At 67.0% G+C, this 461,373-nt stretch carries 363 protein-coding genes, 4 tRNA genes and 8 pseudogenes (2 of these 375 only partly in view); 188 read left to right on the forward strand and 187 right to left on the reverse strand.

Translation table 11 applies throughout. The features are described from left to right. Both LZC94_24460 and LZC94_24465 read left to right on the forward strand, forming a co-directional pair. Positions 1 to 407: the end of a hypothetical protein gene (locus LZC94_24460; protein ID WXB11026.1), read on the forward strand. Its footprint begins 475 nt before the window's first position; only the last 407 of its 882 coding nucleotides appear in the window; its start codon lies off the left edge, out of view; its stop codon occupies positions 405 to 407. Beyond that, the gene (locus LZC94_24465; GenBank protein ID WXB11027.1) at positions 404 to 817 is read left to right on the forward strand and encodes a hypothetical protein; all 414 of its coding nucleotides are present in this window, start codon (positions 404 to 406) and stop codon (positions 815 to 817) included. Before LZC94_24460 ends, LZC94_24465 begins: the two co-directional genes overlap by 4 nt. Here LZC94_24465 and LZC94_24470 read toward each other — a convergent pair. Continuing rightward, positions 807 to 1,724: a hypothetical protein gene (locus LZC94_24470; GenBank protein WXB11028.1), complete on the reverse strand. Its 918-nt coding sequence runs from the start codon at positions 1,722 to 1,724 to the stop codon at positions 807 to 809. The two genes, LZC94_24465 and LZC94_24470, sit on opposite strands and share 11 nt — an antisense overlap. A gap of 139 nt (positions 1,725 to 1,863) precedes the next feature. Here LZC94_24470 and LZC94_24475 point away from each other — a divergent pair, with 139 nt between their 5' ends. Then, positions 1,864 to 3,150 carry a class I SAM-dependent rRNA methyltransferase gene (locus tag LZC94_24475; protein WXB11029.1) on the forward strand — a complete coding sequence of 429 codons (1,287 nt, stop codon included), beginning with the start codon at positions 1,864 to 1,866 and terminating at the stop codon, positions 3,148 to 3,150. A 3-nt stretch (positions 3,151 to 3,153) separates the two neighbouring features. Then, positions 3,154 to 4,110, forward strand: a complete 957-nt coding sequence (locus LZC94_24480) for a lysophospholipase (protein ID WXB11030.1) — start codon at positions 3,154 to 3,156, stop codon at positions 4,108 to 4,110. A gap of 24 nt (positions 4,111 to 4,134) precedes the next feature. Here LZC94_24480 and LZC94_24485 read toward each other — a convergent pair whose 3' ends face one another. Then, positions 4,135 to 4,749: a class I SAM-dependent methyltransferase gene (locus tag LZC94_24485; protein ID WXB11031.1), complete on the reverse strand. Its 615-nt coding sequence runs from the start codon at positions 4,747 to 4,749 to the stop codon at positions 4,135 to 4,137. Beyond that, positions 4,746 to 7,514, reverse strand: coding sequence for a glucosidase (locus LZC94_24490; protein WXB11032.1), 2,769 nt, complete (start codon positions 7,512 to 7,514; stop codon positions 4,746 to 4,748). The genes LZC94_24485 and LZC94_24490 overlap by 4 nt, the downstream gene beginning before the upstream one ends. Positions 7,515 to 7,979: 465 nt before the next feature. On the opposite strand from LZC94_24490, the gene LZC94_24495 reads away from it, so the two are divergent. From LZC94_24495 to LZC94_24510, 4 genes are all read left to right on the forward strand, one after another. Beyond that, entirely contained in the window at positions 7,980 to 8,960 is a 981-nt protein-coding gene (locus tag LZC94_24495) for a serine/threonine protein kinase (GenBank protein WXB11033.1), read from the forward strand. A gap of 66 nt (positions 8,961 to 9,026) precedes the next feature. After that, on the forward strand, positions 9,027 to 11,075 hold the full coding sequence (locus tag LZC94_24500; GenBank protein WXB11034.1) for a protein kinase: 2,049 nt from the start codon (positions 9,027 to 9,029) through the stop codon (positions 11,073 to 11,075). 80 nt (positions 11,076 to 11,155) lie between these two features. Next, a complete protein-coding gene (locus tag LZC94_24505) occupies positions 11,156 to 12,208 on the forward strand; it encodes a tetratricopeptide repeat protein (protein WXB11035.1) in 1,053 nt (350 codons plus the stop codon). 5 nt (positions 12,209 to 12,213) lie between these two features. Next, positions 12,214 to 12,405 (forward strand): hypothetical protein, encoded by a 192-nt coding sequence (locus LZC94_24510; GenBank protein WXB11036.1) that lies wholly within the window; start codon positions 12,214 to 12,216, stop codon positions 12,403 to 12,405. Positions 12,406 to 12,443: 38 nt separating this feature from the next. On the opposite strand, the gene LZC94_24515 is transcribed toward LZC94_24510, so the two are convergent. After that, on the reverse strand, positions 12,444 to 14,033 hold the full coding sequence (locus tag LZC94_24515; GenBank protein WXB11037.1) for a hypothetical protein: 1,590 nt from the start codon (positions 14,031 to 14,033) through the stop codon (positions 12,444 to 12,446). Between the two features lie 127 nt (positions 14,034 to 14,160). Here LZC94_24515 and LZC94_24520 point away from each other — a divergent pair, with 127 nt between their 5' ends. After that, entirely contained in the window at positions 14,161 to 14,643 is a 483-nt protein-coding gene (locus LZC94_24520; GenBank protein ID WXB11038.1) for a hypothetical protein, read from the forward strand. A 456-nt stretch (positions 14,644 to 15,099) separates the two neighbouring features. On the opposite strand, the gene LZC94_24525 is transcribed toward LZC94_24520, so the two are convergent. Genes LZC94_24525 through LZC94_24535 form a run of 3 tightly spaced genes read right to left on the reverse strand, consistent with a single transcriptional unit; the run spans position 15,100 to position 18,381 of the window. Then, positions 15,100 to 16,137 (reverse strand): tetratricopeptide repeat protein, encoded by a 1,038-nt coding sequence (locus LZC94_24525; protein WXB11039.1) that lies wholly within the window; start codon positions 16,135 to 16,137, stop codon positions 15,100 to 15,102. Continuing rightward, positions 16,134 to 17,069: a hypothetical protein gene (locus LZC94_24530; protein WXB11040.1), complete on the reverse strand. Its 936-nt coding sequence runs from the start codon at positions 17,067 to 17,069 to the stop codon at positions 16,134 to 16,136. Before LZC94_24530 ends, LZC94_24525 begins: the two co-directional genes overlap by 4 nt. A gap of 37 nt (positions 17,070 to 17,106) precedes the next feature. Next, positions 17,107 to 18,381 (reverse strand): adenylosuccinate synthase, encoded by a 1,275-nt coding sequence (locus tag LZC94_24535; GenBank protein WXB11041.1) that lies wholly within the window; start codon positions 18,379 to 18,381, stop codon positions 17,107 to 17,109. A gap of 974 nt (positions 18,382 to 19,355) precedes the next feature. On the opposite strand from LZC94_24535, the gene LZC94_24540 reads away from it, so the two are divergent. Beyond that, positions 19,356 to 20,171, forward strand: coding sequence for an RNA polymerase sigma factor (locus LZC94_24540; GenBank protein ID WXB11042.1), 816 nt, complete (start codon positions 19,356 to 19,358; stop codon positions 20,169 to 20,171). Between the two features lie 564 nt (positions 20,172 to 20,735). Beyond that, positions 20,736 to 21,407, forward strand: a complete 672-nt coding sequence (locus LZC94_24545) for an HAD-IA family hydrolase (GenBank protein ID WXB11043.1) — start codon at positions 20,736 to 20,738, stop codon at positions 21,405 to 21,407. A gap of 45 nt (positions 21,408 to 21,452) precedes the next feature. On the opposite strand, the gene LZC94_24550 is transcribed toward LZC94_24545, so the two are convergent. The 3 genes from LZC94_24550 to LZC94_24560 all read right to left on the reverse strand — a co-directional run bounded on the left by LZC94_24550 (position 21,453) and on the right by LZC94_24560 (position 26,209). Continuing rightward, the gene (locus LZC94_24550) at positions 21,453 to 23,783 is read right to left on the reverse strand and encodes a sulfatase-like hydrolase/transferase (protein ID WXB11044.1); all 2,331 of its coding nucleotides are present in this window, start codon (positions 23,781 to 23,783) and stop codon (positions 21,453 to 21,455) included. Between the two features lie 11 nt (positions 23,784 to 23,794). Continuing rightward, entirely contained in the window at positions 23,795 to 24,721 is a 927-nt protein-coding gene (locus LZC94_24555; GenBank protein WXB20238.1) for a tyrosine recombinase XerC, read from the reverse strand. Between the two features lie 222 nt (positions 24,722 to 24,943). Next, positions 24,944 to 26,209: an aminopeptidase P N-terminal domain-containing protein gene (locus LZC94_24560; protein ID WXB11045.1), complete on the reverse strand. Its 1,266-nt coding sequence runs from the start codon at positions 26,207 to 26,209 to the stop codon at positions 24,944 to 24,946. A gap of 117 nt (positions 26,210 to 26,326) precedes the next feature. On the opposite strand from LZC94_24560, the gene LZC94_24565 reads away from it, so the two are divergent. The 6 genes from LZC94_24565 to LZC94_24590 all read left to right on the forward strand — a co-directional run bounded on the left by LZC94_24565 (position 26,327) and on the right by LZC94_24590 (position 33,514). Then, complete coding sequence (locus LZC94_24565) at positions 26,327 to 26,725, forward strand: hypothetical protein (protein ID WXB11046.1); 399 nt, start codon at positions 26,327 to 26,329, stop codon at positions 26,723 to 26,725. 22 nt (positions 26,726 to 26,747) lie between these two features. Beyond that, a complete protein-coding gene (locus LZC94_24570) occupies positions 26,748 to 27,317 on the forward strand; it encodes a hypothetical protein (protein ID WXB11047.1) in 570 nt (189 codons plus the stop codon). A 74-nt stretch (positions 27,318 to 27,391) separates the two neighbouring features. Further along, complete coding sequence (locus LZC94_24575) at positions 27,392 to 27,808, forward strand: hypothetical protein (GenBank protein WXB11048.1); 417 nt, start codon at positions 27,392 to 27,394, stop codon at positions 27,806 to 27,808. Positions 27,809 to 27,848: 40 nt separating this feature from the next. Beyond that, complete coding sequence (locus tag LZC94_24580; GenBank protein WXB11049.1) at positions 27,849 to 30,980, forward strand: hypothetical protein; 3,132 nt, start codon at positions 27,849 to 27,851, stop codon at positions 30,978 to 30,980. A gap of 133 nt (positions 30,981 to 31,113) precedes the next feature. Next, positions 31,114 to 32,724, forward strand: a complete 1,611-nt coding sequence (locus LZC94_24585) for a benzoate-CoA ligase family protein (GenBank protein WXB11050.1) — start codon at positions 31,114 to 31,116, stop codon at positions 32,722 to 32,724. Further along, positions 32,717 to 33,514 (forward strand): alpha/beta hydrolase, encoded by a 798-nt coding sequence (locus tag LZC94_24590; protein WXB11051.1) that lies wholly within the window; start codon positions 32,717 to 32,719, stop codon positions 33,512 to 33,514. The genes LZC94_24585 and LZC94_24590 overlap by 8 nt, the downstream gene beginning before the upstream one ends. Before the next feature lie 39 nt (positions 33,515 to 33,553). Here the strand turns inward: LZC94_24590 and LZC94_24595 are convergent, their stop codons facing one another. After that, on the reverse strand, positions 33,554 to 34,930 hold the full coding sequence (locus tag LZC94_24595; GenBank protein WXB11052.1) for a pseudouridine synthase: 1,377 nt from the start codon (positions 34,928 to 34,930) through the stop codon (positions 33,554 to 33,556). Between the two features lie 30 nt (positions 34,931 to 34,960). Here LZC94_24595 and LZC94_24600 point away from each other — a divergent pair, with 30 nt between their 5' ends. After that, positions 34,961 to 35,314 (forward strand): cupin domain-containing protein, encoded by a 354-nt coding sequence (locus LZC94_24600; protein WXB11053.1) that lies wholly within the window; start codon positions 34,961 to 34,963, stop codon positions 35,312 to 35,314. A gap of 99 nt (positions 35,315 to 35,413) precedes the next feature. Here LZC94_24600 and LZC94_24605 read toward each other — a convergent pair whose 3' ends face one another. Next, positions 35,414 to 36,418, reverse strand: a complete 1,005-nt coding sequence (locus tag LZC94_24605; protein ID WXB11054.1) for an NAD(P)-dependent alcohol dehydrogenase — start codon at positions 36,416 to 36,418, stop codon at positions 35,414 to 35,416. Between the two features lie 74 nt (positions 36,419 to 36,492). On the opposite strand from LZC94_24605, the gene LZC94_24610 reads away from it, so the two are divergent. Then, positions 36,493 to 37,431 (forward strand): LysR family transcriptional regulator, encoded by a 939-nt coding sequence (locus LZC94_24610; GenBank protein ID WXB11055.1) that lies wholly within the window; start codon positions 36,493 to 36,495, stop codon positions 37,429 to 37,431. Here the strand turns inward: LZC94_24610 and LZC94_24615 are convergent. From LZC94_24615 to LZC94_24625, 3 genes are all read right to left on the reverse strand, one after another. Next, positions 37,370 to 37,783 carry an SRPBCC family protein gene (locus LZC94_24615; GenBank protein ID WXB11056.1) on the reverse strand — a complete coding sequence of 138 codons (414 nt, stop codon included), beginning with the start codon at positions 37,781 to 37,783 and terminating at the stop codon, positions 37,370 to 37,372. The genes LZC94_24610 and LZC94_24615 overlap by 62 nt on opposite strands. Positions 37,784 to 37,878: 95 nt before the next feature. Continuing rightward, on the reverse strand, positions 37,879 to 38,718 hold the full coding sequence (locus tag LZC94_24620; protein ID WXB11057.1) for a hypothetical protein: 840 nt from the start codon (positions 38,716 to 38,718) through the stop codon (positions 37,879 to 37,881). After that, on the reverse strand, positions 38,715 to 39,524 hold the full coding sequence (locus LZC94_24625) for a hypothetical protein (protein WXB11058.1): 810 nt from the start codon (positions 39,522 to 39,524) through the stop codon (positions 38,715 to 38,717). Before LZC94_24625 ends, LZC94_24620 begins: the two co-directional genes overlap by 4 nt. Before the next feature lie 446 nt (positions 39,525 to 39,970). Between LZC94_24625 and LZC94_24630 the strand changes: the two are divergent. From LZC94_24630 to LZC94_24640, 3 genes and pseudogenes are all read left to right on the forward strand, one after another. Further along, positions 39,971 to 40,129, forward strand: a pseudogene (locus LZC94_24630) (ribbon-helix-helix domain-containing protein). 405 nt (positions 40,130 to 40,534) lie between these two features. Then, a complete protein-coding gene (lepA, locus tag LZC94_24635; protein ID WXB11059.1) occupies positions 40,535 to 42,337 on the forward strand; it encodes a translation elongation factor 4 in 1,803 nt (600 codons plus the stop codon). Positions 42,338 to 42,465: 128 nt separating this feature from the next. Then, positions 42,466 to 43,062, forward strand: a complete 597-nt coding sequence (locus LZC94_24640; GenBank protein ID WXB11060.1) for a Uma2 family endonuclease — start codon at positions 42,466 to 42,468, stop codon at positions 43,060 to 43,062. Here the strand turns inward: LZC94_24640 and LZC94_24645 are convergent. Both LZC94_24645 and LZC94_24650 read right to left on the reverse strand, forming a co-directional pair. Next, entirely contained in the window at positions 43,007 to 44,617 is a 1,611-nt protein-coding gene (locus LZC94_24645; protein ID WXB11061.1) for a hypothetical protein, read from the reverse strand. The two genes, LZC94_24640 and LZC94_24645, sit on opposite strands and share 56 nt — an antisense overlap. Before the next feature lie 149 nt (positions 44,618 to 44,766). Beyond that, the gene (locus LZC94_24650; GenBank protein ID WXB11062.1) at positions 44,767 to 46,449 is read right to left on the reverse strand and encodes a S8 family serine peptidase; all 1,683 of its coding nucleotides are present in this window, start codon (positions 46,447 to 46,449) and stop codon (positions 44,767 to 44,769) included. Positions 46,450 to 46,646: 197 nt separating this feature from the next. Between LZC94_24650 and LZC94_24655 the strand changes: the two genes are divergently transcribed. After that, positions 46,647 to 47,042, forward strand: a complete 396-nt coding sequence (locus LZC94_24655) for a hypothetical protein (protein ID WXB11063.1) — start codon at positions 46,647 to 46,649, stop codon at positions 47,040 to 47,042. Positions 47,043 to 47,118: 76 nt separating this feature from the next. Here LZC94_24655 and lanM read toward each other — a convergent pair whose 3' ends face one another. The 13 genes from lanM to LZC94_24720 all read right to left on the reverse strand — a co-directional run bounded on the left by lanM (position 47,119) and on the right by LZC94_24720 (position 62,209). Next, complete coding sequence (gene lanM / locus LZC94_24660; GenBank protein ID WXB11064.1) at positions 47,119 to 50,160, reverse strand: type 2 lantipeptide synthetase LanM; 3,042 nt, start codon at positions 50,158 to 50,160, stop codon at positions 47,119 to 47,121. A gap of 6 nt (positions 50,161 to 50,166) precedes the next feature. Further along, complete coding sequence (locus LZC94_24665; protein ID WXB11065.1) at positions 50,167 to 50,388, reverse strand: hypothetical protein; 222 nt, start codon at positions 50,386 to 50,388, stop codon at positions 50,167 to 50,169. A gap of 67 nt (positions 50,389 to 50,455) precedes the next feature. Further along, positions 50,456 to 53,734 (reverse strand): type 2 lantipeptide synthetase LanM family protein, encoded by a 3,279-nt coding sequence (locus tag LZC94_24670; GenBank protein ID WXB11066.1) that lies wholly within the window; start codon positions 53,732 to 53,734, stop codon positions 50,456 to 50,458. A gap of 108 nt (positions 53,735 to 53,842) precedes the next feature. Next, a complete protein-coding gene (locus LZC94_24675) occupies positions 53,843 to 54,028 on the reverse strand; it encodes a hypothetical protein (protein WXB11067.1) in 186 nt (61 codons plus the stop codon). A 79-nt stretch (positions 54,029 to 54,107) separates the two neighbouring features. After that, positions 54,108 to 54,296, reverse strand: a complete 189-nt coding sequence (locus LZC94_24680; GenBank protein ID WXB11068.1) for a hypothetical protein — start codon at positions 54,294 to 54,296, stop codon at positions 54,108 to 54,110. Between the two features lie 81 nt (positions 54,297 to 54,377). Next, positions 54,378 to 54,572 (reverse strand): hypothetical protein, encoded by a 195-nt coding sequence (locus LZC94_24685; GenBank protein WXB11069.1) that lies wholly within the window; start codon positions 54,570 to 54,572, stop codon positions 54,378 to 54,380. Between the two features lie 330 nt (positions 54,573 to 54,902). Then, entirely contained in the window at positions 54,903 to 55,130 is a 228-nt protein-coding gene (locus LZC94_24690) for a hypothetical protein (GenBank protein ID WXB11070.1), read from the reverse strand. A gap of 58 nt (positions 55,131 to 55,188) precedes the next feature. Next, positions 55,189 to 55,434 (reverse strand): hypothetical protein, encoded by a 246-nt coding sequence (locus LZC94_24695; protein WXB11071.1) that lies wholly within the window; start codon positions 55,432 to 55,434, stop codon positions 55,189 to 55,191. Between the two features lie 489 nt (positions 55,435 to 55,923). Beyond that, positions 55,924 to 56,895, reverse strand: coding sequence for an efflux RND transporter periplasmic adaptor subunit (locus tag LZC94_24700; GenBank protein WXB11072.1), 972 nt, complete (start codon positions 56,893 to 56,895; stop codon positions 55,924 to 55,926). Further along, the gene (locus LZC94_24705; protein ID WXB11073.1) at positions 56,892 to 59,147 is read right to left on the reverse strand and encodes a peptidase domain-containing ABC transporter; all 2,256 of its coding nucleotides are present in this window, start codon (positions 59,145 to 59,147) and stop codon (positions 56,892 to 56,894) included. The genes LZC94_24700 and LZC94_24705 overlap by 4 nt, the downstream gene beginning before the upstream one ends. A gap of 21 nt (positions 59,148 to 59,168) precedes the next feature. Then, the gene (locus LZC94_24710) at positions 59,169 to 60,098 is read right to left on the reverse strand and encodes an HlyD family efflux transporter periplasmic adaptor subunit (GenBank protein ID WXB11074.1); all 930 of its coding nucleotides are present in this window, start codon (positions 60,096 to 60,098) and stop codon (positions 59,169 to 59,171) included. Then, positions 60,095 to 61,441 (reverse strand): TolC family protein, encoded by a 1,347-nt coding sequence (locus tag LZC94_24715; protein WXB11075.1) that lies wholly within the window; start codon positions 61,439 to 61,441, stop codon positions 60,095 to 60,097. The genes LZC94_24710 and LZC94_24715 overlap by 4 nt, the downstream gene beginning before the upstream one ends. Before the next feature lie 357 nt (positions 61,442 to 61,798). After that, entirely contained in the window at positions 61,799 to 62,209 is a 411-nt protein-coding gene (locus LZC94_24720; protein ID WXB11076.1) for a hypothetical protein, read from the reverse strand. Positions 62,210 to 62,334: 125 nt separating this feature from the next. Here LZC94_24720 and LZC94_24725 point away from each other — a divergent pair, with 125 nt between their 5' ends. Next, positions 62,335 to 62,796 (forward strand): hypothetical protein, encoded by a 462-nt coding sequence (locus LZC94_24725; GenBank protein ID WXB11077.1) that lies wholly within the window; start codon positions 62,335 to 62,337, stop codon positions 62,794 to 62,796. A gap of 18 nt (positions 62,797 to 62,814) precedes the next feature. Continuing rightward, positions 62,815 to 64,125, forward strand: a complete 1,311-nt coding sequence (locus LZC94_24730; protein WXB11078.1) for a sigma 54-interacting transcriptional regulator — start codon at positions 62,815 to 62,817, stop codon at positions 64,123 to 64,125. A gap of 63 nt (positions 64,126 to 64,188) precedes the next feature. On the opposite strand, the pseudogene LZC94_24735 reads toward LZC94_24730, so the two are convergent. Beyond that, a pseudogene (locus tag LZC94_24735) lies at positions 64,189 to 64,887 on the reverse strand (serine/threonine protein kinase). 698 nt (positions 64,888 to 65,585) lie between these two features. Between LZC94_24735 and LZC94_24740 the strand changes: the two are divergent. Next, a complete protein-coding gene (locus LZC94_24740) occupies positions 65,586 to 66,917 on the forward strand; it encodes a sigma 54-interacting transcriptional regulator (protein ID WXB11079.1) in 1,332 nt (443 codons plus the stop codon). 152 nt (positions 66,918 to 67,069) lie between these two features. After that, a complete protein-coding gene (locus LZC94_24745) occupies positions 67,070 to 69,001 on the forward strand; it encodes a PhoX family phosphatase (protein ID WXB11080.1) in 1,932 nt (643 codons plus the stop codon). Between the two features lie 96 nt (positions 69,002 to 69,097). Here the strand turns inward: LZC94_24745 and LZC94_24750 are convergent, their stop codons facing one another. Next, on the reverse strand, positions 69,098 to 70,054 hold the full coding sequence (locus LZC94_24750) for a hypothetical protein (GenBank protein ID WXB11081.1): 957 nt from the start codon (positions 70,052 to 70,054) through the stop codon (positions 69,098 to 69,100). A gap of 288 nt (positions 70,055 to 70,342) precedes the next feature. Between LZC94_24750 and LZC94_24755 the strand changes: the two are divergent. After that, positions 70,343 to 70,468, forward strand: a pseudogene (locus LZC94_24755) (energy transducer TonB). 400 nt (positions 70,469 to 70,868) lie between these two features. On the opposite strand, the pseudogene LZC94_24760 reads toward LZC94_24755, so the two are convergent. From LZC94_24760 to LZC94_24785, 6 genes and pseudogenes are all read right to left on the reverse strand, one after another. After that, a pseudogene (locus LZC94_24760) lies at positions 70,869 to 71,639 on the reverse strand (serine/threonine protein kinase). Between the two features lie 110 nt (positions 71,640 to 71,749). After that, complete coding sequence (locus tag LZC94_24765) at positions 71,750 to 72,505, reverse strand: hypothetical protein (GenBank protein ID WXB11082.1); 756 nt, start codon at positions 72,503 to 72,505, stop codon at positions 71,750 to 71,752. A gap of 74 nt (positions 72,506 to 72,579) precedes the next feature. Then, positions 72,580 to 73,044 (reverse strand): GyrI-like domain-containing protein, encoded by a 465-nt coding sequence (locus tag LZC94_24770; protein ID WXB11083.1) that lies wholly within the window; start codon positions 73,042 to 73,044, stop codon positions 72,580 to 72,582. Positions 73,045 to 73,124: 80 nt separating this feature from the next. Continuing rightward, positions 73,125 to 73,919: a DeoR/GlpR family DNA-binding transcription regulator gene (locus tag LZC94_24775; protein ID WXB11084.1), complete on the reverse strand. Its 795-nt coding sequence runs from the start codon at positions 73,917 to 73,919 to the stop codon at positions 73,125 to 73,127. Beyond that, the gene (locus LZC94_24780) at positions 73,916 to 75,163 is read right to left on the reverse strand and encodes an amidohydrolase (protein ID WXB11085.1); all 1,248 of its coding nucleotides are present in this window, start codon (positions 75,161 to 75,163) and stop codon (positions 73,916 to 73,918) included. The genes LZC94_24775 and LZC94_24780 overlap by 4 nt, the downstream gene beginning before the upstream one ends. 5 nt (positions 75,164 to 75,168) lie before the next feature. Continuing rightward, the gene (locus LZC94_24785; GenBank protein WXB11086.1) at positions 75,169 to 76,014 is read right to left on the reverse strand and encodes a hypothetical protein; all 846 of its coding nucleotides are present in this window, start codon (positions 76,012 to 76,014) and stop codon (positions 75,169 to 75,171) included. Between the two features lie 230 nt (positions 76,015 to 76,244). Here LZC94_24785 and LZC94_24790 point away from each other — a divergent pair, with 230 nt between their 5' ends. Genes LZC94_24790 through LZC94_24800 form a run of 3 tightly spaced genes read left to right on the forward strand, consistent with a single transcriptional unit; the run spans position 76,245 to position 79,388 of the window. Continuing rightward, complete coding sequence (locus LZC94_24790) at positions 76,245 to 77,456, forward strand: SIS domain-containing protein (GenBank protein ID WXB11087.1); 1,212 nt, start codon at positions 76,245 to 76,247, stop codon at positions 77,454 to 77,456. A 10-nt stretch (positions 77,457 to 77,466) separates the two neighbouring features. Beyond that, a complete protein-coding gene (locus LZC94_24795) occupies positions 77,467 to 78,393 on the forward strand; it encodes a carbohydrate kinase family protein (protein ID WXB11088.1) in 927 nt (308 codons plus the stop codon). Next, positions 78,390 to 79,388 (forward strand): 1-phosphofructokinase family hexose kinase, encoded by a 999-nt coding sequence (locus tag LZC94_24800; GenBank protein ID WXB11089.1) that lies wholly within the window; start codon positions 78,390 to 78,392, stop codon positions 79,386 to 79,388. The genes LZC94_24795 and LZC94_24800 overlap by 4 nt, the downstream gene beginning before the upstream one ends. A gap of 6 nt (positions 79,389 to 79,394) precedes the next feature. On the opposite strand, the gene LZC94_24805 is transcribed toward LZC94_24800, so the two are convergent. Further along, positions 79,395 to 80,648, reverse strand: a complete 1,254-nt coding sequence (locus tag LZC94_24805; protein ID WXB11090.1) for a winged helix DNA-binding domain-containing protein — start codon at positions 80,646 to 80,648, stop codon at positions 79,395 to 79,397. 359 nt (positions 80,649 to 81,007) lie between these two features. Between LZC94_24805 and LZC94_24810 the strand changes: the two genes are divergently transcribed. The 4 genes from LZC94_24810 to polX all read left to right on the forward strand — a co-directional run bounded on the left by LZC94_24810 (position 81,008) and on the right by polX (position 85,331). Continuing rightward, a complete protein-coding gene (locus tag LZC94_24810; protein WXB11091.1) occupies positions 81,008 to 81,622 on the forward strand; it encodes a porin family protein in 615 nt (204 codons plus the stop codon). 68 nt (positions 81,623 to 81,690) lie between these two features. Next, positions 81,691 to 82,245, forward strand: a complete 555-nt coding sequence (locus LZC94_24815; GenBank protein ID WXB11092.1) for a cysteine hydrolase — start codon at positions 81,691 to 81,693, stop codon at positions 82,243 to 82,245. 51 nt (positions 82,246 to 82,296) lie between these two features. Further along, positions 82,297 to 83,556, forward strand: a complete 1,260-nt coding sequence (locus tag LZC94_24820) for an MFS transporter (protein ID WXB11093.1) — start codon at positions 82,297 to 82,299, stop codon at positions 83,554 to 83,556. 32 nt (positions 83,557 to 83,588) lie between these two features. Next, the gene (gene polX, locus LZC94_24825; GenBank protein ID WXB11094.1) at positions 83,589 to 85,331 is read left to right on the forward strand and encodes a DNA polymerase/3'-5' exonuclease PolX; all 1,743 of its coding nucleotides are present in this window, start codon (positions 83,589 to 83,591) and stop codon (positions 85,329 to 85,331) included. A gap of 27 nt (positions 85,332 to 85,358) precedes the next feature. On the opposite strand, the gene LZC94_24830 is transcribed toward polX, so the two are convergent. The 3 genes from LZC94_24830 to LZC94_24840 all read right to left on the reverse strand — a co-directional run bounded on the left by LZC94_24830 (position 85,359) and on the right by LZC94_24840 (position 88,338). Then, positions 85,359 to 86,297: an MBL fold metallo-hydrolase gene (locus LZC94_24830; GenBank protein WXB11095.1), complete on the reverse strand. Its 939-nt coding sequence runs from the start codon at positions 86,295 to 86,297 to the stop codon at positions 85,359 to 85,361. A 160-nt stretch (positions 86,298 to 86,457) separates the two neighbouring features. Next, complete coding sequence (locus LZC94_24835; GenBank protein WXB11096.1) at positions 86,458 to 87,264, reverse strand: transporter substrate-binding domain-containing protein; 807 nt, start codon at positions 87,262 to 87,264, stop codon at positions 86,458 to 86,460. A gap of 186 nt (positions 87,265 to 87,450) precedes the next feature. After that, positions 87,451 to 88,338, reverse strand: a complete 888-nt coding sequence (locus tag LZC94_24840; protein ID WXB11097.1) for a LysR family transcriptional regulator — start codon at positions 88,336 to 88,338, stop codon at positions 87,451 to 87,453. A 120-nt stretch (positions 88,339 to 88,458) separates the two neighbouring features. Here LZC94_24840 and mdlC point away from each other — a divergent pair, with 120 nt between their 5' ends. The 4 genes from mdlC to LZC94_24860 all read left to right on the forward strand — a co-directional run bounded on the left by mdlC (position 88,459) and on the right by LZC94_24860 (position 94,002). Continuing rightward, on the forward strand, positions 88,459 to 90,054 hold the full coding sequence (gene mdlC / locus LZC94_24845; GenBank protein WXB11098.1) for a benzoylformate decarboxylase: 1,596 nt from the start codon (positions 88,459 to 88,461) through the stop codon (positions 90,052 to 90,054). A gap of 16 nt (positions 90,055 to 90,070) precedes the next feature. Continuing rightward, entirely contained in the window at positions 90,071 to 91,411 is a 1,341-nt protein-coding gene (locus LZC94_24850) for an aromatic acid/H+ symport family MFS transporter (GenBank protein ID WXB11099.1), read from the forward strand. Positions 91,412 to 91,414: 3 nt separating this feature from the next. Continuing rightward, the gene (locus tag LZC94_24855; GenBank protein WXB11100.1) at positions 91,415 to 93,091 is read left to right on the forward strand and encodes a hypothetical protein; all 1,677 of its coding nucleotides are present in this window, start codon (positions 91,415 to 91,417) and stop codon (positions 93,089 to 93,091) included. A 77-nt stretch (positions 93,092 to 93,168) separates the two neighbouring features. Further along, positions 93,169 to 94,002, forward strand: coding sequence for an SEC-C domain-containing protein (locus tag LZC94_24860; GenBank protein WXB11101.1), 834 nt, complete (start codon positions 93,169 to 93,171; stop codon positions 94,000 to 94,002). A gap of 114 nt (positions 94,003 to 94,116) precedes the next feature. Here LZC94_24860 and LZC94_24865 read toward each other — a convergent pair whose 3' ends face one another. The 9 genes from LZC94_24865 to LZC94_24905 all read right to left on the reverse strand — a co-directional run bounded on the left by LZC94_24865 (position 94,117) and on the right by LZC94_24905 (position 103,843). Continuing rightward, entirely contained in the window at positions 94,117 to 95,211 is a 1,095-nt protein-coding gene (locus tag LZC94_24865; protein ID WXB11102.1) for a hypothetical protein, read from the reverse strand. Positions 95,212 to 95,219: 8 nt separating this feature from the next. After that, on the reverse strand, positions 95,220 to 97,901 hold the full coding sequence (locus tag LZC94_24870) for a TonB-dependent receptor (GenBank protein WXB11103.1): 2,682 nt from the start codon (positions 97,899 to 97,901) through the stop codon (positions 95,220 to 95,222). Between the two features lie 53 nt (positions 97,902 to 97,954). Then, positions 97,955 to 98,677 (reverse strand): TonB family protein, encoded by a 723-nt coding sequence (locus LZC94_24875; GenBank protein ID WXB11104.1) that lies wholly within the window; start codon positions 98,675 to 98,677, stop codon positions 97,955 to 97,957. Between the two features lie 13 nt (positions 98,678 to 98,690). Further along, the gene (locus LZC94_24880; GenBank protein WXB11105.1) at positions 98,691 to 99,104 is read right to left on the reverse strand and encodes a biopolymer transporter ExbD; all 414 of its coding nucleotides are present in this window, start codon (positions 99,102 to 99,104) and stop codon (positions 98,691 to 98,693) included. Positions 99,105 to 99,119: 15 nt separating this feature from the next. Next, positions 99,120 to 99,836 (reverse strand): MotA/TolQ/ExbB proton channel family protein, encoded by a 717-nt coding sequence (locus tag LZC94_24885; GenBank protein WXB11106.1) that lies wholly within the window; start codon positions 99,834 to 99,836, stop codon positions 99,120 to 99,122. Positions 99,837 to 99,855: 19 nt separating this feature from the next. Then, positions 99,856 to 100,764 (reverse strand): hypothetical protein, encoded by a 909-nt coding sequence (locus tag LZC94_24890; GenBank protein WXB11107.1) that lies wholly within the window; start codon positions 100,762 to 100,764, stop codon positions 99,856 to 99,858. Next, complete coding sequence (locus LZC94_24895; GenBank protein ID WXB11108.1) at positions 100,761 to 102,074, reverse strand: OprO/OprP family phosphate-selective porin; 1,314 nt, start codon at positions 102,072 to 102,074, stop codon at positions 100,761 to 100,763. Before LZC94_24895 ends, LZC94_24890 begins: the two co-directional genes overlap by 4 nt. Before the next feature lie 244 nt (positions 102,075 to 102,318). Further along, entirely contained in the window at positions 102,319 to 102,639 is a 321-nt protein-coding gene (locus LZC94_24900) for a hypothetical protein (GenBank protein ID WXB11109.1), read from the reverse strand. Position 102,640: 1 nt separating this feature from the next. Further along, a complete protein-coding gene (locus LZC94_24905) occupies positions 102,641 to 103,843 on the reverse strand; it encodes a hypothetical protein (protein ID WXB11110.1) in 1,203 nt (400 codons plus the stop codon). Positions 103,844 to 105,155: 1,312 nt separating this feature from the next. On the opposite strand from LZC94_24905, the gene LZC94_24910 reads away from it, so the two are divergent. The 5 genes from LZC94_24910 to LZC94_24930 all read left to right on the forward strand — a co-directional run bounded on the left by LZC94_24910 (position 105,156) and on the right by LZC94_24930 (position 114,386). After that, the gene (locus tag LZC94_24910; GenBank protein ID WXB11111.1) at positions 105,156 to 106,154 is read left to right on the forward strand and encodes a Virginiamycin B lyase; all 999 of its coding nucleotides are present in this window, start codon (positions 105,156 to 105,158) and stop codon (positions 106,152 to 106,154) included. Between the two features lie 79 nt (positions 106,155 to 106,233). After that, positions 106,234 to 107,346 (forward strand): substrate-binding domain-containing protein, encoded by a 1,113-nt coding sequence (locus tag LZC94_24915; protein WXB11112.1) that lies wholly within the window; start codon positions 106,234 to 106,236, stop codon positions 107,344 to 107,346. A 622-nt stretch (positions 107,347 to 107,968) separates the two neighbouring features. Further along, a complete protein-coding gene (locus LZC94_24920; protein WXB11113.1) occupies positions 107,969 to 110,713 on the forward strand; it encodes a hypothetical protein in 2,745 nt (914 codons plus the stop codon). A gap of 7 nt (positions 110,714 to 110,720) precedes the next feature. Further along, a complete protein-coding gene (locus LZC94_24925; protein ID WXB11114.1) occupies positions 110,721 to 112,430 on the forward strand; it encodes a DUF4397 domain-containing protein in 1,710 nt (569 codons plus the stop codon). A 132-nt stretch (positions 112,431 to 112,562) separates the two neighbouring features. Continuing rightward, a complete protein-coding gene (locus LZC94_24930; GenBank protein WXB11115.1) occupies positions 112,563 to 114,386 on the forward strand; it encodes a long-chain fatty acid--CoA ligase in 1,824 nt (607 codons plus the stop codon). A gap of 3 nt (positions 114,387 to 114,389) precedes the next feature. Here LZC94_24930 and LZC94_24935 read toward each other — a convergent pair whose 3' ends face one another. From LZC94_24935 to LZC94_24975, 9 genes are all read right to left on the reverse strand, one after another. Then, positions 114,390 to 115,313 carry a formylglycine-generating enzyme family protein gene (locus LZC94_24935; protein ID WXB11116.1) on the reverse strand — a complete coding sequence of 308 codons (924 nt, stop codon included), beginning with the start codon at positions 115,311 to 115,313 and terminating at the stop codon, positions 114,390 to 114,392. Positions 115,314 to 115,533: 220 nt separating this feature from the next. Then, positions 115,534 to 117,069, reverse strand: a complete 1,536-nt coding sequence (locus tag LZC94_24940; protein WXB11117.1) for a serine/threonine protein kinase — start codon at positions 117,067 to 117,069, stop codon at positions 115,534 to 115,536. A gap of 53 nt (positions 117,070 to 117,122) precedes the next feature. Next, the gene (locus LZC94_24945; protein WXB11118.1) at positions 117,123 to 118,034 is read right to left on the reverse strand and encodes a hypothetical protein; all 912 of its coding nucleotides are present in this window, start codon (positions 118,032 to 118,034) and stop codon (positions 117,123 to 117,125) included. Positions 118,035 to 118,634: 600 nt separating this feature from the next. Next, positions 118,635 to 119,504 (reverse strand): ABC transporter ATP-binding protein, encoded by an 870-nt coding sequence (locus LZC94_24950; protein ID WXB11119.1) that lies wholly within the window; start codon positions 119,502 to 119,504, stop codon positions 118,635 to 118,637. 2 nt (positions 119,505 to 119,506) lie between these two features. Beyond that, positions 119,507 to 120,730, reverse strand: coding sequence for an ABC transporter substrate-binding protein (locus LZC94_24955; protein ID WXB11120.1), 1,224 nt, complete (start codon positions 120,728 to 120,730; stop codon positions 119,507 to 119,509). Between the two features lie 11 nt (positions 120,731 to 120,741). Beyond that, on the reverse strand, positions 120,742 to 121,803 hold the full coding sequence (locus tag LZC94_24960) for a branched-chain amino acid ABC transporter permease (GenBank protein ID WXB11121.1): 1,062 nt from the start codon (positions 121,801 to 121,803) through the stop codon (positions 120,742 to 120,744). A gap of 3 nt (positions 121,804 to 121,806) precedes the next feature. After that, complete coding sequence (locus LZC94_24965) at positions 121,807 to 122,676, reverse strand: branched-chain amino acid ABC transporter permease (GenBank protein ID WXB11122.1); 870 nt, start codon at positions 122,674 to 122,676, stop codon at positions 121,807 to 121,809. Continuing rightward, a complete protein-coding gene (locus LZC94_24970) occupies positions 122,673 to 124,610 on the reverse strand; it encodes an AMP-binding protein (GenBank protein ID WXB11123.1) in 1,938 nt (645 codons plus the stop codon). Before LZC94_24970 ends, LZC94_24965 begins: the two co-directional genes overlap by 4 nt. Further along, entirely contained in the window at positions 124,607 to 125,389 is a 783-nt protein-coding gene (locus tag LZC94_24975) for an ABC transporter ATP-binding protein (GenBank protein WXB11124.1), read from the reverse strand. The genes LZC94_24970 and LZC94_24975 overlap by 4 nt, the downstream gene beginning before the upstream one ends. A 670-nt stretch (positions 125,390 to 126,059) precedes the next feature. Between LZC94_24975 and LZC94_24980 the strand changes: the two genes are divergently transcribed. Next, positions 126,060 to 127,568: an ABC transporter substrate-binding protein gene (locus LZC94_24980; protein ID WXB11125.1), complete on the forward strand. Its 1,509-nt coding sequence runs from the start codon at positions 126,060 to 126,062 to the stop codon at positions 127,566 to 127,568. Positions 127,569 to 127,833: 265 nt separating this feature from the next. Here LZC94_24980 and LZC94_24985 read toward each other — a convergent pair whose 3' ends face one another. Next, positions 127,834 to 129,591, reverse strand: a complete 1,758-nt coding sequence (locus LZC94_24985) for an AMP-binding protein (GenBank protein WXB11126.1) — start codon at positions 129,589 to 129,591, stop codon at positions 127,834 to 127,836. A gap of 81 nt (positions 129,592 to 129,672) precedes the next feature. Then, complete coding sequence (locus LZC94_24990; GenBank protein WXB20239.1) at positions 129,673 to 131,418, reverse strand: serine/threonine protein kinase; 1,746 nt, start codon at positions 131,416 to 131,418, stop codon at positions 129,673 to 129,675. A 413-nt stretch (positions 131,419 to 131,831) separates the two neighbouring features. On the opposite strand from LZC94_24990, the gene LZC94_24995 reads away from it, so the two are divergent. Then, positions 131,832 to 133,550, forward strand: coding sequence for a serine/threonine protein kinase (locus LZC94_24995; GenBank protein ID WXB11127.1), 1,719 nt, complete (start codon positions 131,832 to 131,834; stop codon positions 133,548 to 133,550). A 42-nt stretch (positions 133,551 to 133,592) separates the two neighbouring features. Here LZC94_24995 and LZC94_25000 read toward each other — a convergent pair whose 3' ends face one another. The 4 genes from LZC94_25000 to LZC94_25015 form a co-directional block, all read right to left on the reverse strand. Then, on the reverse strand, positions 133,593 to 137,600 hold the full coding sequence (locus LZC94_25000) for a protein kinase (protein WXB11128.1): 4,008 nt from the start codon (positions 137,598 to 137,600) through the stop codon (positions 133,593 to 133,595). Between the two features lie 408 nt (positions 137,601 to 138,008). Beyond that, positions 138,009 to 139,769, reverse strand: a complete 1,761-nt coding sequence (locus LZC94_25005) for a hypothetical protein (protein WXB11129.1) — start codon at positions 139,767 to 139,769, stop codon at positions 138,009 to 138,011. A 1,603-nt stretch (positions 139,770 to 141,372) separates the two neighbouring features. Continuing rightward, positions 141,373 to 141,446: transfer RNA gene (locus LZC94_25010), tRNA-Asp, on the reverse strand. A gap of 99 nt (positions 141,447 to 141,545) precedes the next feature. Continuing rightward, a tRNA-Val gene (locus tag LZC94_25015) sits at positions 141,546 to 141,617 on the reverse strand. A 135-nt stretch (positions 141,618 to 141,752) separates the two neighbouring features. Between LZC94_25015 and LZC94_25020 the strand changes: the two genes are divergently transcribed. Next, positions 141,753 to 142,757: a YCF48-related protein gene (locus tag LZC94_25020; protein ID WXB11130.1), complete on the forward strand. Its 1,005-nt coding sequence runs from the start codon at positions 141,753 to 141,755 to the stop codon at positions 142,755 to 142,757. 6 nt (positions 142,758 to 142,763) lie between these two features. Here LZC94_25020 and LZC94_25025 read toward each other — a convergent pair whose 3' ends face one another. After that, complete coding sequence (locus tag LZC94_25025; GenBank protein WXB11131.1) at positions 142,764 to 143,141, reverse strand: hypothetical protein; 378 nt, start codon at positions 143,139 to 143,141, stop codon at positions 142,764 to 142,766. Here LZC94_25025 and LZC94_25030 point away from each other — a divergent pair. Continuing rightward, a complete protein-coding gene (locus LZC94_25030; protein ID WXB20376.1) occupies positions 143,088 to 143,339 on the forward strand; it encodes a hypothetical protein in 252 nt (83 codons plus the stop codon). The genes LZC94_25025 and LZC94_25030 overlap by 54 nt on opposite strands. Before the next feature lie 1,358 nt (positions 143,340 to 144,697). Here LZC94_25030 and LZC94_25035 read toward each other — a convergent pair. The 4 genes from LZC94_25035 to LZC94_25050 all read right to left on the reverse strand — a co-directional run bounded on the left by LZC94_25035 (position 144,698) and on the right by LZC94_25050 (position 149,075). Continuing rightward, on the reverse strand, positions 144,698 to 146,608 hold the full coding sequence (locus LZC94_25035) for a M20/M25/M40 family metallo-hydrolase (GenBank protein WXB11132.1): 1,911 nt from the start codon (positions 146,606 to 146,608) through the stop codon (positions 144,698 to 144,700). A gap of 266 nt (positions 146,609 to 146,874) precedes the next feature. Beyond that, positions 146,875 to 147,960, reverse strand: coding sequence for a glycosyltransferase (locus tag LZC94_25040; GenBank protein WXB11133.1), 1,086 nt, complete (start codon positions 147,958 to 147,960; stop codon positions 146,875 to 146,877). Positions 147,961 to 148,197: 237 nt separating this feature from the next. After that, complete coding sequence (locus LZC94_25045; GenBank protein ID WXB20240.1) at positions 148,198 to 148,611, reverse strand: DUF2752 domain-containing protein; 414 nt, start codon at positions 148,609 to 148,611, stop codon at positions 148,198 to 148,200. Positions 148,612 to 148,652: 41 nt separating this feature from the next. Further along, entirely contained in the window at positions 148,653 to 149,075 is a 423-nt protein-coding gene (locus LZC94_25050; GenBank protein ID WXB11134.1) for a DUF4234 domain-containing protein, read from the reverse strand. 112 nt (positions 149,076 to 149,187) lie between these two features. Between LZC94_25050 and LZC94_25055 the strand changes: the two are divergent. The 9 genes and pseudogenes from LZC94_25055 (at position 149,188) to LZC94_25095 (ending at position 160,252) form a co-directional block, all read left to right on the forward strand. Further along, positions 149,188 to 149,388: pseudogene (locus LZC94_25055) on the forward strand (hypothetical protein). 1,193 nt (positions 149,389 to 150,581) lie between these two features. Beyond that, complete coding sequence (locus tag LZC94_25060) at positions 150,582 to 151,058, forward strand: NAD(P)H-dependent oxidoreductase subunit E (GenBank protein WXB11135.1); 477 nt, start codon at positions 150,582 to 150,584, stop codon at positions 151,056 to 151,058. A gap of 7 nt (positions 151,059 to 151,065) precedes the next feature. Next, positions 151,066 to 152,430 (forward strand): NADH-quinone oxidoreductase subunit NuoF, encoded by a 1,365-nt coding sequence (gene nuoF, locus LZC94_25065; protein ID WXB11136.1) that lies wholly within the window; start codon positions 151,066 to 151,068, stop codon positions 152,428 to 152,430. Beyond that, positions 152,427 to 152,996, forward strand: a complete 570-nt coding sequence (locus LZC94_25070) for an NADH-quinone oxidoreductase subunit J (GenBank protein WXB11137.1) — start codon at positions 152,427 to 152,429, stop codon at positions 152,994 to 152,996. The genes nuoF and LZC94_25070 overlap by 4 nt, the downstream gene beginning before the upstream one ends. Further along, positions 152,996 to 153,298, forward strand: coding sequence for an NADH-quinone oxidoreductase subunit NuoK (gene nuoK / locus LZC94_25075; protein WXB20241.1), 303 nt, complete (start codon positions 152,996 to 152,998; stop codon positions 153,296 to 153,298). Before LZC94_25070 ends, nuoK begins: the two co-directional genes overlap by 1 nt. Positions 153,299 to 153,304: 6 nt before the next feature. Next, positions 153,305 to 155,884 carry an NADH-quinone oxidoreductase subunit L gene (gene nuoL, locus LZC94_25080; protein ID WXB11138.1) on the forward strand — a complete coding sequence of 860 codons (2,580 nt, stop codon included), beginning with the start codon at positions 153,305 to 153,307 and terminating at the stop codon, positions 155,882 to 155,884. 10 nt (positions 155,885 to 155,894) lie between these two features. Then, complete coding sequence (locus tag LZC94_25085; GenBank protein WXB11139.1) at positions 155,895 to 157,727, forward strand: NADH-quinone oxidoreductase subunit M; 1,833 nt, start codon at positions 155,895 to 155,897, stop codon at positions 157,725 to 157,727. Between the two features lie 36 nt (positions 157,728 to 157,763). Next, on the forward strand, positions 157,764 to 159,257 hold the full coding sequence (locus tag LZC94_25090; GenBank protein ID WXB11140.1) for an NADH-quinone oxidoreductase subunit N: 1,494 nt from the start codon (positions 157,764 to 157,766) through the stop codon (positions 159,255 to 159,257). After that, positions 159,254 to 160,252, forward strand: a complete 999-nt coding sequence (locus LZC94_25095; protein ID WXB11141.1) for a hypothetical protein — start codon at positions 159,254 to 159,256, stop codon at positions 160,250 to 160,252. Before LZC94_25090 ends, LZC94_25095 begins: the two co-directional genes overlap by 4 nt. Before the next feature lie 4 nt (positions 160,253 to 160,256). On the opposite strand, the gene LZC94_25100 is transcribed toward LZC94_25095, so the two are convergent. From LZC94_25100 to LZC94_25110, 3 genes are all read right to left on the reverse strand, one after another. After that, positions 160,257 to 161,918 carry a hypothetical protein gene (locus tag LZC94_25100; GenBank protein ID WXB11142.1) on the reverse strand — a complete coding sequence of 554 codons (1,662 nt, stop codon included), beginning with the start codon at positions 161,916 to 161,918 and terminating at the stop codon, positions 160,257 to 160,259. Between the two features lie 273 nt (positions 161,919 to 162,191). Continuing rightward, on the reverse strand, positions 162,192 to 163,781 hold the full coding sequence (locus tag LZC94_25105; protein WXB11143.1) for a hypothetical protein: 1,590 nt from the start codon (positions 163,779 to 163,781) through the stop codon (positions 162,192 to 162,194). A 116-nt stretch (positions 163,782 to 163,897) separates the two neighbouring features. Beyond that, entirely contained in the window at positions 163,898 to 166,675 is a 2,778-nt protein-coding gene (locus LZC94_25110) for an AAA family ATPase (protein WXB11144.1), read from the reverse strand. A gap of 89 nt (positions 166,676 to 166,764) precedes the next feature. On the opposite strand from LZC94_25110, the gene LZC94_25115 reads away from it, so the two are divergent. From LZC94_25115 to LZC94_25135, 5 genes are all read left to right on the forward strand, one after another. Then, entirely contained in the window at positions 166,765 to 168,813 is a 2,049-nt protein-coding gene (locus tag LZC94_25115; GenBank protein ID WXB11145.1) for an FHA domain-containing protein, read from the forward strand. A gap of 12 nt (positions 168,814 to 168,825) precedes the next feature. After that, complete coding sequence (locus LZC94_25120; GenBank protein WXB11146.1) at positions 168,826 to 169,779, forward strand: acetyl-CoA carboxylase carboxyltransferase subunit alpha; 954 nt, start codon at positions 168,826 to 168,828, stop codon at positions 169,777 to 169,779. Between the two features lie 37 nt (positions 169,780 to 169,816). After that, positions 169,817 to 170,575: a glucose 1-dehydrogenase gene (locus tag LZC94_25125; GenBank protein ID WXB11147.1), complete on the forward strand. Its 759-nt coding sequence runs from the start codon at positions 169,817 to 169,819 to the stop codon at positions 170,573 to 170,575. 64 nt (positions 170,576 to 170,639) lie between these two features. Beyond that, positions 170,640 to 172,043 (forward strand): serine/threonine protein kinase, encoded by a 1,404-nt coding sequence (locus LZC94_25130; protein WXB11148.1) that lies wholly within the window; start codon positions 170,640 to 170,642, stop codon positions 172,041 to 172,043. Positions 172,044 to 173,123: 1,080 nt separating this feature from the next. Continuing rightward, a complete protein-coding gene (locus LZC94_25135) occupies positions 173,124 to 174,350 on the forward strand; it encodes a cation:proton antiporter (GenBank protein ID WXB11149.1) in 1,227 nt (408 codons plus the stop codon). On the opposite strand, the gene LZC94_25140 is transcribed toward LZC94_25135, so the two are convergent. Together LZC94_25140 and LZC94_25145 are read right to left on the reverse strand one after the other, a co-directional pair. Next, entirely contained in the window at positions 174,325 to 175,875 is a 1,551-nt protein-coding gene (locus tag LZC94_25140) for an ABC transporter permease subunit (GenBank protein WXB20242.1), read from the reverse strand. The genes LZC94_25135 and LZC94_25140 overlap by 26 nt on opposite strands. After that, positions 175,875 to 176,621, reverse strand: a complete 747-nt coding sequence (locus LZC94_25145) for an ATP-binding cassette domain-containing protein (protein WXB11150.1) — start codon at positions 176,619 to 176,621, stop codon at positions 175,875 to 175,877. Before LZC94_25145 ends, LZC94_25140 begins: the two co-directional genes overlap by 1 nt. Before the next feature lie 337 nt (positions 176,622 to 176,958). On the opposite strand from LZC94_25145, the gene LZC94_25150 reads away from it, so the two are divergent. Beyond that, complete coding sequence (locus LZC94_25150; protein WXB11151.1) at positions 176,959 to 178,152, forward strand: hypothetical protein; 1,194 nt, start codon at positions 176,959 to 176,961, stop codon at positions 178,150 to 178,152. Here LZC94_25150 and LZC94_25155 read toward each other — a convergent pair. The 5 genes from LZC94_25155 to aceB all read right to left on the reverse strand — a co-directional run bounded on the left by LZC94_25155 (position 178,124) and on the right by aceB (position 183,393). After that, positions 178,124 to 178,621, reverse strand: a complete 498-nt coding sequence (locus tag LZC94_25155) for a DUF3291 domain-containing protein (GenBank protein ID WXB11152.1) — start codon at positions 178,619 to 178,621, stop codon at positions 178,124 to 178,126. The genes LZC94_25150 and LZC94_25155 overlap by 29 nt on opposite strands. Positions 178,622 to 178,659: 38 nt before the next feature. Beyond that, on the reverse strand, positions 178,660 to 179,292 hold the full coding sequence (locus tag LZC94_25160) for a hypothetical protein (GenBank protein WXB11153.1): 633 nt from the start codon (positions 179,290 to 179,292) through the stop codon (positions 178,660 to 178,662). A gap of 74 nt (positions 179,293 to 179,366) precedes the next feature. Continuing rightward, a complete protein-coding gene (locus LZC94_25165; protein WXB11154.1) occupies positions 179,367 to 180,209 on the reverse strand; it encodes an NUDIX hydrolase in 843 nt (280 codons plus the stop codon). Positions 180,210 to 180,403: 194 nt separating this feature from the next. Then, positions 180,404 to 181,693, reverse strand: a complete 1,290-nt coding sequence (gene aceA, locus LZC94_25170) for an isocitrate lyase (protein ID WXB11155.1) — start codon at positions 181,691 to 181,693, stop codon at positions 180,404 to 180,406. A 110-nt stretch (positions 181,694 to 181,803) separates the two neighbouring features. Next, positions 181,804 to 183,393, reverse strand: a complete 1,590-nt coding sequence (aceB, locus tag LZC94_25175; protein ID WXB20243.1) for a malate synthase A — start codon at positions 183,391 to 183,393, stop codon at positions 181,804 to 181,806. Positions 183,394 to 183,584: 191 nt separating this feature from the next. Here aceB and LZC94_25180 point away from each other — a divergent pair, with 191 nt between their 5' ends. Beyond that, positions 183,585 to 185,087 (forward strand): short-chain fatty acyl-CoA regulator family protein, encoded by a 1,503-nt coding sequence (locus LZC94_25180; protein WXB11156.1) that lies wholly within the window; start codon positions 183,585 to 183,587, stop codon positions 185,085 to 185,087. A 249-nt stretch (positions 185,088 to 185,336) separates the two neighbouring features. Here the strand turns inward: LZC94_25180 and LZC94_25185 are convergent, their stop codons facing one another. Next, entirely contained in the window at positions 185,337 to 185,564 is a 228-nt protein-coding gene (locus LZC94_25185) for a hypothetical protein (GenBank protein ID WXB11157.1), read from the reverse strand. Between LZC94_25185 and LZC94_25190 the strand changes: the two genes are divergently transcribed. The 3 genes from LZC94_25190 to LZC94_25200 all read left to right on the forward strand — a co-directional run bounded on the left by LZC94_25190 (position 185,563) and on the right by LZC94_25200 (position 189,231). Continuing rightward, positions 185,563 to 186,996, forward strand: coding sequence for a von Willebrand factor type A domain-containing protein (locus tag LZC94_25190; GenBank protein ID WXB11158.1), 1,434 nt, complete (start codon positions 185,563 to 185,565; stop codon positions 186,994 to 186,996). The two genes, LZC94_25185 and LZC94_25190, sit on opposite strands and share 2 nt — an antisense overlap. A gap of 275 nt (positions 186,997 to 187,271) precedes the next feature. After that, on the forward strand, positions 187,272 to 188,432 hold the full coding sequence (locus tag LZC94_25195) for a 2-isopropylmalate synthase (protein ID WXB11159.1): 1,161 nt from the start codon (positions 187,272 to 187,274) through the stop codon (positions 188,430 to 188,432). A gap of 121 nt (positions 188,433 to 188,553) precedes the next feature. Beyond that, positions 188,554 to 189,231, forward strand: a complete 678-nt coding sequence (locus tag LZC94_25200) for a hypothetical protein (GenBank protein ID WXB11160.1) — start codon at positions 188,554 to 188,556, stop codon at positions 189,229 to 189,231. A gap of 57 nt (positions 189,232 to 189,288) precedes the next feature. Here LZC94_25200 and LZC94_25205 read toward each other — a convergent pair whose 3' ends face one another. After that, on the reverse strand, positions 189,289 to 189,507 hold the full coding sequence (locus tag LZC94_25205; GenBank protein WXB11161.1) for a hypothetical protein: 219 nt from the start codon (positions 189,505 to 189,507) through the stop codon (positions 189,289 to 189,291). Positions 189,508 to 189,635: 128 nt separating this feature from the next. Further along, the gene (locus tag LZC94_25210) at positions 189,636 to 191,210 is read right to left on the reverse strand and encodes a TIM44-like domain-containing protein (GenBank protein WXB11162.1); all 1,575 of its coding nucleotides are present in this window, start codon (positions 191,208 to 191,210) and stop codon (positions 189,636 to 189,638) included. Between the two features lie 208 nt (positions 191,211 to 191,418). Between LZC94_25210 and LZC94_25215 the strand changes: the two genes are divergently transcribed. The 6 genes from LZC94_25215 to LZC94_25240 all read left to right on the forward strand — a co-directional run bounded on the left by LZC94_25215 (position 191,419) and on the right by LZC94_25240 (position 198,057). Then, positions 191,419 to 193,452, forward strand: coding sequence for a Xaa-Pro dipeptidyl-peptidase (locus LZC94_25215; protein WXB11163.1), 2,034 nt, complete (start codon positions 191,419 to 191,421; stop codon positions 193,450 to 193,452). 195 nt (positions 193,453 to 193,647) lie between these two features. Beyond that, complete coding sequence (locus tag LZC94_25220) at positions 193,648 to 193,935, forward strand: hypothetical protein (protein WXB11164.1); 288 nt, start codon at positions 193,648 to 193,650, stop codon at positions 193,933 to 193,935. 187 nt (positions 193,936 to 194,122) lie between these two features. Next, positions 194,123 to 194,680: a GNAT family N-acetyltransferase gene (locus LZC94_25225; protein WXB11165.1), complete on the forward strand. Its 558-nt coding sequence runs from the start codon at positions 194,123 to 194,125 to the stop codon at positions 194,678 to 194,680. A gap of 203 nt (positions 194,681 to 194,883) precedes the next feature. After that, positions 194,884 to 195,951, forward strand: coding sequence for a beta-lactamase family protein (locus LZC94_25230; protein WXB11166.1), 1,068 nt, complete (start codon positions 194,884 to 194,886; stop codon positions 195,949 to 195,951). Between the two features lie 263 nt (positions 195,952 to 196,214). Further along, the gene (locus LZC94_25235) at positions 196,215 to 196,940 is read left to right on the forward strand and encodes a hypothetical protein (GenBank protein ID WXB11167.1); all 726 of its coding nucleotides are present in this window, start codon (positions 196,215 to 196,217) and stop codon (positions 196,938 to 196,940) included. A 196-nt stretch (positions 196,941 to 197,136) separates the two neighbouring features. Continuing rightward, positions 197,137 to 198,057 carry a diiron oxygenase gene (locus tag LZC94_25240; protein WXB11168.1) on the forward strand — a complete coding sequence of 307 codons (921 nt, stop codon included), beginning with the start codon at positions 197,137 to 197,139 and terminating at the stop codon, positions 198,055 to 198,057. 287 nt (positions 198,058 to 198,344) lie between these two features. On the opposite strand, the gene LZC94_25245 is transcribed toward LZC94_25240, so the two are convergent. The 3 genes from LZC94_25245 to LZC94_25255 all read right to left on the reverse strand — a co-directional run bounded on the left by LZC94_25245 (position 198,345) and on the right by LZC94_25255 (position 203,291). Further along, positions 198,345 to 200,141: a peptidoglycan-binding protein gene (locus tag LZC94_25245; GenBank protein WXB11169.1), complete on the reverse strand. Its 1,797-nt coding sequence runs from the start codon at positions 200,139 to 200,141 to the stop codon at positions 198,345 to 198,347. Continuing rightward, entirely contained in the window at positions 200,138 to 200,674 is a 537-nt protein-coding gene (locus tag LZC94_25250) for a globin domain-containing protein (protein WXB11170.1), read from the reverse strand. Before LZC94_25250 ends, LZC94_25245 begins: the two co-directional genes overlap by 4 nt. A 904-nt stretch (positions 200,675 to 201,578) precedes the next feature. Continuing rightward, positions 201,579 to 203,291, reverse strand: a complete 1,713-nt coding sequence (locus LZC94_25255) for a glycoside hydrolase family 5 protein (GenBank protein ID WXB11171.1) — start codon at positions 203,289 to 203,291, stop codon at positions 201,579 to 201,581. 646 nt (positions 203,292 to 203,937) lie between these two features. On the opposite strand from LZC94_25255, the gene LZC94_25260 reads away from it, so the two are divergent. Then, complete coding sequence (locus LZC94_25260; GenBank protein ID WXB11172.1) at positions 203,938 to 205,758, forward strand: hypothetical protein; 1,821 nt, start codon at positions 203,938 to 203,940, stop codon at positions 205,756 to 205,758. A 560-nt stretch (positions 205,759 to 206,318) separates the two neighbouring features. Next, positions 206,319 to 206,768 carry a hypothetical protein gene (locus LZC94_25265; protein ID WXB11173.1) on the forward strand — a complete coding sequence of 150 codons (450 nt, stop codon included), beginning with the start codon at positions 206,319 to 206,321 and terminating at the stop codon, positions 206,766 to 206,768. A gap of 3 nt (positions 206,769 to 206,771) precedes the next feature. Here LZC94_25265 and LZC94_25270 read toward each other — a convergent pair whose 3' ends face one another. The 6 genes from LZC94_25270 to LZC94_25295 all read right to left on the reverse strand — a co-directional run bounded on the left by LZC94_25270 (position 206,772) and on the right by LZC94_25295 (position 215,098). Then, positions 206,772 to 207,725, reverse strand: a complete 954-nt coding sequence (locus LZC94_25270; protein WXB11174.1) for a hypothetical protein — start codon at positions 207,723 to 207,725, stop codon at positions 206,772 to 206,774. 14 nt (positions 207,726 to 207,739) lie between these two features. Next, positions 207,740 to 208,492 carry a DUF4280 domain-containing protein gene (locus tag LZC94_25275; protein WXB11175.1) on the reverse strand — a complete coding sequence of 251 codons (753 nt, stop codon included), beginning with the start codon at positions 208,490 to 208,492 and terminating at the stop codon, positions 207,740 to 207,742. Between the two features lie 35 nt (positions 208,493 to 208,527). Beyond that, complete coding sequence (locus LZC94_25280; GenBank protein ID WXB11176.1) at positions 208,528 to 209,346, reverse strand: hypothetical protein; 819 nt, start codon at positions 209,344 to 209,346, stop codon at positions 208,528 to 208,530. Beyond that, positions 209,343 to 211,322 carry a hypothetical protein gene (locus LZC94_25285; GenBank protein ID WXB11177.1) on the reverse strand — a complete coding sequence of 660 codons (1,980 nt, stop codon included), beginning with the start codon at positions 211,320 to 211,322 and terminating at the stop codon, positions 209,343 to 209,345. Before LZC94_25285 ends, LZC94_25280 begins: the two co-directional genes overlap by 4 nt. Before the next feature lie 39 nt (positions 211,323 to 211,361). Further along, the gene (locus LZC94_25290) at positions 211,362 to 214,499 is read right to left on the reverse strand and encodes a phage baseplate assembly protein V (GenBank protein WXB11178.1); all 3,138 of its coding nucleotides are present in this window, start codon (positions 214,497 to 214,499) and stop codon (positions 211,362 to 211,364) included. 524 nt (positions 214,500 to 215,023) lie between these two features. Then, positions 215,024 to 215,098: transfer RNA gene (locus LZC94_25295), tRNA-Thr, on the reverse strand. A gap of 998 nt (positions 215,099 to 216,096) precedes the next feature. Between LZC94_25295 and LZC94_25300 the strand changes: the two genes are divergently transcribed. After that, positions 216,097 to 216,615, forward strand: coding sequence for a hypothetical protein (locus tag LZC94_25300; GenBank protein ID WXB11179.1), 519 nt, complete (start codon positions 216,097 to 216,099; stop codon positions 216,613 to 216,615). Between the two features lie 612 nt (positions 216,616 to 217,227). On the opposite strand, the gene LZC94_25305 is transcribed toward LZC94_25300, so the two are convergent. Further along, positions 217,228 to 217,989, reverse strand: a complete 762-nt coding sequence (locus LZC94_25305) for a hypothetical protein (GenBank protein WXB11180.1) — start codon at positions 217,987 to 217,989, stop codon at positions 217,228 to 217,230. Between the two features lie 462 nt (positions 217,990 to 218,451). Between LZC94_25305 and LZC94_25310 the strand changes: the two genes are divergently transcribed. From LZC94_25310 to LZC94_25380, 15 genes are all read left to right on the forward strand, one after another. Then, on the forward strand, positions 218,452 to 218,754 hold the full coding sequence (locus LZC94_25310; protein ID WXB11181.1) for a DUF1993 domain-containing protein: 303 nt from the start codon (positions 218,452 to 218,454) through the stop codon (positions 218,752 to 218,754). A 1,088-nt stretch (positions 218,755 to 219,842) separates the two neighbouring features. Beyond that, complete coding sequence (locus LZC94_25315) at positions 219,843 to 220,079, forward strand: hypothetical protein (GenBank protein WXB11182.1); 237 nt, start codon at positions 219,843 to 219,845, stop codon at positions 220,077 to 220,079. Positions 220,080 to 220,202: 123 nt separating this feature from the next. Next, the gene (locus LZC94_25320) at positions 220,203 to 221,525 is read left to right on the forward strand and encodes a hypothetical protein (GenBank protein WXB11183.1); all 1,323 of its coding nucleotides are present in this window, start codon (positions 220,203 to 220,205) and stop codon (positions 221,523 to 221,525) included. 2 nt (positions 221,526 to 221,527) lie between these two features. Beyond that, a complete protein-coding gene (locus tag LZC94_25325) occupies positions 221,528 to 222,346 on the forward strand; it encodes a DUF692 family protein (GenBank protein ID WXB11184.1) in 819 nt (272 codons plus the stop codon). Next, a complete protein-coding gene (locus tag LZC94_25330) occupies positions 222,334 to 222,987 on the forward strand; it encodes a hypothetical protein (GenBank protein WXB11185.1) in 654 nt (217 codons plus the stop codon). The genes LZC94_25325 and LZC94_25330 overlap by 13 nt, the downstream gene beginning before the upstream one ends. After that, positions 222,984 to 224,411, forward strand: a complete 1,428-nt coding sequence (locus LZC94_25335) for an MBL fold metallo-hydrolase (GenBank protein WXB11186.1) — start codon at positions 222,984 to 222,986, stop codon at positions 224,409 to 224,411. Before LZC94_25330 ends, LZC94_25335 begins: the two co-directional genes overlap by 4 nt. Next, the gene (locus LZC94_25340; GenBank protein WXB11187.1) at positions 224,408 to 225,841 is read left to right on the forward strand and encodes an MBL fold metallo-hydrolase; all 1,434 of its coding nucleotides are present in this window, start codon (positions 224,408 to 224,410) and stop codon (positions 225,839 to 225,841) included. The genes LZC94_25335 and LZC94_25340 overlap by 4 nt, the downstream gene beginning before the upstream one ends. Beyond that, positions 225,838 to 226,872, forward strand: coding sequence for a hypothetical protein (locus LZC94_25345; protein WXB11188.1), 1,035 nt, complete (start codon positions 225,838 to 225,840; stop codon positions 226,870 to 226,872). Before LZC94_25340 ends, LZC94_25345 begins: the two co-directional genes overlap by 4 nt. Continuing rightward, positions 226,865 to 229,888, forward strand: coding sequence for a peptidase domain-containing ABC transporter (locus tag LZC94_25350; protein WXB11189.1), 3,024 nt, complete (start codon positions 226,865 to 226,867; stop codon positions 229,886 to 229,888). Before LZC94_25345 ends, LZC94_25350 begins: the two co-directional genes overlap by 8 nt. Beyond that, positions 229,888 to 230,400: a hypothetical protein gene (locus LZC94_25355; protein ID WXB11190.1), complete on the forward strand. Its 513-nt coding sequence runs from the start codon at positions 229,888 to 229,890 to the stop codon at positions 230,398 to 230,400. The genes LZC94_25350 and LZC94_25355 overlap by 1 nt, the downstream gene beginning before the upstream one ends. Continuing rightward, the gene (locus tag LZC94_25360) at positions 230,397 to 232,535 is read left to right on the forward strand and encodes a hypothetical protein (GenBank protein WXB11191.1); all 2,139 of its coding nucleotides are present in this window, start codon (positions 230,397 to 230,399) and stop codon (positions 232,533 to 232,535) included. Before LZC94_25355 ends, LZC94_25360 begins: the two co-directional genes overlap by 4 nt. A 16-nt stretch (positions 232,536 to 232,551) precedes the next feature. Further along, entirely contained in the window at positions 232,552 to 233,445 is an 894-nt protein-coding gene (locus LZC94_25365; protein ID WXB11192.1) for a GNAT family N-acetyltransferase, read from the forward strand. After that, complete coding sequence (locus tag LZC94_25370) at positions 233,442 to 234,671, forward strand: hypothetical protein (GenBank protein ID WXB11193.1); 1,230 nt, start codon at positions 233,442 to 233,444, stop codon at positions 234,669 to 234,671. Before LZC94_25365 ends, LZC94_25370 begins: the two co-directional genes overlap by 4 nt. A 212-nt stretch (positions 234,672 to 234,883) precedes the next feature. Further along, positions 234,884 to 235,267, forward strand: coding sequence for a hypothetical protein (locus LZC94_25375; GenBank protein ID WXB11194.1), 384 nt, complete (start codon positions 234,884 to 234,886; stop codon positions 235,265 to 235,267). A gap of 41 nt (positions 235,268 to 235,308) precedes the next feature. Then, the gene (locus LZC94_25380) at positions 235,309 to 235,698 is read left to right on the forward strand and encodes a hypothetical protein (GenBank protein WXB11195.1); all 390 of its coding nucleotides are present in this window, start codon (positions 235,309 to 235,311) and stop codon (positions 235,696 to 235,698) included. Between the two features lie 92 nt (positions 235,699 to 235,790). On the opposite strand, the gene LZC94_25385 is transcribed toward LZC94_25380, so the two are convergent. Further along, entirely contained in the window at positions 235,791 to 236,162 is a 372-nt protein-coding gene (locus LZC94_25385; protein WXB11196.1) for a helix-turn-helix transcriptional regulator, read from the reverse strand. A gap of 152 nt (positions 236,163 to 236,314) precedes the next feature. Here LZC94_25385 and LZC94_25390 point away from each other — a divergent pair, with 152 nt between their 5' ends. Continuing rightward, the gene (locus tag LZC94_25390) at positions 236,315 to 236,689 is read left to right on the forward strand and encodes a nuclear transport factor 2 family protein (protein WXB11197.1); all 375 of its coding nucleotides are present in this window, start codon (positions 236,315 to 236,317) and stop codon (positions 236,687 to 236,689) included. Positions 236,690 to 236,729: 40 nt separating this feature from the next. Here LZC94_25390 and LZC94_25395 read toward each other — a convergent pair whose 3' ends face one another. Then, the gene (locus LZC94_25395) at positions 236,730 to 237,404 is read right to left on the reverse strand and encodes a class I SAM-dependent methyltransferase (GenBank protein ID WXB11198.1); all 675 of its coding nucleotides are present in this window, start codon (positions 237,402 to 237,404) and stop codon (positions 236,730 to 236,732) included. Between the two features lie 93 nt (positions 237,405 to 237,497). Here LZC94_25395 and LZC94_25400 point away from each other — a divergent pair, with 93 nt between their 5' ends. The 5 genes from LZC94_25400 (at position 237,498) to LZC94_25420 (ending at position 243,899) form a co-directional block, all read left to right on the forward strand. Then, positions 237,498 to 238,169: a TetR family transcriptional regulator gene (locus LZC94_25400; protein WXB11199.1), complete on the forward strand. Its 672-nt coding sequence runs from the start codon at positions 237,498 to 237,500 to the stop codon at positions 238,167 to 238,169. 262 nt (positions 238,170 to 238,431) lie between these two features. Further along, positions 238,432 to 239,418, forward strand: a complete 987-nt coding sequence (locus LZC94_25405; GenBank protein WXB11200.1) for a Kazal-type serine protease inhibitor — start codon at positions 238,432 to 238,434, stop codon at positions 239,416 to 239,418. A gap of 202 nt (positions 239,419 to 239,620) precedes the next feature. Continuing rightward, complete coding sequence (locus tag LZC94_25410) at positions 239,621 to 240,931, forward strand: hypothetical protein (GenBank protein ID WXB11201.1); 1,311 nt, start codon at positions 239,621 to 239,623, stop codon at positions 240,929 to 240,931. Between the two features lie 254 nt (positions 240,932 to 241,185). Further along, positions 241,186 to 242,490, forward strand: a complete 1,305-nt coding sequence (locus tag LZC94_25415; GenBank protein WXB11202.1) for a PQQ-binding-like beta-propeller repeat protein — start codon at positions 241,186 to 241,188, stop codon at positions 242,488 to 242,490. Positions 242,491 to 242,609: 119 nt separating this feature from the next. Continuing rightward, positions 242,610 to 243,899, forward strand: a complete 1,290-nt coding sequence (locus tag LZC94_25420) for a hypothetical protein (protein WXB11203.1) — start codon at positions 242,610 to 242,612, stop codon at positions 243,897 to 243,899. A gap of 38 nt (positions 243,900 to 243,937) precedes the next feature. Here the strand turns inward: LZC94_25420 and LZC94_25425 are convergent, their stop codons facing one another. Next, entirely contained in the window at positions 243,938 to 246,121 is a 2,184-nt protein-coding gene (locus LZC94_25425; GenBank protein WXB11204.1) for an ATP-binding protein, read from the reverse strand. Further along, entirely contained in the window at positions 246,118 to 247,500 is a 1,383-nt protein-coding gene (locus LZC94_25430; GenBank protein ID WXB11205.1) for a sigma-54 dependent transcriptional regulator, read from the reverse strand. The genes LZC94_25425 and LZC94_25430 overlap by 4 nt, the downstream gene beginning before the upstream one ends. 343 nt (positions 247,501 to 247,843) lie before the next feature. On the opposite strand from LZC94_25430, the gene LZC94_25435 reads away from it, so the two are divergent. The 3 genes from LZC94_25435 (at position 247,844) to LZC94_25445 (ending at position 252,820) form a co-directional block, all read left to right on the forward strand. After that, positions 247,844 to 249,466, forward strand: coding sequence for a tetraspanin family protein (locus LZC94_25435; protein WXB11206.1), 1,623 nt, complete (start codon positions 247,844 to 247,846; stop codon positions 249,464 to 249,466). Positions 249,467 to 249,533: 67 nt separating this feature from the next. Then, positions 249,534 to 251,933: a hypothetical protein gene (locus LZC94_25440; protein WXB11207.1), complete on the forward strand. Its 2,400-nt coding sequence runs from the start codon at positions 249,534 to 249,536 to the stop codon at positions 251,931 to 251,933. Then, positions 251,930 to 252,820, forward strand: a complete 891-nt coding sequence (locus tag LZC94_25445) for a carboxypeptidase-like regulatory domain-containing protein (GenBank protein ID WXB11208.1) — start codon at positions 251,930 to 251,932, stop codon at positions 252,818 to 252,820. The genes LZC94_25440 and LZC94_25445 overlap by 4 nt, the downstream gene beginning before the upstream one ends. A gap of 57 nt (positions 252,821 to 252,877) precedes the next feature. Here the strand turns inward: LZC94_25445 and LZC94_25450 are convergent, their stop codons facing one another. Genes LZC94_25450 through LZC94_25460 form a run of 3 tightly spaced genes read right to left on the reverse strand, consistent with a single transcriptional unit; the run spans position 252,878 to position 255,877 of the window. Beyond that, a complete protein-coding gene (locus LZC94_25450) occupies positions 252,878 to 254,467 on the reverse strand; it encodes a GMC family oxidoreductase (GenBank protein ID WXB11209.1) in 1,590 nt (529 codons plus the stop codon). Continuing rightward, entirely contained in the window at positions 254,448 to 254,969 is a 522-nt protein-coding gene (locus LZC94_25455) for a hypothetical protein (protein ID WXB11210.1), read from the reverse strand. The genes LZC94_25450 and LZC94_25455 overlap by 20 nt, the downstream gene beginning before the upstream one ends. A gap of 14 nt (positions 254,970 to 254,983) precedes the next feature. Next, a complete protein-coding gene (locus tag LZC94_25460; GenBank protein ID WXB11211.1) occupies positions 254,984 to 255,877 on the reverse strand; it encodes a GntR family transcriptional regulator in 894 nt (297 codons plus the stop codon). Positions 255,878 to 256,046: 169 nt separating this feature from the next. On the opposite strand from LZC94_25460, the gene LZC94_25465 reads away from it, so the two are divergent. Next, complete coding sequence (locus tag LZC94_25465) at positions 256,047 to 257,096, forward strand: aminotransferase class I/II-fold pyridoxal phosphate-dependent enzyme (protein ID WXB11212.1); 1,050 nt, start codon at positions 256,047 to 256,049, stop codon at positions 257,094 to 257,096. Continuing rightward, the gene (locus LZC94_25470; protein ID WXB11213.1) at positions 257,093 to 258,202 is read left to right on the forward strand and encodes a tetratricopeptide repeat protein; all 1,110 of its coding nucleotides are present in this window, start codon (positions 257,093 to 257,095) and stop codon (positions 258,200 to 258,202) included. The genes LZC94_25465 and LZC94_25470 overlap by 4 nt, the downstream gene beginning before the upstream one ends. Positions 258,203 to 259,087: 885 nt before the next feature. On the opposite strand, the gene LZC94_25475 is transcribed toward LZC94_25470, so the two are convergent. Next, positions 259,088 to 259,507 (reverse strand): hypothetical protein, encoded by a 420-nt coding sequence (locus LZC94_25475; protein ID WXB11214.1) that lies wholly within the window; start codon positions 259,505 to 259,507, stop codon positions 259,088 to 259,090. A gap of 89 nt (positions 259,508 to 259,596) precedes the next feature. Between LZC94_25475 and LZC94_25480 the strand changes: the two genes are divergently transcribed. The 5 genes and pseudogenes from LZC94_25480 to LZC94_25500 all read left to right on the forward strand — a co-directional run bounded on the left by LZC94_25480 (position 259,597) and on the right by LZC94_25500 (position 263,817). After that, positions 259,597 to 260,295: a hypothetical protein gene (locus LZC94_25480; GenBank protein WXB11215.1), complete on the forward strand. Its 699-nt coding sequence runs from the start codon at positions 259,597 to 259,599 to the stop codon at positions 260,293 to 260,295. Between the two features lie 658 nt (positions 260,296 to 260,953). Next, positions 260,954 to 261,040 (forward strand): annotated as a pseudogene (locus LZC94_25485) (NADH-quinone oxidoreductase subunit I). Between the two features lie 423 nt (positions 261,041 to 261,463). Continuing rightward, on the forward strand, positions 261,464 to 262,258 hold the full coding sequence (locus LZC94_25490) for an FHA domain-containing protein (GenBank protein ID WXB20244.1): 795 nt from the start codon (positions 261,464 to 261,466) through the stop codon (positions 262,256 to 262,258). Next, positions 262,255 to 263,478: a Stp1/IreP family PP2C-type Ser/Thr phosphatase gene (locus tag LZC94_25495; GenBank protein WXB11216.1), complete on the forward strand. Its 1,224-nt coding sequence runs from the start codon at positions 262,255 to 262,257 to the stop codon at positions 263,476 to 263,478. Before LZC94_25490 ends, LZC94_25495 begins: the two co-directional genes overlap by 4 nt. Positions 263,479 to 263,559: 81 nt before the next feature. After that, positions 263,560 to 263,817 carry a hypothetical protein gene (locus LZC94_25500; protein ID WXB11217.1) on the forward strand — a complete coding sequence of 86 codons (258 nt, stop codon included), beginning with the start codon at positions 263,560 to 263,562 and terminating at the stop codon, positions 263,815 to 263,817. Positions 263,818 to 263,936: 119 nt separating this feature from the next. Here the strand turns inward: LZC94_25500 and LZC94_25505 are convergent, their stop codons facing one another. Continuing rightward, positions 263,937 to 265,472 carry a serine/threonine protein kinase gene (locus LZC94_25505; GenBank protein WXB11218.1) on the reverse strand — a complete coding sequence of 512 codons (1,536 nt, stop codon included), beginning with the start codon at positions 265,470 to 265,472 and terminating at the stop codon, positions 263,937 to 263,939. A 61-nt stretch (positions 265,473 to 265,533) separates the two neighbouring features. Between LZC94_25505 and LZC94_25510 the strand changes: the two genes are divergently transcribed. The 7 genes and pseudogenes from LZC94_25510 (at position 265,534) to LZC94_25540 (ending at position 275,040) form a co-directional block, all read left to right on the forward strand. After that, on the forward strand, positions 265,534 to 266,016 hold the full coding sequence (locus LZC94_25510; protein WXB11219.1) for an ATP-dependent Clp protease adaptor ClpS: 483 nt from the start codon (positions 265,534 to 265,536) through the stop codon (positions 266,014 to 266,016). Between the two features lie 3 nt (positions 266,017 to 266,019). Then, positions 266,020 to 268,446, forward strand: coding sequence for an ATP-dependent Clp protease ATP-binding subunit ClpA (gene clpA / locus LZC94_25515; GenBank protein ID WXB11220.1), 2,427 nt, complete (start codon positions 266,020 to 266,022; stop codon positions 268,444 to 268,446). A 41-nt stretch (positions 268,447 to 268,487) separates the two neighbouring features. Next, positions 268,488 to 268,970: a universal stress protein gene (locus tag LZC94_25520; GenBank protein ID WXB11221.1), complete on the forward strand. Its 483-nt coding sequence runs from the start codon at positions 268,488 to 268,490 to the stop codon at positions 268,968 to 268,970. Positions 268,971 to 269,070: 100 nt separating this feature from the next. Continuing rightward, the gene (locus tag LZC94_25525) at positions 269,071 to 269,667 is read left to right on the forward strand and encodes a universal stress protein (protein WXB11222.1); all 597 of its coding nucleotides are present in this window, start codon (positions 269,071 to 269,073) and stop codon (positions 269,665 to 269,667) included. A gap of 1,317 nt (positions 269,668 to 270,984) precedes the next feature. Then, positions 270,985 to 271,866 (forward strand): annotated as a pseudogene (locus LZC94_25530) (radical SAM protein). 13 nt (positions 271,867 to 271,879) lie between these two features. Beyond that, positions 271,880 to 273,913, forward strand: coding sequence for a M1 family metallopeptidase (locus LZC94_25535; GenBank protein ID WXB11223.1), 2,034 nt, complete (start codon positions 271,880 to 271,882; stop codon positions 273,911 to 273,913). A gap of 35 nt (positions 273,914 to 273,948) precedes the next feature. Then, positions 273,949 to 275,040: a hypothetical protein gene (locus LZC94_25540; GenBank protein ID WXB11224.1), complete on the forward strand. Its 1,092-nt coding sequence runs from the start codon at positions 273,949 to 273,951 to the stop codon at positions 275,038 to 275,040. Here LZC94_25540 and glgA read toward each other — a convergent pair. Further along, positions 274,952 to 276,406, reverse strand: coding sequence for a glycogen synthase GlgA (glgA, locus tag LZC94_25545; GenBank protein ID WXB11225.1), 1,455 nt, complete (start codon positions 276,404 to 276,406; stop codon positions 274,952 to 274,954). The two genes, LZC94_25540 and glgA, sit on opposite strands and share 89 nt — an antisense overlap. 46 nt (positions 276,407 to 276,452) lie before the next feature. Between glgA and LZC94_25550 the strand changes: the two genes are divergently transcribed. Continuing rightward, positions 276,453 to 277,475, forward strand: a complete 1,023-nt coding sequence (locus LZC94_25550; protein WXB11226.1) for an RluA family pseudouridine synthase — start codon at positions 276,453 to 276,455, stop codon at positions 277,473 to 277,475. A gap of 271 nt (positions 277,476 to 277,746) precedes the next feature. On the opposite strand, the gene LZC94_25555 is transcribed toward LZC94_25550, so the two are convergent. The 3 genes from LZC94_25555 to queG form a co-directional block, all read right to left on the reverse strand. Further along, complete coding sequence (locus LZC94_25555; protein WXB11227.1) at positions 277,747 to 279,924, reverse strand: S46 family peptidase; 2,178 nt, start codon at positions 279,922 to 279,924, stop codon at positions 277,747 to 277,749. A gap of 39 nt (positions 279,925 to 279,963) precedes the next feature. Then, the gene (locus tag LZC94_25560) at positions 279,964 to 281,745 is read right to left on the reverse strand and encodes a hypothetical protein (protein ID WXB11228.1); all 1,782 of its coding nucleotides are present in this window, start codon (positions 281,743 to 281,745) and stop codon (positions 279,964 to 279,966) included. Positions 281,746 to 281,811: 66 nt separating this feature from the next. Further along, on the reverse strand, positions 281,812 to 283,107 hold the full coding sequence (gene queG, locus LZC94_25565) for a tRNA epoxyqueuosine(34) reductase QueG (GenBank protein WXB11229.1): 1,296 nt from the start codon (positions 283,105 to 283,107) through the stop codon (positions 281,812 to 281,814). 32 nt (positions 283,108 to 283,139) lie between these two features. Here queG and LZC94_25570 point away from each other — a divergent pair, with 32 nt between their 5' ends. Next, positions 283,140 to 283,835, forward strand: coding sequence for a methyltransferase (locus LZC94_25570; GenBank protein ID WXB11230.1), 696 nt, complete (start codon positions 283,140 to 283,142; stop codon positions 283,833 to 283,835). An 85-nt stretch (positions 283,836 to 283,920) separates the two neighbouring features. Continuing rightward, a complete protein-coding gene (locus tag LZC94_25575) occupies positions 283,921 to 284,745 on the forward strand; it encodes an isocitrate lyase/phosphoenolpyruvate mutase family protein (protein WXB11231.1) in 825 nt (274 codons plus the stop codon). An 89-nt stretch (positions 284,746 to 284,834) separates the two neighbouring features. Here the strand turns inward: LZC94_25575 and LZC94_25580 are convergent, their stop codons facing one another. From LZC94_25580 to LZC94_25605, 6 genes are all read right to left on the reverse strand, one after another. After that, a complete protein-coding gene (locus LZC94_25580; GenBank protein WXB11232.1) occupies positions 284,835 to 285,401 on the reverse strand; it encodes an RNA methyltransferase in 567 nt (188 codons plus the stop codon). A gap of 3 nt (positions 285,402 to 285,404) precedes the next feature. Further along, positions 285,405 to 286,562, reverse strand: coding sequence for a tRNA (guanosine(37)-N1)-methyltransferase TrmD (gene trmD / locus LZC94_25585; GenBank protein ID WXB11233.1), 1,158 nt, complete (start codon positions 286,560 to 286,562; stop codon positions 285,405 to 285,407). Between the two features lie 7 nt (positions 286,563 to 286,569). Next, the gene (gene rimM / locus LZC94_25590; protein WXB11234.1) at positions 286,570 to 287,226 is read right to left on the reverse strand and encodes a ribosome maturation factor RimM; all 657 of its coding nucleotides are present in this window, start codon (positions 287,224 to 287,226) and stop codon (positions 286,570 to 286,572) included. Between the two features lie 16 nt (positions 287,227 to 287,242). Further along, on the reverse strand, positions 287,243 to 287,485 hold the full coding sequence (locus tag LZC94_25595; GenBank protein ID WXB11235.1) for a KH domain-containing protein: 243 nt from the start codon (positions 287,483 to 287,485) through the stop codon (positions 287,243 to 287,245). A gap of 286 nt (positions 287,486 to 287,771) precedes the next feature. After that, entirely contained in the window at positions 287,772 to 288,035 is a 264-nt protein-coding gene (gene rpsP / locus LZC94_25600) for a 30S ribosomal protein S16 (protein WXB11236.1), read from the reverse strand. 217 nt (positions 288,036 to 288,252) lie between these two features. After that, complete coding sequence (locus LZC94_25605; GenBank protein WXB11237.1) at positions 288,253 to 288,699, reverse strand: SCP2 sterol-binding domain-containing protein; 447 nt, start codon at positions 288,697 to 288,699, stop codon at positions 288,253 to 288,255. A gap of 187 nt (positions 288,700 to 288,886) precedes the next feature. Here LZC94_25605 and LZC94_25610 point away from each other — a divergent pair, with 187 nt between their 5' ends. From LZC94_25610 to LZC94_25640, 7 genes are all read left to right on the forward strand, one after another. Beyond that, positions 288,887 to 289,507, forward strand: coding sequence for a sigma-70 family RNA polymerase sigma factor (locus LZC94_25610; protein ID WXB11238.1), 621 nt, complete (start codon positions 288,887 to 288,889; stop codon positions 289,505 to 289,507). Beyond that, complete coding sequence (locus LZC94_25615) at positions 289,504 to 290,142, forward strand: hypothetical protein (protein ID WXB11239.1); 639 nt, start codon at positions 289,504 to 289,506, stop codon at positions 290,140 to 290,142. The genes LZC94_25610 and LZC94_25615 overlap by 4 nt, the downstream gene beginning before the upstream one ends. Then, a complete protein-coding gene (locus LZC94_25620; protein ID WXB11240.1) occupies positions 290,139 to 290,750 on the forward strand; it encodes a hypothetical protein in 612 nt (203 codons plus the stop codon). Before LZC94_25615 ends, LZC94_25620 begins: the two co-directional genes overlap by 4 nt. After that, on the forward strand, positions 290,747 to 291,736 hold the full coding sequence (locus LZC94_25625; GenBank protein ID WXB11241.1) for a lipid A biosynthesis acyltransferase: 990 nt from the start codon (positions 290,747 to 290,749) through the stop codon (positions 291,734 to 291,736). The genes LZC94_25620 and LZC94_25625 overlap by 4 nt, the downstream gene beginning before the upstream one ends. 13 nt (positions 291,737 to 291,749) lie before the next feature. Then, positions 291,750 to 292,490 (forward strand): hypothetical protein, encoded by a 741-nt coding sequence (locus tag LZC94_25630; protein ID WXB11242.1) that lies wholly within the window; start codon positions 291,750 to 291,752, stop codon positions 292,488 to 292,490. Between the two features lie 157 nt (positions 292,491 to 292,647). Then, entirely contained in the window at positions 292,648 to 293,811 is a 1,164-nt protein-coding gene (locus LZC94_25635; GenBank protein WXB11243.1) for a hypothetical protein, read from the forward strand. Between the two features lie 262 nt (positions 293,812 to 294,073). Next, the gene (locus LZC94_25640) at positions 294,074 to 295,564 is read left to right on the forward strand and encodes a TolC family protein (protein WXB11244.1); all 1,491 of its coding nucleotides are present in this window, start codon (positions 294,074 to 294,076) and stop codon (positions 295,562 to 295,564) included. Between the two features lie 139 nt (positions 295,565 to 295,703). Here the strand turns inward: LZC94_25640 and LZC94_25645 are convergent, their stop codons facing one another. From LZC94_25645 to mutY, 3 genes are all read right to left on the reverse strand, one after another. Further along, positions 295,704 to 297,098, reverse strand: a complete 1,395-nt coding sequence (locus LZC94_25645; protein WXB20245.1) for a TolC family protein — start codon at positions 297,096 to 297,098, stop codon at positions 295,704 to 295,706. 109 nt (positions 297,099 to 297,207) lie between these two features. Next, positions 297,208 to 298,716, reverse strand: a complete 1,509-nt coding sequence (locus LZC94_25650; protein ID WXB11245.1) for a sigma-54 dependent transcriptional regulator — start codon at positions 298,714 to 298,716, stop codon at positions 297,208 to 297,210. 25 nt (positions 298,717 to 298,741) lie between these two features. Next, positions 298,742 to 299,869: an A/G-specific adenine glycosylase gene (mutY, locus tag LZC94_25655; GenBank protein ID WXB11246.1), complete on the reverse strand. Its 1,128-nt coding sequence runs from the start codon at positions 299,867 to 299,869 to the stop codon at positions 298,742 to 298,744. Here mutY and LZC94_25660 point away from each other — a divergent pair. After that, positions 299,852 to 300,067 carry a hypothetical protein gene (locus LZC94_25660; protein WXB11247.1) on the forward strand — a complete coding sequence of 72 codons (216 nt, stop codon included), beginning with the start codon at positions 299,852 to 299,854 and terminating at the stop codon, positions 300,065 to 300,067. The genes mutY and LZC94_25660 overlap by 18 nt on opposite strands. Positions 300,068 to 300,071: 4 nt before the next feature. On the opposite strand, the gene LZC94_25665 is transcribed toward LZC94_25660, so the two are convergent. The 8 genes from LZC94_25665 to LZC94_25700 form a co-directional block, all read right to left on the reverse strand. After that, entirely contained in the window at positions 300,072 to 302,096 is a 2,025-nt protein-coding gene (locus tag LZC94_25665) for a hypothetical protein (GenBank protein ID WXB11248.1), read from the reverse strand. A gap of 36 nt (positions 302,097 to 302,132) precedes the next feature. Next, the gene (locus tag LZC94_25670; GenBank protein WXB11249.1) at positions 302,133 to 303,662 is read right to left on the reverse strand and encodes a 2-oxo acid dehydrogenase subunit E2; all 1,530 of its coding nucleotides are present in this window, start codon (positions 303,660 to 303,662) and stop codon (positions 302,133 to 302,135) included. A 57-nt stretch (positions 303,663 to 303,719) separates the two neighbouring features. Next, positions 303,720 to 304,694: an alpha-ketoacid dehydrogenase subunit beta gene (locus tag LZC94_25675; protein ID WXB11250.1), complete on the reverse strand. Its 975-nt coding sequence runs from the start codon at positions 304,692 to 304,694 to the stop codon at positions 303,720 to 303,722. 10 nt (positions 304,695 to 304,704) lie between these two features. Continuing rightward, entirely contained in the window at positions 304,705 to 305,658 is a 954-nt protein-coding gene (locus tag LZC94_25680; GenBank protein WXB11251.1) for a hypothetical protein, read from the reverse strand. Positions 305,659 to 305,719: 61 nt separating this feature from the next. Further along, positions 305,720 to 306,286, reverse strand: coding sequence for a Uma2 family endonuclease (locus tag LZC94_25685; GenBank protein ID WXB11252.1), 567 nt, complete (start codon positions 306,284 to 306,286; stop codon positions 305,720 to 305,722). Between the two features lie 143 nt (positions 306,287 to 306,429). Further along, on the reverse strand, positions 306,430 to 307,812 hold the full coding sequence (locus LZC94_25690; GenBank protein ID WXB11253.1) for an NAD(P)(+) transhydrogenase (Re/Si-specific) subunit beta: 1,383 nt from the start codon (positions 307,810 to 307,812) through the stop codon (positions 306,430 to 306,432). Then, complete coding sequence (locus LZC94_25695) at positions 307,809 to 308,120, reverse strand: NAD(P) transhydrogenase subunit alpha (GenBank protein WXB11254.1); 312 nt, start codon at positions 308,118 to 308,120, stop codon at positions 307,809 to 307,811. Before LZC94_25695 ends, LZC94_25690 begins: the two co-directional genes overlap by 4 nt. Next, on the reverse strand, positions 308,120 to 309,253 hold the full coding sequence (locus tag LZC94_25700) for a Re/Si-specific NAD(P)(+) transhydrogenase subunit alpha (protein ID WXB11255.1): 1,134 nt from the start codon (positions 309,251 to 309,253) through the stop codon (positions 308,120 to 308,122). The genes LZC94_25695 and LZC94_25700 overlap by 1 nt, the downstream gene beginning before the upstream one ends. 220 nt (positions 309,254 to 309,473) lie before the next feature. Between LZC94_25700 and LZC94_25705 the strand changes: the two genes are divergently transcribed. Continuing rightward, on the forward strand, positions 309,474 to 309,638 hold the full coding sequence (locus LZC94_25705; protein WXB11256.1) for a hypothetical protein: 165 nt from the start codon (positions 309,474 to 309,476) through the stop codon (positions 309,636 to 309,638). Positions 309,639 to 309,671: 33 nt separating this feature from the next. On the opposite strand, the gene nadB is transcribed toward LZC94_25705, so the two are convergent. Beyond that, positions 309,672 to 311,300 (reverse strand): L-aspartate oxidase, encoded by a 1,629-nt coding sequence (nadB, locus tag LZC94_25710; GenBank protein WXB11257.1) that lies wholly within the window; start codon positions 311,298 to 311,300, stop codon positions 309,672 to 309,674. Between the two features lie 171 nt (positions 311,301 to 311,471). Between nadB and LZC94_25715 the strand changes: the two genes are divergently transcribed. The 5 genes from LZC94_25715 to recR all read left to right on the forward strand — a co-directional run bounded on the left by LZC94_25715 (position 311,472) and on the right by recR (position 316,908). After that, the gene (locus LZC94_25715) at positions 311,472 to 312,296 is read left to right on the forward strand and encodes an electron transfer flavoprotein subunit beta/FixA family protein (protein WXB11258.1); all 825 of its coding nucleotides are present in this window, start codon (positions 311,472 to 311,474) and stop codon (positions 312,294 to 312,296) included. Positions 312,297 to 312,336: 40 nt separating this feature from the next. Next, positions 312,337 to 313,293, forward strand: coding sequence for an electron transfer flavoprotein subunit alpha/FixB family protein (locus tag LZC94_25720; protein ID WXB11259.1), 957 nt, complete (start codon positions 312,337 to 312,339; stop codon positions 313,291 to 313,293). A gap of 92 nt (positions 313,294 to 313,385) precedes the next feature. Further along, positions 313,386 to 315,674 (forward strand): DNA polymerase III subunit gamma/tau, encoded by a 2,289-nt coding sequence (gene dnaX, locus LZC94_25725; protein WXB11260.1) that lies wholly within the window; start codon positions 313,386 to 313,388, stop codon positions 315,672 to 315,674. Between the two features lie 253 nt (positions 315,675 to 315,927). After that, entirely contained in the window at positions 315,928 to 316,248 is a 321-nt protein-coding gene (locus tag LZC94_25730; GenBank protein WXB11261.1) for a YbaB/EbfC family nucleoid-associated protein, read from the forward strand. Between the two features lie 48 nt (positions 316,249 to 316,296). Beyond that, positions 316,297 to 316,908, forward strand: a complete 612-nt coding sequence (gene recR, locus LZC94_25735) for a recombination mediator RecR (protein ID WXB11262.1) — start codon at positions 316,297 to 316,299, stop codon at positions 316,906 to 316,908. Here recR and LZC94_25740 read toward each other — a convergent pair. Both LZC94_25740 and LZC94_25745 read right to left on the reverse strand, forming a co-directional pair. Next, positions 316,813 to 317,691 (reverse strand): DUF374 domain-containing protein, encoded by an 879-nt coding sequence (locus tag LZC94_25740; GenBank protein ID WXB20246.1) that lies wholly within the window; start codon positions 317,689 to 317,691, stop codon positions 316,813 to 316,815. The two genes, recR and LZC94_25740, sit on opposite strands and share 96 nt — an antisense overlap. Next, entirely contained in the window at positions 317,691 to 329,315 is an 11,625-nt protein-coding gene (locus LZC94_25745; protein WXB11263.1) for a tetratricopeptide repeat protein, read from the reverse strand. Before LZC94_25745 ends, LZC94_25740 begins: the two co-directional genes overlap by 1 nt. A 405-nt stretch (positions 329,316 to 329,720) precedes the next feature. On the opposite strand from LZC94_25745, the gene LZC94_25750 reads away from it, so the two are divergent. The 3 genes from LZC94_25750 to LZC94_25760 all read left to right on the forward strand — a co-directional run bounded on the left by LZC94_25750 (position 329,721) and on the right by LZC94_25760 (position 334,276). Continuing rightward, positions 329,721 to 330,473 carry a 1-acyl-sn-glycerol-3-phosphate acyltransferase gene (locus tag LZC94_25750; protein WXB11264.1) on the forward strand — a complete coding sequence of 251 codons (753 nt, stop codon included), beginning with the start codon at positions 329,721 to 329,723 and terminating at the stop codon, positions 330,471 to 330,473. Continuing rightward, positions 330,463 to 331,494 carry a diacylglycerol kinase gene (locus tag LZC94_25755; protein WXB11265.1) on the forward strand — a complete coding sequence of 344 codons (1,032 nt, stop codon included), beginning with the start codon at positions 330,463 to 330,465 and terminating at the stop codon, positions 331,492 to 331,494. Before LZC94_25750 ends, LZC94_25755 begins: the two co-directional genes overlap by 11 nt. Positions 331,495 to 331,609: 115 nt before the next feature. Continuing rightward, entirely contained in the window at positions 331,610 to 334,276 is a 2,667-nt protein-coding gene (locus LZC94_25760) for a hypothetical protein (protein ID WXB11266.1), read from the forward strand. 155 nt (positions 334,277 to 334,431) lie between these two features. On the opposite strand, the gene LZC94_25765 is transcribed toward LZC94_25760, so the two are convergent. Together LZC94_25765 and coaBC are read right to left on the reverse strand one after the other, a co-directional pair. Beyond that, positions 334,432 to 334,992, reverse strand: coding sequence for an OmpA family protein (locus tag LZC94_25765; GenBank protein WXB11267.1), 561 nt, complete (start codon positions 334,990 to 334,992; stop codon positions 334,432 to 334,434). A gap of 63 nt (positions 334,993 to 335,055) precedes the next feature. Further along, on the reverse strand, positions 335,056 to 336,330 hold the full coding sequence (coaBC, locus tag LZC94_25770) for a bifunctional phosphopantothenoylcysteine decarboxylase/phosphopantothenate--cysteine ligase CoaBC (protein ID WXB11268.1): 1,275 nt from the start codon (positions 336,328 to 336,330) through the stop codon (positions 335,056 to 335,058). Between the two features lie 168 nt (positions 336,331 to 336,498). Between coaBC and ychF the strand changes: the two genes are divergently transcribed. The 3 genes from ychF to LZC94_25785 all read left to right on the forward strand — a co-directional run bounded on the left by ychF (position 336,499) and on the right by LZC94_25785 (position 339,507). After that, the gene (gene ychF / locus LZC94_25775; protein ID WXB11269.1) at positions 336,499 to 337,605 is read left to right on the forward strand and encodes a redox-regulated ATPase YchF; all 1,107 of its coding nucleotides are present in this window, start codon (positions 336,499 to 336,501) and stop codon (positions 337,603 to 337,605) included. 72 nt (positions 337,606 to 337,677) lie between these two features. Beyond that, positions 337,678 to 338,727: a hypothetical protein gene (locus LZC94_25780; GenBank protein ID WXB11270.1), complete on the forward strand. Its 1,050-nt coding sequence runs from the start codon at positions 337,678 to 337,680 to the stop codon at positions 338,725 to 338,727. A gap of 33 nt (positions 338,728 to 338,760) precedes the next feature. Beyond that, positions 338,761 to 339,507: a DUF1579 domain-containing protein gene (locus LZC94_25785; GenBank protein WXB11271.1), complete on the forward strand. Its 747-nt coding sequence runs from the start codon at positions 338,761 to 338,763 to the stop codon at positions 339,505 to 339,507. 162 nt (positions 339,508 to 339,669) lie between these two features. On the opposite strand, the gene LZC94_25790 is transcribed toward LZC94_25785, so the two are convergent. Both LZC94_25790 and lon read right to left on the reverse strand, forming a co-directional pair. Beyond that, on the reverse strand, positions 339,670 to 340,302 hold the full coding sequence (locus LZC94_25790; protein ID WXB11272.1) for a hypothetical protein: 633 nt from the start codon (positions 340,300 to 340,302) through the stop codon (positions 339,670 to 339,672). Positions 340,303 to 340,321: 19 nt separating this feature from the next. Next, the gene (gene lon, locus LZC94_25795; GenBank protein WXB11273.1) at positions 340,322 to 342,847 is read right to left on the reverse strand and encodes an endopeptidase La; all 2,526 of its coding nucleotides are present in this window, start codon (positions 342,845 to 342,847) and stop codon (positions 340,322 to 340,324) included. On the opposite strand from lon, the gene LZC94_25800 reads away from it, so the two are divergent. Further along, a complete protein-coding gene (locus LZC94_25800; protein ID WXB20377.1) occupies positions 342,755 to 343,051 on the forward strand; it encodes a hypothetical protein in 297 nt (98 codons plus the stop codon). The two genes, lon and LZC94_25800, sit on opposite strands and share 93 nt — an antisense overlap. Positions 343,052 to 343,076: 25 nt before the next feature. On the opposite strand, the gene clpX is transcribed toward LZC94_25800, so the two are convergent. The 5 genes from clpX to LZC94_25825 all read right to left on the reverse strand — a co-directional run bounded on the left by clpX (position 343,077) and on the right by LZC94_25825 (position 347,431). Next, positions 343,077 to 344,333, reverse strand: coding sequence for an ATP-dependent Clp protease ATP-binding subunit ClpX (clpX, locus tag LZC94_25805; protein ID WXB11274.1), 1,257 nt, complete (start codon positions 344,331 to 344,333; stop codon positions 343,077 to 343,079). 324 nt (positions 344,334 to 344,657) lie between these two features. After that, positions 344,658 to 345,326 carry an ATP-dependent Clp protease proteolytic subunit gene (locus tag LZC94_25810; protein WXB11275.1) on the reverse strand — a complete coding sequence of 223 codons (669 nt, stop codon included), beginning with the start codon at positions 345,324 to 345,326 and terminating at the stop codon, positions 344,658 to 344,660. Positions 345,327 to 345,329: 3 nt separating this feature from the next. Then, positions 345,330 to 346,634: a trigger factor gene (gene tig, locus LZC94_25815; GenBank protein WXB11276.1), complete on the reverse strand. Its 1,305-nt coding sequence runs from the start codon at positions 346,632 to 346,634 to the stop codon at positions 345,330 to 345,332. Between the two features lie 371 nt (positions 346,635 to 347,005). Then, positions 347,006 to 347,191: a transcriptional regulator gene (locus tag LZC94_25820; protein ID WXB11277.1), complete on the reverse strand. Its 186-nt coding sequence runs from the start codon at positions 347,189 to 347,191 to the stop codon at positions 347,006 to 347,008. A gap of 42 nt (positions 347,192 to 347,233) precedes the next feature. Then, positions 347,234 to 347,431, reverse strand: coding sequence for a hypothetical protein (locus LZC94_25825; GenBank protein WXB11278.1), 198 nt, complete (start codon positions 347,429 to 347,431; stop codon positions 347,234 to 347,236). 264 nt (positions 347,432 to 347,695) lie between these two features. On the opposite strand from LZC94_25825, the gene LZC94_25830 reads away from it, so the two are divergent. Continuing rightward, the gene (locus tag LZC94_25830; protein ID WXB11279.1) at positions 347,696 to 348,535 is read left to right on the forward strand and encodes an AAA family ATPase; all 840 of its coding nucleotides are present in this window, start codon (positions 347,696 to 347,698) and stop codon (positions 348,533 to 348,535) included. Then, entirely contained in the window at positions 348,528 to 349,451 is a 924-nt protein-coding gene (locus LZC94_25835; GenBank protein WXB11280.1) for a ParB/RepB/Spo0J family partition protein, read from the forward strand. The genes LZC94_25830 and LZC94_25835 overlap by 8 nt, the downstream gene beginning before the upstream one ends. 65 nt (positions 349,452 to 349,516) lie before the next feature. Here the strand turns inward: LZC94_25835 and folD are convergent, their stop codons facing one another. From folD to lspA, 3 genes are read right to left on the reverse strand one after another with little or no spacing between them, the layout of a single operon-like run. Continuing rightward, a complete protein-coding gene (folD, locus tag LZC94_25840; GenBank protein ID WXB11281.1) occupies positions 349,517 to 350,389 on the reverse strand; it encodes a bifunctional methylenetetrahydrofolate dehydrogenase/methenyltetrahydrofolate cyclohydrolase FolD in 873 nt (290 codons plus the stop codon). 9 nt (positions 350,390 to 350,398) lie between these two features. Beyond that, the gene (locus tag LZC94_25845; GenBank protein ID WXB11282.1) at positions 350,399 to 351,337 is read right to left on the reverse strand and encodes a prolipoprotein diacylglyceryl transferase; all 939 of its coding nucleotides are present in this window, start codon (positions 351,335 to 351,337) and stop codon (positions 350,399 to 350,401) included. A 12-nt stretch (positions 351,338 to 351,349) separates the two neighbouring features. Next, a complete protein-coding gene (gene lspA, locus LZC94_25850) occupies positions 351,350 to 352,204 on the reverse strand; it encodes a signal peptidase II (GenBank protein ID WXB11283.1) in 855 nt (284 codons plus the stop codon). 36 nt (positions 352,205 to 352,240) lie between these two features. Here lspA and LZC94_25855 point away from each other — a divergent pair, with 36 nt between their 5' ends. Then, complete coding sequence (locus LZC94_25855) at positions 352,241 to 352,723, forward strand: transcriptional repressor (protein WXB11284.1); 483 nt, start codon at positions 352,241 to 352,243, stop codon at positions 352,721 to 352,723. Here the strand turns inward: LZC94_25855 and LZC94_25860 are convergent. Continuing rightward, positions 352,720 to 353,019 (reverse strand): hypothetical protein, encoded by a 300-nt coding sequence (locus LZC94_25860; protein ID WXB11285.1) that lies wholly within the window; start codon positions 353,017 to 353,019, stop codon positions 352,720 to 352,722. The two genes, LZC94_25855 and LZC94_25860, sit on opposite strands and share 4 nt — an antisense overlap. Between LZC94_25860 and LZC94_25865 the strand changes: the two genes are divergently transcribed. Continuing rightward, positions 353,012 to 353,767 (forward strand): cyclase family protein, encoded by a 756-nt coding sequence (locus tag LZC94_25865; GenBank protein ID WXB11286.1) that lies wholly within the window; start codon positions 353,012 to 353,014, stop codon positions 353,765 to 353,767. The two genes, LZC94_25860 and LZC94_25865, sit on opposite strands and share 8 nt — an antisense overlap. A 285-nt stretch (positions 353,768 to 354,052) precedes the next feature. Next, positions 354,053 to 356,434 carry a DEAD/DEAH box helicase gene (locus tag LZC94_25870; protein ID WXB11287.1) on the forward strand — a complete coding sequence of 794 codons (2,382 nt, stop codon included), beginning with the start codon at positions 354,053 to 354,055 and terminating at the stop codon, positions 356,432 to 356,434. Positions 356,435 to 356,548: 114 nt separating this feature from the next. Here the strand turns inward: LZC94_25870 and LZC94_25875 are convergent, their stop codons facing one another. The 10 genes from LZC94_25875 to LZC94_25920 form a co-directional block, all read right to left on the reverse strand. Continuing rightward, the gene (locus tag LZC94_25875) at positions 356,549 to 358,159 is read right to left on the reverse strand and encodes a hypothetical protein (protein WXB11288.1); all 1,611 of its coding nucleotides are present in this window, start codon (positions 358,157 to 358,159) and stop codon (positions 356,549 to 356,551) included. A gap of 26 nt (positions 358,160 to 358,185) precedes the next feature. Continuing rightward, positions 358,186 to 359,466: a hypothetical protein gene (locus LZC94_25880; GenBank protein WXB11289.1), complete on the reverse strand. Its 1,281-nt coding sequence runs from the start codon at positions 359,464 to 359,466 to the stop codon at positions 358,186 to 358,188. Between the two features lie 91 nt (positions 359,467 to 359,557). Further along, on the reverse strand, positions 359,558 to 363,298 hold the full coding sequence (ileS, locus tag LZC94_25885; GenBank protein ID WXB11290.1) for an isoleucine--tRNA ligase: 3,741 nt from the start codon (positions 363,296 to 363,298) through the stop codon (positions 359,558 to 359,560). 62 nt (positions 363,299 to 363,360) lie between these two features. Then, complete coding sequence (locus LZC94_25890; GenBank protein ID WXB11291.1) at positions 363,361 to 363,759, reverse strand: hypothetical protein; 399 nt, start codon at positions 363,757 to 363,759, stop codon at positions 363,361 to 363,363. Positions 363,760 to 363,821: 62 nt separating this feature from the next. Further along, positions 363,822 to 364,865 (reverse strand): hypothetical protein, encoded by a 1,044-nt coding sequence (locus LZC94_25895; GenBank protein WXB11292.1) that lies wholly within the window; start codon positions 364,863 to 364,865, stop codon positions 363,822 to 363,824. Between the two features lies 1 nt (position 364,866). After that, positions 364,867 to 366,807, reverse strand: coding sequence for a protein kinase (locus tag LZC94_25900; protein WXB11293.1), 1,941 nt, complete (start codon positions 366,805 to 366,807; stop codon positions 364,867 to 364,869). A 255-nt stretch (positions 366,808 to 367,062) separates the two neighbouring features. Further along, the gene (locus tag LZC94_25905; GenBank protein WXB11294.1) at positions 367,063 to 367,299 is read right to left on the reverse strand and encodes an acyl carrier protein; all 237 of its coding nucleotides are present in this window, start codon (positions 367,297 to 367,299) and stop codon (positions 367,063 to 367,065) included. Between the two features lie 6 nt (positions 367,300 to 367,305). Then, a complete protein-coding gene (locus LZC94_25910; GenBank protein WXB11295.1) occupies positions 367,306 to 368,136 on the reverse strand; it encodes an acyl-ACP desaturase in 831 nt (276 codons plus the stop codon). A gap of 280 nt (positions 368,137 to 368,416) precedes the next feature. Continuing rightward, complete coding sequence (locus LZC94_25915; protein ID WXB11296.1) at positions 368,417 to 368,668, reverse strand: acyl carrier protein; 252 nt, start codon at positions 368,666 to 368,668, stop codon at positions 368,417 to 368,419. Between the two features lie 178 nt (positions 368,669 to 368,846). Beyond that, positions 368,847 to 370,589: a fatty acyl-AMP ligase gene (locus LZC94_25920; GenBank protein WXB11297.1), complete on the reverse strand. Its 1,743-nt coding sequence runs from the start codon at positions 370,587 to 370,589 to the stop codon at positions 368,847 to 368,849. 284 nt (positions 370,590 to 370,873) lie between these two features. Here LZC94_25920 and LZC94_25925 point away from each other — a divergent pair, with 284 nt between their 5' ends. The 4 genes from LZC94_25925 to LZC94_25940 all read left to right on the forward strand — a co-directional run bounded on the left by LZC94_25925 (position 370,874) and on the right by LZC94_25940 (position 375,290). Continuing rightward, entirely contained in the window at positions 370,874 to 372,124 is a 1,251-nt protein-coding gene (locus LZC94_25925; protein ID WXB11298.1) for a beta-ketoacyl-[acyl-carrier-protein] synthase family protein, read from the forward strand. A 28-nt stretch (positions 372,125 to 372,152) separates the two neighbouring features. After that, positions 372,153 to 373,322 (forward strand): hypothetical protein, encoded by a 1,170-nt coding sequence (locus tag LZC94_25930; protein WXB11299.1) that lies wholly within the window; start codon positions 372,153 to 372,155, stop codon positions 373,320 to 373,322. A 114-nt stretch (positions 373,323 to 373,436) separates the two neighbouring features. After that, positions 373,437 to 374,636 (forward strand): pyridoxal phosphate-dependent aminotransferase family protein, encoded by a 1,200-nt coding sequence (locus tag LZC94_25935; protein ID WXB11300.1) that lies wholly within the window; start codon positions 373,437 to 373,439, stop codon positions 374,634 to 374,636. Positions 374,637 to 374,693: 57 nt separating this feature from the next. Further along, entirely contained in the window at positions 374,694 to 375,290 is a 597-nt protein-coding gene (locus LZC94_25940; protein WXB11301.1) for a Uma2 family endonuclease, read from the forward strand. A gap of 3 nt (positions 375,291 to 375,293) precedes the next feature. On the opposite strand, the gene LZC94_25945 is transcribed toward LZC94_25940, so the two are convergent. Together LZC94_25945 and LZC94_25950 are read right to left on the reverse strand one after the other, a co-directional pair. Further along, the gene (locus tag LZC94_25945; GenBank protein WXB11302.1) at positions 375,294 to 376,109 is read right to left on the reverse strand and encodes a hypothetical protein; all 816 of its coding nucleotides are present in this window, start codon (positions 376,107 to 376,109) and stop codon (positions 375,294 to 375,296) included. 22 nt (positions 376,110 to 376,131) lie between these two features. Beyond that, positions 376,132 to 377,025, reverse strand: a complete 894-nt coding sequence (locus LZC94_25950) for a hypothetical protein (GenBank protein WXB11303.1) — start codon at positions 377,023 to 377,025, stop codon at positions 376,132 to 376,134. A 56-nt stretch (positions 377,026 to 377,081) separates the two neighbouring features. On the opposite strand from LZC94_25950, the gene LZC94_25955 reads away from it, so the two are divergent. Next, complete coding sequence (locus tag LZC94_25955) at positions 377,082 to 377,765, forward strand: LysE family translocator (protein WXB11304.1); 684 nt, start codon at positions 377,082 to 377,084, stop codon at positions 377,763 to 377,765. Then, entirely contained in the window at positions 377,762 to 378,244 is a 483-nt protein-coding gene (locus LZC94_25960) for a UPF0262 family protein (protein ID WXB11305.1), read from the forward strand. The genes LZC94_25955 and LZC94_25960 overlap by 4 nt, the downstream gene beginning before the upstream one ends. 12 nt (positions 378,245 to 378,256) lie before the next feature. On the opposite strand, the gene LZC94_25965 is transcribed toward LZC94_25960, so the two are convergent. Then, positions 378,257 to 378,574, reverse strand: a complete 318-nt coding sequence (locus LZC94_25965) for a DUF4870 domain-containing protein (GenBank protein WXB11306.1) — start codon at positions 378,572 to 378,574, stop codon at positions 378,257 to 378,259. A 74-nt stretch (positions 378,575 to 378,648) separates the two neighbouring features. Then, positions 378,649 to 379,656 (reverse strand): NAD(P)-dependent alcohol dehydrogenase, encoded by a 1,008-nt coding sequence (locus tag LZC94_25970; protein WXB11307.1) that lies wholly within the window; start codon positions 379,654 to 379,656, stop codon positions 378,649 to 378,651. A 132-nt stretch (positions 379,657 to 379,788) separates the two neighbouring features. Between LZC94_25970 and LZC94_25975 the strand changes: the two genes are divergently transcribed. Further along, on the forward strand, positions 379,789 to 380,190 hold the full coding sequence (locus LZC94_25975; GenBank protein WXB11308.1) for a helix-turn-helix transcriptional regulator: 402 nt from the start codon (positions 379,789 to 379,791) through the stop codon (positions 380,188 to 380,190). On the opposite strand, the gene LZC94_25980 is transcribed toward LZC94_25975, so the two are convergent. The 5 genes from LZC94_25980 to LZC94_26000 all read right to left on the reverse strand — a co-directional run bounded on the left by LZC94_25980 (position 380,124) and on the right by LZC94_26000 (position 388,498). Then, a complete protein-coding gene (locus LZC94_25980; GenBank protein WXB11309.1) occupies positions 380,124 to 381,584 on the reverse strand; it encodes a M20/M25/M40 family metallo-hydrolase in 1,461 nt (486 codons plus the stop codon). The two genes, LZC94_25975 and LZC94_25980, sit on opposite strands and share 67 nt — an antisense overlap. A gap of 16 nt (positions 381,585 to 381,600) precedes the next feature. Then, positions 381,601 to 385,047 (reverse strand): error-prone DNA polymerase, encoded by a 3,447-nt coding sequence (locus LZC94_25985; protein WXB11310.1) that lies wholly within the window; start codon positions 385,045 to 385,047, stop codon positions 381,601 to 381,603. After that, positions 385,040 to 386,653, reverse strand: coding sequence for a DNA polymerase Y family protein (locus tag LZC94_25990; protein ID WXB11311.1), 1,614 nt, complete (start codon positions 386,651 to 386,653; stop codon positions 385,040 to 385,042). The genes LZC94_25985 and LZC94_25990 overlap by 8 nt, the downstream gene beginning before the upstream one ends. Beyond that, positions 386,619 to 387,356 (reverse strand): recombinase A, encoded by a 738-nt coding sequence (locus tag LZC94_25995; GenBank protein WXB11312.1) that lies wholly within the window; start codon positions 387,354 to 387,356, stop codon positions 386,619 to 386,621. The genes LZC94_25990 and LZC94_25995 overlap by 35 nt, the downstream gene beginning before the upstream one ends. Before the next feature lie 110 nt (positions 387,357 to 387,466). Then, positions 387,467 to 388,498 (reverse strand): Rpn family recombination-promoting nuclease/putative transposase, encoded by a 1,032-nt coding sequence (locus LZC94_26000; protein WXB11313.1) that lies wholly within the window; start codon positions 388,496 to 388,498, stop codon positions 387,467 to 387,469. 275 nt (positions 388,499 to 388,773) lie between these two features. Here LZC94_26000 and LZC94_26005 point away from each other — a divergent pair, with 275 nt between their 5' ends. Further along, complete coding sequence (locus LZC94_26005; protein WXB11314.1) at positions 388,774 to 389,700, forward strand: hypothetical protein; 927 nt, start codon at positions 388,774 to 388,776, stop codon at positions 389,698 to 389,700. 716 nt (positions 389,701 to 390,416) lie between these two features. Here LZC94_26005 and LZC94_26010 read toward each other — a convergent pair. The 6 genes from LZC94_26010 to LZC94_26035 all read right to left on the reverse strand — a co-directional run bounded on the left by LZC94_26010 (position 390,417) and on the right by LZC94_26035 (position 393,947). After that, a complete protein-coding gene (locus tag LZC94_26010; GenBank protein ID WXB11315.1) occupies positions 390,417 to 390,650 on the reverse strand; it encodes a phosphopantetheine-binding protein in 234 nt (77 codons plus the stop codon). A 562-nt stretch (positions 390,651 to 391,212) separates the two neighbouring features. Then, positions 391,213 to 391,560 carry a hypothetical protein gene (locus tag LZC94_26015; GenBank protein ID WXB11316.1) on the reverse strand — a complete coding sequence of 116 codons (348 nt, stop codon included), beginning with the start codon at positions 391,558 to 391,560 and terminating at the stop codon, positions 391,213 to 391,215. Positions 391,561 to 391,634: 74 nt separating this feature from the next. Next, positions 391,635 to 391,943, reverse strand: coding sequence for a hypothetical protein (locus LZC94_26020; protein WXB11317.1), 309 nt, complete (start codon positions 391,941 to 391,943; stop codon positions 391,635 to 391,637). After that, positions 391,943 to 392,719 carry a thiazole synthase gene (locus LZC94_26025; GenBank protein ID WXB11318.1) on the reverse strand — a complete coding sequence of 259 codons (777 nt, stop codon included), beginning with the start codon at positions 392,717 to 392,719 and terminating at the stop codon, positions 391,943 to 391,945. The genes LZC94_26020 and LZC94_26025 overlap by 1 nt, the downstream gene beginning before the upstream one ends. A gap of 12 nt (positions 392,720 to 392,731) precedes the next feature. Next, positions 392,732 to 393,670, reverse strand: a complete 939-nt coding sequence (locus tag LZC94_26030; GenBank protein WXB11319.1) for a lysophospholipid acyltransferase family protein — start codon at positions 393,668 to 393,670, stop codon at positions 392,732 to 392,734. After that, positions 393,663 to 393,947, reverse strand: coding sequence for a hypothetical protein (locus tag LZC94_26035; GenBank protein WXB11320.1), 285 nt, complete (start codon positions 393,945 to 393,947; stop codon positions 393,663 to 393,665). The genes LZC94_26030 and LZC94_26035 overlap by 8 nt, the downstream gene beginning before the upstream one ends. Between LZC94_26035 and LZC94_26040 the strand changes: the two genes are divergently transcribed. The 8 genes from LZC94_26040 (at position 393,946) to LZC94_26075 (ending at position 403,508) form a co-directional block, all read left to right on the forward strand. After that, the gene (locus LZC94_26040; protein ID WXB11321.1) at positions 393,946 to 394,896 is read left to right on the forward strand and encodes an ATP-binding cassette domain-containing protein; all 951 of its coding nucleotides are present in this window, start codon (positions 393,946 to 393,948) and stop codon (positions 394,894 to 394,896) included. The two genes, LZC94_26035 and LZC94_26040, sit on opposite strands and share 2 nt — an antisense overlap. An 11-nt stretch (positions 394,897 to 394,907) precedes the next feature. Beyond that, positions 394,908 to 395,795, forward strand: coding sequence for a fumarylacetoacetate hydrolase family protein (locus LZC94_26045; GenBank protein WXB11322.1), 888 nt, complete (start codon positions 394,908 to 394,910; stop codon positions 395,793 to 395,795). Continuing rightward, the gene (locus LZC94_26050; GenBank protein ID WXB20247.1) at positions 395,795 to 397,174 is read left to right on the forward strand and encodes a fuconate dehydratase; all 1,380 of its coding nucleotides are present in this window, start codon (positions 395,795 to 395,797) and stop codon (positions 397,172 to 397,174) included. The genes LZC94_26045 and LZC94_26050 overlap by 1 nt, the downstream gene beginning before the upstream one ends. Beyond that, entirely contained in the window at positions 397,171 to 397,947 is a 777-nt protein-coding gene (locus LZC94_26055) for an SDR family oxidoreductase (protein ID WXB11323.1), read from the forward strand. The genes LZC94_26050 and LZC94_26055 overlap by 4 nt, the downstream gene beginning before the upstream one ends. 2 nt (positions 397,948 to 397,949) lie before the next feature. Further along, on the forward strand, positions 397,950 to 398,948 hold the full coding sequence (locus tag LZC94_26060) for an aldo/keto reductase (GenBank protein WXB20248.1): 999 nt from the start codon (positions 397,950 to 397,952) through the stop codon (positions 398,946 to 398,948). Between the two features lie 75 nt (positions 398,949 to 399,023). Then, positions 399,024 to 399,875, forward strand: a complete 852-nt coding sequence (locus tag LZC94_26065; GenBank protein WXB11324.1) for an amidohydrolase family protein — start codon at positions 399,024 to 399,026, stop codon at positions 399,873 to 399,875. Between the two features lie 85 nt (positions 399,876 to 399,960). Beyond that, positions 399,961 to 401,106 carry a DUF4190 domain-containing protein gene (locus tag LZC94_26070; protein WXB11325.1) on the forward strand — a complete coding sequence of 382 codons (1,146 nt, stop codon included), beginning with the start codon at positions 399,961 to 399,963 and terminating at the stop codon, positions 401,104 to 401,106. A 116-nt stretch (positions 401,107 to 401,222) separates the two neighbouring features. Beyond that, entirely contained in the window at positions 401,223 to 403,508 is a 2,286-nt protein-coding gene (locus LZC94_26075; GenBank protein WXB11326.1) for an amidohydrolase family protein, read from the forward strand. Between the two features lie 74 nt (positions 403,509 to 403,582). Here LZC94_26075 and LZC94_26080 read toward each other — a convergent pair whose 3' ends face one another. Next, positions 403,583 to 404,527: a LysR family transcriptional regulator gene (locus tag LZC94_26080; GenBank protein WXB11327.1), complete on the reverse strand. Its 945-nt coding sequence runs from the start codon at positions 404,525 to 404,527 to the stop codon at positions 403,583 to 403,585. Positions 404,528 to 404,776: 249 nt separating this feature from the next. Between LZC94_26080 and LZC94_26085 the strand changes: the two genes are divergently transcribed. From LZC94_26085 to LZC94_26095, 3 genes are all read left to right on the forward strand, one after another. Then, positions 404,777 to 405,247: a DoxX family protein gene (locus LZC94_26085; protein WXB11328.1), complete on the forward strand. Its 471-nt coding sequence runs from the start codon at positions 404,777 to 404,779 to the stop codon at positions 405,245 to 405,247. Positions 405,248 to 405,556: 309 nt separating this feature from the next. Further along, positions 405,557 to 406,063, forward strand: coding sequence for an ATP-binding protein (locus tag LZC94_26090; protein ID WXB11329.1), 507 nt, complete (start codon positions 405,557 to 405,559; stop codon positions 406,061 to 406,063). A 93-nt stretch (positions 406,064 to 406,156) separates the two neighbouring features. Continuing rightward, the gene (locus LZC94_26095) at positions 406,157 to 406,513 is read left to right on the forward strand and encodes a hypothetical protein (protein ID WXB11330.1); all 357 of its coding nucleotides are present in this window, start codon (positions 406,157 to 406,159) and stop codon (positions 406,511 to 406,513) included. 60 nt (positions 406,514 to 406,573) lie between these two features. Here the strand turns inward: LZC94_26095 and LZC94_26100 are convergent, their stop codons facing one another. The 3 genes from LZC94_26100 to rpsB all read right to left on the reverse strand — a co-directional run bounded on the left by LZC94_26100 (position 406,574) and on the right by rpsB (position 409,520). Continuing rightward, positions 406,574 to 407,488 carry a polysaccharide deacetylase family protein gene (locus LZC94_26100; protein WXB11331.1) on the reverse strand — a complete coding sequence of 305 codons (915 nt, stop codon included), beginning with the start codon at positions 407,486 to 407,488 and terminating at the stop codon, positions 406,574 to 406,576. A gap of 47 nt (positions 407,489 to 407,535) precedes the next feature. Beyond that, positions 407,536 to 408,498, reverse strand: a complete 963-nt coding sequence (gene tsf / locus LZC94_26105) for a translation elongation factor Ts (GenBank protein WXB11332.1) — start codon at positions 408,496 to 408,498, stop codon at positions 407,536 to 407,538. Between the two features lie 140 nt (positions 408,499 to 408,638). Beyond that, the gene (gene rpsB / locus LZC94_26110; GenBank protein ID WXB11333.1) at positions 408,639 to 409,520 is read right to left on the reverse strand and encodes a 30S ribosomal protein S2; all 882 of its coding nucleotides are present in this window, start codon (positions 409,518 to 409,520) and stop codon (positions 408,639 to 408,641) included. A gap of 419 nt (positions 409,521 to 409,939) precedes the next feature. Between rpsB and LZC94_26115 the strand changes: the two genes are divergently transcribed. The 5 genes from LZC94_26115 to LZC94_26135 are packed head-to-tail and all read left to right on the forward strand — an operon-like array spanning position 409,940 to position 413,794. After that, on the forward strand, positions 409,940 to 411,085 hold the full coding sequence (locus LZC94_26115; GenBank protein ID WXB11334.1) for a hypothetical protein: 1,146 nt from the start codon (positions 409,940 to 409,942) through the stop codon (positions 411,083 to 411,085). 36 nt (positions 411,086 to 411,121) lie between these two features. Then, positions 411,122 to 411,412 carry a hypothetical protein gene (locus LZC94_26120; GenBank protein ID WXB11335.1) on the forward strand — a complete coding sequence of 97 codons (291 nt, stop codon included), beginning with the start codon at positions 411,122 to 411,124 and terminating at the stop codon, positions 411,410 to 411,412. A 32-nt stretch (positions 411,413 to 411,444) separates the two neighbouring features. Further along, complete coding sequence (gene gatC / locus LZC94_26125) at positions 411,445 to 411,741, forward strand: Asp-tRNA(Asn)/Glu-tRNA(Gln) amidotransferase subunit GatC (GenBank protein WXB11336.1); 297 nt, start codon at positions 411,445 to 411,447, stop codon at positions 411,739 to 411,741. Positions 411,742 to 411,744: 3 nt separating this feature from the next. Beyond that, entirely contained in the window at positions 411,745 to 413,205 is a 1,461-nt protein-coding gene (gene gatA, locus LZC94_26130) for an Asp-tRNA(Asn)/Glu-tRNA(Gln) amidotransferase subunit GatA (GenBank protein WXB11337.1), read from the forward strand. A 4-nt stretch (positions 413,206 to 413,209) separates the two neighbouring features. Next, positions 413,210 to 413,794 (forward strand): GNAT family N-acetyltransferase, encoded by a 585-nt coding sequence (locus tag LZC94_26135; GenBank protein WXB11338.1) that lies wholly within the window; start codon positions 413,210 to 413,212, stop codon positions 413,792 to 413,794. A gap of 32 nt (positions 413,795 to 413,826) precedes the next feature. On the opposite strand, the gene LZC94_26140 is transcribed toward LZC94_26135, so the two are convergent. After that, positions 413,827 to 415,902 carry a serine/threonine protein kinase gene (locus LZC94_26140; GenBank protein WXB11339.1) on the reverse strand — a complete coding sequence of 692 codons (2,076 nt, stop codon included), beginning with the start codon at positions 415,900 to 415,902 and terminating at the stop codon, positions 413,827 to 413,829. 149 nt (positions 415,903 to 416,051) lie between these two features. On the opposite strand from LZC94_26140, the gene LZC94_26145 reads away from it, so the two are divergent. Genes LZC94_26145 through truB form a run of 3 tightly spaced genes read left to right on the forward strand, consistent with a single transcriptional unit; the run spans position 416,052 to position 419,782 of the window. Continuing rightward, a complete protein-coding gene (locus LZC94_26145) occupies positions 416,052 to 417,143 on the forward strand; it encodes an NAD-dependent epimerase/dehydratase family protein (GenBank protein ID WXB11340.1) in 1,092 nt (363 codons plus the stop codon). Continuing rightward, a complete protein-coding gene (locus LZC94_26150) occupies positions 417,140 to 418,858 on the forward strand; it encodes an acyltransferase family protein (GenBank protein ID WXB11341.1) in 1,719 nt (572 codons plus the stop codon). Before LZC94_26145 ends, LZC94_26150 begins: the two co-directional genes overlap by 4 nt. A gap of 48 nt (positions 418,859 to 418,906) precedes the next feature. Next, positions 418,907 to 419,782 carry a tRNA pseudouridine(55) synthase TruB gene (truB, locus tag LZC94_26155; protein WXB11342.1) on the forward strand — a complete coding sequence of 292 codons (876 nt, stop codon included), beginning with the start codon at positions 418,907 to 418,909 and terminating at the stop codon, positions 419,780 to 419,782. Here the strand turns inward: truB and LZC94_26160 are convergent. The 3 genes from LZC94_26160 to LZC94_26170 form a co-directional block, all read right to left on the reverse strand. Continuing rightward, positions 419,779 to 421,053 carry an ROK family protein gene (locus LZC94_26160; GenBank protein ID WXB11343.1) on the reverse strand — a complete coding sequence of 425 codons (1,275 nt, stop codon included), beginning with the start codon at positions 421,051 to 421,053 and terminating at the stop codon, positions 419,779 to 419,781. The genes truB and LZC94_26160 overlap by 4 nt on opposite strands. Positions 421,054 to 421,351: 298 nt before the next feature. After that, positions 421,352 to 422,500 carry a tetratricopeptide repeat protein gene (locus LZC94_26165; protein WXB11344.1) on the reverse strand — a complete coding sequence of 383 codons (1,149 nt, stop codon included), beginning with the start codon at positions 422,498 to 422,500 and terminating at the stop codon, positions 421,352 to 421,354. 1 nt (position 422,501) lies between these two features. After that, positions 422,502 to 425,366, reverse strand: a complete 2,865-nt coding sequence (locus tag LZC94_26170; GenBank protein ID WXB11345.1) for an HD domain-containing protein — start codon at positions 425,364 to 425,366, stop codon at positions 422,502 to 422,504. 219 nt (positions 425,367 to 425,585) lie between these two features. Here LZC94_26170 and LZC94_26175 point away from each other — a divergent pair, with 219 nt between their 5' ends. From LZC94_26175 to LZC94_26185, 3 genes are all read left to right on the forward strand, one after another. Further along, positions 425,586 to 426,371: a hypothetical protein gene (locus LZC94_26175; protein ID WXB11346.1), complete on the forward strand. Its 786-nt coding sequence runs from the start codon at positions 425,586 to 425,588 to the stop codon at positions 426,369 to 426,371. Positions 426,372 to 426,431: 60 nt separating this feature from the next. Continuing rightward, positions 426,432 to 426,515 (forward strand) — tRNA-Leu (locus LZC94_26180). 337 nt (positions 426,516 to 426,852) lie between these two features. Then, positions 426,853 to 427,344 (forward strand): VOC family protein, encoded by a 492-nt coding sequence (locus LZC94_26185; protein WXB11347.1) that lies wholly within the window; start codon positions 426,853 to 426,855, stop codon positions 427,342 to 427,344. A gap of 84 nt (positions 427,345 to 427,428) precedes the next feature. Here LZC94_26185 and LZC94_26190 read toward each other — a convergent pair whose 3' ends face one another. Next, on the reverse strand, positions 427,429 to 427,788 hold the full coding sequence (locus tag LZC94_26190; GenBank protein ID WXB11348.1) for a DUF1428 domain-containing protein: 360 nt from the start codon (positions 427,786 to 427,788) through the stop codon (positions 427,429 to 427,431). 230 nt (positions 427,789 to 428,018) lie between these two features. On the opposite strand from LZC94_26190, the gene LZC94_26195 reads away from it, so the two are divergent. Next, a complete protein-coding gene (locus LZC94_26195) occupies positions 428,019 to 429,536 on the forward strand; it encodes an FAD-binding protein (protein WXB11349.1) in 1,518 nt (505 codons plus the stop codon). Between the two features lie 103 nt (positions 429,537 to 429,639). Here the strand turns inward: LZC94_26195 and LZC94_26200 are convergent, their stop codons facing one another. The 4 genes from LZC94_26200 to LZC94_26215 form a co-directional block, all read right to left on the reverse strand. After that, positions 429,640 to 430,029, reverse strand: a complete 390-nt coding sequence (locus LZC94_26200) for a hypothetical protein (protein WXB11350.1) — start codon at positions 430,027 to 430,029, stop codon at positions 429,640 to 429,642. A 277-nt stretch (positions 430,030 to 430,306) separates the two neighbouring features. Further along, complete coding sequence (locus tag LZC94_26205) at positions 430,307 to 431,614, reverse strand: serine/threonine protein kinase (protein WXB11351.1); 1,308 nt, start codon at positions 431,612 to 431,614, stop codon at positions 430,307 to 430,309. A gap of 283 nt (positions 431,615 to 431,897) precedes the next feature. Continuing rightward, a complete protein-coding gene (locus tag LZC94_26210) occupies positions 431,898 to 432,863 on the reverse strand; it encodes a CHAD domain-containing protein (protein WXB11352.1) in 966 nt (321 codons plus the stop codon). Between the two features lie 22 nt (positions 432,864 to 432,885). Continuing rightward, positions 432,886 to 433,086: a CsbD family protein gene (locus LZC94_26215; protein WXB11353.1), complete on the reverse strand. Its 201-nt coding sequence runs from the start codon at positions 433,084 to 433,086 to the stop codon at positions 432,886 to 432,888. A gap of 485 nt (positions 433,087 to 433,571) precedes the next feature. Here LZC94_26215 and LZC94_26220 point away from each other — a divergent pair, with 485 nt between their 5' ends. Both LZC94_26220 and LZC94_26225 read left to right on the forward strand, forming a co-directional pair. Next, complete coding sequence (locus LZC94_26220) at positions 433,572 to 433,955, forward strand: RNA-binding protein (protein WXB11354.1); 384 nt, start codon at positions 433,572 to 433,574, stop codon at positions 433,953 to 433,955. Continuing rightward, on the forward strand, positions 433,952 to 434,335 hold the full coding sequence (locus tag LZC94_26225; protein WXB11355.1) for a hypothetical protein: 384 nt from the start codon (positions 433,952 to 433,954) through the stop codon (positions 434,333 to 434,335). Before LZC94_26220 ends, LZC94_26225 begins: the two co-directional genes overlap by 4 nt. 160 nt (positions 434,336 to 434,495) lie before the next feature. Here the strand turns inward: LZC94_26225 and LZC94_26230 are convergent, their stop codons facing one another. The 5 genes from LZC94_26230 to LZC94_26250 all read right to left on the reverse strand — a co-directional run bounded on the left by LZC94_26230 (position 434,496) and on the right by LZC94_26250 (position 439,013). Beyond that, positions 434,496 to 434,912, reverse strand: a complete 417-nt coding sequence (locus LZC94_26230) for a hypothetical protein (GenBank protein ID WXB11356.1) — start codon at positions 434,910 to 434,912, stop codon at positions 434,496 to 434,498. 6 nt (positions 434,913 to 434,918) lie between these two features. Then, positions 434,919 to 435,203 (reverse strand): PTS sugar transporter subunit IIB, encoded by a 285-nt coding sequence (locus LZC94_26235; GenBank protein WXB11357.1) that lies wholly within the window; start codon positions 435,201 to 435,203, stop codon positions 434,919 to 434,921. 62 nt (positions 435,204 to 435,265) lie between these two features. Continuing rightward, complete coding sequence (locus LZC94_26240) at positions 435,266 to 437,155, reverse strand: HPr family phosphocarrier protein (GenBank protein ID WXB11358.1); 1,890 nt, start codon at positions 437,153 to 437,155, stop codon at positions 435,266 to 435,268. Next, positions 437,152 to 438,555 carry a hypothetical protein gene (locus LZC94_26245; protein ID WXB11359.1) on the reverse strand — a complete coding sequence of 468 codons (1,404 nt, stop codon included), beginning with the start codon at positions 438,553 to 438,555 and terminating at the stop codon, positions 437,152 to 437,154. Before LZC94_26245 ends, LZC94_26240 begins: the two co-directional genes overlap by 4 nt. A gap of 5 nt (positions 438,556 to 438,560) precedes the next feature. Next, positions 438,561 to 439,013 (reverse strand): PTS sugar transporter subunit IIA, encoded by a 453-nt coding sequence (locus LZC94_26250; protein WXB11360.1) that lies wholly within the window; start codon positions 439,011 to 439,013, stop codon positions 438,561 to 438,563. 560 nt (positions 439,014 to 439,573) lie between these two features. On the opposite strand from LZC94_26250, the gene LZC94_26255 reads away from it, so the two are divergent. From LZC94_26255 to LZC94_26265, 3 genes are read left to right on the forward strand one after another with little or no spacing between them, the layout of a single operon-like run. Then, positions 439,574 to 441,136: a serine/threonine protein kinase gene (locus LZC94_26255; protein ID WXB11361.1), complete on the forward strand. Its 1,563-nt coding sequence runs from the start codon at positions 439,574 to 439,576 to the stop codon at positions 441,134 to 441,136. Next, a complete protein-coding gene (locus LZC94_26260; GenBank protein ID WXB11362.1) occupies positions 441,126 to 442,070 on the forward strand; it encodes a hypothetical protein in 945 nt (314 codons plus the stop codon). Before LZC94_26255 ends, LZC94_26260 begins: the two co-directional genes overlap by 11 nt. A 33-nt stretch (positions 442,071 to 442,103) precedes the next feature. After that, positions 442,104 to 443,483, forward strand: coding sequence for a sigma 54-interacting transcriptional regulator (locus tag LZC94_26265; protein ID WXB11363.1), 1,380 nt, complete (start codon positions 442,104 to 442,106; stop codon positions 443,481 to 443,483). Between the two features lie 390 nt (positions 443,484 to 443,873). Here the strand turns inward: LZC94_26265 and LZC94_26270 are convergent, their stop codons facing one another. Continuing rightward, entirely contained in the window at positions 443,874 to 444,794 is a 921-nt protein-coding gene (locus tag LZC94_26270) for an endo alpha-1,4 polygalactosaminidase (GenBank protein WXB11364.1), read from the reverse strand. Between the two features lie 180 nt (positions 444,795 to 444,974). On the opposite strand from LZC94_26270, the gene LZC94_26275 reads away from it, so the two are divergent. The 5 genes and pseudogenes from LZC94_26275 to LZC94_26295 all read left to right on the forward strand — a co-directional run bounded on the left by LZC94_26275 (position 444,975) and on the right by LZC94_26295 (position 451,656). After that, the gene (locus LZC94_26275; protein WXB11365.1) at positions 444,975 to 446,783 is read left to right on the forward strand and encodes a M14 family metallopeptidase; all 1,809 of its coding nucleotides are present in this window, start codon (positions 444,975 to 444,977) and stop codon (positions 446,781 to 446,783) included. Positions 446,784 to 446,831: 48 nt separating this feature from the next. Further along, on the forward strand, positions 446,832 to 448,139 hold the full coding sequence (locus LZC94_26280) for a dihydroorotase (GenBank protein WXB11366.1): 1,308 nt from the start codon (positions 446,832 to 446,834) through the stop codon (positions 448,137 to 448,139). Then, on the forward strand, positions 448,139 to 449,269 hold the full coding sequence (gene carA, locus LZC94_26285) for a glutamine-hydrolyzing carbamoyl-phosphate synthase small subunit (GenBank protein WXB11367.1): 1,131 nt from the start codon (positions 448,139 to 448,141) through the stop codon (positions 449,267 to 449,269). The genes LZC94_26280 and carA overlap by 1 nt, the downstream gene beginning before the upstream one ends. A 177-nt stretch (positions 449,270 to 449,446) precedes the next feature. Continuing rightward, positions 449,447 to 450,784, forward strand: a pseudogene (gene rimO / locus LZC94_26290) (30S ribosomal protein S12 methylthiotransferase RimO). A gap of 263 nt (positions 450,785 to 451,047) precedes the next feature. Further along, a complete protein-coding gene (locus LZC94_26295) occupies positions 451,048 to 451,656 on the forward strand; it encodes a TetR/AcrR family transcriptional regulator (GenBank protein ID WXB11368.1) in 609 nt (202 codons plus the stop codon). A 288-nt stretch (positions 451,657 to 451,944) separates the two neighbouring features. Here LZC94_26295 and LZC94_26300 read toward each other — a convergent pair whose 3' ends face one another. Continuing rightward, positions 451,945 to 452,319, reverse strand: a complete 375-nt coding sequence (locus LZC94_26300; GenBank protein ID WXB11369.1) for a hypothetical protein — start codon at positions 452,317 to 452,319, stop codon at positions 451,945 to 451,947. A gap of 214 nt (positions 452,320 to 452,533) precedes the next feature. Between LZC94_26300 and LZC94_26305 the strand changes: the two genes are divergently transcribed. Genes LZC94_26305 through LZC94_26315 form a run of 3 tightly spaced genes read left to right on the forward strand, consistent with a single transcriptional unit; the run spans position 452,534 to position 458,719 of the window. Next, positions 452,534 to 455,260 carry a hypothetical protein gene (locus LZC94_26305; protein WXB11370.1) on the forward strand — a complete coding sequence of 909 codons (2,727 nt, stop codon included), beginning with the start codon at positions 452,534 to 452,536 and terminating at the stop codon, positions 455,258 to 455,260. After that, the gene (locus tag LZC94_26310) at positions 455,241 to 458,564 is read left to right on the forward strand and encodes a protein kinase (protein WXB11371.1); all 3,324 of its coding nucleotides are present in this window, start codon (positions 455,241 to 455,243) and stop codon (positions 458,562 to 458,564) included. The genes LZC94_26305 and LZC94_26310 overlap by 20 nt, the downstream gene beginning before the upstream one ends. An 8-nt stretch (positions 458,565 to 458,572) precedes the next feature. Further along, positions 458,573 to 458,719 (forward strand): type II secretion system GspH family protein, encoded by a 147-nt coding sequence (locus LZC94_26315; protein WXB11372.1) that lies wholly within the window; start codon positions 458,573 to 458,575, stop codon positions 458,717 to 458,719. 10 nt (positions 458,720 to 458,729) lie between these two features. Here LZC94_26315 and LZC94_26320 read toward each other — a convergent pair whose 3' ends face one another. Both LZC94_26320 and LZC94_26325 read right to left on the reverse strand, forming a co-directional pair. Beyond that, positions 458,730 to 459,164, reverse strand: a complete 435-nt coding sequence (locus tag LZC94_26320) for a hypothetical protein (GenBank protein WXB11373.1) — start codon at positions 459,162 to 459,164, stop codon at positions 458,730 to 458,732. Between the two features lie 74 nt (positions 459,165 to 459,238). Further along, on the reverse strand, positions 459,239 to 460,252 hold the full coding sequence (locus LZC94_26325; GenBank protein ID WXB11374.1) for an NAD-dependent epimerase/dehydratase family protein: 1,014 nt from the start codon (positions 460,250 to 460,252) through the stop codon (positions 459,239 to 459,241). A 331-nt stretch (positions 460,253 to 460,583) separates the two neighbouring features. On the opposite strand from LZC94_26325, the gene LZC94_26330 reads away from it, so the two are divergent. Then, positions 460,584 to 461,373: the 5' end (the start) of an efflux RND transporter permease subunit gene (locus tag LZC94_26330; protein ID WXB11375.1), read on the forward strand. Its footprint extends 2,342 nt past the window's final position; only the first 790 of its 3,132 coding nucleotides appear in the window; its start codon is at positions 460,584 to 460,586; its stop codon lies off the right edge, out of view.

Here is a 461,373-nt window from a genome sequence, read left to right on the forward strand (position 1 = left end):
GCGCCGTCTACGAGGCCTTGGCGGGGACCGCCGCGAGCGGAGCGGGACAGCCTCCGGCCTTGCTCGTCGACCGCCTCATGATCGAGCTGGAGTGCGGGAGCGCCATTCGTCCCGCGAGCTACATCGAGCTCCGCGACGGCGTGGCGACGTTTCGAGCGTTTCTGGCGACGATCCCGCCCGTGTTCGACGGCGTCGTCGATCTTTCGACGTGCAATTCGGCCATGCTCGCCGAACCGCTCAAGCGACGGCGTCCGTCGTGCCTCGCCATCGCCAACAGGCACCCCGCGACCCCCGCGTTCCGGCTGGCGCGGTACGCCCTGGTGCAGAGGCTCCTGTCGATGCAGCCGCAACGTTTCACGGACGCCGTGATGCGCGTCCACCAGCTCGTGATGGAGGATGGTCGATGAAGGTAGCCGAAGCGCTCGACGATTACGTGAACACCGTGACCCTCGGCCCGGCGAACAAAAAGGCGGCGCTGCGCGAGAGCCTCGATCGCGTTCGCAAGCGCAACGAGGTGTACTTCGTGCTCTGCGCCGGGTTCGTCGTCGTCATGTTCGTGGTGGCGATGGTGCTCATCGTTCGCCACGCGGGCGAGGGATCCGTGTGGGCCGCGACGAGCGTGGTCTTCGGCGCCAGCTTGGCCGGCATGGTTCGCATGATGCTCGGCTTCTGGCGCGAGAAGGTGACGACCGACATGCTCCTCGAGCTCTCGGTCCTCGACGATGCCATCCTGAAGGAGGTGTCGCGCACGCTCCTCGAGCGCCTCGGCGGCTCGGGCAGCGAGAAATCGCGCGGAACGAGCCGCGCTACTTCTTGAAGCTGGTGGTGAACGTCGCCGCGCGCTCCTTGGACTCTTTGCGGAGATCGGCGAGCGCCGTGGGGGCGTTGGGCTTGACGGAGAAGGTGACCCCGCCGGGGACGTCTTTGGCGGCGACGACGGTGTCCTTGAGGACCACCGGGCAGCGGCCGAAGGTGCCTCCGCCGGCGCCGGCGCCGGTGTGGTGCACGCCGGCCGGATCTTGCTTGGCGGCTTCCACCAGCGCCTTGCTGCGGTCGCGGATTTCTTTCTCCGTGGCTTGATCTTTCTTCTCCGACACGACGGTCACGTCGACCCCGTCCTTGCTCTCTTTGACGGTGGTCTTCGCGCCCTGCACGGCGCTCGGGCAGTGCGCCATCTTCCCCTGCCCGGCCGATTCGGCGCCCGGCTTGGCGAGCTCCTGGAGCCGATCGCGCGACTCGCGTTTGAGCCAGTCGAGCTCCTTGGGCTCGCTGGGCTTGACGGTGAGCGCGGCCCCGTTGGGGACCTCGGCGACGGTGACCGTGGTGTTGCGCATCACCACCGGACAGCGCCCGAACGCGCCGCCGCCTTCGCCGCTGCCCGTGTGCTTGACCTCCTGGGCGGCCTTGCTCGCGGCCTCGGTGAGCACCTTGGAGCGCGCGCGGATGTCGGTGACGGCGGAGGGATCGGTGGCCGTGATGGTCACGACCACGGCGTCTTTGCCGTCTTGGATATCGGTCTTGGCGCCGGTGACGCTGCTGGGGCAGTGTGCCATGTTGCCCGACTTCGCCGGCGGGGTGGGCGCCGGAGGCTCGGGCGCGGGAGGTGGCGCGGACGGGGCGGCGCTCGGTGCCGGCGCCGCGGGCTTCGTCTCATTTCCTTTGTCCTTGCAACCGATGGCAAGTACTGCGACTACGCCCAACGCAAGAATCGTCTTCGTTCGCATGGAAACCCTCCCGAGCTCGTAGGCCCAACGGGATCCCAAGACTAACCGACTTTCGCCATGATGTGGCGAGCGCAACGAACTTCCAAACCGCACGCCCGACCTCGAGTACGATTTCGACCATGCTGAGCTCTAGGAGAGAATGAAAAAGACCGCGCCGAAGATCCAACATGGCGTTACGAATCGGCCGCAAGCAGCAAAATTTCGGGCGGACAGCGATTCGGGCAAGCTCGAAGTGGGCGCCGGGGCCGTTGAAAAACTGCGTCGAGGTCACCCGTGGGTTTGGCAACGCACGGTGCAGCGCGGGCTCGAACGGGTTCAGGCAGGCGACGACGTCCTTGTGGTCGGGCCCGACGGAAGCGCGCTTGGCCGGGGCCTCGCCGATCCCGAATCGCCCATCGCCGCGCGGCTGTTCACCAACCTGGGGCAGGCCGACGTGCCCATCGATCGGGCGCTCTTCGCGGAGCGGGCCCGCTCCGCCTTCGCCATTCGCGCAAAGCTCTTTCGCGATGGTGCGACCAATGCGTACCGGCTGCTTCATGGCGAAGGCGACCGGCTCCCGGGCTTCGTGATCGATCGTTACGATGACGTGGCCGTGCTGCGCATCGACGGCGACGGAGCCCATGCGCGGCTCGCGGAGCTCGTGGACGCCGTGTGGCCTCAGCTCGAGGCGCTCGGCGTCGTGACCTTGCTCTTGCGAACCCCGAAACGGCAGGCGCGCGAGCGCGAATCGAAGGCCCCGGCGGACGCCGGCAAGACCGAGACCCTGCGCGGGCGGGAGCCCTCCGAACGGGTGTCGGTGCGCGAGCATGGGGTGCCGTTCGTGGTGGACGTGCTCCACGGGCAAAAGACGGGCGCCTTTCTGGACCAACGCGAGAACCGAAGGCGCACCGGAGCGCTGGCGCCCGGCCGGCGGGTGCTGAATCTATTCTCGTACGCCGGCGGCTTTTCGCTGTTTGCCGCGTTGGGGGGCGCGACGCACGTGACGAGCGTCGACATGGCCGCCGGCGCCCACGCGGCCGCGCAGGCGAGCTTTCGCTTGGCGGGGGTCGATCCGCGCGCCCACGCCTTCGTCACCGCCGACGCGTTTGCGTTTCTCGAAGGCGCCAAGCGGCGCGGGAGCACGTGGGACCTGATCATCAGCGATCCCCCGAGCTTTGCGTCGAACGAAAAATCGTTGCCGCGCGCGCTCACGGCCTACCGCGCGCTGCACCGCGCGTGCGTCGATGTGCTCGCGCCGGGCGGCGTCTTTTGCGCCGCATCGTGCTCGAGCCATGTCGACGCGGAGAGCTTCTTGGCCACCCTCGACGACGTCGCCACCAACCGCAGCGATCTTCGCCTGCTCGAGCACCACGGGCCGCCGCCCGATCATCCGACCTTGCCGGCGTGGCCCGAGGGCCGGTACCTCAAGTTTGCGGTTCTTGGATAGATCATGGACGAGCTCTACAAGGTAGACAACGGCGCCGGCTGGCGCATTTCCCTCAAGCGCGTGGCCCCCGCGCCATCGGCCGCCGGGGCCAAGCGGCCGGCGCTCATCGTGCCCGGCTACGGGATGAACTCGTTCATCTTCGGCTTCCACCCGCGCGGGCTCTCGCTCGAGGGCTACCTCGCCTCGCGCGGCATCGAGGTGTGGAGCGTCGATTTGCGCGGCCAGGGCCGGGCCGAGCGCCGAGGCGGAACGGATCGCTTCGAGCTGGCGGAGATGATGGACGACGTCGACGTGGCCGTTCGCCATGTGCTCTCGCATACGAAGACGGGCGCCGGCCAGGTGGACCTCATCGGCTGCAGCCTGGGCACGGCGCTCATGTTCGGCTATGTCGCGCACCAACCCCAGGCACCGGTGCGCTGCTTGGTGAATGTGGGCGGGCTGGTCACCTGGGTGAAAATCCATCCGGCGCTGCGCGTCGCCTTTCACTATCCGTGGCTCGTCGGCGGCCTTCGCATCCGCCACACGCGGAAGATGGCGGGGGTCGCGCTGCCGGTGCTGGCCCGCTACGCGCCGAAGCTGCTCTCGGTGTACATGAACGTGAGCTCCACCGACGTGACCGAAGCCGCCACCATGGTGCAAACCGTGGAGGATCCGAACCCCCACGTGAACCGCAACATCGCGCACTGGGTGGCGGAGCGGGAGCTCGTGATGCGCGGGGTGAACGTGTCGCGGGCGCTGCGCGGCATGCACCACCCCTTCTTGTGCATCGTGGCCAACGACGATGGCATCGTCCCCCCGGAGACGGCGCGCGATCCGTACGATGCCATTGGCTCCGACGACAAAGAGCTGCTCGCCGTGGGCGATCCGACGTTCCCCATGGCCCACGCGGATTTGTTCTTGTCGACGGGGTGCCAGGAGAAGGTCTTCGAGAAGCTCGCGGCGTTTCTCCTGGCGCGGTAGCGCTCGTGAATTGCGTTTTGCGTTCTACGCCTTTTCGAGCTCGTAAAACGTCAGCGGTCCTTTCTTCGAATAATAGAGCCCGCACCCGAGCGGGGTGAAATGGCGATCGAGGCGGGTGCGGTACCAGCGGGCGGAGCGGGCGCGCTGCGTGGTGTCCGTGAAGTCACGGTCGCAGACCTCTTCGAGATCGCGCTTGGTCACCGCCTCGAGGTAGAGGAAGCCGCGGCTCATGGCGGCGATGTTTTCGATGGCGCGGGTGGCGCCGTCGTCATCGAGGTACGGGAGCACGCCTTGGCAGATGATCAGGTCGAACTGCTCGCGCGTGCGCCAGATGGAAATGTCGCAGCGTTTGTGGCCGTATTTTTTGCAGGCGTGCTCGCTGATTTCGGTCGACAGATAGCGAATGGCCTTTTTGTTGGCGCTGGCGTGCGCGGCGAACCAGTCGCGCCAGAGGCCCGTGCCGGCGCCGACGTCGAGGATGGAGCGGAGGGTGCCGCCGTACCAGGCGATCATGCCGGTGACGCCGCGGGCCAAGTGCGCGATGGACTCTTTGCCGTAGACTCTCGTCTCTTTGGATTCGTAATAGCGCTGGTAATAGGCTTCATCGAAGCGCTCGGCGCTCTCTTGCGTGCCGCTCATTCTCGTCTCTCCACGTTGTCCTCGTTGGCCGCGCCTGTTGGGTCGCGCCACAATGGGCTCTGCTGAAGTAGCTTTGCCACGAGCGCCGTCCACCCCGTTTGATGGTTGGCGCCCAAACCTGCCCCCGTGTCGCCGTGAAAGTATTCGGCGAACGTGAGGTAATCGCGAAAATGCGGATCGGTCGCGAGCTCGCCCAGCGCGCCGTCGGCCGGGCGCCTTCCATCCCCGTCGCGCAGAAAGATGCTCACCAGGCGGCGGGAGAGCTCGGAGCTGACCTCCCACAGGTTCATCCACTTGCCCGAGCCGGTGGGGCACTCCACCTTAAGCTCGTCGCCATAAAAGTGGTGGTACTTCTGCAGCGCTTCGATGAGCAGATAATTCACCGGAAACCAAATAGGCCCGCGCCAATTCGAATTTCCGCCGAAGAGGCCACTCGACGACTCGCCCGGCTCGTACTCCACCCGGTGGACGGCGCCATCGAGCTGCACCGAATACGGATGATCCTTGTGCACCCGCGAGAGGGCACGAACGCCGTAAGGGGATAAAAACTCGTTCTCGTCCAGCACCCGCCGGAGGATGCGCACCAGGCGCTCGGGGCCCACCAAGGACAAGATATGCCGCTTCCCCGACGCGCCCAGCCCCTCGAATTGAGCGACATAGGCGCCGAGCTCGGGGCGGTTGACCACGAACCAGCGCACCCGCTTCATGAAGGCCGGAAAGAGCTGGAGCAGCTCCTCCTCGATGGTCTCCACCGCGAACAGCGGGATGATGCCCACCATCGAGCGCACCTTGAGGGGCGCGTACTCGCCGCCGGGGAGGCGGAGCACATCGTAGAAGAAGCCGTCTTCTTCGTCCCAGAGGCACACGGAGTCGGCTTCGTCGCTCGGGAGCGCGCGCCTGCCGCGCCGGCCCAAGTTGCGCGGGGCGCCGTTCATGGCGCGGGCGATGTAGAGGAAGTGCTCGAAGTATTTGTTGGCGACGTCTTGGTAGCTGGGGTTCTCGCGCGCGAGCTCCAACGACATGTTGAGCAGGTTGAGGCAGTACATGCCCATCCAGCTGGTGGCGTCGGCTTGCTCCAGGGTCCCGCCCTCGGGCAGCGCGTTGCTGCGGTCGAAGACGCCGATGTTGTCGAGCCCCAGAAAGCCGCCCTCGAAGACGTTCTTGCCCTCCGCGTCCTTGCGGTTGACCCACCAGGTGAAGTTGAGCATCAACTTGTGAAAGACGCTCTCCAGGAAGGCGCGATCGCGGTGGCCGGTCATGCGCCGCTCGATCTGGTAGACGCGCAGCGCGGCCCACGCGTGGACGGGCGGGTTCACGTCGCCGAAGTTCCACTCGTAGGCCGGGAGCCGGCCGTTGGGATGCATGTACCATTCACGCAAAAGCAACGTGAGCTGCGTGCGGGCGAACTCCGGGTCGATGAGCGCGAATGGCAAACAGTGAAAGGCGAGATCCCACGCGGCGTACCAGGGGAACTCCCATTTGTCGGGCACCGAGAGGATTTCGCTGTTGTAGAGGTTTCGCCAATCGTGATTGCGCCCGCTCTTGCGCTCGGGCGGCGGGGCCGGAAACGCAGGATCTCCGCGGAGCCACCGGTCGACGTCGAAGGAGTAATATTGCTTGGTCCAGAGCAGGCCGGCCATGGCCTGGCGGTAGACGTTGCGCTCCTCGGCGGTGAGCTCGCGCGGCATGATGGCGTCGTAGAAGGCGTCGGCCTCGGCGATGCGCTCGCGGAAGACGGCGTCGAGGAGCTCGGGCTCGAGGAGGCCATCTTCGAGGCGGCGGTCGGTGAGGCGCAGGTGCAGGACCTTGGACTCGCCGGGGCCCAGCTCCCAGCGCACGTGCGCGGCCGCCTTGGTGCCGCGCCTTTCGGGGTCGACGGCGCTCTTTTCGCCGGCGATCACATAGCGGTGAAAGGCGTCTTTGGTAAAAGACGCGCGGTTCGGCGCCCCGTAGAGGCGCTCGAAGTTGGTGTCGTTGCCGGTGAAGAGCAGCTCGGGATCGCCTTCGATGTGGAGCCAGCGCGCGCCCAGGTGGCTCTGGTCGAGCGCGAGCGCAAGGTGGTTGTGCGGGGCGCGGGGGCTCGGCTCGGCGCGGACGATGCCATCGGGCACCGCGGGCTCTTGCCAGCTCCAGGTGTTGCGGTACCAGATCGTCGGCAAGAGGTGCACGGGGGCGCGGGCCCGTCCGCGGTTGGTCACCGTCAAACGAATCAGGATGTCCTCGACATCGGCCTTGGCATACTCGATGAGCACATCGAAGTAAGCGTCGTCCTCGAATACGCCGAAGTCCCACACCTCGGGCTCGGGGACATTTCGACCGGCGCGGGCCGAGGCCTCGCGGATGGCGTCGCACGGGATGGGGCGGTGCGGATATTTGTAAAGGGCTTTTGCGTAGCTATGTGTGGGGGTGGCGTCGAGGAAGAAGTAAACCTCTTTGACATCCTCACCGTGGTTGCCTTCGGGGCCGCTCAGGCCGAAAAGGCGCTCTTTTAGGATGGGATCGCTTTCGTTCCAAAGGACGGGCGCAAAATGCAAGATGCCGCGGTTGTCCGAAATACCGAAAAGGCCGTCTTCGCCCCAGCGGTATGCGCGTGCGCAAGCGTCCTCGTAGGACAGATAGCGCCATGCGTCGCCGTTGACCGAGTAGTCCTCGCGAACGGTGCCCCACTGCCGCAAGCTGAGGTACGTGCCCCAGCGGCGCCACTTTTTTCCGGTGCGGGCCTCTTCGAGGCGGGTGCTTTCTTTCGTCGGCGCGGAGCGGCTCATCGTGGTGATGACTATCACGCCGATGCTAGTATCGAACGCGTGACCGGCGGACCGCCTTCGAAGACTGGAACCATCCCGCCCGTTTCGGCCCCGCCGCCGAGTTATCGGGAGGGCCCGCGTTCACCCGCGCATACGCCGCCGGCGCCGGTGAGCACGCATGCGCCATACCCGCCGCCTCCGCCGAGCTTGCGGGATGCGGGCGCGGGCGGCGCGCCACCGCCGACGCCCAATCATGCGGTGCCCCATCCTGCGGCGCCCCACCATGGGACGCCCAACCATGAGGCGCACGCCACGCCGCCGTGGCAAGCGACGACCGTTCCGCTTCCTCCGGTTGCTCCCCTGGCTCCTCCGGCTCCTCTGGCTCCTGCGCAACCGCATCCCCAAGCGCAGCCCCATCCGCCGCCGCCGGCGGGCCGGGATCCGGCGCACGCGCTGCGGTCGAGCGCGACCTTTGCAGCGCCGACGATGGCAGCGCCGACGATGATCGGCCCGCCGCCAATGAGCTACCGCGAGGGCGCACCCTCGACGAGCATGCAAGCCGTGCCGATGCCGGCGGGGTTTCACTCGACCCCGGCGATGGCCATGCCGCGCATCACCGTGCAGTACCCGCAGGTCGGGGCCATTCTCACGTCGGCGCGGGGCCACTACGAGGTGCAGTCGGTGGTGGGCTCCGGGGAGTTCGGCGCCGTTTACGAGTGCGTGGGCCCGTTCGACCAGGTGTACGCCGTCAAGATGATCCGCCCGGCGAACCGCCCTTATGGCGAGGTGCACGCCGAGTGGGCGCGCGAGGTGCAGCGGCTCATGCTCCTACGCCACCCCAATGTGGTGTTCATCTACGACGCGTTCGAGGAGAACTTCCTCTATTACCTGGCGCTCGAGCGGTGCGATCACCCGCTCACGGCGATGCTGGGCCACCCGATGCAGGAGGGGCTCGTGATCGAGCTGGCGCGCCAGCTGCTCGCCGCCGTTCAATTCCTGCACGACAACGATATCGTCCACGACGATCTGCACCCGGGCAATGTGCTCATCTCCCATGCCGATCGGCCCATCGTGAAGATCAGCGACTTCGGCATCAGCCACGAGCTACGGGGGGCCCCCGCCATCCGGCCCAATGTCGTACATCACAAGATTATGGCGCCGGAGGTGGTTGCGGCTGGTTATACAAGTAAGCAGAGCGACCTTTATCAGGTCGGGCTCCTCCTCTACTGGATGCTCACCGGCACACCGGCGCTCGCTCTGGAGCTCCCGTATCAAGAGCTGATTCGCCAAGTGGGCGGCGGGGAGCCAAGGCGGCGGGCGGAGCAAATCGGGACCCCGCTCGGGCATCTCATCGCCAAAATGCTGCGCCGGCGAGAGGTGTACCGTTACACCTCGGCGCGCGAGGTTTGGGCCGACCTGCGAGCCCTGCCAGCGTGGCAGAATCGCGATCTCTTTCGCGCGAAGTAAGTTCGGGTTCTCCCGGGCGCCAAAGGACGCCGCGAGGCTGAAACTTACGCTACACTTGGGGGCGACATGGCCGCTGCGCCCGCTCCTACGTTGGTGCCGTCGTCCATTGGAAAGTACGCCGTCGTGCGCTTTCTGGGGACCGACGCGGATGTCGAACGCTTCATCGTGCGGGCGGAAGCGGGCGGCGCGGCGGCGCCACGTCTGGTCCTCGAGCGGGTCAACCGAGCGAACGTCGAGGCTGCCGATTTCGACGCCTTTACGCGGCGGGCGCGGCGCATCGCCATGCTGCGGCACCCCCATGTTCCGCGCGTACGCGATGTCTACACCACGCAGGATCACGCGGTGGTGGTCACCGAGTTCATCGAGGGTGCGACCTGGCCCCAGCTCGATGTGCGCGCGCAAAAGGACGGGAAGAAGCCGCTGTCGTTCGAAGGGCGGCTCAAGCTCCTGGTCGACGCCGTATCGGGCCTGGCGGCGCTGCATGCCCTGCGCGAGCCGGGCTTTCGCGCCGAGGAGACGGGCAAGATCCCGTCGATGATCCATGGCGATGTGACACCGTCGGGGATCTTGATTGGCACCGACGGCCTCGCGCGCCTGCTTCGCATCCACCGCCGGCCGCTGCGGCCACCCGCGGGGCCCCTCGACGAGCGCAACGCGCGCAGCGCCCCCGAGATCCTGCTGGGCGACGGCACGGCCGATGGCCGGGCCGATGTGTATTCGCTGGGCGCGATGCTCTGGGAAACACTGGCCGGGCGGCCCTTGTTCACGCAGCGGACGGTGACCGAAATGTTGTCTCGGCAACTTTCCGGCGATATGCCGCTGGCGCCCTCCCCGCCTTCGACGCCTTGGGCGGCGATGCTGGTGGAGATCGCGGCGACCGCGCTGGCCGTCGATCCCAAGCGGCGCTATCCGACCGTAACGGATTTTGGCGTGGCGCTGCGCAACATCGCGGCGCACCACTTGCCGGGGGATGCGGAGGTCGCGCGGGAGGTGTGCGCGATCCTCGGCGTCGAGGAGCGACCGGCGCCGGTGGCCACCGCGTCCCAGCGGCATCCCCCGAACGGGGCGGCCACGCTGGCCGGGTTGGTGCCGGATCTCGAATCCATCGACGAGCGTTGGTCCAAGGCCCCCTCGACCTTGCCGCCCGCGGCGCCTGGGCCCCCGGCGCCGCCAATGCCCACCGCCGCACCCGCCCCACGGCACACCGCGCCGATGTTGCCGCCGCCATTGCGGCAGTCCTTGCCGTCCGCAGGGCGTCCTTCTCCGCGGGCGCAACCGCCGCCCGTGCCGTCGTCATCGCGGGGGGCGGCCGCCGCGGCTTCGATGCGAGGAGGCGCAACGGCGTCACCTCGGGCGGTGCAGGCGGCGGCGCATACCGCGGCGGCGGTGGCCGTGCACATGGCGCCGTCGGCGCCATCGCCGCACGGCGCGCAGGCGGCCGTGCAGGTGGCGCCCGTGCGCGTCGTCGAGCCCCCACCGTCGTTCATGATGAAGGTCCCCGGGGCGGAGATCCCTACACCGGCGCCGCCGACGTACCGTGAGCCGCCGGGGGTCGGGCGGTCGCGCACGAGCGAGATTACGGCGCTCAAGGATCGCCCGGCGTGGCGGCGGCGGCGCATCATGATCGTGGTGGCGCTGCTGGTGCTCTTCGTCTCGGTCACCGTTTGTTCGCTGACCTTGCTCTTCCGGGGCTCGAAGGCGCCCGAGGGGATCGCGGCATCGACGGCGCCTGCGGCATCGGCGCAGGGCGCGCCGCCGGCCGAGGCGCCGGGGGCGCGGGGCACGGCGGCGGCTGCACCGTCGAAGGCGTCGGAGCCCGCGCGCGCGACCGCTGCGCGGGAGCCCGCACCGGTGGCTGCGCCAACGCCGCAGCCTCCTCGGGCGCAGCAGCCGGTGGCGGCATCGCCACGGAACGAGTCTCCGGCGCGTGCGCGCGGGCCGTCGGCGGCAGCGGCCTCGGAGAGCGCGGAGGACGTGGTCCCTGCACCTCCGGCGCCGCCGCCGAAGGCGGAGACCGCGGCGCCTTCGAAGGCGCCGGCGGTGTCCAACCCGGCGCCGCCGAAGAGCTCCGCGCCGCGCTCGAAGCACAAGGTCTACGTGCCTCTGGGGATCTAAACGGAATGCGCTCTCCTCTCATTCGCCTCATTTGCCTCACTCGCCCTCATCGCGGTTGCATCCCTCGTCTCGCTGCCGTCTTGCTTGCGTCATCCCTGGTCGTGTCGGCGGATTGGGCCTCGGCGGCCGGGGTCGATCCCTCGAAGGCCACGCCCGTTCAACGCGAACAGGCGCAGTCGCGCTTCCTCAAAGGGCGCAAGCTCTATGACGCGCGAAACTATGCGGGGGCGGCCGAGGAGTTTCGGGCGTCGCACGACATCGTGGCCAGCCCCAACTCGCTGCTCTTTCTGGCGCGGTCCCTTCGCCAGAAGGGCGATCTGGTCGCCGCCTATGTCGAATTCGACAAGGCGCGCGTGGAGGCGAAAGAGCTCGCCCGCGACGACGTCCGCTACGAAAAGGCGGGCGAGGCGGCGCAGCTCGAACGCGACGCGCTGACGGGCAAGCTCGGCTTCGTCATCGTCGACGTCGAGCACCCCACCGACGAGACGACCCTGAAGATCGCCGGCGATACCATGCGCCGCGCGGGATGGGGCGAGCCTGCGCCGGTTCTCCCGGGCACCACGCAAATCGAGGTGAGCACGCCCGGCAGGCCGCCGGTCACCACCTCGGTCACGGTGGCCGCAGGCCAAACGGAGCGCACCCGGCTCGACGTGAACTCCGTGGCGCCGCTCGCGGAGAAGACGGCGCTGCCCCCTCCCCCTCCGGCCAGCGACGATCGCTCGACCTTGCGGACCGCCGCCTATGTCGCGGGCGGCGTGGGCGCCGCCGGGTTCCTGACATTCATCGTCTTCGGGCTCCTGAACAACGGCACCTACGGCGATCTGGAGTCGGCGTGCGGCAAAGGCCCGTGCCCGGCTTCGCGGAGCGGTGACATCGACAAGGGGAAGTCGCAGCAGACCATCGCCAATGTCGGCCTGGTGTTCGGGCTCCTCGGCGCGGGCGCCGGGGTCACCTTGTTCGTCCTGAGCCAACCGCGCAAAGGCGACGCGGCGGGCGCCCCGAGCACCAGCACGAGGCCCCGCCCCCAGGGCGCTTGGTTTACCGCGCCGCCCCGCACCGAAGCGGCGGCCTCGGACGGCCGCACCCGTATCGTCTTCGGTCCAACCGGGGTGGAGATGCGAGGTACGTTTTGAAGAGCATGCGTCGTGTATCTTGTCTCGCGGTACCGGTGACGCTCTTCGCCTTTGCGGCGAGCCTCGTGCTCGGTGCCTGCACGCACGACTACGACGTCTTCAAGCCGCGCGGCGACGCCGGGCCCGATGGCTCGCGTCCTTCGCGGCTGGAGACCGCGAACGACGCCGACGACGCGGACGAACCTCCGTCCGAGTAGGGGTCGCGTTCGAGTAGCCCCGATCGGAGTCGCGCGCGTTAGCGGAGCGGGCGCTCGATGGCCTGCTGGCATTGCGCGCGGAGGACGGCGCGATCGAGCTCCCAGACGGCCACGGTGCATGCCGCCGAGGGCGTCGGGGCGAGCGCGCTGCCGAACGTGTGCACGCGGCGCGTTGCGCGGGCGAGGTCGTCGCGGCCGTAGATGCCGTGTGCGGGCTCGGGCTCGCCTCGGCAATGGCTCTCCACCAGCACATCGGCGCCCGTCGCGGCGATGTAACACGCCGTGGTCCCCGCGAGGAGGTACGGGTGCACATCGTCGTTGGCGAGTCCGTCCAAATTGACGACGTGCGAGTCGGACACGTACCCGGCGATCCCGGCTCGGTACGAGACGGCGCGCCTTCCCGTCGCCCGCACCCACGCACCGGCGGCGGCCAGCGCGCCATGGTGCGGCCAGATGGGGGCGCCCGCGGCCACGAAGCCGGCGGCCGTCATGACGGCGAGCGCGCCGCAAGGGACGGCGGGGTGCGTCGCCCGAAAGAGCGCCCGCGAGGCCGCGCCCAGGAGGATCGCCAGGGGGACGATGAAGTGCGCCGTGTACCACGGCTTTGGCTCGTTGATATCCATCGCATACACGGCGTACGTGCCCACCGCCGTGACGAGCGCCGCCCAGACGGCCACCGTATCGCTGCGCGCGAGGCCGTACGCGCCCGTTCGGAGCGGCGGCGGAATGGCGAACCGCGCGCAGCGCCGATTGATCCACGCCACGAGGATGGCGGCGCCGCACGCGAGGGCGCCCGCCCAGAGGCTCGCGGGGGCCGGTGTTTCGGTGGACCACCACCCGAACGGGAGCGCACGCCACGCGACGCCCAGCATTCGAAGCGGCGCGATCCCTTGGGTGACGGCCCAATGTGCCTTCATGCGCGCGCTGCCTTGAAAGAAGGAGCCGGTCATCCACCAAAGGCAGAAGCCGTGGCCGAGAAAGGTCGAAAGCGCTCCCCCGACGGCCAAGCGGGCGGCGCGCAGCCGGGGCCCATCGGCCAGCGCGCATCGGCGCGCGTCGAAGTGGATGGCCGTAAACACACCGAAGGCCGAGAGACCGACGGGGACGATGGAGTCGATGCGCGCGAGCACCGCAAAGGCGCCCACGGCGAAGCAAGGACCACCGTCCCCGCGCAGCATGAGCAGCATCAGCATCGCCTGCGACGCGACGGCCAAAGGCCACTCCACGAGCATCAGCGGACAGCTCGCGCACGCGCCGCCCGTGAACACGAGCAAGGCGCCGCACGCGGCGCGCGGATCGTTTCCCGCGATGCGAAGCACGCACGCGGCGGCCGCGAAGGTCGACGCAAAACCCAGCGCGCCATGGATGGCGAGGAGCGTATTTGCATCGGCCGTCGTTTGCGCGACGAGCGACGCGATGAACGCGTAGAGCGGGTGAAAGGACGCGGTGCGGCTGATGCCGGCGTCGAAGGTCCACTGGCCGGACCCGACGAAATTTCGAGCCAGATTGAGGTAATAGAACCCTTCGTCGGGGACGCGGGCGATCTTCGACTCGAACGGGAGCCGGCAAAAGCGCACCAGGCAAGCCAATTGAACGACGCCGAGCGCGAGCAGGAAGAGACCTCTCACGCCCCGGCTCGAAGCGCGCAACGTAGTTCGGTTCATTTGAAATCGCTCGCCGCGTGAGGCGGCGCCGGCGCAAGGAGCAGAGAAAGTTTCGAGCAAGGCCCGACACGGTCGAGTGGGCCCGACACGGATGGATGTCCCGCCCTTTGCGCGTGGATCGACCTTTCTCGCGGCGCGGGCCTTTGGCTGCTATTTCTTCGGCATGCCCAAACAAGCTTATCCACTTCCCACCGCGACGGCGGCATGGTCCGTTCGCGACGCGGATCTTGCGGACCAACTTTCGACGGAGCCCGGCGACGCGTTCCCACCGGTGTTCGCCACGTCGAGGATGATCGCCTTGATGGAGATCGCCGCCGCGCGCGCCCTCCACCCCTTGCTCGAACCCGGCGAGCTGTCGGTGGGCGTGAAGGTCGACGTGCACCATACGGCGCCGACCCCTCCGGGAGCCACCGTCACGGCGACCGCCCGCTTCATCGAAATGGCCGGCAAGCTCTATCGCTTCGAGATCGACGTCCGCGATGACGCGGGCGAGATCGGACGCGGCACACACGAGCGCGCCATCGTGCACGTGGCGCGGCTGGTGGACGGCGCCTCGAAACGACAACGCACGTAGATGCACGCGGCATGTCGCGCGCGCCGCTCCCTGCGCTCGACGCGTTGCACGGCATGTCGCGCGCTGCGCCCTGCACGCTGCGCCTTGCACGTCCGCGCGACGCGTGACGCGCGCTCGACGCCTTGCACGCGGCATGTCGCGCGCTGCGCCCGCACGCTGCGCCTTGCACGTCCGCGACGCGCGCGCCGTGCCCTACTCTCGACGCCTTGCACGCGGCATCTCGCGCGCGACGCGCTCTGCGCTCGACGCGTTGCACGCGGCATCTCGCGCGCTGCGCCCCGCACGCTGCGCCTTGCACGTCCGCGCGACGCGTGACGCGCGCTCGACGCCTTGCACGCGGCATCTCGCGCGCTGCGCCCTGCGCGCTGCGCCTTGCACGTCCGCGACGCGCGCGCCGTGCCCTACTCTCGACGCCTTGCACGCGGCATCTCGCGCGCCGCGTGTTGCGCCTTCGAGCTAGAGCGACACGTCGTCGCCCGGCGACGGAAGTTGCGGAGTTTTGCCCGGCTTAATGCGCTTTTCGGCGTCGAGGCGCTCGTTGTGAACGAAGTCGCGATGCGCCTTGGCGCGGGTGCGCCAGGGATCGGCGGGGTCGGCTTTTTCGTAGTAGCCGTTCCACAGTTCTTCGGCTTGACGCAGATGGAGCAGCGCCTCGGGCCCGCTCTTGGCGCTGCGCGCCAGGGCCATCTCGCGCAGACCGAAGTACCAAAGGCGCTCGTAGGCGGGGACGAAGAACACGTTGACCCTGTCCTCGATGACCCGGCGATGGTCGATTTCGGTCGCCCACTTGGCCTGGGCCATGGCGCCCGAGGTATCGCCGGAGCGATCGAGGGCCACCGCGAGACCCCATACGGCCAACACGCCGGTGTCGCTGGCGCTCGCCACCAAGCTGGCGAGTTGAATCGCCTCGCGGTAACCGGTGATGGCGTCCTCGAGGTGACCAAGGCGCATCTCGGCCTCCGCCAAGTTCAACGTGGCCGTGACCCTCCCCGAGCCGTAGGTGGAGCGCTCCAAGTACTTCGTGTACGCGTCGCGCTCTTTGCGCGGCTCGTTGCCGTGCGCGTAGGCGTACGCCAAAGTCAGCCACGCATCTTCGGCCGCCGGATGATCGGGCGCCATCGCCAGCGCCTTTTCGAGCACCTTGGCCGCCGCGGCATGCCGGCGAAGCGCCTCGTAGACGGTGCCCAGATCGAAGCGCAGACGCACATCCGGGCTCTCGGCCGCGTTGGCCTCCTCGAGGATCGCGCGCGCCTCCTCCAGGCGCTTCTCATGGTCCATTGCCCCGGGCTGCACCGACTCGGACTGGATCATCCGCTCGCGCGCGCGCACGTGCACCTCGTAGGTGCGGCGCAAGTACGGTTTTTTGACGGAGTCCCACGCGCTGGGCGGCGTGTCGGCGCGCGCCGGCTGCACACCGGCCGAGAGCGATGCCACGGCCACCGCCAAAACCGCAGCGGCCATTCGACCGCGAAGGAGCCGGACGATGCGCTTCATGGCTGGGACCTCGCCGCTTTCTCGGCGCGCTTCGGGCCCAAAGCGCCTGCCGCATTGCCGCCGTGTGCGCGCGCGCGGGCGTGCGCCACCCAAGGGGCACCCGGTGACGTGTCGGCGTATTTCTGCCACGAGAGCCTCGCCTTGGCGGGATCGCTCGCCTCGAGCGCGATGGCCGCGAGCGCCTCCGTCTCGCCCTCGCTCACCGGCGGCGTGAGGAGCTGGCGCGCGCGCGCATCGGACAAAGTCGGCCAAGGGTTGGCGAGCGGCCGCTCGAGCAGCACGGCGCGCGCTTCGTCCCGCGCGCCCAGGCGGTCGAGGGCCAGCGCCAGGCCCAAGATGGCCACGGCTTGCGGTGTATCTTGGGCATCGCGTCGCGCCTGGCGGAAGATGGAGATGGCCTCGTCGAGCCCGCCAGGACCGCGCCACATGGCCAAAAATCCGGCTTCGACATAGGCCGGCCCGCGCTCCGCGAGCGGAAGCAAGGTGGCCCGCGGAAGGAGCATGCGATAGGCCGCATGTCCGTCGTCGGGGTGCCCCGCTCGAACGGCAACGCGCGCCCACGCCAGGAGCGCCACCGCATCGTCGAGGGCGCGCGGATCGCGGATCCGCGCGGTGTTCAGGGCGTTGTAGGCCTCGAGCCAGCGTCCGAGCTTGGCGTAGGCGCGGCCGCGCAGCACGGCGGGCGCGGTGTGCCCGGGCACCATGCGATCGGCTTCATCCGCGATGCCGAGGACCTCGTAGGCCATGGTGGCGCTGGCGGCCAGCTTCGAGGCGCCGCTCGCCAGCAGATCGCAGTACTTGCGGAGCGCGGGGGTCTTGGCCCGCTCCCAGACGTTGCCGGCGTGCGGCCCTTCGGTCGCCGTGCACTCGAGGGGGCGGGCGTTCGAGACCAGCTGCGCGATCACCGCCAGTGCGAACAAGCTCGACGTCACCCGCGTTCCCTCCAAGCTCCAAAGGAGCTACGTAGCGCTAACCGAACACTTCGTCGACGAGGATGGTCTCGTCGCGGCGGGAGCCCACGCTCACCAGAACCACGCGGCAGCGGGTCTCGCGCTCCACGAACTCCACGTATTTGCGGGCGGTCTCGGGCAGATCGGCCAGGGTGCGGGCGCCGGAGATGTCCTCTTTCCAGCCCGGCAAGGTTTGGTAGACGGGGCGCGCCCGGTCCGCATCTTCCAGCGGGAACGAGGAGCTCACGCCGTTCGGCGTCTCGTAGCCGGTGCACACCTTGATTTCGGAGTGCCCGGTGAGCACGTCGAGCTTGGTGAGCGCCAGGCCATCGAGGCCGTTGATGCGCGCCGAATAGCGGACGGCACAGGCATCGAGCCAGCCGGTGCGACGAGGCCGCCCGGTCACCGAGCCGAACTCGGCCCCGGCCTTGCGCAGGCGCTCGCCCACATCGTCCGTCAGCTCGGTGGGGAACGGACCGCCACCGACGCGGGTGGAGTACGCCTTCACCAGACCAATGACCTTCCCCAGCCGGGTCGGACCGACACCGGTGCCCGTGGAGGCTCCGCCGGCGCTCGCCGTCGACGACGTGACATAGGGGTACGTGCCATGATCGATGTCGAGCAAGGTCCCTTGCGCGCCCTCGAAGAGCACATTTTTTCCGGCGCGAAGCGCCTCGTCGATCATCTCCCCCGTATCGGCCAAGAGCGGAACGATGCGCTCGCGCACCGCATCGACGCTGGCCATCACCTCGGCCAAGGACGGCAAGGTTCCACCGAGGGCGGCCACCGACGGCTGCCACGCCTCGAGCGCTCGGCGCACGAGCTTCTCGGTGCGCGCGCGGTCGCGGAAGGTACCCAGCGGGATACCGCGACGGGCCATCTTGTCCTCGTAGCAGGGCCCCACACCGCGCTTGGTGGTACCGATCGCGTCCGCCCCCTGCTCGCGCAAGGTATCGACGGCAACATGGTACGGGAGGATGGCGTGTGCCCGCTCGCTCACCACCAGCTGACCTTCGCCCACATAACCGCGGCGTTGCAGCTCATCGATCTCGTTCACCAACGAGGTCGGGTCGATCGCCATTCCTTGCGCCAGTACGCATCGGGTATGCGCGCGCAAAATGCCGCTCGGCACCAACCGCACGACCACCTTGTCGTTGCCTACGACCAGGGTATGCCCCGCGTTGGGACCTCCGGCGTAGCGCACGACCATCTCGGCGTGCTCGGTGAAAATATCGACGATCTTCCCCTTACCTTCGTCACCCCATTGGGCTCCAACCACGACGACAGCACTCATTTTGCGGGAGCCTACAACAATTGAGTCGCTCCGCGGCGCGAAACGCACGCCTTCGCGCACACCATCCAAGAGATATCGGCCGCATCCCGCCGTGTCCGTACGCGCCCCGCGCGAACGCGCACGTGTTTTCCACTCGGGCTCGCGATCGATCTTGCCATTCTCGAGAACTTGCGAACTCTTGCGCTCGTAACGATGCCGCTCGCGCAAGCGCGGGCATCAAGCGCCCCGTCCGCTCGGCTTCGTCGTTCGGCTCTTCCCGTCGTGCCCGTCCATTCGACCTTTCGACCCTGACGATGCTTACGAGCAGCGACCCTGCGGCATCCAAGCACGGGACAACGGTGAAGTCGTCGGCGACGCGCGCAACGGTCTGCGGCTCGTAGAGCATGGCGGAGTGCGTGGCGGTTTCGCGGGACTGTGGCATTGTTGTAGCCTCGGACGATGTTGGAGTGAGGCCAAAGGCGGCCCTTTCGACCTCGTTTCGATGGCGCGGCCAGCCGCATAAAAACTGAATATTCTCCAGCATTTGAAAGTGTGGAGGGCGCTATGGATCCGCCGGCATCGGGACGGCTTGAGACGCGCTCTCCCGCACGGCTACGGCTGACGCACAGTCCTCGGAAATTCCATTGAGGGAAGCGACGTCGAGCGCGGTGATGCTCAGTTCGAAACGATGTACCTGTGCCTCGACATCACGGAGCGTCCATGAGGCCGCCGCCCGAGCGCGCGCGATGCACCGACCTGCTTGGGTGCTGCGCGATCGTCGACGAAAGCGGCTTTTTCGCGTCGCGATTTTCGGGTCGAGCGAACGATGGATGCGCGTTGCTTACATGCGTGTACGAGTGGCGAGTCCGCCTCGGCACGGGACTCGCATTGGGTTCGGCCGTACCCGTCGTCGAGATCGCGCAGCGCGGTCACCGTCGGCGAGGTGCCGTCCCTATCGAGCCTTTTGGCTCGCACCACTCTCCGAGGAACGACCCATGGCATTTGCGATCGATCGCACCCTTCTCCGGCGCGCCGTCGACGGCGAGACGAGCGCCCTCAACTCGCTTGTACAGGAGCTACGGCCACACATCGAACGGCAGCTTCTCCGCTACCCCGTGGCCGACGAAGATCGGCGCGATCTCCTCCAAGCGACGTTGATGCAGGTCATCCGCCGTCTCGGCTCTTTCCGCGGTGATTCCAGCTTCTCCACGTGGCTCTTTCGGGTCACCGCCAACGAAGCGCTCATGATGATGCGGTCGCAGCGCCGTCATCGCGCGCGTCTGGTCGAGGGGCTCGATCTCGAGGAGCTCGGATCTCTCCCGGCGTCGAACGACGGTGAGCTCACGGCACGCGGCGATGTGGGTGCCGCCAACAGCGAGCGCGATTCGCGGGTCCGCAACGCGCTCGAGGAGCTGCCCGAGGACTACCGCAACGTGGTGGTCGCGCACTACCACTTGGACCTGGGGCTCCAGGAAATCGCCGACCGCTTCGAGCTGAGTGAGAGCGCCGTTCGTTCGCGCTTGCACCGCGCTCGCTCGCGCCTGCGCACGATGCTCGAGGCCACCCCGCTCGCCGCCGAGGCCCGCGAAGAAGCCGCGCGCGCGCGCCGCGCCAGGGTCACCGCCCGCCCGGTCGAGGCTCCGATGGCCGTTGCCGCAGCAACGATGGACATGGTCGTCGCCTCCGCCGAGATGCCGCCGGCGCCGCCCATCAGCAGCGTGAACCTCACCGAGGCCGCCGCCGCGGAAGCCGCCGCCGAAGCGGTCCCGGCACCGGCCGCGAGCTCCACCAGCCTCGAGAACGCCGCCTAAGAAGCTTCCAGCGGGGGGAAAGGCTACAGATCGCAGTCGGGGCTACGGGCTTCCGGCTGCCGGCTACAGGGATAACGGTTCTTCCTTATCCGTAGCCGCTTCGCGCTCGGCGCGTCTGTAGCCGCTTTTGCGTTTGGCGGGTCGGTGGCTGTTCGGGCTTGGCGCGGCCTCGTACGCGCTTCGCGCGCCTGCAGCCGCTTTTGCGTTCGGCGTCGCTGGCAGCTTTGGGCTTGGCGGGTGGGCCCGCTTCGCGCTCGGCGCCAACCGCTTTTGCGTTTGGCGGGTCGGTGGCTGTTCGGGCTTGGCGCGGCCTGGTACGCGCTTCGCGCGCCTGTAGCCGCTTTTGCGTACGGCGTCGCTGGCAGCTTGGGGCTTGGCGGGTGGAGGCCCGCTTCGCGCTCGGCGCCAACCGCTTTTGCGTTTGGCGGGTCGGTGGCTGTTCGGGCTTGGCGCGGCCTGGTACGCGCTTCGCGCCGGCGCGGCGGTGGTTGTTCGCGTGGGCGCGGCGGGAGGTGGGGCGGTGAGATGGTCGCATCTTGCGTGGAGCGTGGTAGTGACTCAGGCGTGAGCTCTGTTCGCCTTGCCACCCCCGATGCGGTTCTCTTCGACCTCGACGGTACGCTGATTGATTCGTGCGCCGATATTGCGGCTGCGTGCAACCATGCGTTGGTCACCCATGGCCGCGCGGCGCTCGCCGGCGAGACCATTCGAACGTATGTGGGCGATGGCGCCCGTGTTCTGCTCGCGCGGGCCTTCGGGCTCCCGCGCGAGTCGACGGAGCTCGACGCCCCGCTGGCCGCCTTTCATGCGTACTACCGCGCGCACCCGGTCGACCAGACCACCTTGCTCCCCGGCGCGCGCGCGTCGCTCGATGCCCTCCGCGACCGCAAACGCATCCTGGCGACGAACAAACCGCGCGATACCACCTTGCTCGTGCTGGAGGGGCTCGGGCTCCTCGGCGACTTCGACGCGATCCGCGGAGGCGGGGATGGCCCGCTCAAGCCGCACCCGTTCACGCTCCTCTCGGCCCTCGAGGAGGTCGGCGTGGCGCCGGCGCGCGCGTGGATGGTCGGCGACGGCCCGCAGGACGTGGGCGCCGGAAAAGCCGCGGCGTGCGGCGCGACCATCGGCGTGCTCGATGGATTCGTCACCCGGGAGCGGCTCTATGCCGCGGAGCCGGACGTCGTCCTCGGCTCGCTCGACGAGCTGGTGCCGCTGCTGTCATCGGCTATGTGAACGCGTGCGCGGACGTGCACGCGTCCACCGGCGCCGGCTCGCCGGCTACGGCTCCGGCTTGACGTCGATTTCCTTCATGCGCGCGCGCGTCGCCTGAAACGCCTCGTAGACCGGGCGGAAGCGGGCCTTGTCCTGCGCGAGATCGTCCTTTTCGTCGGGATCGGCGGCGAGGTCGAACAGGCTGTAGTTGTTTCCGCCGAAGTGGATCAACTTCATCCCCGGCGTTGGGCCGTGGAGGATGGCCCGTCGCATCCCGGTGTAGGGGCCGAGCGGCATATCGATGTAGACGTCGCGCTCGGCGAAGGTATCGCCCTTGGCCCCCAGGAGATCGTCGATGAGGCTCTGGCCGGAGAGCTCCCCCGGCGGCGCCTCCACGTGCATGATGTCGAGCAGGGTCGGCACCAGATCCACGGCGCCGCGCTTGACGGGAACATGGTGCGGCGAGAGCCCCGGCACATAGACGAGCAGCGGCACCCGGATCAGCACCTCCCAGATCTCGTGACCGTGCCAGTTCATATGGTGCTCGCCGAACGCCTCGCCATGGTCCGCGGTGACCACGATGGCGGTCTTCTTTCCCCAGGGCTGCGCCGCCAGCTGCTCGAGGATGCGGCCGATGTGGTGATCGACGAACCACACCTCGCCGTCGTAGGCCGCCTTGGAGATCTTGCTCGCCCCCTTGGCACCCTCCGGTAAAAAGTTCGGAGCCTCCGCGTGCGGCGCATATTGCGCGTGCGGATCGAAGTAGTGGAGCCACATGAAGAAACGGCCCGAGACGTTCTCGGGCTTGGCCAGCAGCTTGAGCGCGGCGTCCGTGAGCTCCTTGCTGGTGACCGAGGTGTCGGTGTCGCCTTGGCCGGTGGCGGGCTTGGCCGAGGTGTCCCACTCGTCCATCCCTTGCGCGAGCCCGCTGCGCTTCTCGAAGTACCAGTGCGAGGCGGCCCCGAAGGTGCGGATGCGCGCGTCGTGGAGGCGCTCGGTCACGAAGACGTTGGCCTTGTCGTAGGTGTTGAAGTGGGAGCCGTTTCGAAGGGTCTCGCTCGGGTACTTGCCGATGAGCAGCGGGCCAAGGCTCTTTCCCGTGTAAGAGGCGAAGCTGTAGGCCCGATCGAAGATGACCGACTTCTCCGCCAGGCGGTCCAAGTTCGGGGTCACCGCCTTGTCGTACCCCATGAAGCCCACGTCGGGCCGCAAGGTGTCGACCGTGATCAAAATGAGGTTCAAGTCGTTCGGCAGCTCCGCCTTCGCACGACCCGCGCCCCCGGCCGCACCGTTCGCCTTGGCGCCGTTGGCCGCGTTGGCCCCGCCGGTGCTCGAGGATCCTGGCGCAGACGGCAGGGGGGTGTCGCTCCCGGAGCAATCTTCGTCGATGCCATTTCCAGGCACGTCGAGGGCCAGCGGCGAGCGCTTCGGATCGCGATCGTCGCAGTCGCCGCCGCCGAAATACGCCGATGCGCCATCGTGATCGCGGTCGGTGACCTTGCGCAAAACGGCGATGGCGATGCTGCCCAGCGGCGCGTCGCGCTCGAGGCTGCGCGTCACGAAGGGCGCGTCGTTCAAGGCGCGGGCCTCGCGCGCGGTGAGGCCCAGCGGCGCGAAGGCGACCAGCGCGCACACCACCCAACGAAACACCGACACCCGGCGGCGCGCCAGCGCGATCGGCGCGGTGTAGGCGCCGGCGGTGATGGCCAACAGATCGACGATGGGGCGCAGATCCAGCTCGGAGCGTTTCAGGACGCCGAAGATGCCGAGCGCGCCGCCGCCTTCACCCCCGGTGTCCCCCGCCGAGACGCCGTACGCGAACACCACGATGGAGAGGAGCAACGCCACCGCGCCCGTGGCCACCGGATCGATGAACCAGGGGTGCTCGGCGGCGCCGGTGGCCAGCACCCGGCGCAGCGGCGGAACGAAGGAGAGCGCCACCGCCGAGAGCCCCGCCAGGATGGCCATCGAGGCGAGCGAGAGCTCCATCCCGACCTCGAGGGCCGCCCCGCGCGCAAAGAGCTGCCGCGCCAGGTTGGCGACCAGCACGATCCAGAGGAGCCCCACGAAGATGGCCAAGGGCACGATGGCCGCCGTGCGCGAGCGCATCAGGACGGGCTGCGCGCGCAACGTGGCCAGGTGCTCGCGCCAGGAGTACGGGCGATCGGGCTCCAGGAAGGACATGACGCAGCCCAAAACGGCCGCCAAAAGGAGGGCAATCGGCAGGACTACCGCGGCGTCGGCCAGCAAGAGATCGATGTAGCGGGGCGCGTTGGCGCCGCTTCCAGCCGAGAAGCATGCGCGGGCCTCCATCGCCGCGACCAGCATCGCCGCCACGGCGCCCCCCGCGAGCGCGACGGTGAGTCGTTTGAGCCAACCGAAAAGTACGGGCGCCATCCCCGCCCTTGTTACTTCGGAATTCGCGCGCGGGCGAGAGGGTGCGCGGCGTCGTACACCCGCATCAGGTGATCCATCGAGACGTGGGTGTAGCGCTGCGTGGTGGAAAGCGAGGAATGGCCGAGGAGCTCCTGGATGGATCGCAGGTCGGCGCCTCCTTCCAAGAGGTGGGTCGCGCACGTGTGGCGGAGCGCGTGGGGGTAAAGATCCGCCCGGCCGGCCCCGAGGGCGCCGTACTTCGCGACGATGCGCTCGATCGCACGAACGCCGAGCCTTCGCCCGCGGGTGCTGAGAAAGACGGCGTGGGGGTCGATGGCCAGGGTTCGGCGATGCCGGAGCTCCGAGCGAACCGCCAGGTACTCGGTGAGGGCCTCCACGCAGAGGCGCCCGAGCGGCACATAGCGTTCTTTGGAGCCTTTGCCGAGCACGCGCGCGGTCGCGCCCGGCAAATCCAGCTGCGAAAGCGAGAGGCCCGAGAGCTCGCTCACGCGCAGGCCCGAGCCATAGAGCAGCTCGAGCAGCGCCCGATCGCGCTTGCCCGCGGCGATGTCCGTCTCGGGGGCCTCCACCACTTGCTTGGCGGCGTCGACCGACACGAATGTCGGCAGCGGCTTTTTCACCTTGGGGCTGGCCAGCTCGTCGGCGGGGCTGGTCTCCAAAATGCCGCGCCGGCGCATCCATCGCATCCACGTGCGAAGCGCCGCCAACTTCCGCGACATGGAGTTCGGCGTCACCGTGCGCGCCAGCTGCCCGAGCCACCCGCGCAAAAAGTACACGTCCAAATCCTGCACCCGTCCGGCGCGGGGCGCGCTCGCGCGGGGGTTCTTGGGCAGCTCCGAGCCCCGCTCGCGAAAAAACACCACCAGGCTCGTCAAGTCCCGCCGGTACGCCGAAACCGTGTGCGGCGACGCCCGCTTCTCATCGCGCAAATACGCCACGAAACCGTTCAGCGCCTCTTCGATCTCCACGCCTTTACCGGCGTAGCACCCGGGCCGGCCGGGGGGCAAAGTTAAGTGGGGCCTCCGGCTCCCGCACCCCAATCCTCCCGCTGGGGAAAGGGAGCTGCCCTCTGGGGAGAGCGGCCCTCGGGGGAGGGAGCTCCCCTTTTGGGGGAGGGCGCTGCCCGAAGGGCGATCGGCGAGGCGCGGCGCGGCGGGATGCTAGCCCCGGCACGCGCGTTCCACGTCGTCCACCGACTTTGGAATGGCCCCCGTCAGCACCTCGGGCTCCCGCTCCGTGATCGCCACGTCGTCCTCGATGCGAATGCCAATCCCGCGCCATTCGGGCGGCACGTTCGTGAAGTTCTTCGATATGTACACCCCCGGCTCGACGGTGAGCACCATCCCCGGCTCCAAAGGCCGCACCTTGGCGCCGACGAAGTAGCCGCCCACGTCATGGACGTCCATGCCGAGCCAGTGGTTGGAGCGGTGCATGAAAAACGGCTTGTACTTCTCCTCGGCGATGAGCTTCTCCGGCTCCCCCGAGAGGAGACCGAGCCTCACCAGACCGCGCGTCACCACCTCCACGGCCCGATCGTGCACGGCGTCGATGGGGGTGCCCGCGCGGCACGCCGCGATGGACTCCAGCTGCGCCTCGAGCACGACCTCGTAGAGCGCGCGCTGCTCCCGCGAGAACGTCCCCGAAACGGGGAAGGTGCGGGTCACGTCGCTGGCGAAGTATTCGTACTCGGCGCCGGCGTCGATGAGGAGAAGGTCGCCCTCCTCCATCATCCGACCATTCTCGATGTAGTGAAGCACGGTGGTGTTCGGGCCCGAGCCCACGATGGGCTGGTAGGCCGCGCGCTTGGCGCCCCGCCTTCGGAACGTCTCGAGGAACATCCCCTCGATTTCCGCCTCGTTCATCCCCGGGCGGGCCATGGCCATCGCGCGCACGTGCGCCTCGGCCGTGATGGCCGCCGCCTTGCGCATCTTCACCAAGTCGTCCTCGCTCTTGAAGAGGCGCTGCTCGTGCAGCACCACCCCGGGGTCCACGATCTCGCTCGGAAAATGGTGCGGGCTGCGCCCTCGCATCCGCCCGCGCTCGATGGCCGCCAGCACCCGCGCGTCGAGCGAGCGATTCCGGCCGATGCGGTAGTAGAGGCGGTGCTGGTTCTGCAGCAGCTTGACCAGGTTCGCGTCGAGCTCGGCCAGGTTGAACGCCTCGTCGGCGCCGAAGTTGGCCTTGGCGCCGTCGATGCCGGCGCGGGCGCCGTCCCAGATTTCACTTTTTGGATCGCTCGGCCGCACGAAGAGCGTGGTCTTGCGCTCCCGGGTGGTCATCACCAGGATCGCGTCCGGCTCCTCGAAGCCGGTGAGATAGTAAAAGTCGGAGTCTTGGCGGAACGGATGATCGACCGTGTCGTTGCGCACCTGGGTCTGCGCCGCCGCCACCACCGCGATGGCATCGTCCCCCCGCGCCTCTGCCATCCGAGCGAAAAATGCCTCCCGCCGCCTTCGGAAAATCTCCTGCATCCGTCTCCCCTCGCCCGTCATCCGAACTTCTCAAAACTTGGCCCACATCGCCCCACAGACGAAACTCGGCGTATGCTCCAGACCGAGGACCGTCGCCGAAAGCGTAGCTCCGATCCGCTCATTGCCCTTCACTACCAGCTTTCGCACGCGCGCAGCGACGCTTCCCTGGAGACCCTGGTGCTCGCCGACCCTTCGGGCGTGGTGGTCGCAGGAGCCGGATCGTGGGCTGCATGCGAAGAGCTCGCCGCCTACGCGCCCCTCCTCGCGCGGATCCCATCGTCCGAGGGTGGAGCCAGCTTCGAGGACGGCTCGATCTCGCGCATCCTGGCCATGCGTAGCGAGGTCGAGGTCCGCGAGCTCACGATCTCGGGACAAAATGTTTTCCTCGCGGCCCGCGGCCAAGGAAGCGGGACCACGATCGCGATGGATCACGCAGCCCAAGGCATCTCGCGGATTCTCTCCGCGGCGTAGAGATGCTAGTTCCCATGTCCGCATGGGCGTGGGCACGGGCACAGGTGGTGGTGGTGAGGGCGGCGGCGGCGGTGGCGATCAGGGCGAGCGCGGTGGCAGCTCGAGACGCCGTCGTCTCGAGGGGGTCATCCCGGACCTGATCAAACGCGCCGTGGAGATCGGCGTGGAGAAGGCGGCCGAGGCGCCCGACACGGTGAAGCACCTGATGGGCGAGCTCAAGCTTCCCAAGGAGATCGCCGGCTACATTTTGGCCCAGATCGACGAAACCAAGAACGGGGTCGTGCGCGTCGTGGCCAACGAAGTGCGCGATTTTCTCGAGCACGCGAACTTGGGGGCGGAGGCGGCGAAGATCCTCACCTCGCTCCAGTTCGAGGTCAGCACGACCATCCGCTTTCGACCGAACACCGCGCGCCCCGACCGCGGGCAGCGCGGCTCGCGCCCCCGCGGCGAGGGCGAGGGCGAGGGCGACGATCAAGACGAAAATGGCAATGCCTCGGGGGAGGAGTCCGCGCTCCCCAAACCCGAGGTGAAAACGGATATCTACGTCAAGCGTGACGAGCGGCGCGACCGCCGTCGGAGCTCAAAGGAATAAGAAGGAAAGAAGGAATGACCAGGAGCCCGCGTGCTGGGGGGGAAATCGACAGTTACTGCACGAAATGTCGTCTCGTGCTGAACCACCGCATCATTGCGATGGTGGGCACCAAGCCCGTGAGGGTGGAGTGCTCGACGTGCGGCTCGCATCACAACTATCGACCGCGTGCTCCGGGCGACAAAGGCGAGCCCGCAGTCCGCACGCGCGCCAGCGGTAGCGGCATCTCGACCCCGCGCCCCGCCCGCATTTCGGGCGCCGCAAAGGCCGAACAAGCCAAAGTGTCACGCGAGCAAACGTGGGAAAAAGCCATCGCCGGCCGCGGCGTCTCCGATTTTCGCCGCTACAGCGTGGTGCAGACCTTTCAAGAGGGCGATCTGATTCACCACGCCAAATTCGGCGACGGAGTGGTCACACGTGTGCTGGATCCCCGCAAGGTCGAGGTTCTCTTCCGCGATGAACCGCGCACCTTGGCACAGGGTATGATTGATTGAATGATGGACGAGTCGCCATGCCGGCTCGTCCATCGTGTTCATGCGGTCCGCACGCCTCTTCGTATCCGTAGCTCTGCTGGCGCTCGCAACCAGCGCCAACCGGGAATCTCCGCTGGCCGGGGCTCTGCTCGCATGGAGCAGCCCCGCCGGGTCGATCCCCGTGCTCGCGGCGCCCGAACCGCTTGCGCCATCGGCCAGCCGGGGCGAGGCTCCTCGGAGTCTTGCCGCGGACAGCACCTCGGCCACCGCGGGCGGCGCGCCCGCGGGCGGCGCGACGGCAGGGGATCCCGTACGGCTGGCGCCGGGCCCCGATGGAAGCCTGGGCGCTTGGCTGTTCGTCGGCCCATTTCGCTCCGCGACCTTTGCGCCCAAAGGCATGAGGCCCCCGCCGGGTGTCGACGCGCTCGGAACGGCGCCCTTCGGCATCGATGAAAAGGCGCTGACCCCCGAGCTCGGACGCGCCGAAGGCGGCGTGGCGCGCTGGCGGATCGGCTCGAGCGCCGATGGCCCCATCGACGTCAAGCGCGCGCTCGATGCCCGTGAGAGCGATGTCATCGGGTATGCCGGCGCCACCTTGCACATCGAGCGCGCGGGCCGGTACCACCTGCTCGTCGGCGCCGACGATGGCATCCGCCTGCGGGTCGACGGCAAGACCGTGCTCACGCGCGACGAGCCAAGGCCCGAGCGCGACGACGACGATTTGCTCGCGCTCGATCTCGCGGCCGGCGAGCACGCGATCTCCATGAAGCTGCACCAGCGCGACGGCGCGTGGTCGCTGCACGTGCGGCTGCTCGACGAGGAGCTCCGCCCGCCCGCCGGGGCCTACCTGACCTTCCCCGGGACCACGCCAAACGATTCACGGGCGCTCGCATCGAGCATGGCCTCCGTATCCTTGGACCGCGGGGTGCGCGGCGACGGCTACCACCCGCGCCTCACGGTGCGCTTCGCCGAGGGGCTCCCGCTGGGCGTTCCCCTCCCCGTCCGCGCGCGGCTGCTCCCTGGCCGCGCCAACGCGGTGAGCCCGAACGGCGCCACCGCCGCCGCCCCGCTGTTCGACGTATCGGCCGGCACCTTGGCCGCGGAGATGGGCGAGATGCAGATCACCCTCCCCGTGCTGCGGCCCGAGGAGACGCCGGTCGAAGACCAGGACCTGGTGCTGGAGACCGCGGTGGGCGAGCGCACCTGGCGCTCCCCGTTTGCGCCGCGCAAATTCGTCCGCGAAGCGATCGCGCACCTCGAGCGCGCCATCGCCGGTTTGGGGATGCCCACGCCGCCGGCGGTCTTGCCCGCGCCGTGGCTGCGCCGGGGCACCCTCGAGAGCATCACCCACCTTCGCGATCGCCTGGCGGCCTACGCCTCGCGCGGCGACACCGATCTGGAGGCGCAGCGCGAGGAGGCGCGCGAGCTCGAGGCGGCGGCGGCGGCGCTCGAGCGAAAGGCCGACCCGTACGCGACCCGCGCGGGCCCCCAGCGGCGCGCGTACCTGGCCCCCGAAGACGATCACCTGGCCGAGTATGGCCTCTACGTGCCAGCCCAAGCGGCGTCGGCGCCGAGCGGCTCGACGCGCAAGTGGCCGCTGATCGTGGCGCTGCACGGGCTGAACGGAAAGCCGATGGCCATGCTCCGCTACGTCTTTGGCTTCGACGATCCGGCGCGCGACCACGAGTGGGAGGACCGCCACTCCATGGCCTTCCCGCCGCTCGACGCCTTCGTGGTCACGCCGAACGGCCACGGAAATACCATGTACCGGCACCTGGGCGAGGCGGACATCCTGCACGTCATCGAGGAGACGATGGCGGCCTACCCCATCGACCCCAGCCGGGTGACCATCACGGGCCCATCGATGGGCGGCATCGGCTCCGCCGCCCTCCCCTTTCGCCACCCCGGCATGTTCGCGGCCGCCGCCCCCTTGTGCGGCTACCACAGCTACTTCGTCCGCCGCGACTTCATCGGCAAGCCGCTGCGGCCTTGGGAGCGCGCCTTGGCCGAGGAGCGCTCCAACTCGGAGTGGGCGTTCAACGGCAAAGATCTGCCGCTCTACATCGTGCACGGCACCTTGGACCAGCCGGAGATCAACAGCGGCGTGCTGATCGCGCGCTACGAGGAGCTGAAGTACTCCATCGTCCACGAGCACCCCAAGCTGGGGCACAACGTGTGGCAGACCACCTACGAGAACTTCAAGGGTGCCAACTGGCTGCTCGCCAAGAGCAAAAACCTGCATCCTACATCGATTCGATTTCGCACCATGCGGCTCCGTGAAGAGGGCAACGCCTGGCTCCACGTGGCCGAGCTCACGGCGCCCGATGTATGGGGCGAGGTCGACGCGCGCATCAAAGGCCGGAGCGCGTTCGAGCTCACCACCAAGGGCGTGAGCGCGCTCGGTCTCGATCGCGACGAGAAGCTGGTCGACGCGCAAAAGCCCATCACGGTGACCATCGACGGCGCATCGCTGACCTTCGAGCCAGGCGTACCTCTGGTGGCGCACCGCGAGGGCTCGAGCTGGAGAGCCGGGCCGCGCGAGCAAGCGGGGCTCGTCAAGCGCGGCGCCGTCACGGGCCCCATCCGCGACGCCTTCCACGAGCCGCTCTTGTTCGTCTACGGGGCCGATGATCCGGCGCAGGCGCGCGCCAACGAGGAGGTCGCGCGCGCCTGGGCGAGGGTGGGCGGCGGCGTGGACATTCACTACCCGGTGATGAGCGACGCCGAATTCTTCGCCAAGGGCGAGCCGCTCGACAATCCGCACGCGCTCTTTCTCGTGGGCAACGCCAAGTCGAACCGCCTCGTTCGCGAGCTGGAGCCCGATTTTCCCATTCGAATCGACGGTGACACCGTGGTGGCCGAGGGCCGAGTGTTCAAGGGGTCGCAGCTCGGCACCGCCTTCATCCGGCCCAACCCCAAGCGCACCGATCGCTACGTGGTGGTCGTCGAAGGGGTCGATGCGCTCGGCACCTGGCGGTCGCTGTCGCTCCCCGATCTCATTCCGGATTTCGTCGTCTACGACGAAAAGGTCGCGCCCTCGCGCGGGCAGGTGCTGCTCAACAACGGCGCCGTGCTGGCCGCCGGCTTCTTCCGCAACGATTGGTCGCTCCCGTCGACCATGTCCGATCCGCTGGCCCGCACCGCGCGTCCGGCCGCAAAGACCGAGCACGACGCCACGCCGTATCTGCCGTGAATGCTCGGCGGTGCGGCCGTGCCGGGGGGTGCGGTCGCGCCGGGGGCGTGCGACGCGCGGCGCAAAAGTTGGGGGCCGGCAGGGCGACGAGCGCAGGTGGCGAGGGTGGGGCGTCGTGATTTAGCATGGTGGGATGAGCACGAACGGCGGATCGTGGGCGCCCTTTCCGCGGCGGTACAATGCGGCCGTCGACCTCGTGGATCGGCATGTGACCGAGGGGCGGGCGGAGCGCATCGCCTTTCGTGACGATCGCCGGACGGTGACGTACGGGGAGCTCGCGCGGCGGGTCAATCGGGCGGGCAATGCGCTCTTGGGGTTGGGGATGGAGCCGGAGCAGCGGGTGATGCTGCTCATGCACGATACCATCGACTTTCCGGCGGTATTTTTGGGGGCCATCAAGGCGGGATTGGTTCCCGTGCCGGTCAATACGCTCCTCACGACCGAGGACTATGCGCACTTTCTGAGCGACAGCCGAGCGCGGGCGCTGGTCGTGAGCGAGGCGCTGCTCCCCAAGGTCGAGGCGGCGCTCGGGGGCGCGGCGAAGCTCCGGTCCGTGATCGTCGCGGGTGCGGGAGATGCGCTCGATGCGGCGAACGCGGGGCGTGGGGGCGGCGTGCCCGAAGGGTCGCGGTACGAGCGGCTCGAGGTGCTCTTGGAGGGCGCGGACGACGCGCTCGAGGCGGCGCCGACCACCCCCGACGATGTGGCGTTTTGGTTCTATTCGTCGGGCTCGACGGGCGCGCCCAAAGGGGCCATTCACCTGCATTCGCATTTGATGCAAACGGCGCGGCTCTATGCGCAGGGGGTGCTGGGGATTCGAGAGGACGATATCGTCTTTTCCGCCGCCAAGCTCTTTTTCGCCTATGGGTTGGGCAACTCGCTCACCTTTCCACTTTCGGTGGGGGCCAGCTCGGTGCTCATGGCCGAACGGCCCACGCCCGCGTCGGTGCTGCGGGTGCTCCGCGAGCATCGACCGACGATTTTTTGCGGGGTGCCCACGCTCTTCGCGGCCATGTTGGCGGACGCCAATGTCACGCGGGAGGCGGGCTCGCCGGCGCTTCGCGTTTGCACCTCGGCGGGGGAAGCGCTGCCCAAGCACGTCGGGGAAAAATGGCGGAAGCGCATGGGCTGCGATATCCTGGACGGCATCGGCACCACCGAAATGTTGCATATCTTTCTCTCCAATCGCCCGGGCGAAGTTCGATATGGCACCTCGGGAAGACCGGTTCCCGGCTACGAGCTGAAGGTGCTGGGGGACGATGGCGTCCCCGCCGCCGCGGGCGAAGAAGGCTCCCTCTGGGTGCACGGGCCGACGGCGGCGATCGCCTATTGGAACCAGCGCGACGCGAGCCGCGCGACCTTCCACGGTCCGTGGACGCGCACGGGGGATCGGTACGTGCGCGACGCCGAGGGGTACTTCACGTACCTGGGTCGCACCGACGATATGCTCAAGGTGGGCGGCATTTGGGTCTCGCCCTTCGAGGTGGAGTCGGCGCTCGCGGCGCACGAGGCGGTGCTGGAGGCGGCGGTGGTGGGGCACGCCGACGCCGATCAGCTGGTGAAGCCAAAGGCGTTCGTGGTGCTCCGTCCGGGGGTCGAGGAGAGCGAGGCGCTCTCGAACGAGCTCAAGGAGTTCGTGAAGAAAACACTTGCACCTTACAAATATCCGCGTTGGGTGGAGTTCGTGGCGGAGCTGCCGAGGACGGCCACCGGGAAGATCCAGAGGTTTCGGCTTCGTGGGTGAGCGCTCGTACATCGTGGCGGGCGGGCACCAGCTCGAGGTGGAGCGGCATCGCGCGCAGCCGCGCCACGGCGGAGCGCCGCGCCCGGTGCTGGTGTTCTTGCACGAGGGGCTGGGGTGCCTCGCGGCGTGGCGGGATTTTCCCGAGGCGCTGGCCGCGGCAACGGGGTGCGATGCCCTCGTGTACAGCCGCTGGGGTTACGGCGGCTCGGAGGCGGTGTCGCTCCCGCGGCCGCTGACATACATGCACGACGAGGCGGTCACCCTCGCAGAGGTGCTCGAGGTGTGCGCCGTCCCGCGCGCGATCGTGATCGGGCACAGTGACGGTGCGTCGATTGCCATTTTGCACGCGGGGGGAGGACGGGCGGGCGGGCGTGTTCGCGGGTTGATCCTCGAGGCGGCGCACGTCTTTTGCGAGGACCTGTCGGTCCGGAGCATCGCGGCCATCCGCACGGCGTACATGGAGGGCGATCTTCGCGAGCGGCTGCGCAAGCACCACGGCGACCAGGTCGATGGCGCGTTCTGGGGGTGGAATCGGGCGTGGCTCGATCCGGATTTTCGGCATTGGAACATCGAGTCGGCGCTGCCGGGGATCGAGGTGCCCGTTCTGGTGATTCAGGGGGAGGAGGATGTATATGGGAGCATCGCGCAAATCGAGTCGATCGAAGCGCGCTGCCGCGGCCCGGTGACACGGCTGCTGCTGCCGCAGTGCGGGCATGCGCCGCACAAGGATCAGCGGGAGCCCACGTTGAACGCCATGGCGGGGTTCGTGAGCGCGTCGATGGGTTCGTGAGCCGGTCGACGGCTTGGCCCGCGCTGCGCGGCGCGTAGGTCAGGAGCGGCGGCGGCCCGCACCACGACGGGGGGCGGGACGCGGCGCATCTTCGTACGACGGCGCCGCCGAACGCCCGCGTGTCGGGGCTGCGCCGCGCTCATCGATGGCGCGTCGATCGCGCGCACGCGGCGTCTTTTCGAAGACGCGTTGAATGGCTTCCCGCACATGCGATCCATCGTGCCCTCGCCCCGAGCGCTCCGGCCCCTCGCTCCGCGGTCGCTCGCCGCGCTCCGAACGCGCCGGGCGCTCGCTTCGCTCTCGCCGCACCGGCCGCTCCCCCCGTTCCGCACGCACCGGCCGCTCCGCACGCTCTCCGCGCACCGGCCGCTCCCCGCGCACCGGACGCTCGCCCCGTTCCGCACGCACCGGACGCTCGCCCCGTTCCGCACGCACCGGCCGCTCCCCGCGCACCGGACGCTCGCCCCGTTCCGCACGCACCGGCCGCTCGCCCCGTTCCCCGCGCACCGAACGCTCGCCCCGTTCCGCACGCACCGAACGCTCGCCCCGTTCCGCACGCACCGGACGCTCCGCACCATCCCCCCACCCCTTGGCCCCCGCGCCTTTTGCAACCCGACGCCGATCGTGCGCCGCCGCAGGCCGCTGCGGACGCCCGCCGGAGGCAGCCGCCGCGGGCAACGTCGGCATCCGCTTGGGAACCCCATACTCCTTGCGGAGCGCGACCAGCTCGTCGCGCGTCAGGTGGCGAAAGTCACCGGGGCGGAGCCCCTCGCTGGTAATGCCGGCGAACGACAAGCGCGCCAAGCGCATCACCGGAAAACCCGTGGCCTCGCCCATGCGACGGATTTGTTGGTTGCGGCCCTCGCGGATGGTCAGCTCGAACCACGTTTTGCCGTCCTCGTGCCGCAGGAAGTGCAGGTCGGCGGGACGGGTCACGCCATCTTCCAGGCGCACGCCCTTGGCCCATCGTTCGAGATCGTTCGGCTGCATCTCGCCCGAGACCTTGACGACATAGGTCTTGGGGGCCGATTTGCGCGGGTGCAGAAGCACGTCGGAGAAATCGCCGTCGTTGGTGGCGAGGAGCACCCCGCTGGTCGCAAAGTCCAGCCGGCCCACCGAATAGACGCGACCGGGCACCTTGGTCAGGTAATCGCGTACCGTGGGGCGGCCCTCGGGATCGCTCATGGTGGAGACCACCCCGCGCGGCTTGTGCAGCACCACGTACACGAAGGGTTCGGCGATGACCCGCTTGCCGTCGACCTCGATCTTGTCGGAGGATGGATCGGCTTTGGCGCCCAGCTCGGTCACGATGCGCCCGTTGACGCGCACCCGACCCGCCGAAATCAGCTCCTCGGCCTTTCGCCGGGACGCGAGCCCGCCTTGGGCCAAGATTTTCTGAAGACGGTAGGTAGCCATGCGAGCCGCTTTCTCTTATGAATTTCCACCATGCGTCGCGTGGAAAAACCTTGGGGGTACGAGATCATCTGGGCCGAGGCCGAACGTTATGTGGGCAAAATCTTGCACATCAACGCCGGCCAAAGGCTCTCGCGTCAGTACCACAATCGGAAGGAAGAGACCTTCTTCATCCAAGAGGGCGAAATGGATCTCGAGCTCGGCCAAGGCGCCGACATCAAGACCATCCGGATGAAGAAACACGACAGCTACCACTGTCTGCCAAAAACCATCCATCGCATGGTCGCCGTCACCGAGGTCGACGTCATCGAAGTCTCCACCCCCGATCTCGACGACGTCGTCCGCCTCGAGGACAGCTACGGCCGCGAAGGCACCAGCAAGCCCTAGCGAACCGAACCAAAACCGGTCCCAAAGCCGCGTCCGACCCGCGCATCCGGCGCCAACACGCCCGCCCGGGGCGGACGCCCCTCGACCGTGCCCGACCGGTCACTCGAAGACGATGGCAACCTTGCCAAACGCCTCCCCGCTGGCAAGCCGCGCGAGCGCCTCATGGCTCCGCGCAAACGGAAAGACGCTGTCCACCACGGGGTGCACATCGTTCACCTCGACGGCACGAACCAGCGCCTCGAAGCTGCTCCGGCTGCCCACCCCAATGGGCCGCAGGATCGTCTTTCGAACGATGGGCACCACCACGTCGAACTCGGCCACCCGTCCCGCCACATAGCCAATCAAGCTCACGGTGCCCCCGATGCGCGTGGCCGCGATCGAGCGCGAAAGCCCTGCCCCGCCGGCCACATCGAGGATTTGATCGGCGCCCCGCCCCTCCGTGAGCCCGAGCACCCGCTCGTGCCACCCCTCCGCCCCGTGATCGATCCCGTGCGAAGCGCCGAGCCCGAGCGCCCGATCGAGCTTCGCCCGCTGCCCCGACGTCACGATCACGCGCGCACCCGCGAGCTTCGCCAGGAGCACCGCAAAGAGCGACACACCGCCGGTGCCCTGCACCACCACCGTGTCCCCCGGCCGCACCTGCCCCGAGACGAAGAGCGCATCCCACGCGGTCACCCCCGCGCACGGCAAGGTCGCCGCCTCCACGTCCGACAGGTTGCGCGGCGCGCGGACCGCCGCGTGCTCGTCGACCACGATGTACTCGGACAGCACGCCATCATCCGGCAGCGCCAGCCGGCGCCGCCGCACCTCGTCATTGGCCTCGCCGCTGATCCAATCGGGGAAAAACGTGGGTGATACGCGATCGCCCGCGGCAAAGCGCGAGACCTCCGCCCCCGCCTCCACCACCTGGCCCACGCCATCGGAGAGCGGAACGAAGGATGGGGGCAAGGCGCCGTGGGCCCCGCGGAGCATATCGACGTCGCGGTAGTTGAGGGAGAACGCGCGCATGCGAACCAAGAGCTGCTTGGGCCCGGGCTTGGGGATGGGACGCTCCTCGATGCGAAGTCCACCCTTGCCGCCCGCGTCTGCAATCATCGTTTTCATGCGCCTGATTGTGCGGCCGCGCAGCGCCCTGCAAAGATGACGCATTCGCCCGACGGACATGCAAGAATGCACGCGTGGAATCCTGGGACGATTTACGCTTTTTTCTCGCGGTCGCGCGCCACAAGACCCACGCCGCGGCAGCCAACGCGCTGCAGGTGGACGCCACCACCGTCGGCCGCCGCATCCGCGCGCTCGAGGAGCAGTTCGACTCGCGCCTCTTTGCGCGCACGCCGAACGGGCTCGCCTTGACGGAGGCCGGCCTCGCGCTCGCGCCGCACGCCGAGCGGATGGAGTCGCAGGTGCTCGCGGCGGAGGGCGCGCTCGGCGGGGTGGATTCGCGGCTCGAAGGGGTGCTCTGCCTCACGGCCGGCGAAGGGCTCTCGAGCTATGTGCTCGCGCCGAAGCTCCTGGAGTTCCGGCGCGAGCACCCCGCCATCCGCATCGAGATCCGCGCGGAGAACCGCACCCTCGACCTCTCGCGCCGCGAGGCCGACGTGGCGGTGCGGCTGTTTCGACCCAAGGAGCGCTCGCTCGTCGCCCGCCGGATTGGAAACCTCACCCTGGCCGTGTACGGCAGCCGCGACTACCTCCAGCGCCGCGGCCGCCCTCGAAAGCTCCGCGATCTCGCCGCGCACGACTGGGTCGGCTTCGACCCCTCGCTGGATCGAACGCCGCCGTCGAAGTGGATGCGCCGCCATGTGCCCGCCGAACGCTGGGTGCTTCGCTCCAACACCACCACCGTCGTTCTCTCGGCCTGCGCCGCCGGCCACGGGCTCGGCCTCCTCCCCAGCGCCTACGTCCCCTTCTACCCCACGCTCGAACACGTCGTTCCCCAGGTCGCGGTACGCGCCGAGATCTGGGCGGTCACCCACCCGGACATCTACCCGAGCGCGCGCATCAAGGCGCTCCTCGCATGGTTAGGCCGTGCCCTACCCAGCGACGAACCCGCCACTACGAACGCGACCCCGGCCGCTCGAAGGTCCGCTTCATCACCTCGAGCCCCCTCTCCATGAACCCGTCGATGGTGCTGGCCGGATCGTTGGGGAGCAGATCGGCCGTCCAGACCACCAGGCTCTGGTCTTCGCCTTCATCGAAGATTTGCAAGACGCCGTTGTGATGCTCGAGCCCGAACGGGGACTCGACCACCGTCCACGCCAAACGCCGCGTCTCGTCATCGAGGTCGACCAGCCGCTCCCGCGCCACCGCGCCGTTGGAGAACGTGACGATGCGGGCGTCGCCATCGAGGCGCGCGTCGGTGACGAACCCCGGCACCAGCCGCCGGTGCAGCGCTCCAAAGTCGCGGGCCGCCGACCAGATGCTCTCCGGCCGTGCGTTGATCACTACTTCTTTGCGGATGGATGCCATGAGCCGTCTCCTTCCGACCTTTCGTCGAACCTTCGCCCGAGGTCCAAGGTAGGGAGAGCCGCCTCGCGCGGCTTGGAGAAACTTGCGCTCGCGGTTTACTTCTTCTTCTTCGGCGCGCTCGGCGCGACCGAGCTCGCCGGCTTGCCGGTGGAGGGAGGTGCCCCCGCGTCCTTGATGAACGCGTCTTGTCCGGGCGCGGCGCTGGGCTCGACCGACTGACCGAGCTTCTCCCGCGCCTTGCGCTCTTCGTCGTCGAGCTCGGCGCGAACGAGCTCGTCGCGGTCCCAGCGATCGACGTGGCCATCGTTGGTCTCGTCGAGGCCCATGCGTTCGAGCTTGCCGCGCGCGTAGATCTCCCACACATCGGGCCGGCCGTCGAAGTTGCGGTCACGCTTGATGCGCGAGAGCTGGCCGTTGGTGTAGACCTTCCACACATCGGGCTTGCCGTCGTGGTTGGTGTCGACGTTCTCCTCCGCCAGCCGGCCGGCGACGAAAGCGAGCCAGAGATCGATGCGCCCGTCGTAGTCGGTGTCGGCCTCCTCTTTGAGGGCCTCCCCCTTCTCGTTGAAGGTGCGCACGTCGTCTTTGATGCCATCGAGGTTCGTATCGACCTCGCGGCAGACCAAGGTCTTGTGCCGGGTCTCCCCCTCGCCAAACGTCTTGAACACGCGGCGAATGTTGGGCTTGAGCGCCCCGGTGCCCGCGGTCTCGCTGACCTCGAACTCCGGCTTGTTGCGCCAGTCGCACATGGTGCGATCGTCTTTGGGCCACTGGCTCGGATCCTTCGAGCCGCCCGGGGTCACCTTGGCGCTCTGCGGCGCAGGGGTGCCGCCGCCGCACCCCGCAGCACCGAGACCGGCGAGCGCGGTGCTCCCCAGGGCCACGGCCACAGCGAGGTACGCCAACGGCGATCGGGGCGAGGAGAGCGTTTTCATCGGGCCTTTCCTCCGTCTGCCGGGCTTTGTTGGCCTTGCCGGCCCTTGGCCCCCGCATCTTTTCCGCCGCTGGTGCTGGTGTCGAGGAGCTGCGACTCGGCGCTCGACGGGACCACCGGCTTGCCCGCTCCACCATCGCCCGCTCCGCCCAAGGATGCCGCCGTGCTCAAAGGAGGTGCTCCACCGTCGACGGAGGCCGCGGTCGTGATGGCGGTGCCGGACGCATTCAAGGTGACGGTGTCGTTGGGATCGGGCTGGCCGTCGTTGTTCTTGTCGAAGGCGATGGTCACTTGGTCTCCGTTCCACGTCCACCACTGGTCGACCCGGCCATCGCCGTCGTTGTCGCGCTCTCGTTTGGTGCGCTTGCCGGTGGCCGGATCGAAGTAGTCCCAGGTGTCCAGCCGGTGCTGGCCGGAGATGTCGAGCTCACGACGAACGAGCTTGCCGCCCTCGTAGTACTCGATGGCTTCGACCACGCCGTCGCCGTCGTAGTCGGCCTCACGGCGGCGAAGCTGTCCACTGGGGTCGTAGTATTGAAACATGTCGGGCCGGCCGTCGTAGTTCAGGTCCGTGATGCGGCAGACCTCCTTGCCCGACTTTTGATCGTAGACCATGCGGATGTCCGGCTTGGAGTCGCCGTTGGCATCGAACAGGGTGACCTTGTTGCCTGCCTCCGTGCAGGCCTCGTGTTCGATGGCCTCCGAGCGGGCGCCCACGGGGAGCTTCGAGTTGGAAACTCCGGAGGAGTCGCCGCCGCATGCAGCCAGCGCGACCATCAAACCTGCGACCCCGGCGCCTAAACCCAAGGCCGCGCCGGTCCATCCAAGAAAGCGAACTCGCATATGGGGCCGCGGCCACCATACCGAGCGGATCGACCCCCGAGCAAGCAAGACTGGCCCGAGGTGGCAGGGACTTTCCGCGCTTGTCTGCATGAGCTGAGGCCCTATCTGGGCGTTTCCTCGCATTTTGGGCTTGGATTTTCACGAACCGAAAGCGGTACCCAGCTCAACTATAGAGGCGGTTGGTCTCCCCTTGAACCGACACGTATATTCACGTAGTGTATGTTGCTGCCGCTGGGCGCGAGGTTACCACCTCGCACCTGCCCGACTCGAAGGAGGTACTTTTCGAAAAGGGTGATGGCGGCAGGCGTTCGCGTCGAGTACTGGAGGTTCGCGGGCAACGCTCAGGTTTTTCAGCGGCGCGTGGGATTTCAAGGGGTTTTGGCGTTCTTGCTCTCGATGAGGCACTGGCGATGTCGCGGAAGAAAATCTCGACGACCATCTACGTGACCCCGGAGCAGAACGACAAACTCAAGCTCCTGCACGAGCGGACCAAGGTGCCCGTGGCGGTCTACATCCGCGAGGGTATCGACCTGGTGCTGCGCCACTACGCGCACCTACTGCCGGGTCAGCTCCCCCTCGAGACGGGCAGCCGCCCCCGCACCGACGTTCGTCCCTCCGCCACCGACGGCCGCGACGGGCGCGATCCACGTGACGTGCGCGAGGTCCGGGATGTTCGCGATGGCGGAAGCCGGCCCGATCGAACCGACCGCGGCAGCGACTACCGCCTGGACTCCCAGCTTTCGCGGAGCGAGCCCCAGCGAACCGAGCGCGGCGAACGCGTGGAGAAGGCCGAGCGCCTCTCGGCGAGCCGGCTCGAAGGGCTCGATACGCTGGACGAAGGATCGCGGTCGGGTCAGGACGAAAAGGCTGCCGCCGGAAGCAAAAAGTAGTATCGGCATCCTGCTCGAATCCGGGGACTCCCGGGAATGCGCTTGCCGTGCTCGAACGCATCGGAGCAAGCCGGACACCCCACCATGCCTACGCCGCAAGAGTACATCCGCAACTTTTCGATCATCGCCCACATCGATCACGGAAAATCGACGCTGGCCGACCGCATCCTCGATGTCACGGGCGCGATCACGGAGCGCGAGGCGCGTGCCCAGTTCCTCGACAAGATGGACATCGAGCGCGAGCGCGGGATCACCATCAAGGCACAGAACGTTCGTCTGAAGTACACAGCCAAGGACGGGCAGACCTACCAGCTCAATCTGATCGACACCCCCGGCCACGTCGACTTCAACTACGAGGTGTCGCGCAGCCTGGCCGCGTGCGAGGGCGCCATCTTGGTGGTCGACTCGACGCAAGGAGTCGAGGCGCAGACCTTGGCCAACGTCTACTTGGCCATCGATCAGGGGCTCGAAGTTCTTCCGGTGCTGAACAAGATCGACCTCCCCTCGTCGGACGTCGCCGGCACCAAGCAGCAGATCGAGGACACCATCGGCCTCGATTGCTCGGAGGCCATCTCCTGCAGCGGCAAAACCGGGGTGGGCGTGGCCGAAATCCTGGAGCAGGTGGTCACCAAGATCCCGCCGCCGAAGGGGAACCCCGACGGCCTCCTGCGCGCCACCATCTTCGACTCCTGGTACGACAGCTACCGCGGGGCCATGGTCATGGTGCGCGTGGTCGACGGCACCCTCCGCCGCGGCGACAAAATTCGCTTCATGGCGACCAAGCGCGACTACGAGGTCACCGAGCTGGGCTCGTTCCAGCCCTTTCCGGTGGCGCTGGACGAAATCGGCCCCGGCGAGGTCGGGTTCATCGCGGCCAACATCAAGAGCGTGCACGACACCAAGGTGGGTGACACCGTCACCCTCGCCGGCAAACCGGCGGAGGTCCCCCTACCCGGCTTCAAAGACGTGAAGCCGATGGTGTTCGCGGGCATCTTCCCCACCGACAGCGCCGACTACCCCGACCTACGCGACGCGTTGGAGAAGCTGCACATGAACGACGCGGCTTTCTCCTTCGAGCCCGACTCCTCGGAGGCGCTCGGCTTCGGCTTCCGCTGCGGCTTTCTCGGCCTCTTGCACATGGAGATCATCCAGGAGCGGCTGGAGCGCGAGTTCAACCTCGATCTGATCACCACGGCCCCCAGCGTGGTCTACCAAGTCTACAAGAACGACGGCACGGTGGTGCGGGTCGAGAACCCGGCCAAGCTGCCCTCGCCGCAGTACATCGACCGCATCGAAGAGCCCATCGTCAAGATGTCGATCCACGTGCCGGCGGAGTTCGTCGGCGGCGTGCTGGCGCTCTGCCACGACAAGCGCGGCGTGCAAAAGGCGCTCACGTATTCCAGCTCGGACCGGGTCATCGTGACCTACGAGCTACCGTTCGGCGAAGTGCTCTTCGACTTCCACGACAAACTGAAGAGCATCTCGCGCGGCTATGCCTCGATGGACTACGAGCTGATCGGCTACAACCCCGACACCCTCGTCAAAGTCGATATCCTCGTCAACGGCGATCCGCTGGACGCGCTCTCCATCATCGTGCACCGCGAACGCGCCCAGCTGCGCGGCCGCGCCCTGGCCGAAAAGCTGAAAGAGTTCGTGCCGCAGCAACAATACGAAGTGGCGATTCAAGCCGCCATCGGCGGTAAGATCATCGCCCGCGAGACCGTGCGCGCGCTGCGCAAAGACGTGACGGCAAAGTGCTACGGCGGTGACATTTCGCGCAAGCGTAAGCTCCTCGAGAAGCAGAAAGAGGGCAAGAAGCGCATGAAGCAGGTCGGCAGCGTGGAGATCCCGCAAAAGGCGTTTTTGGCGATTCTCAAGGTCGACTGAGGGGCGCCGGCCTCCCATGGCCGGCGCGGTGTCCGTCGCAAAGGCATCGAAGGATGTGAGGCTCATCGGTCGATGTCGGAACTGCCGGTGTCCGGGCTGCGAGGGCACGAGCGTGGTAGGCTCGTTCCATGGCCGCGACCTCGTTTGCGTTTCGTCCGGTGACGCTCGATGACTGGGCGGATCTGCCCGAGGACGATGATCGCGAGCTGGTCGATGGTGTACTCGTCGAGGCGGAAATGCCGAACACCCTCCACGAATTCGTCTTTGCATGGCTCTTTCGCTTGCTGGGAGCCTGGACGGTGTCTCATGGGGCGATGCTGTTCGGCTCGGGCTTGAAATTCGTCGTCGGCCGCGAGCGCGGGCGGATGCCCGACATGAGCATCTTTCTCACGGGTCAGAAGCGTCCACCCGTCCTAGGTGTCACCCGGACGCCTCCGAGCATCGCCGTCGAAATCGTTTTATCCTCGGCCAACGACGAGCGCCGCGATCGGATTCATAAGTTCGCCGAGTACGAGCAGTTCGGTGTCCCTTGGTACTGGCTCATCGATCCGGAGCTGCGATCGTTCGAGATCTTCGAATTGGGCACGAACGGCAAATACATGCGCATGGTCGCGGCCACCGAGGGCACCATCGATGCGGTGCCCGGGTGCCCCGAGCTCACCCTCGACGTCAGCGCACTTTGGCGCGATCTGGACGCCTACATCGCCGAAGCGGGCGAAGAATAACGAGCGCTGCGAGCATCCCCAAGGTGAGAGCCGCGCCCGCGCGCGATGGCGCGGCGCTCGACATGGCGCAGGAGCCGCCGCCATTGGCGGTCGTGTCGCTCTCGCCGGGGTTCGTCTGGGGCTTGTCGCCGCCGATTCCGGCGTCGAGGAGCTCCGCGCCCGCGTCACGTTCGGCCCCGTGTCCGGCATCGCGCGCGGGGCGTACGCCGCCAGTGGGATCGCCCGACGCGTCGGGAGCCGCGCCTGCGTCGATCGGGGCACCTGCGTCGACGGGCGCGCCTGCGTCGGAGCCGAGGGAGAGAAGGGCCGATGCGATGGGTGTCCCCCAGCCGGTGGGCGCATCGAAGCCAAGGACGCCGTTGCAGAGGTTGTTCGTTCCCGCCGAGCACGCGGGCCCCGAGGCCGGTTGTCCGTTGGCGTTCGTGCCGCTGGTCACGTCGCGAAAGGCGGTGCGGTGGCTCCAGATGAATGAGCCGTTGGAGTCGCCGCGGCCGGCGAGCGCAAAGATGGCCGCGACGATGGGCGAGCCCAAGCTGGTGCCGCCGAACGTGGTCCAGCCCGAGCCGCCATAGGTGTCGTAAACGGCGACGCCCGTGCGGGGATCGGCCACGGCGGAGACGTCGCTCACGGTCTTTCGAGGACAGTTCGGGCTGTCGGCACCGGTCACCCACGCGGGCCGCGGTGCGTAGTTGCTGCACGCGCTGCCCGTGCCGGCCGCCCCCGCGCCGCTGCTCCCCCAAACCGTCTCCGCCCAGCCGCGCGCGTTCGAGGAGCGCACCAAGGTGGTGCCGCCAACGCCGATCACGTTCGCACCCGACGCGGGGTACGAGGCGCCGGTCGCATAACCTTTGTCGCCGGAGGCGGCGAAGATCGCGACACCGGGGTGCGTGAAGTACTTGGCGTCATACGACGTGGCGTTGCTGGTTTCGAGCGCGCCGTAGCTGTTGGACACCACGTCGGCCCCCAGCCGAACTGCCGTGTTCACGGCGGTGCCCAAATCGGCAAAGGTGGCGTCGGTCGCCTCGACGAGCAAAATCTTACATGACGGACAGATGGCGCTCACCATATCGGTGTCGATCGCCACCTCGCTCGCCCAGCTCCCGTTCGGCTCGGGCAACGGGGATGCGGCCCCGGCTTGATTGACCTTTCGGAAACAGCCATTGGCCGTGGTGCACGGAGGAAGACCGTAGGTGGAGCGATAGACGGCGAGATCCGACTCGGCGTTGGGATCGTCGAAGGCGTCGATGATGGCCACCGTGGCACCGGCGACCGATGCGCCGGGCGGCACGTCGTAGGCCGAGCGAAGCTCGGCCGGGCCGAAGCCCGCGGGCGCGGCGAGCAGCAGCGCGTTGCCGCCGTCGTCGGTGCGCACCTTGGCCAAACAGTGAACGACGTCGGGGCCATGGGCGCGGCTGCAGACATCGCGGTAAGGATGATCGACCACGGCGCCGAATGCCGCTTCGTCCTCGAGCGCTCGGCGCGCTGGCTCGTTCTGCGGATTCGCCTCGTGGGAATCCGCGCACGCGTGATCGCTCGAACAGGCAAATCCAACCATGGGAAATGCCACTACGAGCGCCAATACCCGATTTGGTATCAATGATGAATAGCGGAGTCGATCGATCCCCATGTACGAGCGCCTCTAACGGGGACAATCCCTTCGTAGCGAACGCTCGAAGTATATACCGCATCGATTGTGCGGGCTCCTCAAATCGGTCGATCGGAGCGCCTCCGGCGCGCTGCAACGAGCATGGCGATCATCGCGACCACCACCGACAACGGAATCGCGTTCTTTCCTTTACCTACAACCACACATGAGCAACCCGAGCTCTCCGATTTCGCAGCCGGCGCAATCTTGGACTCGGGATCGCTGTCGTTCTTCGTTCCCGTCGATGCATCGGCGAGGGTCGGCGCATCTTTTTTCACGCCCGCATCGGCCTTGCCCGCGCCAGCATCGAGCCCCGCCGCACCGCCGCCGTCCGATCCGCCGACGCCGCCCGCTTCGAGCAGCAACGCCGTGTTTGGCGATCCCCACCCCGTGGGACCATCGAACCCCACACGCGCGTTGCACAGATAGCTCCCGCGCGGGCAGACCAGACCGGCGTCGAACCAGCGGCTCGCGTTGTTGCCGGTCGTAACGTCGTAAAAGAGCTTCGGGTTTTGCCAAATGAACGAACCGTTGTAACCCGCCTTGCCCGTGAGAACGAAGATCGCCGCCACGATGGGCGTGGCCGCGCTCGTTCCTCCCACGATGGCCCAACCGGAACCACCAGACGGGACGCCGTACGAGTTGTACACGGCGGCGCCCGTCGCGGGATCGCCCACGGCCGAAATGTCCGCCACGGTTTTCTTTGCGCAGTCGGGGCCATCGTTTGCCCATTTGGGTTTCGCGATATGCGTGCTGCAGCCGCTGCCGGCCCTCGACCACGCGCCCTCCACCCACCCGCGCGGGTTGGTGCTCGAGCGAACGAGCCGGGTGCCGCCGATGCCGATCACATTCACGCCCGACGCCGGATAGGACGTGCCCTCCTCGAACGCGTTGTCGCCGGAGGCTGCGAAGATGCCGACCCCTGGGTGATTCGAATAGTAGAGCGCGTCGGCCTCCTCGATGGAACCGACGCCGCCCTCGCTGTCATCGCCCAGTTCGGGCCCGCCATAACTGTTCGACACGACGGCCGCGCCCATTCGAACGGCCGTATTGACGGCCATGCCCAAATCCCGGAGCGTGGGCGCGTCGCCCTCCACCAAGAGGAGATTGCACGCCGGGCACATGGCGCTCGCCACGTCCAAATCGAGCGCAATCTCACCGCCCCACCCCACGTCGGGAGCAGGCAGCGGCGAGGGCGCGCCGTTTTGATTCACCTTTTTGAAGCAACCGTTCGCCGTCGTGCACGGCGGAAGTCCATATTGCTTGCGATAGACATCCAAGTCTGCTTCGGCGTTGGGGTTATCGTACGCATCGACGATGGCAATCGTGCCCGTGCGCGTCCCCGACGAGGGCACGTGGTAGGCCTCGCTCAAATCCTGTGCGCCAAGCCCCCTTGGTGCGGCGTACGCCAACCGCTGGCCCGCTTCATCGGTTCGCAACTTGGCAAAGCATCGAACTGTGCCGGGCCGAGGGGCACCGTTCGGTGCAGGGCACGAGTCGCGGAAAGGAACTCGCGGAACGGCTTCGAGGGCCGCGATATCGGCCTCCGAAACGCCGCCCGACGCCGTATCGGTGAGCAGCGATGCGGCGGTGTCTGCCTTCTCGGCGCCCTCGCTTCGCTCGCCCTTTTCGCTCTTCTGGCCCGCCAGCGCGTGCTCGTTCGTCGAACAGGCCATGGCGATGGACGCCAAAAGCGGCAACGCCAGCCACGCGCGCCGTCCGGTCCCCCTCGTATTTTTCATTCGTTTCGCTCGCTTTGTGGACTCCGGCCTACGGCCTCCATGAGCCTTCGGCTCGCTCGCGTACTCCATCGGTTCGATGACCACACGAGCGACTCGGGGCCCGCAAAGCGCGAGCGTCCCCCACATGGCCCCTTACGCGAGCGCAACCGCGGAGGGGCTCTGTGCGATCCGGCCGAGCCGAGGCATGATTTCGTCCGATGGAGCCCGGCTTCGAGATCGACGTCGATGAAAAGCACGCCATCCTCCGCATCCGCGGATGGGGCGTTTGGCCACGCGCGTTGGCCGAGTCGTATCGCGAGGCCATGATCCGCGCGATGGCGCGGCTGCGTCATCGAAGGTGGGCCGTTCTATCGAACCGTACAGGCCCCCACGTTCAATCGGAGGAGGTCGCGGAGATCGTTCGCGACATCATGGCGCGCGCCTCGGCTGCCGGCCGGGTGCGAACGGCGCTCGTGGTCGACAGCCCCACCACCTTGCTTCAATGGCGCCGCATCTACCGCGGCAACGAAGGCGTGCAGCGCCCTTTCTCCGATGAGGCCAGCGCCATGGCGTGGCTCAAATCCGAAGCGCAAAAGGATCTCGCCGGGAGGTAAAGCCGCGGCTCACGCTATACAAAGCGGCTCACGCCGTACGAAGCGGCTCACGCCGTACGAAGCGGCGGCGCGCGCCTTATGCTGGAAACGGCTGCAGAAGGAGCACCGACGGCGCACGGCGCGCGCCGTTCGACTCGACCCAGGCCGCCGCCCCCAGAAGCGCGAGCCCCGCTCCGGCCAAGCCATTCATCAAACCGGGGGTGGCGATGCCCAACGGATCGCCAGGTAAAAAGCCGGTGCGTGAAGCGCGATCGACGATGGCCGCGTAGGCGCGCGCGAGCTCGGCTTCGCCGAAGGCCGGCGCCGCTGGGGTGCCGGCCACGAGGCGGAGCAGCTCGAGGTTCCCGAGATCGCCGTGGCAGAGGCCATCGTTGCCCACGCCGTGAAATTCCTCGGCGCCAAAGCCGCCGTGCAGGATCGTGGCGCGGATGCTGGTGCACAGCTCGTCGTCCACCTGCTGCGTCCGCAGCGACTCGCGGATGCCGAGCCGCGCGAGCCCGATGCCCGGCGCCCCCTGGCACCAGCCGGTCATGAAGCTGCGCTCGGCCGCGCACACGTCGCCCGCCCGCACATCGCCCGCCCGCACATCGGCCCAGTCGCCCTCGGCCGGATCGAACAGGCGCTCCTCGAACGCCAGCGCGGACACCAGCGCCCGAGGGATGCGCGGATCGTGGGAGACGGCGTTCCATCGCGCGAGCGCCAGCGCGATACCGCTCGCGCCGTGGCCCATGCCCGCGAGCGGACGCGAGGCCGCGCGAACGGGCCAGCCGCCCACGTGCACTTCGGCGATCCGGCGCGGCGCCGCCGACGCCAGGATTTGCGTTTCGAGCAGACGATCGACGGCCGACCGCGCCGCGGCGCGCACATCGACCAAGTCGCGGACGGAGAGCACCGCGAGGAGCGCGCCCGCCGATCCGCCGATGACGTCGATGTGAGGATCATGCGCGCTGCGGTACCGCATCCACGCGACCAGTCCCTCGATGGCCGGAACCCAACGGTGATGCCCCACGAGGCGCACCAGATTGCCCAAGAAGTACAGCGCGCCCCCGAGTCCATCGAAGGCGCCGATCGGCATATCGCTATGGTACGGATCGATGGACGCAAAGGCCTCGGGATCGACGGTGAGCGGCGCGAGGCCCGCCACGATTTGGTCGCCGATGCGCTCCGCCGTCCGCAGCGCCGCGATGTTCGAGCCCCGGCGGCCGAGGACCGCCAGAAAGAGCCCGATCCCCGCCAGGCCCGCGTACAGATCGGCCCCGACCGAGCCCGGAGTCCAGACGCCCTCGTCGAGGTTCTTCGCGGCCATCCAGCCGATCTTGCGCGCCCGATCCACGCGCTTCGCCAGCAAGACCGCGCCGATGCGCCGGGCCGCCTCGTCGAGCTCGGGCGCTCGAATGGACCTCGACGTGGACATGGGGCCGGGCTCGGGCCGCCGCACGTTCGGCGGATCGAAGCACGCCAGGGTGAGCTCGATGGCGTCGCACTGCCGCTGCAAATCGTCGCTCGAGAGCTCACGAAGGCGCCGCGCGATCGCGTCGAGCGGGCGCTCCGGCAAAAAATCGGGGACGCGATCGCCGCCCGAGAGGATCACGTCGCGCGCCTCGGGGCAAAAGGTGAAGAGCGGAACGTCGCCGGACTCCATTTGCCGAATTTCGTCCTCCACGATGCGCGCCATGTCCGGCACGTGATCGCGGGAAAAGAGTCGGTCCAGGCCGATCGCTCGATCCATGGCGCCGCGCAGAAAGTCGGGGTGGAACGAGTTACTCCGAACGCGCTCGTAATACAGGATCGGGCGCAACACCAGGCGCAGCTCCGCGCCGCGCAGCCCTTCGAGCAAACCTCCCGGCCCTAGCCATTCGTCGCGGCCTTGCACGAGCGCGCGGTAGCCCGCCTCGAAGCCATCCACGACGTCGCGGATGAACGCCGTCGGGGACGACTCGGGGGGAAGAAGGTGCGCCTCGCCGACCTCGCCGCGCTCGTCGCGGATGCGAAATTCACCGGCCAGGGCGGAGATGTCCGCCCGGCGCCAGCGCGATTGCTCGTCTTGGTAGAGCATCGGGTCCGGAAGGAGCCCGACCCGAACGACGCTCTGCTCCAAGAACGAGCCGACGGGATCGGAGTCCTTCGCCGGAGAAACGCCCGGCGCATGCGGCGTAGGCAAATGGCAAAGCGCCTCGCAATCGATGGCGACGGGATACGCGCCCTGGGCGATCAAATTCTCACGATGGAATTCGATGCCCCCGAGCACGTGGAGCAGGGAGAGCATGGCCCCCGCCCGCCAATGGAACGCAGGCAAGAGCGCTTCGTCGGTGCAGGGCTCGTGCGCGAGAAACTCCGTCCAGCCGTAACCGCCGCGATCGAGCACGCGCAGCCCGCGCAGATCGTAGGCGAGCCCGCGCGCGTTGAACCAATCGAGGAGCCGGTTCACGGCGCGCTCGGCGCCGAGGGAGCGCGGCTTGTACACGAGCTTCGCGTTCTCGAATGTCGCGACGGCGGCGCTCTGGCCATCGCGGCGCACGTCGCCCTGTTCGACGGCGAGATCGAGCAGGAGACCAGGCGGATCCGGCAAGAGCCCTGCGGCGAGGAGCGCGTCCCAATCGTCGACCAGGCGCTGCGCGACCTCGGCCGCCCGGCGAACCCACTGGTCCAAAAGGGTGACGACATAACGGATCAGGACGGGATACTCCGCCCAGAAGAGTTGCCTCGCGCGAGGATCTTCCAGGGCGACCGCGAGCTCCGCGAGGCGCCCCTCCGTGCTCTCCTCGTGGATTTGGCCACGCCGCTCCGCCGCCTCGAGCTCCAAAAAGAGCGTCTTGTGCAGCGCCTCCCAGATGCGGGCGGCGGGCGGCGCGTTCACCAGACCAAAGAGCGGCAGGAGCGGCGCGGGGGCTCGGGCCACGAGCGGCTCGAGCTTCGCCAACAACACGCGCTGCGCCCGCATGATGAGAGGGGCCACGACCGAGAACAGATCCACCTCGTCCGGGTCTGTGCCGTCGGGCTCGAGGGGCTCGGCGCTCGCCGCGACGGCGAGGTGGAACCATGCGGGGGCCGGGCCGAGCCGCGCGTCGAGCACGCGCGGCTCCCCGTTCGCCTGCGGCTTATGTCGATGCGGGTTCACGGCGCATCACCAGAGCTTGTAGCGCTTGCCCGGCCTCCAAGGATTGGTGCATATGAGCCGGTGGCTCGCCTGCCCGGTGCCTCCGCCGCCCTTGCACGCGCGGATCCCCATCGATGCCGCAGGCCCCCGCACGCACCCCGTCGGTGCGATTCCGCCCTTGGCGTCGTCGAGCTGCTCGTCGTTCAACGCTACCTCGCCTGCCGGATTGGGTTGTACTTTCTTCGTCATGAGAGGACCTCCTTTCGATTTGCGATAACGAGAAAAAGAAGCAAAGAAGAAGCGAAGCGCGTTGGACTCATTGGAGAGGTTGCAAAAGCAGGGCGGAGGGGGTGTTCGCAGCGCCCTCCGACTCTGCCCACGTCGCCGCGCTCAAGAGCGACAAGCCCATGCCGGCCAGCCCATTCATCAACCCCGGGTTCTCGACCCCCAGCGGATCGCCCGAGCGCCAGCCGTCTCGGTGCGATCGGTCCAAAACAGCGCGGTAGCAACGAAGAAGGGCGTTCGTCTCGATCGCGCCCGCGAGGTGCGGGCTCGCCAGCCGCAGGATCTCGAGGTTCCCGAGATCGCCGTGGCACAGGCCATCGTTGGGCGCCCCCTCGAAGGTGGAGCCGGCCACCCCCGTGTGACGGAGGGCGCTCTGCAGCGCGCGCTCGAGCCGTTCATCGCAGCGCCCCGACGACGGTAGCGCGAGGCGCGCGAGCGCGATTCCGGGTGCGCCATGGCACCAGCCGGCCATGAACTCCCGCTCCTCGGATCGCGCGTCGCGCCAGTTGCATTCGGCGTCGTCGAAGAGCGTCTCTTCGAAGGCGAGCGCCGACGCCACCGCATGGGAAACACCGTGGCTCGGTCGAACGGCGTTCCACTGGGCGAGCGCGAGCGCGATACCGCCCGCGCCATGCCCCATACCCGCGAGCGGGCGCGGTGCGGCTGCGGATTGCCAGCCGCCCGCGTGCTCCCCGCTCGCCGACTGCGAGCTCGTGAGCCGCGCGACCGCCGCGCAGGCCGCGGCCTCGACATTCACCAGATCGCGGACCGATAGGAGCGCAAGAAGGGCACCCGCGGACCCGCTGATGACGTCGAGGTGCGGATCACTCGGGCAATGACGCTCGATCCACGCGACGAGCGAGGCGATGCACGGGAGCCACCGCGACTCGTTGGCGAGCCGGGTGAGGTTGCCCAAGAAGTAAAGGATCCCCCCCGCGCCGCTGAACGCTCCGACGGGCCACTCGACCTGCGCCGGCTTGGACTTGCCCGCGTCATCGAGGATGGGCCGCACGACGTCGACCAGCTGATCCCCGATCTGGGTGGCCGTGCGAAGCGCGCCGGGGTGCGAGGTCGCGCGGCCGAGCGCCGCGAGGAAGAGGCCGATGCCGGGGAGGCCATCGTAAAGGTCGGCGCCGACGGGGCCCGGGGTCCAAATCTCGTCGTGGAGATTTTTGGCGAACACCCAGCCCGCGCGCCCGCCGCGTTCGAGCTTTTTGCGCATCACCGTTTCGCCGATGCGGACGGCGACCGCGCGAAGCTCGCCCGGGAGGGCAAGGGTCGACGTGGCGACGGGCGCGCGCGACGGGCGCGGCATGCTCTCGGGATCGAAGCAGGCCAAGGTGAGCTCGATCAAATGACGTTGCCGGCCCATGTCATCGTCCGAAAGATCGCGCAGGCGCTGTTCGACGCACGCGAGCGGCACCCGCGGCAGAAAGCTCGGCACCCGCTCGCCACTCTCCAGCACGAGATCGGGCGACTCGGGGCGAAACGTGAAAAAGGGAATATTGCCCGTGACCAATTGGCGAATCTCGTCTTCGGCCACCGAGGCCATGCCCGGCACATGCCCTTTGGCAAAGAGCCGATCCAGGCAAATGGATCGGTCCATGGCGTCGCGCATGAAATCCGGGTGCAAGCTGTCCAAGAGGACGCGCTCGTAATACATGGTCGGCCGCAGCAAGAGGCGGAGCTCGACCCCGCGCAGCCAATCGAGCAACTCGCCCGGCGCGAGGAGCTCGTCGCGTCCTTGCGCGAGCTCGCGGTACGCGGTCTCGAAGCCGTCCACGACCTCGGGGGTGAACGCGGTGGCCGAGGAGTCCGACGGCAAGTTCTGCGTGGCCTCCATCTCGCCGCGCCGGTTGCGCACCCGGAGCTCCCCGTCTTCGACGACCAAGGTGGGCGCGGTGATGGGGGTGCTCTGCCCGGCGGCGCCGGAGAGGGCGGAGAGATCGGAGCGCTGCCACTTCGACTGATCGTCCTGGAAGACGAAGGGCACCGGGAGGAGGCCCACCCGCACGACGCTATCTGCCAAGAACGCATCGGCCGGCTCGAGGTTGCGCGGCCCGGGAACGCCCGTGATGTCGGTCTCGGTGATATGGCACAGGACCTCACAATCGATGGCGACCGGATAGGCGCCGTGCGCGATCAGGTTTTCGCGATGAAAGTCGATTCCCCAGAGCACGTGCAAGAGGGCGAGCATCGCCCCCGCGCGCCAGTAGAAGCCCCGCAGCTGCTCGTCGTCCGTGCATGGCTCGTGGGCCAAGAACTCGGTCCAGCCGTAGCTGCCACGGTCGAGGAGGTGCAGCGGGCGCAAGTCGTACGCGGGCGCGCGCTCATTGAACCAGCCAATCAGCCGATTGACGACGGCCTCCGGGGCCAACGATCGCGGCTTGTACACGAGCTTGGCGCGCTCGAAGGTGGCGATGGCCACGCTCTGGCCATCGCGGTGCACGTCGCCCTGACCGACGCTGAGCTCCAGCAATTCACCGGGTGACTCCGGCAAGAGGCCGCTCGCGATGAGCAGGTTCCAATCGCCAATCCATCGCTCGGCCACCTCGGCGCTCCGGCGCACCCATTGATCCAATATTCCGACGACATATCGAACCAGGACGGGGTACTCGGCCCAGAGCTGGGTGCGGCCCCCCGGCTCCTCCAGGGAGCGAACGAACTCGGCCAGACGCGCTTCGGGGTCCTGCGTCTGGAGTTTACCATTCAGCTCCGCCACCTTCAGCTCGAGCACCAGCGTCTTGTACACCGCGTCCCAAATCCGCTCTTCGGGCGGCGTGTCCGCCAGGGACGCGAGCGGCATGAGCTCCACGGGGACACCCTCGCGACCGAGGAGCGCCTCGAGGCGCTCCGCGAGCTCGTTCTGCGCGTGCTCGATCAGGGGCGCCACCAGCGAGAGAAAATCCGCCTCGCCTTCGCTTTCGTTCTGATTCTGATCCTGATTCGCGTTCTCATTGGCGCTCGTGCGCGGCAGGCTCGCGGCGTGGGACGCGAGCGCGGTGCACGCGCTGTGGAACCACGCGGGGGCGGGGCCGAGTCGTTCGGCGAGGGCGCTCTTTTCCTCGCCGAACATCGAAATGAATTCGGGTTCGTCGAGGCCGAGGGCGGCGAATCGCGCTGGAGCGCGCTCGGGATGCGCTTGAACCCATCCCAATTGGCGCCAATACGCGTACCGCGACTCGGCCGTTCCATCGGCACTTGCGACCCCGAGACCCTTTGCCAGCCGTTCGTGCGGGGTTGCTGCGAGCTGCCAGGGGATGACCTGCTCGCCCGTTCGATCCATCGATTGCATGTCCGTGTCGTTCACGATTCGATCCTTTGCTCGTCGAGGGGCCGGGGGCGGCCGATGGTCAGGGGTGCGATCCGTGGCTCGTCCTCGCGAGGAAGGAACGAGCCACGGTGCCTGCGCGCGGCATCACCAATGGAACCGGCGCTTGATCCAACGAAAGCCACGGGAGCAATACTTGACGCTGGCACCGATGGTCGCAGCAACGAGGGGCGTTCCTGCGCCGCTGACGTCCTCCAGCTCTTCGTCGCTCAACTGCACCGGGCCGGCGGGGTTCTTGGTCGGGTCGAGATCCTTCGCGGTCTTGTTGTTCATGATGTCCTCCAAGGTTTCGATTTCGGGAAATGGGTTGGGGGGATGCTGCGATGCTCGAGGTTGCGATGGGCGACGCGAATCAGCGGCGGCGGAACCAGCCGCGGACCTTGCGGAAACCGCGGGAGCAATACTTGACGCTGGCGCCGATGGTCGCGGCAATCAGGGGCGTCCCTGCGCCGCTCACGTCCTCCAGCTCTTCGTCGCTCAACTGCACGGGGCCGGCGGGGTTCTTGGTCGGGTCGAGGTCCTTCGCGGTCTTGTTGTTCATGGTGTCCTCCAATGTTCGATTTCGTGGAAATGGTGTTTGGTCGGTGCTGCGATAGGCGATGAATGCGATTCGTAATGCGATTTAGCGGCGGCGGAACCAGCCGCGGACCTTGCGGAAGCCGCGGGAGCAATATTTGACGCTGGCGCCGATGGTCGCGGCAATCAGGGGCGTCCCTGCGCCGCTCACGTCCTCGAGCTGCTCGTCGCTCAGCTGCGTCGGACCGGCGGGGTTCTTGGTCGGGTCGAGGTCCTTCGCGGTCTTCTTGCTGTTGTCCATGGTGGTCTCTCCATCCGTTGTTGCGAACTTTCGTGTTCGCGTTTCGTGTCAGGCGTTATTGCAGTCGCCGTGCCGAAGTTGGATTCGAGGGAAATACGGGATATGCGATGCTCGCGATGATTCGATGTGTCTCCTTCACGCTTCGTGTGTCCTTTCCGGTGTTCACTCGATGGGAGGTGGGCGATGAATCGGTCCTCGGGCGCGCACCGACGGAGGTGGGAACGGCGCCGAGGGCCCTCGAAAATCCGGCCCACAAAACGACTCGTGGCCTGCATCCGGCGGGAGGCAGGCCACGTGGCGTTCGAGGTCGTCGAATCAAGGGAGGACCGGTCAGCGCCGGCTCCGATAGGCGCGGTAGGCCTGGTAGGCCGTCACCCCGGCTCGATAAACGTCTTTGCAGACCTTCATGCTGACGCCGACGGCGACCCACGCCCATCCGCCCTGGATCCGCTCCAGCTGGTCGTCTTTCAAATCCGCGGGACCGGCCGGATGATCGTCCGAGTCCATGCCCTGCCGCTTTCGATAATACGGATCTTTGAGTGCTCTCACGTTGCTCATGGCCAATCTCCTCGTGCGCCGGACGAACCGGCAGTGTGGTGACCTGGTGACCGTCCGCTCAACCCGTCAGGCCGCGCCCCAGCTTGCGGATGAAGGGCATGATTTGTTTGAACCACGGATACGGGGCATTCGCTCGTCCGCGGGCGACGGTCCCCGCGTGTTGGGGCACCATGGGGCGATGGGAATAGCGACCGTGTTGGTGCGCGAGGGGCTGGGCGTAGAACCCGGCGCCGCCGATCTGGGCGAGTACGGCGTCGTCGATGGTGGTCAGGATTCGGGCTTTGGGGTGGCTCTTGGTGTTCATCTCTCGTCTCCTCGGGGTTCAATCAAACTCGATGGGTTACTCCGGCCTACGGCCTCCGTAGGCCTTCGGTTCGCGAGAGGTGCCTCGGAAGACGGTCTCGCGTGTCTCGTGGACGGCGGTTGCATGGAGTCATTGCATCGGGCGTACCGTCCATGATTCGAGGCTTTGAACGACGATCCCGCCGTGCCTCGGCCGAGCAGGGGCCCCGAGCTGTCGCCCGAAGGCTCCGCGTGTCCTCCCGAGTCTCCACCCTCCGTGCCTCGCGCCGCGTGTCGCGCGCTGCGCGCCCGGTGCTGCGTGCTGCGTGCTGCGCGCCGCGTGCTGCGTGCCTCGCGCCGCGTGCTGCGCGCCCGGTGCTGCGTGCTGCGCGCCGCGTGCTGCGTGCTGGGCGCCCCGCGAAAGGCTGCGCGCGGGCGCACAAAAGCAAGAACGCCGAGGCGCATCGTTGGCGCTCGGCGTTTCGGCCTACGGGGCTGCGAGGACGACGTATCAGCCGCTGGTGGGGTTGATCGCAGGGATGCCTTCGGTCGGCAACGACACCGCGGGCGCCAGCTTCACCCCCACGACCCGCCCCGCGAGGGCCGTGTGCTGGCTCTCGTGAACCCCCTCCACGGAGGCCTCGACGAAGATGGTCCCCGACGAGGACTCGACCTCGGGCGCGATGCGATCGATGGCCGCGCCGAGGGTCTGGCCATCGCACTCGAGGAGCACCTTGGACGCGAGCTGCACGGCACCGGCTTCGGCCTCGGGGACCGCGAAGCGAACGCGGAGCCCCCCCTGCCCCACGAGCCGGATGAGCGACATGCCCGAGCGAACATGGGCCCCCGGCTCCAAGTAGCGTGTGGCGACGGCGCCGTCGAAGGGGGCTCGGATGGTCGCTTCGTCGACGGTGGCGCGGAGCTGCTCGAGGCGCGCGACCCGCTCCTGGGTGTTGGCGGCTGCGGCCACGAGCCGGCTGCCCGCCGCCTTCTGATCGAAGTTCGAGCCGACGAGCTCCTCGGGCGAAACGATGGGCAGCTCCGTGTCCCCGTATTTGACCACCATCTTGCGGCGCTTGGCCCGATCGGCCGCCTGGGCGAGCGACACGCTGGCGGCCCCCGCCTCGGCCCGGGAGGCGCGCAAGGCGGCTTCGGCGGCGGCGATCTCGTGCAGTTGAACGGTGATGTCGAGCTGCGCAAGGACGTCGCCTGCGTGAACGGTGTCTCCGACCCGCACCAGCACCTTGGCGAGCCGTCCATCGTTGCGGGCCGTGAGCTCCACGGCGGGGGCGAGGATCACGCCGGTCCAGGGCTCGGCGATCGAGCGGTCCTCGCTGGGGCGCGGGGCCGGGGGCCGCTCGGGCTCGCCCGAATCCATCTGCGCGCGCGCCTTCTCCAGCACGATGGGCCAACCGTATTTGGGCACGGTGTACGCGGAAAAGGCGGCCATCACGGTCAGGGAAAGGGTCCTCAAGAGCTTCACGCGTCACCTCCGAACTCGTCGTAGTTTGCTTTTTCGTCCTCGGCGGGCTCGTGGTCGGAGCTCTGCGCGGCGATGAGGGAGGCGTAGAGCCCACCTTCCGCGACCAGGGACTCATGATCGCCTTGCTCGACCAGCACACCGTCGTTCATCACCAGAATGACGTCGGCCCGGCGGATGGTGCTGAGGCGGTGGGCGATGATGATGCGCGTGCATCCGAGCCGGTCCAAGTTGTCGTGCACCGCGCGCTCCGTGAGGTTGTCGAGCGCGCTGGTCGCCTCGTCGAGCAAGAGGATCGGCGGCTTCTTCAACAGCGCGGCGGCCAGCGCGAGCCTTTGCCGCTGCCCGCCCGAGAGCGTGGCGCCTCCGGCCGTGAGCGGGGTCTCGTACCCCATGGGCATCTCCATGATCTCGTCATGGATGGCCGCCGCCTTGCCCGCCTTCTCCAGCGCGCGGCTCGAAATCGATGCATCGCCGTTGGTGATGTTGGCGCGGACGGTGGTCCCGAACACATAGGGCCGCTGGATGACGATGCCGATTTGCCGCCGCAAGCTGGGCAAGTGAAGGTCGGCCAGGTTGATGCCGTCGTAGGTGATTTTCCCCTCGGTGGGCACATACAGACCGGCCAAGAGCGCGGCCAAGGTCGACTTGCCGGAGCCCGAGCGCCCCACCAAAGCCACCGACTGGCCCGGCGCGATCTGCAGCGACACGTTCTTCACGACCATTTTGCTCTTGGGCCCGTACTGAAAGGAGATGTTGTCGACGTGGATGCTCCCCCGCAGCGGCGGCGCCGTGCGCAGATCGTTGCGAACTTGCTCCTTGGGCGTGGTCATCACGTCCTCGATGCGGTCGATGTACACCCCCACCAGCTGAAACTGCGAGAACGTGCCGATGAGGCTGGAGACGGGGTGAATGAAGGCATCGGCGAAGGCCAGCGCACCGAACATGGTGCCGAGGGTCATCTTGCCGGCCATGGTCTCGAAGACGCCGACGATGAGAAGAATGAACGGGCTCAAGGTGGTGACGATCTTCAAGATCGCGTCCGACCACGCCGACATGCGGCCGCGCTGGAGCGAGAGGTTCATCACCTCCACGAACACGTTCGACCAGCGCTGCGCGGCGCGCCCTTCGGTGCCGGTGGTCTTCAAGGTCTCGATGCCGTTGAGCAGCTCGACCAGCTGGCTCTCGCTCTCGGCCTGCTTTTGCTGCGCGCTGGTGAGCAAGCCGGCCTGCTTCTTCTGCACGATCAAGCACACCGTAGCCTCGAGGGTGACCAGGATGATGGCCACGATGGCGAGCTTGGGGCTCAAGGAGAGGAGCAGCGCCAAGTAGACCAGCACCAAGAGGCCGTCGATGGCGCCGCTGAGCACACCCGAGCTCAAGATCTCGCGGATCTGGGCGTTGCTATTGAGACGCATCATCAAGTCGCCCGCGTGCCGCCGCTGGAAGAAGGGATAGGGCAAGGACAGCAGGTGATCCAAGAACCCCAACGTCATTTGCGCGTCCAAGCGCGTGCGCAGGTTGAGCAGCAGGTTCGAGCGGGCGATCATGGCGAAGAACTCGAACAGCGCCACGGTGGCGAGGCCGAGGATCATGACCGTCAAGAGGTGCTTGTCCGAGTGGGGGATGACCCGGTCGATCACGCGGCCGTTGATGAACGGCAGGAGCAGGCCGCAGAGCTGCAGGACCATGGACATGGCCACCACGCGCACCCAATCCCCGGTGCCGCGCATGGTCTTCTTCAAGTAGTGGCGCAGGGGGCGCTCGAGCTTGCCCTTTTGAAACCCCTCCTGGACCTCGAAGACCAGGGCGACCCCCGTGAACGACTCGCTCACCTCCTCGAGGGACAGCGCGCGCCGGCCGATGCCGGGATCCACGATATGAACCGTCTCGCCGATGACGTGCTCGAACACCACGAAGTGCGCGAAGCCCCAGTGCAGGATCGTGCCCGGCTCCAGCGCGAAGAGATCCTCGAGCTCGATGCGGACGCCGCGCGCCGCGAGCCCGTAGTCGCGCGCGGTCTGCACCAGGGCGAGAGCGCTCACCCCGTCGCGGTTGCAGCCGGTGGCGAGGCGCAGCTCGTCGAGGCGGACCTCTTGGCCATGGAAGGCGAGGCACATCTGCAGGCACGTGGGGCCGCAGTCTGCGGCCTCGAGCTGCACGAGGACGGGCACGCGCTTCTTGGGGCCGAGTTGGCCGAGCGCGGCGAGGGCGGGGTGCTTCTGGATGGTTTCGGCGATGGAGGTGAAGTTCACGGGGTTGCCCTTTCGGTGGGGTTAGCGGCGGTTCCGGAGGGACTTGAGGCCAGGAACGAGGACGACGATGATGGGCTCCTTGCGGACGCGAACGCTCGCCGTGCCCGTGAGCCCTTCCACGTACGAGTACGTCTGACCGTCGGCGGTGAAGGTCCGCCACGGGAGCGGCGCCTTCACGAGCACGGTGGCGCCTTCGACGGGGACGGCGTCGCCCAGCTCTTGGCCGATGTAGCGCCGCATCTCGGCCGGCCCCACGACCTCGGCGCCGACGGACTCCACGTCGAGCGTTCGATATTCGAACTTGTATCCTTGGAGCGAAAAGCGAAGTTGCTGGCCGGGTTTGAGCATGGGGCGGTATTCGCCCGGCACGAACGCCACCAGCGACGCTTTGGCCCCCTCGGGCGCGATGCCCGCCACCACGTCGTTGGCCGCGAGGTACTGCCCGGGTCGAACGCGGATGTCGGTCACCACCCCCGCGTGCGGCGCGCGCACGATCCGCGCGTTGGCCAGCTGCGCCGCGTTGTCGCGTTTGGGCTTGAGCGACGCGAGGCTCGACTTGGTGGAGTTGTCGGAAGGATCGCGGAGCAGCGCGGCCAGGCTGAGCTGGAACTCGCGGCTCGCGCGCCGGTACTCCGCTTGCTCGGCGGGGGCCGAGACGGTGACCAGCACTTGGTCCTTCTCGACGTGCTGCCCCGACTGCACGTGCACCGTCTCCACGATGCCCGCGACCATGGTGACCAAGGGCCGGCGGCCCTCGACCCGAACGATGGCCGGGCCGGTGGCGTATTCGTTCACGTCGAAGACGATGATGAAGGCCAGCGCCACCAGGCCGGCGATGAGCACCAGGCGGAAGGACCACGAGGTCCACTTGGTCTCCAAGCGGAGGAGATCGCCCTCGCGAGCGCCTCCATGGCGCTCGACGGCAGCTTTGCGAAAGAGTTGCGGTATCATCGTTCGAGCTCCGTGATGCGGCCGGTCGCGGCCAGTTCTTGGATGACGGCTTGCGCAACGCCGAGCTCCGCGCGGATCAGCCCGCGGCGAGCGTCCGCGTCCCTCGCGGCGGCGTCGAAGAGATCGGTGGTGGTGACGAGGCCGGCCTGGTACCGCGCCTCCATGACGGCCAAGGTGGCGCCCGCGAGATCGCGCGTGGAGCGCGATTGCTCGAGCGCGAGGCGCGCCGACTGCAGGCCATACGCCGCCTCGGCGGCCTCTCCGCGCACGCGCGCGACGGTGCCCGCGCGCTCCGCCTCGGCGGCCGCGAGGTTCCCGCTGGCCACCGGCACCTGGCCCCACACGCGCCAGTCGAACACGGGGACGCTCACCGTCAGCATGGCGGCGAGCGCGTTCTCCTTGGGGTAACGCGGGTCTTCGCGATCGGCCAAGGTCGAGCGGTGCGTGGCGTCGAGCGAGGCGCCGATGGTGGGGAGCCGCTCGACCTTGGCCGCGGTGAGCGCACGCTCGCGCGCCTCCACGCTCTCGTAGGCGGCCCGCACCTCCGGGCGCCGCTCCGCGGCCTCGTTGGCGGCGAGCTTGGGCTCCTCGGTCGCCTTGGGCAGGACCGCGGGGCGAACGACCTTGATGGGCGTGGTCGGCGGCAGGAGCAGGATGGTGGCGAGCTTCACTTTGTCCTGCGCCATCTGCCGCTCGGTGGTGATGCTCTCGAGGCGCGCCAGATCGAGCTCGACCCGGGCGCGGGCCTCCTCCACCGTGGGCCGGATGCCCGACGCCACCAGGCCGTGCGTGATGGCCGCGTGCCGCTCGCGGATCTGCGTGGTCAGCTTGGCGTTTTCATCGAGGAGCTGATCGAAAACGACAGTGAAGTACGCGCTGGCCACGGCGCGGGTGGTGTCGTTGGCGGTGGCCCGCACGCGCTGAAAGGCGGCCCGGGCATCGGCGCGCGCGGCGCCCACGCGGCTCGGGGTCTGCCAAAAGTCGAAGGCCGTCCAGCGCAGGGAGGCCGATGCATCGAGCTGGCGCCGGGTGCCGTTATCGACGTAATCCACGGTATTGCCGCTCTCGTCCAACGTCTTTCCCTCGGTGCGCGACCACGTCTGGCCGGCGCCCGCCTGGCCCGAGAGGCTCGGCAAGTAGCCTGCGAGGGCCGCGTCGGCCTCCGCGCTGGCGGTCTCGTGGCGCGCGCGCGCAGCCCGCATCTCCGCGGCGCGCGTGCGGGCCATGACGAGTGCGGCGGGCAAGGTGAGCTCGTAGGCGTCCTGGGCATGGGCGGTGAACGCGGAGGTCGCGACCAGCGCGCTCACGACGGCAACGGAGAAGAACGAGGAACGAGGCATCATGTCGAAGGACTCGCAATGCACGATCGCGGCCACGCAGATAACGTGGCCGAACGACGTCCGGGCGCGCGCCTCGGTGTTCACCTCAGTGGACAGTCGAAGTCTCGTGAGGACTATTTTCCGAACACACCCGAATGGCGCGCGCCCGTCGCCACGTCGCGCGACACCCGCGCGGCCCTTGCCGCGCATCGCACGCCATCGCGAACGTCATCCGATTGGCACTCCAGTTGCTCGATACCCAACGTGCGACACCATCCTGACAAGAAGCCCTCGATGAATCGCGGGCGCCCCGACCCCGTCCCCGCGTACACCGACGACGATGCCACCGTCGTCATGTATCGCTCCCCCGTCCCCGAAACCTCATCGGACGACGAACAAACGATCATCGCCTATTACAACGAGCCCACCGTGCTCGCCCGCCGCCCGAGCGGCCCCGTAAGGCACGCCGATCTCGCCAAGGTCGAGGGCGGATACGCCGCCTCCCCTCCCCTCATCGCCGTTCCTCCTCTGGTCCCCGTCCCGCCATCCTTCCACGACACCGACGACTCCCCCGACATCGCGCAAGCGCACCCACGCCATATCCCTTATGGCGCGGATGACGAGAAAGAAGAGGAAGAAGAGGAAGAGCGGGAAGAACAGGAAGAGAACGACGACACCGAGGAGGACGAGGAAAAAGAGGAGCGCGAGGCAAACGACGAGGAGCACGACCCCCGCGATCACGCGCCCAACCCCCACGACGCGCACGAGGAAGGCCCCCCCGATGCCTACCACGATCGCCCCGCAAGCCTCCCGCCGTTGGGCATGTCCATGTCCTCCCCCCGCGCCCAACCCTCCACGGGCTCCCGCCTCGCCGTGCCCGTGCTCTGCATATCCGGCACCCTCTTCGGCTTCTTCGCTTGGTACCTCGAAGAGTCCCCAACCTCCCGCGCCACCCTCACACCTCCAGCCGCAAGCACCCCCTCGCCCACCACCCCGACCGTTGCAGTTGCACCGCCCCCCGCCGCCCCCGGCACGCTCGCGATGGTCGCTCCCCCAGCCCCCGCACCAACCCCCGCCGCAACAGCCCCAAGCCCCACTCCCCCAAGCCCCGCGCCCGCACCAACTCCATCTCCTCCGCCTCCTCCACCCGCCGCCGCCGCCCCAACGCCACCCATCATCGAGCTCCAACCCGATCCGGCTCCCCCACCATCACCCCGCCGCCAACCCCCAAACCCCCGCCGCGCCCGCACCCCACCGTGCGCCGCGCGACGAACCAAGGCCCCACGCCTCTCCCGCGCAAACCCACGGTCATCGACGCCACCAGCGAGCTTCAACGCGCCGAGCGCGCGCTCGCCGAAAAACTCACGCCGGGGAAATAATTGGCATATCGTCGTAGCGTGTCCGACGACCAAACCATCGAATACCAAGGCGCCGCAACCGAGCTGTTTTCGACGGCGTACGTCCGAGTCGCCGGCGGGACGGACCCGCCCGTCAAGCTCGAGAGCTCCCTGGTCGTAGGCAGCGGCACGGGAGCCGCCCTCACCATCGCCGATCCCCTCGTGTCGCGCGTGCATGCGCAGCTCGAGCTCGGCGAAGACGGCGTTTGGGTCCGCGATCTCGGGAGCCGCAACGGCACCTTCGTCGAGGGCGTGCGCGTGGGCTTTGCGCGCGTCCCCAGCGGCGGCGCGGTCGTCGTCGGCCATACGCGAATCGCCATCGAGGTCGATCGCGAGACCCGCCCGCTCTGGCCCACCGATCGCTTTGGCCCTTTGCTGGGCGGAAGCGTCAAAATGCGCGAGGTGTTCCATCGCCTTTTGCGGGTGGCGAACTCGGACGCCGTGGCCTTGATCCACGGTGAAACGGGGACGGGCAAAGAGCTGGTCGCCCGCGCCATTCATGAAGCGTCCGTTCGTGCCAAGCGCCCGTTCGTGGTCGTCGACTGCGGCGCCATGCCCGGCAACCTCTTGGAGTCCGAGCTCTTCGGACACGCCAAAGGCGCCTTCACGGGGGCCGTTTCGACCCATTTGGGCGCGGTGGAGGTCGCCGCCGAAGGCACCATCTTCCTCGACGAGGTCGGCGAGCTCCCCCTCGACGTGCAGCCCAAGCTCCTTCGTGCGCTGGAGAGCCACACCTTTCGGCGCATCGGCGAGACGAACTACCGCCCCATTCGCGCGCGCTTCTTGACGGCCACCCATCGAAACCTCGCCGCCATGGTCAACGAGGGCACGTTTCGCGAGGACCTCTTCTTTCGCCTCAACGTCTTGCCCATCGCCATCCCGCCCCTTCGCGACCGCCGGGACGACATTCCGCTCATCGTGGCCGAGATGCTCCGCGCGCGCGGCGCCCCGCCCCTCGATCTGCCGATGACCGAGCTCTCCGCGCGTTCGTGGCCGGGCAATGTGCGCGAGCTGCGAAGCTTCATCGAGCGCGCCGTCACCTTGGGCGCCGAAGAGGCGCTGGCCATCAGCCCGGCCACGCGCCCCGAAACCAAAGTTCCCGCGGAGCATTCAGGCGGAGCGTTTCCCCCCGTCGACGTATCGCGCCCGTTCAAGGACATCCGCGACGAGTGGATCGACCACCTCGAACGTACTTATGTCACCTCCGCACTCTCGTACCACGGTGGTAACGTCACAGCGGTGGCCGAAGCGGCTGGACTCGCGCGCAGTTATGTCCATCGCCTCATCCGAAAACACGGGCTCGACCGATAACGCGTGCGCCATCTTCGAAGCGGATTGCCACCGCGCGTTCACGTCTTTGCAAAGCGCGCGGTCGATGACCGAGCAAAAGCCCTCGCCGAGCTCGGGCCGAAGCTGGGCGAGCGGCGGGGCCGGGCGGAGCGAGAACGCAAAGAGCGCGGCGTCCATGTGCGCTGCCTCGTGCGGGCGCTTGCCGCTGAGCGCATAATAGAGGCACGCGCCCAGCGAATAGAGATCGGCGCGAGCGTCGACCCGCTGGCCGAGGGCCTGCTCGGGGGCCATGTACTGCCATGTTCCGAGCGCGCTGCCGGCCCGGGTCAAATCCCAGTGCGATCCGGTGGTCTCGACCCGCTTGACCAGCCCGAAGTCCAGCAACTTGGCAAAGGGCTCCTGGTCGTTTCCCACGAGGTAAATGTTGTCGGGCTTCACGTCGCGATGAACGAAGCCCGCGCGATGGACCACCTTGAGCGCGCCCAAGATCTGCGTGCCGATGCGGCTTACCTTGGTGGCGTTCATCCGCCCGCGATGCTTGATGATCTTGCCCAGCGACTCCCCCTCCAGGAGCTCCATGGCGATGAACGGCTGGCCGTTCTCGACCACGAGATCCAGCACGCGGACCACGTGCGGGTGATCGATCGCGCTCATGGCGATGGCCTCGCGCCGCAGTCGCTCGAGCGCGCTCGTGGGTTGCTCCGAGAGCAGCTCCTTTCGAACCATCTTGAGCGCCACCCGCCTTCCATTGTGAACGGCGACGGCGGCGTAGACGGCGCCCATCCCCCCTTCCCCGAGCAATCGTTCGACACGATAGTGTTTGGCCAACAACGTACCGGGCTGCACGGCGCACCACCTCGCTATCTAAAAAGGCCTTACGGCCTCCTGCTTCCGAGGTATCGCAACCTATGGGCCAATGCCCCTCGATCGGGCCGTGTGGCGTCCTCCAAACTTGATGTTCAATTTTACGAACAATCCGCCCTCTTCTTCGATGTACGCCAGGACCCCGCGCGACGGCGCCCGATCGCGCAAACGCGAATACCGATTACCTGCACGATGCCGATACCTGGACGAAAGATCGTGCAGATGCGGGCCATTTCGAGGTCCGGACGTGGCGCGATCGATACGAATACGATGGCGCAACATGCGAGTGAGATCGGAGGCAGCTCAGTGGAGGGAACGCGGTGCACGCATGGATCGGGTTGCTCGCAGGGGGCCTTGGTGGGGGTCCTTCCATTCGTCCGACCCCATGAACGAATTGTTCGAAACTTTGAACAATTCGCGCAGTTGCAGGCCACCGCGGTTCACGGTCCAAGGAAGGGCTGAAACCCGCCCGCGCGGTCCGTTCTCCTGGCCTTGTTCTTGAGATACATTGGCAGCATGGGCCGAACATCGTTCACCGATACCGCCCCCGTGCTCGCACGTACGTACGGGAACGGGAGCGTGTGCTCCCACATGAGTAAGGGGACGTGAGAAACTCCGTGAGCGATACCAACAGCGTGACCGTGCCCGCTCTGATCGGGGCACAGGGCAACGGGCCGTTCCTTCGCATCTTCACCGCCGCCGGCTCGTTCGACGTGGGCCTCGGCCAAGGAACGTGGACGGTGGGCCGAGGCCGCGACGCCGACGTGCACATCGAGGACCCGAGCGTTTCCCGGGCGCACGCGCGCCTGCACATCGGCGAGCAGACCTGGGTCGAAGACCTGGGCAGCGCCAATGGGACGAAGGCCGGCGGGCGGCTCCTGGAGCCCAAAAAGCGCGTCCTGGTCACGGATGGAACACCGCTCGAGTTCGGCGAGGCGCTGGGGGTGCTTCGCATGACGCACGAGCGAAGCCCCACCTTGGGCGCCACCCAGGAGCACGAGCTCTCGGCCGACGGCTCCGATATGGATCGCATCCTCCTTCGGGTGGCGCGGGCCGATCTGCCGGTGCTCATCGAAGGAGAGACGGGCTCGGGCAAAGACCACACCGCCCAGCGCATTCACACCTGCTCCAAGCGGTTCGCGGGGCCGATGGTGCGCGTCTCGTGCGCGCAGGTGCGCAGCGGCCAGGTCGATCTCGCCGACTGTTTTGCGCGCGCGGCCTCGGGCTCGCTCTTGCTCGACGACGTGGCCGATCTGGGCGCCGAGGGGCAAGCGCTCCTCCTTCGCGCGTGGGAGCACGTGCTCGAGCGTTCGCTCCCCAAGGTGGCCGCGCGCGTTCTCTCGATGTCGTCGGGCCAGCTCGAACAAGCCGTGACCGCGGGCGCCTTTCGCGGGGACCTCTTCTACCGGCTGGCGCACCTCACCTTGCGCATTCCGCCTCTGCGCGCGCGCACCAGCGAGTTCGCCGACCTCGCCACGTCCATCCTCGACGACGTGGCGCGCGCCCGCCACAAGCCGCCGCCGCTCCTCTCGGCCGACGCCTTGCGCGTGCTCGAGCGCCACACCTGGCCGGGCAACCTGCGCGAGCTGCGCGCGGTGCTCGAGCGCGCGCTGGTGCTCGCGAACCCGCGCGTGCTCACGGCGAGCCACTTCGAGGAGCTGGAGGCGCGCAACACGGCGCAGCAAAAGGCGCGCATCAGCGGCCCGCCCGCCGAGCCTCTCCCGTCCTTTGGCTCGGCGCCGCCCGCGGCCTCGGGCGACTCGGACACGGGGACCACCAACCAAAGCCTGCGCGAGGCCGCCGAATCGGCCGAGTACCAGCGCATCTTGGAGGCGCTCCGCGCGTGCAACGGCAATCAGACGCGCGCGGCAAAGCTGCTCGGCATCTCCCGCGGCACCTTGATCACCCGCCTCGAGCGGTACAACGTCCCGCGTCCGCGCAAGCTGTAATCTCCGTCGGGCGAGGGTCGAGCGCGCGAGGGCGCGAACCCGTGATGGCTCGGTCGCATGTTCGACGCGAAAGAGTCACCGGCATGTGAAATGGCGAACGGTAACGTCCGGGGTTTCTCCTTTTGTCCCCCGACACCCGAACGAGGATCACCATGTCGTATCTGACCGATCGCGCACGCGCCGCAGGCCGAAACCCCGAACAACCCGAGGCCGCCGGCGGCCAGTCGTTCGACGACGTGCTCGCCGAGGCCCATGTCACGCGCCGCACCATGCTGCGCGGCAGCGTGGGCGCATCGCTCGCCGCGCTGTTCGGCGGGACCGCGCTCAACGCCTGCAGCAGCGACGACACCCTCGTCCACCCCAACCTCGATGGCGGCGGACCCACCCTCGGGCCGGATGCCAGCGTGCGGCCCGGCACGGACGCGGGCATCGACGCGGGGCCATCGGGCCCGTACGCGGTCCAGTTCAAGAAGATCGCGCGAAGCACGGCCGACACCGTGGTCGTGCCCGAGGGTTACTCGGTGGACGTGCTCTTCGCCGCGGGCGACGCCGTGGTGCCGGGCGCGACGCCCTTCACGGGGACGTTCCTCACGTCGGGGGAGACGGAGAAGATCGCGGGCGGGAACCACGACGGCATGGCCTTCTTCGAGCTGCCGGGCGTCGACCCGAACAAAGGGGGGCTCCTGGCGATCAACCACGAGGCGCCCGATCTCAAGATCCTCATCGCCAGCGCCAGCTACGATCGCAACACGCCCGATCTGGAGCAACGGAAGATCGTGCTCTCCTCCGTGGGCGTGTCGGTGATCGAGATCGAGCTCAAGGCCGACGGCAAATGGGGCGTAAAGGCCAATTCGACCTACAACAAGCGCTACACGGGCAACACCGAGTACCGGGTCAGCGGCCCCGCCGCGTCCACGGTCGGCCCGAAGGTGGTGGGCACGCTCAACAACTGCTCGAGCGGCCGCACGCCCTGGGGCACGTACCTCACGTGCGAAGAGACATCCGAAAATTACCTGATTCCTGCGGACTCCACGAAGAACTCCGGCTACGGCTGGGTGGTCGAGATCGACCCCCGCGGCGAGCTGGCCGACCTGCCCGTCAAGCGCACCGCGCTCGGCCGCTTCGATCACGAGAACATCGTGTACCTGCTGGGGAGCGACAATTCGATTGCATTCTACATGGGTGACGACGGCACCCCGGGCTGCATCTACAAATTCATCCCGAGCGCCAAATTCGATCCGAACAATCGGGCGGCCAACGCCAACTTGCTCGACCTAGGCACCTTGTACGCGGCCAAGTTCAACCCCGATGGCACGGGCCAGTGGGTCGCGCTGGTGCAAGGTCAGAACGGCCTCGTCACGGGCGCCATGGATCCCGGCAACGAGACCCAAGGCGAGCAGCCCGACACGAAGATCGATTTCAACGCTCAGGCCGACGTTCTCGTCAACACCAAGGCGGCGGCGCGCGTCGCGGGCGCCACCCTGATGGACCGTCCCGAGTGGATCACGGTGGGGCCCGACAAGACCTTCTATTGCACCCTGACCAACAACGGCGGCCGCAAAGTCGTCCACAAGGCCAATCCGCGGGTCCAAAACCTTCACGGGCACATCGTCAAATGGACCGAGGCGAGCGGGTCCCCGACGGCCACCACCTTCAGCTGGGAGGTGTTCTTGCTCGCCGGCGATCCGTCGATCGCCAAAGAGAACCTGGCCGGGAACATCGACGGCGACACCTTCTCCAGCCCCGACGGTTTGTATGTCGACCCCCAAGGCCGCCTCTGGGTGCAGACCGATATGAACCTCGGCGCCTCCGGCGATCCCTTCCGAAACATGGTCGACGTCTTCGGCAACAACTCCATGTACTACGTCGATCCGGTCACCAAGAAGTCCTCGCGCTTCCTCGCGGGCCCCAAGGGGTGCGAAATCACCGGAATCACGCACACGCCCGATCTGAAGACGTTCTTCATCAACATCCAACATCCGGATCAAGGCGCTTGGCCGTCGAACGTGCAGGACAACAAGCTTCCACCCCGCTCCGCGACCGTGGTCGTGCGACGCATCGACGGAAAGCCGGTCGGCGCTTAGGCGTTTCGAGGGGGGGCTGGCGGCGCCTGTGTACTTCAATAATAGGCGGCGCCCATGTACTTTACATAATATGATGATGGTATCCGGGCTCGCGCCTCAGAAACGCCCTTCGAGCAAAGCCCCGCGCCCCGTCACGGTGATGTGCAAGCGCGGAGCGGCTTTGTCGCCCTGCGTGCTTCGCCAGAAGAGGAAACCGGATACGCCGAGGGTGACGACGCCCGCGCCGATGAAGACGTCGGCGAGCAGCGACTTCGTCTTGAGCGAATCGATGCGCGATTGATGCTCGGCCGAGCACGAGGCTCGGTTGGGCCCGCAGTCGCGCTCGAGCTCCTTCGAGTCGCCCAGGGCCATGATGCCGAGGATGGCCCCCGCCCCCGTCAAAGCCAGACCGGCGCCGCCGACGATGAAGGACACGGTGCGCGCAGGCCGGGGCCCGGGCGGCGGGGTTACGAGCACCGTGGACGCGGACAGGGTCCGCTTTTCACCGTCCTCGAGCTCGATGGATTGCTCCCAGGTGTCCGACGCCTCCGCCCCTTGGTGCGCGCGGATGCGAACGCGATGGCGCCCGGGATCGATGGGGTAGCTCGCGCGCCCGAGCGGCACGGCTTCATCGTCGATGCGGATTTCATCCACCTGGGTGCCGTTCGAGGTGCGCCGTTCGACGGTGAGGGTCGCGATGCGCGCCTTCAATGTCGGGAGCTCTTTTTGCGCCTGCGCCTTGGCGGCGACGAAGGCCGGCGGCGCGTCGGGCGCGAGGGCGGTGTCGACGATCGACTCCAAGGTCGCGCTGGCGTCGACGACCCGCCCGAGCAGCGCTTGGCAGTGCGCCACGCGCAGATCGATGGTCGGCGCGGCGAAGATCTTGGCGGCGTCCTTCCACAGTCGGATGGCGCGATCGCACCGCCCGGCCGCAAATTGCGCGTCGCCTTCCTCGGCCACCGCGCGCGCCCGCGAACGGCCCAAATCGTCCGGGGGCGCCTGCGCGAAGAGGGGTGACGCCGTGCAAAGCTGCGAGACCACGGCGACGGCCGATACGCAAAGGGCGTTTCTCATACCGTCACAGACCCAGAGGCGGGAGGGTGAAGGGCGACGAAGGCGACGCCGCAGGACGCTTCGCCGCCGCCGGCTCGCTCGGCTTCGGCGCCGCCGTCGAAGCCGCAGGGGTGGGCACCGGCGCCGCGGACGCCGCCTCCTTCGCCGCACGCCCTCCGCGCCCCTTGCCGGCGGGCAAGTTTTTCGGCGGCGCCGAGGGCGAACGCGCGCCCGCCGACGGGATCGCCGCAGGCGCATCCCCCGGAGTCGCCCCCACAGCCGCCGAAGCGGAGACCGCCGAAGCGGAGACCGCCGAAGACGCCCCCGCGACCGAAACCGCCGAAGATCCCCCCACCGGAACCTCGGAGACGCTGGACACGGATGCTACCGGTGCCGGCCCCACCGCCGCAGCCCCGGTCTCCGCCGCCCCCTTCCCACGAAGACGAACGACCCCCGCCCCCGCCAAGGCCAGAACGACGATGGCCACCGTCGCCACCCACGCCGGCGACCGCTTTCGCGGCAACCCCGCCGCCTGCGGCAAATGCTCGACCCCCGCCCCCGTCGACGTCCGATCGCCAAAGGCAATGCCCTCGTTCGAACGAACGCGCGGCGCCTCCACCGCGCTGGGCATCGCCGCACGCCCCGGAAGAATCGCCGCTGCGAGCTCCGCCACCGCCTGATTTGCATCGGTGAACCGCTCCTCCGGCGCCTGCGCCGTGGCCCGCGCAAACCACGCATCGAAGGCCGGCGGGATCGTGGGATCGAGCGCGTGCGCCGAGTGCGCGCGCCCCAGCTGGATGCTGGCAAAGAGCTCCAGCACGCTGCGCCCCGCGAAAGGCGACGTCCCCGTCAAACACTCGAACGCCACCACCCCGAGCGCCCAAATATCGACGGGCGGCCCCACCTCCGACTGATTGATCTGCTCGGGCGGCATGTACTGCGGCGTACCGATGAAGCTGTTGGTCCGGGTCAAGCTGCGCATCGCCTCCGGCGACAGCGTATCCAGACTTTGCACATTCCGTGCATTCTGCACGCTCTGCGCCGCCGGCGCCCCTTGCGCGCCATGCGCCTCCTGCGCGCCATGCGCCCCTTGCACGCTCTGCGCGCTGGGCGCGATCGCCGCCCCCTGCACCTCCACCGACGCACGCGCCTCCTCCAGATTGCCAATCATCTTGGCGATACCGAAGTCCACCACCTTGACGTCTTCGCCCTGCTCCTCGCCCTCGTCGGCGCTCACCGTGAGGAACACGTTGTCGGGCTTGAAGTCGCGATGAACGATGCGCAGCGCGTGCGCGCGGCTGAGCGCCCGGGCCGCCTTTCGGAGGATGGCGATGGTCGCCTCGGGGTCGAGCTTGCCGACCCGCTCGAGCCGGTGGGCCAATGTCTCGCCGTGGAGGAGCTCGAGCACGAAGTAGGGATGACCACCACCGGTGACACCGAAGTCATAGACCAGCACCGCGTGCCGGGAGTTGAGCTGCGCGGTCACCTGCGCCTCGACCAGAAAGCGGTTGCGCGTCTCCTCGCGGTCGGCCAGCGCCCCGGATAGAAACTTGACGGCGACTTGGCGGCGCAGCGACAGATCGCGCGCGCGCCACACCTCGCCCATACCGCCCACGCCAATGCGGGCCTCGAGCTCGTAACGGCCATTGAGCGTCGCGCCCATCTTTGGCTCGAAGGCTTCCACCTCTGCGCCCGTCGCGTTCTCGATGGCCATGCTCACCGGCCGCACACCGATGCAATGCAAGGGCCGCCCAAGCAAAGCTTGCCGCACGCACCGCAGTTTTTGGGATCGGTCGCCAGGTTGACGCAATTGCCATCGCAGTTGGTCTCACCTACGCGACAGACCACGACACAGTTTCCGTTGTCGCACAGCTGGTTCTCTTTGCACCGCCGGCCGCAAAAGCCGCAGTCGCGTGGATCGTATTTCGTATCCACACAATTGCCCGGACCGCATGCGGTGAGACCATAGAGATCGCAGTTGCCGCGGAGGCATCGTCCCTTGACGCAGACTTCCTCCCCTCCGCAGCTATTTCCACACTGCCCGCAGTGGCGGGCATCGCTCTGCGTATCGCGGCACACCAAACCGCAGAGGGTCTCGCCCCGCGCACACTCGGAGCCGCAGACCCCGCGCGAGCAAATTTTCCCCTCCGCGCACACCGTTCCACAACCGCCGCAGTTGGTCCGGTCGCTGGTCGTGTCCACGCACACAGCCCCGCAGAGCGTCGTGCCGCCGGTGCACTGGGTGCCGCACGCGCCCTCGGAGCAAACGGTGCCGCCGGCGCAGGCGCGATCGCAGGCGCCGCAGTGATTACGGTCGAATTGCCCGTCGAAGCAGGCACCTGCACATGCGAGGTAGCCGTCTGGACAGCTCGCCGCGATCGCGAAATCGCCCGAATGGGTCATGACCTCGCACGCCGCGATGCTCCATAGTGCAAACCCGACGGAGAATACCCGCACGAGCATTCGAGCCATGTGCGGGCATTCTACCGGATCCCGAGGACGTTCGCCGGACGACTCCAACCAACTTCGGGACTTCGAACGGCGCGCTAACTCTTGAGCGGAAGGTAGATCTCGGTGCGCAGCTCCTCCGGCGGGGTCGTGCTCGCATCCCGCAGGTAGACCTCGTAGGGCGGTGCGGCGCCCATCTGCCGGCCGCTCGCGGGGAGCCACACGCCCACCAAAAAGTCGTACGCCTTCGGGAGCTCCGAATAAGGCCCCTCGTGACAGACCACCGCGTGCTCTCCGCCCGGCAATTCCCGAACGCCGACCTCGTCGTCGCCTTTGAAATCGTCGGCCACCACCACCCCGGCGTCGTAGCGAAGCTCGCTCTTGGGCGTGACCTTGGGGTTGTCGCAAGGTACGCCAACCACCGTCGCGCCCGGGCCCAAGAGTCCCTTCGGGCCGGCCCAGGTCATCAACCGAGCGAAGGTCGGTCCCACGTCCTGGTAGGGCCCGATATGGCGAATGAATGCAATTTTCCGTGTCGGCGTGTGCTTGATAACGACGTTCATGTCTTCATGACGAACGAGCGAGCCGCCAGCCGACAACATGCTGTCGATTTTTCTTCGAGCCCCCGCCAGCGGCCTGAGCTCTAAACGACCACCACCTCCACATTGGCGTTCTTGAGCGCACGGACCATGTCGGCCGAGATCTTGCGGTCCGTCACCACCTTGTGGATGGCCTCGAGGTCCGCGATCTTCGAGAGGCTCCGCCGCCCGAACTTGCTCGAGTCGGCCACCACGATCACCTGGCGCGAGACGCGAATCATGAGCGCGTTGAGGCGGGCCTCGAGCACGTCGGGGGTGGTGAGGCCCACCTCCGGATCGACCCCGTCGACCCCGAGGAAGAGGCGGTCGACGTGGAAGCGCTCCAGGATTTGTTCGGCGTGCGGTCCCACCAGCGAATACGACATTTCGCGCAGCATCCCCCCGAGCATGATCACGCGGATGTGACGCAGGCCGGCCAGCTCCATGGCGATGTTGAGCGCATTGGTGATCACAGTGAGGGCCCGGAGCGGCAGGCCCTTCACCTCGCGCGCGATGGCGGCGGTGCTGGTGCCCGAGTCGAGCAGCACGGTCTCGCCATCGCGGATCAATTTGGCGGCGGCTTGGCCGATGCGCGTCTTTTCGCGGCGGTGCAGGGTCTCTTTGACGCCGAGTGGCATGTCGTAGACCTGCGGCTTCACCGCGCCGCCGTGCGAGCGCACCAGCCGGCCCGTGCGCTCGAGGGCCGCGAGATCGGCGCGGACGGTGACGGAGGAGACGGAGAAGCGCTCCGCGAGCTCTTCCACCATGACGCTCCCCTGCTCTTCGAGCATCTGCAGGATCTTTCGGCGACGTTCTTCGACCAACATGCGCAATGCCGTACCGTCAGCCCGCGTCGTCATGCAGATAGCCCCAGAAGCCGCGCGGCGTTGTCGTGATAGACCTTCTTGAGGATCGACTCCGGGAGACCGATTCCATAGATGGCCCAGCGACCCTGCGGTGGCACGGGGGCTGGCGCGTAATCGAAGTACTCGTCTTCGGTCTCGAGGAATCGGTAGTAAATCTCATAGAGCTCTTCGGTAAATACCTGCTGTGGCACCTCGTTGCCAGCGGGACGCGGGATGGCATCGGTCCCGAAGAGGATACGATCCTGGTAGCGATCGAAAAATTTGCGACACGTGCGCGGCTGGCGCCCCAGCTCCCCAATGCGGGCCCCGATCTCGACCTGGGTATTTGGATAGGTATCCAAACAGCGCGAAACAAAGCCGAGATTTTCCGCGGCGTTGCCGACGTGCAGGAGGAGGAACGTCACCTTGGGGTGGCGCGCGATGACCCGGTTGCGGGCCTCCAAAAGCTCCGCGTTGGAGGGAAAATCCTTGCCGTGGAAGGACCAGTCCGGGTGGTTCGAGAGCTCCTCGTACCGCTCGTTGTTTCGATCGGTAGGGAGAAAAAAAGCCTCCGGATCGGAGACGTGCATCCACACCGGCATCTTTTGGGCCGCGCACGCCTCCCACATGGGGTCGAAGCGCCGGTCGTCGATCTTCACCAGCGGCCCCGTGTCGAGCTGCTCGCGCAAATAGAGCCCCAAGGTCTTGAGCACCTTGAGCCCGCGCGCCCCCGCCTTTCGGGCGTGCTCGATGGCGTCGGCTTGGATCTGCGGGTATTTGGGCTCGAGCCAGCGCCCGTACGAGGGCTCCGTCAGGGTGGCGAAGCGGCCTTCGTATTTGCGATCGAGGGCCGCGATGGTGGACTCCAGGCCCTTGCCGGTGCCGCCGGTGAGGTTGACCATCATCTTCACGTTCTTCTTGGCCATCACCTCCACGATGCCCGCCGGCTCGGCGAAGAACGTGTTCTCCTCGCCCACCGCCACCCCATGGCGCATGGTCTTCGACCACGTGAGGTGGGTGTGCACGTCGATGACGGGGAAGCGCGCGCGCGGCACGTGGGTGGCCGGCACGTGCAGCATGCTCTTTGGCTGAAAATCCTCGAGCGTGAGCTTGCTTCCGGCCGAGGTGCCGGCCCGCGTGGTCTGCGTGGTCGACGCGGCAGGTGCCCCCGCCCCGGACGTGGCCGCACCTCGCGCACACCCCAAAAGCCCGCTCGCGCACCCTGCTCCCACCGCCCGAAGCCACTGGCGTCGATTCATCTCGCTTACCCTCCCATCAGCTCGTGCACGCGCCGGGTGAGCGCCAGCGCTTGATCGAACGGACGGAGCCACATGTTCCGTCCGAACATGACACCTCGGGCTCCGCTCTCCAAGTAGAGCTTCACCTTCCTCAGAACGGCCTCGTCATCGTCGTTTTTCTCCCCTCCGGAGAAGAGCACCATCACCTTTCCAGCGGAACGTACGACGCGCTTGAGCCGCTCCGGCGCCGGCTCGTGAAGGGAGCGGTACGGCTCGGGACAGGCGTCGTTGGTGTCCTCCGGCTCGTGCAGCTTCACGATGTCGGCCCCCAACTCTTCCGCCACGCGGGCCGCATAATCCTGGGCGTAGAGGGTCCCCTTGCCGCCTTTGGCATCGATGGCCCGGCCGCGCGGGTAGGCCCACATCACCAGCGGCATTCCAAATCGGGCACAATCCTGACGAACGCGCTGAAATTGGAGAATCTCGTGATGCTGCTTGGGCGATCCCACGTAAAGTGTATAACCGACGGCGTCGGCGCCGAGACGCACGGCGTCTTCGACATTGGCAAAGAGCGGCGAGACCGCCTCGTGGTCATCGGCGATGTTCGTCTTGCCATTGAGCTTCAAAATGAGCGGGATGGCCCCCGCGTAGTCCTCCATGTACTTCTCGGCCAAGCCGATCCCCAGGGCGATGGCCGAATAATTTCCCTCCAGCGCCAGCCGGAATTGGTAATCGGTATTCAGCGCCGAGGGGTTGGGGAAGAAATCGGTTGGACCGTGCTCGAGCCCCTGATCCAAAGGCAAGACGAGCAGCTTTCCATTGCGTGGCCCGCTCGAATACAGGAGCCGCCAAAGCCTTACCCGTTTCCCCATGGAGAGGGATAATCCCTCCAGTGCTTCCGCCCGCCGCTTTCGTGTACCTGTACCCGTGCCCACGCCCATTCTTGCACCGCCCCAGCCCGATGGTTGCACTTGTCGGCTCATTTTGTTACTTTTCGTTTGTTTTCGTTTTTCTTTCGTTTTCTTACAAGGAGGATGAGCTCATGTCAATCGGCGCTGGCGGGGGTGTTGGGCGCGGCGAGACTCCATCGTTGGATGATTGGTTGAACCAGCTGAAAAGTAACCCCGAGATGGGCGCGCTGCTCTCGCCCGCGGAGTCCGATCGACAGGACGCGGGATACGCTCACACCTTGCGCGAGATTGCCCAACAGCCCATCACCTGGCTGGAGACCGCGTCGGCCATGGCCGCGCGCAGCCCGGATCTGGTTCGCCTGTTGTCGGAAGTGGGCATTCGCGAGGGGGCAGGCGCGGGCTCGTTCTTCCTCACCGGGTCTGGGAGCTCGCTCTACGTCGGACAATGTCTCGCCCCCGGCTACCAGGAGAAGTTTCGCGTGCCGGCGCTGGCGGTGCCCGCGGGCGATGTGCTCACACACGCCGAGGCCTCGCTATTTTCGCACCCCGGGTTGGTGTTGTCGTTCGCCCGTTCGGGTGACAGCCCGGAGAGCACCGCGGCCGTCGACCGCTTCTTGCGCGAGCGCCCGCGGGCCCGCCACCTGATCATCACCTGCAACGCGGAGGGCGCGCTGGCCACGCGCTACCGCAGCGACCCGAGGGTCACCTCGGTGGTTCTGGACAACAAGACCAACGATCGAAGTTTGGTGATGACCTCGAGCTTTACTAATTTATTCCTGGCGGCGAGGGTCCTGACTAGCTTAGACGATACAGCATCGTACGTACGCCACGCGGAACGACTTGCCCGCGCCTCCGCGGATGTACTTTCGGGGTGTGGCCCCCTGGCGAATGTCGCACGGAGGGACTTTCGTTCGGCCATCTACTTGGGGAGCGGTGCGCGTTACGGCGCCGCACGTGAGTCTGCGCTCAAAATGTTGGAGATGACCGGAGGCCACGTTTTCACATTTGCCGAGACGTACTTGGGGTTGCGTCACGGCCCCATGTGCGCGGTCCAGCGCGACACCTTGCTGGTCTGCTTTCTCTCGACCGAGCCCATCGCGCGCGCCTACGAGCTGGATCTGCTCCACGAGCTGTCGGCCAAAGGGCTCGGGTTCGCCAAGGTGATCGTCGGGAGCCAAATTCCGGAACAGCTCGTCTCTGACGATGACGTGATGATCGACATTGGCACGCCGTCGATCGACGATCGGGATCTCCCCGCCATCGATGTCCTCGTCGGACAGCTGCTCGGGTTCTTTCAATGCCGACGCTTGGGGCTCCGTCCCGACGCCCCTTCTCCCGACAACGTCATCCGGCGCGTGGTGGAAGGGTTCGCCGTCCACAGCCCGCCCCCCAGCGTGTCATGAAAAGCGTGTCATGAAAAAAGTCCTGGTGGCCGGTGAGATCAACGTCGACCTGATCCTGCGCGGGTGCCCCATTTTTCCGGCGCCGGGCAAGGAGGTCGTGGTGGACGATCTCGAGATGGTCCTCGGCAGCGCCTCGGCCATCTGCGCCATGGGGCTGGCGCGGCTCGGAACCCCGGTCGTCTTCATCGGCAAGGTGGGGACGGACTCCTCCGGCGCCTTCTGCCTCGAGACCATGGCGCGCGCCGGCGTCGACGTCTCGCGCATCGAGCCCGATCGCGCCCTCAAGACGGGGGTCACCGTGGCCCTCACCGCCCCCGGCGATCGCGCGCTGATCTCGTACTTGGGCAGCACCACCCAGCTGACGGAGGCCGACATCACCGACCGCGACTTCGAAGGCATCGCGCACCTTCACGTGTCCTCGTACTACCTTCAGGCCAAGCTCCGGCCCGGCTGCCGCACCTTGTTCGAGCGGGCGCACCGCGCGGGGCTCACCACCTCGCTCGATCCGGGCTACGATCCCAGCGAGCAATGGGCCGACGACATCCTCGATACGTTGAGCGAGGTCGATCTGTTCTTTCCAAATGAGATCGAGCTGCGCAAAATCGCGCACGAGGACGATGTGATCGCCGCACTGCACGCGCTGGAGCGCACCCACGCCAAGACGGTGGCCAAGCTGGGGGCCGAAGGAGCCATCACCTTGCACCGCGGCGAGGTCGTCCGGGTGCCCGCCTTCCGCGTGGAGCCGCTCGACACCACCGGCGCGGGCGACTCGTTCGACGCGGGCTTCCTCGGCGCATGGCTCGAGGGCAGCGATCTCTTGGAGTGCTTGCGCTTCGGGGCCGCGTGCGCCTCGCTGTCGACCTTGGGCATCGGGGGCACCGCCAAGCAGCCGACGTGGCAGGAAGCGCGGACCGTCGTCGCCCGAGGGCACACGTGATCACCGTCGGCGGCTTCAACACCTCGATGGACGAGCTCATCGAGCTCGACACCCTGGCGCTGGGCGAGGTCCACCGCGCCAAGAGCGTCACCGCCTACCCCGGCGGCAAAGGGCTGCACGTGGCCACCACCGTGGCCGCCTTGGGCGAGCCGGTGGCGCTGGTGGGGCTCATCGACCGCGCCTACCGCGGCACCTTCGAGCGCTGGCTCTCCGCGCGCGGCGTGGTGTTTCACGGCATCGAGGTCGACGGTGCGATTCGCAATTGCTTTGCCATCCGCGAGCGCTCGGGCCGCATCACGGAGATCCTGGAGCCGGGCCCCAACGTGGACCCCGAGCTGGCCGAGGAGATGCTCCTTCAGGTCCGCGAGCTGGCGGCAGCGTCCAAGGTGGCCGTGCTCTCGGGGAGCTTGCCGCGCGGGCTCGACGTGCAGACCTATGCGCGTCTGGTCGCATCGCTTCGAGGTCCGACCGAGGATCGCGACGGCGCAGACCTCGGCCCCTGGCACGACACGGGCAGCGGCGTTCGCTGCTTGGTGGACGCGAGCGACGATCTCTTGCGCCACACCTTGCCGGCGCGCCCGTTCATGGTGAAGCCAAACCGCGAGGAGGCCGAAAAGTGGCTGGGGGCCCCCATCGAGAACCTGGCGGCGGCGGCGCGCGCGGCCGAGCGCATGGCGGAGGGCGGAACGGCGGTGGTGGTGGTGTCGTTGGGCGACGAAGGGGCGCTGGCGTACTCGCGCGGCGAGTGCCTGCACGCTTCGGTGCCGATCCCGGAGTGCCGGAACCCCGTCGGCTCGGGCGACGCGCTGGTGGGCGGCATGGCCGTGGGCTTGGCGCGCGATCTCTCCTTCGACGCGACCTTGCGCCTCGGGGTGGCGTGCGGCGCGGCCAACGCGCTCACCGCCGAGACGGGGCTCTTCCGTCGCGAGGACGTGGAGCGCCTCTTTCCGCTAGTCACCGTGCGAAGGTTTACGTTGACGGGCTCCGGCGATTGACCCGCGCTACGGCGGCTCGGGCCGCATGGCCGCGCGCAACGATTTGGCCCAGGCTCGCGGCGCCGTCTTGCGAATGCGCACCTCGGGGGTACCGTGCCACGCCGCGCACGATTGAATGGCCGCCGCGACGTCGCGTGCGACGGGCTCACCGAGCTTGACGCCGTCCTCGATGTAGAGGGCTTTGACCTCGAAGATGCCCTCCTTGCGGTGCGCTTTGGCGTCGAGGCGGCCGATCAAGCGCCCGCGCCGTAGAATGGGCAATACGTAATATCCATATTGCCGTTTTTCCGCGGGGACGTAACACTCGATGCGGTAATCGAAGTCGAACATGCCGGACGCGCGCTCGCGGTCCCAGACCACCGGATCGAACGGCGACAAGAGCGTGGTGTGGGTGGCGCGCAGCCCCTTCTCGCCCTCCGCCCCCGCCGCTACTCGAGCCAGATCGAGGTGATCGGGGTGCACGTACGCCGGGGCCTCCCAGCCCTCCACCGCGACGCGCAGGAGGTAGCCCGCGTCCACCAGCGGCTCGAGCTCGACGTCCTTGATGCGCGGACCAAGTCGAAAATAATCGGATATCCAGCGCGCCGGGGTGACGCCGAGGGCCTTGACGGCGCGCAGCACGAAGGTGCGGCGCGTGGCCTCTTCGGTCGGGAGCATGGCGCGATCGAACTGGGGGAGCGCGCGGGCGAGCACCCGCTCCGTCAGATCGTAGACCCGTTGAAATCGTTCGCGGCGGGCGATCATCAATTCGCCGAGCACGAACCACGCTTCGAGCCAGCGCTTCTCTTCTTTCCACCCCCACCAGCCCCCCGGACCGCTCCCCTCGCCCCTCTCGAAATCCGACGACCGGACCTCACCGCGCTCGCGCACCTGGGCGAGCAATCGCTCCATGGCCTCGCGCCGCGTCTCGTGCATTTTTTGCGCATGGCGTCGCGACCAATGGTTGCGCCCGTCGACATGGCGGCGGTGCCAGGGATAGTCGGCAATCGGCGCAAAGCACGCTTCGTGGGCCCATGTTTCGAAGAGGGCGCCCTCGGCGAGCGCGGTGTCCAGCCAGGACGGGCGATAGTCCCCCAGCCGAGAAAACAGCACCAGATAGGGGCTGCGCGCCACCACATGAATCGTATCGATTTGCAGCAACTGCATCCGCTCGATGGCCGAAACCACGTCGGCCGGGCGGGCGCGCCGGCGCGGCGCGGTGAGCAGTCCTTGCGCCGCCAGATGAAGGTGCCGCGCCTGCCGCGCACTCAGTTCGAGCATGTCCACGTGCCTCGTCCACCGTCGAAGACCATCTGCATGCGAGGACATTACCCTCGGATGGGCGGGCGCGCGAGCCCGTTGGACGGGCTCTTTTCAGGCTTATTCAATGAAATTTCGGCGGGCCAGGCGCCGCTTTTCGGGGTGTAACTGGCGCTTCACGTGAACCGGCGCGACGAGCATTGACAGAGGCCGGTGCGAAGTAGGTAAGGCCGTTCGCGGCGCGGGGCCCCGCAATCCTGATTAACGCGGACGAAAAGGTCATTTCGAACGAGCGCGAACACGCAATGTGCGTGTGGCAAACAAAGTGCAGAAGAGATTCGGCATTGCAGCTTTCACTTCACGAAAAGGAAATACTCATCATGCGAAAGTTCTTGGCCGCGCTCCTCTCGGGTAGTCTCTTCATCGTCGCCGCGTCCCATGCGCAGGCTGCGGAGCCGTCGCCGACAACGAGCGCGGATCGACCTATCAGCGTGGCGGCATTCGGCGGATACGGGATCAACAACACCGCGCCCGACGGCGCGGACACGTTCAATGTGTACGGCGCGGGCTTTGGCGTGCGCGGTGGCTATACCTTGCCGATGAAGATCTATGTCGGCGGTTTGTTCCAATACAACGTGGGAACGTCGAAGGACACCGAGCTGCCGCCGCAGCTGGGCGGGGGCAAAGTGAGCGTCAGCGGCCGCATGATGAACCTCGGCGCCGAGGGCGGCTACGATCTCGACGCGGGCCAGTTCACCATCCGCCCGTATCTGGGCCTGGGCGTGGGCATCGCCGGCGGCGATCTGAAGCTGGACAAGGACGGCGGGACGACCAAGTTCTCGCTGTGGCCCGGCGTCCAAGGCGTCTACAACATCAACGATCAGCTCTTCGCCGGCCTCGACGCGCGCTACACCCTGGTCTTCGCCGACCGCGGCGACAACAACGGCAACGCGAACTCCCTCGGCTTCTACGGAACCGTCGGCGGCCGTTTCTGATCGCGAAGCGCGGATTCGTGCTGGACGCGCGACGGCGCCTTCGGTAGACGCCCCTCGCAGGAGTCACCATGAACGCGCTGATCCTCGTCGACGTCCAGATTGGAATCCTGGCGGGCCCGCCCGCCGTGCGAGGAGCCTCCGCCATGCTCGATCGCATCCACGGGCTCATCGAACGAGCGCGCCAGGCCCGCGCGTTGATCGTTTATGTCCAGCACGATGGCCCGCGCGGCCACCGCGCCGCGCCCTACTCGCCGGGCTGGCTGCTCGATCCCTCGCTGCAGCCCGTCCCCGGCGAGCTCGTGGTGCACAAAACGGAGTGCGACGCCTTTCTAGGAACCGTGCTCGACGAGGAGCTCCGCAAGCGCAAGGTGACCCGCATCGTCATCGCCGGGTGCATGACCCAGTACTGCATCGACACCACCTGCCGCCGCGCCTTCTCCCTCGGCTACGACGTGACCCTGGCCGCCGACGCACATGCCACCGCCGACACCCCGGGCGGGCTCACGGCGGCGCAAATCGTGGCGCACCACAACGCGACCCTCGACGGCTTCGGCGATGCGCCCACGCACGATTTGCGCGTGCGCCCGAGCGGCGCCATCTCGTTCGTGCGCGACGGGGGATGATCCGGCGCGAGGGTCTTCGCGCCCCGCGCGTGCTAAGAGCAGCAGCATCCCTTGGGCGCGACCTTCACCTCCGGAGCGGAGTCCTCCCCCAGCAGCACCGACGGAGCCGACCAACGCGGGCTCGGTAGCCGGCCGTTCATCTTGCTCTTGCTCGCGACCGTCTGCGCATTTTTTGGCTACACCTTGCTTCTACCGCTGGTCCCTTTGTGGGCGGTGCGCGGGGGTGCACAAGAGGTGGCGGCGGGCACGACCACGACCATGTTCATGGGCGCCACGGTGGCGGCCCAGTTCGCGGCGCCGCAGTTGATCCGGCGGATCGGGTACGCGCGCGCCTTTGCGTGGGGCAGCGCCTTTCTCGGTGCGCCCACGCCCTTGTACGTGTTGACGTCGGCGCTGCCCGCGTTGCTCGGTGTATCGGCCTTGCGGGGGATTGGGTTCGGGCTGGTGACGGTGTGCGGGAGCGCGCTGGTGGCGGAGTTGTTGCCGCGCGCGCTGCTGGGACGTGGATCGGGCGCGTACGGGCTCGCCGTTGGGGTGCCCCAGGTGATCGGGCTGCCGGCGGGCGTATGGTTCGCGCACCTCTGGGGCTACGAGGCCGTGTTTTGGATGGCGGGCGTGCTGCCGGTCCTGGCGTGCGTTCCGGCGATGCTCTTGCCGCGCCTTTCGCTTCCGGGTGCGGGCGCCGCCCACGAGCCTTCGGCCGATGCGCCCGCGCCCCATGACGCACCCTTGCCATGGGGTGCGCTCTCGGCGCCGTGGTTGGTGATGCTCTTGGCGGCCTTGGGGTACGGCGGCGTCGTGACGTTTCTGCCCATGTCGTTCCGGGATGTGCAGCAGGTGACGGCGGCGGTGCTCTTTGCGATCAGCGCGGCGATGCTGCTCGGCCGCTGGCTCTCCGGCGTGGTGGGCGATCGCATGCAGCTCGCCGGCCGTCAGCTGGGCGTGGGGATCGTGCTGGCGGCGTGCGGTCTCTTTCTCGTGGCCGCGGCCTCGCACGTGCACGCGGGCACCGCGGCGCCGTCGCTCGCGGGGGCGCTTGCGGTGGCCGGCGGGACCTTGCTGGGCGGGGGGTTCGGCGTCGTGCAGAATGACGCGCTGGTGGTCATGTTTCACCGGGTGGAGCGGACCCAATACGGGTTCGCCAGCGCCGTGTGGAACGTGGGCTACGACACCGGCACGGGGCTGGGCGCGGTGATCATCGGCGCGCTGGTCGTGCGCGCGGGCTATGTGGCGGCGTTCACGGCATCGGCGGTGCTTCTTCTGGCCGTGCTTCCGAGCACCCTGGCCAGCATGCGCACGCGCCGCAGGTGATTCGCCCGCCATTTTAGGCTAAACGTGGAGGTATGGCCGACACGAAGCAAGACGTCCTCGATATGCTTCAAGAGCTCGCCGAGCTCACGATGATCGAGGAAGGCGATCCGCAGTCCTTTCGCGTGCGGGCGTACGAAAGCGCTGCGCACGCCATCGAAGCCCAGGCGACCGATCTGGGGAAGCTCACCGTCAAGGACCTGCAGAAGATCGAGGGGATCGGCAAGAGCACGGCGGAGAAGATCCGCGAGCTGCTCGACTCGGGGAAGGTCGAGAAGCTCGAGGCGCTTCGGGCGAAGCACCCGCCGAGCGTGGTGGCGCTCTTGCGCATCCAAGGGCTGGGGCCGAAGGCGGTCAAGCGGCTGCGCGCCGAGCTCGACGTGCAGTCCATCGACGATCTTCGCGCGGCCCTGACCGCGCAGAAGCTCCGGGCGCTCAAAGGCTTCGGGGAAAAATCCGAGCAAAAGCTCGCCGAGTCGCTGGCGCGGCTCGATCAGCAAGGGACGGTGGGGCGCACGCCCATTTCGGTGGCGCTGCCGCTGGCCAACAAGATCGTGGAGCGGATGCTCAATCTGCCGGGCGTGACGCACGCCTCGTACTGCGGCTCCTTGCGCCGGTTCAGCGAGACGGTGGGCGACATCGATATCGTGGTGGCCGGCGGCGACGTGAACACGGTCATGGAGACCTTCGCGACCATGAACGTGGTCGAGCGGGTGCTCGTCCGCGGCGACTCCAAGACGAGCGTCGTCACGCGCCGCGGCACCCAAGTCGATCTGCGCGTGGTGGCGGCGCACCAGCTGGGCGCCGCACGCATGTATTTTACAGGTTCCAAAGGGCACAACATCAAGCTACGCCAGCGGGCGCTCACCCGCGGCTGGACGCTCAACGAATATGCCCTCTCGGAGATCGACGGCGGCAAGGTGGTCGCCAGCGAGACGGAGGAGCAAATCTACGCGGCGCTCGGGCTTCGTTACATCCCGCCCATGCTGCGCGAGGACGCCGGCGAGATCGAGGCCGCCGAGCACGGGACCCTTCCCCGCTCCATCGGCCCCGTGATCGGCGACTTCCACGTTCACACCAGCGTATCGGGCGATGGTCGCTCGTCGCTCGAGGACGTGGTGGCCACGGCCAAGGCGCGCGGCTACCGGGTGCTGGCCTTGACGGATCACGCCGAGGGCACCCTCTCGGGCGTGGGGCGCGAGACGATGCTCGAGCAGCGCGCGAAGATCCGCGCGCTGCAGGCGAGCTTGGGCGACTCTTTGTTGTTGCTCCACGGCGTGGAGCTGAACATCGGGCCCAAAGGCGAGTTGGATTACGACCTGGAGTTCCGCAAGGGGTTCGATTTCTGCCTCGCCTCCGTGCACGACAACTTCGAGCTCGACCGCGCCGCGCAGACGCATCGCATCGTCACCGCCATGCAGGATCCGGCGGTGCGCATGATCGGGCACCTGTCGGCGCGCATGATCGGCGGCCGTCCGCCCATCGAGCTGGACCTGGACGCCATCCTCGAGGCGGCCGAGGCCACGGGCACGGCCCTCGAGGTCAACGGTGCGCTCCCGCGGCTGGACATGTCCGTCGAGGCGCTGCGGCGCGCCCGTTCGCGCAACATCACCTTCGTGCTCACCAGCGATGCGCACCACGAAGGCGAGCTGGAGCGCGTTCAGTACGCCGCCCTCAACGCGGAGCGCGCGTGGCTCGAGCCCGAGCGCATCATCAACACGGGCACGGCCGAGCGGCTCATCGCGTGGACGCGCGAAAAGGTGGCCGCTCGGGCGTAACGTGCTCGGCGCCGGTGCGCTGCGGCGCTAAATCGATATGGGCCGAAAATGCGCGGGCACCACGAACTTCGTTTGGGGCGCGCACGCGTGAATTTCGCGCTCGAACCCGGCGAGATCGGCGCGCCGCTCCGACTCGACGTCCATTTGTTTGGGACCGAGCGGCTCCGCATGATTGTCGAAGTGGTTCGCCAGTACGAGCGGCGGCTTGCCGAGCGCGCGCATCAAGCGGCACGCGTAGTCGGGCACTTTGTCGCTGGGTCCCGCGACGATGGCCACATCCGGGCGCAAGCCCTCGATCTCGCTCTCGATGAAGTTCGGTGAGCCGACGATGAATACGGTGCGCCCGGCGACGCGCACCAGATACTGAAAGACATCGCCCAGAGCATATCCGGCAGACGTCAGGGGCAGCTCGACGTTTCGGGGGATCTGTCCGGGCTTCTCGCCACCCCACACGCCGTGAAGCGCGCGCACGGGGCGCACGGAGAACGGTCCCAACGCGAACGTCTCGCCGCCGCGCGCGAGCAGGAGCCGCTGCTCGGACACCCCGGAGGCGCGGGCGACGTTCAATGCGCTCTCCGAGCCAAGGACGGCCGCGCCGGTGCGTTTGGCGATCGAGGGCACGTCGAGCACATGATCGAAGTGCGAGTGGCCGACCAAAATGCCATCGGCGTGCGCCGGGGCATAGCGCGCAATCGTGGCCTCATCGGGCGCAACGGGCGCACCTTCCTCCTTGGGGCGGACCCGCGAAAAGTACGGGTCCACGAGCAACGCATGCTCCCCCTCCGTCACTTGCCACCCGGCGACACCGAGGTACGTGAGGGTGACGGGTGCAACGGCCCCCGGCGAGGGCGCAGGCGACGATGGCGCGGACGCGGGTGAAGAGGACGGGGACGTCGCTTGCGCACACGCGATGAGCGATAGCGCCAACGTCGTGGCGAGGGAGGTGAACATGGCTCGGACGGACATGTTGGCTCTCAACGCCCAAAGGAGAGGGGCGCTTCCCATTTCGTGGCGCAACGTCGCAGGCGGCCTTTCGTCCACCTCGTGGACCGTCGACCTCGTGGACCGTCCACCTCGCGGCGCCCCGGCAGGTACCTCGCGGTGCCGGCAGGTGCGCCGGCGCGGGTCAGCCCAACCAAGGTTTGGCGATTCGGTCGTAGGTGCCATCGCGCCGTGCGCCGCCGAGCCATTGATTGACGTAGCTCTGAAAGACCGTATCACCCAAGGGCAAAAGATACGCCTTTTGACTGAATGTCAAAGGCTGCTGCGGGCGCACCGCGCACAACGCAGGGTTTTGCTTGGCCTGCCAGCGTGCCTCGGCGCCGTCGGTGATCATCACGTCCGCCCTCCCCGCCACGATTTCGCCGTGGATGGTATTGTTGTCCGGATAAACGATGATGTTCGCCTTCGGCAAGTGGGCGCGAACGAACTGTTCGTTGGTGCCCCCCGGGTTGACGATGACGCGGACATCCGGCTGATTGATCTGCTCCAACGCCCCAAAGCGCGCCGCGTCCCCGCAACGCGTGATCGGCACCTTCCCGTCATTCAGGTACGCATCGCTGTAAAACGCGACCTTGGCGCGCTCCGGCGTGATGGATATACCGCCCACCGCGATATCGCACTTGGTCGTAAAGTCGCTCATGAGGCTCTTCCACGTGGTCCGCACCATCGTGCGACGCACGCCCAGCCGGCGGGCCAGATCGTCGGCCATGTCCACGTCGATGCCGCTCCACCGCGAGGCGGCCGGCTCGTAATAGGTAAACGGCCGATAGTCGCCCGTGCTGCACACCCGCAGTTCGCCGCGCGCCGCGATCGCCTGGAGGCGGTCCGCCGCCGGCTCGGCCGGGCCCGATGCGTGGGCGCAGCCGATGAGGCCGCCCGCCAGGGACAGGGAATACGCCATACACACGTGCGCTGTCGTACCGAATCGCATGACGGCCATTCGTACCATCGCGGCGCGGGTTTGCGTGCGCGACGAGCCGCCGAGCGTGCGCGACGAGGCCGCCGAGCGTGCGCGACGAGCCGCTGAGCGTGCGCATCGTCCTCGACGTCGGAGGCGCCACCGGCGCGTTCTCGATTCGGGCGTATCCGTGGATCGACGCGTCCACGGATCCGTGCATCAGGAGAGCGCCTCCACGATGGTCCGATGAAACCAGCGCTGCGCGCTCGAGTCGGCGGCGCGCTCGGGGCGATGCAAGCGAACGGTGAAGGCCGGCACCGGAAAAGGCAGCTCGAGCATCTTCAACCCGCCCCCGGCCACGAACATGGCCGCGATTTGCGAGGGAAGGACCGCCAGCAAATCGCTCCGCGCGAGCACGTGCGGCAGCACGGAAAAGTGTCGGATGCGCAGGCTGATCTTGCGCTCGATCCCGCGCTCCCGCAGCACATCGTCGGCGAGCCGGTGGCCGCTCGCGGGCGCCATGGCGACATGCTGCTCGGCGGCGTATTGGTCGAGGGTGAGGGAGTCGCCGATGCGCGCGTGCTCCTTGCGCAAAAGGCACACGTAGCGCTCGTGGAGCAGCACATCGCTGCGCGTTCGGCCGGGAAAAGGCACGCTGCAGATGGCCGCGTCCACCTTGCCGGTGGCGAGCCAGTCGCTCACCTTGTCGATGTCCATGGGGATCACCTCCAGCTCCACCCTCGGTGCGATCGCATGCACGCGCTCGAGGATGCGCGGCAGAAGCCCCATCTCCCCGAGATCGGTGAGGCTGAGACGAAAGCGCCGGTCCGATTGCCCCGGCTCGAAGCCGCGTGTGCGATCGACGGCGCCGTCGATGCGGCCCAAGGAGTCTTGAAAGGTAGCATAGAGCTGCGTGGCGAGCTCGGTGGGGCGCATCCCCTCGCGCGTGCGGATGAACAAGGGATCGGCGAACTGCTCGCGCAGGCGCGACAGCGCATGGCTCGCCGACGGCTGCGTGATGTGCATGCACGCCGCCGTCTCGGTGACGCTCCCCGTCTCGTAAAGGGTGACGAAACAGCGGATCAGGTTGAGGTCGATGCGGCTCATACGTCGCCTCCACGGTCACATAGATGGGGTCGATAATGCATAGTTCAAATATCAATTGGCTCGAGCACCGCCTTCTCACCAGACTGGCCGCCACAAATCCCACCCACGGAGCAGAAACCGATGGCCAGTGTTCACACCGCCGCATACCGGATCTTTCGCCGGCACGGATTGACCACGGTATTTGGCAATCCCGGCTCCAACGAGCTGCCGTTCCTCCGCGATTTTCCAAAGGATTTTCGCTACATTCTGGGCCTGCACGAGGGGGCGGTGGTCGGCATGGCCGACGGCTATGCCCAGGCCAAGAGACGCCCCGCGTTGGTCAACCTCCACGCCGCCGCCGGCACGGGCAATGCCGTGGGCGCGCTGACCAATGCCTGGTACTCGCACACTCCCTTGGTCCTGATGGCGGGACAGCAGGTGCGATCGATGATTGGCCTCGAAGCGATGCTCGCCAATGTCGATGCGCCCCAATTGCCCCGACCCCTGGTGAAATGGAGCCATGAGCCGGCGTGCGCCGAGGACGTGCCTCGCGCGCTCAGCCAGGCCATTCATATGGCAACCCTGCCCGCACCCGGTCCCGTCTATTTATCGATTCCCCAAGACGATTGGGAGCGCCCCGCCGGGGCTGGGAGCGAACATTTGGTCGAGCGGAGGATCGCCAGCGCCGGGCTGCCCTCCCCGGCGCAGCTCGGCCCTCTGCTGGAGCGCCTCAATCGCGCGCAGAATCCCCTCTTGGTCCTGGGGCCGGACGTCGATGCCCGAAATGCGGGCGCGGCCGCCGTGACCTTGGCGGAGAAGCTCGGAATGCCCGTGTGGGTGGCGCCTTCCGCGTCGCGTTGCCCGTTCCCCACGCGTCACCCTTGCTTTCGCGGCGTGCTGCCGGCCTCCATGGCGCAGATCGCCCGCCGCTTCGCCGGCCATGATCTGGTGCTCGTGGTTGGAGCGCCCGTGTTTCGGTATCACGAGCACCAGCCGGCCGAGCATCTACCGGCGGGGACGCAATTGGTGCATCTTACATGCGATGCGCACGAAGCCGCGCGCGCCCCCATGGGCGACGCATGGGTCTTCGACATCCCCGGGACATTGAGCTATTTGGCCGAGCGGGTCTACAACGCGGTGCGGCCGCTGCCCACGGTCCTACCGCGGCCCGAGCGCGCGAGCGACGAAGGATCTGGAAAAAAGCTCCGCCCCGAGCGGGTCTTCGACGTGCTCGACGCGGTGGCGCCCGACGACGCCATTTACGTGAAAGAATCGACGTCCACCGTCTCCGCCTTCTGGCAGCGGGTCGCGATGAAATACCCCGGCAGCTATTACTTTCCCGCGGCCGGCGGCCTGGGTTTCGGGCTGCCCGCGGCCGTCGGCGTGCAGCTCGCCGCCCCCGAGCGCCGGGTGATCGCCGTGATCGGCGACGGCTCGGCCAATTATGGAATCACCGCCCTATGGAGCGCGGCGCAATACCGCATCCCCGTCGTCTTCTTGATCCTCAAGAACGGGACGTATGGCGCGCTGCATTGGTTCGCCAAGATCCTCGGCGCCCCGGGCGCGCCCGGCCTCGATCTCCCGAACATCGACTTCTGCGCCATCGCGCGGGGCTACGGCGTCCGCGCGCTCCAGGCCACCAGCGGAGACATGCTCGAAGCCGCGCTCCGGGAGGCGCTGGGGGCCGACGAGCCCGTCCTCATCGAAGTCCCGACGACCCCTATCGAGCTCATTTGATTTCGGAGAAATGAACATGCCCGGCATTCCTGCTTCCGAGATCGTGCGCAACGCGCCCTTTGGCCCGTTTCACCACGGCCCCTTGTTCTGGTGCTCCTTCATCATGCTGTCCGATGGATACGACATGGTCATTTACGGCTCGGTCGTACCGCACGTCATGCAGCAATGGTCCCTGACCCCCGCGCACGCCGGCTGGCTCGGGAGCAGCGCCCTCGTGGGCATGATGCTCGGCGCCTTGATCGTCGGTCCGCTCGCCGATCGCGCGGGCCGGCGCAAGGTGATCCTCGCGTGCGTCGCGCTCTTCGGCGCCTCCGCCTTCGCCAACGCGTTCGCGTGGAACGCGCCGAGCTTCGCCGCCTGCCGCTTCCTCACCGGCTTCGGCCTCGGCGCGACCATTCCAAACATCGTGGCGTTGATGAACGAGCTATCGCCCGCCGCCCGCCGAAACACGATGATCACGGTGATGCTCAGTTGCTATTCGGTGGGCGGGATGATCTCCGCCTTGCTGGCGCTGTGGGTCATTCCTCGTTTCGGCTGGCCTGCCACGTTCGTGGTCGCCGGAATACCCCTCATGACCTTGCCGCTCATGCGCCGAGGGCTGCCGGAGTCATTGCCTTTTCTGCTGCTCGAGAGGCGCTATACGGAGGCCCGCCAGCTGCTCCTTCGCATCGACCCCATCCGCGCCTCCGGCACCATCGATTTCGAAGAGCCGAGCTCCGAGGCCGCGCAGACCGTGTCGTGGCGGCGCCTGTTCCAAGAGGGCCGCGCGCTCTCCACCCCGATGATCTGGCTCTGCATCGCCATGTGCATGCTGATGGTCTATGGCCTGAATACCTGGTTGCCAAAGTTGATGATGACGGCCGGCTTTCCGCTGGGCTCGAGCCTGCTCTTTCTCGTCGTGCTCAACGTGGGCGCCACGGTGGGCGCGCTGGTGGGAGGCTGGCTGGGCGACCATTGGGGCAACCGGCGCACCCTGGTGCTGTTCTTCGGTGTGGCCATCGCGTCCCTCTGCCTGCTCGGAACGCGCCCTGGCCCCGTCGTGCTCGACGTGCTGCTGTTCGTGGCCGGCGCCACCACCATCGGCACCTTGGCGGTGACCCATGCCTTCGCCGCGCAGCTCTATCCAGACGAAATCCGTGCGACCGGTATGAGCTTTTGCTCGGCCATGGGACGCATGGGCGCGATCGCCGGGCCGCCCTTGGGGGGCTCTCTGCTCGGCCTCGGCCTCTCGCTCCAACAGAATTTCGTCGTCTTCGCCATCCCTGGATTGGTCGCCATCGTCGCGGTCTTGCTGATTGGCTCACCGCGCCGGCCGCCGCACCCGTCCGCCGCCCAGGCCCTCCACGAGGTTCGTTGATCCATGAGAACGTACGACCTTGCCCTCACCATCGTTCTATTTTGCCCATTGGGCGGACGGCTCGCGCTCGCCCAGCTCGCCGTCACGCCCCCGGAGGCCGCCGAAAGCCCGCCGGCGGCAACGGCGATCCCACCGAGCACCGAGCGCGTGCCCTTGGCGGGTTACCGCCACGCCGGGTTCTTCCTTCGCGACGAGAAGGATACGTTCATCATCCACCCCGTCATGACGGCGCAGATCGATCACTATGCCTATTTCGGACCGGGCGTGAGCAGCACCAGCCTGAAGCCGACATTCGCGTTCAAGCGGGTGAGCCTGGGGTTCGCGGGCGAGGTGCTCACGCGCTGGTCCTTTCGCGTCGAGATGGAGATGGGCCGCACGGCGCTCGACAATGTCTCCGGGCGCGCCGTGCAGACCACCGCCGCGGCCCCCGGCGAAGCACCGACGGAGAGCAGCGGACAATACGCCTCCGCACAAACCTCGAAGACCTACGCGGCCCTGGCCCCGGCGTTCCTCGGATTTCGCGCGCACCCCGCGCTCCAGTTCATCGCCGGTCAGTCGCTGACGCCGTTCACGCTCGAGAACATGACCCCTCCGCGCTTCCGCCCCTTCATGGAAAAGCCGCTCGCCGCCCACGCATTGGGCCCCATCGTCAACAATGGATTGGACCTGATGGTGAGCGCATGGGGCGTGCTCGGCGAGGAGGCGCTGACGTACATCGTGGCATGGACCAATGGGGCCGGCCCCAACCGGCTCAACACCGACGGCCGCGGCGATCTGGTCGCGCGCATTTACATCCGGCCGCTCGCGTCCCAGAGAGAATGGGGCGCGCTCAAGGATCTGCAATTCGGCGGGAGCTTCGCGTATGGCTCGCGCGATCCGCTCTTCAGCCACGCCGACTACAACCCGATGATGACGCAGGGCAACTACACGTTTTGGAGGCCCACCTACCAAAGCGCCGCGATCGGCCGCACCGTTCACGTCATCCCTGCGCACCGGCAAATCGCGGTCGCCGCCGAAGCTCGAATCCCATTCAGCATCTTCGACATTCAGGGCGAGCTCGTTTACGTCGACAATGGCACGCGCGAGGTCATCGGAGGTTATCAAAACCAGAATCCAGCGTACGCCCCCGGCACCCTCGGCTACGGGCGGATGCACGGATTCGCCTCCTATGTCATGGGCTCCGTCTGGCTCTTCGGGCCCCGCGCGCTGGGCACACCCGGCCAGGCGATGAAGCCTTTTCACCTGGACCTCCGCGCCGAAAATACGAACGCGGAGAGCTCGCTGCAGGTGCTGGTCCGTTGGGAGAAAATGAATCTCCGCTACGATGGTTACAGCCGCACGTCACCCACGACGGCCACGGGCGAGCCCGCGTTCACCGGGGTGGGCCCTTATGACGGGGACATTCGCGTCCACGCGATCTCGGTGGGGGCCAATTGTTTCATCACCAAACACCTGCGCTTTACCGGCCAATGGACCACGTATCTTTTTCCGAGCTCGGCGCCGCCCACCCCCACGTTCCCCGGCGGCCCCGTCTGCAACGCCGCGGGCTGTGCGAACCGCGCCGCCGCCCCGGCGCAAAGCTTACCGAGCGCCCCCGGCGCCCCGCTCGATCAGCTCCAGGCGCGCGACCACGGCCACGCGCTCCACGAGTTGATGTTCCGCGCACAGGCCGCGTTTTAGCCCGATTCTTTCGCGCGATGACCTGAGGCGCGGAATTCTGTGAGGCCTCGGGTCAAGGTCCACTAAGCTGCGGCGTCATGAGCGACCAAGAGCTCCCCGCCGCGGACCAGCTGGACGATGACCTCGAGCCGCTCGCCAAGGAGGTCGCCGATGCGGTCATCTCCTCCGAAGAGCACTTCGGCCAGCTCGAACCGGGCGCCGATTCGGACGAAGACGACGCACCGCCGCGCGATCTCGCGGTCGTCCGTCGCGACGCCGCGCTCGCGCGCCGCCTGGGCGACGCCGTCCACGATCGGATCGACCAGCTCGCCGCCATCGAGGAGACGTTCGAGGTCGACGCCTACACCTGGCTCGCGGACATCCCCTTCGAGCTGGCCGATCACGGCCAACTGGACGAGGCGATCGATCTCTGCACCGCGCTCGCCCGGTCCCTCGCGAGCCCGTCGTTGGTCTGCGATCGCGCGATGCTGCTCGTGCAGGCCGAGCGCGAAGACGAGGCCCGCCAACAAATCGAAGACCTGCGCGCATCGTTCCCCGACGATCTCGAGGTGCTCGACTCCGTGGCCGACGTCCTCATGGAGCTCGGCGACGACGACGAGGCCGAAATCCTGAGCCGCCGCGTCCGCGAAGACGCCACCGAAGACGAAATCGAGCTCCGTCTGTCGTCCACCGAGCGCCTGGTGGAGCTGCTTCGCACCCGCGGCGAAGAAGACGAGGCAAACGAGCTGGAGTCCGAGCTCGACGATCTCGACCGCCGCGTCGGCGAATACCTCGACGCCCACGCCGCAGGCTTGCCTCCCCGGCTCGACGCTCCCTCCGAGCCCGTTCGCCGCAATGGCGCGAAGGTCGGACGCAACGACGCGTGCCCCTGCGGGAGTGGGAAAAAGTTCAAGAAGTGCTGCGGGCAGTAATGGCGCGCTCTCCGCGTTCGGGGGCGCATCGAGCGACGTTGCGGGAGGCCTCCCCCCGCAACTCGTCTCCTTGATTCCGCGATTCTCGGACGACCAGCCCGGGGATCGCTCACCCTACGGGGCTACGCGGATCCGGATCGACTTCCAATCGACGCCGCCGCGGCTATCCCGTAGAACGACCCAAATCGGGAAGTCGCCGGAGGCCTGCGGCGCCGTAAAGCGGTTCGACGCGAATGTCGTCGGGTCGTTCTCCGCGGCACCTGTGCGGTCATCGGCGAAGCTACCGAACCCCTCCGCCGTGTACCAGGAGACGCGCATCGATTCGCGCAGCTCGCGGAGCTGCCGCGTCTCTTGATCGAATGCCAAATAGCGTTCCGCACCACCGCTTCCCTTCTCGGGCGAACAATCGGCCGCGCACGCGTTGGGATCGGCCGCGTCCTTGGACTCCGTCGGGCCGCAATAGCCATCCCCGCACGCATCGGTGAGCGGGGCACCCGGCCAGCTGACGCGGAGCTCGAACTTTTGGCCGGGCGCGACTTGCAGCGGCGGAGCGTTCGGGTCCGACTCGAGCGGGACGGCCGGCTGCGAACCCCTTGGGAGCAGGGCCTCGACGCCTTGGATCGAAGGATTCGTATTCGGATGGTAGCGGCGCTGATACGATATGATCTGCTCCTGCGTCGCGCCGGGTAGCCCGCACTTGATGCGGACCTTTGCGACGGCGGAGACGAGCGAACCGTCCCCGGGCTCCAAGAGAATGCGCACCGGTTGATAATAGCCGCCGGTCACGTCCGGATCGGCCGGGCGATACGCCTGGTCTTCCGGGACGTCCGGGCCGAACTGGCGGCACGCGTTCTCCGGCACCGGCGCCGAGACGTTCGTTCCGGTTCCCATCGGTACGAGGTAGTCGGCCTCCCACTCGAAGCATCGAATGGTCACGTCGTTCAGCTCCGTCAGGGGCTTGGGCAAACTGCAGAACGCCCAGTTCAGAGGGGCGGTCGTGTCGTTCCCCTCCGGCGTCACCACCAGCGCGCGAAACGCCGCCGGTTTGGCCCCGCCCGTGTCGGGATCGAGCACCGTCTGCCACTCGCCGGGCTCCGTCCGAACCGCCAGCACGCGAAGACTCCGGACCTCGGACGATCGTTCGCTGAACTCGGGCTTGCACCCAAAGGCAAAGAGCACGGCGAGCGAAACCGCCCCTACCCGACCCATACGCTGCGTTACCATTCCAACCTCGCGCCCGCGACGGCCAGCGTAGGCAGGCCCGTGATGTAGTTTTGCTTGGTGTAATTGTAATTGTAGGTGATGTCCTCGCGGTTCTTCTGGTTCGTGATGTTCTGCACGTCGACATAGAGCTCGAGCTTGAACGGATCCCATTTGAACCGCTTGCTCACGCGAAGGTCGGCCTGGACGAACGCAGGGATGCGAATGGAGTTTTGTGCACCGAAATACGGCTCATAGAGGTCGCGTCGCGCATTGTAGAAGGCCCCGACCACCGGCGTCCTCGGAAAGCCGGTCGAGTAACGCAGCCGGCCGCCCACCTCGAACCCCAGCGGCAGCTCGTAGGACGCGACGAGCGTGGCCACGTGCGTCTGATCGTAGTCGAACAGCCGCCAAGGCGCGTCCTCTCGGTCCTTGCGCTCCGAGCGGATGTAGCTGTAGCTGACCCACCCGAAGAACCCTTTGAACAGCTCCTGGCGGAGGAGCACCTGGCCGCCGTAGGCGCGCCCGCGCTGTGTATTGCTGAGTGCCTCGCCGACGACCGGCGATGGAAGCGGGCTGCGCGCAGCGAGATCCTCCGACTGGGATGTGAACGCGGTCACCTCGGCCGATGTCTTCTCGAACATGCGATAGGTGACGCCGGCCAGGTAGTGCGACGCGACCCCCAGACCGAGGTTCGGGTTCCCGAAGACGGGCGATAGATCCTCGGGCACGGCGGACTGATGGTACCTGCCGTAGGCGGCCTTGAAGATGAGCGACTCGTTGGGCTGGTACCGCACCGACAGGCGGGGCTCGACCACGACATCGTTGCGAAGAAACCCGCGCTGCTCCGTCCCCTCCCGGGTCGGATACAGCTTGTCGCCGCCCACGGTGAACGAGTCCAGGCGCACGCCCGGCACGAGGTGGAGTTTGTTGCCGAACAGCTCCCAATCCCCCTGCACGTACGGGGCGATGTTCCCCAACGTGACCTTCCAGTCATCGTAGTTCACGACATCCGTCGGGGGACGGCCGAAGACCGTCACGTCACCTTCGCGCGGCGGCAACGCGAGCGACCCTCGCCGGCGGACCGAGTTCTCGGACAACTCCAGATCGAGCCCCGTCTGCACGACCAGGTTCTTGAGGACTCGGCCGCGCCATTTGGCCCGCGTCCCGAGCACCTTGGACTCGATGCTCTGGTCGCTGGGGGTCGAGCCGAAGCGCTGCACGAACCCGAAGTCGTCCACGCCGACCGAGGGCGTGACGGTGACGGAGGAGCCATCCGAGAACGACTGCTGGTACGTGGCGATCAGGCGCGAGAATTTGGTGGTGCGCTCGTCTGAAATCGTCTGCGCGGGATCGGGGTTCGTGACCACGCGTCGCATGCGATCGTTCGACGTCAAGGCGATGACCGAGAGCTTCGCGTTCTCCCCGAGATCGTGCTCGATCTTCAGCTGTGCGTCCCAGAACGAAGGGATCGGGACGAACTCGCTCACGTCCTCCGAGCTGAAGAACCTCAGGGTGTCGTCGAGGTAGCTGCGCCGGCCCGCGATCGCCACGCGTGTCTTGCCGCCGATGGGCGCTTCGACCATCGCCGATGCGTCGATCAGATCGGCGGCGGCGTAACCGTGGAATCGATCCCCTCGGAGCGCGCGCGAGTCGACGGTCACCAGACCGCCCAGACCGCGCCCGTACTCCGAGCCATAGCCGCCGGGTGTGAGCTCGATGGCGCGGACCAAATCGGAGTTGACGGTCGCTCGGAATCCGCCCGTGTGATACAGGACCGGCAAGCGCACCCCGTCCAAATAGACGCGCGTGTCTTGCGGCGCGGCGCCCCACACCACCAGCGCGCCGGACCCGAACGCGGCGCGACCTACGCCGGGGAGGTTCTGAACGACGCGGAGCGCTTCGCCGCTGGTGCCCGGCACTTTGCGCGCTTCCTCGGTCTTGATGGCGACCGTGGTCGTCTCTTTCTGGATCCTCGGGGCGATGACCTCGATCGTGATCTCTTCGGGCGCGTCCCCGTCGGCCGCCTTCGGCTCGACGCGATAGAGCACCTCGAGGCCCTTTTTGGGCTCGATCGTCTCCTCGGTCGTCACGGTCGCGATGTTCTTGCCCGAGACCGTGATCGCATACGTGCCCGGCGGGATCTCCTCGAATTCGAAGTAGCCCTCTTCGTCGGTCTCCGCCTCGGCCACGGTGACCAAGGTCTTCTTGCCGCTCGCGTCGGTCTCTTCGCGCTCGACCTTGATCTTGATACCCGGGATCGGCTTTCGGTTCTTTCTGCCCGCGGACGCGTCGAGGACCTCGCCCGAATAGTTGACTTGAGGGCCGAGATTGACAATCTCTTCTTTGAATTCGAAATCGTACTTGAACGTGATCTTCACCGGCGCGGGCTTGCCGTCGACCTCCGCGGCCTCGAACTTGAATTTCCTCGCCGATTCGGCGGCAGCGGTGTCGAAGGCGGGCCCCGCCGACTGCACCACGACCACCTCCTGCACGTCACCTTTGTCCGAAATGGCGATTTGCAGGACGACGGCCGCGGAGCGCTCGCTCGCTTTTTCCGATTCGGGGTACGGCGCCTCGACTTCTTTGAAGTTGAGCAGCTTCGGTGCTTTGGTCAGCTTGCCTGCGCGGGAGGGCCCGCTGTCTCCAGTTCCCTGAGATCCCGTGGCCTGAGCGTGGGCCAGGCGCGATGGCAGCAAGGCAAAGAGCGTCGTGCAAAAGATAAGGCGCGAGAAGCACGGTCGCACAGTGATCAATCCCCTAACCGGAATGCATAGTTGATTCGCATGGACTTTTGGAACCCCGAGGCGCAGCGTGGAGCCGGCTCGAAGGTCGTTTTGCGGATTGCGGCGACGGCGGCCTCGTCGAGCCCGTGGCCGAGGCCCTTCACGACATCGGCCTTGACCACGTTGCCGGTGCAATCGACCGTCACCTCCACGGTGACCGTCCCTTCGATCTCCGCCGAGCGAGCTTCATCCGGATAGACCGGCTTCACGCGCGACGTGGGACGCGGCTTCCACGCGGCGATCTCCGCCGCGAGATCGGGGGAGCCAGCTGCCGCCGCTGGCTTCTCCTTCGCGGGACCGAGGGTCCGCTCCTTCGGGCCCGGCGGGGGGCCGCCCGTGTTATTTCCTTTCGGCACGGCGATTCCGCCCGGACCGCCGCCACCACTCCCCATGTTCACGCCGTAGTCGGGCATCGCTTGCATCGCTTGCGACGGCTGCGCGTTCACCACCGGCTCTTTGATCTCCGGGGCGACCGGCTTGGGCGCCGGCGGCTTGCGCCCCTGGAGCACCTCCTTTGGCGCCTCGATGGGCTTGGGCGGCGGTGGCTTCTTCTCTTCGGCCTTCTTCTGCTCGACAATCGCAATGAGAGCCGCGCGCTTCTCCTGCTGCTTCGCCTTCGCCGAGACGATGAAGAAGCCCACGCCGTGAACGGCGAAGCTCGCGACGATCAGGATGGGTGTGAGACGCATACCGCGCTGCCTCTCACTTCGTCTCGTCCACGTTGATCGCGAACTTCGTGATGTCGTTGAGGCGCGCCACGTCGACGACGTGAACGACGTTCCCGTGCAGCGCGCCCTTGTCCGCGCTGACGATCAGGCTGATGTCCGGGTTCTGCTCGTGTGCTTCCTTCAATTTGGCGCTGAGGGCAGCGTCGTCGACGGGGTCCTGATTGAAGAAGTATTTTCCGTCCTTCGTCACCATGACCGTCGCGATCGAAGGAACGGACTCACCGCCGCTCGCCGCCTTCGGGAGCTCCACCTTGAGACTCTTGGAGACGATGTACGTCGCAGAGACCATCATGATCACCAGGAGGACGAGCACGACGTCCACCATCGGGGTGATGTTGATCTCGGCGATCGGCGCCCGCGATCCTCGCTTAAGTGTTCCTGCACCCATCGTATTGGCTCCGTGTCAGGAAGCTTCGGTCACGGACGACGCCGGCGAAGGGTGGACGAGGGCTACCCGCTGAACTTCGGGTACGCTGCTCTTCGCGTGCAGAGTCCCCCGAAGATGAGCCTCGATGTATTTGGCCATGATGTCCACGTTCGCCTCGACGCGACCGATGGACTTGTTGACCAGGTTGAAGGCGACGACGGCCGGAAGGGCGACGACGAGGCCTACGCCGGTCGCGATGAGCGCCTCGGCGATACCGACCATCACGTTCCCCATCGCGTCCTTGCTCTGATTTCCCAATTGCTGGAACGCTTGGATGACGCCGAGGACCGTCCCCACCAAACCGACGAACGGCGCGTTGTTTCCGAGGGTGCCAAGGTACGTGGTTCCCCGCTCGAGCTCCCGCCGCTCCTTCCCCAATTCGGCGTCGAGCACGTCACGGAAGGCCTCCGGGCCACGGTCGACCCAGTCGACGCAGCGGAGGATGACCGAGGCCTCGATCGCGCGGCTCTCCGAGAGCACCGCCTTGAGCTTTTGCGTGTCGCCCCTCTGGAGCGCTTTCTGCATCTCCGCCGTGAGGCGATCGATATCGTCTCGTCGACGTGCAAAATAAATGAGTCGCTCGAGCATGATCCCCAGCGAGACGATCGACAGCCCGATCATCAGCCATAGGACCCAGCCGCCGCCCCCGGAGGCGATTCGCTGGAGACGTTCGACGAGTTGCTGCGTATTCATGTGATCCTCGGTGTTGCGATCAAAATGATGTTTCAGTCACGAAGTTTCCGAGGGCGAACCCCCCGCGCCTCGCTTCGAGCTCGCTCGCGTAGCCGTAGAAACGGCCTGTCCGCACGCCATCGACGAGGATCGACACCTCGTAGTTCGTGCCCAGAACGCCACAAGCGTCGAATAGGTTGACGTAAATCGCGTAATTGCCCGGCGCGGGCGGCGCCGCGAATACGATGTTCTCCTGACGAACGCCGTCATTGCGGCAGAAGGCCATCGAGTCCAAATCGCGCGCGCCGTGTCCAGCAGGGACCCCGCCGTCGGTGGGGGTGCCCGGGGGCAAGGTCGTCGGCTTCTTCGGGTCGAGCAAGTTGCCGTCGGGTCCGAGGAGCTGCAGGTCGAGATCGACGGGAGCGTCCCACCTCAGCGACAGGACGACGGCCCCCGACGCCGTGCGCGAATGAACGGTGATCGGCGTCGCGACGGGCGCGCCGAAATGCTTCTCCGAGTCGATGCCCGCAAATTCGATCTCGTACTTGCCGGGCGGGAGATCGGGCGCGACATCGAACAAAAGTTCCGAGCGAAGCTCCCCCGCGGCGAAGACCTCGGCCACGCTGACCCGCGCCACCCAGTAGCCGGTCCCCATCCCTTTGAGGCGGGCGGCCACCGCGAACGCAGGAGCTTTGACCCGCACGGCGATGCCCGAATTGCCCTGCTTGCCCTGCACCGTCTCGTTGGAGCTGACGTCGATACCGGCGATTTGCGGCCCCTGTCCCTGCCCGGGGATGTCACCCGCGAAGAACTGCGCCCTGTGGGTGGCGTTCTCGAGCCGGTAGCCGAATCGAAGGGGTTCGCCGACCCCGCTCGTGGCATCGACGGAGTCGCCGCACGCGACGGCGGCGAAACACATGGCGAGGGCGGCTACGATGATTCGTTTCATAGGTCGACCTGCAGTCGGAGAGTCATTCGGTCGTTGTTCAGATCGACGGGCAGCCCTGCCTGATCGCGCCCGAGGTGATCGCGCACGAAGTCGTATTGGAAGAGGAGGCGGCCGCGCTTCCGGAACGTAATGCCGGCGAGGGGCGAGTACGTCTGGATCTTCATGTCGAACGGCTGGACGCGCTTGGCGCCCTGGAAGTCCGAAGAATCGCTGTCTGGATTGTACATGTCGGTGCGAAACCCGACGACGAACCAATCCGCAATTTCCTGCGTGAGCGAAACGACGTATCCAAAGTGGCGCACGTCACGCCCGAGCAGCACGGGGTCCGCGACATACAATCCGCGGTCCATGTTGCTGGCCGCGTAGACCGCCCCCGACAACTCGGCCCAGCCGATGGGCGTGCGATATCGGACTTGACCGTCGACCGTGAGCGCGAATCGCTTGAAGGTCGACGACGGACGCGCCGCGACCGGGTTGATGGCCGTGATCTCCGAGGGTTGGAAGATCCCGTCACCGTTCTGATCGTTCCAAATCAGCTGCCCCTTCGTGCCTTCTCCTTCGCGGTGGAAGCCACGACCCGTCAGGCCCGAAAAGCCAACATTGACCTGAAGTTTGTCGAGCGGCTGGGTGACGGCTTCGACGCGAAAGCTCAGCTCCTTGGCGCTCGTCGGATCCTGCAGGGGATAGTCGCGCACCCCGAGCGGCTGCCCGTTCGTGAACGCCAATTGGTAACGGAACCAACCGAGGGCGCCGGAGAGCCGCGCCCCCAGGTCGATCTCCGAGGGAAACATCGCCTGCGACATCGTGCTCCGCTCCATGAAGTAGCGGACCTGCGGCGACTGCAGGTTTTCTGCGCTGTAGGGTGAGCGGAATTGACCAATGGTGAACGCCAGCAGCGGCGGCTTCGGGTGCGCATTGCCGCCGCGATAGAGGAGTGACGCTTCCGCGCGTTGAATCCCCATCGTGGGACCATTGGTCGTGTTGCCATCGAGCTCCAAGAGCGCGCTGGCCCACTCCCATTCCCGCTCGACGAGCAGGCGGCCCCGCCGGATCAGGAATCGATCGGCGTTGAGGAGACGCCCCCCCTGGCCCACCTCGTCTTCCGACGATTTGTCGGCCCTGTACTCGCCCTGCACGTACCCACGGACGACGATTTGTTTCGTGGGATCCGCCTGCATGCCAAAGTCGACCACCTTCTCCGCCGGGGGCGGCGGTGGCGGTGGCGGCGGCGCCGCGAGCTTCTTGAGCTCCGCTTCGAGCTTTTCGATGCGCTCGCGCTGTTCTTTGATTTCGCCTTTCTGCGCAGTCATCTGCTCGTTGAGCCGGCGCATCTGTTGCGCTCGTGAGAGTGGCTGCGCAGGTTCGGCGGGCGCCTGTGGCTCCGCCCCTGCGGGCGGTGGAGCGGGCTGCGGAGGGGGGGTCGTCTGGGCGTGCGCGCTGGTTGCAGCGCATAGCGCACCACAGATTCCTACAACGATACGAGTAAACTGACGCACGTCACCGGACTTTCAGATCAAACCGGGGTTTCACATCGATCGGGTGGAGGACTACCGATCAGGGCAAGTCGGTAGCCGCCGCCGCTCTGAAGGTCTTGGTGAACGGCAGGGCGACGGAGCTCGTGCAGCGATTCAGCCACTGCGCTTGCGTGGTCGGTTTGCCGCAGAAGCAGCCCGCCGGCTTGTTGGAGCAGGCGCCGCCGTCGTTGTCCGAACCGCCATCGGGCTTGTTGCCGGAATCGATGGTGCCCGAGTCCCGCGGCCCAGGCCCGCCAGGCCCGCCAGGTCCGCTGGGGTTGTCGTCGCTGCATCCGACGGCAGCCATGCCGAGAGCCAAAAACGAGGCGGCCGCGAGGGAAAAGAGAAATTGCTTTTTCATGTTACTTCGCCTCGCAATAGCCAAAGACGCACTGCTGGTTCGACCCGCTGCATCCGCTGTCATCCGAGCACGCCTTGCAGCTCGCCGACGCGGGCGCTCCCGCCTCTTGCTCGAAGAAGCAACCGCACGCCTTCGCGGGCTTGTACTCCGCGTAGTCGCCCATGTCCGTGCTGCGGCTCACTTGCATCGCGCACGCCGGAACGGCACGACCTTTGGAAATGGTCGAGACGGTCTCCTTCGTTTCGAGCAGCTCCAGGATCTTTCGCACGTTCGGGTCGGCGGCCTTGCCGTCCTGCTTCTTCGTGAAGAAGTGGAGGTTTGCCCAGGGCGCGTAGTGACCGTCGCGCACGTTGATCAAGTCGACCGCGGTCGAGGTGCTCGAGGGGTAGTAGCCGAAGTCTTGGCCCTTGGCCTTGAACGCCAGCGGGCGCACGTTCGGCTGCACGGGCGGCGTCCCGGTCGGGACGATGTCGTTCAGGGCAATGATCCCGATGACCGAGCTGCGCGGGGAGGAGTTGATCTTGGCCAGAAGTTGGCCCGATCCACCCTGGTCGGCGCCCCCGAACTTGTTGACGGGGAGACCGAGGGCGCGCGCCCAGATCTGCTGGGTGCCGGAGCCCTCGTTGCGGGCAAGCACATCGGCCGCCACGCTCCAGGGGTCCACGTTAAAGGAGGCATTGCCGGCCCGCGCGGTGACGCCGAAGATGTTGAATCCAGCCTCTGCGCTGATGACGACGGGGAAGCTCGGATCGTTGTAGACGGCGAGCGTGAAGACCTGCACCGGTCCCAGGTAATCGAGGACGGTGTCCGGCGTGGCAGGCCCGCCGAGGGTGGAACACGAGGTCGAGTAAACGTCGGAGACACCAATGTCCGCCTCGCGAGGCGTCGCCAGGTCGCAGGTGGCGGTCTGATTGGCGGCATCGTACTTCGTACGGCCGCTGGGGGTCTTGACGGTCGTGCCGCCGGTGCCGGTGGCCGGGATCAGCGAGTTGACCCCCGCGCACGAGCCGCCCGAGCTATTGTAAACGATATTGATTCCCTGGGCCTTGGCCAGCACGGCGACCCGATTGATGATGGGCTCCGAAGCGCTGGAGCCACGAATGACAATGGAGTCGGCAGGGCACGCGGTCTGGGCAGACGCCGCCGACGCGGCGCCGCAGACGGCAGCAAAGAGGGCAAATCCGAGAGCCCTATGGCGTTTCATGAATCCTCCTAAGAGTATGGGCGCACAACACGAAGCCGATGGTCTCCTTCGGAAGGTCCACGACCTTGTTCGGAGCCGCCGCAAGGTTGCGCTCCCCGTGTGTCGGATGTGCGACAACTGAGCAACGAGTCTCCGGAGGTCCGGAATGGAAGCCGCCAGCCTCACCCTACCTCACCGTCACGACCGTTACTGCTTACATGATGTTCATGCCGTTACAAAATGCACGGCGATCGCTGCGGACATGGCGTACGGCAACTCCATTGCCCGAGAACGGCCGACCCGCCGTCTGCGTCTCTGGTTTTCAAAAAGAGAGCCTCCCTGGATATCTCGATATGGTTACGGAACCAACCGGCGCCATTCGCGGATCGATCATGCAAGTCGGGCTCAATTCGAATTAAAATCAATTTAATTAAATTAAAGAGTAGCCCTCTCCAACCCAGCTGTCCACGATATCCCGCGCCTGTCGCGTCACGCTCGCCGGCAACGATGCCCGTCGATCGAGCGCTCGGGCCCGATGGGCCGAAATAGGGCAGCCTCCACGGGATACGTCACACGATTGTCATATACCCTCTAACTCGCGTATGGCGCGATCGGCCGGCACGAGCACTTCGTACGCCTGAGCTTTGAACGTTCCAACCGCATCAGCCAATGTTCGCGACAGTTTGAATTTCGACCGAATTCATTAAAGTTCATTCGACCCGATTCGCGGCGTAGCGACGACGAATGCTCAAACGATGTCGACGTGCCGCATGGCGGCAAAGGTCATTGGCGACCTTCGCACGTTTCCAATGACTTCGGCCGCCGCCGACGATTGTGCGCCCGCGAATGGGCAAACGTATCGTCTCGACCTCACCGACAAAGCTCGACGATGCATATGCAACAACCGGTGAGTCGCATTGCAACGGGCCGGTGTCCACCGCGCGGGTCTCCATCACGCGAAACTCACAGAAGCGTAACTCGCGGTTGCCTTGAAGTCCGCTAAACAGCCATTACCTGCTGGCTCGCCCCAAGTGAGTCTTGCCCCGTGTTGCGCACGCTCGAGCCGTTCAACCTGATTCGGACGTGGAGCGCGAAGATAGTCGGCGTGCATTTAAATCACATTGCCGAGAGGGTTCGATGAAGAACGATATCGTTCGAGTCGACATCCCGCCTCGATCCCGCGAGTGAACCGCGATTCGAAACGCAACGAGAGTTGCCCTGGTTAAGTAACTCAATCGTCGCGTCCGGCGTGAAGTGTAACCCTACGATACCGCTCGAGAACGGAGCAGCCCATGGCCAAGCCCGGCCATCGCGCTCCCGACGTAGGTGAAACATGATTGCTAGATCGATTGCAGCCTGCGCGATCGTCGCAGGCGCTTGTGTCATTACGTTCGCACCATCCGCCAGCGCCGGCCGCTGCCCGGCAGCGACCACCGGAGACATCACCGAATATGCGCTCTCGGCCGGCGCCGATGCGGCGTATATCACCTTCGGGCCGGACAACCGCGTGTGGTTCACGGATGTCTCCCGCAACAAGATCCGCGCCGCCGACGCGAAGGGCGTGGTGACCGAATATGCCCTTCCGGCGAGATCGAATCCGCTCGGCATCGCCCCCGGGCTCGACGGCCGTCTCTGGTTCGTCGAGTCCGGGAGCAACCGAATCGGCGCCATCACCACCCGCGGCGTCATCTCGCACTACGACATTCCCACGCGCAACTCTCAGCCGTTCGGGATCGCCCTCGGCCCCGATGGGAACGTGTGGTTCACCGAGGTCACCGGCAACAAAGTCGGCGCGATCACCACCGCGGGCGTCATCACCGAGTACGCGCTCCCCTCCCCCAACGCGCAGCCTCTCGGCATCACCATGGGCCCGGGCGGAGATCTCTGGGTGGCGGAGTCTTTCACCAGCAAGATCGCGCGCGTCACCACGGCGGGCGCCGTCACCGAGCTCCCCCTTCCCGCGAGCGCCGGTGTCCCGATCGCGCTGACCATCGGCCCCGACGGCCAGGTCTGGTTCACCACCAGCCGCGCAGTTGCCAAAATCGACTCGAACGGCGCCGTCACCGAGTTCCCGCTGCCGCCCGACGTCGGGCCGCAAGGGATCACCATCGGCCCCGATTTCAACATCTGGTTCACGGAGTCCGACGCGAACAAGATCGTTCGGATCACGCCGGCCGGCGTGGTGACCGAGTTTGCGCTGCCGAACGCGGACTCGCTGCCGGCCGGGATCACGTTCGTCCCCCGCTTCGAGAACTGCGGAGTCCTCGACCTCTGGTTCGTCGAGCGCGCCGGGGCGCGTCTGGGCAAGGTGCGCACGGTGACCACGCGCTGATTTCGACTCCCCCTTGGCTTTCCTTTTTCGACTTCTCTCTGGCTTGTAACCAACCGTGAAAACGTCTCTGGAGGCTGATATGAAGACGATTGCAAAGAGCATTTTGACGGCCATCGTGGCCACCTCGGTCGCAGCATGTGGCGCCAGCTCCGCCGTCGATGAGAACGCCCAGACGGGCAGCGCCGCCGAAGCGCTCACCGGCCCGAACGGCCAGGGCTTCTTTGGCTCCGACACGATGCGAGACGCGATTGTCTCCGCCGTCGCGGCGTCCCCCGCGGCCGGCAGCCTGACGTACTTGGGCACCGGCTCGGGCAATGGTGAGAAGTGCCTCCGCGGCAAGCCCGTCGGCATCTACTGCAACGGCAGCAAAGATCAGTCGATCACCCCGATGTCGCGCGATCTCAAGGGCTGCGAGGCCGGCGAGAAGAGCCACCGCGTCGCGCTCGACGGCATCGGCATCTGGAGCTCCAGCGGCCAGTCCGTCACGGACATCTCCCTCGCCAACGTCCGCAATGCGTTCTGCGGCACCGACGGCTCCGGCAGCACCGCGGCCTGCTCGGTCACCAACTGGAGCCAGATCGGCGGCGCCAACGCGACGATCGTCGCCTACCGCCGTGACGACGCGTCGGGCACGACCGATACGTTCAAGAGCATCCTCGGCGAGAAGGGCGCCGCTTGCAACGCGTTCTGCGGCTCGGTGAAGGTCGTGGTCGAGCGCGCGAGCGGCCCGGCTCTCTCGACGGACCCGGACGGCACCTCGTCGCTCCAGGCCCCGAACGGCCCCTGCGCGCCCACCGACTCGGCCACGGACTGCATCGGCAAGCTCTCCGCCGGCAGCAGCAACGTCCTCGCCTACGCCGGCCTCGGCGCGGGCACCGTCAGCCCCGCCCCCAAGGCGATCAAGGTCGCGGGCAAAGAGCCCTCGCTCGCCAACATCCGCGCCCTGGTGTCGGATCCCGCGAACGCGTACCCCTTCGCCCGCTTCCTCTACCTCAATGAGAACACGGCCAACAGCCGCGCGCTCGCCGAGACGAAGTTCTTCAAGTGGGCGTTCGGCCAGGCCCCCTACGGCAGCGACGCGACGGCGCTCACCTTCGAGAGCAAGCTCACGGACGCCGGCTTCATCTCCTGCACGGATCAGTCGGATCCGGACCACGTGGCCCTGGAGTGCGGCGCCGGCGCGTGCAACTGAGTCGACGCTCGCCGTCGCAGAACCCCTGAAGTGACTTGAAGACTTGAGGAGGAGATGATTCGCGTGGTGTGGCCGCCTCACGGGAGGGAACCGCAGGGAAGATCACGCTGCGGGCACACACGCGAATCGCGTTCGAATCGGCTCACTTCGTACAACGAGCCAACGCCCCCGCACCCATCGCCCGAAATCAACCAATCCGTCGATGCCGAATGGGCGATGCGATCGATGTAAAATCGTCATCTGCGGCGTTCGGGAAAAGTCGAAAGCGATGTCGCAATAGGTGCACACGGTGAGCCCAAATGAGGATTCGTCTGGCTCATCGTGGCACGAGCGATCCTAAATCTGGGGCAATTTCATTACGAATGTGACGTTTCTACGAAGCCCCCTTAAATTAATTACATACACGAGCCTTTCTTTTATTAAGTCGCACCAAATTAAATAATAGAGGAGTCGACCGGGCATGGGCTGGCATTGGAGTAAGATGAACGCAATCGCGGTCGGAACCGCGATCCTTTTGCCCGTACTCGCGGCGGCGAGCTGCGGGGACAGCGATTCAGCGTCGCCACCACAATCGATCGATGCGGGCGGAGATGGGCCGGTCGTCACGACTGCCTGTGCGCCCGTGGAGTCACACGAAAAGATCCCGCAACGGACGTCGGCGACGGTCGACGAGGCGCTGGATACGTTCAACAACTTGGCGGGCGAAATCCTGCTTCGATGCGGCAACTGCCACAAGAGCCCCGCGCAGCAAGGCGACTTCTCTTACGATGGTACGCGCGAGGGGCTCTGTAAGGCCCGCGGCAAGAACCATACGCCGGCGGAGATGATGATCAGCGGCCAGATGCCGAAGGGCGTGGGCGGCGAGGAGGCGCTCGGGCGCAGGCTCAAAGCGTGGATCGATCAAGGCTGCTCGGCCGGCACGTACAAGCTCCCGAAGGGGGATACCCCCGTGAACCCGGGCGGTGATCTCCAGACCTCGCGCGAGGTGGGCGCGGCGATGACGGATCTGGGGAGCTGTATTCCGAGCCGGGCGATTCTCGGACACGACGCGACGGCCGATACGCGCTTCGCGGCCATGCGCTCGTTCTCCGACTTGCCGGCCAAGCTCTCGGAGACCGACGTGGTGTCGCTCGATTCGGAGGCGCTCGCGCGAAAAGGGACCATCTCCTATGCGCCGGCCTATCCACTCTGGACGGACGACGCGGGGAAGCTGCGGTTCGTGCACGTTCCGGAGGGACAATCCATTTCGTACGATGCGCAGACGAAGCAATTCCGAATTCCGCCCAATACCCGATTTTACAAGACGTTCCTCAAATCCGTCGTCGAAGCCGACGGCGTAAAGCGCTATCGGAAGATGGAGACGCGCATCATCGTGACGCGCGAAAGGAGCGAAGACGCCATCTTCGGCACGTACGTCTGGAACGCCGAGGAGACGGGGGCCAAGCTCCTGGGCACCGGCCTCAATCCGGACGCCCCCGACAAGCTCGAGACGTACCTGAATGGAAAACCATTCGCGGACTGGGTGCGCCCTTACGTGACCGACGAAAAACCGCAGGCGATGCGCAGCTACGCGGTCCCTGGCAGCGAGCGATGCATCGCGTGCCACACGGGCTCGGAGGCAAAGAACTTCATCCTCGGGTTTACGCCGCTCCAGATCAACAGGCGCGCCAAGGACGAGGGCGGCGTGTACGACGGGGACGTGCTCGCGAGCGAGCTCGATCAGGCCGAGCGGCTGATCGCGTATGGGGTGATCACGGGCGTCTCGGCGGCCGATCTGCCGAAGCTCGAGACCTCGGCAGCCCCGCGCAAGCCACGCAACGACGACGAGCTTCGTATGCAGGCGTACATGGTCGGCAATTGCGTGCATTGCCACAACCCGAACGGCTACGCGGTGCAGAGCAACCCGGCCCTGCGCAAATTCAATCTGGCGCCAGGCCCGGGCGGCTCCGTCTTCGGGTTCGACTTCGCGACGAAAGGGGCCGACGATATCCCGCATTTCGTCAAGGTCCCCGATAGCATCTCGGACACGGACGTCGAAGCAGCGCTCACCCTCAGCCGATTCTATACGCGCGTGACCCTGCCGACGGGAGCGTACGATACGAACGCGTTCGGCGGCCCTCCCACCGGTCCCAACAGCCCGACGGCGTTCTTCAGCTTCCATATGCCGCTTCACTCACCCGGCATCGACTGCCGGCTGCCCGTCCTCTTGGCCCGTTGGTGGGGCTCGGTACCGCGGGACTACCGAAACAAAGGTGTGGAGGTGCCGGGGGACGCCACCGCCATGATCGCGGCAAAGATCGTCGCCTTCCGCGCGGAGGAGCGCGCCCGACGCGATTGCAAGCCTGCGGCGGACATCGATTGGGTGCTCGAGGACGGCACCGAGCGCGATCCCTACATCCCGCGCAACATCGATTGGCCCACCAAAATGGACAAATGGGTCAAAGATCTCTCGGTGACGCAGGGGCACGAGGACCTCGGAAAGAAGACTTACTATCAGGGGTACTTCGATCCGAAGTGCAATTTTCCGAATTCCCCGGAGCCCCCGGCGCCTGCGATCGAAGAATGGATGATCGATCCGGTGTCGAAGAAGCCGCGCATGAAGTGGGGTGCGCTGTACGCGACGACCCCGGGAGCACATATCTACGCGGGGATCTGCGCGAACTGCCACGGTGTGCACGGCGACGGACAGACGGGAGCGGCGCGCGCGCTGCGCGCCACGTCCGGTGCGTTCGTGGCGAACTTCGCCGATGGGCTCTTCGGCCCTCGACGCAATCCCGCGGCCAACGTCGACTGCTTCGACCACGGCTCGACCAGCGCGGGTTGCTCCGGCGGCTTGGGGAAGAACGGGGCCGCCAAATACCTGGTCTGGATGGCGACCGGAGGAACGAACGTATCGTTTGGGCGCACGGTCGAGGAAGAGAAGACGTTCTTCGACGCGTTCGTCTCGTCGCGCGCGATCACGGCGGTCCCGCTCCCCGTCGATTTCACGAAGGGACAGCAGGCTTTCAAGAATGCGAAGGCCAATATGCTCGGCGTCGCGCGGGTCACGTGCGATCGATTCCGCACCGACGCGGACGGGATCGAAAAGAGCTACGACAAGGCGGTGGCGGGCAAGAACTGGGACCTGCTCGTCGCCAACCAAAATTGGTTCGGCCTCCCCTTGTGGAGGGATGTCTGCACCTTGGACAATCCGCTGACGCCTCAACTCCGCGCCGCCGCCGCCAACTCTCCCGAGGTCGAGGCGTGGCTGCAGAGGGCCGTCTTCAACGCTGGCACCATGGTCTTCATGTATCTACGCGACGAGTTGAGCAAAGGCGGCTTCACGGCGCCTCGCAACGCGTGCGAGATCAAGTATCCGATGGAGTGATCGAACAATGAGAACGAAACGTGTCAATTGGCTTTTCCTCTTGGCGGCAAGCGGTGCGTTCGCCGGAGCCCTGGGGGCCAGCGGTGGCTGCAGCGATGACAATGCGAACCCTGGTCCCGGGCCCGGTCCTGGTCCCGGGACGGACGGGAGCGTCCCGGATCAGTATACCCCGCCGGATGCTACGCCGCCGCGCGATGCTGGCTCCGCGTGCTCCCTTCCCGAGGACACCGATCCGAGCCCGAAGGTCCGATTGGTCAACGTGCTCTTGGCGACCAACCAGGGACTGCCCATCGGCCAATTGGATGCTCCGGCCATTCGGCTCTATGCCAACGGCGCGGTGATTCCGAACCTCGACCCAGCTGCCCCCGGAAAAGGCGCCCCCTCCGTCACGAAATACGCCAAGATCACAGCTGGAGACGTGACATTCTCGGCGAAGGACGACGGGGCATCGGACGCGAGCGCCGCTGTCGACATTCGGACCCACCCGGTGGCCGTAGCGCCCGGGGCCCGCTTGACGATCTTCGCGATCGGCAGGGCGGGCTCGTCGGAGGGTTCGCCTTCGCTCGTGATCGCGGAGGAAAAATTCGACAGACCGAGGTGCGGAGAGGTCAAGCTCCGATTCTTGAATGCCGACTACGGGGCGACCATCGATTCATTCGCGATAGGCTCGGGCGATGATTCGTCGGCGGCGCTCAAGCTCGGCGAGAGCAGCAACGAAAAGGGCGTGACCGCCCCCGCCGCCGCCAAATCGATCCTCCTCACGACGGCGGATCCCGGGGTCGTCGGCCCGACGAAGCGCGCGCCCTTCACGGTCCCGGCCTCGGTGCTCGGCGGCGGGGGACGAAGTTACTTCGTGGTCAGCGTCGGCGAGCCGGCACGCTGGGCCGACGACGAGCGCACGCACGCGCTGCTCCTCGTGCCAGCAGGCGACGACACGCCGGCGACGTTGGTCAAGCGCGATCCTCTTGCGTACATCTTCCACGCGTCCCCGCCGCCGACCCCCGGGCTGCTCGAAGTGCAATCGGGTAAAGACATCGCCGCCAATCTGAAATATGGCGCGAAGTCCACCTACCTCGATGTCGCTCCGGGCGGCGCCACCTTGAAATTCGTCGACCCCGCCGGCACCCCCGTCGATGGGGGCGCGGATGGCGGAGACGCGGGTACGAGCGGGGCCGGCGCCGCGGTGCTCGACAATCAGAGCACCGGACCGCTCGAGCCCGGCGGCATTTACGTGGGAGCCATCATGGGCTTCTCGGGCAGCACCGGGGCGGAACAACTTCGATCGAAGTTCTGGAAGGTTCGAGCGACGCCGGGGTTCATTTCCTCCACCGCACCGCGCAGCATCGTCATCCACGCCTCGCCCAACGCTCCCGCGGTGGACGTCGGTTACTGGAATACGAAGAGCGACGGCAAGCGCGGCGACGACTTCACCCCGAAGTTCACGAACATCGCGTATGGCGAGACGAGCGACCTCGCGGGCACCGTGTTCGCGATCCCTCAGAATGGGACTTTGCTCCAGCGCTGGGTTGGCGTGCAACCCACCGGCGATCAAGCCTCGAATCGCGCCAATGTCGCCACCGGCAACCCATTGGATGTCAACGTCGCGATCCTGATGGGCGACTGGAACGATAAAGATCCGAAGAGGAACGCGCAGCTCGCGTTCATTCCGCTGAGCGCCAGCGGCACGATCCGCCGATTCCAGCTGCCCAAGCCCTGAGCCGGGCACCTCCACGCGCCCCGATCCGGCGCGAGAATCGGTCCCGGTTCTCGCGTCGCGCTCCAAATCGCGTCGGGCGGCGAACGAGGAGGTTCACGTTGCCTTTTCGTCACATGGCGTTAGCCTTGCCGAATGAGGGGGACGCCAAAAACACTCTGCGAAGCTTTTCAAGCCACCGCCGCACGCCATCCCGGCACAGTCGCGCTCCGCACCTCGACGGACGCCACGCGGATCACATGGGCCGAATACGCGCAGCGCGTAAAATCGATCGCCGCCGGCCTGGCATCCCTTGGCGTGCGCCGCACGGACACGGTGGCGCTGGTGCTCACGAACCGCCCCGAGTTCCACCTGGTGGATACGGCGGCCATGCACCTCGGCGCCGTCCCGTTCTCCATCTACAACACATTCGCGACCGAGCAGATCGCGAGCGTGCTGGAAAACGCCGGAAGCCGCGTGCTCGTCACCGAGCGCCAGTTCCTGGAGCGCGTGCAGAAGGCGGCGGCCAACACCGCGACCGCGCACATCGTCTGCATCGACGATGACCCCCTCCCCGAGGTGCTCGGCTTCCACGCCCTGGAACGCGCCGGCAACGCCGACTTCGACTTCGACGCGGCGTGGCACGCCGTTCAGCCCGACGACGTGCTCACCATCATTTACACCTCCGGAACCACCGGAGCGCCCAAAGGCGTCGAGCTCACGCACGCGAACGTGCTCGCCGAGCTCGCGGGGTTCAGGGCCGTGCTGCCGTCGCACGAGGGCGAAAGCGATATGTCGTATTTGCCGTCGGCGCACATCGCGGATCGGGTTTGGTGCCACTACGAGGCCATGGCCTCTGGGGTTTGCGTGACCAAGGTGAGCGATCCTCGCACGATCGTCGCCGCGGTGCGGGAGGCGCGCCCCACGCGCTTTGGTGCGGTGCCCCGCGTGTGGGAGAAGATCAAAGCGGGGCTCGAAGCGCGCATCACCACGTCCGAGCCGCCGGTGAAGCAGGCGATGCTCGGAGCGCTCGAAGTGGGATTACGCAAAGTGCGCGCCGAGCAGGCGGCGCTGCGCGGGTTGGGCGCTCCGCCGGACGAGAATCTCCTCGCCGAGCATGCGCGGGCCGACGCGACCGTGTTCGCTCCGTTGCGCGCGTCGTTGGGTCTCGACCGCACGCGGTGGCGCCTCGCGGGCGCCGCGCCCATTGCGCTGGAGGTGCTCGAGTTTTTCGCGGCCATCGGGCTCCCGATTTGCGAGGTTTGGGGCATGTCGGAGCTCTCCTGCGTGGCCACGTTCAATCCCTTGGACCGCATCCGCATCGGCACGGTGGGGCTCCCCCTCCCCGGCGTCGCGATCCGGCTCGAGAGCGATGGAGAGGTGCTGGTGCGCGGCCCCATCGTCATGAAAGGCTACCGCGGGCGGCCAAAGGAGACGGCCGAGACGATCGATGGCGAAGCCTGGCTCCGCACCGGCGACATCGGCGCGCTCGACGAGGAGGGCTATCTCAGCATCATCGACCGAAAGAAAGAGCTGATCATCAGCTCCGGCGGCAAGAACATGTCGCCGGCCAACATCGAGTGCGCCATCAAGAGCGCGAGCCCGCTCATCGGCCAGGCCATCTGCATCGGCGATCGGCGCCCTTACAACGTGGCGCTCATCGTGCTCGAGCCCGAAGCGGCGGCCGCGTGGGCCAAAACGCACGATCTCCAGGAGACGGATCTCTCCTCCCTCGCGCGCAACCCTCGCCTCCGAGACGCGCTCGACACCGCCGTGGAACATGCCAATCAACGCCTGGCGCGGGTCGAGCAGATCAAGCGCTACGCGCTCTTGACGATCCCCTGGGAGCCCGGCGGAGACGAGCTCACGCCGACCATGAAGCTCAAACGAAAGCCCATCGCGGAGAAGTACGCCAAGGAGATCGAAGCGCTCTACGCCGCCCCTGGTCGCGCGGGCGATTCGAGCGCCGAAGACGATTGACCCTCAGCGGCTGCAGCACCGAAAGCCGACGTCATCGCCCGCATAGTCGCGGGTGGTGACGAAGGCGCTGGCGCAGCGGACGCCGTCGGAGGAGTTGGTGAAGCTCCCGCCGCGGAGGATGCAGAGATCTTTGGCCGGCCCGTCATCGGTCTTCGTGGGCTGGCAAGAGTTCTCCCATTCGTTCACGTTGCCGCTCATATCGAAGATGCCGGAGAAGCCTCCCACGCATTTGGGGCTCGAGCCGGCGGGGAGCGCGATGCCTCGGGCTTGGTCCTTGCCGTTGCACGCGAGCGAATCGTACGTGTTGCCGTAAGGGTACTCGTGCATGCCGTCCTCGGCGTGGGTACATGCGACGCGCCAGCGATCGGTGCTGGCGTCGGCCGGCTCGGCATAGCGGAAGAACGCGTGGGGGCCGCCATCGAGATCGCCGCAAAGGGCTTTGCCGGCCCATTGGCAAAAGGCGTACGCGTCGCACCAATCGATGTACGTTATGGGATGGTCCGACGTGCGCGGTGCGCCGTCGGGCCAGTGCTTCGATGGAACGAAGGTCTTGTTCCATTGACAGGCGGCGATTTGGGAGTACGTGCTCGGCGTCTCCGCGAGGAACTGCGCGTATTGGTTGCGGGTGACTTCGGTCGCATCGATGCAAAAGAGGCCCGCGTCGCGCGGCGCCCGGGAGCCCACCATCAGCGGACCACGCCCGGTTTGGGCGACATTGCACGCGAGGGGCGGCTCGCTGGCGTCGCGCGGGTTCTTATCGGGTTGGCTGTCGCCGCGTCCGCCGTCGAGCTGCCGACCGTCCGATTGCGCGCCATCGGCCGCTCGGCCGTCGAGGACCCTATCCGCGACCTCGTCCGGCGCTTGAAGGGCGCCGAAATCGTAGCAGCTCGTTACATAAATGGCCGATATGAACACACTCGTACTCACGGCAACGCCCATTCGCCTCCAGTCTTTTCGGGAGTGATGCCGAAAGGAATTCATGTTCGTACTCCGTCGAGTGCGCCCCCACGTGCGCGAGGGCCCTTGCGTGTCAGCTGCATTCGATTATCGCCCCACGCGATCTCTTCGCAACCTGAATGTCGTCGTCCATCGATATGGCCGCTAATCGACTACATTGCATCCAATTTTCGCGATCATTTGGAAATCATCAATGTCGGCCCGTGCGCCTCTCTCCATGCCCATAAGGGTTCGTGGGTGCTTTTCCGGGGATGATGCTGGACGCGGGCGGCGCGTCATCCCGCACGCGCAGGGCCGGCGGCTTGGAGGGTGGCGCTGCGCTGGACGTGACCTTGGGGGCCTGGGCCTTGCTATTGGCAGACGGAACGATGGGCAGCTCGACGAGGCCCTCCGGCGACGATACATCGGCGAAAGGAGTACTCGACGTCACCGGTGCGCTCGGTGTGCTACCCGTCGCAATCGACGTCGTGACCGCCACCGCAACCGTCGCCGCCGTCGCCGCCGTGGGTGCGGGCCACTCGGACGCCGCGGGCAATCCCGGCGCCGCCGGAGGATGCGAGCGCCCGCCCAAGGCGAGCACGGCGCCCGCGCTCAGCACGAACACGGCCGCCAGGAGCGCCGACAGGACGCCCAATTGCCCCCTCGAGGGCGGGTGGACGAACGAGCTTTCGGTCGTATGGCCGAGCGAAGGCCCAAATACCAGACTACCGGACGTAGGGTGGATAAATCCGGTCGTGCCGGGAAATACCACGGGCGGGTGCATCCCGTGCGAGAGCGAAATGACGATTGGCGTTTTGGTGTCCCGCTCGGGCGCGAGATCGACCGACGATTCGCTCACCTCTTCGGTGAGGAGACGCCGGCGCTCGGTGAGCTCGGCCCCGAAGAGCGACTCCACCAGCGCGGCGACCTCCTCGTGGGTTCCAACCAAGTTGGCCGCCGAGGCGTGGCGCTCCAGCGCATTTGCAAAGGCGCCGACGCTCGTATAACGGTGCTCCGGATCGCGCGCCAGCGCCCGCAAAACGATCTCGTCGAGCGAGGCGAGGGCGGGCGCGAAATCGGAGACGGGCGGCACGTATTTCCACCCGAGGTGCCGGAGCGTCTCGAAATCGGTGGCGCCTTTGAACAAGCGGCGACCCGTGAGCACTTCCCATGCGACGACGCCGAGTGAAAACAGATCGCTGCGCGCGTCGGCGCGGTGCCGCTCGACGTACTCCGGCGCCATGTACGCCACTTTGCCTTTGAGCACCCCGGTCACCGTGCGCTCCATGGTTTGGTCGAGCGTCTTGGCGATGCCGAAGTCGGAGAGGCGCGCAATGCCATCGCGGCCGATGAGCACGTTGCTCGGGGAGACATCGCGATGCACCAGCAGGAGCTGCCGGCCCTCGTCGTCGGTGGCGCGGTGCACGGCGTCGAGCCCGCAGGCCGTATCGAGCAAAATCCGCATCATTTCGCGCGGTCTCTTGTCGGTGTCGAGCCGGCGCATGATGGCCGAGAGGGTCGTGCCCTCGACGTAATCGAGCACCAGCACCACCTCGCCGTCTTCGTCCTCGACGTCCTGCACCCCCACCACATTCGGATGGTGGATGTACGAGCCGAGGCGGGCCTCGCGCCGGAGCGCGTCGATCACGTCGGGGGTCGAGCGCACGTAACGGTGCGCGCGCTTCAAGGCGACCAGCCGCGACACCCCATCTTCGTCGCGGTGGCGGCCAACGAACACCGTGGCCATGCCGCCCGCTCCGAGAGGTGCCAATATCTCGTAGCGCGGACGTGGCGTGGAGGTCATTTAAAGCGTCCGACGACGAGCACCGATGACGGGCTCACCGCGAGCCCTACCCTTTCGCTCTTGGGGCGCGCGTGAAAATCGGTCAGCACCGCCAAGACGATCGTGGTCGCCGCGAAGGCCCCGGTCACGCCCCACGCGATGCGCGCGCGGTTCTGCGCGGCCGCGCCGTCGTCGGCGTTTCGCGTAATGGGATTGGCGACGTAATCGTCGTAACGGTTTTTAGTGATGACCGTCAGCACAGTGGAGGTGATGGCCGCGGCGCCCGTCGCCCCCAGCGCCGACCAGAAATAGGCGGGCGGGAGCTTGTGCGAGCGCGGCGGCGGCTCCGCCAAAGCCGGTTTCGGCGGCGGCGGGGCCGGCAGGGGGGTGGGCGCTACTTCTTTGAGGGGCGTGTCCCGAACGTGCTCGCTTTCCTGCACCAGAGGCGTCGGCGGCACCAGCTCGGAGGCCGACACCTTCACATCGGTAGATGTACCCGCCACTGCCGAAAACTCTCTATCGATAGGACTGCCCTTTTCGGCTTGCACGTGCATGACGTGTTTTCCGGGCATCACCCATACCGTATGGCCACCAGCGACGTCTTTTTCACTGTTATCGACATTGGCCCAGCAAGGAATGTCTTCGGGACAGACGATCCGCACCTTGCCGATGGACCCCGTGAACCTCTTTCGAAGCCGGCGCGCGAGCTCCGACACCGCCCCGTCGCCGCCGCGCGACTCCGCGCGGTCGACGAGCTCCATGGCGATCTCCGGATCGGGGCCGCGCAGCGCAGCCGCCATGGCGAGCTGCAGGGCGCGCGGGTTCGGCGCACGCTCATCCGCGCGCGCGAAGTAAATGGCCGCTTTCCCGAAGTCCCTGCGATCGTAGGCGGCGGCGCCGATTTCGTAGTCGGCCCTCGCCCCCGACACATCGTCTGCGCGAGCCGGCGGTGCGAGAGCGACCAGACACCCCACGCCGAACCAGGCTATCCAGCGTAACCTGCGCAATCTGGTCGACCTGACGGGCGCGATCCCGACGAGCTTTGAACGAACTCTCACTCTCCACTAATTGACACAATGTGACACGTTTGTCGCGTGTCGTGAACGCTATTCAGTGACAACGAACCATCACGTTCGCATCGAAGCACCATATTGTGGGCTTCTTGACTACGAAGTCACTCAATAGCACTTTGCCCCACCGTTGCCATGTTTCGATTCATTTTCGCAAATCGATTTTAGCGCCCTCAAGTACTTACTAACCTCTGCGCCCGCATCAAATCGTACTTTTTCCATGATAGCCATCCGGCAGAGTTGCTCGTCGCCGACCGTCCCAGCGAGCGCGCGAGGCCTACCGATCGGGCACGAATCCCGCTGGATCGTGCAGGATCCGGCCCTCGGCGGTGCGATGGGCTTCCGTAAGAGCGGCCACATCGCACTTGGCGCGATGCCTTGGGACCTCCGCGCGCGCCTGCCGCGCGACGGAAAGCGATGTTTTGGAAATCGCTTTCCAGTTCACCCGCGGACTTCGAACTACAACCAGCGTTTGCGCCGCTTGTAGTGTTTGACGTCGCGGTAGCTCCGGCGGTGGCCGTGCTCGCCGAGGCCCAAGTAGAACTCTTTCACGTCGGGGTTGACCGCCAGCTCGGCGGCCGTTCCCTCCAGCACGATGCGGCCGGCCTCCATCACATAACCGCGGTGGGCCAGGCCGAGCGCGCGCCGGGCGTTCTGCTCGACCAAAAGGGCGGTGAGCCCCAGCTCGAGGTTGAGCCGCCGGATGATCGCGAACACCTCGTCGACCAAGAGCGGGGCCAATCCGAGCGAGGGCTCGTCGAGGAGAAGCAGGCGCGGGCGCGCCATGAGCGCGCGCCCGATCGCCAGCATTTGCTGTTCACCGCCCGATAGATAACCGGCAGTCCGGGTGCGCAGCTGCGCGAGGCGAGGCAGGAAGGCATAGACGCGGTCGAAATCGGCCGCCCCAACGCGACCGGCGCGGCCAGCGGTGGAGCCGCTCCGCGAGTACGCGCCGGCGACGAGGTTGTCGTGCACGGTCAGGTGCTCGAAGACGCGCCGCCCCTCCATCACCAGCGAGATGCCTCGTCGCACGCGTGCAGCCGCGTCGAGCCGGGTGACGTCCCCCGCCCCGAAGCTCACGGTGCCGTCGGTGATGGCGCCGTGCTCGGTGGGCAAAAGCCCGGTGATGGCCTTGAGCACCGTGGACTTGCCGGCGCCGTTGGCCCCGAGCAGCGCGACGACCTCGCCCTCGGTCACCGAGAGCGAGAGCCCGCGCAGGACCAGAAACACGTCGTCGTAGACGACCTCCAGGTTCTCGACCGCGAGGAGGCACCCGTGCGGGTTCGCACGGGTGAGCGCTTTCGTTTGCGACTCGGGCGGGAACGTCATGGCTATTTCTTGGGGGTCACCGCCGCCGCGACCTCCACCATCTTTCCGCCCTCCACTTTGTAAACGCCGGATGCGGTGGCGCCGCGATGGCTCTCGGCCGAGAACTTCACGGGGCCGATCACCCCGCCGGTGTCGACGGCCTCCATCGTCTCCAATGCCGCGCGAAGGTTGGTGCCCGTGAGCTCTTTGCCGTCGCCGAGGGTCTTTTCGAGACCCTTGGCCATGATGTGCATGGTGTACCAACCTTGAACGAAGTGTAGGCCCTTGGCCTCCAGATCGATGTTCTTGGCCTTGCAGTATGCACGTACTGTGTCGTGACCCGGCTTCGGCACGCTCGGGGGGGTGAAGGGCTGAACCATCCAATGCCCCTCGGCTGCCTGGCCCGCGAGCTTGATGAACAGCTCGTCCGAGCACCAATTCAAGCACACCATTTTCATATTCAGCTTTTGCGCCGCCAGATCGCGCGCCACCGTCGCGGCGGGGCTGGAGACGTTCTGGGTAACGATGAAGGTGGCCCCTTGATCCTTGGCTTGTTGGAGCAAGCCCACGAAGTCCGTGGAGCCGGTCTTCATGGCATATGTCTTGTAGCCGAGCTTGTAGCCTCTCTCTTTGACCCACTTTTCGCCGTCCTCGATGGGGGCGTTGCCGAAGGGTGAGTCATGGTGGAAGACGGCCACCTTGGCGTTGGGCGATTCGGCGGCGATGCGGTCGAGGGCCACGCGGATCTGATCGGAGTAGGTGGGCGCGACCACGAAGTTGTAGGGGGACTGCGCGGGATCGGTGAGCACCTCGGCGTAGGAGGCGGACATGAAGGGCAGCTGATCGCCTTTGACCTTGCCGCGCAGCGCCTCGGAGTCGCCGGTCCCCCACCCTTCGATGGCGATGACCCCGGCCTGCACGTACTTCTTGTACTTCTCCTCGGCCGCGGGGACTTTGTACGCGTAGTCCTCGCTCATCGCGTTGATCTTCCGGCCCTTCACACCGCCGGAGCTGTTGAGGTTATCGATGTAGGCGAGCATGCCTTCGTTGTACGGGCGGCTCACGTCGGCGGTGGCGCCGGTCAAGTCGGCGAGCACGCCGAGCGAAATGTCTTTGGCTGTCTCTTTCTTGGCCTCGGCCGCCCCGGCGCCTTTGTCGTTCTTTCCGTCGGTGCCGCCCGATTCACCTTTGCACGCCGGGAGCAACAGCATGACCGCCCCCGCGATCGTCAAGAGTCGCTTCATCATTTGCTTTCTCCTTAGTAACGGAATGGCCAACACGCGAAGTACTCTCTGGCGCGACGCCACGAGCGATCCAGGCCGCGCGGCTCGAACAAGAGGAACAAGATGATGACGAGCCCGAAGGCCGCCTGCTGCACCGCCGGCAGCTGCTCGGACAGAAACGGCGCCTTGTCGCGGACGGCGGTCGCCAGCTCGGCCAGGACCGGCGGCAAGAGCATCAGGAACGCGGCGCCGTAAACGGAGCCGGCCACGCTCCCCAAGCCCCCGACGATGATCATGGCCAGATACTGAACCGAGATATCGATGGTGAACCGCTCCCAGGTGACCGTCTCCGTGTAGTGCGCGGTCAGGGCGCCGGCCAATCCCACGTATCCGCTGGAGAGCGCAAACGCGGTGAGCTTGGCGCGCGTGACATGGACGCCCATGGTGGCGGCCGCGATTTCATGATCGCGCACCGCCATGAACGAGCGGCCGAGCGCGGTGCGGAAGACGTTGCGCGCGCCGAGGACGGCCAAGGTCGCGAGCGCGAGGATGATCGCGTACCAGGTGAGCTCGAAGTGGGCCCTGGGGATCTCGAGGCCAACGAGCCTCAGGCGCGGGACGTCGAGGAAGCCCTGCCCTCCCGTGAGCCAGCGCCACCGCCGAATCACGAACTCGATGATCTGCTGGCTCGCCAAGGTGGCGATGGCCAAATAGAGACCGCGGAGGCGCAGCGCGGGCAGGCCGACCACGACCCCCACCGATGCCGTGAGCATCACGGCCGCCGCGATCGAGAGGGGCACCGGCAGGCCCGCCCGGCTGGAGAGCAGCGCCGAGGTGAACGCGCCCACCGCCAAAAAGCCCCCTTGGCCCATGGAGATCTGGCCGGTGAAGCCGACCAGGATATTGAGGCCCACGGCGCCGATGGCCGCGATGCCGATGCTGTTGACGATGCTGAGCCAATAGTTGTCGAGGGTGAAGGGCAGCACCGCGAGCGCGACGACGAGGATCCCCAAGCGGATCTTCTCGGCGTGGGTGTGGCGCAGGCGCAGCTCCGACCCATACGACGTGTGGTAGATGCCGGTGGCGGTGGAGGGCATGATTTAGACGCGCGCGATCCGCGGCTGGCCGAAGAGGCCGTGGGGCTTCAAGAGGAGGATGAGCACCAGCAGCAAATAAGGAGCGACTTGGGAGGCGCCGGGCGAGAAGCCTTCGGCATATTGGCTCACCAGCCCGATGACGATGCCGCCGACGATGGTGCCGGGGATGGACTCGAGGCCGCCCAAGATCACCACCGGAAAGACGATCAACCCGAAGCCGGCCAGGTTCTGGCTCAACTCGGAGATGTCGGCGAGCAGGATGCCTCCGATGAGCGCGCTCACCGCCCCCAGCGCCCACGCGAGCGCGAAGATGCGGGTGACCGAAATGCCCTGCATCAGCGCCGCCTGCTGATCATCGGCGACCGCGCGCATGGCCACACCGTGCCGCGACCAGCGGAAGAAAGCGCTGAAGGCGCTCAGCACCAGCGCCGCCACCGCCACCGCCACCACGCGATCCAAGGGCACGTGGGCGCCGGCGAGGGAGATGGATCCGGCGGGCAGCACCTTGGGCATCGTGAGCGGGGTGGTCCCGTAAAAGAGCTGCACGGTGGCCTTGAGCACGGCCGAGAGGCCCACGGTCACCATGATGACGGCGATGGGATCCTCCCCGATGAGCGGGCGCAGCGAGAAGCGCTCGATGGCGACCCCCAGCCCCACGGCCACGGCCACGCCAAACAGGAGCGCGGCGATCAAGGGCAGCCCGAGCAGCACCCAGCCGGAGTAAAAGGCATAAGCGCCCGCGAGCAAGAACTCGCCCTGCGCAAAGTTGATGACCCGGGTGGCTTTGTAGACGAGCACGAAGCCGAGCGCCGCCAGGGCGAGGATGGCGCCGTTGGCCAAGCCGTACACCGTGAGCTGAATGAACTGCGTCATGCGGCGCTCCACACCGGCCGGCGGCGCCGCCCGGTCAGCTGCTCGGGCGCGAGCGGGGTGTGAATCGGCAGAACGATGCTGCGCTCCACCTCCGATCCATCTTGGTAGCGCACAGTGGTCTTGATGGCGACGGACTCATCGCCGCGGTCGAGGGCCGCCAGGATATCGCGATAACGAGACGCGATGACGCTGCGGCGCACCTTGCGGGTGCGCGTGATCTCGTCGTCGTCGGGGTCGAGCGGCTTGTGCAAGAGCACGAACCGGCGCACGGCGACCGCCGGCGGGAGGTCGAGGTTGGCGCGGGCGATCTCCTCGGCGAGGAGCTCTCCGATCTCCGATTTGGTCGCCAGATCGGAGTAGGTGGTGTAACCGATGCGGGCCTGCTCGGCCCACGCACCGGTGGTCCCTGGCTCGAGGCAGACGATGGCGGTGATGCCGCCCGCGCCATGAAAGGCCACGGCCTCCTCTACATAAGGAGAGACCTTGATCTTATTTTCGATGAAGGAGCTGGAGAAGGGGCTCCCATCGGGGATGCGCAAGACGTCCGAGCTCCGGTCGATAACGACCAAGTGATGGCCTTCGAAGTATCCGGAGTCGCCCGTGTGGAGCCAGCCGTCGGGGTCGACCACCTTGGCCGTCGCCTCCGGATCGTGCAAGTAGCCTCCAAAGACGCTGGCCGAGCGAAGGAGGATCTCGCCGTCCTCGGCCAGCCGCACCTCGGTCTCCGGGATGGGCGCGCCCACCGTGTGATCGCGCACGTCGTCGTCGCGGTGGCACACGGCGAGGCCGCAGATTTCGGTCTGCCCGTAGACTTGTTTGAGCTTGACGCCGATGGCATGAAAGAAGTGAAACACGTCGGGCGAAAGCGGGGCGCCGCCCGTGTAGCAGCGGCGGATGCGCAAAAGCCCGAGTTGATCGCGGACGTGCCGCAGGGCGATGAGATCGGCCATCGCGTGCGCCGCCCATAGGCCCGCGGCGGGCTTCTGGCCGCGCGCGCGGCACGCGGCCATGGTCTCCCCGACGCCGTACGCCCAGCCGAGGATCCGCCGTTTGAACCAACCGGCGTTGCCGATCCGCGATTGCACGCTGGAGAGCATTTGCTCCCAGATGGGCGGGGGGCTGAACATCACATCGGGGCCGACCTCGCGCAAGTCGGAGCGCTGGGTGTCCGAGTCCTCCGGGAAGAACACGGTGATGCCGTGGGCGAGGCCGCACGCGACCGCCAACATTTGCTCGCCGACCCACGCCAGCGGGAGGAACGAGACATAGCGCGCGCCGGGGCGAAAGGGATCGATGTGGTGCAGGTGCGCGGCCATGGTCAGCAAGTTGGCGTGCGACAAGATGGCCAGCTTGGGCGAGTCGGTGGTGCCGGAGGTGGCGCATACGACGGCCGGATCGCTGGGGCGGCCGCCGGCGATCCGTTCGTCGAGCCATCCGGGGCGGGCCTTGGCCTGCGCGCGACCGTGCATCTCGACCTCGGTGAACGCACGGAGCCGCGGGTCTTGGTAGTCCTGAAGGCCGCGCGGATCGGAGTAGACGATGCGCTCGAGGGCGGGCAGACGGTCTTCGAGGCGAAGGAGCTTGTCCACCTGCTCCTGATCCTCGGCCACCACCACGCGGACGCGGGCGCGCGCGAGGATGTGCACGAGCTCCTCGCCGATGCTGGTGGGGTAAACGCCGACCACCGCCGCGCCGAGGCTCTGGGCGGCGAGCTCGGAGACGAGCCACTCGGGCCGGTTGTCGCCGAGGATGCCGACCACGTCGTCGCGCTCGACGCCCAAGGTGGAGAGGCCATGGGCGAAGTCGCGAACGCGCGCCGCGTATTCGCCCCAGGTGAGCTCCTGCCAGATGCCGTAGTGCTTCTCGAGCAGCGCGACCTCGCGCGGTTTGGACGCGGCGAGCGCGAACAAGAGGCGGGGAAATGTTTCGCTCACGAAGCCTCCTTGCCCAAATAGGCGTCGATGACCCGCGGATCGCGGCGGACTTGCTCGGGGGTGCCATCGGCGATGAGGCGCCCGAAGTCGAGCACCGTGATGCGGTGGGAGATATCCATCACGAGATCCATGTCGTGCTCGATCAAGACCACGGTCACGCCGGCCAGCTCGTTGACGTCGAGGATGTAGCGCGCCATGTCCTCTTTTTCCTCGGCGTTCATGCCGGCCATCGGCTCGTCGAGCAGGAGCAGCGACGGCTGCAGGCAGAGCGCCCGCCCGAGCTCCACCCGCTTGGCGTAGCCATAGGCCAAGGTGCTGACGGGTTTATGACGCACGGCCTGCAGCGCCAAGAGGTCGATGACCTCCTCGACCAGCTCGCGGTGGGCGATCTCCTGGCGGCGGGCGGCCCCAAACCAGAGCAGCGACGGGAGAAGCGAAAGGCTCATTCGCGTATGCCGCCCGAGCATGAGGTTTTCCAGCACCGTGAGATGTCGGAACAACTCGATGTTCTGAAACGATCGCGCCACGCCCAGGCGCGCAATGGCATGGGGTTCGAGGCCGAGCAGGGCGTCCGTCCCGCCCGTCCCTTGGCCGCGGTGAAGCACGATGCGGCCGCGCGCGGGCCGATACAGGCCCGAGATGCAATTGAGGAGGCTCGACTTTCCGGCGCCGTTCGGGCCGATCACCGCGTGAATGCTGCCTTGCGTGACCGTCAGCCCCACGCCGTCGAGCGCTTGAACGCCGCCGAAACGCAGTCCAATGTCTGCGATCTCGAGCAACGGCTGCCCGGGCGCAACGGTGCTACCATTGAGAGGAAACCGGTACTCCCGCATGAGGGTCGTGGGCCGCGCTCCAAAGGATTGACGACGAGTTGAAACCGGTGTTTGGGAGGCAGTATGTGCGGCGCCCGATGGCGCTGTCAACGACCCGTAAGGGCTCCTTTTTACGGCTCAACCGGCGAGGGCGGATGCTCCTCGCGCACCTACGCCTCGCTTCCAAATCGGTATTCGAGGCGACACCCGATTTCGTAAATTCCGTCCTTGTTGCGGATTGGGAGCGGCGGCCATTTATGACCATGGAGGTTACTTCTCGATGATGCGCGGAGGGCGCACGGCCGGGTGGCGCGGGGTGCTTCGACCGTGACACCCGGTGTCGAGGTGGTCACTCGGGTTACCGCCCCTGAGCTGAATCATTTCACGTACATTGGCGCTCAGCACATCGGTGGATGTGGGCTGGACTGTCTTCGCCTGGCCGGGGTGCGCGTCCCCCTCGCCACGTGGGGGTGACATCGCCAAAGCTATGGTCAGATACGTGGCGGGTATGCGATAGACAATTACGCCTGTTCCATTTTTCTGATCTATCCTGCAGACGATCGGAGGCCATTCGATGGCAAATCGCTTGACAGGCTTCGGGATGCTACGCACCGGGGGCCTTGCGTTGGTTGCACTTATGGGAGTCGTCAGTGCTTGCTCGCTCGTGGTCGACAGCAGCAAGGACCAATGCGACTCGGACGCGCAGTGCGTGGCGAAGGGGCAAGGGTTTGCCTCGACCGTCTGCACGAATCACATGTGCCTGCCGAAGAAGGCGCCCGTCGGCAAGTGTGAGGGCAGCCTCAAAGTCAAGGGGATCATGACCCTGACGGGACCGACCTCGGAGGTCGGAGTTCCGTATGCCCTGGGGATCAAGGACTATTTCAACGAGATCAACGCGAATGGGGGCATCAAGGGCGCCGCGCAGGGAAATGCGGACGGCTGCAAGATCGAGTACGAGGAGAAGAACGACGAGTACGTTCCCGCCAACGCCGTGGGCTTCTGGGAAGCTTGGGCGAAGGATTCGAGTTGGAAAGACGTCGTACAGGTCATGACCTGGGGCAGCGATACGACCATCCAGCTCGCCCCCAAGGCGACCGAGCATAGGAAGCCAACGATTAGCGCGTCCTACAGCGGCATACTCGCTTCCCCCTTGCCCGCCAACGCAAAGGCCAACGTTCCGGAGGTCGGGTCCAACTTCAACGAGAGCTCGCTGTCGCAGGAGTTCAAGAGTGAAGGCTACCCCTACAGCTTCTTTGCCGGCACCGACTATTCGACCAGCATTCGGACGGCCATGTTTCACGCGAAGAGCCTGGGCGCGAAGCGCGTCGGTTTCTTCTACTGCTTCAATGCAGCCTACTGCAGGGGACCGATACCGGCCGGGCGCTCGTACGCCAGAGATCCCGCGATCAACATCAACATCGGTCGAGACCTCGAGACGCCGCTGACCAGCGACGAAGCCACGTACGATTCGATCGTCTACGATTATTTCAAAAAGGAGCTCGACTACAAGAAGACGCATCCGGATTACGATCCCGTCGATTGGATCTGGGTCGGAAATACGCAACGCACTGCGGCTTTCATCGCAAAATCCGCGGAGAAGGCGTATCAAGCACTCAGGACCTACAATCCGCCCATGGCGGCCCAGGTCCAAATCATGATCAACGTGTACGGATTCGACGAAGGCCTGTATCCGCAATGCAGGGGAGCTTGCGTCGGCAACGTCCACGGGGTGCTACCGTTCCTCGCGTACGGGGATCGATCGCGCGGATCGAGTGAAATGCAGAAGGTCGTCGACCTCCACAATAAATGGCGCGCAGCCGAGGGTGACGGCGACGCCGGCGCGGGCATCAACACGAAGTCGGCCAAGTACGTTCAAGGTTACATAAGCGCCATGATGTTTCGGTTGGCGGTCGAACGCCTCGTCGGGGAAGGGAAAGTCGTAACGGCCGAAGCGCTGAAGAATGCCTACGAGTCGTTCTCCCCCTCGGGCATGAATACGTCAGGCCTCAGCGCCGCCTTGACATTCAGTCCGCAGGATCATCGCCCGCAATCTTCGGTCGCCATCTACAAGATCGACAGTGACGGCAACCTCGTATTCGAGGCCGACCGCAACATCGCCCGCCAAGACGAATGGCGCGGCTGGTAATCCCGTAACACGCCCTCTCGGCGAGAGAGCACCGCCCGCGCGAACCGCGCCCGGTGCTCTCCGCCATTTGGGCGGCTTACACCTTCGGAATCCTCGTCTTCCCCAAGCTCGCGGGGCTGGCCGCAATCATCCCCGATACGGAGTGCGCCCCCTCCCCGCGCGGAATCACCTCGTCGAGCCGCGGCTGGTAATTCCGTAACGCGCCCTCGGCGAGAGAGCACCGCCCGCGCGAACCGCGCCCGGTGCTCTCCGCCATTTGGGCGGCTTACACCTTCGGAATCCTCATCTTCCCCAAGCTCGCGGGGCTGGCCGCGATCATCCCCGACACGGAGTGCGCCCCCTCCCCGCGCGGAATCACCTCGTCGAGCCAGAACTCCGAGACGGCGCGCTCGTTCTTCTCGCGGCGCGACGCCTCCAGCTTGCGCAGCTCCACCCGCCGGATTTTGCCGGAAATGGTCTTGGGCAAGCTCGCGAATTCGAGGCGCCGCACGCGGTTGTAGGCGGCGAGCCGGTCGTTGCAGAACTCGAAGATGCTGCGCGCGGTCTCGGCGGTCTCCGGCACGCCGGGGACGAGCACCACGAACGCCTTCGGCACGGAGAGACGCAGCGGATCGGGGCTGGGGACGACGGCGGCTTCGGCCACGAGATGGTGCTCGAGCAAAACGCTCTCCAGCTCGAAGGGGCTAATGCGGTAATCGCTGCTCTTGAACACGTCGTCGCCGCGGCCTACGAAATGGATGTAGCCGTCGTCGTCGATGCGGGCTTCGTCGCCCGTGCGGTAATAGCCGCCGGCCATCGCCGCGCGATCGCGCTGTTCGTCGTCGAGGTAGCCGACCATCAACCCCGTGGGGCGCGGCGAGAGCTTCAACGCCACCTCGCCCTCGTCGACCTCGCGCCCTTCGGAGTCGAGCAGCACCACCTCGTAGCCGGGGAGCGGCCTCCCCATCGAGCCCAGTTTGACATAGAGGCCCGGCGAATTGCCCACTTGCGCCGTGGTCTCCGTCTGCCCGTAGCCATCGCGGACGGTGATGCCCCACGCCGCGCGCACCGTCTCGATGATCTCCGGGTTGAGCGGCTCGCCGGCGCTGGCCAGCTCGCGCAGCTCCGAGGGCTTTTTTCCGAGCGACTCCAGGACGAGCATGCGCCACACCGTGGGCGGCGCGCACATGGTGCTGACCCCGTGCTCGTGCAAGATCTCCAAGGTGCGCTTGGCGGAGAAGCGCGAGGCGTCGTGCATCAGAATGGTGGCCCCCGCGTTCCACGGCGCGAAAAAGCTGGACCATGCGTGCTTGGCCCAACCCGGTGAGCTGATGTTCTCGTGCACGTCGCTCTCGCGCAGGCCGAGCCAGTACATCGTGGTCAAATGACCGACAGGGTACGAACCGTGCGTGTGCAAAACGAGCTTCGGCTTTGCGGTGGTGCCCGAGGTGAAATAAAGAAGCAACGGATCGGTTGCGCGCGTCGGAACACGTGCCAAGGACGCCGGCGCATTCAACGCATCCTCGTACAGAGTAAAGGAGGGCGCGCCGCCCACCGCCAGCTTGACCCCCAGGCGCTCGGGGTTGCGGAGCTTTCGTGCCCCATCCGGATCGGTCACCATATGACGCACGTTGCCGCGCGCGATGCGATCGTCGACGTCGTCCGGGGTGAGCTGCGGGGTGGCCGGGATGATCACCGCGCCAATTTTCATGGCGGCGAGCACGGTTTCCCAGAGGGGCATCACATTGGTGAGCATCACCAGGATGCGATCGCCGCGCGCGACGCCATGGTCGGTAAGCCAGCGCGCAAGCCGCGTCGAACGGTCCGCGAGCTCGCGGTAGGTCGCGCTTCGAACTTCGCCCGAGTCGCGGACGATGTGAATCGCCGGCTTGTCGTTTCGCTGGGCCAGGACCTCGAACCAGTCCCACGCCCAATTGAACTCGCCCAGCTCGGGCCAGCGGAACTCGGCCCTTGCGCGGTCGAGGTCCTCACGATGTTTAATCAGGATATCACGCGCGCGCTCGAAGGCCTGCGTCGGTGTCATGCCCGAAAGCATGCAGCCCTTGCGTTTCGATGTCGAGTATTAACGCGACCGCCACGGCAGAGCAGAGTTGCGTCGAAAATCTCACTTCCAAGGGTCCGATGAATCGAACGCGGGCCTTTTTCGCTTGGCCCATGGATCGTCCGAATTGACATCACGCGACGTAGCCGGCGACGGACTGCTCGCCGATGGAAGGCCCCCCGCCGCCGATCCCGATTGGGGCGATCGGACGTTTTTGTCCTTTTTGGGGGGCGCCCACACGGGCGTTTGGCGATCCAAGGTGATGTCGACGGTGGCCGTCGGCGTCGAGAACTCGACGTGGGTGGCGCGCGCAACGAAACCCAGCGCCTCCACGCGCACGCGATGGCTGGCCCCGTCGCGCAAGAACTTACCCGTGAACGGATTTCGCCCTAACGGGATATCGTCCATGAAAATCTTCGCTTGGGACGGCGTTGCGCGAACGGTCAGCTCCGTCAACGTAGCCGCGGGGGCCGCCGCCGCCATGGAAGCGATGGAAGAGGAGGGAGATGACGCCGCCGAGGAAGCCGGCTCACCGCCCGCTCCATTCGCGGCGCCCGCCGCAGGGGCCAATGAACCTGAGCCGCCGGCCGATGGGGGTTGCCTCCAAGGACCCCAGGCCACCAAAAGAATGGTGGCCGCGAGCACCACGATGCTGGCCGCGAGATAAGCGTGCGCGCGATACGTCGGAGGGGATGGCGCCTGGGCGGAGATGACCGATCCGGCGGTGGACGAGGGGACGATCGACGCGGAGGAGACTTCGGCGTTCGCCGCAGACGCCGAGAGCGCGGCGAGCAGGGGCACGTCGGTCAAGGGATCGTGACCCGGCTCGTGCGCGGCCTCGCGCAGGCGCGCCTCGATGGCCGCGCGGATCGTGCGGCGCTCCTCGGCAAAGAGCTCGCTCACCAGCGCGCCCACCTCCCGGGCCGTGGGCGGCGCGCCCTCGCGGGCCAGGTACGCTTCGATGGCGATGCGCAGCTCCTCGGCGGTTTGGTGGCGGTTGGCCGGCTCGGTGGCGAGGGCCTTCATCACCAGATCGTCGAGCTCGCGGGGCACGGTGGGGTCCACGTCGCGCGGTCGCGGGATGCGCGACTCGATCACCCGGCGATAGACCTCGATCTCGTTGAAGTCCCTGCCCCACAGGCGGCGTTTGGTCACCGCGTGCCAGAGCATGACCCCGGCCGAGAAGACGTCGGCGCGCCGGTCGACGTGTTGTCCTAGAAATTGCTCGGGCGCCATGTAGGTGAATTTGCCCTTGAGCACCCCGGTGCGTGTCTCCGAGCGCGAGCCCACGACCTTGGCGATGCCGAAGTCGACGACCTTCACCTCCCCTTCGTAGCCGACGAGGACATTGCTCGGCGAGACGTCGCGGTGAACGATCTCGAGGGGGGCGCCGTCGAAGTCCTTGAGATCGTGCGCCGCGTGCAGGCCCGCCAGCATGTCGGCGATGACCTTCAGGTGGAGCCGGAGGGGGATATCGCCTTTGCACGCGTGGAAAATGTGGTCGAGCGTCTGGCCCTCGACGTACTCCATGGACATGAAGTAGCCGTCGCCCTCGCGCCCGATCTCGTGGATCTGCACCACGTTCGGGTGGTTGATGCGGGCCGAGATGCGCGCTTCCTTGAGGAACATCGCCACCTGATCGAGCTCGCCCGTGAGCTCCGGCCGCAATTGCTTGATGACTTGCAATTTGCTGAAGCCCGCCGGACCCCAGACCACCGCCAAATAGACCACGGCCATCCCGCCGCGCCCCAACTCGGCGATCCGTCGATACCGCCCGTCGATGGGCTCCTCGCTCGCCCCCACCTTCATCACGACAATGGAACGCTAACGACTTGCGTCGAAAGGTACAAGTCGCACGCGCATCGAGCCCCCTGCACGGCCCGGCAGCCGGCTGTTTGCGCCACATCGTAATCGTGGCATTAATGCAAATACGGAAGAGGCGTTAATCCCGTGCGGCGAGACGCGGGCCAGGGTGGAGAGTCTGGGCGCGCGGCGGGCGTCCGCCCACCCTCGCGGGGGGCGAAAGGACGACACCACGGAAGAGTCGCATACCTTCGAAAAATCACGTAAGATGGGCGATAAAGCTGGCTTCTGAGGGCCGGTTGCTTATGGTGGAAGCGGGGGTGGCGTGTATCATTGAGGGGACAACATTGAACGATATAGCGACTGCGCTCCCCGCAAGTCCGAAGTACGAACCGCTCTTCGAGCTGGGTCGTGGCGGGATGGCGACCATCTACCTCGCCATCAGCCGCGGACTGGGGGGCTTCAACAAATTGGTCGTGCTCAAGCAGCTCCGGCCGGACATCGCCGGGGATCCGCAATTTCTCTCCATGCTCCTCGAGGAGGCGCGGATCGCGGCGCGGATCCAGCATCCGAACGTCGTTCAGACGAACGAGATCGGCTTCGACGGGAACGCGCACTACATCGCGATGGAGTACCTCGAGGGGCAATCCCTCTCCGCCATCACCCGGCGCCTCGCGGACCAGGGCCAGCGCCTTCCACTACCTATGTATCTGCATATCCTGAGTCAGGCGCTATGCGGACTACATTATGCCCACGAGCTCACCGACTACGGCGGCGCGCCCCTCTCCATCGTGCACCGCGATATGACGCCCCACAACGTGTTCGTCACCTATGACGGCACGGTGAAGGTGCTCGATTTCGGCATCGCCAAGGCGGCGGATTCGCGAAACGAGACGCGGAGCGGCACATTCAAAGGCAAGCTGCGGTATGTCGCCCCCGAGCAAGCGCTGGGCATCCCCATCGATCGACGGGCCGATATCTTTGCCATCGGCGCCATGATGTGGCACGCCATCGCGAACGCGCCCATGTGGCGGGGCGTGAGCGAGACCGATGTGCTCATGCAGTTGGCCCGGGGTGACATTCCCGATGTCGCCGAGGTCGCTCCCAGCACCCCGCCGGAGCTTCTGGATATCTGCCGCCGCGCCCTTGCGGCCAAGCCCGCCGCGCGCTTTGCATCGGCGGCTGCCATGATGGACGCGCTGGAATCCTTCCCGGGGCGGGCGCCGGTGTCTCCGCGCGAGCTCGGGCAATTCGTGGGCCAGCTCTTCGACGATCGCCGCACCTTGGTGCGCAACGCCATCGATCAACGGATGCGGGAGAGCCGCTCGGGCACCGATATCCCGGTGTTGTCGACGAGCAGCGTCAAATCCATTACGGCCGCGCAGCCGCCGGCATCGGTTCCCAGCTTGTCGGGGGCACGTTCCGTGTCGTTTACGGCAACGCCGTCGGCCGCGCAGATCGCGCCCACCGGCGCGACGTCCGCGTCGAACGAAGCGCCTGCCTCGAGCTTTTCGCGCTACGCCATTGGTGCCGCCGTGGGGCTCTTGGTCGCCTCGTTGGGGTTCGGCATGTACGCGGTCGTGGGGCAAAAGAACGTGACGAAAGAGAATCCGCCCATGGCGGCGGCCGCGGGCGGAGCGGCCGCGAACGCGGCTGCAGGTCCTGCCCATGCCGGTGCGGGCGCCGCGCCCATGGCCGCGAGCACCGCCGAAGCGCCCAAGTCGCGCGTGCGGATCACCGTCGTGCCGGCGAGCGCCAACATTCGGCTCGACGGGGTTCCCTTTTCGGGCAATGGCCAGCTCCCGCGCGACGGGGCCTCGCACCGCCTCGAGATCGATGCGCCGGGGTTCAAACCGGAGTCCGACTATGTGGTCTTCGATCGCGACGATTTCTCGCTGACCTATACATTGGCCAAAAACGACCCGCCCGCGCCGCGTTACACGTCCTCGAAGAGCAAAGACGTGCCGCGCGCGAGCGACTCGGCGAACGCGGCTGCCTCCGCGCAAGGCGCGCCGTCCTCCTCTGCTTCCTCTGCTGGGCAAGTCGCCGCGGGGGCGAGCTCGTCGTCGCTTTTGCCCCCGGCGCACTCCAAGCACAAGCCCAAGACGTCGTTGGATTCCACGGATCCCTGGAAGTAGTCCCCTGGAAGTAGTCCCTGGAATGGAAGCGAAGCGAGCGCGTTAGGTTCGGCCCGTGGACCATTGGGCGGCGCGCTCCAAGGTCGCGCGGGCCGACGGTGACATTTCGAGGTAGCGGCGGCGCCCCTCCTCGTCCTTGCAGCGGGCGGCGCGGGCGAGCACGCGCGCGCGGGCGGTCTCGATGGCGGCTCGTGCGCGTGCGTGGTCGCCGGCAGCGTGGAGCGCGTCGGCGTGGACGAGGCGGATGCCCGCCTCGGTGGGGCCGATGGAGCGCGGCGGCTTCACCAACGCCATCGCGGCGCGGCTCGCTCGAAGGGCGGCGGCGATGCGACCCTGCGCCAGGCGGGCCCGCACCAGGGCGGTGAAGCCCAACGCCGCATACCGCGGCACCGTGATCGCGAGCTGCACGGCGCGCAGCGCCTCTCGTTCGGCCTCCCGCGGGCAGCCTTCGAGCAGCAGGACGCTCGCACGTGCGGCGCGCGCGGGGCCCTCGCCGGTGACGAATCGATGCTCGGCGGCGCGCTCCAGCGCCAGGTCGATGAGCTCGCGCGCCTCGCGGATTCGCCCCATTTCGGCCACGTTGTACGCCCAGACGCCGAGGCCGATGGTCGGACCGAACCCCATATGCGATGAGAGGGTGAGCACCCGCCGGTTCTCGGTGGCTTGCCCCTCGAAGTCGGCGATGTCGCCCAGGTAGAGCGCGATCTCGCCTTGCACGTGCACCGAGCGCTGGGTGTCCCCCGCTCGATCGAACAAGGGGACGGCCTCGCGCCCCAGGCGGAGCGCCTCCCAGGGATCGTCGGCGAGGACCAGGGCGCGGATGCTCTCGGTCCGCAAGACCACGGCGCGCATGAAGGCGTCGTCCTCGGCGAGCGACTCGGCGTACCGCTGAAAGTGCGGATAGAGGGGTTCGGCGAACACCCGCATGCCCGTGCTGTAGATCGCGGGCAGCATGGCTGCGAGCGCGGGGCCATCGTCGAGAAGGGCGCTCGGCAGCGGATGGGTGTCGAAGAACCGCCGCACGCTGCGCCGTACGCGGATGGGAGGTCCGATCCAGACCGACGCGTGGAGGGCGTGCGTCGCCGCCTTGCACCAGAGCGCAGAGCCGGGCTCCGCCTCGGCCATCAGGACCGCGGAGAGCTCGCCGAGGGAGGAGAAGTCGCCGCGCCATTGGTGAATTTGGGCCTGCACGCGCCGCAGCTCGCTCACGGTGACGGCGCTCGCCCCCGGGCTGGCGATCCCGCGCGCGGCCAAGTGCGCAGCGGCCTCCGGATCGCTGCAGCGCAGCGCGCGACGGGCGGCGGCGAGGTAGTGCGCGGCCGCGCGGCCATCGCCGGCGCGCTCGTAGTGCTCGGCGATGGCCCCGGCCTCGGCGTGTCCGTGCGACTCGAGCCACTCGGCGGCCAGGCGATGACCGAGGACGCGGTCCTGCTCCGTGAGCATCGAGTAGGCGGCGTCGCGCAGGTAAGCATGGCGAAAGCGGTATTGGATCGACTCGGCGGGGCCGAGCCGGTGACCGAGGAGCACCTCGCGGTTCACCAGATCCGTGAGGCGGTTGGTGGCGTGCGCGCGCGCGGCGCTGTCCTCGAGCAGGGCATCGATGGCGTCGGAGGTGAAGGTCTCGCCGAACACGCTGCCCGCGCGGAGGATTTGCCTGGCCTCCGGCTCGAGCACCTCGATGCGCGCGATGGCCATGGCCAGCACCGTCTCGGGCAGCGCATCGCCGCGACCGTCGGCCACGCTGCGCAGGAGCTCCTCGAGGTAAAAGGGGTTGCCGTCGGCCTGCCCCACGATGCGCGCGAGCGTCGCCTCGGAGGGTCCGGGGCCGAGCACATGGCGCGCGAGCTCGGCGGCGGCGCGCGGGCGGAGGTTGGGCAGGCGGAGCTCTTCGAGGCGGCGATTCGCCCACAACGAGGGAAACGCATGGCGGATCTCCGGGCGGGCGAGGCCCAGCACCAAGAGCGGATGGTCGGCCAGCTCGCCGAGGGCTGCGTCGAGGAAGCGCAGCGAGGCTCCATCGGCCCAGTGCAGATCGTCGAGGACGACCACCAGCGGCCGGCGCGCGCACACGGCGGCGAGCACCGCGAGAAAGCCATGACGAACCTGCTCGGCGCGCCACGCGGGATCGATTTGCGTGGAGGTCACGGCCTTTCCATCGTCGGGCGTATCGCCGAGGAGCTCGGAGACCAGGGCGCGAACGTCGGCGCGCTGCGCGTCGGGGACGTGGCGGGTGATGCGCGATTCGAGCTTGGCCATCGCCGAGGCGGAGGGTTTGCGTTCGCCGATCCCGGCGGCGTTCCGCATGGCCTGCATGATCATTTGCAAGGGGACGACGCCGGTGACGGGATCGCCGCTCGCGAACCATACGTCCACGTCGGGGTGCCGCTCGCGCACACCGACCAAGAACTCGTGGATCAATCGCGATTTGCCGGTGCCCGCGGGGCCGGTGACGAGCGCCGCGCCGGAGCGTCGATCCTCGAGGCACTCGTCGAGGAGCGCGTGCAAGTTGCCGAGCTCCCGGTCGCGCCCCACGAAGGGCGATCGGCGGCCGAGGAGGGTTCGTGCGGTGGTCGGGCCCTCGAGCTCGCGAAGAAGGCGGCCTTCGGCGACCTCGAAGCGCAGCTCGAGCAGGCGCGCGCTGGTGTCGTCGAGCACGATCGTCTCCCCCGTCGCCCGCTGCACCATGTCGACCACGCGCTCCACCACGGAGCCCATGGGCAGCGCTTCGCGCAGCTCGGCGTGGCCCGTGCCGATCGCCAGCGGCACCCCGGGAAACACGGGTTGGAGCGCGAGCGCGCACCGCGCGGCCAAGGTGACCTGGTCGACGGCATTTCCCCGCGGCTCCGAGCGTCGGGCAACCGGCAAGGTTCGTTCGCTGGACGCGGGCCCACTCCGCAGCACGGCGATCATCGCGCCATGCGGCAACCACTCCACGTGCGCGCCAAACTGCGCGCCGATGGCGCGGACGCGCCCCCGCCGCCCGCGCTCGTCCGCCCCCAGCTCCGTGCGGGTCTCGGGCTCGCGATCCGTCGACGGGCTCGCCGCGAAGATGACCGAGATGAGCTGCTTCTCGTCGACGGTCAGCCCGGCCGCGCTCCTCGCGTCGCCGCCATCCCGCCGATCGCGAAAATCGCGCGCGTCGCCTCCACTGCGCCGATCCGGATCGCACAGGGCACCTGAATCGCGCACCTCGCACGAATCACGCAGGTCGCCCACGTCGCTCTCCGGCGCGCCGAGAAAGGCGCGTTCGAGCTCGAGCACGACGGCGGCCGCGCTCGCGGGGCGGCGCGCCGGATCCTTGGCGAGCATGCGATCGACCAAGGCGCCAAAGCGCGGCGGGAGCTCGGGCAAGAGGGAGCCGAGCGCGGGCAGCTCCTCGATGAGGAGCTTCAACATGAGCGCCTGAACGTTGCCGGCGGCAAATGCCGGACGGCCGACCATGGCTTCGAACAAGACGCAGCCGAGCGCGAACAGATCGCAACGCGCATCGAGGCCGGCGTCGTCGCGGATCTGCTCGGGCGCCATGTAGCCGGGTGTACCAACCACGCCACCGGCCTCCGTAATGGCGGTCCTCCCCAAGGTACGCGCCACACCAAAGTCGAGCAGCTTCACGCGCGCGGGGTCGCCGTCGACGAGAAAGAGGTTACTCGGTTTGAGATCGCGATGAACGATCCCCACGGCATGCGCGTGCGCCAGCGCGGCCGCAGCGCCCCGCGCGAGGGCAAAGACGCTCGCCTCGTCGAGCGGCCCCTTCTCGAGGCGCTGCCGCAAGTTCAGACCCTCGAGCCACTCCATGGCGATGTACACCTCGCCATCGGCAAGCTCGCCATGATCGATGTAGCTCACGATGCACGGGTGGCGCAGTCTGCCGAGCAACGAGGCCTCCCGCCCGAATCGCGCGCGGTGATCCGCCGTATCCTCGCGGAGCATCTTGATGGCCACCGGTTGGCCCGTCCGGCGGTCGATGGCACGATAGATGGCGCCCATCCCTCCTGAATCGGCGCGCCGTTCGATTTCGAATCGCTCGGCGACGATAAGGCTGGGCTGCATTCGATTAGAATACATCGTCGTTCTGCGCGCTCGCCATGACTCTCCCGGCAGGAGCGGAAGCACTCCGATGTAGGGGCGCGGGAGATGTCTCGCGAACCACAACGGATCTCTCGAATACACTGCGTATATAAACCAAGAGTCGAGCGTGTCCAATACGGGACATTCAAAATCGAGCTCGCGGTGAGCGCGACGAAAAAGTCGAAACGAAACGTGCACAATCGCCATCTCCGCGGACGAGCGACTCGGGGCTGCACCATTTGGAAACGTTCTTATCGTTTCCGAATGCAAAAGCGGAATGGGATCCGCGCACGAAATGTTTTTACTGCGACGATGTTGCGCGGGCGCAGATCCGAGGGAGGGTGCGATGCTGCGATGGATCGATAGCGCGATGCTACGATGGGCGAACGCTCAGATGCCCATGGGGCCGATCGCGTGTTTCACCGTGACCTCCTGTCCAATGGGCGGAGGGGTCCATGCGCGGAGCGCGCCATCGCGCCAGGTGACGAATGCGAGGGACGGATCGTCGGCGGGGCGATCGAAGGTCACGGAGAAGCGCTTTGGCCGGCCCGCGTCGTCGTCGACGATGCGCACGGTCCATGCGCCCAGCGGCACGGTGTCCCCGGCGCGAAGCGGTGCGCTCGGGGGGCGCACGACGGTTTCGAAACCGCCCTGGAGCAAGACGCCATTCACGATGGTGATTTCGAGGGTCCGCGCGTCGGTTCGTCGCACGACATGGTCGCGCGGCGACATGGTCAACACGTGAACGGCGCGCGGCCTCGGCTCGGGTCGCGGCGCGATCCACAAGGACGAGGGCAAGTACATACCGACCAGCGGATCGGCGAGCCCGATGCCCACGACATTCACCCCATCGCGCGCGGGGATCTCGGCGCGCACCGCCGCCGCCAGCGCGGCATGCGATGAAGAGGCAAGCTGCGCCGCGCCAAACGCAAAGAGGAGCGGCCCAAGCACGATGTGCACGAGCCCGAAGATCGCCACCCCCGCGCGAGCCGGGAGCGCCGCCAGCGCCGCGCGGTTGCCTTTGACCCCAGCGTGGAGCAAGACGACGGCCAACGCCGAGGCAATCCCCAGGTTGGGCATGAAGAGGATCCGGTCTCCGGGGATGCCCGCGGCGCCCGGGAGCACCGCCAGAGCCGCACCGGCGAGGAGCCACGCGAGGGTGCGGGCAAGCTCCGGTTCGAGCGTCCGGCGCGCGCGGCGAAGCAGCATCGCCAGCGCCACGACCGCCACGGCGCCCATGGTCGCGAGCGCGGGGATCGCTTGCGGCGCGAGGGTGCTCAGCTCCGAGGGGATGCCAAGGAGCGCCGCGTTGGCAAAGACGGCGAGCCTCGTGGGGAGGCGCGCGAGGTACTCGCCGGTTTGGGCGATGGGGTCGACATAGGCGCTCGATCCGCGCACGCCAAATCCGAGTCCCGCGTACAGCGCGGCATAGGCGAGAAAGAGCGCGCCCCATGGCGCGAGCGCGCGAACGCGTTCCCGAATCGGCTCCCGCCGGCCAATCCCTTCGTACGCCGCAACGTAAGCAAACGCGCCCAGCGCCGTTTCGCCGGCCGCGAGGCCCAGCGCAGCGCACGCGAGCGCCGCGAGCACGAGGCGCGCGGGTGCTCCCGGTTGCCTCCGTGCTCGCAGATGCAGGGCGATGGCCGCCATGGCGAGCGCACCGGAGATGGCACCATGCCGCGCGGACGGCCACGATGCGAGCATCCAATGCGCGGGCGACACGGCGAAGAGCAGCGCGGCGAGGGCAGCTTCGCGCTCGGGCAGGACGCGGCGCAAGAGCATGGCCGTAACGAGAACCGCAGCCGTGTACCAAGCGATGGAGTGCACATGATAAAAGAGCGGGCGGCGACCCGCGATGGCGTGGTCGAACGCAAACAGGGCGCTCGAGAGCGGGCGGAAAAACGATAGCCGCAAACCGTCGAACGTCCACCAAGGCAGCGGCCCGCCGTCGACGAGCAAATGGCGCTGCTCCGGCGCCCCCGACGCAAACGTATAGAGATGAAACGGTCCAGGGACGGGCGCGGGCGCGATGTTCTCGAGCCGTAGGACCATGGCTTGATCGTCGCAGTAGAAATCGGCGAGGAGAGACGGCAATGCCAGCGTCACGGCGAAAAAGGCGGCGAGCCAGAGCGCACGCGGGAAGCGAAGCATGTGCAGGGAATAGATCCGCGCGTGCCTTTCGGGAAGGGTCGCGCGTCGTGGTGTGTGCATTTCGGCGCGCGTGCCGGGCATGGGGTGCGGGTGCGGTGCATTGCCGTATGCGTCTGTCGAACATCGGGACGGGGACGAGTTGGAATGTGGAATTTCTATTTGGTGCGGTCGATCCAAATTTAAATATTTTAATAAATATGATTTACAATTTCCATGTATATTCATTTTAGGCAGCGCGCTCCGCCGAGGGAGCTCGATCACGCGTTGGCGTGCATGGGATTGGCGCGCTCCCTCCCTACGATAAATGGGGGCCATGCTCGACCGTACTTCAAAGGTGCAGGTCCGGCGCAAGCGCTCGGCCGCAGATGCCGCGAGGTCCTTGGTTCGATCGTGGCGGACCTTCAAGAGCTCTGCGGGCTCCCCTCACCTTTCGCGCGCACGATCACGATCACGAGCTCGCGCTCGCGCGATGGGTGCCGTTCACGAATGGTGCTGTGGGGTGTGGCGCATGCGGGAGGACGTCTCCCGACGAGATGCGGAACGGCATCCCGATGGACGACACCCACGGGCCGTCGACGATGCACCTCCGTCCGACGTCACCCGACGCGACCAGGCGCGCTCTCGGCTCGGTCGCTCCGCGCCGTTCGGCGAGCGATGTGGCCGACGATGCGTGCACCGTCGACGGGGTTCTCCTGACCCTACCGGTCGCCACCGCCATGGATGGCGGACAGCCCATTCGCGGCCTCGCCAAAATCAGGGCGTCGCGCCCATGTTCGATCGTCGCCCAGAGCGATCAGCACCCGTTGCAGACGCGAACGTGGACGCGCATCCAGGCGCCGAGACAACGCCCCAGCTGCGGCTCGCCGAAATCAGGGCGTCGCGCCCATGCTCGCACGCGCATCCAGGCGCCGAGACAACGCCCCAGCTGCGGCCTCGCCGAAACCAGGGCGTCGCGCCCATGTTCGCATCGTCGCCCCAGAGCGATCAGCACCCGTTGCAGACGCGAACTTGGACGCGCATCCAGGTGCCGAGACAATGCCCCAGCTGTGGCCTCGCCGAAGTCAGAGCGTCGTGCCCATGCTCGCATCGTCGCCCCAGAAGCGACCAGCACCCGTTGCAGACGCGAACTTGGACGCGCATCCAGGCGCCGAGACAACGCCCCAGCTGCGGCCTCGCCGAAATCAGGGTGTCGCGCCCATGTTCGCATCGTCGCCCCAGAAGCGACCAGCACCCGTTGCAGACGCGAACATGACGCGCATCCAGGCGCCGAGACAATGCCCCAGCCGCGGCCTCGCCGAAATCAGGGTGTCGCGCCCATGCTCGCATCGTCGCCTCAGAGCGACCAGCACCCGTTGCAGACGCGAACGTGGACGCGCATCCAGGCGCCGAGACAACGCCCCAGCTGCGGCTCGCCGAAAATCAGGGCGTCGCGCCCATGGTCGATCGTCGCCCCAGAGCGACCAGCGCCCCGTTTGCAGAGGCGAACGCGAACGAGGACGCCCATGTAGGCGCTGAGACGTTAAATGCAAAAAGGAACCGTCACTCCCACCTGTCATTGGGCGACGATTCCTTTTCGGCAACTGCTCGAGGTGGCTCAAACTAGCGGGGCGGACGGGACTCGAACCCGCGGCCTCCGGCGTGACAGGCCGGCGTTATAACCGACTTAACTACCGCCCCAGATTGGCCTTGTTTGCTTGCTTCTGCTGACTGTCTCTCTACATCAATCTTTCGAAAACTTCTAAGCTATTTTCTTATCCGTCCATCCCTTTATTTTTGTGGGCGGGACAGGGCTTGAACCTGCGACATCCGGCTTGTAAGGCCAGCGCTCTACCGCTGAGCTACCCGCCCCGGCGGAACGAGGACGCGGATAAAACCGGATCGCGGCGGTTCGGTCAAGAGCAAAAAACCGAAACGTGCTCCCGGTGCTAGTCTCGGCGGATGCGAACCAAATTCAGCCTTGGACTTGTCCGCCTTGGGGCTTGGATGGCGCCCGTTCTCGCCATCCCGTTCGCGGCCGCGTGCAGCAGCAGCGACTCGCCGAGTCCGCCGCCCGCGCGCGATGACGGTGGTGGTGGTGGCAGCGGAGGCGACTCCGGTGGCGGCGGAGGCGGTGGTGGTGGCGGATGGCGCTCGGCCGTCGGCGAGCACGGCGCCTTCGCGCAGACCTTCGATGAAGCCTCATGGGCCGTCCGCCAGCTGGGCCCGAGGACCTTCTACAGCGTGGCGTGCATCGGCAACTACGTCGGCTGGGTCGCCGGCGAACAAGGTGGCGTCTGGTACACGACGGACGCCGGCAAAACATGGACCGAGCAAGACTCGGGTACGAAGCAGACGCTCCGCGCGGTCCGCTTCTTCGACACCAAGCACGGCGTCGTCGCCGGCGACGCGGGCACCCTCGCCGTCACCGAGGACGGCGGCCGCCGCTGGCGCACCGTCGCCGATGCGCCCCAGGTCGGCTTGCGCGGCGTTGCGGCGACGCACGATCTTTTCCTCGCCGTCGGCGACGGCGGCACCCTGCTGCGCTCGACCGATCGCGGCGCCACCTTCTCGCGGCACACCATCGCCGGCGCCACCGATCTCCGCGCCGTCGCCGGCGACACCAACGCCCGCGTCTTTCTCGCCGCCGATGCCGCGGGCCACATCTTCGCCAGCACCGACCGCGGCGCCTCGTTCACCCTGGAGCACGCGACGGGCACCCCGCTCCACGCCATCACCATCAGCGGCGACGGCAACTTCGCCATCGCCGCCGGCCCCTCCGGCGCCGCCTTCATCCGCACCGAAGGCGGCCAGTGGCGCGCTTCCAACACGGGCACGCACGCCGATCTGCACGCGGCGCTCATCGACTCGGGCGATTGGTACGCGCGCGGCATCTACTGGTACGTCGCGGGCGCCAACGGGACGTTGCTCGCCTCCGGCGACCGCGGCGCCACGTGGAAGAGCGTGCCGCTGGGCATTACGAGCACGCTCTACGGGCTGGAGGATTTGTAGAAGGGCTTATTGAAGCGGAAGAATGGCGGCGGCGATGCCGGCGATGCCCGGGGCACCGGCGGCACCTCCGAGGGAACCGTCGACGCCCGGCACCGCCGGCGTGCTCGGAGGCCCGCCCTCCCCGCGAAGCCCCCCCTCTGTAGCGACGGTGATCCAGGCGTGAGTTTGCGCGCGCTCGATCTGCACACCACCGAGCACGGGAGGATGATTTCCGGACCATAGAATACCGACGGAGAGTCCTCCGGCTCCGCCGCCCCCTCCGCCCCCCGATCCACCCGCTCCGCCATTTCCACCTGGCTCGCACGGTCCACGACCTCCCTGGCCACCGACTTGGCCTATTTGCCCTTTGCCACCGTCTCCTCCTTTGCCAGCGAGTGCCGTCAAGAGTCGGTTCTCTTCAAGCACGACTTCCGAATCGAACACCGCGAGGGCGATGCTCGAACCGCCGCCCGCGCCACCGCCACCGCCCGCGCCACCGCAACCACCTGCCGCTCCACCGCCACCCTCGTGAATAGTGGGATCGCCGCCGCCAGAGGTCGTGTAGCCTCCCGCCCCCCCACCACCTTGGCCAACATCACCTGAACCGCCAACGTTGCCGGCTTCGGGATTCCAACCTGTTGCCGTGAGAACGCCGTAGCGGCTGCCACCCGTTCCTGTCTGGCCACCAACGCCGTGAGATCCTTGGATCCCTCGGGTAGCTGGAGGGCATGTCGAGCCCCCTGTCCCGCCTGCCCCGGTCGCCCATACGGGAACAGGAGACATTGGCGGCTCCCCAGTGCCGCCGGGTGCGGGATTGCCGCCTCCGCCTCCTACGCTACGTGGGCAGTCCGGATTGGGGCTTTTCGAAGCGCCTGCTCCCAGCCGGTTTGGCGCGGGAGCGCGAAGAGGGCCACCTTCTTGTCCCTTGTCAGCGGATCTCCCCGACCGCGCCGTGAAGGATGCGCGCCGCAATGTCACCCCGCTCTGAGAAATGAGCCCGGCGATGCTCGAACCACCAGGGACTGTCGCGTTGGGAGCCTCGAAGTCGACGTCTTCGATAACGACGTTCTTCGCTTTCGTGACGGCCAGCGTGCCGCTTCCTTCCAAGCCCGCGATCACGGGATGTTTCCCATTGTACGTCCAGTCCTTGCAGGAGAGGCCACCGAAGAGCCTCACCGCGGCTGTCACCTTGACGTTCTCGGAATAACGCCCTTCGCATACGTAGACATAGCTTCGGCCTCCCGAGAGCTTCGACATCGCCACCCCGAGGCTCTTGACGGGTCTCGCCCGAGTACCGTCACTTTCGTCGAAGCCTTCGGCCGAGACGAAAACACCGAGACGTTCGTCGACACATGCTTTCGAGGCTTTTGGCCCATCGCCTTGCCCGCACCCGTCCACGATGATAATACCACCACCGTCGGGCTCGTCCTTTTTCGGCCCTCCTCCGGAGTCATCACCGCCGCAGCGGGCAGACGCCATCGCGCACGCAATGGATGCAAGGGCTAAAACTCGGCCTGGGCGAAGAACGCAGCTCGGCCACGCGGTCTTTCGGTGATCTTTCATCATGGTTACTTGTCGGTCATCCCGCGAAGGATGTTGCGAACAAGCCTAACGACGAATGAACCACCGTGTCCATCGAACCTACGAGGTGCGACCGGCACATCTCGGGTGCGATCGGTACACCTTACGTACCGTCAATGAATACCGACTTGCTAGGAGACGCCACGTGCGCTGCCGAAGCCGACGCGCACGGACCGTCCTCGATGATGTGCACCCACGCATGCAACTGCCCCCCTCGATGCATTGCTCACATCATTTCGACATTCACGCATTCCCCTCGCCCAACGCGGGAACGAACTGGAACGTCCCCCACACCGGAACACTTGCCTCGAAAACGTCGTCGTCATGGAGCAGGCCCGCCGCATGCGACCGCGAGCACGCTCCATGACGTCCATCCGTGTCTAGTGAAGATCCTCGCCGCCCGAGTGCGACTCGGTGTGCCAAGGCGTCTTCGCGCTTTGTACCTTGAGCGACTGCTTCACGTTCGGTGAGTTCTTGACCTCCTCGTCGAGGAACTTGCAAATGATCTTCGTGCTGAGCTGCAGATCGCTCACGGGCGCCGCTTCGCTGAGGCCATGGAAGTTGACCGGCGGTCCGAAGTTGTTGTCGAAGAGTGCACCGGCCGCAATGAAGTTCGTGTGGCCCTTCGCGTCCGTGCCGCCGCCGATGGCGCGCGCGGGGCAAGGCTGGTTCATGACCGCTCTGTACGCATCGCTGATTCGGCTGAACGATGCACCGCCGGGAAGCCGAATATCGGGGATCGCACCCGTCGTGGTCTTCTCGAGCGCCAGAGCGGGCCCCGCTCCTGCTGCAGTGTTGAACTGGGTCACCAAGCTCGTAAAGATGCCCTGGAAGTTGCTCTTATTTGCGGGGGTGTCAGGACCAACGTACCCCTCGGTCTTTCCGTCCCAGGCTACGCTGTGGTGCCCCAACGCGTATCGAATATCGACCCTAAGCGAGATGACGCTGCTCAAGGTGTAGAATCGCGTGATTGCGTACGAGGTGCCGTTGCCCTCTTGGAAGACATCGTCGCTCTTCTTGAGAACGTCGTCTTGCCGATAGTTGGCGCCGGGGCGTACCTCGCCGAACACCCGGGTCCCCCAGTTCCACTCGATGAACTTGCTCATGCGGCCAACGTCGTTGTCGGCCACCTTTCCTTCACGCACCAGGTAAGCAACGAAGTTCGTCAGCGAAACTAGCGGGTTCGCACCGTCTTTGCGGTTCTCGTCGGGTCGCGACCCGTGCTGCGCACCTTTGACTTTGGTGGTCAGCGTCAGTTGCGGGGCGGGGTCGCCCAGCTTCGATTTGTCGACGATCAGCTCCGCGCGGCGGTAGGTCGGATCATCGAACTGGTACTGGTTGTACCGGTCGACGATTTCCGTTGCGAGCTTGTTCAGATCCGACGCGCCACTGGTGTCGGCCTTGATGACCGCCGTGACCGTGTCCGGGATTTGGTTGGCCGGGCCCTCCCCGCTCGTGAGCGAGTCGACCCAAACCTTCTTGTTGAGCGCCGCGTCTCGGTTAATGGTGAAAACCGGACGCTCGACACCCTTTTCCGCGCGAATGCACCATGAAGCGTCGAAGATCACCGCGAGATCCGGCTCTTCTGCCGGCTTTGCCTTGAAGTACGCCGCCGTGGACGACGTGGTCTCTTCGGAGGTGTCGAAGAAGAGCTCCACCGTCACCGCGTCGAGCAGCTTGCTGCCATCGTACTTCTTCGCGATCGCCTTGAGCGCTTGAAGAGACGAAATCGCCGGCCCCTTGTCGTCGATCGAGCCGCGGCCGACCCAGTACTCCTCCGTCTTTCCGGTTCGCGGATTGAGACGATTGTCTCGCTTGAGCGTGAACGGCTCCCAAACGTTCTTGTCACCCGGCGGCACGGTATCGAGGTGCGTGGAGATGCCGACCTTGTGCGGCCCGCGCCCAAATCGAACACCGAAGACTCGGAAGTTGGGGTGGTCCGCCCCGGGCGCCCAATCGTCCGTCTGCCAATTGAAGGGCTCCAGCTTGTCCTTCTGGCCCTTGTTGAAGTCATCGATCTCCGCTTGGAGCGCCGCCTCGAGCTTTTTGACGTTCTCGATGACCTTCGCCTCGTTCGGATCCTGGTCCCCCGTACGGTGGGTCTCCACCGCCACGAACCTCGCCAGCGATTCGAACGCCTGCTGGGACGCTACTTGCGCCTCGATGTTGGCGCATGCGTCCACGTTGTTCGGCGGGTTGCCCGGATTGTCGGGATCACTCGAGCAAGCTACGCCGACCGTCAGCGCCACGAGGGATGACCAGCCCAATGCTCTCTTGCCAATCATTGACATAAGCTCTCTCCTCCGTCGGAAAACGCCCTACCTTAGGACGCCCGTGCGGAAGGGTCACGCACGAAACGACATCGTGTCGATTGAGCGTCGCGCATGACGTAATGCAGCACGCAAAGGGTGCTCGCACCATGTCACGCCGATCATGGGCATTGTGGCATCACGCCGTTGCGGTGCAGCCGATATCACGAGCTACATGTCGACGAACGAACGACGAGCACCGAACGACGTCGATTTCGACGGCGCTTACGCTCCGACGGAGCCCGCGCTCAAACGGTGCTCACACTCGCAAGCACCCGCCGCAAACGCGTCGACCACGCAGGCCGCATGCTCACTTCGGCGCGCCGTTCGGCGAGTGTAACGATGCGCGAATCCTTTCCCAGCACAATGGGATGACCGCGCCAGCGAACCCTACGGCTCACGCAAGCGTGCATCCAGCACCAAAGGGTCACGTAACAGCGAAGCGGTTCCAATGGGACCAATTTCCACGGAACGCGACCTCGCAGCGCCCGAAGCGCCAACGTCGTTCCGACGATTTGCAAAAGCCATGTGGAGACCAGCGCCGCATACGAAATGCCCCCTGGGGACAAGCCCACGAAGGCCGTGGCAATCGTCAATGGCGAGCCGAGCGGCTCGATGGCGAAGCCGGTGGGGCTGATCGCCCGCCGCATCTTGGCCCAGCGCGTGTGGCGCTCGAGGGTGCGGCGCACCGAGCACGAGATGTTGCGGTTCTCGACCGCGTCGAGCGAGAGACGAACCTCCAGGCCTTGCTCGCACACCTTGCGCCCGAGGATATGGTCCTCGGCCAGCACTTCGCCGATGGCGCGAAAGCCGCCCATTTTGGCGACGTCGCGCCGCCACATGGCCATCGACTTTCCAACGGTGAAGGGACGCGGCGCGAGCACCGCGGAGGCGGCGATCGACGGCGCGACATAGGCGCCGATTTGAAGGTTCTCCAGCGCGGCGCCCAAGGACTTTTCACCGGTGCCGACGAAGAGGCTCGTGACCAGCCCGACGTTGGGGCCTTCGAGCTGCTCGATGAGCGTCTCCAAGTAGCGAGGAGCGACGCGCACGTTGGAGTCGGAGATGACCAGCACCGAACCGGTGGCGACCCGTTCGAGCGCCACCAGCTGCGCGACCTTGGGGTTCTTCGCCGCGTCGGGATCGGTCACCACCACGCGCGCGTCGAGCTTCGGGTGGAGCGCCACGAAGGCCTGCGCGACCGCGTACGCCGGGTCCGCGGTGGACGCCACCCCCAGCAGCACCTCGAACGACGGATAATCGAGCCGCGCGAACGACTCGAGGTTCGATTGAAGATCGTCGTCCACGCCCGCGAGCGGCTTCAAGACGCTCACGCGCGGTGCGCGGGATGGCGGTTGCCTCTGCGCGCGAGCACGTGCCCGCGCGACGAGGAACGCTCCCATCATGAGCGAATAGGCGCCGCTTGACGCGACGAGCGCAGAGAGCCCAACAGCTTGCCCCGGTCCCACGAGTCTGCAGCATCGAGGAGCGGAGCGACATGCCGAGGGCGGGGTTGTGAACGATCCGTGAATTATACAACTACAATTTGCCGCCTCATCGTCACCCGGAGCTCACACGGGGCATGGGCCGCCGAAGGCGCCGAAAAAGCGCGCGATCCATACGACCATCAGCAAGGTCAGGAGCACGTAGCCGACGGGACGAACGAGCCGGTTGTTCATGGCCCGAAGCTCACCGCGCACCAAGTAGTGCGCGAGCTGAACGAGCCCCAAGGTCCCCACATACGGAAGGACCAGAAACCAAAGCGGGTGGATGTGCGTCGCCGCGTGAAAATCGCCCGCGAGCGCCAGGCGCGCCGCGCGCGTGAGCCCGCACGAGGGACATGGAACGTGCAAGGTCACGCGCATGGGGCACGTGGCCGGCAACGAGGTGACGAACAAGAGCGCAGCCGCGAGGCCGACCAGCAAGGCCACGACCGCGAGGCGAACCCCGAACGGTGATGGGCGCGGCGCCCCCGCGGTCTGCATAGGCTGCACGGCCGGTTCGTGCGCGTGGCCGCCGCTCTCGGCTAGGCCGGCCCCTGCCATGCGCGATTGAGCTCCTGCTGGAGCAGAATCACGTTGTAGTACGGGATGATGTACATCCAGCCGTGGTTCTGCGGGTTGGGCACCCCGGCGCGGAACTGGACCTCTTGCACCAGCGCCCCGAGGCGCGTGATCTGCCAGTAGAGGCCATAGAATCCGCACGTGATGAAACTCAACCCCATGAGCTTGATCCAGCTCGGCTCATCGCGCTGCAGAAAAGCCTGCATCTCGCTCAAGACGCGGATGATCCAGTACATCTGGTAGAAGCCGCAGGTCACCAGGCCGAGCACCAGCTCGGTGGTGGGGTTCTTCACCTGCCCCTTGGGACCATGCTGGCCCGGCTGCGCCGGCGGATGACCGGCGGGCACCATCGGCCCGCCCTGCGGGAACGCGCCCATCGGCGCCATCGCCTGGTTCGGGTAGGGCTGCCCATACTGCGGCTGACCGTACTGCTGGGGATTGAACGCCTGCTGCAGCGCATCGCCCGCTTGGTTGAAGCCTTGCTGCAGCTGCGCGCCGAAATCCGGCGGTCCACCGGGGGGTGGTGCACCGTATCCACCGCCACCGCCGGGACCTTGTCCTCCGGGCGGCGGAAATCCAAAGCCGCCAGGGCCGGGCGGGGCACCGGGCGCAGGCCCACCAAAGCCGCCCGGCGCTGGTGGCGCGTAACCGCCTCCTGCGGGATCCGCCGGGGGCATGCCATACGCGGGGGGCGGACCGTAGTTTCCGCCGCCGCCGAAACCCGGTGGGGGCGGAATGTCGGCCGGGGGCGGCTCGAATTTTCCAGGGTCGGACGGCATCGGGAACGGCGGGGCGGCGTCCACCACCGTGCCGCTGAAGGCATTCACGCCCTCGCCGCCGAACGAGAACCCCGGCGCGGGTTGACCGGGTTGGCCGCCCGCGCCTACGCCTGCACCTGGACCGGGGTGCTGCCCCGGAGGAGGAAAGCCACCCGCCGGTCCACCGCCACCACCGAAACCCGGCGCGGGCGGAAAGGCGCCCGGAGCTCCGCCGGGGGGCGGAAAACCCGGGGCTTGGCCCGGCGCGGGGGCCGAGCCCGCGCTCATCGGGGCCACGCCCACCATCGTACCTTTGAGCTTGCCGGGCGCGCCGGCTCCGGGGAGCCCCGGGACGCCACCGCTCCCACTCGGACGAGGTGCGCCGGCCGCCGCGGGCGTTCCTGGAGGAGGAAGATCGCTAGGAAACGCGGGGGGCGGGCTCGCGAGGCCAGGAGGACCCGCTCGGTTCGCTTGGGAGGAATCCGGCGAGTGACCGGGGGGCGGGGCCGCGCCAGGAGGACCGGCAGGACGCGGCGGCTGATTCATCATCAGCATCGTCCCTTTGAACTTCGGGGCGGCGGCCCCCTTGATGTTGAACCCGCATTTTGTGCACGTCTGCACGTTGTCCGGATTCTGGGTTCCACAATTCGGGCAGAACACTCGGCTACCTCCATGCGCGGCGGCCTCCGCGCTTTTCTCCAGATGGGCGAGAATATGAAGGGGCCGCGTCGATCCCCCAAAAATATGGCCTGGAGCATAGCGCCCGGGATCCCGAATTCTCAAGCGCATAGTTCCGCCGCTCGCGGCGGACGACTTTCACCACCTGGCGCATGTGCCACGGCACCGTCATGCGGCGGACGGGACTCGAACCCGAGGCCCCACGGGGCCGGGCCGGAGTGAATCCGCGGCCCCTCGGAAGCGGTCAAGCCGGAGTGAACCCGCGGCCTCACTGGACACCCAGCCCGCCCGGGCGGCGGACCTCCGAAACGCGTCTTGACACCCCTCCTCGCTAAACACTAGCGTTCGCGCGCCCGCCGCGTGAGAAATGCCTTTCTTTCGTTTGGCGGTCCAAGTCCGGCATCGCGCGCGCGCACGAATGCCAAGCCTCCCCGAAAACCGGAAAAAGATTCCCCGATGCCTTTCGCACTCTCCGCCGATCGTGAGCGCGCCCTTCGCGAGATTCTCACCCGTTATCCGACGAAGATGGGTGCGTGCATCCCCGTGCTCCACCTGTGCCAGGACCAGAACGGCTGGATCAGCGAAGAGGTGATCGAGTACGTGGCCCACACGCTCGATCTTCCGCTGTCCCACGTTCAGGGCGTCGTCACCTTCTACACCCTGTTCAACCAGAAGCCCGTTGGCAAGCATCAGGTCTGGGTTTGCCGCACCCTCCCGTGTGCCCTCCGCGGCGCCGGCCCCGTGCTCGAGCACTGCGAGAAGCGCCTCGGCATCCACGCCGGCGAGACCACCGCCGACGGCAAGGTGACCCTGCGCACGGCCGAGTGCCTGGCGAGCTGCGGCACCGCGCCCATGATGCAAGTCGACAAGGAATATTTCGAAAACCTCACCCTCGAGAAGGTCGACGAGATCCTCGACCGGCTCACGAGGTAAAGGCGCGATGATCAAGCCCGTCAATTATCTCAGCAAGGTTTACGGAATCAAAAACGGCTGGTCGCTCGAGGTGTACGAGCGCGAGGTCCAGGGCTACCAAGCCGCCCGCAAAGCGCTTCGCATGACCCCCGCGCAGGTGGTCGACGAAGCGAAGAAGATGAACATCCGCGGTCGCGGCGGCGCCGGCTTCCCCATGGGCATCAAGTGGAGCTTCATGAAGCCCCACCCCACCAAGCCCGCCTACCTGGTCATCAACGCCGACGAAGGCGAGCCCGGCACCCACAAGGACCGCACCTTGATGGAGTGGAACCCGCACGCCGTGGTCGAGGGCTGCATCATCGGCTGCTACGGCATCGGCGCCCACGTCGCCTACATCTATGTGCGCGACGAGCTGCACCTCTCCAAGGAGCGGCTGTGGGGCGCCATCAAGGAGGCGAAGGCCAAGGGCTACCTCGGCAAGAACCCGTTCGGCACCGACTACCCCGTCGAGGTCTATGTGCACACGGGCGCCGGCGCGTACATCTGCGGCGAGGAGACGTCGCTCCTCAACTCGCTCGAGGGCCGTCGCGGTGAGCCGCGCCTCAAGCCCCCCTTCCCCGCCCAAGCCGGCGCCTTCGGCTGCCCGACCACGGTCAACAACCTGGAGACCATCGCCATGGTCCCCGCCGCGCTCCTGATGGGCGGCGACGCTTACTCGCAGCTCTCCGCGCTGCACCACCTGCGCGACGGCGGCAGCCGCCTCTACGGCATCAACGGCCACGTCAAGAACCCCAAGGTGGTCGAGCTGGCGGTGGGCGTCACCTTGCGCGAGCTGATCTACGACATCGGCGGAGGTGTCACCGGCGACCGGCCGCTCCTGGCGGTGATCCCCGGCGGATCGTCCACCCCGGTCCTGCGGGCCGACGAGGTGGTGAACGCGCCGGACGAAAAGGCGCCCCTGCACCCGTGGCACGGCCAGAGCGTCCTCGACGTGCCGCTGGGCGTCGACACCATGCGCGGCCTCGGCACCATGCTCGGCACCTGCTGCGCCACCGTGCTCGCGGAGGGGACGTGCCCCGTGCTCGCCATGGAGAACTTGATGCAGTTCTACCGCCACGAGTCGTGCGGCCAGTGCACGCCGTGCCGCGAGGGTGGCGCGTGGTTGTTCCGCACGGTCACCAAGATCCTCGACAACAAGGCGAACATGCAGGAGCTCGATAACCTGCACGACATCGCCAACAACATCATGGGCAACACCATCTGCGCCTTCGGCGAAGGCACGGCGATGCCCGCCCTCGGCTTCCTGCAAAAGTTCCGCAAAGACTTCGAAGCCTACGTGCGCGGCGAACGAACGCGCGCCACCGCCACGCTCATCCCTGGGGTAAGCCCGTGATCATCGGCCAACTCTTCTTCTACCTCATGGCCGCCCTCTCCCTGGCCGGCGCCCTGGTGACCGTCACCAACAAGAACCCCATCCGCGGCGCGATGGGGCTCTTGCTCACCATCCTCTCCCTCGCGGGCCTCTTCTTGGCCCTGCACGCGGAGTTCTTGGCGTTCATCCAGCTCATCGTGTACGCGGGCGCCATCGTCGTTCTGTTCCTCTTCGTCATCATGCTCCTCGGCCCCGACGCCGCGCCCCCGCGCGATCACCACGGGCGCATCCCGCGCGCGGTGGCCGGCGTGCTGTTCGGGCTCTTGGCGGCGGCCTGCATCGTGCTCATGGGCACCAAGGTCACCTTCGAGCCGCTCCAGCGCGTCGCCGGGGATTTCGGCAGCGTCGACGCCATCGGCCGCGTGATCTTCACCGAGGGCGTGGTGCCGTTCGAGCTCGCGAGCGCGCTGCTCATGGTGGCCATCGTCGGCGCGGTCGCGGTCGCGCGCGGCAAACAAGCTCACGAGATGAAACCGGCGCGCAGGCTCGCAAGCGCCCAGCCCCAGCCAGAAGGAAAACACCCGTGATTCCGATAACGCACTATCTCGTGCTCGGGGCGTTGCTGTTCACGATCGGCGGAATCGGATTTCTGGTACGCCGCAACGTCCTGGTCACCTTGATGAGCATCGAGCTGATGCTCAACGCCGTGAACTTGACCCTCATCGCCTTCAACGGCGCCTACCCCGAGTCGCACACGGGGCAGATGTTCGCATTCTTCCTCATCGCCGCCGAAGCCGCCGAAGTGGCGGTCGGCTTGGCCATCGTTCTGGCGCTCTTCCGCATTCGGCGGACGGTGCGCTCCGACGAGGCGGACCTCCTCAAGAACTGACGGGCCATGAAGCTGCTCGAATCGCTCTTCCCCACCAACGACTTCTCCCTCATCGCGGTCATCTTGGGGATGCCGCTCATCGGTGCGTTCGTCAACGGCATCTGGGGCCGCCGCCTCGGCAAGCCCGCCGTGAGACTGATGGCCCTCGCCGCCGTCGGGACGAGCTTCATCGCCTCGCTCATCGCCTTCCTCATCCTCGACCACGCGGTGCAGGCGGCCGGCCACGGGCACCAGCGCCTGTACTTCACCGCCTGGGAGTGGATGCACACCAACGGCGGACGCGCGGGCTCCAACGTCGTCATCGACGCGCGCTTCAGCATCGACGCCCTCAACGGCGTGATGATGCTCATCGTCACCGGGGTCGGCTTCCTCATCCACCTGTACGCCTCGTCGTACATGGAGAACGATCCGGGCTTTCACAAGTTCTTCGCCTATCTGAACCTGTTCATCTTCTCCATGTTGGTCCTCATCCTCGGGGACAACCTGCCGGTGCTCTTCGTCGGATGGGAGGGCGTGGGTCTCTGCTCGTACCTGCTCATCGGCTTCTGGTACGACCACATGCCCAACGCCGCCGCCGGCAAGAAGGCGTTCATCGCCAACCGGATCGGCGACTTCGGCCTCATCTGCGCCATGTTCCTGCTCGTGCACTACACCGGTGCGCTCGACTGGACGGGCATCCAGAACAACGCCTCGATCCTGGCCGATAACCCGGCCGACGCGTACCAGATCCACGTGTGGCCACTCGGCGGCGGCACGTACCAGGGCTTCTTCAAGTTCCTGCAGCCGGCCGAGCCCTTCACCATCAGCGCGGCCACCGCGGTCGGCTTGGCGCTGCTCCTCGGCTGCGCGGGCAAGAGCGCGCAGATCCCCCTCTACGTGTGGCTGCCGGACGCGATGGCGGGTCCAACCCCGGTCAGCGCCCTCATTCACGCGGCGACCATGGTCACCGCCGGCATCTACCTCGTCTGCCGGCTGTCCTTCGTCTTCGTCCTGTCGCCCTTCGTGATGACCGTGGTCCTCTGCGTGGGCGCGGCCACCGCGCTCCTGGCGGCCACGATCGCGCTGGTGCAGACCGACATCAAGAAGGTGCTCGCCTATTCGACCGTGAGCCAGCTGGGCTTCATGTTCATGGGCGTCGGCGCCGGCGCGTTCACCGCGGGCTTCTTCCACGTCCTCACCCACGCCTTCTTTAAGGCTTGCTTGTTCCTCGGGGCCGGCAGCGTCATCCACGCGATGCACGCGCGCATCCACGACGATGACAAGGCGCAGGACATGCGCAACATGGGCGGCTTGAAGAAGTACATGCCGTACACGTACTGGACCTTCTTGGTCTCGACCCTCGCCATCGCCGGCTGCCCGCTGCTCAGCGGCTTCTTCTCGAAGGACGAGATCCTCTTCCGCGCCTTCGTGAACCACGCCACCAGCCCCGTCGCCGCCAAGCTCGCCGCGCGCCACATCAGCGTGTGGCAGCAGCCCGAGTGGATCGGCAAGGCGGTGTACGCGGTGGGCGTGCTCACCGCCGCCATGACGGCCTTCTACATGTTCCGCTGCTTCTTCATGACCTTCCACGGGAGCTTCCGCGGGTGGGCCATCGGGCGCGGCTCGCTCCTCAGCCACCCGGATCATGGCGATCACGCCGCCGCGTCGCACGCGGGCCATGGCGATCATGACCACGGCGATCACGACGAGCACGGCGACCACGACGATCACGGTCACCACCACGAAGACCTGACCGTGCCGGGTCCCGCGCCGCACGAGTCACCGCTGCCGATGACGGCGCCGCTGATCATCCTGGCGACGTTGGCGGCGGTGGCCGGCATCCTCAACCCCGCGCCGTTCACGCACATGCTGCCGCTCGAGCACTGGCTGGAGCCGGTCTTCGAGGACGCGGTGAAGGTGGGCGTGAAGGTGGCCGAGAACGCGGAGCACCTGGAGTATGGCTTGATGGTGCCGGGTGTCCTCGCCTTCGTGGTGGGGCTCGGGCTGGCGTGGGCTGTCTACTTCAAGGCGGAGGGCAAGCCCGCGAAGCGCTGGGCGGAGGCCGCGCCGGGGCTGCATCGCGCGGCGTACAACAAGTGGTACGTCGACGAGTTCTACGAGGCGACCGTGCTCTCGGCGGTCGACGCGCTGGCCGAGACGGCGGCGGCGTTCGATCAGTGGTTCGTCGACGGCATCCTCGCCAAGCTCTCGTCGCTCATCGTGGCCGCGCTGGGGACGGTGCTCCGCACCTTGCAGACCGGTGTGGTGCACGTGTACGCGGCGGCGATGGTCGTCGGCTTCGTGGTCATCTCGTGGTTCTTCGTGGCCCCGCACGCGCAAGCGTCGACGGAGTCGACCCCGAACGGCGACTACGTGGTCACGGCCGCGCCGGGCATGGGCTACACGTACCGCTGGGACGCCGACGGCAACGGGGAGCCCGACAAGCCCGACTTCAGCGAGCAGAGCTCCGTCAAAGTGCACCTCGACCCGGGCAAGGACGTGAAGGTCCGGCTCGAAGTGACCAACGCATTCGGCCGCCAAGCGACGGTGGAGATCCCCCTGTCCCGCCCGCAAGCGCAGAACACGATGGAATTGGGACAGAACTAAAATGCCTACCGTGTTGATTGCCGCGCTCGGCGGCCTCATTCCGATCCTGATCCCCTCCTTCGTCGCCTACCTGGTGCCGAAGGGGCGCGGCTCGTCGCTTCGCCTCCCGCTCGCGATCATCGCGGGGATCATCGCGCTCTTCCTGGTGCGCATGACCACCGCCAACGCGGTCGATCAAGACACGGCGACCGAGTCCGCGCAGCTCCTGGCGTGGATCATCGGCATCCCCATCGCAGGCTCGGTCATCGTGCTGCTCCTGCCGCGCGAATCGCCGCGCATCCTGCAGGGCGCGACGCTCTTCCTCATGTTCGCGACCTTGGCGCTCAGCCTCCCGCTGCTCAGCGTGGACATGGGGCGCACGTTCCACTTCAACCAAGACGTGGAGTGGCTGGCCCGCTTCGGGATCCACTGGCACGTGGCGGTCGACGGGCTCTCGCTCTGGCTGGTGGTGCTCACCTGCTTCACCATGCCCATCGCGACCTACGCGTCGTTCGGGTCGATCCACACGCGCATGAAGGAGTGGTGCTTCTCGCTCCTGCTCCTGCAGGGCGGCATGCTCGGCGCGTTCCTGTCGCTCGACCTGTTCCTCTTCTACGTCTTCTGGGAGCTGATGCTCGTCCCCATGTACGTCATGATCGGCGTCTGGGGAGGCACCAACCGCATCAAGGCGGCCATCAAGTTCTTCCTCTACACGATGTTCGGCTCGGTGCTGATGCTGGCCGCCATCCTGTACCTCGCGTACCAGTACTCGAAGCTCAACAACGGCACGATGTCGTTCGACTACTTCGAGCTGCAGCGGGTGATCCTGCCGCGTCACATCCAGCTCTGGCTCTTCGGCGCCTTCACCCTGTCGTTCGTCATCAAGGTGCCGATGTTCCCGGTGCACACGTGGCTGCCGGACGCGCACACCGAGGCGCCCACCGGGGGCAGCGTCATCCTGGCCGCGGTCATGCTGAAGCTGGGAACGTACGGCTACCTGCGATTCTGCCTGGGGCTCTTCCCCGAGGCCTCGGCGGAGCTCGCGGCGAACTTGGCCGGCGTGGCGGTGCTGGGCGGCATCATCTACGGCGCCCTCTGCGCGTACAAGCAAGACGACGTAAAGCGCTTGGTCGCCTACTCGTCGGTCGCGCACTTGGGTTACGTCATGCTGGGCATCTTCGCGGCCACGCCGGCGTCGGTCGAGGGCGCGGTGCTGCAGATGATCAACCACGGCATCTCCACCGGCGCGCTGTTCCTCTTGGTCGGCGTCATCTACGACCGGCGCCACACGCGCCAGGTCGACGAGTTCGGCGGTCTCGCCAAGGTGATGCCCGTCTACACGGCGCTCTTCGTGGTGGCGACGATGGCCAGCATCGGCCTGCCGACCACCAACGGGTTCGTGGGCGAGTTCATGATCATCACCGGGACCTTCGTCAGCACCCGGCTGGGGCACTTCAACGGCATCCAAGCCGTGGGCGCGGCCATCGGCGTGGTGCTGGGCGCGCTCTACATGCTGAGCGTGGTGCAGAAGATGTTCTTCGGGCCAATCACCAAGCCGGAGAACAAGAAGCTCGACGACGTGAACCCGCGCGAGATCATCGCGCTCACGCCGCTGGTGCTCGCCATCTTCGTGATCGGTCTGTTCCCCAACCTGTTCCTCGCGCAGATCAAGGGCGCCTCGGACCGCGTGGTGAGCGACCTCCAATCGCGCGTCGAGCAGAACCCGGCGCCGCGCTTCTACCAGGGCCCGATTCGTCTCTTGAGCCGGCGTCCCGAGGCGACGCCCGTCACCGTCGTCGCCGCAGCCAACTCTCAAACTCCTCCCTCCGGTGCTGGCGCTGCCCACGGCGGTCTCGCCAAGTAAGCCAGACAACCCGACAAGCGCGCCGAAAGAACAGCCATGCAGCTCGCATTTGCACTCTCCCCGCTCATCGTTCTCGGCTTCGGCGCCATGCTGCTCATGGTCGCCGAAGCGTTCGCCCGAAGGCAGGCAGGCGGCGGCTCGTCGGGCCTGGCCATGGGGACCACCGTGGTCTTCCTCGCCGCCGGCGCGTTCTCCTTCGCCGTGTGGCTCCATGGCACCGAGTCGCTCGAGGGCCTCTCGCAGGTCGCGCCCTGGCTGCTCATCGACAAGTTCTCGCTCTTCTTCAATGTGCTCCTCTGCCTCGGCGGCGCGCTGGCGTCGCTCCTGGCGGGCGGGTACTTGCCCGAGCACAACCTGGATCGCGGTGAGTTCTACTCGCTGCTCCTGTTCTCCACCTTCGGCGCCATGATGCTGGCCGCGGCCGGCGATCTGCTGACGGTCTTCCTCGGCCTCGAGACCATGTCGCTCGGCGCCTACGCGCTCACGGCCTTCCGCCGCACGTCGGCGCGCTCGGCGGAGGGTGGCCTCAAGTACTTCCTGCTCGGCTCCTTCGCGGCCGCCGTGATGCTCTACGGCTTCGCGCTGCTCTACGGCGCCACCGCGCACACGGATCTCGCGGGCATCGGCGCCACCTTGGCGTCGGGTGGGACCAAGAGCCCGCTGGTGGTGGTGGCGCTGGTGTTCGTGCTCATCGGTCTGGTGTTCAAGGTGAGCGCCGTTCCGTTCCACATGTGGACGCCCGACGCGTACGAGGGCGCGCCCACGCCGGCCACCGCCTTCATGGGCGCGGTGGTCAAGAGCGGCGCCTTCGCGATGATGCTGCGCGTGCTGCTCACCATGTTCAACGATCCGCAGTCGATGTCGTGGGCCAGCGGCTGGCCGCCGGTGCTCGCGTGGATCGCGGTGCTCACCATGACGGTCGCCAACCTGATCGCGGGGCGGCAGGAGTCGGTGAAGCGCATGCTCGCGTACTCGAGCGTGGCGCACGCCGGGTACATCCTGGTGGCCGTGGTGGCGACGGCCCGCTCGGCGCAGCAAGGGAGCGCCAGCGTGCTCTTTTACCTGCTGACGTACACCGTCTCGACCGTGGGCGCCTTCGGCGCGCTGATTTACTGCGGGCGCCGCGGCGCCGAAGCGGTCAGCTACGAGGACCTGGCGGGCATCGGAAAGCGGCACCCGGCGGCGGCGCTGGCGTTCTCGTTCTTCCTCTTGTCGCTGGCCGGCATCCCGCCGACGGCGGGCTTCTTCGGCAAGTGGTACGTCTTCCGCGCGGCCATCGACAGCGGGTTCTATCTGCTCTCGATCATCGCCTTCATCAACAGCGTGATCGGCGCCTACTACTACCTGCGCGTGCTCGTTTACATGTACATGCGCGAGCCGGCGGCGGGCGCGCCCATCGCCACCCCGATGCGCTCGGGGTACGTGGCCGCGGCGCTGGTGCTCAGCGCGATCCTGGTGCTGGCGCTGGGTATCCTGCCCTCGCGCTCCCTCGACGTGGCCGAGGCAGCCGCCACGACCTTGAGCGGATGATCCGGTCGCTCGTTCTCCTTCCGTCCATCCTCGTCTTGTTCGCCACGGGCTGCCGTGGCTCGGGCGACTCGAAGGCAAACCCGGCGGCCGCCGTCGACGCGGCCGCCGCGGCATCGGGATCGGGCGCCAGTGCGAGCGCGGAGCTCGGACCGAACACGCCGGCGAATGGCACGCCGCTGCCGGCGGCGAGCGTGCTCGGGGTGGTAAACCCGAACAACCTGCCCATCTATGCGGGCCCCACCGCCAGCATCGAGGGCACGATCACCGTCACGGGCGATCCGCCGGCGAAGGTGGACGCGGACTTTTCACGCTGCCCCGAGGCCGAAGCCATCTACGGCAAGACATTTCGCGAGGGCCCGGCCCTGCCCGACGGTTCCCGTCCGCTGGCCGACGCGCTGATCGTCATCACCGGCTACTCCGGCTACATCGTGGCCGAACGCCGCGCGAAGAAGCAAATCGCCATCGACGGCTGCGCCTACTCCACGCGCACCGTCGATCTGACCTTCGGCCAACTGCTGGACGTGCAGAACCGCGACACCAAGATGCACGCGCCGGAGCTGGCCAACCACGTGATGCCGGCGCTCATCGTGGCCCCGCCGGGCGGCGATCCGGTGAGCGTCTACCCCGTGGCCCCTGGCCTCACGTTGCTCACCGACAAGATGGGTCCCCTGTGGATGGTGGCCGACGTCTACACCGTACCGCAACCGCTCCACACCGTCACCGATCGCAACGGCCACTACCGCATCGACGGCATCCCCACCGAGCGCGCCGATCACACCCCCATCGATGGCGATCTCGAAATGAACGTGACCCTCCGGGTGCTCCCCCGCTACGTGAAGAAACCCCTGCCGCGCCTGACCCCCGGCGTGGTCGAGCGGGTCGATGCGCAGCTCGAGAACCGCCCGCTACCTCCCGCGCCAGACGCCGGTGCGAGCGCGGGCGCGGGATCGAAGAAGGCGGATGCGGGCAAGAAGCCGGTGGAGAGGCTGCACTAGTCGGTCAAGGCGCGGTCAGCGCCGATTCGACGCCATCCTCGGGTATGAGCGCGGCGGCGCGGTCCTTTCGCATGAGGAATTTGTGCCACGACGGGGGGGACGCGCCGTAGCGCGCGTCGAGGCGGACGACCATCCAGACGTAGCCCTTCGATTCCCAGTAGGGATCGCGCGGCGGGGGCTCGGGGGCGTCGAGCGCGGCGTCGTCGATCATGAGGAACACCGGATCTTTGGAGAGCGTATAGGAGAGCGGCGCCACGCGTTGATGGCCGGGGCGGTCGGAGAGCTTCTCCCCGGCGCGGGCCACGTAGGCATCGCAGAGCCCGAGTCGATCCAGGTTGCGAATGCCCGCGTAGAACGGCATCGCGCCGGCGGCCCCCGTCGCCATCCAATCGTCGGGCTGCGCGTGGGCGGCGATCCAACGTCCCATCGCAGCCCAGCGCCGCGCGTAGAGCGCCGTCCAGCCGAGCGGCTCCACGTCGGCGTCCGCGCGCGTGGGTTCGGAGATGGCGCGCGCGCGCTGGTTCAAGGTGGTCGACTGGCGCACGGCGTAGGGGAACAAGGTCGCGCACAGGAGCGAGAACGAGAGCGCGACGGGCGGGATCGCGGGCGAGAGCAGCTCCAGCGCGCGGCATGCGGCGGCGCCCACGACGACGGCGATCAGCGGGAAGAGCGGCACCAGGAATCGGTCGAGATCCAGGAAGTCGCCGCCGATCCAGGCCACGTACCCGATCATGACGGCGGTGAAGATCCGCGCGATCCACAGGGTCGTGCGCCGAACGGTCGCGCCGCGATCGTCCGGTGCATCTTGGCCGGCAGGGCGCGCAGGGACGAGCATGCAGGCGAGCAAGGTCACGGTGCACGCGGGGCCGAAGTCGCGCAGCGCCAGGCTGAGGTACCTCAGGCCGCGCCGGAGCATCTCGGGGCGTTCACCCGACATTTTCAAGTAGAACGTGTTCGGCAGAGGGGCGCCGTAGTACCACCACCTCCACGCCACGAACGCCCCCACGAGCACCGAATACGTCAGCACGGCGTCGGCGAGCGCGCAACGGAGCAAGGGGCGCCGGGCGGCAAACACGGCCACCACGATCACGACCACCGCGAACAGCGCAGCGCCCTCGGGCCGCGCCAACGTGCTCACCGCAAACGCGGCGCCCGCCCACACGCCCGAGGACCGCGAGGGGCTCCCGGCGACGCGCGCCACGACGCCAATCGAGGCCACCACCAGCGCCGCAAACAAAGGCGTCTCGAGCCCTCCCAACGTCCACGCGGCGACGGGCGCCGAGAGCGCGAGCCCCGCGATGACGAAGACGCCGACCCAAGGGTGCTCCGGCTCCATCGAGGTCCAGAGCCACCACGTGCTCGCGACCAGAAAGACGCCGGAGAGCGCGCCGGCCACCTGCGCGGCCGCCACGCCGTCCAGCCCCGCGCGCATGAAGAGCGCGGTGATCGCCATCCACGCAAAGCTGGTGTAGCCCTCGACACGCTCGCCGGCATTGTAAACGGGCGCGCCCAAGGTCGCGAAATTCCGGGCGTAGCGCAGCGAGATGAACGCGTCGTCGCAGAAGAACCGAAACGACCGCGCGTAGAGCAGCAACGCGAGCGAACCGATGCCCACGATCGCCAGATCGAACCGTAGGCGCGCGCCACCGCCTGCTCGAAGAGACATGATCTGAATGCAGCCACGGGCGCCACGCGATCACGAAATCATGCGCGTCCACCTTCGACATCGGAGCTTCGCGACACCGATCGCGCCAACGGCACCGGCACACACGCGCGAGCGCACCAACCGCAACGCCATACGGCGCAAACGCGCCAACGACACGCGCCACACGGGCGCCAACCGCAACGCCATACGGCGCGAACGCGCAAACGACACGCGCCACACGGGCGCAAACGCGCCACCACGCGGCGCGCAGCCAAAAACCGCCCCGCCCCGAGCTCAGCGCGTGCGGTGCGCCCCTGTGGCGATCGCCGACAAACGCGCACGGATCGAGCGCTCCGCCGCGTCATTTCCGTGCTTCTGCGCCAACTCCAACGCCGTCGTCGCGACCAACGGATCGTCCGGCGCGACCTCCGCGAGGCGCGTCGCCGTCGACGGATCCACGACGACCGCGCCCGCCACCGCCATGCGCCCCATGGCGACGGCCACCAACGGATCGCGCACCCACGCCGCGCCCACGTGACGGAGCAGCGCGCGCGCCTCGTTCGACGTGGGGCGCGTCGACGCCAGGGCGAGCAGACGGTGGCGCGCATCGAGCGCGTCCAGCGACTCGGTGACGACCTCACCCCGGCGCACCGCGAGCTCGAGACGCCCGTCGGCGGAGAGGGTCGCGGGCGGTAAGGCGCCGGAGTCGGCCAACGCCACCGCCAATGGAACGACCAGCGCGTCCCCCGGGACGAAGGTCTCGCACGGAAGCGCATGCGCGACGCGGCGCGCCGCCTCGGGCCCCATGGCGCGCGCCACGACCCGCAAGAACGGCAAGATCGCCTCCGCCACCACCGGCAGATCGCCGCCCGACGTCGCGCCCGTCGCCGCGAAGGCCCGGGTCAAGCCCGCGCGATCGTCGGACTCGTACGCCAAGATCGCCAGCACCAGCCGCGCCCCCACCGCGCGCGGATCGGCGTCGCGCAGCGGCTCGGCGAGCTCGCGCGCCATGTCCGAGCGCCCCAGCAAGAGCGCGCGCCCGGCCGCCACGTCCAGCGGCAGATGCGTCGCCACCGTGCGGCGCCGCACCCGATCGCGATCGCCCGCCGCGATCGCGTCGTCCACCGCCAAGCGCGCCACCAGAGCACCGCCCGCCACCGCGCCCTCGGCCGAACGCGCCGCGCCCGAGCCCCGGCGCGAATCGATCAGCGCCCCGGCGAGGGTGCGCGCCGCGATCAGCTCCCCCTCGCCCGCCAGCTGCATGACCTCCGCCGCCACCTCCGCGTGCGCCGCCGGCGCGATCCTCGCGACCTCACCGTACGCGCGCGCCACCAGCGCCGGATCGCGATGGCTCTTTCCCCACGCGCCGAGCGCGCGCCACGCCGCCGAGCTGGTGCGGTGCTTCAAGGTCAGCGCCAGAAGACGCTCGCGCGCCGCCTCGGCGTGGGCCGGCTGCATCGCCAGCGCGGTCGCCAGGATCACCTGCGGCTGCACCGCCTGCGGATCGAACTCCACCGCCCGCAGCGCGTTGCGCTCCACGCTCGCCCGATCCACGCCGCGCAGAAGCTCGCAGCGCGCCTTCGCCGCCCACGCCGGTGCGTACTCCGGATCGAGCGACAGCGCCCGATCGAGCGCCGTCTTCGCCCGATCGTCGCGCGCGTCCTTCTGGCAGCGCACCGCCCCGATGCGCGTCCAGATCTCCGGATCGCGCGGCGCCGATTCGGACACCGCCTCGTACGCGTGCAACGCCCCCGCGAGATCGCCTTGCTCCTCGGCCATCGCCCCGCGCAAAAAGGTGGCGTACTCCTCGGGCAGCACGAGACCGCCCTCCACGAGCCGCCCATCGTAGACGCGGTTCACCGTGGGCCGCGCGAGGCAGCCCATGGCCGCGATCGAAAACCCCAGCGCCAACACCGCACCGCACACCCGCCGCGGCGCACCCTCACCCCGGGGCCGAAGAGCCCCGCGCGCGCATCGGGACCGAGAGTGCGGCTTGCGGCTCATCCCTTTGGCAAACCTCGTGGCCTTCGAAAGTCCGCGCCGTCGCTGAGATCCGAGCCCGCGTGCTCTTCGAGGACCTCGTGCCCGTCGTGGTGACCGTGCCCCTCCGCCTCGCGCAGCCGCTCGGCGATCTCGATGAGGCGGCGCTCCACCCGCCCGAAGACGCTCGCGGCCGGAAAGCGGCCCGAGATATCGCGCTCGCCGGCGTCGAGGCCCGTCAGGATGCCGATTCCTTCTTCGACCGAGCGCACACCATAAAGATGGAATTTCCCGTCCGCGATCGCCAGTGCAACGTCATCGCGAAGAACGAGATGGGCGAGGTTCGAACGAGGGATGAGCACACCTTGCGTGCCGGTCAGGCCGCGCGCCGCGCAAAGGTCGAAGAATCCTTCGATTTTCGCGCCCACGCCGCCGATGGCTTGAATCTCCCCCAGCTGGTTGACGCTGCCGGTCACAGCCACGCCTTGATCGATCCCCACGTCGGCGAGCGCGCTCAGCACGGCAAACAGCTCGCTCGAGGACGCGCTGTCGCCGTCGATCTCCCCGTAGCTTTGCTCGAAGGCGATCTGCGCGCGCAGGCTGAGCGGGCGCTCCTGGCCGAACAGCCGCCCCAGGTAGCCGCGCAAAATGGCGACGCCCTTGGTGTGGATCGCCCCGCCGAGTTGTGCCTCCCGCTCCACGTCGATGATCCCCTCGCGCCCGAGCGCCACCACCGCGGTGATCCGCATCGGCTGCCCAAACTCGACATCCCCGGCGCTGAAGACGCTCAGACCGTTAACCACTCCGATGCGCGTACCGCTCGTTTCGAGCGCGACCTCCCCGCGCAATGTCAGCTCGCGAATGTGGCGCTCCGCCGATCCCGCACGCTCGCGCCGCTCGCGCCACGCGTCCTCGATGTCCCGCACCGTGACCACCACCGCCGAAGGAGGCGTCATGGTCAGGCTCACGGGCGGGAGCTCCGAGTCCCGGAGGTCGGGATCGGCGCCCCCATCGGAGATGGGACCATCGGCCGAATCGACGCCCGCCGCCGTGGTCAAGGTGCGCGCCACCGCCAGCGCGCTCGCGAAGGCCGCCGTCTCCTCGAGCGGCGAGAGCAAAAGCGAGAGCTTGTCCTGCTGCCCCGCCAGGCGCGTCGCCAGATCCAAGAGGCGCGCGCGGGCGCTGCGATCGAAGCTCCCCCAGCGGTCCTTGGCCATGTTCATCAAGTACGAGTCGAGCAGCACCAGGCTCTGGTTGGTGCGCGGGATGGTCGACTCCACCTCCACCTTGACCCGGAAGAGCGCCGCGAAGTCGGCGTCGGCCTCCAGCAAGGCCGCGTACAGATGCGGCGGGCCCACCAGCACCACCCGCACGTCGATGGGCACCGGCACCGGACGAAGGGACGTGGCGTACAAGCCGAGGGGCCCGAGCGGATCCTCCGCGCCAATCTGCCGCTCGCGCAAGATGCGCTTCATCCGCTCCCAGATGATGGGATCGGCCAGCAAATCCGCGGCCCGCACCACCAGAACGCCGCCCGACGCTTTGTGGAGCGAGCCCGCGCGCACCCGCGTGAAGTCGGTGAGCAGCGCGCCAAAACGCGCGCGCCGCTCCAGGTACCCGAACAGGTTCGGATAGGTGGGGTTCGTGTCGTAGAGCACCGGGGGCGGCGCCGCGGGATCGTTGGCCACCAAGAGGTTCACGCTGAAGCGATTCAGCCGCGTGGCGTGCTCCGGATCGTGATCGCGCCCGGAGTTGCTCGACTGCTCCTCTTCTTGCGGGCCCTCGCTCCCATCGTCGATGACCAGATCCTCCCAGTCCTCGACCAGCGCGCGCTCCACCCGATCGAAATAGGGCGCCAGCACCGGCTCGTAGTCGCTGAAGCCCGCGCGCACCGCTTGCACGCCCGCGCGAATGAGATCCTCGGCCGCGCGGGAGAAGGCCTCGTCGCGCGCTTGATGGTGGCGCGCGCTCTCGTCGCGCACCAGGGCGGCCGCCTTTTCGACCTCGGCCGTCAGCCGACCCTCGGCTTCGTTCAGCGCGCGCTTCGTGGAGTCGTCGAGCGCGGCAAACTGCTCGGGGCTCAGCGGCTTGCCGTGAAGGATGGGGAAGGTCTGAACCCCACCCTGTAGGGCGCGGATGCCGAAGCCCAAGGTCTTGGCCGTGCTCTCCAGCTGGGTGAGCACGGCCTTGTTGCGCGTCTCGAGCTCGCGCGCCAGCTGCACCTGCGCCTCGCGCACGGTGTCGCTGTGGGCGATGTTGGGGATCTCCTCTTGAAGCTTGTCGACGAGCGCATCCATCGCCGCGACCAAGGTGGGACCGACCCCGGCGGGCAAGAGGAGCGGCTTCGGCGCTTCCGGGTGATCGAAATCGTGCACATAGACGATATCCGGCGGCGCTGGTCGAACTCGGGCATACCGGGCGGCGTAGCGGACGATGTCGTCCTCGATCATCACCTCCGGCTCGGCGGCCACGAAGACGTGAAAGCTCGGCTCGCGGGCCAAAAGCCCCATTTCCAGCGCGCGGCGCGCGATGGGAGAGACGAGCTCGAGCAGGCCACGGCTCTCGCGCGGCACGTCGGGCAAGATGGAGGGATCGGCGCGAACCGTGACCAGCTTGGCCGGAACGCGGTGCTCTTCCCTCGAGTCATCCGAGGTGGGCAGGGTCGCGTCACTCCAGGCAGGCGCTGGAATGTTCCCGTTGCCGACGACATTCTCCTCCAGCTCGGAGCTCTCCGCCTCCTCCAGCTCGGAGCTTCCCGTGTGATCCGACGAAGACGACCCTGGCCCACGATCTTGCATACAGGCCTTGTCTTACCAGACTTTCAACACTCTCGAAGACCGCCCTTCTCCCTCTCGAGAAAGCGGAGTACATTCGTGCCGAAAAGCCTATGCCACGCCTCATCTTGGCGACGGCCGAAGGGCAGCAGGCCATCGAGCTTCGCCCGATCAACAGCCTCGGCCGCCACCCGAACAACTCGATTCAGCTCCTCGATAAAATCGTTTCCAAGGAGCACTGCATCATCGAGTTGCGCGATGGGCAGTTCATCCTCCGCGATCTCGGAAGCCTGAACGGGACCTACATCAACAACGAACGTGTGCGGGGAGAGCAATTCCTCAAGCATGGGGACGAGCTTGCCCTCGGCTCGACCCGAGCGCGCTACGACGACGGCTCCGGCCTTCACAACTTCGCGCCCCCCGCCATCGGCCCGGGCGCGATCCAGCAGCCGGCCGCCCCCAGCCAAGGCGTCGCGCCGCCGTGGGTCCAGCAGCCACCACCGCGCTCCCCCTACGCGCCCAATCACCCCACCTCCCCCGCCTCTTCTCTACAACAGCCTTCGCACCAACCGCCGTCGGGCGGCTATGGCACGGGCGATTATCCGGGTAGCGGGCCGGGCGTGGGTCGTCCGCCCATCCCTCCGCCCGAGTATCCGGGCCGGCCGCCCTCGGGGGGCGGATTTACGGGGCACCCCTCGTCGGGCATGACCCCCGCGGCGGGCTATGTCGGCAACGCGTCCGGCTACGCGCCTCCCTCCCCGCACCATCCGCATGCGCATCCACACGCGCCGCCGCCGGCTGGCGCCCCCGGTCAGCGCGTGGTCGCCACGCGCGCGTTTCCGCAGGGGCAGCATCGCCCGCCGAGCTTTGGCGGCACCCGGGTCGACGTGCTCGACTCCGCGCGGGCCATCGGCGCGCAGATCGCGGCGACCACCAAGGGCTTCGCGCCGTTCGATCAGATCGCGCACGATCCCCAGCAGCTGCGCTTGGACTACGAGCGCCTGCGCATCACGTGGGAGCTCTCGCGCGACATCGGCCTCGAGCGCGATCTCGACAAGCTGCTCGAGAAGATCCTCACCGCCCTCTTCAAGTTCGTGAACGCGGACCGCGGGGTCATCTTGCTCAAGGAGGCCGACGGCTCCCTGCACCCGCGCGCGGCGCGCCGGCGCGATGGAAGCGACGCGGCCATTCAGGTGAGCTCCACCATCCTGAACCACGTCATCAACGAGCAAAAGAGCGTCATCACGCACGACGCGAGCATGGATTTCGCGGCATCCAAGGGCAAGTCGATGATCCTGAACCGCATCTCCAGCGCGATCGTCGTGCCCTTGCTGCACGAGAAAGAGGTGCTGGGCGCGCTCTGGCTCGACAGCGAGTCGCTCGCGCAGTTCCAGCAGAAGGACCTGGAGATCATCACGGCCGTGGGAAACCAGGCCGCGATGTTCATCGAGAACACGCTCCTCGCGAAGAAGATCGAGCAGGAGATCGTCACGCGCGAGCGCTTCTCGCGGCTGCTCTCGCCCAACATCGCCGAGCAGGTGATGAGCGGGCGGCTCGAGGTGAAGAAGGGCGGGCAGCTCGTCTCCGAGTGCACGGTGTTCAACAGCGACATCCGCGGCTTCACCCGCATGAGCGAGGGCACCACCGCCGAGATGATGGTCGAGCTGCTCAACGAGTACTTCGAGGAGATGGTGGCCACCATCTTCAAGTACGAGGGCACCCTCGACAAGTTCATGGGCGACGGCATCATGGCGCTCTGGGGAGCCCCCGCCGTGCACCCCGACGATCCGGTGCGCGCCGTGCAGAGCGCGCTCGACCAGATGGAAGCGCTGGCGCAGTTCAATCGAAAGCTGATGGAGGCGGACCAATCGCCGCTGGCCATCGGCATCGGCATCCACACCGGCTCGGTGGTGGCAGGCTATGTCGGGAGCTCCAAAGCTCTCAGCTACACGGTCATCGGCGACACCGCGAACACCAGTGCGCGCCTCTGCGGGATCGCCACCGCCGGGCAAATCCTGGTGAGCGAGAGCACCCTTTCGCGCTTGGGCAACCGCTTCGAGTTCGAAGAGCTGGCGCCCGCGCACCTCAAAGGGAAAGAAAAAGCGCTGCGGATCTTCAACATCCGACGCGAAAAACCGTCCGCCGCCGCCCACGTAGGCTAATAAGACCAGCCCGTGGCTGCCTTCGTCCTCCCCTTCGAGAAACCAATCGTCGACCTGGTCTCCAAGGTGCGCGAACTGCGTCTGCTCGCCGAGAGCGATCCCAAGTTCGAGCACGAGCTGCGCCGCCTCGAGGAAAAAACCGGGCGCCTGGCCCGCGAGATCTTCGCCACGCTCTCCCCGTGGCAGAAGGTGCAGCTCTCGCGTCACCCCAATCGTCCCTACACGCTCGACTACGTCGGCCGCCTCTTCGAAGATTTTCAAGAGCTGCACGGCGACCGCCGCTACGGCGACGACGCGGCCATCGTGGGCGGGCTCGCGCGCTACCGAGGGCGCAGCGTGGTGGTCGTGGGGCACCAAAAAGGGCGCACCACCAAGGAAAAGGTGGCCCGAAACTTCGGCCAGGCGCACCCCGAAGGAAACCGCAAGGCCTGCCGCCTCTACGAGCTGGCGGATCGCTTTGGGCTGCCGGTGTTCACCTTCATCGACACACCCGGGGCCTACCCTGGCATCGGCGCCGAGGAGCGCGGGCAGAGCGAGGCGATTGGCGCGTGCTTGTTCGCCATGTCCCGCGCCCAAGTCCCCATCATCGCCACCATCATTGGCGAGGGCGGCAGCGGAGGGGCGCTGGCCCTGGGCGTCGCCAACAAGGTGCACGTGCTCGAGTACGGCACCTACAGCGTCATTTCGCCCGAGGGCTGCGCGAGCATCCTCTGGAAGGACGGCGCCAAGAGCAATGTCGCCGCCGCCGCCATGCGCATGACCGCGCCCGATCTGCTCCAGTTCAAGGTGGTCGACTCCATCATCGAGGAGCCGCCCGGCGGCGCCCACCAAGATCCCGCGGCCGCGGCCCGCAACATCGACGCGGTTCTCCAGGCCAGCCTTCGCGAGCTGCTCGCCATGACCCCCGAAGAGCTGGCCGACGATCGCTACCGCCGATTCCGCAGCCTCGGGGCGTACGTAGCTTAACGCGCAGCGCTCCGTCGAATGGGCTTACTATGAGCCCATGACGGTCTCATTCAGTCTCGAGGGGAAGGTCGCCATCGTCACCGGCGCGAGCCGCGGCATCGGCGAGGCCATCGCGCGAACGTTCGCCGAAAACGGCGCCAAGGTCGTCGTCGCCTCACGCAAGATCGATGGGGTGCGCAGCGTGGCCGAGTCGATCGGGGCGCGCGCGCACGCCATCGCCGCGCACACGGGGAAGGAAGAAGATTGCCGAAACCTCGTACAAAAGACGGTGGAGCACTTCGGCAAGGTCGACATCCTCGTCAACAATGCGGCCACCAACCCCTACTTCGGACCATTTCTGCAGGTCGAGGAGGGCGCCTGGGACAAGACCTTCGAGGTCAATGTCAAAGGATATTTCTTCAACGCCCGTGAAGTCGCCCGCCACCTCATCGAGCGCAAGGCGCCGGGCAGCATCATCAACATCACCAGCGTGGCGGGCATCATGGGCGCGCCGCTCCAAGGCGTTTATGGAATGACCAAGGCCGCGGTCATCTCCATGACGAAGACCTTGGCCACCGAGCTTGCGACGTCGGGGGTGCGCGTCAACGCCATCGCGCCCGGCTTCGTTCGAACGCGCTTTGCGAGCGCCATCGTCGACAACCCCGATTTGAGCCCGCAAGTGGTCGGACGCACCCCCATGGGCCGGGTGGGCGATCCCGATGAGATCGCCGGAGGTGCGCTGTACCTCGCGGGCGATGCATCACAATACCTCACAGGTCATACCCTCGTCATCGACGGCGGCATGACCGTGAGCTAAACCCCACCAAGAGCGTGGGCGCAACATCGTGAGACGGAGCACCCGAGAGCATTCAGAGCAACGGATGGAACCGGGGCGCGTCGTTGCGGGAAAATATCGGCTGAACGAGCTGCTCGGGGTGGGCGGCATGGCCAGCGTCTGGTCGGCGACCAACGTGTTTACGGACCGGCAGTTTGCCGTGAAGATCATGTTGCCGACGGTGGCGCGCACGAACGAGGTGGCGCGTCGGTTCTTGCTGGAGGCCAAGGCTTCGGCGCGCATCGACCATCCGAACATCGTCGAGGTGATCGACGTTGGGCAGGCCGAAGACGGCTCGCTCTTTCTGGTGATGGAGCTGCTCACCGGCGTCTCGCTGGAGACGGTGATCGCGCAGCAGATGCCGCGCATGCGGCTCTACGATTTTTTCATCATCATGCTCGACGTCGCACGCGCGCTCGCGGCCGCGCACGAGCGCGGGGTCATTCACCGCGATCTCAAGCCGACCAACGTGTTCCTCAGCCACGAGCGCCTGAGGGGCGGACGGGATGGGCGCGGCGACGAGCTGATCATCGTCCCCAAGCTGCTCGATTTCGGGATTAGCAAGTTCCTGGAGGAGGAGGGCATCGAGTCGGTCACCATCGCGGGGACCATCCTGGGCTCGCCCATGTACATGAGCCCCGAGCAAGCGCGGGGCTCTCGGAGCATCGATCGGCGAACGGATATTTTTGCCTTTGGCGCCATCTTGTTCGAAGCGCTGGTCGGCTACCGCTGCTTCGACGCGACCAACTTCAATGCGCTCCTGATCCAAGTCGCCACCAAGCAGCCGTTCGACATCGACGCGTGCGCCCCTCATCTGCCCGATGCCGTTCGCGCGCTGGTGCGCGGATGCCTGGTGGTCGATCGCAAGCGCCGCATCGGCAGCTTCGACGAGATCACGCGGCGGCTCGAGGATCTTCTGCCCGCGCTCGAGGACGATCCGGAGACCATCGCCATCCCCCTTCCCGCGGCATCGCCCGGATCGGAGGAGCTCGACCCGCGATCGGGGGTGGGGCCGCGCGGAGGCACCCCGGGGCCTCGTTATCTCCATCCACGGCGGCTCCATGGCTATTACGCGGTCGCGCTCTTTGCCGTCTTCGCGGCCCTCGCCGTATTGGTGGCGTATACCGCATGGGCCCCGACGCCCCACGCCGTGGTCGATCCGCGCGCGGCCGCCCGCGCGAGCGCCGAGGCCAGCACCGTCACCTCGTCGAAGGCGCCCGTGCTGCCTGCGCCGCCGCCGGCGCTGCACAACGAGGCGCGCGATCGTCGCACGGAGCCGCGGCCGTCCGCGCCGCCGGTGGTGCCGGTCGATGCGCTCCCCACGGCGGAGCGTGCTGCACCTGCACCGTCTGCATCGTCCGCATCTGTGGGCACGTCCTCCGCGCACGGCGCCAAGCGAAAGACCAAGGGCCGTCTGCCGGACGGTGGCCTCTCACCATTGCCCGATTAGGAACCGCGAGAGTCGCGAGAGCGGTCCGGCCCGATGGTCGAACTCCGACGCGGCCGACACCGCCCCTGCCGATGACCCCTCCGGCGCGCGATGCAGCGAATGCCCCTGCGACGCGGCGGGCGCGCGAGGCGGCGAATGCCCCACGACGGAATTGGGAGACGCGCGATCACCCCGAGCATCGGAAGAACCGTGTGATGCGACACCGCCCGAAGTTTGAGATGCGACACCGCCCGAAGATTCGGCCCCGTGCGCGATGGGCAAATGAACCACTTCGTATTTGGGTGCCTTTTGCGCAGGTGGCGCTTTCCCACCGGCACGTTGACCGAGGGCTCGCTGAATGAGGCCCTGCATGGTGCGAAGCACTTGGGTGCGTGATCGGGATTGACTCTGACAATCCGGCAAAAGTGGGCAATGCGCCACAATGCTGCCATCCTCCTCGTAGTGAAGAATGACCGGGAGATTCTGGGGTAAGTTCATGGCTTCACCAAGCCCTCCTCGATGTCCGTGGCTCTACGCACGATTCGGACCAGTTGGCATTTCAGGCCCAAAATCCGTCGTCATTCTCGCGCCATTCCGTCCACGCGGCCCGGAGCCCGCAAAACGCTGGCAACGCATGCCACACAGCAAAATTGCCTCACTGTGTGTGATCCGCTCGGTCTCGAGGCCGCACGTGCCCGCATTCAAGGACGCCGAGCACGCGAACGAGAACGCCGCTCCTTCCGGCGAGCACGCGGATCCCTTGGACGAAAGATGCGGCTCCCTTGGACGAGCACCCGAATCCTTCGGAGCCCACGAGGTGCGAGCTCGATTTGAATTCGGCCGTACGCCTTCTTCTCACGTGGCTCACGTGATTTCAGAGACTCTCGTTTTTTCCGTATCCACAAGACGGCGGCATCTTCCTCGTGTCATAACCCGGGTGCCATGCGTTTCCGGTATGGAGCTCTCCCGCGCGGTCTGGCAAGTGCATCGACGCTCGCGCTGGTTTTTCTGACCTTCTCGAGCGTAGCGTCCGCAGCCGAAGGACACGGGGCATCCGAAGGGCACGGGGCATCGCCCACGATTTGGTTCGTCGTGGCCCTCATGCTGGTGATCGCCAAGCTCGGCGGGCAAGTGGCGGTGTGGCTCAAGCAGCCTCCGGTGCTTGGAGAGCTCTTTGCGGGCATTCTGCTGGGCAATCTGGATCTCGTCGGCATCCAGGTCTTCGAGCAGGCCGCCACCACCGAGAGCGTGGGCTTCCTCGCCGAGATGGGCGTGGTGCTGCTCTTGTTCGAGGTCGGCCTGGAGTCCACGGTGGCCGACATGCGCCGGGTCATCCCCTCCTCCGGCGCGGTCGCCATTCTGGGCGTGCTGGCGCCGCTCGGCCTCGGCTACGGCGCGAGCATGATCGCGGCGCCCCACGCTTCGCGCGCATTGCACCTGTTCATCGGCGCAACCTTGTGCGCCACCAGCGTGGGCATCACCGCGCGCGTGCTGCGCGATCTGGGGGCGCTCGGGCGGCCGGAGACGCGGGTCATCCTCGGCGCGGCCGTGATCGACGATGTGCTCGGGCTCATCGTTTTGTCGGTGGTCACCGCCATCGCGCAAGAGGGCGCCATGCCAAGCCCCATTCATGCGCTCACCCTCCTGGGGCTGGCGGCGGCATTTCTGATCGGCGCGCTCTTTCTCGGACGCTACGTCATGCCGCGCGTATTTCGAATTGGCGCGGGGCTCCAGACCGAGGGCGTGCTCGGGGCCATGGCCATTGCCCTTTGCTTTGCGTTTGCCGGACTGAGCTCGATCGCCGGCCTGGCGGCCATCGTCGGCGCCTTTGCCGCGGGCCTCATCCTCGACGAGGTGCACGTGCGGCCCTTTGGCTCGAAGACCAAGCACGATATCGCCGAGCTCATTCGCCCGACCGCGGCCTTTCTGGCGCCCATCTTCTTCGTGCGCACCGGCATCTCCGTCGATTTGCGCGGCGCCACCTTGCACGTGCTGCTCCTCGCCTTGCTCCTCGGCGCCGCGGCCGTCGCGGGCAAGCTCGTCTCGGGCCTGGGCTTGCGTACGCGCGGGGTCGATCGCCTCCTCGTGGGCATCGGCATGCTCCCGCGCGGCGAGGTGGGGCTCATCTTCGCCGACGCCGGCGCCCGCATCCGCGTGGATGGACACCCCCTCATCGAGCCCTCGATTTACATGGCCATCATTCTGGTCATCATGGGCACGACCGTCGCGGCGCCCCCCTGGCTCGCGGCGCGCCTGCGCGTGGCCCCTGCATCGTCGCCCTCGCCGTCATCCTCATCGAAATCTAAGCGCGCAGCGGGCGCGGAATGATCCAGCGCTCGACCACCCCGAAGAACGCCTCGAACAAAAGCGCCATGCCCGCGGCGGGAATGGCCCCGGCGAGCAGCAAATCGTTGTCGCTCAAGGCCAGCCCCGAGGCGATGCGCTCGCCATAACCACCGGCGCCGATGAACGCGGCGATGGTCGCGGTGCCCACGCTGATGACCGCCGAGGTCTTCACCCCACCCACGATGGCCCGCGACGCCAAGGGCAGCTCCACCAGCCGAAGGCGCGCGCCCCGCGGCAAGCCGAGCGCCAAGGCCGACTCGCGCAGCGAGGGCGCGATGTCCGATAGCCCCGTATAGGTATTTCGCACGATGGGCAAAAGCGAATAGAGGAACAGCGCCACCATCGCAGGCAGGATCCCGATCCTGTGCAGAATAGGGATGAGAAACGCGAGCAGCGCCAAAGATGGAATCGTCTGCAAAATGCCGACGGCCCCCAAAATAGGCTGCGTCGCCCCTCTCCGGTACGCCGCCCAAATGCCCAGCGGCACCCCCACCAGGGTCCCGAGCGCCACGGAGATGGCCACCAGGAACAGGTGCTCGCCCGTCAGGCGCAAAAAGTCCCCGCCAAAGAGCCGCTCGAAGAACGAGGGGCGCACGGCCGCGCGCTGGCCCGTCGCCCGCCCGCCGTCGCCCGAGCCGTCGAGGAAGGCGCGCGCGATGGCGTCGAAGGAGAGCCCCCGCACCTCGGCGTCGGCGTTCATGCGCGTCATGCGCGCCTCGTCGATGGTCCCTTTCAGCCGCTGCAGCGCCGCCCATGTCTTCGGCAGGCGGCCCGGCAGATCGCTGCGGTAGAGGAGGACGGCGTCGTAGCGGGGAAAGAGGTGCTTGTCGTCCGTGAGCACGGTCAGGTGCTCCTCTTCGATCTTCGGATCGGTGGAGTAAACGTCGACCACGTCGATATCGCCGTTCACCAGCGCTTTGTAGGCCAGCGCGTGCTCGATGGCGCGCGGGCGCTGCGCCTTCATTCCATAGGTGGTCACCAGCGCGGCCCATCCATCGGCGCGCTCCAGGAACTCCTGCGAGAACCCAAAACGAAGCTCCGCGCGCGGCGCCAGCTCGCTCAAGGTCGTGAGTCCGTGCTTCTTGGCCGTCTCCGAGCGCATCGCCAGCGCGTAGGTGTCATTGAACCCCAGCGGAATACCGGCCGTGAGCCCCAGCGGCGCGAGCTCGCGATTGATCGCCTCCAAATCGGTGGGCGCGTCGGTCACGTGCCCCAGGAGCTCGCGCGCGATGGTGCCCGTGTATTCGGCATACACATCGATGCTGCCGCTCTTGAGCGCGGCGAACACGATCCCCGTGTTGCCGAGCCCCTGGTGATGCTCGGCCCGCGCCTCGCCCGCCTTCTCCGCCGCCGTGCGAACGATCTCCGCCAGCACGTACGACTCGGTGAACCGCTTGGACCCCACGTGCAGCACGGGCTCGGCCCGCGCGGGCAAGGTGAAGGTCGCGAGCAAGGCCGCGGCCAAGAGCGCAAGAGCCGCGCGAACATGGCGTAGGTGGTGGAGCATCAAGCCGCGTCCTCCTCGAGCGGCGAGCGTTGCGCGCGCAAAAATTCCGAGACGAAGGGCTCGGCGGGTTGCTCGGCCAGCTCGCGCGCCGTGCCCTTCTGCACGACCTTACCTTCGCGCATCAAGAGCACGCGATCGCCCAGATACGCGGCCTCGCCCATGTCGTGGGTCACCAGGATCACCGTTTTGTTCAAGGTCGCGAAGATGGTGCGAAGCTCGGTCTGCAGCCCGCGCCGCGTGATGGGATCGAGCGCGCCGAGGGGCTCGTCGAGCAGCACCCAGCTCGGGTCCAAGAAGAGCGCGCGCATCATGCTCACGCGCTGCCGCTCGCCGCCCGAGAGATCGCGCGGATGGTTGGCGAGCCGCGCCTCGGGCAGGCGCACCAAGGCCGAGAGCTCGCGCACGCGCTCCTCCCGCGATGCCTCGGTCCCCCGGCCCGTCACCTCCGCCACCAGGGTGACATTGCGGCGCGCGGTCAGGTGCGGAAAGAGCCCGCCATCTTGAAGGACGAAGCCCGTGCGCAAGCGCAGCGCATTCACGTTCTTCTCCGTGAGCGTCTCGCGGTCGTAGATCACCTTGCCCCGATCGGGCGTCACCAGCCCCGCGATGATGCGCAGCAAGGTCGATTTCCCGCAGCCGCTCGGTCCGATGATCGACGTCGTCGTCCCCGCCTCGAAGCGGATCGACGTGGGTTCGAGCGCGGTGGCACCGTCATAGGATTTTTCGACTTGTTTGACTTCAATCATGGAGCACCTCGCGGCCTCGGCTCGTCGAATGAAAGAGCTGGAACGATGGACTCGTTCATAGTGCCCGCTCGCGATGGGAAGGGCACGCGAAGCTCGCATTCGCACTCTCTTATAACGAATTAATGTCCACTATAACGAAATTTCCCGACACCGCAACCGTTGCGTGCGGTATGGTCGGCGCGTGAAACCGGGCTTGAAGAGCTCTTCCGCCGCTCGCGCTGCACGCATCGTCCTTCGCCTTCGAGGCGCGCGTTTCGTCGCGGCGTTGGCCGCGTTCGTCGCGACATGCCTTTGTGCGGAGGCGCATGCACGCGCAGACGATACCGCACCGAACGCGATGACCGCCTCGAAAACACAGGCGCTCGCACAAACGACATCCGTACAAACCACGCCGGCGCAAGCGACGTCCGCACAAACGACTTCCACCCAAACGACTTCGGCACAAACCACGCCCGCGCAAACCAATCCGGCGCAAACGAAGCTCACGCAAGCCGAGCCGGGACCGAGCGCATGGCCCACGCCCATCGAGATCCCCGCTTGGACGAAGACCTTGCGAATCGGCGGCGGCACCATTCTCTATTGGTTCCAACCGATCGATCTGGGCCCCAAAATCGTAGAGCTCTACGCGAGCCTTCTGCTCAACGCGGACCTCGGGCGATTTGCCATTCACATCGAGCCGCGCTTCCGCGACACGAAGCATCGCGCCTTCTTTACATCGAACATTTGGCTGCAAGAAGCGTACGTATCGGCTGATCTGGGCCCAGCGACCGTCAAGGTGGGAAAGGTATACAGCCGCCTAGGACTTTTCTGGGACCGCTCCTTCTATGGAAACATTCAGCTGTACGATGGAATGAAGACGAATCCTAATTACGGCGTCTCCCTCGAATCGAAGGATCCACCGGCCGACCGCGACCTCGCCTTCCACTACGTGCTTCAATATTTCCTGAGCGACGGCACCACGAACAACTCCCTGGTCGCGCGCGACACCATTTCGCTGCCCGGCGGGCGGCGCCTGAACGACTTCGTCGCGCGCGTGGGGCCATTCCTCCGGCTCGGCCACGGCATGACCCTGGAGGCGGCCGCCTCGGGCGAGTACTTCCAAGCCGATCTCCCCGACGGCACGCACGACGTGGTCCGCGGCGCCGTGGACACCACCTTGAAAGGCGACGGCTTCGAGCTGCGCGCCGAATACCAGCACCAGTGGGGGCAATCGGTGCACGAGTTCCCGTATCGCGCCGTTCCCGCCACCGCCACGTCCCCCGCCCTCCCCGGCCGCTTCTCCAAGAACAACGATTACGTTCTCGTGGGCGCCGATTTGAATTGGTGGCGCCTGACCCTCCGCTACAACGGCAGCGCGGGCTTCTACAACGACGTCTCCGTCAAAGAGTGGATCCACGCGCCCGCCCTCGCCATCAAGCCGCACGACAACGTGATGGTGCTCACGGAGTACGTCATCTGGCCGCGCCACGCGCCGGAGGGAACGTCCTTGGTCGATAGGAGCTTCAACCTGTCGGTGCAGTCGCACTTCTAGCTGCTTCGGCCGCCTCCCAATTCGCGGCTTCTTCCGCCGAATACGAGTCCTTGTACGTGAAGGCCGCGGGGGTCGGCCCTCTGGCCTTGAGGCGCTCGAGCCGGTCCATGGCCTCGGCCAAGCTGGGAATATGGCCTTCGGGGATCCACCACATGACGAAATAGGGCTCCGCCATGCGGTGAAACCATTCACGCCGGCGCCGTAAGAACTCCAAATGGTGCGTCTTGTAGACGAAGTCCCAGAGGCTCTCGAGCGATTCCCAGATCGAGAAGTTGACCAAGATATGATCGCCATACACGTGCTGAACGGTCGCCCGCGGATCGTTTGGATCTTCTTTGAGCCGCCAGACGAAGCCGGGCGCGCGGTCTGCGAGCTCGTTGATGGGTTGGAGCCCGTCGACGAATGCGAGGAGCTCGGGCGCGTCGATGGGCGCGCGCAAGTGGGCGATGTTGAGTTCTGCCAGGTGCATCACCCTAAAGAACAACGGCGCCTCTTCTATGTCAAATTTTATTTATTTAGAAAGACCACGCAGCATTCCCGGGGTCGGGGGGCCATTCGTGCGCGGTTGGGGTCGTCATCGAGCCCCTCGAGGAGGCCTTGGCAGAGGGCCAGGTTCATGGAGCAAACGAGGACGGGGTGCTCCTCGGCGAGCCGATGAAACGGGCAATTGCGCAGCCGGATCTCCTCGCCCTCGACATACGGCTCGTAGCCGCGCTCCTCGAGCACCTTCAGCATATGGCGCGGGCGACTGCGCGTTCCGATCCGCGCCCCTGCAGCGCGCGCGGCCTTCTCCGCCTGCTCCTCGCCGCCGAGGAGATCCACCGCGTCCGCCAGCACCGAGGCGAGGCCGGCATAATCGCGCGGCGGCAAGCTTACGAGGCGCTCCCCCGCGGCGCGGCGGTAGACCTTGGCCGGGCGACCGCTACCCGGCCCTTTCTTCACGGGGCTCTTGAACCGGCACTCCAGGAGCCCCGCCTCCACCAGCTTATCGAGATGAAACGCGGCCAGCGTGCGCGAAATCCCCGCGGCCTCGGCCGCCTCCCCCCGATCCACGTCGGTCCCTCGGTTCGTCACGAACTCGTAGAGGCTTCGCCGTATCGGATCGTGCAAATGCGCCAGCGCGCTCAGATCGTCTCCCACGGCGGGAGTCTACATCAACGCGCGGGGTGTCCCCACGCCGAGCCGCCTGGCTCGTACGCCCTACGCGTCCTCACTCAACGCGAAGCCGCATGCTCCGTCGGCGACGCCGTGCCCTCCACGAACCGGTAGACGGGCGCCGACGCCATCGCGCCTCTCCCGGGCGCGCGCTCGAGGATGCCCTCATCGAGCATGCGCTCGAACGTTCGCCGGAAACGATCCGCATCGTGCGGCTTGCCCGTGGCGCCCATCTTGCCCGTGGCGCCCATGATGATCGCATGGACGTGGCGAAGCTCCGGAACGGTGAAGACCTTCGGCACGAGCGCCGAGGCGATGCTCGAGGAGCCAACGCGCTCGGCCATGCGCGAGAGGGCGCACAGGAGGATGCGGTGGTGATCGAAGGCCATGGCCGGAGCTTGGAGCGCGTTCACAGGCGCCCAATCCACCCCGGCCACCCCGGCGGCGTCTCCACCGCTGCGCACGAGCGGCACCAGCTCCGGACGAACGAGCGCGTAGTAGGCCACCGCGATCACGCGCATGCGCGGATCCCGCCCCGCCTCGCCAAAGGCCCCGAGCTGTTCGAGGTGCACGTCGGTCCCGCGGAGCCCCGTCTCCTCCTCCAGCTCCCGCGTGGCGGCGACATCCAAGTCTTCGCCTTGTTGATGGCGCCCATCGCGGACCCGCACGAACCCGCCGGGCAGCGCCCACGCCCCCTTGAAGGGGTGCTCCCCGCGGCGGATCAAGAGGACGCGCAGCTCGGCATCGAGCACGCTGAACGCCGCGATGCCGACGCTCACCGACGGCCGGGGAAAATCGCCTAGGCGGTATCTGCGGAGAAAAGCGGCTTCGGCGGCCTCGTCGCGCGGGTTCGAAAAGATGAGCTTCGACTTCGGCACGTCATCGTCGTTCGCGGTCTTCATCGCTGGAAAAGCGCCTGAAGCATATACGGCCTTTCGCCCCCGCGCTCGACCGAAAATGAGGCGCCACCGCACCGTCGGGCATCGACGATGTCTCTTGGACATGAATGCCGCGAGCCCGGGCCGGCACACACGGGGCGTGCACCAGCTCGGGCTTGAATTGCGGACGTCGTGCCGGATGAAATCCGGCCCTCATGTCAGAACTGCGCCGCCTCGGTCGACTCTTCGAGCGCCAAGGTGGACGACTCGCCGCCCGTGATCACCTCGGTCACCTGGTCGAAGTAGCCGGTGCCGACCTCGCGCTGGTGGCGGGTGGCCGAGTAGCCGTTCTTTTCGGCCGCGAACTCCGCCTGTTGCAGCTCGGAGTAGGCCGCCATGCCGCGGTCCTTGTACGTGCGCGCCAGCTCGAACATGGAGAAGTTGAGCGAGTGGAAGCCCGCCAGGGTCACGAACTGGAACTTGTAGCCCATGGCGCCCAGCTCGCGCTGGAACTTCGCGATGTCGCTGTCGCTCAGGTTCTTCTTCCAATTGAACGAGGGCGAGCAGTTGTAGGCCAAAAGCTTGTTCGGGAACTTCTCGCGAACGGCCTCGGCGAACTCCTTGGCCTCCGCCATGTCCGGGGTGGAGGTCTCGCACCAGATGACGTCCGCGAACGGCGCGTAGGCGATGGCGCGCGCGATCGCGCACTCGATGCCGCCCTTGAGACGGAAGAAGCCCTCGCGCGTGCGGGACGAGCCGTCGATGAACGGAAGATCGCGCTCGTCGACGTCGCTGGTCAGGAGCTTGGCGCTGTGGGCGTCGGTGCGGGCGATGAGGACGGTGGGCACGTCCATGACGTCGGCCGCCAGGCGCGCGGCGTTGAGGGTGCGGATGAATTGACCCGTGGGGACGAGCACCTTGCCGCCGAGGTGGCCGCACTTCTTCTCCGCGGCCAGCTGGTCCTCGAAGTGAACGCCGGCGGCGCCGGCCTTGATCATCGACTTCATCAGCTCGAAGGCGTTGAGCGGACCGCCGAAGCCGGCCTCGGCGTCGGCCACCAGCGGCGCGTACCAGTAGCGCTCCTTCTTGCCCTCGGCGTGCTCGATCTGATCGGCGCGCATGAGGGCGGCGTTGATGCGCTCCACCAAGGTCGGCACGCTATCGACCGGGTACAGGCTCTGGTCCGGGTACATTTGACCGGACGTGTTCGCGTCCGCCGCCACCTGCCAGCCGCTCACGTAAATGGCCTTCAGGCCGGCGCGCACCATCTGCACGGCTTGATTGCCGGAGAGGGCGCCGAGCGCGTGCACGTAGTCGTCGTGCGTGAGCATGTTCCAGAGCCGCTCGGCGCCCAGGCTCGCGAGCGTGTGCTCGACGCGAATCGATCCCCGAAGTCGATTGACGTCCGCTACGGAGTAGTTGCGATGAATGCCTTCGAAGCGCTTGGCATTCACGTCGGTGACGTAACCTTGACGACCTGCGATTTCGGCGACGGCGGCGAGAGACATGACTTTTCTCCTGATCCCACTCGGGTTGCGGGAATTTCGAATGGACTTCGTCCGTGGCATCACGGCGATACCGGAACGAAATGGGCTTGAGGATTGGATGATGAAGCGGGCTAAAGTTTGTCGTACGCGGGGAGCGTCAGGAACTCTTCGAAAGAGCTAGCGGTGGAGAGCGCCTCGAACAGCGCGCGCGCCTCGGCGAAGCGGCCGTTCGTAAAGCGCTTTTCACCGACCTCGCCCCGAATGCGCTGCATTTCTTCTTCCACGAAGCGGGCGAACCTCTCGCGATCGATGGTCGTCCCGTCCTCCAGGGGGGCGCGGTGGTGCATCCACTGCCACACTTGCGCACGGGAAATCTCGGCGGTCGCGGCGTCCTCCATCAGGTGGTAGAGCGGCACGCACCCCGCGCCGCGCAGCCAGGATTCGATGTACTGGATGCCCACGCGGATGTTGTGGCGCGCGCCCGCCTCGGTTCGAGCGCCGGTCGGGATCGCCAAGAGATCCTCGCGCGTGACCTGCACGTCCTCGCGCAGCACGTGGAGCTGGTTGGGCCCCGGCATGTTGGCGTCGAACACCTCGCGCGCGATGGGCACCAGCCCGGGGTGCGCGACCCACGTTCCATCGTGGCCGTCGGTCACCTCGCGGAGCTTGTCGGCGCGCACCCGCGCGAGCGCCGCTTCGTTCTCGGCCGGGTTGTCCTTGATGGGGATCTGCGCGGCCATGCCGCCCATGGCGTGCACGCCGCGGCGGTGGCACGTCTTGATGACGAGCTTGGCGTAGGCGCGCAAGAAGCCTTTGTCCATCGTGACCAGGCCGCGGTCGGGGAGCACGGCGTTGGGATCGTTGCAGCGCTTCTTGATGAAGCTGAAAATGTAGTCCCAGCGGCCGCAGTTGAGGCCGGCCGAGTGCTCGCGCAGCTCGTAGAGGATCTCGTCCATCTCGAAGGCGGCCGGCAAGGTCTCGATCAGCACGGTCGCCTTGATGGTGCCGCGCGGGAGATCGAGCGCCGACTCGGCGAAGAGAAAGACGTCGTTCCAGATGCGCGCCTCGAGGTAGCCTTCGAGCTTCGGCAGGTAAAAGTACGGGCCGGTGCCGCGCTCGCGCAGGGCGTGGGCGTTGTTGAAGAAGTAAATGCCGAAGTCGAAGAGCGCGCCCGGGATCGCCTTGCCCTGGTAGCGGACGTGGCGCTCGGGCAGGTGCAGCCCGCGCGGGCGGACGAACAGCACCGCGGTCTTCTCGTTCAGCGCATACGACTTGCCCGTCTCCGGCGCCGTGAACCGAATCGTCCGCCGGATGGCGTCGTAGAGGTTCTTCTGACCTTGAACGACGTTTTCCCACGTGGGGGCGTTGGCGTCTTCGAAATCGGCCATGAACACGTTGGCGCCCGAGTTGAGCGCGTTGATGACCATCTTGCGATCGACCGGCCCCGTGATCTCGACGCGGCGGTCGAGCAGATCTTGCGGGAGCGGGGCCACGCGCCAATTGCCTGCGCGGATATCGCTCGTTTCAATCAAGAATTCCGGGAGCCGCCCGCGATCGAAGCGAGCTTGCGTTTCACGGCGGGCAGCGAGCCGCTCCTCGATGCGAGGAGCAAAGCGCTTGACCAGCTCCTCGACGAACGCCAGGGCTTCGGGTCGGAGAAGGTCGGACAAGCGCCCGGAGCTGCCGGAGTTGTCGGAGGAGACGTTCGATGCTTCTTGGATGGGATCGAGTTGGAGGGTCATGGAGCACCGTTGCGCGACGCGTTGAAAATGATGTTGAACGATCCAAAAATCAACATTCTTCGGAGAAATAAGGGTTGAGCAAAGTCAATGACAGGCAGTAAAGTTGTCAACTCTGTCAATTTGCTAAACTACATCTGTGGCAACTGTGCGTGGCCACGTGGAGGTGAGCCATGGAAAATGCGAGAGAAACGGGGGGTCCTCGGCTTGGGGCAAAAGTGCGCGCCCTCCGCAGGCGAGAAAATTTGAACCAGGTGCAGTTGGCTGAGCGGCTCGGAATCTCGGCCAGCTACTTGAACCTCATCGAGAGCAACAAGCGGCCCCTGCCTGCCTCGCTCCTCATTCGCCTCGCGCAACTCTTCAACGTGGACTTGCATTCGTTCGCCACCGATGAGGATGCGCGCTTGGTGGCCGACTTGATCGAGGTGTTCGCCGATCCCCTGTTCGAGGGCAACGGCCTCACATCGACCGAAGTGCGCGAGGTCGCCGCCGCGAGCCCGAACGCGGGCCGCGCCGTGCTCTCTTTGTACCGCGCCTATCAGAGCATGCGCGAGTCCGCCGATTCGCTTTCGTCGCGGCTCACCGAGGGTGAGCAGGATCTCACGGGGGTGGAGCGCTCGAGCATCCCCTCCGAAGAGGTCAGCGATCTGCTTCAGACGTACATGAATCATTTTCCCGAGCTGGAGACGGGCGCCGAAGAGCTCTGGGCCAAGGCGAAGCTGGGGCTCGACGATCTCTACACGCCCCTCGTTCGCTACTTGGAGAAGCAGCTGGGGGTGCAAGTTCGCATCGCGCGCGGCGAGGCCGAGCGCGGGACCTTGCGCCGCTTCGACGCCGACCGAAAGATCCTGAGCCTGTCGGAGCTGTTGCCCACGCGCAGCCGGCAGTTCCAGCTCGCGCATCAGATCGGGCTGCTCACGCAGAAGGCGCGCCTCGACGCCATCGCCTCCGATCCGCGGCTGACCACCGACGAGTCGCGGGCGCTCGCGCGCATCGCGCTGGCCAACTACTTCGCGGGCGCGGTGCTCATGCCGTACGTCCCTTTCTTGCAAGCGGCGCGCGAGGAGCGCTACGACATCGACGTGATCGGGCGGCGCTTTCGCGTGGGCTTCGAGCAAGTCTGCCACCGGCTGACGACCTTGCGGCGCCCCGGGGCCGAGGGCGTGCCGTTCCATATGATCCGCATCGACGTGGCCGGGAACATTTCGAAGCGCTTCAGCGCGTCGGGCATTCGCTTCGCGCGGTTCAGCGGGGTCTGTCCGCGGTGGAACATCTTCGCGGCGTTCCTCACGCCGGGGATGATCCGCATCCAGCTCTCGCGCATGACCGATGGCGTGGCCTATTTCTGTCTGGCGCGCACCATCCACAAAGACAGCGGCGGCTACCACGCGCAGCATCCGGTGCAGGCCATCGGGCTCGGGTGCCAGGTGCCGTACGCCAAAGAGATGGTGTACTCCGACGGCGTGGATCTGGATCACCTGGACACGGTCACCCCGGTGGGGGTCACCTGCCGGCTCTGCGATCGCACCGATTGCGAGCAGCGCGTGCTGCCGTCGATTTTCCAGCCGCTCCAGGTCAACGAGAACGTCCGCGGGCTGACGCTCTACAACGTGTCGAACCCGTTGGCGGGTCATCCGACGGCGGGCCGGCTGGAGCGGCACGTGGTGGGGCGGTAGCTCGGGAAAGAAGAAAACGACGGCGGGCTGTAAGGTCGCGGCCGATTGCGCGTTTCGTAGGCAATCCCCGAGGCAAAACCAGGAGCTCGCCATGCGCACACGTCCAAGCTCGATCGTTCCGCTCTTTTTCGTGACCACCCTAGGCGTTCTGCCTGCGCTCGGCGGATGCGGCACGAGCCGGCGTGCCGCCGAGGCGAGCCCCGCGCAGTATGCCGCCTCCGAGTCGGCGTCGTCGGGCAGCAGCCGCAGCTACGAGTCCGTCGCCGCGGAGGCCCCGCCGATGTCGGCGGACGCCCCCATGCCGGCAAGCACCCCCATGCCGATGTCCGCGCCGGCCAGCAAGCCTCCGTCGCCGTCCAAGCGCACGGTGGCCGCAGCGCCCCGCGCCCCCGCGATGGCGCCCAGTCCCCCGGCGATGGCAGCCCCGCTCAGCCGCCCGATGGCCGCCGGCGCGCCAAAAGCGGAGGCGGCGATCATGCCGTCTCCCCCGCCCCCGCCGCCCGAGCCGGTGTCGAACACCGAGGATTACCGGGACTACGGCGTCAATGCCGCGACCGACCCGAAGAAGGATCGCTTCTCCACCTTTGCCATCGACGTGGACACGGCGTCGTACTCCATCAGCCGGCGCAAATTGCTCGAGGGCGGGCTGCCGCCGGTGAGCGCGGTGCGGACCGAGGAGTACTTGAACTACTTCGATTACGGCTACGACTACAAAACGAGCGCGCTCCCCTATACGATCCACATGGCCGGCGCGCCCTCGCCCTACGCCGCCGGTCATCATTATTTGCGCGTCGCCATTCAGGCCAAGCGCGTCTCCACCGCCGAGCGCCGCCCGGTGCATCTCACGTACCTGGTCGACACCAGCGGCTCGATGCAGTCCGAGGACAAGATCGAGCTGGCGAAGAAGAGCCTCAAGATCCTCACGTCGTCGCTCAAGGGCGGCGATACGATTGCGCTCTGCACCTATGCCGGCAGCGTGCGCGAGGTGCTGCCCCCCACCAGCATCGAGCAAAAAGACCGGGTCCTGCGCGCCATCGACGATCTCTCGGCCGGGGGCTCGACCGCCATGTCCAGCGGCATCGACCTCGCCTACCGGCTCGCCGAGCGCGGGCGGGTGGCGGGACACATCAACCACGTGGTGGTGCTCTCCGACGGCGACGCCAATGTGGGCGCCACGTCGCACGAGGCGATCCTGGACCAGATCGCGCGCTACAAGAACAAGGGGATCACCCTCTCCACCATCGGCTTTGGAAATGGCAACTACAAAGACACGATGATGGAGCAATTGGCCGACAAGGGGAATGGCAATTACTCCTACATCGACAGCGTGGAGCAAGCGCGCCGTGTGTTTGGCGATCAAGTGAACGGCATGCTCGAGGTGGTGGCCCGCGATATGAAAGTGCAGGTCGAGTTCTCCCCCGAGGTGGTGAAGGAATACCGCCTGGTGGGCTACGAGAACCGCGACGTGGCCGACAAAGACTTCCGCAACGACCACGTCGACGGCGGCGAGGTCGGCGCCGGGCACGCGGTGACCGCGCTCTACGACGTGGTCCTCAAGGGCCAGGATCGCTCCCCCATCGTGGTGCGGGTCCGCCACAAGGCGCCCACCCCTTCGCCCAACGGCCCGGACGCCGCGAGCGAGCACGCCGAGTCGATGAACCCGGGCGCGATCGCCCGCTCCTTCGACGAGGCCCCGCGCGATTTGCGCTTTGCCGTGGCCGTCTCGGGCTTCGCCGAAATCCTGCGCCGGAGCCCCTACGCGGCCAACGCGCGCTTCTCCGATATCGCCCGCATCGCGCGCGGCGCCACCACCGGCAAGCCGGAGCAAGCGGAGTTCATCGGTTTGGTCGAACGGGCCACGCGACTTGCGCCCGAGGGGCTGCGCTCGGCCAGCGCCATGGCCAAGTGAGCGGGTTGGGGATGCTTGACCTCCATCGTGAGATGGTTCAAGGTGACGCCACTCGCGATGTCCGTGCTCGCCCTTCTTCCCGAGATCCTCTCGCTCGCCCTTCTCCTTCGTAAGGCGGGAGAGAGCGTCACTCGGTCCTAGAAGAAACGAGTCGACGTCCCTCTTCCGCCGGAGCGGCTGGAAGAGGGATCGGCATTCAGGAGGCAAACCTCCACCGCGTTCGTCGGGTCTTTCGCTCTTTCGGCTTCTCCGGTCTCGACCCCAGGAGAACCGAAATGTCCGACAAGATAACGATTCTGGATACCACGTTGCGCGACGGTGAGCAGTCTGCCGGCGTCAACTTCACCCGCGCCGACAAATTGGAAATTGCGCGCATGCTCGAGGCCATGCGCATCGACGTCATCGAGGCGGGCTTCCCCGCGGCGAGCGCGGCCGAGTTTGCCAATGTGCAGGCCGTGGCCAAGGATGTCCGGGGCTCCGCCATTTGTGCCCTTGCGCGTGCCGTGCCCGAGGACATCGATGCAGCGACCGAAGCGTTGAAGCCGGCCGCCGAACCGCGCATTCACATTTTCCTCAATTCGAGCGACACGCACCTCGCGCATCAACTGCGAAAGAGCCGGGAGGACGTGCGCGCGCTCGCGGGCGCCATGGTCCAGCGGGCACGAACCTACGTCGCGGACGTGGAGTTCTCCCCGATGGACGCCACGCGCGCCGATCCGGATTTTCTCGCCGAGATCGTGCGCACGGCCATTGCCGCGGGCGCCACGACGATCAATTTGCCCGACACGGTCGGCTATGTGTTGCCGCACCGGCTTCACGCGATGATCCTCGATGTGCGCGCGAAGGTCCCCGAGCTGGGGCGCGTATGTCTGAGCTTCCATGGGCAGGACGACTTGGGACTGTCGACGGCGAACACCCTCGAGGCCGTGAGGGCCGGGGCGCGTCAGGTGGAGCTGACGGTCAATGGGATCGGGGAGCGGGCGGGCAATACGGCGCTCGAGGAGGTCGTCATGGCGCTCCGGTTGCACGGGCCTGCGCTCGGCGTTCATGTGGACGTGGATACGACGAAGCTCGCCGAGCTGTCGCAATTGGTCGCGGCGCGGAGCGGGATGGCGGTCGCGCCGAACAAGGCGCTGGTGGGCAAGAACGCGTTTCGCCATGCGTCGGGGATCCATCAAGATGGCGTGCTCAAAAAGCGGGAGACGTTCGAGTGGATCGATCCGGCGATGGTGGGCAATACGCGCGGCACCGAGATCGTGCTCGGGAAATTGTCGGGGCGCGCGGGGTTTCTGGCGCGGGTGCGCGCGCTGGGGGTCGAGCTCTCCAAGGAGCGCGAGGAGGAGACATTTGCCCGCTTCCAGGCGCTGGCCGATCAAAGGCCGATGGTCGACGACGCGGAGATAAGGGCCATTTGCCGCGAGGGCGCGCACGCCTGAAGGGGACCTGCGATCCGCGCCTTCGCGCGGCGCGCACCATGGCGCCAAAACATTGGCGCCCCTCGGCGGTTGATGGGGTGACGCTGGAACCCTATGACGGATCATTGGACGGAGATTCGTCATGGTGCATTCGTTCATCGTCCATCTCGTTCGTCTGTTTCGAAACCGGAGGGGCGCGTCCAGCGTCGAATACGTACTCCTCCTTTTTGCCATTTTGCTCATGGCCGCGGCCGGCTACCGCGCCCTCGGCGGCCGCACCGGTAAGGCCGCGGAGACGACCACCGCGGTCTTACTGGGCAGCACCGCTCCGGTGCCGGGGGGAAATGCGTCCAGCCCGAGCCCGGGGGATCGCGGGACCACGAACCCCACCGTTCCTTCGAATCCCCCGGCCCCATCGAACCCCCCTGCGCCATCGACCAACCCCGTCCCGAGCGCCCCCAACTCGGCGTTTTTTTGGTCCGGGCGCACGGAGGGGGTCGGCGGTGAGGAGCTGGCGCGCGAAATCGCCCATAGCTACGGCGGGGAGACATTGGAGTCGACCCTCGATCGCGAGGGCATTCGAATGCCCAATTGGGACGATCAGACCCCGGAGGCCGAGGCCCGGTGGGAGTACATGTCGCAAGAGTTCGCAAAGGGCGCTTCGGGCACGGTGCGGGTGGTCCTCGGCCAGGAGCTCCGCCCCGGCAATGTTTGGATCCGGGAGCGGGAGGCCTTGGAGAAGAACCCCAACGTCACGCAAATCATCGCCATCGATCCCAAGACGCGCGAGGAACGGGTGATTTACACGAGACCGAAATGATGGCTCACCTCGACGACCGTCATTTCCGGGGTTCGAACGCGACGGCGCGATCGGGAATCAGCGGCCGCTGGCGATCCAGCATGTCGCTTTTCGCGGGATCCGCGGAGACAAGGGCAGGATCGCGAGCAGGAGCACGATGCCGTCGGGCGGCTCGAGATCCACCCGAAGGTCCGTCTGCTCGGGCCAATCGCGCCAGCCCTCGACCTTGGGAGCGGGAACCAAGTCCGTGCGGCGGATTGTAACCGAATGGACGAGCACGATCGTCATTGCCGACATGAGAATCAGGGCGAGCACGCCATTCGCAATCGCCCATCGCACGAAGGACGCTCTGCGCCGCGCCGTGGCGTTCGACGTCGGATCGATCGATCCCATCGTGCCATACATAGCATGCGCGCTCGAGAGCGTCAGCCCGCGTAGGCGCCATCCTGCTCGATGCGCGAGAGCACCCAGTCGAATTCTCCGGCGACGACCTTGGTCCGGCAATGGGTGCAGTTTCCCACCATGCCGATGGCGAGCGGCGCGCCGCAATGGGGGCACGGCGACTCTTCGCCCGCTCCGCCGTCGGACACCGCGCCGCGCAGGAAGGTGAAATATTCGCTGTAGGGGCGCTCGCGATCCGGGTTTCCGGAGAGCACGCGCCCGTCGTCGGAGACGGTGTAATCGATGGCCGACGCGAAGATGCGCACGGTGATGGCGTCGTAGGTGCGGTCGCTCAGGACATTGGCCAGATCGATCCGCACGATCTTGGCGTTCTTGCAGATATTTTTGCAGCGTTCGCGGTGATGGAGGTCGATCCAATACGCCCACGATTGAAAGAGGTTGTCGGAGACGTAAGGTCGAATTCGCGCCGCATCGCGGTTCGACCAGCCGATTCGAAGCTGTTGAAAGACATGGGTCACGCGCGCTCGGAAGGCGCCCCACTCGAAGCGCGGATCGCGCCGCTGCAGATCGAGCAACCGCGCGTCGGCCTCGGGATCGACCACCGTCGGATAGACGGTCCCCATGTTTTCGACGTTCTGGGCGACCAGCGGGGCGCGCGCTTTCTTCGTCAGGGTACGAAATTCGATGACCATCCAGTCGAACCTTCCCCCGCCCACGTCCTCGTGGCAGTGCGCGCACTCCGTTCCGCGCATGCTTCGAAGCGGCGCGCCGCAATTGGGGCAATCCAGCTTGCGCGCGCGCTCACCCCGCCGCGAACGGGCCGTGCGCGCGCGGCGCAAACGCAGGCGATCGACCGCGTAGACATGCGACTCCATGCGCGCGGGCGCCGGCGACCCTTCGGGATCGAGCACCTCGGAGTAGCTGGCCTCGAACTCGAGCTCGAGCTCCACATGGGCGCCGCTCGTGCCCGAGAAGTCCGTGATGCGCATGGCGCCGATGACGATGCCGGTCACCTCGGCGACCTTTGGCCCGGCGAGCAGTTGCTGCGCGGCATCCTCCGTGAGAAAAGGCGCCAGCGCGCGAAGGGGGCTGGCGTCGCCGGCGCGCGCGCGCTGCATCTCCGCGTAGAGCAGGTAGGCGAAGTCTTCGAAGAGCGCGACCGAAAAATCGGGATCGAGCGCGCGAAGGGCCGCGAGCCGCGAACGCGGGACGCCCGCGGTTCGACGGCTTCGATGGACGATGGGCGCGATAGGTGCTTCCACCAGCGCCTTCCACGACCGCGGCTCGCGGCGCGCCGCGATGGTCTTTCGGCGCGGTGTCCATTTCCACGAGACGACGCTCCGCCACATCACGAGGAGCAGCAGCGCGCCGGTCGCCATCATGCAAACATCGGAGTGCTCGGTCAGCAGCCTGCCGAGGAAGGGATCCGCAAGATGCGGTCCACTTTCCACGCCGATGTCCGTCGCGCCGAACCCCACACCGCCGAGGGGGCCGCCCGCACCGCCTCCGCCCCCTCCCCCGCTCGAAAACGACTGCCCACCGCCCGGCCGGGCCCACGCCAGATTGGATGACTGGATCGCAGCGGCTCGCGGGAGCATGGGTCCTTATTGGCCACCATAAGTCGCCCATTCGTTGCCGCAAGGCTCTTTACGCACCGCGTGGAAACGGAACGCACCGCGTGGACGGAAGGTCGGAGGATGGTGCGCCGGCCAGGGGATGCGAAATCGCACGCCACATAGGTGCCCGCCATGCGCCGGTTCGACGTATGCTCCCGCCGCTTTTTCCTCAACCAGCGAGGTCCGACGCATGGTCCATCCCAAGATGCAGAGCAGCGTTGCACGTTCCGCGGTACTCACCAGCATCGGTTGTCTGCTCTTCGCGTGCAGCGTACCGACCGAAGACGAAGACGCGACATCGGCGGCGGCCCAGGCCCTCGATGGCGAGAGCACCCCCATTTACTCGTACGCCAACGCCATTCGCGAGAGCGTATGGGTGACCACCTCCCTCGACAACGATGGCGACGGCAAACCGGACAAGGTGGCCGTCGACATCGTACGCCCGCGCGAGGCGGTCTCCGCAGGTGTCAAGGTACCGGTCATCCTCGAGGCGTCGCCCTATTACAAATCACCGGGGCGCGGCAACGAGAGTCAGATCAAGGCGTATGATTCGAGCGGCGTCATTTCCAAAGTCCCCCTCTTCTACGACAATTATTTCGTGCCGCGCGGCTATGCCTTCGTCGCGGTCGATCTGGCGGGCACCAACCGCTCCACCGGCTGCCTGGACGTGGGCGGCCAGGAGGAGATTCAAAGCGCCAAGGCGGTCATCGATTGGCTCAATGGCCGCGCGACGGCCACCCGCGCCGATGGAACGGCCGTGCGGGCCGATTGGACCACCGGCAAAGTCGGCATGATTGGAAAATCGTGGGACGGCACCATCGCCAATGGCGTGGCGGCGACGGGGGTCGATGGTCTGGTGACGATCGTGCCCATCGCGGCCATCAGCAGCTGGTACGTCTATACGCGCGCCGAGGGCGTCCTTCGCGGGAGGAACCGGGTGCGCGGGCTCGCCGCCCAAATCGGCAATCGCCCCACCGCCGCGTGCCAAACGCAGTTCGATGCGCTCGGGAGGGGGCAGGACGATACCACTGGCAACTACAACGCGTTCTTCGCGGAGCGCGACTATCTCCCGGCGATCGACAAGGTTCGCGCGAGCGTCTTCGTCGTGCACGGCCTCGACGACTGGAACGTGACCACCCCGCAATACTCCGTCTGGTGGAACGCCCTCGGCGCGCGCAACGTCCCGCGCAAGATCTGGCTGTACAAAGAGGCGCACGTCGACCCGTTCGACATCCGGCGCGCGGAGTGGGTCGACACCCTGCACAAGTGGTTCGACCATTGGCTCCAAGGCCGCAGCAACGGGATCATGGACGGCCCCATCGCCTCGGTCGAGCGCAAGCCCAACACGTGGAAGGACGAGCCCTCGTGGCCGCCGCCGGGCACGCACACGGAGTCGCTCACCTTGGGCATCGGAAACGGCACGACGGGCACCCTCAGCGACATTCCGTCCCTCTCCGAGCTCGTTGCCCCGACGCGCACGTTCACGGACAACACCAGCTTGACCGAGTCGGCCGCCGTATCCAATCCGAACACGTCCAAGGGCGGGCGTCTGGTCTTCCTGAGCAAACCGCTCGCGAAAGACATTCGCATCTCGGGCACGTCGCGGGCGGTGCTGCGGGTGCGGGTCAACAAGCCGACCACGTCGCTCACGGCGCGCCTGGTCGATTATGGCCGCGAGTCGCGCAATATCAATTACCGCGCGAGCCAAGGCGGCATCGTCAACCTGACCACGCGATCGTGCTGGGGGGAGTCGACCAGCGCCGATAGCGCGTGCTTCCTGGACACGGCGCTGGATCTCCAGACGACCGATTTCGGCGTGCTCTCCCGCGGCTCGATGGATGCCGCGCATCGTGACTCGCTCACCCGGCCCTCGAACCTCAATCCCAATACCTGGTACGATCTCGACGTCCCGCTGGACGCGAGCGATGACACGCTCGTCGCCGGCCACGTCTTGGGCCTGGTCCTCACGGCCACCGATCCCGAGCTGACCTCACCGCTCACGACGGGCGCCACCATCGACGTGGACCTCGGCGCGAGCCGGCTCGAGCTGCCGCTGGTCGACCCACCCACGGCCCTCGCCGACTCGGCCGCGCGTTCGCGCGCGGGCCGGACCGTCGCCGCCGACCTTGCGACGGACCGGCCGCCGCAGGTTCATGCGCCCCAGCCGCCGGAGAGCGGTGTGGAGCCGGCGGGCACGAGCCTCCTCGATTCCACGTTCTACTGATCGTCGGACGTACGGAGGTTCCGCGCACGGAGGTCTCGGCCGCGGGCATCTCGACGAATCCGCCGCGAGGCTCGTTGTTTACGCGCAACGCGCCCTCGTGGCGGATTCGGCTGAAGCGGAAGCCGGACCGGCTTACGGCTCGCGGCTCGCGGCTTGCGGCACGCACGAGAGCACGCGGTCGCGTACGATTCGCGCATGACCATTTCCATCGCAGCATCGGGCGCATCGACATACACGGTCACGGTCGCGGAGGGGCGATCGCGCACGGTGCACGCGGTCACGGTGACGGAGTCCGACATCCAACGCTACGCGCCCGGATCCAGCGCCGAGCGGCTGCTCGAAGCTTCGTTCGAGTTTCTGCTCGAGCGCGAGCCCGCGTCATCCATCCTTTCGCGGTTCGCGCTGCCGGTCATCGAACGCTACTTTCCCGAATATCCGCAAACGATTCGAACGAAGCTGGCGGGAGGTGCTCGTTCCACTTGAGGCGCCAAGGTGCCAAGGTCCATGAAGGCGTCAAGGCCTCGAGGCGCCAAGGTCCATGAAGGCGCCAGGCAAGGCGCCAAGGGCCTCGAGGCGCCAGGTCGATCCGCGCGCGACGCCATGCGGCGATGGCATCCTGTTCTAGCGTGCACCGTGACAGCTGGTAGATTGCCCGCATCGGGATGCGATCATGATCGAAGTCACCCTCGTCGAAGGACGTCAGGACCTGGAACGAATTTTGGCGCTCCAAAGCGCAAACCTGCGCGAGGTGGTCGCGGCCGAGGATGCGCGGCGCGAAGGCTTCGTCACCGTGGCCCACACCCTCGCGATCCTCGAGCAAATGCACTCCATTGCGCCGAGCGTCATTGCGCGCGATGGAGAGCATGTCGCGGGCTACGCGCTGGTGATGCCGGTCGAGGCACGCACCTTGATTCCCATGCTCGAGCCAATGTTCCACCAATTCGAAACGCTCCTATGGCGCGGCCAACCGCTCGCCGCCCTCCCCTATTACGTCATGGGGCAAATTTGCGTGGCGCACGATTACCGCGGCCAAGGCGTGTTCGACGCCCTCTATCGCGAGCACCGCGCCCGCTACGCCTCCCGCTTCGCACTCTGTGTGACGGAGGTCGCCACCCGCAATACACGCTCGATGCGCGCCCACGCCCGGGTGGGATTCGAGGTCGTGAGGACCTATCGCGATGCGGTGGATGAGTGGGCGGTGATCGCGTGGGATTGGACCTCGGCGTAACGGAGCAACGAAGCGCGTCGTTTGGATGCTATCGACCAACGACGCGTATTCCTTACGCCAAATCGGTACGGTCGAGGCAATGCTCGCGAATATCGACTACCTCTCCTCGACACGGGGTTATAGAATCGATTTCCATCATGGCAAAATCGATCCTTCCTTCCCTTCCTTCGTTACGTAGCGGTCATTGGGGTGTGGGCCTCGCGATGGCCGTGCTCCTGGCTCAGGGCACGGCATGCGAACACTCGACGGCGACGACGCCGCCGACCCCCGCGCCCTTTCGCGACTTGGAGCAGCGGACCCGCAGCACCGAGCTCCCCAATGTGCACTCCGTGTTGGTGCTCCAGCACGGCAAGCCCCTGGCCGAATGGTATGTGGCCGGCGTCGACGAGGAGCGCGGCCGCCCGCTGGGGACCGTCAACTTCGACGCGTCGACGCTTCACGACACGCGCTCGGTCAGCAAGAGCGTGGTCTCTCTGCTCTTTGGAATCGCCATTTCCGAGCAGGCGGTGAAGAGCCTGGACACCCCGGTCCTCGACTACTTTCCCGAATATACCGACTTGCGCACCCCCGATCGGATGAAGATCCGGGTGCGCGACATGCTGACGATGACGTCGGGGCTAACCTGGAACGAGGACCTGCCCTACACCGATCCGCGCAACAGCGAAACGGCGATGGACATGGCGCCCGATCGCTACCGTTACGTCCTGGAGCAACCCATCGCCACGCCTGCTGGCCAGACGTTTACATACAGCGGCGGCGATGTGGCGGTCGCCGCGGCCATCCTGGCGCGAGCCACCAAGACGCCCATGGACGTCTATGCGCAGCAAAAGCTATGGGCCCCCCTGGGCATTACCCAACACGTTTGGTTGAAGGACGGAAAGGGCGTGCCCTACGCCGCCTCGGGCCTGAGGCTCACCCCACGTGATATGCTCAAAATTGGACAGATGATGCTGGAGCAAGGCCGCTGGAACGGCCAACAGGTGGTCCCCGCCGCCTGGGTCGCCGATTCCATTGCGCCGCACGCGCAGGCGGGATCGGACCCGAAATGCGGCACGCGTTATGGCTATTTCTGGTGGCTCTCTCCCGGGTGCGTCGTGACCCCGCCCGCCCCCTACTACGCAGCCCAAGGCAATGGCGGCCAGCGGATCTGGGTGATCCCATCGCGCGATCTGGTCGTGGTCATGACGGCCGGCAACTACAACCAGTGGGAGATTCAGGGCAAGGTCACCAACGCTGTGCTATCGGGCGTGCTCGCAGCCGTTCCAGAGTGACGATACGAAGGCCGCCGCTCCGCCCGATGATCGACCCATGCAACCGCGCCGGGCGGCGGCACGTCGTAACGACATCGCGAATCGTCCGTGACGTCCTCCACCGAAACGTAGCGGTGATCGCCTAAAGATGCGAAGACGTTGGCATGAAGAGGGCCATGCGCGCCGTGGTGGCCACGGCGTTGGGGTTCGCGCTCGCCGCGTGCTCGTTGTTCTTCGATGTGAGCGAGCTTTCGAACGGCAACACCGCTGCGGGCGATGGCTCCATGGACGCCGGGGGCGCTATCGTCACGGACGACGGCGGGGTTGAAGACGCGGCTCCGTCGGTCGATTCCGGTCTCCGGTTCATTGGTTCGCGGCTGTCGTTTTCGACGGCCAAGACGGATATCGTTGCTCTATGCCCCGCGGAGGCTCAGACGGGTGATCTTCTCGTGGCCGCGTGGATCATACGCACGTCCGGCACGCCGGGTTACATCATTCCCCCCAGCTGGGGCACGCTTGGTACGGCCCATTCGGACACATCGTTCCCGCTTTGGGTTGGCCACCATACTTTGGAAAGTGCGGACATCCCGGAGAGTGGCTCCGACATCAAGTGGAAATTCCCATTCCACGACATTGCCGCGCATTCCGTGGTTCAGGTCCTCGCTTTCCGCGCGACCGCGCGCCTGCAGCCGGTGAAGCCCGTTCGTGTCGACACGATGGTCGCCACCATCGATGGCGCCTCCGGCAGGCTCACACGGGGGAACATCGGCACGCAAGGCCAAACGATAGGGCTCTTCGTCGTGTCCGGCTCGGGGGAGAATATGCGCTTCTCCGAGAATCTACCCGGTCTCCTACGTGACGAGTCGAACCCGAACCTCGCCGTTTATCGAACCGGGGGCGTCTTCCCGAAAAACGCAACCATCCCCGGCCCCACGGTCACCTTCGCGGCATCGCCCGACGCGTCGATGATGGCGTGGGCTTCACTCGGCGTCGTCGACGTGACGCCGTAGCCGACCGCGCGGTTGCTGCTCCTGCAGCAGCCCGAATCGAGGCGCTGCTGCTCGGGAAGCACGGGAAGCGCAGCGTTCCTTGGCTCGGCAGATGCCGAAAAGCACATTTTCGCGCTGGCCCGATCCGTGCACCGTCTCGGGGCATGGAGTGGAGACCGACGGTGACCGCGTGCTGTAGGGAGCAAACGGAGACATCATGGGAACCATCCAGCACAATTACACCTATGCATCGACCCTTTCGGACGCGCTGAAGATCAACTGGAAGGTCGACGACCTCATCGGCGAAGGAAAGGGCCTCGACTTCACCAAGCCTTTTCTGCCGGATTCGCTCACGGGCATTCAAGCCATCGCGGCGCTCGACGCGCGCGAGAAGCTGGCGCTCAATCATATTCGGGGTCGCACGTATCTTTATTTGTTCGGCTTCGTCGAGGAGTTCATTTTGCCCTTCGTGCTCGAGCAGGCGCGCCGGGCGGTGCACGGCGACAGCGCCCAGGTGCGCTCGCTCTTGACCTTCGCCGAAGAAGAGGCAAAGCACATCGATCTCTTTCGACGGTTCAGCGAGGAGTTCGAAAAGCAGTTCCCCACGCCGGTAGGCCTGATTGGCCCCGCCAAGGAGCTGGCGGACGCGGTGCTGTCGCACAGTCCCCTGGGGGTGGTGCTGGTGATTCTGCACTTGGAGTGGCTGACGCAACGGCATTATCTCGAGAGCATCAAAGACGACGGGATCCTCGATCCGCAGTTCAAGAGCCTCCTCCGGCACCACTGGCAAGAAGAGGCGCAGCACGCCAAGGTCGATACCTTGCTGGCGAGCGAGCTGGCGGCGGCCCTGAGCGCCGACGAAATCAAAGTTGGAATCGAAGACTACCTCAAAATCGCGTCGCTGTTGAACGACGGGCTGACCACGCAGGCGAAGCTCGACGTGGAGACCCTGGAAAGGCACACCGGGCGAAGCTTCAGCGCGGCGGAGCGCAGTGAAATCGAGGCCGCGCAGATATCGTCCTACCGGCACACCTTCCTGGTGGCCGGCGCCGAGCACCCCAATTTCGTCAAGGCGGTGGGCGAGCTCTCGGCGGAGGGACGAGAGCGCATCGCAGCCGTCGCCCGTGCGTTGAACTGACGAAAAGCTCCCCGAGGGGAGGAAGAGCCCTCCCCTCGGATGGCGCGCTGCTGCGGAGAGGCGCGACTCCCGGGTGGACCGTCCCATGTTCGGGCGAGACGCGAGGCAAGATCTGGAAACGGTGGAGAGACGGTCATCGATACGAATCCAAACGCAAAGCCATGATGAGGGCGCATCATCGAACCTGACGGAACGTCGCGGTGCGCCCTCTTCGAATCGTGCGGGAGGTCTTCCGACGGTCGTCGGCCCACGCGCCCGAAGGCAACGCCAAACGCACGCATTGACACTTACTTCGCACTTGCGGATTGTGCGTGCAATCGTCGTGCGAGCTCGGCGCGTGTTTCATTGTTCAGGGCACCGTCGGCGCGCAGGCCCCGGCTTTGCTGGAACGCGAGGATCGCCCTTCGCGTAAGGGGGCCGACATTTCCGTCCAAGTAGATAGGGTCGAACCCAAGCTTCTTCAGCGACATTTGCGCCTCGCGCACCGTCATGCTTCCGCGTGCCTCCGGGAACGCGGTAGGACCCGATGCCGTGGGATTCTCGACCGCATGGCTGCCGGTTTGGAGCGCGACCGACCCGGCGGGTTTCACCATTTCAACCGCGTTCGTTTCGGCCGGCGACGAGGTGTATGCCGAAGACCGTGCGTTTGGCGGTATTGACGGGGCTGACGGGATTGACGGGGCTGACAGGATTGACGGGCCTGACAGGATTGACGGAATGCCCAAAGCGCGCGCGATCACGAAAGCGCCTCCGCAGAGCATCGCAAAGCCTCCAATGCTCGCGATGAGCCAGGCGCCACACGAGCGCGCGGGCCACGCTTCGCCTCCCCCCAACTTTTGCGCGGGCGGCCATCGCGGAGACGTTGCACTCGGCGAAGCCCTCACGTCAAAGGGTGCCCTCACGTCGAACAACGCGTCCGGAATCCCGCCGGTAGAAACAGAAAAAGCAGAAGAAGAAGCAGGCGCCGATGCCGGTATCGGCCGCATGATCGGAACATCCGGCAGCGGCGGCTTTGCAGCTGCGAAATCCATGACGCGAAGAAGCACGCCCGCCACCGATCCGAGCGTTTCGGTGAGATCACCGCCGTCTCTTCTTCGGGATACGACGAACCGATAGTTCTTGGGCACATCCAAAAGCTTTCGAAGCGCGGGAATACCTCGAATCGTCGCGGCGCGAGCGAAAACAATCTGTCCCGACTTGATGGCGATGGTCCCAGCGAGCTCGTCACCCGGCGCCAATACGTCAATCTCCGTGTACTGACGGCTGCTGCCAACGACTTGGATCAAGCTCGCGATGTCGACCTCCGAAAGGCTACCCTCCATGACCAGTACGCGCGCGATGGATGGTACCAACCGTAACCGCGATGTATTGGAGAGGACTCCTTGCGCCGATCTCACCGCCGTCACGGGTTCCGCGGAGTATACCCTCGCTAGAATGTCGTTAACCGACCCAAGCGCTTCGAGCTCCCGAGCGTCGACCAAGATTCGGGCAATCGAAAAATTATACCCGACGCGCAGGTCGATGAGTTGATGAATGGCCAGCATCCCCTGCTTGCGCCCGCAGCGCGCGGAGATGACTCTTCCGCCCTTGATGTGCACGGCTCCAAGGGAAGCCGCCTTTTCGTTCGAGATCTCGATGATGACGTACTGGCGGCTCGCACTTACGACTTGCATCAATGTCGCCAGATTGAAATCGGCGAGACTGCCGGCCATGACGGGAACTCGCTCGAGCGCGACCGAGGTTGCCCTCTCGATCCGCCGCGTACCGTTCGTCGCCGCAATCACGTCGGATATGGAGGCTATGGGAGCGGCGACACGAGGTGGAAGGGTCTCGTTGAACACGTGGAATCGCTCCGTGGCGTGCCCCTTCATGAGCGATTGGACGGCTTCCATCCCCGTGAGCTCACCGACCTTCGCCGAGATCACCTTGCCCGCCTTCAATACGATGCGTCCCGCAGGTTGCCCCGCAGCCGTGAGCACCTCGAGGCCGATGACTTGGCGACTGAGGCTGAGCGTCTGCATGAGCGTGCTCAGATCGAACTCCGAGAGCTCGCCGGACAAGACATGTGTTCGCGACGGGTTCACGGCTCGGGTCCTCGAATCGAGGTGTCCCCGAGAACCGCCGGGCGCACGATGTCATTCGTCGCAAGCTCCGTCTGTTCGGGCGTCTGGACGCTGAGGTGCCCCATCTTCATGGTGAGCGAAACGAGCTTGTAGACCTGCGTCCACGCTTCCCGTGCAGGTTCATCGAACTTCTTACCCAAACCGTAGTCGAGGGTCCAGAGAAGGGCTTCCCCGACGACCGTGTAGCCCTCGTCGGGCACCCGATACAGCGATGTGTGGCGCCGGCCGAGCGCAAGCATAATCAAGAAAAGATCGCTCTCCTCGGAGACGGTCTCTCGCCAGGCCGACTCAGGCCAATCGAGAGACTTCACGATGAACGACAGCATGGCGAGCAGCTTCTTTTTCTGCCCTGCCATATCCGATTTGAACAGGGCTCGGTACTCCGGCCGAAGGTCGAAGAGGCGTTCGTAAAAAAGGTCGGCGACCGTATCGGCGATCGGAAGCACGAGGCGCCACGTGTCGCGGATGATCTTCTTCTGGATGTCCGTAATCATGGGTTACCCGCGAAGACAAGTTTTCATGAACTCGAGAGCGTCCTGGGGAACGGACCGTCCACCGACAGCGATCCAAGAGACGATGTACAAACATCATGACCGTCGCCCGTTTGCGATGGCTACGAATTTGTCGAATGAATTCTCGCACGTGCGAGCGTCGACATCGCGCCATGACGTCTGGCCTCCCCCAATCTCCATTTACACATAATCCATGGCTGTCAATTGCATGACTTATCTAAAAGCCATGAATTTTTATGGGATGTCACTTCGACGTTGGAGGATGGATACGCGCCACGCCTGGTCCCATCACGCCATCACGCCATCACGCGAGTGTGTCGCCGAGCTGTGCGCCTCTTTTATAAGTGCCATGGAAAAACACGGTTGTTGGGCTGACGACAGCAATAATCGGAAAGACACGGGGGGCGCGGTGTCGCGAAATCGCCATTCATCTCGACCCGCGGACGCATCGCCAACAATGTCGCGAACGCGAGGACGGCGCCCCGCGGCATCGCCAAACGACGGATTCGACGAACGACAATGGGCCGCCGCAACTCCATTCGAATGCAGCCATTGTAGGGATGAGTCGAGCATGGCGATTGGGAGGCGCCCAAGAAGCTCCCCGTTGTCGGAACGAATCCCTCGACCGGCGTCGACCGGTCATCGTTGCTCGAGCAATGGCTCGGGTCGAAAGCGCTCTCCCGTGCGCGACGACGGGAACGCGCGCGATGCCATTGAAGCCTCCGTTGCGCGTGCACGGATTTCACCATGTTTACGCGCAGCGACACTATTGTGAGCACCGGCGCCTCCCGCCGTGCGAACGTATCGGTCCGCGGCGCCGCCCTTCGTCGTGCGAGGGCGCGGTCAGCCGCGTGCGCCATGAAGCGCTAGCGTGCGGTCTTCGGCATCAGTGAAGACGATTTGCGATGAGGTTGAGCCACGGAATGCTGGACTGCCACGGGTGCTTTTCGCTGTCGCGCCAATAGGGGGCAAAGTTTCCGAGGGCGCTTTTTGTCTCGCGGTAGGTCCACCACGTCCAACCGATACGGTTGGCGTTGAGCTTTTTGAGGATGGCGTCGGCGCGAGCGTGGGTGTAGGCGTCGTCTTCGCCATCTTTGGGGCGGCGATGGGACGCGACCTGTTGCACGAAGACGGGGACCTTTCGGCGCAACCGGAAGTCGGCGAGGAGGTCGACCCACTCGAGGTGGCCTGCACCGTTGTCGAGGAAATTTCCGGTGTAGATGAGGCCTTTGACATTGGGCATGTAGACGTCGTCGATCCGCTGCACGTTGTATCCGCTGTTCGGGCCGACGAGGATGGGTGTGGCGGGATCGATTGCGCGGATGCGCGCGATGAGCGGCTCGTAGAACTCGACGGGTGCGTGCCAATCTTTGCAGCCGCCATTGGGCCCGCACGTAAACTGCGGCTCTGGGAGGAGCTCCCACATGGCGATAAAGGGCTTTTTGCGGAAGCGTTTCACCAGGAACTCCCAGGCCTCGTAGAATTTTTCCTTGGTGACCGGGTCATTCCAGAAGCTCGCGCGCTCATCGCCAATCTTGCCGCAATAGCCGTCGTCCGGCTCGAGCTTCGCCTGGCCGCAGTCCGAGTCGAAGAACATATCGATCCAGAGCCCCTTGCTGCCAGCGTCGTCGATCATCGCCTCGAGCATCGCGAGGTTTCTCGGATCGATGTAGCCATCGGCGGCGATCTCGGTGCGCGAGTCGATGGGCACTTTGCCATCGGGGGTGCCATTGGGTTCGTAGTTGCCCCACCAGCGCAGGGGGATGCGCACGATGTTCGCGCCCTGCGTGACGTGCGCCGCGGAGTCCTCCGGCTGCACGCTCCCCCAATGGCCCCAGTTCCAACCGCGCAGCAGCAGCGGTTTGTGATCCGGGCCGAGGAGCTCGGTCTCGCCCTCCTTGACGATGGGGCGCGAGGGGCCGCGGCGCGGGAGCTGGACGAAGACCTGTGATGCCGTGAGCACGTTCGCGTCGCGCGCGCCGCCCACCGCGACCTTGCGCACGTTGCCCGCGGCAATCGCCTTGAACCATCCGACATCAATCTTCAACTCCTCCGCCGACGTGCCCGGGCGCGCGGCCGCGGTGACGTCGATGGCGTCGTAGTCGACCGCGTTCAATGCGTTGATCTTGAGCGCCGAGCCCTGTTTGCATGGGGCGGCGGGGCACGATGGCGGCGGGTCGTCGTTGCTGGCTTGGTAGAAGAGCATCCCGTCCTCGAACGTCGCGCCCGAGACACCGCGGTAGGCCTCGGTGACCAGGAACGTGTGCAGTCCGCCCTCCTTCGGGCCGAGCGTTCCCTTGACGACGATCTCGCTCATGGGCGCCGCGAGGATCTCCGCGATGTCGTCGGCGCCGAGGGTGCTTTTCGAAAAATCGAGGCGCGCGATGTTCTCGCCTTCGTTATTTCGATTGGCGTCGTGTGCGAAGTATGCAGGACAGGGCGCTGCCGGGCATGCGGCGGGCGATAAGAGCACGAAGCTCGGCGTGGTCTTGGATAGGTTCATACTGGACACCGTGTCCTCCGCGGGGGCGGGGACGGCGGTGCAACCGAGCATCGCGACGAGAAGAGCGAGCCCTCCGGATTTCGATATTGTATGCATGTTCCTCCTTTGGATATTCGACGTTCGATCGCTTCGAGTTCTTCATGGTGTCGCGCGCGACCGATACGATTCGTATCGACGTATCGACGTCTCGGACACATGCTTTAGGCGCCCTTCCGATGGACATCTTCGGGCATTCCGCCCATCCGCCTCGAGCGGAATCGCGACTCGTCGATCGATATATTTTTCGGATGAGTCGATCGCGAACAGGAGGGATGTCGGCACTATTTTGCTATCTATTTGACATCGTCGCAGGCGAGCGCTCGGCGCGCGGCATTCATGGCTCGAGCCGGGGTCCTTATTGCAAATTCATGTAAGTTCGCTTCCAAATTCGAAAAATGCAACGATGGGCGCCAATCGGGCGGCGCAGCACGATGTCGCCGGCGCCGTGGCTCGGTTTCATCTCGTGAGGCGGAGACGGGAACGGGTCGGCCGTGCCCCACCGGAGCGACACGAAAATTGCGACCCGCAACGGGTGATGAAGAGGCAACGCCACGCTGCCCGAGCGCAGACGAACGTGCCGGGTGAAGAATCGAGGTGTCGATGGGAACGCGGGGGACGTTTCTTACGCATCGTTTGCAAAGCGATCGCGTCATCGCCAAACGACCTTCCCTGCTCGACATGGAGCCAGATACATTCGTCCACGATGAACACCGTGCCGAATGCCGTGGCCGCAGACGACCCCCTCCCCGCCCATCCGGCCGCGAAGCTCGGGAAGCGCTATCTATGGTTTGCCGCGCTCTTTGCGATCATGAGCGTGATCTCCGCCATGAACGGCTCGAGCGCGCCAGGCGTATTTCTGTTCGCCGGGTCCGCGGTTCTGGGTTGGGCGGGCGTCGTCACGATCCGGAGCGCGCAGGCGGTGTTGCTGGCCAATCTCGCCCTCGAACGGATCACGCGCGGAAAGCTCGACGAGGCCGAGCGGCTGCTCGCGCGGGTGCCAGCCCACGCGCTGCGCCGGGGCGCACCGGCTCGCTCGGTCGCGATACAGCGGGCGATGCTCGCATTTCATCGCGGCACGGGGGAGGTCGCGGTGGCAGAGGCGACGCGCGCGATCGCCGTGGGAAAGGGGCTCCTCCAACGCGATTACGAGGCGATGCAGATCGCCCATGCGCACGCGCTGCGAGCGCTCGCGCACGCGTCGGTGGGGCACGTGGAGCAAGCGCGCGCAGACGCGCACGCCGCGGAGACCTCGCCGTTCACGGGGCCCGATGCGCTCGCGCGCGCCGAGCTTGCCCGCGCGCTGCTCCTGGCCCGCGCGGGCGACATGGCGGCCCTGCGCGCCTCGTTCGCCCGCGCGACGTCCTCGATGGAGTCGCTCTCCCCGCGCGAACGTGTGCTCGCACGCGCGCTGCGACGGCTAGCGCGCGCAGCGCCGCACGACGCCTACCGGCAGCCGGCCAAACCCGAGGGTGCCGAGGGGACCGGGCTCGCCGCGTGGGTCAAAAAGCTCGCGCCCGAGGCGGCGGCGTACGTCGGCGACGCGGAGACGCACGCGCCAGAGGTCGAACCGGCCATGGTGGATACGACGAGCCCCGAAGCCAGGGCGGCGATGAAGCAGGCGCGCGCCACGACCAAGCGCGCGTGGGGACTCCCGCTCAAAGCCACCGCGGCGTGGGGGTTGCTCATCGTGGTGTTCGTGGGGATCTGGACCGTGCTCTCACCGGGAGGCGATCCCGAAAGGGCCTCGGCCCCGCGCGACGTCGAAAGCGCGGCCGAGCCAGAACGTGAAAGCGGGGATGGGGCCAGCGCCTTTCCGGTGGCCATCGCCGTGCTGGCCTTGTCCGCGTACATCGGTTGGCAATTGCGCAAAGCGCGGCAGCTCGGGCGCCGTTTGCTGCGGGCGCAAGTCGATATCGCGCGCGGCGACGAGGAACGTGCGGCCGCGGAGCTGTCGTTGCTCACGAAGTCGCGATTGCCCCCGCTCGCCGCGCAAGCGTACCTTGGATTGGCCGCGCTCCGCGAACGGCGCGCCGATTGGTCCGCGTGCATCGCCCATTGCACCGAGGGGCTCGGACGCATCCGTGGCGCCATGCGCGCCGCGCATTCCGATCTGCTCCTGCCGGAGCTCGTCGCGACACGCGCATTCGCCTTGGCCGCGCTTGGCCAAAAGGCGGAGGCCGACGCCGCCCGAGCCCTCTTGTCGGCCGAGTTCCCAACCTATCCCTACGCGGCGCGCGCACACTTTCGTGTGCAATTGATGCTCGCCGTCCGCGCGGGCCATTTCGAAGAAGCCGCCGCCATCGCGCGCCGGCGCACCTCCGATTTGCCACTATCGTTTCGCGACGACATGCTGGCCGACCTCGTACTCGCCGCCGACACGGGGGTGTCCTCCGACGAATACGAGCGCATTCGCGGCGAGCTCCATGACAGCGAGCCGCTGCGCGCCTGGCTCGATGCGGTCGCACCAGGATTGCGAGACCGTATGCGCATCCTCGACCTTGCGCATCCCGCTCCGCGATTCTAGCGCACGATGGGCCCGGTCTGCGGCGTCCCAACGCGCCCACGTGAAGTGCCGAAATTCCGCCGCGCGCCCTCGCGAAGTCGCGCGAGCAGCCAAGGAACCGCTCCGAAGATACCCGCGGGCGCGAGCCTTCCACGATGGGAGCACCTCTGTATGGCCGCCAGCTCGAGCGGCGCGTACACCCGCTTCCTCAACGAAGCCGGCTCCCGGGCGGCGACCTCGGCGCGCCGCGACTTCCGCGACGTCGCGAGTCTGCTCTCGGCCAGTCGGCTCGTGAGAATGGGGCGCAGATAGGATAACGTCGGGATATGCGAATCACGAGCATCGCGCCGCGCGCCGCGGCAAACCTCACGGTTCGCGGGGGCTGCGCCATGAGAGCACTGCGGAAGGGTCCGGCCGTTCTTGGGCTGGCCTGCCTTGTCTACCTTTGCGACTGTCGCGAGAACCGAGTCGAGAGGGCGCTTCCTGCCGAGCGAACCGAGAGCACCGATGCGCCCTCCGCCCTGGAAGCGGGCACTTGGGATGCAGCGCCCGGTGACGCCGGGCTTTCGGACCTTCCGACCGTGGAGAGCGTACGGACCTTCATTCTCGCGCTGGATCGTGCGCGTCGCTCGAAAGATCGCGCGGCTTTAGCGGGGCTCGTCCGGTTTCCCATTCGCATCGACCGACTCGAATACGGATTGGACATCCACGTTCGAGCGCGAACAATCCAAGATCCCGCGGCCGCCCTCGAGGTTCAAGACGAGTGGGCGATGCCCCCCGGCTTCGTCACCGTCGCCAGGAAGCAGGTGCCCATGCGCGGCTTGGTCGACTGCAACGCCGACGCAAAAGGCGAGCCTCGCGCGACCGACTTTTCCAAAGGTGGATCGGCCATCGATATCAAGGGTCAGTCGGCGTCGATTACCGTGGAGCCACGGCGATGCGGCGCGGGCATGGCAACGGATACATGGCAACTCGAGCGGACGCCAGGGCACGACTGGATCCTCGTACGGCATTCACTCACCCCTGCATGACCTTCACTCCTTTGGAGGCGGAAAGAAAGGGTTGGCCAGCGTCCAGTCCTCCAGGAGCCGAAATTTGGTGAGGCTCGCGAGCCCCGAGAGCTGTCGGACCCACGTGATGCCTGCGTACGTCACCGTCCCGTGCATCGCACTTCGCGGCTGCTCCGACACGGCGTACGGTTTGATTCGAGCGATTGGGGCGGGGTTCGGTACGTTCAACAGCGGCGCGGGCGTCAGCGCACCAAAACCCGAGTCGAGGATCAGGTAAAACGTCTTGGCCCCCACGCGGGCATAACCAATCGCCAAGACCTGATGCGCTGTGCTCGAGGGCGTCTCGATGAACGAGACGCCGACAATCGCCGGCTCGCCGGCCTCGAGGTGCTCCGTCAGAATGGGGATGTCGCTACCGATCTTCGGATTGGGGCACATCGTCTCGTCCGCGATACGAAACGGCTCGTCGATCGAGAGACCGTTGATTTCGACGAGCTCCTCGATCCATCTCGTCAATGTAGCCGATTTGTAGTTGAGCGCTCCTTTGCCATCCATGGCGTACACGTCGTTGACGAGTGATTCTTTGGATACGTCCGCCGTCGTTTCGCTGTCGACCTTGTTCCAGAGGTATCGATTGAACGTTCCGGGGGTCACGGGCTTGGCCGATGCGTCGATGGAAAATGTCTTCGAGCTCCGGTCGTAGCGAGGACCTTTCAAATCCGCGGCTGCAAGATACGACGTCAGGGCGCATAGACCGCAACCGCTGGCGCTGATCCAGCGAGGCTTCTTGCTCGCAGTACTCCGCAGGAGCGCATCCGGAGCGCCACAGTTCTTCTCGCCGAACGAGCCCTGTGAAACGACGGGAGCCAACCGCGGCCCCTCCTGAACGAGCAGACGAACGGTGCCGGCCGTCGGGACCCGCGTTTGCTTCGCCTCCGGGTTGTCGTCGCTCGTCGATGTAGCGTTGTCGGTGGGCATGGTGTTGGGGCGCCTCAATCCACCAGGCGCTCGATGGTGCTGGCGTCGACCATGGTGTTCGCCTCGTCCGAAGGCGAGGCCGTGGGGAGATCGTATTCGATGGGGTAGTCACCGTGCTCGGGCACATCGGCGACGACGAAGCCGTCATCGCCGGTGACGCCCTCCGCGATGATGGCGCCATCGATTCGTGACCGAATTCGCCACCGCACATCGGCGATGGGACGCTCGGTGACGGAGCACACGAACTGATGCGCGATAGCGTATCCGCGGGGCAATCGAATCCATGGCGGCAGGGATACCCGGCGTGCGGTCGGAATGGCCGACGCCCCTGCGCTTTCGCCGACCTCGACGCCCTCGAACGGCCCCTCCCCCGCGGCCCCTTGCTCGAGGCTAGCGAAGAATTGACCCGAATCGGCGACCTCGATCGTGCCGGCCCATTGGCACGTGCATTTCGAAGTATCCGTCAAGAGCGGAAGGCCATTCAACTCCGCAAAGGAGCTGCCGGGCGTCCAAGGGGCCGACGTCTTGGGGACGCATGGTTGAGGAGTAAGGACCCCCAGGGCAGCGCTGGTCGCCCGGGCGACGTCGGGGTTGGCGATGGACAGACACATCCCGAACGGCGCAATGTTCGTCATCGGCGCGCAATCTTGGATGGTCGCGATCGGCGCATCGTCTGCAAAGCCATGGTTGGCCGAGAGAACGGTCAAGCGCGAAGGACTGCTCCCTCGATTGCATCGCAGCCACGCACGATCGACGACGAGCTTCATGGCGCGCTAGCCTTCGGTGGAATACGGCACATGGTTCAACGAGCCCGCGAAAGTAGCACGACGAAGCCCCTGCCCCACGGAGCGATACCTTTGGGCGACGCCGGAGTTACCGACGAAAGGCCCTTCTCCGCGCGAAGGAGAAGCTCGCCGCCCTCATCGCTCGGGCAAACAGGGTGCGCGTCATAGCCCAGCATGGCCAGCCGATCGCGCGATCGGACTGCCAACTTGGTGTGAAGGCGCTTGCCGTCCGAGAGCGCGTAGAACGCCGTGAACGTCTCGATCCCCTGACCCATGGCTTCGTACTTGCCCGCTTCTTCGGGACCGCGCGGAAAGTCGTCCGCTTCCCGGCGATCCCTCCAACTGGGTATCCAGGACCAATACGAACCATCGGCTCGGACGGCATGGCCGAGCGGATTTTCCTTCCACGTCTCCGCGTAGAGCAAGACGGCATAACATTTTGCCGTCGACAACGGCGTCGGAAGCGCGATCGTGTCTCCCTCCGACGCGCGCCAACGGCGCGTATGTTCGAGCTTGAACGACGCCGCGTACTTTCCCACCCACGCCTCGACCTTTTTTTCGAGCCCGGGCGGGACCGCCGAGTAGTCACGGCGAGGCTCGTACGCACGGGACGGGTCCGAAGGATCCGTCTCGAACCGATCTTGGTCCAAATCCTCGCGCTCTCGTTCATCGAGATTCGGCCAAGGAGACCGGGCAGCTTCGCTGGAAGAGACCGCAGGACGTGCCGCCGGGCTCGGACCATGGCTCGGCTCATGGAGCACGCGATCGCCCGAAGCCGCGCCCGGCGCGCAACCGGCAGCACATACCGCCAATACGAAATAGATGCGACCCATCATTTGGGTTTCTCCGTCACGACGTGAACGTTCCTCAGCAGGGACCAGTGCCGCCTGACCTCCGGGGTCTCGGCCCGATCGACTTTGCGGAGCCCCACGTAGGGCCCTGCGCTGAGCGTTTCGCCCGGCACGATATCGGCTGCTTCCTTCGGAATATCGATGATTTCGTGCTCTTTGACCACCTCGGCCTCCGCCTCCCGCTGCAGCTCCGGCTCCTTTGCCGTTGGGCCGCGCGCGGCGGCGATACGGGTCTTCGCCTCCGCGACCACGTCGGCTTTGGCGCGCAGCGGAAAGTCGGGCAGACCGGTCTTGACGTCGTCGACCGCGGTCAGGTCCTTCTTGAACTGATCCCATAGGTCCACCCACGTTTTCCACGGCGACGACCGCCCACCACGACTCTGCATGTAGTACAGGAACGTCAAGCGGCCAATCTGAATATCTACTTCGGCGGAGGGCGGATAAAGCGAAAACTGAGAGACGGTCCGAACGGGCTTCGGGGGCGTAGGAGGCGGCGCAGGGGCACCCGGTTCGGGTTTCTTTTCGGGGACCGCGGCCTTCTTGCCCGAAACCTTCTTGGGTGGCGCCGGCGGCGGGGGCGGTTCTTCGATGAGCAGCTCGGCGTCCCCGACGCCGCTCGCCCGGAACGCCAAAGGTTTCGTCGTGGTCATGGGGGTACCATTCTCCGTGTACGTGACGGTAGCCGTTACCAGCCGGCGCGCGATGGCCCACGTGATCACGTAATCCGGAAGATAGCTCGACCCAAAATGCCGTACGTGAATCAAGTACGTAAACAACGATTGTGTCTTCAGGAGACCGTTCAACCTAAACTCGGACGATGGATACTTGGCGAGGAAGAACTGCCACTGAAGATCGACCAGCGCGCATCGAATCTCCGCCGACGCTTCTTCTTGATCGGGGAGAGCCGTGGCGGCGCCGGCGATGACGAACGCATCGAGGACGCGCGGCCGATAGCGGATCGCTTCGAGCGCGACGCTGTTGTTGTGGCGTTTTCCCTTTATGGCGGGGTGTTTCTTTTGGCCATCTTCGTCGTCGAGGACCCACCCGATGTAGGTATCGCCCCGTTTTTCCACGTGCGCCACGCGCGTCGCCAGTCGACTCCCCGCCACGGCAAAGTACACACCTGCCTTGCGCAGATACGTGAGGGCGCAACGAAGCGCGATGCGTTCTTTGTCCGGCAACGCCGCAGGGGGATTCACCATCGCCCTCATCATCTCGTTTCCGAGGCCCGTGGTGACGTTGAAGCCGGTCCCGAACGTGAAGGTGAGATCGTAGGTATTGATGGCGTTTGGTGCGCCCTCGCGGGTCACGAAGGGGCGAAACGCGTGAAAGAGGCGCTTCGCATAGTCGTCCGTTTGAGCGTTCTGCAGCTCGTCCATCAGCTCGGTGGGGGGCTTGTCTCCTTCGTACATCCACCGATCGACGCGGTTGTCCTCTTCGTACGCGCGAATGGTGCGGTCCAATTCGGCGAGGCGTGATTCATCGGCTTCGATGGCCGACGGGAGCTGCGTCATCTGCGTCTGTTCCGCGGCCGTCGGGGAGCGCTTCTTCTTGAGAGAAGCCAGCGTCTTCTTGTTGGCGCCGATGGTTTTGGCGAGCGTGGCGCGATCGTCGTGCGCTCTCGCGATCTCCGATGGCAGGTTTGCGCGTTCGGACGCCGGCACGTAAACCTTCGATGGCCCGAGATTCGCGCGAAATTCCCAGATCGCGCGCGCATGTTCGGGCTTCAACGGCCAATCGAACATCGACACGTGAAGACCCCGAATGCCGAGCTGTCGCTGAAACTCGGCGTCCGTGCGCGTCATCGTGGGTGTACGTTGCCAAGGCATGCGATCGGCGTCGGACTGCCGCGCGCTGTCGGTGTCTTGGTTCTTCTTGTCCCACCACTCCTTCCAGTAGATGGACGGCGGCGCATGGATGGCCGTCGGCAGGGCGGGATTGGGGTCGACGACGCCAGTCATGGGTGCTTCGGGATCCGTCACGACGATGGTTCTCCCTCATCAATGTCCGTGAAGTTCTTGAAGGTAAGCGAGCGCCTTTGCCTCCTGCTCTTGCAGGTTCGGGTCCGACGAGCTCATTCTCGTGCGCATGAAGTCCGCCAGCGCCTCCTGTTTGAGTCCAGCGAGCGCCTCCGGATCGTCCTCGGGAATTTGGCCACGGAAGTGACCGAGGTTGCGGAGGCGGAGGAGCACGCCCAAGTCCGAATGGGGCGGAGGCACGGGTTGCCACCATTCGAGATCGTACTCGCGTGGAGCACCGGTCGGATAGTCTTTCGGCCAGATGCGAACATAAACGCGCGCACCGGCCACGGGACGAAGCGGCTGCTGAAGCGTGCCGTCGCCACCGGTCGTGCCCTCGAAGCGCGCGCCATCGTAGTAAAGGTGGAATCGTGCGTTTGCGATCGGCTCCCCGAATTCGTCGAAGAACCGCGCCGTGAATGGGACCGTGCCGGGAGGCTGCGAAGGCCCCGCGTGCGCGCCATTGCCGGCGCCGCCGGACGTGAGCTTGAGTTTGGGTCCATCGAGGGACGCGTTCGCGTCGAGCTCCAAGAGACCACCGGCCCCCATCGCGCGAACTTTCTTGGCGCGGACCTCGTATGTGTCTTTGGCGGTGACCGTAGCCTTGTTCGCGGTAATCTTGACGGATTCTCCGGTGACGCCGAGCGCCTTGGCGATGGCAACGAGCGCATCTTCGCGAAGCTCGATGCGGGTCGACCCCACCTCGGCCACGATGGCTTCGCCCGCGCGCAGGGTGATCCGCCGGCTTGCAACCACGGAGTACGAGCCGTTCGCGATCATGTCCGTCGAGGCCTCGTCGTTCGGGTCCCCCACGGTTTGCCGATACGCCCCCTTCACGGACAAGGAGCTATCTCCTTCGATGATCGCCGCGTGCGACCCCGCAAACTGTTGCCATTCGCCGGCGGTGTGCTCCTCGCGCCTCCCGAGGACGATGTTCGTGGCGCGTCCCGTCGTCGTGGTCACGCGATTGCCGCCGACGGTTTCGGAGAGCGTACCTCCGGTGCTCGTGGACCGGTCACCTTCTGCCGTTTCGGTCACCGATCCTGCGACCGCAACCGACCAGTCTTTGGTCACGGCGAGCGAGTCGCTGCCCAGGATCTCGGCAACTCGGTCATTGTCGACACGGGATCGATGATCGTGAAGGACCTCCTCCTCGAGATCTTTCGCGGCGCGCACCTTGACGACCTCCTGCCCTTGGTGGTCATCGATCGTCACCTCGCTCCAGTTTCCGTTCGTTGGGCGCGTTTGTGTCACGATGCCCACCCGCTGGTGCTTGATCGCATCCTGTACCGGAAGTGAATTTCTCTGGCTGTAGAGGCACCCCAGCACCACCGGTCGCTCTCCTTGGCCCCCGAGGAACCCGATGAGCACGTCCATTCCTTCGCGCGGAATGAACTGGCACCCGAAACCGTCGCCCGCCCAGGGTTGCATGACCGGGACCTGAATGACCGTATGCGAATCGGGCTCGGCGTCGTTCCGCAAGGCGATTCCGTCCCGCACGCGCGGTTCGTCGTAAATATCCCATTTGAACCGAACGTGCACATAGGCGCATTCATCGGTTCGAAGGATCGGGCTCACATTTTGACCGCCGGCATCGACCACGGTTGCAATTTCGAGCCCGAGCTTGGGGCGCTTGTCCGGGCGGGGGGGGCGCGGTGCCACGGTGGATGGAATGCACTCGAACGTATTCCGATACAACGGTGCCTGGTCGCTCGTAAAATCGGGATGCACGCCATCGGAGACGAGCTCCGTCACCGTGTATTCGATATCGAGCGCCGCCACGGGGTGCCCGCCGAGCCGAAAACGGTATGCCGCGCCGAGGCGCCGGCAATCGCTCTCCCCTCGCCCGACGAGGTAATCCCGCCGCCTTCGTTCGAGCTCGCGCTCCGCGCGTTTGCTCGGATTGGCATAGGCGCGCAGGTTCGTGTCCAATTGGTAGTAGTCCTCGCAAAGCTGTTTTGCCTTGAGGGTCGGCGAGTCGATCTCCAAGCCCAGGCTCGCGCTTGCCTTCAGCGACGGACCGTCGGGGCCCATCGACAATCCCACCTTCGCGCGCGCCGATGGGACCACCGGCTTCATTTCGGCCGCGGCCTCCCAGCTCCGCGATCCGCCGACGTCCCACTCGATGAGCCGCACGGACTTCGGGCGAATCTCTTTGCGCAATCCGAACTTGTAAACCCGCTCTTGGTCGACATTGCCGCTTTTTCCGTCGTCCACCGTGAGCGTGTCGCACGGCTCCTCGTCCACGAGCTTGGCCGCCTCGTCCCCACCAAACTGCGACGCGACCTTGCGCAGCCCGGCGCCAATCGCCTGATTGACCACGGCCATCGCCGCCACCGCCGGTGTGTGGCCCGGCTCGTCCCCGAAATTCAAGATGGTCCGCATCTTCGCCGCGGCCCCCGCCTCATCGACCGCGTCCGCGACCGGACCGCCCACGAGGTCCGCGACCGACCCCAGCGCATTGGCGATACCACCGGCCCCCGGGAGGAGCTGGTCGGCCAGGCCGCTCGCGTGCTCGAAATAGAAGTAGATGCCCTGCTCCGCCAGAATCCGGCGGAAGAAATCGTAGTCGGATTCGTCGCGCTGCAAAACGAAAGGGAGCGGTCGATAGTCGCTCGGCCGGACGCGCCAGCGGCAGTCTTTCGGCCCGATGTTCGACGCCGCGAGGATCTCCTCCACGATTTGCCGCGGCGTTCGGTCCTGAAACGCGCGATTGCGCATTTGGTTCCGAAGAAGCCATAGCTTCGGTACGATCGTGAGATTGTACGCAAGGAGCTTCGGGCCGTGTTGCGCTCGAAGGTGGCCCAATGGCTCGAAGGCCGAGGCAATCCCCTGAATGATGCGCGGTTCATGGCCGGGGGCCTTGATGGTGAGGCTCGCGGGCTCCCCGTCGATGGCGGGGTAGAGAAGCTCTTCCGGTACGTCGGTGGCGAAGGTGACGTCGTATTGGAAGATGTCGTTGATGCGCTCGCAACCATGAAATGACACGACGCGGAGCTCGTGGCTTACGAAGGGGCCGGCCGCGAGCTCGAAGGGTGCCTTCTTGTCGCCTGCGCCACCGGTGGGCAGCTTGGGGAACCCCGGGATCAACGCGTCGAGTCCTGCGGGAAGTTGGTTCATGGGCGACTCGCGTTTCCTCTCATGTCCTCGAACCCTCGGCTCTCGGGCGCGGGGTGGGTCGTCGAAGCACCGGGGGGCGATGCTCGTTCGTGGCGTGGGCACGGCCATCTCATCTCGCAATTCTCCATCGACCGGCGCGCGCGCCGTGTTGCGCGAGAACGCCTCGCCACTGGGCGCGGCATCCTGCGCGGCGTGTGTGCAGCTCGGGGGCGCTATCCGAAGGGACTCCGACGCCTACCTGCGCGAAGAGCGCCGGGTGGTAGCTCCGCACCGGTGCTTGCGATCACGTCGTCGCGGCGAGCGCCCTCCAGGCGTCTCGAACGAGGTGGAAGGCACGAAAACGACGTGTCAGGCACGAAGGAGCGTCGACGAGAGCATCGCGGTCCGGGGTGTTGCGCCCACGTACGGCGCGGGGCACGGCCGCCCGAATGCACCGGACGGTAGCCACGTGCGCACGGTCTTCGCTGGCCTTGCGCGCTTTTGTGTCGTGGACACAAGGGGGCTCGTAGAACCCCACGAAAATTTGGAGCCGCCTTCGAGACTTGAACTCGAGACCTACGGTTTACGAAACCGTTGCTCTACCACTGAGCTAAGGCGGCGCGTTGCGGAACTTCGTCTATCTTTTCCGTTGGTTCCTGGCAAGCATTCTTTTTCCCTGGTGTCACTTGGCACCACGCGGCACCAAACTCGGCACCAAGTACACGTCCGGGGTGGTGCCGTTCTCGCCGTACCACTTCAGCGGGACCCTTCTACCGCCTCCTTCAAACGGCTCATGAGCCCTCCGTGTAGTGCTTCTCCGTCACGTCCTCCACGCCACGCCCGGCGAGCATTTTCCGGTACTTGTCATCCACGCCGGCGCTTTTCAGGTACGAAAGAAAGCTGGCTCGGGCCACCTTGAAACGGGATCGGCTTCCCCTGCACGCCCGTCGTAGGGAGCTCAAGCGTGGTGAGGTCCTCGTTTTCAGCTCGCCGACCTCCACCTCTTCCTCCCGGGGACCATCCGCCGGGCTCGCTCTACGGTGGTCGTCGGGATCTCCCCGTCCAACCGAAGGTCACCCACCATGTGCCCGGAGAAATGTTTCTTGCACGGGATGAGCTCACCTTGTCGCGAACAACCAGGTACCAGCGCCGAAGGCGCGGAAGATCCGTAACCCAACGCGGGGAGCGTCATATCGGCGATCCTCGTGTCTTGTGGAAGCTTCTCCTCATCGCAGAGGATGCGCGAGTTGAAGATCGATTTGTCCCCTTGCAGGGTCGCGGGAGCGATGGGCTTGTCGAGTTTCATTGCGGCTTCGAATTTCGGGTAAGCCTCGCGAAGCGACATCCTTTGTCTCGTCGTCGGCGTGGGGCGAGCTTCCCCGCTGCGGGAGCCTGGAGCCATGTAACAGCCACTCTTTCGCTTGGCGCTCGGCGTTCCGGCCGATTTCCTTTTGGAAGGTTCTTGGGCGTCCACTCTCCGTCCGCCGCCTTGTACTTCAGGATCCAGTGCTTTCTATCCTTGCGCAGAACACGGACCAGTGCGGTCCGGGCGCGCCCTCGACACTTGTCTCCGATTGCGTGTTCGTCATGGTCCCTTTCGCTGGGACCCATCGCGGCCATGAAGGCCAGTTGGGCCGCGACGGAAGGGCAAAAGACACAATTGGCCATCCTGTACGTTAGCGTATTCTTCGTGCTCGCCGGCGTCGGCCTGTTCGCGTGCCTGGTGTGGAGCGTCGTTCCATTCGTTGCACCGGCGCTCTGGGCGCTCATCACCGCCATCGTCTATACGCGCCTGATCGGCCAAAGCGGCGCGCAACAAGTATATCCCGATTATCCGCCGCCCCCCCTTTGCCGTCGCAACCGTGCTTACCGCAAGAACCACCTGCGCCGCCAAAACCACCCCCCAAATGGCCCGTGGAATCCCGATTGGCTCGACCTCACCGCCGTTGCCGTCCAGACCTGGTTGACGACGGATCGGCGCAGCAACCATAGCCGCACGCTAATTAGCTGGAATCCGCTGCAGACATCCTTCAGAAAGGCGACTGCATCGCTGCTGGGTTCCCCCATGGTTCGTTGGAACCGAGCCACCAGGGGCCATTCATCCCGCATCCCTTGCTCTTTGCAAATGGCTAACTGAAGCTCCGCCACACGAGCAACCCGATTGCACATCGTTTGCGAAATGACGAAACTGCGGCCCAATGTGCTCGATTCGAACCGCTCGGGAAGAAGCTAACACCGAGACCAGTTGACGCGATCCACGAGCATGATCTCTGCTAGATATGATCACCCCGTTGAAACTGCGCGAGGCTCGCCCAACAGCGGTACGGTGTCTTCGAGCCGGCGTTCTCTCCGTGCCTCGGCGTCGAGACTAGCGTCCTTGCAGGTGCGCTCGACAGCATCGTCTTCGTGTAGTGCTCCATCGCGGGACCGGCGCGGATATCGCCCGCATCGAGGGCAGCCTCCCACTTGCGTCGCGCATGCATATGGCAGCCTACATGAATCGTCGCCGCTCTCGAGCGGCTGCAGAATGGCACCGCAGCGAAACCAGGTCTCGACATGGCGATTGAAAAAAAAAATCGTGAGCCCTCGGCGAATGCGGCGCAGCCATGGAGGGCATGCAGTGCGACGGGTGCCCACACGGGCCGCGGGAGAAAGTCTCGCGACGAGCCCCTCGGCTTACGAAGGGCGACAAGGGCGCGCTCGGCGCCAATCACCTCGCGCCGCGCTTCTCACGATGCAAACGCCGCCTTCACCGCGACGACTTGACGTTCGCGTCGGTGTCGCCCGCGCGCGGGCGGGGCCATTGGTCAATCACCGTGCCCTTCTCATCGAGAAACTGGAGAGAGGCCCCACCCTCGGCGCCCACTTTCAGGATGATCCGGGCGCGCCCTTGCTCGTCTTTGAGCTCGAGCGTGGACGACTTATCCGGCCTTCGACCGATGTAAACGCGTTCGATGTGCGTCCGGGAGTGCGTGGCGAAAAACGCGTCGCGTACCTGTTGTCTCTTCTCGTCCGGTGCCTCCGCCAGCACCTTCACCAGTTCTTCGATAGGCCAGTTTGGCTGGTCCTTGATTTGGAGTCCACTGTAGCGGCCATCGCTCTCTTGTCCACCGGTGAGCACCAGCGCCTCGTCTTGATCGTAGTGATCGAAGGTAAGATGTCCGTCTCGAATCATCGAACCATCAACGAGCTTGCGACCGCCAAAAACCAGACCACCACTCTCCGTCCCCTCCGCATCGAAGAAGACCAACCCCGCAAGGCCGATGCGCTTGATCTCCGCTGCGCGGCCTTTGTGACGGTACTCCTTCCCGCGAACGATCAGCGCGGGAAGCTGCGCGCTGTTCGAAATGCTCAAACGCAACGTGCCATCCGGCTCGACGACATTGATGCGCTCCACCGTTATTTCTTCGAACTTGGTTTTCCGCGATCCCCCAAGCGCGAGCATTGCCAAGGCCAAGGTGGCGATTCCCGCATAGGTACCGAGAAACCGCGGATCGGATAGCAGCTTCATGATCGCACCTACCTCCCTCGGGCTCCGCTAAACACGTCGCCCGCTTCGCGAAGCCGCGGCGCTCCCTCTTCGAGTTGGCACGCGCTCACCCAATGTGCGGCGGCCGCGAAAAATTCCAAGCATGTTAATGGGCTTGAGCTTGGATTTACGGCGGCCTTCTCGCACGCGGCGAACATCTGCCGATCGAAGCCATGGCGCGTATCGACAGGCTCGGTGCATACGAAGATACGGACCGCCGAGGAATCAAGGGACCTCCTCGAGCGCCGCCAGCAGTCGTCGGAGCGCATCGACATCGAACGATGGCGCACGTGGATACGGCGACCACCGAGCTCGATCTCGAAGCGGTCGTCTACGGGCCGCCGTGCGTGCACCTCGATCATGGTAGGCACCCGCGCCAGCGCAGCTGGTATCGGCGTGCGACTCTCGCTTCGGGCGCGATGCCCAATCGTTGCCGAGCGGCTGATGGGGGCGACGCAGGTGCCGCCCGCCGGCGTCGCGCGAACGACCTTCGCGGAGCTGCAGGAGGCCCTCGACACCGCCATCGCCTATTTGAATGCGCTCGATGCCCGGAGCGTCGAAGCGGGCGTCGAACGCACGATCGAGATCCCTGCCCGAGGCAGGACCATCGCGTTCGATGGGGCACGGTTCATTTCGCAGTTTGCCCTTCCGAATTTCTTTTTTCACTTCGCGACGGCCTACGCCATCCTTCGTCAAAAAGGCGTCCCGCTCACCAAGAACGAGTTCATGGGTCCCCTAGGCCAATAGACGTCGCGCGGCGGAGGACTCGAGCCGAAGGTCACGCCCGCAGGGATCAGGGCCGCTCTTCGTCGTGGATGCGTTGGGATCCGACGAGCTTCGAATGAGCCGCACCTTCATGGTGTAAAACCAATGCTCCTCGGGCTTGTGCGGGGACACTTGCATCGCGCCAATGAGCAGCTGCCCATCGTGCAGGTCGGCTCGACCATAATACAAACTATCGTTGTTCCAGTCTTGTCCGGGATAACCCCAATAACCCTCAGGGCACCCTCTTCTCATCTCCCGCGCGGCTGCAGGTCGTCGGTCGAGCGGCTCTCCCGTCGGTCGCGCCGTGGGCGTCGGCACCGATCGCGGTGATGGCGCCAATGGTCAATACGATAAGGAGCGCCAGCGATGACTTAGAGAACTCGACAGGAATAACCTAGTCGGAGGCTCACGTCCCGCCGTCCCTCGTCATTGCAGGGCATGCAGGGTGAGGTGCGGAAGCATCCGCGGCACACGCTCGCGTAGGAAGCGATGCGAATTAGACATCCGCCCATGTTCCAGCCAATGGCAGCCACCACTCCGTATTGCTCCAAATTTGATTATGCCAATGACGCAATTAATGCATTTCAGCGGTTCGCAGCCAGCTCTTCATGAGCGCCCAACGGTACGGGATCGATACGATCTCATGCGACTCGTTCGCCAAGAAATGGATTGCCGGAGCCCGATCGTACGAATGCGAGCACGAATCGTCACGAGCGACATCGAGTCCGGCGAGGAGGCGGGAGCGCGCCGTAGGATTGTGACAGAGATTTGATTGCGATCCGAGCCTTCCCGCTGTGATCTCAAATCGCATCTTGCCACAAAAACATTCGCCGCTTAGGGTTTCAAAATCTGCTGGATACCGGCGCTCGTACTGGTAATACGGTTACCGCGAAAGGGAGGCACGTGGTATTTCGCCGGCTCGCTCGAAGGTCGATGGTTTCGTCTTCGTAGGATCCATCCAAGGCCAGGTGAAGCCGCTGGGGGTGGAGCGCCCGCGATCGACGGGGTGGCAGACGGGATTCTCGTGCTTCTTCTCATATCAACCTTCAACCAATGGATAGGAGCATCTCATGAGCCATGAATCGAATGATACGAAGACCCCCGCCCAAGAGACCGCGGCCCCCCGCAAGCTGACTCTGAAGGACCTGAAGCTCGAGATCCGCACCCAGGAGCAGGTTTGGGGCGGATTTGGGAGCGCGATGGGTGGAGTTGGCAACCAATGGGCCTTTGGGCCGCGCGCCGACTCCGGCGCCGGCGATGCAGCAGCCTGGAACGAGGGTGACATCACCCTCGCAGAGCAAGAATAACGAATGAACCACGGCGGCCGTTGACGCACGGATCCGAGGCCTACAGCCTCGTCCGGCGGCATGGGCCGCCGGCCTTAATGTTCTCCGCTTCGAGTTTCAACAACGCACTAGCGAGCTCGTACGATGACCTTCTCCTCGCCCGTTCCTTTGCCCGAGCCGGGATCGTCCCGTGGACAGCTGCTCGGCACTCCTCGAACGCCACCTGCATCCAGCCGCGAAGATCCCGATCCGGTCCTGCCGAAGGATTGGTGGAGACGGTTCGCCGAGATGCTGCAGGACGGTGACCGCCCGCTGCACTTCGACCGGCCCTTCGGCGCCCCGCTGGTGCACCCGAGGCACGTCGATGATCTCGTTCGAACGATGCAGAAACGAGCCGACAAAAAGCACGTTCGCATCTATTGCGGTGGACGGCGCCGCGACGATCTCGCGCACGAGCTCGTCCGAGCGCGCCTGCCCGACGGTGTACCCGTCTTCGATTGGATCCGAGAGCTCTGCAAGAGCGAGCGCATGGCGTTCGTCATCAACGACGTTCAAGATTGGAGCGAGGTCTTTGCGCGCGCGGCGGCGCCCTTCCTCACGGGCCACTTCGAGAGCCGCGGTGTGCCGCCCGCCGGCGCGGAGATGGTGCTCTTTGCCGGCAACTACGAGGCGACTCCCTTTGGGGCACACCGCGGCTACGAGCACGCTTTTCTCGCGCACCTCGGGCCCGCGAACAAAGAATTCTATATTTGGTCGGCGGAGCTTTATCAGCAGCTCACGGGTGGTACGGCCGACTTGCCGAATTACGAACATCTCCTGCCCTACGCCACCGCCTACACGCTCAAGCCCGGTGATTTGCTGTATTTGCCGGCGCAGTGGTATCATATCGGTACGCAAACGGAGTATTCCGCGAGCGTCGCCATCCCCATGTATCAGCCCGACCGGGCCAAGTACCTCGCCGAGTTGGTCAGCGAGGTGGCCCGCACGGCGAAACATCGCATCTTGCCGCGGGTCTCGTTCCAGGAGACGGGGAGCGCGGAGTGCGCCGCGGCGCTTCGACGCGAAGCCGAGGAGCTCTTGGCAGGCGATGGGCTCGACCAAATCCTCCTCGAGCGCTGGCGTTTGCATTTGAGCAACGGCGGGCTCGTGCGGCGCACCCCGACTTGGGTGGAGCCCATCGCGCTCGACCTCGAGAGCACCATCGCGCGCGTGCGCCCCTTCCCGATCCTGTCGGTCCCTTCGGGCAAAGAGCGGGTCCGCATCTACGCGCGCCATCGTTCCTTCGAAATCGCCGATCATCCGGCCCTGGGGCGCCTCGTTACCGCGCTGAACGAGGATCGCGTCCTCTCCGTGCGCGAGGTCGTCACCTGGTTTTCGAGCGCATGGGAGGAGAGCGCCGTCCTCGGCGTGCTGGGGCACCTGTCGGGGATGCAGGCGATCGAGGGCGTCTCGCGCGCGGAGGGATGAGCATGGACTGGACGCGTATTCCGCGAATGGGGATCGGCCAGCGGTGGGACGGCGAGCCGCTCGACCGCTTCAACGAATTTTTCGGCGAGGCGCTCGAGTACATCGAGCCGAATCTGCCGCTCGAATTGGGCGGGCTTCCCCCCGCCATGCCGAAGATAACCCACGACGCGGAGCTCCCGCTGGCAACGACCGGAGAGCTCAACTCCGAGCTCGTCGCGGCGCTGGTCGCGCAGGTTCGGGCGGCCTCGCCCCCCTGGACCGGCGAGCACTTTGCGCTCGCGTCCACCCGCGTGACCGGCAATCTCGGCTACAACGCGGCCCCCATCCTCGACGACACGGCGGTGGAGGCCGGGGTCTGGCACGTGACCCGTCTCCAGCGCGCCTATGGCTGCCCTATCGCGCTCGAGGCGGGCCCGCGCTACCTCGATGTGCGAGGCTGGGACGACCACGGCGCGATCTTGCGCATATCCAAAGCAACGGACTGCGGCATCCTCGTCGATCTCTCCCATCACATGGTCTCGATGCTGAACCTCGGTCGCGCCCCCGAGGATGGTTTGTCGCCCGAGGTCCTGGAGCGCACCGTCGAGCTTCATCTGACGGGTCTCGGCCGGCATCGCGACGGCCGCCACTTTCATGACTTTCATGGAGGCCCCGTCGCGCCCGAGGTCTGGCGGCTTTTGGATTGGATACTCCCTCGCGCGAAGAACCTCAAAGCCGTGACCCTCGAGCACGACGCCTCGGTGGACGATCCGACCTACGCCGCCGATCTCCGGCGGATGGTGCGCGCGCTCGAGCCTTGGAGGTCGTCGTGCGGGCACTAGAACGCGCCTACTTGCGCATGCTCCTCGATCCGACATTTGCCGATCGGCTGTCGGCGCCGGAGGGCGCAGAGGCCTCGGACTTATCGACGGACGAAGTGCAGCTCTTGCTCGGCATGCCATCGGAGTCGCTCGCCGTCGAACGCGCCGGGCGCCAGCGCCACCTCTGGGATCGGGCTCGAACGGAGCTCCCGCGCACGTTCCGGCGCGCCGAGAAGAACCTGCCCCAAAACATGCTCGAGCAAATTCGCCGGCGCCTGTTCGAGGACCTCTTATGGGAGTGGCAGCGAACCCTCGCGCTACCGCTGTATGGCCAAGCTTTCGAGACGGCCACCCACGTGAGGGACGCGATCCTCGAGCAATCTCACGCACACCCCGACGACCAAGAATTGTCGCTGCTCGGAGGCCTCGCGCGCATCGAGCACGCGGTGTACGCGTCGAGCCGGCGCGGACCGAAGCGAGAGCCTCGGGAGGAAATCGTGTTTACGACCCAATCCGAATACGACCTGTTCGCCGCCGTCGAACGGCACGATGCGCCGGCTGCGATGTTTCGTGTCGATCCCGCGTGGTGGTATCTGACCAGCGAAGGCCGCATCGGCTGCTCGCGCGAGCCCGTCGGGGCGTTCGAAAGCGAGGCGCCGTGAGCCGCCTGCAGGGTGATCGCGAGGGCGACGGTGCACGAGCCTTGGTGCTCGCCCCGGGCTGGGTGGTGGGGCTCGAGAGTCACCGACTGAACAACCACATCGCCGCGAACCTCCACTACCTCGTGCTCGGCCGCCAAGCGAGCGAGATCGGCAGGGTTCACGCCGAGATGTCCTCGCGGAAGCGGGCAGGAAAAACGGACTGGTTCGAGCATTCGGGCGCGAGCAGGTTCTTCGTCGCGAAAGGCCCCGAGCTCACCCTCAAAGACGAGCTCTATTTTGGCGGATCGCCGAGGCTCCTCGAACCCGACTTGCGCGTGTGTTTCCGCGATCGCCCCGCGGGGCGCTCCCTCGACATCCCGGCGAATGAAGCGATGCTCGCGTGGTTTGGGCGGCTCCTGCCCCTCTTGCGAAGGAGCGTATCCATCGAGGAGGTCCGCGCCGTGTGCGACGAGGACCAGTGGTCCTTCGTCGAGCAGCTCGAGGCCGAGGGATTGCTCGAGGTCGTCCCGCTCGAGCGGCCCCGCCCGCGGACAGGCTATCGCGTTCGCCTCCTCGGCCATGCGGGGCTCTCGCTGGAGACCCCGAAAGCTCGCGTCCTGTTCGATCCGATGTTCATCGTCCGTACGCGCGAGGACGTGAATCTGCTCCACGAGCTCGACCGTCCCATCGACGCCGTCGTCCTATCCCATCCCCATTGGGATCATTTCAATTTCGATACGCTCGTCCATATCCCGCGCGAGACACGAATGATCGTGCCTCGGCTGGTAAACCCCTCGTCGCTCGAGAACGTGGACATGGCGCCGCTCTTGCGTGAGCTCGGGTTCTCGCGCGTGGAGACGCTGGCTTGGTGGGAGAGCACGGAGGTGGCCGACGTCCGCATCACGGCCACGCCATTTCATGGAGAGCAATCCGGCCCCGATGCGCCGCAGGATTGGATGACGTATCACGTGCGCGCCGGCGATCGCTCCTTCTTCGGGGCCGTGGATAGCTGCCACACGACGCACCACTCGATGGACACGGTGATGCGCGACGTGCGCTCCAGGCTCGGCCCCGTCGATATCCTATTTTCGCCGTATTCCGGGTTCCATTACCCCATCGCCTTGTTCACCCGCCGGCCGTTCTATCTGGGGCCTGGGATGGAGCAGTACTCGGGCGGGCCGGACGACGCCGCGCGCTGGACCTCCATTTTGGGCGCCAAGGTGCTCGTGCCCTATGCGGGGTTCGTCTGGAACAAAGGGGATTACCAGCGGCCGAGCGACGCGAACCACCGCGGAACGCTCGAGCAGCTCCGCGCGATCGTGAAGGCCCACCCTTTGGGGCCGCTGGTGGTGCTCGAGCCCGAAAAGGACGCCTTCGAGTGGTCGGGGCCCGGTGGGGAGCTGCTCGTCCCGTCGTCCTCACAAGCGAAAGAAGCTCGAAGATGAAAGAACCACGTGCCGATCGAGCCTTGGTCATCGACCCCGCGTGGCTCGTCTTCATGGGCAGCTACCGCCTGCACAACGGGATCAGCACGACATGGCACTACCTCTCCGCGGGCCCGGAGGTGGAGAAGATCGGCGCCGTGTTCAAAGAGATGTCGCGCCGGCGTCGCGCGGGCAGGACGGATTGGTTCTTCGATGAGGCTCGAAGGTTGTTCGAATGGCGCGGCGAGGAGCTTCGGTTGAAAGACGAGCACTATTGGCGGGCCGCGACATCGCTGTTCGACGAGGACGATCTCGCGCTCGTGTTCGCCGCGCGCGAGGGAACGACGAAGGTGGGGCTCGCGATCGGCCCCGAGCAGCTTCGCGCGCTCGGCGAGCTTCTCCCGCGCCTTCGCCCCACACGTTCGGCCGCCGAGCTCGAAGGCCGTGAGGGGCTCCTCGAGACCGTGGAGCTCCTGCGCTCGCGCGAGATCGTGACGGAGATTCCACGGGCGCCGCGCGCACCGCGCGCAACGGACTACGGCCTTCGGCTCACGGGCCACGGAGGGGTTCTCGTCGAGACCCCGAGGACCCGCGCGCTGATCGATCCGCTACTGACCCTGCGCTACCGCCCCGAGGTCGACCGCCTCCACGAGCTCGACGCGCCGCTCGACGCCATCGTGATCACACAATCACGATGGAGCCACTTCGCCCTGGACACCTTGCTCCACGTCGATCGGGCGACCCCCATTTACCTGGCGCGGAAGGAGCACCCACCTTCTCTCGACAACCTCGATATGTATTCCCTTTTGCGTGAGCTCGGGTTCGAGACATTGCGGTCTTTGACGACGTGGGAAACGGAGTCGATCGGCGACATTCGATTGACCGCCATGCCGTTTCAAGGCGCGGGGTTGGGCACGGATTCACCCGTCGACTGGATGACCCTTCACGTCGCAGCGGGCGGGCGCCGCGCCTTCCTCGCCACCAGCGCGTGCGCCGATCAGCGTGGCTCCTTCGACGGGGTCGTTCGGGAAATGGTCGAAAGGCTGGGTACCGTCGACTTCGTGTTTGCGTCCTACGAGGATTATCACTATCCGGTGTCTTGGTTCACCCGCAGGCCCTTTTATCTCGGGCCCGGCCGGGAGCAGGCGACCACCAGCCCCGACGATGCGGTTCGTTGGACGTCGCTCGCCGGTGCGCATTATCTGATCCCTTATGCCAGCTTCGTGTGGAGCGAACGGGATCTCGGGCGCTCCCCGACGCGCGAGGTCCTCTACGCGGGCGTCGTTCAACGCGGCAGCTTCGCGCGATTGGCGAGCCAGATGGCCGAATGGCCCCTTGGACCGATGATCCGCCTGCTCCCGGGCGGTGAGCTGCGCTGGCGCGATCGCTCCGAGCTCCGCGTCCGTCATGCACCTCCATCGTCGTTCACCCACGTGCGAGCGTACTCGTGAGCGTGTTCTGGGGAACCAAGCGGGCGCTGTTCGGTCCACTCGGCGTGTGGAGGTATCGCGATGTTCTGTTGTCGGTGCTCGACGACGCGTCCTGGACGGCGTTCGCGCGACGGCTCTCGCTCGGCCTCCTGGCCGAGACCATCGCCGCGCGCGAGGGCATCGAGCCCGACCGCGAGAGCGTGCGTGCGGCCGCAGAAGCCCACCGACGGCAGGAGCGACTTCTCACGGTGGAAGAGCTCGAGGAGTGGCTCGGCTCGCAGGATCTGCCCGTCGAGGAGTGGCACCGCTACATCGTCCGCGGTGTGCTCCGTTCGCAGCTCGGCCCCGCGCTCGTCGGCTGCGAACAGGATCTCTCGAGCACCGGGCGATTTGGTGATGCTTTCTTCGCCGAAGCGCTCTGCTCGCGCTTTCTCCCGCGCGCGCGCGACGCGTTCACCGAAAAGCTCGTGCTCGCCGCCGAAGGTGGCCCCTTGCGGGTAGCGCCCGCGCCGGACGCACCCGATATCCTCCAGCGCTATCCGTGGCTGCGCGAGGTGCCCGAGGAGAGATTGAGTCATGTGCGGGCCGTCCTCGTCCTCGCGCAAACGCGGCTGGCGCTCGCCACCACGGACCTTCGCGTGCGCGGGACCATCGAGCAGCGCCGGCTCGATTGGACGCGCCTGTCCTGCGACGTGTTCCTCACGTCCGAACAGGCGATCGCGCGAGAGATCGCGGCGTGCCTGCGTCAGGAGGGCGAACCCTTCGTCCGGCGCGCCGCGCACCTGCCGGGGCTCGTGCACCAAGCGCGTGCTTTCCTCCTCGAGGAGACTCCCGCGCCCCTGCGGGCCGCCATGGTGAGCGCCTGCCCCGCCGCGATCGTGGGTCCTTGGCCCGAGGGCGAACGGTACGCGGTCTACTGGGTTCGCGAGCGCCATGCGCCGCGCGACGACGATCCCGAGATCTGGGCCCGCGGCGTCGCCTGCGTCCAGAGGAGCATTCTCAAGGCCGCGGGCGCGCGCGCGCGCGCCGAGGATCGGGCGCTCCGTGGCTGACGGTCATGCCCCCGATCCGCCCGCGACCTCGTGGCTGGCCGTGCTCGGGCCCGCGGCCAGCGAGCTACCGTTCGCGTCGAAGGCGATGCACTTCGGGCAATCCGTCGAGGTCGGCGGAGGGCTCGCCATCGTCACCGAGGGAACGGCCCGCTTGCTGGTCGCGCGCGACGGCGAGGAACGCCATGTCGTATCGTTGAAGCCGGGCGACACCGCCTGCCTCGGGCTGTATGAACGGCTGCCGTCCACGACGATCACCCTCCGAGCCAGCAGCGCACGAGCCGTGTTGGCGATCCTGGATGGGCCGTCCGCGGAGCGGGCGTCGAGCAGCGAGCGCGTCGCCTCCATGCTCCGCCGGCTTCGTGATGACCACGAGGCGCTGATCGTCTTGCGCGCCGTGCCCGGGCTCGAGAGCGTGCCCGACGATGCCCTGCAAACCTTGGCCGGCGCGTGCGCGCGCATCCAGGTCGATGCACACGACACGCGCGCGGTGGAGCAGGCACGGGCGGCCGGTGCCTTTTGCGTCTTCGTGTCGGGCGAGGCCGCCCTCGAGCCGCCGGGCGGCGGCATGCTCTCGCTCGGCGCGGGCGACGTCGTTCCTCTGTGCTTCGCGGGCAGCCCACTTGCGCTGCGCGTCGCGCATCCGTCCTCGTTTCTCGTGCTGGCCGCGCCCGCGCTCGCCGCGATCGCGAGGGCCCACCCCTGCCTCGACGCCATCTCCCGCGGCGACGAAGGCGCGGAACGCGCGGGCGAGCCGAGGGAGCGCGCCGTCGATCCGAAATACCCCGTGACGCGCCAGAAGGAGCCCGAGGATCCCGAGGACCCCGACGAGCTCGGAGAGCTCGTGATTCCGGCCACCCGGCGCCGCCGGCTCCGCCGCATGCCCTTGGTCCGCCAGATCGACGTGACCGACTGTGGGCCGGCGTCGTTGGCCATGATCGCCCGGTTCTTCGGGCGGAAGATCTCGCCGCACTTGCTCCGCCGCCTGCTCCACACCACCGCCGATGGCGTCAACCTGCGCGCGATCTGCCACGCGGCTCGCCAGCTCGGGCTCGCCGCGCGCGCCGCGAAGGTCTCCGCGCGCCACCTCGACGACCTGCCCATGCCCGCCATCGTGCGGCTCGACGGCAACCACTGGGCGGTCCTCTACGACGTCCAGAGGGAGGCCGTGCGCGTCGCCGATCCCGCCACCGGCCGGCAGCGCATGCCGCGCGACGCCTTCCTCGCGCGGTGGGACGGGTTCGTCGCGCTCTGCGACTACACGGAGGACTTTCGCCACGCTCCACTCGGAAAGAGTAACGTCGGCTGGTTGTGGCCATTTCTCCGCCCATGGCTCCGCATCCTGGGCGAAGCCACCTTGCTCGCGGGGGTCGTGGCCGGGCTCGAGGTCGTCATTCCGATCTTCGCGCAAGTCGTGTTCGACCACGTCTTCGTCGATCGCGACGTCGCGCTCCTTCGGGCTCTGACCGCGACCATGGCGGGCGTCTTGTTTTTCCTCGCCATGTCCATGGTGTTGCAACGCTACCTCGTGAGCTTCGTGGCCGTCCGCGTCGACGGCGGCACGCTCGACTTTCTGACCCGCCGGCTCTTGGACCTGCCCGTCTCGTACTTCGCGACGCGCCGGATCGGGGACCTGCGCCGGCGGCTCGAGGGCACGCGGCTGGTGCGCGACTTCGTCGTGAGCAGCAGCGTGCGGGTCCTGACCGCGGTGCCGCAGCTGCTCGCGGCGCTGACCTTGCTGGCGCTCTACAGCCGCGCGCTGCTCCTGCTCTTCGTGCTGATGGCCCCCATCTACGTCGCGCTCACGATGGTCTCGGCGCGCTGGCTCGGGCCGCTACTCGCGCGCCTCGAGAAAGGTTTGTCCGAGTACGATTCGCACCAGATCGACGCGATCCGCGGCATCGAGACGGTGAAGGCCATGGGCGCGGAGCCCGCGCTGCGGCAACGCATGCTGACCGCATTTCACGAGCTCAGCGCCGTTCAGTTCCAGGCGGACTTCTCGCGCATGGCCTACGACGCCGCCGTTCGGGCCGCGAGCTTCTTGCTGAGCGGGACCTTCCTCGTCGCCGGGGCTTGGCTGGCGCTCGAGGGGACGATCACGGTGGGCGGGCTCGTGGCCGTGAACGCGATCGTCGCCCTGGCCAACATGCCGATCGCGACCCTCCTGCGGACGTGGGACGATGCGCAGCTCGCGCGGGTCCTCCTCGACCGCGTGCAGGACGTCCTCCAGGAAGAGCCCGAGCAGGGCAGCGATCGAAGCCATCTCGTCGGGGTCAAGGAGCTCCGCGGCGAGATCCAGCTGGCCGGTATGGGATTTTCACATCCCGGCGTCGATCCACGCCCCGTGCTCGAAGGGCTCGATCTGCACGTCCGACCGGGTACGACCGTGGCCATCGTCGGACGCAGCGGGTGCGGAAAGACCACCCTGGTCAAGTGCCTGGCGGGCCTCTACCTGCCGACCCGCGGGCGGCTCTTGATCGATGGGGTCGATATCGCGCGGCTCGCCCTCTCCGATCTGCGGCAGCACATCGGCTTCGTTCTGCAGGAGACGCACCTGTTCGACGGCACCATCGCGGCGAACATTGCCCTGAACGAGGAGGACTACGACGTCGCCCGGATCGTCCGCGCCGCGGAGACGGCGTGTGCGTCGGAGTTCATCGACGATCTCCCCTTGCGGTACGAGACGCGCATCGGTGAGCGCGGGATCGGGCTCTCCACGGGACAACGGCAGCGGATCGCGATCGCCCGTGCGCTCTACCACGATCCGAAGATCCTGATCCTCGACGAGGCCACGAGCGCGCTGGACGTTCAAGCGGAGCGCGCGCTTCAAGAGAACCTCGGCACGTGGGCCAACGACCGGACGTGCTTCATCGTGGCGCACCGACTCAGCACCGTGCGCCGGGCGGATCTGACGATCGTGCTCGAAAAGGGCCGGATCGTGGAGTCGGGGACCCACGAGGAGCTGCTCGCTCGCGGCGGCCTTTACCACCACCTCTGTGGTCAGCAGTGGGTGGTGTGATGCCGCTCCAGGAGCCGTCGCGCCCATGGCAAACCGCACCGCCCTTCCTCCGCGGCTCTCCGCCATGGTACGCGCGAACCACGGGTTGGGTCATCCTGTCGACCGCCGCGGCCGCGCTGCTGTTCTCGGTCACCGTTCGAATGCCCGTGGCCATCGAGGGGCGCTTCACCATGGACGACGCGCGCGCCGGCGCGATCGACCTTCCGCAGAGCGCGTTTTCCGGCGCGCCGCCCGGGCAAATCGTGGAGCTCCACTACGACGCGCTGCCGTTCGCGCGTTGGGGGGCCGGCCGCGGCCGCGTGATCGATTCCAGGTTCGAGCGCGGCCGGCTTCGGGTCCATTTCGAGGCCGCCTCCGGGGCGCTCGGCGGTGGCGCCACGGGCACCGCGCGCATCGTCCTCCGAAAACGGACCCTGCTCGACCGCGCGCTCGAGCCCCTCCGCGAGCTCGGCGCTCGGTGGAGCGACACGGCTACCCCACCCCTTCACCCTTCACGCGAGGAGTCCTCATGACGCGTTCCGTACTCGGTGTCTATTTCGGTCACGATCCGGCCGCATGCCTCCTGCAAGACGGACGCATCACGGTCTTCATCGAGGACGAGCGGCTCACGCGATACAAGTACGGGCGCCCCAAGTCGATCGGCAAGCAGTGGCCTGGTTTCGCGGGGCGGCAGGGCTACTTTCCGTGGGCCGCCGTCACGTATTGCTTGCGCACGGGCGGCCTTTCGCTCGACGAGCTCGACGCGATCGTCGTGCCCGCGGAGTGGTCGGGCGAGGGCGTGCTCGATTATCTCCCCGTCCGCGATCGATCGCGCATCCTCTTGGCAACGGAGCCCGTCGGGGCGGTCCATCACTTTCGACACGCGCTCTCCACGTACTTCGCGAGCCCTTACGAGCGCGCCGCGGTGCTGGTCGCGGACGACGACGGCTCGGTCCTCGGCGGAGCTTACGAAGCCGAGTCGGGCTACCTCTTCGAAGGCCGTCGGGGCGTTTATGACCTGCTCTTCAAGAACCGCTATCCGCGCGCGCAAACGGTTCGTCACGGGCTCGGCTGGATGTACCACGCCGTCTCGGACCTCCTGGGTTTCGCCGACCCTCGGCTCGACGTGAGCGAAGCCGGAAAGACGATGGGGCTCGCCCCCTACGGTGGCCCGTGCGAATCCCTGAAAGAGCCATGGATCGCCGTCGAGGGGACGAAGCTCGACTTCTCGGGGTTCGAGCAGTGGCTCCGAAGATCCGGCCACCTCGAGCGCGCGCAGGGTGGAAGAGACGTCATGCCCCTCTTCGACGAGGACGGACGGCCGAATCGGGCCGCCTGCGATATCGCGTTCAAGGCGCAACGAGAGCTCGAGGACGCCCTCGTCGCCTTGGCACGCGTGCTCCGTAAAAAGACCAACGCGCGCTCGCTGTGCCTCGCCGGCGGCGTCGCGCTCAACTCGGTCGCCAACCAGCGCATCCTCGATCGAGCGCACTTCGAGGAGCTGTTCGTCCAGCCGGCGTCGGGCGACAGCGGGCAAGCGATCGGGTTGGCGTTCTGGGGCCACCTCGCCCTGGAGACCTGCGGGTTCGCGGCGCCCCCGGGCAGCCGCGCCCCACGCGAGCCCGAGCCCCCCGCGATCCCCATTCACCCCATCCCGCACGCGTATGGGGGGCGCGAGTGGCCCGAGGACGGTATCGAAGCGCTGCTGGAGGCTTCGGGGCTCCGGTACCGCCGTCACGCTTCGCCGGAGCATGCCGCGGATGCTGCCGCGGCCGCGCTGCTCGAGGGCCACATCGTCGGCTGGTTTCAAGGCCGGAGCGAGTACGGACCGCGATCGCTCGGGCACCGCAGCATCCTCGCCGATCCGCGAGGTGAGACCACGAAGGACGTGGTCAACGCCCGGGTCAAGTTCAGGGAGGCATTCCGCCCCTTCGCGCCGAGCGTACTGGCCCGTCATGCGGGGGAGGTCTTCGACATGACGGGCGAGAGCCCGTACATGCTGCGCGTGGTGCCCGTTCGAGAAGGGTGGCGCGCGCGCGTGCCGGCCATCACCCACGTCGACCACTCGGCGCGCGTGCAAACCGTTACGGCCGAATCCAGCCCCTCGTTCCATCGCCTGATCCACACGTTCTTCGAACGAACCGGCGTGCCTTTGGTGCTCAACACCTCGTTCAACCTGCGCGGCATGCCAATCGTCGAGAGCCCTTGGGACGCGCTGAATTGCTTCGTCTCGTCCGACATGGACGGGTTGTTCCTCGGTCGATTCCAGGTCGAGCCGCCCGCCCCTTCCGACCTCGTCTTCCGCCGCGCGGTAGGATGGCATCTCACGGCCGAGCGCCCCCTGGAGGGCGGGGCCGACGTTCGCGTGTGGGCGCGCTCGCGGGGTGGTTCGAGCTGGCACCGGGACGTTCGCCCGGCGCTCGCGGAGATCCTGGCCAATGTCGACGGGCAGCGCTCCGTCGCCGCGCTCCTCGGGAGCGTCCCTCCCGAGGTCACGGCGCACGTCGTGGCCGAGCTTCGCCTCTTTTTGCGGCAGCGCGCGCTCTCCTTGCATCTCGGCGCCCTCGAGCTCCCGGTCGCATTTCCAGGGGAGACGCTGTCGTCCGAGCAGGCCCGCATCCTCTGCGACCGCGCCGGCATGATCTCCGCTCGGCTCGCGGATCTCTGAAATCGGATCGCACACCATGCACGGGATCGTTCCTTATCGCGACGAAGACGCCGGCGACGTCTCGGCCCTCATGGACCAGATCGCCGAGCTCCCTTCGACGAGCGCCGAGTCGTTTCGCGCGTTTGCCGCGCTCCCCTTCAATCGAAGCGCGCGCGACTTCCGATTGCTGCGGGTCGAAGACCGCACAGTGGGCTTCGCGACCTCCACATTGCTCCACGATGGCGCGCTTCCCATCCGGCATTTTCGCATCGGGATCCACCCCGAGCACCGACGCCGTCGCCTCGGCACGCTGCTCTTGATGGAGATCCTGCGTCAAGATGCGCCAGCTGGGACCTTGCTCCAATGCAACAGCCAGCAAAGCTGGCAGGCGGGCAACGCGTTCCTCGAGCATGCCGGGTTTCGGGTGTCTCGCGTGGAACGGCTGATGCGCCGGGCGGTGCGGGGCACCGAGGCCTTCGCGCCCCCTGGCTTTCGCCTGCGCCCGGCGACCGCTCGGGACGATGCGGCCTGGATAGCGCTGCACGCCGAAGCCTATGGCGCGCGCGAGGACTTTACGAAGCTGACCCCCGAGCACCTGCACTCCGAGCGTGGCTGCCCGGGCTTCGACCTGCGGGTGGCCGAGCGCGACGGCGACGTCGTCGGTTATTGCCACGCCATGCACCTCGAAGGCCGCGAGGCCCTCATCCAGAGCCTCGTCGTACGCTCCGACGTGCGCGGGCGCGGGCTCGGGGCGGCGCTCCTGTCCTCGAGCCTTCGCGCCCTCGCATCGTCGTCCTTCGACACCGCGTCGCTCAATGTGGTGTCGACCGAGCATGCCGCCATCTCCGTCTACGAGCGTTTGGGCTTCGAGACGTACGACCAAATGCTCACGTTTCAGCAACCTCTGAGCGCAGCAAGGAGCACATCATGAGCCTTCCCCGCATCGATGAAATCGGAATTCAACCTGCCCATGTCGCCTGGGACCTCGCGGACGACCCCGGTGACAACGCGGCGCTCTTGGGCGAGGTGCACGCGACCGAGGAGCGGCGAACGCTGCTCGCGTTTCTGCGAAAGGAGGTGCCGGTCGCCAAGACGTGCAAGGCATTCCTCCGCGCTCCCTACTGCCGTCCGACCATCCACCGGCGGACCATCTACTTGCAGCTGGAAGACGGCGGCGTGTTCGCCATCAAGGGCACCGAGCCCCACGCCGGCGATCTGCGCGAGGAGGTCCGTTACCTCGAGGCGATGCGCGCTCCTTTCTATGCCTCGATGCTCAATGATTTTGCGCTGTCCGAGCACAAGGTACCGATGGCGATGACCCTCGATGAAGCCATGGCCGAAGCGCATACGACGCTCGCGTTCCAACGTCGTTACGTCCAGTGGTTCGGGCGCGTGGCGCGCATGCCGTTGCACGTGCTCGTCTACCGTTGGGGCGCGGACGTCCAGGAGCGTCTGCTCGATGCGGTGCTGCCATCCCTCTGCGCGACCGCGCAGCGCGGAACGCGGCGCCTCGTTTCGGAGGGCCTCGGCGCGCTCGTGTACTACTATCCGAGCTTGCCGCTTCGAGCCTCGCAACAAGCGGCCGACAAAATCGCTCCCCTCTCGCAAATCGGCGGCCTCGGGTTGCCGTTCGGCACCGGCATCCACGACCGCGCCGGCGCCTCCTTCGCGAGCCGCTTCGAGGCCCTGCAAGAGCGCAGCGACCCGTGGAATGTCGTGCAGTCCTGGATCGCGCTGCTCGCGGACATGCTGATGATCGGCTACTTTCCGCTGCACACGTACTTCATGGGGCACTGCCTTCAAGCACAGAACCTGTGCATCGACGGGGGCGTAGCCGACACCGACTCCTTGCACCCCATGGCGGGCCTGCCGGACGACACGTTCTACGAGCTGTTCGCGCAAAGCGTCGGGGAGCTCACCAAGGGGAGCGTGGTTTACATCACGGGCACGTACATCGGGCGCTATACGGATCAACTGATCGGCGTCACGATATGGCAGCTGCTTCACGAACAATTGCGCACGCGCATCCGTGAACGGGCTCCGGAGGATCCGCGGCTGGCTCGCCTGATGAGCGCCCCGCCCCTCGAGCTACTCGATCGGGTTCTGCGGGCGACCTTGACCGGTCACGTCCCCTCCAACGCGCCGATCATCGGCTAAACCCATATCCTCGTGGGCTCGCCCGCGCCACCCTTCGCGATCATGTGCGCGCACGCCACGCCGCCCCAGTGTACCGGGAACCGCTGCTGGTACGCTCGATTGGTACAGTTTCGGTACATGGGAGTGCGGCTCCGTGGCTTCTTCTTCGCAAAAAGAGGCGGCTCGAACGCGGCACGGCTCTTGATTGGCGGAGCGCGCGAAAGGAGCGCTCCATGGCATTCAGTAAGTCACGTTTTGGAACGGGTATATCGGTCGTAGCCGTCGCATTGGGAGTAATGGTACTCGAGGCGCAAGCCGCAAAAGCTTCTCCGGCGGACACGGTACCCTCCGCCGACGACTTTGCCGCCCAGGGATGCGAGCTGGTTCGCCACAAGGTGTACCTCGGACGGCATATCAATACGTGGCGGTGCGACGATTTTCGCATGCACGGACAAATTTCCAACGCACGAAAAGGGGATTCCGTGTGGCTCGCGGCGACGCCGGAGAACAAAGCCTATGTCCCGGACGGGTCGACGTTCGCCAACACCGCCTCCGATGTCGCGGTTGGCGATCAGAGCTGCGGCCAGGTCGTCGGATTCCCAGTGGATTGCAACTGAGCGGCCCTCCTCGGGCGCGAATGGCAAAGCGAAATTCCAGCATGAAATCGAACCAAAAGAAGTCGCGTATCGTCATCGGCGCCGTACTCTGCGCGGCCGCCGCCGGCGCATTCATGGCGCGCCCGTCGAGGGCGCAGGCATCCGTCGAAGCCGGGCCCACGGAGGAGGATTTCCTGGCGCGAGGGTGCTCGCTGCGGAAGCAGAAGATCATCCAGGGACGCCACCTCAATTTGTGGGCGTGTGATATCAATTCCTACCATGGACAGATCGCGAGCGCACGAGCGGGAGACTCGGTGTGGGCTTCGTTCGCTCCTGGGGAGAAGTTCTACGTGCAAGCAGGGAACACCTTCGTAAACACCCGCGATTACCAATCGCTCCCGACAGTCTGCGGGCGGATCGCCGATACGGGATTTTCGGACTGCACGGACTGACGCGCGCCCTGGCCCGTCCGTCTCGGCGCAACTTGGATAGCAGGTCGAACGGCGAGCCGATGGGCTCGTCGTTCGACCACGACTTGCTTGCCTTATTTTACTCCCCAATCACGCTCGTCGAGAGGATGCGGCGGGCGACCTTGACCGGTCGCATCGGCTCCGGCCGACAGATCGAAGGTTTGGACGAGCTGGTCGATGATGGCCACCGCCTCGTGGCCTTTGGCCGTCAGCGCATAGAGGTTGCGGCCCCAGCGGGCCTCGCGTTGGGAGGTCAGGAAGCCCGCTTGCTCCAGCAGGCGAAGCGTACGCGTCAGCGTGTGGGCAGAGGCGCCCGTGACGCGGCGCAGCTCGTTGAAGTGGATTTCGCCCGCGCCGAGGGCCTTGAGGATTTCGGCGCGGAAGCGGCCGCCGAGCAGGGTTAGCTTTTCCTCGACCGTGCAGCGGCCGTTCTCGCCTTTGGGCATGGGTTCTCCTCGCTCGTGCTCTAGTTACGGAGATGTAACTCCTTGTGGGGTGCCCAGGCCAGCCTCACTCTCGGCCTGCGAGCGGCACCGGGTCTTCGGTGGGTCCGCTCGAAATCGGCAACGCCAAACACGACGACCACGAGGAGCGAGCCATGCAAGACGTGAGAAAACCGGAAGACATGAACGAAGTATTCATTCGCACCTTCAACGAGGGCAAGATCGACGCGCTCATGGAACTTTACGAGCCCGGTGCGGTGAGCGTCGCGCAGGATGGAAGCCCCCTGCACGGGCTGGATGGGATTCGTGCGGAGCTCGTAGGGTTGCTGGCGCTCGGCGGAAAGATGGAAGGGAAGAATCGCTATGCGTTGACGTTCGACGGCGTCGCGCTGCTCAGCGCGAACTGGACGCTGACCGCGAAGACCCCCGACGGTGCGCCCCTCGTCGTCCAAGGGCGCACCACAGAGGTGATCCGACGCCAGCCCGATGGGCGCTGGCTCTACATCATCGATCATCCCACCGGCGCTTAGTCACGCACGCGACACGCGCACCGCCCCGCGGCCGCGAGCATCACGCCCCCGCGACCCGCATGGATACTTCGACGTCGCTGGCGAAGGGGACGGAGAGGTAGCCGCTTCCGGCGGCGCGGATGTTCGCCAGAAACTCGGGGTTGTGGTCGGCGTTGTCGGCTACGACCAAGGCGCCGGGGGACAGGCGGGGTTCGAGGAGGGCGAGGATGCGCGGGTAGAGCACCTTGGCGCCGTCGAGGAGGACCAGGTCGATGGAGTCGGGGAGATCGCGCGCGAGGGACTCGAGGGCATCGCCTTCGCGGATTTCGACGAGATCGGAGAGGCCGGCGGCCTTTAGGTTTTCGCGCGCCTGGGCGGCTTTGCTGGGCTCGAACTCGCTGCCGATGAGGCGCCCGCCACCGTTGTCCTTCAGCGCGGCGGCGAGGTGCACGGTCGAGATGCCGAACGATGTGCCGAACTCCACGATCGAACGAGCGCGCGAGGTGCGCGCGAGCATGTAGAGCAGCGTCCCCGTCTCGGCCGACACGGGGAGGTACATGTTCTTCGCCTGGCTGTAGAAGGCGCGGTAGTTGGAGTTGGCGCGGTTCAGCGCGGAGGCGCGCGCTTCGGGGGAGAGGCTCGCGTACTCCGCGCGGATGCCGGCGTCGGCGGCTTCGGCTTGGGCGAAGAGGCGGGTGAGGAGCGTGGAGACGGGGGCAGTCGTGAGGGTGTTCATTTCGTTCGATCCTCGTTGCGATGGGGTTTCATTGCGACCTTGGATAGAATACGAAGGATCCTTCGCGTTCGTTCTTCGCGTTCGGAGTGACCCATGCCCAAGGCTTCGAGACCGCTGATCGCATCGAGAAACAAGCCGCGCCAAGCGCGTTCGGCCCAGCTGGTTCAGGACATTTTGGAGGCGGCCATTCGTGTTTTGACGCGCGAAGGAGCGAGGCGCTTCACCACGGTGCGCGTGGCCGAAGAGGCAGGCGTGAGCGTGGGCTCGCTCTACCAGTACTTCCCCAACAAGGAAGCGCTCCTCTTTCGCCTGCAGGCCGACGAGTGGATCGAGACGCGGATCATCATGGATTCGATCTTCGGCGATGCGCGGCTCTCGCCGCCGGATCGCCTTCGCCGCGCGACCCTCACCTTCTTTCGCTCCGAGCTCGAAGAGGCGCCGGTGCGCGGGGCGCTCGACGATGCGGGCGCGCTCTTTCGCGATGCCCCCGAGGCGCACGAGCTCAAAGCCACCGCCATGCGCAGCGTGTTCGCGTTCATGGAGGAGGCGCTGCCATCGGCGTCACCGAAAGAGCGCGCGTTCGCCGCGGAGTTCGTCATGACGAACATGGCGGCGGTCGCGGAACGGATCACCAAACAGGGCCTCTCGCGCGCCGAGGTCGATGCCTGGGCGAAGACCAGCGCCGAGATGTATTGCATGTACCTCGAGAACCTCGAGAAGGCCGCTCAGAAGAAGCGCGCCGCGCGAGCCGCCGAGCGCTCGTGAGCGCTTCACCGGTCGCGGCCGGATGGCCCATGGTGGCGGCCGCCGCAACGAAACCGACCGGCGTCATCCTCTTTATCCTCTTTATCGCTGCTCGAGGACGCTCCCAGCGTGCGTGTCCAACTTGCCCGGCGTGGCAAAAAAACGCGCACGCGCGGTGTGGAGGTCACGACGCAGCATGGCCCCATTCCCGGGATAGCCCGAGATCGGCGCGTGATCGCGGGCATGCCCAGAGGTGGCTTGGTTAATGCTCAGGGCGCGAAGGATGAAACGCGTTGGCACCATCCTCGTTGCGCTTTCTTCGATTCTGGCCCTCGCGGGGTGTTCGGCCGAACGTGCGGGCGATTCCGATGTGGAAGTGTCGACGAATACGCAGCTTACCGATACGAATGCGAGCTCGGGGTTCTTCGTTGTCACGCGTAAGGACGTCCGCCGGTGTGCATCGCCGATGTGCGGCGGGTGGTTCGTCAAGCGCGTGAACGAAGCGGAGACGCGTTGTGCGGACGGCACTCTGCAGGCCGAGTGCTATGTCTCCTCGATCGAGCTCGGGAACCTCGGGTTGTCCCAAGAAGAGCGCGACACGACCCTCGCCGCGCTCACCGGCGGCCAAGGGCTCGTCCAAGCGACCCTGACCGACACGAGCTTCGGCACCCTCGATGCGAGCAACGCATGGGTCGGCGCCACCGGATCGACGGCGACGGGGACATTCTTCCTCGTGGCCGACAATGGCACCCGCTGCGTCACCACGCCCTGTCCCTCCATCACCGCGTCCGAGCTAAACGAGCCGGCGGGTGGTGAAACGCACAACGTCCTAGACGTGGTGCTCGATCGGACCCCAAAACCGGCGAGTCAGGAATCGCTCGAGGCGGCGTCGCAGGCGCTCGCCACCCAAGAAGGTTTGCTCGTCGCGGGCTCGCTCCTTCTACCCAAGTGCGCGCCCAATACCGACTGTGGACCCAAGGTGATCGCCTCGGAGTTCTACCTCTCCGTTACCAACCACCCCGTGGCGAACCGCGAGGGTGCGGAGTGCGGCACATTGGCCGGATTGCCGTGTGGTCCGGGACAATTCTGCTTTTGGGAATCCGGCGCGATGTGCGGCGCGGCCGACGCACCGGGCAAATGCATTTACCCGCCCAGCCATTGCACGTCGAACGTGCAGCCGGTGTGCGGGTGCGACGGCAAAACGTACTCGAACCCATGCATCGCCGCGTCGCAGAGAGCTTCCGTATTCCAAGAGGGCGCGTGCCCCTGAGGGCGCGCCCATGACCGAAGCGGCAATCGTCGCTGATTGACATCCGAGGGCCCTCCAGGAGCCCCGATCCGTCCGTGACATAATCGCCATTCATTTCGCAATTCACTATCGGGGACGCCCCGGAATACGCATCATGCTGCTTGGATGTCGCCCGCTGGGGCACATCGGAGATTGCCCGTTCGCGGGCACAGGAGAGAACCCTATGAACTCGAGAATCTCGGCCGTGGTCCGCGCGGCCCGCCTCGTTGGATGCACCTTCGCGCTGGGCGGCGCGGTCATTGCGTGCGGGGTGGACGCTTCGGAGCGTGCGTCGTCGATGGCCGACGGCGCCAGCTCGGACGATGCGAAGCAAAAGGGGCGCGCGGCCGGGGTGGATGGCGTCTCCGAGGAGGCGGCCGGCGTGTGCGGGCCGAGCGGACCGCCGGACGGCGCCGTGTTGTGGAACTCCGATTTGAAGTCGGCCAGCCATTTCGAGTCATCGAGCATCGCGAGCGACGCGGCGGGCAACGTCTTCCACGCGCGCCGGGACACGGGCGTGGACAAGTTGAGCCCCGATGGGGTGTTGCTCTGGCACCTTGCGTTTGGCAACGTGGTCACGGCCCATGCGCAAGGTGACGCGTACGTCGGCTCGGGCAGCGCCGCCGCGGAGGCCAAGGTCACGAAGCTCGATGCCTCCGGGGCCACCCTTTGGTCGCTCGCCGTCGGCAACGGCACACCTCAGAGCATCGCCGTCGCGGCGGATCGAAGCGTGCTCATATCCGGCCAGGGGCTCGGCACCATCCGGCTCGATGCGCAAGGGCAGGTGCAGTGGACCAAGCCGTTTGGCGGCTATGTCGCCTTCTCGGCATCGGGCGATGCCCTCGTCACCGGCTCGTTCGAGGGGACCATCGATCTGGGCGCTGGCCCCGTGGTCAGCCGCGGCCGGGAGGATGCCTTCATCGTGCGGCTGTCATCGGAGGGCACGCATCGTTGGAGCCACATCCTCGGTGATGCGGATCTCCCCATCGCGCGGCCTGGTAGCAGCGGCGGTACCGTGACCTCGCCCTCGGACCAACAAGGAAAAGGGATCGCCGAAGCGCCCAATGGCGATGTGGTGGTGACGGGATTTGCGCACAACAGCATCAAACTGTTCGGCAACGATCTCGCGACGCCCTACTCGAACTACGTCGGCGAGCTGCCGCTGGCCTATGTTGCGCGCCTCGATCCCACCGGCAACGTGCTCTGGAAGACGCACGGGTTCACGTTCCGCGATGTGCGCGGTCTTGCGGTGGACCCGAGCGGCAACGCCATCGTGAGCGGCGGGACCATCGGCAATACCCGACCTTACGTCCTTTCGTGGTTCAAGAAGTACGATCCATCGGGCGGCACCGTCTGGGAGTTCTCCGAAAGGTTCGGTTCGGGTTACGCGGACGCCGTGACCACCGATGGCTGCGGAAACATCCTTCTCGCGCTGGTGACGACCCCGCGCCCGACGGAGTACCCTCACGCCCACGTGGCAAAGCTCCGTCCTTGAGTCCTCGAGCGCGAGGCTTTGCAAGGCGGGCGCGTCGAGTGATGGCTTGCATGCATGCGTCGGCCGTTCGTGCGCGCGTGTTGCGTCGGCCGTTCGTGCGTGCGTGTTGCATCGCAACGTGCAGCTTCGCGCAACGGCCCATGCAACCTTCCCTCGCATCATCGTGATCGAAAATTTGCGATGGGTCTACCGCGGCTCGCCTGCGTGCGCATCATGAGAACCGGATGCCGCTCGCTTGGAGCGGAGGAGGAACCATGAACTCGAGAACGTCGTTCATCCGCAGCACCCGTCACATCGGATGCGCGCTCGCCCTCGGCGGCGGTGTCATCGCGTGCGGAATGGACTCTTCGGAGAGCTCACCATCGGGCACGCGCTTGGATGGCGAAAATCAACACGGGCTCGCGGTCGGAGCGGACGACGGCGCGCGCAACGAGCCCGCGGCCGCGTGCGGGCCGAGCGTTCCGCCCGACGGCGCCCAACTGTGGAAGTACGATCTCGGGGTGACGGGCTCCCTCGAGCCCGCGACCGTCGCGGGCGACGCGGCGGGCAACGTCTTTCACGCGAGCAAAGCCACCGGCGTGAACAAGTTGAGCCCCGATGGGGCGCTGCTCTGGCACGTGGCGTTTGGCGATGTGGTCGCGGCGCATGCGGAGGGAGACGCGTATGTCGGCTCGAGCAGCACCACCGCGGAGACCAAGGTGGCGAAGCTCGATGCGTCCGGGGCCACCGTTTGGTCGCGCGCCATCGGAAATGGCATCCCCCAGAGCATCGCCGTCGCAGCGGATCGAAGCGTGCTCGTATCCGGCCAGGGGCTCGGCACCATCCGGCTCGATGCGCAAGGGCAGGTGCAGTGGACCAAGCCGTTTGGCGGCTATGTCGCCTTCTCGACATCGGGCGATGCCCTCATCACCGGATCGTTCGAGGGGACCATCGATCTGGGCGGCGGCCCCGTGGTCAGTCGCGGCCGGGCGGATGCTTTCATCGTGCGGCTCACGGTGGACGGCACGCATCGCTGGAGCCACGTGCTGGGCGATGCGAATTTGCCCATCCAGCGGCCCGGCGGCACCGGCACGGTGACGCAACCCTCGGATCAACTCGGAAAAGGGATCGCCGAAGCGCCCAATGGCGACATTCTGGTGACGGGATATGCGCGCGACACCATCAAGCTATTTGGCGATGATATCGCCACGCCCTCCTCTCCGGATGTCGGGGTGCTCCCGCTGATCTATGTCGCGCGGCTCGACCGCACCGGCAACGTGCTTTGGAAGACGCGCGAGCTCACCTTCCGCGATGTGCGAGGGCTTGCGGTCGACCCGAGCGGCAATGCCATCGTGAGCGGGGGGACCATGGGCAACGTCCGACCTTACGTCCTCACGTGGATCAAGAAGTACAATCCATCGGGGGCCACGGTCTGGAAGCTCTCCGAAAAGTTCGGATCGGGATTTGCCGATAGCGTTGCGACGGACTACTGCGGAAACATCCTTCTCGGGCTGGAGACGGCGACGACGGTTGGCCCCAACGGCGTCATTCACGGCTACGTCGCGAAGCTCCGTCCTTGAACGGGACGTGCGCGCGCGTGCGCCAACGCACATTTAATTTTACGATGGACCTGTCATAACGCTCTTGAGTGCGCATCCTTCGAATCAGATGTCGCTCGCCTTCGGGCGAAGGAGGAACCATGAACTCGAAAGCTTCGTTCATCGGCACGCTCACGTGCTGCGCGTGCGCGCTCACCTTGGGCGCCACGGCCACCGGGTGCGGGATGGACGCTTCGGAAGGGGCGCCATCCGGCGCCGACTCGAATGACGAACTTCAACAAGGGCTCGCGCTCGAATCGGCGGCACGGTGCCCGCCGAGCGCGCCGCCCGACGGCGCCGTCCTGTGGCAACACGACTTTGGGATCACGCGATCCCTCACGCCGTCGAGCGTCGCGGTCGATCGCCAGGGCAATGTTTTTCACGCCAGCGCGCCCACGGGGGTGAACAAGCTGGACACCAACGGCGTCTCGCTCGAACCGGTGCTCCCCGGATCCCTCGTCGCCGTGGATGCACGCGGCGGCACGTATATCGGGTCCGCGCCCAGCGGCACCGAGGGCGCGAAGGTGACGAAGCGCAACGCGCGCGGCGTCATCGTTTGGTCGCGCGATCTCGGAGCCAATGCGCCTCAGAGCATCGCCGTGACACCCGAGCGAAACGTCCTCGTATCGGGGGACAAGCTTGGGACGGTCCAGCTCGACGCGGACGGGGATGTCGCGTGGACCAAGCCGTTCGGCGGTTATGTCGCCTCGGCCGCAAATGGTGAGGCGCTGATCACCGGGTGGTTCTTGGGAACCGTCGATTTTGGCGCCGGGCCCGTGGTGAGCAATCAAGGCGACGCGTTCATCGTCCGGCTGGGGGACGAGGGCGAGCTTCGATGGAGTCACATCCTGAGCGACGCGACCCTGCCCATCAACCGTCCGGGGGGCGGCGGCGGTGTCGTCACGCAACCCTCGGCGCAGATTGGAAAAAGGATCGCCGAGGCCCCCAATGGCGATGTCGTGGTCGCGGGGTACGCCAGCGATAGCATCAAGCTGTTCGGCGAGGATCTCGCGACCCCTGCGCCGCCCGACGTGGGCAGGCTCCCATTGGTCTATGTGGCCCGGCTCGACCGACGCGGGGCCGTCCTCTGGAAGACGCACCAGTATGCCTTCCGCGATGTGCGCGGTCTTACGGTCGACGTGCACGGCAATGTGATCGTGAGCGGCGGCACCATCGGTCATGCCCCACCCTTCGTTCGCACGTGGATCAAAAAGCTCGATCCAAAGGGCGGGCGCCTCTGGGAGCACGAAGAAACATTCGCCTCCGGTTACGGCTACGCCGATGCCGTCGCCACCGATCGCTGCGGAAACATCTTCCTCGCGCTGGAGGCCGCCGTCACCCCGGGACACGAGGACGTCCTTCACGGGTACTTGGCGAAGCTTCGTCCGTAGCGAACGACCTTCGAGGGCGCGCGCGACCGATCGCGGCATCACGAAAAAGCCGCGCGCGCCGACGGTGGGGGCTCGTCGCCGCGTGGCACCGGTAACACGATCGCAAAGCGCGCGCCGCGATCGTTCGGCCCCGTGTGGCACGCGATCGTGCCGCCGTGCGCCTCCACGATCTCGCGGGCGATGTAAAGGCCGATGCCCGAGCCGTGCACCACGGATTCCGCGTCGGGCCGATAGTGCTCGACGCGGAAGAACTTGTCGAAGATGCGTCGGCGAAACTCCTCGGGTACGCCGGGACCGGTGTCCGTGATCGTGACGCGCACGGCATCGCCGTCACCATCGCTCGGCGCGTCGCCGCTCGGCGCGTCGCCGCTCGGCGCGTTGCCGCTCGAAACGTCGCCGCTCGGTGCGTCGCCGCTCGAAACGTTGCCGCTCGGCGCCTTGCCGTTCGAAACGTTGCCGCTCGAAACGTTGCCGCTCGGCGCGTCGCCGCTCGGCGCCTTGCCGTTCGAAACGTTACCGCTTGGCGCGTTGCCGCTCGGTGCGTTGCCGCTCGGCGCGTTGCAACTCGAAACGTCGGCGGCACCCGCGGGTTCGACGGTAATGGAAATTGCACCCCCGGGCGGAGTGTATTTGGCCGCATTGCGAAGCACATTGGAGAAGACCACCGTCAGGCGCGCCGCGTCCCCCCAAATCCGGCGCGGCGCGTCCTGGCTCATGGCGAGCCGGATGGGGATGCTCGCCTCGTCGCAAATCGCCTGAATGGCGGCCATCGCCTGCCGAAGCAAGGCTTCGACGTCCACCGGTTCGCGGTGAAGCCGAAGCTGTCCGGCTTCGATGCGCGTCAGGTCGAGGAACTCGCCCACGGTGGTCGCGAGCTGCTCCACCCCGAGCAGCGCCGTCGCCAAGAGCTCGCGATCGGTGGCATCCAGGCGCGCCGCGCGCTCCTCCAAGAGGAGCAACGTCATGCGCAAGGTGGTGAGCGGCGTGCGGAGCTCGTGCGAGGCGACGGCCACCAGCTCCATGCGCATCTCGTCCAGGCGCACCAGATCGGTGACGTCGGACAAAAGAAGCACGGCGCCGTAGCGCACCCCGTCCTGCTTCGTCTCCGCCCGCTCGATCGTCACGATGCGCGGCAAGAGCCGACGGTGCTCCTCGCGGATGCGCACCGCCAAGGACCGGGACAGATCCAGAGGCACGTTCGCGACCTCGCCACGCAAGGCATGCGCCACGGCATCGCGGACGCCCTCGGGGAGCGGCAGCTCGCCCACGTGCTGCGCCGGTGCGCCGTGGAGCGCACGCATCACGTCGGCCGCGCGCGGGTTGGCCGAGGAGACGCCCCCGCCGGGCTCGATGACGACCACCGCATCGGGGAGCGCCGCCAAGGTGGCCTCCAACGTCTCTTTGGCGGCGATCACCTCGCCGATGTTGGCGCGGCGAAACGCCTCGAGATCGTCGGCCATGCGGTTGAACCCCTCGGCGAGCTGCCCGAGCTCGTCGCGGCGCGGCGCCTTCAGCCGGCGCGTGAAATCGCCTTGCCGGAGCGCCTCCACGGCGCGCGACAGCTCGCCGATGGGCGAGAGGACCACGCGCGCCAGGTAGAACGCGACCACCAGCGAAAGGAGCAGCGCCGCGCCGAAGACGCAGGCGAGGATCTGCACCGCTTGCCGCGCCTGATCGCGCGCCCACGCGGCCACCTCCTGCGACGAGCGAAAGTGATCCTCGCGGATGCGCGCGGCGTGCGCGACCGCGTGACGGAGGAGCGGATTGACGTCCTCGTGGTAGCGGACGCGCGCAGCGCCGTCGTCATCGAGCGCGCGCGGGGCTCTGCGTGCCGACGCGCTCTCGACCAAGGTGTCGCCGGCCGCGTGGTACGCCTCCACGTCGCGGCGGAGGGCGGCGGCCCGTTCGCGCTCCCGGGGCGCGTCGAGCAAGGCGCTGACCCGGGCGAGCGAGCGGGCGACGGCCAGGCGCCGGGCTTCGAGCTCGCGCCGGCCGCGTTGGGCATCGCCCAAGGTCAAAAGGAGCGCGTCGTCCTCGCGTTCGAGATCGCTGGCGAGCGTGCCGGTGGCTGCCGTGGTCTCCTCGCTGTCGCGCACCGTCGCGTCGACGACTTCGCTCACCCGCCGGAAGGCCGCCGCGCTCCACGCGCAGGGCCCTGCCGAGGTGGCGACCAAGAGCAGCCCCGCGACGAGAAAGCGGCTGCGAAGCCCCAGCGCCTTCATGTCAGGCCGTAGCGCTTTCGCTTCCTCTGCAAGGTGGTGCTGTCGATGCCGAGGATCTTGGCCGACGCCTCCAAGGTCGGCGCGCGCGCGATCACGCGGGCGATGTGCTCGCGCTCCAGCGCCTCGAGGCTGACGTCGGCGCCCAGCGCCACCTCCCCTGCCCCGCCGCCGCCGCGCGCGCCCGGCTCGTTCGGATCGGCGGCCTCGGGGATGCCGAGATCCTCCGGCTCGATGCGCGGACCTGGCGAGAGGATCACCGCGCGCTCCACCGCGTTTCGAAGCTCGCGCAGGTTGCCGGGCCAGGGGTGGGCGGCGATGGCGCGCTCCGAGGCCTCGGAGATCGCGAGCTCGGGGCGGTGCTGCCGCAGCTTGGCGCGCTCGAGGTAGTATTTCACGAGGCCGGGCACGTCCTCGCGGCGCTCGCGCACGGGCGGCAGGGTAAGGGTCACGACATTGAGGCGAAAGAGCAGGTCCTCGCGAAACCGCCCGGCACGAACGTCGTCCTCCAGGGCGCGGTTGGTGGCTGCCACGATGCGAACGTCGGCGTGCCGCTCTTTGCTTTCGCCGACGCGCTCGTACGTCTGATCGTTCAAGAAGCGCAGGAGGCGCACCTGGGCATCGGCCGAGAGATCGCCGACCTCGTCGAGGAAGAGCGTTCCACCTTCGGCCTCTTGCACCTTGCCGCGCGCATCGGAGATGGCGCCGGTGAACGCGCCCTTGCGATGGCCGAACAAGGTGCTGTTCATCAGCTCCACCGACAGCGCGGGGCAATTGACGGCGATGAACGGGCCCTCGGCCCGCGGGCTGCGCATCCACACCCAGCGCGCGAGCACGTTCTTGCCCGTACCGCTCTCGCCGCGCAAGAGAACCGGAACGGTGCTCTTGGCCGCGCGGGCCAAAAGCTTCATCACGCTCCAGAACGCGGGGCTCTCCGTCTCGAAGCAATCGTCGTCGGCGCCCGCTTGCTCGAGCCGCACCTGCGCCTCGGCGAGCTTGCGTTTGAGCCGCACCGACTCCAGCGCGCGCCCCACCGCGTGCCGCACCTGGGCCGGCGTAAATGGCTTTGGAAGATAATCCGACGCGCCGCGCTTCATCGCCTCCACCGCCGTCTCGAAGGTGGCGAAGGCCGTGATGACGATGATGGCCGCGTCGGGCTGCCGCCGAAGGAGATCGGGGATGGCCTCGATGCCGGAGTCGGAGCCGAGCCACAAGTCGAGCAGCACCACGTCGAAGCGCGCGCGATCCAGCGCCTCGACCGCCGCCTTCGCGCTGCCCACGCCGAGCACACGCGCGCCATCCGCCTCGAGGCAAAGACGGAGCGACTGACGAACGCCGGGATCGTCGTCGACCACCAACACGGACCAGGATGCGGTCTCCATCCCTTACAGGATAGCGTCCGCGCCCGCGCGCACGTTCCGGCAAATTGCCGGAAGGGCAAGCGAGTCGATCGGGCAATTTGCCGTGACGAAACGCCGCATCCAAAGGCGCGACGGCACCGCTCGTACAGGCGGTTCACGAGCGATCGCGCGCGATTCGCCGGAGATGCGCCAGCGTCGCCCGAGATGCGCCAGCGATGCGCGAGCGATTCGCCCGAGATGCGCGGACGATTCGCCGGAGATACGCGAGCGATTTCGTCGGAGACGCGCGCGCGGATCGCGAGCGCCTTGCGTGCGCGCACCTCGAGCTCGCGTGGCATGGCGATGGCAATTGCCGCCGGGCATCATGACGACCGCCGCCACATTTCAAGAGCAGGTCCTTCGCGTGTGCGCCGACATTCGGGAGCACGCGCACTCGGATACGAGCGCGACGATTGACCTTTCCATCCACGATACGTCCCGTCTGGAGTGGACGGCCATCGTTCCGCTCGACACCCCCGATTACGAGCTCGAGGTCGAGCTCGAGCTGCCCGCGAGCGCGGCCGCCCCCGAGAACCCTTGGACGCACATGCAGTCGCTGGCGCGCCTGGAGGCGAACGAAGCCAATTTGCGCCCCGACGATGGCTCCCTCGACGCGCTCCAGCGCCATGCGGTCGCCGTCGCGTCGCGCCTCGCGTGGTCCAGCGCGGGCTTCACGCGGCACTGCGAGCGCATCATGTCGTTCGCCGATCGGGAGATCCCATCCGGCGCCGCCCACACGCTGATGCTCTGGCTCGACGCAGCCCTCGCCCGCTTCGATCCAACCCGGCGGGAGCTCGCGCGCACGAACGATGCGACCGACGCGACCGACGCGACCGACGCGACCGACGCGGCCGGCGCACCGCGCGCGCGAGGCGTGCGCGGTGCCACCGAGGGATCCGGCGCGCCCGGGATCGACGACGCGCTGGTGCGCGAGCGGGCGCTGGTGGACGAATATTGGAGCGCGCAGCTGGTGCACATGCTGACCTTCGCCGCCCAGTCGCTGGGCGAGGTGCGCCGCGCGCTGCCCCCGCGCGAGGACGTGGAGTCGGCGCTGCGTCCGGTGGAGGGACGCGTGTTCGACGCGCTCGCCCACGAGATGCGCTACCGGCGCGAGAACGGCTACATCGATCTCGAGGACGGCTTGCCCGCGTCCTTGGAGCGCTACATGGCGCGCTCGAGCCTCCTCAAGAAGCACTTTCAAGAGGCGCTCTTTCTCGAGCCCGACGGCTACCGGGTGCACGATCGCCTGCACACGTGGGTCTCGTCGCTGGTGGCCATCGTGGCGGGGATGTGGGCCTTCGTCTGGCAGCTCGTCCTCTTGCGCGATCACTCCGCCACCGCGTCGCGCGTGAGCTGGGGGTTGCTCGTCGTTTCGATCTTTGCAGGATGCATCTATGCCACGCGCGAGCGCATCAAGGAGGTCGGCCGCGCCTGGATCGAGGGCCGGGTGCATCGGTTCTACGCGCATCGGGTGGCGCGCTATCGGGCGCCCGCGCGCATGCTGCCGGGTCGCGACGTCCTGGTGAGCGCGCGCGAGTCGTTCGATCGAACCGACATCGCGCGCCCGGACGCGGCGGACGAAGGCGCCGATGTGGCGCTGGTCGCGCAGCGGCACACGGCGCTGCGCTTCGTGCACCGCGGAAAATTGCGCTCGGTCGATGCGGCGCGAAAGCTCGGCGCGACCGCCGTGCGCGAGCTCTTTCGCTACGATCTCTCGCCGCTCTTTCAGCAGCTGCACGACGAGGTCAAGCCGGTGGCGCTGCTCGACACGAAGCGGCGCGCCGTGCGCCTGGCCGGCGCCCCGCGTCTCTACCGTCTGCCGGTGCGGGTCACGCTCACCTTGGGATCGCGCCGCCGGGCACGGGTGCGCGAGCTCACGGCCGTGGTCGTCGTCGGCAAGAAGGGGCTGGTGCGCGTCGAGCGCCCATCGGGCGGGACGATTTTTTGATCGAGCCGTGACAACTCCGGCGCCCTGACTCCAAGGGTCTCGTGCACGTAGCACGGAGGAGCGAACGATGCGGATGGTTCCCGTAGGAACACTGCTGATCATGGGTCTGTCCATCGCGAGCGGCTGCCTCACGCGGAAGGTCGGCTCCCTCACGCCGGACACCACCGAGAGCTTCACGCGGATGGTGCGCACCACCGCGGTGGACAAGGTCGATCTCCTGTTCATGATCGACAACTCCCGCTCGATGGGGGACAAGCAGAACTACCTCAAGTCCGCGATCCCCGATCTTCTGAACCGCCTCGTCACCCCCAACTGCGTCGACGAGAACGATCCCAACGAGATCCTCGGCGTCTCCCGCGACAACGGGGTGTGCCCCGCGGGGGCGAAGGTGGAGTTCCCGCCCGTGCGCAACATGCACATTGGGGTGGTCACGTCCTCGCTCGGCTCGAGGCTGGGGCTCCTGGACGAGTGCAACCCCGACCAAGCTCTCTCCAATGGGCTGAACGCGCACAACGACGATCGGGGTCACTTGATCAACCGCGCGACGGCCGCGGAGACCCCGGTCGCGACCATGCAGCCGTCGAACTTTCTCGCCTGGTTTCCGAAGGTGCCGGACAACGCGACGAAGAGCCCCGGCCCCGGCGCCGTGCCCTTCGACGATGCCGCCAAGTTGCAGCAGCAGTTCCAAGACGTGGTGGCCGGGGTGAGCCAGTTTGGGTGCGGCATCGAATCGCAGCTCGAGAGTTGGTACCGGTTCCTCGTTCAGCCGGATCCTTACGAGAGCTTGGCGATCGACAAGGAGCCGGACGGTACGGAGCGCGCGAAGTGGGTGGGCGTGGATTCGACCATCATCAAGCAGCGCCACGATTTTCTGCGGCCGGATTCCCTGGTGGCCGTCATCGTGCTCAGCGACGAGAACGACTCCGAAATCGATGTGCGAGCCTTCCACGGCACCGCGTTTCACTTCATGCAACCGGTGGGCTCCCCGCGCGGGAGCTACACCCCCGGCCGGGGCACCGCTCCTTGCGAAGCGCACCCGGAGGATCCCGCGTGCACGGCGTGCGACTTCCTGAGCGCCGAACGCAGGGCGGCCGACCCGAGTTGCCGGAAGGGCCCGTATACGAGCAACGACGACTGGGGGGCCAACATGAACCTCCGGCACGTGCACACCAAGGCCAAGTACGGCGCCGATCCGCAGTTTCCCATTTCGCGTTACGTGACCGGGCTCACCTCCCCCCGCATCCCCGATCGCACGGGCGAATATCCAAAGCTCGGCAACTACGTCGGGCAACCCAATTGCCAAAATCCGCTATTCGCCGCGTCGCTCCCGGACGGGAGCGATCTTTCGCCCCAGGCGCTCTGCAATCTTCCTCCTGGCTCGCGAACCACGGACCTGATCTTTTACGCGCACATCGGCGGCGTACCGCACGCGCTCTTGCACTTCGATCCCAACGACGCAGAAAAGAGCCGGCTGACCGACGCGGACTGGACGAAGATCCTGGGCCGCGATCCGCTTGGCTACGACTACACGGGGATCGATCCGCACATGATCGAGTCGTACGAGCCTCGCCCCGGGGTGGGGCACCCCGAGACCGAGGCCGGCAACGGGGCGGATCCCGTGCACGGGCGCGAGTGGATCACCAACGCGCGGGGCAGCGTCGACCGGCAGTTCGCGTGCACCTTCGAGACGCCGGAGATCGACTGCACCAAGCCCGAGAACGGGGACATTTGCGATTGCCCCAAGTCGGCAGAGGACGCGGCGAAGATCCCCGCCTCCCAGCGTCCACCGCTGTGCAAGCCGGGCGATCCGACCAAACAGATCCGCGCCAAAGCGTATCCGACCATTCGCGAGCTGCTGGTCGCCCGGCTCATGGGGCGACGAGGTGTGGTCGCGTCGATTTGCCCCGAGCACGTGCGGGAGGAGTCGCCCAACGATCCGCGCTATGGGTACCGCCCGGCGGTGGCGAGCATCGTCGATCGGCTGAAGGACGCGTTCCTGACCCAGTGCGTGCCGCGAAAGCTCTCCGTGCAAAACGAACAGGTGCTCTGCCATCTGCTCGAGACCTTGCCGGAGCCCGGCGATCAAGGCGCGTGCGACAACCCCGCCAAGGGGCTCCGGCAGCCCGATCCGGGGGTGCTGTCGCAGTTCCTCGATGAAAAGGTGAAGGAGTGGGAGCGCGGGGGCGGCGCGAAGTCCGGGCTCCCCCATCCGCGCACCTTGCCGGTGTGCGAGATCGTTCAATTGCCCGCGCTCCAGGATTGCTCCAAGTCGGACTCCGACCACGCCGGCTGGTGCTACGTCGAAGGCGGCAAAAGCAGCGAGAGCAGCCGCTGCGCGCAGGCGATCCTCTTTTCGAAGAAGGCCAAGGCGCCCTCTGGCGCCGTCGTCGATATGCAGTGCCTCGTTCTCGCGGACGAGGACGCAGGCGCCAAGGACGCAGGCGTGAAGGACGCAGGCGCCAAGTGAAGGTGCTCGGTGGGGATCGCGGGCGGGTCGCGCTTGCGGCGTTCGCGTGGCTCCTTGCGCTGCTCGGCGCGGCGCCGGCGTGCCGCGATCGGCGCGATCCGGAGAGCGGCGCGGTGCCTCCTGCGGCGGGTCCCGTCAACGCGCTGGCGGTGCCGAGCGAAACGATCCTGGCGGCGGTGAATCCGCAGGGCCTCGGCGCGTACCAGGGCCCCGTCGGTGTCATCGAGGGGACGATCGCCGTGCGCGGCGACCTGCCGCCCGTGGCCACCGAGGGCGACTACCGTGCGTGCCCGCAGGCCAAGGAGCTCGATGCGCCCCTCTTTCGCGAGGGGGCGCCGCTCGCGCATCGGCCGGGGGCGCGGGCGCTCGCCGACGCGGTGGTGGCCGTCACCGGCTACGACGGGTTCTATGTGCCCGAGCGCGCGGAATCGAAGCGCATCGTCTTCGAAAAAGGGTGCGCCTTTTCATCCCGCGCCGTGACCCTCACCTTCGGACAGCGCCTCGAGATCGCCAATGCATCGCACATCGTTCTGGCCCCCGCCTTCGACCAAGCGCCCAACCCCGCGCTGATGGTCGCGGCGCCCGCGGGGCGCGGGGATCCCGTCCACCTCTACCCTCCCCGCCCCGGCTACTTCACGTTGCGCGATCGCATGGGGAGCGACTTCGTCAAGCTCGACGTCTACGTGCTGCTGCAGCCGCTCCACACGGTGAGCGCCGCCGACGGCTCGTACCGCATCGAGGGCGTCCCCGCCGGGGTTCGCACCATCCACGCGCGCCTCGCAGCCATCGGCGAGACCGAAACGACCGTGGACGTGCGCCCTGGCATCGTCCACACCGTGGACCTAACCCTCGCGTACCACCGCGAGCCGCACACGCCGCGCCGCTGACGCACACGCCGCTAAACGCGCACGCCGCGCCGCCAAACGCGCGCGCCGCGCCAGCAGCTACGCCGCCATTCCGGCCGAGGCCCGCTCGGCGATCCGGCTCGCTGCGAGGCGGGCAATCGCCATGATCGAGTGCTGCGGGTTGACCCCGAGGTTCGTCGGAAAGAGGCTCGAGTCGACCACGTAAAGGCGCTCGGTGCCGTGCACGGCGAAGTTCAAGCCCACGGCGCTGGAGCGCGGATCGGGGCCCATGCGGGCGGCGCCGAAGAGGTGGGTCGCGATGAACGAGTAGGCCCGCGGATCGAGGGGGCCTTCGGCGATCAGCTTGATGTCGGCGCGCGACGTCAGCACCGACGGAACGCCGTGGATGCCGGGCCAGATCTCGCGCGCCCCCGCGTCGAAGAGCAGCTCGGCGATGGTGGTGCACGCCGTGCGCGTCGCGACCATGTCCGCGTCGGTCAGGGTGAGACGAACGCGGGCGCCGCCGCCCCACGCGGGGCGCACGGTTCCTTGCGCTTGCGAGCGCACTTGCGCCGCCCAGATGGCGATGTTCCCGTAGTCGGCCAGCCGGTTCGTGAGCTCCGCCCCGGCGCCGGGCAGGCGCGCGGCCACCAGCTCGGGCGGCAGCGCGATGGTCTCGAGCTTGAACCGATGCGAGCGTCGAAAATGGATGCTCTCGGCCCCTTGCGTGGCGCCGAACTCCATCCGAATCGGCGTGTCGAACCTCCCCGCGAGCCCCAGGCCCGGGTGGATCTGGAAATGTTCGCCCAGCGCCATGGCGCGTACCCCGCTCCGCTGCAGGATCACCGGCGTCTGCACGGTGCTGGCGGCGAGCACCACCCCCTTGCGCGCCGTGAGCGTGATGCGGCGGTTGGTGGCCCTCCATGGATCGGAGCTGGTGCTGCGGCCCTGGATGCCCACCGCGCGGCCGAAGCGGCAGAGGACCTCGTCGACCCGGCAGGACGTGAAGATGCGGGCGCCGCGCTTCAAGGCGGCGGGCACGTAGGTCACGCTCATCCCGCGCTTGGCCGCGGTGGGGCAGCCGTTGAAACAGCGCGCGCTGCCGCGGCAGCCGTTGTCGTAGCGGTGCATCCGGCCCGCTTGGTAGTTGCGGGTGCGCGCGTGCTGGAGGAAAAGTCCGTTGTTGTTCCCCAGCACGTCGAGCTCCACGGCTTGCACGTGCAGATCGCGCTCGAGGGTCGCGAAGTGCGGCTCGAGCTCGCGCATGGTCAATGTCTTGCCGAGACCGAAGCGGGCGGCCCAGTCGTCGAGCACGTCCTCGGGCGTGCGCCAGGCGATGGCCGAGTTGATGACCGTGCTCCCGCCCACGCACCGGCCCTGCAAGAGCGGCAAGAAGCTGCGCCCCTCGATGGCCTGCATGGCGCTGTCGCGAAGCATGCGGCGGAGGGCGCCGTGCACGTCCTCGCCGAACTCACGCGTCTTGACCCACGGGCCCTCCTCCACGATGGCCACCGAGTGCCCGGCCGACACCAAGGTGTGCGCCGCCACCGCGCCGGCCGCGCCCGAGCCGACCACGATGAAGTCGAAGACGTCTTTGACGTCGCGCGTGAGGCGCTCTCCATCGACCACCGCGCCCTCCGGCAGATCGTCGTCGGGGAAGCGAATCGGATCAAGCGACGGACTGCTCATCGTGCGCCTCCTCGCCCTCGTGCGGCTCCTCGTGCTCGTCGTGCTCATCGTGCTCGCCCCCCGCGGCCGCCGGCTTGCGACCGACGCCGATGAGGCGGGTGCCGGATTGGTTGACCTCGGGGATCGTGCGGGGCGTGGCCGCCAAGATGGCCTCGCGCACCGCGGGTGCGCCGGCGTAGAGGACGGCGCCCACGGCCTTGAGCAGCATCACCAGCTGCCGCACCACGTAAATGGGGCTCGTGAGCAGGTTCCGGATGACGGTCGCGCGCGAGCTCTCGTCGAGCGACGCGATGGTGGCGAAGCGATGAAGCACGAACAGGGGCGCCAGCGCGACCAGCCAGATGGCCAGGCGCAGCCCCAGCGCGGAGCGGAACGGGACACGACTGCGTGTTTCGGCGAGGTAGCTTTCGAGATCGAGGTCGCAGATCCCGAGGGGGAGCCGTTCGCTCGACCCCGACGGGAAGATGGCGCCGAACGCAGCGTGCGCCCAGCGCATTTCCATACGACTCAGTCTCCTCATGCTCTCCCCCTCGCGCCGGCGGTGGGATCGCCACGCCGACCAGACGCCCCTGACGACTTGGATGCAGACCTCGCCCCGCCGGCACCGGAGTACGAGTCGTCTTCTGTGGTCGCCGAGCGCTTACTGGCCCCCGACTTGGGCCCCGCTTCGCCGTGCCGCGCTTGCCACGCGACGTCCGCCGCCTCCAGCAGCTGCTTCAAGGTGTCCCGCGCGGCCACGGGATCGCCGGCGCGGATGAGTCCGATGATCAGGGGGTAGAACGCCAGCGTATCCTCGGGCCGATCGTAGAGCTCCGCCACGAGGCCCGGCTGTTCGTCGGGGAAGCGCGCGAAGGTGTTGAGCAAGAGCTCCAGCCCGATGTTGCGGGTGGCGCGGAGCACGGCGCGCTCGAACGCAATGTCACCGCGCGCGAAGGCAACGCGGTCCACCACGCGGCCCTCTTGCTCGCGGGCGCGCTGCTCGAGCGCCTCCAGATCGGCCGCCGTATGGCGCTTGGCCGCCAGGCCAATGGCCTCCGAGGCCACGATTCGCCGCACCTCGAGCATGGCGGTGAGCAGCTCCCGCCCCGCGCGTCCCTTCACGAAACCTTCTTTGGACCAGTTGGAGCCGATGAGGGTGGCCAGCGCCTCCAGCCCCGCGCGCTCCCGCCACGAGGCGACCACGGTACCGGCGCCATGGCGGGTGACGATGAAGCCCAGCGCCTCCAGCCGCGCCAGGGCGGCCCGCAAGGTGAGGCGGTTGACCCCGAGCGCCAGCGCGAACTCGCGCTCCGACGGCAAGCGCGATCCCGCGGCCAAACGGCCCGACAAGATCTCGTCCTGCAGCCGATCGGCGACCGCGTCCACGACGCTCGAGCGCGCGATGGGACCGATGGCGGCCAACGTTTCCAACGGAGACGAAGCGGCCGGGGGCGATGCAGCTGGCCGACGTGTGCGCATATCGAGTCCTCGACTGGTTCAACCAGTTAAGCACCTTTGGATCCCATCGGCAAACCGCGGCCCCCCTCCGGGACGTCGTTTGGCCCATGCACGCCGGAAAAAAGGCCGTTAGATTCGCAATATGATCGATCTCCGCAGCGACACGGTGACCCGACCCACCCCAGGCATGCGCCAGGCGATCGCCCACGCGGAGGTCGGAGACGACGTCTACGGCGATGATCCGACCACGCGGGGGCTCGAGGAAGAGGTCGCGCAGCTGCTCGGCAAGGAGGCGGCGATCTTCACCACGTCGGGCATCATGGCCAACCAGCTGGCGCTCGGGGTTCAGACGCGGCCGGGGGACGAGGTCATCGTGGGCGAGGGCGCGCACGTGTTCTCCAACGAGGGCGCGGCGGGCGCGGCGCTCTCCAACGTGCAGTTCGCGGTGACCGGCGTGGGGCGCGATGGCTTCCTCACGGCCGACGAGGTGGAGGCGGCCATCAAGCCGGTGGCCAATTGGTTCCCGCGCACGTCGCTGGTGTGGATCGAGAACACCATCAACCGCGCCGGCGGGCGCGTATTTCCGCAGGCCGACGTGCGGGCCATCGCCGATCGGATCGCGCCGCACGGGCTCGCGTTGCACCTGGACGGTGCGCGCATCTGGAATGCGAGCGCGGCCACCCAGGTATCGGTGACCGAGCTCGCGGCGCCGTTCGACACGGTCAGCGTGTGCTTCTCCAAGGGGCTCGGCGCGCCGGTGGGGAGCGCGCTCGCGGGCCCCGCGGCGCGGATCAAAGAGGCGCGGCGTCTGCGCCACCGGTGGGGCGGCGGCATGCGGCAGTCGGGGATCATCGCGGCTGGCGCACGCTATGCGCTCGCGCACCACCGCGCGCGTTTGGTCGAGGACCACGCGAACGCGCGGCGCTTCGCGGAGCAGCTGCTCGCGCAAGGTTTGCCTGGTCTCTCGGTGAACCTTGCGGGGGTGGAGACGAACATCGTCAACATCGATCTCGACACCCCGGCGGCCCCCGTCTCCTTGGCCGCGCGCGAGCTCGGTCTCCTGATCAATGCCTCGGCGCCGCGGCGCTTGCGCGCGGTCACGCACCTCGATGTGACGAGCGCGCAGATCGACGAGGCCGTCACCCTTTTGGCGCGCGCGGTCCACGCCTGCCGCACCCACCGGAGCGCATGAAGGCGGTGGCTTCGAAGCTGCTGGGGATCGTCGCCATCGCATGCACCGTCGTCGCGTGCCGCGCCGCCAAGGATCCCGCTTATGTGCGCGCGTTCCACGAGGCCGAGCGCGCGGAAACGGCGGGCCGCTACACCGAGGCGGCGGCGCGCTTCGACAGCGCCGAGGCGATCGCGCCCAACGCGCGCGAGAAGAACCACGCCGCCTACCTAGCCGCCAAGATGCTCGCGCGCGGAGGCGACTACGCCGGCGCGAGCGCGCGTCTCGAGCGGCTCGCGCACCAAACTCCGGAGACCGAGCATACGGCGCGCGCGTTCTACGATCTGGCGGACATCCGCATCGACCACGGCGATCCAGACCGAGGCTACGCCGATCTGGCGGCGCTTTTGGAGAAGCACCCGTCGAGCGGGCTGGCGACGCACGCGCTGACCCGTCTTGCCGCGCACCGCGACGAGACAGGGGGCAAGAAGGACACGATCGCGTGGCTCGATTCGCTCGGAGAGCGCCTGGGGCGCACGGAGCTGGGCGAGACCATCGCCTACCAGGCCGCCTTGCGCACGCAGTCGGTGGGGGATCTCCCTGGGGCGCACGCGCGTTACCTCGCCATCGTCCAGCGCTGGCCCTACCCGTACGGCAACACCTTCGACGACTCGCTCTACCGGGCCAGCGAAATCGACGAGACGTTGGGCAAGCCCGAGGAGGCCATCGCGCACCTGGATCGCATGCTCTCCGAGCGCGAGACCGCGAGCTTGCTCGGCACCTACCAGCGTCCGCGCTACACGCAAGCCGCCTTCCGCATCGCCACGCTCTACCGCGATCGCCTGAACGACCGCAAAAAAGCGCGCGAAGCCTTCCACCGCATCTACAGAGACTTCACCACCTCCGTCCGGCGAGACGACGCGCTCTGGCAAGAGGCCGAGCTCTATCGCCTCGACGGCGAGACCGACAACGCGTGCACGCGCGCATCCACCCTCGTCCGCGAATTTCCGGACTCACGCTACGTGCCGTGCGCGCAGGCCAAGTGCGCGAGCATCAGCCGCCCCGCAAAGAGCAACGCCCCGAAGAAGTGTCACAGCTATCTCCTCCCCCAGGCCGATCGCGACCCCTGAACTCCGCCGGCCGGCCGAAATGCCGGCGCCGTCACCTCGAAAACGCCATCGCGAACCGCGATCGAACGCGAACCCTGAACTCCGCCGGCCGACCGAAATGCCGGCGCCGTCGCCTCGAAAACGCCATCGCGAACCGCGATCGAACGCGAACCCTGAACTCCGCCGGCCGGCCGAAATGCCGGCGCCGTCGCCTCGCAAATACCATCGCGAACCGCGATCGAACGCGAACCCTGAACTCCGCCGGCCCGGCCAAAATGCCGGCGCCGTCACCTCGAAAATGCGCGCACGAACCGCGATCGGTTCGCCGGACGAGCGGCTCTCGAAAAAAGTACCGCCAACGCAAACCATGAACGAGCGGCGGGCGACGTCCAAGTGCGCGAGCATCAGCCGCCCCGCAAAGAGCAACGCCCCGAAGAAGTGTCACAGCTATCTTCTCCTCCAGGCCGATCGCGAACCCTGAACTCCGCCGGCCCGGCCGAAATGCCGGCGCCGTCGCCTCGAAAACGCGCGCACGAACCGCGAACGGTTCGCCGGACGAGCGGCTCGCTTTCGAAAAAAGTACCGCCAACGCAAACCATGAACGAGCGGCGGGGCGGCCGAAGTACCTATGCCAAGCGGGCACGAAGCGCGAACGGCTCGCCGGACGAAGCGCCGGTACCATCGCCGCGCAGCGCGCGCACGAATAGGCAAGCGCGCCCGAGACGGAAATTCGGCCGAGCACCCGCTCACGGCGGTGGTGCACGCGGCCGGGGTGCTCGACGCGGACACAAAAATCATGGGGCCGACGGCCCCCCCTCCACTCCCTTGGACCCAGCGTGGCTTGCACGATGAGGAAGGGATGATGGTGCGCGTTCGTGCCCCGATTTGGCCTTCTACGTTGGTTTTTTAGTCTTCGTCGTCTTCTTCGGACTCTTCGTCCTCGTCGTCGTCTTCTTCGTCTTCATCGTCGAGGTCTTCGTCCTCGTCGAAGTCGTCGTCGTCGACGTCTTCTTCTTCCTTTTCGTCTTCGTCTTCTTCCGGCGAGCCCTTCTTGTCGAACTTCACGTCGATGCCGACGTCGCCAAGCTGGGTGTCGAGCAACTCGAAGAGCTCGTCGATGTCGTCTCCGGACCACTCATCGAGCATGTCGGTGAGGAATTCGAAGAAATCGCCGTTGTCGAGCCGGCGCTCGATCTCTTCAACTTGTTCTTCGGTGAACGCTTCGAGGAGGTCCTCGCGCAACGTCTCCGTGTCGCCTTCTTCGATGGCATCGGCAGCCGATACCCGAATTTGTTTTACCGCACGTTTGTCGAGGTAGATCTCCATGGCGCCCCTGAACGGTGGGATGAGAGGGCGAATACTGGAAGGCGTTGGGCGCTGTCAATAAGGTGCCAAAGAGTTATTCTCGATCGGGCATGCGAACCATGACGTTCTTGGCGGCGGCGATCGCCTGTGCGTACCCGTCCATCTCCGCCGCACAAGACGCGAACCCCTCGAAAACCCCGGGAGAAACCACCCCCGCAACAGGCGGGCCCGAGCTTAGTGTGGCCGACTTGACGGCCCAGGCCCCCGCGCCACCCCCACTGCACGTTCCCTACCTCCAGTACGGCGTCTCCCTCGCCGGCGAGTTCGTTTTGACCCCCGGCCCCGTCTGCGATGTGGCGACACAGCCCCCCGCGTGCGTCCTCAACTCCGGCGGAGGCATCGCCGCCCGCGTCGGGGTTCGCACCGCCGGCCGCTTCTACTTCGGCGGCACGTACTCCTTTACCAAGCAGGACTCCGACAGCCTCTATCGCCTCGCCATCCTTCAGCAAGTCCGCGCCGAGACCCGCTACTACCTGGACACCGGACGAGACGTCGAACCCATGCTGCTCGCCGGGATCGGCCTCGGCGGCTACGGAAACGAATGGGGCATCGATACCGGCGGCCCGCTCGGCTTCTTGGGCGTCGGGGTCGAGCTCCAGATCACCCGGCGGACCGTGGTCGGCATCGCCGCCTCGTACCGGGCGCTCTATCTGAGCTCCTTCGTCGACTCGAGCGAGACCCGCCGCGAAGGAGGGGTCGCGTCGCTCTTCGGGCTGGACCTCATCCTCGAAGCCCGCGATCCGCTTTGACCAGACAACTGCCGCTTGGTTGAAGAGGAGACCCGCGCGACCGCCCGAGCCCGCAGGCGGCGCGACATGCTCGGGACCGCCCAACGTGGCGGCAGGGGGTGAGCCGAAAATCCATGCACGGGACCCTCTTGACGGATCCGCTTCCGGGGTGGTCCCATCGGCCAACTTGAATTGCGGAACGTGCGGGCGGGACAATCCAAGCCATCTGACGTTCTGTCAGGACTGTGGGGCGCGCCTCGCGCCGCGAATTGTCCCCCCGACACCGCCGGTGGGGTTGTCGCGCAACGGTCTGACGGGCGAAGCAGCGGAGCCAACCGCCGCGCCGATGCTCTATGATCTGCCCAAGCGCCGCCCCTCGGTGCCCGAGTTTCACTTCGGCCCGCCGCGCGAATCGAACGCGCCGGATGCGCCGCCGCCCGCGGAGCTCGGGGTGGAGCTGGTCACCTGCCCCCATTGCACCGGTCAGAACCGAATCGGCTCGCGCTTCTGCATGACATGCGGCCAAGTCCTGGTGCCGCCTCCCTCGCCGGAGTTCTCCGCCGCCATCGCCGCCGACCCCATCGCGCCCATGCCGATGCTCGCCATCGGCGCCCCGCCTTCGAGCGCACCGAGGGAGCCCGCCGCCCTACCCACCTCGCCGCCCCCGGCCGCCGCATCGCCCGCGCCTGCGTCGCCCGCACCGGCGCCGCCTGCACTGGCGCTGCCCGCAATTGCGCCCGCGCCGCCCGCACCCGCCATGGCGCCGGCGCCGCGCGCCCTGGAAGCCCTGCCGCAACCGCAGTCCTTGCACGACCGACCCACCCCGGTGCCCGATGGTGGTCCCTCCTCGCGCATCTGCAACCGATGCCGCGGCACCTGCGACGTGTCGGCGGCGTTCTGTAAATACTGCGGCTCCCCCCTCACCGCGCAGCCCGCGCCACGAGCCACGCCCACCCCCGCCCCGGGCCTGATGAGCGCAAGCCCGCCGAGGCCCGAGACCGCAGCCCCCGCACGACCCGAGAACCCGAGCCCCTCGCGGCTCGAAAACGCGAGCCCCCCGCGGGCCGAAAATACCATCCCCCCACGGGCGGAGGCCGCGTCCCCACCCCCGCGCCCTTCCGCCGAGCCCGTGGCGCCCGCGCGCCCCGCGGTTGCGGATGCGCCAGCTCCGGCGCCCGCGCGCGCCCCCATGGCGTCGACCCCCTCGGCCGCGGGTGTCCCGGCGTCGGTCAAGGTCGACCGGGGACGGCTCGTCATCATTGCGAAGGACGGCGGCGAGGGACAGAGCTTCCCGCTGGTGGAGGGACTCGATATCGGGCGCGCCGAGGGGGACGTCGTTCTCGGCGACGATCGCTACCTGTCACCGCGTCATGCGCGGCTGATCTGGCAGCGCGATGAGCTTGTCTTGCGGGATTTGGGGAGCGTCAACGGGGTTTTCCTTCGCCTTTCGAAGAGCCAAAGCTCCAACCCCGCGCACCCACTTCGGGACCAAGATTTGATCCTGATAGGACAACAGGTGATAAGGTTTGAAATCGTGAAGGATGCAGAGGAAGGCCTCGGCCCGGCCATGCAGCACGGTACGCTGCTGTTCGGAACACCGGCGGCACCCCGACATGCACGCTTGTGCCAGCGCACGGTCGAAGGGGTGACCCGGGACGTCTTCCACATCCGGAAAGTCGAAACCGTGCTCGGCCGCGAATCGGGGGACATCGTTTTTACGGAGGATCCGTTTCTCTCCCGAAGGCACGCGGTCATCAAACTGGATGCGATGCGCAAGACCTTCACCATCGCGGACCTTGGATCCTCCAACGGAACTTTCCTTCAAATCCGTGGTGACGCGGTTCTCAAATCGGGAGACGAATTCCGAGTAGGCCAACAACTCTTTCGCATCGTGCTTCCATCGGGAGGGGCCGAAGGGCCCAAGTCGTCTTCGAAGTCCGGCGCGGAAGGCGCGCGACTTCCCAAATCCGGCATCGTGTCGTGACCCAGTCCGAAACCCCCATTCCCCCGAACCCTACGGAGCAGGGGGGTGGAGCGTCCGAGGAGGCCGCCAATCGCGCTCCCGCCGGCCCAGTGCATATCCGCGTCTTCGCACGAACGGATGTGGGGCAGGTGCGCGAGCACAACGAGGACAACTTCCTGGTGGCCGATCTCACGCGCCGCACGCGCGGGCTGCTCGAGGCCAATCGCTCGGCCGATGTCGGCATCCACGGGAGCCTGTTCGCGGTGTGCGACGGCATGGGCGGCGCCGCGGCCGGTGAAATTGCCAGCCAGCTGGCCGTCGACATCATCTACGAAAAGATGCTCGAGGGGCTCGAGCCCACCGTGGTCATCGAGCGCGACGAGCTGGCGCGACGGCTGGTGCGCGCGGTGGAAGCGGCCGGCCTCCGCATCTTCCAAGAGGCCAAGGTCGACCGAACGCGCCGCGGGATGGGCACCACCGTCACCGCCGCCGCGCTGGTCGACGACCATATGTTCCTGGCCCAGGTGGGCGACTCGCGCGGCTACATCCTGCGCGGCGAGCAGCTCATTCAGGTGACCCGCGACCAGTCGCTGGTGAACCAACTCATCGAGGCGGGGCAGCTCACGGAAGAAGAAGCCGAGACGTTCGAGCACAACAACATCATCCTGCAGGCCCTCGGCACGGCCGACTCGGTGCAAGTCGACCTGACCTATGTCGAGCTGCGCCAAGGCGATCTGCTCCTCCTCTGCTCCGACGGCCTCTCGGGCATGATCCGCTACGAAGAGATCCGCGAGGTCCTTCGCTCCTGCACCGAGCCGCTCGACGCCTGCAAGGCGCTCACCGAGCGCGCGAATCAGGCGGGTGGGCACGACAACATCACGGTCATCATCGCGCATTTCGACGGCGAAGGCCTCAAGCCCGCCAGCGCCGAGGGCGACTCCCTCCGCTACCGCAAGTACAACGTCCCCGAAGATCCGAACGACGCCACCTCGGCCGCGCGCCGCTCCACCGATCCGGGCCGCGATCCCAGCGCACCGCCGTCCGATGGTGTCCTTTCAATCCCCCCCGCCGCCGGCGACAAGATCGCAGCCTGGCAAGAGCACGGCCCGCACGCCAACCTCGAAAACGGCGAAGAGCGCATCGAAATCCCTGGCACGCACATCCCCACTTGGCTGGTGGTCACCCTCATCGTGGGCGTGATCGCCATGCTGGCGGGGGCGGCCGTCGTCCTCCTGCGTTAGCGGCGCGAGGGTCCATGCCCGCGCGCCCGCGCTGCGTGTCGCGCACAACCCGTCGCGCGCTTTGTGCTATAAGCACGCGCAATGGCACAAGGGGATCACCACACGGCAAGCCACCGCCTTCTCTTCGAAGAAGTGGCCACCGAAGGCACACGTTGCGACGTGTGCGGTGAGCCCGTGCCGACCGACGACGAAGGCTACGCCATCGGCGGAAGCGGCCTGTATCTCTGGACCCGCGGCGAAGAAGTCCGCTACGAAGAGCCCCCCCTCTGCGGCCGCTGCGGCACCGCCATCGGCGTCATGGCCCTCGCGCAGTGGGATCTCGAAGAGGACGAAGGCTAAAAGCCTCGAACGACCCCGTGCGGAGCTCCCAGCTCGCGCGCGCCTTGCCGAAATGAGCGAACCGCGCGAGGGACGCGATCGTTGCCCGATCGCCCGGCGTGAGCTCGCGCGAGCTCGCCCTACCGGGTCCGATGCGGCGGCGGTGCAGGCTTTACGGCCCCCGCGTCGGGCGGAGCGGCCTCGGGCGGCGGCTCGGGGGGAAGAACGGGCCCCGGAACGAACGACGTGGGGGGCGGCGGCGGCTTGATGACGGGATCGCGCCGGGTCTCCAGCGCGGTGGTGCCCCGCTCGCTGGGCGCGCCCGCGGAGTTGACCCAGTACTGGGCCGCGATGATGGCGATCAGAATGAACACGAACGCCAGACCGCCGCCGATGAGCATGTTCGGCGTGATCTTCCTGGGGTCCTCGGCGGAAGGCTCGGGCGACTCGCCCGTGTTGCGCGTGGTCGGCGCGCCGGTGCTCTGGTTTGGAACGGGCGTGGGCGAGTACGCCGCCGCGGGCGCCGCCGCCATGTGCTGGGGCGGAGCGCCATACGGCGAGTGCATGGGCGCATACGCTCCGGGCGGCGCGCCATAGGCCGACTGCATCGGCGTATAGCCGGCCATCGACGACGCGTTGTTCACGGCGCCCGCCGGCGGCGCGCCGACGGCGCCCATCGCAGGCGGCGTAGGGTTCATCGCGACCATGACCGACGTCCCCGTCGCCGGCCGGCGCGCGATGCTCGCCTCGTTGAACGAAGCCATCGGCATCGTGCGCCCGCGCGGATCGACGGGCGCCGCCATCGCCGGCGCCGACGCGACCGACGCCGAGGCGAGGGCCTCCGCGAGCGCATCGGCGAACTCGCGCGCGTTCTGGAACCGCTGCCCGGGATCGCGGGCCGCGGCGCGCAGCCACCAGCCATCGAAGGCGTGGGGAAGATCGGGCGCGAGCTGCGAGGGGATCGGCAGATCGTGCACGATGATCTGCATCAGCACCTCGGCGAGCGACGGGCTCGGAAACGGGCGCTTGCCCACCAGGCAGTAGAAGCAGATCACCGCGAGCGACCAGAGATCGCTGCGATGATCGACGCTGCGGCTCCCCTGCGCCTGCTCCGGGCTCATGTAATAGGGCGTTCCAAGCAGCGCGCCCACCCGCGTTTGCTGGTTGGCTTCGTCCGACGTCAGGCTCTTGGCGATGCCGAAGTCCAGGATCTTCACCAGCTCGCGATCGTCGTCGGGGACGAGGAACACGTTGTCGGGCTTGAGATCGCGGTGCACGATCCCTTCCTGGTGCGCCTTGGTCAGCCCCCGGCAAATCTGCTGTACGATCCCGATCACCTCGGAGGCCGACAAGCGGCCCTTGCGCTTCAAACGCTTTCCGAGATCTTCGCCATCGAGCAATTCCATGGCGATGTAAGGTCGCCCCTGGCACACACCGTGATCGAGAATTTGAACGACGTGCGGGCTCCGCAATTGCGCGGCCGCCTTGGCCTCCCGCTCGAAGCGCTGTTGCGCATCGGCCTGGGCAGCAAACTCACCCTCGATGAATTTGATCGCGCATGGAATGTCGAGCCCGAGGTGCGTCGCGTGCCATACCGACCCCATCCCACCCCGACCGAGAAGTCGATTGAGACGAAAACGGCCTCCAATGACGTCATTTTCAGCGAGACGCTGCATGCCCCTTCCGATCCGAGCACAGTATTATCCGGGTAAAGCGAGAAGCCCACAAGTGGACGCCGTGGCATCCATCGCGATGGACCCTCTCCGCACCAGGTTATTTGGCGCTCGAGCCCTTGCGTTTCCTCAGCCGCGAACCGATTTTGAGGCAGCCATGTGGGTGGCCGCTTCCGAGCCGAAAAAACCGCTATCGCCCAACTCCCCCCAAAATCCGCAGAATCCTGGCGGGCCAGGCGGTCCTGGTGAGTCCGGAGAAAGTGACGTCGATGTCGATGAGAGGACTTTGCCGCGAACCGTTCGCCGCTACAAAGTTGTCTTCCACAACGACGACTACACAACGATGGAATTCGTGGTCGACTGCCTCATGACCTTCTTTCACAAGAGCGAAACGGAAGCGACGCACGTCATGTTGACGGTGCATCGAAAAGGGAGCGCGGTTGCGGGCGTTTATTCGCGGGAAGTCGCGGAGACCAAGGTCGCCCAGGTCATGGATCACGCGCGCAAGCATGGGATGCCGCTCCTTGTCACCGCCGAGCCTGAGTGAGCCATGCGTATCAGCCCTGAAGTCGAAATTGCCCTGACCCTGGCCGCCAACGAGGCCGCCCGCCGCCGTCACGAATACGTGACCCTCGAGCATCTGCTGTACGCGCTGCTCTTCGACGACACCACCGCACTGGTCGTACGCCACGCCGGCGGAGACGTCTCGCGCCTCAAAAAGCAGCTCGAGCGCTACCTCGACGACAAACTGGAGCCGCTCCCCGAGGGCGCGCTCTCCACCCCCACCCCGGCCTTGGGGGTCCAGCGCGTCATTCGCCGCGCACTGCAGCATGTGCAGTCATCGGGCAAAGAAGAGGTCAAAGGCGCCAATGTGCTGGTCGCCGTCTTCGCCGAGCGCGAATCCTTCGCTGCGAGCTTGCTCGAACAATCCGGCGTGACCCGCCTCGACGTGGTGGCGTACCTCTCCCACGGCGTGTCCAAGCTCGACGATGCCGACGACGCGCGGGAGGCCAACGACACCGAGACCGACGGCGCGCCGGCCCCCGAGCCCGGCGGAGGCTCGAAATCGTCGCGCGATCCGCTCAAGGCGTACTGCGTCAATTTGAACGAGCAGGCGCGCGAGCAGCGCATCGACCCGCTCATCGGGCGCCAGGTCGAGGTGGATCGCATGGTCCAGATCCTCTCGCGCCGCAAGAAGAACAACCCGCTGCTGGTGGGCGACGCCGGCGTGGGCAAGACGGCCATCGCCGAGGGCCTGGCGCTCAAGATCGAGCGGAAAGAAGTGCCCCCTGCCCTGCAGAGCGCCACCGTTTACCAGCTGGACATGGGCGCGCTGGTGGCCGGCACCCGCTTCCGCGGCGACTTCGAGGAGCGCATCAAGGCCGTGGTCAAAGCGCTGGGCAAGGTGGCGGGCGCCATCCTGTTCATCGACGAGATCCACACCATCGTGGGCGCCGGCGCCACCAGCGGCGGCAGCATGGACGCCTCGAATCTGCTCAAGCCGGCGCTCGCCTCCGGCCGGCTGCGCTGCATTGGCTCCACCACCTTCGAAGAGTTCCGCCAGCACTTCGAGCGCGATCGCGCCCTGGCCCGCCGCTTCCAAAAGGTGGAGGTGCTGGAGCCCAGCGTGCAGGACACGGTAAAAATCCTGCGCGGCCTGCGCACGCAGTACGAAGACTTCCACGGCGTGCGCTACACCGATCCGGCCATCGAGGCGGCCGCGGAGCTGGCGTCGAAGCACCTGCACGACAAGAAGCTCCCCGACAAGGCCATCGACTTGATCGACGAGTCGGGCGCCAGCGTGAAGCTCGCGCACTCCACCACCTCGCTCTTCGGCGAGCCGGCATCGGCCCCCAAGGGAAAATCCGGCAACGGCAAGCCCTCGTCCCCCAAGCTGGACGAGGCCGAAACCCCGCGCCCCGTGGTCGACGTCCTCGACGTGGAGACGGTGCTCGCGCGCATGGCGCAGATCCCTCCGCGCGAGGTCTCCACCAGCGACAAGGACCGCCTGCGCAACCTGGAGCACGAGCTCAAGTCGGTCATCTTCGGCCAGGACTTGGCGATCGACCAGCTCACCAGCGCCATCAAGCTCTCGCGCGCAGGGTTGCGCAGCCCGGAGAAGCCCATCGGGTGCTTCCTCTTCACCGGCCCCACCGGCGTCGGCAAGACCGAGGTGGCCAAGCAGCTGGCGAAGATCCTGGGCATCTCGTTCATCCGCTTCGACATGAGCGAGTACATGGAGCGCCACACCGTCTCGCGCCTCATTGGCGCGCCGCCCGGCTATGTGGGCTTCGATCAAGGCGGTTTGCTCACCGACGCCATCGCCAAGACCCCGCACGCGGTGCTCCTGCTCGACGAGATCGAGAAGGCGCACGGCGATGTGTTCAACGTGCTGCTCTCCGTGATGGACCACGGAAAGCTCACGGACAACAACGGCAAGTCGAGCGACTTCCGCCATGTCATCCTGCTCATGACCAGCAACGTGGGCGCGCGCGATCTGGCCCGCCGCGCCGTGGGCTTCCACGGCGGGCGCGATGTGAACGAGGCCGATCGCGAGTTCAAGCGCATGTTCAGCCCCGAGTTCCGCAACCGGCTGGACGCGCGCATCCCCTTCGATCCGCTCTCGCCCCAGGTGATGGTGCGGGTGGTCGACAAGTTCATCCGCGAGCTCAACGAGCAGCTGAGCGATCGCCACGTGAGCCTGTCGGTGACGAATGCGGCCCGCGACTGGCTGGCCGACAAGGGCTACGATCCCGAGAACGGCGCGCGGCCGCTGGGCCGGGTCATCCAGGACGAGGTGAAGCGACCGCTCAGCGAAGAGCTCCTCTTTGGAAAGCTCGAGCACGGCGGCAGGGCCGAGCTGGATGCGGAGGAAGGGAAAATCGTCCTTCGGTACTCGGCGGCGCCGCCACCGGATGCTCCTCCGGAGGCCGAGGGCACGACGTCCAAAGAAGGCGTTGCCGATCCGGTGGCGTAACCCGTCGTAGCCCTAGCACGACGGTTGCAGCCGGAGTGGGCATGCTGGCGCTCCGCAAGATTCTCGTTCCGGTCGATTTCACCGAGAGCTCGGATCGGGCGCTCGACTACGCCATCGATCTTGCGCAACCCTTCAGCGCGTCCGTCTTCGTGATGCACGCGTACGAAGTGCCGGTCTACGGCTTTCCCGATGGCGCCTTCATCGCCAACGGCGATGTGGCCGCCCGGATCAGCACGGCGGCGCAAACCGCCCTCGATGCGCTGGTCGACGCCCGAAAGGAGCGGGGCGTTCCCATCAAGGGCCTGCTCCGCACGGGGGTCGCGTGGGAGGAGACGAACCACGTGGCCGACGAGCTCGCGGCGGATCTCATCGTCATCAGCACCCACGGCCGGCGCGGGCTTGCGCGCGCGCTCCTAGGGAGCGTGGCCGAGAACATCATTCGCACGACCCTCCGGCCCGTCCTCGTGATCCACGGCCATCGCGATTCCATGCCCTCGATGCGGGCGGTCAAAGCGGCGACGTAAGCACCTCTTCAGGCCTCCACCTGAGGCGGGGCATTTTTTCTCACTGTGGCAAGAGACAGCACGCTCCCGCCAAACGGGAGCACCGGAAGTGAGGTGCATCGTGCGAAAAGTCGAAAGCGGCCCCGTCTCGCAGCCCCGCCTGGTCGAGGCTGAGCTCATGACCGTCGTCGTCGGGATCGACTTCTCCCCCCACGGAGAAGACGCCCTTTGGTTCGCGCAAAATCTCGCGCGCGGAAACCCCAGCGCCACCCTTCACCTCGTCCACGTGGTGGCGCCGCCGGTGGGCATCGTGGGCGTGCTCGGCGCCCCCATCGACTCGACCGGTCCCATCGCCGGCTTCCTCGATCGCGCGCGCCTCGAGCTCGAACGCATTTGCGCCAATGTCCCCGCCTGGATCGAGGGCCGCGTCGTCGGACATGTGCGCACCGGCGATGCGCCGCGCGAAATCACAGTGCTCGCCCGCGAGCTCGACGCGGACCTCATCGTGGTCGGCACGCATGCGCGCACGGGCCTGGGCCGCGTTCTCATGGGCTCCCTGGCCGAAAACATCATGCGCCACGCGCCCTGCTCGGTGCTCATCGCCCACGGCGCAGCCGCCCGCGCCACCCCCTCCACCCACGACGTCTCGACCGGCGACGTCACCGCACCCGATCCCACGGCGACCGCCACCGCGCCTTTGAGCCATCGTTCACCGTAGGTTTTGGCGGGGTGGCTTGATACTGAGCATCCGTATAGTATCCTGCGCCGCATGCGCCCGCTCCCCCTCGCCAACCCCCCGAACCCGTGGGCTTCCACCGACGTCCACTACCTCGATGGCGAAGCGCCCCACGTCGACCTTCACGTCTACGAAGACCACACCCGCCAGATCCTCTCCAAGAACGACAGCCCCGACGTGGGCTTCACCTGGAGCATCAACCCGTACCGGGGCTGCTTCCATGCGTGCGCCTATTGCCTCGACGGCGAGACCCCCATCCTCATGGGGGACGGCAGCACCCGCGCGCTCCGCGACCTGAGGGTCGGGGACACCCTTTACGGCACCACGTTCGACGGCCAATCCCGGCGCTATACGCGCACGCAGGTTCGGGCCCACTGGCAGACGATCAAGCCCGCCCATCGCATCCGGCTCGCCGACGGCACGGAGCTCATCGCCAGCGCCGATCATCGCTTTCTCACCGATGACGGATGGAAGTACGTCGTCGGCGCCGAACACGGCCCCATGCGGCGGCCCCACCTCACGACCGGCGACGAGCTGCTCGGGATCGGAGCATTTTTCGCCACACCGCCCGTGTCCATCGACTACCGGCGCGGGTACCTGACCGGGGTGATCCGAGGCGAGGGCCTCTCGAAGACCCATCGGTACGAGCGCGAGGGACGGGGGCATGGCGATCCGCGCCCCTTCCAAGTCACGCTCGTCGACCTCGAGCCCCTTCGCAGGACTCGTGAATACCTGGAAGCGATCGATGTCACGATCGGGGACGAGCTCGTATTTCAACAGGCCGCCGGCGCTCGCAAACGACGCGTGGCCATTCGAACGCATCAACGTCGATCGGTCGAGAAAATCCGAAGGGAGACGGCCTGGCCGCTCGACCCTTCGCTCGAGTGGTCGCGCGGGTTTCTTGCGGGCATCTTCGACGCGGAGGGGAGCTTTGGCTCGAACGTCCTCCGGATCGCGAGCACGGAGCCGGCCATCTTGCGGCAGACCCTGCGAAGCCTCGAGGCATGGGGCTTCGACGCGGTGCTGGAGCCGCCCGATCCGCCCGATCCGCGCGGCTCGCCCGGTCCCGATTCGGCCGCCAGCCGTGTGCGGGTGCGCGGGGGCCTCGGCGAGCACTTGCGCTTCTTTCACACCGTGGACCCGGGGATCGCACGGAAGCGGGACATCGAAGGAACCGCCATCGAAACGGCGGCGGCGCTCCGAGTCACGGCGATCGAAGCGCTCGGTTGCGACTTGGTGATGTACGACATCACCACCGGGACCGGAGACTTCATCGCCAACGGCGTGGTCAGCCACAACTGCTACGCCCGCCCCGGTCACGAGTACTTGAGCTTTGGCGCGGGCACCGATTTCGAGCGCAAGATCGTGGTCAAGCCGAACGCGCCCGAGCTTTTGCGCGAGGCCTTCGACCGGCCCTCGTGGAAGGGCGAGCTGCTCGTCTTCAGCGGGGTGACCGACTGCTACCAGCCTCTGGAGGCGTCGTATCAGCTCACGCGCGGGTGCCTGGAAGTGTGTGCAGAGTACAAGAATCCGGTGGCCCTCATCACCAAGTCGCCGCTTATCGAACGCGATATCGATGTACTCGGGAGGGTGGCCCAGGTCACCGACGTGGGGGTCGCGGTGAGCATCCCGTTTTGGGACCCCGAGAAGGCCCGCGCCATGGAGCCGTATGTAGCCACCCCCGCCCGCCGCATGCGCATCATCGAGAGGCTGGCGCGGAGCGGCATTCGGGTCAGCGTGAATGTGGCGCCGGTCATTCCGGGGCTGGGCGACGAGGAGATCGGCGACGTGCTCAAGGCGGCGCGCGACGCGGGGGCCACGTCGGCCGGCTGGGTGATGCTGCGCCTACCGGGGCCGGTGGCGGCGGTGTTCGAGGAGCGGCTGCGGGCCGCGCTCCCTTTGCGCGCGGAAAAAGTGCTCAGGCGTGTGCGGGAAATGCGGGGCGGAAAGCTCTATCGCTCCACCTTTCACGAGCGCGGGCGCGGCGAGGGGAACTACGCCCAGATGATCGCCACCCTGTTCGAGCGAACGGCGCGGCGGCTCGGGCTCAGCACCAGCCACTGGTCGGAAGATATGCGCCGGGGTGCAGGTAGCACGCCGCCGCCTACGAGCCCCGCTTCGAAATTTTCGACCACCTTCGAGCGACCACTAGGAAAGGGACCGCAGCTTCCACTTTTCTAGCTAACCTCGGCGCGTGCGCCTCGTTCGACCCTTCACCTTCGTTCTTTTGCTCGGTGCATGCACGCCCGGGAGCTTTCCGGCCGCGGAGCCGGCAAGCCTGGACGTCCTCTCGAGCCACACCGCGGGGGCCGTCGCCGCCGAGTCGGGTGGGGCGGCGCACGAGCCCTTCGCGGCCGATGTTCCCATGCTGGAGCACGCGGAGGGGGTCGTCGATTACAACTTGCACGCCACCTTGGATCCGGCGGCGCACACGGTGCACGGAACGGGCACCATTCAATGGCGCAACACCAGCGACGTGGCGCAGAGTGAGCTTTACCTGCACCTCTATTTGAACGCCTTCAAGAACGAGAAGAGCGTCTTTTTGCGCGAGCCGGTGGGGCGCGGCGCGCGCGGGATCGGGCACATCGAAGACTGGGGCTACATCGACGTGCGCCGTCTGACCTTGCACGAAGGGCCCGAGGGCACCCCCGTCGAGCTCTGGCCGAGCGCCGAGCTTCACCGCCCCAACGACGACGACGAGACCGACGTGCGCGTCCCCCTGCCCCGCCCCGTGGTGCCGGGCGAGACGATCACCCTCGACGTGGTGTTCGACGACAAGCTGCCCGCGGTGGTGGAGCGCACCGGCTACAACGGCTCGTTCCATATGGTCGCGCAGTGGTTCCCCAAGGTGGCGCGCCTCGAAAAAGACGGCACCTGGGCGCACTTCCCCTTTCACCACCTCGCCGAGTTTTATGCCGACTACGGCAGCTACGACGTCACCCTCGACGTGCCCCAAAACTTCGTCCTCGGCGCCACCGGGCCGGCGGTGGAGTCGCGCACCGAGGGCGGGCGGCGCATCGAGCGGCACGTGCAGTCGGACATCCACGACTTTGCGTGGACGGCGTGGGACCAGTTTCACTCCCTGCGCGACACGGTCGATGGCGTGACCGTCACCCTGCTCTTTCCGCAGGACTACGAGCCCATGGCGCGCCGGGAGCTCGAGTCGCTGCGGTTCACCATCCCCCACTTCGGAAAGCTCTACGGGCGCTACCCGTATTCGCTGCTGACGGTGGTGCACCCGCCGAGGCAGGCCGGCGAGGCGGGCGGCATGGAGTACCCCACCTTGATCACCACCGGCGGCTCCTGGTACGTGCCGCGCGGCGTGCACACGCCCGAGTCGGTGACCGTTCACGAGTACGGGCACCAGTACTTTTACGGGCTGCTCGGCTCCAACGAGGTCGCCTGGCCCTTCCTCGACGAGGGCCTCAACTCGTTCGCCGAGCAAGATGCGCTGGGCGCCTGGCTGGGCGCCGGATCGGCCGCGCAGATCTTCGGGCTGGAGCTCCACCTCGCGTCGGTGCAGGCCGTCGTCGGCAACCTCGGAGCGCACGAGGAGCCGGTGGCGCAGCCGGCCTACGCGTTCTCCAGCGGGGAGCACTACGGGGAGCTCGTCTACATGCGCGCGGCGTCGATCCTCGAGACCTTGCGGAGGGTCTATGGCGACGACATCGTGTTCAAGGCCATGGGGCAGTACACGCGGAGGTGGCGCTTTCGCCACCCCGTGCCCGACGATCTGATCGCCAGCTTCGCCGAGGTGGTCGGCAGGGACGCGGCGTCCAACCTGCGGATCGCGCTCTTCGACAAGGGCTGGGTCGATTACCAAGTGGGCGGCGTCTCGAACCGCAAACGCAAGACCGCCGCCGGCGTCTACGACCGCGATGGAAAGCGCGAGACGATCACCGCGGGCTCGCCCAAGGACGACGCGTACGAGGGCTGGGCGCTCATCACGCGGCGCGGAACGTTGGTGCTGCCGGTGGACGTCGACCTGGTGCTCGAAGACGGCACCCGGCAGCGCGTGCACTGGGACGGGCACGGCGACGAGGTGCGCTTCCCCTACGAGGGAAATATGGCGCTGCGCGCGGCGGTGGTCGATCCCGACGGGCGCGTGCTGCTCGACGAGGACCGCACCAACAACCACGGGGCCACCGAGCCGCTGCGGGCCCCGACCCGGACCCTGGAACGAACCACGTATTGGGCGGAGCTGCTCCTGCAGCTCCTCTCGCCGTGATGACCACCAACGTGGGGAGTACGAAGGATACGACGATGGAGCGATCGGTGGATCACGGCAACAACCCTCCTCAGCCGGCGCACGCGGGCCAAGCCAGGCCGGACTTTCAGCACGGCGAGCTCGTTCTCTTGGCCAACGACGCCATGCGCGCGCGCCATCGTCCGTGGGCGATCCTGCTCATGTGGGGCTGGCAGGCTGCGTGGGCCGTGGGCATCGTATGGCCGCTCACCCGCATGGTGGCGCGCACCTACCGCACGCACCCCGACGGCGACGCCGTCCTCTTTCGCCCGGGCGCCCTCGATCTCGCCGACTTCTTCGTGGGCCTGGGGCGCACGGGGCATGGCGGCGCCGCCTTGGGAGGGCACTTTGCGGTGCTCATCCCGGCGGGCATCGTCCTCGGCCTCCTGCCGCTCACGGCGCTCATGGCCTCCATGACCTACGCCACCCGCGATCGCCGCGCGCCCAACCTTCGCCAGCTCTGGACGCAGTCGATCACGCACTTCACCCCCATGGCGATCCTGCTGGTCATCGCCGGCGTGGCGATGGCCGCGCTGGGGGCGGGCGCGCTGGGCCTCGGCTCGGCCGTGGCCGAGATGTACGCCGAGCGATGGGGCGACGTGCGGGCCGATCGCGTGGGCATCTCGGTGGCGTCGGCCGGGCTCATTTTTCCCTGCTTCGTCGGCATCCTGCACGACATGGCCCGGGCGGCGGTGGTGCGGTTTCGGGTGCGCGCGCTGCGCGCGATCGCGCTGGGGTGGAAGGCGCTCGCCCTTCACCCCATCCGCGACAGTTGGTCGTACGTGTGGCGCGCCATCGTGTCGTGGGCGCTGGTGGCGCTGGGCGCGATGGTCGCCGCGCAGCTCGGCGGGCGCGGGGGCATCGCGCTGTTCGCGCTCTTTGCCGTGCACCAGCTGATCATCGGATCGCGGGTGGCGCTGCGCGCGTCATGGCTGGCAAAGGCCTTGCGCTCCCTGGACGCGGCGCACCGGGTGGTGCGCGAGCGCGTCTCCTTGCCGCCGCCCGGACCGCCCGCGCCGGCTACGCCCCGGGCTGAGCCGGAACCAACGCCCGATATACCTGTTCATACCGACGAGCCGACCGTTCCCATCCTCGATCAAGGCGCATGATCCGCCGCACCAGGCGGGGCCATGCCTCGCTCTCGCGCGCGGCGAGCGCCCGCTCGATCGCGCCCAGGAGCGCTTCACCGGTGGCCTCCTCGAAGACGAACCCGGTGCCCGTTTCGAGGGCCGTATCGCAATCGACCACCGTGTCCACCAGGCCGCCGGTCGCGCGCACCACCGGCACCGCCCCGTAGCGCTGCGCATAGAGCTGCACCAGCCCACAGGGCTCGTAGCGGCTGGGCACCGTCACGATGTCGGCGCCCGCGAAGATGCGGTGCACCAGCGGCTCGCTCGCGGCGCGCGCGAACACCACGCGCCCGTGCGACTTGTCGGCGATCTGCGTGATCGACTTGGCGGTGGTGTCGTCCCCCTCGCCGGCGATGACCACGACGGCGTCGGTCGCGCGCAAAAGGCGCGGGACGGCCTCGAGGAGCAAATCGACCCCTTTTTGCGCTACCAGCCGCCCCACGAACGCCACGATGCCGCCCGACGTCTCCACGGGGAACCCGAGCTCGTGCAAGAGCGCCCCGCGGCATCGCGCGCGGTTCGAGGTGTCCTCGGCGTCGAAGCGCGCGGCGATGTTGGTGTCGGTCGCCGGGTTCCACACGGAGTAGTCGACCCCGTTGACGATGCCGGTGACCGGCGCGCGCGTGCGGAGCACCCCTTCGAGCTGGTGCCCGAGGCCTTCGGTCACCAGCTCCTGCGCGTAGGTGGTGCTCACGGTGGTGACGACGTCGGCCGAGAGGATCGCCTGCTTGAGCAGGTTGGCCTTGCCGTAAAATTCGAGCCCATCGACGGTGAAGCGCCCCCAATCGAAGCCGAGCTGCGGCACGGTCTCCTTGGGAAAAACGCCTTGGTGGGCGACGTTGTGGATGGTGAAGACCGTACGCGTCTTCGAATCGGCGGGGAGCAGCTCTTTCAGGTACGCCGAGACGAGCCCCGTGGGCCAGTCGTGCGCGTGCACGATGTCGAACGGCAGCCCCGAGCGGGCCCGTTGCGCCGCGATTTCGGCGCCGGCGCGCGCCAGTACGGCGAAGCGCAGGGCGTTGTCGGCGTAGTCCTCGCCGCGCTCCCCGTAGATGCCCGGGCGATCGTAGAGGCCGGGCACGTCGATGAGCACCAGGTCGATCTGCGACGGGAGCCGCCCGTCGAACACGGTGACCTCGAAGGCCCGGTCGCCGAGGGTGAACGTGAGCGGTGTCAGCCGGCGGGCGAAGAGCAGCGCTTGTTCGAAGGCGGGGAACCGGGGCAGCACGATGGTGACCCGGTGCCCGAGCGCGCGCAGGGCCTTCGGAAGCGCGGCGACCACGTCGGCGAGGCCGCCTGCTTTGACGAACGGGGCCAGCTCCGTCGACAAAAAGAGGATTTCCATCGGGGCAAGCTTCTACCACGACCTCGGGTCCAGGTATTTGTGAAGCGTGACCCGCCTCCAGAATGCTGCCGAATTCTATGCCCGCCCCCCGGGCGTTCCGGAAGGGTCCGTCGTCAGCGCCTTTCGCGTCCCGCCCGAGGCGGCCGGCGCCCGCTTGGATCTCTTCATTCAGAGCCAGCTCCGGCGGACCAGCCGCACCCGCACGCAAAAGATCATCAAGCTCTCCGCCTACGACGAGTCGGGCCGCCGCCTCTGGCCCAACGACCGGGTGCGCGCCGACCAAACCATCCTCCTCTGGCGCCCGCCGTGGGACGAGACCGAGGTGCCGCGCGATCTGCCCATCCTGCACGAGGACGAGCACCTCTTGGCCATCGACAAGCCGGCGATGCTGCCCGTGCACCCCACGGCCCGTTACTACAAAAACACGCTCATCAAGCTCCTGCAGGCCGCACGCCCCAAGGAGTTTCTGACCCTGGCCCACCGCATCGACCGCGAGACCAGCGGCGTGATCCTCATCGCCAAGACCCGCGCCTGCGACGTAACCGTCAAGCGCCTCTTCGAGGAGCGCGACCAGGTGAACAAGTCGTACTTGGCCATCACCTGGGGGGTCCCCTCGGAGCTATCGCCCTTTCGCTGCGAGCTGCCGCTGGAGCTCGACCCCGACAGCATCTACAAAGTGAAAATGCGCATCGGCCAGACCGCCGACGCGCTCACCGCCGCCACCGGCTTCGAGGTGGTGGGCACCCGAAGGCGCCCCACCGGCGAACCCTACGCGCTGGTTCGCTGCGCCCTCGAGACGGGCCGCCAGCACCAAATCCGCGTGCACCTTCAAACCTACGGAACCCCCATCGTCGGCGACAAACTCTACGGCCCCGACGAATCCTACTTCGCGCTCCACGCCGACGGCGAGCTCACCGACGAACACCGCGCGCGCCTCGAGCTACCGCGCCACGCGCTGCACGCCGCGCGCATCGAGCTGCCACACCCGATCACCGGCGATCCGCTCGCCATCGAGGCCCCCCTCCCCGCCGACATGGCAGAATTCTGGGAGTCCCTCGAGAGCGGCTAGCGCATCGCCGGCTTCGCCAAAACTCGGCTGAGAACGAGAGAGAAACCGCCAGGGCGCAAGCACCGCCAGCGGACTCCATCCGACCATCCATGATTCGTCTTCCTGGCTGGCGGCTCTGGCCTCCTGGCGGTTTCAATCTTTCACCAGAGAGAGGCGCAAGCACCGCCAGCGGACTCCCTCCCCTATCCATGATTCGTCTTCTCGACTGGCGGCTCTGGCGCCCTGGCGGTTCCTCTCTGCCGTCGACCGCTTCGGCCCCCCGGCCGAGCACCTACTTGATCTCCGCCAAAATCCGGCTAGCGCCGTAGACTTTGTCGAGCGCCTCGAGAATAGCTGCACTATGCAATGATACGCAGCGGTTGTTCGCGGCGTTGTAGCCGAAGGCGCCGCCGAGGGAGTGGATGTTGCCGTCGAAGATGAGCCCCACGATTTCGCCCTCTTTGTTCACCATGGGCGAGCCCGAGTTTCCACCGATGATGTCGTTGGTCGACACGAAGTTGAACGGCGTGGTCGCGGTGAGCTTGCTCTTCGCATCCAACCAACGCTTCGGCAGCGCATAGGGCTCTTTGCCCGTGTGCCGCTCGAACGCCCCGCCGATCATCGTCATGGGGGGGACGGGCTTGCCGCGCTCCTCCCAGCCCTTCAACTCACCGAACGAGAGGCGCAAGGTCGCCGTGGCGTCCGGGTAGGTCGTCTGCCCGTAGGCGGCGAAATGGGCCTTGGCCACCAGCTCGCCGTTCTTTCGAACCACGCCGAAGATCGTGTCCTCGTAGGTTTTGCGCACCGCGCGCGCGTCGCCATCGATCCGGCGCAGCAGCTGGATCAGCGGATCGGTCGACTTTTCGATGGCCGCCTTCCCGCCCTCGAAGAGCGCCTTGCGCACCTTGATGTCTTTGAGCTTGGTGCCGCGCACCAACGCCGCCGCCAGCCCCGCCGGCGTCTCCTTGGCCAGGGCGCGCTGCACGGCCGGCTCGTCGGTCCCCAGGGCTGCGCGCATCCACGTCAGGTAGCTCTCGAGCTCGAGCGCCTCGAGATCGTCGTAAATGGGCGCGGGGGAGAAGAGCTCCTCTTTGAGCGCCGGGAGCTTGGCGTCGTTGAACTCGGAGAGCCTCTGATCGTTGGGCTTCGGGATCTCGTCCCCCGCGCGAACGAGCGCGCGCGCAAGCTTGAAGAGGCTCGAGACGTGGGCGTTCTCGAGGATGCCGTGGGCCAGGTGGATGTCGCGGTACTGCTCCTGCGCCCGCGCGATCGCGTTCCACGCATCGCCGACCGTCTTCTCCAGATCGGGGTGCGCCGCCGCGTAGGCGCGCAGCCTCTTCTCCTCGTTCACCTTCCTGGCGAAGAACTCCTTGTCGACCAAGGACTGGTAGCGCCCCGTATAAGCCTTGATCGCGTTCTCGATGTCGAAGAGCTCCGTGGACGCGATGCGCTTGGACTCGGCGTTGCGCTTGCCGAACTCGATGAGCGCGCCGCGCAGCTCCGAGAGGCGCATCAGCTTCTCGGGGATCTCGACGTCGCGCACGTACTCGAGCTGCGCCACCGTGAGCAGGCGCTCGGTCTTGTACGGGTGGCCGGCCACGAAGATGGGCTCCCCTTCCTTGGGCCCGGCCGCCGAATAGCGGAAGTGCTGCTCGGTCTTCGCCGGCTTGTTGCCCTCGTACAAGCGCACGTACGAGATATCGAAATCGTAGCGGGGGAAGTTGAAGTTGTCCGGATCGCCGCCGAAGAAGGCCGCCGCGAACTCCGGCGCGAACACCAGGCGCACGTCCTGGAAGCGGTGGTACTTGTACAGATGGTACTGGCCGCCGTTGTAGAGGGTCACCACGTCGCAGCGAACGGCGTCGCTGGTGGCGCACTCCTTTTCGATGACCGCCTTCACGGCGCGCTGCTTGGCGTGGAACTCGGACTCGGGCGCGCCCTTGGTGGCCTCCTCCACGCGGGAGGTGACATCGGTCACGCCCGACAGTTGATCGATTTCGAAATCGGGGCACTTGAGCTCTTCGGCCTCGCTCTTCGCGTAGTAGCCCTGCGCGATGTAGTCGCGGCCCTTTTTGGAGAGCTGGCTCACACACTCCGAAACGCAGTGGTGGTTCGTCATCACCAAGCCGTTCGGCGACACGATGCTGCCCGAGCACCCGAAGGCCAGCTTGACCGCCCGCTGGCTCACCTGATCGAGCCACTCCTTGGACGGGCCCCAGCCATGAAGCTTCTTCACACGCTCGGCCGGAAAGCGATCGAAGGTCCACATGCCCTCGTCGTTGTCGGCCAGGCGGAGCGCGGGGCCGGACGCGGGTGCCACCGCCGCGGGCTTCGATCCCATGTCCGGCGGCGCGGTGTTCGGTGCGGGAGCTTGCGGGGGCGGGGCGCTCGCTTCATTGCCACCGCACGCGACGGCAGCCACGGAGACGAACGCGAACACCCAAGCGGACGACGATGCCAAAATGCGCATGGCGCCTCTTACCACACGCCGCCCGGTCGCGGTTTCTCCCTATTTGGGATTGGCCATCATGACGACGCGCGTCACGCGACCGCCCGCTCGGGCATCGTCGCAGGTGGCGAACGAGAACCGCACGTTCCCGTCGGTCACCGCGCACTCGTCCTTGCCGAACAGCGCCGGGACGACGAACGGCACGCGGGCCCCGAGCTTGGCGGAGATCTCGGCGAGCGAGCTCCCCACGCCAAGGCCGCTGCGCGTGGTCACGCGGGGGGACTCGATGACGATCATCTTCACCTTGAGCCCGGCGCGCGCGGCGACGACGGCCGCCTTGGCCAGCGCGGGCGGCGCGGGGCCGGGGCCGAATTTGCGATCCCACTCGGCGTAAGGGCCATCGGCGACGATGGCCCACACCTCGGGGACCACCGCCGAGCCGCCCTGCGTGACCGCCAAGCGAAAGCCCTCCGCCGGCTGCGCGTCGAAGTAATAACGCGCGACATACCTTCGCTCCAGATCGGGCAGCGCCAGAATGCCGGGCGAGAGCGGCTGATCGAGCTCGATGCTCGCCACGCCCTTGGGCGTGAGGAAGGCGCGCCCGTCGAAGCCGCCGCTCGCCTCGTCGATGGCGCCGATTTCCCAGATGGCGCCGGCTCTTCGGACATTGGCGTCGCAGCCCTCGGTCACCACGGCGCCGGCCGAGAGGGTGCGCACGCAGAGCACCGGCGAATTGTCCGTGCGCTCGCTCTGATAGCGGACCGACACCATGTAGCGGCCCGGCGGATCTTTGTGGAGCCGCAGCAAGGTGGCCGCGCTGCTGGTCTGCACATCGCACCACGCGGGCCGTTCGGCGCCGCTGGCCAGGGCCACCGAGCAATCGCGCCGCGCCGCGGGCGGGCCGGCGAGATCGGCCGCGTGGAGCTCCACCTTCGGAAACTTGGAAGGGTCGCTCGAGGCCTCGAAGTTGGACCAGGACATCTCCACGAAGGTGCCCTCGGCCACCGCCGCGTCGATCAAGCTCTGGGCGACCCCGCGCTTGTTGTCCTCGTCGGTGGCCTCCACGTGCACCCGGTAGCGACCGAAGACGTCGACCGGAAAGCGTACGCTCGCGCCCCCGTCCTGGAACTGCAGCTTGGTCACCGAGCCTTTCGGCGCCTCGGCGAGGATCCAGGTGCGATCGACCAGCATTTTGGCGCCGGCCAGGATCTCGGCCTTGCACTCCACCACGTCGCCCACCTTGGCGGCCACGTTGCCCGTCGACCATTTCCCATCTGAGCCGATGCGGCACGAGAGGGTGGCGCCCACCGACTTTCCACACGCCGGATCGCGCACCGAGTCGACGTGCACGTGCACGGGCTTTTTGCTGTTGGGCAAGGAGAGGAGCTCGTACGGGAGGCCGGCCAAACCAGAATGCGGGCTACAACCGTCGCCGGGGAAGCCCTCCCGCATGTACACGTGGATGGCCGAGCCATTGTCGATCACGTGCGAGGTCTCGAGGCGGGTGGCCCCAAGGTCGTCCACGAAGGCGGCGAGCACGGTCGACTTGCCGAAGTCGATGGATTTCGACTGCGCGCGCTGCGGGTGGTCGGCGAAGAACAGATCCCAATCCTGCTGGCTGCGCAGGAGGGCGAACTGCGCCCTCGGGTGCCCCGCTTGATCGGGGCGCGTGATGCTCTGGAACGGCACCGGCTGCCCGATCTCCGTCTGCGACGTTTGCCCGATGCGTGCAGTATGCACAAATAGCGCGGGCCCTGGCGCGCAGGAGGAAGCCGCGAGCGCAGAGAGCACGGCCGAGCCGAGCCACGCGAGCGCCACCGGGGTCCTTCTCACCTCCGACATCGATCCCATCCCATCCTTATTGCCAGTCGTTGATCGACTCGGCTGCCTTTTTCTTTCGAGGAGGCTTCATCCGAGCATACCTTCGATGCGGCGGACGGCCCACGCGGCGCTCGTCCGCACCATCTCGGCGGGGTGCGCGACCGCCGCCCTGCGCAGGGCGGGCAAGGCCCCGGCGTCCCCGCGGTTGCCGAGGACCAACGCGGCGTTGCGCGCGAGACCATCGGCGGTGGCGCGCCGCACGGGGCTCCCCGCGAGCTTGGTCCAGAGGGCCCTGGAAGGATCGTCGGACGTCTCCGGCGCGGCCGGCTCGACCTGCGCGTCCTGCTCGACCTGCGCGGCCCCTGGCTCGGGCTCCCGAAGCTCGAGGAGAGCCGCGAGCTCGAGGGAGCGCCAGCATTCCAGGGGCTCGAAGGGGGAGCCCGGAAGGTCTTCCGCGTGCTGCGGCCGGCCCGCGGCCACCGCTGCGACGCGCAGGGGGTCGGGTTTGCGCGGCCGGGTGGACGCGTTGAAGGGGCACACGGTCTGGCAGTCGTCGCAGCCGAAGAGGTGCTCGCCGATGGGTCCACGAAACTCCTCCGCGATGCCCGAGCGATGCTCGATGGTCAGGTACGCGATGCACCGGCGGGGATCGAGCACGAACGGGCGCACGAAGGCGCCCGTGGGGCAAGCCTCGAGGCACCGCGTGCAGCTGCCGCAGCGCTCGGCCATCGGCACACCGGGGGTGAGCGCCAGGGTGGTCACCACCTCCCCGAGCAGAACCATCGACCCCTGGCCGGGCACGATGAGGAGGCCATTTTTGCCGACGAACCCCAGCCCTGCGCGCGCGGCCCACGCGCGCTCCAACATGGGCGCATCGTCGCAAATGGGGCGGGCGGAGACGGGCTCCTCCGGGCTGCCGAGGCCGCGCACGAAGGTGGCGAGCTTGCGCAGCTTGCGGCGCAGGTGATTGTGGTAGTCGCTGCCGCGGGCATAGCGGGCTACCGTGCGCGCCAGGGGTGCGTCGTTCTCCTCTTCTTCGCGCGGGCGCTGGTAGCGGCGCGCCAGGCAGATCACGGTGCGGGCCCCCGCGAGGATGCCCTCGCCCGAGGCGCTCGCGCGCACCTCCGCGTTCTCGGCGAGCCACCCCATTTCGCCGTGCATCCCCTGGTCGATGAAGGCGCGGTAATGCTCGAAATCGGCTTCGACCGGGAGGTCCGCGCGCGCAAAGCCCACCGCGTCGAAGCCGAGCATCCGCGCCCGCGCGACGATGGCTTCCTCCGCGCTCGCCCGCGCGGGTGCGGGAGGTGCGGGAGGTGCGGAGAGCGCACCGCCGTGCGAACTTGCACGGGCGCCTTGCTTCTTGGGCGACGGAAGGGGCACCATGGCGATTAGATAGCGTGAATCGCGGTCCTCGGGTGGAAGTAGGAGTCGGCTCCCTGGAGCCCGTTCGTCTCGCGCGATTGCTGGTGCATCAACCGCCGCGCGGCCAAGGCTACCGGGTCAATGTGGACGCGTTTCACCTGGCCCAATTCGCGGCCGCGCCCGCGATGGGCCGCCCTGCCCCGCGCACGGTCGCGTTCGATCTGGGGGCCGGATCGGGCGCGGTGGGCCTGGCCCTGCTCGCGCTCGACGCCGTGCAGCGCGTGGTCTTCGTCGAGCTGGATCCGGAGGCGGCCGCCCACGCCGCGCAAAACATCGTCGAGCACGGGTGGCGCGAGCGCGCCGAGGTCATCGCGGGGGACGTGTCGCGTATCTGCCCCGAGCACGCCGGCGCGGCGCATCTGGTGGTCTGCAATCCGCCCTATGTCGAGGTCGGCCGGGGCCGCGTGCCGGCCGAGGGGCGAAGGGCGCGTGCTCGGATGGGATCGCTCGACGCGTTCGTGCACGCGGCGCGAACGATCGCGGGGCGAAGGGCGCGGGTGTGCTTCGTGTACCCGGCGCGCGAGATGGCCACGCTGTTCGCAACCTTGCGCGCCGTGGGGCTCGAGCCAAAACGACTGCGCGCCGTGCACGCCAAGCCGGACGAGCCTGCGCGCATCGTTCTGGTCGAATCGCAGCCGGCCAAGGCGGGCGGGCTGACGATCGAGCCGCCGCTGGTGGAGTGCTTTTGACGAAGTGGTCTGCCTTTTTTTACTCGAATCTGGATCTTCCCGGCGGAGGGGGCCTTCGCTACAGAGCCTGATCGGAGGTCACGCGATGTCGAACGCCCAGCAAATCGCCCACGCAGCCACGTTCCGTTCTCTGCACGCTCCCGGTGAGCTGGTGGTGTTCCCCAACGCCTGGGACGCGGGGAGCGCGGCCCTGTTCGTGGCGAACGGCGCGCGCGCCATCACGACCACGAGCTGCGCCGTGGCATGGTCGCTCGGCTACGCCGACGGTGAGGACCTTCCGCTCGAGGAGCTCCTCGGGGCCGTGCGGCGGATGGTGCGCGCGGTCTCGGTGCCGGTGTCGGTGGACTTCGAGCGCGGCTACGGCAAGACGCCGCGCGAGGTGGCGGAGTCGGTCACCCGCGTGCTGGAAACGGGCGCCGTCGCCGTCAACCTCGAGGATGGCGCGGGCCGTCCGGAGGCCCTCGCCGAGAGCATCGCCGCAGCGCGCGAGGCGGCCCGGCGCTTCGGGGTGGACCTCTTCATCAACTCGCGCACGGACATCGTGCTGCACCGCACGCACCCTCCGGAGCAGCACGTGGAGGAGTCGCTCGCGCGGGCCAAAATTTTCGAGGAGGCCGGCGCCGATGGCTTCTTCGTGCCGGGCCTTCAGAACCCGGATCACATCCAGGCCATCACCCGCGGCACGTCCCTTCCGCTCAATGTGCTCGCGTGGCCGGGCCTGGCGCCCGTTCCCGAGCTTCGCCGTCTGGGCGTCCGCCGGGTCACCGTGGGCGGCCGCCTGGGCGAGGTCGCGCTCGAGGCCGCGCGCCGCGCCTGCGTCGAGCTCCTCCAAGCCGGCACCTATTCGTTCCCGGTGGGCGAGATCACGTACGCCGGGATGAACGCCCTGTTCGCGCCGCCGCGCGCGTGAGCGAATCCGCGGCGCGCAGCATTCAGCGCGCGTGAGCGAATCCGCGGCGCGTGCAGCGCGCGTGAGCGAATCCGCGGCGCGTGCAGCGTTCAGCGCGCGCCGCGTAGGCGATCGAGCGTGATGGCGCAGGCGGCGCGCACGCTGAGGTGGTTGTACGAGGTGTCGATGCGGCCGCGAATCGACTCGATGGTGGCGTCTGCCGACTCGACGACGGAGGATGCCAGACCCCAGCCGGTGCCGAAGAGGACGATCACGGGGCGCGGATCGCGGTCGTCTTCGAGCCTTCGGCTTGCTTCGGCCATGGATATCGGCGGCGCCACCCTTCGGGCGGCCGTGATCCATACCTCGACGGCCTGGCGTCCTCCGAAGCGGGCGTACATGTCCTCGAGCGAGGGAACGACGCGAACCAGCTCGAGCGCCACCTTGCGATCGGGGATGCGCTTTCCGCTCGAACCGTTCGTCCAATGGTCGCAGATGCGCTCCACCAGATCGCGCTGGGCCGCGATGGGGTGCACGATGAAGTAATCGCTGCACCCGTACGTGCGCGCGCTGCGCGCGAGATCGTGCACGTCGAGGTTCGTAATCGCCGTGGTGACGGTGTCACCGGCCTTGTCGAGCACAGGGTAGTGAACGAGCGCAATGGCGAGCGTCCGCATCGCTCATTCGTCCTTTCCCGAATGACCGGCACTTCCGGTATTTTCGGAGCTTCCGGCGCCACCGGCATTTCCGGAATTTCCGGCGCCACCGGCATTTCCGGAGCTTCCGGCACTTTCGGAATTTCCGGCGCCGCCGCCATTTCCGGAGCTTCCGGCGCCGCCGCCATTTCCGGAGCTTCCGGCGCCGCCGCCATTTCCGGAGCTTCCGGCACTTTCGGAATTTCCGGCGCCGCCGCCATTTCCGGAGCTTCCGGCGCCGCCGCCATTTCCGGAGCTTCCGGCACTTTCGGAATTTCCGGCGCTACCGGCATTTCCGGAACTTCCGGCGCCGCCGGCATTTCCGGAGCTTCCGGCACTTTCGGAATTTCCGGCGCCGCCGGCATTTCCGGCATTTCCGGAGCCCCCAGCGCGCCCTCCCCTCCCCCGCGTCCGCACCCCCGCCGCACCCGAAGCCGCCGTTCGCGCAGCGTAACGCTCGTACAGATCCGGGCGCCGCTCGCGGGTGCGCACCACCGCCTGCTCACGGCGCCAGGCTGCGATGTGCGCATGGTGCCCGCCGGTGAGGATGGCCGGCACGTCCGCGCCGCGAAACTCGGCGGGCCGCGTGTACTGCGGGTACTCGAGGAGCCCCTCGTTCTCCGTGCTGTGCGACTCTTCGCGCACCGACTCCTCGTTGCCGAGCACACCGGGCAAGAGGCGCACGCACGCATCGACGATGGCCATCGCCGCCACCTCGCCCCCGGTCATCACGAAGTCGCCGAGCGAAATTTCTTCATCGACGTGGGCCCGCACCCGCTCATCGAACCCCTCGTAGCGCCCGCACACGAGCATCACCGCCGGTCGCGCGGCGAGCGCGCGCACGCGCGACTGATCGAGCGGCGCACCTTGGGGCGTGAGAAGCACGCGATGCGCCTTTACGCCGTCGGGCGCGTCGAGGTCCAGCGACTCGAAGCAAGCCACCAGCACGTCCACCCGCATGACCATGCCGCTGCCGCCGCCGTAGGGCGTATCGTCCACGCTTTTGTGCTTGCCGAGCCCGAACTCGCGCGGCGAGCGAAAGCGAACGCCGAGCTTCTGCGCCTCGATCCCGCGGGCCACGAAGCTCGTCGCGAGGAAGCCTTCGAAGGCCTCGGGGAACAGCGTCACGATATCGACGCGCATCGAACGGCTACCGTTCCAAGCCTTCGAGGGTCGCGAGGGTCACCAGCCCGCGCGCCACGTCCACCTCGGAGACATAAGCCTCCACGAGGGGCACCTCCCAATCCTTCTTTCCGTCGTTGGCGTGAACGACCAACACGTCCACGCTCGGGTACGACGTCAGGCTGCGCACGGTGCCAATCTCGCGCAGCTGCTCGCTGCCGTCTTCGGCCGCCTCGCGCACCACCACGCGCGCGCCCTCGATGTCGCACGCGTAGAACGCCCCCTCTTCGGGCGGCGGAAACTGCGAGCGCCAGAGCCCGACGAGCGCCCCGCGCAGCTCCTCGGCGCGATCGCGGTCGTCGATCGAGTGCAGCTTGAGCAAAATGGCCGCGTCGGCGCGGCGCGCGCGGTCGACCGAGACCTCGTGCACGTCGCCGCCGTCTTGCGCGCCCGTCCCCTCGCCCGTCTTGCTCGCCTTTTGCGCCCCCGGCTTGGCCTCCGCCGCGGGCTTGAGCTGCACCAAGACTTCGTCTTGCGCGAGCAGGAGATCGCTCTCCGAGTTGAACACTTTGAGCCGGAGCTCGCCGTGCACGCCGTGCGGCCGCATGACTTCCGCCAGCGGGACGAATCGATCGCGGCGATCGCGCTCGTCCTGGTCTTCGCCGGCGCGCGAGGGCTTGCTCATTCGGCTCAACGCGCGGTCAATCCACGATATCGAGGTGCGCGCGCCGACCCAACTTGGTCGAGACCGCGGCCAGGATGGTGCGCATCGACTGTGCGGTGCGCCCCTCCTTTCCAATCACCTTTCCAACGTCTTCTTTGGCGACGCGGAGTTCGATGAGGCTGTTGTGTTCGCTAGCGATTTCCGTCACCACGACTTGGTCCGGATGGTCGACCAGCTCCATGGCGATCGTGCGGATCAGCTCTTTCAACGGCATGGGCATTCCGCCAGGGGGGCGCGCAGGGACTTGTCAGAAGACGCGAAAACCGCGTCGGAGAACCCGAAAAACGAGATGGAGGAAAAGCGGAAACGAGCCCGCTTCAAATGGAAGAGCGAGGACAAGAGTTGGATGGGGAGAGGAGGAGAGGGAGGAAGAGAGCGGGAGAGGAAACGGAGCAACGAAAACGAGCGCGGAGCGAGCGAACGGCGCAAACAGAACAGAACAGCTCGAGGAACGACGAACGGCAGCGCGCGGAATCCGACAACAGATGAGACAGACGAGACCGAAGCTACTTGGCTTCGGTCGCGGCGGCGGCTTTCTGCAGGCGCTTGAGCAGGCGGGTGACGGTCTCCGACGGCTGCGCTCCCCGACCACGCCAGAACGTGAGCCGCTCCTGGTCCACGTGAAGGAGGGAGTCGCCCTTGGACGGATCGTAGGTGCCGATATTTTCCAGGAAGCGACCGCCCCGCGGGCTGCGATGGTCGGTCACGACCAGACGATAAAAGGGACGCTTCTTTGCACCGGCGCGGGCGAGACGAATGTGAACGGCCATGAGGCTTTTATCCTAGAGGGACGAGCGGTTCCGAAATTGTCCCTGTCCTCGAAAAGAGCCTAGCATTGGCGGTTGCCCATGCCACTCGAGAGCAGGGTGAGTTGGGGGGCGCACGCTATTTCACTGGGCGTGCCGGGTCAAGGGAAGTCTGCGCGAAAGCGCTCGCAAAACCAAAAAAGAGACGGGGCAACCGGCCGGGAAAGCGCCAGCACAATGCTCAACCGTTGACCGACATCACCCGGGTGAGTCGCATCAACATGGGGAAATGAAAGGCCATTCCATAGATGTGGACCCTGCCCGCGCGCAGGTCGGAGACCACCGAGCGCATCAACGAGAGCTCGTTCTTGTCGCGGGGGTTTGGGATGGGCAGGCCAAGCGGACGGGTGAGCGGTAGGTTGGAGAGCGCCAGAATGGTGTCCGACCCGCCGCGGATGGTGACATCGGGGATGCCGACGATGCCATCGTGGATGGTGAGCCTCCCCTTCGCGAACCGGAGGGTCAGGGCCACCTCGGCGTCCTCCGCTACGATGGAAAAAGACCCGTCGAGGGCGGCAAAGTCTCGCTTTTTATGCGGTTTCGCCTCCAGATTCTGACGGACCAGATCCGCCAGCATCACCGCCAGACCATTGTCTTCCGCGCCCTGGGCCAACGAGACGTCGCTCACGGGAGCCGTCTTAGCATTTTTGCGAGGCCGTCGCGCCGTCGTGGTTGCACTCTGTAAGCTTTGCCGCAAGGCCGGCGTTGGTCCTCATGTGACTGCGACTGCTTGTGCCTTCCTGACGGCGACCCTGGACCCAGGGGTGGAGATCTTCTTCGGGGTATCGAACGTCGACACGGCTATGCTCGGGCCCGTGCATTCGCGTTCCTCGACGCGCGAAGACGAGCTCGAGCTCGAGCGGCAGCTCGTCGTCCGTGCCCAAGCGAAGGATCGCGAGGCGCTCGGGGAGCTTTTGGGTCGCTATGGGCCGGGCCTCTATCGCAGCGTGCTCCTTCCGAGGCTCGGATCGGAGGCGGCCGCCAAGGATGCGCTCGCCGATACCTACGCCAAGGTGGTGGAGCGAATCGATCGGTTCACGTGGCAAAACGTGGGGTTCTACCCCTGGCTGCGGACGTTGGCGCTGCGCGTGGCCATCGACCAACTGCGGGCGCGAAAGCGCATGCTCGTCTGGGACGCCGACGACGTGGAGCGGTCGCTCGATGCGGACGCGGGCGGCGACGGCGGCACCGATCAATCCCTGAGCGAGCACCAGGATCGCGCGGCGGCCCGGGCCAAAGTGACCCACGCGATGGGCACCATCCACCCGCGTTATGCGCGCGCCATCCAGCTGCGTATCCTGGAGGAGAGGCCACGCGAGGAGGTGGCTACTTTGCTCGAAGTCACCCCCGCCACGTTCGACGTTCTCTTGCATCGCGCCATCGCCGCGCTCAAGAAGGCGCTCGCCAGTGCTAAAGAATCGGAAGACACGCCATGACGACGCCCCAAAAACCGCGGAGCATGGACGATCCGGACCTCGAGCCGACGGAGCCCACCGAAGAAGAGCTGCGCGCCGCCGAGGCGCTGCGCGATGCGCTCGACCTCGATCCGAATGCCGACCCGGGCTCCCGCTCCGCCAACGAGGACGCCGAGTTCGCGCGCGCGCTCGCCCTGGCCCACCATCCGCGGCTCATGGCGCCCGAGGAGCATCGCGCCATCCTGGATCGCGCCCTCGCGCAGCTGGACGCGGCACCACGAGCGCCGCAAACGCCCCCGACGAAGGGCGCCGCGGCGGCGCCCTCGAAGCGTGGCGGCGTGGTGGTGCGCGTGGCCTTTGGGACGGCGGCCGCGGCCGCGCTCTCCTTGGCCGCCGCGTATGCGCTGATGGTGAGCTTCGCGAGCACGAAGAGAGCCGAACCTCCCGCACCTGCTGCAGCGGCCGCGCCGATGGCGACCGCGATGCAAGCGCCGGGCACCGGCGAGGCGAAGCTCGCGGTGGCGCGCTCGACGCAGCCGCTCTTTGGCGAGCCCTTTCCCACGACGGGCGGAACGAGCGCGCGGATCGATCGCATCGCGCGGGCACGCGCCTCGGACTTGCGCGACAACCGCTTTGCGCGCTGGGGGGTTCGATGAACGTCCCGAGGTGGCTCTTGGCGCTGGCCGCCGTGGCGCTGCTGGCGCCTGCAGCGTGCAAAGACAAGGCAGCGGAGCTCGCGCCGCCGGAGTCGCGCTCCGCCCGTGCTTCTTCGCCCAAAGGCGATCCGGAGGCGCCGGTCGATCCGCAGCTGCTCGCCTATCTCTCGCAGGCGCGGGCGCTGCACCATGAAGCGAACGTGCACGAGGCGAGCAACGATCCCGCGCGCGCCATCGCGGCGCTGGAGCAGCTGACGAAGGCGGCGAGGCCGCGCCCGGGGGCGGTGGTGCCGGAGATCGACGAGGTGCTGGCCGATACGTATGCGCGGCTCGCGGAGCTTCGCATGCGGGCGGGGAACTTCGACGGCGCCGCACGCGACGTCGAGCAAGGCCTCGCCCATGCGAAAGAGCCCACCTATTTCCGCGGTCACTTGTTCGAGGTGGCCGGCATCGTGGAAGAAGCGCGCGCCGTCTCCCTGGCCGACGCCGGGCGCCCCGCCGACGTGACCCGCGCCCGCGAGCGCGCGCTCACCCACCTGCGCGAGGCGGTGGAGATTCAGAACCGGGTCATCCAGGGGGACGTGCCGAGGCCCGCCTCCACCCCATGAACGCGCCGCCGCGCGAAGGAGCGGCCCCCGACGTGCGCGAAGGGGGACGATGGGGCACCGCCCAAGCCGCGAAGAACGCGCTCCTCTATTGGATCATTCGCGCGGTGCTGGCCACCCTCACCTCTTTGCCCCCGCGCCGTTTGCGCGCCCTCGGACGCGGCCTGGGCGCATGCGTGCACCTCGCCCACCCGCGCCTGCGAAAGCTCGCGCGCGCCAATGTACAGCGCGCGCTCCCGCATCTGGACGAAGCCTCCACGCAAAGCCTCGTCGCGGCGGCGTACCGGAACCTCGGCGGCCACTTGGGCGATGCGGTGGCCTCGCTCCGGCCGGGCGCCGCGGTTCGTACGCTCCCCTTCCCCGAAAAAGACCGCGCCATTCTGCGCGAGGCGCAGCGCGAAGGGCGCGGCGTATTGTTCGTCTCGGCCCACCTCGGGCCTTGGGAGCGGGTGGCCGCCACCTTGGTCGACCACGGCTTCGCGCTGACCACCGTGGCCCGCGAAAGCTACGATCCACGCCTGACGGCCCTCTACGATCGGCTGCGCGGGGGGGTGGGGGTGCGATCCATCTACCGCGGCGCGGCGGGGGCGCCCTTTCGCATGCTGCGCACCTTACGCGCGGGCGGCGTGTTGGGGATGCCGATGGATCTTCGCGCGCGGGTGCCCTCCATCGCGGTTCCCTTCCTTGGCATACCTGCTGCGACACCCGTGGGCCCTGCCCGTATGGCATGCCGAACGGGGGCTGCCGTGGTCATCGGAACCGCCGCGCGCGGCGCGGACGGCGCGATGGTGTTGACGGTCACACGCATCCCCATCGATGACCTTGGATGCGCGATCGACCGCGCGGCCTCGGAGCGTTGCCTCACGGAGCGGATCAACGATGAGCTCTCGCGCCGCATCCTGGATCTCCCCGAGCAGTGGGTATGGATGCACCCGCGGTGGCCCGACCCGACCAAAGGCCGCGATGCGCAATCGCATGGCGTGACATAGACTCACTAGCATCGTGAGCCGGCAAACCGATCCAGAAGGCGATCAAGATGCGCAAAACCCGCACGTGCCCGAAGGCGAAACGGCCCCGAAGAACGAAGACGCGACGGACGGCGCGAACGAGCGGGGCGACGGAAACGAGTCGAACGAGCCGGAGCTTCATCGAATTCGCTCCTTGGCCCTGAGCGAGCGCCCCACCCCCACGAGCAACGCCAGCGTGCTATCCCTCGCCAACGCCCATGTCGCCGCCGCGCTGGCGGACGACGAGGGCTACGAGGCGCACGAGAGAGACCGCACGGACCACGCGGCCCCCGCCGCCGCGATGCCCAAGCGCGGGCCCTCGCCCAGCACCCCCGACGTGCAGGACGTGCAGGTCAGCCACCCGGCCGACGTCGTCGGGGAAATGCGGGATCGCTTCTCGCTGGGCGACTACACGGGCGCGTTGGCGGCCGCGGAGGCCCTGCTGGTGGATTTCCCGGAGCATACCGAGGCACGGCGGTGCGCCGACAACTGCCGGTCGGTGCTCGAGCAGATGTACGCGGCGCGCATAGGCCCGCTCGATCGGATCCCCCACGTGGCGGTGCCGCGTGAAAAGCTTCAGTGGCTATCCATCGATCACCGAGCCGGCTTCGTGCTATCGCACGTCGACGGTGTCTCGAGCCTTCAAATGATCATGGCCGCCTGCGGCATGCCCATGCTCGATGTCTTGCGCATCTTGCACGAACTCGTTCATAGTCGGGTGATTGCGTTTCGATAGCGAATCCGAGACTCATGCTCAGGGCTGCGAGGGCGTTCGCTCGAACCGGCGCTAGATCACACAGAGCACTCACGCAAGGTCAAATTGTATCGCACCTCGAAATCAGACTCTCTCTCGTTGCGCGACATCCACGTCGCAGCTACACCCTAAAAACCGTATGGACGCGCACGAAAACGAAGCCAAACGTCTGAGGCAAGACGTGGAGTGGGCTCTCCAAAGCGCGCTCGACCCCGGGGAGGTCCTCCCGCTTCTTCATCGGTTGACGCGTACGGCGGCGCCGGCGAGCGAAGAGAGCGTCTATGCCCATCGGCAGCTTGCCGAGCTCCTCGTCGAGCGACATCCATGGCGCGCCGCGCTCCATGCCCGCAAGGTCCTGCTCTGGGTCAAAGACGACGATCGCGCTTGGGCCGTCTTGGGTCTCTGCCAAACCTTGTTGGGAAACTACAAGTATGCGGCCATGGCATACTTCCGTGCCCTCAGCGCGTCGCCGAAGAACCCGTGGTACGCGCACAACCTGGGGCACCTCATCGACGTGGCGCTCGGCCGCGCGGAGGAGGCCGTGGTCTGGTTGCAGACCGCCTACGAGGGCGCGGTGGGCAACCGCGAAATCGCCGCGTCCTTCGCGCACGCGCTGGCGCGCGCCGGCAAGCTGCAAGAGGCCAAGCGCGTTCTGTCCCGCGCCATGAAGCGCGGCGTCTCGCGCGAGCAGGCCGCCCTCTGGCGCTGGCTGGAAGCGGGAGCCCCGCCTGACGGCGACGCCGCCTCCGGGGCCGCCGCCTCGCGCATCTCGTTTCAGTTGCCGAGTCGGGCCCCGAGCCGGCTCCCAAGCCCGCTCGCGGGTCAATCCCGTCAGCCCACCGAGCTGCGGCTATCGGGCCGGCCCCCGCAAGCGGGCGATCTGCGGCTCTCGGGCAGGGCCCCGCAGGCGACCGAATTGGGGCCGCTCGATTCCATCGAGCGCGCCCCCGCCACGCGCCGTCGCAAGCCGCGCAAGAGCGCGGAGGAGTCGGCCGCGGAGCTCGACGCCTCCTTGGTGCGCGGCCTCGAGAACCTCCCGCTCGATGCGCGCCAGCGCGCCCGGGCGCTGGTCATCGCGCGCGAGCCGGCGGTGCGAAAGCTGGCGGAGGATGGCCCCACCGTGCAAGGGCTGGCCGCGGCGCTCGCATACACCATCGTGTACCTCGATCACGTGCCGCTCACGCAGGCCGAGGTGGCCGCGTCGTTTCGCGTGAGCGCCGCGAGCCTCCGCGGGCGTTTCAGCGCCCTTCGCGCGGCGCTTCGAATCGCGCCGGGGCATGCGCCGCACTATCAACGGCATTAATCTCATGAGCTTCGCGCTTCGAAGCGTTTCGATGGCGCGCCTCGGTTCCTTTATCGGCCGGTGACGGCGCCCGTTGCGTGTCGTTGCGCTCGTCGCGGTGGCACGAGATGGGATGGAGAACGCAGTTGACCGCGGGTTGGAGCTAGGGTCTTTCGTCGGGTTTTCAAGACGCGTTTCTGGTCAAAATAGCGACGTTTTCGCACTTTTTTTTCTTCACAAAGCTGTAGGTGCTCACGGCACTGCTTCGGCTACAGTGCGCCGCATGCGACAGTCCGTACGCGTCCGCTCCACTCTTGCTCTTTCTGCAATCGTTGCATTGGCCACATGGGCGCCGACCTCGTACGCCCAGCAGCCCTCGAAGCGCCCGCCGAAGACGCCGGCGGCGCAGCCTGCCGCACCGACCACCCCCGCGCCGCCCCTCAACACGCCGCTCGAGGTCCCGCCGCCGCCGACGGTGAACGATCCGATGCTCGCGCCGGTGCCCCCGGCGGCGAAGAACGTGGGAAGCTGGGAGCAGGCGCTGGACATGGTGCGCGCGCGCTCGACCGATCTTCGCATCGCGTTCGACCAGGTGAAGGCCGCCGAGGCGCAGTCGCGCGTGGCGCTGGGGAGCGCGCTGCCGACGCTCCAAGGCACCGGCGCCGCGACCTACAACTTTTTGACGAAGGACCAGCAGCAGATCGCGGGCCTCGACGTGACGGGAGGCACCATCACGCCGCGCTTTCAGTCGGTGGAGAGCCCCACGCGGGGACCGTTCCTCACGGGGAGCTTGGTGGCCGCGGTGCCGCTGCTCTCGCCGCGCGCGTGGTATGGCATCGGGACGGCCCACGCGACCGAAGACTTCGCGCGCCTCTCGGTCGAAGACGCCAAGCGCACGATCGCGCTCAACGTGGCCAACTCGCTCATCGGCGTGGTCACCGCCGAGCGGGTGGCGGAGCTGAATCGCATCGGCTTCCGCAGCGCGCTGGAGCGCCTGGAGCTCGCGCAGCGGCGAAAGCAGCTCGGCGCCGCCACGGGCCTCGACGTGGTCCGCGCGCAACAGGACGTAGAGTCCGCGCGCGCCACCTTGGTGACGGGCGACGAGTCGCTCCGCAAGACGCGCGAGGCGCTGGGGCTGGCGCTGGGCACCGGAGAGCCCATCGGCGTCGAGCCGTCGATCAGCCTCGATGGCATCGAGAAGAGCGCGGGCACCGCGTGCAAGCCGGCGGGCAGCATCGAAGAGCGCGCCGACATCGCGGCGGCCCGCCAGAACGTGGTCCGCACGGAGCGAACGATCACCGACGCGAAGTACCAGTACTCGCCGACCATCACCGCGCAGTCGACCTTGTCGGCCACCAGCGTCGATTCGAACCAGCAAAACCCGACCTGGAACATCCAGGCCATCCTCTCCGTCCCCTTCTACGACGGCGGGATCCGCGACGGCCAGCGCCGCGCCGCCTACGCCGCCACCGATCAGGCCGAGCAGCAGCTCGTCGCCAAGCGCCGGGCGGCCGAAGTCGACGTCGCGCGCGCGCGCCGTCAGGTCTCGGTGGCCACCGACTCCCGCAAGGTCGCGGCCGACGCGCGCCAGCTGGCCGCCGAGCTGGATCGGCTAACCCGTGCACAATACATCGAAGGCGAAGGCACCAGCCTCGATCTCGTCATCGCCGGCTCCGGGCTCCGCAACGCGGACGTGAACTTGGCGCTGCGCGACTTCGAATTGGTGCAAGCGCGCATCGTCTCGCTGCTCGCCCTGGCGAACTGCCCGTTCTGACCGTACGCGCAGGCGCGCGCGCCACGTAAACTGGCGCGCCGCCCGCCTCGACGAAGCCGCCGGCCCCGCGAAGCGCGCCGCCCGCCTCGACGAAGCCGCCGGCCCCGCGAGCGAAGCACCGGGGCCCGGCGCGCCGCGACTATTTCTTCGGCGCCGCCGCGTCCCAGCCTGAAACGCGCGCGAGATCGGCCAGCGCCAGGTTGTAGTCCATGGTCGCCGTCATATGACTCAGACGGGAGTCGACGAAGACGCGCAGCGGCTCGGTGAGCTGTTTTTCGTCTTTGGTGCCCAGATCGATGGCGTCTTGGACGCTCGAGATCCAACCTTTGGCCTTGTGCTCGGCCTTGGCCCACATTTGCTCGCGGCGGCGGGCGTCGAGCATCACGCCATAGGCGTTCTCCACCTCGACGGCGATGCCGCCGAGCGAGTTGCGCTCCAGCGCGCGCGCCTCTTCGAGCGCCGCCTCCGCGCCGGCGACGCGGGCCTGCCCGGGCAGAATGTCGAGCGACCAGCGCGCCCCGAGGGCGGCGGAGTACGTAAAGCGGTTGAACGGATCGGTCACCCACGCGTTGTCCTGGCGGATGACGCTGGGGGCGGTCGAATAGTTCATGTTGAAGAGCAGCCCGATATCGGGAAAGAGCCGCGCCCGCGCCACCTCGAGGCTGGCGCGACGCTGGGAGATGGTCGCGCGCGCCTGGTTGACCTCGGCGCGGAAAAGGCGCGCCGCCGCGAGGTACGAGACGACGGGGCGGACCTCCACGTCCGACGGCGCCAGAGGCTCGTCGGGGATGTCGAAGTCGCGGGCCACGCCGGTCATGAACCGGAGCGCCGCCATCGCGAAGTTCTCGGCTTTGTCGGGCTCGCCCGCGCGCGCCAGGAGCTGATCGCGGTAGACCTCGAGCCGGATGCGATCCACCTCGTCGACCCCGGCCTCACCGTTGTCGAGCTTCTCTTGCAGCGCCTCGATGGCTTTGTTGAGCCTGTTGTGGATGTCGTTCAGGAGGTAGCGGGCGTCGCGCGCCAGCATGGCCCCGTAGAAGGCCCGGCGCACGTCCATGCGCACCTGCTGGCGCCACTTCTCGACGTCCCACTCCCCGACCCGAACCTGCGCCTCGGCGGCGCGCCGCGCCCACTCGATTTTGCCGAAGGTGTAGAGCGGGATGGTCCCGTTGATCGAGAACTGGATGAACGGGTTCAGGCCGTCCGTGAAGTTCGTGTTGAGCAGGTTGGCGGGCGCCGCCGTGTAATAGGGCGTGCCCCCAATTTGCGGCAGGACGCCGAAGGTCACCTGGCTGGTCCACTGCCAGAACGGCGTCCACTTGGCCTCCTCGAGCTGCGCGTGGAAGCCGGCGAGCCGGGCGCGAGCGGCCCAGAGGTTCGGGTGGTTGCGATCGGTCATCGCAAGGCACTCGGCCAAGGTGTACGTGCGGTGCTTGGCAGCAGCTTGCGCGCCGGCCGCCGCGGGCTCGGGCTTCTTCGCGGGTTCGTCGTCCTCGAGATCGCCGGCGCGCGCCAGCGGCGCGAACGCGGTCACGCTCAACAACGCGGAAAGTACGAGATAGCGGATACGACCCATCCGTCGCGGCGGACAGTAGTACGGCCGAGCGCACATGCCTACCCGCTTTGGCGGAAACCGCGCTCTCTCACAAAGGAGCCTTCTTCAACGGGATGCGCCGTTTGACGATGCGCCGGAAGTTCGACCGATCGAGCCCAGCATGGCGGGCGGCCGCCGACAGGTTTCCCCCGGACCTGTCGAGGACCTCGCGGACATACCCCTCGTCGAACGCCTGCATGGCCCGCCGCTTGGCCTCCGCATACGGAAGGGCAAACAGATCCACCCCGCCCACCGACGACACCGGGGTGTCCTCCCCACCGCTCCGCCACTCCGCCGATTCCCGCGAGCCACCGTGCTCCGGCAGCGCCGCCAACGCTGCCAGCGACGCGCTCACCCCGCCCGCCCCGGCGGAGGCGGGCGCACCAATTTGCGGCAGATCGCCGAGCTCGATCATTTCCCCTTGCGCGAGCACGAACGCGTGCTCCACCGCGTGCTCGAGCTCGCGCACATTGCCCGGCCACGAGTGGCCCTTGATGGCGCGCATGGCCTCCGCGCTCATGCGCTTGGGCGCCCGGCCCATTCGGCGCGCCAGCTTTTGCAGCACGTGGTGGGTCAGGAGCACCACGTCGTCGTCGCGCTCGCGCAGCGGGGGCACGTGGATGGGGATGACATTGAGCCGGTAATAGAGATCGCGACGGAAGGTTCCATCGGCGATGCGCTGCTGGAGATCCACGTTGGTCGCCGCCAGCACGCGCACGTCGACGAAGCGCGTCTCGTCGGAGCCCACCCGCTTGATCTCACCGTCCTGAAGCGCCCGCAAGAGCTTCACTTGCGCGGCCAGCGGCAGATCGCCGACCTCGTCCAAGAAGAGCGTGCCGGAGTTCCCGGTCTCGAACAAACCGGTCCGCGCGTTCTGCGCGCCCGTGAAGGCGCCGCGCACGTGGCCAAAGAGCTCACTCTCGACCAGCTCTTTGGGGATGGCCGCGCAGTTGACGGGCACGAACGGGCGATCGGCCCGCGCCGAGTGCTGGTGGATGGCGCGGGCCACCAGCTCCTTGCCGGTGCCGCTCTCGCCGAGAATGAGCACGGTCGACGTGGCGCTCGAGACGCCTTCGATGAGCCGATACACGGCTTGCATCTTGGGCGACGTGCCGACCATTTCGCCGAAGCGCTCGTGCGCGACCAGCCGCTCCTCCAGGCGCGCGGCGCGCTCCACCAGCCGCTTGTGATCGGCGGCCTTGGTGACCGCCAGGGCCACGGCGTCGTTGGAGGCGAAGGGCTTGGTCAAAAAGTCGTAGGCGCCCGACTTCACCGCGGCCACCGCCGAGTCGACGTCGGCGTGCGCGGTCATCATCACCACCTCGACCCGCGGGTGCGTGCGCTTGGTGTGCTCGAGGACCTCGAAGCCACCCATGCGCGGCATCATCAAGTCGCACAGGATGACCTCGGGCTCGTTCGACTCCAAGAGCTCGAGGGCGCGGTCGCCATCCTCGGCCATTTCCACCGCGAAGCCGCGCGCTGCAAGGATGCGCGCGAGGCTGCGTCGCAACCCTGCTTCGTCGTCCACGATGAGCACGCGAACCGGCTCGTCGGTCACTTGAGCACCACCCCTGTCGACCAATCTAGCGCCTTTCGACTTCGATACCGCATGTCCGCAGCACTTTTCGTGCGAGGGTGCTCATTCCCCGGGACATTGCGGCCTTTCGGTCGACCCACTCCAGCGCGTCGTACTCGGCGTGGTCGTGCGGAAGTCCAGCGCGTTCCACACGGACGGCGGTGCGATAGACGGCGATGGTCATCTTCCGGTGCGAGAGAATGTGCGTGACCTGCCCCGCGAGCTCCGGGTCCGGCCCCTTCACCCCGGTGAGCGCCACGAGCCGCGCGGGGTCGTCCTGCACGTTTTCGACATCGAGCGACGGCGGCTCCCACAGCCCGCCGAACACGAGCTCGCGCTTGCGCCGCGCGAGCAGCAAGCGCTCCTCGCCCCGGGTGGCCACCAGCGCGGCGCGCGGCCAGGGGCGCGGCTTGGCCTTGGGCGCCATGTTGGGCAATCGTTCGGGCTCGCCGCTCGCGAACCCCGCGCACGAGCCGCGCACCGGGCAGCGCCCGCACGCGGGGGACTGCGGCGAGCAAATGGTCGCGCCCAGCTCCATCAGCGCCTGATTGAAATCGCCGGCGCCGACCTCCGGCACGATGGACTCCGCGAGCTCCCAGATGCGCGCGCGCCCCTTCCCTGCGCGCACGTCCTCCTCGACCCCGAAGATGCGCGCGAGCACGCGCGCGACATTGCCATCGACCAGCGGCGCGCGCGTGTCGAACGCGATGCTGGCGACGGCGCCCGCCGTGTAGGGCCCGATGCCGACGATGCCGCGAAGCTCCGAGGCGGCGCGCGGAAACTTGCCGTCGAAGTCGCGCACCACCTGGCGCGCGCCCTCGTGGAGCATGCGCGCGCGGCGGTAGTAACCGAGGCCGCTCCAGTCGGCGAGCACGCGCTCCAGCGGCGCCTCGGCCAGCGCGTGCACCGTGGGGTACGTGGCCACGAACCGCTCGTAGTAGGGCCGCACGGTGTCCACGCGCGTCTGCTGGAGCATCACTTCGCTCAGCCAAATGGCGTACGGGTCTTTGGTCGCCCGCCACGGAAGGTCGCGTTTTTCCTTCGCATACCACTGCAGAAGAGCGCGCTGCAGACGCCGCGGTTGCGCGGTCGCCCCCGCGTGCTCATCTTTCTCGTCGTGAGCTCGAATCGTCATCTCAATCCCGGTCTCGCCGCCGTTCTTTCGTTTTTCATTCCGGGCGTCGGCCAGTTCTACAACGGCAAGTTCCTCCGCGGGATCTTTTGGCTCATCATCACCCCCGGGCTGTGGGTGGGCACCGGCGGCACCCTCGGGTGGATCTGCCACATCATCGCCGCCTACACCGCGTACTCCTACGCGCGCAGCCGGAGCTGAGACGTCAGCGCGTCTTGGCGGTGACGGGGGAAAATACGTACTCGAGCGCGTAAGGCCCCTGGCTGCCCCGCGCCTGGCCATCGACGACGGCAAAATAAACGCCGGCGTCGAGCACCGTGTCGATATGTGCACGGTACACATTGCTGCCGTCGCTGTTGCACGCGATCTCCGGCGACGCGCTGCCCGACGCGCCATCGACGCACGCGCGCCGCAAGGTGAGCACGGGGCTGTAGCCGGTGCTGGTGACATTCAGCCGGACCCTGCCGCGCGCGGGGAGCGCGATGCGGTACACCGCGTCGGGCGACGCTTGCGCATCGTAGCTGCCGGCGCACGTGCCCACGAACTTGTCGCTCCCGCCGGCGGTCGTCCCCTTCACGGTCTGCCCGCTGACGAGCGTGCGCGCCGCGCGGCACGCCGTCTCTTGGGCCGCCACCTCGCGCAGCCGGAAGGCGAACGAGAAGCGCCCCATGCCCATGTTCGCGTCGCCGTCGACGACCAGGTAATACACGCCCGGCTCCACCACGTGGTCGATGGACGCGCTGCACGCGAGCTCGGTGCTCACGTCGGAGCACGCTTTGCGAAGGGCCAGCACATGGCTCCCCTCCTGGCGCTCGAGCTGCGCTTGGAGGCGTGAGCGCTTCGCGACCTCGACCCGGTAGATCACGTCGGGGGCCCCGGTGCCGCCGCATCGCACGGAGACATCGTCGCGGGCGAGGAAGGTGTCGCCGGCGGCCGCGGGATCGACGGCGCCGAGGAGGGTGGCGTCGGCGCAGGTGTCACCGGGGATGCCGGCCTGGCCGTTCTCGGGGGCCACCTCGGCGGCCACGCTGTAGCTGCCGTCGGCGTCGCGATCGGCGCCGTCGGCGATGACGGCGTAGCTGCCGGGATCGAGCACGGTGGCGAAGGTGGCCTCGCCGGCGGCGAACCCCGAGTCGGTGCACCCCACCTCGCTCTTGGTGTCGGTGCACCGCTTGCGCACGTGGAGCACGGGGGTGAAGTCGTTCGAGCGCTCCACGATGCGCACGCGCGCGCGGCGGGCCAGATCGAAGCGGTACGGGGCGTCGGGGCCCTTGGCGCTGTCGCCGCAGCCGCCCGAGTGCAGGTGATCGTAGAGGCCGCGCGTGGAGGCGGTGGCGGGCACGCCGGTCGCGAGCATCCGCGCCTTTTGGCAGACCTCCTCCACCGTGGGCACGTCGGTCATGGCGACGTTCATCTTGTAGGTGCCGACCTCGCTCGAGTAGCCGTCGACGAAGAAGTAGTAGATGCCCGGATCGAGCTCCTCGTCGAGGTGCGAATCGTGGTCGTGCGGCGCGTCGTCGTTGCAGGCCACCTCGGCGTCGGGATCGGCGCAGTCCTCTTTGCGCAAGTAAATCACGCTGTCGAAGTGCGGGTTCACGTCGATGGTGACCCGCTTGCGCGTGGTGAGCTCGAAGCGGTAGACCACCTCGCGCGAGGTGGAGCTGGTGCACGTGCCTTCGTGCTCGCTCTCGCCGCGCGTGGTCGATCCGGTGAACGTGCCGGGCGAGAGCGCCATGGGCGAATCGCAGGTGCCCACCGCGGAGGCTGACACAACCGCCGAAGACGCCGGCGCCGCGCGCGCGCCGAACCCGCCGACCCACGTGGCCGCGAGCACGTCGCCCGCGCCCGCCGCCATCTTCACCACCAAGGTGTACGTTCCCGGCGCATCGACGCAGGTGCGAAGCACCGCCTGCGAGTCACGGGTCACGTCCTTGGCGAGCGGCGCGCCGCCGGGGCCGAGCAAGGTGGCGTCGAGATCGCGCACGCCTTGGCCGCCGAACAGGGCGATGGTGGTGCACTCGGCGACCAGCTCGAGGGGCAAGCGCGCCTCGCGCCCCTCGGCCAGAGAGGCGCGCTGAACGGGGCCCACTTGTGCGAGCCCCATGGCGGCGAAGGCGTTGTGCAGCGCGATGTAGCGCGGCTCCAGCTCCGGGCCGCGCGTCGTCACGCATGCTGCGATGGCCAGGGCCACCGCGAGCAAAAGAAAGGCGTGGAGTGAAGCGCGTTGCATCGGCGAAACCAAACGGCGGAGGAGCGCCGTTTCAGCTTACGCCATCTCCAGAAACAGACGATCCGGATTCTCCAAAAATCCGATGACATCGTACGCGAACGCCGCCCCCACATGGCCGTCGACGATGCGGTGATCGAAGGAGAGCGAGAGCAGCATCACCTCACCAATGACGATCTGCCCATCGCGCACCACGGGCTTCTGCTTGATTTGGTGCACGCCCAGGATGCCCACCTCGGGGAAGTTGAGGATGGGCGTGGCAAAGAGCCCGCCCTGCGCGCCCAAGGACGTGATGGTAAAGGTGGAGCCGCTCAAGTCCTCCACCTTGGATTTCCCTTCCTTTGCGTCGGTCGCCAGGCGGTCGATCTCGCGCGCGATCTCGAGGAGGCTCTTGCGGTCGGCGTTCTTCACCACGGGAACGATGAGCCCTGCGTCGGTGGACGAGGCGATGCCGATATTGAAGTACTTACGGTAGACGAGCTCGTTGGTGGTCTCGTCGAGCGCCGAGTTGAGGATCGGGTGCTTGCGAAGCGCGGCAATGACCGCCTTGGTGATGAACGGGAGGAAGCTGAGCTTCACGCCTTGGGCGTCCGCCGAGGGCTTCAGCCGCGCGCGCAAGGCCTTGAGCGCCGTGACGTCGCACTCTTCGACGAACGTAAAGTGCGCCGCGGTGGTCTTTGCCGCGGACATCTTGGTGGCGATGCGCCGCCGCATGCCGGCGAAGGGAACGCGCTCCTCGAGGGCGGCTGCGGGGCCTGCAGGCGGGGTGATGCGCACGGGCTCGCGCGTGAGCCCGGCCGGACGCGCCACCGCGGGCACATCGGCGGCCGCGGCAGGTGCCGAGGCGGACGGGGCGGCGGATGGGGGCGTTGCAGGCTGCGCCGGCTTTCCGGCGGGCTCCACGGCGGGGGCGCCTTGGTCCGCGTACGAGCGCACGTCGTCGCGCGTCACGCGGCCTTGGGGGCCGGTGGGCGGAACGCGCTTCAAGTCGATGCCGAGCTCGCGCGCGGCTTTGCGGGTGGCGGGGGTCGCCAGGGGCTTGGCATTGAAGTACGTCTCGGTGGCGCCCGCGGCCGAACCACCTGCGGCCGGTGCGCTACCGCCTGCCGATGCGCCGCTCGCGGCGGCCGGCTTGACGTCGGAGCGGATGCCCGGGAGCGTCTCGCGGATGTCGCCCACCGCGGTGGCGGCCGGGCCATCGTCGTGGCGCGCGGGGGTGCGGGGCTCGGCGCCGGCCCCGTTGCCGTTGCTCGAGCCGTTCGCGTGCGATGCGGATGCGGATGCGGGTCCGCTGGGGGCGGCTTTGACGTCGTGCGCGTCCCTCCCGTCGCTCACGTCGAGCACGACGAGCACGGCGTGCACGGCGGCGATATCGCCGACCTTGCCGCGCAGCTCGAGCACGGTGCCGGCGCGCGGCGAGGCGATGGTGACCGTGGCCTTGTCGGTCATCACCTCGACCATCGGCTGGTCTTCTTTGACCGGTTCACCGGGTGAAATGAGCCAGCTAACGATTTCACCTTCGGTCACACCTTCGCCGATGTCGGGCAGTTTGAATTCCCAGCGAGCCATAATCGTCTCCGAAGTCTTAGGACGCGGACGGCGCTCGTTCCACTCGAGGCGCCGCCGCTAGTATTTCGCCGTCGCGAGGACGGCGGGCAAAATACGATGGGCAAGAGGCAGATAGTCGTTTTCGAGCGTGTAAGGAAACGGCGTGTCGAAGCCGGTCACGCGAACCGGCGGCGCCTCCAAGTGAAGAAAAGCTTTCTCGTTGACGAGCGCAACGAGCTCCGCGCCGAATCCACAGGTCTTCGGCGCCTCGTGCACGATGATCACGCGCCCGGTCTTCTTCACGCTGGCCACGATGGCGTCGATGTCGACGGGCCAGAGCGTGCGCAGGTCGAGGATCTCACACGAGACTCCCTGCTTTTCAGCCTCGTCCGCGGCCGCGATCGCCTCGTAGACCATCGCGCCCCACGCGATGACGGTGACGTGCTCGCCCGGGCGAACGATGCGCGCCTTCCCGAGCTCCACCACGTGCTCGCCCTCGGGGACCTCGCCCTTGGCCGCGCGGTAAATGCGTTTGGGCTCGAAGAAGAGGACCGGATCGGGATCGCGCACGGAGGCGAGCAAGAGGCCTTTGGCGTCCTCGGGGGTGGAGGGGCACACGACCTTGAGGCCCGCCACGTGAATGAAGAGCGCCTCGGGCGACTGCGAGTGGTACAAGCCGCCGCGGATGCCGCCGCCCACCGGGGTGCGGATCACGAGCTTGGCCGAGTACTCGCCGCCCGAGCGATAGCGCATCTTGGCCAGCTCGCTCACGATCTGGTCGTAGGCCGGGAAAATGAAGTCCGAGAACTGGATCTCGGGGATGGGGACCAACCCGTACAGCGCCATGCCAATGGCGCACCCGATGATGCCTCCCTCCGACAGCGGTGTGTCGATGACGCGCTCGTCGCCAAACTCGTCGTAGAGGCCTTGGGTGACCCGGAACACGCCCCCGACCTTGCCGACGTCCTCACCGAGCACGACCACCCGCGAATCGCGTCGCATCTCGTGACGCAGTCCGTCGTTGATGGCCTGCACCATGTTCTGAGTCGCCATGGAAGCAGTCCTACCCCGGACGACGATTCGTTGGAACGACGATCCGACTCTCGGGCAGCACGACCGCATGACGGGCGACGGGTGCCGCCCCAGCCCCAAGCTCGGTGACGGCGCGCTCGATCTCCGCCGCGGCCTCCACCTCGAGCCGCGCTTCCCGCTCCGGGTCGAACGCTCCGCGCGCTTCCAAGTGACGGCGAAGCGCCGCCGCCGTGTCCTGGGGGAGGGCTTGTGCGCGGGGCACGCGCGCCTCGAGGAAGGTGGGACCGAGCCCCGCGACGGCGCGCCTTCGCGCCTCGCTTACGGCGCGCGCCACGGCGAAAAAGTCCGACCCGTCGCAAACCTGGGCCGAAATGCCGTAGGCGGACGCGAGATGGGCGGCGTGCTCCGCGTCTTGGGGCTCGGGGCTTGGCCGATCGGAGCGGGTCACGGCCAGAAAGATCGCCGGCGCCTTGAACACCCCCGCCAAGTTGACCCCGTTGTGAAACTCGCCCGTCTCGGCGATGGCATCCGCGAACGTCACCAACACCGCGAGCTCACGCCGCTCGATCTTCGCGCCCCACGCCACACCGACGCCCTGCGTCACATGGGCACCATTCCGCCAGTCGGACGCCACCGTTCGTCGTGCACGCGCATGCCACGGATGGGGGCCCCGTCCAAACGCATGCGCCACGAACGCGGCAAGCGTTGCCCCGCGCAACAGCGCGAGGGCGACCTCGTTCCCCTCCCCGACCACCCAATCGTCCGCACCGAGCGCAAACCCGGCGGCCACCGTGGGAATGTCCCCCCCCGGCTCCGCGGGCGTCGGCACCATCGCGCCTCTTTGCTCGAGCTCGCCCCACCGCACCTCGAGCGCACGGGCCCGCACCAAACACCGATACGCCTCGAGGAGATGCGGCAAGCGCGTCTCCAGCACATCGGCATCCACACGTGACTCCGCAACCGGCGGCACTTGGGGCGTAACCATTGCCTCGGACCTTACCCCGAAGCGGCGCTCGACCAAAGCGGGAGCTGCCGGCGCCGCCGTTCTAGCGCACGGGCTTCGCGTAAACCGCGTCCACCTCGATGGCGTGGCCGTGCAGCGTCAGCGATTGCCCCGCTTGCGCGACTTCATGGATCCAGCGCCCGCGCTGCGGCCGCCGAAACACCTCGATGCGACGCTCGTACTGCGAAACGAGGACGTACTCCTTCAAGGACGAAATTCGCATGTAATAAGCAAATTTCTCACCGCGGTCGTAGCCTTCCGTGCGGTCCGAGAGGACCTCGACGAGCAGCGTCGGGTTCGTGATCGCTTCGCCGAGCTTCGCCACGCGATAGGTCGCCAAAGGACCGCACACGACCGTCGCGTCCGCGTACGTCGCGAGCTTCGTTTCGGCGATGTAGAGCATCACCTCGGATGAATAGACGGAGCACTCATCCAGCAGGGCGTTTCCCAAGATCCGAACGATCGACCCGATGAGGCGCGCATGCTCGATCGTCCCGCGGGACATGTCGTACACGACCCCATCGAGCCACTCGTGCCTCGATTCGCTCGTCTCCTCGGCCTCCCAGAAGGCTTCCAAGGTGACATAGGAGGGCGTTACGGCATTCGCCATGAAGCTAACGGTAGCACTTGTCCACCGTAGCTACGAGCATCGGTAGCTGCAGCTCCGATAGCGCCTCGCGATGACCCATGGGCCCGCGTGCAGCACCCGCTGCCGCGTGCACCTCGACCGAGGCGAAATCACGTCGAAATCGCCTAGTGATGCCCTTCCTTGAGCGCCGCCACGAACCCAAGCAGCGTCTTCTTCGCGTCCCCCAGCACCATCATCGTATTGGGCAGGAAGAAGAGCTCATTCTCCACCCCGGAGAAGCCCGGATTCATGCTCCGCTTGAGCACGATGATCGAACGCGATTGCTCCACATTGAAGACGGGCATCCCGTAAATCGGGCTCGCCGGATCCTTCTTGGCCGCCGGATTGACGACGTCGTTGGCGCCCACCACGATCACCGCATCGGTGCGCGGAAAATCGTCGTTGATGTTGTCCAAGTCGTAAAGCTCGTCGTACGGCACGTTCGCCTCGGCCAGCAGCACGTTCATGTGCCCCGGCATGCGCCCCGCGACGGGGTGAATCGCATACTTCACTTCCACCCCACGCTTTTGCAGCGACGCCGCCAGATCCCGCACCGCGTGCTGCGCCTGCGACACCGCCATGCCGTAACCGGGCACGACGATCACGTTCTGCGCCGCACGCAGCACCCCCGCCGCGTCGTCGATGGTGGCCTCGTTGAACGCAACCGCACCGCCGGTGGGCGCCGCCGTCGGCTCGATGGCCGTGCCGAACGCGCCGAACAGCACGTTCGTGAAGGAACGGTTCATCGCTTTGCTCATCAGGATCGAGAGCAAAAGACCGGACGATCCGTCGAGCGCACCCGAGATGATCAGGATGTTGCTCCCGATCGCAAAACCCGTGGCGGAGGCCGCGAGGCCCGCGTACGAGTTGAGCAGCGAGATGACCACCGGCATGTCGGCGCCGCCGATCGGCAGGACCGCCAGAACGCCCAGCGCAAAGCCGATGCCGCTGGTCGCGTAGAACAGGTTTGGCTGCGCGGGCTCGATGACTTGGTAGACGAGCATCCCCAACGAGGCCACGAAGAGCCCGATGTTGAGGACGTTCTGGCCTTTGTAGGTGACGGGCGCCCCCGTGATGATGCCCTGCAGCTTCCCGAACGCCATGATGCTTCCGGTGAACGTCAGAAAGCCGAAGAACGTCTCGAAGCCGAGCGCGCCGGTGGTCAGGCGCGACACGTGGCCCTCGGTGTGGATGTACTCGGAGACACCGACGAGCGCCGTGGCCAGACCGCCGAAGCAGTGCGAGAGCGCAATACGCTCGGGCATCTTGGTCATCGGGATGCGAAGCGAAATCGCGGTGCCGATGGCCGAGCCCAGGCAGATGCCGGCGATGATCCACGTGTAGCTGATGATCTCCTTGTGAAGGAGCGTGGCCACCACCGCGATGAACATCCCCAGCTCGCCGAGGACGATGCCCCGGCGCGCCGACTCGGGGGAGCTCAGGCCGCGAAGGCATAAAATGAACAGGACCGACGCAACCAGGTACGCCAGGCTGAGGAGCGGGGTCATGACTTGTCCGCCCCTTTCTCCGCGGGCCCGCGGCGCTTGAACATGCGCAGCATGCGGTCGGTGATCATGAAGCCGCCGACCACGTTGATGCTCGCCGCGGTCACCGCGATAAAGCCCAAAATGGTGCTTATTTGGTTGTGCTCGGAGCCGGCCGCCACCAACGAGCCCACCAGCGAGATGCCGCTGATGGCGTTGGTGCCCGACATGAGCGGCGTGTGCAGGAGCGGCGGCACACGCGAGATCACTTGATAGCCGACGAAGGTGGCCAGCACGAAGATGTACAGGCCGAAAATGAGCTCGCTCGACATTAGAGTCGTTCCTTCACCTTGGGGTGGACGACGTCTCCCGCGACCGTGATCAGGCACCCCCGCGTGATCTCGTTCTCGGGATCGAGATGGAGGGCCCCGTCTTTGTTGCACACGTGAAGAAGCAGCTTCTCCATGTTGCGCGCGTACATCTGACTCGCATGAATGGCGACCCGGCTCGGTAGATCCAGCTCGCCCAGAATGCTCACGCCATGGCGCACCACCGTCTGCCCCGGCTCCGTGAGCGCGCAGTTGCCCTGCTGCTCCGCCGCCAGATCGACGATGACCGAGCCCGGCTTCATCGACTGAACCATCTCCTCGGTCACCAGCACCGGCGCGCGCTTGCCCGGAATGAGCGCCGTGGCGATGACGACATCGGCCGTCTTCACATGGCGCGCGATGGCCTCGGCCTGCTTCTTCTTGTACTCCTCCGACGTCTCTTTCGCGTAGCCGCCCTCGGCCTGCGCGTCCTCGCCGGATTCGACCTGCACGAAGCGCGCCCCCAAGCTCTCCACTTGCTCTTTCACCACCGCGCGCACGTCGAACGCTTCGACCACCGCGCCAAGACGCTTCGCCGTTCCAATCGCCTGCAGACCGGCGACGCCGGCGCCGAGCACCAGCACCCGCGCCGGTGCGATCGTTCCAGCCGCGGTCATGAGCATGGGGAAGAAGCGAGGGAGCGCGGCCGAGGCCATGAGCACCGCGTAGTAGCCGGCGATGGTGGCCTGGGAGCTGAGCACGTCCATCATCTGTGCCACGGTGGTTCGCGGGATCATATCGACGGCGATGGTCGTCACCTTTCGCGCCGCGAGCGCGCGCACCAACGGCGCGTTTTGCTCCTGCAGCGGGAAGAGCGGCGCGATCAAGGTGGAGCCTTCACGCAGCCGCGCGATCGACTCCTCGTTCGGCACACGAAGTCGCAGAACGACATCGGCCGATGCGTAAAGTGCACTGCTCTCCGGTTCGACGCTCGCACCGCCCGCGCGAAATTCTTCGTCGGTGATGCATGAGCCAGTGCCCGCGCCGCTCTCAATCGAAACGTCGATTTTTTTCGATGCGAGCCGCTTGACCGAGTCCGCCACCAGCGGGACCCGCTTCTCCCCCGGAGTCACCTCTCTCGGTACCCCCACTCTCATAGGGCCTCTGTATCACGTTCCCGATTTGCCGCGGTGTCCCAATGCATTTCTCCTCGTGCTTAGGGCGCGATTCGGAAGTGGGTATTTTTTTCACGGCGCGCGCTTCATCTTTGTCTCGTTTTTGTCTCGTTTTCGTCGCCGCCGTTTTGTTGCCCATGTTTCGCGTCTCACGCTAGCCCGCTTAACTCAACAGACCATGCGCAAAGCACTCCCCTCCAACGTGCTCGAAGAGCTCACATCCAACCGCGAAGTTTCCAAGGGCAAAACCCGCCCGTCCCGTCGGAAGCGCGCCACGAAGACAACGGTCGCCGCGCCCACGGTTTTCGACCGGCTCGCGAGCGCGCTTCAACCTGCGCTCGACGAAATCGACCTCGCCTGGGCGTGACCGGCACGCCCAGAGTTCCGCGTCGATGTGCGGTCAACGACCGCGGAGGTGGGCGGGCACGCCGCGCTTCACCACCGTATCGCGCGCACCGCGGGGATCGAGCTCCGGGTAATCGATGTTGTAATGAAGTCCGCGGCTCTCGCGGCGCGCGGAGGCGCACTCCACGATCAGCTGGGCCACCGTGGCGATGTTGCGAAGCTCGAGGAAGTCGCGGGTGACGAAGTAGTTCCAGTAGTACTCGCCAATCTCCTCTTGGAGCACGCTGATGCGGCGGGCGGCGCGGCGAAGTCGCTTTTGCGATCGCACGATGCCGACGTAGTTCCACATGAAGCGGCGCAGCTCGTCCCAGTTCTGCGTGATGACGACGGCTTCGTCGCTGGTCCCCGCCTCGCCCACGTCCCACTCGGGCACGTCGGGCCAGGGTGCGCTGCGGTCGATCTTCTTGAGCGCTTCGGCCGCACGGTGCGCGAAGACCAGGCCCTCGAGCAAGGAGTTGGACGCCAAGCGATTGGCGCCGTGCAGCCCCGTGTGCGACACCTCGCCGATGGCCCAGAGGCCCGGGATGGTCGTGCGCCCCTCCAAGTCGGTGGAGACACCGCCGCACTGGTAATGCGCGGCGGGGACCACCGGGATGGGCTGCACGGTGATGTCGATGCCCCAGCGCAGGCACTCCGCGTAGATGCCCGGGAAGCGGTCTTTGACGAAGGCCGGCTTCTTGTCGGTGATGTCGAGCAGCACGTGCTCGGCGCCCGAGCGCTTCATCTCGTGGTCGATGGCGCGGGCCACGATGTCGCGCGGCGCGAGATCGGCCAGGGCGTGGTGCTCCTTCATGAAAGAGGTTCCGTCGAGCCTTCGCAGCACCGCGCCCTCGCCACGGAGCGCCTCGGAGATGAGGAACGTCTTGGCCTGCGGGTGGTACAGGGCCGTGGGGTGGAACTGGTAGAACTCCATGTTCGCGATCTCGGCGCCGGCTCGGAAAGCCATCGCCAGACCGTCGCCGGTCGCCACATCGGGGTTGGTCGTGTACAGGTAAACTTTGCCCGCGCCGCCGGACGCCAGGATGGTGTGGCGCGCGAGGATGGTCACGACCTTGCCGACGCTCACGTCGAGCACGTAGGCGCCGACGCACACCTCGGGGCCGCCGTACTTGGCCAACGTGATGAGGTCGATCCCCATGTGCTCCTCGAAGATGCGGATGCGCGGCTGCGCAGCCACCGCCTCGAGCAACGCGCGCTCCACCTCCCGGCCGGTCATGTCGCTCGCGTGGGCGATGCGGCGCGCGCTATGGCCACCTTCGAGGTGCAGATCCAGCTCGGCGTCGCGCGGATCCTGATGCGCGACCGAGGAGCCCTCGGCGCGATCGAAGCGCGCACCGATGGCCCGCAGCTGCGCGATGCGCGCGGGGGCCTCCTTCACGCAAATTTCGACCGCGCGATCGTGGTTCAAGCCGGAGCCCGCTACCACCGTGTCGCGGATATGGGCCTCGAAGGTGTCGCCTTCTGCGAGCACGGCCGCGATTCCGCCCTGTGCGTACTTGGTGTTGGACTCGTCGCGGGCGCGCTTGGTGACGAGGATCACGTCGCCGTGGGCAGCGGCTTCCAGCGCGAACGTGAGCCCGGCCACGCCGCTACCAATGACGAGAAAGTCGCAGGTCGTCTGCATGTTGCGCGTATTGTGGGGCTATCGTGACGAGGTTTCCACATTCCTCGAGGGGTGGCCCGCCACGTTTCTATGACCCGTCGGTTGACAGCAGCGCGTCTTCCTCTTAAGTACGACCCGTCAACTGAATCGCCATTCATTAGACAGACCAATCCCAATAAGGAGAGCCCGGTCGTGAAAGTTCTCGTCCCCCTCAAGCGCGTCAGCGATCCGGACAACGCCAACAAGATCAAGATCGCCGGCGGCAAGGTCGATACGACCGGCCTCGAGTGGAAGCCGAATCCGTTCGACGAGTATGCGGTCGAAACGGCGCTTCGTCTGACCGAAAACGGCACCAACCCGAAGAAGCGCGAAGGTGAAGTCATCGTCGTCACCTTCGGTCCGAAGGAGACCGAGATGACCCTGCGCGCCGCCCTGGCCACGGGCGCCGACCGCGCCATCCGGGTCGACGCCAAAGACGAAGACCTCGACGGCGATCTCGTCGCCCGCGCCCTGAAGGCCATCGTGGAGAAGGAAAAGCCGGACCTGGTCCTCGCCGGCAAGCAGGCCGTCGACGGCGACTCGAACCAAGTCGGACAGCTCCTGGCCGAGTACCTCGGCTGGCCCCAGGCGACCTTCGCCGGCACCATCAAGAGCGAAGGCGACAAGTCGCTGGTGGTCGGGCGCGAGGTCGACGGCGGCACCTTGAACGTGCGCGTTCACCTGCCCGCGGTGGTCACGGTCGACCTTCGCATCGTGGCCCCCACGAGCGTCACCTCGATCCACACGCCCCCCACGCACAAGTACGCCGATGGCGTTCGCTTCGCGGCGCTCATGGCCATCATGGCGGCCAAGAAGAAGCCGCTGGTCGAGCTCAAACTGGCCGACTTGGCGCCCGACGCGGCGCTCAAGATCAAGTACACCGGCTTCGAGCCCCCCGCCGCGCGCAAGGCCGGCGTGAAGGTGAAGACGGTGGGCGAGCTGGTGCAAAAACTCAAGACCGAGGCCAAGGTCATCTGACCCGCGCGAGCGAGAGCGAAAGAGAAAGAGAGATCCGAAGATGAACATTCTCGTCATCGCCGAGCTTCACGACGGCTCCCTGCGTAAGAGCACCCACAGCGCCATCACCTTCGCGCGCCAAGTGGGCGCGCCGTTCTCGATCCTGGTCATCGGGTCGGGCACCCAAAATGCGGCCACCGACGCCGCGGCCTTCGGCGCACAAAAGATCCTGGTCGCCGACGATGCTTCGCTGAAAGATCCGCTGGCCGAGCGCTACGCGCCGGTGGTGGCCCAGGTGGCCAAGGCGGGCGGCTTCGACGTCGTCGCCGTCACCGCGAGCTCCTACGGCAAAGACCTGGCGCCGCGCGTGGCCGCCAAGTTGGGCGCGGGCTACGCGACCGACATCAGCGGCGTGAAGAACGAGGGCGGCAAGCTCACGTTCAAGCGCCCCACCTACGCCGGCAACGCCTTCGGCTACGCCGAGGTGCAGACGCCGGTGAAATTGGTCAGCGTCCGCCAGAGCGAGTTCGCGGCGGCCGAGCCCAGCGGCGGCGCCTCCCCGGTGGAAAAAGTCGCCATTCCGGCGGCCGATCCCGCGGCCTCGCGCGTGGAGTTCATCTCGCTGGAGGCCGCGAAGAGCGAGCGTCCGGACCTCGGTGAGGCCCGGGTCATCGTCTCCGGCGGGCGCGCCCTCAAGGAGCGCTTCGCCGAGGTGCTCGATCCGCTGGCGAACCTGCTCGGCGCCGCCGTGGGTGCCAGCCGCGCGGCGTGCGACGCGGGCTATGCGCCGCCGGAGCTGCAAGTCGGACAGACGGGCCGCGTGGTCGCGCCGCAGCTCTACTTCGCCATTGGTATCTCGGGCGCCATCCAGCACCTGGCCGGGATGAAGAGCTCGAAGAACATCGTGGCCATCAACAAAGATCCCGAGGCGCCCATCTTCCAGGTGGCCGACTACGGCCTCGTGCAAGATCTTTTCACGGCGGTGCCCGAGCTGATCACGGAGCTGAAAAAAGGCTGACGGGCCGGGGCGAGAACGCTTTTGGGTGCACATGCGCGCGCGCGGCCTCGTAGGTCTCGCATCGGCGCGCGCATTGATGTAACTCCATCGGGGTGAGCTACCTCGTTCTCGCCCGCAAGTACCGGCCGCAGTCGTTCGAAGATTTGGTCGGACAGGAGCACGTCGCGCGCACCCTCGCCAACGCGATCGAGGGGGGACGCGTGGCGCATGCTTTTCTCTTCACCGGGGTCCGCGGTGTAGGGAAGACGACCAGCGCACGCCTCCTCGCCAAGTGCTTGAATTGCCTGGGCGAGGATGGAAGCGCCAAGGGCCCCACGGCCAAGCCGTGCCAAGTATGTGCAGCCTGCAAGGAAATTGCGGCCGGCAACGACATCGACGTGCAGGAGATCGACGGCGCCAGCTACAACGGCGTGGACGAAGTGCGCCGCCTGCAAGAGGGCCTGGCGTTCCGGCCGGCGCGCGATCGCTTCAAGATTTACATCGTGGACGAGGTCCACATGCTCTCGAACGCGGCCTGGAACGCGTTCCTGAAGACGCTCGAGGAGCCGCCTCCGCACGTGAAGTTCATCTTCGCGACCACCGAGGTGCACAAGGTGCCGGTCACCATCTTGAGCCGGTGCCAGCGCTACGATTTCAAGCTGATCTCCACGCAGCTCATCGCCAAGCGGCTCGAAGAGGTGCTGGCGCTCGAGAAGATCGAGGCCGACGGCGGCGCCATCGCGGTCATCGCGCGCGAGGCCGCGGGATCGATGCGCGACGCCATGAGCCTGCTCGATCAGGTCATCGCCTTCAGCGGGCAAAAGCTCACGGCCGAGGACGTGGCGCGCGTCTTGGGGGTGGCCGATCGGCGGGTGCTGCACGAGCTGGGGAGCGCGCTGGTGACCGGCGACGCCAAGGCGACCCTCAAGGTCGTCGATGGTCTGGCGCAACAGGGTTTCGACTTTGCGCACGTCGCGCGCGACGTGCTGCAGCACCTGCGCAACTTGGTGGTCGCCAAGGTGTCGGGCGAGGACGGTCGCGAGCTCTTGGACTTGGCGGACGAAGAAGTCGCCGACGTGATGTCGCTCGCGAAGCAGACCGACGGCGACGATTTGATGCGTCTCTACCAGGGCTTCTCCAAGGCGTTCGATGAAGTGGTGCGCAGCGGCCAGCCGCGCGCGGCGCTCGAAATGTTGTTGGTGCGACTGGCGCGCCGGCCGGCGTTGCTGCCGCTGGACGAGCTCTTGGCGCGCTTGGGTGAGCTCGAACGGCGGCTGGGCGGTGCTCCTCCGCCGCCGCGGGGTGCGGCGTCTGGGGGCGGCGGCGCGGGGGGCTCGCGTTCGCGCGGCGGGGCCGTCGACCAAGGGCCGGCGCGGGCGGATGCGGCGCCGAGCTCGTCGATGTCCATGTCGCAGGCGGGTGCGGCGCCGAGCGTGTCGCCGCAGTCCGATGCGCCATGGGCGGCTCCCCCGCCCCAAAGTACGCCCGTGTCGCGGCCGAATTTCCCGCCGTCGCAGGCGAGCGCGCCGCAGGGTGTGCCGCAGGCGAGCGCGCCGCCGCGGAATTTCCCGCCGTCGCAGGCGAGCGCGCCGCAGGCTGACGTGCCATGGGCGGCTCCCCCGCCCCAAAGTACGCCCGTGTCGCGGCCGAATTTCCCGCCGTCGCAGGCGAGCGCGCCGCAGGCGAATCCGGCGTGGGCCGCGCCACCGTCCCAAAGCCCCGCCTCGCCGCGGCCGAATTTCCCGCCGTCGCAGGCGAGTGCGCCGCAGGCGAATCCGGCGTGGGCCGCGCCACCGTCCCAAAGCCCCGCCTCGCCGCGGCCGAATTTCCCGCCGTCGCAAGCGAGCGCGCCGCAGGCGAATCCGGCGTGGGCCGCGCCTGCACCGCAGGCTCCGGCGCCGCCGCGGCCGAACCCCCTGCCGCCGCCGCCGGTGCAGGCGAATCCATCGTTCGACATGCCCCCGCTTCCGAAGGCCGTGGCGCCCTCGAAAGAGGGCGGCGACAACCTCGCCTCCTGGCGGCGGGTGGTCGAACGGGTGCGCGCCACGCGCCCGCCGCTGGCGTCCATCCTCGAGCACGCGTTGCCCATGGAGATCGGACCAGAGCGCATTCGCATCGCCCTCGACGAGCTGCTCGCGTCGCAGGCGCGCGAGGCCGACGCGTTCTCGCTGCTCACGCAGGAGGCGCGCAGCCTCTTTGGCGACGTGACGCTCTTGCTCGAGGAAAAAACGCCGAGCCAGACGGCGGCCATGACCTTGGCTTCGATGGCCATCGCCCGAAGGCGCGAGGAGCTCACGGCCGCGCGAAACGCCGTCGCCGAGCACCCGCTGGTGCGCCACGCCATCGCGCTCTTCAACGCGGATCTGCGCGAGGTGCGGCTCCCGGCAGGCGCCGAGGATTGACCGCACGCCCGAGGTCGCGGCCCTGCTCCGCGCACGCGAAGGGTGCGTCCTCGGCCAGCCGCCGCCCCGCGGATCGGGGTAAATGCGCGCGAGCCGCGTTTCGGTGAAACGGTGCATGCGCAATGGGGCTCGTTGGACTAGGAGGTGCGTCCTCGGCCGGCCGCCGCCCCGCGGATCGGGGTAAACGCGCGCGAGCGCGTTTCGGTGAAACGATGCATGCGCAATGGGGCTCGTTGAACTAGGATCGCGGGTTATGCAATTTCGCGGCGGGATGAACGAGCTCATGCGTCAGGCAGCGCGCATGCAGCGGAAGATCGAGCAGACGAAGGATCAGTTGAAGGACACCCAGGTGACGACCTCCGCCGTCGGCGACAAGGTCAAAGCCACGGTGACCTACGGCCGAAAGGTCGTGCGCATCGAGATCGATCCCGAGTTCCTGGCGAGCGAGGGGATCGAGCTCGCGCTCGACGGGGCCTGTGCGGCCATCAATAGCGCCCTAGAACAGGCGGACAAGGCCATGGAGGCCGAGCTCGAGAAGATCACCGGCGGGGTCAAGCTCCCGGGGCTCGTTTAGTTTTCGTTTCGACGGCATTTGGCAGGTACGTTCGACGGGTAAGAAGGCGTGATTTCCTCGCGATCGAAGCGAACCATCAACCTTTTTGCCCGCCTGCCCGGCGTGGGTGAGAAGACCGCCCAACGGTATTTGCTCTATCTCCTCACCGCCGAAGACGAGCTGGCCGCGGAGCTGGGTCGCGAGCTCGTGGAGCTGCGGCAGCACCTTCGCCCGTGTGACCTTTGCGGCAACATCGCCGAGATCGATTCGCTCGAGGCGGCCGCCATCTGCACCATCTGCAGCGATTCGAAGCGCGACAAGACGCTGCTGTGCGTGGTGGCCCGGGTGCACGATCTGCTCGCCATCGAGCGCGCCGGCAGCATGCGCGGTCGCTACTTCGTGCTGGGTAAGCTCTTGAGCCCCTTGGAGGGCGTGGGCCCGGAGGATCTTCCCATCGAGCGCCTGCTCGTGCGGGTGAAGAAAGAGGGCATCCAGGAGATCATCTGCGCCACCCCGCCCAGCGTCGACGGCGAGGCCACGGCGCTCCTCCTCAAACGCGAGCTCGCACCCTTCGGCGTTACGCTCTCACGCATCGCCAGCGGCGTCCCGCACGGCGGCGATCTCGAGTTCGCCGACCCGATCACCATGGGCCGCGCCCTCGCCGGCCGGCAACGGCTCTAACACCTTCGCCGATAGCAGCGCCAACGCCGTGGCGTTGGCGCTCGCGATCGCGCGCTCAAGCTCGTCCGCGGTCGCAGTAGCGGACGCCGACGCCAACGCCGCCGTGGCCCCCGACGCCGTCGCCTCGGACGCACCGTCCGGCAACAGCGGCGCGCCGAGCACGATTTGCACGCGCGAAAACGGGAGCGGCAAGGTGAATCGATCCCACGCCCGCGACGCCACCCATGCGCGCGCGCTGGCGCTCCCCATGGGAACGAGCACGCCGCCCGTGGCGCGGGCCGCCAGGATCGCGCCCTCTTTCACCTTGCCGTAAGGACCGCGCGGCCCATCGACGGCAAACGCCGCGTCGGCGTCGCCCCGTTTCACCTGCCGAATCAACGCCGCGAGCCCGCGCACCCCGCCACGCGAGCTCGACCCGCGCACGATGCCGAACCCCAAGCAACGGAGCGCCACCGCCTGCATCGCCCCGTCGTGCGAATGGCTCACCATCACCACGGTGCGCCTCCGCCTGCGCCACGCCAGCAGCGGAAACTGCGTCCCATGAAAGAACGACAACACCCACGGCCCCGCGCCGGCCGACACGCCACCAACACCGCCCGCGCCGCTCCCCCCACCCTGCCCCGACCCGCCCGCGCCCACCGCGAGCAACCGCGGATCGACCCAGACCCGCACCCGCAACGTCCGAAGCCAAAGCGCCGCCACCAGCCCGAGCACGAAGCCCGCGAGCTTCCGCCCTCGCGCAGCCCACGCGACCGCGACCGGACGCGCGGGCGACGCCGCCATCAACCTTTGAGCTCCTCCAGCTTGGCCTTCGCGCGATCGAGGCTCGGCTCGTTCTCGATGGCCCGCTCCAGCATCTGCACGGCCTTCGCCTTGTCGCCCTGCTTGGCGCTGATCTCACCGAGGTAATAGAACACCTCGCCCTTGGAGATCCCGGTGCTGTTGTCCAGCCGCTGGAGCAAGAGCGCGCGGAAGGTCTTCTGCGCGCGATCGAGATCGTTCGTCTCGAACGCGAGCACACCGAGATCGCGGAGCACGTTCACCGAGCCCGGATCGATCTTGAAGGCCATGTCGTACTGCACCAGCGCCACGTCCTTGTCGCCGAGCGAGGCCAGCGCCTTGCCCAAGCGGTGGTGGTAGACGCTCAGCTCCTTGCTCCGCTTGGCGCCGTAGGACGAGATCACCTTCTCGAGCACCTGCGTCGCGTCGCGCTCCCGGCCCGCCGCGGTGTAGGCGTCGCAGAGCAGCAAGAGCAGCTCGCGATCGTGCGGGGCCGTCTTCGCCAGCTGCTCGAGGAGCGGAACGGCGTCCGCCTCCGAGTTGCGCTCGCGGATGTGGATCTCGGCCGCGCGCCGCAGCAAGCGCACGTACTCGGCCCGCGCCCCGCCCATGGGCGGCGGAGCGCTCGACACCGGCGCCGGCGAAGGCCGCGACGGACGCGCCCCCGGCGGGACCGAGATCGGACGCCCGCCCGCGTTGCCGGAGATGTCGGCCGGCGCGAGCAGCACGTCGGGGTGCTCCTTGGCCACGAGCTCCGCGTCGCCCACGAGGAGCGCCGCCAGCTCGGTCCAGCTTCGCTTGCGCTCGTAGAACGCCCGCAGCTGCTCGCGTACCTCTTCGTTCCCGGGCTGGATCTCCAGCGCACGGCGAAGGGCCGCGGGCACGCCATCTTCGTCGCCCAGCTTGGCGCGCGCGTTGGCGAGGCGCAGGGCGAACTTCACCCCGGCGTCGTCCGGCACCACGCGTGTCAGGGTCGAGAGCGCCGTCGATGCGCGCTCCCACTCGCTCCGGCTCTCGGCCAGCCGCGCCACGGCTTCCAGCGCCGCGCGGTGCTCCGGCTCGCGCTCGAGCACCCCTTCGAAGGTCGCGAGCGCGCGCGGCGTGTCCTTGAGACGCGTCTCGAACACCTCGCCCAGCCGCACCTTGAGCGCCAGCTCCTTCGTCGCATCTTGATCGCGCTCGGCGCGCTCGATCTGCGTGTTCAAGAGCTCCGCCAGCTCCTCGTCCTGCCCCGTGCGCTCGAACAAAGTCGAGAGCGCGAGCACCGCCTCGCCGTGCGCCGGGACCTCGTCCAGGATCGCGCGCAAGGTGTCGATGGCCTCCGTCGATCGATCGAGCTCCATCTCGAGCTTCGAGAGATCGAGCCGCAGCAAGGTGCGCTGCTCGGGGCTCTCCGCCGCGTCGATCAAGTCCTGGAGCAGCCGCGCCAGATCGCCGCTCCGGCCCGCTTGCGCGTAGAGCTCGCGCAGCTTGGACGACGCCGCCGCGTCGGTGGGATCGCTGTCGCGCAGCTCCTCGTAGAGCTTGATGGCGCCCGCGATGTCGCCGGCCTTGCTGGTCATCACCTCGGCCGCGCGGTGCTTCAAGCTCGCGATCTTCGGACCGTCCGCCTCCATCTCCGAGCGCCGCAGCAAGAGCTCGATGACCTCTTTGTGATCGCCTGCCCGCTCGCGGAGCTTGGTGAGCTCCTCCAGCGCCCAGAGGTTCCCTTCGTCCTCCGTCAGCCAGTCGCGCAAGGCGCTCTCGGCCAGCGCCGGATCGTCGAGCTTCGTCTCGGCGATCTCCTTCGCCTCGCGCAAGAGCTCGCCCAGCAGCTGCAGATCGGTCTCCAGCCGCGCGCGCGTCCGCAAGGTCTCGACCAGATCGCGCTCGCGTCCCGGCGCGCGCCGCAGATCTTCGAGCGCGCGCAGCACGTCCACGTTCTCCGGCTCCAAGGAGAGCGCCTTGACGAAGGCCTCCTCGGCCACCTCCAGGGTCTTCAGCTCGTCGCGCCGCCAGGTGCCGAGGCGCACCCAGAGCTCGGCGGCCGTGTGCGTCGGCACGTCCTTGGCCGGCTTGTTCTCGGAGGCCACGAGCGCCTGCGCCAAGGCCTCCGTCAAGGAGCCGAACCCGTTGCCGCCAGGGCTCCCGGCGATGCGCTCGGCCTCGCTCAGCACGTCCACGTCGGTCAGATCGTCGACCAGGGCCGCCTCCAGCACCCGCTGGGCGCCGAGCAAATCCTTGGCGTCGATCTCGAGCACGCGCGCCAGATCGAGCCGCGCGCGCGAGCGCTCCCGCACCCCCGGCGCGCGCGTCACCTTGCGCTCGTAGAGGCGCGCCAGATCGCTGGTGCGGCCCAGGGTTCGGTACACCGACTCGAGCGCCTCGAAGGCCTCGTCGAAGAGGTCGCCCTTCTCGAGCAGCGCCTCCATCGCGTCGCGGCTCGGGCCGTGATCGGGCACCTGCTCGACCGCCAGCCGCAAGGTGGAGAGGCCCTTCGACGGCTCCTCGAACTCGCGGATCTGCAAGGTCGCCAGGCGATGGTAGAGATCCGCCTGCGCCCCGGGGGTCGCTTCCACCGCGATGCGGCGCTCCAGCACGTCGGCCAGCGCGCGCGCATCGCCGAGCCGCCCGAAGAGCCGATCGAGCGCCGAGAGGACGGCCTCGTTGTCGCCCGACTGCTCCGCCGCCGAGACGTACGCCCGCGCGGCGCGCGCGTCGTCGACCAGCTTCTCCTCGGCCACCCTGCCGAGCCGCATGAACAAGTCCGTCGCTACGTTCGCGTCGAACAGCGAGCCCGCGCGCTCCGAGAGCGCATCGGCGTAGCGCTGCCACGACTCGCTCTTCTTGCCGGCTGCCGCCACCCCGCGGCCGCAGATGCGCTCGATCTCCGCGTGCAGCGAGGCGTCCTCCGGCGCCTCCGACAGCGCCCGCAGGAGCGCGGCCTCGGCGCGCTCGAGGTCGTCCAGCTTTTGCTCCGCCACCTCGGCGATGGCGCGCAAGGTCTGCGTGCGCTCCGAGGGCTCGATCTGCGAGCGGAGGCGCATCTCCAGCACCTGCAAGAGCTCCTCGTGCCGCTCGGCCTTGCGGAGCACCGGCTCGAGCGCGTCGGCCGCCTCCCCGCGCAGCTCGTCGCGGCCCTCGCCCAGCTCGCGGATGGCCTTCGCCGCCTCTTCGTCGAACGCTCCGCCCTCGAGCACCTCGCGGTACGCGGTGAGCGCCTGCGGAGCGTCGTCGAGCTCGTGCGCCAAGAGCGCGCCGATGCGCTTGCGCAAGGTGCGGCCCTCGGCCTCGTCCTCGGTCATCACCACCTGCTGCCGCAGGTTCTCGAGGAGCTCGTGCCACATCTTCTCGGCCGTGTAGAGCTTGTCGAGCCGGCGAACGACGTCCACGTCGCCCGGCCGCACCGAAAGCGCCAAGTCGAGCACCTCGATCGCCTCGCGGCGATCGTGGAGGCCGAACTCGTAGCCGTTGGCCGCGTCGATGTAGAGCTGGAACTTGAGATCGGCCTCGTCGTCCGTGCAGAGCTCCACCCGGCGGCGGTACAAGTTGATCAAGCGCGCCGGATCGTTCTTCGCCTCGTACAGCTCGATGAGGCGATCCATCGTGAACGCGTTGTCCGGCTCCAGCTCCAGGGCGTGCTCGAACGCGTCGATGGAGCCGGCCGCGTCCTCCAGCATGTCGCGGCGCACCTCGCCGATGCGGCGCCAGGTGCTCGCGCGGCGCTCGTCGTCGGTGGTCAGCTCGGCGCGCTTGCGCAGCACCCGCTCCAGCATGGTCCAGTCGGCGAGCAAGGTCGCCAGCTCGTCCATCTGCTCCAGCGGCTCGATGTCCGTCTCGTCCGCGCGGAAGAGCCGATCGTACGCGTCGAGGGCCGCGCGCGGATCGTCGCGACGCTCGTTGTGAAGGCGCGCCAGCGCGCCGAGCAGCTCCTTCTCGGTGATGCCCGAGGTGCGCTCGATGCCCCGCTGGTACGCGTTCGCCAGATGGTCCCAGCGCGAGGTCACCTCGGCGAGCCGATCGAGCTCCGCCCGCGTATCTCCGTCGTCCGGATCGAGCACGAAGGCGTCGCGCACCGAGTCGAAGGCTTGGTTCGGATCCCGGCCGCGCGTCTCCCAGAGGCGCGCCGTCTCCCGCAGGATCGCCACCCGCTCCGAGTCGTCGTCGGCGATGCCGAGCCGCTCGAGGTTGACGGACACCAGGTGCCGCCAGTCGTCGGCGCGCTCGTAGATCGGGCGCAGGATGTCGACCACGTGCGCCTTGTGCTCGGGATCGGCGATGAGCGCCTCGAGGGCCGCGATGGCCTCGTTCGCCGCCGCCGTCCCCGGCGCGAGCTCCACCACCGTCTCGTACTCGTCGATGGCCGACGCCGTGTCGTGGAGCTTCTCCTGCAGCAGCTTGCCCAGCACGATGCGGAACTTCGCCTCGTCGTCCGGCAGGGCGCTGTGCTCGGCGCGCCTTCGCGTCAGATCCGCCAGATCGCCGTAGCGGCCGCGCCGATCGTACAGTCGCGCGAGCGCCTCCAGCGACGTGACATCCGTCTCCTCCACCTCGAGCGCCTGACCGTAGGTCTCGATGGCCAGATCGTCGCTCTGGAGCTCGATTTCCTGCAGCCGCGCGATCGTGTGCAACGTCGCGAGCCGCGCCGCCGGGTCCTCGCGGTACTCCAACGCGCTCCGGTACAAGTCGACGCGCGCCTGCGATTGACCCGTCTCGCGCAAGATGCGATCGATCGACTCGAACGAGACGTCGTCTTCTTCCGGCGCGAACGCGTGCGCGCGGCGGTAGAACGAGAGCGCGCGATCGGTGTCGCCGAGCTGCTCGTAGAGTTGCCCCGTGCGGCGCGCCAGCTTGGCGGTGGCCGGCTCGTCGGCCGTCACCTTGCCGAGCTCCGTCGCGTAGATCTCGGCCAGGCGGGCCTCGGCGTTGGCCACGCGCGCCAGGCGATCGAGCTCGTGCCACGTCGGCTCGTCGGTCAGATCCTCGGCCAAGAGCTTGGCCGTCGTCTCGAGGGCGGCCGGGTAGTTCTCGGCCTGCTCCTCGTGCAGCCCGGCGAGGCGGCGGAGCAGCTGCCGCTTCTCGTCGGGATCCTCGCTCACGTCGAGCCGCGCCTCGAGGGTCGCCATCACGCGGCGCCAATCGTGGCGCGCCAGGTAGACGTGCTCGAGCATCTCGGCCGCCCGCGCGGCGTGCGCGCGATCGCCCATGAGCCCTTCGAGGGAGGCCACGGTGGCCGGGTGACGGCTGTCGAAGCTGAGCGCCGCCTCGTATTGATCGAAGGCGCGGTGATGCTCGCCGAGGCGCGTCTCGTACACCTCGCCCAGCTTGTGGTGCAGCCCCGCCTTCACCTCGCCCGGCGGGCCCTTGGCGATGCGGCCCTCGTAGAGCGAGATGAGATCGTCCCAGCGCTCGGTGGCCGTGTACAAGCGCTCCAGCGCGAGGAACGCCGTGTCGTCCTGGTAAGCGTCGTGGATCAGACGGTACGTGTCGATGGCGCCCGTCGGATCGTGGAGCGTCTCGTCCGAGAGGCGCGCCTGCTTGAACAGAATGCGCCGGCGCTCCGAGTCGTCGTCGGCCACCTCCGCGCGGCGGCGGAGGATCTCGAGCAAGGACGTGGGATCGTTCGCCTCCTCGTAGAGCGCCTCGAGCGCCTCGAGCGCCGTTCGGTCATCGCCGCGCAGCTCCAGCGCGCGCACGTAATAGCTGCGCGCGCCCGCCTTGTCCGCGAGCGCGTCGCGGAGGAGGGAGGCGATCTTCAACGTGACGGTGACCTGCAGATCGCCGTCGACCAGATCGGGCACCACCAGCCGCAGCAGATCGACCAGCTCGCCGTACGCCCCCACCGCCTGGGCGAGCCGCTCGGCCCTCTCGAGCCATGGCAAGAACTCCTCGGCCGACTCGGCCTCGCGCAGCGCGCGGAGCGAGTAGCCGAACGCCCTGCGCGGATCGCCCAAGGTCACCTCGGCGGCGCGCGCGGCCTCGCGGTACAGCCCGAGCCGCGCCTCGCGCTCCTCGGCGTACTCCGCCTCGATGTCGATCACCCGGAGCAGCGACTCTTCTTGTCCATCCGCCTCGTACAGCGGACGCAGGATCCCCGCCACCTCGCGGCGCACGTCGGGGTGCTCGAGCAAGCCCTCGAGCGCCGTGCGGCTCGGGGCGTGCGTCGCCTCGATCATCAGCGCCTGCCGGAACGCTTCGATGGCCTGCGGCACCTCGTCGAGGCGCTCGCGCCGGACGGCGCCCAGCTTGGCCAAGAGCCCCAGGCGGCTCTCCTCGCCGTCGGCGATCGACAGCCGCGCCTCGATGGTCTCCGCCAGATCCGGCCAGCGCTCGGCCGTCTCGTAGAGACGCTCCAGCGCCGAGAGCGCACCATCGTCGGGGCCGAACTCGTCGACCAGCGCGCGGTAGGCCAAAATGGCCTCGGGCACGTCGGAGAGCCGATCGGCCAAGGTCGAGGCCACGCGCTCCATGAACCTCCGGCGCTGCGGCGCGTCCCCCACCTGCCGCTCGCGCGCGCGCAGGATCTCGACCAGCGCACGCCACTCCCCGGTGCGCTCGTAGAGCCGATCGAGCGCGCCCAGCGCCGCGCTGTCGAGCGGATCGTCGTCGAGCCGCGCGCGCCACGCGTCGATGGCGCCCTTGGGATCGTCGAGCGAGGTCTCGCAGAGCTCGCCCAGCCGCCCTTGGATCTCGCGCCGCGCGGCCGGATCCTCCTCCAGCTTCACCTCGGTGCGCAGGATCTCCGCCAGATCGCGGGTGCGCCCCGACGCCGCGTAGATGCGCTCCAAGGAGCGCGCGATGGGCAGCGCCAGCTCGGTGTCGTCGGGGCCGATGACCAGCACTTGCCGGTAGACCGCCTCCGCGCGCTCCGCGTCGCCCAGGTGCCGCTCGAGCAGCTGCGCCAGCTCGCTCAAGATCTGGGCCCGCGGCTGCGGCACGCCCGCAGCGTCCGCCGACTCGGCGAGCACCCGCGCCGCCTCCTCGAAGGCGCCGAGCTTCTTCGCCAGGGTCAAGAGCCCTGCGCGCGCCTCCACGTCGTCGGGCGCGATGGGAACGAGCCGCGCGTAGACGTCGAACGCCCCCTCTTGCAGCCGGTCGTCGCGGAGCTCGGCGATGCGCCGGAGCAGCTCGCGCCGCTCCTCGAGCATCGAAGCCGTCTCCAGACGCACCTCCAGGATGCGCACCAGATCGCGCGGAGCATCGAGCGCGATGTAAACCTGCTCCAGGATGGACGCCGCCCGCGGACGGAGCCCGGGCACCGTCAGGCACTTCTCCGTCAGATCGCGCGCCTCGCGGTTGGTCGGATCGGCCTGGAGCACGTCCTCCAAGAAGCCGATGGCCGTGGCCGGATCCTCGAGCCGCGAGATGTACAGCGACCCCAGACGAAGCTTGAGGGCCACCGCCTCGTCGAGCGACGCCGTGGGCAGCCGGTTTTGCAGCAAGGCCGCCAAGCTGGTCCAGCGCTCCTCGCCCGAGTAGAGCGAGTCGAGCGCGCGCACCGTCTGCTCGTGGTTCGGCTCGAGCTGCAGGATGCGCTCGTAGTACGCGATGGCCTTGGGCCGATCGCCGGTGATCTCCTCGGCCACCAGCGCCACGTCGGCCAAAAGATCCGCGCGGCGGTTCAAATCGGGGGCCGCGGAGATGGCGCGCTCGTAGAGCCCTTCGAGCTCCTCCCACCGCTCGAGGGTGGTCAGGATCTGCTTCAGCCGCGCGAAGGCGCGCTCATTGCCCGGATCGCGGGTCAGGATGCGCTCCAGGTACGGCTGCGCGGAGACGATGTCCCCGAGCATCTCGTCGTACAAGGTGGCGGCCCGCTCGGCGAGATCCATCTCCACCGTCTCCGGCAGGCCGGTCTCCCCCAAGGGCGGAACCGCCTCCACGATGGCCGAGACGAAGTGGTGCGCGCGGTGCGTGCGGTTCGAGAGCACCGCCAGGCGGTCCCACAGCTCGAGCTCCATCGGGAACTCGGAGGCCGCGCGCGCGATCACGTCGAACGCCGTGGTGGCCGCGCCGACCTTGCCCTCGTACACGTCGGCCAAGCGCGAATACAGGGCGATGCGATCCTTCTTCGCCGCCGCCGTCGCGATCATCACCTCGAGCACCTCGGCCTGCTGCTGCGCGTTGCCCGTCTCGTCGTAGTGCGCCTCGAGCAGCACCGCCGCGCGCCCGCGCGTCTCGGGGACGTGCAGGAGCTCCTCGATGACCTCCACCGCCCCGCGGTACTCCGCGCTGCCGCTCCCCGCAGGGCTCCCCGGCGGCGGACGCGGCACCAAGTCGAGCGCGCGCTGCCCCGCCGCCAGCGCGTCGAGCGGGCGTTTGAGCTCCGTCATGTAGAGGCGCGCGAGCTCCACCTCGCGCTGCGCGCGCTCCATGCCCTCGCGCTGATCGCGGTCCTTCTCCAGCGCCTCGGCCGCGCCGGCCGGATCGCCCTGCGCGCGAAGCAGCCGCGCCAGCGAGCGGAGCGCCGTCCCGTGCTGCGGCACCAGCTCCAGGATCTTGCGGTAGATGGCGATGGCCTGGTCGGGATCGCCGAAGACGTCCTCTTCGAGGGTCGCCCACTCGGCGTAGAGGTGGATCTTCCACGAGGTGTTGGCGCGCGAGACGCGGTGCTCGAACAGCCATCGCAGATCGTCGCGGCGGCTCTCGCTGCGCAGGAGGCGATCGAGCGAACCGACGATCTCCTCGTCGTCCGGGTTGTCCTCGACCAAGGAGCGGTAGGCCACGATGGCGTCATCGACCCGCCCCAGCTCCAGCGCGTAGACCTCGGCGATCTTCGAGCGCAACGTGCGCCGCGCGTCGAGCTCCTCCGGCGTTACGCTGGGCCCGAGCTTCGTGTCCTTCAGCCGCGCGTTGAGCGCCTCGACGAAGGCCGCCCACTCGCCCGAGGCCCGCGTGGCCTTCTCGAACGTCCCGAGCGCGCCCTCGCGGCCCGGATCGAGCTCGTACGCGCGCCGCGCATAGGCAAACGAGCCGGCCCGGTCGGAGAGGTTGTGCCCCGTGATGTGCGCCAGCTTGTGGAGCAGCGCGAGCTTCTCCTCGCGCTCCTCCGCGTGCCGCAAGAGCACCTCGTAGAGCGGAGGCAAGCGCGCCCACTTCTCCTCGCGCTCGTAGAGCGGAACCAGCGCCGCGGCCGCGCGCTTGTCGTCCGGCCGCACGCCGAGCACGCGCTCGTAGGCGCGGAAGGCCCGCTCGGGCGCCCGCAGCCGGTCCACGTAAACGTCGGCGGCGCGGTACGAGAGCTCGATCTTCGCGTCCGGATCGGGCGTGCGATCGGCGGCCGACGACAGCACCTCGGCGAGGCCCTCGAAGTCCTCCGTGGTCGCGTAGAGCTCCGTCAGCCCGTCGTAGTCGGCGTTGGCGAGGAACGTATCGCGCAGCACGCGCAGCGCCTTGGGGTGCCCCGGCGACAGGTCGAGCACCCGCCGCCACGCCCGCATCGAGCCCTTGGGATCGTGCAAACGGTCGGCGTAAATCGACCCGAGCTTCTGCAGAATCGCGAGCTGCGTCTGCGTCCCGCCCGGCGTCCCCGCCGCGAGCTCCACGCGCCGCTCCAGCACCTCGGCCACGGTGGCGTAGTCCTTCTCGCGATCGGCGAGCTTCTCCAGCGCGTCGAGCGCCACCTGCGAGCTCGGCTCCTCCGCGAGCACCTTCTTGTACGCGATCACCGCGTCGGGGCCGCGATCGAGCCGATCGGCCGCGAGCTTCGCCATCTCGAGCCACAGCGCCCGGCGCTCTTCGCCCGCGGCGGCCGCGCTGGCCCCCTCGCCGGCGTCTTCGCCCTCCGCCGCCGGAGCGGGAGCCTCCGCGGGCGCCGCCTCCATCCGCTCGACTTGCCGCGCGAGCAGATCGTAGAGCGGCTTGTAGGCGCGCCGTTTGGTGTAAAGCTCACGCAATTTTTGGTTCGCCTCGCGATCGTCGGGCGAAGCGTCGAGCAGCTTCTCGTAGGCGTCGACGGCGTTCTGCATGTTGGAGAACTGCTCCAACCAGCGCCGCGCCACCTCGCGGTAGATCTCGGTGCGCGCGCCCACGTCGGTCTCGAGCTCGGCCACGCGCGCTTGCGTGGCCAGCATCTCGCGCCAGCGACCGAGCGCCGCGTAGACGCGCGCGAGCTCGCGCGCCGCGTCCTTGTCGGTGGGATCGAGGGTGGAGATCTGCGAGAGCACGGTGACCAGCGCCGAGTCGTTCTTCAGATCGTTGCGGTAGATGGCCGCGATGTCGCGCAGGATGGGCAGGCGCGCTTCTTTGTCCTCCACCCCGACCTTCTCGAGATCGCCGCGCAGCAAGTCCGCCAGGGCGTTCCACCCGCCGGTCTGCCGATAGAGCCGCTTGAGCGCCGCCCGCGCCTCTTTGTTGTTCGGATCCTGCCGGAGCAAAGACCGCCACTGCTCGATGGCCCGCGTGGCGTTGGCGCCGTCCTCGGCCAGCTGGGCCAGCTCGGCCACCAAGGTCGCGCGCGTCGGACCGTCGGTGAGCACGCGCTGCGCGTCGGTGAGGATCTGCGTGAGGCGCCCGATCTCGCCCTTCTCGGCGCACCACTGACGGAAGAACGTCAGCATCTGCGGGTGCGCCGGCTCGATCTTGCGGAGCCGCGTAAAGTACGGCTCGGCAGCGTCGGTCTTCTCCCGCATCTTCCAGTGCACCATGGCGATCTGGAGGAGGATGCCGGCCTCTTGCCCTGGCGCGAACGACCCCGCCGCGAGCTGGTCTTCGTAGAGCCCGACCAGGTTGTCCCACTCTTTGCGCTCGGTAAACCGGTCGACCAGCGCGGCCGTAGCCTCCACGTTCCCGGGGGCGATATCGACCACCGCTTGGTACGCCTGGATGGCCTTCTCGGGATCGTCCAGGCGCTTGGCGTAGACGCGGGCCAGCCGTAGGTAGGCGGCGCTCTTCTCTTCTTTGATGGTGCTCTCGCGCGCCAGCTGGTCCAGGACCTCGGCCACCTTGGCGTGCTCGCCGCGCTGCCGGTACACGCGCTCGAGCAGGATGGCCGCCCGGCGGTTCTTGGGGTCGATGTCGAGGGCCTTCTTCAGGCCGGTCACGATCTCGCCCTCGAGCGCCTCGAGCTTCTTCTGGCCCTTTTGCCCCTCGCCTTGCAGCTGCGGGCGCCCATACCGGTACGCCGCCTCGGCGCCCGTGACGAACAGGGAGCTCTTGAAGGCCGGGTCCTTGGTGCTCTTGGCCTCGTCGACATAGCGTTTGACGATCTCGAACCACTTGGTGCGCTTGCCCTCGGCCCGATCGAGGGCCTCGGTCGCGGTGCGCTCACCCGGGCGCAGCTCGAGCAAATGCATGTACGCGAGGCTCGAGCCCTCGTCGTCGAGCAGCTCTTCGTCGAGCACGCGGGCAAGCTCGGCCACCAGAGCCGCTTCCCGCTCGGTGCCCTTGGCGATCTCGACCTCCCATTGGAGCAGCCGGGCCACGGCTTCGTACTCGCGCCGCAGCTCGTGGGCACGGCGGGCCCCCTCCAGCAAGGTGGCCAGCTCCTCCTTGGAGAGCTCCGAGGACTCGGGGGGTACCCCTTCCGGCGGTTGCGAGATGCCCGACTGGCGTGAGTAGCCAACGGCCTCTCCGAGATCAGCCCATGCTCGCCCGTTGTCCGGATCCTCTTGAAGAACACCGAGAGCGTTTCGAATCGTCTGCGCGCTCATCCATCACCCTGGGGCATCCGCCCCCTGCTCGCCCCTGCAAGTGGCCTTTATTGGAGCTGCTTAAGCTGCCTTCATGACGTGTGCGACCTCGAGGACGTGGAGCCTCGCAAAACCTGGTACCCGCGACCTGCAAACCTTTGCAAAACCTGGATCCTCGGAAACCTTGCAAACGTGATGGATGAGGCCATCCATGTTCGTTTCACGCGAAAACTCCGGAGAAAACGTCCCTGGCGATGCCGGGGTCCGATGCTACGAGCCGCGTCTCGCAATATCAAGCAATCCGATTTTTTTGCTAGACCGCGCGTGAGGCCGGGGACGCGAACCGGCATGGTCCCCGCGTCGCCCCGCTTCTCCCGCACCCGATCCGGGTACGAATTTCCAGCGGAGTGTACTAGCTTGCCGCCCGTGCTTTCATCGCGTTTGTCGCCCGCGCGTGGTTCGCTGGCTCTCTCGCTCCGTACCGTCTACGAGACGCTGGCCATCAGTTGGCCCACCGTCGTCGACGCCGCCTTCGGGCGCGTGACCAAGGACGTGTGCGACGAGCGGCTCCGCAGCTGGTCTCAGAAGGTCGTAGCCCATGCCCGCATCGACCTCCTGGTGCGGGGTCGGGAGAATCTCGAGCCCGGCCGGGCGTATCTGGTCATGAGCAATCATCAGTCGCACTACGACATTCCGGTGCTCTTCGCCGTGATGGGCGGGAGCATTCGAATGATTGCAAAGCAGGAACTTTTCAAATTCCCCATCTTCGGCGCCGCCATGCGCGAGGCGGGCTTCATCACCATCGATCGGTCGGATCGGAACCGCGCCATCGAGAGCCTGGAGGTCGCGCGGCAGACGCTCGCCCGCGGCGTGAATGTTTGGATCGCGCCCGAGGGGACGCGCAGCCTCACGGGAAAACTCCTCCCGTTCAAGAAGGGCGGCTTCAACCTCGCCCTCGAGGCGCAGCTGACGATCCTGCCCATCACCATCGACGGGACGAAGAGCATCCTTCCGCCGAAGGCCATGCGGTCGCACCACGACGCCAAGGTCCGAGTCACGATTCACCCGCCCATCGACTCCCGCGCATACGCGTCGAATGGTCAAGGCCGCGGAGGATTTCGCGCCTCACGCGATAAATTGATGCGCGATGTAAGAGAGGCTTTCGAACGTGGCTTCTAGAAGATGGACGGCGGGCAAGAGCGCCGCCGGCTCAGGGCTCGCCATTCTGGTCAACGCCAACGCCAAACGCGGCGGCCGCCGCATCGCTGCCCAGCTCGGGCGCGCGCTGCCGGGCGCCCGCATCCGGCTCACCCGAACGATCGACGAGATCGAGGGCTGGCTCAAGTCGGTGCGCGACGCGCGCTGCATCTTGGCAGCCGGCGGCGACGGTACGGCCATCGCGCTCATCAATGCGATGCATCATGTGATTCCAAAGAAGGACCCCTTCCCGTGCGTGGGGCTCCTTCCTCTTGGAACCGGCAACGCTTGGGCACGCTCCACCGGGGCGCGCAAGCTGGGGCAGCTGGTCGACGTGCTCGCCGGTTTGGGGCCGGGCACCTTGCCCACCCGTCGCTTCGGGCTGGTGGAGTGCGAGGGGATCCTCACGGGCTTCGCCGGCTGCGGGTGGGACGCGCAGATCCTCGACGACTACAAAAAGCAGCTGCAAGCCTCGCGCGGCCCGGGCAAACGGGTCGCCAAGAGCGTCTACGGCTACCTGGGCGCGGTGGTGTTGCGCACCACCCCCAAGCAGATCGTGCGCGGCCGGCCCCACGTGCTCATCGAGAACATGGGCGACGCCGTCTACACCGTCGACCCCGAGGGCCGGGTGGTCAAAATCGACGGCATCGGCAACGGCGCCGTCCTCTACGAGGGCCTGGCCAGCGTCGCCGGGTGCGCTACCGTGCCCGAGTTCGGCTACGGCTTCCGCGCTTTCCCCTTCGCCGAGCGGCTCATGGGTCAGCTCAACGTGCGCATCTACGACCGCAGCGCCCTCGGCGCCTTCAAGGATCTGCGCCCGCTCTGGCACGGCACCCACCCGCTGCGCGGGATGCACGACTGGTTCGCCTCCGCCGTGCGCATGACCTTCTCCCGCCCGATGCCGCTCCAAATCGGCGGCGACGCGGTGGGCGAACGACAGACGGTCGACTACCGCATCTCCGAACGAACCATCGAAATGCTCGACTGGCGTACGCTCAACTAGGGCACCGAACATGGTGATGGTCCGAGGGTTCCAAACATCCGCCGCACGACGGAAATCCGCAGGAAGCGCGCGGGAGTCGACATCTTCGGTGCCCTAGGCACCAACGGGTAGAGGCATGCCGAGGAAGCTGGTTCAGCATGCTGCGCTCGAGGCCATCAAGGACCACACGCGCAACGCGCTCGCGGCGCTGACCGCCGGATTTCGAGGCGCGCACGAGGGTCGCGATCCGAAGGTCCTCTACGAGGCGTTCGTCGCCGCCATCGTCCGCATCGTCTTCCTCTACCTGGCCGGGCAGCTTCGCGGCACGCACCACGGGTGGGCGGAGCTGCTCGGGGCTCTGCGCCGCCTCGATGACGAGATGCTGCCGCAGGACCGCTTCTTCGTGCGCTTCTCATTCGTTGCGGAGGCAACGGTCGACGACGCGGTGGTGCGCACGGTGCTGTCGGAGCTCGAGCGCGCCGCGAGCGGATCGCTCGACGTGGAGCACCTGGGCACCGTCTACGAGTCGATGATGGGCTACTCCGTCGAGGTGGCGCGGGAGCCGAGCCTGAGCGTTTTGTGCCGGCGCAAAGCGGGGGCGTCGCAGGTGGCGGTGCTGGTGGGCTTGGCGTCGCTCTTCGCCTTGTCGGGGCCATCGCGCCGCGCGTCACTGGAGCGCAAGGGGATCGATCTCGACGGGCGCGTGGGGCTTCGGGTGGAGCGCAGCACCAGCATCGAGGAGTTGGTGCGCGCGCTGCGGACGCGCACCTCGCCGCTCTCGCCCAAGGTGGTGCCGGAGGGCGCGCTGGCGTTGACGTTGACGTCGGACCGGCGCCGCTCGGGCTCGCACTACACGCCGCGCGCGCTTGCGGACCGCATCGTCGAAGATACGCTCGGGCCGTTGGTGGAGCCCATGCCGGTGGTCGAGCCAACGCCGCTGGTGGAGCCCATGCCGTTGGTGGAGCCGCTGGGGGCGGAGGGGATTCTGCGCCTCAAGGTATGCGATCCGGCCATGGGGTCCGGGGCTTTTCTTCTCGCGGCGTGCCGCTTCCTGGCGGACAGGCTCGTGCAAGCTTGGGATCGTGTGCCGGAGGTGGGCGATCGCGACGTGGGCGACGCCGGGGTGCGTCATTCGGGTGATGCGGCGGTCCGCGACTCGGGCGATGCGGCGGTCCGCGACTCGGGCGATGCGGCGGTCCGCGACTCGGGCGATGCGGGGGTGCGCGACTCGGGCGACGCGGCGGTCCGCGACTCGGGCGATGCGGGGGTGCGCGACGGTGTGGACGACATGGTCGTGCGGGCGCGGCGTTTGGTTGCGGAGAGGTGCATTTACGGGGTCGACAAAGATGCGTCGGCGGTGCTCGTCACCAAGCTGTCGCTGCGGCTGCTGGCGCGCGCCGAGACGCATTTTCCGCTGGCGTCGTCCCTCGACGCCAAGCTGCGGCAGGGCGACTCGATTGCGTCGTTCGACTGGCGCGGCGAGTTTCCGGAGATCTTTGCGCCGTCGCGCGGCGGCTTCGACGCGTTCGTCGGCAACCCGCCGTGGGTGTCGTACGCGGGCCGCGCCGCGCAGCCGCTGGCCCCCGAGCTGCACGCGCTCTTCACCGAGACGTACGCGAGCTTCGCCGGCTACCGCAACCTGCAGGGACTGTTCATCGAGCGCTCGGCCATGCTCCTGCGGACGTCGGGGAGGCTCGGCTTCATCATTCCGAGCTCGATGTCCGAGCAAGAGGGGTACGGCCCGACCCGCGCCGCACACGATCGCCTGTGCATCTGCGACGCGAGCCTGCGCGATCTGGGCAACGACGCCTTCTCGGGCGTGTTCCAACCGTGTATGGCGCTGGTCTCGACGCGGCGCGCGCCGGGGGAGGCACCTTCGGTCGCGCCCGCACCCAAGTTGCGCATCGTCGCCACCCGCGCCAATGGGGTGGGAAACGGGGTGGTCCTGAGCATCGAGAACGGCGTCGGAAACGGCATCGTCCTTGGCGTCGAGAACGGGGTCGGCCTCGGGAACGGGATCGCCCTCGGCGTCGACCACCGCAACGGCGTCGACCACCGCAACGGCGTCGTCAACGGCAGCACCAACGGCTTCGTCGACCGGCGCGAACGCGTCCCCACATGGCCCATCGAGCGAACGGATCTCGACGCCACCGGCCGCGGCCTGCTCGGAAAGATGGGCGAGCACCCGCCGCTGCCGGGGCACCTCTTCGGCGAACGCGGAATTCAAACCTCCTCGGGCGACGTGGAGCACATGCGCAGCAAATCCGACCCGCGCCGCACCTTGGCCCTTCGAACGGGCGCGGACATCGAGCCCTTTTTGCGCCGGGCGCCCTCGCTCTACTGCGATCCGCAGAAGCTCACGTGCCGCGTTCGCGCCTCGCAAGAGTGGACCTCCATCGGCGTCCTCATTCGGCAGACGGCGCGCGTCCCCATGGCCACGCTCTCCGACGGCCTGGCGTTCCGCAACTCGATCCTCGCCGGCTTCGACGATCCCCTGTACCCGGCGACCTTTCTCGTCGCCTACTTGAACGCCACCCCCATCCGCTGGCTCCACTACGCTCGCCACCGCGACGCGCGCCAGGGAATGCCCCAGCTAAAAATCGGCCACCTGCGCGCGACCCCCTCGCCCCCCCATCGCGAGCTGGTCGCCGAGCTCTCCGCCTTCGGCGAGCTCCTCGCCGCCAAGAACGCCGGCATCGACCCGAGCGAGCAGCTCCACCTCGACACCCGCGTCGCCGATGCATTCCAGCTCAGCGACGACGAACGCCAGCTCATCGCCCACTGGTGGGCCCACCTGACCTAGCCCGCGCCACCGCCCCCGAATCGCCGCGCCCCGCGCCACCGCACCGAATCGCCGCGCCCCGCGCCACCGCACCGAATCGCCGCGCCCCGCGCCACCGCACCGAATCGCCGCGCCCCGCGCCACCGCACCGAATCGCCGCGCCCCGCGCCACGCCATCACCGCACCAAATCGATATCCACCCGCCGATCGTACGCCCAGCTCCCCTCTTCATCGCCGGTGGCATCGAGCTCCCCGCGCGACGTATCGGCGATCTTGCGCCTGTCCACCCCGCGCTCACTCAAGTACCCCTTGACGTTGGTCGCGCGCAGCGCCGCGAGCGTCATGTTGTATTCCTCCTCGCCGCGCGGATCGGCGTGCCCCGTGAGCTTGATCGCACGCCCGCGGAGCGGCCCCGTGGTGAAGCATCGGGCAACGAGCCCCAAAACGTGCCGCTCGGGCTCGCCGATGTCGTCCGAATCGAACGCGAAGCGCGGGGCCGCTCCCACCTGCGTGCGGATCGTGCAGAGCCGCGCAATCTCGTCGGAGATCGCGATGGAACCCGCGCGAACCCCCTGCCCTTTGCGCACCGGCTTGTCCGGCATTTCGGCCGACGCGATCGCCTCCGGCCAGATCGACGCCGGCGGCAGCGGACGCTCACCCCGAATGCAACCGGAAGCGCACGCGATCAGCGCCATGAGCGCTACCAGCGAGAGCGAAAAAGTGAACGATCTGCGCATGATCCCCCCTCGGTGACGATGGATGATCCACCTTCACACACGGTCGCGCACACCCACCTGCGATCACGCTACGATGTCGGCCCACACATCGCGCACGCGATCCAAGATGCGATCCGCCAGCTCCACTTTGCTCATCGTTCCGAGCCCCTCGGCCCCCGCCGCCGAAACGATCGTCGCCCGATTGTCGTCGCCCGCGAAGGCCACCCGCGCCTCGTTGGCCACCACCAGATCGCACTTCTTCTGCAAAAGCTTGCCGCGCGCATAATCGACGAGCTGCTCGGGGGTGCCCGTCTCCACCGCGAAGCCCACCAGCACCGGCTTCTTCGTCGCGCGCTTTGCGCCGATCTCGGCCAAGAGATCCGGATTTTTCACCAGGCGAAGGCTCGTCTCGTCGCCGCCCGCCCCTTGCATCTTTTTCAGCTTCACGGGGCTCACCACCGCCGGACGATAATCCGCCACCGCCGCCGTCATCACCAGCGCATCGGCCCCCGATAGATCGTCGCCCAGCGCGCGCGCGAGCGCATCGCGCATCGACAGCGCCGAGCGCACATCGACGCGCGCCACCCCGCGCGGCGTCCCCAGGTTCACCGGCCCCGTGATCAACGTGACCTCCGCCCCGCGCGCGGCCGCGCGCTCCGCCACCGCGAACCCCATCTTCCCGCTCGAACGATTGCCCAAGTAGCGCACCGGATCGAGATCCTCGACCGTGGGCCCCGCCGTCACCACCACGCGCCGCCCCGACAAATCGCCCGCCGCCGCCGCCGCGGCGCCCGCCGCCGCCGCCGCACCCTGCCCCAACGCCTTCCCGATGGCCTCGACGATCGCCTGCGGCTCCGCCATTCGCCCGAGCCCGCTCTCGCCCGAAGCCACCGGCCCAACCACGGGCCCCACGAAGACAACCCGACCATCCCGAACGAGCCCATCCACATTTCGACGGGTCGCCGGGTGGTCCCACATGCGCGGGTGCATCGCCGGCGCCACCAGCACCGGACCGCGCGCCGAGAGCGCCAGCGCGGTGACCAAGTCATCGGCGCGGCCGGTGGCCAGGCGCGAAAGGAGGTCGGCCGTCGCCGGCACGATGACCACCAGGTCCGCGCGCTCGCTCAGCGCAATATGTTTTTCCCCGGAGAATCCGGGATCCCACATGTCTTGGGCGACCGATTCGCCGCAGATGCCCGAGAGGGTCACGGGGCCCACGAAATGGGGCGCGGAGTGGGTCATCACGGGCAGAACCGCCGCCCCCGCTTTCACGCAAAGGCGGGCGACCTCCACGCTTTTGTAGGCGGCGATGCTTCCGGTGACACAAAGGGCGATGGTGCGCCCGCGCAGGTCGAACATGGCTGCACGCACCTTACACCCTGCCGACCACCCGCCGCCCGGTGGTTCGCCGCCGGACGGTGCGGCCCGTGCTACTTGCACGGGGGCCAAAGGCAGGCGATACAAGCTCGCGGAACCTGTTCCCAGCCGCCACCGCGCCCATCGTTCACGCCCATCTATAGGAGTCTTATGGGTCTCTCCGTCGGAATCGTCGGTCTACCGAATGTCGGCAAGTCGACGTTGTTCAATGCGCTCTCGACCGCCAAGGCCGAGGCCAAGAATTTCCCCTTCTGCACCATCGAGCCCAATGTCGGCGTCGTGGCCGTCCCCGATAGCCGCCTGGCCGCGCTCGACAGCGTGGTTCACGCGGACAAAATCGTCCCCACCTCGATTCAGTTCGTCGACATCGCGGGGCTGGTGCGCGGAGCGTCCAAGGGCGAAGGGCTCGGGAACCAGTTCTTGAGCCACATCCGCGAGGTCGACGCCATCGTGCAGGTGGCGCGCTGCTTCGAGGACTCGAACATCATCCACGTGGAGAACCGGGTCGATCCGGTGGGCGACATCGCCACCGTCACCACCGAGCTCTGTCTCAAGGATCTGGAGACGGTGCAGAAGCGCGCCGACCGCGCCCGCAAGCAAGCCAAGGGCAACATCCCCCTGGAGAAGCTCGCCCTCGAGATCTGCGAGCCGCTGGCGAAGCACCTCGACCAAGGTCTGCCCGCCCGCACCTTCAAGCTCCCCGACGCGACCGACGCCGCCATCGTGATGCGCGACATGCAGCTGCTCACGGCGAAGCCCTCGTTCTATGTGGCCAATGTCGACGAGGCCTCGCTCAAGGCCCTCGATCAAAACCCGCACTACATGGCTTTGAAAAAGTACGCCGATGCCGAAAAGGCCCCCATCGTGGCGGTGTGCGCGGCGCTCGAGGCGCAGATCGCGGAGCTGGAGCCGGAAGATCGCCCCGAGTTCCTCGCGGAGGCGGGCCTGAAGGAGCCGGGGCTCTACGCCGTGGTTCGCGCGGGCTACGATATCCTCAAGCTCCTGACCTTCTTCACCGCCGGCAAGGTCGAGGTGCGTGCATGGACGACCGTCATCGGCGCCAAGGCGCCGCAGGCGGCGGGTGTCATCCACACGGACTTCGAGAAGGGCTTCATTAAGGCGGAGGTCATCTGGTGGGAGGACTACGTCCAACTTGGAAGCGAGTCAAAGTGCCGCGATGCGGGTAAGCTGGCCATCGAAGGCAAGGAGTACGTCATGCGCGACGGCGACGTCGTGCACTTCCGCTTCAATGTCTGAGCGAGCCTTCGCATCCAACGCGTGAGACGAGGATCCGCACCTCGCGGATCCGTGAGACGGGGATCGGTGACGATGAAGGGCTCGCATCACAAATCGGGACAAGCGTCGTTTGCCTTTTTGCTCCTCGTCGTGCTCGCCTTGGCGGTGAGCGCGGTGGGCTGCCCCTGCGTGCGGAGCGCGGTCAACGCCGACGCAGGGCTTCGTTGGTGGCTCTTCTCGAAGTTCGGGGCCAGCAAGGTCTGTCCCGAGATGCAGAAGCGCGGCGTGCCGCTCAAGATGGCGCTCGTGGGCCCGAACAGCGTGGGGCGCTTCTTTCCCGCGCAGTGCGTGGTGAACGTGAACGAGCAAGAGCACTCGATGGTGGTCGACGTGACGGGCTCCGGCTACGTCGTGCTCCCCTTCACGCGCCGCGTGGGCTTCTATGCGGGCGTCTCCGTCGAGTACAAGCCCGACTTCCGGCTGGAAGAAGACGCCATGTACGTGTGGGGCCGGTTCACGCGCGCGATGCGGCAGCCGGACTTGCGCCTGCTCGGCGTCGAGAACCAGGTCATCAACCTGGCCACCCAAACGCCGCTGGGCGATCTGGCCACCGTGCTGGGTCGGGGTGTGCTCGAGAGCGAGATCTCGAAGGGCTTCACCGTCGTGCGCCTCGAAGACGGCGATGACTTCACCTTGGGCATCCTCAACCCGCCCGAGCGCCCCAAGCGCTACTTCAAGGGCATCGGCGACAACGTGGTGCTCGAGAGCAACGTGACCGAGCTGGCCACCGCCTCCCGCGACTACCTGGGCCCCTTCGAGATCGCGCAAAACAACGCCGCCCTCTACGCCCGCCTCCGCGTCACCGGCGCCCCCGTCGACTACTTCGTCGTCGACCGCCAAACCGGCGACAACTGGCGCCACGCCTACGAGTCCGCGCGCCCCATGGGCCCCAACCCCGGCCCCTCGATCGCCTACGGCCAGGCGACCCAAGGCGAAATGGCCCGCGCCTTCCCGGTTCCCCCCGGCTCGTACTACTTGGTCGTGGAGAACCGCGCCCCCGCCGCCGTCGGCCTGCTCGGCATGCCCATGCCCTTCGAGGCCCGCTCCACCCTGACGTACTCCATCGAGTCGAGCGCCCGCTAGAACATCGCGACGAACGCGGTACAGTCGGGCGCCATGATGAGCCCCACCTCGCCCCCCGCCCCGCGGCGCGAATCGTCGCATGATCACCGTCGTCGTACCCATCGCACCCGCCGCGCCATCGGGATCCTCCCCGCCTGCATCTACCTGAGCGCCTGCGCCGCCGGCGCCCCACTCCAAGCGCAGACCACGGGCGCTGCCGCCGCAGCCAAACCGGCACCCGCCGCCAAACCCGCGACGTCCGCGCCCTCCCCGTCGTCATCGGCCATCGAACGCATGCTCGCGCTGGGCCCCGAGGGGGAGGAGCTCACGCGTCGCAGCGGCACATGGACCGTCGTCTCCACCATCCGCGTCACCCCAAACGCACCGCCGATGGTCACCGCGGGCCTCATCGCCGAGCGCACCATGGTGGGCCTCTACCAACAAGAAATCATGCGGCCCGCGCCGGGCTCGAACACCCCCGATTTCCGCCGCATCGCCTACATCACCTTCAACCGAGTCGAGGGGCGTTATCAATACGTCTCCATGGACACGCGCTTCCCCGTCGGCATCATGCCCGCGTGGAGCTTCGGCGCCCAACGCGGCCCCGATCTCACCTTCCAATTCGAGCCCCTCGCCTTCGTCGGCCTCGGCCGCGAAGTCGAAGGCCGCATGTTCCGCTCCAACTTCGTGATCACCCGCGACAGCGAAGACCACGAATTCGGCCGTCAATACTGGATCCAGTCCGACGGCACCGCCCAAGAGTGGCTGGCCGTCCAATACGAATACACCCGCAAACGCTGAACGCTGGGCCGCCTCCCCCCACGCCGCGGCGTCATTGCCCCGGACCGAGATCACCCCGCAGCACGATCACCCCGGAACCACGGGACGAGACCATCCCGGAACGAGATCGCCTTCGGGCGAGAAAGCCCCCTTTCCCGCGGGCGAGGCCGGGAGGGGAGCGACCTACTCGTCGTCGACGTCTTCGTCCGGCTCGAGATGCGTCGCAATGGATTCGCGCCACGCATGGAGAACCGATTCATCCGCCTGCATTCCTCGCAGTCGCATGACGACAGGCCCGTCGTCGCTACGAAGCGCAGGAAATGTGCGAAGCAGCCGGGCCAAATCCAACCGATCCGAGAGCCCTTTTTCTCGTCCTCCTCGGTGAGCGATGCTGACCGTCTTGAGCGCCATCAACTCGACAGGGGTCAGGACGCGAACGCCGTCAATCATCCGATACTCCGGAAGCCGCTCCACCTGCCTCACATCCACCAAATGCCGATTCTTCGGCTTGCGCAGCTGATAAACGCGAAACCCCGTCTCCGCCACCACCTCGCGCACCCGCATCGCCATGTGAAACCGCGCCGCCAAATGCGCGCGCAGCGCCTCCGCCAACCCCGCGGCCTGCGTCGACAGCACGTCCACGTCCTCCGTCATGCGCGCCGGCTCACAGTACGCATTGACGGCCTGCGCCCCAAACAACACGGCGTCCTCGCGCCCCACGAGGTACGTGAGTACCTCGCGGAACACCGTTGCGAGCGGTACTTCCTCGTGCGTCATGAACTCACGAAACGTGAGCGGACCATCGAAAAGCAGCACCGTCAAACTTTAGCGTAAATCAGTGCGACGTGCCCGCCGGCTCCGGCAGCGCCACCGGCGAGGTCGGCAAGCGGGTCGAGTCGGCGCCGCGGATCACCAATTCGCCGTCGATGTACTGCCACGACTCGCGCGACTTTCCGAAGACCGCGTCCGGATCGTCCAGGCAGAGCGCCTCGCGGAGCACTTCGTCCATGTGCTCCACCAGCACGATGCGCGTGGCCCGGAGCACCCGGCGCGGCACCTCGCGCAGATCCTTGCGGTTCTCACGCGGCACGATCACGGTCGTGATCCCGCTGCGGTGCGCCGCCAAGAGCTTCTCCTTGAGACCGCCGATGGGCAGCACCCGCCCGCGCAACGTGATCTCCCCGGTCATCGCCAGATCCCGCTTCACCGGCACCTTGATCAAGGAGCTCGCGAGCGACGTCGCCATGGTCACGCCCGCGCTCGGCCCGTCTTTGCGGATGAACTCCGGGAAGTGAACGTGCACGTCGACCTTTTGATAAAAGTCCACGTCGAGCCCCAGGATCTGCGCGCGCGAACGAACGTAGCTCATGGCCGCGTGCGCGCTCTCCTCCATGCCCTTCTCGAGGAGACCGGTGATCGCGAGCTTCCCCTTTCCGGGGACGACCGCCACCTCGCACGCGAGCAGCTCCCCGCCCCCGTTGCTGGTCACCGAGAGACCGTTGGTGAGCCCGATCTCGTCGTGCTCTTCCTTCTTGCCCAGACGGTACTTCGGAACCCCGAGGTACTTCGGAATGCTCTTCGCCTCGACCACGATGGGCTCCAGCGCCTTGGCCCCTGCCCCCGCGCCGGCCTGCGCCTTCGAGTCGTTCACCACCTGCCGCGCCACCTTGCGGCAGATGCTCGCGATCTCGCGCTCCAAGGAGCGAACGCCCGCCTCCTTCGTGTAGTGGTGGATCACCGTACGGATCGCGCTCTCGGTCACCGTGAAGTCGACGTTCTCGAGCCCGCACTCCTTCTTCTGGCGCGGCACCAAGTACTTCACGGCGATGTTCAGCTTCTCGAACTCCGTGTACCCCGACAGCTGGATGATCTCCATGCGGTCCTGGAGCGGCACCGGGATGGCGCTCAAGGTGTTCGCCGTGGTGATGAACATCACGTCGGAGAGATCGTAGTCCACGTCCAGGTAGTGATCGTTGAACGTGTCGTTCTGCTCCCCGTCGAGCACCTCGAGCAACGCCGCCGCCGGATCGCCGCGGAAGTCAGTCGACATCTTGTCGACTTCGTCGAGCAGGAAGACCGGGTTGTTCGTGCCCGCCTTCTTCAACGATTGAATCAGCTTGCCCGGCATCGCGCCGATGTACGTGCGACGGTGGCCGCGGATCTCGGCCTCGTCCCGCACGCCGCCCAGCGAGAGGCGCACGAACTTGCGGCCCGTCGCCCGCGCGATGCTCTTGCAGAGGCTCGTCTTGCCCACGCCGGGCGGCCCCACGAAGCAGAGCACCGGGCCTTTGAGCTTCTTGGTCAGCGCTTGCACCGCCAAGTACTCGAGGATGCGCTCCTTGATGCGTTTGAGCCCGTAGTGATCCTCGTCGAGGATCTCCTCGGCCGCCCCCAGATCGTAGTTTTCTTCGCTCTTGTCGTACCAGGGGAGGCTCAGGATCCAATCGATGTAATTGCGAACGACGGTGGCCTCCGCGCTCGTCGGGTGCATCATCTTGAGCTTTTTCAGCTCTTTCTTGACCTTGGCGGTGGCCTCTTTGCTCATCCGCTTGGTCTTGATTTGATCCTCGATCTCCTGAATCTCGTTCTTGAACTCGTCGCGCTCGCCGCCGCCCAGCTCCTTCTGGATGGCCTGCATTTGCTCGTTCAAGTAGTATTCCTTCTGCGTCTTCTCCATCTGCTTCTTGACGCGAGAACGAATCTTCTTTTCGACCTGCAGGATCTCGATCTCGGCCTGCATCAGCTCGTGCAGCCGCTCGAGCCTCTTGGAGGCGTCTTCACACTCGAGCAGCGCCTGCTTGTCGGCGAGCTTGATCGTCAGGAGGTTGGCCACGATCATGTCGGCCAAGCGCGCGGGCTCGTCGACCGACTGCACCTCGACGAGGACCTCGGGTTGAACCTTCTTGTTCAACTTCACGTACATCTCGAAGGCGGCCTGCGAGCTGCGCATCAGCGCCTCGACCTCCACCGTGCGCGTGCCGGTCTCCGCGATCTCTTCGGCCTCGACCAAGAAGAACTCGTCGGTCTGCACGTAGCGGCGCACGCGCGCGCGGCGGACGCCCTCGACCACCACTTGGACGGTGCCGTCGGGCAAACGCAGAAGCTGCCGCACGGCGCCCAAGGTGCCCACCGCGAAAATGTCGTCGGGGACGGGCTCGTTGGCCTTCGCGTCTTTTTGCGCCGCGAGGAAGATCTCCTTGTCGCGCACCATGGCGGCGTCGAGCGCGTTGATCGACCGCTCCCGCCCTACGAACAACCGCGTTCCCATATGAGGGAACACCACAATGTCCCGGAGCGGCAAAAGGGGCACAATCCGTCGTTTGGTCATGGTCTTCGCGTCGCCATCGCCCTTGAAAAACATAGTAGAGACCCTTTTCTGCCACAGACCCTCGCTGCATTCCACCCCGCGCGGAACACCGGCGGAACGAATGTGGTCGGTTGGGCGGGCAAGGCGCCGGGCCGCGGAAATGCGCGGGTCGGCCGCGCGCTAAAAACGTTCGTCAAATGCACGCAGCGCCGCCAAAACGAAGCCTTCGCTTCGTTCGGCAGCGCCTTTTCGTCGTGACCTCGCGGCAGGAGAAACCGTGCGGTCAGGCCAGTTCCGCTTCCTTCGTGTAAACGATGAGCGGCGCGTCTTGCTTGGTGATGACGTCGTCGTTGATGACGACCTCCTTGATGCCGCTGCGCGAGGGGATGTCGTACATGATCTCGAGCATCGCGGCCTCGAGGATGGCGCGCAGACCGCGGGCGCCGCTGTTCCTGGCCAGGGCCTCTTTGGCCACGGCGGCGAGGGCGCTCTTGGTGAATTTGAGCTTCACGCCATCCATTTCGAACAGCTTCTGGAACTGCTTCACCAGCGAGTTCTTCGGCTTGGTCAGGATGTCGATGAGCGCCTCTTCATTGAGCTCGTGCAAGGTCGCGAGCACCGGAAGACGGCCGATGAACTCCGGGATCAGCCCGAACTTGAGGAGGTCCTCGGGCTGCACCTGCATGAGCAGCTCGCCCAGCTTGAAGTCCTTCTTGCTCTTGATGTCGGCGCCGAAGCCGAGGGTCTGCTGGCCGATGCGGCGCTGGACGATCTGCTCCAGGCCCACGAAGGCGCCGCCGCAGATGAACAGGATGTTCGTCGTGTCCACCTGCAGGAAATCCTGCTGCGGATGCTTTCGACCACCCTTGGGCGGCACGTTGGCCACCGTGCCCTCGATGATCTTCAAGAGCGCCTGCTGCACGCCCTCGCCGCTCACGTCGCGCGTGATGGAGGGGTTGTCGCTCTTGCGCGAAATCTTGTCGATCTCGTCGATGTACACGATGCCGCGTTGCGCGCGCTCCACGTCGTGGTCGGCGTTCTGCAGCAGCTGCACGATGATGTTCTCGACGTCCTCGCCGACATAGCCCGCCTCCGTGAGGGTCGTGGCGTCCGCGATCGCGAACGGCACGCTCAGGATTTTGGCCAGGGTCTGCGCGAGCAGGGTCTTGCCGCTGCCGGTGGGGCCGAGGAGCAGGATGTTGCTCTTCGAGAGCTCCACGTCGTCGCTGGCGACCCGTGAGTCGATGCGCTTGTAATGGTTGTGAACGGCTACCGCGAGCACCTTCTTCGCCCGCTCTTGCCCGATCACGTAGTCGTCGAGGATCGATTTGATCTCCGCCGGCTTGGGCACCGGGGTCGAACCGGCGTACGGCTCATCCTTTTCGACCTCTTCGGCAATGATGTCATTGCAGAGGCCGATGCACTCGTCGCATATGTACACCGTGGGGCCGGCAATGAGCTTCTTCACCTCTTTTTGCGACTTGCCGCAAAAAGAGCAATTCAGATTGCCGTTGGTGTGGTCGTCCCGTCTGCGCTCCAAGTGTCGCCTCGTTCGAAGTCCGAAAAAATAAACAACAAAAACAACGGTTCAACTGAGTGTCGGGACGATGGGTGCCCCGCTGCCAAACCATCAGGCGGGCTCGAGGCCCGCCGCGCGCCGAATGTCACGGGCAAGAGCCCATCACGACTCGACTAACCAGATGACCGCATTCACCACTGCGTCGCCAACGGAACAAAGCTTAGACTTGTCACTTGCTCATCGCAAGCTTGCGCGCGCGCTCCGTTCACGAGTTTCCGAAATAAACCGAGCACACGCGCCGCCTTCGCTACCGCCGTCTCTTCCCTAGATTGGGCGCGACGTCTTCTATTTCTCGCCTTTTTTCTTGGGAACGAGCACATCATCGATGATGCCGTACTCTTTCGCCTGGGCACCGCTGAGATAGAAATCGCGGTCGATGTCTTTCAGAATCTGGTCACGCGGCTTACCTGTGGCCTGCGTCAGGATGTCCGCCACCACGTCCTTCAGGTGTCGAATTTCACGCGCCTGGATCTCGATGTCGGTCGCCTGCCCGCGCGCGCCGCCCAGCGGCTGGTGAATCATGATGCGCGCGTTCGGCAACGCAACGCGCCGGCCCTTCGCGCCGGCGGCGAGGAGCACGGCCGCCATCGATGCCGCCATGCCCAGACACATGGTGGAAACGGTGGAGCGAACGTGCTGCATCGTGTCATAGATGGCCAACCCACTCGTCACCACACCGCCGGGCGAGTTGATGTAGAGCATGACCTCCTTGTCGGGGTCTTCGCTCTCGAGGAAGAGCAGCTGGGCGATGACGATGTTGGCCACATCGTCGTTGATCTCGGTGCCGAGAAAGACGATGCGGTCCTTGAGGAGGCGGCTGAAGATGTCCCAGTTGCGCTCCCCGCGATGCGTGGTCTCGACCACGGTCGGGTAGATGATGTTCCCCGCGCTAACACGCTCGTGGCGCTCGAGCAGGTCGACTGCTTGAGCTCGGTTCTCCGGACGCTTGCTCATGTTTTAGGCGTTCTCCGTCTTTTCTTCAGATTCCTTAGCCTCTGAGGTCCCCTCGGGCAAAGCCGGTGCATCCACAATCTTCGACTTGGCCTCCAAGAGATCCAGGATCTTGTCCTCGAGGATCATGCCGATGAGGATGTCGCGCTTGCTCTTTTCCCGATACTCCGCGCGCACCTTGGCGACGTTCTTTCCCGTCTCCTCGGCGAGCTCTTTGAGGCCGTTCTCGATGTCTTCGTCGGTGACCTTGATCTCCAGTTTGCGCGCGATGTGCGCCATGAGCAAACCGGCGCGCACCTTCTTCTCCGCGTCGGCGTGAATCGTGCCGTGGAGGGCGGCCCACTGCTCCTGCGTGATCGGCTGGCCGGCGCGGCGGGCCTGCTGGAGGATCTGCGTCTCCATCAACTTGCACTGCTGCTGAACGAGCGACGGCGGGACCTCCACCGGGTTGTTCTCGTTGAGCTTCTCCACGATCTGCTCGGCGATGGCCGTGTCGACCTGGTCTTTCGCGGCCTTCTGCAGGCGCGTGTGCACGTCGGCGCGGAGCTCGACCAAGGTTTGGAACTGGCCCACGTCCTTCGCGAACTCGTCGTCGAGGTTGGGGAGCACCTTCTCTTTGATCTCGCCCACCGTGATGGCGAACGTGCCCTTCTTGCCGCGGAAGTCCTCGCGCGGGTGGCGCTCGGGGAACTCCGACGTGACCTCGACCTTGTCGCCCACGCTCTTGCCGGTGAGGCCTAGGTCGAGCTCGGGGAGGATCTGCTTCGAGCCCAGCTCGAGCTGCACGCCCTGGCCGCCGCCGTCTTTGACCTCTTTGCCGTCGACGCTCAACGTAAAGTCGATGACCACGATGTCACCGGCCTGCGCGGGGCGCGCCGGCTCGGGGGCCTTGAGGGTGGCGAGGCCCTGGCGCAGACGCTCGATCTGCTCGTCGACCATCGAATCGGTGACCTCGGAGGCCGGGCGGCTCAGTTCGAAGCCCTCGTATTTCACCTCCTCGATCTCGGGCGAGACCTCGAAGCGCGCCTTGTACGAGAACGCTGCCTTCGGGTCGATTTTGCCGGCCTCCACGTCGGGTTGGCTGATGGGCGTCACGTTCTTGTCCGTGAGCACCTGCGGCAGGGTGCTGTTCACGATGACGTTGGCCACGTCATTTTGCACCTGGGGACCATAGAGCTGCGAGAGCACGCTTCGCGGTGCTTTGCCGGGGCGGAACCCTTTGACGTGCGCCTTCTTGCCGAGGTTCACGTAGGCCTTGTCGACCTCGGTCTTGACCGTGTCGGCAGGGATTTCGATCTGAAGCTCCATCATGACGGGAGAGATGCGAGAAAGTGTAACTTGCATGTTTGTTCCTGAGGACGATTGGCCAGCCTTGGGTTCCAGAGGGCTCGCCACCATACTGCGGCCGGGGGTGCCGTCAAGCTACGCAGAAGGCCGATCCGCCCCGAAACCCGCCCGGCCGTCCGAAGGACGATGCCCGAGCTCGGGAAGAGGTCTCCGGAGGGCGGCGCGTTAAAAAAGCGCGCCCTCCGATCGAGGCGTGACCGGAGGGCGCAAGGTCCCGGGAGGGGGGACCCAAGTCGGTGATGGTGGCGGCGGTCCGCCGCGGGCGGCGACCGTCTGCCCGCACATTGTGGAGACGGTCTGTCGCCGGGTGGAACGCGCCGGCCCGCGGGCGGCGCTCAGTACTCGTCGTCGTCGTCGTCTTGGTCGGCGTACTCGTCGTGCTGGTCGTCGAAGAGCATGTCGCTGCCCTCGAAGACCGTCTCCTGCATCAAGTCTTCGAGGGAAAACCCGACGCGAAAGTCCGGGCGCAGCTCTTCGCGCGAAAAGTCCTCGATCGTTCGGTAATTCTTCGGTGCGGGCATGGGGTCTCCTGAGCTGAGAAACGCGGGCTCCGGTGCCGAGAGCTAAGGTTTGAGGGCATCCATGGCCGTTCGCGACCCATCGGGACGCAAGGCGGCGCGATCGAGGCGAATGACGTCGGCCAAACGTCGGCCCGAGGAGGACGAGGTGCGCGGCGACGGCGCCCAGAAGGTCCGCATGACGCTCGCGCGCGACGGCTCGTCCTGGAGGCAGACGAATATTTTACGGAAGCTTGCCCGCATGGTGCTCCTCCCCTTCTTCCTCATCATCTGTGTTCGCGATGCAGTTCGAAACGCGTCTCGGTGCGTCGTTTCCCTACATCTGGACACAACATACTACGACGGATGAGGAGGTCAAAAAACCGCGCACGGTTTCGCAAGCGCCTTGGAAGCGAGCCGGGAAGAGCGGCTCGCTGCGCGCGAAGCCCGCGAAAAACATGGGGCTCGCCCATCGCCCGGAGCGTGGGTCGGAAGGACGAAGCGTTTCCGTGATAGGACTCCGCGACGATGCCCGCGCGCCCTTCTGCCAACGCCTCGAACAAGCGATCGGCCACCTCCTCGAAGCCCGCTGATCCGCGGATTGTCGCCGTGGTGAACCAAAAAGGAGGCGTCGGCAAGACGACGACCGCCGTGAACCTCGCGGCCAGCGTGGCGGCGGCCGAGCGAAAGACGCTCTTGCTCGACCTCGACCCTCAGGGGAACGCGAGCTCCGGGGTAGGTGTTCGCCCGCGCACCGTCGAGCGCAGCGTCTACGATTGCCTCATCGGCCGCTCCACATTGAAGGATGTCATCGTGGAGACGGAGGTGCCTGGGCTGCACATCGCGCCGGCCACGCAAGATCTGGTCGCAGCCGAGCTCGAGCTGGTCGACGATCCCGAGCGGGCGACGCGCTTGAAGTCGGCGCTGCTCGCCCTTCTCGCGCGCGACAAATACGAGTACGTCTTCGTCGACTGCCCCCCGTCGCTCGGGCTCCTCACGGTGAATGCGCTCACGGCGGCCAACCGGGTGCTCGTGCCGCTGCAGTGCGAATACTATGCGCTGGAAGGACTCACGCACTTGATGGCGACCATCGACCGCATCAAGAATGGGACGAACCCGGGCCTGGAGGTCGAAGGGATCGTGCTCACCATGTTCGATGCGCGAAACAACCTGGCGCATCAAGTGGCCGACGAAGTGCGGCGGCACTTCCACGTGTTCGAATCCGTCATCCCGCGCAACGTGCGCCTCTCGGAAGCACCCTCGCACGGCAAGCCCGTGCTCCTCTACGATGTGCAATCGAAGGGCGCCCAAGGTTATTTAGGTCTCGCCCGTGAAATCCTCAGCGCAAAGCCGCTCGCCCATGACTGAAAAAAGCGTCACCTCGCCGCCGAAGCGCGCCCTGGGCCGCGGGCTCGACGCGCTCTTGCCCGTGGCCCAGCCCCCCGCCCGCGGCTACGGCGACAAGAGCGTCTTTCTCTGCGCGCTCGAAAAGCTCACGCCCCAAAAGGGCCAGCCGCGCCGCGTATTCGAAAAAGAGGCGCTCGAGGAGCTCGCCGCCTCGATCAAAGAGCACGGGCTGCTCGAACCTCTGGTCGTTCGCCGGGTGGACGCGAGCGATCAGTTCGAAATCATCGCCGGCGAGCGCCGGTGGCGGGCCTCGCAAAAGGCCGGTCTGCACGAAGTGCTGGTGGTGGTCAAAGACGTCTCGCCCGCGGCCGCCTTCGAGCTGGCGCTCATCGAGAACGTGCAGCGCGAGGATCTGAACGCGATCGAGCTCGCCGAGGCGCTGGCGCGGCTGGTTCAGGAGCACGGGTATACGCAGGAGTCGCTGGCCGAGCGCCTGGGGAAGGATCGAACGACGATCGCCAACAGCTTGCGGCTGATGAAGTTGCCGACGCGGGTGCGCGATCAGGTCATCGACGGCACGTTGAGCGAGGGGCATGCGCGGGCGCTGCTCGGCATCGTCGATGCGCCGGCCATGGAGCGGCTCTCGGAGAAGGTGATTCGCGGGCGTCTGAGCGTGCGGGCCACCGAGGCGCTGGTGCGCAAGGAGAAGTCGTCGGGCGGGTCGGGTGCCGCGGCGGCCGGCGCAAATGGCAAGAAGGCGGCGGCGGATGCTGCGCCGGCGAAGAGCAGCGCCGTGCGGGATCTCGAGGCGCGGCTGACGCGCAAGCTGGGGACCAAAGTCGAGGTCCGGGATCAGGGGAACAAGGGGGAGATTGTCGTTCCGTATGCGGATTTGGATGCGCTGGATCGGATTTTGGACAAATTGATGGGGACGTAGAGGGCGGGTCCCCCGCACCGCCCCTCAGCTCCCTGGGCCTGCGCCTGCCCCTGCCTGTCTACGGCCTACCGCTTTTCCATGCGCGCGGTGGCGGCCGTGACGGTGTTCTCCAGCAAGTACGCGATGGTCATCGGCCCCACGCCGCCCGGCACCGGGGTGATGGCCGACGCCACTTCGGCGGCCTCGGCGAATGTCACATCGCCGACGAGCTTCGTCTTGCCATTGCCGGCGTCGATGCGGTTCATGCCCACGTCGATGACGATGGCGCCGGGTTTGACGAAGTCGCCGCGGATCAGATCGGCTTTACCGACAGCGGCGACGAGAATGTCGGCCTCGCGGCAGACGGCGGCGAGGTCCTCGGTGCGCGAGTGCGCGATGGTCACGGTGGCGTGCTCCGCCAGGAGCAGCTGGGCGACGGGCTTGCCGACGATGTTGCTCCGCCCAACGACCACGGCGCGAGCGCCTTTGAGGGTCGCGCCTGCGAGCGCGAGCAGACGCATGCACCCGCGCGGCGTACAGGGAACCAGACCCGGGCGGCCGGAGGCGAGGAGGCCAGCGTTGATGGGGTGAAACCCGTCGACGTCTTTGGCGGGGGAGACCGCGTCCAGAATGCGCTGCTCGCGCAGCCCCTTGGGGAGCGGGAGCTGCACCAGGATGCCATCGGTGGCCTCGTCCGCGTTGAGCCGCTGCACGAGCGCGAGCACCTCGTCTTCGGGGGTCGCGGCGGGGAGCACGTGCAGCCGCCCGCGCATGCCGACCTCGTTCGACGCCTTCTCCTTGTTGCGCGTGTACACCTGGCTGGCCGGATCGTCGCCCACCAAGATGACCTCGAGCCCCGGCGCGCGGCCGTACTTTGCCTTGAACGCATCGACGGAGACGCGAACCTCCGCCCTCACCGTCTCTGCAAGTGCCTTCCCGTCTAGAATTCGCGCTGCCACGTAGACCTCCTAGTGCCCGACCGCGCGGAGCCAGAGCCGCGCGCGCGAGGACCGATGCGCCGCGATGGCGGCGGCGATGAGAACCATACCGATGCCCAGAAGCTGGGACGTGGAGAGACCGAGCAGACCGCCTCGATCGTCATCGCGCCAGAACTCGATGATAAAGCGCGCCACCGCGTACAGCACGAGGAATGCCGCGAAGACTTGGCCGTCGTACTTCTTTCGCGGGTGCACGTAAAGGAGGCAAAACGCCGCGATGGCGAACGCCGCCGCCGATTCGTAGATCTGTGTAGGATGCACGGAATGGCTCCACTCCGCGGCCGAGCGGAGCAAGCCGGCCTTGTGCTGCCCTTCGCTCGCCGGGCTGCGCGGCGGAAACGAGAGCCCCCACGGCACCTCGGTTCGAACGCCGTAGCAGCACCCCGCGAGCAAGCACCCCATGCGCCCGAAGCCGAGCCCGACGGGCACCGCGAAGCCGGCCATATCGGCGGCCTTCCAAAACGGAAAGCGATCGCGCTTCATGAGAAACCACGCCACCACCGAGGCGAGGATGAGCCCACCATAGTACGCGTAGCCGCCGGCCCAGAACTTCGCCCACGCAAAGCAGTCGGCCTCCTGCGGATGGCAAACCTGCCGGGCCGCGTCCCAGGTGCCGCCGTACGTGGAGAGGCACTCCGCCTTGCCGAGCGGCCAATCCACCGCGGCGGGGTTGGTGCACAGGTGCACGTAGTCCCAAAAGTACCCATCGGCGAAGACGTGCAAAAGCCTGCCGCCCGCCACCCCCGCGATGAGCATGGCGATGCCCAGATCGACCATGGCGTCGGTGTTCTCACCGATGCGCCGCGCCCACAGCACCGCAAAGGCGGTGGCCACCAAAAAGCCGGTGGTGAGCAACGTGAAATAAGCAGGGAACCCGACGCCGAACAGATTGAAGAGCTCGGGTCGCATGTGCGCCTGCGCTCAGTCGGCCGGTTTGGACTCGTGCGGCGCCTGCTGTCCGGCCTCCGGCGCGGGTGGCTCCCCCTCACCCGGCGGCGCCTCGGGCGACGCCGATGCCTCGGGCGATTCGGGCAACGCGGGCTCGGGCGGCGGCGTGATGAAAATCGGATCGATGGGCGCGAGGCGCGGGCGGCGGGCGGCGAACATGTCGATGGCCATCAAGGCCACGCCGACGCAGATGGCGATGTCGGCCACGTTGAAGGTCGGCCAGTGGTGATCCTGGCCTTTGTAGACCACGTGCACGTCGATGAAGTCGATGACGTGCCCATAGCGAATGCGGTCGAACACGTTCCCCAGCGCGCCGCCGAGGACCAGCGGGAGCCCCCACTTGAGCGCGCGCTGCCGCGGCTGGAGCCTGCGGTAGAGCGTGACGATGAACGCGATGGCCGCGGCGGAGACCAACAGAAAGAACGGCCGGCGGACGTTCTCGCTGGTGGACTGAAGGAGCCCCCATGCGCCGCCTCGGTTCTTGGCGAGGATGAAGGCGATGTGGTTCTCCCAGACGTGGATGATGCCCGGATAGCCGTCGAGCGTGCGCTCTGCCCAGAGCTTGGTCGAGACATCCGCGAACAGCGAGATGATCGACACGATGCAGAGAAAGGCGTAGGACGGCGAACCGCTCCCCTCCGCCCCGGGGATGATCCCCGATGAGCCAAAAGGAGCCCCCAACCGCGGAACGTCCGGCGCGGGCAAGGAAGACAGCGGCGCCGTCGCGGTGTGCCCCGCTTGAATCATGGGGTCGGGTGCGGGCGCGCTCGGCTCGGCCGGGGAATCGCTGGCTTGGATGGGGTCGGTGGTAGTGGTTTCGTTTCCCATGGAAATTCCAGGCCGCGCGATACTTACGCAATTTCGATGCGGGAGACCAGGGTCTGTCTTCCCCCTCGGCCATTGACTCGGTCGATTTTTGGACACAGTCTAAAGGCAGTGCTCCCCGATGTCGTCGACCTGTTACGCGATCATGGCATCCAGCCATCGGCCCAACGTGTGGCCGTCGCAAAATACGTTCTTCGGACCGATGAGCATCCGTCGGCGGACCAAGTTTGGCACAACGTGCGGCGCGGCTTCCCCATGTTGAGCCGGGCAACCGTCTACAACACGCTCAATTTGTTCGTGGAAAAAGGGCTCCTGCGGGAGTTCATCCTGGCGGAAGGCCGCCTCGTCTACGATCCCAAGACCGAGCGGCACCACCACTTCATCGACGAAACCACGGGCACCATTCACGACGTCCCATGGGATGCGGTGAACGTCTCCGGCGCCGAGACCTTGGGCGGCTTTCAGGTGCGCGACTACCAAGTGGTCATGCGCGGACAGAAGCTGCCACCCTCGCAGGGCTAGCCCGGAGCACGAGCTGGCGGGACGAGGACCGTCCCGAGCTCGCCCCGCAGGCGCGGCGCATCGCGCTCGAAGGCGCGGGTCAGGTGATCCCACACGGCCCGCACCCGGGCCGCGCGCAGCGAGGTGGGGTGGCCCACGAGCCAGATGGGCCGCCGCGGAAGCTCGGAGGGCTCGAGCACGCGCACCAGGTCGCGGGGCCGCGACGACGAAATCGGCGCCGCCAACCGGCTCGACGCGGAGCTCGTTCGCGACGCGGCCAAGTCGATCACCACGGGCAAGACGTATTCATTGGGCATCGAGGTCAACCACGATACGCCGGCCTACGGGCACCGGACCTTTCAGGTGTTCATGACGCAGCCCGAGACGCCGGCCGGCAAGACCATCGGGCCGAACAAGCTCACCTACAACGACGAGATGATCAAAGGGTGGATGGGCGTGGGGACGCAGCTCAATGGCCTCGGCCACGTCGGCGTCGACAACGTCTATTACAACGGGAACAGAGAGGTGGACTTCGTCACCGTCCACGGCGTCAAGAAGCTCGGTCTGGAGAAAGTTCCGCCCATCGTGACCCGCGGTGTGCTCCTCGACATGGCCGCGCACTTCGGAACGGACCTCGTCCGCGAAGGGACGTCGTTCGGGGCGGCCGCGATCGAGGCCGTCGCCCGAAAGCAAAACGTGCAGCTGCGAAAGGGCGACGTCGTGCTCTTTCACACGGGCTGGCTGGGCCTCATCGGCAAGGACGACAAGCGATTCCTGGCAGGCGGACCGGGCATCGACCGCGAAGCCGCCCGGTATCTGGCGGCCAAAGGCGTGGTGGCCGTCGGCGCGGATACGTGGGCCCTCGAGGTGGTGCCCGCCGAGCCGGGCGCCGGCACCTTCGAGGTGAATCAGTTCCTCATCGCCAAGAAGGGCATCTATGTGCTGGAGAACATCCAGACCGCGGCGCTGGCCAAGGACAAAGCGTACGAGTTCCTCTTCGTGCTCGGACACCCCAAGTACACGGGTACGACGCAGGCGATCATCAACCCGGTCGCCATTCGCTGAAGCGCGGCGGTGCGCGCAGCGCCTGTCGGGGAGGCCTAGGTGCTCCCGCCCAGCAACGCGGTCCGCGCGGTGCACCTCGGGAACCGCGGTGGGCGCGGCGGCCTTTTCAAAGATCGGATCGGGGCGCCACCTCGCGCTCGAGCGCCCGGCGCGCGACCGATCGCGCTTCTCCACCACGGTATCGTCCACCCACTCCAGCGCGAGCGCGTCGAGCCGGAACCGCGCTGCGCGCGGGCCCTCTTCGTCCCCCTTTCGCGGCACGATACATTTGTTTAGTGTACCCCCATGCCGTACTCTGGATCTGCTGCTTGGTCCAACTCGCGGGGGGTCGAATCGGTCCTCGACCGCTGGCTGAAGAGCAACATCGTGCGTCCGTGCTTCTGCGCCGACGAACACCTGGGCGGCGCCGAGGCCAAGGTCGTCCCCTTCCCCGAGGGTCTCTCGGAGCCGCTCGCCTCCGCCCTGCAAAAGCGCGGAATCAATGCGCTCTACACGCATCAAGCGCGCGCGTTCCAGCTGGCCCGAGAGCGCACGCGCTCGCACGCGGTGGTGGTCGCCACCCCCACGGCCAGCGGCAAGAGCCTGTGTTTTCACCTCCCGATGCTCGAGGCCCTGCGCGACGATCCCGACGCGCGCGGCATTTACCTCTTTCCGACCAAGGCGCTGGCGCGCGATCAAGAGGCGAGCTTGCGGGAGCTGATGACCCACGCCGGCATCGCCACCTCCGCCATCGTGTACGACGGCGACACACCGGGCGACGCACGGAGGGCGGCGCGGGAGCGAAGCCGGATCTTGCTCACCAACCCGGACATGCTCCACACCGGCATCCTCCCGCACCACACCAACTTCGCGCGCACGTTCCAGAACCTCGCGTACCTCGTCATCGACGAGATGCACATGTACAAGGGCGTCTTCGGCTCCCACGTGGCCAACGTGATCCGGCGCCTCTTGCGCGTGGCCGCCTTTCATGGCTCGCGCCCCGTCTTGATTGGCGCGACGGCCACCATCGGCAACCCGCGCGAGCACGCCGCGCGCCTCTTCGGCCTGCCGGAGGATGACGTGGAGCTCTTGGCCGAGAGCGGCGCCCCGCGCGGCGACCGGCGCTTCTTTCTCTTCAACCCGCCGGTGGTCAACGCGGAGCTGGGCATCCGCGCCAGCTACGTGAAGCAAGCGGTGATGCTGGCCGCCGATTTGGTGCGTGCCAAGGTCCCCACCCTCATCTTCGGGCACTCGCGCAACAACGTGGAGATCATGCTCCGCTACTTGCGCGACAAGGTCGCGCCCGACGTCGATCCGGCTCGCATCATGGGCTACCGCGGCGGCTATCTGCCGGAGGCGCGCCGCGAGATCGAGCGCGCGCTCCGGGCGGGCGAGCTCTTGGCCATCGTGGCCACCAACGCCCTGGAGCTCGGGATCGACGTGGGCGAGCTCGACGCGGTCATCTGCGCCGGCTACCCCGGTTCCATCGCCGCAACCTGGCAGCGCTTCGGGCGCGCGGGCCGGCGCGGCGGGCTATCCATCGCGGTGCTCATCACCTCGAGCGCGCCGGTGGATCAGTACCTGGCGCGCGAGCCGGGGTACCTGCTGGGCGCACCGGTGGAGGAGGCGCGCATCGATCCGGACAACGTGGAGATCGTGATCCAGCACGTGAAGTGCGGCGCCTTCGAGCTCCCCTTTGCGCGCGGGGAGGCTTACGGGGGGCTCACCGCGGAGGAGACGGGCGAGGCGCTCGACTTCCTCGCCCAGCGCCGGGTGCTGCACGAGACGCGCGGCACGTACCATTGGGCCGCCGACGCGTACCCGGCCAACAGCGTGTCCCTTCGCAGCGTGGGGTGGGACAACGTGATCATCGTCGACGTGGCGCGCGATAAGGCCATCGCGGAGATCGACTGGCGCGGCTCGCACACGATGCTGCACGAGCAGGCGATCTACCAGCACGACGGCGAGTGCTGGCAGGTGGAGAAGTTCGACTACGAGAACCACAAGGCGTTCGTGCGCAAAGTGGAGCCGGACTACTTCACCGACGCCATGACCTATACGAACATCTCCATCCTCGAGGAGAGCGCGCTCGGCGCCGCCACCAGCTCGTCCGACTGGCCCAGCGGCTGGGGCGAGGTGAGCGTGGTCGAGAAGGTGGTCGGCTACAAAAAGATCAAGTTCTACACGCACGAGAACGCCGGCTACGGCGAGGTGTTCCTGCCCGAAATGCAGATGCACACCACGGCGTTTTGGCTCACCATCCCCGAGCGCATCTGCGCCGAGATCCCCGCCGGGCGCACCGCCGCCATCGACGCCTTGCGCGGCATCGGCATCGCGCTGGAGACCGTATCGACCTTGGCCCTCATGTGCGATCCGCGCGATCTGGGCGCGACCCTCGGCGATGCCCACGAGAACGAAGACGGCGCGTCGCTGCCGCGAAAGGCGAAGGGCGGCCCCACGGCGGGCTACAACCCGACCCTCTTCCTCTACGAGCACATCCCCGGCGGCACCGGCCTCTCGCAGCGCATCTTCGAGCAGCGCGAGACGTTGCTCGCGCGGGCCCTCCGCCTCATCGAACGCTGCCCCTGCCCGGGCGGCTGCCCCGCCTGCGTGGGCCCCGCCGACACGGAGCACTCGCGCAAAGACGTGGCCGTGGATCTGCTGCGGCGGGTGGTGGCGACGGCGTGAGCCGCGCCCCGCGCCCTCGCCAATCCGTACACGTTCCGTACCCGATCGCGGGTCGTGCTTCGGGGACGTGTACAGGAACGGGGACGTGTACGGGGTCGAGAGGCGCGAGCGGGGCTACTGCCCGCCTACAGGCGTCGACGGCGACGCCGTATCGCGCATCGGGATGCGCGCCGGCTTGATCCGCGGGGGCTCCTTGAGCGGCCCCAGCGGCCACTCCACGAGCAGCGGGATCTTGGCGCGCGGCCCCGACTCGCGCACCACCCGGGCGCACTCGTCGATGGTGAGCCGGCGCGGCCCGAAGGGCGATGCGTCGGAGGCGTCGGAGTCCATGAGCAAGGTCGGCGTGTCGATCCCGTAGTCGTCGGGGTGCCCCGGAACGTTCATCAGCACATGCCCGAGCTCGTGCGCCAAGGTCAGGCTGCTGCGGCGCGCCCGCACCCCCGCGCGATCGAGCAGCACCACATTGCGAACGCTCGACAGGTCGCTCTGGATGAACGACTCGCCGATGCGCCCGCCGCCTGCGAATTGCGGGATCACGATGAGCTCGATGGTCGTGGGATCGCCGTCGTCCAGCGCCTTGATCAAGGTGCGCTCTTCCAACGTCCCGGCCATGGAGTCCATGTCGCCGAAGTGCTGCAGCCCGTCGGAGAAGTCCACGGCGCCGACCCGCACGCTCAAGGTCGAGTCGGTGGTGTTGACCAGCTCCGCCGAGGCCAGCTGCCCGCTCTTTCGCCGGAGCGATACATCGACGCTCCCCATGGCGCCGGGGCCGATGCGCGCGTTGGGCGAGACCACGGCCATGAAGCCCGCCCGCGAGGCCACCGCAGCAAACTCCCGCGCCGCGCGATCGGCCGACTCGCGCGGGCGCGTGTTCAACGTGACCTCCCGCCCGTCGATGCGCACGCGAACCTCGCCGCCGCTGGCGGGCAAGCCCATGTCGTCGCCGAACGCCACCAGGTGCGGCGGCGGCGGATCGATCACGCGCACATCGAGCGCCTGCGCGGGGCCGAAGGTGACGCCGCACTGCCCCCACACGGCCGACGCCAAGGCCAGCTCCGTGCGCAGCTGCGCCATGGCGCCCGCATCGTTGCCGCCGATGGCAGGCCCGCCGCCGGGTACGTTGCGCAGCACGAACGGCCGGAGCGTGGCCCGAAGCCGCGGAATGGGCCCGACCGGCGAGTTGCGCGGCCCCGCCACCCGCAACGTTTGCAGCTTGCGCCCCTTCGAGAGGACGACGATGGCCCCGCCCACCTCGGCGCGCAGCGAACGCGCTTCCACCACCGGATGGGCGCGATCGATCTCGTCGACCACGAACCGCAAGGGAACGGTGGCAAAGCAACGAAAGCGCGCCGGCGCGAGCGGCGGACACGTCACCGACTCCAGGGCGATCTCCGGAATGCGATCGAGCTTGGTCCCCGTGGCCGTGAGCGACTCCACGCCCAACGAGGGAACGGCGGCCTGCGGTGGGACCATCGCGGTCACCCGCAGCGCATCGGGATCTTCGTACTTGGCGTCCGCCGTGGGCGGGGCACGCTCGGGCGGCGTGCGCTCCAGGGAGGCGCGCTCGAGCGCGACATCGATGTCCTTGCCGGTGCCGTCGCGAAAGCCAACCTGCACCTCGTCCACCTCGGCGGCGGGGGCGTTCGCCGGCACGGTGACCGCGAACGTGCACACCGCGATCCCCAGAAGGGCGGCATGCAGGCCGGATCCACGCCACGATTGCATTCAGAATAGATGGTAGCCCGCGCGAGCTACTCGAGCCACCCCCACTGAATCCATCGCATCGCGGTTTCGTGAACCAGCATGGGTGCTTGGTCGCCGGCGAGACCATCGGTACTTGGGCTCGCCACTGCACGGGCGCGGCTGATGGCCGCGGCGCGGGTCAGCGCGCCCCATGCCACGTTCCCAATCGACTTCGACGCGATCAACTCCTCCGCGAGTGGAACGGCGACGTCCTGCATGCCCAAGTCCCACAGCGCCGCCGTGGAGACCCCGCGCAGCTCCTCACGCCGCGCCCCCGAGCCATCGCCATGGGCCGCGTCGACCAGCGCTTGACGCAAATCGTCTCGCCCGTGATCGCGCGCCAGGTAGAGCGCTGCACGGATGCCCACCTCATCGGACAAGGGGAGCGCTTTGACGCAGGCCTCCAACATGGGCCGGCACAGGGTGGCCTTGGCGCGCGCCAGCCGAAAGAGGAACGTGGTATCGCGATCGGCGCTGGGTCGATCCGAGAGGCGCGCAATGAGCTCCACCGTCGGCCGCGTCTCCGGCACCGCGGCGCCGGGCTGGATCGCATCGGTGAGCGCCCAGAGCACCAGCGACCATGCTGCGCGCGCGCTGCTGGGGCCCACCTTGGACTTCTCGCGCGCTTCCTCCGCGGGGCCTTCGTCGCCCGCCTTGGCCGCGACCTCCGCCATGACCAGCCACCGCCCCAAATGCCGCTCCGCACCGCGGAGCACCTTGAGCGCCGGCGCGATGCCATGCGGCACGGGCTTGGCGCGCGCGAGCGGCACCAGCATTTCCGTGCAGAGCGCAATCCGGTGGCTCTCCTTGATCATCGGCGCGAGCGAACCGAGGTGCGTCCCATTCGACTCGCCCCGCACCACCCGCGCGATCTCGGCGCCGAACGCCAGGTGCGACTGGCGGCTCGCCGCCAGCTTGGCCAGCACCGGCGCGAGCGAAGGATCGGCGCAAAAACACGCGGCGCTGAGCGCGGCGCTGGAACCGGCCTCCTCGCCCCCGAGCGCCGTGCGCAAGAGCGTGGCGATGCGCTTGTCCCCCGCGTCCGCGAGCGAGCGAATCGAGGCCGTGTACAGCTCGCGCTTGAACGAGCTGCGGCGCACCATCACACCGAGGGCCTCGGCGAGCGCGTTGCGCACGCTCGCACTGTACGGGGCCACCGCGCGAAGTGCGCCAGCCAGCTTGCCTTCGTTCGGGGGACGTCGCTTGAGGGCGGCTTCGACCTCGGTCTCGAGCCTCACGCGCGTTGCCTTGTCGATCACTTCGGCTCGCGCAAGTTGCGGCTTTCGCACGAACGTCACCTCGGCAACTTGCTCTCTCCCCTTCCCCACCCTTGCACGATATCAGAGAGATCCTGAAGTCCGCTCCAGGATCCCTCCGGGGCTAGCCGATTTTCTCGATGGCGATTCCGACCGTTTCGCCGTCGATATCGACCTCGTCTTCCTTACGTCCCGTTCCATCGGAACGGCGCGTGCCGGCGGCGCCGCCCTTATCGACCACGATCTCGGTCGCCAACACTTCTTTCGCGAGGCTCGCGCCATAGTGCGAGGCGATTCGTTCGAGTCGCTCTCCACCCGACAGCCACAGCTTGATGCGGTCGGTGTATTCGAGCCCCTGGTCTTTGCGCGCGGCCTGCACGCGGCTCTGAACCTCGCGCAAAAAGCCGAGATCGCGCAGCTCGTCATCCAGCGTCGTCTCGAGTACGACCACCCCCACGCGATCGCCGGCGGCGGAAAATCCCTCGTGGGTGGTAAACGCGACCTCGAGATCGTCGGGCAAAAGCGAGACCCCTGCCACCACGACCGTCCCATTCGCGGCGAGCTCCCCATGGATGCGCGCCGCCTCCTCCGCCGAGATCTCCGCGAGCACCTTCTTGAGCGACTGCGCCTCTTTGCCAAGACCGCGCTGTCCGAGCGTGCGGAAGTTCGGTTTCAGCTTGTAGGTCACGTATTGTCGCACCTGCGCGTCCTCGACGAACTCGACCTCGAGCACGTTGAGCTCCTCGCGGATCATCGCCTCGTAGCGCGCCAGGCGCTTTCGCATGCCCTTGTCGCTCACGATCACATGGGCGCTGCGGAGCGGCTGGCGCACCTTCAGCTTGGCCTGCGTGCGAACCTGCAGACCGAGGCTCACCAGATCGCGCACGGCGTACATGGCCGAGCGCAGCTCGTCGTCGAAGGTGGCGGGCGGCTCGGGGTACGAGGTCAGGTGCACGCTCGGCGGCACCGAGTCTTCCTTGCCGGCCACGCGCGCGGGGCGCACCACCAGGTTCTGGTACATATCCTCCGTCACGAAGGGCACGAAGGGCGCGAACAAGCCGGTGAGGGTGACCAGCGACTCGTAGAGCGTCGCGTAGGCGGCCGATTTGTCGGCGTCCCACCCGGTCTTCCAGAATCGGTCGCGGCTCCTTCGCACGTACCAATTGGAGAGCGCGTCGACCAGCTCCACCAGGTACTTCGTGGCCTCGAAGAGCTGGTAGGCATCGAGCTTGTCGCGCACGTTCTTGGTGGTGTAGCCGACCAGATCGAGCATCCATCGATCGAGCTCGCTCCGCTCGGAGAGCGCCGGCCGAGGCGCGTCGGGATCGAAGCCGTCGATGGACGCGTAGATGGTGAAGAAGGAGTAGACGTTGCGCAGCTTGATGAGCGTCTCCTTCTGCAAGGTGCGCACGTTGGTGAGCGAGTGGCGCGTGGCGCTCCAAGGTGGGTTGGACGCGTAGAAGAACCAGCGAAACGCATCGGCACCCGGGGCCGACGAGGAAGGATCTTCGATGACGATCCGCTCGCCCGCCGGAAGCCACGGCACCTCCACCGGCTTCACGTCGGTCTTGGCGGTGAACGTGGCGCCCAGCGCCTTGACGTCGTCGGGGTGCAGAACGACCACGCGCCGGCGCAGCTTCTTCGCCGGCTCGATTTTGAGCTCGAGGCGCTCGCCGCTTCCATCGAGGCGGTACGCGAGCACGGTGGAGCCGGCCTTCAAGTCGAGCCCCTCCAGATCCTCGCGCGCGATGTACGCCGTTCCCTTGGTCGGTGTGACGCCGTAGGCATGGCCATCGCCACCATCGAGCACGGCGAACTCCATGCGGACGCAATCGAGGATGACCTCGGGCGGCGTGTAGTTCCCGACGGACTTGCTCTCCTTCTTGCCTTCCTTGTCGGAGATGTGTCCGAGCACGACGCACGTCTTGTACGGGAGCGGGTACTCGCGCGGGGTGAGGCCGTAGCGCTTCTGGCACTCCTCGTCGAAGACCAAGGTCGCGATCATGAGCAAGGTGTAGAACCAGCCGCGCGTCTGATCGATCGCCTCGGAGATGAAGTCCGCCGGGAAGCTCTTGGCGAATTTGTCCTGCCCCGTGTGCGGAAAGCCCCACTGCGCAAACGGCATGGCGCCGGAGTCGAACCAGCAGTCGATGACGTCGCCCACCCGCCGGTACGTCCCCTCCTCGCCCGGGTTCTGCCAGGTGACCTGGTCGATCCACGGCTTGTGCACGATGAGGTGCGGGCTCAAGCTCGGATCCTTCTTCTTGGCCTCGTGGAAGGCGTCGAAGGCGCGCGGGTTCTTGGCGAGGATGGCGTCCACCGAATCGGGCGCCTCCATCTTCCCCGTCTTGTCGTTGATCCAGATGTTGAGCGGCGTTCCCCAATAGCGCTCGCGCGACAGGGCCCAATCGACGTTGTTGGCGAGGAAGTCGCCGAAGCGCCCCTCTTTGATGTGCTCGGGCAGCCACTCGACGGTGCGGTTGTTCCGGATCGCGTTCTGGATCTTCTCGGTGGTGCGGATGTACCAAGCGGGCCGCGCGTACTGGATCAACGGATCGGAGGAGGCGCGCCAGCAGAAAGGATATTGGTGGCGATAGAGCTCGGTGTGCGCGAGCAATCCGCGCTCGCGGAGCTCCTCTTGGATCTCCTTGTCGCAGTCTTTGACCCATCGCCCCGCGTAGCGCGTGAGCTCGGGCACGAAGGTGCCATCGGGTTTGACCGCGCAGAGAAGAGGGAGCGCGTCGGCCTGCTCGCGCGGGAGCGACTCCAGCACCTTGCGGTGGGTCTGAAAGTCGTCCTCGCCGAACGCGGGCGCCGTGTGCACGATGCCGCTGCCGGTATCGAGGGTCACGTAGTCGGCGCCTTTGACGGTCCAGTACGGGGTGCGGGTGCCGAGCTCGCGCGAATAGAGGTCGAACGGCGGCGTGTAGCGCGCGCCGATCAGGTCCGCGCCGGCGAACTCGCGCTCGACCACCAGCTCCGTCTTCAGCTTTTTGCCGATGGCCTCGACCAAATCCTTGGCGATGACGTAGCGGGGCGAGCCCGCCTCTTCGCCATGGCGCACCACCACGTAGCGGTGCTTGGGGTGCACGACCGCGTACGCGTTCGAAGGGAGGGTCCACGGGGTGGTCGTCCACACCAGGAGCGAGGCGTCTTTCGGGACGAGCGGCGCGCCGTTCGGTGCGCTCGGATCGGGCACGTCGGCCGTCAGCGGGAAGCGAACGAGCACGCTGGGATCGTCCACCTCGCGGTAGCCGAGGCCGACCTCACCGGAGGAGAGGGCCGTGCCGCCCTGGGCCCACCACCAGAGGACCTTGTGCCCTTGGTAGAGGAGCCCCTTCTTGAACAGCTCCGTGAGCGCCCACCAGACGCTCTCCACGTAGCTGCGGTGGTACGTGACATAGGCGTCCTCGAGATCGACCCAGAAGCCGACCCGCTCGGTCATGCGCGCCCACTCGTCGGTGTAGCGAAACACCGAGTCGACGCACTTCTTCACGAACGGCTCCACCCCGTACTCTTCGATGGCCGCCTTGCCGTGAATGCGGAGCTCCTTCTCGACCTCGACCTCCACGGGGAGCCCGTGCGTATCCCACCCCGCCTTGCGCGCCACGTAGTAGCCGCGCATGGTCTTGTAGCGGGGGAAAATGTCCTTCATCACGCGCGTGAGGACGTGGCCGTTGTGGGGCAATCCATTGGCGGTGGGCGGGCCCTCGTAGAACACGAACGTGGGCCGATTGGCGCTCTCCTCGAGCGATCGCTCGAAAATACGCTTCTCTTTCCACAGCGCGAGGATCTCCCGCTCCTCCTTGGGAAAATTAAGCTCCTGGGGGACCTTCTCGAACTTCGGACGCGGACGCTCGGACATGGGGCGCGCACTTTAGCGCATTTTTGCCCTGTCGAACCGTTGGCTGCGCTCGGGCGGCGCGATCAGGAGTCTCGGCCGTCGACCGCGTCGCGGCAGCGGAGCGGGTCTTCGCAGCCAGCGTCAGCCGTGCATCGGTTGCAGGTGGAGCGGCAGTCGCGTTTGTCGTTCTCCTCCGTGGTGTTGCACGCCCCTTTGCACTCCGGGGGCGCGAGGATGCCGCATTTTCCTCGGCAATCGTCGCCTTTCATGATGGCCGCGCGGCCGCATTCGATGGCGGTGCTCAAGCACTTGTTCGCGGGGGTCGCGCAGGTCGGCAGGTTGGAGTCCGCCGAGCCATCCAGCCGCGGCCCCGGGCCTGGGCCTGCGTCCTCCGCCCCGCGATCGAGGCTCGCGTCGTGGGCGCCATCGTCCCCAATGGGGTCGAAGGCGTGAAAATCGTACGCGCAAGCCGCGGCGGCCAAAGCGCTCCCACCGAGCGCAGCGCCCCACCACGAGGCGCGGCGCGACCGTCTCCGGCGACGCTTCATAGCGCCCCGCGAACAGCGATGCCGTTGCCGGTGGTGATCACGGAGAGCGCCGCTCTCGAGCTGCTCGAGCTGCTTCGCTTGCTCTCGCCCACCACGAAGAGGGTCACCCCGGCCGCGATGCCCACCACGCCCACCACCAGCCCCACATTGGCGATGGTCTGCATGGTGGTGCCGTGCGAAATGTCGCTGCTCACGTCCTCGCGGCAGCGCGTGCCGTTGCAGCGCATATCCAGGTCGTCGAAGGTCGATTTGGCTTGGAGGCCGGCCACGGTGAAGGTCGCCATGCCGGCGAGGCCGACGCCGCCCGCGATGAGCGACAGCGTGCGAAACGTGCGATCGTCGCCGCCCGCCGCGCGCGCGGGCGCCTTGGGTGACGGCGGCGGCGGCACGTCGATCTGCACGGTTTCCCGGGCGCCGCGCGCAACCTTGATCGTACGACGCGAGATATCGGCCCCATCGCGTTCCACCACGACCTCCACGGTGCCCGGCAAAACGGGCCACGCCTCGGCGTTGGTATCGCCCGCGCCGCCCGCCGCCCCGCGCGAGAGCGGCGCGCGCACCCGGTGCCCCGCGATGCGCAGCTGCGTGGCGGCGTCGGCGCCGTTCAGGCGAACGGTGACGAAGCCCAGCTCCGACTGAACGCCGTCGCGCTCCGCGGCGGCTTCGTCGGCCGTGAGCTTGTAGCGCCCGTCGGTGGCGGCTGCCTCGCGCGCCTCGATGGCCGCGCGCCCGAACTCGACATAGGCGCCGAGCGGATCGCCCGTCTCGTGCAAACAACGCCCGACATACAGGCGCGTGTTGGGGCTGTTGACGACCCCCAAGGACGCGCGAAACGCCTCCAGCGCCTCGCGAAACGCCTTTTGATCGAAGCGCTCCTTCCCCCGCAAAAAGAGCGACTGCGCTTGCTCGCGCTCCAGCGGAGAAGCCGCCGCCGGAGCCACCCCGTCCGCATACGCCGAACTCATCCCCCCCGCGAGAGACACCAAGGTTGCCGCCACCGCAAGGAGCCTGCGGAGGCGAAGAAAGCCAGAGCGCATCATTTCAGATCCCCTGCGGGTTGAACTTCTGCCGCGCCTCCGGGTTGGACGGGTTGGATGACGAAGCAGACGACGTGGAATCCCCCGGCTCGGGGCCCGGCGCAGGCGTCGCCGGCGCGGGTGACGCGGCGGCGTTCTCCGACAGACGCGACCCACCATGCCCCGGGCGCGTCCGGCGCGACGAGGCCCTCGGCGCCTCGCGCGGCACCTCCAGAACCGCCGCCTCGGTCCGCGGCGCATCGAGCACCTCGAACTGCGTGGTCGACGTCTCCGAGGCCGCGAACGGCGCGTCCGCCCCCGACGGCGCTGCGGGCTGCGGCGCCGACGGCTCGGCCACCGCGGCGACCTTGGGCGGCTCGGGCTTGGGCGGCTCGGCCTGCGCCACCTCCAACCGCGGCGCGGCGGCCGCCGGGCGCGCCAAGTTCTTCTGACCGCGCCCGAGGCCGTACCCAAAGATCACGGCCAGCACCACGATCAACGCCATGCCGCCCCAGAACAGCGGGCGACGGCCGCGCCGATCCTCGAACAGCGGCTCGGTGGTGCGCGTCGGCTGCGGCGCTGGAAAGACCGACAACGACGAGAAGCGCGAGAGCTCGCCCTCCGCCGGCGCATCGCCATGGGCGCCGTGGTCGAGGGCACGGTCGTGGAGAGCACCGTGGTGCACCTCGGCGCCCCGCAGCTCGTCCTCGGCGGCCGCCTCGCGGAGCGCGTCGCGCTCATCGGTGGGCTCGCCGCCGCGGTAGAGGAGCTCGCGCGCGCGCACATCGACGAGGAAGGTGTCGCCCTCGGGATCGATGGGCGCGAGCGCCGCCAAGTTGTCGTCTTGATCCGAGGCGGCGAGCCGCAAAGGCGACGCGTACTCGTCCTCGTCGACCATGGTCGATAGCTTGATGCGCGCCACCCGCGGCGGCGGCGGAAGGTGCACCTCGGGGATGGACGCGATGGACGTGCGCGAACGCTTGGGCGCGATGGTCGCGCGCGACGAGTGCATCGGGAGCGGCGCCGTGAACCCGAGCTCCGCCCGCCGCTCGCGAATGCGATCGCCGGCCGCCCTCTCGACGAACTCCGCCACCTCGTCGACGCTCGCCCGCGCGCGCACCCCGGGGCCCGCCGCCTCGAACACCGCGCGCATGGCCCGCGCCATTTGCTCGGCGTCGGCGTAGCGTTTGTCGGAGCGCGCGAGGGCGCGCTCGACGATGGGGATGAACGCCTTTGCCCACGCGAGCGACTCCAGCGGGATGCCGCGCGGGGGGCCCTTCTCGAACTCCATGAGCAAGAGCGACGGGGCGTTGGTCTGCACCGCCAATCGCTTTCCCGCCAGCACCTCCCAGAGCATCACCCCTGCGCCAAAGACATCGACGCTGGGCTCCGGCTGCCGCGAGGGATCGAGCAACTCCGGGGCGATGTAGCCCAGGGTCGGACTCGCTGGGCTGACCTGCTCCGGAAACAGATTGCACACGCGCGCCAGCCGCGCGCGCCCGTCGGAGCACAGGATGACGTTGCGCGGGGTGACCCCGCCGTGCACCAAGGTGGCCCCGCGGCCGCGCGCAAACTCGTGCAGCGACGCGAGACCTTCCACGGCGTCGGACACGATGGCCAGCTTGAGGGCAAAGGAACACTCGGCGAACGCTTTGCCGCCGGGCATCAGTGAATCGTAGCTCTCGCCGTCGACGAACGAGCTGACGACCAGCACGTCTTTGCCACTGACGACCACGTCCCGCACCGTGGACAGGTTCGGGTGGTAGAGCTCCGTGAGCACTTGGGCGCGGTGCGCAGCCTCCTCGAGGGTGGCCTCGTCCTCCGCGTCCGCCGTGATATCGGTGGCATACCGCTCGATCGCCACCAATTCGTACGCCCCGTCGCCCCCTTCACAACGCGCCGCATACGTCGGCGCCTCGCGATCTTGGAACTCCCGGAGCAGTGTGTACTTACCGACCGACGTCACTCGCACGATTCTACATGGCCGCTAGATCCGGATCGAGACGATCGGATCGAAAGTGCGCGCACGATTCTTCTGCTCCGAGGCCCACGGAGCGCAGCGTAGTGAGCCGAGTAAATCCCAGGGGCGGTTTGGGGGGCGAAGCCCACCATCGTGAGGCCGTCGCACAGCAACTAAAGCGACAAATTGGCGGCCATTTGGCGCGCATTCGCAGAACGGAGCGAGCTCGTTGCCGCTCCCGTCCTGCTCTTGCCTGCAGCTCTATCCGGCAATCTTACTCGATACGAGCTCGTACGACTTGGTGAGCGTCGTAATCTGTTGAAGTTCGGTGTCGTCTACCTTGATCTTGTACTGACGTTCGATGGCAGCGACGATTTCCACGCCCATCATCGAGTCGATGCCCAGCTCTTTGAAGTCCGCGTCGTCCGGAATGTCGTCGACCTCGGAGATTTCCGAAATGAGGGACCTCAGCTCTTCTTTCAGATTTTCGTTCGCCATCGCTCTTTATTCGGCCGCCGACACGCACTGAATGCGCTCGCGTTCCGCCCATGCTGCTTCCTGCAGCTCTTGTCTCGTGACACCGAGATATTTCAAAACCGGGAAAAACACTTTTTGGAAGAAGACCGCGCGGTCCACTTTCCCTTCTTCCCGCATCACCGCCACGCGATCGTCGTAATTGGGAACGATTCCGACCCCGGGCATCTCGAAATTTTTGGCCACGTGCGAAATATCCACCAAGGTTCCGTGGCGGTCTTCATCGAGAAGAACGCGGACCACATCCTCGTAGAACCGGCAGTGGGCAATCTCGTCACGCGCGTTCAAACGGAAGATGGCAGCCAGGCACTCGTCGCCGGCGGCCTTCGCGCGCTGCTCCTGTTTCACGTAGATGACGAAGGTCGACATCTCTTGGAAGCAGCCGTAGATGGTCATCTGCCGCGCGGTGTGGAACGGGAGCTTCCACGACACTTCCATCAGCTTGTTCTGGAGCTCGAACATCTGCTGCGGCGTCCGCCGCCCCGAGCGCATCAGATACTCCATGAGCGCGAGCGAGTGCTTCGACTCCTCGTACGCCCAGTTGGCGCTGAACCAGGCTTGACCAAAATAGGGACGAACCACGTTCAGCCCCTGCGCGACGTAATCGGGCAAAAAGCTCTCGACGGCACAGAAGGTCTCGGCGACCGTAATGAGTGATTCCGGCGTGTCCTGCCCGATGCGATCGTAAGGCACGTCGCGGAGCGGGTTCCACCTTCGCTCCTGCTCGGCCTTGTCGAAGAACTCCTTGTACATCCTGTAAAGGCGTTCTTGTCGCTCGTGGTGCTTGGTCGGATCTTTCACGTCGCTACCGTCTCCCTGCCTTGTGCTGCTGCCAGCTCCGCACCTCTCCACCCTGCGACGCTCTTTCGAGCTACCGCGCTTCGAGAAGCCCCCCTAGGTAACCCTCGATGGCGCAATCGTTCATGCCGAAGATTCAGTTCAGCCCTGCTTTGCGTTCGTCGTTGACCTTCGGGACCGGACATACGCCAACCCATCGGTCGTGCCACTCTACCTAGACTCGGTCGATTCAGTGGGAGCCGCAGAAGCCGCGGAAGCCGCCGAAGCCGCGTCCGTGGCATCTTCAAACGCCTTGCCGCTTTCGTTCCACCAGCTCGAGGAGGTCTTTGACCGTCTGAATTCCTGCGAGCGATTCATCGGGGAGCGTGATCTTGAGCTGCCGCTCCATGGACCCAACGATCTCGAGCATTCCCAGCGAGTCGATCCCGAGCTCGCTGATGACCGTCGATTCCGAAATGTTGGAGAACTCCTTTTCCACGATCTCCGTCGCGGTCTTCGAGAAAATCTGGAGGAGCTCTGCCCGACTTGACGACATGTCCGTTTTCCTTCTCTTGACCCCCTCGCACACGCGGAATGGCGCTGCGCTCGGTGGGGGATGCTTGAACGTTTTATCTGGGTTTTTAGACGAAGGGACAAGCTAATGGCATGCGTACGAAATTTGCCATCGGACCTGCCAAGTGCGTAGCCCCGTATGCGCTGACAGGCCCGCGGAATTATACGTTTTCTTGGGCGTCTTGCGCATCTTGGTCGGATTGGCCCGCCCGCGTGGCTCTCGCGGAAGGCAAGGTCCCGGCTTCGAACATCTGCTTCGTCTTGCGCCGCTGTGGTTTTCCGCTCGACGTGCGCGGCAATGAGCCCTGCGGAACGATTTCGACCTTGTGAACCGAAAGGCCAATTTGGCCGGCCACGGTCGATGTGATCTGCTCGATCAGACCCACCGCGTCGCTCTGGAAGGCTTCGGCGCAGATCACGAGCTGCTCCTCGCCATCGACGTCGACGCTGAACGCGACGACATTGCCGCGGCGGATGCCAGGGAGCTCGCTCACCGCCCACTCGATGTCCTGCGGGTAGTAGTTGCGGCCGCGGATGATGATGATGTCCTTGATGCGGCCGCAGATGTAAACCTGGCCGTCGACGGTGTAGCCGAGATCCCCCGTGTGCAGCCACGTCTCGCCGTCGTACGGCTTCCACGATTGGGCCGTGAGCTCCGGCTCCTGGTAGTACCCGAGCGTGATGCTCGGCCCGCGCGCGATGATCTCCCCCACCTCGCGATCGCCGAGGCGGCGGCCATGCTCGTCGACGATGGCGATTTCATGGTCCGGAAATGCATGGCCGCAGCAGACGAGTTCTTGTCCGCCGTTGCTCGCGGGAGACGCTTTTCCTTCCTGGAGCGCCTTCGGGTCGACTGTATCGGAATGTGCGCCGGTGAGGTGCTCGACGAAGGTGATCGCGAGGGTGGCCTCCGCCATACCGTAGGACGGCAAGAAGGCGCGGGGGTCGAACTTGGCGGGTTTGACCTTCTCCGCGAAGTCGCGGAGGGTCTTCGCCTGAATCGGCTCGGCGCCGCAGCCTGCGATTTTGACGCAAGAAAGATCGAGGCCCGCCACGTCTTTGTCCTTTAGACGTTTGGCGACCAAGGCGTAAGCAAAGTTCGGCGCGTACGTGATGGTGCCCCGGTGCTTGTGGATCGCGTCCAGCCAGAGGCGCGGTGCACGAACGAAGCTTGCCGTCGGCAAAAAGACAACGGGGATGTCCGTGAAGAGCGGAGCAATGACGAAGCCGATGAGCCCCATATCGTGAAACAAAGGCAGCCAGCTCACGCCCTTGTCGACCGACGAGTCCTTGGCCAGACCGTGGATCATGATGGCTTCGCTATTGGCCGCCAGATTCCCATGGGTGACCACCACGCCTTTGGGGCGCGAGGTGCTCCCAGATGTGAACTGGAAGAAACAGTGATCAGTGGGCGAAATTTTCACATGATCGATGGAGCCCGGGGCGGGGCCTTCCAGCTCGCTCACCGAAACGATGCTCCCCAAGGTCTCCACTTTGTCCTTCACGGGCTCCACGAACGGCCGGGTGGTGGCGGTGGTGAGGAGCAGCGAAGCGCCCGACGCGCGCGTAATATGCGCGACCGTATCGTGGTAGCTCTCGACGTTCTTGAACGATAATTGCGGATACATGGGCACGGGCACGACGCCCGCGTAAATCGCGCCGAGAAACGAGAGAACGAACTCATCGCTGTCGGGGATGACCAGCGCTACCCGATCGCCTTTCGCGAGGCCGCGCGCAGCCAGATGCGCACCGCGACGCGTCGCTTCGCGGTGAATTTCCGCGAAGGAGCAGAAACGCTCTTGCCCGTCCGGGCGAACGAACACAAAACCCCGTTGCTCGTCGCCGCTGAGCGAGCGAACGGCCTCCACCAAAGTCGGCGCGACGAAACGCGGTCGATAATCCACTCGAGCTTCAAGTATGGGGTTTTGCATACGACAATCCTGTGCCCCCGATCAGGACGGGCACTTACTCGGAGAGCGAGCCGTATGCAAGCGAGCCGCCGAGCGAAAAAGGCTGCGCACGCGTATCGTTTTACGCGTCATTTTTTCAGGTCCAGAGATTGCTCATGTCGCGGACCGGGAGCTATAAGCTGCGCGTGACGAACCAACCCTTGAACCTACCCCAAGTGGAGCCAGCCAGGTTAAACCCTGGTGGTGGTGTCCCGCGGGTTTTCATCACCGGCGTCGGGGTGGTCAGCTCGATCGGCCTCGGGAAAGACGAGTTCTTTCAATCGCTGGAGATCGGGCGGAGCGGCATTTCGCCCGTCGAATCCTTCGATGCCAGCGGGCTCGGCCGTCAATATGCCGGTGAAGTCAAGCAGTTCCGGGCCAAAGACCATTTGACCCAGGCCGAGCTTCGGCGCACCGGTCGCTGCTCGGCGATGACCCTCGCCGCCGCCCGCATGGCCATCCGCGACGCCAATGTCGGCGAGGACAAGCTCAAAGGCGGTCGCACGGCCGTCGTTCTCGGAACGACGATGGGCGAGGCGAACATCATCGCCGATCTCGATCACCGCTGGATTCACCGGGGCCCGCAGGCCGTCAAGCGCGCGCTGCTCCCCAAGTACGGCTCCACCCTGCTGCCCATTCACGTGGCCCGCGCCATCGGCGCGCAGGGCATGGTGCTCACCTTGCCGGCGGCATGCGCGGCCGGAAATTACGCCATCGGCTTCGGCGCCGATTTGATCCGCGCAGGGAGGGCCGACGTGGTCATCTGCGGCGCGGCGGAGATCGTTCAGGAGCTGCAATACAGCGGCTTCGTGCGCCTCGCGGCCATGGCGCAAGATCGTTGTCAGCCCTTCGATTTGAACCGCCAGGGTCTCATCTTGGGCGAGGGCGCGGGCGTCATCGTCCTCGAGTCCGAGGCCCACGCCGTGCGCCGCGGCGCGCGCGCGCAGGCGGAGGTCGGCGGCTACGGCCTCTCGTGCGACGCCTACCACATCACGCGTCCGCACCCGGAGGCGGCCGGCAGCATCGCGGCCATGCGCGCGGCCATCGCGCGCTCGGGGCTCACGGCCAACGACGTGAACTTCGTCAACGCGCACGGCACGGGCACGCGCGCCAACGACACCGCCGAGGCCAAGGTGATGAACGACGTCTTCGGCGAGCGGCGGGTGCCGATCTCCAGCGTCAAGAGCATGATCGGCCACTGCATGGGCGCGGCGAGCGCGCTCGAGGCCATCGCCTGCGTGTTCACCCTCGAGAGCGGGATCTACCCGCCGACCCTCGGCTACGAGACCCCCGATCCCGAGTGCGACGTGGAGCTGGTCGCCAACGTGGCCCGCCGCGGCCGCGCCGACGTGGTGCTCAACAACTCGCTCGCCTTCGGCGGCTACAACGCGGTCACCTGCTTCGCGCGCCCCGGGGTGCTCCCCGAACCGCCCATGTGCGATCCGCGCGATCCCCGCGAGCAGCAGCCGTCGCTCGCGCACGCCTCGTAGGCCACCCAGGAGAAGCAGGAGTAACACGTTGAAGCCGCGCGCCATCACCGGGCTGGGGGTCGTTTCGGCGGTCGGGGTGGGCACCGAGCCGCTCTTCGGCGCCTTGTCGGAGGCGGCGCCGCTCGCCAACGCCCCGCCCCGGCCCCTCGAGTCGTTCGATGCCGCGGCCTACCCGAACGCGCAGAACACCGTCTACGAAGTCCCGGGCTTCGATCCCACGAAGTACCTGGGCGACAAGGGTCTGCGCACGCTCGACCGGCTGACCAAGCTCTTGGTCGTGGCCGCGCGCCTGGGCATGCACGACAGCGGCTTCAAACGCGACGGGGTGTACGTGCAATCGTCGCCCGAGCGGGTGGGCATCTGCTGCTCCAACGCGTACGGCAGCCTGGAGGCGATCACCGAGCTCGATCGGGTCGCGCAGCTCGAGGACGCCCGCTACATCAACCCCGCCAAGTTCCCCAACACGGTGAGCAACAGCGCCAGCGGCTACGCGAGCATCTGGGAAGACCTTCGCGCGCTCAATGTCTCGGTCTCCGACGGCAACTGCGGCGCGCTCGACGCGGTCGCGTGCGCCGACATCTACTTGGAGACGCGCCGGGCGGACGCTCTGCTGGTGGGCGGCGCCGAGGCCATGAGCGAGGCGCTCTATCTGGCGTTTCGCCGCCTGGGGGCCATCGGCAAGGGCACGCGGCTCGGCGAGGGCGCCGCGCTGGTGATGCTGGAGCCGATGGAGCACGCGCTCGCGCGCAAGGCGACCATTCGCGCGGAGGTCATCGGCTACGGCACGGCCTTCCACGCGCCCGAGGGTGAGGAGCTGATCTTCGCCTCCGCCGAGGCGATGGAGAGCGCCATCCGCACCGCCATCGCGGACGCCGACGTGGAGGCCTCGGCGGTCGACTTGGTCGTGAGCGGCGTGTCGGGCATCAAGCCCCACGACGACGCGGAGATCGCGGCCATTTCGCGGGTCCTCGGCGACGCGCCCATCGCCGCGCCCAAATCGGTGCTGGGCGAGACCTTGGGCGCCGGGGGCGCGATGGGCATGGCCGCCGCGCTCGCCTGTTTCGCGGGCGCGCACCCCTCCCCCATCGTCGCGGGCCGCGCACCGCGCGACGTGCGCGACGTGCGCACCGTGCTGGTCACGTCGATTGGCTATTACGGCAACGCTTCGGCGGTGGTGATGCGCGCGCCACGCGTGTAAGAAACGCGCGACGCACGGGTAAACGATTACGCACGCATTGCCCCCTGGCGAAAGCCGGAGAACCGTGGCAATTACCGGCGTGTGAGCTGGATAGACGATAAAGCACACGCCGAATTGGCCCGCATCCGTGAAGCGCGCGAGAAACAGGTTTATCCGTTTTATCGCGAGTTCGAAGCGGGCGGCATTCGAGCGTCCATCGACGGACGACCTCTCATCAATTTCAGCTCGAACGATTACCTCGGGCTGACGAACCACCCGAGGGTGAAGGAAGCTGCGCGCAAAGCGGTCGACACGTACGCGTGCGGTCTGTCGAGCTCGCGCATCCAAGCCACCACCGTCGAGCACGCGCTCCTGGAGAAGCGCCTCGCCAAGTGGTTCGGCTTCGAGAGCTGCCTGGTGTCCACCACCGGCTACCAAGCGATGGTGGGCGCCATCGTCGCCTTGGCCGACAAGGACACCACGCTCATCCTCGACAGCTTCTCGCACGCGTGCATCCTGGACGGGAGCTTCCTCGCGGCGGGGGTGCCCGGGCGCGGCTGTGAAATCCGGTTCTTCAACCACAACTCCGCCAGGAGCCTCGAGCGCATCCTGAAGACGCGCGAGCGCAAGAACGCGCTGGTCATCGTCGAGGGCATCTATTCGCTCGACGGCGACCGGGCGCACCTCAAAGAGTTCATCGAGATCTGCGACCGCTACGACGCGCCGCTCATCGTCGACGACGCGCACGGCACCGGCACCTTGGGCACGCGCGGCACCGGCATCCTCGAGGAGATGGGGCTCGAGGGCAAGGTGCCCATCGTCGTCTCGACCTTCTCGAAGACCTTCGGCGGCATCGGCGGGGTGCTCCTCGCGAGCGGCGAGGTGGTGGAGCACGTGAAGCACACCGCGCGCGCCTTCCTCTTCAGCGCCGCGCTCCCCGTCCCCATCGTGGCGGCGGCCAGCACCATCCTGGACATGCTGGAGGAAGACGGTCCCGCCTTGGTGACCGAGCTGCATCAAAAAGCCGACTACATGCGCTCCAAGCTGCTCGGCGCGGGGTTCGATCTCGGCGCCAGCAACACGCACATCATGCCGGTCATGTGCCGCGACGAGCGCAAGACGCTGTTCATGCACATCGCCCTCTTCGAGTGCGGCGTGATGATGGTGCCCATCACCTACCCCGGCGTAAAGCTCGGCGAAGAGCGGCTGCGCGTGAACATCACGCGCGGCCACACGCAAGAGGACATGGACACGGCCCTCGAGCTCCTCAAGACCTACGGCGAGGCGTTCTTCGTGCTCTCCGGCGAGGACTTGGGGCCGATGGAACAGGACTGAAGAAGCGGCGCCGGGCCGTTCGGTGCGCGGGTGGGCGGCGTGTGTTAATGTTTTGGCATGAACACCGCGCGGCCGGTCTTCGATCCCACGGCTCCGAACGATCCGGAGGTCGAGGCCGCGTTCGAGGCGGCGCCTCCCGAGGTCGTCGCGGAGCTCCTCGACGGACAGCTTTATACGTCGCCGCGACCCCGTCCGCGGCATGCGCGCACCAAAACGCGACTCGTCTCGCTGCTCGGTAGGTCTTTCGACGCGGGCATCGATGGTCCTGGGGGTTGGGTCATGTTGGTGGAGCCGGAGCTCCACCTTGGCCCCAAACCCGACAAGGTCGTCCCCGATCTCGCGGGCTGGCACCGCGACCGGCTTCCAAGCACCGTCTTCGACGAGGGCGCGCCGGCCGGCATTCGCATTCGCCCGGACTGGGTGTGCGAGATCCTTTCCGACAGCACCGTGCAGCTCGATCGCGGCAAGAAGATGCGCATCTACCGCCGTGAAGGCGTGGGGCATCTCTGGCTTTTGAGCCCGAAGCTAGAGCTCCTCGAAGTTTACCGGCTCGAGCGCGAAACGTGGGTTTTGCTCGACACGTACGAGGCCGAAGTACGCGCGGAGCCGTTCGACTCCATCGACCTTCCGCTCAGCGCCCTCTGGGCCGAGTAGGGCTCAACGCTTTTTGCGCACCACCGCATCCCTGCGCGGCTGGCACTGCACGCAGAACGTGGTGCCTCGGCCGCCGAGGACGATGCGGACGAAGGGGGTGGTGCAGCGCGGACAAGGTTTGCCGGCGTGGCCGTAGACGGAGAAGACGTCGGGCTGGCCGCGCGCCCGCTCGCCCAGCTCTTGCTCCAAAGCGGCGCGTAGCCCTTGGGCCACGGCGCTCACGTCGTCGCGGGTGAGCGCGTCGCCCGGTGAGCGTGGGTCCACCTTGGCGAGCCAGAGCGCCTCGGTGACCAAGATGTTGCCGATGCCCGCCAGGATGGATTGATCCATCAGCACGTCTTTGATGGCTTGGCGGCGCCGGGCGAGCGACGCGAAGAGCGCCGATTCGTCGATGCCATCGACCAGCGGATCGGGGCCGAGCGACGTCCATTCCTCGATGTCTTCGCGCGCGAGCACCAAGCGCCCGAAGCGGCGCGAGTCGATGTAGCGCACACTCGACGTGCGCCCGCGATGGGTCAGGTCGAACCGCGCGCGCTCCCAACGCTGCGTGGGTGCGCCCAGCTCGACGCGGGTCCAGCTTCCGGTCATGCCCAGGTGCGAGAAGAGGCGGCCGTAGGCGCCGTCATCGAGCTCGATGCGCAGCCACTTGCCGCGCCGGCTCACCTTTTTTACGGTGCGGCCCATGAGGCTTCGCTTGAAGCCGGGCGGCGAGCCGCGTGCGATGTAACGGTCCGTCGATTGGGCCGCGGTGATCTCGGCGCCGCGGAGCCATCGTTGGAGATCGCGTCGAGCCATCTCGACGTCGGGAAGTTCCGGCATGCACCAAGAGTAGCGGATTAGCTCACTTGATGATGCGCCCGCGGTAGCGTTCGCGCAAAGGCTCTTTCCAGACGGGGGACGTCTGCGCCTTGGGGGACGTGGGTGCCGCGTTGCTCGATGAGGACGCGTTGCTCGTTTGGCTCGAGCTGCTCGATGAGGACGCGTTGCTCGTTTGGCTCGAGCTGCTCGTTTGGGCCGAATGGCTCGACGGGGACGCGTTGCTCAGTTTGGTCGAGTCGAGCACGTCGTCCGACGGCGCCGTGCTCCCCGCGAGACGGCCGACCACCACCCCTTCCTCGATGGATGGAAAGTCGTCGGGCGTGAGGTATTCGAAGCCTTGCTCCATGGCGGGGTAGCCCGTCCCGCCCATGCGCCTGCACGCCCCCGCGTTGCCCTCGGCCGCGGCGAATGCGCCGGCGCCCGTGGCAATGAGGCTCCCGCCGATGGCGGCCAGCGCAAGCCTCCGGTTCTTCGAGCGCCGCGCTTCCACGCCCACGGGACAGTCGGTGGTGAGCACGGTGTCGTCGGTGCGCCGGTAGAGACGGACGCAGAGCTCTCCGCGCGAACGCAAAAGCTCTTCGGCCTCCTCCCGTGGCATGCCCGACACGTTGTAGACGTTCTTCTCGCAGCGAAGGCAGTATCGGACGCGCCCGTTTCCCTCCATTTCGTCCCACGACGCATCGCACGGGCTGGCGACGCGAACGTTATCGAGGAGGCTCGCCGCCGGCGGCGGGTTGGCGCCGGGCATCGATCCCAAAACGGCAGCTGCCTCCTGAAGCTCCCGTTCGAGCTGCTTCTCGCGTTCATCGAGCTCCGCAAGCTCGCGCTTGCGTTCGCGAATGCCCGCAAGCTCGCGTTCGAGCGATGCGCGGCGTGTCTCCAAGGCCGAGAGGTCGTCGCGGAAAGGCATCTTCATTTAACGTTCGATGTGGCTTCCCCCCTCGCAAGCTGTCCCTCCGAAAAAAATATGCGATGCTGACTACACTAGAGATGGTCGACCCTCACCTTTTCGCGCTTTTCATCCTCACCGGGCTCGCGTTGAACCTGACACCTGGGCCGGACATGCTCTATGTCCTCGCCTCCGGCGTGAAGGGCGGCCGCCCCAACGGCGTCGCGGCCGCAGCGGGGATTGGAGTCGGTGGGCTCGTTCATACCGCGCTCGCGGCGGTGGGGTTGTCGGCGCTGATTGTCTCGTCGGCCAATGCCTTCGCGGTCGTGAAATACCTGGGCGCAGCGTACCTCGTGTTCGTCGGAGGCAAGGCGCTCCTCGCCAGAGGCGGCGGGCGCGCGCTCGAATCGAGTGTGCTCGAGCTGCACGGATCGCGTCCGGCGCCCTCGACCCTCTCGCAGACGTTTGCGCGGGGGGTGATCACCAATGTGCTCAACCCCAAGGTCGCGATCTTCTTTCTCGCCTTCGTTCCTCAGTTCGTCGATGCGTCCCGTGGACATATCGCCGCGCAGTTCGCCATTCTAGGGACCATGTTTTGCATTTCCGGGACCCTGGTGAACGCCATGGTCGGTTGGCTTTCGGGTTCGGCGCGCCACTGGTTCTCCGCGCGCGGTACGCACCGCCGCTGGCAGGGCATTTTGGATCGCGTCACCGGTGCCATCTTCGTCGCGCTCGGGATCCGCCTGGCGCTGGTGGAGCGAAATTGACGACCATTCGCGATATCCGGGTTCCGGAGGACCTCTGGGAGCGCGCCAGCTTTCTGCGGCGGGCCGAGTGGCGGGCCACCATCGAGGACCTTTTGCACGATGCGCGCCTGTCGCCCAAGTACGCGGGCTACTACCTTCTGGTCACCCCGAAGGAAGAGACGACGTCGATCGAGTTCCTCGACGAAGAGGGCGAGGTGCGCGCGTCGGTCGTCGTTTCGCACTCGGTCACGGAGGTGGTGCTCCGCGAATATTTGCAGATCATCAAGAAGATGGACCTGGAGGCCCACGAGACCGGGCGGCTGGAGGCGCTCGACATGGGCAAAAAGGTGGTGCACGACGCCGCCGCCCGCGAGCTCCGGCGCACCCTGCCCGATCTGGCGGAGGACCACGCCACGTACCGCAAGCTCTTTACCTTGCTGGTGGCCCTCCAGGTCGACACCACGAAGCTCGTCCACGCGCGCTCGCACGCCATGCGATGACGTGCGATGCGGCTAAACGCCGCACACCACCTTGCGCGCGAACGAGCCCACCAGCGGGTAGTCGTACTCCACGCCTTCGAGCGTTCGCCACACGGCGATGCCGTGAAAGATCATGAAGATGGGGATGGCAAGGCCGCACGTGGCCAAGCTGAGGAGCGTCCCGAGAAGCGACCACAGCAATGACTGAAGTGCGTGATACTCCACATATTTCGAGTCGTCCTTCTTGACCAAGTAGACAATGAGCGGGGCAAGGAGCCACGCGACGAAGGTGCCACCGTGGGCAAGAAGAACCGCGAGCCTGTCGTTGCCGGCGGCGGGGTGAGGCGTCATCGAGTACGTCATTTCTCGATCTTCGCTCGACCGAACCTGGAAATTTCGCGCGTAGCCCCTGGAGGATCGCCTCCTTAAATGGTGCGGATCACCACCTTGCCGAAGTGCTTGGCGCTCGCGAGGTGCTCGTAGGCCTGCTTGGCCTGGTCGAAGGCGTAGACGCGGTCGATGATGGGCTTGATGCGCGAGGCGGAGAGCGCGCGGTTGAACGTTTCGAACATGTCGACCGAGCCGACATAGATACCGGCGACGCGCAGAGCCTTGCGGAAGATCGCGGACGTGTTGATCTCGCCGCCCATGCCCGTGAGCACGCCGATGAGGCTCACGGTCCCGCCATAGCGAAGCGATGCGACCGATTGATTGAAGGTCCCGGGCCCGCCCACCTCCACGGCGATGTCGACACCGCGGCCTCCGGTCCACGCGAACGCCGACTCGCCCCACGTGGGATCGGCTTTGTAGTCGATGACGTGATCGGCCCCGAGCTGCTTTCCGCGCTCGCGTTTCTCGGCGCTCTGGGACGTGAGCACCACAGTCGCTCCCGCTGCCTTCGCCAACTGGAGCGCGAAGATGGACACGCCACCCGTACCTTGAACGAGCACGGTATCGCCGGGGCGCAAGGAGGCCGACTCGAAGAGCGCGTTGTGCGCCGTGACGCCGGCGCACGGTAGGGTGGCCGCTTCGTCGAACGAGAGGTGCTCCGGGACCGCGAGCCACGCGGACTCGGGGAGCACGACCTCCTCCGCGAGCATACCGTCCTGCCCTCCTCCGAGGGCCGCCGCATGGTGCGCGTCGGAGAGCAGGCCGCTCTGCCACGTGGGAAAGAACGACGCGACCACGCGATCGCCCTTCTTCCACCGGGTCACGGCGCTGCCGACGTCGACGACCTCTCCGGCGCCGTCGGACACCGGGACGATGGGCTTCGCGAGGTTGGTGACGCCGCGCGCGATGATGAGATCGCGGTAGTTGAGCGAGACCGCGTGCACGCGCACGCGCACGTCCGTGGGGCCGAGGGCCGGGGTGGCCCGATCGATGAGGGTGAGACCGTCGATTCCGCTCTTGGGCTGCACTACGTAGGCTTTCATGTTCGTCTCCTTGCGCCGACGGATCTCGGGGCTAAGAGTAAAATGAACAAGTACGTACAATTTTGGTATGTAGTACCCAATTAGGTACCATGACGGTCGAGCTGGCCTCTTCCGTCGACGGAGCGGAGCAACGTGAACGAAGCGCGACGAAAAAAGCGGGGGGACGATCGAACGACCGGATGCGCCGTGGAGGTGACGCTCGGGCTGCTCGGCGGCCGCTGGAAGGCCGTCGTCCTCTTTCACCTGCTGAAGGGAAAGAAGCGCTTCGGCGAGCTGCGGCGGCAGGTGCCCAACTGCACGCAGCGGATGCTCACCTTGCAGCTCCGCGAGCTGGAGGAAGATGGCCTCGTCACGCGCACGGTGTTTCCCCAGGTGCCGCCGCGCGTCGAGTACGAGCTCACCGACTTCGGCCGGAGCGCCGAGCCCATGCTCCTCGCCATGCGCGACTGGGGCGAGGAGTACAAACGTCAGTGCGGCGACGGGGCCTTCACCGGCGCGCGGCCCAAGGTCTCGTCGAGCTCGGCGGTGGCGTAGGCCAGGACGGCGTAGGCGGCGGTGGTCTGCGTGAGCGACGCTTGATCGATGCGCTCGAAGACATCGAGCTTCGTATGGTGCACGTCGAAGTAGGCGCTCATGTCTTGGCGGAGTTGAAGGATGGGGACGCCCTTCTCCATGAGCGGCTCCACGTCCACGCCGGGGTGCGCTTCGCCGGGGGAGGGATCGACGCCGAGGGGCGCGAGGAAGCTCTCGAGGCGCTGCACCACGTGCACGCGATCGGGCGCGGAGTTGGCGCGGAAGCCGAGGGAGCGCCCTTCCCCCGCGTCGGCCTCGATGGCCGCCACGAATTTGTCGGCCTCCGCAGCGTGCGCTTTGGCGTAGCCCGTGGCTCCCGGCGCGCCGCCCAGCTCCTCCGACGCAAAGAGGACCACGCGAATCGTGCGCCGCGGCGCGTATTTGGCTGCCAGGCGCGCGGCCTCGGTCACGATGGCGCAGCCCGCGCCGTCGTCGGAGGCGCCTTCGCCCACGTCCCATGAGTCGAGGTGCGCGCCCAAGAGCACGACCTCGTCGGGCCGCTCGGTGCCGCGAATGTCGCCCACCACATTGAACGACTCGACGTCGGGGAGCGTCTTGGCGCTGCTCTCCAGGTGGACCTTCGCCTTGGGATCGCGCGCCAACGTATCGCGCAAGGCGTCTGCGCTCGTCCCCGAAACGGCCACCGACACGCTCCCGACCTGCCCGGTCGTCCCCGTGTGCGGCACGCTCGGATTCGGCGAGAGCGAGCGGACGATCATGGCCACGGCGCCGCGCTCATGGGCCACCTGCGAGCCGCGGTAGCGCGTCGGCGCCGCATGGGCGTAGCCGGAGCCATCGCGCTCGCGCGGCATGGCGACGTCCAAAAAGAGGATCTTGCCCTCGAGCTCTTTGCGCCCGAGGGCCTCCGCCGCCGCCAGCGTCTCCACGCGCACCACGGGCGCCTCGATCCCGCCCGGCGGCGTGCTCCCGCTGCGACCGAGGGCCAGCAGATCGAGCGGTGCGCGCTTTCCTTTGCTCACGATGGAGCCCGATGCCGCGCCGCGTTCCCAGCGCGTCACCATCACGCTCTCGCGGTGCACCGACGTAAACCCTCCCGCGACGAGCCGCTTCTCCGCCCACTGAACCGCCTTGGCGTCGTTCGGCGATCCCGCGAGCCGGTGCCCCACGTCCCGCGTGATCGCGCGGACGAAGTCGACGGCGTCGCGCGAGGCGAGCGCCTCTTTGTGCAGCTCGGAGACGCGCTCCTCGAGCGGTCGCTTGGTGGGCTTGGAGGCGACCTTCACCGATGACGCGGTGGAGGTCGCGGTGAGCGAGCTCTCGCCGGCGCCGGAGGCAGGCGGTGCGTTGTGGGAGCAGGCGGCGAGGGCGAGGAACGGAAGAAGATGTAGGCGCATCGAAGTCGGGGCTCTCCTAATGAAAATCGCGGCTTTTGCCGTGAAAGGGCAGCACCTCGGAGGATCCTGCCCGCGGCGCAGACGCGCGCTTCGAATGGATAGAGCCATCTTCGCGGCTCAGCGAGAGGGACGCCATGGATTCGACCATCACGTGCACGACCTCCTTCTCCCGTTCGAGCTTTCCACGAACCAAAAGAAGCGGGCTCGTCGTAGCAATCTGCCGATAGGCATCGAAGATCCGATTCCAGAGGACCAAATTGATGAACCCCGACTCGTCCTCCATCGTGATGAAGACGACCCCGCTCGCCGTCCCCGGCCGCTGGCGACAGATGACATACCCGGCCGTCTTCACCCGCTGACCCGGGGGTATGGTCAAAAGCTCCCGCGAGCTTTGCACCTTCTGCCGCGCCAACTTGGGGCGAAGGAGCTTCATGGGGTGATCGGTCGCCGAAAAGCCCGTTCGCTCGTAGTCCAAGGTGAGTTGCTCCGCGCGCGTGAGGGGCGAAAACGCGGGGAGAGGGCGCGCTGGGCGGGGGCTCTCGGCGTTTTCCGCGCTTTCGGCATTTTTCGCATTGTCGGCGTCGGCGTCGGCGCTTTCCGCGCGCTTTCCCTCGAAGAGGCCTATGCCCCGCGGCTCTCGGACCATCCACATCGCTTCGCGGACGGCGCGTCCCGCCGCGAAGGCGTCCGCATTTCGCGGCCCTCGGGCCAGGCGCATGGCTTCGCGCGACACCAAGGGAGCGAGCGCCCCCGACTCGGCCACCACCTCGAGCTCCCGCTGGGTCAGTCTCGTGCGCGACGCAAAGTCTTCGACGCTCTCGAACGGCTTCGCGCAGCGCGCTTCGGCGATGCTCGCATAGCTCTTCTCCCCTAGCCCTTTCACCAGCCGCAGCCCCGCGCGGATGGCGCCCGCTTCCAACGTGCAATCCCACTGGCTGACGTCGATGGAGATGGGGAGCACCGTGACGCCGTGCCGTTGGGCGTCCTGCAAAATGGTGCTGGGCGAATAAAAGCCCATGGGCTGGCTATTGATGAGCGCCGCGGCGAACGGCGCCGGGTGATGCACCTTGAGCCATGCGCTGGCATAGACGAGCAGCGCGAAGCTCGCGGCGTGGCTCTCCGGAAATCCGTACTCGCCGAAGCCCTCGATCTGCGAAAAGAGCCGCTCGGCGAACTCTTTCTCGATCCCGTGCTCGGCGAACCCGCGCGCGAGGCGCTCCCGATGCTGCTCGAGCCGCCCGCTCCGGCGCCACGCCGCCATATCGCGCCGCAGCTCGTCGGCCTGCCCCGCCGTGTACCCCGCGCCGGTGATGGCAATTTGCATCACCTGCTCCTGAAACAGCGGCACCCCCAAGGTTCGCTTCAAAATGGGCTCCAGCGACGCGTGCGGCATGGTCGCTTTTTCCTCCCCGCTGCGCCGCCGCAAATAGGGGTGCACCATGCCCCCTTGGATGGGCCCCGGGCGCACGATGGCCACCTCGATCACCAAATCGTAAAATTCCTCCGGGCGCAGGCGCGGGAGCATGGCCATTTGCGCGCGGCTCTCGATTTGAAAGACGCCGACCGTATCGGCGCGGCAGAGCGCCTCGTACACCTGGGGATCTTCGGAGGGGATCTTGGTCAGTCGCTCGACCTTCTTCTCCGCGCGGACGCTCGGATCGCACGCTTGCACCAGCTCCAGCGTCTTTCGAATCACGGTGAGCATCCCCAGGCCGAGCACGTCCACCTTGAAGAAGCCGAGCGTGTCGAGATCGTCTTTGTCCCACGGGATGATGGTGCGATCCTTCATGGTCGCGGGCTCCACGGGCGCCACGGCATCGAGGGGCTCGGCCGAGAGCACGAATCCTCCCACGTGAATCGACAGGTGCCTGGGAAAGCCTTGAATGGCCACCGCGCACGCCAGCGCCGCACGAACGCGCCCATCGTCGGGATCGAAGCCCACGGCGGCGAGGCGGGCGTCCCGCACCTCCTTCACTTTGTCCCACCAGGAGACGACCGCCGCCAGGCGATCCACCTGCTCGAGGGAGAAGCCGAACACTTTGCCGACCTCGCGCAACGCCGACTTGCCTCGATAACAAATGACCTCGCTCACCATGGCCGCGCGCTCGCGACCGTAGGTGGCATAAATCTCTTGAATGACCTCTTCGCGCCGCTCGTGCTCGAAGTCGACGTCGATGTCGGGGGGCTCGTGCCGCTCGACCGAAATGAAGCGCTCGAAGAGCAAGTTCGAGCGCGAGGGATCGACGGCCGTGATGCCCAAGCAGTAACAAACTGCGCTGTTGGCCGCGCTCCCCCGGCCTTGGCAGAGGATGTCTTTGTCCTTCGCGATCTCGACGATGCTCCGAACGCTGAGGAAATAAGGCGCTTTATCGATCTTCTCGATGAGCGCGAGCTCCTTCTCGATTTGCTCGCGCACGGCCTCGGGCACACTCTTCCCGTAACGCTCCTCGGCCCCGATGTACGTGAGGCGCCGCAAGGTCTCGTTGCACGTCTCGCCCTTGGCCGCGTAGGATCCCACGGGGAACTGGTACTTCAGCTCCTTCATCGAAAATCGGCAGGCGTCGGCGATGTCGCGCGCGCGGGCCAGGGCCTGGGGGTGATCCTTGAAGAGGACGCGCATCGAGGCCTCCGGCTTGAGGTGCGCCTCGGTGTTGCGCATGAGCGCGCGACCCGCTTGGTCGAGGGTGCAGCCTTCGCGGATGCAATGAAGGACGTCCAGGATTCGCTTGTCGGGCGGGGTGGCGAAGAGCACGCGGTTGCTCGCCACGAGCGGCATGTCGAACTGCTCCGAGAGGGCCGCCGCGTCGCGCGTGCGCGCGAAGTCTTCCCCGTCGAGGTGGCGGTAGAGTCCGACGCTGGCCCGTTCGCCGAAGGCCTCTTTGACCATCGAAGCATGCGCCGGGGGCGAGTCCGGGTGGACCACCGCCCAGAGCCCCTCCGCGTGATTGGCGATCGCCGAAAACGGGAGGCCGGCGTAGAGGTTTCGGGGGAGCGGCTCGCCCCACCGCGACGTGGGGCGAAAGGGGTTCGCTTTTCCTTTGCGATGGCGGCCGTGGCTGTCGGTCAGGACGCGGCAAAGATTCGTGTATCCTGCATGGTTTTGCACCACCACGAGCAGGGTGTGAAATGACGCGCCGTCGAGGACGGTGAGCTCGCAGCCGAGGACGATGCGAACGCCGAGCTTCTCTCCGGCTTGGAGCGCGCGGACGATGCCGTAGAGGCCGTCGCGATCGGCGATGCCGAGGGTGTCGTAGCCCAGGTTGGCGGCGCGCTCGACGAGGGTCTCGGGGGAGGAGGCGCCCATCAGGAAGGAGAAGTTGGTGCGCGTCCAGAGCTCGACGAAGTGGGATTTGGGGGGCGCGGTCGTGGCTTCGGGTGCGGGGCTGGGGTTGGAGGGGGATTTGCGGAATGGGAGGACGACGGCGTTCGGGGCGGCGATGTCCGGGGGCGTGGAGTCAGACATGGGCGATGTAGCCCCAGAGGGACAGCTGCTTCGTTCGGGCGTCGCGGACGAGCCAGATCATGCCGAGCTCCGGATCGAAGACGGCGAGCTCGTCGTAAGCGGCGTGCGAGGGGCCTCGCCACCACTCGGCCAGGCCGTTGCGCGCGAGGAAAAACGTGGGGGCCTCGGGGTTCGGGCTCGTATAGAGCAGCGGCTGGCGGAGAAAGCGTCCCGGCTCGATGGCGCGTGAGATTCGGCGCTCCGTTTCGAGACGTGGTCCTCGTCGTTCCGGTTCTTCTCGTCGTTCCCGGTCTCTTCGTTCTTTCGGGCGCTTCGCAAAGGGGACGAGGCGCATGCGCTGCGAGGGGTTCCAGCGGTTTTCGAGGCAGAGCATCCCGACTTGGCGCTCTCCGAGCTCCGCCTCGAGCTCGGCGACGAGCGGTGGAAGGCGGATGGCGGCGCGGGCCTCGGGGGTGAACAGATCGCGCGCGCGGAGCTCGTGGGCGACGAGCTTGGTGGCGCGCAAGGTGACGGCGAGAACGGGGGCCGAGAGCGCGTGGGCTTCGATGCGGGCGCGGAGCACGGCCATCAGCTCGGTCGACGTTCGAATGGGCGCCGAGAGGTTCGACGCGAGCACGGTGCGCGGGGGCTCTCCTTCGGGGAGGAGCGCGCGATCGAGGGCGAGAACGAGCTCGGTTCGGGCGATGCACTGCGCGCGTCCGGCGAGGCGGGCGCTCAGCCGATCGCAGAGGGTCTTGGCCACGAAGAGGAGCGACTCGTGCGAGTCGATGCCATATTCGAGCTCGATCGACTCCTCCGGCAGCGAAGGGGGCACGTACGGCGTGAGGGGGGTCTCGTCTTCGCCGCGCAAGAGCGCCATCACGGCCCGATCCCGAAGGCGCGGGCCGAGCTCGGAGGGCGGCAGCTTTTGCAGATCCGCGATGGTGGAGAGCCCCAATTTGCCGAGCCAATCGAGGTGCGAGCCATCGAGCCCCAGCGCGGTGATGGGAAGGCGCGCAAAGGCTTCATCATCGGGATCGACCTGCGCCATGCCGGCACGCGCATCGCTCTCCGAGCTACGCGCGTGCCGTGCAAATGCCGCGGCCATGCGCGGTCCGCGGGCGATGGCCACCCGCACGAAGGGATGCCCGAGCGACGCGGCGCACGCCCGAAGCCGCACCGCCAACGTGTGGGCGCCCGAGGGATCGCCCGGGCCGGCGTGCAAATGCTCGCAGCCGGTGACGTCGACGAACACCATATCGTCCGCGGTGCAAAACGCGGTGCTCCTCCCGAGGGCCAGCATCGCCTCCGCCACGCACGCCAAGGTCCTCTCGACGGCGCGCGCCGAGACCACCCGCACCGCGAGCTCCGACGATCGCGCCCGCGCCGCGGCCATGGTGAAGCCGGGCAGGATCCCGAGGGCCTGCGCCTCGGGCGACACCTCGTCGATGCGCGTGTTGCCGAGGAGCGAGCTTTCGCCCTCGATGGTGCTTCCAGGCTGCGCCATCACCACGGCCAAAGGACCTCGCGCAGGCGCGCGCTCGCGCGCGATGGCGACGCGCAGATGGGGGAAGGCCATGGCGGCGAAGCGCTTATTCTCGGTGCGGGAGTGGGTGGGCAGGTTCATGGTTGCGTCCTAAATCGTCGAGAGGAATCCACGTGCGCAGAGGTCCCATGCGGCCGCGGCGATCCTTGGCCACGCGCACGGAGAGCTCGTTCGGCCGGCGACCGAGCTCGAGGCGAAGCGCCACCGGCCACGGCAAGCTGCGCGGGATGTTCGAATCGGTCAGCAAGACGACCGTCGTTCCTTCTTTCGCCGCCAGGAGCGAGAGCTTGCGGACCATCACCTCGTTCGGCAGCGGTCTTCGCTTGCGCGCTCCCCGGGGTACCAGCGCCTCCGGCGCCGAAGCCCCTGGCACCGGGGCCATCTCCACCACGACCATCTCGAACGCCCCCGAGCCCACGACTTTGACCGCAATGCGCCCGAGGTCGGAGGGCGCGGGCCGCACCACCAAGAGCCGCTCCAGATCGATCCCTACCCGCGCGATCCCCGGCGCATACAACGTCTCATACGGGTCGAGCCACGCCACGAAGGCGTTCGCATCCTTCGAGAGCGCCGCCCGCACCGCGGCGAGGGCCACATGCATGCCCCCGCCGAGCATGTTCGGAGATGCAAGCTCGACCACGGTGCCCCGTAGAAAGCCGCGGTCGGGGAGCAGGGCTTCGAGATGGGGCCAACCCAACGCGTGGATCGCGTCGGGTTGGCTCGCCAGTTCTGCGCTCTTCGAGCCAAAATCGGCGAAAATCTCCTGAAGGCGTGCTACACCCATCCAACACTGATCGTACGATCAGTACGTAGCCGGAACAAGTCTTTCGCACATCGGCGCTGCTGGCGTGCTCGGCGGGGTTTCGGCTAGGTTTTTCCAATATTTACTTGGGTTTAGATATTGAAGAGGTCGTTTTCGGTTGCGACCGTAAGCGCCCGCTCGTGCCACTGTTCGAGGACGTGCACATCGGTGCAAGCGAGGAGGCGCGCGCGGCTGGCCGTACCGAGCGGCACGTTGCGCGCGGCGAGGGCCTTTTCGATGGCTCTCCGCCAGGCATCCGCCTCGCCTTTGGCGAATCCTTTCTCCTCGCCTTTGGCGAATCCCTTCTCCTCGCCTTTGGCAAATCCGATGTTCATGAGTTGTTCGGCCGCGGTCATGACGTCCTCTTTTCCTTCGGGCCCGGAGATCTCGATAAGTTTAGTGGAAACGACCGACGCGTCCACATCGCGCAGGACGCTGTTCAAGTACACGTAGAGCTGTACCAAGAGAGCGCGGGTGCTCGCGTCTCGCTTGGTCGATGCGGCCAGATCGCGCATCAAGGGTATGGCCTGTTCGAAGCGCTCCGTGGAGCGGGACGTCCAGAACGCGATTTGGACGAGACGTCCCAAGACGTGCAAGGTGCGCGTGGCCAGGGTTTCGAGCGGCAACGACGCGAGGTCGTCGAGGACGAAGTCGAAGTGGGGCACGTAAGGGCGGGTCGCTTCGATCGTGTCGGGATTGGCGTCGAGCACGGATGCGAAGTCGGGGCGGCCGCGCCAGCCTTTGGCGCCGTGGTGCAAAACCACCGATACGAGGATGGGCAGCTTGGTCCCGTTGCCCGGATGCTTCACCAACCACCGGTTCCATACGCGAACGGCATAGCGCAAAAGCCGAAAAGGGATTTGCGCATCGAATGAGGATTGGTGCTCGAACAAGACGTAAACGAGCGCGGGTACGTCGCAGACGGTGCGCGTTTCGTACAGAAGATCGGAGTGCGTGGACTCCAGCTCCTCGTCGACGAACGAACCTGGCTGCAACTCGAGCGACCTCAGATCGAGCCGCTCGCGCAACGCGGGCGGTAACACGGTTTCCAATTCACTCCGGGCGATGTCGGAGCGGCCAAACGCGGCTTTGAAGAGCGCGTCGTGCGGGGATTTGGTCGTCATTCACGGCCTCCTCCCGTCTCCCCTGCCTCGATTTTACGGCCCTCCGCCGCCCGATCGCAAATTTCTAAACATTGCCGCCGTCGACGAAATACAAAGCCTGCCTATCGATTGGGTTTGTCAATTTGCGCCAACGTGGCATCGTCCCATGCCGCGGCCGTCATCCGTGCCCGCCTTCTCCATTTTCCTACTTTTCTCTTTATTTCGACGATTTTCGTCGATGCGGAGCTCGCCCGCCCATGCCTCTTCTTGCTCACTTTGTCTCATCGACAGCCACTATGGCTCTTTTTGTCACATCCTGCAGCGGCACGGGCACCGAGGACGGAGGTCGACGCGCCGATGCGGGGCCCTCCCCTGTCGCGAGCTGCCCGGGCGCCAGCAACACGGGCGTGCCGCCGGGCACGGTGCTCCAGCCCATGACCGCCATGACGATTCGGACGGCGGGAACGGTGATTGAGAACAAAGAAATTACCGGCTGCGTGACCATTCTCGCCAACGACGTGACGATCCGCCGCTCGCGCATCTTTGCGAGCGTGGACTGCGCGATCCGCACGGGATTCGGTGACTACAGCGGCATTCTGATCGAGGATGTGGAGGTCGACGGGAGCAAGAACCCCAACGATCATTTGCTCGTGGGCTCGGCCGGCTACACCTGCCGCCGGTGCAACATTCATCACTCGCGAACGGCATTGGGGCTCGCCAAGGACGTTGTCATCGAAGATTCGTGGGTTCACGACACCGACGCAGCCACCAACGCGGTGCACAAAGCCGCGGCGTCGGGGCATGGGAGCGACAACATCGTCCTCCGTCACAACACACTCCTTTGCGATGCGGGCGCCGGCGACGCCGATGTCACGGGTGGTTGCTCGTCCGCCGTTTCATTCTATGGAACCAATTCGGCCATCACCAATGTGCGGGTCGAGGACAATTGCATGGCCACCACGGGCCGCTACTGCACATACGCCGGATCGCTCGATAGCAAGCCGTACCCGACGGGCTCCAACATCCAATACGTCAACAACCACTTCCTCCGGACCTTGAGCCCGTATTGTGGCGTGTCTGGCCCCGTCGCGGGGTGGAAAAATGGAAATGGAAACGTGTGGTCCGGCAATGTGTGGGACAACACCACCGATCCTGTCTGCATCGATCAGGCGCAGTGCCCTTCGGGGCTTACGTGCAATAACCGGGGCTCCTGCGTACAATAACGGTATTGCGCGCTCCGCGCGCTACCGCCACTTCGCCAGTTGCGCTTCGGCGTGCGATATCGCTTGGCGAATTGCGCTGGTCGGCGTGCGATATCGTCTCGCAAATTGCTCTTCGGCGTGCGGTACCTCTACTTCGTGCGTTGCGCTTCGGCGCGCGATACCGCTTCGCAAATTGCGCTTCGGCGTGCGGTGCCTCTACTTCGCGGGTTTGCGCTCGGCGCGCGATATCGCCTCGTGAATTGCGCTTCGGCGCGCCGTACCTTTACTTCGTGCGTTGCGCTTCGCGCGCGATACCGCTTCGCAAATTGCGCTTCGGCGGGCGGCACCTCTACTTCGCGGGTTTGCGCTCGGCGCGCGATATCGCCTCGTGAATTGCGCTTCGGCGCGCCGTACCTTTACTTCGTGCGTTGCGCTTCGCGCGCGATACCGCTTCGCAAATTGCGCTTCGGCGGGCGGCACCTCTACTTCGCGCGTTGCGCTTCGGCACGCGCTACCGCCACTTCGCCAGTTGCGCTTCGGCGCGCGATATCGCTTCGCCAGTTGCGCTTCGGCGCGCGATATCGCTTCGCCAGTTGCGCTTCGGCGCGCGATATCGCTTCGCGTGTTGCGCTTCGGCGCGCGATATCGCTTCGCGTGTTGCGCTTCGGCGCGGTACTACTTCGCGGGTTGCGCGGTACCTCTACTTCGCGAGTTGCGCGTTTGGCGCGCGGTACCCTCTACTTCGCGGGTTGCGCGTTCTGAAGGTCGAGGAGCGCGCGGGCGACGTCGTCGACCGTGGTGATTCGCGAAAGCATGTCCTCGGGGATGTTGATCTGGAAATAATCTTCGATGTCCGCCACGGCTTCCATCACGGCGAGGCTGTCGAGGCCCAGATCGTTCGTGATGTCGTCGTCGGGGCGAATGGGTCGATCGAGCTCTACGTGCTTGCTCAAGACCGTCGTCGTGCCCATCAGCGTTTCGTTGTACGTCGCCATCTCGATGTTCGTTTTAGTACTTCACCGGGCGCGTTGTCGACAGACGGGAGCCCGCTTTCGTTCGTTCATGGCTCGCTTGAGTACGATCTCGACGCAGTGAGCCACGGGCAACTGAGCGCCATGGCGGTTGCGATCGGATCGGGCGCATCGAAGAGCGCGCGAATGATCGCGACCCCATCCGCGCCAGCTCGATGGCACGCCGACACGTGCGACGCATCGACTCCGCCCAGCGCGTAAATGCGTGTTGCGCGCGCAATGCGTGACGCGCGAAGTACCTCGCGCGCCTCTGCAAGAGCACCTGTACCGCGCGCGGGCCCTTTGCCCGGGCTGTCGAAAATAGGGCTCACGAGGAGCGCATCGGCCCCCGCATCGCTTGCGAACACCACTTCGTCGCGCGTGTGTACCGGCACATGGATCGATCGCGCCGGTCCAACGATGGCCCGTGCGCGCGTAAGAACGTCGCGATCGCGCGTGAACCCCGGAACATGAACGCCGTCGGCGTCGACATCCGCCGCAAGCGCCGCATCGCCATTGACGATCAACGAAGCGCCACACGACGCTGTGAGCTCCCGCAGCTCGCGAGCACGCGCCCGCAACGCATCTGGCGCGGCAGCCTTGTCGCGCAACTGCACCGCAAAAATGCCGGCAACGGCCGCACGCTCACCCCCGTCTCCCGCACGCTCACCCCCGTCTCCCGCACGCTCACCCCCGTCTCCCGCACGCTCACCCCCGTCTCCCGCACGCTCACCCCCGTCTCCCGCATGCGCACGCCCATCGCCCGCATGCGCACGCCCGTCTCCCGCATGCGCACGCCCATCGCCCACATGCGCACGCCCAGCCCCCCCATACGCCGCAAGCGCACGCCCGACGGCGACGATGGTCGCATCGATGTGCGCAGGTTCGTACGACGGATCGGTGATGAGCAGGATGCGCGCGCCCAGCCCCCGCGGCCCGTCCCCGTCAGGGAGGCGGGGCGGATGCGTCGGAGGCATGGGTCGCAGCGGAAGGTGCGGAGGGACCGTCGAGGCGCGCCAGTTCCTCTTTGGCCGCCGAGGTGTAGCGGCTCGACGGGTACTTTTCGACCAAATAGGCGAGGGTCTCGCGCGCGGCGAGGTCGTTGTGGCGGGCGCGGAAGTTTTCGGCGAGCGCCCAGAGTGCGTCGCCGGCGGTGTCCTCGCGGCGGAGATTGGGATCGGGTTTGTGCGCGCACTGGAATGGGGCCAGCGCAAAGGACGAGAGGGTGACGGAGAGCAACGCCGCGCGCAGCATTACTCGATGAGCCCCGGCGTGGGGCTCGACGCGTTCGCGTAGCGGGATCGCGGCATGCGGCCCGCGAGGAATGCCTTGCGGCCCGAGCTCACCGCCTCCTTCATGGCGGTGGCCATGAGCACCGGATCTTTCGCGTGCGCGATGGCGGTGTTCATCAACACGCCGTGGCAGCCGAGCTCCATGGCGATGGATGCGTCGCTGGCCGTTCCCACGCCCGCGTCCACGATGACCGGGACCTTGGCGTGTTCGAGGATGATCGCCAGGTTGTGCGGGTTGCGGATCCCGAGGCCGCTGCCGATGGGCGCCGCGAGCGGCATCACCGCCGCGCACCCGAGATCTTCGAGCTTCCGGCATACGATGGGATCGTCGATGCAGTACGGAAGGACGGTGAAGCCCTCCTTGATGAGCAGACGCGCGGCCTCCAGGGTCTGCTCGTTGTCCGGGTACAAGGTCTTGGGATCGCCGATGACCTCGAGCTTGACGAGGCTGGCGATGCCGAGCTCGCGCGCGAGGCGAAGGGTGCGCACCGCTTCGTCGGCCGTGTAACAGCCGGCGGTGTTCGGTAGGAGCGTCCAGTCCTTGCGGCGCGTGAGGAGCGACATCAACGAGCCGCTGGATTTGTCGTGGAGATCGACGCGGCGCAGGGCCACGGTGATGATTTCGGCGCCCGAAGCGTCGAGCGCGCGCTCGGTTTCTTCGGTGCTCTTGTACTTCCCCGTGCCGACGATCAGACGACTGCGAAAGCTGCGACCGGCAATGACGAGCGAATCAGTCATGCCGCCTTTTTACTACATTCGCGGGCCTTCCGCGATCGGCTCCCGCGGCGCGCCTGGAGGGTGTTTCGGCAGGCGCTTCCAGCGGCGGTGCAACCAGAGCCACTCCGACGGGTGCTCGCGCACGAACCGCTCGAGCGCGTAGGTCGACCTTCGGGTCGCCTCCTCGATCCACGCGCGGCGGGCGTGCTCGCCGGGAAAGAGCACGTCGAGGACGCAAAGGTGGTGCAGCCCTTCGGGCCCGCGGCACGCGCCGGCCACGACCAAAGGTGCGCCCGCGCTGGCAGCGAGCGCGGCGGGAGCTTTGTCGGTGTGGGCGGGACGGCCAAAGAACGAGACGGTCACCGCGTGCTGCCATCGGACGGGCACTTGGTCGATCATCATGGCGACGGCGCCGCCCGCGCGAAGCATGCGCCGCCCTTCGTTCATGGCCCCCTTGGCCTCGCAGAGCCGGACGCCGTAGCCCCTTCGCGTCGATTGCCAAAAGTGGTCGAGCGCGCGCAGGGAGAGGCGCTTGGTGACCACCAAGAGCGGCCCTTCGCGCGCCATGGCGCACGCGGCGAGATCCCAATTGCCGGTGTGCGTCGCCGCGAGCACGATGCCGCGCCCGAGCGCCCTCGCCTCCGCCAGCGCGCGCCGTGAGCGTTCGTCCATGCGCACGCAGGCGTCGAGGCGCGCGGCATCGCCCCCCGCGAGCCAGAGAAATTCGAACAGGCTGGTCCCCAAGGACCGGTACATCGCCCGCGCGGACGAGCGCGGATGGCGGATCCCCCCCGCCTCCATGGCCTGCTCCACGTGCGCTCGCCGGATGCGCAAGAGGCTCCCGGCGAGAAAGCCGATGCAGGCGCCCAGCACCCGAAGAACGGCGGGCGGGAGCTTGGCGATCAGCCAGCCCAAGCCGGCGAGCAGCCGGCTCGGGCTGCCCGCCCCGATGGACCGTGCTTCGTCATCCAAATCCAGCCGTGCGGCGCGCGGGCTGGCCCTGGGCTCCCTCCACGGCTAGGGCGAAGACGTCGCTTTGCACCAGGGTGAAGGTCTCGCGCTTGGCGGTGCGGGCGTACACGAGCTCGCCATCGATGCGCAAGGATTCCACCTTGGAGATGGTGAGGCTCGCACCATCGTGGGCTACGTAAAGGGTGAGGACCGCACCGTCGGGGAGCGCGAGAAAGCCGTCTTTGTCCAACTTCGCCGACGCTTGCTTTAGGATTGCTTCGAGATGATTCCCGGTCATGACGAACGCCTACGCTAGGGGAGATGGTCCCAGAACGGGTCAGAAAAGTGATGACGAGCGTCCGTCTCGGCCCGCCATCCGTGCCGATGCCGCCAAAGGAGAGGCCCAGCGCGAGGGGATCGAGGGCGGCGGGGAAGAGCTCATCGTGCTCCGCCAGGTTCGGAAGGCGTTCGACGAAACGGTCGTGCTCAAGGGGATCGACCTGGTGGTGCGGCGCGGCGAGACCACGGTCATCATCGGCGGCTCGGGCGCGGGCAAGACGACCTTGCTGCGGCTCATCGTCGCGCTGGAGCAGCCGACCAGCGGCGAGATCCTGATCGCGGGGGAGAACATCGTGGGCTTGCCGGAGCGCGAGCTCAATCGGATCCGCACCAAGTTTGGAATGGTCTACCAGTATGCCGCCCTCCTCGACTCGTACACGGTCATGGAGAACGTGGCCTTTCCTTTGATCGAGCACACCAAGCTCTCGAAGAAGGAAATCCGTGAGCGCGTACTGGAGAAGCTCCGGATTTTGGGATTGGACCCCAAGAACGTCGAAAATAAATTCCCAAGTGAGCTCTCGGGCGGTATGCGGAAAAGGGTTGGGCTGGCGCGCGCGCTCATGCTCGAGCCTCCCATTTTGGTTTACGACGAACCGACCAGCGGGCTCGACCCGCTCACGAGCCGTCTGGTGGACGATCTCATCGAGGAGATGCGCGAACGCTTCAATGTGACGAGCCTCGTCATCTCGCACGACATCGCCAGCTGCTTCCGCATCGCGCACCAAGCCGTGCTCCTCATTCAAGGCGAGGTGGTCGCCGCAGGAAAGCCCGACTCCCTCGCCCGCGGCGAGAGCGAGATCGCGCGAAAGTTCATCGAGCAATCGGGGGTGGACATTGCTCGCCTCTCGCGCGTCCCTCGTACCGAGCGATCGGGACCATCCGAACCTTCCAAGACGAAACAGGAATAAAGGAGAACAACGTGACCTTATCCACCCGCGAGCCGATCCAATTGATGCGACTCGGTCCACCCGATCATGAACGCCCCGCCGTGCGCCACCGAGGAGCGCTCTACGATCTGCTCCCCCTCACCGCCGACATCGACGGTTCGTTCCTGGAGGCGGACGGGATCGAGCGGGTCCGCGCGGCCCTCGCGCGCAAAGAGCTCCCCATGCTCGACGATCCGGGCGACGGCAGCGCCCTCCGGGTCGGCGCGCCCATCGCGCGTCCGACCAAAGTGGTCTGCATCGGCCTCAATTACAAAAAGCACGCCGAGGAGACCAACGCGCCCATCCCCACCGAGCCGGTCTTGTTCATGAAGGCCGCCGATACCGTGGTGGGCGCCTACGACGATGTGCTGGTGCCGCGGGGCTCCACCAAGACGGATTGGGAGGTCGAGCTCGCCGTGGTGATTGGAAAGACCGCGCGCTACTTGCAGAGCCACGCCGAGGCCCTCTCCTGCGTCGCCGGCTATGCGATTTCGAACGACGTGTCCGAGCGCGAGTTCCAGCTCGAACGCGGCGGGCAGTGGGACAAGGGCAAGTCGTGTGAGACCTTCAACCCGCTCGGCCCCTGGCTGGTGCCGGCCGACGACGTGGGCGACGTGCAACAACTCGACCTGAAGCTGTGGGTCAACGGCCAGCTCCGACAGAATTTATCCACCTCGGACATGATTTTCCCCGTTGCGGAGGTGGTTCGTTATGTGAGCCAATTTTTGGTGCTCCGTCCGGGAGACGTCATCAACACCGGCACGCCGCCGGGGGTGGCCCTCGGGCAGCCGGACCCCAAACCGTATTTGCGCAAAGGTGATGTGATGGAACTCGAGATTCAACATCTCGGCCGGCAGCGCCAGAGCCTCGGGCAAGCATGATGGCACGCGTGACCGGTCTCGACGTCTTCGATATCCGCTTCCCCACCTCGCGCGAGCTCGATGGCTCGGACGCGATGAACCCCGATCCGGATTACTCCGCGGCCTATGTCGTTCTTCACACGGATGACACCGGTGACACAACGGCGCCGGCCGGCCCCGCGGCCTCCAAAGGCTACGGCCTGGCGTTCACCATCGGCCGCGGCAACGACGTGCAGGTCGCGGCCATTCGCGCGCTCACCGCGCACGTGGTCGGGAGGCCCGTTCCCACCACCGCCGCGGACTTGGGCGCGCTCTCGCGCGATTTGATGGGCGACTCGCAGCTGCGCTGGCTCGGGCCCGAAAAGGGCGTGATGCACATGGCCATCGGCGCGGTGATCAACGCCGCGTGGGATCTGGCGGCGCGGCGGGCGGGAAAGCCGCTCTGGCAGTTCCTCGCCTCCATGAGCCCGGAGGAGATCGTCAGCCTGGTCGACTTCCGCTACCTCACCGATGCGCTCACCCCGGAAGAGGCGCTGGCGATCCTGAACGCCGCCAAACCGGGGCGGGCCGAGCGCGAGAGGCGGCTGCTCGCCGAGGGCTACCCCGCGTACACCACATCGGCGGGCTGGCTCGGCTACAGCGACGAGAAGCTCTCGACCTTGGCCAAGCAGGCCATCGCGGACGGGTTCGCGATGATCAAGCTCAAGGTCGGCAGCGATCTGCACGACGACGTGCGGCGGATGAAATTGGCGCGCGAGGTGGCCGGGCCCGCGATGCGGATCGCGGTCGACGCCAACCAGCGGTGGGACGTGGGTACGGCCGTGAAATGGATGGAGGCGCTCGCGCCCTATCAGCCATACTGGATCGAGGAGCCCACCTCGCCGGACGATGTGCTCGGGCATCGGGCGGTGGCCAAGGCGGTGGCGCCCATCAAGGTGGCCACCGGGGAGCACGTGCAGAATCGCGTGGTGTTCAAGCAGCTGCTGCAGCTCTCGGCCATCGAGGTGCTGCAGCTCGATGCTTGCCGGGTGGGCGGCGTGAACGAGAACGTGGCCATCTTGCTGCTCGCCGCCAAATTCGGCGTGCCGGTGTGCCCGCACGCGGGCGGCGTCGGGCTGTGCGAGCTGGTGCGGCACCTTTCCATGTTCGATTACGTGGCCGTCAGCCAGACCATGGAGGACCGGGTGATCGAGTGGGTCGATCATCTGCACGCGCACTTCGTCGATCCCGCGGTGGTGAAGCGGGGCCGCTACATCACGCCGACGGCGCCGGGCTTCTCGGCGCAGATGTTCGATGCCACGTTGGAGCGCTTTCGCTTTCCGGATGGGCCCGAGTGGGCGAACGAGAACGCGGGTGCGGTGCAGGCACGCGCGCACGAGAACAAAGGACGAACGTCATGAGCATCGCGAGAGCTTCGGATTTCGACGGGTTGGTCGCCATCGTCACGGGGGGTGCGTCGGGCATCGGGCTGGCCACGGCGCAGTTGTTGGCCGCGCGGGGGGCGCAGGTGGCGTGCCTCGACATTGCGCCCGAGAGCGTCCAGGATCCCCTCGTTGGCGTGCGCTGCGATGTGTCCGACGATGCCTCGGTGCGCGCGGCCATCGATGCCGTGGTGGGCCGCTTTGGCCGGCTCGACGTGGTGATCAACAACGCGGGCATCGGCGCCATTGGCGACCTGGCCGCCAACGGCGATGACCAGTGGCACAAGGTGTACGACATCAACGTGGTCGGCATGGTGCGTGTGTCGCGCGCGGCGCTCCCGCATTTGCGGAAGTCCGAGGCTGCGGCCATCGTCAACACCTGTTCGATCGCGGCGTGGGCCGGCTTGCCGCAGCGCGCGCTCTACTCGGCCACGAAGGGCGCGGTGTACGCGCTCACCTTGGCCATGGCCGCCGATCATGTGCGCGAGGGTATCCGCGTGAACGCGGTGGCGCCGGGCACGGTCGATACGCCGTGGGTGGGTCGTTTGCTCGGCCAGGCCGCGGATCCGGCGGCGGAGAAGGCGGCGCTCTCCGCGCGGCAGCCCACGGGGAAGCTGGTCTCGGCCGATGAAGTGGCGAACGCCATCGCCTATCTGGCGAGCCCCACCTCGGGGGCCACCGTCGGCACCATCCTGGCGGTGGATGGGGGCATGTACGGGCTGCGTCTCCGTCCACCGCAGCCGCCGAAGTGACCATGCGAACGGCGCGCCTCGGCAAGTCCAAGGTCGACGTCACGGCGCTGGGGTTCGGCGCGGCGTCCATCGCAAACCTCTACTTCGAGGTGTCCGACGTGGACGCCCGCGCCGCGCTCGACGCGGCGTGGGACCACGGTGTTCGTTATTTCGACACGGCGCCGCACTATGGGCTCGGCTTGTCCGAGCGCAGGCTCGGCGCATTTCTGGCCGGAAAGCCGCGCGACACGTTCACGGTGTCGACCAAGGTCGGGCGGCGCTTGGTGCCGAACGATCGGGGCGCGAGCGCCGAGAGCGATCTGGCGGTGGGGGGCTTTGCGGTGCCGTCGACCTCGCGGCGGATCTGGGACTTCAGCGCCGATGGGGTGCGCCGTTCGCTCGAGGACTCGCTGCGAAGGCTCGGTCTCTCGCGGGTCGACGTGCTCCTCTTGCACGATCCGGACGATCACTGGGAGCAGGCGGTACGCGAGGGCTTTCCCGCGCTGGCCGATCTTCGCGCGCAAGGGGTGATCGGGGCCATCGGCGTGGGGATGAACCAATGGCAGATGCCCGCGCGCTTCGTGCGCGAAACCGATCTCGACGTGGTGATGCTGGCCGGGCGCTACACTTTGTTGGAGCAGGCGGCGCTCGACGAGCTCTTGCCGCTCTGTGCCGAGCGCGGCGTGTCGGTGGTGGTGGCGGCGGTGTTCAACTCGGGCATTTTGGCGCAGGCCACCGTGCCGGATGATGCACGATACAACTATGCCGAGGCGCCGAGGGAGCTCTTGAAGCGCGCGCGCCGGATGGCGGAGGTTTGCGCGCGGCACGGGATCATCTTGCCGGAGGCGGCGATTCAATTTCCGCTCGGTCACCCTGCGGTGGCGTCGGTGGTGGTGGGTGCACACCATGCATCGCAGATCGTCACCGACGCGGAGATGATCGCGACCAAGGTGCCGGGGGATCTCTGGATCGAGTTGAAGGCGTTGGGGCTTTTGCGCGAGGATGCTCCGATCCCCACGTGACGTTTTCGGTTCCTTCGTTCACGCGGGCATGCGTCGTTGCATTCATGGCCGCGTGATGGGACCAAGGAGCACTCCGTGATCGTCGATGCGCATCATCATGTGTGGGACCTGACCGTGCGGGATCAGGGTTGGATCGGCGACGATCTCAGGAAGATCCGCCGGAACTACTCGCTCGACGATCTGGCGCCGCTCGCGGCCGAGTCGGGTGTCTACGCCACCGTGCTGGTGCAAACGATCGCGGTGGCCGAGGAGACCCCGGAGCTGCTCGCGCTGGCGTCGTCGAGCGATCTGGTGGCCGCCGTGACGGGATGGGTCGATCTCACCTCTCCTTCGGTCGGCGACGACGTGGCGCGCTTGCTCGAGGGCCCGGGCGGGCGCGCGCTTCGGGCCATCCGCCACCCGGTGCAGGGAGAAGCCGATCCGAGCTGGTTGTGCCGCGAGGACGTGCGGCGCGGGCTCTCCGCGGTGGCCGATGCGGGGCTGGTGTACGAGCTGTTGATCCTCCCGCACCAATTGCCGGCCGCCGAGCGGACGGTGGCCGCCCTTCCCCACCTGCAATTCGTGCTGGATCATGGCGCAAAACCGCCCATTGCCGCGGGGCACATGGAGCCTTGGGGGAGCGCCTTGGAGCGGCTCGCCGCGCACCCCAATGTGACGTGCAAGCTGTCCGGATTGGTGACCGAGGCGCGATGGACCACGTGGACCGTGGAAGATTTGCGCCCGTATGTCATGCTCCTCGTGGAGGCGTTTGGCCCCGAGCGCCTGATCTTCGGCTCGGATTGGCCGGTATGCCTCTTGGCCGCCGAGTACGCCGAGGTCCTGGCCGCCTCGCAGCAACTTACGTCGGCGCTCTCCACCGCGGAGCGCGACGCCATTTTCTCCGGCACGGCGCGAAAGATCTACCGGCTCCCGGAGCCACGGGCTTAACGCAAGCCCCAAAGTCGCGGCCCGGCCACCGGTTACCGGACGTGCGGGCTTGTCGCGGACATCATCCGGACAGATATTGCTCAATATGGAGCAGCCGCCGCACGATCCGCCGATCCCGCCGCCGCCAGGGTCCCCCTCCGGCGAGACCGCGCAGGATACCAGTGGACCGCCGCAGCAGGTGCCCGCGCCGCAGCAGGTGCCCGCGCCGCAGCAGGTGCCCGCGCCGCAGCAGGTGTCCGCGCCCCAGCTGCCTCCATCGTATGCGGTAAATCCGCAGGGATATGCGCAGCAGCCCGGATATTCGGCACCCGGGTACCCCGCATCCCCTCCGCAAGCGGGCTATCCCGCGCCAGGTTACCCGGCCCCGCCTCCGCCCAACGCGTACCGCAACCCGGCTCCGCCCCCGGGGGGCTATTATGGTGCGCCGGCGCCCAACGAGGGCAAAGCGGTCGCGTCGTTGGTGCTGGGGATCCTCAGCATGATGTGCCTTGGCATCGTGGGCGGCATCCCGGCCATCGTGCTCGGCGTGATGGGGCGCAAGGACATCGCACGCTCGGGGGGTGCGCTGGGGGGAGGCGGAATGGCGAACGCGGGGATTGCCCTGGGCGCCGTGAGCTCGGTGCTCACCGTTGGCTCGATGTTGTTGGTGCTCGTCCCGCTGCTCATCGGGGGCATGTCGTTCGCGTCCTCGTCCGGGGTGAGCTCGGGTTCGACATCGCCCGCGCCGCCCGCATACAAGGCGCCTTCGTACACCACGCCCGCGCCGCAGAGCGAGAACGAGAACTCCACCTCGAGCACGCGCGGCACCCTCAAGGTCATCGAGCCGCACCGCGGCAGCGGATCGTTGGAGCGCCAGCTCATCGAAGCGTTCTCGCGCGCCAAGGAAAAGGGGCGCGGTGTTCTCGTGGAGACGGCGGCCGCGCAGTCGTCGGCCTCGCGCGAGTTCGATACATCGCTCAACGATCGGCGCATGCAGCGCGCGCTGGGCGCGGTCGATCTGGTGCGGGTCGACATCGAGGAGTTCGCCGCGGAGCTCGCGAGCTTGAGCATGTACACAGAGGCGGTCCCCTACTTTTACAAGATTGACGCGGCCGCCCGCCCCACCGATGCGATCAGCGCCGACGAGTGGGACGACAACGTTCCGCAGAATATGGCCCCGGTGCTGGAGTCGTTCGTGGCCGGTACCTTGCGAAAGCGTCGGAGTCCGTCGCCGTTGGGGACGAATCTTTGATCTGCGGGTAATGGTCGCACGGTCGACGGGCGTGGTCGCCGCGTGGGGCGCCAGGGGATGGGCACAACTGTTGAGCTAGCGACAAGAGGCGGTTTTTTGCGGTAGAACTTGGCCCCATGCGTCGTGGTTTTTCGTCTGCTGCTGGGGTTCTCGGGGTTTGTGCGTTGGGGGCCGCGGGCGCGGCGTGTGCCGGAACGGAGCACGCTGCGGCGCCGGGGTCGGTCGCTGCTCCGGGAGCCGTACCGGCTTCGGCGCCGGCCGCCGCGGCTTCGCCAAAGCCGGCCGCGGTGAAGCATACGCCGCGCGAGACGGTGAGCTTTCGGCTCTACAAGTTTCTCAACCACGTGGGGGGCGAGACCGACACGTACATCGCGGGCGACGACGGCGGCACCGAGGCGAAAGCCGCCTTTGGGTTCCGCGATCGGGGCGTCTTGGTGCCGCTGGCCGCGTCGTATCGCTTGGCGTCCGACGGAACGCCGCGGCAGTACGAGGTGTGGGGGAACACGGCGCGCAACGTTCGCATCGACGAGCGCCTGGTGGCGGAGGCGGGCGGCGAGTACTCGCTGTGGAAGCTCGACGCGATGCCGGCGCGCGTGCAGGCTCGAGCTCCATTCGTCGTAGCCAGCGGCTATGCGCCGATGCTGGGCCAGGATCTCATGTTCCGTGCGTGGGTGCGGGCGGGCCGGCCGGCCACCATGCCGCTCTTGCCCGCGGGCACCGTTTCGATCGTATCGCGCGGCAACGAGACGTTCGGCGCCGACGCAACGACCCCGGGCGCCGCAAAGAACGCGAGCGGCGCGGCCGACGCAAACGCTCCGAAGAACGCGAGCGGCGCGGCCGACACCAACGCTCCGAAGAACGCGAGCGGCGCGGCCGACGCAAAGCGGCCCACCTTGGAGCACGTGAGCGTGCGCGGTCTCTCGTGGGGCCGCGAAGATGCGTGGCTGGACGAGGCGGGAAAGCTGGTCGCGGTGGTGACGCACGACGCGGAGTTCGACCCTTTCCAAGGCGTCCGCGAGGACTCGGTCGAGCTCTTGCCGAAGCTCGTGGCGCGCGCGGGCGCCGACGCCGCGGCTTGGTTGGACGAGGTCGCGAAGACGGCGCTGATACCGCGCGGCGGCGCAGGCGGCGCAGGCGGCACGAAGGGCGCAGAGCTGGTGGCGCTGGTGGGCGGGCAGCTGGTGGACGGCACCGGACGTCCCCCGGTGAGCGACGCGGTGGTCGTGTACGACGGCGAGACGATCGTCGCCGCCGGCCCGCGCGCCTCGACGCCCATCCCCGCGGGCGCGACCTCGGTCGATGTAACGGGAAAGACGGTGCTCCCCGGGTTGTGGGACATGCATGCGCACGTCACGCAAATCGAGCAAGGCGCGGTCTACCTCGGGGCGGGCGTGACCACGGTGCGCGATCTGGGTAATGTGCTGGAGTTCATCACCGGCGTGCGCGACGCCATCGCCGCCGGCAAGGGGCTCGGGCCGCAGATCATCGTCGATGGCTTGGTCGACGGCGACGGCGACAGAGCGCTCGGCGTCATTCGCATCGCGTCGAAGGACGACATCGTGCCCGTGCTCGATCGGTTGAAGCGGGCCGGGTGCCCCGAGGTGAAGATCTACTCGAGCATCGCGCCCTCGCTGGTGAAGCCCATCGCGGCGGAGGCGCACCGGCGCGGGATGCGCGTGGTCGGCCACGTTCCCAACGGCATGAATGTCGTGGAGGCGCTCGACGCGGGCTTCGATGGCATAAGCCACATCGATTTTCTCTTCGGGATGCTCTTCGGGCCCAACGAGCGGCGCAGCCTCTCGCAGGGCGCGCAGCTCGATCGCATCGTGGGCAGCGACGTGTCGAGCGGGCCGCTGCAGCGGGCGATTCGCGCGTTCGTCGCCAAGAAGGCGTTCCTCGACGACACCTTGGCGCTCTACGAGCTCTTCACGCACTCGACCGAGGAGAACGCGCGGCGCGAGCCCGGGATCGCCAAGCTGCCGCGCGAGCTCTCGGAGGTGGCCCAAGGCCCGGCCGACGACGCGCTCGCAGAGCGCCGCGCGCGGCGGTTCGAGCGCATGGTCACGGTGCTGCGCGAGCTTCACCGGCAGGGCGTTCCCATCGTCGCGGGGACCGACATCGGGATCCCGGGGCACACCTTGCACCGCGAGCTCGAGCTCTATGTGGAGGCCGGCTTCACGCCGATGGAGGCCATTCAAGCCGCGACGAGCGTCCCCGCGCGCCTCATGCACCTCGACGGGCACGTGGGGACCGTGACCCCGGGAAAGCGCGCCGATCTCGTGATCGTCGCGGGCAATCCGCTGAGCAACATCCGCGACATCCGCAAGATCTCCGCCGTGGTCGCGCGGGGGCGGACGTACGATCCGGCCGCGTTGTGGCGGATCGCGGGCTTTACGCCGTAGCGGCCCTTTCGCCCGCAGCGGCCTTCGCCCGTAGCGGCCTTCGCCCGCAGCGGGCCTTTCGCCCGCAGCGACCTTTACGCGGTCGCGGCGACCATCGGGGCGCTGCCATTGAGGCGGCGTCCCTTGGCATCGAAGGCATCGAGGATGTAGTCGCGAAAGGCGCGCACCTTGGGCGGCAAGAAGCGCCCTCCGTTGTGCAGGAGGTAGAGCGCCGCGCCGCACAAGACGTACTGACGAAGCACGGGCACCAGCCTCCCCTCGTCCAGCTCACGGCGAACGCTGAGCGCGGGCATGAAGCAGATGCCGGCGCCGGCGACGGCCAGCTCCTTGACGAAGTTCAAGTCGGAGGCGGCGATGGCCGGGTGGGCGCGAAGCTCGATGATCGGCCCCGTGCCATCGACGCGGCGGAACGGAAGGGGGTGCTGCGAGCAGATGGTCGACATGTGGATGATGCGGTGCTTCTCCAGATCCGCGGGCTTCTTCGGCGGGCGATGCTCGCGGAGGTAGTCGGGCGAGGCCACGCCGAGCGCCTCGAGGTCGAACAGCTTGTGCGCGATGAGCGGCGAGTCGGGCAGCTTGGCGGCCACGCGAAACGCCAGATCGAGGTGCTCCGTTTCGAAGTCGAGGATCTTCTGCGCGATGAGCAGGTCGAGCAGCACCGCCGGATAGCGCTTGTTGAAGGCTGCAATGTGCGGGGCCAGCACACTTCCGAACTCCGGCGGCGCCGTGACCCGCAACCGCCCGCTCGGCGCCGCCCTCGATCCACGCACGGCCGTGTTGGCATCGCCGAGCAGCTCCAAAATTTCCCCGACCCGCAAGCGATAGGCGACACCATCCTCCGTCGGCTCGACCAAGCGCGGGCTGCGCCGCAAGAGCGCCACGTCGAGCGACTGCTCGAGCCGCGCGATGCGACGGCTCACCGTGGCCTTGCTCTCGCCCAGGATCTCGGCCGCCGCGGTCAGCGACCGCCGGTCGACCACCAGACAAAAGGCGCGGAGATCGCCGATGTCTGCGACCAATGTTTCAGATTCTGCAACATCACGTCCCAGGATGGCCACTTGTCCCATAATCCGCAACGTACCATCTTCCTGCCTGAAACAGCCCGCATCCAGGAGAGCAGCCCTTCCCGTACACGTGCCCGTGCCCGTTTCCCTTCCTGAGCTTCCGAATTTCCGAAGCTCCGAGGAAGATCGGGAACGTGCACGGGCACGGGAACGTGTACGGGAGCAAGACATTCCGGGATGCGGAGCCGAGCAAGGAGCCAACCTATGAGCCCGCACGTCCTCGCATCCGAAATCGACGAATCCGGTAACCGCCACCCGGCCGCACGCGCCTCGAGCGAGGGCGCGCAGCGTTACCTCGTCCCCCTCGGGCGGGTGCTCTTCTCTCTGATCTTCCTAATGGCGGGCCCCGGCCACTTCTCCGCACAATCCATCGGCTACGCCGCCGCCGCCGGCGTTCCGCTCGCGAGCGTGGCGGTACCTCTGTCCGGGATCATCGCGGCCGCCGGAGGGCTCAGCATCGCGCTCGGCTACAAGGCCAAGTGGGGCGCGTGGTTGATCGTGCTCTTCCTCGTGCCCGTCACCTTCATGCTGCACAACTTCTGGGCCCAGCCCGATCCGATGCAGGCGCAGATCCACATGGCCATGTTCATGAAGAACCTGGGCCTCCTGGGCACCGCGCTGCTCATCGCGCACTTTGGCTCAGGACCGTTCAGCCTCGACGCGCGAAAGCGATAGCACCGTGCGACGCTCCGCGCGCCATATCTCCCGACTGAAGATGTTGTGAGATCATCGTTGGTTCAGTCACGGTCGACTATATCGGTGGAGTGTCCATAAGATAATCCGCTGCGGTAACCTAGCGCTGCATTGCAGGAACTCACGCGACAGCTCCGCGAGCCGATCGTGGCTGCCATTCGCTTCTTCCGAGCGCGCCGCCGCGAAGAAGCAGCCCTCGCGCTGGCCCTCACGCTGTTCGGCCTTGGATATGGGTTCTCAGGGTTTTTGACGCCCGAGCTACGCGAATTCGTGCGCTCGTGGAACGGTCTCGTGATCGTCCCGGCCGCGTTGTACGTCAGCGCGCTCGGGATGCTCGCCTACGGCGCCTACCGCAGCTGGCGTTTGGTCCAAACCCCGGACCCTTTACCCGTCGAGGCCAGCGCGGCTGCGATCAAAGGGCCCATCGCGTTTCAGGCCCAGGACGGCAAGCTCTTTCGCGAATTGGGTCGCGAGAACGAGTTACTCAAGCTCTTCGGATACGTTCGTGACAACCAGACGCGCATGGTCATTCTGATGGGGGCCTCGGGCGCGGGCAAGACGTCGCTGCTGCACGCTGGCCTGACGGACATCCTCGCCGATAAGTCGGTCAAGTATCATTACTGGGAGGCCCTGCCGACGGACCCCGGCGAAGGGCTTATGCGCGCTTTGTTTGAAGGTGCTCGAAGCATTGAGCTGGGTGAGCACGATCGAGCTCGAGGTGAATCTGAGCCAAGTGATGGATCGGGGCGTGCTTGGGAGCCTTCGATCCTTGGGCGCTCTCCGTCTCAACGTTCGTGAGAGCGAGTTCCCTCGGAGGAGCGTGGCCTGTCGGCTCGCCATCTACAGGCGCTCTACGACCTCGGGGTGGGAAACCCGCCGACGATCGCCATCATGGCCGATGACCAGATGAAGGATATGCGCGCCCTGGAGAGCATGCGTTGGGCGCGCCGGCTCAAGATGTTCGTCGAAGATAGTCCCGTCTCGGATCTTCGGCCGCTCGGCAGCCTGAAATCGTTGAACGACCTCGAGCTTCACGTCGCGAACAGCCAGGTTGGTGATTTGGCCGAGCTCGGGAATTTGAAGTCGCTGAGCGAGCTCACGCTCCGCCTCGATCCGAGGCAGGGGATCGAGCTGACGTTCGTCGAGCATCTTCTCTCGCTTCAGAAGCTGCTCATCCACGATGCGAACAAGGGGCAGCGCCTGTCGCTGAAGAAGATACCCGACGCGCTGACGCATCTCGCCTTTTAGCGACGCGAGCGCCCGTGGCGCCAAGGGGCACGGCGCCAAGGGGCACGGCGCGAGCGCCTCTTACCCCAGCGCTTCGGCGGCTTCGCGCAAGGTGACGAAGGTGTAGCCGGCGTCGCGCAGTGTATCGAAGGTGGCGTGGAGGGATTCGAGCTTGCGCTCGCGGCGGACCTTGACGTCGGGTTGGAATGGGAGGAGCGCGTCGAGGCCGTCGTTGGCGTCGAGGACGTCGATGCCGTGGAGCTCCAGGTTGACGAGCGGGGCGCCGATGCACATGCGCGCCAGCATGCGCGCGCGCGCGGGGCCCGCCAAGGTGAGCGAGGTGCCGATGACGGGCAGACGCAGGCCGCGCGTGACTTGAATCGGGAGCTCCAGCACGCCGTCGCCCATTTTCCAGTAGGGCGTGCCCACGCGGTAAGGACGGGTCGGGGCCGAGAGGACGCGCGGGGTGTCGAGCACGGAGTGGCTCGTTCGGCCGCGCAGGCGGATCCAACCGAGGGCCGCGGCCTTGGCCGCGTAGTACGGCGGGCACGGGAAGACCGACGAGTCGTAGCGGACCTCGAGCTCGCGCAGCACCGAGAACACTTGGTCGGTGATGGTGTAGCCGGGGGCGCGAAAGCCCACGGGGCGCTCGCCGGTGGCGCGCTCGATGGCGTCGGCGCCGGCCGCGATCTGGTGCGCGATTTCGGCGCGCTCGAGGTGCGTCAGATCGTAGCGGTGGTCGAGCGTATGGTTGCCCATCTCATGGCCCGCCTCGCGCGCTTGCCGAAGCTTGGCCGCGGACTCGGGCCGCTCCAAGTCCGCCCCGATGGCGAACAGGGTCAAAGGAAAGCCCGACGATGCCGCCATCGCCAAGAGGCGATCGATCCCGCGATCGTAGACGGCATGTCGGGCCAGCGGGCTCGGTTCCCCGAGCCCGTGAATCCTGAAATAATTCGGGATCTCGTCGAGATCCACGCTGACCGCGCAGAGTTTCACTCGAGTCCTTCCCGCGTTCCTTCCTTCGAGAGGGCGCCGGCCTGAAATCAGCCCGCGGTCATCTTGGCCACTTCGGCCGCGAGATCGTCGCTCTTCTTCTCGATGCCCTCGCCGAGGCCGAAGCGCACGAACTCGTGCAGCTTCACCTCGCCGCCGAGCGACTTGCCAATCTCCTGGCGGACCGCGTCGATGGTGCCCTTCTCGGGCGCCCACACGTTGTCCTGGCCCAGGAGCGTGACCTCGGTGAACCACTTGGCCACCTTGCCCTCGATGATCTTGGGCCACGAAGCTTCCGGCTTCGGCTTGGGCTCCTCGCGGAGCTGCGCCTCGTAGATTTCCTTCTGCTTCGCCACCACCGCCTCGGAGACCTCCTCCTTGCGGACGACCAGCGGGCTCATGGCCGCGACCTGCATGGCCACGTTCTCCACGAACTCCTTGAAGGCGGCCGAGTTGCGCGCCTCGACGCTCGGGGCCTCCGCGCGCAGAAGAACGGCCAGCTTGCCGCCCATGTGCACGTAGGCGATCACCAGATCGTTGGGGCCGGCGGCCGTGAGCACGTCCCAGCGGCGAACGACCGTGTTCTCGCCGGTCTTGCCGACCAGGGCGAGGCGCACGGTGTCGAGCGTGTCGCTCGAGCCGGGGACGCTCTGCGTGAGCAGCGCGGCGGCGCCTTCGGTGGGCGAAGCGGGGCGCTTGGTGGTCTTCGCCAGGTCGACGACCTTGGTGACGAAGCCGCGGAAGTCGTCGCCGCGGGCCACGAAGTCCGTCTGACAGTTGACCTCGACGATGAGACCGCGCGAGCCGTCGCCCTCGACCCAGGTGCGCACTTCGCCCTCGGTCGCGACCTTTCCGGCGCGGGCCTGACCCTTGAGGAGGCCCTTCTTCTGGATGATCTCGATGGCCTTCTCGATATCCCCCTCGGCCTCGACGAGCGCGCTCTTGCAGTCGCTCATTCCAGCTTGGGTGCGCTCACGAAGTTCCTTGACCAATCCGACAGTAATCTCAGGCATCTTGAACTCTCCAGCGTCAGTACGAGCTCACCCCGCGCGCCCCGATACGTGAAGGGAAGCGAGCGGGGTGAAAATTCGAATAGGGCGCGCCGCGAGCTCTTCGAGCGCGGCGCGTTCTTGCAATCGAGCGTCGAGCGCTCTCAGTTGGGGGCTGCGCCGCCGTCGCGGGGTCCGCGATCGCCGCGATCGCCACGCTCACCGCGGTCGCCACCGCCGCGGCGGCCGCCCTGGTAAACCTCGGCCTGCGGGGCGCGGCTGCGCTCCTCACCGTCGCGTCCGACCGTGTCCTTGCGGCGCTGTGCGCCCTCGAGGACGGCGTCGGCCAGGCGGGCGGTGATGAGGCGGATGGAGCGGATCGCGTCGTCGTTGCCCGGGATGGGGTAGTCGATGAGATCGGGATCGCAGTTGGTGTCGGCGATGGCGACCAGCGGGATCTGAAGCTTCTTCGCCTCTTGCACGGCGATGACTTCCTTGGCCGGGTCGATGATGAACACCGCGCTGGGGAGCGCGCTCATGGCCTTGAGACCGCCGAGGTACTTCTCGAAGCGCTCGCGCTCCTTCTCGAGGCGCGAGACTTCCTTCTTCGGAAGCTGCAGGTACGTGCCGTCGTCCTTCATGCGCTCGAGCTGGCGCATGCGGTCGAGGCCCTGCTTGATGGTGCGGAAGTTCGTGAGCGTGCCGCCGAGCCAGCGGTTGACGACGAAGAAGGAGCCCGAGCGCGCGGCCTCCTCTTGCACGATCTCCTGCGCCTGGCGCTTGGTGCCAATCATGAGGAGGTGCCCGCCGCGGGCCACGGTCTCCTGCACGAAGTTGAACGCGCGCTGGAAGAGGCGCGCCGTCTGATCGAGGTCGATGATGTGGATGCCGTTGCGCGCACCGTAAATGTACGGGCGCATCTTCGGGTTCCAACGCTTGGTCTGGTGGCCGAAGTGAACACCGGCGTCGAGCAGCGACTTGAGCGGGAGCGGAAAATCACCACGGAGCTGCGGGAGACCTTGAGCGTTGATCGATTCTTGGGTCATTTTGAGAGCGCTTCCTTTCGGTTGAGCCTCCGCTCTTCCTCCGCAGCCAGCGCTGATCGGCAAGATCAGACGCACCGGGCTGTGGATTTGCGCGTGAAGAGCGTGTGGAGTGGGTGCCCTCCCGCAGGGTATGCAGGCGGGCGCAAAACAGCGGCGGCACCCTGACGCGGCGCGACTTCAAAGTCAAGTGGAACGATGGGAAGAAGTGCCGACCCCAGCTAGTATCACGGCCCATGCGACCCCACCATCCCCGCGCATTCGTTGGCATCTCGCTTCTTTCCTTCGCATCGCTCGCAACCGCGGTCGCCGCGTGCGGTGGCTCGGAGCCACCGGCGGCATCCCCCTCCCCTCTCACCTCAGCGGCCAACCCCACGATGGCGCCGCCACCACCCCCCAAGTCGATGGGTCCCGAGGCACCCTTGAAGAGCGAAGCCACGTTCGAGCGCGAGGTCGAGTTTCTGCGGGCGCATGGGGCCGTGGAGGTCCTGCAGTCGCCGAGCGGAGGACGCATCGCCATTTCCCCGGCCTACCAAGGGCGCGTGATGACGAGCGCGGTGGGGCCGAACGAGCGAAGCCTCGGCTGGGTGAATCGCAAATTCATCGAGGACAAGAAGACCGGTACGGCGTTCGACAACTACGGCGGCGAGGATCGCTTTTGGCTCGGGCCCGAGGGCGGTCAGTTCGGGCTGTTCTTCCCCGCGGGCGCCGACTTCAAGCTGAGCACCTGGCAGACCCCCGCCGGCCTCCAAGAGGGCGCGTGGACCGTGGCCGACAAATCGCCGACGCGCGTGGTCTTCCGGCGCAGCTTCAAGGTGAAGAACTTCAAGGGGACGGAGTTCTCGGTGGACGTGGAGCGCACGGTCGAGCTTCTCAACGCGAGCGACGTCGAGCACGCCCTCGGCACCAAGACCGGCGAAGGCGTGAAGTGGGTCGGCTTCGCCACCGCCAACCGCATCACCAACATGGGCGCCAAGCCTTGGAGCAAGGAGAACGGGCTGCCCAGCGTCTGGATCCTGGGGCAGTTCAACCCGCCGGCCGATACCTTGGTGATCGTCCCCTTCGATCCCGCGGGCAAGGGCGAGGTGGTCAACGATCGCTACTTCGGCAAGGTCCCCGCCAATCGGCTCGCGGTAAACAACACGGACGGCTACCTCCTCTTCAAGGCGGACGGTCAGCACCGCAGCAAGATCGGGCTGCGTCCGGAGAGGGCGAAGAGCCTCTTCGGGAGCTACAGCGACAGCACGAAGCTGCTCACCGTGGTGCAATACGACAAGCCCGCGCGCGCGACCGACTACGTCAACAGCATGTGGGAGCAGCAAAAGGCGCCCTACGCGGGGGACACGGTGAACAGCTACAACGACGGGCCCACCGATCCGGGCAAGCCCTCGCTGGGCGGCTTTTACGAGCTCGAGACATCGTCGCCCGCCGCGGCGCTCGCGCCCAAGGCGTCGCTGACGCACACCCAGCGCACGTTCCACTTTGCCGGGGACCGCGCGGCGCTCGAACCGATCGCGAAAAAGACGCTCAACGTGAGCCTCGCCAAGGTGGCCGAGGGCATTCGCTGATCGCACCTGCGCGGCGAACCTGGTAAGCACGGCGTCATGCCCCGTGCGTGGATTGGCCATCTCGCGTTCCCCCTCTTCGCCTTCGTGGCAACGAGCACCGCCGCCTGCGGAAGCCCGGCGCGCATGCCCAAAGGCCCTCCGCCCGAGTACGAGGAGCACGACGCGGGAACTCCCATCTTCGAGGGGCAGGCGCCCGCTTCGCCGGCGTCTCCTGCGCCGCCCGGCGCGCCGAGCGCGAAACCAGGCGCGACGGAAAGCGAGCCGCTGCTCCTGCCGGCGCCCCCATCGCCCGCCACCCCGCGGGCGCCGGCGCCGGAGAAGCGATAGACGCCGCTGTGTTGTGATACGCTGCGCGCGCCATGACGACACGCATCGATCGAGCGCAAATCGAGCATGTGGCCCAGCTCGCGTCGCTCATTTTGACGGACGCCGAAGCCGACCGCCTGACGCGCGAGCTCGCGGAGATGGTGGGCTATGTCGACGAGTTGAACGAGCTCGACACCTCCCACGTCGAGCCGACGGCGTCCGTGCAGCTCGAGCGAAGCGATTGGCGCACCGACGCGGTCGAACCGTCGCTGCCGCCGGGGGAGGCGCTCGCGCAAGCGCCGCGTTCGGAGCATGGTGGCTTTGCCGTGCCCACCTTCGTGGAGAGCTGATCGATGCCGACCGATGACGCCGTAGTCGCTCTCGCCGAGAAGGTTCGCGCGGGCCACGTCAAAGCGGTGGAGGTGGCCCAGGCCACCTTGGCCGACATCGACCGTCGCAATGGTGCGCTGAACGCCTTTTTGGCCGTGCCCCATGAATCGGTGCTGGAGCAAGCGCGCGCCATCGATGAAAAGCGAGCGCGCGGCGAGAGCCTCGGCGCGCTGGCGGGGGTGCCCATCGGGATCAAAGACGCGCTCTGCACGCGCGGTCTCGCGACCACCGCGGGCTCGAAGATCCTCGAGGGCTACATTCCGCCGTACGATGCCACCGTGGTGGCGCGCCTCCGCGCGGCCGACGCGATCATCGTGGGCAAGACGAACATGGACGAGTTCGCGATGGGCTCGTCGAACGAGAACAGCGCGTACGGCGCCGTCAAAAATCCGTGGGATCCGGAGCGCGCGCCGGGCGGTTCGTCGGGCGGGAGCGCGGCCGCCGTCGCCGCGCGCCTCGTGAGCGCGACCTTGGGCAGCGACACCGGGGGATCGATCCGGCAGCCGGCGGCGCTCAGCGGCACCTTCGGCGTCAAGCCGACATACGGGCGCGTGTCGCGCTTTGGGCTGATCGCGTTCGCCTCGAGCCTCGACCAAGTGGGCCCGTTCGCCACCGACGTGCGCGGCGCGGCGCGCGTGCTCACCACCATCTCCGGCAAGGATCCGAAGGACGCCACGTCGCTGGGCGCGCCGGTGGAGGATTTCGAGGCGGCGTGCGGCGCGTCGATCAAGGGGCTGCGCATCGGTGTTCCGGACGAGTACTTCGCCAAGGGGCTCGATCCCGAGGTGGAGGCGAGCATCCGCGCCGCCATCTCCGAGCTCGAGGCCGAGGGGTGCGTGGTCAAGCCCATCAAGCTGGCGCATACGCGCTATGCAGTGGCGACGTACTACGTGATCGCCGACGCGGAAGCGTCGAGCAATTTGGCGCGCTTCGATGGCGTACGCTACGGGCTTCGGGTGGAGCCGCCGCGCGCGGACGTGCGGGCCATGTACGGGGCCACCCGCGATGCGGGGTTTGGCGCCGAGGTGAAACGGCGGATTTTGCTCGGCACGTTCGTGCTGTCGGCCGGCTACTACGACGCGTACTACGTGAAGGCGCAGAAGGTCCGCACGCTCATCCGCCGCGACTTCGAAGAGGCGTTTCGCGAGGTGGACGTGATCTGCTCGCCCACGTCGCCGACCCCGGCGTTTCGCTTGGGCGAAAAGGTGGACGATCCGCTCGCGATGTATTTGAACGACGTGTACACGTTGCCGGCGAGCCTCGCGGGGCTCCCGGGGTGCAGCGTGCCGGCGGCGCCCACCCAAGCGGGGCTCCCCGTGGGGTTGCAGATCGTGGCGCCGTGGCTGCGGGAGACGACGCTCTTTTCCGTCGCCGCCGCCTTCGAGGCGCGCTCGCCGGCGCCGCGTTTTGCCGTTGAGGGTTGAGCCGGTGACATTCGAGGTCGTACCGCTCGATCGCGCGCACGTCGATGGGTGGGCGGCGCTGTTCGAGGCTTGCCACTGCGCGTGTTATTGCCGCTATTGGCATTTTTCGGGGACGACGAATGCGTGGCTCGAGAGGTCGGCGTTTTCGCCGGAGGTGAGCCGCGAGGAGCAGGTGCGCGCGCTGGAGGCGGGGGATCCGAGCGCGCGGGGGTTGGTGGCGGTGGCGGTGCCCGATAAGGTCGTGGGGTGGATCAAGGTCGCGCCACGGGCGGCCGTCCCCAAGCTGCGCAAGGGGCGCGTTTATGGGGCGCTCGATCTTGGAAGCGATGACGGGGTTTACAGCATCGCGTGCTTCTTGGTGCACCCGGAGCACCGCCGAAAGGGTGTGGCGCGGGCGCTGGTCGAGGCGGCGGAAGGTGCGGTGCGTGCGTGGGGCGGGCGGGCCATCGAGGCCTATCCGCGCCGCTCGGGCGAGCTCCTGCGCGACGAAGAGGTGTGGATGGGGCCGGAGCGCATCTACATCGATGCAGGATACACGCATTTCGCGGGCGAGGCCCCCTACCCCGTGTACCGCAAGCAGCTCGATTGACGCCCGCGCCCGCGCCGCGGCGAGCCCCACTGTCAGGGGCGCCCGAGCCGGACCTGGGCCGCGCCCGAGCGCCGGACCCCGCTGTCGGGGTGCAGCGCGGTCCAGCGGATGGAGCGTAGAATTTCGCACGAGAGCCCGATGAACACGGCGCGCATCACGTCTTCGGCGTCGGCGATCTTCAGGTTCGTCATTTGGCCGATGAGCGCGCGCAGCGAGCTCGTACCGTCGACCTTGCGCAAGATGTAGGACTCGCGCTCGGGCAGACGCAGGATCTCGATGCGCACCGGCGGGTTGGGTACGCGCTCGAGCACGTCGTCCTCGATGGGCCCCAACAGCCGCCCGAGCTCCGCCACGGTGTAGCCGTCGCGGATGCCGCGCGCGATCAGCTCGAAGGGATCGACGCCGAGCGGAAACGTCTCTTCGTGCGAGCGCGCGCCCAGCACGAAGCTGATCTCGGCCTCGGACCAGCGCAGCACGTCCATGTAGCGCGACTGCGTCTGATCGTGGATGGCGCGGAAAAGCTCGATGGGCCGCAGCACGCCAAGGCCGACCAGCGCATCCCCCAGGCGCCCCCCGAACTTCGGCAACATGGCCAGCGCCATCTCCACCTCCATGCGGAGCACCTGGCCGCTCGCCACCAAGTGCTCGCCGAGGAGCTCGCGCCGATCCGTGGAGGCCACGAACTCGGGGGCGCCTTCGACGAGGAAGATCTTTTTACGCTTCTCGTCGTTGCGGAAGACGAGGGCCCCCGTCTCGCGCTCCAGCGCCAGCTGGAACAAGTACGCGGGGAGGGTCGCGCGATCGAGGGTGGTGCGCTCGGTGCCTTCGGGGTCGTCGTCCCAGCGCAGGGCGGGGCTGGTCACGAAGCGGGCGAACTCTTTGTAGTGGAGCGCGGGCTTGAAGCGGCCCGACTCCCGCGCCACCAAGGAGCGGCTCCCGATGGCGCCGGTGGCGAACAGCTCGATGATGCGCGGGTAGGACATGGGCTGGCTGGCGGTGCCATCGCCCAAGTCCACCCGGTAGATCTGCGGCGCAACCTCGTAGGAGCCGCCGCTGTCGTAGGCGCCGTCGCCGCCGTCGCCCTTGCCGTCGACGCGCAGCGCGTCGCCCGGCTCGAGGATGGCGGTGCCCGGCCGGCTTGGCTCGTTCTCGCTGGAGACATCGGGGCCGTCGATCAGGCCGAGCCGCTCCACCCAGGCCGCGAGGCGGGCGGGCCCCACTTGAAGGCGACGGCGGCGGATGATCTCCTCGATGGCCTCCGCGAACACGGAGGCGTTGGAGTAGCGGAGCATCTTGTCGCGGGCGAGGGCGCGCAGGAGCACCGATTTCACGTCGTCGGGGAGGAACGAGCCGGCGCGGTCGAGCGGGCCGAGATCGGCGTCGCGGATGCGCAAGAGCACGTCGAGCTCGCGGCCGCCGGAGAAGAGCGGGCGCAGGGTCACGAGCTCCGCCAGCACGATGCCGACGGTGAAAAGGTCGCTGCGCGCGTCGAGCTCGCGGCCCGTCACCTGCTCGGGGGACATGTAGCCGAGCTTTCCTTTGAGCTGCCCCTGGTCGGTGCGGCGCTCGAAGTCCGAGGCGCGCGCGATGCCGAAGTCGGTCAGCTTGACGGCCCCGGACCGGTCGATGAGCACGTTCCCCGGGGAGACGTCGCGGTGCACCAGGTTGAGCGGCCGCCCTTTGCGGTCGCGGGCGGCGTGCGCGTACTCCAGGCCGCGCAGGATGCTCAGCGCCACGTGGAGCGAGACTTCGAGCGGCAGCTCCTCGCCCTTGGCGGCGGCGGCGCGAATCAGGCGGGCGCCGGTGGTGCCATCCACGTACTCCATGGCCATGTAAAGCTCGTCGTCCTGCTCCCCGAAGTCGAAGACCTGGACGATGTTCGGGTGCGAAAGGTTCGCACACACCCGCGCCTCGTCCACGAACATGGCGACGAAGTCGGGATCGCGCGCGAGCTGCGGCAGGATGCGCTTGACGGCGACGAGCTTCTGGAAACCGCGCGGTCCAGCTCGGCGCGCAAGATAGACCTCCGCCATCCCGCCCGTGGCGAGGCGTTCAATGAGCTCGTACGGCCCGAGCCTGGGCGGCACGGCATGGCTCGAGTTGCCCACGTTCCGATAAGATTATCGCACCACCCCTTATGCAACGAAGTACCAACTTCGGCCGCGGCGTACTACTGTCCGTCCGTCGGTTCACTCCGACCTCGTCGGTCGTCGTCTACCTCGAAGACTCGGTCTCCGACCCCCTCTGTTAACAACCGATGGCCTCTCGCCCCGATTCGAAGTCCGGACAGCTCGCCCCCACGGCTCCTTCCGCCCCCTCCTACTCCGGCGGCCAGCCGGGCGGCCGAAGGTCCCCCGTCACGAAGGGCCCTGTGGTGGCGCTGACCGGCGCAGCCTCTTTTCTCGGTACCAACGTCATCGGCTTGCTCGAGGAGGACGAGCGCATCGCGCGCATCGTGGCCATCGACATCAAGCCCCCCTCGACGGCCGGTAAGAAGACCCGGAGCTACGAGGTCGATTTTACCCAACCCACCGCCGAAGCGCGCCTGGGCGAGGTCCTCGCGGCCGAGCGGGCCGACATTTTGGTCCATCTGGCCTTTCTGTCCTCCCCCACCACCGCCAGCGCCTGGGCCCACGAGCTCGAAAGCGTGGGGACGATGCACGTCTTGGTCGCCGCGCGCCATGCCCAGGTCCGCAAAGTGGTGATGTGGTCGCAGACGTTGCTTTACGGTGCGCACCCGTCCAATCCGAATTTTCTTTCCGAGCGGCACCCGCTCCGGGCAGACCGACACGAGCCTTTCTTCAGCGACAAGGTGGAGGCCGAGGCGGAAGCAAGCAAATTTGCGCGCCGCGCGCCGGGCTCGGTGGTGACCATCCTACGGATGGCGCCCATCCTGGGCCCCACGGTGCACAACTACATGACACGCTACCTTGCGCACCGCATGGTACCGACCATGATGGGCTTCGACCCCCTGCTGCAATTCATTCACGAGGTGGATGCCATCGCTGCCATCAAGCTGGCCATCGATCGCGACGTGCCGGGCACCTTCAACATCGTCGGGGACGGCGTGCTCCCGCTCAGCACCGTCATCAAGCTGGCCGGGCGCATCGCGCTGCCCATCCCGCACCCGGTGGCCGAGTCCATCTGCGCGCTCGGCTGGCTCGCCCAAGTCGCCGACGTGCCGCCGACGTTCCTCAAATACCTGCGCTTTCTCTGCGTGGCCGACGGCACCAAAGCCCAAAAGGAAATGGGGTTCCGGCCCGCGTACACCACCCGCGAAGCGCTGCTCGATTTCGTGAGCGCCCAGCGTCTGCGCGACGTCAAGCTGCTGCAGGAGAACGTGGCATGACGCGCAAGAGGCGACATTTGCCCCCGTCCCCGCCCGCTCCGAACCAAGGTGCGCGCGGTCGTCCGTCCGTTCCGGGTGGCGCAGGTGGGCCGGGTGCCCGCCCCTCGGCTCCGGGCGCCCGTCCATCGGCGCCCCCAGGTGCTACGGGGGGTCGGCCGGCGGGGGTCGAGCGATTGCACGGCAGCGCTGCCGGTGCCAAGAGCACCGCCAATGGGGTCGAGGCCCACGCGGATCGGCCGCGCAAGAGGCGCCGGCGGCGAAAGCCGGGGGCACCGGCGAGTCCATCGGCTGCGGCGCCGCCGAGCAGGGCGCGCAGTCCGCATGCGCTGCGCACGGGCGCCAAACCCCTTCGCGAACGCGAGCGCGAGAGCGCAAGGCCCCCGCAAAACGAGGAAGACGACGCGCTCGAGGACTCGATGCGCTTCATTCCGCGCTCGCCCTCGTCGGTTCCGCCCGCCCCCTCGGTTCGCCACGAGACCTTGGAGTTCGGCGATTACCCCGAGGCGGCCGCCTACGCCGAGGGTGCGCTCGACGACGACGATCTCGAGGACGACGACGGCTACGGCGAGGAAGACGAGGAAGACGAGACCACGCCGACCATCCGCCGCCCGCGCGGCGCGGACGAGCCGGAGCTGGTGGCCGAGCAGATCCGCGAGCTCGAGGCGCGCCTCGACGCGATGATCGACCAAGCCTCGACCCACGTTCTGCCCCCGACCGAGGACGACGCGGACGATGACTGGCGGGGCGGCCCGCGGGGCACGGTCGACGACACCGACGCTGCGCCCACCGTCCTGAACGTGAACCCCAGCTTGGCCCCGGGATCGGCGCGCAGCCTGGGCACCGACGGCGAGCCCACCGTCTTCGACACGGCCCGCGAGCTCCTCTCCACCGATTATTACCTTCGGAAGTGGGGCCGCCTCGGCATGCGCAACCGCTCCGAGGAGATCGACGACTTCGGCTACGATCCCGTCTACGACGCGAAGGTCCGCCCGCTCTTCGACTTCCTCTACGATCGCTACTTCCGCGTGGAGACGCAGGGCGCGGGGAACATCCCGGCCGAGGGGCGCTGCCTCTTGGTCGCCAACCACTCGGGCACCCTTCCCTACGATGGGGCCATGATCAAAACGGCGGTCAAGCGCGAGCACCCGCAGCACCGCGACGTGCGCTGGCTGGCCGAGGACTTCATCTTCCACTTCCCGTTCCTGGGCTCGTTCACCAACCGCATCGGCGCGGTGCGCGCGTGCCAGGAGAACGCGGAGCGGCTGCTCCGGCAGGAAGCGCTGGTGGCCGTGTTCCCCGAGGGGGTGAAGGGCATCGGCAAGCTTTACCGGGATCGCTACCGCTTGCAGCGCTTCGGGCGCGGGGGCTTCATCAAGCTATGCCTTCGCACCAACACGCCCATCGTGCCATGCGTGGTGGTGGGCGCCGAGGAAGCGAACCCCATGCTCATGCGGCTCGAGTACCTCGCGCGCGTGCTGGGCGTGCCGTACATCCCCGTGACCCCCACGTTTCCGCTTCTGGGCCCCGCGGGCCTCGCGCCGGCGCCCACCAAGTGGAAAATCGTGTTCGGCGAGCTCTTGGACGTGGCGAGCTACGGTCCCGAGGCGGCCGACGACGAGCTGCTGGTCGGGCGTCTGGCCGAGCGGGTGCGCACGACCATCCAAGAGATGCTCGAGCGCGCGCTGGGCGAACGCAAATCCGTCTTCTTCGGTTGAGCGGCGCCGGGTGAGCAGCGCCGGGTCGAGCGGTTCGAAGGGGTTCGCATGGATGGCGTGATCGTCATCGACAAGCCCTCGGGGCTGACGAGCCACGATGTGGTGCAGCGGCTGCGCAAGCGGCTGAAGACGCGGGCCATCGGCCACGCGGGGACGCTCGATCCGATGGCCACGGGCGTCCTGGTGGTGGCCATCGGCACGGCGACCAAGCTCGTTCCGTACCTCACCTTGGCCGACAAGGCGTACGAGGTCACGGTGCGCCTGGGCGTCGCCACCGATTCGCTCGACGCCGACGGTGAAGTCACCGACCATGCCGATGTCCCCGCGGACTTTGGCGCGCGCCTGCCGGACGCCATCGCCTGCGAGCTTTCGCGCGAGGAGCAAGTGCCGCCCGCCGTCTCCGCCATCCATCACGGCGGCGTGCGCGCGCACGAGCTGGTGCGCCAGGGCAAGTCGTTCGAGCTCGCGGCCCGGCCCGTGCGCGTGCGAAGCATCGAGCTCCTGGCCACCGTGGACGATCCGCCGGGCTTCTCCGCGCGGCTCACGGTCGCCAAGGGCTACTACGTCCGCGCCTTCGCGCGCGATGCCGCCGCGCGGCTCGACACCAAGGGGCACGTGACGGCGCTCCGCCGCGTGCGCTCCGATCCGTTCGAGCTCGCCGAGGCGTCGCCGCCCGACGCGCCGGATCTCGAGCGCCGCATCCTGAGCTTGGAGACGGCGGCGGCGCGGGCGCTGCCCGTCGCGCACTTGACGGAGCAAGGGACGCGCGACGCGGGGTGCGGGCGCGCCGTCTCCAAGGAGAACATCGCGGGCGTCGCCTCCGGCGCGGTCCATGCGTGGTTCGATCCGGCAGGGCGGCTGGTGGCCCTCGGCGAACGGCGCGAGGGTGAGCGGCACTTCGTGGTGCGCGGGTTTCCGAGCTAGCGCGCAGGCCGTTCGCCCGCGGGGCTGCCGCGATCGATCCAGGAGCCCAGGCGCTCGCGGGAGAACAGCTCGTCGGTGACCATGAAGCCGGCGCCCATGAGGCCCGCGCGATCGTCCAGCGGGGAGAAGGCAATTTGCAGATCGCGCGTGGCCAGCGGCAGCGAGCGTCGGTACACGGCCTTGCGGATGGCCGTGAGCAGACGTTCGCCCGACGCCGCCACGCCGCCGCCGATGATGATGAGCGACGGGTTGTAGAAGTTCACGAGGGTGGCGAGCATCTCGCCGATGCGCTGCCCCGCGCGCGTGAGCAGCTCGATGCACGCGAGATCGCCCGACTCCGCGGCGCGGGCCACGTCGCGCGCGTCGATGGACTGGCCCGCCGCGCGCAAGGCGGCGAGCGCGGGGCTCTTCCCTTCCGCCGCGGCAAGGTTCGCGTCGCGCGCGATGGCCGCTCCGCCGGCGAGCGCCTCCAGGCACCCCACATTGCCGCATCGGCAGATGACGGAGGAATCGTCGACGATGGCCACGTGCCCGATGTCGCCCGCGCACCCTTGGGCCCCGCGATGGAGGCGGCCGTCGGAGATGAGCCCCGCGCCGATGCCGGTGCCGATCTTCACATAGATCAAGTCGCGAATTTTTTGTCCGAGGCCGGCGCGGAACTCGCCCAAGGCCATCGTATTGACCTCGTTGTCGACCCACACCGAGACGCCGTAGCGCGTGCTCAGTCGCTCGCGCACCGGGTAGCTGTGCCACCCCGGCATGATGGGCGGGGCCACCGGCTTTCCCGACGCAAACTCCACCGGCCCGGGCAAGCCGACGCCGATGCCCCAAAGCTTCCCCGCGTAGGCCTGGTCCGCCGCGAGCATCGCATCGAAGAGCTCCTCGACCCGGCTTAGCGATGCTTCGGGACCGGCCCCGATGTCCCAGGGCTCCTCCCGATGCTGCAAGAGGCGGCCGGCGAGGTTGGTGATGCCCGCCGCGAGGCTCGTCGCGCCAAACTCCACGGCGAGGATGATCCCGGCCTCGGCGCGGAAGCGCAGCCTTCGCGGTGCGCGGCCGCCGGTGGACGGTCCGAGCTCGTCGTCGATGACCAAGCCGCGCTCGATCAACTGAAGCACCCGCTGCGTGACCACGGTGCGACCGAGCCCCGACTGCCTGCCCACCTCGGGCCGCGTGGTCGCCGCGCCCGAGCGGACCAGGTTGAGCACCATCACCAAGGTGTCGAGTTGTTCGCCGGCGATGGCAGTATCGGGTTCGGCGGGGGTGGCCACGTTCGACCACCTTTCCTACCAGAGATTACCTTCTCGTTCCAAGAGACAGCGGTCTGCCTCTTTTTACCGCGGAGTGCTCGCGACATGCTCATCGGGCGTGGCCTCGGTGTGCGCCGACGTTCTCCTCGCCGAAGGGCACGATCCGCAGCGATGACCGCATCGCTCGCGCAGGGATCAGGGCGAAACCCGCGAGGACCATCCCGCAACGAAGGGACGATAGGACGCGTGCACACGCCGTTCGAAGCGCCGACGCATCCACGCCGCGGGAACGCGAGACGCGCACGACCGTTCCACGAAGCTATTTTTTGGGAGGCGCGCTCTTCGCCGGGGCGCCCTTGCGGGTCGTGGCTTTTACGGGCGCGACCTTCGCCGGCTCTTTTTTGCCGGCAGCGACGGCGCCCCCGGTCTTTTGCTTGGCGAGCTCGATGCGCTCTTGCGCCTGCCGCGCAAACGGGCCGCTCGGCGCGAGGCGCAGGTAGGCCTCGTACTCGGCGATGACGTCCTTCCAGCGTTCGAGCACGGCGTAGCGACCGGCGAGCCAGTAGTGCGGATCGGCGTGGTTTGGCGCCTTGGCCACGGCGAGCTGGAAGTCGAGCAGCGAGCCCGGCTCGTCGCGCAGGGCCACTTTGCAGAGACCGCGCTCGTAGCGCAGCTCCGGGGTGTCCTTGATGACGATGGCCTTGTCGAGCGTGGGCACGCAGTCGATGGCCGAGCCGGCGAGGCGCATTTCTTTGGCGATGGCGCCCAAGGTGTCCACGTTGTTTTCCGCCAGAGGGCGCGCCGCGCGGAGCTTGGCCTGCGCTTCCTCGTTTCGCTTCCACACGATCATCCAGTGCGCGTACGTCACTTGGAAGACGGGGTCCTCGGGGGCCAGCCGCGTGGCCTCGTCGAAGGCGCGGGTGGAGCCGCCGACGTCGCCCTTCATGGCCAAGGCCACGGCCAAGTTCAGGTGCAGCCCCGGGTGCTTCGCGTTCTTCTGCAGCCCTTGGCGGGTGACGAGCAGCGCTTCGTTGATGCGCTCCCCTTCGATGTAGAGCGCGCCGAGGTTGACGGCGGCGTTGTCCAGATCGGGCCTTTGCTTCAGCGCCGCCAAGTAGTTCTCCTCGGCCGCCTTCTTGTCCCCGGTCTGGTCGGCGACCAGCCCCAGGTAATAGAGCGCGTCGGCGTCCTGGGGGTTCTTTTTCACGGCCGCCTCGAAGTGCGTCTTGGCCGTGGGGATGTCCCCGCCCTGGAAGGCCTTGATGCCCCGCGCCGATTCCTCGCTCGTGGCCGGCGCGACCCCCCCGGATGCCGATGCGCTTGCGGCCGGCCCCTTGGAGGAGTCGGGCTGGGACGCTTGTCCCTGCGTGGCGGGCTCCTTTTTCGAGGAGCCTCCGCACGCCGCACCGCCCGCGATCAACGCAACGGAGAGCGTCGAGGCAACTACGAAGCCAGTTGTCGTTTTCATCTCATCCTCCCGTCTTCTCTGCCTTTTCCGAATCGATGGCGCGGGCGAGGGTCTCTTTAATCGCCTTGAATCGCTCGCCGGGCAAAACTTTCGACCCATCCAGTTCATTCACGTAAAAGACGTCGGCCACCTTGTTTCCCTCGGTGTTGATCTTCGAGAGGGCGATGGTGAGCCCCAGCTCGTGGAGCGCCTGCGAGAGCGTGTAGAGCAAACCTGGCCGGTCTTTGGCAAATGTCTCGATCACCGTGTGACGCGGGGAGGCGCGATCGTCGATGACGATGTCCGTGGGCACGGCCGGGCTGGGGCGCTCGCGCCAGGGCGATGTGCCCCCGATGCGCGAGCGCAAAAGCTCGGCCGGCGTCACCACACCGCGGCAAACATCGTCCAGATCGCGCAAGAGGCGCGGCATCGCGCGCTCGACCCCCACCGCGCCATCGGTTCGGCCGCGGACCAAGAACACGTCGACCGCCTCGCTGGCCCCGCCCGCCGCCACGGGGCGCGAGTAGACCTGCGCCGCCACGAACTCGAGCCGCGCCGCGGTAATGACCGCCGCGATGCGCGCGACCAGCCCAGGCATGTCCTCGGCCACGACGCACAGCTCCGCCACGTCGCCCGTCGGCCGCTCGCGGGTCGGCGCGATGATGGCCGCGTGCACCGGGCGCTCGCCCCGCTCGAGCGCAGTGTGCGCATGCGCCGCGATCGACTCGGGGCGGTTGGCGAGCAGGTAGCGCTCGGGCATGCTGCTCACGAAGGCGTCGAAGAACTCGGGCGGCCCCTGGAAGAACGGTCGCGCCTCTTCGCGCACGCGCAAGGTCCGCTCCTCGTCCACGCCGACGTGGCCGGACATGCTGGCCGACGCCACGATGTACAGCTCCTCCAGCATGCGCGCCTTCCACGAGGTCATGGCGGTGGGCGACGTGGTGGTGAGATCGGCCACCGTGAGCAAATAGAGATCGCGCAGCCCTTCGCGGCCGCGCACCAGGCGGCAGAACTCTTCGATGGTGGCCGGATCGTCCAGATCGCGCCGGGTGGCCACGTGGTACATCGCCAGGTGCTGCAGCACCAGGGCGCGCACCTCGGCCACCACCTCGGCCGAGAGCCCGAGCCGCGGCAGGATCACCTCGCAGAGCTCCGCGCCGCTCACCGAGTGGTTCTTGCGCGAGCCGCTGGCGTCCGGGTAGCCCTTGCCCACGTCGTGCAGCAAGGTGGCGAGAAAGAGCGGCTTGGGGCGCGCGATCTCGGCCGCCAGCCGGCTCGCCAGCGGGTGCGTGTGCGAGAGCTCACCGCGCGCCAGGGCCGAGAGGCAATCGACGGCGGCCACGCTGTGCACGTCCACCGTGTACACGTGGTAGACGTCGTGGTGCACCCGGCCGGTGACCGGTGAAAACTCCGGGATCATGGCGAGCAAGAGCCCCACGTCGTGCAGCTCGCCGACCATCGATCCGCGCTTGGTGGGCACCTCGGCCACCGTGCACACCAGATCGACGAAGAGCTGCTGCGCCTCCGGGCTCGCCCGCAGCGCCTCGCAAAATGCGGCATCGGCCGATGCGCGGGCGATGGCCTCGCGCGCAAACGGCAGGATGGGCGCGCGCAGCCGCACGCAGTCCGCGTACACGCGGAGCGCCAAGGCCGGCTCCTCGGTGAGCTCTTTGATGCCGGCGATGGTCACCTGCCCATCGAACATGCGGACCCCGCGGCCGATGTCCGTCTCCGTCGGCTTTCCGCGCCGCTTGGGCGGGCGCGCGCGCTCCAACATGCGCTCCTGCGCCCGCGTGACCACGCGCGCATGCACGTAATAATCCTGCATGAGCCGCTCGGCCGCCGTCGCGCGCTCGCGCGCCTCCAATTGCCGCTCCGAGCCCTCGGCCTTCGGCACCTCGGGCGCGCCGTCATCCTTCGCGGACGGCGCCTTGGCCGGCGCTTCCTTCGCCGGGGTGCGCGAGTCGACATAGCCGAGCTCCACGGCCATCGTCTCTTGGGCGTCGAAGGTCAGGCGATCGATTTTCCGCCCGGCGTACGCATGGAGCAAATTGCGGATGTTCCAGAGGAACTCCTCGGCGGTCGTGATCTCCTGCGCCTCCCGGGCGACCAGCACACCAAGGCGCACCAGCTCCTGCCACGTGTTCTTGGTCGAGACGCGAAAGCGCGCCCGCGCGGCCCAGCGCACCACATCGAGATCGCGCAGCCCCCCGGCGCCGCTCTTCACCTCGGGCTCGAGCAGGTACAGCGAGCCGCCGAAGCGGGTATGGCGCGCGGCGACCTCCTCCTCGAGCCGGTCGACCAAAATGCCCAGCGCCGACTCGGCGAACATCCCGTCCCAGGCGCGCGCCAAGAGCCGCTCCACCAGCTCGCGATCGCCGCACACGTGCCGCACGTCCAAGAGGGTGGTGGCCGCCGCCAAGTCGCGGTGCGCCAGGGCCAGCGCATCCTCGATGTCGACGACCTGGTGCCCGACGGGCAGCCCCGCATCCCACAGCGGGTAGAGAAACGCCTGGGCAAATTTTTCCGCGGCAGCCCGAGCGCGCCGTCCGCCGGTCAAGAGCCGCACATCGGCATCGCTGCCCATGGCGACCGCCCCCCGCCCATAGCTCCCCACCGCCGCCACGGCGAAGCTGCTCAGCGCCCCCACCCGTCTCTCCGCCCCCGCATAAGCCCTTTCGATGAGCGAATCGATGAAAGCCGCGTGATCTTGCCCCAGCGCGAGCCCGCGCACACCGGAGCGCATGCGGGAAAAGAGCTCCTCCCCGTGGTGGGAGAGCGCTTCGCCGAGGCCATTTTTCTTGGCCTCCGACTTATCCGACGTGTCCGGCGAGCCAGCCGAAGGCGAAACGGGCTTTGCGGTCGTCTTGGACGTCCGGGTGTGCATGGCCATCCTTCGAGTATTGCCCACACCCCGGCAAAGCCGAAGGCGTGGCATCGGTGGGTTGAAGCACCCGCCCCGGCAAAACCGGAGACGTGGCATCCTCCCCCAAGACGGTATCACGTTGAACGCCACGTTTTGACGCTTCACATCAATGCCGAGCTCGGCCGCTCTTTGCGTTGCGCCGCGACCGGCTCTGCCCACCCAAGGTAGCTCCACGACCCCATGCCGCTCGTTCGCGCCCGATGCCAAGCTTGCACGCAGCCCCTCGGTGATCCGCCGCACCTGCCCCTTTCCGTCCCATGCAGCGCGTGCGGCGTCCCCAACACGGTTGCGTTTGGCGCCGATGGGCAACCGGCCGACTTCGACGTGGCCTTCGAGCCGGCGCGTCTCTTCCGCTGGTTTGCCAGCGCGCGCACGGCCATGGCCCGCGGCGCCGTGGGGATCGCGCTCGGCGCCTGCTCGCGCTGCAGCAGCGCCCTCGTCCTCTCGTCGCGCCAGGCCTTGAGCCTCCCCTGCCCTCACTGCCAAGCCCCGGTGGAAGGCACCGCCGGCTCCCTGCTCGTCGATCAGTGGCCCGAGCCTTTTGGCATCGTCGCCAGCGGCGCCGCCTTGCACTTGGAGTACCGCCTCAGCGTGCTCGAAGACCGAGCGGGCATCAGCGCCGGCTGCGCGGCCTGCGGAGCCCCCACCCCGCCCAACGATCCACGTTCCCGCTGCGTGCGATGCAACGCCACCACCTGGGTCGAACGCCCTGGCCCCCCCGAAGATCCGACCCCGAGGCGCGTTCAGCTCGGCGTACGCATCGACGGCGTCCGGGGCGGCCAGCCGTATCACGCCATCGTCCCCATCCTCCAAGGCGAGCAGCTTCTACGGTCGGACATCGTGCAAGGGACGAGCGCCCGGTCGGGCTCGCGCATGATGGGCCTGACCGGCATCGGGTGCGCCGCCCTGTTTGCCTTCACCCTCCTCTTCGCCGTCCTAATCGCGATCCTGGTGCACTTTTTGTGAACCCCACTCCGAAACTCTTTGCGAAACGCCTTCAAGCCATGTAAACGCGGTTTGCAGCTCGCGAAGGTGGCGGAATTGGCAGACGCGCTGGATTCAGGTTCCAGTGGGGTAACTCCTGTACGGGTTCAACTCCCGTCCTTCGCACTTCTGGATCGTCGTTCGTACCCGGCCTACTCGTAGATGTCGCCGCGCGCGGCCCGGCATCGGCGACCAAGAGGGTGCACCTCCCGTCGTCCACGCTGCCGATGATTCGATCATCACCTACCCGGATGCGGAGGTAGCCGCGTAGCTCGCCGTGCCTTGCAGCCCGGCGGCCGCGGCTCACGGGCAAGCGCATCGATCTCGTCTCGGCCACCAGGGCGCTGTTGCCTTAGCAACGCGTCGCCCTGAGGTCGCCACACCCGTGGTCGAAAAAAGATTCGCGGGCCATGTCGATCCGCGCAAGGTTGCTTCGACGCTCCTTCAACGAGGAGGTCTTCTCATGGAATCGAAGCGCCGCGCGAGAATCTTTCCACATCTCTGGTACACCGAGGAGGCGGAGGAGGCCGCGCGATTTTATGCCGCCACGTTCCCCGATTCGCGCGTGGATCGGGTCACCTCGCTGTTGAGCGATTCGCCCAGTGGACCGGGTGGATCGGTCACGGTGGTGGATTTCACGCTGTTCGGTCAGCGCTTTCAGGCGATGAGCGCGGGGCCGCACCACCCGTTCAACGACGCCATTTCGATGGTGGTGCTGTGTGACGACCAGGCCGAGCTGGATCGCTACTGGAACGCGCTCCTCGAGGGCGGAGGCAAAGAGACGGCGTGCGGGTGGCTCATCGACCGGTTCGGCGTGAGGTGGCAAATCGTCCCCTCCATCATGGAGGAGCTGATGAACGACCACGATCCGGTTCGCGCGAAGCGGGTCACCGACGCCATGTTGAAGATGATCAAGCTCGACATCGCCGCGCTGGAAAAAGCCCACCGCGGCTGAGAGCGCCCCGCGCGCGCCATGAAGAGCGCGCTGCTTGGATGGCATCAGCCTGGATGTCGCGGCATCCAGGCTGAGTCGAACGTCCTATGCTTTCAGCTCGAAGATCGGCGCGAAACCGCCATAGATGAGCCGCTTGCCGTCGTAGGGCATGGGGTTGCTCTCCGACGTCATGCGCGGATCCTGCAGGACCTTGGCCATGCCCGCATCGCGGGCCGCCTTGTCGGGCCATTCGACCCACGAGAACACCACGGTCTCGTCGTCCTTGGCCTGCACGGCGCGGCGGAAGTCGGTGATCTTTCCGACGGGCACGTCATCGCCCCAACACTCGAAGACGCGCGTCGCGCCGTACTCGATGAAGATCGGATCACCCTTGCGGACGTGCTCGAGGAACTTGTCTTTGTTGGCGGTCGGTACGGCGATCACGAAACCATCGATATAGGACATGGTGGTCTCCTTTCCTGGGATCCTGGGAGGTATGGAGGCGCGAAGGCCTCCTTTCGTATCACGACGATCGAGGCGGGCCGAAATCGACAGACGTCGTTCCCAGGTACCGCATCGTGCGCCATCGATCCGGCCCCCGGCGCCAAAAATCGGCCATGGGCGTTTTCCTTTAGTCTCGTTGAACGGAGCCCGGCACGTTGGGCACTGCTTCGATGAAGGAGAACGAGCGGGGCATGAATCGACTCTTCGGACCGGCCATCGTCGAGCCGGGTGATCCGCGCTACCGGGACCTCGTGCTCGGCAAGAACGAGATCTTTGCGCCGGGCACCCCCGACTGTGTTCGCGTGGTCGGCTCGACCGAGCAAGTCGTGGAGGCCGTGGGTGACGCGGTGGGTGCAAGCAAGCGACTGGCCGTGCGCAGCGGCGGGCACGGCTACGAGAACTTCGTCGGCGATCCGGAGGTGCGGGTCGTGATCGACATGTCCGAGATGTCCGCCGTGTATTTCGATCCCGGGCGCCGCGCGTTTGCCGTGGAGGCGGGCGCCACCCTCGGGCACGTCTACCAACGGCTCTTCAAGCGTTGGGGATTGACCATCCCGGGCGGCGGCTGCCCCACCGTCGGCGCCGGCGGCCACTTCTGCGGCGGAGGCTATGGGCCCCTGAGCCGGGTGCATGGCTCGGTCGTCGACCATGTGTATGCCGTCGAGGTGGTGGTGGTCGATCCCCGCGGCACCGCACGGGCCGTCATCGCCACGCGCGAGCCCGCCGATCCGAACCGCGATTTGTGGTGGGCCCATACGGGCGGCGGCGGCGGAAACTTCGGGGTCGTCACCCGCTACTGGTTGCGCAGCGCGGAGCCGCGCGGCACGGAGCCCGCGGATTTGCTCCCCAGGGCGCCTGCGAGCGTGGTGCAGGCGTCCGCCGTCTGGCCGTGGGCCGCCTTGACGCGAGCGTCGTTCGTGCGCTTGGTCAAGAACCATGGCGCGTGGCACGAGCGCAACAGCACCCCGGACTCGCCGGAGGCGGCCTTGTTCAGCATGCTGCTCCTCTTTCCGCGAAAGGACGGCCCGGAGAGCGCGGGCGATGCGGGCTCGATCGTGCTCCAGATCGTCGTCGATGCGGCCACCCCGAACGCCGCGTCGTTGGTGAACGACTACGTGGCCGCGGTCAACGAGGGCGTGGGGGTCGAGGTCCGCCAGGGCTCGTCCACCACGCCGTGGCTGCGCGCCATCCTCGGAGGGAGCAGCGCCGAGGGTGATGGCACGCGCTCCAAACACAAAGCCGCTTATCTTCGCAAATGCTACGGCGATCCGCAGATCGCGGCGATTCATGATTATCTCGTCGGGCCCTACCCCGGCCAAGGCGCGCTGCTGGGGCTCGTCGGCTATGGCGGCAAGGTCTCGAGCGTGGAGCCGGAGGCGACCGCCATCGCCCAGCGCGACTCGATCCTCAAAGCCGTATTCGTCAACTCCTGGAACGAAGGAGAGGACGACGAGGCGCGCAGAGCTTGGGTTCGGAGCTTCTACCAGCGCGTGTACCGCGACACGGGCGGCGTGCCGGTGCCCAATGCCATCAACGATGGCTCCTCCATCAATTGCCCCGATGGAGATCTACTCGATCCCCGATTCAATCAATCCGGTGTACCGTGGTACACACTTTATTACAAAGACCATTATCCGCGCCTCCAAGCGATCAAGCGACGATGGGATCCGCGCAACGTCTTTCGACATGCCATGTCGATCCGCGTTTGAACCGGATCCCACGCGCCGCCGCGGCCGAGCGCCCCTCGCGGAGCGCTCACCGAGCAGCGCTCGCGGAGCGCTCACGCAGGAGAGGCGCGCGCAGCGACGCGCCCTACGCCGAGCAAGCTTCGAGCGGCTCCGAAGAGCCTTCGCCCGGAGGATCGGTCCGCGCCTCGCTCGCTGCCGGGGCAACGATGCTCGCGACGGGGGCGGCGATGGACCGAACCGTCGCGTCCTCCTCGCGGGCGCGAGCGTCCGCGCTGCTCACGATTCCGGCAGCCACATCGAGGAGGCGTTGCGACAGGCGCGCGAGCTCCTCGGCGAGTTGATCGCTGGGCACGTGCTCCACGCCGGTCGACGGCAACAAGCGTTCGACCTCATCGAGCAGGGTTCGCACGAGCGCGGTTTGAATGCGCGCCTCGGTGATTTGTCGTGCTACGGATCGCGCGGGATCGTCCGCGAACTGCGATGCAACGAACGGCACTCGGATCAGAATGGCCACGGTGGGTACCTCCCCGGGAGCAAACCCCCGACACAACCGACGGTCGTGGGGTCGCAGAGCAACAGCCGGACCATGCTGCACGTGCGCGCGCACCCGGGCGGTGCTCGAAAAATGCACGCGATGCATCGCATCATCGGTGCGCCGAGCGCCGCAAAAGTGTCACAGCCACGGGGCGTTCGTGCGCGCTGTTTGCGCGTGGATTGGTACGCGGGGGGCCTGGCCCTACCCGAAACAGAGGTGAAACGCTGTCTTGGAATGCTGGATTTTGTCATGAATGTCAGGTGTCGTCGTGCTGGATGCGGGTGATCGGGACCGGCGACTGGAACCAGAGCGGATCCGCCTCCTCCTCCCGTTGTTGCAGGTAAGTCTCGTCGGCGCCGGGCTCGGACGCGGCCGCCGCCGGTAATTTTTCGGGCGCGGATGCGGCGCCCAGCGCGTGGTGCGGCAGCGGCGCGGGACGAGCCGGCAGCTCGGATCGAAACGGAACGGCGCACGAAGGGAGCGGCGCCGTCCGCGAGCGCACCACGTCGGTGGGAGCGATGGGTGCTGCGCGAACGGCATCGGAGTCGCGCTCGAACGAGACGCGCGGCGCGGAGGCTGACCCTACCGGCGGCGACCAGCCCGCGAGCCCCACGGTGACCAGCGCGCCGAGGGCGACGGCAACCGACGCGGTGGTCGACTTGCGAAAGCGGCCCCGTGATCGCGAGAGCTCCGCGAACTGCCTCCAGGTGCCCTGCATCTCACCTTCCGGCCGCGGGCTCGCCGCGCGCGCAAACGCCTCCCCCATCTCGCGGGCCGACGCAAAGCGGTCCTCGATGGCCACGGCAAACGCCTTTCGAAACCACGCGTCGATGGCCGGCCCCAGCTCGGGCCGCAGCTCGCTCGGCGCCGTGTAGCTCGCGCGCACGGCGGCCAGGAAGATGGCGCTCAGGGTCATCCCGCCGAACGGCATGCGCCCGGTCAGCGCCTCGTAGGCCACCACGGCGAGGGCCCAGAGATCGCATCGACCGTCGACGTCGGAGGCGTTGGCAAACTGCTCGGGGCTCATGAAGAACGGCGTCCCGAACATCATCCCTTCTTCTTCGCCCACGTACTCCTCGAGCTCGCGTTGCACCTTGGCGACGCCGAAGTCGAGCACCTTCACCGTGCGCTCGGGCCCCTCGAGGAAGATGTTCTCCGGCTTGATGTCGCGGTGCACGATCCCGTGCTCGTGCGCCGCGTCGAGGACGCTCGCCACCGCCAGCACGATCGACGTCACCTCCTGCAGGTCGAGCTTTCCGCACTTGCGGATGCGCCGCTCGAGATCTTCCCCCTCGAGCAGCTCCATCACGATGTAGGGCGGCTCACCGCCAAGCGACTGGAATCGAAAATCGTAAATTCGAATCACATTGGGGTGACGCAGCTGCGCGGCCGCGCGTGCTTCGCGTGTGAAGCGGTCGACGGCGTCGGGCGCGTTGCGAAAGATGTTCGGCGACATGAACTTCATCGCCACCGGCAGGTCGAGGCCGAGATGACGGGCGCGCCACACGCTCCCCATCCCGCCTTCGGCGATGGGGCACACCAGCCGGAGGTTGTCGTTGATCAAGGCCCCAACGTTCGGCTCGAACGTTGGAGGCGAAGGAGGCAGAGGATCTTCCAAGAGATCCCCGGCCTCGAGGATCGCGGGCGATGAATCCGCCAACGATGCGCAATTCGCTGCACACGAATCGGATAAATTGGACGTCTCCATCGTGCGCTGCGCAGGAGCAATGCACATGCCGGCTACCGACCGGGTTTGGCCTCGGTTTCTCGCACAAATGGCTTCCTCGACGCGCATGCAAAACTGCCACATCCCTTCCGACCGTTGCCATTTGCGACATTTCGTCCCATTAGGCAGCCGCGCGGGGGTAGTCACCGGACAGCGCCGGCGCGAGATCTCGGGCCGTATCGCCGAAAAGCATGGCGCCGAGGCGCCGGCGGAAGTCCCGGCCGAGGATCGACTGCGCTTGCTTCACGGCAGCATCCATGAGACGCCCGTCGTCCCGTGCACGCTCGCGCACATAGGCGTCGATGACGCGCGTGTGCTCGAACTCGCCCTTGGCCAACCACTTCGAGACGCGCGTCACGGCCACGTGCAGGTCGTGGAGATCCCCGAGGAGGCCCTGCGCCTCGTGCAGCTCGTCGACGAGGGCTCGGGCCCCGTGGGTCGCGTCCTCGAACAGCTCGAGCAGGTAACGCAGCCGGCGGCACGCCGCCCGGAACTTGTGCAGAACCTCGTGATCGCCCGCCTCCACATAGGTCGTGAAGGCGAGCACCGCGTCGTAGGCCCGCGCGATCTCCTCGGCCGTGAAATGGCCCACGAGGACCGGGAGCACCTTGCCCGCCTTGGGTTTTCCCGGCCTGGGGGCCTCCGCCAAAGACGTAGGGCGGCGCAGATCCCGCGCCAGGGACAGCCCCTTGGCGAGCGTGCTCCGCGCGCGCCGCACCTCCTTCTTTCGCTTCGCGTCGACGTGGTGAACCAGCTCGCCGAGGTGCGGTTTGCCGGGGTGCTGGCGGGCGTGCTCGCGCAGCACATCCTGGTCGCGCACCCGCCCCAGCGCCTTGGCCAGCGCGTGCAGCCCCTCGTCGATCTTCTGGATTTTCGAGGAGTCGCGCACGTGCCGCGCGAGCACGTCGAGCTCCAGCCGAAGACGGCGCACGGTCGTGCGCGCATCGTGCACGCCCTCGGCGGTGTCACGATGCGCGGGGCTCGCGTCGTGCGAGCCCATGGCGCGGCGAAGGCGCTTTCGAAGCTGCTTCGCGTGCCGAGCGACCTCGCCCAGGAGCGCGGCGACCAGCGGTTCGTTGGCGTGCATCACCCGCCTCCGGGCCTACGCGTCACGCCTGTCCCGCGAGCCAGACCTCCAGCTCCTTCTCGGCCGCCTTGCGCTCCAGACCGTACAGCTCCTGCAGCTTGCCGACGAGACGCTCGCTCTGCCCTTCGATGGTCGCGATATCGTCGTCCGTGAGCCTGCCCCACTTCTCGCGCAAGCCACCTTTGAGGACGTGCCATTTGCCTTCGAGTTGATCGATATTCATCGTCGTTTCCTCCATGGATCAGACGCCGTCCCCCCGTAAGACTCCTGGGCTCCTCTCCTGGGGCCTCACCGAAGCAGGGTGCATGCCCGCCTAACGCTGTGCGGCTCGATTCGGGCACCTAGCTCGGGCCTTGGTGTCGCACTTGCACGATCTTGCGCGATATCGGCTCCTCAAGCGGGCCCCATTGGCCAGAAAAACGTTGTTTTGCGCTGCCGATCGTACCGAGTGGAAAGTGGTTCGCGAGGGTGCTAGCGTACGGCTCCTCACGTTACGTTTCCGGCACCACGACGATGCTCTCTCCTTCCGGGATCGGCTGGCTCTTGACTCTGGTTACGACACCGTGGGAACGCGCGGAGACTGTTTCTCCGGGCGCGCCCTCCGCTCCGATCTGCACGGCTCGTCAGACGGGTGGCTCCGTTCCCGCATCAGTGTTTAAGGTGTTTCGGGGCGGGATTTTCTAGAGCCGTGACGGATCGAGACGCGAGATGAGCAATCGACTTTATGTGGGCAACCTTTCCTTTCATGCCACGACCGAATCGGTGCGGGAGGTATTCACCGAGAGCGGGACGGTGACCGACGTCCATATCGTCACCGACCGTGAAACCGGTCGGTCGCGCGGCTTCGCATTCGTGACCATGGGCTCGCGCGAGGAAGCGCAGCGAGCAATCGCCAATGTTAACGGGGCCCTGGTGGACGGGCGCCCCCTGCGCGTCAACGAGGCGGAGGAGCGCGCTCCTCGCGGCGGCGGTGGCGGCGGCTTCGGCGGCGGCGGTGGTGGTGGTGGGGGCGGTGGTCGTCGCGGTGGCGGCGGCTACGGTGGCGGCGGCGGTGGCCGTCGCGGCGGTGGCGGTGGCGGTGACCGCTGGTGATGCAACGCCGCGGGACCGAAGCGTCCCAGCGCTACGAGGCCCGACGCCAGCGTGAGGACGAATCACCTCGGCTGCAGGCGGAGGTGCCAGCTCTCGAGAGCCTCAAGCTCGAGATCGAAGAGCGCCGCGGCGATGCTCGAAACCCCGAAACGACATACATCCGGCGCATCGTCGTGCCGAGCGCTCCGGCGCTCTTCGCGTTGATGTGCGGCGAGCGTGATTGCGAGGATGGTGGGCACGACATCACGTACCCCATCATGGCGAGCCTCCGCCGCGGCCAGACGACCTTCGAAGGCGAAGACGTCTGCCACGGCAGCGTGCGCACCACGACCTGTGGTCGTGTTCTGCACTACAAGGCTACCGCAACGTACCGCTCGTAAACCGAAGCAAAGTCCCGAGGGTCCCTCGTTCGCGAGCGGGCCCTCGGTTCTTTGTGATCCCGGCGGGCGCGCCCCGAACGCGTAGGCGCCGCGCGCGTGGGCCAAGGAGCGCGTGGGGTCCCGGCTTGGAGCTCGGGCACCGGTTCCGTGCGGCCCGCGCTCAAAGTCGGAACGTCGCCAAAATCGAGAGAAGCTCGTCGATGTCGGGCAGGCTCGTGAGAAGCCAATAGCGCCCGCGCCACGGGGGCGCCGGGACAATCCGAATCAGAACGCGATCGCGCACGAGGAAACGGCGCACCGAAATCGACTCGATGCCGTGCCGCTCGAATCGGTGTTTTCGTCCGTAGCGCTCAAACGCAATATGCCCGTCGCCGACTTCGACGCGCGTGGGGAAGTGCAAGGTGAGCCATCCCCACAGAAGAACGATTGGAATGGCGATGCGAAGCGCGGCGCCGAGCTCCCCCAAGGCGCCCTCGGGCCGCCACGCGAGGAGCGCTCCGAACACGCCGGCGAGAAGCGCGTCTTGGGCTACGAGCGAGACGCGGTCGCGCGATCGCTCGTAGGCAAAGACACGCATCGTCGCCTAGGCCGCGCCGGCGAGGATCTGTGCAATACGCTCGATGTCCCGATCGACGCCAATGCCGGTCAAAAAGCTCACCGTGCGGACCACGGGCTTTCCCTTCGAGTCACCGACCTCGGTGGTCGACACGACCAGATCGTAAAAAGCGATCTTGCTCTCCACCTCCGAAGCTTTGCACTGCTCGATCCGCACTTCCAAACCGCGCTTGCGCAATAGCTCACCGAGCTTTTGAACGACCACCGTGGAGGTCGCAATCCCCGTCCCACAAGCCACCAAAATTCGCTTCACGCCATCAAGGATCGCCCTTCGCGAGGGGCTCCGCAAGGGCACCTAATTGCTTTATTCTCGCCTCATCCATCCACATCCACGCGCGAACCTTGCAGGGCAAGCTTGATTGGCGTGATTCGAGCCGAGGTGACACTCAGAGCGTCCACCCCGAGCCCTACGAGCATGCGCGCGCCGAGTGCATCGCCCGCGAGCTCCCCGCAAACGGTCACCTTCCGACCACGAGCGTGCGCGCCCTCGACGATGCTTCGAATCACCGCGAGAAGGGATGCGTCGGTGGTTAAAGCGCCACGTGTCCGATCGACACCCAACATACTCGAAGCCAAATCGTTCGTACCAATCGATATAAAGTCCGAGATGCGCGCAATCGAATCGACCTCGCGCGCCGCCGCGAGCGACTCGATCATGGAGCCCACCGCGATATCCGTCTTCAAACTGCGCCGTACACGCTCCACGTCGTCCGCCGAGCGCACCATGGGAACGAGAATACGCACGTCGCTGTCCGGCGCACCGTGCGCGCGGTCGATCGCGCGCAGTTGTGCCCGGAGTACATCGGTGTTGGCGAAGAGGAGCCCGATGCCGCGAAGGTCTGGGTCATCCGGCGGCGCGGGCAACCATGCGAGCGGTTTGTCGCCGCCCGCGTCAAAGAGACGCACCACGCATGGCTTACCGGCAACGCGGCGCGCAAGCTCGCGGTAGACCGCCGCCTGCTCCAATTCACTGGGCGCCTTGTGCGCCGCCGCGAACAGGAGCTCCGTTCGCAAAAGGCCAATGCCATCCGCCACGTCGGGGATGCGCTCATCGCGCGCGCTCACATTGGCGCGAACGATGAACGCCGGCAGCGCCGCGGGTGACGAGGCGGACGCGGAGAGCTCGGCCGCGCGCGCCTGCTCCTCCGCCTCGCGCGTGCGCCAAAGGTCGCGGCGGGCGCGCGCCTTGGCCACGAACTCGGCGCTGGGCGAGACCCAGAAGTGGCACGATTGGACCGTCGACTCGATGACCACCACGTCGTCCTCCGCGATGGCCTCGACCGCGTGCGGCGGCGCGAACACCAGCGGCAAGCCGCGCCCCCGCGCCAGAATGGCGGCGTGCGACGTGTACCCCGCGCCCAGATGATCCGAGGCGACGATGCCGGAGAACGACGGGGGCAACGAGACGAGCAACGACGGCGTGAGCGTGTCGGTCACCAAGATGCGCTCCCCTTGCGCCGACTCCAGCGCCTCGTGCGCCTCCTGCCCCGAGGCCGCCCCGCCGCGCAGCCGCGCGCGCACCCGCCCGAACGCGTCGCGAACGAGATCGGTCCGCTCGGTGCGCACCTCGGTGGCGGCGGCATCGAGCGCGGCCTCCGCGCTCGTCTCGGTGACCGCGTGGCCGAGGGCACCTTGGAGCAGCTCCGTGAGGATGACCAGCTCCGGCTCGAAGAGCTGCGCCTCCCGGGGCGGGAGCGCGCCAATCAGCTTCGCGAGATCGAGCGCCGCCCCCTCGAAGGCGCCGCGCAGGCGCGCGCTCTGCGCCTCCGCGTTCTCCCCGACGGAGATGGGCGCGAAGCCGCGGAGCGACTCGGGGCTCTCCAGATCGGGCGCGCGCATCCACGACGCGCGCCCCACGGCCATCCCCAGCGCGGCGGCCGTTCCGCTCTCCGGGAGCGCATCGGAGACGAAGCCGCCGCGCACCAGCTCGGCGAGCTTCTCGAGCGAGGCGGCGGCGTCCTCGCCGCGCGCGGTCAGCTGCAGGCGGCTACCCCGCCGGGCGCCGAGCCGCAGCACCTCGAGGATCTTCTTGGCGTTGGCGCGGCGGCCTTCGCACACGAGCTCCACATCGGCCGTCTGGCGCGACGCCAGGCGGACCAGCATGCTCGCCGGGCGGGCGTGGAGCGCCTCGAGCAGCTCGAGATCGACCTGGACACACGCGGGCGCGGCACCCCGAGGGTCGTTGCCGTCGCCGGCCGCGCTCACGAAAGGTCCTCGTATTTGTATTGCATGCGCAGCTCGTCGCGCACCCAGTACCACGCGGCAAAGAACGCCATGGCGCCGAGGACCGCCAGCCAAAACCCGGGCGCGCTCGGACAGAACAAATGCAGAACGATCCACGGCACGATATGGCTCCCCAGCGCCACGCCGGACCACTCTTGGTACTGCCCCGCCTCCCCCATCACCTCGGGCCGAAATCCTGCCGCGCGCGCGAGCTCGGTGGTGAGCGGGCCCAGGCTCGTCCCGATCCACAAAATGAAGACCAGGATGACGATGGCGTTGAGCAGACCGCGCACCATATTTCCACGCGATGCGGCCACCCCCCAGAGCACGTAAAAGGGCAGCGCGGCCATGTCCGCGAAGGGCAGCATGCGGTTGCCGGGGAGAAACACCGACAGAAGAATCATGAGCGGCACGCACAAAAGCGCGATGGCCATGTTGGCGGGGTGCCCGATGACCACGGCCGCGTCGAGGCCAATCAAGAGATCGTGCCCGGGGAGGCGCCGCCGCAGATAGTCGCGCGCGCCCTCGGAGACGGGGATGAGCCCCTCCATGAGGATGGCCACCACCTTGGGCAGCACGATGAGCACGGCCGACATGGTCACCGCCAAGGTGAGCACCTCTTTCAGCCACGCGCCGTAGTGTCCTTCGTTCCACATGGGAATGGCGCCCAGCGCGCCGATGAGGGCGCCCAGCACGGCGCCCATCAAAATGGGCTCGCCGATCAGACCGAGCCGTTTGCGGATGGTCTCGGGGCGGATTTCCCACTTGGATAGCCCGGGGATCTTTCGCTCGATGCGCTCGAGGGCATACATGAACGGGGCCCAATTCACGGTTTCGGTGTGCGGGAGCGATATGCCCGGAAGCCCGAAATGATGCTCCACCGCCGGCGCCGTCCAATCGGCGAGCTTGAAGATCACGAAGGCGGTGATGCACGCGCCGAACACGCCCAGGGTGAGCGAGCCGGTGGCCGCGTGGATCAAGGCGCCCGTGTAAATGAAGTGCCAATAGTTCCAGAGGTCCACGTCCACCGTGCGGGTCACGCGGGTGACGACCAAGAGGACGTTGAGCAAGAGCACCGCCGGGATGAGCGCCGCCGCGATGGGCGAGGCAAACGAGACGGCCGCGCCCATGGGCCAGCCCACGTCGAGCACATCGAACTTCAGCCCCAAGACCTTGGCGAAGGCCATCGATTTGGGCCCCACCACCCCGACCAAGAGCCCGACCACCAAACCGATGGCGATGAAGCCCACGCCCACGGTGAGGCCCGCGCGAAAGGAGCGCGCGAAGCCTTGCCCGAGCAAAAGCCCGAAGGTCGTAATGATCAAGGGCATCATCACCGGCGCGCCCAGATCGAGAACGTAGCGAACGATGTCGTTCAGCATGTGCATCACCCCTCCCAGCGCTCCAAGAGCAAGCGCACGAGTCCCCGCTCATCTTGCGCGTCCACCAAGGCCGCACGCAAGCCATCGTCCTGCAGGAGCTCGATCAGGCGCGAAAGAGCGCCCGAAGCCTGATCGCTGGCCTCGAAGGCGGGCACGATCACGATCCGCACATCGAGGACCGACTGCGGGGAGCCCATCTCGCGAAACGCGAGCGGCGACGCGAGGGTCGCCACGGCGATGCTCGACGCGAGCACGTGCTCGGGCTCCACGTGCGGAATCGCGACGGCAAGCGATGCAAAAGGAACACCGGTGGGCGAGCGCCGCTCGCGCGCCACGGTCGCATGTCCAAACGACGCGCGCACCCGACCGTGCTTCACGAGCTTGGCGGCAATTTCCAAGATCGCACGTTCGGCCGTCGTGACATCGAGCTTCGCGAGACACCACGCTTCCGCGATCATCGCGCGAGCGTAACACTCCTACCGAAACTTCGTTCCGAGCCGAGCCAAACTCAAATGCACTCGCCCAAACCCGGAAAGGCATGGCTCTCTTTGCATGTCTTGCCCTGTGGGCAGCGATCGACGGAAGGCTCACAAAGGATGTGACCCGAACAACTCGTTTCGCATTGCGATCGCGTGGACTGTGGATCCGAGATCACGCAACAGACTTTTGCGTTTTGGCTCGCGCCATCGCTCCCGCTGTTGCAATCGCGGGCGCGCTCGCACGAGAGGTAATCGCCTGTCTCGCACTCGTTGGCCAATGTGCACGAGCCAGTTCGGTAGTTCATCTCTGCATATTTACGTGCGCAGCATACGGTGCGCGCGAGCGTGCATGCGCCATCGCCGCACAACAGGCCAGGATTCGCGGCGACGGCCCCGTCCGCCTGCCCGGCAGGGATCCGGCCTTCATCGATGGTCATCAAGCAACCGCCCGCGGCGCCGGCGACCGAGATCACGCCGATCGCTATCCCGAGAATCCACAAGGCCGCGCGCATGTGCCGGAGTTACAGTAGAACGAAGCTGTGGAGGAGCGCACGGAAACGTTTCGGATCGGCGGCGCGCACGAGCGCGCGGCGCAGGTGGCCGGACCGGCTGCACCGGACGAGGCGCGCGGGCGCGTCCCGAACGGCGCCCCGATGGCCGCGGGCCGGAGCGCGACGTTGGGCCCTTACGAGCTTCTCTATCCCTTGGGATCGGGCGGGATGGCGGAGGTGTGGGTCGCCATCCGCCGCGGGGGGTTTGGCTTTCGTCAGGTGTTTGCCGTCAAGACCATCCGGCCCGAGTACGCCAAGGATGCCGCGTTCCGCATGATGTTCTTGAACGAGGCGCGCCTCGCCTCCTACGTGCGCCACACCCATGTCGTGCCCGTGCTCGACCTGGGCGAAGAGGGTGAAACCGTTTACCAGGCGATGCCGTTGGTCGAAGGCGATTCGGTCGCGGCGCTGGTCAAGCGGCTGCGCGGCGCCATGCCCCTGGGGATCGCGCTTCGCATCTGCATCGACGCGGCGCGAGGGCTCCACGCCGCCCACGAGGCCAAGGACGAGGCCGGGCAGCGGCTCGAGCTCGTCCACCGCGACGTTTCGCCGCACAATGTGCTCGTGGGGCTCGACGGCGTCGCCAAGGTGGCGGACTTTGGCATCGCCAAGGCGTTCGGGCTCGCGCACGCCGGTTTGGAGTCGGGATCCATCATCGGCAAGCGCGCCTACTTGGCGCCGGAGCAGCTGGGCGGAAAGTCGGTGGATCGCCGCGCCGATGTGTTCGCGCTGGGGGTGATGCTCTGGGAGCTGATCACGGGCGAGCGGCTCTTCGATCCCGATGCGCGCGGTACACCGCGCCCCGGGTCGGATTTTGCCGATGCGGCGGCGCTCGTGGAGCGAAGCCTCGCGGCCCCCGATGTGCGCGCACGGCGCCCCGAGGTGCCGGAGGCGATCGCCGTCACGGTGGCGCAGGCGCTATGTGTCGAGCCTTCGCGGCGCCATGCGACGGCGGAGTCGTTCGCCGATGCGATGGAGCACGCGGCGCGGCGCGCGGAGCTCGATCTTTCGTCCAAGCAGGTTGGCGGCTTGGTCGAACGGCTGGTGGGCACCGAGCTCGACGCGCGCGGACGCAAGCTGCGCGAGGATGCGACGTTGGTCGAAGGGGCGGAGCGGGCGGGCGCGGGCGATCCGGCGGATGAAGGGACGCATGCGCCCACCACGTCGGGCGTTCCGTCGATGCGCGCGCGGCGCGCGTGGCCGATGGTGGTGTTCGTGTGCGCGCTCGTCGCGTTCACGGGCGCGGCGTTCGTGGCGAAGCGTTGGCGCCCGGCGGCTTCGGTCGCCATGCTTCCCGCGGGGGTGACGGCGTCGGCCGAGCGGGTCGGTGTGGCAACGGGCGCGGCGGCCGTGACAGGTGTAACGACGGCGTCGGGCGTGACGGGCGGAACGGGCGCGGGCGAGGCTGCCGTGTCTGCCGGCGCGGGCGTCGCCGCGTTGCCATCTTCATCGGCGGTGAAGCATGCTTCGCCCTCGCCTGCGGCGCGTCCCTTACCGCGGCGAAAAGCCATGCCGGCTCCGAAATTTTCCGATAATCCTTATGCGCATTAAGACCCACGGCGCCCTCTTCGTTCTAGCCGCGACCTTCCTTGTTGCTTCCGCCCTCCCGACCCCGGCCAACGCCGAGCCCACGGCGCACGAGCGCGCCTCGGCGAGCTTTCAGCAGGCGCGCGCGGCCTTTGCGCGGCGTGAGTTCACGGCCGCCGCCGCCGCCTTCGAGCAGGCCGCCGAGTACGAGCCGCACCCGGTGGCGTGGCTGAACGCGGCCGAAGCATGGGCGCGCGCCGACGATGCCGTGCGCGCCGCGAGCGACTGCGATCATGTGCTCGCCGATCCCAACGCCGCCGCCTCGTACCGCACCGAGGCCGAGAGCCGGCTGAAGACGCTCGGCCAGCGCGTGGCCACCGTGCAGATCCGCGGGCGCTCGGGCACAGTCGCCTCCCTCGACGGCGGCGCCAATTTTTCGCTCCCGGCGCAAAAGCGTATGACGGCCGGCGCCCACACCGTCACCGTCTTCGACGGCTCGGCGCCGCGTCGTTTCGAGGTCCATGTGGGCCTCGGCGAAACGAAGGAGCTCGAGACGGCCCTTCCTTCGTCGCCGTCCACGGCCACCGGCGATCCGCCTGCCGGTGCGGGCGGTACGCCGTCGGCTCTCGCGAAGCCCACGGTGTTGGCTGCGCCGGCAAAATCGTCCAAGCCGCCGCCCACGGCGACATGGATCGCCTTTGGCGTATCCGGCGCGGCCCTCGCCTGTGCGGGCATCTTCGGTCTGCGAACGGCGAGCGCGCGCGACGATTTTTCCAGCTCGCCCACCGACGCGACGCGCGATGCATTCTACCGCGAGCGCCTGGTGACCAACGCGTCGCTCGGCGTTGCCCTGGTGGCGGCCGGAGCCGGTTTGACGATCTGGCTCTTGTCGCCGGCGAAGACGCGCACCAACCTCGGTGGCGCCACGCTGTTCGAAGGTCGCGTAGCATCCTGGTGACTGGTGACACGTGATTGGTGACTTGGTGACGTCATGCCCTCCATGAAATCCGACGGAGAAACCAACGCTCTATCCTCGGCGCACGCATCGGTCCGCGTGCGCGCCGCGTGGCTCGAGGTGGTCTCCGGGCCCGACACGGGGCGAAGGGCACGGGTGGATCGCCCGGTGTTCGTGGTCGGCAAGGGCGAAGGCTGCGATTTGCGCCTCACGGACGGCACGGTGTCGCGCGAGCACCTTCGCCTTGCGCTCTCGCCCATCGGCATCGTGGTCACCGACGGCGGCAGCAAAAATGGAACGCTGTGCGGCGCGCTGCGCATCGAGCGCATCACGTTGGTCGCCGACGCCACCTTGATCCTGGGGGCCACCACCCTGGCCGTGCGCCTCGACACGGGCGAGACCGAGCTCGAGGTGAGCGCGCGCGAGCAGTTCGGCGGCGCCTTCGGCGTATCGCCCGCCATGCGCAACGTCTTTGCGCTGCTCGAGCGCGCGGCGCCGTCGGACGCGCCCGTTCTCATCGAGGGGGAGAGCGGCGTCGGCAAGGAGGTGCTGGTGCGCGCGGTTCACTCCGAGTCGCGCCGGCGCGAGGGGCCGTTCGTGGCCATCGACTGCGGCGCCATCCCCGCGTCGCTCATCGAGAGCGAGCTGTTCGGCCACGAGCGCGGCGCCTTCACGGGCGCCGATCGCGCGCGCGATGGGGTGTTTCAACAAGCGCACGGCGGCACGCTCTTCCTCGACGAAATTGGCGAGCTGCCGGTGGATCTGCAACCGAAGCTGCTTCGCGCATTGGAGACGGGCGAGGTGCGACCGGTGGGAGGTCGCCCGCACTCGGTCGATGTGCGCGTGCTGGCCGCCACCAACCGCCGCCTTGGCGAGGCCGTTCACCGCGGCGAGTTTCGCATCGATTTGTTCTACCGCCTGGCGGTGCTGCGCGTGGTCGTTCCCCCGCTGCGAGATCGACGCGAGGACATCGTCCCCTTGGCTCTCTCGTTCCTCCGCCGCACCACGCGCGATCCGAAGAGCGAGCTACCCCCCGATTTCGCGGCCCTCCTCTCGTCCTACGCGTGGCCCGGCAATGTCCGCGAGCTCCGCAACGTCATCGACCGCTATGCCCTCTTCGGCGCCGCGAACCCCAAACAACTCTTCGACACCCAAGCGGGCCCCATCGCGCGCATCGGCGGCGCGAGCTCCACGTCGACCGCTGCTCTCGACGCGGAGCTCTTCGATTCCCCTTTCCACGAAGCCAAGCAAGAGCTCCTCGAGCGCTTCGAGCGGGCCTACCTCACCCACGCCCTCGCCGCCACCGGCGGCATCGTCACCAAAGCCGTAGAACGCACCGGCATCGCCCGCCCCACCATCTACCGCATGATGAACCGCCTCGGCATGGGCAAAACGAGCGACGACGATACCACCTAGCCGTCGCTCGACCTCGAACACCTGCTCCCCAATCAAGGAGCATTGCGAAATCCGCTCACGAAGACCGCACACCGCTCCACGAGCAACAGCATTGCGAAACCCGCTCACGAGCCCGCGCCACTCACGAGCAACAGCATTGCGAAATTCGCTCACGAAGACCGCACACCGCTCCACGAGCAACGAGCATCGCGAAATCCGCTCACGAGCCCGCGCCACTTTACGTGCAACAGCATGCGAAATCCGCTCACGAAGACCGCACCGCGCATCGCGAAATCCGCTCACGAAGATCGCACACCGCTCCACGAGCAACGAGCATCGCAAAATCCGCTCACAAAAATCGCACACCGCTCCACGAGCAACGAATAGGCCGCGAAGCGGCCATCCCCCCAATCACCACGTGTCGCGGTTGTCGGGCACGCAGGGCTTGTACAAGTACTTCCTGTTTTTCGGCCCCGTCACTTGGAGATCGCGCTGGGACGAGTTGATGTGCCACGCGTTGGCGCTCGCGCAGTTCGGGGCCTTCTTGTACTCGACGTTGAATACGGTTTTGTTCTTTTTGACGAAGGAGTCCTTGAACAGCTTGCACTCGTTGAACTCCCAGCACTGCTCGGTCAGCGCCCAATCGAAATACGGCTCGAGGATGTCGGCCTCCGTGTTGTTGCCCTTGAGGCCGATCGAGAGATTCAGGGAGTGCGCGAGATCGGAGAGCGCCTTGTGGAACGCGGTATTCTGCTCTTTGGTGATGGGGAAGCCGGAGTCGTTGCTCCACACCTCGGTTTCGTCGGGCTCGATCGCGTCGAAGCCCTTGTTCTTGCACCAGTTGATGATGCGATCTTTCATGATCGGCATGATGATGTCGAGCTGGCGGATATCGAGCCAGTAGCTCCCTTCCCATCCTACGTCGGGCTTTCCGATGACGGACTTCGGAAATCGGCCGGCGTCCGATCGGTAATCTTCCCACACGCCCGCGTCGAAATAGCAAATGGCTTTGTTGTTGGGGCTCGCGGCTTTCAGCTTGGCCACCGTCGCGGCGGGGGTCAGCTCCCCATCGATGTCGTAGACCGATACGTTGGGAAGCACGTCGCGTGGGTGCGTGAACGTGTCCGAGAGTTGCCAATGCCAATGAATCGGCTTGTCGCTCGTCGGCTTCCACCAGCTGCCCGGAGCCGCCGGGGTGCCGCCGCGCACGGAGTCCTCGGAGTTTTCGGAGCCGGCGCTCGCCGCGCCGCTGTCGGAACACGCAAGAAAGACGAGCATCGGAGCAGCCGAGAGAAGAGTCGCGCAGCGTCGGGTCAACGTCGAAAAGGTCATGTAGCCTCCTGCGAGACCCCTAAGCACGATTGGGGCCGCACAAAGAACGGCCATAAATCGCCGTATTTCGTCGCGCGCAGGACCTCGGGTGTCTCACGCGTGAGAAAGCGCATCTCGAAGCGTAGACACCTCGCAGCGACGAGACACTTCGCGCCAAGGCCGTGGGATAGTCTCGCCGCCATGGAAATTTCCGACGCGCTTTCCTTGCTCGACTCGCTCCACCTCGGCTTTCGCCAGCGCTACCTCGACTACGAGACCTTGACCGCGCAAGCGCGCGCGTGGGCCGAGCGCTTTCCCGACTTGGTGCGCCTTCGCTCCATCGGCAAGAGCCTCGAGGGGCGCGATCTATGGCTCCTCACCATCGGGCCCGATCCGGATCGCGTGCGGCCGTCGGTGTGGGTCGATGGAAATATGCACGCCGGGGAGCTCTGTGGATCGAGCGCCGCCCTCGCCATCGCCGAGGACGTGATCCGGCTGCACCTCGCCTCCGCGTCCTCTCCCGAGTCGCACGCGCGCGACGGCGCACCGAACCTCCCGCCGCGGGTTCGGGCGTCTGCCGCCAAGGTGCTCTTTCACGTATTGCCGCGCATGTGCCCCGATGGCGCCGAGGCCGTGCTCCACGAGGGACGGTGGGTTCGCTCCAACCCGCGCGATCGCCGCCACGAGCGGCACCAAGTTCCGCGATGGGTCGCGCGCGATGTCGACGGCGATGGCCTTTCGCTGGCCATGCGCAAACGCGACCCGGGCGGTGAGTTCGTCGAGTCGGCGGAGATCCCCGGGTTGATGCTCCCGCGCACCTTCGAGGACGAGGGCCCTTTCTACAAGCTCTACCCCGAGGGCGTCATCGAGCCCTTCGACGGCGTCACCATCCCGGTCCCGAATTACCTCTCCGACAATGACACCGATCTCAATCGCAACTTCCCCTGGTCGTGGGCGCCAGAGCACGAGCAGTTCGGCGCGGGCGCGTTTGCGGCCAGCGAGCCCGAGTCGCGCGCGGTGGTCGAATTCGTCGGCGAGCACCCCGAGATTTTCGCCTGGCTCAACCTGCACACCTTCGGCGGGGTGTTCATTCGCCCGCTCGGCGACGCGCCGGACAAAAAGATGAACCCCGACGATCTCGCCCTCTTTCGCGCGATTGGCGCGTTCAGCGAGTCCATCACCGGCTACCCCATGGTCTCGGGCTTCGAAGAGTTCCTGTACTCCCCCGACACCCCCATCCGCGGCGATCTCTCCGCGTTCGCGTACCACCAGCGCGGCACCATCGGCTACGTGTGCGAGCTCTGGGATCTGTTTGCTCAAGCTGGCCTCGAGCGCAAAAAGCCCTTCATTGCCAATTACGATTCGCTGTCGCGCGATGATTTGTTGAAGGTCGCGCGCTGGGATCGCGATCACAACCAATCGCGGGTCACCCGGCCATGGCGGACCTTCCAGCACCCGCAGCTGGGCGAGGTGGAGGTCGGCGGACGCGATGCGCGCGTGGGCATCCAGAACCCGCCGTTCGAGCGGATCGCCGAGGTGTGCGCGAAGCAATCGGCCGCGTTCCTTCGGGTGGCCGCCCTCGCGCCCGACATCGTGCTCTCGACTCCCACCGTCACCGCCCTCGGCGAAGATCTGTTCCGCGTCGAGGTCACGGTCGAAAACCACGGGTACCTGCCCAGCTATGTCCTGAGCTCGGCCAAATCGCTCCCCTGGAACCAGCCGCTCCTTGCCGAGGTGGTCACGGAGGGCGCGGCCGCGCTCGTCTCACCCACCGAAGCGCGGTGCGACGTCGGCCACCTGGCCGGTTGGGGACATGGGCAGGACGCCGCCTACCTGCTGCTCCAGCACAGTCACAACGGCTCCTCGAGCCGGAAGCTCACATGGGTCGTCTCCCGCGCGACGGCGAACGCGAGCTCGCCGGCCGCCGTGGGTGCCGGGCTCGTAACGATTCGCGTTCGCGGGGCGCGGACCGGTCTCATCGAGCGAAGAATCGAGCTACCGGGCCGATAGCTCGTGCTATGACGGCGCCGACCCGAGACCGCCCACAAAGGACCCACGTTGGATCGCCTCATCGTTTTCCGTCATGTGCGCGCGATTGACCCGTCTTCGGCACTCGATGCCGTGATCGATGTGGTGATCGAGAAGGATCGCATCGTTCGCTTGGGCCCCGATGCGGGCGCCGAGGCGGCCAAGGCCGAGTGGGCGCAGGTGATCACGGCGCCTGGCGCGTGGCTTCTGCCCGGCCTCGTCGACCTGCACGCCCACCTGCGCGAGCCGGGCCAGGAGTACAAGGAGGACATCCGCAGCGGTCTCGCCGCCGCGGCCGCGGGGGGCTTTACCGACATCTGCGCGATGCCGAACACCCTCCCGGTGAACGACAGCCGCATGGTCACCGAGGCCATGCTCGCGCGCGCGCACGAGGTCGGCGGCACCCGCCTGCACCCCATCGGCGCCATCACCGTCGGGCAGCGCGGCGAATCGCTCACCGAGATGGGGGATCTGCGCGAGGCCGGCGCGGTGGCCGTGTCCGACGACGGGCGGTGCGTCACGAACAGCGCGGTCATGCGCCGGGCGCTCGAATACGCCAGCGTGTTCGATCTCCCCGTCATCCAGCACGCCGAAGATCACGCCCTCACCGAAGGGGCGCAGATGCACGAGGGCTCCGTCTCCACGCGGCTCGGGCTTCGCGGCTGGCCGCGGGTCGCCGAGGACATCATCGTCTCGCGCGATCTGCTCCTTGCAGAGTACACGGGTGCCCGCTACCACGTGGCCCACGCGTCCACCGAAGGGACCGTACGCCTCTTGCGCGAGGCCAAGTCGCGCGGCTTGCGGGTCACCGCCGAGGTCACCCCGCATCACCTTTTGCTCACCCACGAAGCGGTGGGCCTCTACGACACGGCGTGCAAGGTCAACCCGCCGCTGCGCGAACAGCGCGATATCGAGGCGCTCCGCCAAGGGCTCGCCGATGGAACCATCGACGCGGTCGCCACCGACCATGCGCCGCACGCCACCATCGACAAGGGATGCGAGTGGAGCGAGGCCAAGCCGGGGATGATCGGGCTCGAGCTCTGTCTTCCGCTGTTGCTGGGGTTGGTCGCGGAGGGCGCGCTTCCCCTCGCCCGCCTGGTCACCTCGCTCACCCAGGCGCCGGCGGGCATCGCGCGGCTGCCGGACAAGCGCATTCGCGAGGGCGCGCGCGCCGACCTCGTCCTCATCGATCCGGAAGAACGCTGGACGATCGACGCTTCGTGCCTACGCTCCAAGTCGCACAACACCCCCTTCCTGGGAAGAACCGTCAAAGGGCGCGTAAAAATGACCATGGTCGCTGGAAACGTCGTATTCGAATCGACCCCGAGGAGCTCGTAATGGACGCCGAGCGCGCATACATCGCCCTTGCCGACGGAACCGTCTTCCCCGGCCGCCCCTTCGGAGCCCGCGAGCTCGCCACCGGCGAAGCGGTCTTCACCACTACGATGACCGGCTACCAAGAGGTGCTCACCGATCCCTCGTACTCGGGGCAAATCGTGGTGATGACCGCGTCGGAGATCGGCAACGTCGGGGTGAACGCCGACGACGCCGAGTCGGTGGACGGCCGGGTGCACGTCGCCGGCTTCGTGGTGCGCGATCTGAGCCCCATCGCCTCCAACTGGCGCTCCGAGGAGTCGCTCGACGCCTACCTGGCGCGCCACGGCAAGGCCGGCATCACGGGCGTGGATACGCGCAAGCTCACCCGCCACCTGCGCGACCACGGCTCGCAGAACGCCGCCATCGGCACCGAGGCGCCCGAGGTGCTCATCCGCCGCGCACGCGAGGCCCCCGATATGAACGGCCTCGACCTGGTCGAGGTGGTGACCCCGCGCGAGCCCTACTCGTGGACCGAGGGCCGCGGCGGCTGGAACGTCCCGCCGCCCGAGGGCGGGGCGGCCAAGGCGAAGGACATCAAGCACCACGTGGTGGCTATCGACTACGGCATCAAGAAGAACATCCTGCGCTGCCTGGTCGATGCCGGTTGCCGGGTGACCGCGGTCCCGGCGCGCACCAAGGCCTCCGAGATCCTGGCGCTGAAGCCCGACGGCATCTTCCTCTCCAACGGCCCCGGCGATCCCGCCGCCGTCGGCTACGCGGTCGCCACCGTGCGCGAGCTCGCGGGCAAGCTCCCCATCTTCGGCATCTGCCTGGGGCACCAGCTGCTCGGCCTCGCCCTCGGCGGCAAGACGTACAAGCTCAAGTTCGGCCACCGCGGCGCGAACCAGCCCGTGAAAGACCTCACCACGGGCCGCATCGAGATCACCACGCAAAACCACGGCTTCTGCGTCGATCTCGACTCGCTCCCCTCCCGCGCGCAGCGCACGCACATTCACCTCAACGACGGCACCAGCGAGGGCCTCGCCGTCCCCGAGCTGCGCGCCTTCAGCGTGCAATACCACCCCGAGGCCGCCGCCGGCCCGCACGACTCCATGTACCTGTTCGACCGCTTCACGCAGTCGATGGGGTGACGCCCGCGCGCGTCCACGACCCGCGCGCGCGGATCGACGACCCGGCCGCGCGCCAAATCCGACCCGAGCTCGCGCATTTCACCCGGTGAACCGGGCGAGACGGCCCGGATTTGGCCGCAATTTGCAACAACGGCGTGCGGCCGCGCAGCCTGCGTGCTACGAGGATGCCCCCCGCAAATGGAAACACCGAGAAAAAGCGTCTACTTCGTCAGCCTGGGTTGCCCGAAGAACCGGGTGGACAGCGAGGTCATGGTCGGCGTCGCGCGCTCCTCGGGGTACGAGATCGTGGCCGAGGCGGACGAGGCCGAGACCATCGTCATCAACACCTGCGGCTTCATCGGCGAGGCGAAGAAGGAGTCGATCGACACGATCTTGGAGCTGTCGGAGCTGAAGAAGCACGGCAGCTTGGAGCGCCTGGTGGTCACCGGCTGCCTCTCGCAGCGCTACCCCACCGAGCTCGCGAGCCAGATGCCGGAGGTCGACCACTTTTTGGGCTCCAGCGACATGCTCAAGCTGGGCGACGTGCTGCGCGGCGGCGCCGAGCGCATGCTCGTCGGCCACCCGGCGGATTGGGTGGTGAGCGCCAAGGATCCCCGCGTCCTCACCGGCAACCGCGTGCACGCGTACGTGAAGATCGCCGAGGGCTGCAACCGCGTTTGCTCGTTCTGCACCATCCCCGAGTTCCGCGGCAAACAGCGCTCGCGCCCGGCCGACGACATCGTGCGCGAGGCCGAGCAGCTCGCGGCCCAAGGCGTGGTCGAGCTCAATTTGATCTCGCAGGACACCATCGCCTATGGCCGCGATCTCGCCAAGTCCGAGCGCGGCTCGCTCGCGTCCCTGGTGGAGCGCGTGGCCGAGGTGGAAGGCATCCGCTGGGTGCGGCTCTTTTACCTCTACCCCGAGACCATCGACGACGCGCTCATCGAGCTCTTGGCCAACCACCCGCGGGTGGTGCCCTATGTCGACATGCCGCTGCAGCACGCGTCCGACGCCATGTTGAAGCGCATGAAGCGCGGCCATGGCATCGACCGCCAGCGCAAGGTCGTCGAGCGGATGCGCAAGGAGATCCCCGGGCTCACCTTCCGCACCGCGTTCATCGTGGGGCACCCCGGCGAGACCGACGACGAGTTTCAAGAGCTGTGCGACTTCGTCAGCTGGGCGCGGTTCGAGCACGTGGGCGTCTTTCGGTACTCCGACGAGGAGAGCTGCAAGAGCTTCGGCTTCGACGACAAGGTGAGCGCCAAGGTGGCGTCGGCCCGCTACCGCAAGCTGATGGCCCTCCAGCGCCGCATCGCGCGCGCCGCCAACCGCACGCGCATCGGGCAAGAGCTCGACATTTTGGTCGAAGGGCCAAGTGAGGAGCACGAGTTCGTCATGGCGGGTCGCCACGCGGGCCAAGCCCCCGAGATCGACGGCCAGGTGTACCTCTCGGGCGCCGAGGTGCTCCCCGGCCAGATCCGCAGGGTCCGCATCTCCCAAGCCAGCGACTACGATCTGGTGGGCGACGTGATCGACGAAGCCGCCTTCGAGGCGATGCCGCAACCCAAGAAGAAGAAGCGGGTCGCGCTCAAGATGCTCGAGCAAGCCCCCGCCCCCCTCGCGTCGCCCACCACCGAGTGGCGCTAACGCCCAAACGCATTGGCCGCGTGCATCGCGCGCAGCGTAATGCATCGCGTCAATAAAAGAAAAAGGCGCCGGGCGCAGGAAGCGCTGTGCGCCGTTGCGTCTTTGCGGCCATCATAACGGAATCGGCCCTATATAATTGCCGGTCGGCCAGAATGACTGCACGCGCCAGCTACAAGAAGAGCGAAGTAAGTCGTCGCTCCGTCGTCGAGGCGGCGGTTCGCGCCCTTGCCAATCAAGGCTTTGCGCACACCAGCGTCAGCGACATTGCTCACTCCGCGGGCATGAGCAAAGGCGTGGTGCACTACCACTTTGCCAACAAAGACGATCTCATTGCGCGCGTGCTCGAGCACTGTTCGATGGTCGTCGCCACCCGCACCCGCGAAGCGTGGGAGCTCGGCGGAACACCGACGGAGCGCATTCGCCGCGCCCTGCGCGAAGCGTGGCAAATGCGGCGCGAAGGCATCCCCGAGATCCGCGTGATCATGGATCTGATGGCGCAAGCCGTTCACGAGCCGCACCTGCGCGGGGCGGTGCGCTCGATGATGCACGCCATCCGCAATCAGATCATTCAGGACCTCATCGGGAGCCTCGAAACGCTCGGGCTCCGTCCGAAGGTTTCGCCCTGTGTCATTACACGTATGCTGATGGCGGCTTTGGACGGGTTGTGCTTACAACAGCTGTTCGACCCCTCGGAACCGGAAGAAGAAGAAGAGCTTTTGCGCGCCGTCGAAGTGGTCGCGTTCTCTCTTTTTCAGCTGTGACAGCTGCCAAGTAGCCGAAAGGTCTCAACTTTCGTCAGCGTCGTCAATTCATGACGCATGGCGTTGTGGGATCTTGACATTTTGGTCGTTTGGCCAAAAGATACTGGTCGGCCAGTTTTATTTGGTCAACCCGGCAGGTGGCACATGTTTGATTACCTCTTTACCATGATGGGTCCGGTAGGCAGCTCGGCCGCGCTGGCGGTCGTTCTTCTCACCGTGAGCGGTGTCGTCGGCCTCGCCAAGTGCGCGGGCACACGGCGGCTCGTGGGCCCGCGGATCTAACCTCCGCTACCTCGTAGGTACGCGGAAGGTCGTCTGGGCCGAGCGCATCGAGCCGTACTCTTGCGTCACGTCGAGGACGTCGCCCGGGGAGGCGTAAACGACCTGCTCCCAGGTGCCCTCGGCGTTGGCCAAGGTGGCGGCCGCGCGCTTGTTCAACGGCAAGGTCTGGTTGTTGTTCAGAATGACGACCACGGCATTGGGCTCGACCCCATGCTCGGAGCGGAGCGCATACTGCCCTTCGCCGGCGGGCGCGATCGAGGGAATGGCCGGGGGCGGCAGCGGCAAGGTGGGGCTCGCGCACGCGGCCACCAGCAGCACCACGAGCGCCGAAAACAGGACGTGCAGGACGTGCAGCAGCCGACGCCTTCCTAGCCTGGCCATGGCGTAAACTTGGTAGCACATTTTGCGCCGAGGCGGCTTCTCGTCTTTGCTCGGAAAAAGTCCAGCAATCGTACGTATCGCGCAGGGCTACGCCAACCGAGTTGGCCAAGGTGCCAATGCACGAGACGGAGCGCCTTCACCCGAGCTAATAGCTAGGAGGCTACGAAGGCCGCGAGGCGACGAGCTAGACGAGATAGAGAAGCTGCGAGAGCTGATGTCCACTTTGCGCGAACGCCTGCGTCCCTTTGGGCGCTCCCTCCGACCCCTACCGTACGGCCTTGGACTGGCCCTGCTCGTCGCCGCATCGTCCGGGGAGGCCATCGACCCGCGGGCGCCCAATCGCTCGGCGGCGCTGGCCGAGGTCCTCTCGGCGCGCGGTCTTCTCTGCGAGGAGGCGGACATCACGTGGGTCTCGGGCCCGCGCGGCGTGCAAGGCGCCATGTTCGGCGGCGCGCGGGCGCTGGTTCGCGCGCACACGGCCCACGAGCCCAGCGATCTTTATCTGGTCGCGGCGCGGCTCTCGCCCGAAGGGGTGCTGCTCGCGGCCGGGAGCGCGTGGAACCTCACGCACTCGATGGGCGTCGATGAAGCGCGCCCGGTGCTCGCGTCCAACGCGGCCAGCGCGGGCGCCGCTCCTGCCGACGGCGAGACGAGCACCTTGGTGGCCACCACCACGTCGCTCGACGGGATCGTCCAAGACGTGCACCTCATCGATCTCGCGGGGCAATCGCCTGCACTCTACACGGATTTTACAGCGGTGCAGCGCGCGCAGACGGCGGTCACCAACCTGCAGCAAACCGGGCAGACGTCGGGCGTCGTTCATCAGGTGTTCGAGCTCGATCCGCCTGCGAGCCGGGTGGAGCTCGGCTGGGAGCCGGCCAGCACGGGCGCGAAGCTCACCGTCGTCGCCGACAACCGGCGCGTCGTCATCGACGTGCAGCGGCCCGCGGCGTTGGTGGTCGAAGGCGGCGGCTGGGTGCGCGCACGAACGGCGGTGAAGGCGCCGCCGGGCCGTCTCTTGACGTGGGCGGTGGATCGCGTGCGGGCCATACCGTGGTTCGGCGAGGAGAAGATGCAGGTCGTCAAGGCGCTGGCCTTCACGGCGCTCGATTGGGTGATGCGTGTACGCGCACGCATTTCGCCCGACTCCACCGAGCAAGAGGTCGCGCAGGATCTGGCGGGCATCAACCGCGGCTCGCCGCAGATCGTGATCACGGATCCGGAGCTCGGCTGGCCGCCGGCCGCCATCAAGCCGATCCTCTCGCCGCCGCTGCCGGGCGAAGGGCAGTGGATCTCGCTCGACAAAGATCCATTCATCCGGCAGACGCCGGGGCTCCCCTCCCCCTTCGTCACGTCGTTCGTGCGCGCCGACAAATCGCGGCACGAGACGCGCGTGTATGTCACCCTCTGGGATCCGCGGCAGATTGCGCTTCATATGCAAGCGGGCACCGTGGAGCCCGTGAGCGCCACCGGCGAGGCGGGTCCGGGCGAGATCCCGCGAACGCCCGAGGTGTTCAATCACCTGGTGGCCGGCTTCAACGGTGGCTTTCAAGCCATGCACGGCGAGTACGGCATGCAAGCCGACGGCGTGCTCTATCTCCCGCCCAAGCCTTACGCGGCCAGCGTGCTGGAGATGAAAGATGGCTCCACCACCTTTGGCGCGTGGCCGGCCGCGGCCGAGGTCCCCGACGACGTGCTCTCGTTCCGGCAGAACCTCACGGCCCTGGTGCAGGACGATCGCTTCAACCCGTGGGGCCGCACCTGGTGGGGCGGCACGCCCAAAGGCTGGGCGGACGAGGTGCACACCACGCGCAGCGGTCTATGCATCACCAAGGAGAACTTCGTCGGCTACTTCTGGGGAAACGATATCTCCGCCGATGTCCTCGCCAATGCCATGCTGGCCGGCCGCTGCGCCTTCGGGCTGCACCTCGATATGAATACGGGGCACGCGGGCTTCGAGTTCTTCAATGCGCAGCCGAAGGGCGAGCTGCTGCCCCTGGGCCGTCCGCTGCAGCAGGATTGGGAGTTCGAAGGCTCGCTCAAGTCGATGCCCGACTTCCGGGTGCGCGCGCGGCGCATGGTCAAAGGGATGGGGCATATGAATTTCCCCCGCTACATCCACCGCGACGAGCGCGATTTCTTCTATTTGACGCGGCGCCCCCTGCTGCCCGGCCGCGACATTCCACCCGCCGCCGCGGGCGATGCATCGGCCGGCGAAGGGGTATGGCGCGTCAAAGGGCTTCCCCAGCACGGATTTCCCTATGCCATGGCCGCCACATGGCGAAAGCCCATTCCAAACCGCCCCGATGTGAAGGTGCGGGTGCTGCGCATCGATCCCAGGACGGTGCGCGCGGCGGCGAGCGCGGGGACCACGGAGGCCACCCCCACCGTCGTCTCGTTCTCGGGCGGCGCGCGCGCAAAGCCGGGGGAGCTCGCCATTTGGTTGACGCAAGGTGAGTCGGGCGACGCGGCGCTCTTTTTGGCCGGCCCCGCCCCGGCGAGCGACGCACCGCGTGTTTGGATCCTTGCCGCTGGCGAAGCGTCATCGGCGCCGTCGGCCAAAGGTGCGCGGGCCTTTGCTGGAATCGATGACGAAGAGGGCATGCTGGTGTGGATCGAGCTTGATCCGGCTTCGCCCGCGGATGCCGAAACGACGGCGGCCATCGACGCGCTTTTGGGCCAAATGGGCTGCGGGACCCGCTTGGCCGTTCATGGCGACGCGCATGCGTTTCCCGGCGGACACCTCGATGTCGCGGGCGAACCGGCGACCCCGGCCAGCACGACCGTGCGCCTCGTGCGCGGCGAGACCCCGGGGGCGCACCTGCAATTCGCGTCCACCCCCATCGTACGGCCGTCGGTATGGCAGCCACTTCAAAGTCAGCGGGTACGCTATTTCAATAAGAAGTCAAAGAGCGTTCCCGATGGCGGCGCCCCGAGGTAAAAAGGAGGCGTTGAATTTCCCGCGCCCATTCGGCCCGTACACCTTGCTTGCCCGCGTCAATTCCGGCGGGATGGCCGAGGTATTCCGCGCGCGCCAAAATGAACACGGATATTTCGTCGCGCTGAAAAAGATCCTCCCGGATATCGCGGAAGACGAGCAATTCATTTCGATGTTCGAGGACGAAGCGCGCATCGTCTCGCGCCTGGAGCACCCGCACATCGCGCGCATGCTCGACTTCGGGCGGGTGGACGAGAGCTATTACATCGCCTTCGAGTACGTGCACGGCAAGGATCTGCGGGCGGTGTTCGAGCGCTCCATCCAGAAGCGCACGCCGATCCCCCTCCCCTTCGTGCTCTATGCCTTCACCCGCATCGGCGAGGGATTGAGCTACGCGCACGCGCGCCGCGATGAAAAGGGGCTGCCCGTATCGATCGTTCATCGCGATATCAGCCCGCAGAACATCGTCGTTTCGTCCGACGGGGACATCAAGCTCATCGACTTCGGCATCGCCAAGGCCAAGGGCAAGGCCTCGCAGACGGCGGTCGGCTCCATCAAAGGGAGCTTCGGGTACATGAGCCCCGAGCAAGTGAGCGGCGCCGCGGTGGACGCGCAGACCGATGTCTTCGCCATGGGCATTTGCCTCTGGGAGCTGCTCACGCAACGGCGGCTGTTCGACGGCGACAACGAGTTCGTCATCCTTCAAAAAATCCGCGGCGCCGCGCAGCTGGTGGCGCCCCCATCGCGCTATCGCGCGGACATTCCCCCCGCGCTCGATCGGGTGGTGCTGCGCGCGCTGGCCACGGATCTTGCCCTGCGGTATCGCTCGGCGAAGGAGCTCTACCGAGAGCTGCACGCGGTCGCCATTGCCACGGGAGCTCTGGCGTCTCGGGTGGAGATGGCCACCTACATGCTGCAGCTCTTTCCGGAATTGAGCGCAGCGCCGCAAGCGAGCGAAAGTGGACGGCCCTCGGGCACCTCGCGTACCTCCGGCGCCTTGAGCACCTCGCGCATCTCCAGCACCTCCAGCATGTCGCGCCGGGCGAGCAAAAACGACAGGAACACGTCGGACGGCGAACGCATCGGATGGCAAGATGCGCCGGCACGCGACGAGCCAGCGCGCAACCCGTTGGCACGCGACCGCCGGTTCGACGCCGGCCAGGTAAGCGGTAACATGTCCGCCAGGGCCGAGCAGTCGCCAGCCCTGCAGGAGAGCACGACGATGTCCGAGGACGACGGAGGCAACCAGCTGCGGCGCGAGCCGCACGAGCTGGAGGCGCGGCGAAAGGAGGAGCGCGAGGCCGAGAAAAAGGAGATGGGGGAGCAGGACGAGGACGAAGCCGACACCATCAACGGACCGTTGCCCCTCAAGCCCCCTCCGCCCGAAAAGCCTCCGCTGCCGGCGAAGCCCCGTACGGCGATGCTGCGCGACAAGCTGCGCGCGAGCCATCCGCCGCCGGTTGCGAACCCCGTTGCCGTGACCAGCGGAGCACCGCGTCCGCCCGATCCGCCTCCGGCGCCGCCGCGTCCCAACCCTCATGCCACGATGCAGTCGCTCGGTGGCGGTGGCAGGCCTGTGCGCCAGCAGACCATCCCCGGGGTGCATGCCCCACCGATTCCCGGTGACATATCGTCATCGGATCTCACCCCGGTGGCCGTTCCCTTTTCGGCGGCGACACCGGTCACCTACCCGGCTGCTGCGTATGCCGCGCAGGCTTACCCCAGCCAGCACGCGCTCCAGGCGGTTCCCGGGCCGAGCGCCAAGCCGTTGCCGGTCGATTGGGACGATGAGCACGAGGCCAGCAATGTGCTCGATCACGATGACGGTCCGCGTCCGCGTCCGCGCCTCGGGGCACCTCCGCCGCCCGAGCCCCCGCCGGTCCAGGCGCCGATCAGCCTTGGCGGCGCACCGCCCATCAGCGGATACCGCCCGCAGCAAGCCTCCATCGAGCCATTTCCGCCGAGCAGCGGTCCCAAGCCCGTCGCGGCGACATCGGGGTACCTCACGCAACCTTCGCGCCGCTATGGATCGGCGCCGCCGGCTTCATCGCGGCAGCCCGCCGCGCTGGCGATCCCCATGTCCGTGCCCATCGTGCCGCCGGCCACCGCGAACCATGGCGCCTCGCACCTGCCGTCGCATGCGCCGGCCGCGGCCCTGCCGCAGCCGAATCGAAACGAAGCGACGGCGCTGGTGCGTCCTCCGCCGGGTCGGTGGGGGCTCATCGTGGGGCTCGGGCTCGCGCTCGTCATCGTGATGGCCATGGCGCTGCTCATCGTCTTCTTCCCGCGCGCGGGAAAGGTGGCGATCCGGGTGACCGACGCCAAAGGCGCGAACTACGACCGGGTCGAGATCTTCGTGGACGGCCGCAAGCACTGCGACACCTCGCCATGCCTCGTGGAGGGGGTGAGCACCGGAGCGCACCTCGTCAAAGCGATCGCGGAGGGCGGCGCGGTGAGCGAGCGTTCCATCCTCGCCGAGGCGCGCAAGCAAACGCCGGTGGACATCGCGTTTGCCAATGTGGCGCGCGCGGTCACGGGGCTCAAGCTGGCGGCGAGCCAGCCCGGCATGAAGCTCTATGTGGATGGCCGCGAGATCGGGCTGCTCCCGCAGGAGGTCAAGGAGCTCGTGCCGGGCGATCACAAGGTCCGCATCGTGGGCAGTGAGCGCTACGAGCCGCTCGAGCGCACGGTGACGGTGACCAAGGACGAGATGCACGATCTCGGGACGCTGTCGCTCAAGGTGCTGCGCGGAAAGGTGACCATCACCTTGGGCACGCCGGGGGCGAAGGTCTACCTGGTCTCGGGCCTCGATCGGCGCGATCTTCCGACCTTTCCCATTTCGGTCGACATCGATGCGTCCAACACCACCAAGGCGTGGGTGCTGGAGGCGTCGCGCGCGGGGTTCTCCGAGTACAAGCAGCCCATCTCGTTCGCCGATGGGAAAGCCGAAAAGTCGTACCACATCTTGCTCGAGCCCAAGTCGGTCGCGGCTCCTGCTGCGCCTGCCCCGCGTCCGGCGGCCCCTGCCTCTGTCCCTACCTCCGTCCCCGTGTTGGGCGGGAGCAAGGCGGAGGCGCCGGTCGCCGAGCCCGCGGGCGAAGCTTTCTTGAACATCAATTCGATCCCGGCGTCTTCCGTGGTGCTCGATGGAAAGCCCATCGGGAGCACGCCCAAGGTTCGCTACTCCGTTCCACCGGGAAACCATACGGTGGTCTTCGTCAACACCGAACAGGGCCTCCGAAAATCCGTGCAGGTGACCGTGGCATCGGGCGACACCAAGCCGGTGATTGGGAAGCTTCGGGAATAGAGCTCAACATGCGCCGCGTTCTTCGCAATGGCTTCACATTGGTCAAGATGCTGGTGGTCGTCGCCATGGTCGGGCTGCTCGCCGGTCTGGCGCTTTATGGAGTCCGCGCGTCGCGTCGAACGTTCCCGGACATGCCTGGCTCGCATTCGCGCTAGCGAAACTCAGCTAAAAAGGCAGCCGCGTTCGCGCCACGCCGCGCTCGTCGAGGTAGGCATGCACGCGCTCGCGTTCTTCAGGGGTGAGAATTTCACCCAGCCACGACTCCAGCTCCGCGCGTCGCTTGAAGATGCGCCGCGCCGGATTTCCGGCCTCGCGGATCATGCGCATGAACTGAAGACCGAAGGTGGGCGCGTCGCCGATCAAAAAGGCGCTTCGCTCCATGTGTGCGTTGTGGCTTCGCATCAACTGCGTCAATTTGTCGGCCACCTCGGGCGCGAAAATATCGATGGCCGTCAAGTCGGCCACCCCTGCAATCTTGCCGCCAACGGCTTGAATGCACGCGCGAAGCTCGAGGAACGCGCGATGGGCCTCCTCGATGGTCACGGGCGTTACGATCGTCAGCTCGACGAGCCGGCCCACCTTGTTCGCAATCGAGTACACCGCACACGAGCCCCCAGGGTGAGTCATTCACTCAAACAGACACGGTGGCAGTACGCAAGAGCCCGCCGACAGTTTCATGCAAAAATTGAAAGGCTGTCCGAGTCGTTCGGGACAGCGGGCGAGACGTGCATGCGACGGAGCCCCTCCTCGATGGTCATGAAACCTTGGTAGCCAATCTCACGGCGCGCCTTGCTGTCATCGACGGTGACCTCCTGTCCCATGAGCAAAAACGAGGCGTACGGGAGCGGCGGGCGGCCGTTCAGACGCAGAAGGCGCCAGAGGGTCTCGGTGGTGCGCGCGAGCATGCGCGCGAGCCAGCGCGGCATCGACTTGGTGGGCGGCGCGACGCCTTGCGTGCGAAGCATGGCCGAGATCATCCGGCGGAACTCGACCGGCTTTCCGTCGGTGAGAAAGTACACCTCGCCCGGGCGGCCATGCTCGGCCGCCTTGAGCAAGCCTTCGCACACATTGTCGATGTGGCACGTGGACGTGAGATAGCGCCCACCGTCGAACCAGCGCAGAACACCGGACTGCGCGGCCTCGACCAACTTGGGAAGCAAGGTCGTGTCACCCTTGCCCCAGATGAAACGAGGGCGCACCACCACGGTGGCAAACTTGGGCACGTTGGCGCGCAGGACGCGGCGCTCGGCCTCCGCCTTGGTGCGCGGGTAGATGCCGATGCTCGCGCGTGGAATGGGCTTTTCCTCGGTGGCCATCACGATGGGCGCTCCATCCAGGAGCACGGCCTCGGTGCCGACGTGCACGAAGCGCGGGACACCCGCGCGCTGCGCCAGATCGAGCATGTTCTCCGTGCCCACGACGGTGACGTCCCACGCTTCGTTCGCGTCGCCCCAGTCCTGGGTGAAGGCCGCGGCGTGGTACACGACGTCGCACTCTTTCATGGCCTCGAGCACGGCTTCGTTGCCGTGAACATCCCCATCGACGGCGGATGCCCCGAGCGCGCGCACGGTCTCGGCTGCGGCGCTCGAGCGTGCCAGCGCGCGCACCTGAAATCCGCGCCGGACCAAGTATCCGATCAGCGCGCGACCGACGAACCCCGAGCCTCCCGTCACGAAAGCGACTCCCATTCCCAAATTCGTATCGCAGCTCGTTCGGCACGTCAGAAAATCGTGCGCGACCGTGGGGAAGACCGCTCGCTGCACAAAAGCGACCGCTTGCCGCGATGCCGTTGGCGTTCACTTCAGAGTTGCGCGAAATATTGGACGATTTCCTAGGGTGACCCCATACCAGGACCTACGTTCTCCGCAGAAGCGACTTCTGCATTGTCGGGAAATGCTGCCGAAATGGAGCAACGGCGCGCACCCGTGAAATTTTACGGATGCCTCGGGGGAAGAAAGCTTTTCACAACGTATGTGGCTCGTTCGGATCGCTCTCAAACGCCCTTACACCTTCGTCGTGATGTCGATGCTCATCGTCATCCTCGGCGTGGTCACCATCGTGCGCATGCCGACCGATATCTTTCCGGATATCGACATTCCGGTGGTCTCGATCATCTGGCGTTACGGCGGGCTCGCACCGGAGGAGATGGAGAAGCGCATCGTCAGCAACTGCGAGCGCATCCTCACCACCACCGTCAACGACATCGAGCACATCGAGAGCCAGTCGCTGCACGGGGTGGCGGTCATCAAGGTGTTCTTCCAGCCGGGCGCGAATGTCGATGGCGCGACCGCGCAGACATCGGCGTCGGTGCAGACGATGATGGGCGGGTTGCCCCAAGGCACCACGCCCCCGCTCATCATCCGCTACAGCGCATCCAACGTGCCCATCCTTCAGGCGGCGATGGGGAGCGATTCGCTGAGCGAGCAACAGCTCTTCGACTACGGCGTGAACTTCGTGCGCGCGGACATGGCCACCGTGCAAGGCGTTCAGATCCCCTGGCCCTACGGCGGCAAGCAGCGCCAAATCATGATCGACATCGACCCCAAGCGCCTGTTCGCCTGGGGTCTATCGCCACGGGACGTGCAAGCCGCGCTGAGCCAGCAGAACCTGGTGGTGCCCGGCGGCACGGCCAAAATCGGCGCCGATGAGTACCCCGTCGCCATCAACACCAGCCCCGATGCGCTCGAGCAACTCGGCGCCTTGCCGGTGAAGACGGCCGCCAACGGGGCGACGGTCTACATCCGCGACGTGGCCAATGTCCGCGACGGAAACTCGCCGCAGACGAGCATGGTGCACGTGGAGGGAAAAA

Source organism: Sorangiineae bacterium MSr11954 (assembly GCA_037157815.1).
Taxonomy (GTDB): Bacteria; Myxococcota_A; Polyangia; order Polyangiales; family Polyangiaceae; genus Pendulispora; species Pendulispora albinea.

Excerpts from the sequence above, each read along its gene's own strand:
- LZC94_25440 (WXB11207.1), top strand. The coding sequence starts at position 249,534 with ATGCGGATGGTTCCCGTAGGAACACTGCTGATCATGGGTCTGTCCATC.
- LZC94_25190 (WXB11158.1), top strand. The coding sequence starts at position 185,563 with ATGCCGTCTCCCCCGCCCCCGCCGCCCGAGCCGGTGTCGAACACCGAG.
- ychF (WXB11269.1), top strand. The coding sequence starts at position 336,499 with ATGGGTCTCTCCGTCGGAATCGTCGGTCTACCGAATGTCGGCAAGTCG.
- LZC94_25300 (WXB11179.1), top strand. The coding sequence starts at position 216,097 with ATGAAGGCCAGTTGGGCCGCGACGGAAGGGCAAAAGACACAATTGGCC.
- LZC94_25325 (WXB11184.1), top strand. The coding sequence starts at position 221,528 with ATGGACTGGACGCGTATTCCGCGAATGGGGATCGGCCAGCGGTGGGAC.
- LZC94_25555 (WXB11227.1), bottom strand. The coding sequence starts at position 279,924 with ATGCGCATTTTGGCATCGTCGTCCGCTTGGGTGTTCGCGTTCGTCTCC.
- LZC94_25480 (WXB11215.1), top strand. The coding sequence starts at position 259,597 with ATGCGAACCATGACGTTCTTGGCGGCGGCGATCGCCTGTGCGTACCCG.
- LZC94_24520 (WXB11038.1), top strand. The coding sequence starts at position 14,161 with ATGGATGTCCCGCCCTTTGCGCGTGGATCGACCTTTCTCGCGGCGCGG.
- LZC94_24620 (WXB11057.1), bottom strand. The coding sequence starts at position 38,718 with ATGAAAACGCTCTCCTCGCCCCGATCGCCGTTGGCGTACCTCGCTGTG.
- LZC94_26070 (WXB11325.1), top strand. The coding sequence starts at position 399,961 with ATGGAGCAGCCGCCGCACGATCCGCCGATCCCGCCGCCGCCAGGGTCC.
- LZC94_25670 (WXB11249.1), bottom strand. The coding sequence starts at position 303,662 with ATGGCTCGCTGGGAATTCAAACTGCCCGACATCGGCGAAGGTGTGACC.
- LZC94_24840 (WXB11097.1), bottom strand. The coding sequence starts at position 88,338 with ATGAGCCGCATCGACCTCAACCTGATCCGCTGTTTCGTCACCCTTTAC.
- LZC94_24695 (WXB11071.1), bottom strand. The coding sequence starts at position 55,434 with ATGAACACCAAGAGCCACCCCAAAGCCCGAATCCTGACCACCATCGAC.
- LZC94_26015 (WXB11316.1), bottom strand. The coding sequence starts at position 391,560 with ATGCGACCATCGTCGCCGTCGGGCGTGCGCTTGCGGCGTATGGGGGGG.
- LZC94_25870 (WXB11287.1), top strand. The coding sequence starts at position 354,053 with ATGCCGTACTCTGGATCTGCTGCTTGGTCCAACTCGCGGGGGGTCGAA.
- LZC94_24915 (WXB11112.1), top strand. The coding sequence starts at position 106,234 with ATGAAGACGATTGCAAAGAGCATTTTGACGGCCATCGTGGCCACCTCG.
- LZC94_26020 (WXB11317.1), bottom strand. The coding sequence starts at position 391,943 with ATGCTGCGCGCGGCGTTGCTCTCCGTCACCCTCTCGTCCTTTGCGCTG.
- LZC94_25455 (WXB11210.1), bottom strand. The coding sequence starts at position 254,969 with ATGGAAATGCGCTGGGCGCACGCTGCGTTCGGCGCCATCTTCCCGTCG.
- clpA (WXB11220.1), top strand. The coding sequence starts at position 266,020 with ATGCGTATCAGCCCTGAAGTCGAAATTGCCCTGACCCTGGCCGCCAAC.
- LZC94_25680 (WXB11251.1), bottom strand. The coding sequence starts at position 305,658 with ATGGTTACGCCCCAAGTGCCGCCGGTTGCGGAGTCACGTGTGGATGCC.
- LZC94_25250 (WXB11170.1), bottom strand. The coding sequence starts at position 200,674 with ATGATTACGGACATCCAGAAGAAGATCATCCGCGACACGTGGCGCCTC.
- LZC94_25255 (WXB11171.1), bottom strand. The coding sequence starts at position 203,291 with ATGCATACAATATCGAAATCCGGAGGGCTCGCTCTTCTCGTCGCGATG.
- LZC94_24795 (WXB11088.1), top strand. The coding sequence starts at position 77,467 with ATGAAAAAAGTCCTGGTGGCCGGTGAGATCAACGTCGACCTGATCCTG.
- LZC94_25045 (WXB20240.1), bottom strand. The coding sequence starts at position 148,611 with ATGCAGACCGCGGGGGCGCCGCGCCCATCACCGTTCGGGGTTCGCCTC.
- LZC94_25290 (WXB11178.1), bottom strand. The coding sequence starts at position 214,499 with ATGAACCAACTTCCCGCAGGACTCGACGCGTTGATCCCGGGGTTCCCC.
- LZC94_25720 (WXB11259.1), top strand. The coding sequence starts at position 312,337 with ATGAACATTCTCGTCATCGCCGAGCTTCACGACGGCTCCCTGCGTAAG.
- glgA (WXB11225.1), bottom strand. The coding sequence starts at position 276,406 with ATGGAAATCCTCTTTTTGTCGACGGAGCTGGCCCCGTTCGTCAAAGCA.
- LZC94_24765 (WXB11082.1), bottom strand. The coding sequence starts at position 72,505 with ATGGCTCGAATGCTCGTGCGGGTATTCTCCGTCGGGTTTGCACTATGG.
- LZC94_26260 (WXB11362.1), top strand. The coding sequence starts at position 441,126 with ATGCGCATTAAGACCCACGGCGCCCTCTTCGTTCTAGCCGCGACCTTC.
- LZC94_26185 (WXB11347.1), top strand. The coding sequence starts at position 426,853 with ATGGAATCGAAGCGCCGCGCGAGAATCTTTCCACATCTCTGGTACACC.
- LZC94_25970 (WXB11307.1), bottom strand. The coding sequence starts at position 379,656 with ATGAAAGCCTACGTAGTGCAGCCCAAGAGCGGAATCGACGGTCTCACC.
- LZC94_25105 (WXB11143.1), bottom strand. The coding sequence starts at position 163,781 with ATGGGCTGCCTCGCGCGGCCCACGGTGAACCGCGTCTACGATGGGCGG.
- LZC94_24990 (WXB20239.1), bottom strand. The coding sequence starts at position 131,418 with ATGAAGGTGGGGGCGAGCGAGGAGCCCATCGACGGGCGGTATCGACGG.
- LZC94_25640 (WXB11244.1), top strand. The coding sequence starts at position 294,074 with ATGCGACAGTCCGTACGCGTCCGCTCCACTCTTGCTCTTTCTGCAATC.
- LZC94_25875 (WXB11288.1), bottom strand. The coding sequence starts at position 358,159 with ATGCAATCGTGGCGTGGATCCGGCCTGCATGCCGCCCTTCTGGGGATC.
- LZC94_25855 (WXB11284.1), top strand. The coding sequence starts at position 352,241 with ATGCGGGAGACCAGGGTCTGTCTTCCCCCTCGGCCATTGACTCGGTCG.
- LZC94_26215 (WXB11353.1), bottom strand. The coding sequence starts at position 433,086 with ATGAATATCGATCAACTCGAAGGCAAATGGCACGTCCTCAAAGGTGGC.
- LZC94_24980 (WXB11125.1), top strand. The coding sequence starts at position 126,060 with ATGGGAGTCGTCAGTGCTTGCTCGCTCGTGGTCGACAGCAGCAAGGAC.
- LZC94_24815 (WXB11092.1), top strand. The coding sequence starts at position 81,691 with ATGAACGCGCTGATCCTCGTCGACGTCCAGATTGGAATCCTGGCGGGC.
- LZC94_24860 (WXB11101.1), top strand. The coding sequence starts at position 93,169 with ATGAGCGACCAAGAGCTCCCCGCCGCGGACCAGCTGGACGATGACCTC.
- carA (WXB11367.1), top strand. The coding sequence starts at position 448,139 with ATGGACGCCGAGCGCGCATACATCGCCCTTGCCGACGGAACCGTCTTC.
- LZC94_25230 (WXB11166.1), top strand. The coding sequence starts at position 194,884 with ATGGCCGTGCTCCTGGCTCAGGGCACGGCATGCGAACACTCGACGGCG.
- LZC94_25210 (WXB11162.1), bottom strand. The coding sequence starts at position 191,210 with ATGCTCCCGCGAGCCGCTGCGATCCAGTCATCCAATCTGGCGTGGGCC.
- LZC94_24835 (WXB11096.1), bottom strand. The coding sequence starts at position 87,264 with ATGCGATTCGGTACGACAGCGCACGTGTGTATGGCGTATTCCCTGTCC.
- LZC94_24480 (WXB11030.1), top strand. The coding sequence starts at position 3,154 with ATGGACGAGCTCTACAAGGTAGACAACGGCGCCGGCTGGCGCATTTCC.
- LZC94_24805 (WXB11090.1), bottom strand. The coding sequence starts at position 80,648 with ATGCTCGAACTGAGTGCGCGGCAGGCGCGGCACCTTCATCTGGCGGCG.
- LZC94_24675 (WXB11067.1), bottom strand. The coding sequence starts at position 54,028 with ATGAACAACAAGACCGCGAAGGATCTCGACCCGACCAAGAACCCCGCC.
- LZC94_24585 (WXB11050.1), top strand. The coding sequence starts at position 31,114 with ATGAGCACGAACGGCGGATCGTGGGCGCCCTTTCCGCGGCGGTACAAT.
- LZC94_25020 (WXB11130.1), top strand. The coding sequence starts at position 141,753 with ATGGCGCCCGTTCTCGCCATCCCGTTCGCGGCCGCGTGCAGCAGCAGC.
- LZC94_25195 (WXB11159.1), top strand. The coding sequence starts at position 187,272 with ATGTCCGACAAGATAACGATTCTGGATACCACGTTGCGCGACGGTGAG.
- LZC94_24880 (WXB11105.1), bottom strand. The coding sequence starts at position 99,104 with ATGGGTGCAGGAACACTTAAGCGAGGATCGCGGGCGCCGATCGCCGAG.
- LZC94_26230 (WXB11356.1), bottom strand. The coding sequence starts at position 434,912 with ATGCGTGTCTTTGCCTACGAGCGATCGCGCGACCGCGTCTCGCTCGTA.
- mdlC (WXB11098.1), top strand. The coding sequence starts at position 88,459 with ATGGCCAGTGTTCACACCGCCGCATACCGGATCTTTCGCCGGCACGGA.
- LZC94_26150 (WXB11341.1), top strand. The coding sequence starts at position 417,140 with ATGACGCGCAAGAGGCGACATTTGCCCCCGTCCCCGCCCGCTCCGAAC.
- LZC94_26315 (WXB11372.1), top strand. The coding sequence starts at position 458,573 with ATGCGCCGCGTTCTTCGCAATGGCTTCACATTGGTCAAGATGCTGGTG.
- LZC94_26305 (WXB11370.1), top strand. The coding sequence starts at position 452,534 with ATGTCCACTTTGCGCGAACGCCTGCGTCCCTTTGGGCGCTCCCTCCGA.
- LZC94_25000 (WXB11128.1), bottom strand. The coding sequence starts at position 137,600 with ATGCAGCCCAGCCTTATCGTCGCCGAGCGATTCGAAATCGAACGGCGC.
- LZC94_25420 (WXB11203.1), top strand. The coding sequence starts at position 242,610 with ATGAACTCGAAAGCTTCGTTCATCGGCACGCTCACGTGCTGCGCGTGC.
- LZC94_24850 (WXB11099.1), top strand. The coding sequence starts at position 90,071 with ATGCCCGGCATTCCTGCTTCCGAGATCGTGCGCAACGCGCCCTTTGGC.
- ileS (WXB11290.1), bottom strand. The coding sequence starts at position 363,298 with ATGTCCGAGCGTCCGCGTCCGAAGTTCGAGAAGGTCCCCCAGGAGCTT.
- LZC94_25835 (WXB11280.1), top strand. The coding sequence starts at position 348,528 with ATGACTGAAAAAAGCGTCACCTCGCCGCCGAAGCGCGCCCTGGGCCGC.
- LZC94_24615 (WXB11056.1), bottom strand. The coding sequence starts at position 37,783 with ATGGCATCCATCCGCAAAGAAGTAGTGATCAACGCACGGCCGGAGAGC.
- mutY (WXB11246.1), bottom strand. The coding sequence starts at position 299,869 with ATGACGATTCGAGCTCACGACGAGAAAGATGAGCACGCGGGGGCGACC.
- gatC (WXB11336.1), top strand. The coding sequence starts at position 411,445 with ATGACGACACGCATCGATCGAGCGCAAATCGAGCATGTGGCCCAGCTC.
- LZC94_25780 (WXB11270.1), top strand. The coding sequence starts at position 337,678 with ATGAAGGGCTCGCATCACAAATCGGGACAAGCGTCGTTTGCCTTTTTG.
- LZC94_24665 (WXB11065.1), bottom strand. The coding sequence starts at position 50,388 with ATGACGAAGAAAGTACAACCCAATCCGGCAGGCGAGGTAGCGTTGAAC.
- LZC94_25505 (WXB11218.1), bottom strand. The coding sequence starts at position 265,472 with ATGCAGCGTCTCGCTGAAAATGACGTCATTGGAGGCCGTTTTCGTCTC.
- LZC94_26145 (WXB11340.1), top strand. The coding sequence starts at position 416,052 with ATGGCCTCTCGCCCCGATTCGAAGTCCGGACAGCTCGCCCCCACGGCT.
- tsf (WXB11332.1), bottom strand. The coding sequence starts at position 408,498 with ATGCCTGAGATTACTGTCGGATTGGTCAAGGAACTTCGTGAGCGCACC.
- LZC94_25980 (WXB11309.1), bottom strand. The coding sequence starts at position 381,584 with ATGCGCCTACATCTTCTTCCGTTCCTCGCCCTCGCCGCCTGCTCCCAC.
- LZC94_25355 (WXB11190.1), top strand. The coding sequence starts at position 229,888 with ATGCCGCTCCAGGAGCCGTCGCGCCCATGGCAAACCGCACCGCCCTTC.
- LZC94_24955 (WXB11120.1), bottom strand. The coding sequence starts at position 120,730 with ATGATGAAGCGACTCTTGACGATCGCGGGGGCGGTCATGCTGTTGCTC.
- LZC94_24855 (WXB11100.1), top strand. The coding sequence starts at position 91,415 with ATGAGAACGTACGACCTTGCCCTCACCATCGTTCTATTTTGCCCATTG.
- LZC94_26190 (WXB11348.1), bottom strand. The coding sequence starts at position 427,788 with ATGTCCTATATCGATGGTTTCGTGATCGCCGTACCGACCGCCAACAAA.
- LZC94_25430 (WXB11205.1), bottom strand. The coding sequence starts at position 247,500 with ATGGAGACCGCATCCTGGTCCGTGTTGGTGGTCGACGACGATCCCGGC.
- lepA (WXB11059.1), top strand. The coding sequence starts at position 40,535 with ATGCCTACGCCGCAAGAGTACATCCGCAACTTTTCGATCATCGCCCAC.
- LZC94_24490 (WXB11032.1), bottom strand. The coding sequence starts at position 7,514 with ATGAGCCGCTCCGCGCCGACGAAAGAAAGCACCCGCCTCGAAGAGGCC.
- LZC94_25500 (WXB11217.1), top strand. The coding sequence starts at position 263,560 with ATGGCACAAGGGGATCACCACACGGCAAGCCACCGCCTTCTCTTCGAA.
- LZC94_25285 (WXB11177.1), bottom strand. The coding sequence starts at position 211,322 with ATGACTGGCGTCGTCGACCCCAATCCCGCCCTGCCGACGGCCATCCAT.
- LZC94_25435 (WXB11206.1), top strand. The coding sequence starts at position 247,844 with ATGACGACCGCCGCCACATTTCAAGAGCAGGTCCTTCGCGTGTGCGCC.
- LZC94_25185 (WXB11157.1), bottom strand. The coding sequence starts at position 185,564 with ATGATCGCCGCCTCCGCTTTTGGCGCGCCGGCGGCCATCGGGCGGCTG.
- LZC94_25280 (WXB11176.1), bottom strand. The coding sequence starts at position 209,346 with ATGATGGGTCGCATCTATTTCGTATTGGCGGTATGTGCTGCCGGTTGC.
- LZC94_25635 (WXB11243.1), top strand. The coding sequence starts at position 292,648 with ATGGACGCGCACGAAAACGAAGCCAAACGTCTGAGGCAAGACGTGGAG.
- LZC94_24940 (WXB11117.1), bottom strand. The coding sequence starts at position 117,069 with ATGGCCACGGTGTTCGTTGGCCGCCACCGCGACGAAGATGGGGTGTCG.
- LZC94_25405 (WXB11200.1), top strand. The coding sequence starts at position 238,432 with ATGAAACGCGTTGGCACCATCCTCGTTGCGCTTTCTTCGATTCTGGCC.
- LZC94_26035 (WXB11320.1), bottom strand. The coding sequence starts at position 393,947 with ATGACCGGGAATCATCTCGAAGCAATCCTAAAGCAAGCGTCGGCGAAG.
- LZC94_25560 (WXB11228.1), bottom strand. The coding sequence starts at position 281,745 with ATGTCGGAGGTGAGAAGGACCCCGGTGGCGCTCGCGTGGCTCGGCTCG.
- LZC94_25125 (WXB11147.1), top strand. The coding sequence starts at position 169,817 with ATGACGGTCTCATTCAGTCTCGAGGGGAAGGTCGCCATCGTCACCGGC.
- LZC94_26175 (WXB11346.1), top strand. The coding sequence starts at position 425,586 with ATGCCGCTCGTTCGCGCCCGATGCCAAGCTTGCACGCAGCCCCTCGGT.
- LZC94_25375 (WXB11194.1), top strand. The coding sequence starts at position 234,884 with ATGGCATTCAGTAAGTCACGTTTTGGAACGGGTATATCGGTCGTAGCC.
- LZC94_25820 (WXB11277.1), bottom strand. The coding sequence starts at position 347,191 with ATGCCCGCACCGAAGAATTACCGAACGATCGAGGACTTTTCGCGCGAA.
- LZC94_26275 (WXB11365.1), top strand. The coding sequence starts at position 444,975 with ATGGAAATTTCCGACGCGCTTTCCTTGCTCGACTCGCTCCACCTCGGC.
- LZC94_25155 (WXB11152.1), bottom strand. The coding sequence starts at position 178,621 with ATGCACCTGGCAGAACTCAACATCGCCCACTTGCGCGCGCCCATCGAC.
- LZC94_24890 (WXB11107.1), bottom strand. The coding sequence starts at position 100,764 with ATGAAACGAATCATCGTAGCCGCCCTCGCCATGTGTTTCGCCGCCGTC.
- LZC94_24960 (WXB11121.1), bottom strand. The coding sequence starts at position 121,803 with ATGCCCTCCACCGCCACCGGCATCTACCACACGTCGTATGGGTCGGAG.
- LZC94_24865 (WXB11102.1), bottom strand. The coding sequence starts at position 95,211 with ATGGGTCGGGTAGGGGCGGTTTCGCTCGCCGTGCTCTTTGCCTTTGGG.
- LZC94_24925 (WXB11114.1), top strand. The coding sequence starts at position 110,721 with ATGAGAACGAAACGTGTCAATTGGCTTTTCCTCTTGGCGGCAAGCGGT.
- LZC94_25695 (WXB11254.1), bottom strand. The coding sequence starts at position 308,120 with ATGTCGAGCGAGCTCATTTTCGGCCTGTACATCTTCGTGCTGGCCACC.
- LZC94_25730 (WXB11261.1), top strand. The coding sequence starts at position 315,928 with ATGCAATTTCGCGGCGGGATGAACGAGCTCATGCGTCAGGCAGCGCGC.
- LZC94_25825 (WXB11278.1), bottom strand. The coding sequence starts at position 347,431 with ATGCGGGCAAGCTTCCGTAAAATATTCGTCTGCCTCCAGGACGAGCCG.
- rpsB (WXB11333.1), bottom strand. The coding sequence starts at position 409,520 with ATGACCCAAGAATCGATCAACGCTCAAGGTCTCCCGCAGCTCCGTGGT.
- LZC94_25760 (WXB11266.1), top strand. The coding sequence starts at position 331,610 with ATGCCGAGGAAGCTGGTTCAGCATGCTGCGCTCGAGGCCATCAAGGAC.
- LZC94_26265 (WXB11363.1), top strand. The coding sequence starts at position 442,104 with ATGCCCTCCATGAAATCCGACGGAGAAACCAACGCTCTATCCTCGGCG.
- LZC94_25115 (WXB11145.1), top strand. The coding sequence starts at position 166,765 with ATGCCACGCCTCATCTTGGCGACGGCCGAAGGGCAGCAGGCCATCGAG.
- LZC94_24770 (WXB11083.1), bottom strand. The coding sequence starts at position 73,044 with ATGAACGTCGTTATCAAGCACACGCCGACACGGAAAATTGCATTCATT.
- LZC94_26300 (WXB11369.1), bottom strand. The coding sequence starts at position 452,319 with ATGGCCAGGCTAGGAAGGCGTCGGCTGCTGCACGTCCTGCACGTCCTG.
- LZC94_25985 (WXB11310.1), bottom strand. The coding sequence starts at position 385,047 with ATGTCTGACTCCACGCCCCCGGACATCGCCGCCCCGAACGCCGTCGTC.
- nadB (WXB11257.1), bottom strand. The coding sequence starts at position 311,300 with ATGCAGACGACCTGCGACTTTCTCGTCATTGGTAGCGGCGTGGCCGGG.
- LZC94_24510 (WXB11036.1), top strand. The coding sequence starts at position 12,214 with ATGCGTCGTGTATCTTGTCTCGCGGTACCGGTGACGCTCTTCGCCTTT.
- LZC94_25395 (WXB11198.1), bottom strand. The coding sequence starts at position 237,404 with ATGAACACCCTCACGACTGCCCCCGTCTCCACGCTCCTCACCCGCCTC.
- LZC94_24810 (WXB11091.1), top strand. The coding sequence starts at position 81,008 with ATGCGAAAGTTCTTGGCCGCGCTCCTCTCGGGTAGTCTCTTCATCGTC.
- LZC94_24715 (WXB11075.1), bottom strand. The coding sequence starts at position 61,441 with ATGATGCCTCGTTCCTCGTTCTTCTCCGTTGCCGTCGTGAGCGCGCTG.
- LZC94_25370 (WXB11193.1), top strand. The coding sequence starts at position 233,442 with ATGAGCCTTCCCCGCATCGATGAAATCGGAATTCAACCTGCCCATGTC.
- LZC94_24775 (WXB11084.1), bottom strand. The coding sequence starts at position 73,919 with ATGACGACGCGGGCTGACGGTACGGCATTGCGCATGTTGGTCGAAGAA.
- LZC94_25955 (WXB11304.1), top strand. The coding sequence starts at position 377,082 with ATGCTGACTACACTAGAGATGGTCGACCCTCACCTTTTCGCGCTTTTC.
- LZC94_24875 (WXB11104.1), bottom strand. The coding sequence starts at position 98,677 with ATGCGTCTCACACCCATCCTGATCGTCGCGAGCTTCGCCGTTCACGGC.
- LZC94_25260 (WXB11172.1), top strand. The coding sequence starts at position 203,938 with ATGAACACCGTGCCGAATGCCGTGGCCGCAGACGACCCCCTCCCCGCC.
- LZC94_24655 (WXB11063.1), top strand. The coding sequence starts at position 46,647 with ATGGAGCCCGGCTTCGAGATCGACGTCGATGAAAAGCACGCCATCCTC.
- LZC94_26220 (WXB11354.1), top strand. The coding sequence starts at position 433,572 with ATGAGCAATCGACTTTATGTGGGCAACCTTTCCTTTCATGCCACGACC.
- LZC94_24965 (WXB11122.1), bottom strand. The coding sequence starts at position 122,676 with ATGACGCAGTTCATTCAGCTCACGGTGTACGGCTTGGCCAACGGCGCC.
- LZC94_24465 (WXB11027.1), top strand. The coding sequence starts at position 404 with ATGAAGGTAGCCGAAGCGCTCGACGATTACGTGAACACCGTGACCCTC.
- LZC94_24495 (WXB11033.1), top strand. The coding sequence starts at position 7,980 with ATGGCAGCGCCGACGATGATCGGCCCGCCGCCAATGAGCTACCGCGAG.
- LZC94_24930 (WXB11115.1), top strand. The coding sequence starts at position 112,563 with ATGAGGGGGACGCCAAAAACACTCTGCGAAGCTTTTCAAGCCACCGCC.
- LZC94_25060 (WXB11135.1), top strand. The coding sequence starts at position 150,582 with ATGCCTTTCGCACTCTCCGCCGATCGTGAGCGCGCCCTTCGCGAGATT.
- tig (WXB11276.1), bottom strand. The coding sequence starts at position 346,634 with ATGATGGAGCTTCAGATCGAAATCCCTGCCGACACGGTCAAGACCGAG.
- LZC94_25380 (WXB11195.1), top strand. The coding sequence starts at position 235,309 with ATGAAATCGAACCAAAAGAAGTCGCGTATCGTCATCGGCGCCGTACTC.
- LZC94_25050 (WXB11134.1), bottom strand. The coding sequence starts at position 149,075 with ATGGCGCCGATGGGCGCGTTCCCGCAGGGCGGGCCGATGGTGCCCGCC.
- LZC94_24885 (WXB11106.1), bottom strand. The coding sequence starts at position 99,836 with ATGAATACGCAGCAACTCGTCGAACGTCTCCAGCGAATCGCCTCCGGG.
- LZC94_24565 (WXB11046.1), top strand. The coding sequence starts at position 26,327 with ATGCTCCAGACCGAGGACCGTCGCCGAAAGCGTAGCTCCGATCCGCTC.
- LZC94_25675 (WXB11250.1), bottom strand. The coding sequence starts at position 304,694 with ATGGCGACTCAGAACATGGTGCAGGCCATCAACGACGGACTGCGTCAC.
- LZC94_26120 (WXB11335.1), top strand. The coding sequence starts at position 411,122 with ATGCCCCGTGCGTGGATTGGCCATCTCGCGTTCCCCCTCTTCGCCTTC.
- gatA (WXB11337.1), top strand. The coding sequence starts at position 411,745 with ATGCCGACCGATGACGCCGTAGTCGCTCTCGCCGAGAAGGTTCGCGCG.
- LZC94_25090 (WXB11140.1), top strand. The coding sequence starts at position 157,764 with ATGCAGCTCGCATTTGCACTCTCCCCGCTCATCGTTCTCGGCTTCGGC.
- LZC94_25860 (WXB11285.1), bottom strand. The coding sequence starts at position 353,019 with ATGCCCAATGAATACGTCTTGCCCGTGGTGATCGACTTGGCCGCGTCG.
- LZC94_24745 (WXB11080.1), top strand. The coding sequence starts at position 67,070 with ATGTCGTATCTGACCGATCGCGCACGCGCCGCAGGCCGAAACCCCGAA.
- lspA (WXB11283.1), bottom strand. The coding sequence starts at position 352,204 with ATGGGAAACGAAACCACTACCACCGACCCCATCCAAGCCAGCGATTCC.
- LZC94_25470 (WXB11213.1), top strand. The coding sequence starts at position 257,093 with ATGAAGGCGGTGGCTTCGAAGCTGCTGGGGATCGTCGCCATCGCATGC.
- LZC94_25135 (WXB11149.1), top strand. The coding sequence starts at position 173,124 with ATGCTGGTGATCGCCAAGCTCGGCGGGCAAGTGGCGGTGTGGCTCAAG.
- LZC94_25740 (WXB20246.1), bottom strand. The coding sequence starts at position 317,691 with ATGGCGGCGTCGCCCGCGCGTCCGGTCGCGGTCGCGTGGGCTGCGCGA.
- LZC94_24600 (WXB11053.1), top strand. The coding sequence starts at position 34,961 with ATGCGTCGCGTGGAAAAACCTTGGGGGTACGAGATCATCTGGGCCGAG.
- LZC94_25450 (WXB11209.1), bottom strand. The coding sequence starts at position 254,467 with ATGAGCAGTCCGTCGCTTGATCCGATTCGCTTCCCCGACGACGATCTG.
- LZC94_25035 (WXB11132.1), bottom strand. The coding sequence starts at position 146,608 with ATGTCAATGATTGGCAAGAGAGCATTGGGCTGGTCATCCCTCGTGGCG.
- LZC94_25390 (WXB11197.1), top strand. The coding sequence starts at position 236,315 with ATGCAAGACGTGAGAAAACCGGAAGACATGAACGAAGTATTCATTCGC.
- LZC94_25180 (WXB11156.1), top strand. The coding sequence starts at position 183,585 with ATGGAAAATGCGAGAGAAACGGGGGGTCCTCGGCTTGGGGCAAAAGTG.
- LZC94_25945 (WXB11302.1), bottom strand. The coding sequence starts at position 376,109 with ATGCCGGAACTTCCCGACGTCGAGATGGCTCGACGCGATCTCCAACGA.
- LZC94_26310 (WXB11371.1), top strand. The coding sequence starts at position 455,241 with ATGGCGGCGCCCCGAGGTAAAAAGGAGGCGTTGAATTTCCCGCGCCCA.
- LZC94_24690 (WXB11070.1), bottom strand. The coding sequence starts at position 55,130 with ATGAGCAACGTGAGAGCACTCAAAGATCCGTATTATCGAAAGCGGCAG.
- LZC94_25810 (WXB11275.1), bottom strand. The coding sequence starts at position 345,326 with ATGAGCAAGCGTCCGGAGAACCGAGCTCAAGCAGTCGACCTGCTCGAG.
- LZC94_25150 (WXB11151.1), top strand. The coding sequence starts at position 176,959 with ATGACCGCCTCGAAAACACAGGCGCTCGCACAAACGACATCCGTACAA.
- LZC94_24540 (WXB11042.1), top strand. The coding sequence starts at position 19,356 with ATGGCATTTGCGATCGATCGCACCCTTCTCCGGCGCGCCGTCGACGGC.
- LZC94_26040 (WXB11321.1), top strand. The coding sequence starts at position 393,946 with ATGACGAACGCCTACGCTAGGGGAGATGGTCCCAGAACGGGTCAGAAA.
- rimM (WXB11234.1), bottom strand. The coding sequence starts at position 287,226 with ATGAGCAAGCCCTCGCGCGCCGGCGAAGACCAGGACGAGCGCGATCGC.
- LZC94_25270 (WXB11174.1), bottom strand. The coding sequence starts at position 207,725 with ATGCCCACCGACAACGCTACATCGACGAGCGACGACAACCCGGAGGCG.
- LZC94_26095 (WXB11330.1), top strand. The coding sequence starts at position 406,157 with ATGGCCGATGACCAGATGAAGGATATGCGCGCCCTGGAGAGCATGCGT.
- LZC94_25140 (WXB20242.1), bottom strand. The coding sequence starts at position 175,875 with ATGCTCCACCACCTACGCCATGTTCGCGCGGCTCTTGCGCTCTTGGCC.
- LZC94_26085 (WXB11328.1), top strand. The coding sequence starts at position 404,777 with ATGAGCCCGCACGTCCTCGCATCCGAAATCGACGAATCCGGTAACCGC.
- queG (WXB11229.1), bottom strand. The coding sequence starts at position 283,107 with ATGGTGCCCCTTCCGTCGCCCAAGAAGCAAGGCGCCCGTGCAAGTTCG.
- LZC94_24905 (WXB11110.1), bottom strand. The coding sequence starts at position 103,843 with ATGAAACGCCATAGGGCTCTCGGATTTGCCCTCTTTGCTGCCGTCTGC.
- LZC94_24535 (WXB11041.1), bottom strand. The coding sequence starts at position 18,381 with ATGAGTGCTGTCGTCGTGGTTGGAGCCCAATGGGGTGACGAAGGTAAG.
- LZC94_25690 (WXB11253.1), bottom strand. The coding sequence starts at position 307,812 with ATGACCCCGCTCCTCAGCCTGGCGTACCTGGTTGCGTCGGTCCTGTTC.
- LZC94_26270 (WXB11364.1), bottom strand. The coding sequence starts at position 444,794 with ATGACCTTTTCGACGTTGACCCGACGCTGCGCGACTCTTCTCTCGGCT.
- LZC94_26055 (WXB11323.1), top strand. The coding sequence starts at position 397,171 with ATGAGCATCGCGAGAGCTTCGGATTTCGACGGGTTGGTCGCCATCGTC.
- LZC94_25095 (WXB11141.1), top strand. The coding sequence starts at position 159,254 with ATGATCCGGTCGCTCGTTCTCCTTCCGTCCATCCTCGTCTTGTTCGCC.
- LZC94_25940 (WXB11301.1), top strand. The coding sequence starts at position 374,694 with ATGAACACCGCGCGGCCGGTCTTCGATCCCACGGCTCCGAACGATCCG.
- LZC94_25990 (WXB11311.1), bottom strand. The coding sequence starts at position 386,653 with ATGAACCTGCCCACCCACTCCCGCACCGAGAATAAGCGCTTCGCCGCC.
- LZC94_26245 (WXB11359.1), bottom strand. The coding sequence starts at position 438,555 with ATGCTGAACGACATCGTTCGCTACGTTCTCGATCTGGGCGCGCCGGTG.
- LZC94_25685 (WXB11252.1), bottom strand. The coding sequence starts at position 306,286 with ATGGCGAATGCCGTAACGCCCTCCTATGTCACCTTGGAAGCCTTCTGG.
- LZC94_25830 (WXB11279.1), top strand. The coding sequence starts at position 347,696 with ATGCCCGCGCGCCCTTCTGCCAACGCCTCGAACAAGCGATCGGCCACC.
- LZC94_25665 (WXB11248.1), bottom strand. The coding sequence starts at position 302,096 with ATGCAACGCGCTTCACTCCACGCCTTTCTTTTGCTCGCGGTGGCCCTG.
- LZC94_24780 (WXB11085.1), bottom strand. The coding sequence starts at position 75,163 with ATGAATCGACGCCAGTGGCTTCGGGCGGTGGGAGCAGGGTGCGCGAGC.
- LZC94_26075 (WXB11326.1), top strand. The coding sequence starts at position 401,223 with ATGCGTCGTGGTTTTTCGTCTGCTGCTGGGGTTCTCGGGGTTTGTGCG.
- LZC94_26170 (WXB11345.1), bottom strand. The coding sequence starts at position 425,366 with ATGCACACCCGGACGTCCAAGACGACCGCAAAGCCCGTTTCGCCTTCG.
- LZC94_25490 (WXB20244.1), top strand. The coding sequence starts at position 261,464 with ATGGCGTCGACCCCCTCGGCCGCGGGTGTCCCGGCGTCGGTCAAGGTC.
- LZC94_26000 (WXB11313.1), bottom strand. The coding sequence starts at position 388,498 with ATGACGACCAAATCCCCGCACGACGCGCTCTTCAAAGCCGCGTTTGGC.
- nuoL (WXB11138.1), top strand. The coding sequence starts at position 153,305 with ATGAAGCTGCTCGAATCGCTCTTCCCCACCAACGACTTCTCCCTCATC.
- LZC94_25310 (WXB11181.1), top strand. The coding sequence starts at position 218,452 with ATGGGGGCGACGCAGGTGCCGCCCGCCGGCGTCGCGCGAACGACCTTC.
- LZC94_26325 (WXB11374.1), bottom strand. The coding sequence starts at position 460,252 with ATGGGAGTCGCTTTCGTGACGGGAGGCTCGGGGTTCGTCGGTCGCGCG.
- LZC94_25110 (WXB11144.1), bottom strand. The coding sequence starts at position 166,675 with ATGCAAGATCGTGGGCCAGGGTCGTCTTCGTCGGATCACACGGGAAGC.
- LZC94_24550 (WXB11044.1), bottom strand. The coding sequence starts at position 23,783 with ATGGCGCCCGTACTTTTCGGTTGGCTCAAACGACTCACCGTCGCGCTC.
- LZC94_25950 (WXB11303.1), bottom strand. The coding sequence starts at position 377,025 with ATGAAGATGCCTTTCCGCGACGACCTCTCGGCCTTGGAGACACGCCGC.
- LZC94_24985 (WXB11126.1), bottom strand. The coding sequence starts at position 129,591 with ATGACACCGACGCAGGCCTTCGAGCGCGCGCGTGATATCCTGATTAAA.
- LZC94_25615 (WXB11239.1), top strand. The coding sequence starts at position 289,504 with ATGACGACGCCCCAAAAACCGCGGAGCATGGACGATCCGGACCTCGAG.
- LZC94_25235 (WXB11167.1), top strand. The coding sequence starts at position 196,215 with ATGGACGCCGGGGGCGCTATCGTCACGGACGACGGCGGGGTTGAAGAC.
- LZC94_24470 (WXB11028.1), bottom strand. The coding sequence starts at position 1,724 with ATGCGAACGAAGACGATTCTTGCGTTGGGCGTAGTCGCAGTACTTGCC.
- LZC94_24685 (WXB11069.1), bottom strand. The coding sequence starts at position 54,572 with ATGGACAACAGCAAGAAGACCGCGAAGGACCTCGACCCGACCAAGAAC.
- LZC94_25785 (WXB11271.1), top strand. The coding sequence starts at position 338,761 with ATGATGAGCCCCACCTCGCCCCCCGCCCCGCGGCGCGAATCGTCGCAT.
- nuoF (WXB11136.1), top strand. The coding sequence starts at position 151,066 with ATGATCAAGCCCGTCAATTATCTCAGCAAGGTTTACGGAATCAAAAAC.
- LZC94_25275 (WXB11175.1), bottom strand. The coding sequence starts at position 208,492 with ATGAAGCTCGTCGTCGATCGTGCGTGGCTGCGATGCAATCGAGGGAGC.
- LZC94_25475 (WXB11214.1), bottom strand. The coding sequence starts at position 259,507 with ATGGAGATCTACCTCGACAAACGTGCGGTAAAACAAATTCGGGTATCG.
- LZC94_25240 (WXB11168.1), top strand. The coding sequence starts at position 197,137 with ATGGGAACCATCCAGCACAATTACACCTATGCATCGACCCTTTCGGAC.
- LZC94_25620 (WXB11240.1), top strand. The coding sequence starts at position 290,139 with ATGAACGTCCCGAGGTGGCTCTTGGCGCTGGCCGCCGTGGCGCTGCTG.
- LZC94_25580 (WXB11232.1), bottom strand. The coding sequence starts at position 285,401 with ATGCGGACGCTCGCCATTGCGCTCGTTCACTACCCTGTGCTCGACAAG.
- LZC94_24900 (WXB11109.1), bottom strand. The coding sequence starts at position 102,639 with ATGAAAAAGCAATTTCTCTTTTCCCTCGCGGCCGCCTCGTTTTTGGCT.
- LZC94_25905 (WXB11294.1), bottom strand. The coding sequence starts at position 367,299 with ATGGCGAACGAAAATCTGAAAGAAGAGCTGAGGTCCCTCATTTCGGAA.
- lon (WXB11273.1), bottom strand. The coding sequence starts at position 342,847 with ATGTTTTTCAAGGGCGATGGCGACGCGAAGACCATGACCAAACGACGG.
- LZC94_24475 (WXB11029.1), top strand. The coding sequence starts at position 1,864 with ATGAAAAAGACCGCGCCGAAGATCCAACATGGCGTTACGAATCGGCCG.
- LZC94_24605 (WXB11054.1), bottom strand. The coding sequence starts at position 36,418 with ATGAAAACGATGATTGCAGACGCGGGCGGCAAGGGTGGACTTCGCATC.
- LZC94_25340 (WXB11187.1), top strand. The coding sequence starts at position 224,408 with ATGAAAGAACCACGTGCCGATCGAGCCTTGGTCATCGACCCCGCGTGG.
- LZC94_25895 (WXB11292.1), bottom strand. The coding sequence starts at position 364,865 with ATGATGCGCTCTGGCTTTCTTCGCCTCCGCAGGCTCCTTGCGGTGGCG.
- LZC94_24525 (WXB11039.1), bottom strand. The coding sequence starts at position 16,137 with ATGAAGCGCATCGTCCGGCTCCTTCGCGGTCGAATGGCCGCTGCGGTT.
- LZC94_25965 (WXB11306.1), bottom strand. The coding sequence starts at position 378,574 with ATGACGCCTCACCCCGCCGCCGGCAACGACAGGCTCGCGGTTCTTCTT.
- LZC94_25130 (WXB11148.1), top strand. The coding sequence starts at position 170,640 with ATGGAACCGGGGCGCGTCGTTGCGGGAAAATATCGGCTGAACGAGCTG.
- LZC94_26010 (WXB11315.1), bottom strand. The coding sequence starts at position 390,650 with ATGGGCACGACGACGGTCTTGAGCAAGCACGTAGAGCTCGATCGACCC.
- LZC94_25410 (WXB11201.1), top strand. The coding sequence starts at position 239,621 with ATGAACTCGAGAATCTCGGCCGTGGTCCGCGCGGCCCGCCTCGTTGGA.
- LZC94_25800 (WXB20377.1), top strand. The coding sequence starts at position 342,755 with ATGAGGGAACACCACAATGTCCCGGAGCGGCAAAAGGGGCACAATCCG.
- LZC94_25205 (WXB11161.1), bottom strand. The coding sequence starts at position 189,507 with ATGTCGGCAATGACGATCGTGCTCGTCCATTCGGTTACAATCCGCCGC.
- LZC94_24895 (WXB11108.1), bottom strand. The coding sequence starts at position 102,074 with ATGACTGCGCAGAAAGGCGAAATCAAAGAACAGCGCGAGCGCATCGAA.
- LZC94_24580 (WXB11049.1), top strand. The coding sequence starts at position 27,849 with ATGCGGTCCGCACGCCTCTTCGTATCCGTAGCTCTGCTGGCGCTCGCA.
- LZC94_24830 (WXB11095.1), bottom strand. The coding sequence starts at position 86,297 with ATGTCCGTCCGAGCCATGTTCACCTCCCTCGCCACGACGTTGGCGCTA.
- LZC94_24680 (WXB11068.1), bottom strand. The coding sequence starts at position 54,296 with ATGAACAACAAGACCGCGAAGGACCTCGACCCGACCAAGAACCCCGCC.
- LZC94_25520 (WXB11221.1), top strand. The coding sequence starts at position 268,488 with ATGCTGGCGCTCCGCAAGATTCTCGTTCCGGTCGATTTCACCGAGAGC.
- LZC94_24950 (WXB11119.1), bottom strand. The coding sequence starts at position 119,504 with ATGACGTTCCCGCCCGAGTCGCAAACGAAAGCGCTCACCCGTGCGAAC.
- LZC94_26005 (WXB11314.1), top strand. The coding sequence starts at position 388,774 with ATGGCTCTTTTTGTCACATCCTGCAGCGGCACGGGCACCGAGGACGGA.
- LZC94_26050 (WXB20247.1), top strand. The coding sequence starts at position 395,795 with ATGGCACGCGTGACCGGTCTCGACGTCTTCGATATCCGCTTCCCCACC.
- LZC94_25305 (WXB11180.1), bottom strand. The coding sequence starts at position 217,989 with ATGAAGCTGCTATCCGATCCGCGGTTTCTCGGTACCTATGCGGGAATC.
- LZC94_25595 (WXB11235.1), bottom strand. The coding sequence starts at position 287,485 with ATGCCCATGCCGTTGAAAGAGCTGATCCGCACGATCGCCATGGAGCTG.
- LZC94_26195 (WXB11349.1), top strand. The coding sequence starts at position 428,019 with ATGAATCGACTCTTCGGACCGGCCATCGTCGAGCCGGGTGATCCGCGC.
- LZC94_24640 (WXB11060.1), top strand. The coding sequence starts at position 42,466 with ATGGCCGCGACCTCGTTTGCGTTTCGTCCGGTGACGCTCGATGACTGG.
- LZC94_26295 (WXB11368.1), top strand. The coding sequence starts at position 451,048 with ATGACTGCACGCGCCAGCTACAAGAAGAGCGAAGTAAGTCGTCGCTCC.
- LZC94_25915 (WXB11296.1), bottom strand. The coding sequence starts at position 368,668 with ATGTCGTCAAGTCGGGCAGAGCTCCTCCAGATTTTCTCGAAGACCGCG.
- polX (WXB11094.1), top strand. The coding sequence starts at position 83,589 with ATGGCCGACACGAAGCAAGACGTCCTCGATATGCTTCAAGAGCTCGCC.
- LZC94_25765 (WXB11267.1), bottom strand. The coding sequence starts at position 334,992 with ATGCGCAGATCGTTCACTTTTTCGCTCTCGCTGGTAGCGCTCATGGCG.
- rpsP (WXB11236.1), bottom strand. The coding sequence starts at position 288,035 with ATGGCCGTTCACATTCGTCTCGCCCGCGCCGGTGCAAAGAAGCGTCCC.
- LZC94_25315 (WXB11182.1), top strand. The coding sequence starts at position 219,843 with ATGAGCCATGAATCGAATGATACGAAGACCCCCGCCCAAGAGACCGCG.
- LZC94_24570 (WXB11047.1), top strand. The coding sequence starts at position 26,748 with ATGGGCGTGGGCACGGGCACAGGTGGTGGTGGTGAGGGCGGCGGCGGC.
- truB (WXB11342.1), top strand. The coding sequence starts at position 418,907 with ATGGATGGCGTGATCGTCATCGACAAGCCCTCGGGGCTGACGAGCCAC.
- trmD (WXB11233.1), bottom strand. The coding sequence starts at position 286,562 with ATGCGCGTCGATATCGTGACGCTGTTCCCCGAGGCCTTCGAAGGCTTC.
- LZC94_25400 (WXB11199.1), top strand. The coding sequence starts at position 237,498 with ATGCCCAAGGCTTCGAGACCGCTGATCGCATCGAGAAACAAGCCGCGC.
- LZC94_24910 (WXB11111.1), top strand. The coding sequence starts at position 105,156 with ATGATTGCTAGATCGATTGCAGCCTGCGCGATCGTCGCAGGCGCTTGT.
- LZC94_24750 (WXB11081.1), bottom strand. The coding sequence starts at position 70,054 with ATGAGAAACGCCCTTTGCGTATCGGCCGTCGCCGTGGTCTCGCAGCTT.
- LZC94_26250 (WXB11360.1), bottom strand. The coding sequence starts at position 439,013 with ATGATCGCGGAAGCGTGGTGTCTCGCGAAGCTCGATGTCACGACGGCC.
- LZC94_25415 (WXB11202.1), top strand. The coding sequence starts at position 241,186 with ATGAACTCGAGAACGTCGTTCATCCGCAGCACCCGTCACATCGGATGC.
- LZC94_25365 (WXB11192.1), top strand. The coding sequence starts at position 232,552 with ATGCACGGGATCGTTCCTTATCGCGACGAAGACGCCGGCGACGTCTCG.
- LZC94_24995 (WXB11127.1), top strand. The coding sequence starts at position 131,832 with ATGGCGACCATCTACCTCGCCATCAGCCGCGGACTGGGGGGCTTCAAC.
- LZC94_25700 (WXB11255.1), bottom strand. The coding sequence starts at position 309,253 with ATGAGAGTGGGGGTACCGAGAGAGGTGACTCCGGGGGAGAAGCGGGTC.
- LZC94_25215 (WXB11163.1), top strand. The coding sequence starts at position 191,419 with ATGGTCCATCCCAAGATGCAGAGCAGCGTTGCACGTTCCGCGGTACTC.
- LZC94_25145 (WXB11150.1), bottom strand. The coding sequence starts at position 176,621 with ATGATTGAAGTCAAACAAGTCGAAAAATCCTATGACGGTGCCACCGCG.
- LZC94_26165 (WXB11344.1), bottom strand. The coding sequence starts at position 422,500 with ATGAAAACGACAACTGGCTTCGTAGTTGCCTCGACGCTCTCCGTTGCG.
- LZC94_24785 (WXB11086.1), bottom strand. The coding sequence starts at position 76,014 with ATGGGGAAACGGGTAAGGCTTTGGCGGCTCCTGTATTCGAGCGGGCCA.
- aceA (WXB11155.1), bottom strand. The coding sequence starts at position 181,693 with ATGTCTCTCGCCGCCGTCGCCGAAATCGCAGGTCGTCAAGGTTACGTC.
- LZC94_25320 (WXB11183.1), top strand. The coding sequence starts at position 220,203 with ATGACCTTCTCCTCGCCCGTTCCTTTGCCCGAGCCGGGATCGTCCCGT.
- LZC94_25165 (WXB11154.1), bottom strand. The coding sequence starts at position 180,209 with ATGAAGACCGCGAACGACGATGACGTGCCGAAGTCGAAGCTCATCTTT.
- LZC94_25225 (WXB11165.1), top strand. The coding sequence starts at position 194,123 with ATGATCGAAGTCACCCTCGTCGAAGGACGTCAGGACCTGGAACGAATT.
- LZC94_25465 (WXB11212.1), top strand. The coding sequence starts at position 256,047 with ATGATCGATCTCCGCAGCGACACGGTGACCCGACCCACCCCAGGCATG.
- LZC94_24645 (WXB11061.1), bottom strand. The coding sequence starts at position 44,617 with ATGGTTGGATTTGCCTGTTCGAGCGATCACGCGTGCGCGGATTCCCAC.
- LZC94_25200 (WXB11160.1), top strand. The coding sequence starts at position 188,554 with ATGGTGCATTCGTTCATCGTCCATCTCGTTCGTCTGTTTCGAAACCGG.
- LZC94_24710 (WXB11074.1), bottom strand. The coding sequence starts at position 60,098 with ATGATACCGCAACTCTTTCGCAAAGCTGCCGTCGAGCGCCATGGAGGC.
- LZC94_24500 (WXB11034.1), top strand. The coding sequence starts at position 9,027 with ATGGCCGCTGCGCCCGCTCCTACGTTGGTGCCGTCGTCCATTGGAAAG.
- LZC94_24560 (WXB11045.1), bottom strand. The coding sequence starts at position 26,209 with ATGGCAGAGGCGCGGGGGGACGATGCCATCGCGGTGGTGGCGGCGGCG.
- LZC94_25995 (WXB11312.1), bottom strand. The coding sequence starts at position 387,356 with ATGGGTGTAGCACGCCTTCAGGAGATTTTCGCCGATTTTGGCTCGAAG.
- coaBC (WXB11268.1), bottom strand. The coding sequence starts at position 336,330 with ATGTTCGACCTGCGCGGGCGCACCATCGCCCTTTGTGTCACCGGAAGC.
- LZC94_25100 (WXB11142.1), bottom strand. The coding sequence starts at position 161,918 with ATGTCTCTTCGAGCAGGCGGTGGCGCGCGCCTACGGTTCGATCTGGCG.
- LZC94_26210 (WXB11352.1), bottom strand. The coding sequence starts at position 432,863 with ATGCACGCCAACGAACCGCTGGTCGCCGCGCTCCTGGGCGAGGTCGCT.
- LZC94_25845 (WXB11282.1), bottom strand. The coding sequence starts at position 351,337 with ATGCGACCCGAGCTCTTCAATCTGTTCGGCGTCGGGTTCCCTGCTTAT.
- LZC94_25625 (WXB11241.1), top strand. The coding sequence starts at position 290,747 with ATGAACGCGCCGCCGCGCGAAGGAGCGGCCCCCGACGTGCGCGAAGGG.
- LZC94_25005 (WXB11129.1), bottom strand. The coding sequence starts at position 139,769 with ATGCTTCGCTTCCCGCGTGCGCTCTGGCTCGCCGCCTTTTTCGCCGTG.
- LZC94_25360 (WXB11191.1), top strand. The coding sequence starts at position 230,397 with ATGACGCGTTCCGTACTCGGTGTCTATTTCGGTCACGATCCGGCCGCA.
- LZC94_26025 (WXB11318.1), bottom strand. The coding sequence starts at position 392,719 with ATGACTGATTCGCTCGTCATTGCCGGTCGCAGCTTTCGCAGTCGTCTG.
- LZC94_25220 (WXB11164.1), top strand. The coding sequence starts at position 193,648 with ATGACCATTTCCATCGCAGCATCGGGCGCATCGACATACACGGTCACG.
- LZC94_25385 (WXB11196.1), bottom strand. The coding sequence starts at position 236,162 with ATGCCCAAAGGCGAGAACGGCCGCTGCACGGTCGAGGAAAAGCTAACC.
- LZC94_24595 (WXB11052.1), bottom strand. The coding sequence starts at position 34,930 with ATGGCTACCTACCGTCTTCAGAAAATCTTGGCCCAAGGCGGGCTCGCG.
- LZC94_24485 (WXB11031.1), bottom strand. The coding sequence starts at position 4,749 with ATGAGCGGCACGCAAGAGAGCGCCGAGCGCTTCGATGAAGCCTATTAC.
- LZC94_25745 (WXB11263.1), bottom strand. The coding sequence starts at position 329,315 with ATGAGCGCGCAGACGATTCGAAACGCTCTCGGTGTTCTTCAAGAGGAT.
- LZC94_26060 (WXB20248.1), top strand. The coding sequence starts at position 397,950 with ATGCGAACGGCGCGCCTCGGCAAGTCCAAGGTCGACGTCACGGCGCTG.
- LZC94_25575 (WXB11231.1), top strand. The coding sequence starts at position 283,921 with ATGTCGAACGCCCAGCAAATCGCCCACGCAGCCACGTTCCGTTCTCTG.
- LZC94_25425 (WXB11204.1), bottom strand. The coding sequence starts at position 246,121 with ATGAAGGCGCTGGGGCTTCGCAGCCGCTTTCTCGTCGCGGGGCTGCTC.
- LZC94_25540 (WXB11224.1), top strand. The coding sequence starts at position 273,949 with ATGGAGCGATCGGTGGATCACGGCAACAACCCTCCTCAGCCGGCGCAC.
- LZC94_24650 (WXB11062.1), bottom strand. The coding sequence starts at position 46,449 with ATGAAAAATACGAGGGGGACCGGACGGCGCGCGTGGCTGGCGTTGCCG.